Origin of the sequence: Clostridioides sp. ES-S-0005-03 (genome assembly GCF_020658455.1) — a bacterium.
Classification (GTDB): Bacteria; Bacillota; Clostridia; order Peptostreptococcales; family Peptostreptococcaceae; genus Clostridioides.
On record NZ_JACVWI010000001.1, the window covers coordinates 1,095,756 to 1,557,128 of the forward strand.

Below are 461,373 nucleotides of genomic sequence, written 5' to 3' on the forward strand. Positions count from 1 at the left end.
AATATGTACTTACTATATAATTCTATTATTTATTTTCACTTTCCAGTTTTAATAAATAATCCTTTGTTTTTATTCCGCCCAAATAACCTCTTAAACTTCCATTAGAACCAATAAGCCTATGGCAAGGTATAAAAATAGAAATAGGATTTTTACTATTGGCTAACCCCACTGCTCTATATGATTTAGGTCTATTGATTGTATTCGCTAATTCTAGATAAGTTCTTGTTTCTCCATATGGAATTTTACAAAGTTCACTCCACACTTGTTTACTAAACTCACTTCCTGATGGATGTAATGGTAAATCAAATTTTTTTCTATCACCATTTAGATATTCACTTAGTTGTTTATTTGCATCTTTTATAATTTTAGTCTCTTTAACTGTATATTTTTCACAAGATAATTCTTGTATCCCAAAGAATAAATCTGTAATGTAATTATTTTCTTCTGATATTCCTATTTTCCCAATTTTAGTTTCATAGTAAAATATATTTTTCATTGAGCACTATATCCTTCCATATTTATTTTTATCTTCAGTTATGATTAATAGTTTTACTTATTTATATCATATATTTTATCAACTTTTACTAAAAAAACCTTACTATGTTTAAAAATATTTGTTTTATATAAAATCAATTAATACCCTATATTATATAAATAATAAAACTAATTATATTTTCCTTATTAAAACCATAAATATATAAATTAATTAACATTAATGAACAAGAAAGTCAGTAGAGCGTGATGTATCAAACCATACATTTTGCTCTACTGACTTTTATTACTTAACTAAAACTTCAATATTTTCATCTTGCCCATCTATAACTATAGTACATCCATTATATATATCTCCAGCAATAAGTTTTCTTGCAATTATAGTTTCTAATGTATTTCCTATATATCTCTTAAGAGGTCTTGCACCATACACAGGGTCATAACCTTCTCTCACCATTACATCTTTAGCTGAATCTGTAACCTCAATAGAAATATCTTTTTCTTTTAATCTATTTTTTAAATCTTCCATAAATATGTCTATAATTTTCTTGATATTATCTTGGTCTAAAGGTTTAAACATTATAATATCATCTACTCTATTTAGAAATTCAGGTTTAAATCTATGCTTCATCTCATTCATTACAAGACTGTTAGTAGTATCTGTTATATTTCCACCTGCTTCTAATAAATAATTACTTCCTATATTAGAGGTCATTATTATAAGAGTATTTTTGAAGTCTACAGTCTTACCTTTATTATCAGTAAGTCTACCATCATCTAATATTTGTAAAAACATATTAAATACATCTTCATGTGCTTTTTCTATCTCATCAAATAATATTACAGAATAAGGTGCACGTCTAACTGCTTCTGTAAGTTGTCCGCCCTCTTCATATCCTACATATCCTGGAGGAGGTCCTACTAATCTTGATACAGCATGTTTTTCCATATATTCAGACATGTCAATTCTAATTATATTGTCTTCACTATCAAATAAATTTCTAGCAAGAGTTTTTGCAAGTTCAGTTTTTCCAACTCCTGTAGGCCCTAAGAATATAAATGAACCAATTGGTTTTCTTTCATCTTTTAGGCCAGCTCTTGCACGTATTACTGCATTTGAAACTGCTGTAACAGCTTCATTCTGTCCAATAACTCTCTCATGAAGTTCATCTTCTAGCTTAAGTAGCTTTTCTCTTTCACCTTCGACTAATTTAGTTACTGGTATACCTGTCCACTTTGATACAATATTAGATATTTCTTCTTCTGTAACTTCTTCTTTTAAAAGTGAGTTTTCAGAACCATCATTCATACTTTCTTCATATTTCTTTATTTGCTCTTCTAATTTAGGTATTTCACCATATTTAACCTCTGCTGCTTTGTTAAAATCATATTCTCTTTCGTACTTTTCAGCTTTTCCTTTAGCTTCATCTAATTGAGATTTTAAATTTTTGATATCTAGTATTTGACTCTTCTCTTTTTCATATTTAGCAGTCATTTCATCATTTTTAGATTTTAACTCTGCTATTTCCTTTTGAATATCTTCTAATCTTGTCTTACTCTTATCATCATTTTCTTTAAGCAAAGCTTCTCTCTCAGTTTCTAGTGTAAATAATTTTCTTCTAACCACATCTAATTCTGTTGGCAATGAATCTATTTCACTACGAATCATAGCTCCAGCTTCATCTATTAAATCTATTGCTTTATCTGGTAAAAATCTATCTTGTATATATCTATGAGAAAGTTTTGCTGCTGCTACAATAGCATTATCATGAATTCTTACTCCATGATGTATCTCAAATCTTTCTTTAAGTCCTCTAAGTATAGATATTGTATCTTCAACAGTAGGTTCTTCTGCAATTACAGGTTGGAAACGTCTTTCAAGTGCTTTATCTTTTTCTATATATTTTCTGTACTCATCAAAAGTAGTTGCACCAATACAATTTAACTCTCCTCTTGCAAGCATAGGCTTAATCAGGTTACCTGCATCCATTGAGCCTTCTGTTTTACCAGCACCAACTATAGTATGAATCTCATCTATAAATAGAATGATTTTTCCATCAGAACTTTGAACTTCTTTTAAGACAGCCTTTAATCTTTCTTCAAATTCTCCTCTATATTTTGCACCAGCAATCAATGCACCCATATCAAGAGAAAATACTATTTTATCTTTTAATCCTTCTGGTACATCTCCTCTTACTATTCTCTCTGCTAAGCCTTCAACTATCGCAGTTTTACCTACACCTGGTTCACCAATTAATACAGGGTTATTTTTTGTTCTTCTTGATAAAATTCTTATAATTCTTCTTATTTCTTCATCTCTTCCAATTACAGGGTCTAATTTATTTTTTTTAGCTAAATCTACTAAATTTGTTCCATATCTAGCAAGTGCATCATATGTTCCTTCTGGGTCTTGCGTTTCTACCCTTTGACTACCTCTAACTTGTGATAAAACATTTAAAAAATCATTTTTATTTATATTATATTGTTTCAATATTTTACCAACAACTGATTTTGATTCTGTTTCCATCATTGCAAGCATAACATGTTCAACACTTATATATGAATCTTTAAATTCTTTAGAAATACTTTCTGCTTTTATAAGTACTTCATTTATTTTTCTAGTAGCTGACACTCCTTGTGAATCTGCTCCTTCTCCATATACTTTTGGAAGTTTATCCATTTCAAAGTTTACAGTATTTCTTAAAGAATCTATTGATATATTCATCTTTTCTACTATATTTGGTATTAATCCATCTTCTTGATTAATAAGTGCTGAAAAAAGATGAATTACATCTACTTGTTGGTTATGATTTTTTACTGCTTCATTATAAGCCTCATTTAAACTTTTTTGAACTCTTAAAGTCATTTTTTCTACGTCCATATAAATCCCTCCATTTTAATATTATATCCAAATAAATTAAATTCTCTCATTTATGATTATTGATTTTCTAAGCTCTAAAAGACTATCAAGCAAACTTTCATTTTTTTGTATGTCAAAACTTAATGTCAGATTAAAGGTTCCATCTGAATTAAAAAAATCAAACACTTCTTTTGATTTTGCTCTTAGATATAAATCTTCATCTATAAGTCTTTTTTCACCTATTAACAAATATTGGCACTTATCTATAAAACTCTTTCTAAAATCAATAGTATATAGATTTTCTAAAAGATTATATTGGTAAATTGCAATATTATTAAACACTTTTAATAAATTTGAATTTACAAAATTGTAAATTTGATTATCGTTATACAGTGATATTTGTTCATATATATACTCTCTAAATAAAGGATGAATGTTTTGTTTAAGTTTCAAAGTAACTTCAGCTGGTATTTCAAAATACAACTTCCAGTATTCAGAATTATTTTTTTCTAATATAAATGCTACTCTGTTTAAACTAGTGGGGCTAATCTCTTTTAATGTACATTCAAAATTATAATATCTCAAACTAGTTTCTTCATTTTCAAATACATAATCAAACCACTGTAGAACATTTCTATCAAGTTTTAAACTCATATAAAAACCTTCTTCCTTATTTACTAACCTTATTAGGTCTTTTTATCTGATTATATTCTTCTAGTAAACTTTCTTTATCAGCTTTATTTCCTTTATATGCTATATGTGGATTTATCATATACTCACCATTTTTTACTTTCTGTAAAAAATCTAATTTTTTTAGTTCTGTAAACAATGAAGACAAGGAAGTCTTTGGATATTCAAATTCGCAAGATAATTCATGTAGTGTTTTCCTAATCTTATTATTTTTATCCATAGAATTTATCAATTTTATTGGAATTAAATCTCTTTTAGTATACATTCCTTCTGCCACTTTGATATAATTTTTAAAGCAAACATTCATATATTTACTTTTGTTCATAACCAAATTTCTACTTTCTGTGTATTCTTGATTTAAATCTTTTTTTAATGCCTTATCTAAATTAAATATCTCTTCTCACTCTCCTTATCTCTAATTGATAATATAAATATATTACAAAAAAATATGTATGTCAAAAACAAAAATGGCAAAAGTTTATCTATAAGCTAAACTTTTATTTATCTATAAGCTAAACTTTATTGTTTTTTTAAATCAGTATTTTCAATTTATTGGTAAGATTTTTGAATAATATTTGTAAATTTTTTTTAAAAATTTTAATATGCTCAGTAAAATAATCTTTTCTACAGAGTAAAACCACTAAACACATAATATTTCCAATTATTTTTTTGTAAGTTTACTTGACATAGTATATATATATTTATATAATGTATATATACTATATATACAATTTAAGGAGGTGTTTAATTGAATATAGTTATTAGTAATTCAAGTGGCAAGCCAATATACGAACAAATTACTACACAAATTAAAAGTATGATTATAAGTGGAGAGTTGCCAGAAGGTACTGCTCTTCCAAGTATGAGATTATTAGCAAAAGAACTTAGAATAAGTGTAATTACTACAAAACGAGCATATAGTGATTTAGAACATGATGGATTTATTGAAACAGTTACTGGTAAAGGTAGTTTCGTATCTGGCAAAAATATGGATTTTGTTAAAGAAGAACAACTTCGTTTAATCGAAGAATACCTACAAAAAGCAGTTGATACAGCTCAAAGTAGTGGCATTACATATAATGAGTTACAAGATATTTTACTTTTATTATATAAGGGAGAATGATAATTATGGACGCAATAACTATAAAAAACCTAAACAAAGTTTACAAAAATTTTGCATTACAAGATGTATCTTTTTCAGTACCAAAAGGCTCTATAATGGGATTTGTAGGTGAAAATGGTGCAGGAAAAACTACTACACTAAAATCAATTTTAAATTTAATATCTTATGATAGTGGAAATATTGAAATCTTTGGCCTTGATAACATAAAAAATGAAAAAGAAATCAAAGAACAAATTGGTGTCGTATTTGAAGGAAGCAACTTTCATGAGAATTTAAATACAAATAATATCTCAAAAATTATGAGCCATATCTATAAAAACTGGGATGATAGACTATTTAAAGAATATTTAAAACAACTAAGAGTTCCAAATAATAAACTAATTAAAGAATTTTCAAAAGGTAATAAAATGAAACTTAGTATTGCTGTAGCTTTATCTCATAAACCAAAGTTATTAATATTAGATGAAGCAACTAGTTCACTTGACCCTATTGTAAGAGAAGAAATATTGGATATATTCTTAGATTTTATACAAGATGAAGAACATTCTATTATTTTATCTTCACATATTACAAGTGATTTAGACAAAATAGCAGATTATATTACATTTATACATAAGGGGAAAATTGTATTTAGCGAAAGCAAAGATGAATTAATCGATACTATGGGTATCTTAAAATGTAATTCTAATGATTTTGCTAAACTTACAAATGAAGATTATTTATATTATCGTAAAAGCCAGTTTGGATATGAAGTACTACTTAAAGATAAGTATAAATTTATTACAAAACATCCAAACCTTATAGTTGATAATACATCAATTGAAGAAATTATGTTATTTTATGTGAGAGGTGATAAATAATGAAGGGACTAATTTTAAAAGACTTACTTAATTTAAAAAGCAATATAAAATTTCTAATTTTATTTATGATTGTATTTGGATATATCTCTTCTGTTGGAGATGGAAATAACAGTAGTTTTATAGGTGTTATTATAGTTTTATGTACAACAATGATTGTTTCAACATTTTCATATGATGATTTAAATAAATGGGATAGCTATGTACTTACAATGCCTATCAAACGTGACACTATTGTATTAAGTAAATATTTAACTATGTTAATATTTAGCTTTATAGGTGTATTTTTTTCACTTATTATTAGCATTGTTAATGGATATTTTAAAAATACACTTGTTTTAGATGATACTTTAGTTATTACAGGATTAATTTTATCAATTTCAGTATGTTTTGCTAGCCTTATTTTACCACTTATTTATAAATTTGGTACAGAAAAAGCTCGTTTATTAATGATTGCATGCTTTTTACTTCCTACTGCTGCAATATTAGGATTTAAAAGTCTTTTGGAAAGATTTAATTCAAGTATTTCTATTGAAATTATACTTAATACTTTAGTTTATTCTCTTCCATTTATTGCGATTTTATTATTTGTAATTTCATATTTTATTTCTACAAAAATTTATTGTAAAAAAGAAGTGTAAAAGATATTAACACTAGTTTTATATTTAAGTGGTTTTATAAAAGATTTTATAAAAATACTATCAGGGTAAAATTTGATAGTATTTTTGTTTTTTATGAATTTATTTCTACTAGGATTTTTATTTTTTTATTATTTTTTTATTCAGTAACATCCTATTATTTTCTAAATATACTGATATAATATAATTATCTGATAAATTTAGTTGACAATTATATTTTTAGGAGGGTACACATGTTAGGACAAAGATGTATGGATTATTTACAAACATTAGGAAAAATAAGTTCAACAACAACAGGACTTACAAGACTTATATTAACTGATGAGCATAAAAAATCGATTGAATTAATAAGTTCTTGGATGAAAAATTTGAATCTTGATATTGAAATTGACGATATTGGAAATATTATAGGTACATATAAATCTAATTTCTTAAACGCACCTACATTAGTAGTTGCATCTCATCAAGATAGTGTAAAATGTGGAGGTATATTTGATGGAATGCTAGGAATAATTGTTCCTCTAATTGGACTTGAAGAATCTATAAATAATAATAAGTCTTATCCATTTAATATTAAATTAGTTGCATTTGCTGAGGAAGAAGGAACAAGATTTGAAACATCTCTAATGGGAAGTAAAGTTTTTGCTGGTACTTTTAAAGAGGAACTACTCAAATCTGTTGATGAAAATGGAATTACGCTTGAAGAAGCTGTAACAAAATTTGGATTTGATACTAAAAATTTAATAAATTTACACCCTAGAAAAGATATTGATGCTTATTTAGAATTCCATATCGAACAGGGACCTGTCTTAGAAAACAATGCTCTTCCTGCTGGTATTGTTTCAAGTATTACAGGATTTAAGAGTTTTAAAATATCAGTAAATGGCAAATCTGGCCATGCTGGAACACTCCCAATGGATATGCGATTTGATGCTGGATGTTGTGCTTGTGAATGTGTATTATCAATTGAAAATATAGCTAAGATAACGCCTGATTTAGTTGCTACAGTTGGAAAGATGAATTTCTATCCATCATCATCAAATGTAGTTCCTGAAAGGGTTGATTTTACTCTTGACGTCCGCTCATGTTCACAAGAAACTCTTGATACTTCAGTAATAAAAATATTTGATGAAATAACTCGCATATGTCAAAATAGAAAACTTAATTATACAAGTGAACTCTCTTTTGAAAATGTTCCTGTACCATGTTCTGATAAAATGACAAAAGTTATAGAAAAAAGTTTTGTGGATTTAAATCTCAACCCATTTTATATTTATAGTGGCGCTGGTCATGATGCTCAAGAAATGGATAATATAACTGATATAGGCATGGTATTTATAAGATGTACTGAAGGCATAAGTCATAATCCTAATGAAAATGTTACTGTGAATGATTTAGATATTGCAGTAAAAATATTTTTAAAAATACTAGATAATCTTAATCTAAAATAATTTTACAATAATACTCTTCATTCTGATGTATAAAAAAAGAAAATAAACATGAAAAAGGTAGCAACTAACTCTAATTGCTACCTTCTAATTCTATTTATATAAAAGTTGATTTCTCATCAATAATATCACATCTATCATTTCCATTAGATATATGTCTTACTTATAATTATACATTCTATTCGTAATTATCTCATTTTAAATAATATATATTATACAGTAAATATTTTTCTAATAATGACAATAAATATTCAAATTATTTTTAATATCTCCATTGATTTTTATCTATTTACCTTAAAAATATAAAGGATACCAAAGCTGATATCCCTTATAAATGTTATATATTCATTTTTTATTATAGTTCCAATTTAATATTCAACTTAACTCATAGAGTTAGAAAATTCCTCTCCTGCTGTAACAAGATTAGATAATAATACATCAGCCAGTGCATCATTAGCTGAACTTATTATCCATTTATTATCTTTCTTAGTACATTCAAACTCTACAGTTTTTGTTACAAAAGTTTCTTCAACACTTTTTTGCTTTTCTTTCATAATTGACACTAACATTTCAGTTGTTTTCTCATCTGTTAAATCTTGACCTGAAAAACTCATGCCAAGCATCTTTGTAAATGCTTCAGCCACTATTTCTTTAAGTAATGGTGTTGAATCTACAAACTTACACTCTACTTGAATTTTTGCATTATTATCTTTAATCTCACTGTCTTTTATTGTGTATGTTATTTTAGATGCATTATGTTTTAGATAATCTAAAACATACTGTGTACTTGGGTCTTCTGTTTCTAATTCTTTTAGTATATCCTTATATTTTTCATCATTATTTTCCATAACTTTGTTCATACCTTCAAAGTCAAATTTCTTTGCACTACTAAAAAAATTATTGATTGTATCTTCTGGTTTTGCACTTGAACATGCTGTCAAAGATATTGCTAATAAAAAAGTTGTTAAAAGTAATATGATTTTTTTCATATCTCAAATCCTCCCTCTTAATTTGTTGATACATAAATTATTTTAACATATAATGAGGATTTTTAATAATATATTTAGAATATTTATGACTTTTATCAAAACATAAATCTAGATTAAAAAATATTTATATTAAATTATTATTCATATTTACATCAGTCATAGTAGAAACCATAACAGCCTTTATAGTATGCATTCTATTTTCTGCCTCTTCAAATACTTTTGAATACTTGGAATTAAATACCTCGTCAGTAACCTCTAATTCTGATAATCCAAACTTTTCATAAATTTCTTGACCAACTTTAGTTTCTAAATCATGAAAAGCTGGAAGACAATGTAAAAATATAACATTTTCATTTTCAGTTTTCTTTATCATATCCATATTCACTTGATAATCTTTAAGTTGATTTATTCTCGCTTCATATTGTTCTTCTTCTCCCATAGAAACCCATACATCTGTATATATAACATCAGCACCCTTTACATCATCAATATTTTCAGTTAACAATATATCTCCTTTAGACTTTTTAGCTATTTCTTTCATATCTTCAACTAACTTTTCATTTGGCCAAAGTTCTTTAGGAGCAAGCGCTACAAAATGAATTCCCATTTTAGCACATCCTATCATCAATGAGTTACCCATATTATTTCTAGCATCCCCAACATAAACAAATTTAACTTTATTTAAATCTTTATCTACATTTTCAATTACTGTTAGAAAATCTGCAAGTATTTGAGTTGGGTGATATTCATCTGTAAGGCCATTCCAAACAGGTACTCCAGAGTATTTTGCTAAACTTTCAACTGTTTCCTGTTTAAATCCTCTAAATTCTATACCATCATAAAATCTTCCTAAAACTTTTGCTGTATCGGATACAGATTCTTTTTTACCCATATGGCAGTCATTGGGTCCTAGATAAGTTACATGAGCACCTTCATCATGAGCAGCCACCTCAAACGAACATCTAGTTCTTGTTGATGTCTTCTCAAACAATAATGCTATATTTTTACCTTGCAATAAATCTCCTTTTATACCAACCTTCTTCTTAGTTTTTAAATAACTAGATAAAGTTAATAAATATCTAATTTCCTCTTTTGTAAAATCCTTTAATGTTAAAAAACTCTTTCCTTTTAAACTTATATTATTCATATTGATTTTCCCCTTTTTGTAAATTTATTTAAATGCTATAAAATTTTTAGTTTCATATATTTTTATCTACTCTAATTCTCACCCTAACAATGAATCTTTTAATAACTTAATTATCTTCTAGTAATATATCTTTTAAAATTTCAAGAGCTTCATTTATCTCCTTGTAGCTAATAGTTAAAGGTGGTAAAAATCTAAGTACATTCTTTCCAGCAGTCAAAATAAGTAATCCTTTTTTTCTAGCTTTTTCTTCTATAGTGCTAGATTCAATAGTAGTTTCGATTCCTATCATCAAGCCCATACCTTTTGTCTTTACTACGATTGTACTATTAAAATTTTCAATAGATTTTCTTATATAATCTCCTTTTTCTAACACATCTTCATAAAATCCTTCTTTAGATATTTCATCTAACACAACAGAAGTTGCCACCATAGCTAATAAATTCCCTCCAAATGTTGTACCTTGGTCTCCTTTTCCTAAAACTTTTGAAAATTTTTCATTTACTAATACTCCTCCTATTGGTATCCCTGCGCCTAAACCTTTTGCAATTGTAACAATATCTGGTTTTACATCAAAATATTCATATCCAAAAAGTTTCCCCGTTCTTGCTATGCCACATTGAACTTCATCAAATATTACTGCTATGTCTTTTTCTTTACATATTTTTACAAGTTCTAAAATATAATCTTTTTCAAGAACATTAACTCCACCTTCACCTTGAACTGCTTCAAGAATTACTGCACAAACAGTTGAATCAATATTATTTTTAAAATCTTCAATATCGTTTTTTTCTACATATTTAAATCCTTCGGGAAGTGGATAAAAATATTTATGGTACTTATCCATACCAGTTGCCATCAAAGACATCATTGTTCTACCATGAAAAGAATCCTTTAAACTTATGATTGTCCCTCTTCCTTCACCATATTTATCACTACTGTACTTTCTTGCTATTTTAAAAGCAGTTTCATTTGCTTCTGTTCCAGAGTTACAAAAATATACTTTATCCAATCCACTTATATTAATTATTTTTTCTCCTACAGACAATACTGGACCATTGAAATATAAGTTTGATGTATGTAATAATTTGTCCACTTGCTCCTTTAAAGCAGTTTTTAAATTATTATTACTATATCCAAGAGAAGACACTCCGTATCCGCTTGTAAAATCTATATATTTATTGCCTTTAGTATCAAAAAAGCAACTACCTTCGCCATAATCTATAATAAAATCAGGTTGGCTATATGTATTTATGAAATATTCCTCCCATTTTGAAACTATATTATTGTTATTTATCTTCATTTTTATCATCCTCACTTAAGTTATAATCTTTTTTATATTTAACTTATTTTCTTATTCATTTTCTTTTCTTATTAATGTGCCTATTCCACTATCAGTAAATAACTCTGTTATTATAGAATGAGGAACTCTTCCATCTAAAATATGAACTCTATTTACCCCATTATTCAAAGCGTCTACACATCCATGTATCTTAGGTATCATGCCACCAGTAATTATACCTTCATCAAATAGCTTATCAACATCATCTAGTATAACTTCTGTTATCAATGACTTTTCTTCATCTGGATCTCTTAAAAGACCTGGCACATCAGTAAGAAGTATCAGCTTATCTGCATTTAATTCTTTAGCTATAGCTGATGCTGCTGTATCTCCATTTATATTATAGGTCTCACCATCTTCTCCTACTCCAATAGTTGCAATTACTGAAATATAGCCTGATTTCAAGCAAGATTCTATAAGTTCAACATTTACTTTCTTTATTTCTCCAACAAATCCTAGTTCATAATTTTTATATGGGTCACATAAAATCATATTATTATCTATCCCACAAAGCCCTACTGCTCTTCCGCCTTTTGTATGTATCTTGTTTACTAAGTCTTTATTTACCTTTCCAGCTAAGACCATTTTTACAATTTCCATAGTTTCTTCATCTGTATATCTAAGCCCATTTACAAATTTACTTTCTATATCTACTTTAGCAAGCATTTTATTGATTTCTGCTCCTCCACCATGTACTAAAACTATATTTATTCCAACATAACTCATAAGTACAAGGTCTTCCATAACAGACTCTTTTAAACCATCTTTTTTCATTGCACTTCCACCATACTTAACTACAATAGTTTTGCCTTGATGCTTTTCTATATATGGTAAAGCTTCTATCAGTGTATTTGCTTTTTCTATATCAATCATTAAGCATTTCCTCCTAGTTTCTATAACTTCCATTTATTCTTACATAATCATAACTTAAATCACATCCCCATGCATTTCCTCTAGCATTTCCCATGTTCAAATCTACTAATATACTTATTTCATCATCTTCAAGAATTTTTTTCGCTTTTTCTTCATTAAAATCCAACCCATTTCCCTGTTTACATACTTCTATATATCCTTTCATGCTTTCAAAAATAATATCTACTTTTTCCATATCTATTTCTTCACCCGCATATCCTAAAGCACACAATATTCTTCCCCAATTTGCATCAGCTCCAAATACAGCTGTCTTTACCAAGGAAGAAGATATAACTGTTTTTGCTAACTTTACTGCATGTTCTTCACTTAGTGCTCCATTTATATAGCATTCAATTAATTTTGTACATCCTTCTCCATCTTTAGCAACAAGTTTAGCAAGTTCTATACAAACATATGTAAGCGCACTTAAAAATACTTGATAATGTTCATCTTTTTCATCCATTCTCTCATTTTTCGCTTTTCCATTTGCCAAAATCATTACCATATCATTAGTACTTGTATCTCCATCTACACTAACTCTATTAAAACTTTTATCAACTGCACTTTTTAGAGCTTCTTTTAAGAGAACGCTATCGATATTTGCATCTGTCGTTATAAATCCCAATGTTGTTGCCATATTAGGATGTATCATTCCTGAACCTTTTGCCATACCTCCAATAGTTATTTTTTTATCTCCATACATTATTGCTACTGCTATTTCTTTCTTTATAATGTCAGTTGTCATAATTGCTTCTCTTGCTCCAATATGACCTTGTTTACTGAGATTACTTACTAACTCATCCATATTTTTTTCTATTAAATCTATATTTAGTGGTTTTCCTATAACACCAGTAGATGCAACCAAAACATCATCTTCTTTAATATTTAATTTTTCACTAGTAAATTTAGCCATTTTATATGCGTTTATAAGACCTTCTTTTCCATTAAATGTGTTAGCATTAGCACTATTGACTATAATCGCTTGTGCTTTTCCATTTTTAATATGCTCCTGTGTTACATAAACTGGATTTCCTTTAACTTTATTTTGAGTAACTACTGCTGCTGCATCACATAAAATATCTGAATAAACTAAAGCTAAGTCCCTCTTTTCTTTATTTTTTCTTAAGCCACAGTGAATTCCTGAAGCAACAAACCCTTCTGGAACTGTAACTCCACCTTTTATAATCTCCATTTTTATCCTCCTAATTATATGAGTTTAGTATTTTTCTATTCCTAAAATGCTGGTGCAATATGCTTTAAGCCTGTAGTCTCCTCAATTCCAAACATTATATTCATATTTTGTACGGCTTGCCCTGCTGCCCCTTTAATCATGTTGTCTATAGTTGAACAGATTATTAATGTATCTTTATTTTCATGTACTGATATTACACATTTATTTGAATATACAACATTTTTTAAAGAGGTTATCTTATCTAATGGGAGTATTTCTACAAATTTTTTATATTCATAATAATCAGTTAATTTTTTATGTATATCACCTATAGATACATTATCTTCTTTTATGCAGTATATAGTTGATAGTATCCCTCTATTTACTGGAATTAGATTTGGTGTAAAAACTACATCTACATCTTCTTTATACGCTTCACTTAGATTTTGTTCTATTTCTGGAGTATGTCTATGTTTTCCTATTTTATATGCAGTTATATTCTCATTAACTTCTGTAAAATGACTACTTGTTGATAACTCTCTACCAGCTCCTGTAAGACCTGATTTAGAATCAATTATTATATTATTATTTTTTATTAATTTAGAACTTAATAATGGCATCAATGGTAAAGAAATACTAGTAGGATAACATCCTGGATTTGCAACTATATCAGCACTTTTTATATCTTCTTGATATATCTCACTTAATCCATATACAGCTTTTTTGTGCAAAATTGTATCTATAAAAGATACTCCATACCATTTACTATATATTTTTTCATCTTTTATTCTGAAATCAGCACCTAAATCTATGACTTTCTTTTTAGATTCAATTGCTTTTATTGCAAACTTTTCACTTACACCATGTGGAAGAGCAGTAAATACAACATCACACATATCAATTACTTTTTCGTTTTCTATACATGTCATACTGTTTTCATAACCTATACTTGGGTATATATCAACTATGTTTTTGCCAATGTATGAATTTGAACCTATAGCTGTAACTTCTACTCCTTCATGATTTATTAGTAATCTTAGTAATTCTACACCAACATATCCAGTTGCTCCAATAATTCCAGCTTTTATTTTGCTCATTTTATTTCCTCCGTTTTATAATTATTTTAAGAATATTTCGAATTATTTTTTTAAATTAATATTATTATTTAATAATCATTTGATAATATATAAGTTTAAAACTATCTAACTAACAATAAAAAGCCCCTTAGCATTATAATGCTAAGAGGCGAATTTCCGCGGTACCACTCTTATTGGTAAAATTACAATTATAATAATTCTTATGAATTAAAAAGTATTTGCAAATGTATATTTAAAATTAAAAAAGCCTCTTGGTCAAAGACCAAGAGACGAATATACACCCGCGTTACCACTCTAATTGATAAGATAATCTTACCCACTCTAATCTCTTAAGGCGAGACTCACCAATTACCATACTACTAATTCTGGTAACTTCCTCCAAAGCTCTATTCACAATAAAATTCATTACTAGGCTTCCACCATCCCTAGCTCTCTATCAAATCCTTTTATGCTACTTTCTTTTTCATAGGATTTCAATTTCTTTTCTTGTTGTTTTATATAATAATTTATTTTTAGTAGTTTGTCAATATTATTTATAAATTTTTGGAAATTTTTTCTAGGTTGTTAATTTCCACCATTTTGTATCCGAGTTACGATATAACTTAAAACCACATCTTAATAAAACATTTTGTGAATCTGTATTGTAAGCATCAGTTTCAGCTATCACAGAAGAAACATTTGGTTGACTTAATCCCCAGCTACATATCTTTTTAATAGCTTCTGTCATATATCCTTGTTTTTTATAATCCTCACCTAATCCATAACCAATCTCAATTTCACCATAAGAATTTGGCACATCTTTAAAATCGGCTAATCCTATAATTGTACGGTTTTCATTTAACATAATAAACCAAAATGTATAAAACAATATATTTTTTTCATCTTTTTTAGCAATATTTAATTGTCCTTTTACAATATCATAAAAAAAACCAGTCATTGGTTCTGCACAATAAATGCATTCTAATTCCTTTTCTAATTCTGAATTATTGGAAGTCCAAAGTTCAAGTTGACGAAGTGATAGTGGAATTAGAGTTAATCTTTCTGTTTTTAATATCATTTTTTCTCCTTTTAAGAGAAAGACTAAAATTGTTATCAAAGAATTCTTAATCATACACAACAATCGTCTTTCTGCTGATTTTCTTTTTAATCTGATAAAAGCTCATCTATCACATGAAATTTCATTTATTAGTACTATTAGTTCTATATTTTCTAACAGGCTATAAAGTATATTAGTATCATAAATTTTACTACTCAATATCTTTTTTTATTTCTACAACATCCTCAATTTTACAATTGTAATTATTGAAAATAAAATTGATGGAAATTAACTGATAAAAGTATCATTATTAATTCAACACAGTTGAACAACAAGTGAGAATACATATAGATTTGTGTAAATATATATACATTCTAGCTTGATACTATATATGTGATAATTAGTTGCATAATATCGAGAATGATCTATATTTTTATAAGTTTAAGAATTATTTTTTAGAGAGTGTATTCCATTTATTAATACTTTAGAATCTATTTTTAAATATCTAGAATACATCCAAACAATTGGACTACGAAGCCTACCTCTAGAGCAAACAATTATTATCTTTTTACTATTGTTATCGCTAATAGATAGAAGCCTATCTTTTATTTTTTTACGATTTTTTATTAAACCATATAAGACAACAATTACTGCGATGGGTTTATTCCTGTGCAGGAAGTCATATTCTTTTTCATTAATAACAGAGATATTATGTTCTAATTTGGCTATACTACCATATTCTATCGATGTACGTACATCAACAGTTACTTCATCAACGATTTCACTATGTTTTATTAGATATTGTGGACATAATTTTTTCATGTATACATCTAAAGTCTGCATAAGTATCTCTCCTTAACTCTTTGCATAATATATTAATTTATTATACTATAAGCAAGTTCACCTTTACAGTTGTTTATTAATATAAATTTATAATTATTATAAAAATATCTTAAATATATCATAGGATTTATATGAAGCTTTTACAATTTAGAGTGGAAATCACACTCATTTAGGTTGAATGGATAGCACAAATAGTATATAAAAAACATTGATACATACACATATAATGTTAATATAAGTATATGGAGAATAAATATAGAAGAACTCAAACAACAGCAAAGGATACTACTATTAATGAAAAGCTTACAATAGATTTAAAATTACTTCCTTTCTTTTGAAATTTTCAAATAAATGAAATTATTCCTTCCCATGTAAGAAAGTGACAAAACTAATTATTAAAAGTTAATTACAGTCAAACATATCTAAAAACAATACACAACCATCTTGTTGCAATGTTTAGTTATTCTGTAAAATATTATAATTTGACTAGTGAATAAATATACTAACAATAGCAGAACATTTATGACATGAAAAAATTGAAACAACATGGAATGTATATTCTCATTTATGTCCAAACAAACACCTAAAAATTGCACAAAAACTAGAAGATTTAAATTTATATCTTATTTTAATTAAGTTTTAAAAACCTTTACTATCTAAAAATTTTTCAATTTTTTTTTCAGAAAGTATCTCATTAGTTATAAATTCTCCATTGAAAAAAAGACTATATGTAGTAAATGGTGCAGGAGCATTTTGTGCTTCTTTTGCTGTTTCAAATTTTATAAGATTTACTTCAACACCTCTAGCATTCGCAATTTTTTTTAAAATAGGAGTATATTTTGCAGTATGTGGACACTGATTACTGTAATATAAAACTATCCCATTCTCCTTTGATTTACTTTGTTTTACACAATCTTTAAAGCATGGAATAGGTGCATTATCAGTAAATGGAAAATACAATAACTCATAACTTGGTTCTGATGTATCTGCCAGATAAAATCCTTTATATTTTAAATACTTAGAATCAGATAAAAATGGTAGCTTTTTTTCAGATGAAAGTACAACTAACCCATATTTTCCTTTTGACTTTGCATCATCAATGCATTTTTGTAGTAATAAATTAGAGTATCCTTGTCCTTTAAATTTTCCAGATACCCAGAAACAATTAATATACATATAATTATCTGCAGTAATAGGACACCATGCATTTTCTGCTGGTATATATTCTATAAAAACTTTACCTCTTTCATCTAATCTTTTAAATACAAGACCTTTGTCAAAATTACTTTTCATCCAATATTTTTTAGAAGAAACACAGTTTTCTCCCTTTTTTTCAGTAATTGCACAACATACATGTTCATTATCAATATTATTTGAATTTATATCTATAATCTGCATATTACCTCTCCTTCTCTCTTTACAAAATAGTTTTCATATATATACTATATCTTTAATTGTACTATTATATATATGACACTTATATGTCATATATATTTTCATTTTATATTAAATTATTTCAAATTTATCATTATTAAATTATATGTAAAATTAAATAAATTTTTATGTTCTAACTATATTATATATGGATTGTTTTATTAATCACCTTTAAATTCAAATTTAATAAAACAATTTATATTGAAATAAATATATTTAAGGTATATAATTATAAGAAAAATTTTTAATAATAGAGGTGTTGTTTATAATGTGTGAAAAGTACCTAATAAGAGAATTAAAAGAACCTGATATTAGAAGTGCATTGAATTTAATTTGGAATGTATTTGAAGAATTTGAGTCTCCAGATTATTGTGCTGAAGGAATTAAGTCATTCCATGAATTTATAGAATATAACTCTATTATTGAAAAAGTCAAAGAAAAATCTATTTTCTTTTGGGGCTGTTTTGATTGTGAAAAGTTAATTGGGGTTTTAGCTATCAGAGACCTAAATCATATATGTATGTTATTTGTAGATAAAAATTATCACAAATGTGGTGTTGCAAAAAAATTAATGGCTATAGGTGTAAAGTATTGTACTGAAAACAGAGATGATTTAACTGAAGTAACTGTAAATTCATCCCCTTATGCTGTTGAAGTTTACCATAAATTAGGATTTAAAAATACTAATGCTGAACAGATTGTCAATGGTATACGTTTTACTCCAATGAAACTATCAATATCAAATTAATTTAACAAAGAAATATATCAAAAGCAAATCCACTTAAAGTTTTTAAAGTTGATTTGCTTTTAGATTAAATTTTTAAAGTACACTATTTTTCTTTAAGTTTTAAGTAATATACTTTGAAAGAATCTTCTAGCAAAGACATTAATATTTATTTTTTTACTTCTTATTTTCTAATCCAATCTATTAATTAAATCAACTATATTATAATTTATTGATATATATGTAATGTTGATTATTAATTCTATCATTTACATTAATATTTAGCGATATATTTAGTCATACTTTTTATGAATACCTAATAGTACAGTATCAACAGTGTCAGATAGACTTTTTATGGCTTCTTCTGAATCTAAAAGAGCTTTTCCAAGTTGCAAAGTTGAATATCCATGAATCACACTCATCAACAAATTTAATACTTCATCTATATTCTTTGTTCTTAAATTACAAGAAAGAATAAGTTTTTCTAATAGCGATTTATATTCTTCAAATATCTCTGATGTTTCTTTGTTCCCATGCCAAATAGCCCATTGAATTGTTTCATAAACCCCAGGATGAGCAATTATAAAATTAAAATATGCAATACTTACAGACTTTATAGCTGTATCTCCAGAATCACCAATAGCAACTTTCTCCATCTGTTTATTCATTTTCCTCATACCATTATGAGCAACCTCTCTCAACAAATCATCTAAGCTTTCTATATGATTATATAAAGAAGGTGTACGTATACTTAGTTTTTCTGCAACAACTTTTAAAGAAAGCTTGTTAAGCCCATCTTTATCAGCTATATCAGATGCTACCTGTATTACTATATCTCTACTAACACGCATGATTATACCTCTCTCAACTAAAATTAATTACTTTATTAGTTTAACTAATCTAATTAGCTTCGTCAACAATTAAGACTTATAAAAAACTTTATATTGAGTGCAATGTTGACAATTTAATTTTAGTTTAATATAATACTAACTATATTAGTATTATAACTAATTAAATTAGTATTATAGATAATTAAATTAGAATATTACAGTATAATTTTATAGTTTAATAGATATATCAATAGATACTATATATTAAACTGAAGGGAGATTTTTATGGAAAAGAAATATTTTCAAATTCATGGAATTCCTTCAATTCTTTGGGGAAATCCTTCAAACAAATTGTATATTTATATACACGGACAATGTGGTTATAAAGAAGAAGCCGAAATTTTTGCTAATATCGCTGTTAATCATGGATGGCAGGTTTTAAGCATTGATTTACCTAAACATGGAGAACGTAAAGAAGAAAACATTTCGTTTGACCCATGGAATGTTGTTCCAGAGTTATTAGCTATAATGAAATATGCAAAATCTAATTGGAATCAAATTGCATTATATGCAAATAGTATTGGTGCATGGTTTAGTATGTTAAGTTTTGAAAATGAGAATCTGGAAGAGTGTGTTTTTGTATCTCCAATTCTCGATATGCAACAACTTATTTCTAATATGATGCTTTGGGCAAATGTATCAGAAGAACAACTTAAACATGAACTAATTATTCCAACTTCATTTGGTCATACACTTTCATGGGAATATCTGCAATATGTCAAAAAACATCCTATTACTAAATGGAACACTACAACAAGAATACTATATGGTAAACATGACGAACTTACAGAACTAAGTGTGGTAGAGAAATTTACACGCCATTTTAATTGTAATTTAACAGTTATAGAAAACGGGGAGCATTGGTTTAATACACAAGAGCAATTAAAAGTATTAAATAAATGGACAAATACTTTATTTGAATGAAGATAATTTCATTATTACTATTTATCTATAAATTAGAATAATTATTCTATCAATTCACTTTATTTTAGTATCATTAAAATAAGCGATAATAAAGCTAAAATTATTCCAACTAGCATAATATTATTTAATATTTTAGAACTTATATTCTTTTTCATATAAACTTACCACCTTAATATTTTTATTTATATATACAATAATATTTTTATATTTTAATCAATATTTTTTTATTGAAAAACAATAAATTATATATTATAATCAATAATATAACCTATATTAAGGAGATGGTATTTATGAGTACAAAATTTTTTAGAAATATTCTAACAGTGTTTTTGTACATTATGTTAGTAAGTATGGCTGCAACAGGTATAATATTCTTATGTATGATACCCATATCTTTGTATAATTTTAGCTTTGAAAAATTGATTATTACAATTGTTAGAATTGTTTATTTTTCTGACTATTATATAGTTATTTTATTCCTAACTTTTATAATTAATAGCACTAAATACTCACCTTTTATACTTGAAAATGTTAAGAGATTTAAAATAATGGGATATTGCTTATTGATAAATACTATAATTGAATGTATCAATGGTTATAGTGTAAATGCTGGTCCTATAAAAATATTTGGAACTGATAATGGAGGAATTTCACCACTTATGGTCATCTCTTTTATCTTTTCACTAATGTGTTTTGTAATTGCTGAAACATTTAATAAAGCTATAAAAATAAAAGAAGATAACGATTTAACGATATAGAGGTGATATTATGGCAATTATAGTTAATCTAGATGTAATGATGGCAAAAAGAAAAATATCACTTAAAGATTTGGCTGAAAAAATAGATATTACAAATGCTAATTTATCAATTTTAAAGACTGGTAAAGCAAAAGCTGTTAGATTCACCACTCTAAATGAAATTTGTAAAGCTTTAGACTGCCAACCAGGTGATATACTTGAATATGTAGAAGATGATTAAGAAAAGAGTGTCTAAAACACTCTTTTTGATTATCACCTATAGCTTTTATTATTTTAGTGGAACATTTAGACATGTTGCCAAATCTTTTTCAGGTGTACTAATAGGTATTAAATTAAATGTATCAACTAAGTATTGTAGTACATTTGGACTTATAAAGGCTGGTAAACTTGGCCCTAAATAAATATTTTTTATATCTAGTGATAATAATGCTAATAAATCTGCCACAGCTTTTTGCTCATACCATGATAATATTATTGAGAGAGGAAGACTATTCACATCTGTATCAAATGCATCAGCTAAAGCTAAGGCTATTCTTACTGCTGAATAAGCATCATTACATTGACCAACATCTAACAACCTAGGAAACCCCGCTACTTCACCAAAGTTTAATTTATTAAATCTATACTTTCCACATGCAAGTGTAAGAATTATACAATCTTTAGGAACTTGTTTAGCAAACTCAGTATAATAGTTTCTTCCAGGTCTTGCACCATCGCATCCTCCAATAAGGAAGAAATGTCTTATATTTCCAGATTTAACTGCATCTACTATTGCTGGTGCATTACTTAATGTAGCATTATGTCCAAATCCTACTAATATTTCATATGGTTCTTCACTTTCTTCAAACCCACCAAGTTCTAGTGCTTTATTTATTATTTCACTAAAATCTTTTTCTCCATTTTCACTTTTACCTATATATTTTACACCATCCCATCCGACGACACTAGTTGTAAAAATTCTATCTTTATAAGAATCTCTTGGTTTCATTAAGCAATTTGTTGTCATCAGTATACATCCTGGTATAGAATCAAATTCCTTCTGTTGATCTTGCCATGCTCCTCCAAAGTTCCCTACTAAATGAGTATATTTATTTAATTCTGGATATCCATGACAAGGAATCATTTCTCCATGAGTATATATATTTATCCCTTTTCCTTCTGTTTGTTTAAGTAACATTTCCAAATCTTTTAAATCATGTCCTGAAACTATTATAAAAGGTCCTTTTTTTATTTTTACATTTACCTTATGAGGTTCTGGATTTTTATAAATGGTAGTATTAGCTTCATCTAGTTTTTGCATTACAGCAACACTCATATCACCCGTCTTAAGAGTTAATGTTATTAAGTTTTCTAAAGAAATATCATCATCTGTAATTGCTGATAATGCTCTAAAATAAAATTCATCTACCTGATTATTATAATATCCAAGCTCTCTAGCCTGATGCCCATAAGCACTTATTCCTTTTAATCCATAAAGTATTGTCATTCTTAGTGAACGTATATCAGGGTTTAAACTTTCATCAAACATTATTCCAGCTCTTTTAGCATCTTCTATCATTTGACTTCTTGTTTCACTTAAATTATATTCAGCATACTCATTGTTTACAATAGGTTCTTTAATTTTTTCTCTTAATCTCTGCTTTATTTCTTGTGATTTTCTTAGCATATTTTCATGTACATCACCATCAAAATTTACATTTGTTAAAGTCGTAAATAAACTATTTTCTACAAAAGAAACTATATCTTTATCTATTTTTTCTCCATTATCTAACAAAACTTTAGCATAACAACTTATACCTTTTAATTGATAGATTAATAAGTCTTGAAGTGCTGCTATTTCTGGCGTTTTACCACAAACCCCTATTTTTGTACATCCTTTTCCACCAACAGTTTGCTCGCATTGATAACAGAACATTGAATTTTCCATATATTTATACCTCCTCTTTACCTTGTTACATAGTTTACCCATATATGTTATATATTATAAAAATAGTAAATTAAAATTGCATCTTCAAATGTACATACTATGATAAGTATTCTCTATAATGAAAGTAAGTAAATTTAAAGGTACCCCTAAATTATTTTAGATATGATTTAAAAATTTAAGTAAACTATTTTTAAATTTATTTGATTTTAAAACAAGAATGTTGAATAATAACTCATTCTAATGTATTATTGTAGTTGTAGAATAAAACTAAATTGGCAAAACTAGAGAAATTTAGTGACGCAAAGCTATAGGGACTAAGACTTATAAATTAATTTATGAGTTATGTCAGACAGTCTTAAAAATATATTTTTAAGACTAATAATAACCAAAAATGTTAACTAAAAAATATAATTGAATAGACATTCCTATTAATCTATGATATAATAATATTTGTGGTAATACACAATTAAATCAAGTATATCTTGATATAGGTTAATAGGAGTATTTTTAATGAATAATGGAATAGTGAAATGGTTTAATAATGAAAAAGGATTTGGGTTTATATCAATAGAAGGTGGAGATGATGTATTTGCTCATTTCTCAGCTATACAAACTTCAGGATTTAAATCATTAGAAGAAGGTCAACAAGTAAGCTTTGATATAGTTAAAGGCGCTAGAGGTCCTCAAGCAGAAAATATAACTATATTATAATATATAGATTTTTCGGGAAAGACTCTTTTGAGGGTCTTTTTTTATTGATAATTTAAGCAAAATCTTATTTAAATAAAAAAACTGACTGTCAGTTAAATGTCAGTCAGTTTTTTATAGTATTTTTACTCAAAAACTGATGGATTTGAGATTTTTAATAATTAATCATACTTATTAATATATAAACTTTACTCGTATACAGAATATCTCTTCCAGATTTGCTCTAAGTCATCGAAGTGCTGTTTAATATCTTCTTTTTCTTTCATACCAACAGAGATTGCAAGAGCATTTGAAATACTAAGTGCTGGAACTAGTGAATCTACAAATGAAGCCATATTACTCTTAACCAAAAGAGTATTGTCTGCAAGTGCTGCTACTGGTGCAAATAAACTATCTGTTAATGAAATTACATGTGCTCCTTTTTCCTTAGCATAATTGACAATTTGATAAGATTTTTTTGAATAACGTGGGAAACTAATTGCAACTATAACATCTTCTTCGTTTATTCTTACAATCTGTTCAAATGCATCTCCCATATCCATTCTAATTATATGGACATTATCAAGTATTATATCTAAGTAAAAACCTAGGTATTGAGCTACTACAAAAGAACTTCTCATACCAAGTATATATATTTTTCTTGCCTTTAAAAGTTTATTAGAAGCTTCCTTAAATGCTTTTTCATCAATTTCTTCTAATGTTGATCTTATATTATCTATATCACTCTTTAAAACTTTGTTCAATATTGCAAAATCATCAGAATAATCATGTGCCATTTCAACTCTTTGTACTGTAGTTAATTTATTTTTTATGAGTTCTTGAAGTGCAGCTTGTAATTTTGGATACCCACTATAGCCTAGAGCATTTGCAAACCTTACAACAGTAGATTCACTCACTCCTACAGTTTCACCTAATTTGCATGCAGTCATGAATGCAACTTTATCATAATTATTCAAAATATATTGTGCTATAAGTTTTTGCCCCTTACTTAACCTCGTGTATTGAGATTGTATATTTGATATCAAATGTTTACTATCTTTCATTTCATTTGTTTCTTCCATTTTTTTCTCCTTTTAGTTATATAAACTATTTTCTTTTTATCACTACTAATATTTTTTCTAAAAATTTTATTATTTTAGTTTTTATCTCAGCTTCTTAAACTCATAAAATTCTAACTTTTCTGTACCTTATACTTCACATAGTATTTTCGATTAAATTTATTATACCATCTTTCCTTGCATTTTTTAAGATTTATTCAATATTTCTTTTAAAATTTTCAATTTTTACTCATTTAAAAGTTAAATATTTTATTTTGCATATTTAAGCACATTACTTACTTCAAAAGTAAATTATCATATACTTATTATTTAAAGTGTTTTTAAAAGGTTACAATATATATATTAACTCTTAATAGAATCTTGTCAAGTTTTTTTTAGTGTTTATTGTGATTTTTTCTTTTCAATTAAAATCAATTGTGGTGGGTTATTGACTTGATTTAAAAATTTAGATTCTAAAACATTAAATTCATCTTGATTTAAATTATTTACAAAATTATATATACTATCTTTTTCTTCTTGCCCTCCATCATGTCCTGTATATATAGCAATACTTATTATTCCATTTTCTTTTAATATTTCTAAGCTAGACTTTATAGCTTTTAAAGTTGTATCTGGTTTAGTTATAATTAGATGTTTTGCTCTTGGAAGATATCCTAAATTAAATAAAACACATGAAACTTCTTCTTTTACATATTTATCGATATTTTCATGACCATCAAGTATTAATTTTACTCTATCTATATATCCTTCTTTTTCTAATTTTTTTCTTGTAGATTTTAGAGCTTCTTCTTGTATATCAAAAGCATATACAAAGCCTTTTTCTCCAACCTTTTCAGCCAAATACTTTGTATCATAACCATTTCCCATGGTAGCATCTATTGTTACATCACCTTTATTAATAATATTTTCTAAATAAAATTTATTTATATCTGTAATTTTAGTTAAATGTTTTGCATATGCCATAATATTATTTCTCCCTACTATTAACTTCATTTCATTTTCATGTTATTTTATTGATTTTAAATATTTTATTTCATCTTCTGTTAAGTATCTATATTCACCAACTTTTATATCTTTTAATACTATTTTCCCTACAGAAATTCTTCTTAAGTTTAAAACTGGATGATTTATAGCCTTACACATTTTTCTTACTTGTCTATTTCTTCCTTCATGTATAGTTATTTCGCATACTGAATAATTCTTTTCTTTATTTTCCTTAGTTACTCTGATTTTAGCAGGTGCTGTTGTATAATCTTCTATTTTTAGTCCTTTTTCAAAATTTTTTATTTCATCCTTATTTATAATTCCTTTTACACTTGCCACATAAGTTTTATTAATTTCATGTTTTGGATGAGTAAGTTTATATGTTAAATCTCCATCATTAGTAAGTATCAAAAGCCCACTTGTTTCATAATCTAACCTCCCTATTGGATATACTCTTTCCTTTACATCTTTTAATATATCTATTACACTTGCTCTATTAAACTGATCTTTTACAGTAGTTATATAACCTTCTGGCTTATTCAATACTATATAGACATAATTTTCGCTTGGCTTTACTGCTTTATTATCAAATTCTACTATATCTTTTTCTTCATCAATATTAAAAGATAGCTCTTTTACTATATTTCCATTTACCTTTATTCTTCCTTCAAGAATGATTTCTTCTGCTTTTCTTCTAGATGCAATTCCACAAGAAGCTATATATTTATTAATTCTCATACATAATCCTTTCTTATCTTAAATTATATGTTATTTAATATTTTTATCAACATTAATTTTGTTACATTATTATACTATACTAGACCTTAATTAAAAACAAGCCAAAAAATTATTTAATTTTCCTAAATAATTGTAATTTCTTTTCACATACTATTAATATGTAATAGCTGATTAAACACTATTTTAAGGAAGTGATTATTATTTCAAAAGAAAATGTAAAATATTATTTAATGGTCGTGTTTATTGGAATTTTATTTTTTAAGTTTATTAATACTCCAGCAGATTTTATATCTAGCATTGAAGGATTATTAAGTTTTTTTAGTCCATTTTTACTAGCTATTTTACTCGCTTTGCTTTTAAATCCTCTTGTAATGATTTTTGAAATAAAATTTAAAACACATAGGCTTTTATCCATTTTTTTATCTTATATATTGATAGGTATTATTTTAGCTTTTGGTATTAGATTACTAATTCCTTCAATAGCCAATACATTAAATAGATTAATAAATGAAATGCCTATCTACAGTGATTATATAGATAATTTTATAGAAAAAAATATGTCAAACATAGATTTTTTAAAAGCTCTAATTCCTCATATACAACACAGCTTAGATAATGCATTAAAAGAAGCTAGTAATTTTATTAGTAGAATTCCTAAAAACTTTTTAATCTATACACTTAGCATATCATCTATGCTATTTAGTATGGTAATGGGCTTTATATTATCTATATATATTATATATGATAAGGAAAAAATTGCATTAGGATTTAAAAGATTGCTATATTCTTCTACTGCTAGAAACAAAGCTGATGACATTATAGAATTTTTTAGAACTACCCATGATATTTTTTATGATTATTTAATTGGTAGAATTTTAGACTCTCTCATTATTGGTATAATTGCATTTATAGGATTTCAATTTATCATTCGAATAGAAAATGCTTTATTTTTAGCTTCAATAATATTTTTAGCAAATATAATACCTTATCTAGGGCCATTTATTGGAGCTATACCTCCAGTAGCTATGACAATTTTATACAGCCCACAAAAAACCATATGGGTTATCGTATTTATATTTATATTACAACAACTAGATGGAAATTTCATAGAGCCAAAGGTTATGGGCAATCAAGTTGGAATAGGAGCTATATGGATAATTTCTGCGATTTTAATAGGACAGTCTCTTTTTGGATTTATAGGTGTTTTTCTTTCAGTACCTGTAGCTGCTGTTGTAAAAACTTCTATTGACAAATATATTGACAAGAGATTGCAATAAGCTTTATCTTTTATAATTTTAAAAATTAATTATTATCTATTACATTACTATAAAAAAATGAAATTAACTCTTGGCAAAGAATATATGCTAAAAGTTAATTTCATTTTCTGATACAAAGTCTTAATTGTTTATATGTAATACTTTACATTTACTGATTATTTGAGTTCTGAGAATTTCCACTACTATCTGACCCTCCACTATTTTCTGATGAAGGTGGAGTTGGTGTCGGTGTTGGATTGCTCGTATTTGGTTTTTCTTGATTTTGAGAAGAATCATTGTTAGTTACATCTTTGTTATTGTTTGAAGTTGTATTTTTGTTTTTGGAATTAGATTTATTATTTTTACTCTTTTCACTATAGGAAGATTTCTTTGCTTCTGATTCCACTCTATACCTATCTTCTCCAGCTGTGTCTTTTGCCTTTTTCTTTCGTTCTTCCTCTGCTTCATTCTGTTCTTTTTCTAATTTAGTCAATTCCTCTTTCTTTTTAGATGCTTCATTTTTAATAACAGATGAGCCGTTTTTAATTTTCTCTATAAGCTTAAGCTCTTTAATTGCATCCGTATAATTTGTAGCTTTTTCAAATTCATCCACATTTAGCATTCTCATAGATTGCATATACATAGCTCTTGCATTTTCATTAGCGCTATCTTCTTCTAATGCAGAGGATAATGCTTCCATAGCTTTTTTATAGTCATGTTTCTCTAAATATATTTTTCCTTGCTCAGTTGAACTTATTTCATCTTTTTTATTAAATGAACATCCTACAAGAAATATAGATAATATCGATATCAATAAAATTACTCTTCCTCTCATTAAATCCCTCCTTGTCATATACTTTAAATTTTATCATAATCAGGAAGTTTTTAAAATATTTTATATTTATTACAGGAAAATTGTTAATAAAACAGAAAATAAGTAGATATGACTTGAATAACTATAACAAACTAAAAATTAGTTTAAATCTATAGATATATCGTCTAATCTACTTATTTTAAAATTTAATATTTAATTCTTCTTCTATACTTCTAAAGATAATAAGTCTTCATAACTTTGTCTTTTACAAATTATCTTGTCATCTCCATCAAATACTGACACTACTGCTGCTCTTGGTATTTTATTATAATTTGAAGACATTGAATATCCATATGCACCTGTTGATGTTGTTATAAGTACATCTCCACTTTTTATATCCATTATATCTATATCTCCAATTAATATATCTCCACTTTCACAACATTTACCAGCTATTGTTACATGGTTCATGGTTTCATGGTTAATCTTATTTACAATACTGCATTCATAATTAGCTTGATATAGTGAAGGTCTTACATTGTCTGTCATACCTCCATCTACACTTACATAAACTCTAACATCTTTTATATCTTTTATTGAACCTACTGTATACAATGTACTTCCTGCATTTGCAACTATTGACCTTCCTGGTTCTATTACCAATGTAGGTACTTCTATTCCAAGTTCTTTACAAGAATTTTCTGCTTTAGTGATTATAGTTTCACAGAATTCTCTTATAGTTTTAGGTTTATCACCTTTACTATAATAAACACCTACACCTCCGCCTAAGTCAATTTCTGTCAGCTGTATATTAAATTTTTCTTTTATTTCTTTTACTAAGTTCATCATTATATCTACTGTATCTATGTATGGTTCTACATCAAATATTTGTGAACCGATATGAGCATGAAGACCTACCAATTTAATATTTGTATAATCATTCAATTTTTCTATTGCTCTAAACAAATCTCCATTTACTAAAGCAAAACCAAATTTAGAATCTATTTGACCTGTTTTTATATAATCGTGTGTGTGAGCTTCTATACCAGGTGTTATTCTAAAATATATTTCTTGAGTTTTCTTCTTCTCTTTACATAATTTTTCAATTAAATCTAACTCATAGAAATTATCTACTACAAACTTACCTACTCCCAAATCTAATCCCATATTTATTTCTTCTTCAGTTTTATTGTTTCCATGAAAGAAAACTTTTTCCATAGGAAAATTTGATTTATAAGCTGTATATAGTTCCCCTCCTGAAACTACATCCAAACACATCTCTTCTTCATTTATAAGATTACACATATAAAGAGGTAAAAATGCCTTACCTGCATAAGCAACTTTATTTTTTCCATCTTTAGCCTTAAAATATTTTATATATTCTCTACAGTTTTGTCTTACTAAGTCTTCGTCAAATACATATAATGGAGTTTGATATTTTTTACTAAGCTCTAGACAGCTTACACCTCCAATATATAATTCATTGTCTTTTACAGTCATAGTTCCATGAAGTTTCATAATATCCTCCCTAAGTTTTATATATTAAATACTTCTGCTATTTTCTCAATAGCTACTTGTTTATCATCAGAATTTATGGCACAAGTTATACGAATTTCTGATGTAGTTATAAGTTTTACCATTATACCATTTTCATTAAATATCTTAAATACTTTAGCAGCAACTCCAGAAGTATTTTTCATACCAAGACCTACTAAAGAGAATTTAGTGATGTTATTATCAATTACTACATGTTCTTCATTTGTATATTTAGACACTATCTTTTTGCACTCTCCTAATTCTTCTTTTGGAACTGTAAATGACACACTTATTTTATCTAAAATAGGTGCAGTTTGACTTATCATATCCACACTTATTCCCATAGTTGCTATATCTTCAAATAAACTAGATATATTTTCTACTTTAAAATCTTTTATTGTTATAGAACTATCATCATCACTAGTAGCTAATCCTGTTATTACTTTATCCTCTAATTTCATGTCTTTTCCCCCTCTTATATATGTTCCTTTTACTGTACCACATGTACGTCCAACATAAATTTCAACACCATATTTTTGTGCAAGTTCTATACTTCTTGAATGCATTACTTGTGCTCCTAAACTTGCTAATTCAAGCATCTCTTCATATTCAATCTCATCAAGTTTACTTGCCTTTGCATATTTTCTTGGGTCTGTAAAATAAATTCCATCAACATCTGTATATATCTCACATTTGCCATTTAATTTAACTGCAAGAGCTACAGCAGATGTGTCTGAACCACCTCTTCCAAGAGTAGTTACATCACCATCTTCATTGATTCCTTGAAATCCAGTTACTATTACAACATTCCCTTCATCTAAACTATTCTTTATTCTATTTACATTTATATCGTCAATTTGAGATTTTCCATGAAGTCCGCTTGTTTTTATATTTAATTGATAAGCATTATAGCTTATGGCTTTACAACCAAGTGCATTTAATGCTATTGATAATAAAGATGCCGAAATCATTTCTCCAGTAGACATTAAAGCATCTAGCTCTCTTTTACTAGGTTCATTACTCAATTCTTTTGCCAAGTTTATATATTCATCTGTTGATTTTCCCATAGCAGATACAACTATTACCATTTGTGGATTTTCTTTTCTTCTTTCTATTATATTTTCTGCAATTGACTTTATTTTGTCAGTATCTGCAACTGAACTTCCTCCATATTTTTGGACAATTATACTCATGCTTTTTCCCCCTCAAGCTAAATTTTGATAAATAAAAACGCCCAAAGGTATACTTTGGACGTGTGAACTTCATAGACCAAGTAACCTTGTAGCTCACCACTTTAAAAGTGACAGCCTTATGCATATTCTGCATAAGTCCAGAAAATCTGTTTGTCAACAACTTTTCTTCGGCTATAGACCCTTTCATCAATCATCAACACTTACCAGCTACTATTGATTACTCTTGAATATAGCTACCTCTACCCTAGGCTCATTATTATTAATTAATTTATTAATATAGTTTTATCATATTCTATATAATATTGCAACAATTTTTTTACAAAATGTGGCAAATCAAAAACTTTATTTTCTAAAATATCTTATATACAATTAAATAGTTTATTTAATCCTAAATCTATAAAATTTATACTATATTCATTATCTTCTTTCTCTAAGTCATTTAATTCAGATAAATTATCTGGTGTAACCACCAAAATATTTGGTACTCTAAAAAATGGAATTGTAGATTTATCTATTTTTCTAGAGAGATTCTCATATTTAGAAACATCTATTTCATTATTTAAATCAACATCTACTAAAACCTGCTTTATATTGCCAAATTGATCTGTATATTCAATAAATAAATCATATTTAACATCATCTACACTAACATTTCGATAAAATCTTTTTACATCACAACCTGCAGTATTAATTCTAACAACTAGTTCTGACCCTACTAGAGCCTTTATTAAATCATCTCCCTTAAAAAGCTTACTACCATTCAAATAGTAAACATATGAGAGGTCCTTATAGTTACGATAATCCACATCACATGGATATTTTTTTAGTGTATACTCACTACACATTTTTCTCAATGTTTTTTTGAAATTTTTTTTATTGTATCTTTTTTGGTCTCCATAAATCTTTCTAAATTGAGCTTCTGTAACACATCTAACCCTGCTAATTAAAAGCAATATCTCTTTTTCCATATTCGTCATAGTACATTCTCCTTGAAGTATTATTTGCAAAGTTGTACTAATATTATATTAAATTTATGACATTAAATTTACAAAGAATTAAAATAAAATAGCTAGTTTTTATAGAATTTATTTCTATAAAAACTAGCTATTAATGCACTAAACACTATCTACAGTTTTTTTACTAAGTTACACATTGCTTTGACTTTCAGAATCTTGTGAATTTGTATCTTCATTAGTTCCTGTCTCTTGTTTTGCTTTTTTATCATCAAAATTTGCAATATTTAAGTTATCAAATTCTGACATTTCAATTACACCAGAATCTTCTTTTGAATATGATATTTTAACTTTGTCTCCAACTTGAGTCAATGGTAATTCGCTAGATACTTTTGAGGTAGCTTTAAATATTATCTCTTTATTAGAATCTAAAGTTACATAGTAATTAGTATTTCCTCCTCGCACATCAGGACTTATTCTAGTTACTACACCTTCTATAACTTCATCTTTCATATCATTATCAAGCTTTAAGTCATTGCCTTTAGATTCTAATGAATCTTTATAATTTCTTAAAGCTTCATTTTTATCTTCCCCTAGACCAAGTACATTATAATCTTCAACAGATACAAAGGCTACTCTCTTTACAAGACCAGCTTTATCTTTTAAAGATGATACATATGTTGGCTGACCTAATATATTGTACATAACAGGGAATGTAGCTTCATAATTCTTTTCTTGAACATTACCTTCAGCTGATTTCATCGCAGCTGTCTCAGTTGCTCCTGGCTGCTTATACAGTTTAGCTTCTTTAGTTCTAGAGTCAACAAGCATAAATCCAATTGTAGATTCATCTCCACCAGACGATGTTATACCTGTATACCAATATGACCTATTGTCATTTCCATAGACTAGCGATGTCCCTTCTGTTGGCACTAGTACTCCCTTTTCTGATATAACAGAATTTAAAAATCCATTGACATAAACACCCCAGTCTTGAATTTGGTCTGTTACAAATTTTTGTGGTTGTATTCTATCTACCCATTTAGGTGTATTTTTAACATTATAGACATTTATTTTTCCAGTTTCTGCATCAACGGTAGCTATGCCTGTGGCATTTGCTCCTCCATAACCAATTTTATGTTCATATAAACTTACAACCCAATAAGGTCTTCCTTCATCATTTATTTCAAGAGTAAAATCTGTCATACCAACATTTACAATACCATGTATGTATAAATGTCTTTGTAAATCTTGATGTAAATAAGCTTCTGGTTGATATACTATCTTTATTGGTTTTCCATCTATTTCTTGAACTAGTTGAACATCTTGAGGATTACTTGCTGATACCTTTACATATCCACTTGTACCACTTAAAGATGTAACCCATTTAATTATATCTCTATGCACAAGAGGTGCTACCCAGTACAACTCTCCATCTACATTTTGTATATGAAACTTTCCTAATTTTGATACACTACCTATAGCTGGAACTTCTCCAAGTTTTTTATCACCTAATTTCATTGCCATGTCTTCATCTACAAGACGAATGTCATTTACACTGACAGGACTCATATCATCAGTAAATTTACTCTCAGTCACCTTTCCTAATAAGTCTTTATAGGCTTTTGCATGAAGTACAGGTGTAGAGGCTATAAAGGGTACAACTACAACATATACAAGTAAAGCTATTGCTATTGAAAAATTATATTTAGCAAGTTTAGATGTTCTTTCATTTCTATCTAGCATCATATCTAATATTCCTGCTACAACAAAAAATATTATTCCTACTGAAAATAAAGATGTGAAGTCCAGTCTAAGTACAGGTAATTTAATAAATGCATAAATTGCTACAATTATGAGTGAAACTCCATATGTTTTAAGATATCGTTTCATTTAATACTCCTCTCTATAAAATATTATTATTACTATTATATCCATATATTTACAAAAAATAAATATTTATCATATTTATTATGTATTAAGATATCTTTATACTTTTGTACCACTGTTTATTTATATTTGATATATATCTCAAAAAAATATTATAATCATGTAAATAACTACAGAAAATCAAAAACTGAAGAAAGTGTTCTAACTAAGATTTACGAATTCTTAATCCTCTCGAAGTTAAACTACCATCTTCAGCCTAATTATTTAGCAATATTTTTATATGATAAATTTTAAAATAAATTTTTTATATGTTTGCCATTTTGGATACATAAGAATGCTGTTTAGAATTATATTCTGACAATAAACCTTCATACTCTAAAGTTAAACCATTTAAATTATAGAAATCATTTGGTGTTACTTCAAATGCTTCTTTATTCAAAATATCTATTTCACTTTTTTCTAACATATCAGCAACAAAGTTTGAACATACGTATTTATATTCAACTTTTCTGTGAATATTCATAGACAAATATATCAATGCCATTATATCATAATAGTAATCTTCTCTATAATCACTAATTAATTTTATATTTTTAAATAGATTTTCATATTGTGAATTATCTACTTCTAATGAATATACTCTACATACAGTATTTTTTCTTATAGCATATAAGCCTTGATTTATATTTTCTTCAACAAAGCCTCCAATAAATGGATTTCTTGGATTTAATCTCCCAAAAGAATACATTGGCTTTAAATTTTCATTTAATGATATTGACACATGTGTATACAGTTTTTTACTTATATTTCTTATTAAATAAGATAATACAGTTCCTGTATATGTTGTTACAATATAAATTTTATTCATCATTTCCCCCCAATCTAGTAATTAAATAATATTATACACTTACAACTTAATGTCATAAAATATTCTAACATAATAAAGGCTATTTTACAAATTTTGATTTTAAAGTGCTTTAATATTATATAAAATATAATAAAAATATAAATATAAATTTTCTATATTTTTAACCAACAGATGTTTTCTTTAAATTAATCAAATGATTTAGTATATCCTGAGCTTTTCCAGAATCCTTTAGATAACCTAATGCTCCATTTATTTGTGATTTTAAATCTATTTCTACTTCCATATCCAAATCAACATTTCCTTTTTTTATAGATATATTTTTAAGTGTTACTGGATAAAGATAACTTTTTTCTAAAGTAATTTTATTTCCATTAACCTCAAATGGAACCTTTTTATTGTAATTACTTAGTATTTTTTCTAGCATTTTATCACTTATTTTAAATTTTCCAATCTTTACATTTTCAAGACTTACAACCAAATCTTCATTTTTTAAAGTGGGTTTTAGTTCAAGCTCATATTGGCTATTGATTAGACCAAAGACCTTATATGGACCTGCCACTTTTATTTTTCCATCCTTCATCTCAACAAAATTATTTTCAAATTCTTTAATTCCATGTTTATTCATTAATGTATATATTAGATTTCTAAACTCTTCTTCGGAAACAGATACTTTTCCAACCATTCTAAGTGGATTTTTTACTATTTCCATAGAATTTATATATGAACCTTTTGATAAATACTCTTCGTCTATGATTTTATTATTTTGTGAACTAACATCATATCTCTCTTTTGGTGTTAATGTGTATACAACAATACCTGTTAACACTAAAATAATAACAATTAAGCTTAATATAATCTTTGCAATCCTTCCCATAATCGTCTCCTTTACAAATCTGTCAACAGATTTAAAATAAATTTAGATAACTAACTTCACATAATATTCTTAACAATATACATATTATAATACAGTCTTTTAAAGATTAATTCAACTAATCTGCTTTTTTGTAAATAAACTGTAAAAAAACATGTTTTTAGTATAAAAGTTAATATTTTGCATAATACTCTTAATTACACCTTTATTTTTTTCTAATCTTGGATTAAAATTAATATTATGCAATACAGTGTAGTGTTCTGTATTATAAGCAAATTAAATAGGAGGTATGAAAATATGTCAAATGAAACGAACTCATCTAACTTTATAAAAAATATTATTATAAATGACCTAGAAACAGGAAAACATGACAGTATAATAACTCGTTTTCCACCTGAACCAAACGGATATTTACATATTGGTCATGCAAAAAGTATATGTCTTAACTTTGGACTAGCTAAAGAATTTAATGGAAAGGCTAATTTAAGATTTGATGATACAAATCCATTAAAAGAAGATGTTGAATATGTAGAATCCATAAAAGAAGATGTTAAGTGGTTAGGATTTGATTGGAATGAATTAAATTTTGCATCTAACTACTTTGATGAAATGTACAAAAGAGCTTTAATCCTAATAAAAAAAGGTAAAGCTTATGTGTGTGAATTAACACAAGATGAAATGAGGGAGTATCGTGGCACTCTTACTGAACCTGGTAAAGAAAGCCCTTATAGAAATAGAACTATTGAAGAAAACCTAGATTTATTTGAAAGAATGAAAAATGGTGAATTTAAAGATGGAGAAAAAACATTAAGAGCTAAAATAGATATGTCTTCTCCAAATATAAACCTTAGAGACCCAATTATATACAGAATAGCTCATTCAACACATCATAATACAGGAGATAAATGGTGTATATATCCTATGTATGCTTTTGCCCATCCAATTGAAGATGCAATTGAAGGAATAACTCACTCTATATGTACTTTGGAGTTTGAAGACCAAAGACCTCTTTATGATTGGTTTGTCAGAGAATGTGAAATGGAAAATGTACCTAGACAAATAGAATTTGCTAGACTTAACATAAACAATACTGTTATGAGTAAAAGAAAATTAAAACAACTTGTAGACGAAGGAATTGTTGATGGTTGGGATGACCCTCGTGTTCCTACTATATCTGGAATTAGACGTAAGGGATATACTGCTGAAGCTTTACGTAATTTTTGTAGTGAAATAGGAGTATCGAAAGTTAACTCTACAGTAGACAGTCAAATGCTTGATTATTTCCTAAGAGAAAACTTACAGCCAAAGGCTCCACTTGCTATGGGAGTTTTAAGACCTTTAAAGCTAGTTATAACCAACTACCCAGAAGATAAGGTTGAAATGCTTGAAATAGAAAACAATGCTAAAGATGAATCTCAAGGTAAAAGATTAGTTCCTTTTTCTAGAGAATTATATATAGAACAAGATGATTTTATGGAAGAACCTATTAAAAAATATTTCAGATTTTTCCCAGGAAATGAAGTTCGTTTAAAAGGAGCTTATTTCGTAAAATGTACGGATGTAATTAAGGATGAAAATGGAAATGTAGTCGAAATACATGGTACTTATGACCCTGAAACTAAGAGTGGTTCTGGATTTACAGGTCGTAAAGTAAAATCTACAATACATTGGGTTGATGCTAAATCAGCTATACCATGTGAATTTAGATTGTTTGAGCCATTGATTCTTGATGATTTACCTGAAAATGAAGGAAAGCATTTCTTAGAACAGATAAATCCTAATTCATTAGAAATATTACAAGGTTTTGTTGAGCCTACACAAGTAAAAGATGCTAAACCTTTTGATAAATTCCAATTTGTTAGAAATGGGTTCTTTAGTATAGATAATAAATATACAACTAAGGAAAAACTTGTGTTCAATAGAATAGTTCCTTTAAAAAGTTCTTTTAAACCTGCTAAATAATTGTTATAACTAAAAAATGAAGACTTAAGATATAAATTACTTCTACTATAAATAAATTTAGTTAGAAGTAATTTTTTATTTTAGTCTTCATCATTTATTTTAAATAATTAACTTTTTCCACTACAGATTCCCATAACCTCTATTCCATCTTTTATACATTCTATATTGAGAGGAAAATCTGGACCTTTTTCCCCATCAATGTCTGTTATAAGAGAATCTTTACATTCTATATCTACTTTTTTAGTTTTAAAATACAATATTTCATTTCCATTATATTGATCTAAGTAATCACCTCTAAGCACACTTATCAAAACTGGTATTGATTTTGGAATTGGCATTCCTTTAAAAATAATTACATCTAAATATCCATCATCTATTTCAGCTTTATATGCTAAATTTATATTTCCTGCTGTTTTTCCATTAAAAATCAGCATAAGATACATATCTCCATCATAATTCATCTCTTTGGAATATACTTTTATCTTAAACTTCCTCATATACAATGCTTCTTCTATTCCCTTTATATAATAAGAAATTCTTCCAAACGAATTCTTTAAGTCTGTGCTTATTCTTTGTGATACATCAGTAAACATACCTGCACTTGCGACATTTATAAAGTATTTATTATTTACCTTCCCTATGTCTATTTTCTTTGGCTTTGAATTTATGATTTCCTTTATAGCTTCTTTTATATCAAATGGAATTTGAAGAGCATTTGAAAAATCATTTGCAGTTCCTGTAGGTAAAATTCCGATTGGAATCTTTATATCTAACTCTTTCATTGAATTTACAACTAAATCTATAGTTCCATCGCCACCTGCTATTAGTATATGGTCATAGGAACTATCTACTTCTTTAAATGCATTATTTACAGGCTCTTTAATATTCAATCTATAGGGTATCAATAAATAATTTTGTTTTTGATATAATTCTATAATAGTATCTAAATTTGATAATATTTTTTTTTCACCTGAATTAGGATTGTATATAAGTTTTACTTTTTTCATTATTTCTCCTTACTTATTTTATTCTTTTAATATCCAAAGTCCTCGTTTAAGAAAATTACATGTATTCTTTCTGGTGCTAATTGTCTTTTTATAAGTGTATAGCTACAGCAAATTCTTCCTGGACTTGAACAATCTATACATATGCCAGTAGTCTTACATCCAGTATTTGTATTCAGTCTCTTGCAATTTGCTGGAGCGGCTATTGTTTTAGTTCTTTTTATAGCTTCATCTACATCTTTAACTATTTTATTTACACCTGCTACAACTATTACTTTGTTTGGTCCATATATCATAGCAGCTACTCTATTTCCATTTCCATCTAAATTATAGAGCTCTCCATTTTCTGTTATTGCATTAGTACTTGTAAAATAAGCATCTGCACAAAATGATTTTCTGTATATTTCTTTCATTTCTTCTGGTTTAATATCTTTTGCATATCTATCAAGAAAATCATATTTTTCTCTTATAAAGTCAATAACTCCTGTCTCAAATAAAGTCATAGAGCCACCACAACCTACTAAAGAACCTACTTCTACTATTTCTTCAATTTTTTTAAGAAGCTCTTCTTTATTATTTACTAGATACCCTTTCATGTTATTACTTTCTAGAGATTTTATTGTTTTTTCTATTCTTTTTTCTTTAAGCCAATTTAGATTTTGATCCATCTCAACTTCCCCCTTATTTTCAATATGTATTAGTTTGTTATAAATTTTATTTTCTTTATAGTTTTATTTTAGTACATCTAAGAAAAAATACAATATAAAACTTTAAATAAATTTTCCATAAATTTTTTTATAAGACTAACTCATAATTTATAATTAAAAAGGAAAGTAGATGTATTTTTCTACTTTCCCTATATTGTATGTAGTATTATATATTTTCTGAAATCTATATATTAATTATATGCTTTATTTTATTAAATATCACAATTAATTTAAGTGTAATATCATATTCTTTTTTAAACATATAAATTGTATTATTAAGTTTATTATATCCAATTTTAATAAATAATGTCACTAATTTGATGAAGAAGATGCTATAGCTGCACTTGTAGCTGCCATTACACAAGCAACTTGAATAGCAATAATAATATTTAAAAATATATTATTAGCTATAGAATCTATATTATTTTCTTTTTGTATTGAATCTGCATAAATAGAAGCCACAACAGCAGAACTAATCATTACTCTATTGCTTTTTCCTAAAGACCAATTCCCAAAACCTTTTTCTTCTTTAAGTCTATTTGAAACATTTTTTATATTTTCTATTATTTCATTTTCTTTATAATCTAATAACGAAATTGCTCCTATTATTGGATACCCATAATAATTTAACTTACAATCATTCTCTTTAAATGCTTTTTTAAGTTCAATAGTTTTTTTGCATTTACCCATTGTTCTATCTTCGCTAAATAAAAGAATTTGAGATAGTGCTTGTAAGTCATTTCCTTTATAAAAACCATTTTTATTTAGAAATTCATAGCATTTTTCTATGTATTCTAAATCTTCTTCTAAATTTTTTGAATGAATTGCAATAAGTGCTATATTACAATAGTCATCACTAGATGTTAAAAATGGATGTTTTTTCCTCATATATTCGTATACTGTTTTCATTTTTGATATACATGTAATATAATCCATTTTATCTCTATTTTCATAGACTATTGATGCTGTAAGTGGTAAATATGTATCTCCCCAAAACTTTTCATTTTTAAGATTTTTATATATCTCTAAAATCATCTTAAAACTACTTTCTGGATTTGATTCAAATGAAAGTAGTGTTGCAATATAAAATATGTTATATCCTCTAAAGTTAGAGAATAATCCAGTATTTTTTTTAATAAGCTCTATTCGCTCTTCTACTAATCTAGGGCTTATCCTCTTGTTCTTAAGCGTAAATGCAAGTGCACAACTATGTTGAATTAATCCCATTTGCCAAGAACCTTTAACTTCATTTAATGCTTTATAATTTTCCATTAATAAGTTTATTTTCCCATTTATAAAAGTTTGTTCCATATTGCCCTCCCAGTAATATACATTGTTGTATTAATTAACTTAATATCTATTATATATGTAATAAATATTGCAATCAATACATATTACTTGAAGAAGAACTATTATTCCATAATGATGTATCCTTTTTTATAGTGCCTTCCCATATTATTAACCCTGTCATAATACTCTGATTCACTTTCGTTACTCCATTTGGGTACAAATACATCTATCGCATTAGAATTACTAAAATACTTACTAGACCCCCTATCCATAACGGTTTTTACTTTACCATCTACAATAATCTTAGTTCCAAAACTTAAGTGATTGTTTGCCACAAAACCATCTTCTAAATCATCTCCTGTAGCAGTTATAGCTCCATATCCATTTTCTTGGTTAAGGCTGGTATAATAACTCACTTCAAATGTTATAGGAATTAAATCCTTTATTTTGATTCCTAGCTGGTTTTCTAGTCTCTCTTTTTGCACTTTCAATTTATACTCATCACTGCTTTTATAGTCTTCCATACCTTGATTATATTTAGAATTAAAGTTTTTACCTGAAGTTACTATAGTATCTATATTTACTATAGATTCTTTACAATGCTCTGCATCTATTTTTGTTTCTCCATTTACCAATAATGGAGTTAAACATACACTACATACAACACATGTAATCAATGCTTCTTTAAGCTTCATAAATTCCCCCCTTATTATTTTGATATATTAGCATATTTAATATTATATGTCTACATTTAGATTTAAATGCCATACTCATTTGCTTTAAGAAGTTGTCTTATACTTAATTCACCCTAAACCTTTATAAATCCTTCATCTTAGAATCATATAGTATAAGGCTTTTATGACTAAATATTTTTTTTATTAATCTTTTTAATAGCTCAAAACTACTTCTATTTAATTTTTCTATTTTTAAGAATTTAAGAATTAAAATTCTATAATTTTAAAACATATTGATTTTATTTTTTTGAAATGCTATAATTTTTTTAAGAGGTGATTAATATGATAAAAAATACAAAACAAATTACAGTTGAAGTTAATGAAATTTTATTACAAGAAGTATACAAAATGACTAATAATGAAAATACAGATTTATCAAACTTTATAAACGAATCAATCATAAATTATATTCTTGAAAATAGAAAAGATGACATTGAAAATAAAGATTTAGAAGAAGTAATTAATTTCTATAAAAAAGAGAATATAGAAAATCCTAAAAGTGCAGCAAGAGCTATTGCTGAAGCAAAAACTCATACATTATACTAAACAAATAAAAAGTTCCTAAAAATTAGGAACTTTTCTTTTTATTTTAATGGCTATTAATATCTATTTTAGTAATATTTATTTTATACTTATAAATACTCATTTAAACAACAAGATAATCTAATACATTGTCATTTAATATACCTAAAAAATAATCAATTTGTATAAATAATAAAAAAATTTTAGTTTTCTATTTTAATAATCGATATTTAGCTAAGCTCCGATTAACTATAAGTCTAATATAAAATTAAATATCAATAAATTTGATTTTATATTAGACTTATAGTATTAAAATGCATTAGAAAACTAGGGATACTTAATAAATAAATCTATGTATTTTACAGTTTACTTCACTTTTAATTCATTTTACTAATTATTGTAAAAACTATTTATTTTATGATAATTAAATTCATCTTAAAAATAACTAATAAGCCTTAGTTTTTATATACTATTAAATGCTTAAATGTTCATACATTTAAACATACAATTACTACAAAAAATATATGTTTAAAGTTATTCTTGCTATTGATCTCAAACAAACTATTCATCTTTCTTAATGTCTTTTACCCATTTTTCAACAGAATTTAATTCCTCCTCATTTACCCCCTTTTTGAACAATGCTTTCATAAAGCTTTCAATAGAACTTCCATGCATATTATCTAGAAAAGTTTTTGTTTCAAAATGTAAATATTCAGCTTCTCCAATAATAACTGTATAATGTGTATGTCTATCTATCTTTTTAGCATCCAAGAACTTCTTATTTACTAATCTTGATAAAAGTGTTAGTGTTGTAGTTTGCTTCCAATCATATAGTTTTTCCATAGCTTCAATGACATCTTTTGATGTTACTGTAAAATCTGATCCCCAAATAAATTTCATGACCTTTAATTCCGCTGGTGGTATTTTAGTAATAGTCATATGATTTTACACTCCTCTCAAACTTATACATAATTAAATACTATATTAATAAACTTTCCCAGTCAAAGGTTTTATTCAAAATATACAATTCAAATTTATTAATATAAAAAACTTATATTTTCAGTACCAATCAAACATAAAAAACCCAAAAGTAAATAATAAATTTTATTTATATATATAAGTATAACAGATTATTAAATTAAAATTCTAATATTTAAGATAATATACTCATTTTATAATCAATAAATATCAATATTTGAAATAGCCATAAATTTATTTCAAAAACTATTTTTGAGTTTATCCATATGTTATAATAAATGTATAAAATTTTGATTGGTGGGTTATATATGAATGCATTTATTAGAAAACGAAACAAGAATTATGTAGTTTATCTTGAATTTACAGATGAAGATACTGGAAAAAGAAAACAAAAGAACATGGGTATTTTTGATAAAAAAAGAGATGCGAGCAAAAGGTTAAATGAAGTAAAGGAAAGTCTGTATAAAGATGGCTTTTTAATTCCAAACGAAATCACTGTCTCAGAATTTCTATTAGATTTTTTAAAAAAGTACAGTGAAAATATATCATTAGCTACATACAACAATTATGTTAGTATTTGTAAGAATTATATTAATCCCTCTATTGGTAAATATAAAATACAGGATTTACATCCAATTCATATACAGAACTACATTGATAAACTATCTCATAAATTGAATCCTCAATCAATTAAGATTCATATAAATATATTGAAACTTGCAATAAAAAGAGCATATAGACTCAAATTAGTAAAAGAAAATATTATGGATAATATAGAAGCTCCAAGATATAAAAAATTTAAAAATGAAATTTATGACAAAGAACAAATGATAAAATTGTTGAAATTGTCAAAAAATACATATATGGAATTACCTATTAATTTAGCAGTTGGTTTAGGTCTTAGAATTTCAGAAGTTTTAGGTTTGACTTGGGATAATATTGATTTTGAAGAGAATACAATAACTGTAAATAAGATAACAGCTCGAATTAATGGCTCTGTAATTCTTAAAGAACCAAAGACTGAAAGCTCTATTAGAAAAGTATCTGCTCCAAAGGAATTAATCTTTTTACTAAAGGAATATAAGATAAAACAAAATAAAAACTTATTAAAGTCTTCTATTAGAAATAGTCATGACTTGTTATTTTTCAATAAAAAATGTGAACCTATTGCTGAAGATGTTATGAGTAAAAAATTCAAAAGATTTTTAGAAAAGAATGACTTGCCACACATTAGATTTCATGATTTAAGACATTCACATGTTACTTTACTTATAAATTCTAAGGTACCTATAAAAGTTATCTCAGAAAGAGTTGGTCATTCAAATATAAATACAACCTTAAATGTTTATTCCCATGTTCTAAAAGAAATGGATAAAGAAGCATCTGACAAAATTTCTGAGAACTTATTTAATGCCAACTAATATTACATTTTTTAATTATAACTACTCTAGCCTTTATCATCTATAAAATTAATTTTTACTACTAATAAAATTAAAGTTAAATTAATATTCAAATTTAATTTTATAATAGAAGAGTTAAAATATATTTATTACAAAATAGTTTTAGCGTTATAAACTTAATTTATTTTCTCAAGATGTTGATGAAATTTTTATGGAAGCACGTGACACAACAGTTAAAATCATTTGTAGCTTAGGTGGTATTGTTACTAGTAAAGCAGAAGATTTTTATGATGAAAAAGTAACGCCTATAACCTTACAAAAAATACATTATCATAAAAGAGAATGTCTATAGACTTATGAAATTATATTATATAACTTCTTCTTATTATGTCTCCAAACATTATTGTAATTTGACACAATGTAAACAATCAATTTTGATTTGGAGACATGTACTTTTTATAATAAAAATCCATACATCTTTCTATCCGTAGTTCTGTTTGAGTTATCTCTACAACCCTATTTACTACAATATATATACTAAATAAAAAACCTCCTAATATTTGATTAAATACCTAGATACTTCTATAGCGTATTCTCAAACATTAAAAGGTTTTTATTCTAATAATTATAATTAGTAAAAATAATATTTAAACTAACAATTATTTATCTTTCCCATACATTTTAGCTAATTGGTCTTGTATATCTTTACTTTCTAAATACTCATCAAAGTCCATCTTTCTATCCATTATTCCATTTGGAGTTATCTCTATAATTCTATTTGCTATAGTAGATATAAACTCATGGTCATGAGAAGTAAATAAAAGCACCCCAGGGAATTTTTCAAGTCCTTTGTTAACAGAAGTTATACTTTCTAAGTCTAAGTGGTTAGTAGGGTCATCTAACACAAGTACATTTGCATTTGAAAGCATTAGCTTACTAAGCATACATCTAACTTTTTCTCCTCCAGATATAACTTGAGCTTCTTTTAAAGCTTCTTCTCCAGAGAATAACATTCTACCTAAAAATCCTCTTATAAAACTCTCACTTTTTTCTTCAGAAAACTGTCTAAGCCAGTCAACTAGAGAATACTCTACTCCATCAAAAAACTTATTATGGTTTTTTGGAAGATAATCTTGAGAAGTAGTTACTCCCCATTTATATTCTCCACTATCTGGTTCAAGTTCTCCCATAACTATATTTAAAAGTGCAGTAGTAGCTATTTCATCACCCATAAATACTACTTTGTCATCTCTATCCAATCTAAATGAAACATTATCAAGTACTTTAACTCCATCTATAGTTTTAGTTAAATTGTGTACTTCTAAAACTTCATTACCAATTTCCCTAGCAGGTGTAAATCCTACATATGGATATCTTCTTCTTGATGGTTGTATATCTTCAATTTCTAATTTGTCTAATTGTTTCTTTCTAGATGTAGCTTGTTTAGCTTTTGAAGCATTAGAACTAAATCTAGCTATGAATTCCTTTAATTGAGCTATCTTTTCCTCAGTCTTTTTGTTTTGGTCTTTAGCAAGTTGTAATGCTAATTGACTTGATTCATACCAGAAGTCGTAGTTTCCAACATACATCTGTATTTTACCAAAGTCAACATCAACTATATTAGTACATATTTGATTTAAGAAATGTCTATCATGTGATACTATTATAACTATAGACTCTTCTAAATCCATTATAAAATTATTTAACCAATTTATTGATTTAAAATCCAAGTGGTTTGTAGGCTCATCCATTAATAGTATTTCAGGTTTTCCAAAAAGTGATTGTGCTAATAACACTTTAACCTTCTCTCCACCAACTAATTCTTTCATTTGTTTGTAATGCATATCCTTAGTTATACCAAGACCCATAAGTATTTTTTCAGCGTTAGTTTCTGCATCCCATCCATCAAGTTCTGCAAACTCACCTTCAAGTTCAGCAGCTTTTATTCCATCTTCTTCGCTGAAATCTTCTTTCATATATAAAGCATCTTTTTCATGCATTATACTCCAAAGTCTTTCATGACCTCTTATAACAACATTTAAAACAGTTTCTTCCTCATATTCGAAGTGGTCCTGTTTTAAAACTGACATTCTTTCTTTATCAGTTATAGACACATTCCCTGTATTTGGTTCTATTTCTCCTGATAATATTTTTAAAAAAGTAGATTTTCCCGCACCATTAGCTCCTATTATTCCATAGCAATTTCCTTTAGTGAATTTTAAGTTAACATCTTTAAATAGTTCCTTATCACCAAATCTAAGTCCAACACCTGTAACTTGTAACATTAATGTATTTTCCTTTCTTTTTGTTCATAATTTATTTTATCATAAAATTTTGATAACATTTTTATTCTCACGTAAACAGCATATTTTTTATACCAAATTCGTGAAATATTTATTAAAATTGTATTAAAGATTGTAAGTTTCATAAAAATTAACAATCTATTATATTATACTTATAAAAAAATCAAATTGCAACTTTATTAATTCTTTTACACACTCTAAATACTTTATTTGAATCTTTAAACTGTTTTAGCTATTAGTAAAAATATATTTTCTGTATAATTAATACTTAAAAAGAGTACCTAAGTTTGTAAGTACTCTATTTTTATGGTTTTATATTTTAGCAAAATTACATGCAGGGTAAGTACATACATCACAGTTCATACAAAGACCACCATGACCATATTTAGCTATATCATATTTGTCAAGTTTTTCATCTATTAAAATCCTAGATAGAACTATATCAAACACTGTAGTTTTATGATACATTGCACACCCTGGTATACCCATAATTGGGACTTCTCCATAGTAAGCAAGTAAAAACATTGCTCCTGGTAATATTGGTGACCCATATGTAACTAAATCAGCTCCAGTCTCTTTTATAGCTGTTGGTGTGACATCATCTGGGTCTACACTCATTCCACCAGTACAACAGATAAGTTCTGCTCCTTGACTTATAAATTCTTTTATTGCATTTTTTATGATATCCTTATCATCTGGACATATAGTTTGACCTATAACTTCACATCCAAACCCCTTTACTTTTTCTTCTATTACTGGTCCAAACTTATCAACAATTCTACTGTAAAACACTTCATTACCAGTGGTAACAATTCCTACTTTTTTAGGTTTAAAAGGTATCACATTGACTATCTTTCTGTTATCAACTACTTTTTTTGCCTCTTCTAGTTTTTTCTCATCTATAACTAAAGGTATGACTCTTGTTCCAGCTACTTTCAACCCTTTATTTACTACAAAATTATTATGAAGAGTTGCCATCATTATTTCGCCAACACAATTTAAATCAAAAAGTGCATCGACATCTATTTTTAAAAGCCCATCACATGCTGCTATAAAATCTATCTTTCCTTCTTTTATTTCACTGAAATCTAAATTTTCTCCAGCAGTTAATTCTTTTAAAAATAAAGCTCCTTCATTTTCATGAATCATTCCCTCTGATTTTTCCCATACATATAAGTTGTCTTTACCAAGAGATAATAAAACTGGAATGTCTTCTTCTTTTACTACATGTCCCTTTTTAAATTTTCTTCCTTTAAATTCTCCTGGTATTATTTGAGTAATGTCATGACATAAAACTTGTCCAACAGCATCTATAGTTTTTATTAATTTCATAATTTGCCCCCTATTCTTTCATAATCCACTTTTGTATCAATATCTAATAACATTTTTTCGGGAACTTCTACGTATTTTATTTTTGATGAATTTTTTAAAATAGTTTTCCCTTTTTCATCTTCTTTAAGTGCCAACAATTCCTTTTTTTTGCTAAATGGAAATACAACTGGATTTCCACATACATCTTTGCATCTTGGAATTACTATAAAATCTCTATCTAATTTAAAAGTATTTATAATTTTATCTATATATAAATCATCAATAAATGGTTGGTCTCCCACAAAAAACATATATCCATCACATTTTGAGCTATTTAAAATTCCCAATTTTATGGATTCACTCTGACCTATATTTGCATCTTTATTATCTACATATTTAAAGCCATATTTATTGCACAATGCTAAAACTTCTTTATATTGACTTACAACTACAACTTGATGAAAATTAATTTTACTAACTGCTTTAAGTACACGTTCTATTATAGAACATCCATCATATTCCAGTAAAAGTTTATTTTCTCCCATTCTTCTGGCAAATCCTGACGCCATTATTACTGCATTTATCATATATATCATTCCTTAACATTTATAATGTATTGATATTGTTATGATTTTATAGTATCTTTATTGATATTATCTATATATATAATATCACATAAATTATTTTAATACTTCAATATCTTATACAAAAATTTTGTTTTATACTTCCATAAAATATGTCTATTTCACTTTCATGCTCTTTAATAATTTTAATTAAATTTATAGCTAAACTTTCATACATTTCATTTTCGACTTTATTAATAAATAATATTTTTTTACCATGATAATTTTTAAACAATCCTTTTGGATTTAATACTACATTTTTTAAATTATCAAGATTTACTGTAGAATTATCATTTATATTACGCATATTTAAATTAGTTATTTTTTTAAATTCATCTAACCTATGTATATTTTCTTCATTAATATCCATTCCAAATGAAGTTATATCTAATATACCTATAGTTTTTGTAGTTTTACAATATACTACTGGTTCTCCATCATTCCAACCTTTAAGTTTTTTTCTCTTTGAACCATCACCTTCTATCAATACCAAATCAAATTTGTCTATCATTTTTTCTAAATCAGATAACTTGATTCCTACTATTTTATTTTCATTATTTATACAGCTTCCACATACTGTTACTCCATGACAAATAGATGGAATAGAAGTTCCATCTATTGTCATAAATATATTGTCATAGTCTTTTTCATCAGGTAAATATATTTTAGTAGTTGTTGTAAGTAAAACTTTTAGCTTATCTCTATAAAAATTCGCAAAGTATTTTATAAATGAAGTTTTTCCTCCTGCTCCAACTACAGTTATTATTTCATTTGCTCCTATCATATCTGATAATTTCACACTTTCACCTCTCATAAATATTTCTTTTAAATATCCTAAATTTGATTTATTTGAAATTTATAATTTAACTGTTTTAGTAAAAGTGATTTTTGAAATTCTATAAACTAAAAAGTAAATAGATTCTGTTGTAAACAACAAGGCGGATCCAATTCGCCGCTAAGCTGTAAGCTTATACGCTATCAGTTTATCTTTTAATTATTATTAAGATATTCTTATTCTTTGTGGTTGCTTTAACATCTGAGGATTATTCTGCAAGTAAGATAAATCAACTATTTGTGATTTTTTTAATATATTAAGACTTGCATTTACATCCGCATTTATAATCATACCCATACTAGATTTATATTGACCACGTGTTATTCTTTCTCCCTTAAATTTGTGTTTCTGTACATCATCCAAATTAATATCAGGAAGGTAATCATTGGCAAAAAAATCTGATTTACTAGTATAACTTTCTTCTTGTCTAATGAAATTAATATTTTTTATTTTACATAGATACTCTAGTTTTCCTTTTATCTCTCCAAAAGGAATTCTTATAAAATTTCTATATATTTTCTTTTCCATATTATCACTTTTTTCTAACTTAGCATTATATCCTACAATCAAATTGCCAATATTATTTTTTACACAGTAGTCAATTATGTAAAAGCAAGTTTTATTTACATAGTCTTTAACCTGATTATTTCTTTTATTCCATACTTTAAATTGTTTTCTTGTAATTAAACTTATATTCTTTTTTAATTTTAAAGCCTCTATTTTATCATTTTGCTTATTTGCCCATTGGTTCACAGACTTAAGCCTTCTTCCATCTATAATAAAACTATCACCTAAGTTGGTAGTACAAGTACATAAGTTTTCTAAACCTAAATCTATTGCCAGTGCATTTTTTTTATTTGAAACTTCCTCTGATTTCGGTATTTCATAACAATACTGAATTTCAAAGAACCTAGCCTTATGTTTAGGTATTATTCTTATTTCCTTAACTTTTTTGTCTAATATATTATTTGGAACTTTTATACTCACCTTTCCATACATTTTTTTAAATACGGGAGACATAGGCACATTTAAAATTCCATCCTCTTTAATTCTTATTTGTCCTATTATTATACTAAAAAATCCTTCTTTATCTAAATACTTAGGTGATTTTATTCCTCTAAAATCATACTTGCCTTCTTTAGCTAATTTAATTAAACCAAAAAATGACCTAAATGAACTATCAACTTCTTTTAGTATTTGTTGTGCTACATTACTATTGAGTAGTTTATAGTTTTCATTTTCTTTACATACGTGATAATTGGCTTCATAATTAAGATGCTCCCCTTGATTAAAGTAGTGTTGTCTGACATTATATGTACCAACATTATACAAGTTCTTTGCTAAAAAGCACATCTCTCGCAAAGCCTGATATTCTTTCTTAGTTAAATTTTTTAATTGTTGTCTCTGAGTCCCATAATGTATGTTTTTTGTTCTATTTGGCATAAACTCACCTCCTTTAACTCCTACTCTATTAGACATTATATATGGTATTTTTATAAAGCACCATATATAATGTCTATTAAATTACTTTATTTTGCAAAATAACTTAAATTTATACTTTTATAGTATATCATTTATTAAATTTATTTGTTGTTGTTTTTCATCCCCATGTACACTTTTTCAAAAGTTATAGGAAGCTCTCTTATACGAACTCCAGTAGCATTAAAAATTGCATTTGCAATTGCTGGTGCTGGCGTATGTATAACTATTTCTCCTAAAGATTTAGCTCCATAAGGCCCTCCTGGGTCAAAATTATCAGCAAAATCTACTAATATATTTCCTACTTCTTTTTTTGTAGGAACCTTATACTGCAAGAAACTGTCTGTCAATAACTTTCCATCTTTATCAAATTTAGGGTCTTCATACATTGCAAACCCTATCCCCATCATTACTCCACCTTCTACTTGTATTCTCGCTAATGTTGGATTTATAACCGTACCACAGTCAGGTACACATGCAAAATTTATTACCTTATATTCTCCTGTATTTTTATCTAGTTCTATTTCAGCAAATCCTGCTATAAATGGTTTTATTCTTTTTAACATACCAAATGATTCTGTTGCTTCTAAAACAACTGGTACATCGTCACTTGAAAACCCTATACCTCCAACTGACTCTCTTCCTAATTCCTCTAATAACACAAATTTACTCTCATCATTCTTAACAAAAACTCTATCTTTACTTAACTCTAAATCCTCTTTTTTAGACTCTAGTTTTGATTCTGCTACTGAAAGTATTATTTCTTTTAATTTATTTGCTGTTTTTATTGTTGCATTTCCTGTAACTGTTGTAGTACAAGAAGCAAACGCACCTGTATCATATGGACATAGGTCTGAATCACCTGTATAAACAGATATTCTATCTACAGTCGTATTTAAAGTCTCTGCAGCAATTTGTGCTTGAATTGTATCAGCACCTTGACCTAAATCAGCAAGACCAGATAATAACTTATATGTCCCATCTTCGTCCATTCGTATAGTCACTGTTGCCATATCTACACGTGGTATACCAGAACCATGATTTGCCACTGCCATTCCTACTGCTCTTACCTTGTTATTACCTATATCTTTACATGGGTATTTATCATCCCAATTAATTAATTTTTTCCCTTTTTCTATACACTGTTTTAATTCACAGCTTAGAATTTCTTCTTCTGCTGCTTTTCCATTAGTGTACCTATCTATTATGTTTTTAACTCTAAATTCAAGAGGATCTATACCAATCTTATTGGCTAATTCATCAATAGCACTATCTATTGCAAATATGCCTTGTGTAGCTCCATAACCTCTAAGTGCACCTGCTGGTAATCTATTAGTATATACTGTTCTAGCATCAAATCTAACAGCATCAATATCATTATATATTGGTAATGTATTATGACCTGATTCTGAAGAAACAGAAACTCCATTACCACCATAGGCACCTGTATTATTTAGTGACTTTAATTCTATCGCCTTTAAATTTCCTTCTTTGTCTGCACCTACTCTAACATCAAAAAACATTTCATGCCTACTATTAGAACCTACAAAGGTTTCACTTCTTGTAAAGACAAATTTTGCTGGTCTTCCAGTTTTCATAGTCACAAATGCAGTAAATATATCGGTTGCTGCTATATTCTTTCCTCCAAATCCACCACCTATTCTAGGCTTTATCACCCTTATTTTAGAAGAAGGAATCCCCAATACTTTTCTAAGTATTCTCTTTACATTGTGTGGTGATTGTAATGATGACACAACAACAATCCTATCATTTATATCTTTATATGCATATGACCTATGAGTTTCCATCATACAATGTGATTGACTTTGAGTCTTATATGATGCTTCTACCACAAATTCACTTTCTTTAAGCTTAGCCTCAACATCACCAAACTCGAAAAACTCTTTTGATACTATATTATTTTTTGCATCTAATCCAAAAGGATACGGTTCTACTATATCTTGTTCTGGATGTATAATAACTTCATTTCCTTCTGCTTCTTTTGCATTAAATACAGGCTTTAAAATCTCATACTCTACTTTTATCATTTTTAAAGCTTTAAGTGCAGTTTTTTCATCTTCTGCTGCTACTAATGCTACCTCATCTCCAACAAATCTAACTGTATCCTCAAGTAAAACTCTATCATAAGGAGATGCTTCTGGTTCTGTTTGACCTGGAACACAATATCTAACTTGTGGTACATCTTTATAGGTATAAATTCCTACAACTCCTGGAATTTTTTCAGCTTTTGACGTGTCTATATTCTTTATTTTGGCATGTGCATGTGGACTTCTAAGAAGTTTAAGAGTCAAAACATCTTTATGCATAATAAGGTCTTCAGTATATAGTGGCTTTCCTGTCACAATTGCTGTACTATCTATCTTTCTTATCCCCTTATTAATCATTATTTATTACCTCCCTCAATAGCACTATACATCCTCTTAAGCAGTGCACTTGCCATATCTATTCTATATTCTTTACTTGCCCTCATATTACTTCCATAAATTAATTCTTTACCTACAATAATAGATGCTTTATCTATATCCTTTTCTTTGCTCAATATTTGACTTGCTTCAAGTGCTAATTTAGCTCTTTGAGGCCTTGCTCCAATTGCTATTTTATAAGTATCATTTTCTTTTAACATAGCTGAATTTAATATAGCAAAATCTCCTGTACACTTTCTTATTGAATCAAATACAGCTACTGCATCTTTCTTAGGAAGTATTACCTCAATTAATATATCTTTATTTAATTCACTATCCAAAAACTCATTTAACTCTAATATTCCACTATTGTATAACCTTACCTTCGCACCAACAACTAAAAGTGCTGTAATCAAGTCAGAAAAACCATACTTTGAAAATACACTAGCTCCAATTCTTGCACCTTGTCTAAATTGAACACCAACTATATTAGAAACAGCACTTGAGACTATTCCACTACAATAATTTTTAATAGTTTTGTTTATTTCTAAACTTCTCAAAGATGTATCTGCTCCTATTAGTATATTTTTTTCATCCTCTTTTATATAGTCTAGATTTACATCCTTTAAATCTATGGCTGTTCCTATGTTTTTATTGCTTAATTTTATAAATCCGCAACCACCTAAAATAACATTATTTTTTTTAGAAATCAAAATTTTATATGCTTCTTCTAGGCTTTGTGGAACAGAATATTCTTTTATAGTAACCATCTTATCCCCCTTATATTATATTTATTAAAACTTGAAACCTACTAAGTACTTTGCTTTATTTTTATAAATATATAGTAAACTTAATTTAATTCTATTAGTTTTTTACTCTATATATTTTCCTTTTTATTTTTATTGTCCTTACCTTTTGAAAATTTTATCATATATAAACCTTGAACTATTATAGCAACCATAGCTCCTGAAACTACACTTGAATCTGCAAGTAGTGTTTCTATAAATTTTGGAGATTTTTCAAGAACCTGAGGAACTACCATAAATCCTATCCCAGTTGCCATAGAAAGACCTAATATCATACTATTTTCTTGATTAAAACCATCCATACTAACAAGTCTTAATCCAGATGTTGTAAGAGTTGAAAATATTACGAGTGTTGCTCCTCCAACCACACAAGGAGGTATTGTTCTGATTAAATTAGCTAATAAAGGTGATACTCCCGCCAGAAATAATCCAATGCCTCCAATAGCTAGTACAAATTTACTTATAATTTTTGTATTAGAAACGATTGCAGAATTCTGACCAAACATTCCCATTGGAGTAGCAGAAAATAATGCTCCTATTGTAGATAATACTCCATTTCCTAAAACAGCAGAAGAAAGTTCTTCATCTGTAACTTGTCTATTAAGTCCTCCTACTGTAGAAAGTGTACATGCTCCCATAATATCAGCTATTTCAACCAAATATATTATTGAAAACATTACTACAACCTCAAGCTTTATATCCAATCCAAAAGCAAGTGGTTTTGGAAGTGCAACCAAAGTAAACTCTTGAATTGAAGAAAAATTTACTATTCCCAAAATTAGTGATAAAATATATCCAAAAACTATGCTAACTAATATTGATGCATCTTTAAACAATCCTTTTCCATATTTATTTAATCCTAATATCATAAGTGATACAGCTATTCCAACTATAAAATTAATTGGTTGTCCAAATGTCTCATTACCCATACCTCCAGCTAAGTTTTTTATAGCTATTGGAAAAAGTCCAAGACCCATACATGCAACTATAGTACCAGATACGACTGGGGTAAATATAAACCTTATTTTTTTAAGACCAAAACCAATTATGATTATCACTATACCAGCGACTATTTGAGAGCCAAATAAGACAGGTAATCCATACTTGCCTGCAACAGAAACTCCAGCTCCTATAAACATTGCTGTAGCTCCCATTATAACTGGTATTCCTCCTCCCAATTTAAAACCTTTAAATAGTGGTATTGGATATAATTGTAACAAAGTTGATAATCCTGCAAAAATTAAAGCAGCTTGAATTAATAGTGTAGACATTTTATGATTAAGTCCAGCCGCATTTGCAACTAGTATCGCTGGTAAACAGCTACCTATTACCATTGCCATTAAGTGTTGTAACCCCAAAGGTATTGCTTCCTTTAGTGGTGGTATTCCGTCTAATTCAAATTTTGATGTACTTTTTGCTTTCATAATAAAAACTCCCGTTACATAAAACTTATTGAATTATATAAATACTTAAAAATTTAATATATTAAATTAAATGACTTTTATAAATCTTACTATACTCAGTAATACATTTAAGTTTTTATACTTAAAAATCACGTACAACAAATTTAATTATTAACAATTAAATTTATTCTATTATTTTGTATATGTTCTATAGTGCTTTACAAATATAAGAGTATTGTAGCTATGGACTTTAAAATTTTTTACAACAATTCTAATCCAATCTAAATCTTTCAATCTTAATCATTATAAGTTATAAGTTTTCATAAGTATTTATATCTTGTAAGTTTTAAACATTTACCTATAAACGCTACTTTATAGATGCCACTTTAATCTTAAGTGACCTCATACTTTCATATGAGCGTAGACTATTTCTTCATCTTCAGCATTACCTGTTAAGAGCAACCCGTTTCCACTATCAATAGCTTATAGTGTACTCTCTTTCGAGATAGTCGTTTGACCTTCCTATTTCTAGGCTTGGCGACCAAATGTCCATTGTAAAGTACTTAGGCTCTCACCATATACCATCCTTGCTATTATTTCTGGTTTTCACCACATTCATAAAAGTTTCTTTCTATCTTTTATTGTAGTTGCAAGGCTTTAGGATTTACTGGTTTTAAAGTTGTGTCCTACATAAATTTCTTTATGTACGGGGCTAAAAGTACAACTTATTTAATATACTTTTTTATTACCCCCTGTAAATAATATTATTTACTCTTTCACTGTTTTTGTTATTAAATTAATTACATAATAATTAATTTAAGCATAAAATAATTTTCAAATTGAAAATCAAAATATTTATGAATATTTTATAATATAATTATCATAAGACAGAAAAACTTAATAAGCTATGTATCTCAGTTGTACCCATGTACTCTCCTTTACTATATTTGTATCTGCAACATAAAACATACAAGTTTCTATCTAGCATATAGATATAAACCAATATCTATAATTAAAAATAGTAATACTATTGTATAATACAATCTTTATGTACATTACTATTTATTATTTCTATACAGCAATTTTAATGCCAATATTTGCATAGAATAATTTTTTTATACTTTCCTTGATAAAAATTTACTTATTCCAACTGTTCTGTAATTTTTTATTAAGCAAATTTTAAATTTTATTTTTATGATATTTTTATAATTACATAAAAAAAAGACCAAAAGTATTTTTCAAATGATCTTTTCTCAAATTTTTATTTTAATTTCTAAAATTTATAATAAATAGTAAGACTATTATAAGCATCTATTTTTATATGAAAGTTTATACTTTTATGGATGATAAGTTAATGTAATTAAAAGATTATCTAGCTGATTTTAATTTTACAATATCGCTCCAATTTTTGCTTGTAGCTAATTCTACTAAATTTAAATCTCTTCTTATTTCTGAAACATCTTCTTTTATGGAGTTTGTATCACCTTTTATATGTGCTATACTATGTTCCATATTATCATGAGTAGCTTTATTTATTTCAGAGTTATGTAATAAACTTCCTAAAATACTATTTTGTTCAATTTGTTGTTCTTTAATTGATTTTCCTTCAGATTCTAAGGCATCTACTTTAACATCTATTTCATATAGTTTTTCATTAACTACAATACTTTCTGCTTTAATTTCACTTATATCTTTACTTGCACTACTTATTTGATTTTGCATAGAGTTCATTTCTAATTTAACTTCATGTAAATTCTCTTTCACTACATTTATTTCTTTCTTCATCATACTTACTTCTTGTTTTACTTCATTCATTTCTTCTTTCATTACACTTATTTTTTGTTTTACTTCGCTCATTTCTTTCTTCATTATACTTACTTCTTGTTTTACTTCATTCATTTCTTCTTTCATTACACTTACTTCTTGTTTTACTTCATTCATTTCTTTTTTCATTACACTTACTTCTTGCTTTACTTCACTCATTTCCTTCTTCATTACACTTACTTCTTGTTTTACTTCATTCATTTCTTTTTTCATCACACTTACTTCTTGTCTTACTTCTGACATGTCATTTTTTATTATGCATATTTCTTGTTTCACTTCGCTTATTTCTTCTTTCATTACACTTATTTCTTGTTTTACTTCTGACATGTCATTTTTCATGCTAACCACATCTTTATTTATAATATGTAATAATTCTAAAATTTTATCTTCCACTTACATCACCATCCCTATTAATTATTATAACATCTTATACAAATGCTATACAATGTTAACATATATATCTAAAATAGTTGTTATAAATTTAATTATTAAAATTATTATGTATAATTACTACAAAAAATAATTAATATAGATATAAATCTAAAAATAATAATTACAAACAAAAGGATACCATTTTAATATGGTATCCTTTATCTGTATATAAATTTTTATCTTTTGAAGTTATATTTTTTATAAAACATCTTATGCATTTAATTCTGGACATGAAATCTTTCTTCCAAGTGCCTTTGGTTTACATACTGATATACAAAGACCACAATATCTACATTCATCTTCATTTAATTCCATCTTGTCATTTAATTTTCTAGCTTGATATGCACACACTCTCTCGCACATCTTACATTTAGTACACTTTTCTTCATCATAAGTAAATTCAAAACTAAGTCTTTCATTTACCTCTCCCATATGCTTATGTACTACCCCACAAGCATTTTCTATAGTTTTATATCCTAGTCTGTCAAGATTAGAATTTAGGTCATTGTGTATTTTAGCTATTACTTGAGCTCCTTTTAATATTACTACTGAACATATACCAACGAAGTCAGCACCTGCCATAATCATCTCTAAAGCATCATCTCCACTTACACATCCACCTAATCCAATTATAGGTATATTTACCTCTTTTTTTATTTCATATATTCTTTGTAGAGTTATTGGTTTAATAGTTTCTCCACTTAAATATCCAATTCCATTTCCACCTAATAAAGGTTGGCCAGTTTCTATATCTATTCTAAGTGCTGGTCCTACAGAATCACAAGCAGTTATTGCATCTGCTCCTGCTTCTTCTAATTTTTTAGCAAAAGCCCCTATTTCATCTATCATAGGAGGAAGTTTAACTATTACTGGTATATTCACTCTTTCTTTCGCATCCTTAAGCATTGGTATTAAATCTCTATAGTCATAAGATACCAGCTCTATAAAATCAGCTCCTGCATTTGCAATCTTTTCTACTAGTTCACTACTTTCTTCTATTGTATGACCTACTGAAGCTATACATACAGTTCCATCTTTTTTCATTTGTGGTATTTCAAAATCTATCCATTGCTCTGGTTCAAAATCTGTCCATTTCTCATTATTTAAAAGAGCATTAGCTGTATTTCTCACCATATGAGGTGCTGGATTTATAGCTCTTTCTTTTCTTATTGTCTTAGTAACAACTGCTCCTGCTCCTGCATCACTTAGTATCTTACATCCAGCTGCACTATATGTCAACGGACCTGAACCTATTATAAAAGGTGATTTTAATTCTTTCCCTAAAAAATTATACATTATTTACTTCCCCTTTTCATATTTATTTACATTTATTAAAACTTCCAGAATTCACAGGCAACATCTTTCATTTCTTTAACAATAGCTTTTTTATCTAAGTTAACCAATTGTTTTTCTTTTAAAATATGTTTACCATCTATGTATACATTTGATATAAATTCTTTTTTACCTTGCACTACTATCTGGTCAAATATATTATCAAGTGTTACAGGAGTTTTAAATTCATCTTCCATAACTATTATATCTGCTTTATTACCAACTGTTATTTTTCCTGATTTTTGAAGTCCCAATGCATAAGCACCATGTTCTGTTGCCATCTTAAATACTAAACTTGCGGGCATTACAGATGCATCTTCTTCAACTGATTTATGCATTAAAAATGCACCTCTCATAACTTCAAAAAAATCATTTATATATCCATCTGTGCCTAATGCTACTTTTATGCCTTTTTTAATCATTCGTGGAACTGGAGAAAAACCGCCACCTACTTCACAATTACTAAGAGGCATGTGAACTACCTTTACACCTTTCTCCTTTAATATGTCTATCTCTTCATCATCTACTTTTACACATTGAGACGCTAATACAGTCTCATCTAATATATCTAAATCATTGTAGTAATCAACTGCTTTTTTATTAAAGTGTTTTTTAGAGTAGTTTGGTTCATATATACTCTCACATAAATGAAATTGCATTGGTGCCTCTAATTTTCTTGCATCTTCTTTAGCTTTTTTGATAAATTTATCTGAACATGTGAAACTAGTATGTGTACACATTATTCCATTTATTAATTTACTGTTTTCTCTACTCCATTTTATTAAATTAGAATTTTCATCTAAACATCTTAACCCATTTTCATAACTTATTCTTTCACAACTTTCTAGAGATAAAACTGCTTTCATTCCTATTTCTTCTAGTATCTTCCCTTGCTCAATTAAAGTTCCTTTTTCTGTATTTGGAGCTTCTAATGTGTCACAAAATGCTACTACACCAGATTCTATAAGTTCTATTGCAGATGCTTTAGTTGTGGCTTTTACTTCCTTTAGTCCTATTCTATTTTCTATAAACGGCCACCAATAGTCATTTAAAAATCCTTCGAAATCAGTAAAATGTACATTTGCTGGTATTCCTCTAGAAAGCACTCCATATTGATGCATATGCCCATTGATAAAGCCTGGCATTACTATGGCATCTGATTTATTTATTATCTCTGAAATATCTTTATATTTTAATTCAACTTCTTCATTTGGCAATATATCTTTTATAATGTCATTTTCTATTACAACAGCATAATTTGTATATATTTCATCAGCAGAAGATATTAAGTATTTACTTTTTATAGCAACCATTTATTTACCTCCCTGATTTAGTTTTTTCATAGCCATATAAACCTTTTCAGAAGTTATAGGAAGTTCTCTTATATTCACACCTACTGCATTAAAAATTGCATTTGCTATTGCTGGTGCTGGCGTATGAATAACTATCTCTCCTAAAGATTTTGCTCCATATGGTCCTGTTGGGTCATAATTATCTACAAAATCTACTAATATATTTCCTATATCCTTTTTTGTTGGAACTTTATACTGTAACAAATTAGAAGTCTGAAGTTTACCATCAGAACCATGTCTAGGATCTTCATACATTGCAAGCCCTATACCTTGAGTTACTCCTCCTTCAACTTGTATTCTTGCAAGTGCAGGATTCATAACTGTACCACAATCAGTTGAACAAGCATAGTTTATCACCTTAAACTCACCTGTTGTTTTATCTAGTTCAATCTCTGCAAAACCTGCTAAAAATGGTTTTGCACTCTCTTTTATCCCATAAGATTCAGATGAGTATAAGACATCTTGATTTCCACCACCAACAGATTCTCTTCCTAATTCACTTAATAAAACAAACTTTTCTACATCCTCACTATAACAAACTCTGTCTTCATATAGCATTAAATCATCGATTGGTAGGTCTAATTTCTTCTGTGCTACTTTTAATATCTTTTGTTTTAAACTTTCAGCTGACTTTATTGTAGCATTTCCAGTTACATAAGTAGTACAAGAAGCATATGCTCCAGTATCATATGGACACATATCTGTATCTCCTGTATAAACAGAAATTCTATCAATAGATGTATTTAGTGTCTTGGCAGCAATTTGTGCAAGTATTGTATCAGAACCAGTTCCTAAATCTGAAGACCCAGAAAATAACTTATAAGTTCCATCCTCATCCATTCTCATATTTACTATTGCCATATCTATGTTAGCTATACCAGAACCATGAGTTCCAACTGACATTCCAACAGCTCTTACTTTATTATTCCCAATATCTATAACAGGATATTTTTCATCCCATCCAATTAGCTTTTTGCCTCTAATTATACATTCATCAAGTGCACAACTTCTTATTGGAAAATTCATTATTCCGCCTTCAGTTTGCTTTTTTATAATGTTTTTTAATTTTATTTCTGTTGGGTCCATATTAAGTTTATGTGCTAATTCGTCTATTGCACAATCAAGTGCAAATGTACCTTGAGTTGCTCCGTACCCTCTCAATGCTCCCCCTGGAACTAAGTTAGTATATACAGTCCTTCCATCAAACTTTATTGCAGGTACATTATTATAGGTTGGAAGCACATTATGCCCTGACTCGGAACAAACTGAAGGTCCATTGTCACCATAAGCACCTGTATTGTTTAATGCTTTCATATCTATAGCTTTTATATTTCCTTCTTTATCTGCTCCAACTTTTATGTCAAAAAACATCTGATGTCTAGTATTAGTCATTGCAAAAGTTTCTTCTCTAGTATATATAAGTTTTGCTGGTCTTTTCGTCATCCAAGTTACAAATGACGCATATATCTCTGTTACAGCTATATTTTTTCCACCAAAACCTCCACCTATCCTTGGCTTTATTACTCTCACCTTTGAAAGAGGTATTCCCAATGCTCTTGAAACCTGTCTTCTCATATGATAAGCTGATTGATTTGCAGAAGTTACTACTAGTCTACCATTAGTATCTATATATGTGTAAGCTCTATGAGTTTCCATCATACAATGTGCTTGTGATTGAGTCATATAAGATTCTTCTACTATCACATCACACTCTTTAAACTCTTTTTCTACATCACCTTTACCCATTTTTTCTCTTGATACTATATTTTTTGTAGCATCTAATCCAAAATCAAACGGACAAAACAAATCATCTTCTTCATGTATTAAAATTTTATTACCTTCTGATTCTCTTGCATCTAATATTGGTGTCATTACTTCATATTCAACTTTTATAAGTTTCATTGCTTTAATAGCTGCTCTTTCATCTTCAGCCGCTATTATAGCAACTTCATCTCCTACATATCTCACTATATCTTCAAGTATTAATTGGTCATGAGGTGATGCTTCTGGATATGATTCTCCAACCATTGAATATCTATAATTTGGTACATCCTTGTAAGTAAATATATCTACTACACCTTTTACTTTTAATGCATTTTTTATATCAATATTTTTTATTTTTGCAAAAGCATGTGGGCTTCTAAGAAGTTTAATAGTCAAAACATCCCTATGAAAAATTAAATCTTCAGTATATATTGGTTTACCAGTAACAATGGCTTCACTATCTATTTTTCTTACTTCTTTATTTACCATTAAACTCACCCCCAATACTATTATACATTCTAACAACTAATGCTTTTGCCATATCTTTTCTATACTCTTTACTTCCTCTTATGTTACTTCCAAATGAAAGTTCTTCACTTGATACCTCTCCAGCTTTGTTTGCATCATTTTCTAAGCTTAGCACTTCACTTGCTTTGTATGCAATCTTTGCTCTTCTTGGTCTAGCTCCTATTGCAATTTTATAAGAATTTCCTTCTTTTAACATTGCCCCATTTAATACCGCAAAATCACCTGTACATTTTCTTATTGAATCAAATACACCTATAGCATCTTTTTTAGGTAATATAATTTCCATTAATATATCTTTTTCAAGCTCACTTTCTAAAAAATCAGCTAAATTCATAACCCCTTTTTTATATAACTTAACCTTTGCATCTACTACTAGTAATGAAGGTATTAAATCTGAAAATCCATACTTAGCAAATACGCTAGCTCCCACTCTAGCTCCACTTCTAAATTGAACTCCTACTATATTAGAAACAGCGTTTGAAATTACTCCACTACAGTAATTTTTAATAACCTTATTTAATTCTAAAGTTCTTAAACTTGTATCTGCTCCAATTAATATACTATTCTCAGTTTCATTTATATAATCTAAACCTAGGTCTTTTAAATCTATTGCTGAACCAATATTTTTGCTACCTAGTTTTAAAAATCCGCAGCCTCCAAGTATTATGTTGTTTTTTCTTGATATTAGCAGTTCATAAGCTTCATCTAAACTTTTTGGAACTACATATTCCTTTATAGTTATCATATTCTCTCCCCATATCAATTTAATTTTCACTTAAAAAAATTTAAGTGTTCAAATATTTATGTATTGCTCTTAGTTGACCTTTATATCCTGTACATCTACAAAGATTTCCATTTACATAATCTATAACTTCTTCTTCTGTTGGATTTTGAAGTTCTCTTTTCATTGCTAAAACCATCATTATAAATCCAGGAGCACAAAATCCACATTGGTCAGCGCCTTCATCCGCAAGAAAATCCCCAAATTTCTTAGCTTCATCTACTACGCCTTCAAGTGTTGTAATGTGTTGTCCCTCTACTCTAGCAGTAAGATAATTACAAGACAGCACAGCTTTGTTATTTACCATTACTGTACATAGACCACATGAGCCAGTATCACAACCTTTTTTAACACTTACATATCCATTTTCCCTTAATGTATCTGCTAAAAAATCATCTGGTCTTACATTCAATTCTTTTTCTTTATTATTTATGGTACATTTGATAATCAAATAAATCACCTCAAAACTCATATTTTTAAGCCAAAGTCTATACTATATTTAATTTATTTAAGAATAATATTGTATTTATTAATAAAGACTATTCCACTTATGGCCTTCCATTCTATTCTTTATAGTCCCTCTTACACAAAGTCTCTCAGCTGTATCTTGAGCATCTTTTAATACTTTTTCTTCATCAGTTGTTAATATTTTTGAATCTTCCATTATTATATTTCCATCCACTATAACACTCTCTATATTTTTCATGCTAGAAGAATATACTAATGTAGACACTGGATTATGCATAGGTATTGCTTTTGGTGAAAGCATTGGATTAAATATTAGTAAATCTGCTTTTTTACCAATTTCTAGTGAACCTATCTCATCTTCCATTCCAATAGCTCTTGCTCCATCTATAGTCGCTAGTTCAAGAACTTTTTCTGCTGACATTGCTAATGGGTCACATTTATTAACTTTATGTTGAAGTGCTGTTAATTTCATAAGTTCAAGCATATCTTGAGAGTTATTGCTAGCAGCTCCATCTACGCCTAAACTAACTGTTATTCCTTTTTTAAGCATTTCTGGTACTGGTGCAACTCCTGAAGATAAATACATATTACTTGCTGTGTTATGAGACACCTTCATGTCATATTTTTTAGTAAGTTCCATATCCTCTTCAGTTAAATATACACAATGTACCATAAGTACATTTGGTCCAAGTATTCCCAATTTCTTTAAAACATCTATGTCATATTGCCCATGCAATTCTTTTGCTGCTTCTCTATCAAAAGGAGTTTCTGATATATGTACTGTAAATAAAGCATCATCATATTCTTTTACTACTCTCCAAAGCATCTCAAGCATTTCTTGAGAATTTGACCATATTGCTGCTGGAGCTACTCCTATTTTGATTCTTCCATTCTCTGTATTGTGGTGTTTTTCAAACAATCTTCTTACATCTTTTTCAACCGTTTCTACGTCTTGCATTATTCCAGGATGAACTCCAAATTGAGCACCTGTGTTCATACATCCTCTTCCAAGTATTCCTCTTATTCCTAATTCTTTATAAGCATCTATTATTCCATCACAAAGACCTTGTTTACTGTGAGGGTACATATAGTCAACCATTGTTGTTATACCACTTCTAAGACCTTCCACACAGCCAAGCATTGCAGCATCATAAGTGTCCTTTGGCTCTAAATAATTGGCTGCTGGAAATGTCATAGTTTCTAGCCAATCTTTAAGTACCATATCATCTCCTAATCCTTTTAATAAAGTTTGGAATAAATGATTATGTGTATTTATAAAACCTGGGAATAGGACTTTGCCCTTAGCATTTATTACCTTTTTAACATCAGTGTACTTACTTTCTATTTCTTTAGAATTCCCAATATCTGCAATCTTGTTATCTTTTACTACTAATGCCCCATCAAAAATAACTTCTCTCTCTTTGTTTACAGTTACTATTATGGCATTCTTAATAAGTATATCCATCATTCTTATTTCCCCCTGCATTATTTAGTAATTTTTCTTTTAATATATTGACCTGCTGGTTGCTCCATGATATTACAACTTTGTACTACATGCTTTCCTCTTAAAAAAACATCTTCAACTTTACATCTGACTTTAACTCCTTCATATGGAGTATAATCTACATTTTGTTTTTGATTCTTATAACTGATTATTTCTTCTTTATCTATATTTAAAATCACTATATCTGCATCACTTCCTACAGCTATTTCACCTTTTTTAGGATACATCCCAAATATTTTAGCAGCATTTGTGGAAGTAACTTCTACAAATTTATTTACACTTATTCTATTTTCCAAAACCCCATATGTATATAAAAGAGATAATCTATGTTCAACACCTGGTGCTCCATTTGGTATTTTACTAAAATTATCAATTCCTAAATCTTTTTGACCTTTAAAATTAAATGAACAATGGTCTGTACCTACGGTCTGAATATCGCCCTCAGACAAACCTTTCCAAAGAAAATCTATATCTTCTTTTTTTCTAAGTGGAGGAGACATTACATATTTAGCTGCCTCAAATTCATCCTTATTATATAAACTATCTTCTAATAATAGATATTGCGGACATGTTTCTACTATCATATCTACATTTTTTTGTCTAGCTATCTTTATACTTTCTAGTGACTCTTTACAACTTAGGTGAACTACATATGATTTTGAGTTTGACAATTCAGTTATATCAGCAAGTCTTGAAACAGCCTCTTTCTCAACTATGTTTGGTCTTGTAAGTGGATGATATTTAGGTTCTAAATCTCCATTTTGTAAACGTTCTTCTATTAATGCATCCAATAAATCTCCATTCTCACAATGAAATTCAACTATACAACCTAGGCTTTTAGCTTCCTTTAGTACTTTGTATATTGTTCCATCATCTACTTTCATACCTTCATATGCCATATACATTTTAAAGGATACTATTCCATCTGAAATAAGCTTTTCCATGTGCGTAAATGTATCTTTATCTAAGCATGTGATTGTCATGTGAAATCCATAATCACAATAACAATTTCCACTTGCTTTTTTATGATATGTTTCTACACCTTGTATTAGATTTTCTCCTTCACTTGATTCTGCAAAGTCTAGTATAGTGGTAGTTCCTCCAGCTATAGCCGCTCTTGTTCCTGTTTTAAAATTATCAGCAGTAGTTATAGAGCCTGCATTCATATCAAAGTGAGTATGTGTATCTATACCTCCAGGAATTATAAGTCTCCCTGTAGCATCAATTACTTTATCATTATTTATTTCTAAATCATTTCCTATTTCAGTTATCTTTTCATCTTCTATTCTTAAATCACTTATATAAGTTTTATCAGAGGTAATTATAGTTCCACCTCTTAGTATTGTTCCCATATATACCTCCTAACTTTTAAGCTCTAGTAGATTCTTTTAGAATGTTTACATAAATTTATGTTTGCCAAAGGTGCTAAATTTAGCACCTCTAGACTATATTTAAATAATTTATTGTGAACTAAATATTATTTTCCATATACAGATTTTAATATTCCATAGTAACCTTCTGTTCCTATAAATAATTGTTCTTGTTCTATGTACTCATCTATTGTATGAGCAAGATTTTCTTTAGAAGGACCAAATCCTATTGTTTTTATTCCAGCTTCACCTGCATAGTGACTTCCATTTGTACAGAATGAATATTGAGTTATTTCTGAATCTATTCCAGCTTCTTTTAATCCTTTGTATGCTGCTTGAACAAATTCATCATCTTCATCATATAACCAACCTGGGAAGAATCTTTCACTTTCTATAGTATTTCCTGTATAACAGTCAGCTTTTTCAGATGCATAAGAAACTTTTGCATTTAATTCTGAGTCTTCTTTCATCATTTCATCTAATAATGCTTGTATTGGAGCTAATACTCCTTCTCTTGTTTCTCCAACTAATAATCTTCTATCAAAAGTAGCTTTACAATAATCTGGCACCACTGATGCACCTGGATATGGAGAAGATTTTATATCTGTTAAAACTAATATTCCATCACCTAAAACTGGATGAGTTGGAGGTACTAATTGTTGTATTCTTTGAATTACATTAGCCATTTTATAAACTGCATTTACACCTTTTTCTGGGTTAGCAGAGTGAGCTGGTTTACCAAAAGTTTCTACAACTATTTCTCCTCTACCTCTTTGACCAATCTTTAAGTTTAGTTCTGAAGATTCTCCGATTACAACATAATCAGGTTTAACAGCTTTACTTATTTCTCTAGCTGAAACTCCTTCAAATATTTCTTCATGAACAACTCCTGCTACATATAATTCACCAGCAAAGTCTTTATTAGTATCTTTAGCAAAATACGCTACAGCAGACATCATTGCAGTATACTGACCTTTCATATCAGAAGTTCCTCTACCATATATCTTTCCATCTACTATTTTTCCTTCAAAAGGAGGAACACTCCATTTACTTGCATCTGGAACTGGAACTGTATCTATATGACCATCAAATAATATTTTTTTACCTGGTCTATTTCCCTTTATGCATCCTACTATATTTCCATATCTATCTCTTGACCAGCTATCAAAGCCTAATTTTTCAAAAGATTCTTCTATTGCTTTTACAACCCCTTCTTCATTTCCAGAAGAACTAGGATTTTGGATTAGTTTTTGACATATCTCAGTTACTTCTTGTTTTCTTTGTTCGTTTAGCATTTCGTTATCCCCCTAGATTTTATAAATGTATATTTTAATTTAAGCCTTTATAATTTATATAATTTCTAAATTTTAGAACTTATAATCTTTTTAATATGTAAATGGTTATTTGATAAAGATAATATTTTAATAATTATCTATATGCTTGGATACTCTCCATCCCAAACTATACTTCTGTATTTATCAGGGTCAGTATCTCCTTCTGTACTTATTAAAAGTACTCTTGAATTTTCATCTAACTTTAAATCTCTTCTTAAGTCAGCTAAATCTTCTCTTTCCATAGCTGCTATTAAAAGACCAGTTGTAACCGCTCCAGACTCTCCAGAGATTACTTTTTCATCACCATTTAAAGGATTCCCCAATGTTCTCATACCTTTAGCAGAAACCCAGTCTGGTGCTGAAACGAATGCTGCTGCATGATTTTTTAATACTTCAAATCCTATAGTATTTGGTTCTCCACAAGCAAGACCTGCCATTATAGTTGGCATATCTCCACCTACAAATCTTGGTTTTCCATCTCCTGCTTCTGCTGATTTATAGTAACAATCTGCCTCATCAGCTTCTACTACTACTGTTATTGGGCATTCATCATATATTGAAGCAACATATCCTTGAACTGCACCAGCAAGCGAACCAACTCCTGCTTGCACAAATACATGTGTTGGTCTATCTACTCCATATTCTTTTAATTGTTCTATAGCTTCTTGAGCCATAGTTCCATATCCTTGCATTATCCATGCTGGTATTTCTTCATATCCATCCCATGCTGTATCTTGAACCATTACTCCATGGTCATCAGCTTCTGCATAATCATTAGCTAATCTTACTGCGTCATCATAATTTAAGTCTGTTATACTAGCATCTGCACCTTCTCCCTTGATTTTATTTAATCTAAATTCAGAAGAACCTTTTGGCATTAATACAACAGATTTTTGACCTAATTTATTAGCTGTCCAAGCAACTCCTCTACCATGATTTCCATCTGTAGCTGTAAAGAAAGTTATTTCTCCTAATTTTTCTTTTATTTCATCTGAAGTTAATTTTTCATATCCTAACTCTGATATATCTGTATCTAATCTTTGAGCTAAGTATTTACCCATAGAGTAAGAACCACCCAAAACTTTAAATGCATTTAATCCAAATCTATAAGATTCATCCTTAACATATACTCCTGCAACACCTAATTTTTTTGCTAAACCTTCTAGGTTTGCTAATGGAGTTTCTTTATATTGAGGAAAGCTTTTATGGAAGTTTCTAACCTTAGTTATTTCTTCTTCATTTAAAAATTTGATACAATTTTCTTTATCGCCCTTTGGCAGATTGTTTACTTTCCATTTAATTTCTTTTAGCATCTAAAATACCTCCAAATTATTGTTAAATTTTTATACTCTATATATTAGCAATTAACATGCCAACACTTAATATATATCAAATATTTTTCTGTGGCTATTTAGCATAGAATTTGCAATACTTTCAACTTTTTTTACTTTTATCTATTAGGTTATCTAATGTATATAGAATTTGATAATAAAAAAACCTTTTTCATCTTCTCACTTTTTAATTCTCATTTTTAAAATTTAAAAATTAATACTTAAAACGTATTCCTTATGTATTTTTTGACATATAAATCTATAAAATATTTAATAAAATACATAAAATAGTGATGTAATATTTTATTACATCACTATTTTTTATTGAGCGAATAGTAAAAATTCAACTCGTATGTATATAAGTTTGTAACTGTATCAACTTAGTTTTCAGTTATGGAATTTTGTGATAAAGTGAAACAAACAATACTACTTTTGGCATTCACATAAATAATTGCAGATTTGTAATTATCATCTGTCAGATTAAAGTAAAATGCTATATTTCCTTTTCCCTTAGAGTGTCAACTTTATATCTCACATGTCCATATGTCTTTATTTTTTTTGAAGAAGTAATTGCTTTTTAATGGTCTCTAAGAGGTGATTTTTCATCTTTTTTAACATCTAATTCTTCTTTTACAAGATTCCATTTTTCAAGACCAAACTTAGAAACCATAACTGCTTCTGCAGCACCTTTTCCAAGTCTTTTTACTGTGTCCATACCTGTTTCGTCTTCTTGAGCCCCTTTTGCTTTTCCATCTTTACTCCATATTGTACCGCCTATGTAGCATCCTCCTAATCCTCCAGATACTAACATTTCATGCATTAAGAAGAAATTTATTATAGGAAGTTTTGTTAATTCTTGACCACCATATCTAGTTCCACCAGTAGTTATAGCTGCTCCAACTTTATTTTGAAGTTTTCCTGGATGAACTAAATACATAGGACGAAGTCTATTAAATACTGCTGTAAGTTGAGCAGTTATATTCATATCATACACTGGAGAACCCACTATAATTCCATCTGCTTCTAATATTTTTTGCTCTAATTCTTGTATGTCATCTTTTATGATACACATAGTCTCTTTTCTTATACATGCATCACAATGCACACAAGGACTTATTTTTTTCCCTCTAACTGACCAATACTCAGTCTCTATACCAGGTATAGTTTCAGCTTCTTTCAAAGCTTCTAATACTGCATATTCTGTTGCTCCTTTACGTGGACTTCCACAAATACCTAATATCTTTGCCATAACAATATCTCCTCATCAAATAAATCTATTTTTATTACTTTCTATAACTTTAATAAAGTTTCATTTTAAGTTTAAGTATTATTATTTTAATTTTATTGGCAATGAATGTATCTCTACATTAGTTGCATCATATACTGCATTTGCTACAGCAGGTGCAACTGGTACAACTGCACATTCACCAATACTCTTGCCACCAAAAGGTCCAGCTTTTTCATAACTATTTACAAATGCAACTTGACACTTTGGCATATCGACAGTTCTAAATAATTTATAATTTTTAAAATCAGTAGCTTTAGGTCTTCCTTGCTCATCAAAGGCTAGCTCTTCACTTAACGCATAACCTAACCCCATATGAATTCCGCCTTCTAATTGACCTTCTAAATTTAGAGGATTTATAACTCTACCAACATCATGTACAGCTACAAAATCAACTACTTTTACATCTTTAGTTTCTTTATCTACTAAAACTTCAGCAAAATGTACACCATAAGAAGTAATACCTGCTGGAGAAGAGTAATCTTCAACAACTGTCAATTCTCTCAAAGACTTACTTTGACTATATACTGCAACATCAGATAATGATGCTTTAATATTTTCATCAAGTTTACTGATTACATATCCATTCTCTAGATATAGCTCTTCTTTTGAAATTTCGAGTAATTTTTCTGCTTCTTCCAGTATTAAAGTCTTTAATTTTTCTGCTGTCTTTTTAGCTCCTCCACCTTCTACAAATACACCTCTACTTGCATAATCTCCAAGATTAAATGTACATGCATCAGTATCAGTTTCAAAAGTATCAACTTTATCAGGAGTTATTCCCAAAACTTCAGCTACCATCATTGTTTGCATAGTTACAACACCATTACCCATATCATGTGCTCCCGTAAGTAGTGTTAGTGTACCATCTTCGTTTAATTTAAGAGTCAATGTGACAACATCTCTATGTGCACCAAAAACTCCATTACCATGTGCACCTATTGCCATACCTATACCTCTTAAATAATTTCCTTCTTCTTTTGGAAGAGCTTTCTTCTCATCCCATTTAAACATTTTTTTACCTTGTTCAATACAATCAAGAACTCTAGGATTGCCAAGAGAACCGTGGAAGATTATATCAACATCATCTGGCTCTACAGCATTCTTATTTTGAAAATCTACTAAATCCATACCTATTTTCTTAGCTATTTTTGCAAATTGAGCTTGTTGAGCCATAAATATTTGAGGTGAACCATAACCTCTCATGGCACCTGCTATTGGTGTATTTGTATATACTGGTATTCCAGTAAATTTTATATTTGGTATTTTATAGACTTTAAACACTTTATGGCTAAGTGCTCCTATAACATTTAAAGCACTTGATGCATATGCACCTGTATTTGTGTATATTTTTATCTCCTGTGCTATTACTTCTCCATCTTTATTTACACCAGTTTTTAGTTTTACAAAAGACCCATGACGAGTTCTTGTTGATATCATAGACTCTTTTCTTGTAAGAACCATTTTGACTGGTCTTCTCGTCATTTTTGACAATGCTGCTGCTACTGGCTCAATTGTCATTTCTAATTTCCCACCAAATGAACCTCCAATAGCAGGTCTTATAACTCTTATCTTATTTAATGACATCCCAAAAATTTGAGATAATATTATTCTAAAACCAAATGTATTTTGGCAAGGTGTATGTACAATCAATTTATCATTATAATCATAATGTGCAATTACGCTGTGAGTTTCTATTGCACTATGATGTATAGCAGGAGTAGAGTATTCGTCTTCAAAGATGTAGTCACATTCTTTAAAACCTTTTTCTACATCTCCACCATTTATATTATTTTGAGAAACCATGTTTGAATCTCCGTGTATACATATAGCATCTTCTTTTATTGCATCTTGTATAGTAAATATAGCTGGTAATTCTTCATATTCTACTTTTATAAGTTTTACAGCTTTTTCTGCTATTTCTGGTGTTTCTGCTGCAACTGCTGCTACACGGTCACCTACAAATCTAACTGTATCTGAAAAAATAACTTCATTTTCAGGTATATTATGTTCATAAAATCGTAAAGAACCATTATATTTTCTCTGTGATGTATTGAGATGTGTAGCTATGGCTCTAACTCCAACGATTTTCTCGGCTTCACTTGTATCTATACTTTTTATTTTTGCATGTGCTACTGGGCTTAAAAGCATTTTAGCATGAAGTGCATTTTGCGGTTTCATGTCTGCTACATACTTCATTTGACCAGTAACTTTTAAAGCTGCATCTTTTAGAGGGTATGATTTTCCTATGACTTTTTCCATAACTATCTACCTCCTAATCTAGCTGCAGATAATTTTACAGCTTCTATAATTTTTATATATCCTGTGCATCTGCAGAGATTTTCTTTAAAAGCCTCTCTAATCTCATCTTCACTAGGAGATGAATTTCTATTTAAAAGAGCTTGTGTAGTTATAATCATGCCAGGAGTGCAATATCCACATTGTACAGCTCCAACTTCTATAAAAGCTTCTTGTATTGGATGAAGATTTTCTCCATTAGCAAAACTTTCTATAGTGTATATAACTTTATCTTCACAGTTCCTTGCAAGAAGTTTACAAGATTTTATATCTACTCCATCTATCAAAACTTTACATGCTCCACAACTGCCACTATTACAACCTTGTTTCGCTCCAGTTAGATTTAATTTTTCACGAAGTACATGCAAAAGAGTTTCATTCTTTTCAACTTCTACTTCATACATGTAATCATTAATATTTAATTTTATTTTTTCCATTTTCTCCTCCTACAGATAAACTAATGTTGTAATAGAATATTATTACAAGTTTGTTTTTATACTAGTATAAGCTATTCCACTTATGCCCTTCCATTCTATTAGTTACATTAGCTCTCTTACATAATTCTTCTGCTGCATGTTGAGCATTCAATAAGACTTGTTCTTCACTTTCAATTGTAGTAACTCTACCATTTTCAAGTATTATATTTCCATCAACTAAGACACTTTCTACATTGTGCATACTAGCTGAGTATACCAAAGTTGATACAGGATTGTGAAGAGGTATTGATTTTGGAGAAAGCATTGAGTTAAATATTACTAAATCAGCTTTTTTTCCAACCTCTAAAGAACCTATTTCATCTTCCATTCTAAGAGTTCTTGCTCCCTCAATTGTAGCCATTTCAAGGACTTTTTCTGCAGAAATTGCAAGAGGGTCACAATTGTTTACCTTATGTTGTAAAGCTGTTAATTTCATAAGTTCTACCATATCTTGTGCATTGTTACTTGCTGCACCATCAAGACCTAAGCTTACATTTATACCCTTCTTTAACATTTCTGGAACAGGTGCAACACCAGAAGCAAGATACATATTACTTGCAACATTATGAGAAACTTTTATATCATACTTTTTAAGCATTTCCATGTCCTCATCAGTTATACATACACAATGCACTGCTACAACCTCTGGACCTACTATTCCCCATTTTTCAAGTAATTTTATATCTATTTCCCCATGTATATCTTTTGTTGCTGTTCTTGCAAATTCAGTTTCAGAAATATGAACTGTGAAGTATGAATCATACTCTTTGACTATATTCCAAAGCATTTTACCCATTTCTTCAGATATAGCCCACATTGAAGAAGGTGCTACACAAATTTTTATTCTTCCATTTTCTGAATTATGATATTTTTCAAATACTCTTCTCAAATCCTTTTCAACCGTTTCCACGTCTTCTATAAGCTCTTTATGAATACCTAAATCTATACAGCCCCTACCAACTACTCCTCTTATACCTAAATCTTTATATGCTTTTACTATTCCATCTGTAAGTCCTGGTCTATTATGTGTATGCATATAATCAACCATTGTAGTTATACCACTTTTTAAACCTTCCATACATCCAAGCATTGCAGCATCATAGGTATCTTGTTCTGTCAAGAACTTTGCTGATGGAAACATCATTGTGTTTAACCATTCATGAAGTGCCATGTCGTCTCCTAGACCTTTTAATAATACTTGGAATAGATGATTATGAGTGTTTATAAATCCAGGGAATATCACTTTTCCTTTAGCATCTATAACCTTTTTAACATCAGTATACTTCACCTCAACATCATCTGTATTTCCTATATCTAAGATTCTGTCACCTTGAATAGCTATTGCTCCATCAAATATAACTTCTCTATTTTTATTAACTGTAACAACTATTGCATTTTTTATTAGTATATCAATCATCTTAAATCCCCCTTTTAATACTTTCATTACAACATTTTATCACATAGCTTTCTCATATCATATCTAATACATTTATCCAATATTTTCCTCAAGATTTGAAGTAACGTTTTCAGCTTTCTTACTTCCTTTTAGTTTAAATAGTGTTTGAAGTAATATAGCTATTATTGCTCCAGAAACTATACTTGAGCCTCCTAGGACAGTTCCAATTGTTGCTGGAAATTGGTCTAAAACTTGTGGAGCAGTTGTAAGACCCATGCTTGTTGCTATAGATACTCCTGCTATAAGATTATTTTCTTCAGTAAAACCATCCATACTCATAATAGAAAAACCAGACATTGCTATTGATGAAAATACTACTAAAGTTGCTCCACCAACAACACAAGATGGTATAGTTGTCATTATTGCTCCTAATGCTGGAGATATTCCTGCTAGCAATAATACAAGTGCTCCTAATGCTATTACAAATCTACTTGTAACTTTATTCATAGATACAATTACTGTGTTTTGGCTGAATACTCCAGTTGGAAGAGCTGCAAATAGTGATGAAATTATAGAAGTTACAGAGTTTCCTAAAACAACTGATGATAACTCTTCATCAGTTACCTCTCTGTCCATTGCACCTATTGTTGCTATTGTACACGCACCCATCATATCAGCTATACCTATTATGTAAATAATAGTAAACATTACTATTAACTCTGGTCTAAATTCCAATCCAAAAGCTGCTGGTGTTGGCAAAGATACTATAGCTGCACCTTTAACTGCAGAAAAATCAACTAATCCTAAAACTAAAGATATAGCATATCCTACTAATATTCCAATTAATATTGAAGAGTTTTTAACTAAGCCTTTACCATACTTATTTATCATTATTATTACAAAAGCAACTATAACTCCTACTATAAAATTTATTGGACTTCCAAATGTTTGTGCACCTTCTCCTCCTGCTAAATTCTTTATAGCTGTTGCAAATAATCCAAGTCCCATACATGCTATTATAGTTCCAGAAACTATAGAAGTGAATATATGTCTAATTTTCTTAACTGCAAATCCTACAAAGAATACGATTACCCCAGCAGCAATTTGTGCTCCAAATAGAGCTGCTAAACCGTCTTTAGCTGCTACAGAAAGACAGGCCCCTAAAAATACATAACTCATTCCCATCATTACAGGTAATCTTGAACCTAATTTAAATCCTTTAAATAAAGGTATTGGATATAATTGTAAAAACGTTGCCAAACCTGCTGCTAACATAGAGCCTTGAATCAACATCGTCGCTTGCCCCTGGTTAAGTCCTACCACGTTTGCTATTAATATTGCAGGCACCATATTTCCTACTATCATTGCTAACAAATGTTGTAAAGCTAAAGGTACCGATTCCTTTAGTGGTGGTATCCCATCCACATCATATTTTGAAGTATTACGTGTTTTCATAAAATAAATCCTCCCATACATAAATATCTTGACTAAATATTTTATAATTATTTTCTATAAATATTTTTATGACCATGAATTTATTGCTCAACCGATAACCACAGCTAAACTGAGCTATTTTTATAAAAATTTAACAAACGTGCAAATATACCCTCCCCGATTTTCTTTTTGACTAAACATTAAATGTCTGATGTATACTCTTTATTAAATTTCTTATTAAAATGAATAGCTATCTGAAGTAATCTAACAATCTCATAATAAAATAATTTAAACAACCCTTTTAAATTATCATTTTTTAATTAGCCTTTTCCATAACAGCTCTTTCTTTAGCTTCATCTTCTAGACTTTTATTTGGTATTATTAGATTTAAAACAAATGCAACCAATGTCGCAATTACTATTGGAGATTCTCCAAATACTAACTTTACAAATGGAGGAAATGCTTCCTGTGCTGCCGGAACTGATGTTATTCCCATACCTAAAGCTATTGCCAAACCTACAATAGTAATATTCCTTGATGACAATTCTTCTGTAATAATTAACTTTATACCTGTCATTGTTATCATACTGAATATAGATATTGTAGCCCCTCCTAAAACAGAATATGGTATAGTTGTCATCAATGCACCAAACTTAGGTACAAATCCCGATAATAACATAAATATACCAGCTATTCCAAGTACAAATCTGCTTATTACTTTGTTCATAGCTACCATACCTACATTTTGACTATATGATGATGGTGGTAAACCTCCAAACAAAGCACCTATCATAGTACAAATTCCACTTCCTATTACTCCACTTGACAGTTCTTTATCTGTTATATTTCTATCCATACCTCCCATTGTAGTAGCTGACAAATCTCCAATTGCTTGAACAGCATTGATTATACTTACAATTACTACAGAGATTACTACTGGTATATCAAATTTAAGTCCAAATTCAAGTGGCTTAGGTATAGCAAACCAAGCTGCCTCTCTAATAGGGTCAAAATTTATTATGCCCAAAACTAAAGATACACAATATCCAACTATAATTCCCAAAAATATTGCTGCCAATTTTGCATAACCTTTTGCAAATTGACTAAGACCTATAACTACCACTAGTGTTATAGCTGCTACTGCCCAATTTTGCATAGAGCCATAAGTAGGGCTATTTACACCACCTGCCATATAATTTATTGCTATAGGATATAAAGATAATCCAATTGTAAAAACTACTGTTCCTGCAACTATATTAGGAAAAAATTTTCTTATCTTTTTTATAAATATTCCTATTAATACTGTAGCCACTCCCCCTATTAATTGTGCTCCCAATATGCTCGCTAGTCCATAACTTCCTCCAACTGCTACGAGTGTTGGCACATAAGTAAAACCGACTCCAAAAATTATAGGCAATCTTGAACCAATATTTACTATTGGATATAGTTGTATAAGTGTTGATATTCCAGCTATTATTAATGCATATTGCACTAAAAGTGTTATTTGTGTGGCACTAGCACCAACAGCTCCTCCCACAACTATAGGTACTGTGACAGTTCCAACTATCATTGCTAGTATATGCTGCATTGATAGTGGTAAACACTTTAAAATTGGTGGCCTTCCATCAATATCAAACATAGATACACTTTTTTGATATTTACTCAAGGTTATCACTCCCAACTATTTTTTAATGACAGTTATTATTCAACATCCTTTCTTTTTTATTTTGTCATCTTGATTTAATATGAAGCAATTATAATGCCAATATTTTAACAAAATTGTTTTACATATATAATTTTTATTATATTTGTTAGTATTTAATAATTTGATAAAGCATTTCTTTTTTTAAATTCTTTCAAATTTTTTTTATTTTTGGATAATAAAATCTTATTACAAAAAAAATCACTTAGAAAATAGTTTTTCAAGTGATTTTTATCAATTTTATAATTTCAAATTTTAGAATTGAGAATTAAAAGAATAATTACTATACATCTATCTTTCTATACAATGTTGCTAGCGATATTCCAAGCTTTTTAGCAGCTAACTTTTTAGATTTAGTATCATTTCCATAAAACTTTAATACCTTTTTTATATATGCTCTCTCAAATTCTTCAAGGGTAAGTATATCTTGTTCCATATTTATTTCATAGTCACTTTCCTCAAGTAATTTTATATTTATTTTGTTTAACTTAAAATATTCAATTATCTTTCTATTTATTATACCTTTATGTATTATCCCATCTTCTTCAAGAAGATTTAAAGCCAATTCTATAGTGTTTTCTAATTCTCTTATATTTCCTGGCCACGGATATTTAAGCAGCATATGTTCTACATCTGGCTCTATATGGTATACATTTTTTTTCATCTTCCTTGAATATTTATCTATAAAATTATTTATTAATATTTGTATATCATCTCCTCTATCTCTAAGAGGAGGTACTTCTAGAGGTATTACATTCAATCTATAATATAAGTCTTCTCTAAATTTATTTTCTTTAACCAACTCAAATAAATCTCTATTAGTAGCTGATATAATTCTAACATCTATATCAATTAGTTCATTTGAACCTATTCTTGTAAACTTCTTTTCCTGTAACACTCTCAAAAGCTTTGATTGTAATTGAATTGGCATATCCCCTATCTCATCTAGAAATACAACTCCTCCATTAGCTAATTCAAATTTACCAATTTTGCCTTTTGAATCTGCCCCACTAAAAGCTCCTTTTGTATACCCAAAAAGTTCACTTTCTAGCAAGGGCTCTGGTATAGCAGCACAGTTTATAGCAACGAATGTTTTATTCCCTCTGTTTCCTGCGAGATGAATGGCTCTTGCTATTAACTCTTTTCCAGTGCCACTTTCTCCAGTTATCGCTACAGTAGAATCACTATTTCCAATTTTACAAATTCTATTTTTAAGAGCAAGCATTACATCAGACTCCCCAATTATAGAGTCTACTGTTGTTGTTCCCCAAATATTGTATACTTCCATTCCACCATACATTACTGAATCACTGTGTTTATCCATAAAATATCAACTCCAAATAAGTATTATATATAATCATCATTTAAATTATCTATTTAATTATATCATAACAGAAAAGCTTAGTTATAATTTTACAATAATATTTTAATTTTCAAATGAAGCTTAAGAAAAAATATACCTACTTAAATTTCAATTTAGCAGGTATACTTTCTTTATTTTGCAAGCATTCTATGCTAAATAAGCAATTATAGTGCCATGTTTAACATCTAAAATAGTTTACAAAAATTTTCATTTATTATTTTTTTATAGTTCTTATATGCTATAAAATTGTTTATTGCTTTATACAATGTATTTTTATTATTTTTATAATTCTTATTTTTAAAATTTATAATTAAAAATTATTTTTTTCAAATCAGATATGGTGTTTTTTATATTATCCAATCTTACAGTTTTTGCTTCTATAAATTTACCTTTAAACGACTCCAATAATCTCCAAGAGCTATAATTTTTATCTTTTTTAATACAAGGATATAATAATATACACCTTTTTGCATTTTCATAAGATGTTATATATGCATACATCTGATATATATCACTTGATCTATAGAAGATATTTGAATCCAATTCAATAGCTTTCCATTTTGTATCAATTATGATTTCAGATTCATATTTTGAATCATATAAAACTATATCTGGTCTTAAATTAAAAGTTTTCTTTCCTGTTTGCTCATTTTTTAAAAGAAATTTACTTTTATCTTGTATATACGTTTCTCTAAATTCATTATTCCATATATTTTTTATTAAGTTTCCGATATATTCTTCATATAAAATGTTTATTTCAAATAATATAGAAAATGCATCTTGATTATTTTCGCTGTTATCCATCGATAAATTTAAAAGTATAAGTTTCGCCAATGAGTAACAATCTTTAAATCTATCATTATTTTTATAAAATTTGTAATCCAATAGTTCTTCTCTATTTATATAAACTAAGTCCACATTATAAAAATAACTCAAAATTTTTTTTATCTTATTTTGAATTAAATTGTCATTTACTCTACATAATATAGATACACATGCCTTTTTTAAAACTTGATTCAAAAAATTATTTTCGCTATACTCATCATATTCACATTTTATTTTCATTGGAGATATATTTTTTTCTCTTGCATATTTACTTATTAATATCTTGCCTTTTACAACATTCGAATTATCTATCTTATTTATATATTCAAAATAAATCCCTCTCTTAATTTGCATTTGCATACTTTCAATAAAATACATAACAAAAAAATTCATGAGATTATAATTTTTTAAACTTGATTTTATATTTTCGTTTATTATAATTGGAATCTTATTACATGTAGAAAGCATTTGTAATAGCATTTCTCTATCTTTTACAATATCATTACTTAATGACAGCTTTGGAAGTATCTCCAATATTACATTTTCAAAATATATAACACCTACATAATTTATGAATCTCAGTTTTTTATATCTGATATCTATTATATTACTCTTTAACACATCATTATTATTATCCAGATATTTAAGTAATTTTTCATATTCAGTTTCTGTAAGTTCATTTTCACCATTACCTACTTTTATCCATTCATAAGTTTCCTTTACATATATATTTTTACTCATATATATTTTTTAACTCCTCAATAGATATATTTCGTTTTATACAATAATTAACTTTACTTTCCATTATTGATGAATTATTATTTTTAAATAATTTAGATGCTGTGATTTCTTCCTTATAAACAATATATTTGTCATTTTCATTTTTACCTATACCACCTAAAATAAGTCCTACTTTTTCTGAGTCATAATAGAAATATTCTTGAAGAAGTGGTATTATTTTTTTTCTAAATACGGCCACTATATCATCAATATTTTCTACATTTAGTAAGTAGGCCTGTCCAATAACATGGTCTCTATCATATAAAAACTCTATTCTCTTATTAATTGTATATAGCATATTTTTAACATCTATTCCATCTACAACGGACAATAAATCATAGTCTGGCATAATTTCTTCAAAAGCAAATCTTCTTCTCAAAGCTATATCTAAAAGAGCTATGGATTTATCTGATGTATTCATAGTACCAATTATATATAAATTTGGAGGTAGAGAAAATCTTTCTTTTGAATATGGTAGTTTTACGATAGTTTGATTTGATTTAGTAAGTCTTTTATCATCTTCTAATAATGTTATTAATTCCCCAAATATTTTAGATATATTTCCTCTATTGATTTCATCTATTATTAAAACATAGTTTTCTGATTCTTCAAAATTAAAGTTCTCAACATCTTTTATATTATCAAGTACCAACATCTTTTTTCTTGCCTTTACATCTTCTATAGTTAAAGTATCTTTTTCTAACTCAAGATTTAGCTTCTTTTCAAGTTTCAACCCATCGTAACATGCTTCTATAGATATTTCCTTCAATATACCATCTTCTGGCTTAAAATTACCTTCACCATCGGATTTGAGACCTTCTATAAACTCTTCATATCCATATGATTGATGAAAAGTACAAAATTCTACATTATTTTTATAATCTACATAACTTGTACAATCATTATTTTTTAAACTAGTTTCATTTATTAAATTATAAACTATTTGTTTTGCATTATATGTTTTACCCGTCCCTGGTGGACCATAAAGTATGGTATTTAATGGAATTTTATTAATACATCTTTTTATATATTTTTCAACTAAATTATTATTTTCAAAGATAACCCATGCATTTCCATCAATATTCTCTTTTTCATTTTCTATCCATTCTACAGGTAAAAAACATCCACCTTCTGAAGTAGTTATTTTGTCTTTATCAAAACCCTCTTTAACTTGACAAACACCAAATAAGCTTTTCATTGTATGGTCATTTTCGTAACTTACTTTTTCGCTATTATATACTAGAATATAATCATCTGTATTTATATTTTTCAAGTTTTCTAATTGTTCTAAATTAGTGGGTTGAATAAACAGTTCTTCATTCTCTACACACTTATCTACATCTATATAATAATAGTTTTTTAGGTACCATTTATTATTGTCATTTTCTTCTATTCTTTTTTTTAATGATTTATTATGTTGCAATTTAATAATGTCTAAATATGTATTTATATCTTCATTATTTAATTTATAAAACTCACTCGTATATATTTTACAATTTAAAACTGTATCAAATGTGTACATCCATTTTATAGGTAATGTATGACCCAAGATATGACTTAATTCATAACCATTTTCAAAACTTTCTTCAACAATACCAATAAGAACACTATACTTAATTTTTTCTTCTACATTTTGATATGCCTTATATAGAAAATAATCTCCTTTTTTAACTGAAATAAATTTTTTTATAAAATCTTTGTCATTACAGTTCTCATTAATGTATTTTTCAGATTTTTTTCCCATATTAAGCACTTTTTTTAAATTTATTTTTATATCAAATCCCAATGCAATTATGCTTTCTTCTTTAAAAATTTGTGGTGTATCTGTCTCTTGATAAAAAAATTCTTCCATTAGCCAATACTCTGTAACATTTATATTTTCAGACATATACTTCTCCTTAATATCTAAAATACATTAATTATATAACATTCCCACTTTAATCTTTCCATCTAAATTTTCTTTTAAGTATAAAGAAAATATTATTTCATAGCCTTCTTCTACCTTACTTTGAATATTATTCATCAAATCATTTAATTCAACTAGTGAAAATTTATCATTTCCTTCAACAAAAACTATACCTTTTTTCCCAATAAATTCTTCACCAAAATGTTCCATATTTTCAAATAAAATATCTACTATTTCACTGTGCTGTTTTGAATCTTCAAATTCTTCAAAAGAATACTTAATCCCTTTATCACTTATAATAGCTTCTTTTAAATCACTTATATCTATATTTATCATACAAGAGTCTGAAATAGATTCTATCATAACATTCATCAAATCAACAAATTTTAAAATACTATTTTCATTGACTTTAAATTCTCTATTAATTCCTAAGTCATCTTTATTTTCTTCTTCTGAAGAATTTATACCTATAGATAAAATTCGTCTTTCATTAGACATGTATGAAATAGCTTTTATAACTTCTCGACTTTGTTTATCTTCAGTTGAATATGCTAAAAATAATATGTCAACTCCATCTAAAAGACTTCTAACATATTCTTTTTCAACCTCTTGATTCATAGTAATTTTTTCTATATCCATATTTATTTTTACTTTTTCTTCTATTTCATTTATTATATTAATACCTTTAGCTCCAATACCAATTATCTTAGCATTCTTATTAAAACTTTCCATTATAATATATATCTCCTTAATAATTATTTAATTTTAACATTTTTAAATATTATATCATATTTTCTTCATAAAAATATTTTAACTCTTTAGCCCTATCATAAAGTAATTTATTCATAAATTTTGGTTCTATAACTTTAGCATCTTTTCCTATTGAAAATAATGTAGATATCCACCAATCTATTTCTTCATACTTTATAAATTTACTAATTGTTCCACTTCCATTTTCATTTAATTCTATATCCAAATCTAAAAAACTTCTAGTTATTTTAGAAATACCTTCTTTTGTGAGTAATACATGCAAATGAACAATTTCACTAGTTTTCTTAGTAATTGCCATCTCTTCATTTAACTTGCTATATACTGAATCTAGCCAACTTTTCAAACTTATACATGCTTTTTTAGACTCTCCTACTTTTTCAATTTCCAGTACTTTGTCTATACGTATTAGTATAATATTATCACTTTCATAGTCATACACTGGTGAAAACCAAAATCCTTCATTTAAATATATACCTATTGGGCATATTTTTTTCTCCAGCAACTGATTTCCAGATTTATATTTGATATTTAAAACACAAGAGTTTGATGAAGACCTGAAAAATTCAGTCACAATATTGGCATCAATATTTTTATAATTAGCTATAAACTCAATATATTTTTCAATGTTGTTTATACCTATTTTTGCACTACTTTCACGATTATAATTTATTTTTTTAATTATAGAATCAATTTCTTTTTTTATGTGTGAAAAATTGTAAACTTGTAGTGACTTAAATGCAAAAACTATAGACATAACTTCTTTTTCTGTAAATATAACAGGAGGTATATAGCTATTATTTAATACTCTATAACCTCCATTTCTACCTTTTTCTGCTTTAATTGGAAGCCCCATTTCATTTAATTCTATTAAATATCGTTGAATAGTTTTAGTTGAAAGATTAAACTTCTCTGACAACTCTTTGATTGTAAACTTTTGTCTATCATTAATATATGTCCAAACATCAGTTAATCTCTTTATCTTTGACAAATAAAATCCCCCTTATAATAATACTATTCTTAATTCACACTAATTTTTAATCTACAAAATAACTTTCTGCACTCTAAAACTTAATATCAATGATATTTCTATATTTTTTCATTAAAAAACAAAAGAATGGTACTCCTACCAAGGTTACTACTACAAATTCTCCAAAACCTACTTGTATCATCGATAATATTAGAGGAAGTCCAAAAAATATATTTAACATTAATCCAACTACAATTGCATTTATGATAGTAGGCCATATAGAAGCTATAATTAATGTGCTTTTATTTTGACCGCCTAACTTTCTAGTAATATACACTAAACTTGCACTTACAAATGTGGCAAATGTTCCAAAAATTATATCAGGTACACCATATGGACCTATTACATTGGCTAAAAAACAACCTAATGTAAGACCTACTATATATCCCTTATCTAAAAATGCTAGAAGCATCATAATCTCGGCTATCCTAAATTGTATTGGTCCATAACTTATAAATCCTAATGATAAAGTTAAAACTGCATAAATTGATGTAACAACTGCTGTTACTGCTATATTGGTACTATTTCTTCTCATATATCTCTCCTAGTGAAAATTTTATTGCTAAAAATTAATAATATAATTTTATTTTATACAAAATTTATAAACTTAAACAATAATTTAAAATAAATAAATTATTTTAACGAACTATTTTATTAATCTAATTTATATTATACAATAGAATACATATAAAATTAAATAGTTAGATTTTAAATATATGTTATAATTATCATATATATAAATTAAAATAAGTTTATATCTTAATTAAAAACATTAAAAAAGAGCCTTAAAATTAGGCTCTAATAATTTATTTTAAAATCAATGAACTCTAGCATCTTTTAATTTAGATAATATCATCCAAGTTCCTACACAATCAATTTCCAGCTGTTTCTCTATTTCATCATATAACATTTCTTGATATGATGTATTTAAAACAACATTTTCAACAAGTTTAGAAATTTCTTCTTCTACGAAGTCGATTTCTATTTGATTCTTCATTTCCTTAAAAAATACCCTTGCTTTTCTCTGACTTATTGAACGACCCTCAAAGCTGACTAAACATTCTAAAATGTTATTATCTCCTCTAAAATTATTTACTGCTCTCATATTATTTAGATTTCCAGCCAAAACATCATCCCCTTAGTTAATTTTATATTTTACAAGTAAAGTTTCATAATATTATAATAACTACTTATTAAATATCTTTCAACAGGTATGACATAACTGGTTGTTTAACATGTAAAACTAGTCTAAAATCTGTATAAAATACTTACTTATTCATTTCCATAAAAACTTTTTCAGGTGTAATAGGAAGTGTATTTACTCTAACCCCAACACCATTAAAAACAGCTTCTTGTATTGCTGGTAAAGGTGTATTTATAACAACCTCTCCAACAGATTTAGCTCCAAAAGGTCCTGTTGGCTCATAGTTTTCAACAAAATCAACTTCCACATTTCCAATATCACATCTAGCTGGAATCTTATATTGCATAAATGTGTTTGTATCCATGTTACCTTTTTCTGTATATCTAACTTCTTCAAACATTGCCATTCCAATACCTTGAACAATTCCACCTTCAACCTGTATCTTTGCTAAGTTTTTATTTATAACTGTTCCACAGTCCACTATGGCTACATAATTTAATAAGTCAACTTTTCCAGTTTCTTTATCAATTTCAGTTTCTGCAAAACCAGCTATAAAAGGTGGTGGTGATACTGGACTACCATGAGATGCGAGACCTATTAATTGATTAGTATTTGGTCCAATTGTAGAGTCAACTGCTATGTCAAATAACGAAGTACTGCATTCTTTACTAGTTAATTTTATACCATCAAATTCTAATTCGTCTTTATCTACACCTAGTTTAGTTGCTCCAGCAGATATTATTTTATCCCTTAAATCCTGAGCTGCCTTAACTACTGCCATCCCAGTTACATAAGTGGTACTTGAAGCATATGAACCTGGGTCATATGGGACCAAATCTGTATCTGCTGATATAACTGTTATATTTTCAATACTTGTCTCAAGAATTTCAGCAGCCATTTGAGCTAGAATTGTGTCACTTCCTGTACCCATATCAGTAGAACCTATCATAAGTGTATAGTCTCCACAGTCATTTAGTTTTATTTCAGCTGAAGATTTATCAAGCCCTTGTATACCAGAACCCTGCATAGTAATTGCCATACCCACACTTCTAACTTTTCCATTTTCAAGATGCTTACAAGGATATTTTTCATCCCATCCGATAAGTTCTTTCCCTTTATTTATACATTTTACTAAGTCTACACTATTTAAAGTTTTTCCATATGCAAAGGTAGTTTCACCTTGTGTTACTACATTTTTTAATCTCAAGTCCGTTGGGTCCATTTTTAATTTGTCAGCTAACATGTTTATAGTTGATTCAACAGCGAAACAGCCTTGAGAAGCTCCATACCCTCTAAGTGCACCTGCTGGCATTTTATTAGTATAAACTACATCTGCGATAAATCTTGTTGCCTCAACCTTATTATACATTGGTAAAGTCTTTTCCCCAACTAAGCCAATAGTTGTAGAAGCATGTTCTCCATATGCTCCTGTATCTGAAAGTGCATTTATATCGATAGCCTTTATTATTCCATCATTAGTAGCACCTAGTCGAACTTTTAGTTTCATTGCATGTCTACTAGTCGAACAATTAAAAGTTTCTTTTCTATCATATATTATTTTAGCTGGCTTACCTGTTTTTAAAGTTACAATAGCTGAAAAAATCTCAACACAAGCAGTTTGTTTACCACCAAAGCCACCACCAATTCTAGGTTTTATAACTCTAATTTTACTAGCTGGTAGTTCTAATGCACGGGATAGATGTCTTTTAACATGAAATGGTATTTGAGTTGAACTTACTACAACTAGTCTTCCAGCATGATCTAAATAGTTATATGATCTATACGTCTCCATCATTGCATGGGCTTGAGCTTGAGTATAATATGTTTCTTCAATCACTATGTCACAATTACTTAATACTTCTTCTATATCACCTTTTGTATAGTCATGATGTGACACTATATTCTTTTCTCTCTGCATACCTATTTCAAAATTACAATGTCTATCTTCATCATGTACTATAGTTTTATTTCCGATTGCCTCTTCAAAATTCAAAACAGGTGTTAGTACTTCATAATTTACCTTTATAAGATTCATTGCTTTAACTGCACTTTTTTCATCTATAGCTGCAACTATGGCTACCTCATCACCAACATATCTCACAACATCTTCAAGAATTAGCCTATCATAAGGTGATGGCTCTGGATAGGTTTGACCAGCAAGTGTAAATCTAGATTTTGGTACATCTTTATATGTTAAAATACATTCAACACCATCAACCATTTCTGCCTTTGATGTATCTATATCTTTTATCTTTGCATAAGCATAAGGGCTTCTAAGTATCTTTACTATTAAAGCATCTTTTGCTGCTAAATCATCAGTATATACAGGTTTTCCTGTTGTTATACTCATTCCATCTATTTTTTCAATTCCTTTTCCAACTATATTCATATTCTACTTTACCTCCAGATAAGTTTTGATAGCTCTTAACTGTCCCATATATCCTGTACATCTACATAAATTTCCTGTTAAATAATGTTTTATTTCTTCGTCTGTAGGGTTCTTAAGCTCATCTTTCATTGCAAGTACAGTAAGTATAAAGCCAGGAGAGCAGAAACCACATTGTTCAGCTCCTTCTTTTACCAAAACTTCACTAAATTCTTTAACTTCATTTTCTAAACCTTCAATTGTAGTTATCTCTTTATTTAAAACTCTCAAGGTTAATGTCGCACAAGATAATGTAGGTTTCTTATCTATTAAAACTGTACAGAGACCACAACAACCTGTATCACAACCCCTTTTTACACTTAAATTGCCAACTTTTCTTAAGGTATCAACCAAATATTCTTCTGGCTCTATATCAATATTTTTCATTTTTCCATTTATATTAAGCTTTACTAACATTAAATAACCTCCATTATAGCTCTTTTTAAAAGTACTTTACTCATAGCTTTTCTATAGTCTTTAGATGCTCTCATATTAGAACCAAATGTTAATTCCTCTGAAGCTATTTCTATTGCCCTATCTATATTAGCTTTATTAATTTCATTATTAGATAAAAATTCACTAGCTTTTTTTGCAATCATAGCTTTTTGAGGTCTTGCTCCTACACATAACTTAAACTTCTTACCATCTTTTGAAACAGACACATTCAAAATAGGGTAATCACTTTTTGCATTTCTCAATGACTTATAAGAGGCTTTTTTATTTTCCTTCTTTATATACACCTTAGTCAATAAGTCCTTCCCATAATCTCTATCTAAAAACTCTTCAAGGCTAATTCTCCCACCCTTATATAACTCTACTTCTGTATCTAATGAAAGCAATGCCACTATCAAATCAGAAAACCCATATTTAGAAAAGACTGTTGCACCAACTGTTACTACATTTCTAAACTGAATTCCTATTATATCTTTAACTGAATCTTCTATTATTTTACCAAAATTATCTTTTATTATTGAACTTGTTTCCAATGTTCTAAAAGTAGTCATAGAACCAATTTCAACATACTCTTTATCTTCTTTTATATAATCTAGGTTTAGGTTAGATAACTCTATTCCTGTTCCTATTCTTTTTTTCCCCATTCTTAAAAAAGCACTTCCACCAATTACTTGATTAGTTTTTCTTTTATTTAAAATTGAGTACGCTTCTTCCACTGTATCTGGTTGTACAATATCTATAACCGTAAACATAAATTTCCTCCCTTATTCGCTATTCTTATTTTAAATACAACTAATTATATCACAGCTTCAACAAATTTTGATAATAAATATATGCAATATGTAAATTATGTAAATTCATTTTTACATAAAAAATAGCTACTTCAATAATTATCACTAGATAACCTTAAAATAGCCATTATTATGTATCCTTTAAAGTGAAAAACTAAAAAGTTGATACCTTTTCGCTTATATTTATCACTTCTTCTTCTAATAATCCAAGTTTTTTAGCTACCAATTTTGTAGTGCTTCCTTGTATTACTAATGTAATTAATATAGACATAAATACTACTGATGAAATTACTTCATATCCAGGAACTTTCATTGCTGAAATAATACCACAAAGTGCAGCTGGGATTACACCAGTTTCTCTTACCCACATCATGAACAATATTTCATTTTTACTCCATTTTGCTTCTCTGTCTGCAAGTGCACATACTAAGACACAAATTGGTCTTGCTATAAACATTAATACTAGCACTGCAATTACAGATGGTACAAAATATTTACCTAACTGAGCCAAATTAACTTGACTACCTAATATTATGAATATCGCCATACGACAAATAGTTCCTAAAGTCTCAGCAACATAAAAATCTGCATCATAAGATTTTTGGCTTAACCATATTTTAAAGTTTTTCTTGTTACCAGTTATTATACCTACAATAAAGCAAGACATATATCCACTTCCGCCTAATTTTGTAGATAATTCATATGCAACCACAACTGAAATAACAGATATTATTGGTGCAAAATCTTTAAATATACCATATGGCTTATCATTAACCAATTTCAAAAGCAGTATTCCTGTAATTAGACCAACTACAATTCCTACAACAACCATTGTACCTAATTCATAAATATTGGCACTTAAAGAAAACTTATTTGATAAAATTACAGCTAACACTGCTGATGTTAATATAGCTCCTGTTGCATCATTAAAAGCTGATTCACTTATTACAGTTTGTTTTACTCTATCCTTTATCTTTACTTGATTAAATATAGGTACAAGAGTAGCAGGGTCTGTTGATGCTATTATAGTTCCTGCTAATAAAGCAGTCATTGCACTTACTCCAAAAGTAAATCCTATTACTTGTTGCATTATAAAAGCAGATATCACTACTCCTACAGTAGCTAGTAAAAATACAGATATCTTTACATTTCTCAAAACTTTTAAACTTATTTCTTTTCCACCTAAATATAATATAAATGCAGAACCAAATGTAAGTATCAGTTGATTCTCTATTTGGAATCCACGAATATCTATAAATTTCAAAAATGATGGTCCTATTAAAATACCTACAAGTAAAAATAATACAACATCTGGAACTTTTACGATTTCGCTAAGTTTGCTGCAAATTATTCCAGTTATACTCACAATAGCAAAAATTATCAATAAATTATTGCTGGCAATTGTATGTATAGATGATTCCATGTCAGTCTCTCCTCCTAATATGCATGTATACAACATATTCATTTATTCATTTTACTATACAATTATAGCACAGAAATAAATGTTATCAATCATATTTTTTATCACTTGCAACTTTACCTTCATTTTTGACAATTAAATAACGCTCATATAATTTTATCTTTTTTTTCTTGCCAAGAAAAGGTTGATTTTGTCAAGTTTTATGCATCTATAAAATAACGTTGTCCCCCATACAGGTGCATTTTAGACGATTTTCGACTTTTTTTATCATTAAAATAAGTTTAAATTTAACAATAAAACATCTCATTATATTATTTTTTTAAAACACACCATTTTCAACTACTTCATTAACTTGGACGATTGATTTTTTTCTTATCTATTCTATCTCCAAGCATACTACCTATATTTTTACTTGGATATAGTTCTTCAGCAATTTCGATTTTATTATCACTATTTTTTTTAATATTAGAATTACTCATTTGTTTTTCATTTTCTTTATTTTGTTTCATATTTTCTCCTTTTCTAAATAATATAGAGTTTGTATTTATTACTTATTATTTCAAATTTCTATAATTTTAATCAAAAAAGGGAAATATCTCAATACAATACAGCTTATTTTAGCAGTATATTTATATTTAGAATTTCCCTAATAATAATTTTATCGATTAAATTTTACAAACTAAGTAATTTATATTTCTTTTTATTTTCTAATAATTAAACTTTTTCAATAACTTCTCCTAAACTAGAATTACTTTTGTTATCATGTTTCCAGTTATTCAATGTATAATGTGTTCTGAATGTAAACAATCCTGAAATTATTAATAACATATAATATACAAATCCACTATACAAAAGCACTGAATATCCCAATAATTCTTTTGGAATTATGTTTGAGAACATGGTAAAAAATGTAACTTCATTTGCTCCAACATTTCCTGGTGTTGGAACTGGTGATATTGCCATGTATAAAAATACTTGCAATGTCATTATATGTATATATGATACTCCTTTTAAATTTGAAGCTTTATACACACAATAAACTATACTAAAGTATGCTATAAGTTGTAGTGCAGTAAGCAATATGCTTAAAAATAAAATCCTTACATTTTTGATAAATATTTTTATAGAATAATTGTAGTCATCAATATAATGATTTATTCTATCTCTTTTTAAATCTAAAAATTTAAATGCTTTAAATTTAGATAAAAAATTAATCAAAACCTCTGCTATCATTTTTACTTGCTTAGGACTAAATACTATTAAGAGTCCTCCTAATAGCATGCTTACATTCATGGTCATCCCAGCGGCGATTAAAACTCTAACTGAATGCACTTGTTCCATTAATAATGACTTATTCAATAAAATTAAAATTCCACAAAATATAGTAACTGTACTTTGAAATACAACTGTCTTATTAGTAACTATGGCTACAGATTTACTGAGACTAACATCATACTTTGTAAGTGCATATATTTGCATTGGCTGACTCCCAGATGCAAAGGGAGTAACTAAATTATAATAAAATCCCATTGTAGCCATTTTGATACCTATAAATTTTACTTTTGTTTTTTGAACTGCATTTATTATCAAATGTGTCACAATAGATTCAATTATCATATATATTAACATTATTAGTATGCCAAGAAATATATAGGTTTTATTTACTAGACTTATAATTTTAGGTATTAGTTTTACATCTAAAGTGGTTGATACTAAATAAGTAGTAATACATATCAAAAATATCAGAAATCCATATTGAATAAAATCTTTCTCTTTTTTGGATAATTTTCTCATTTATTTTCTCCTAAATTTTTTCATATCACTATACAATAGTATACTACTTAGCATATTCTTTGCAATACTTTAAAAAATAAGTCTATTTTTAACACAAATATATCTATAAATTTTTAAATATTTTTACTCCTTTAGTGGAAATAATTCTCCATAGCATAAAGTCTAATATAAGTGTAAGCACACTTGCTAAAATCAAATATATATTTAGAAATGAAACTTTCAATAACATATATGTGCCTCCAAGTATAACTATATAAATTAATGATACTAATATTGTAACTATCATACTTGCACTTCTTTTTACTACCGCCACTTCATTTTTCCAATCAAGGTTTGGATAAAGTAAATTTGATAACAATCCCATTAAAGCTACAAACATTGACATAGTTACAATCAAGCAACTTGCTACCATCACGAACTGAATTTCAAAGTTTAGTTTTATAGACACTAATATTAGACATAAAACAGATAATGGTGCATTTAATAAAAAATTCATCAATATTTTTGACCAAAATATCTCCCTTTCATCTATTGGAGAAGACTTTAGTATCCATAGATTCTTTCCTTCAAAAGAAATTGAACAATATGTTGTGCAGTTCATTACTATTATAAATAGAAACGCACCTAATAACTGTATTTTTATAATACTAAAATCTATATTCATTTTTAGTAACTCACCTATTTTATCAGCTCCAAATGCCAACACACCGATTGTAGCCACTATTAAAAATAACAGACCAATAGATGAATTCAAAAAGTAAATAAATGAAGAAGTATATCTTCTAAATTCTTTTTTCAATAGAGCCTTTGAGGGTGTTGAAATTTTTTGACTTTTAAATTTATAGTTTTTAGTCTTATAACTTTCACCCATTCTAGCATTTATCTTTGTAAATCCTTTTGCAAACAGAGTCACAAAGATAAAGAATGGTATTAATGATGTTGCCATAAACATTAAAAATGAAACTATACTTCCAGTTTTAAGAGCATCAACAAAATAGTATATAGGTGGATATATTTTATTAATTGTTTCTGAAATAGATGCACTATTTTTTAATAACTCAACTGATATAGAGTTTAATTTTGACAGAAGTACAGTATAAGCCAAAATTAATATTACATTACCTATGATTAACACTAAATTTTTATATTTTAGCCTTGATGATAGCTGTCCTATAAATAAGAAAATTATTGATGAAACAACTATTGGTAGTAATGGCAGAGCCAAAAATAATAATATTAAGTAAGGAAAATAGGTTATACTTACATTGGCATTAAAAAAATAAACTACTGCTGGTATAATCATACACACTGAAGAAAACAAATAATTAGTTCCAACTAACATTAATATTTTACTAGCCAATATAGTAGATTCTTTTATTGGCAAACTAGTTAATAACTCTAAATCCTTCGCTTGAAATAGATATGATGAAGTTTTATATAATGATGTAACAATTGCCATTACTGTTGATAATCCAAAGCCAAACACAAGCAACATTTCCATTTGATTTATTTGTTTTAAAATATCAACTAGAGAAAGACTTAAACTTGTTACATAAAATATTAATAGCCCTACTACAACAACTATTGAAAACATCATTCCTATTATTTTTTGTTTTTCTTTGCTGTCTATATTTTTTAAAGCATTCAATTTAAACTCATTTATTATATTAGTTTTTATTAATATACTTAGATTACTCATAATTTATCATACCTCACTTTAGACATTATATTCTGTAAAAATAGCATTTTATTTTTCTATTAATTCCATAAAAATATTTTCAAGAGAATTGTTTCCTTTCACTTCTTCAGTAGTTCCATAAGCAATTATATTTCCATCTTTTATTATGGCAATCTTATCACAGATTTTTTCAGCAACTTCTAATACATGCGTTGAGAAAAATATACAACCACCTTTTTTACAAAACTCCTTCATTATTTCCTTTAATATAAAGGAAGCTTTTGGGTCAAGACCTACAAAAGGTTCATCAAGAATTAGAATTTTAGGATTATGGATTAAAGCTGAAATTATAGCTAGTTTTTGTTTCATTCCATGTGAATACGAAGATATTAAATCTCCTAATGCCCTATTAATTTCAAATTTATTTGAATAGTATTTTATTAATTCCTCTCTTTCATTTTTATCTACCTCAAATATATCTGCTATAAAATTAAGGTATTGTATTCCAGTTAGAGCTTCATATAAATCTGGATTATCAGGAATATACGCCATTTCCTTTTTGCACTCAACAGATTGTTTTTTTATAGATTTAGAGTTTATAAGTATTTCTCCTCCCTCAAAATCATGTATCCCAACAATTGCTTTAATAGTAGTAGTTTTTCCTGCACCATTATGACCTATAAAGCCAAAAATCTCTCCATCATTTACCTCAAATGAAATATTATTTACTACCTTTTTATTTTTATATGATTTAGATACATTACTTATCTTTAACATAATTTCCCTCCATGTTATATATTATAGTTTTAATACTTGTTATATATAATATATAACAAGTATTAAGCAATTGCAACTACAATTTGCTAAATTTTTAAATTTAAGTATTAGACAATTGTAAAAATACTGAACTCAATATAAATATACAAAAAACATCTATATTTACTTCTAAATTGCACATAATTATAAAATAATGTATAGTTCGATTTGACTAAACAATGTATAATAAGAAATAGTTAACTACAATAATATAAGTTTTTAATAGAAGGAGCAAAAGATGAACACATTTGAACAATTAAAGATAAGTTCTACTCTAATAAATGGACTTAAAAAACAAGACATAACTTCTCCAACAGAAGTTCAGTCACTTGTTATAGAAAATATAATGCAAAATAAAGATTTATTAATCAACTCACAAACTGGAACAGGAAAAACACTTGCATATGTTTTACCTATATTTGAAAGAATTGATACATCAAAAAGAGAAACTCAGGCTCTTATACTTGCACCAACACATGAATTAGTAATGCAAATTACAAATCAAATTGAATTATTAGCAAAAAACTCAGAAACTCCTTTGACTTCACTATCCTTAATTGGAGAAGTTAATATACAAAAACAAATAAAAAATATAAAGGCTATAAAACCACATATAGTAATAGGAACTTGTGGAAGAGTTTTAGACTTAATAAAGCAGAAGAAGTTAAAATCACACAACATAAAAACTATCGTTTTAGATGAAGTGGACAATTTGTTGAATGGTAAAAACATAACTTGTGTAGAAGACATAATAAAAACTACATTAAGAGATAGACAAATCATAGGTTGTTCTGCAAGTCTTACAGATAGTACTATAAAAATTTGTGATAAATTTATGAAAGAATTTGAATTAATAAAAACAAAAGAAAAGTCACAGATAAATCCTAATATAAATCATACATATATGTTAGGGGAAATAAGAGATAAATTTAATTTTCTTAGAAAAACATTAGCTGCTACAAACCCAAAAAGAGCTATTGTATTTGTAAACAATGAAAAAAACATAGATGTTATAGTATCAAAATTAAACTATCATAATTATAAAGCAATTGGAATATTTGGAAATATGCCAAAAGAGGATAGAAAAAATGCAATAAATAAATTTAAACTTGGAAAAGCAAAAATTTTAGTTACAACAGATTTATCTGCTCGTGGACTTGATATAGTAGATATAAGCCATGTTTTTAATTTAGATTTTCCAAATAGTAAAAATGAATATCTGCATAGATGTGGTAGAACTGCTAGAGGAAACCGAAGTGGAGATACTATTTCAATAATAACAAAAAAAGAATTAGATATTATAAAAGAATTGCAAAAAGAATTTAATATAACAATTGTGCCTAAAACCTTAGAAAAGGGAAAATTAGTAGATATATCTAAGTAATACAAAAAAATAAGAACTGTAACTTCTTCTCAAAATAGATTAGAAATTACAGTTCTTTATTTTATTGAATTAAATTTTTAAACAATATCTATTATAATAGCCAAAGTTTTATTATAAATAATATAGCAAGAACAATCATTACTACTGAAACATGTTTCTTATCTTCAGCCTTTTTAGCTCCAAATATGTTGTAAAATACATTTACAAAAACATAAGTTAATATACCTAGAGTTAAACCATCACCTATACTATAAGTTAATGCCATACAAGCAATAGTAACGAAAGCTGGAACACCTTCAGTTATATTGTCAAACTCAATATCTTTAACTGTACCAAGCATCAAGTACCCAACATAAATTAAAGCTGGTGCTGTAGCACATGATGGAATTGCTATAAATACAGGAGAGAAAAACATTGCAACTAAGAATAAAACACCCACTGTTACTGCTGTCCATCCAGTTCTACCACCTGCAATAACTCCTGTTGAACTCTCAACATAAGTTGTAACTGTAGATACTCCAAGCCCTGCACCTACTGTAGTTGCAACTGCATCTGTAAGCAAAGCTCTACCTACATTAGGAACATTTCCTTTTTCATCTAGCATATTTGCTTTAGAGCAAACCCCTACTAATGTACCTACTGTATCAAAGAAATCAACAAATAAGAATGTACAAACTATTACAAAGAAACCACCTATATTTGTTGGATGTAATACATATCCTAAATCTATTTTACCTGCTATCGGTGCTAAACTTTCAAACTTGAATATTCCACTAGGTAAGTATATACCTAATTTTTGTGCATATTCTGGATTCATAAATGCAAATCCCCAAGCAAGTAATGAACTTACTACTATTCCAAAAAGGATAGAACCTTTAACTCTTTTTTTATCTAATACTGCTACAATTATTAATCCTATGCAAGCTATTATTACTGCTGGAGTAAATTTCCCCATCTTTATAAGAGTAGCTTGATCTCCAATTACGATTCCACAATTAACTAAACCTATAAGTGCAATAAATATACCTATACCACCTGTAACAGCAAGCTTCATATTCTTTGGTATTGCATTTACAACAGCTTCACGAACTCCACTTACTGATAATATTATAAAAATGATACCTTCTACAAATACCGCTGTAAGAGCTACTTCCCAAGGAACCCCCATTTGTAAGACTACTGTGTATGCAAAAAATGCATTAAGACCCATACCTGATGCTAAAGCAAAAGGAAGATTTGCAACCATTCCCATTAAAATACATCCAAATGCTGCTGCTAGACATGTCCCTGTAACAAGAGCACCTGCTGGCATCCCTGTTGCTGATAAAATGTTTGGATTTACAGCTATTATATAAGCCATAGTTAAAAAAGTAGTTACACCAGCAATTACTTCTTTCTTCATGTCGACATTTTTATTAGTCAAAATTGGAAAAAGTTTCTGCATGGTACTACTGTTTGTTGTTTGCATAACAACACCTCCTATTAAATTTTACAAAAAAACGACGCAGTAACTAATAAGCTGAGTCGTATCCTTCATAATTTAGTTAAATAAATATTTATTTAACTAAATAATAGTATACATAGTCAGAATATTTACGGTATTCCGGTAGAAACTTATGACCCGTATTGTCAAAATTATATGTTATACAATATAAAACATGAATTTTTCTTTACGAATATTATTTTAATTTATATAGTTAATTTTGTCAATATATGCGTATATATTAGAATAAATTTGTATTAATATTCGATTATATTAAATGTTAATTTTCTATATCTACGTCATACTTATATTCTTTACATTTTTATAAAATATATGATTATTTAATACAATTTATTTATAGTACAGATATAAAGTTTATGTTAAGATTATATTATATTTATTATAGCAAATTGATAATTAATAATTTTTAAATTTGGAGGAATAAGGGTGAAAGATTTAACTACAGGTCATGAGGGAAAATCTATATTCTTTTTTGCTATGCCTATGCTTATTGGTAGTTTATTTCAACAACTATACAATACTGCTGATAGTATTATAGTTGGTAGATTTATTGGTAAAGAAGCTATGGCAGCAGTCTCAGGTGCTAACCCTATAATGTTTTTGCTTGTAGCAATGCTTATGGGTGTCAGTCTTGGTTTTTCTATTTTAATTTCACAGTTTTATGGTTCAGGAGATTTAAAAAAAGTAAAAGCTACTATTGATACTACATATATACTTTTATTTATTGGCTCTATATTGATAAGTGTTATTGGAATAGTATTTGGAGGTCCTATGCTTAAGCTTATGAATACTCCAGAATCAGTTTTTAATCAATCAAAACTGTATCTTACTATAATATTTGGTGGAATCTTATTTTCTGCTGGATATAATTCAGTAAGTGCAATACTTAGAGGACTTGGAGATTCAGTAACTCCACTTTATTTTTTAATAATAGCCACAATTTTAAATATAGTTTTAGATTTAACTTTTATTGTTGTCTTGAAAATGGGAGTTGAAGGTGTTGCACTTGCCACTATAATGGCTCAAGCAGTATCATTTATAATTAGCATAATATATTTAAATAAAAAACATGAAGTACTTAAATTTAAGATTAAAGGAATTGTATATGACAATAAAATATTTAAAGATGGTCTTAGATTAGGACTTCCAAGTGGAGTTCAACAGATGTTATTTTCAATTGGCAACATGGCTCTTCAATTTTTAGTTAATGGTTATGGTACATCTGCCATGGCAGCTTTTGGAGCTGGTCTTAGAATAGAAAACTTTATAAGCTTACCTATCATGAACCTTGGTTCTGCTGTTTCCACTTTTGTTGCTCAAAATATAGGTGCTGGAGAAAATGAAAGGGTTAGAAAAGGAATTCGTGAATCTATAAAAATGGCTTTAATTCTATCAATTGTTGTCGTTGCCTTAATCTTATTATTTAGAGAAAACTTAATTTCTCTATTTAATACAGACAAAGATGTCATTAAAATTGGTTCTTCTTACTTATTTATAATAGGACCTTTTTTCTTATTTATTGGTACTTCCTTTGTACTTTCAAGTGCAATGAAAGGTGCTGGTGATTCTATGTTTGCTTTGATGAGTTCAGTCGTATCTTTATGGCTTGGAAGAATTCCTGCTTCTTATTTATTTTCTAGATTATTTGGAACAGATGGAATTTGGATGGGTATACCTTTTGGTTGGACTTTAGGTCTTATTGTTACAGTCATCTATTATAAAAAAGGTTATTGGAAAACTAAAGCTATTGTAAATCATAGAATTAATGAATAATCTTTTAATAAAATGTATTCACCTTCATTATGATATAATAAATTATGGAGGTGGATACAAAAAATGGATATTATTCTTAAACCAAAACAATTTTGCATGACTATTATGGTTACTATAATTCTTTACTTCTTTCTAAATTATAGTTTCAATATAAAATTTTCTATATGCTTATCGTTTTTAACTATCTTAATATGGGCTGTAGACTCTGTTGAAAAAACTGTAGTTGCACTAGTCTTTGTAATATTAGCTTTTATTTTTAATATTGCACCTTTGAAAGTCATTTTACAATTTTTATTTACAGAAAATTTTTATATAATAATCCTTGCTTACATAATTACTAATGCAGTTGCAAAGACAGGTGTTGCAAAAATTATTTCTGAAAAATTAATTTTAAATACTGTAGATACCCCTAAAAAAATGATTTTTTTATCATATATTTTAGGTGTATTATTAATATTTTTCATACCACAGCCATTTCCAAGAGTCATTCTTGTGTCAGCTTTTTATAAAGAATTTTTTAAAGAACAACACTTAGCTGATGATTCAAAATCTATACTTCTCTTTAGTATATTTACAGCATCTACATTTACATCAATGTTTTTTGTAAATGGAGATACTCTTTTAAACTATGTAGTCCTAGAACTTGGAAATTGTAATATAAACTGGGGGCAGTGGGCTTTTTATATGTCTGTTCCAACTATAATTACTTGTTTTATAACTTATTTTTTATTTATAATTGTTTTTAAAAAAGAATTATCTTTAATAAAATTTACTTCTTATGATAATCTTAATTCTAATAAATTTCAATTTTCATATTCTAATCTAAAAAAAGAATTTTGTTTATTAAGTGATGAACAAAAACATGTATTTTTATGTTTAGGAATAATGTTTTTTATGTTCTTAACTCAATTTATTCATAATTTAAATACACTAATTATAATGTCTATTTGTGTACTTCTTTTGTTGTTAAAAGGAATAATTGGTTTCAATACTTTAAAAGAAATAAATTGGAAAGTTCTCATTTTTTTTGTAGCAGCGTTTTCAATTGGAGGAGTACTAAAGTATTCTGGAGTTGTTGATATAATGGGAAACTATTTAATAAAATTAATTCCAAACTCTTCAAAAACTATTTCAATATTATTTTTAATAACCCTGACAATAATACTGAATATATGCCTTGGAAGTGCTGTCACTACATCCTCCGTGGTGATACCATTACTTGGAAGTTTACATATATTGAAAGAAAATAGTATTGTTCTTTGCCTTTTTGTTTATATTGTAGTAAGTATACAATACATATTGCCTTTTCATCATGCAACAATAATGGTTGGACATGGTGAGAATCTATATAATAGTAAGGTTATTTTTAAGTATGGTTTGACTTTAATTCCTTTAACCTATTTTATAATAATCTGTATAACCTTCCCTTGGTGGAGATTTATAGGTCTAGAAGTTTAACAAAGATGAAAATATGAATTTTCTTTTTAATAATTTAGAACATTATTATCTTAAGTTAATTCATATTTTCATCTTTTTTATAAAAATCTATTTATAAAATTGCATAAAAACTAATTTTTTATTCTAAAATTAAATGTTATTTGTTTTGCTACCTTTTCCAAAAGTATTTTCCCAATCTTCTATAAACTTATCAACACTCCAATCTGTCAATGGATGATTCATCATGGATTTACAAATATCATATGGCACTGTAACACTGTGTACTCCACACTTCATTAATTCTATAACCTGTTGTGCATTTTTAAAACTAGCAGCAAGTACCTTTGTATCCATATTATAAGTATCTATTATTTTTATAAGCTCTGAAACCACAGATACACCATCCCCAGATATATTATCAAGTCTGTTTACATAAGGTGCAACATAATTTGCTCCAGCTTTTGCAGCTAAAAATCCCTGATGAGCAGTAAATATTGCAGTGGCAGTTATTTTTATTCCTTTTTTATGAAGGTCTTTTATAGCTCTTAAACCATCTTGTGTTACAGGTATTTTCACATATATGTTTTCTCTCAAACTACTTATATATAATGCTTCATCTAATATATCTTCATACTTTGTACTTAATACTTGAGCATGTATAGGCATATCTTCACCTATAATTTCACCAATCTCACTTATAAGTTGCTTAAAATTCTTTTTTTCCTTTGAAATAATACTTGGATTTGTTGTTACACCATCAACTGGTAAATAAGTACTTAGCTCTTTAATTTCCTCTATGTTACCTGTATCTAAGATTAGTTGCATTAAAATATCCCCCTTTAAACTTTATTTTTTTATTTTATTTATTCTTATTATATATTGGTTTGGTATTATTTTCAACTTTTTTATTATTGTTTTTTATGTTTTTTTATTGTTTGATTTTGTTGTATATTTTTATAATTTCTTTATTTATTAAGTTTTAAATAAACTATTAAGAATAATATACTTTTTATATTAAATTAATGTTGTATTCCATATTAAAATAGTTGATATTTTATCTTTTATCTTATAATATTTACTATAATACTATATTCAGGAAAAGAGGTAAAAGATGTTTGCGGAAGAAAGGATTCAAGCTATATTAAATATCCTAAAAAAAGAAGGAAGAGTTACTGTAAAAGAACTCAGTTCAAAATTTAATGTTACTGAAGATTGTATAAGAAAAGATTTAAAAAATATAGAAAAAATTTCTTCAATACGAAGAATTTATGGTGGAGCTGTACTAGTCAGAGAAACCCTTGAAAACCAAGATACAAAAGATAGAAAAGAAATTAATATACCAACAAAAAAAATAATAGCAGAAAAAGCATTTAATCTAATTTCAGATAGAGAAACTATATTTTTAGATATATCTACAATCAATATATTGTTGGCTAAACTGTTAGCTGAAAGCAATAAGAAAGTAACATTGGTCACAAATATGCTAGATATACTAAATGTAGTTACTTCAAAGCCCAATAATTTAAATGTAATTTCTACTGGTGGTTTATTAAATCTTAGCTTAGATGGATTTGTTGGTACTCCGACAATAGACTTTATATCAAGATATAAATTTGATAAAACTTTTATGGGCAGTTGTGGTATAGATGTATTTAATTCTTCTCTTACAACATTTGAAATTGAAGATGGACTTACAAAAAAAGCTATAATAAATTCAAGTAAAAAAGTATTTATAGTTATGGAAGATAAAAAATTTAAATTTGATGGAAACTTTAAATTTGCTCATTTAGAAGACATTAGTTCTATAATTACAGAAAAATCACCTACTCCTGACATAGTAAATACTTTATCAGAATTTAATGTGAATGTTTTATAAACTTAATGATATATTTTTCAAATAGATTAAAGAGATAAACCATTATTTTGTAAATATCCTTAAAATCCTTAATTCTATATGATTACAGCAATAATCAAATTTAATATTTAAAATTTTAAAATTGATATGATTTAAATACAACATACTTGAAATAGACTTTCTAAATATAATACAGTTATTTTTAGAAAGCCTATTTCTTCTGTAAAACCTTTTATAGTATTTCTTATCTAAGAACTATTATTGACAATAGTACCTAAATCTATAGACAAAACTTTATTTCATTTCATCTTTCATTTGCTTTTCTAAATCTTTTGCAAATTTCTTTTGCTCATATCTTTCCATCATTTCATCTTTCTTCATTTCTAGGTTTACCATAGCACCTTGAGCGTCATCTTTTAAGTCTTCAGCAGTATTTTTCATTACATAAGCTGTCTTTTTAGCACCTTCTTTTAAATCTTCTTTCATGTTTTTCATATCTCTTTTAAGTCTATCCATCAAAACTACCTCCTCTGTAAATATAATACTTCCTACAGTTATTTTTCCCAAAATGTATATATTTATTTGCTCTATCAAGTATAATTTTTAAGTTATTAAATGTAATTTAAGACTATCTGAATATATAACTTTTAATAAAGATTACCTATTTTTCGTTTTAAAATAAAAATAACATCAAGCATATATACTCTATGCTCGATGTTATTTCTTAAATTCATTGCATTTACTTAAATTCATTGCATTTAATTGTTGGGAATTACTATAATGATGATTTAATTGGAGGATATTAGGTTATATCATCATTATAGCTTGGTGTTATTTTATGGTTTAAAATTTTTTATTTCTATTTACATAATACATTTTTAGTATGAATTTTTTATGATTTTACAATGAACTATTATTGAAACTTCTACTTTTTAATGTAGAAAATACTATATATGTAAAGATATTGTATTGCACATCAATATTTAATTTACAAAATTATCCAATATAAACTGATAGAAGAATAATCTTCTGTTGGCTTATTTTTAAATTATTACCATCCCTTTTTTCTTGCTGTTTTTTTCTTTTTAGTAATCGTTAATACACTAGTTTCTTTCTTTTTGCCAGCAAGGATAATTCCAGAAATCAATAAAATGAACAGCAGTACAATTAAAGCAGGAAAAATACGATAAGTATATCCATACTCCGCACTACAATTAGAATCCATTAAAATCATACTTGCTTTAATTGGATAATAATTTAATAATGTTCCTTCAAAAGTTCCAAAATATCCATACACAAAAGCAAGTGCAACACCACCCAAAAAGTTATTTACTGAACAACAGAAAAGTAAGATAATGGGTAAAACAGCAATGTATACAAAAATGTTTGCTCCGATAATATGAATAAACATATTAATGATATTGCCAAAACCTACTCCTGGAAATCCAGCAATTATATTGATTACTAACGCTATAACACATCCTATAAAACTGAAATAAATTGTTAAGAGTAGTAGCACAAGTAATTTGCTGGAAAGTAGTTGTTTGTAAGGAATAGGAATTGTTAATAGGCTTTTTATGGTATCGTCTGTATATTCCCGTGTTATGATATATCCAGCAATCAATGTAATAATAATCGGGAAGAAAAGGGTACAATTACTAGTCATAACCTGTTGCATGAAATATTCAAATGTCCATGATTGTCCACCACTAGCTGTTGAATAAAATAATGACAGTAGTGGAGAAAGTGTTGTCATAATAATTCCAGCCTTTATTACAGAATATCGTTTTAATTTCAAAAATTCAACTTTTACTATATTTTCCATATATATTACCTCGTCCATTTTTTGTAGAATCGAACTATCAGCCATAAGAAGATAGTAACAGTAATCACCATGAGTAAAACTGTATGGCTGGTGGTTGGTACAATATCGTATGCTTCTGGTAAAAGATTATCTTTTTGCAGATTATTCATCATGGAACCGCTCGCCCAGTTCATAACACATATAACTGGAAAGAAATTTAAAAAAGTGATTTTAGAAGCACTTATGGAGGTTCCCACAGTCCCCAATATTCCCCAGTTGAAAATAGAATAGAAAAATGCAAGCAAGATGGACAATAAAAATGTTTTGTTAAAATAAATAATCAGAAAAACAATCGGTAAAGAAGCCGCTACAATAAGCACAGCAAAAACTAAACTCATCATTAACTTATAGGACATACCATAAACCATTCCTGCATGAAACAAACTGGAAAACAATGCAACTGATAAGGTATTTATTAGGCAAAAAGCAATTCCAAAAATAAATAACATATAGATTTTTGCCATGATAAGTTGCGTATTTGCAATAGGTATTGTCCTGATATTTTTTGAAGTATTACAGTCTCTTTCTATAAAGAAAAGAATAGCTGCAATAATACCAATTAAACAAGGCAGTAAAAAAACCAATCCATAACCTAACATCATTGTGTAGACATAATCAAATCTTGTTTGAAGATAATGTTCTGTCATATCTGTGTTTGTTCTGGATTTTGCCATATATGTTAAAATTAAGGGAAAGAATAATGATAATGACAAAAGTGCGTATAATAACTTTTTGCGTTTTAACTTCCAAAATTCACATTTTATAAGTTTAAGCAATTACCTCACCTCTGGTTACTCGTTTGAAGTAGTCTTCAAGGGTCTCTTCGCAAGTATGTGCTTCAAAAACCTCTAATCCATTCTCTACAAACGAAGTTACAATTTTTCCAACAGATAAATCAAGATTATGCAGTCTTAAATTGTGGTCATCTTGAATTGTAAAGTGCTGCTCATGGAATATGTGTTCCAAAACTCTTCCTGCCTGTGCTGTATCAGAAATCGTAAAATGAATATGTTTGTTGCTTTTCTGTTCCAGTTCAGATAGACTTTCTTCTTCCAATAATACTCCGTGGTCGATAATTCCTATATCATCAGCCAGCAGAGCTATCTCTGATAAAATGTGACTGGAGATTAAAATGGTCTTTCCTCTTTTTTTACATAGGTCATGGATAAATGAGCGTATTTCTGCAATTCCAATAGGGTCAAGACCGTTAATTGGTTCATCCAAAATCAATAATTCTGGCTCGTGCATAATAGCAAGAGCAATCGCTAGTCTTTGTTTCATTCCCAGAGAATATTGAGAAAACAGCTTTTTGTCTTTATAGGGAAGACCTACTAAATCCAAAGCATTTTTGATAGCGTTCCGGTTTTGAATTCCACGTAAAGTAGCAAAAATACACAGATTTTCCGTAGCAGTCAGGTTCGGATAAAAACCAGGCGATTCAATCAGACTTCCTATGCGTGGCAGCAATTTTTTTTCATTGTCTTTTAAGCATTTTCCAAAAATCTTCACTTCACCAGAAGTAGGCTGTGTTAATCCAAGCAACATTTTCATTGTGGTAGTTTTTCCTGCTCCGTTTCTACCAAGCAGACCGTAAATTCTCCCTCTCTGTACATGGATGTTCAGGTCAGCAACACTTTTTTGTGAACCATACTGTTTTGTAAGATTTTTCGTTTCAATTATGTATTTGTTCATATACATTCCCCCTATTCTGATTCCCATTATAACACTCTAATCTTACATTAATCTTGCTAGAACCTTGCATTAACCTTGCAATTTATCCAAAAAATCCCTCTCAAATTTCTTATTCAGCAGGGAATAACTCATAGGCAGTTCCAGTCTGCCTGTATAAATGCTCATTGAGATAACCAAAATCTACCTTATCCAGCGCTAGATTTTGCCCATCCTCTAAGTAAGATGCCTTGTATCTTCGGTATATAAAAATGACTGTAACACGTCTCTAAAACCCATTCAATCAAAAGCCATCAATGAAGCCCATTCAATGACGTTCTTTACTTCCTGCTGACTTTTCAAGGATAAGCAAAATCCAATAGAAAAAGGACGCAGATTTCAAAAATGCGTCCTTTTTCTATCATAATATTCAGTTTTATATAATCACACTGTCTGCCTGCTGTCTGCAAAGCCTTGATTTTGCTAATTTTCTACTACCATCCTTATCAAAACTCGTAAATACAGTCTATGCTGACATTTTCCAACTTATGAAAAGATACTCTATATATGTTTTAAAGCTAATTTTTAAATTCAACCGTAAATACTACAGAGTTTTCCTTATTTTTTATACTGTATTCAAACCCATGAGTTTTAAAAATTTGACTGACTATATAAAGACCAAGACCACTTCCTCCAGTTTTTCTTGAACGAGATTTTTCTATTCTATAAAATGGATTAAATATCTCTTCTAAGTAACGTTTCTCTATAGTTACACCAGTATTTTCAATTTCTAAAATAATTCTTTGATTAGAAGTTTTTTTGTTTATTCGATTGTTTTTATCATAAAGTCTAATTACAAGGTCTGAGCCTTCAGGAGAATATTTTATAGCATTATTTATTATATTATTAATTGCTTTAGTTATTCTCTCTTGGTCTGCCTTAATTTCTAGGTTTTCTTCTATTTTTAGAATAGTTTTCATATGTTTTTCTTCTATTAAAAATACTTGTCTTTTTACCAGTCTATTTAAAAGTTCACTTATATTTATTGATACTAATTTTAAATCTTTTTCTAGTATTTCTGATTTTGAAACCTCTATCATCTCATTTACTAAATCTTTTAGCTCTTGTGTACATTCATATGATTTTTTCAAGTAAGTATCCCTATCTTTATACTTACCTACACTATAAATCATTCCTTCAATTTGACCACTTATTATGGTTATTGGAGTTTTTAATTCATGTGATATCGTTGCAACAAAATCCTTTCTTCTATATTCCTGTTCTCTTTCACTCTCTATTATATTTATAAGAGGCTTTGTTATTACGATTGAATATATATATGCTCCAATAATTGCTATTAATATCGCTATTGATATAATGTATGGCATTAACTTTCTTATGACTTCATTTGCTTCGTCAATTGGCTGTAATGGCATAACAAGTTCTAAACTATATGGCCCGTCTTTTGAGTCTTTTGTATATATAGGTATAGATGTCCTATACTCATCTTCAATACTATTAATCATATACTTACTATATCTTAAAATAACTACTTCATTTTTACCATATACAATTTTTCCTTGGTTGTCTTTTAGTAAAATAGCAAGGTTTTGGTCTTTAGCCATATAATAGAGTCTTTCTTCTAAAGTATATGTATCAAAGTGAATTGAACTATCTACTAGAGATTTTAAGCTTTCTTGAAGAGACTCAATTTTATACTCATGATAATATGATGGCAATAAAAAATATAAAATTAGGTATATTATTAAAGCTAATGCTATTAATAATGATGTTGTTATGGAAAATAATTTATACTTTATACTTAATTTTTCCCACTTATCAAATATCCTTCTCAAGTGTATATCCTATTCCTTTTACAGTTTTAATATATGGTAATGATATTTTTTTTCTTATATTTTTTATATGTGCATCAACAATTCTAGTATCTCCATAATAATCATAACCCCATATACTATCTAAAAGACCTTCCCTAGTTATAACCTGTGGATATTTTTCTATCAAAGCTTTCAATATATTAAATTCTTTTAATGTAAGTTCTATAGGCTCTCCATCTATTTCAGCAATATATGTGTTTAAATCTAACTTTAATTTTTCAAAAACTATAAACTTATCATTTATCGTTTTGTTGCTTCTTCTCAAGATAGCTTCTACTCTTTTAATGAGAAGATTAAATGAAAATGGTTTTGTTATATAATCATCGCATTCTAAGTCAAATCCCTTAAGTTGATCTCCTTCATCGTTTAAAGCAGTCAAAAATATAATTGGAACACTTGATGATTTTCTTATCATTTTACAAACTCCATAACCATCTAAGTTTGGCATCATTATATCTAATATTACCAAGTCATAACTTCCTTGCTTAAATTTTTGTATACCTTCTAATCCATCATTTGCTGACTCAACCTGATAGCCTTCTGCACTTAAAAACTCTGATATTAATTCTTGTATGTTTGAATCGTCTTCGATTACAAGTATTGACGAGTTCATCCTATCAATCCTTTCTATTTTAAAATTTCTTATATTACTTATATTTTATCTCATTGTTGTGAATTTTACATGAAAAAAGAACTATCTTAATTTGTAAATTAATCCTTTTAATTAAAGATAGCTCTTTTAAATACATTTTTACTTAATTTATTATTCTAATTTTTTTTATATGCTTTGAAATTTTTAAGTCTAAGCGCATTTGAAACTACCGAAACTGAACTTAAACTCATGGCTGCTGCTGCAATCATTGGATTTAAAAGAGGTCCTCCAAATATATACAATAATCCTGCTGCTACAGGTATACCAATTGTATTATATCCAAATGCCCAAAATAAGTTTTGCTTTATGTTTTTTATAGTTTCATTACTAAGTTTAATCGCAGTTGGAACATCCATTAAATCACTCTTCATAAGCACTATATCTGCAGACTCAATTGCTACATCTGTTCCACTTCCTATTGCTATTCCTATATCAGCTTTTGCAAGAGCTGGTGCATCATTTATTCCATCTCCTACCATTGCAACAAACTTACCTTGATTTTGTAATTTTTCAACTTCTTTTGATTTATCTTCTGGTAAAATCTCTGCTAATACCATATCTATACCTACTTGACTTGCTATAGCATTTGCAGTCTTAACATTATCTCCAGTTACCATTGCAACTTTTATTCCCATATCATGAAGAATATCTATTGCTTTTTTACTACTTTCTTTAACCACATCTGCAACTGCAATTATTCCTGATAAATTTCCATCTACAGCAATATACATAGGTGTCTTACCTTGACTTGCTAGTATATTAGATTTTTCCTCTAAATCTTTAAGGTTAATATTATTGTCGTTCATAAGCTTTCTATTTCCAAGTAATATATTTTCATTATTTATAGTAACTTGTATACCAGCACCTGGTATAGCTTTAAAGTTATCAACTTTTTCAATCTGTATATTTTTCTCTTCTCCATATCTAACTATTGCTTCTCCTAGAGGATGTTCTGAACCTTTCTCTGCACTTGAAGCAATCTTAATTAGGTATTCTTCTTTCACATTATTTAATACAATATCTGTTACTTTTGGTTTTCCTTCTGTTATTGTACCTGTTTTATCAAATATTACTGTATTTACTTTGTGAGCAGATTCTAGTGCTTCCCCACCTTTTATCAGTATTCCATTTTCTGCACCTTTTCCAGTTCCAACCATTATAGCAGTTGGTGTAGCCAATCCTAATGCACAAGGGCAAGCAATTACAAGTATTGATATGAATATAGTAAGTACAAATACTATATCTTTTCCACCCACTAAAAACCACAATAATGATGATACTATAGCTATTGCAATTACTATTGGTACAAAATATCCAGAAACAGTATCAGCAAGTTTAGCAATGGGTGCTTTTGTACCCTGTGCATCTTCAACTAATTTTATTATTTGAGCAAGAGCTGTATCTCCACCAATTTTTTCAGCTTTAAATTTAATAACACCATTTTTATTTATACTAGCTCCTGTAACTTTACTTCCAATATTTTTTTCTACTGGTATACTTTCACCTGTAAGCATAGATTCATCAACTGATGTATATCCCTCTATTACAACTCCATCTACTGGTATTTTAGTCCCTGGTTTTACTAGTATTATATCTCCTATTCCAACTTCTTCTATAGGAGTCTCTATTTCTTTACCATCAACTATTACTATTGCAGTTTTAGGTTGTAGCCCCATAAGTTTTTTAATTGCTTCTGATGTTTTTCCTTTTGATTTTGATTCTAAATATTTACCAAGTAATATAAGTGCTATTATTATTCCTGCACTTTCATAATACAACTGATGATGGTGCATACCCTGAATTTGTCCATTTGCTATTTGTACTGTTGTATATAGACTATATAAAAATGCTGCCAAGGTACCAATTGCAACCAAAGAATCCATATTAGGACTTAAAGAAAAAAGTGCTTTAAACCCATTTATATAAAATTTATATCCAGCTATCATAACTGGGATTACTAAAATCAATTGAACTAATGCATAATTTAAAGTATTTGTCATAGGATTTAGAATTTCTGGTAAAGGCCATGGTCCTATAGGTTTTATTATCATAGGACCCATTGCTATATAAAACAAAGGTACTGCAAATACTATTGCAACTATGAATTTAATAAATAAAGTATTCATTTCTTTTTCTTTTCTTAATTTATCTTCATCTACATCAACTTTATTTTTTACTTCTTCTATTGGTTTATAACCAGCTTTTTCTATAGCTGCTTTTATCTGAGATAATTTTACTTTTGATGGATTATAGTCTATATTAGCTTTATCAGTTGCAATATTTACACTAATACTTTCTACTCCATCCAATTTTTTTACTACTCTCTCTACAGCTTTTGCACAGGCTGCACATGTCATTCCATCAATTTTCATATCAATTTTTTTATTACTTTCTTCCTTTATAATTCCATATCCAGCTTTTTCTACAACCTGTTTTATGTCATCAAAGCTAACTTTAGAATTGTCATATTCTATCTTAAGTTTTTCAGTAGCTATGTTTACGCTTTGGTCATATACTCCATCTAATTTCTTAGTTACTCTTTCTACTGCCTTTGCACAAGCTGCACATGTCATACCTGTTATTTTATAATTTTCTACTATTTTATTTGAACTCATAATAAACTCTTCCTCTCTTTCAATATATTTTCAATTAATTTGTATATTTTATTTTGATATGTAATATTGATAAATTCTTTATTTGGAAATCTATAGTATTTATTATACCCCCTACAGGTATATTTAATCAATATTTTTTTAATAAATAAATTTAATTTAGTTATATTTATTTGTATTTAATAAAAAAGTATACTCATAATTAAATATGTACATAAAAAGAGAGCAAATAAATTGCTAAATACTTACTCAATTTATATGCTCTCTTTTATATAATTTATTTTCTACTGTAGTTTTTTCTTACATGTATAGTTTATTTCTTACATGCTTCAAAAAATTCTTCCTCTGTTTCTCTTATTTCAAGCTCATTATCTATTATTCCTACAGCTTCTTTTTTAAATGCTCTACATTGACCTATACAACCAGTCTTCACATTTTCTTCTCCAACTAAAGTTTTTAGCTTATTTACATCCACATTTGAACAGTTTGGGCATACTCTTATCATATTTAAGTTCCTCCTAATTAATGTCTAATTAATACAGTTATACCCAAATATAAGCTTTGTAATTTTTTTTTTACAATAAATTATTTCCATGCATTCCATTTTATAGTAATTCTATTATTACATGTATGGGGGTATTTGCTGTTTTCTTACTATCTCCAATTCTTTAACTTCTATAAACTTAACTACATTTACTTTGTAGTTTTCTTTAGATTTTATATATAAAACATCTTCTTCTATTTTTTTACCCTCAATAAACTTTTTAGAACATCTTAAAAGTTCTTCAAAATTATCTACTTCCTCTTTTATGAAAATATCACTTTCACTTGTAAAATATTTAATGATTATTTTAGTTACTTCCAATATATATCATCCTCTACTTTTAAATTAGTATGTTCATTTATAAATTTATTATTTGTCTAAAAATTTTTTTTAAACAAAATAAATTTATATATTTGAAATCAACATTTTTACCTAATTTAAATTATATTAATGCATTTTAATCTATTTTTCCTTGTACCTAATAATATATTGTGATATAATTAATAAGTTATTTTAATCGAAGGGAGCAACAAAAATGTCACAAAAACATAAAATTATAAATATCGCAGTTATTGCCCACGTTGATGCAGGAAAATCAACACTAGTTGATGCTTTCCTTTCTCAAAGTGGTGTTTTTAGAGAAAATGAAGTAGTTAAAGACTGCGTTATGGACAGTAACGACCTTGAGAAAGAAAGAGGCATAACTATATATTCAAAAAACTGTGCAATAAACTATCAAGACTATAAAATAAATATAGTTGATACACCAGGACATAGCGACTTTTCTTCTGAAGTTGAACGTGTTATGAAAACTGTTGACACAGTTATTTTACTAGTTGATGCAAGCGAAGGCCCAATGCCTCAAACTAGATTTGTTTTACAAAAATCTTTAGAGTTCGGTTTAAAACCAATACTATTTATCAATAAAATTGATAAAAAAGACCAAAGAGCGGAAGAAGTAGTTAATGAAGTTTTCGATTTATTTGTAGACTTAAATGCAACAGACGAACAATGTGAGTTCCCTATAATATATGGAATAGCTAAACAAGGTATAGCTAAACTTGAAATGGATGATGACAGTGAAGACCTATCTCCACTATTTAAAACTATTGTAAATCATGTTGAAGCTTATCCTGATTACGACAATGAATCTCTACAATTCCAAATATCAGCTCTTGCATATGATGATTATGTAGGTAGACTTGGTATAGGTAGAATCTATAAAGGAACACTTAAAAGCAATGAACAAGTTGCTATTTGTAGAGAAGGTTCTGTTGTATCTAGAGGAAAAGTATCAAGACTTTCTGTATATGAAGGTTTAAAACAAGTTGAAGTGAATGAAGCTACTAGTGGAGAAATAGTTGTTATATCTGGTATTCCTGATATATCTATAGGAGAAACTCTATGTGATTTAGATAATCCACTTCCTATGGAAATGATAAAAATAGAAGAGCCTACTCTTTCTATGAACTTCTTAGTAAATGATTCCCCATTTGTTGGAAAAAGTGGTAAATTCGTTACAACTAGACATTTAAAAGACAGACTTGAAAAAGAACTTGAAGTAAATGTAGGACTTAAAGTTGAACCTCTTGATACTACTGATGGATATAAAGTTTCTGGACGTGGAGAACTTCATTTATCTATACTTCTTGAAAATATGAGACGTGAAGGTTATGAAGTTGGTGTTTCTAAGCCTGAAGTTTTAATGCATAAAGAAGATGGAAAATTGATGGAACCAGTAGAAAGAGTTATTGTAAACTGTCCAGAAGTTTATTCAGGTACTATTATAAATGAATTGAACATGAGAAAAGGTATGATGGAGTCTATGTCAATAGAAGGAGACTATGTAAAAATAGAATTCTTAGCTCCTACTCGTGGTCTTTTAGGATATAGAAGTGAGTTTATAAATGCTACTCGTGGAGAAGGTACTCTAGTTCGTTCATTTGAAAAATTTGAAGAATTTAAGGGTGAAATACCTTCAAGAGGAAATGGTGTCTTAATAGCACAAGGACCTGGTGTTACTATGGGATATTCTCTTAATGCTTTAAGTGATAGAGCTACGATGTTTGTAGACCCTGGTGTAGAAGTTTATGAAGGTATGATAATTGGTATGAATTCTAGAAAAGACGACATGGTAGTTAATCCTTGTAAAAACAAGAAAATGAGTAACGTACGTGCTTCTGGTTCAGATGATGCTATAAAATTATCACCTCCTAGAATATTCACTCTTGAGGAAGCATTAGAATTTATAGAAGATGATGAATTAGTTGAAATCACACCAGATTCTATAAGACTTAGAAAAAGATTATTAAATGAACATGATAGATTAAGATATAATAAGTCTAGACAAGGTAAATAAATTCTAATATCTGTTTACTAAATAGCCATATAATACTTAAAGATATATTTTCTTTATAGTGTTATATGGCTATTTTTATTTAAGAGTTATATTTATTCAACATTTATATAATTAGCTGCTTGAACAGCTGCGATAGCACCATCTGAAGCTGCTGTTATTATTTGACGTAAAAACTTCGTTCTATTATCTCCTGCTACATATACACCTTCAACTGATGTTGTGCAAGACTCATCTGAAACTATATACCCACCTTCATCTAACTCAAGTACATTTTCAAACATTTTATTGTTAGGTTTAAGTCCTATAGCAATGAAAATACCACTTACATCTATAGTTCTTTTCTCCTCAGTTTTTAAGTCTTTTACTTCTATTCTTGATACTGTCTTTTCACCTTCTATTTTTTCTACACCATGACTATAAAGTATCTCAATATTTTTTCTTGCCTTTACTGACTTTTCTAATACTTCTTCACCTCTAAAATCATCTCTTCTGTGAATTAAGTACACTTTTGTACAATTATTAGCTAAAAATAAAGCATCTTCTAATGCAGTATTTCCTCCACCAACTATTGCAACTTCTTTATTCTTAAAAAAGGCTCCATCACATGTTGCACAATAAGATACTCCTCTACCTGTAAACTCTTTTTCTCCAACACATCCTAATTTACGTCTTTCGACTCCATTTGCGAGGATAACAGCCTTTGCTTTATGTTCTCCTGATGCTGTTTTAACAATTTTTACTTTACCTTCTAAACTTATCCTTTCTACTTCATCAAACTGAATATCAACACCCTGATCGACTGCTTGATTATATATGTTAGTAGAAAACTCTATACCAGAAATTTTTTGAACTGCTGGATAATTTTCTACCTCAGATGTACTTGCAACTTGACCTCCATAAATACTTTTTTCAAAGACTGTTACACTTAAACCAGCTCTCATAGCATAAATTGCTGAAGTTAAACCTGCTGGTCCAGCACCAATTACAATAATATCTACCATGACAATTTACCTCTCTTTATATTATTATTTCTTATATATTATTCTCATTATTCTTATACTTTACTATTATTATCCATATATACTATAAACAAAACATTATTTTTGTTAGTTTATAGAAAGGATTAATTTAAAAACTGATAGCTATAAATAAAGTATTATTTTTTACATTTTAACTTTATTTAATAAATATATAAAAAAACTGTAAATAAAAAGTAATTTTTACTTACAGTTCTACTTATTTATATAATTTAAAACCTTATTGGTTATCATTTACAGTGTCTTCTAATATATTGCTTTCTGATATATATGATAGAATTGAAAGTCCATACATAACCAAAACTAATGCTGCTGTTATAAGTACTATTCCCATATTTAATACCTCCTTTTGTTTACAGTATACTCTTATTATGTGAAATACTTGTGAATTTAATTTGAACATATTTGTAATTTTACAATAGTATTTTTTTCAAATTAAGAATTATATACTTTTATTAATTCAAGTACAATTAATCGTTTAAATATTAACGCTATTTATCTATATTTATATGATATACCATATAATTACATTTTTCAAATTAAAGTTTTGTAAACTTTTTTTGTAATATGGTGTAGCATAAAATTTTAATATTACAGATATGTAACTCTTATCTTCTAATTAATTTTTATTAAAATCCACTTCATTTCTATGAAAATTCAAGTTTTTATAGATTTAAAAAGGTTAAAAAAATATTCTGTATATAAGTCAATTTGATTACAGTTTTTTTACATTTCAAAAAATATTTTTTCCAAATTTTTATATTAATACTTGACTTTGTCTGTTTTATATTCTAGAATAATTAATAATATTAAGAATATTGAAAGGCTTTGATTAGGAAGAGTAAATCTGAATCGGTTACCAGAGAAGGAAACTATTAGCTGAAAAGTTTCTTTAACTAGAAAGATTGAAAACTACCTATGAGCTTCTATCTGAAGTTATCTTATGATTTTAGTAAGAATAGACGTTTTACTACTTACGTTAAAGTATCAAGTGGATTTTTTAAAATCAATTTGGGTGGAACCGCGGGAAACAGATTCTCGTCCCTTTTTTAGGGATGAGGGTCTTTTTTTATTACCTAAATTCAGTTTTTAAAATATTCTGTATCTAGTTTAATTAGCTAATTAAAAATTTAAAATATATGGAGGATTATAGAAATGTATTATTCAAGTACAAGAGGCACCAAAGAAAAAGTAACTGCATCACAAGCAATAATAAAAGGAATTTCAAACGATGGTGGTCTTTATGTTCCAAGTGAATTTCCAAATGTAAAAAATGAACTTATAGATTTAGTAAATTTAACGTATTCCCAAATAGCATTTTTTGTACTTAGTAAATTTTTATGCGATTTTACTGAATCTGAGATTAAAGATTGTATAACAAATGCATATGACGAAAAATTTGATTGCACTAGTATAGCTCCATTAAATAAAGTAAATGATGCTTATTTCTTAGAATTATATCATGGTCCAACTTTAGCATTTAAGGATATGGCACTTACTATAATGCCTCACCTTCTTAAAACATCTATTAAAAAAGATAATTTAGAAAAAGATGTTGTAATTCTTACTGCTACATCTGGAGATACAGGAAAAGCAGCACTTGAAGGTTTTAAAGATATAGACAAGATAAAAATAATTGTATTCTTTCCAGAAGATGGTGTAAGTGCAGTGCAAAAACTTCAGATGAAGACTCAAACTGGAAAAAATACATATATAGTTGGTATAAAAGGAAATTTTGACGATGCACAATCTGGTGTAAAGAAAATTTTCTCTAATAAGGAATTTAATGAAAAACTATTAGATAGTAATTATATCTTATCTTCTGCTAATTCAATTAACATAGGAAGACTTCTTCCTCAAGTTGCATACTATTTTTATTCATATATGAAATTGGTAGATAGTGATGAAATAAAGTTAAATGACAAAATAAATTTTGTAGTCCCAACTGGTAACTTTGGTAATATTTTAGCTGGATATTATGCTAAACAAATGGGACTTCCAATAAATAAATTGATATGTGCATCAAATGACAACAATGTACTTTATGACTTCTTTAAAACTGGTATATATGATAAAAATAGAGCATTGAAATTGACTTCTTCACCTTCTATGGATATATTAATTTCAAGTAATTTAGAAAGATTATTATTTGAAATATCAAATAGAAATACTGAAACTGTAAGCAGACTTCTATCTAATCTTAGTGAAGATGGAGTTTATAAAATAAATGAAGATATGAAAAAGAATCTGGCTTCATTCTATGGTGAATATTCTAATGAGGAAGAAGTTAAAAACACGATAAATAATATTTTTAAAAATTACAATTATTTAATCGATACTCATACTGCTGTTGCATATAATTGTTATGAAAAATACAAAAAAGAAACTTCTGATGATACAAAAACTGTTGTTGTAAGTACTGCAAGCCCATTTAAGTTTTCTGAAGATGTTTTAAAATCTATAGACTCCAATTTTGGAAATCTTGATGATTTTGCCATAATAGATAGATTATCAAATATTGCTAAGGTAGATATACCAAAACCTATTAGAAATCTTCAAAATGCAGAAATACTACATAAAGATATTTATGAAAAGGATGAATTAAAAATAGCTATAGAAAAATTCTTAAAGGTATAGGTGATTATTATGTTAGAAATTATAGTTCCTGCAACAAGTGCAAATATAGGTCCAGGATTTGATTGTCTTGGAATTGCTTTAAATATATATAATAAATTTTATGTTGAAGAAATTGAAAGTGGTCTTGAAATAGAAGGTTGCGAAGATGCCTACAAAAATGAAAATAATTTAGTTTATACATCTATGAAATACTTCTTTGATAGAGTTAAGCCAGCTAAAATACCTACTGGTATCAAAATAAAAATCCAAAGTGATGTCCCTATATGTAGAGGTCTTGGTAGTAGTGCCTCTTGTATAGTTGCTGGCGTTATAGCTGCAAATGCTCTATCAAATGCTAATTTAGATAAATGCCAGTTGTTAAATATAGCTTCAGAAATAGAGGGACATCCAGATAATGTTGCTCCTGCTATTTTAGGTAATATGGTTGTTTCTGTTACTGATAATGACAATATACACTACGATATTATAGAAATCCCTAATGAACTCAAATTTTGTGCAATGATACCTAATTTCAAACTGTCAACTGAAAAAGCTAGAGGTGTTTTACCAAAAGAAATACCATATTCTGATGGAGTGTTTAATGTTAGTAGAGTCGCTTTACTTGTGTCTGCACTGTTAAACAAAAACTTTGAGCTTCTTAAAGTAGCTTGTCAAGATAAATTGCATCAAGATTATAGGGGTACTTTAATTGAAAACTACAGTGATATTGTTAAAAAATCTGAACAATTAAATAGTATTGGCGTATTCTTAAGTGGAGCTGGGCCTACTATAATGGCTTTAATAAAAGAAAATGATGATAATTTCGTGCATAATATGAGAGATTATCTATCAAACTTAAAATCTAATTGGGAAATAAAAGAGTTGTGTTGTGATTCTAAAGGAGCAGTTTTAAATATTCTATAATTATTGTCTCACATATAAAATATAACTACTCTTTTATTATAATTTGTAGTATAATAATTAGGACTAGGTAATAATATTAAGTATTATAATCTAGTTCTTTAAACATGTTTACATTGAGGAGGGATTATCATAAAAGAGTTAATAATTGGAGATTTAGTTGCAAAAGTTCCTATAATTCAAGGTGGAATGGGCGTTGGTATATCTAGATCATCACTTGCTGGTGCTGTTGCTAAGCTTGGTGGTGTTGGTGTAGTTTCTGGAGTTCAAATTGGTTATGATGAGGAAGATTTTGAGACTAACACTATAAATGCAAATTTAATAGCTATAAAAAAACATATTTCCAGAGCAAAAGAAATTTCAAATGGTGGCATTATTGGCATTAATTTCATGGTCGCTATGAAAGAATATGAAACATATGTAAAAGAAGCTGTTAAAGCTGGTGTAGACCTTATAATATCAGGGGCTGGACTTCCTAATAAACTACCATCTTTAGTAAAAGGAAGTAATGTAAAAATAGCACCTATAGTTTCTACTGCAAAAGCTGCTAGTGTAATCTTAAAAATGTGGGATAGAAAAGAGAAAACTACTGCTGACTTAATAGTTGTTGAAGGTCCAAAAGCTGGTGGTCATCTTGGATACTCTAATGAGGAGCTTGATAACATAGATTCTATAGACTATGATAAAGAATTTGTTGAGATATTAAAAGTTGCAAATAATTATGGAGAAAAATTTGGCAAGAACATTCCAGTTGTTGCTGCTGGTGGCATAACTTCTAGTAGTGATGTAAAAAAATATATTGATATGGGAGCAAGTGGTGTACAAGTTGGTACGAGATTTGTTGCTACTTATGAGTGTGATGCACATGAAAACTTTAAAATGGCGTATATAAATGCTACAGAAGAAGATGTACACATAGTTAAAAGCCCTGTAGGTCTTCCTGGACGTGCTATAAGAAATAAATTTATAGAAGATGTTAAAACTAATCGTCCAGAGATAAAAAAATGTTACAACTGTTTGATTCCTTGCAATCCAAAAGAAACACCATACTGTATTTCTCAAGCATTAATTAATGCTGTTAAAGGAGATGTGGAAAATTCACTTTTATTCTGTGGCAATAATGCGTATAAAATTGATAAGTTAAGTTCTGTTGAAGATGTTATCAATGAATTAATTTCTGAATTATAATTTGAAAATTTACAAATTAAATTTTTATTAAGCTAAGGATTTTTAAATATGTTACTAATCAATCTATATTAACATATTTATATCCTTAGCTTATTTATATTCTCATCTTTATTTTTATTAAGATACTATATAAATATAATTTACACCATTATTAATAGTATATTTCAAAATTTCACTTGCTCTTACTTAATTTATTTTCCAATCAATTGTAGAAAATTTCATGTATAAAAACTCAATCACTTATATATCATAATTAAATTTTCTTTGCTTTCTATAATACTGCTTACTGATATAACCCTATCATTGCATATTATTTAATCTTCTTTTACAAGTACATTTGTTATCTCAGCTACATATAGAGTGTGATAATCTTTTTGTGGATACCATCTTCCATCTATCTCTTCATCAATAAAACATTGTGGGTCAATTTTTTGGCAGTGCATTTTTTTACATATAATAGCCAACTTTGCCTCTTTAAAATAAGGTGTATCATTCAAATATTCTATATTAAATCCTATTTTAGATATTTTATCCTCTCCCCTACCAGATACTTTACCACAATAAGAAAGTTCTTCACGAAAATCTTCATCAAAAAAAGTAAGAGAAAATGTATCTGTATTATCTATAAATTCTTTAGTATAACGTTGTGGTCTTATTACTACAAAAGCAACATTTTTTCCCCACATAACTCCAAGTCCACCCCAACTAGCAGTCATTGTATTTACTTTACCTTCTTTTTCAGCTGTTATCAATGTCCAGTCTTTACCTATCAACTTAAATGGATTACTTTTAATTTCTTCTGACATAATCTCTTTAAATTCACTCATACCTCTAATAACCTCTCATTCTATTATATTGATAATACTTTTATTTTCATCATAAATTATTACTAGAATTTACTTTGAAAAACAAAGTATTTTTTATTAAACATATTATAAAGGAGTAAGGATATAGATACCTATTCATTTTCTAATATATTTAATATTTTCACTCAGAGTATATATATACTTTATCTAAGTTAAATATGACTGTTATGTTTTACATGTAAATTATGGCAAAAATATCATTTGACTAAATCAAAACTTGATTTATATACCTGGAAAAGGTATTATATTAAAGAGTGCTTAAAATACTTCTTTTGTATATAGGCATGTATAAAATAATAAATAAGGAGAGTGATGAGCAATGGATACTAGTCCGTTGCGGAGAGAATTTTTTACAATTTCATCACTTAATAATATCTAACTTTAAAACTAATACAGATATTCAGTTATATAAATTAGTTAATTAATAGATACTATTAAATGATGAGATTTATATAAAACTGAATAAAGGATGTGTTGCCATGATAAGATATTACAAAACTATAGATTCAAAATTAGAGAAACTTAGTTTTTTTGAAGATGGCTGTTGGATAAATCTTGTTGAACCTAATCATAGTGAAATCAACGAAATTTCTAATTTATTAAATATAGATGTAGAAAGCATAGAATCTGCACTAGATGAAGAAGAGCGCTCAAGAATAGATGTTGAAGACAATCATACTCTTATACTTATAGATATACCAGTAGACGAAAGTGACTCTAATTCTTCTCATTATACTACAATACCCTTAGGTATTATAATAACTCAAGAAGCTATTATAACAGTTTGTAATGCACAAACTAAGATTTTAAATGACTTTATAGTTGGTCATATTAAAGATTTTTTTACATTTAAAAAAACTCGCTTCTTGCTTCAAATTCTTCATAAAAATGCAGCTTATTACTTGCATTACTTAAGAAAAATAAATAAAATGACAATCATAATAGAGCGAGAAATTTACAAATCTATGAAAAATAAAGAACTAGTACAACTATTGGAATTAGAAAAGTCTTTGGTATACTTCTCTACCTCTTTAAAGTCCAATGAATTGGTCTTAAACAAGATGGTTAGAACTGCTGGTATAAAGAAATATCCAGATGATGAAGACCTCTTAGAAGATGTTATAGTCGAAAATAGACAGGCTCTTGATATGGCTAAAATCTATGGAGATATATTGAGTAGAATTATGGATGCTTTCAGTGCAATTATAAGTAATAATCAAAATAATGTTATGCAATTTTTAACAGTAGTTACACTAATTTTCTCAATACCTACAATAATATCAGGATTCTTTGGTATGAATGTTATCAATATGCCATTTTCTGATAACCCAAATGGATTTTGGATAATTATGCTCATTACTTCTATAATATGCATAATAATTACATTTTTTATGTCAAGAAACAAGCTATTATAAAATATTAATAAGAAAAAGCCATTAGAGTTAATTAATTTACATTTACTCCAATGGCTTTTATTTAGTTTAAAAATACTCTTTTTATCAGGTTTTTTAATTATCATATTCTTCATCTATACTCATTTCAGTTTCAAGACCTTCCAACATTGAGTCTAAACTTTCTTTTATGTTCAATATATAAATTGGAACATACTCTTCTTCATCAAGTATTTCTTCCTGTAATTTAAATGGTGGAATTAATATTTCATCAAAGTTTATATTTAGTTTAGGGAAATCTTCTACTATTTCTCCACAGTTATCATATTCTTCATCTGCTAGAGAAATATACATATCTAAACTTTTTTTGTAGTAAAGTCCTGCAAGCATATATTCACACTTCTTACTCCCAAATTTAATACCTTCTTTATAATATTTTTCAGCTTCTGCATCATCATTTAATTTTAAATAAATTTGCCCTAAATTATATATTGATTCAACACAACCTTGTGCTCTAGCCTTCTCATACCAGTATTTGGAATTAACATAATCTTTGTAAAACATATCATAAATAAGTCCTACCATGTGTTGAGCATATATATTATTTTCATTAGCAGGTGTGTCAAGCATCATTTTAGATTCTTCTAGTTTTCCTTCTCTAAAATAAATTCTACCTAAATGTATACGCGCATTCATATGATTTTTACTACTTGCCATCTCAAAATACTTTCTAGCATTTTTTGTATTTCCTAAATTCTCATATATACATCCCAATCTATAGCTAGATTTGGTATCTCCATTTTCAGATGCTTTTTTATACCAACTTATAGCTTCTTCTATGTTATTTAAATCTTCATATATATTCCCTAATTTTATTTGACACGATACATTATTTGGAATTCTAGAATAATATGAAACTGCTTTTTCTATATCTTGATTTTGATAATATAAGTCTCCAAGATTCTCAAGAGAACTTTTACATCCAACAGCTATAGCATCTTCATAGTACTTTATAGCATTTTCATAATCTTTTTCTTCAAAATATATACCTGCTAGATTGTTTTTAGCTTCTGTTATATCATCTTCTGCTGCCATTTTATAATAAGTCTTTGCTTTTTCTATCTCATTCTCTCTATTATATAAATTTGCAAGTCTATATTTAGAAAGTGTGTGATTTTTTTCTATTGCTTTTTCATAATAATAAATTGCGTCTCCTAATTCTTCTTTTCTATCATATACATATGCAAGTCTATACTCAGATTTTACATCTTCTCTATCTGCGCTCTTTTTATAATATCTCTCTGCTTCTTCCAAATTATCATTGATTTCCATAATCATACCCAAGTTAAAACAACCTTTCATATGACCAGACTTATACAATTGCTTATATAGACTTACTGTAGATTTATTGTCCTTCTTCTTTCCATTTAGTATTGCTAGATTATACTTCGCATCATCATCTAAAAGTACAGAACCTTTTTTATAATATTCATATGCCTCATCTTCTTTTTCTAAAAATGTATACAATACTCCTAGATTAAAACAAGCCTTACCTAGATTATTATCTGCTGCTTCTTTTAACCACTTTTCGCATCTTATAAAATCTTTCATTTTAAAATGGCATACACCTAAATTATTTTGTGCTTGTAAATATCCTATAGTAGCTATTTTCTCATACCAGTATATAGCATACTCATATCCATCTAATCTATAATACATATTACCCAAATCAAATGCAGCATCTTCACTTCCATTCTTATATGCCATTGAATACCATTTTTCTGCTTCTTTAAATTGCTTTTTATTTTCATATATATTTCCCAAAGTATATTGAGATTTTACATAATTATCTAATGCTGCACTTTTATATAATTCTATTGCACTTTCTGTCTTTCCCATTTTTTCAAAAAGAGCTCCCTTAGTATGTATAACTTTGGGGTCACTAGATATATTTTTTATTTTTCTTATAGAAAATTTTGTGTTTTTCATTATTCGCTACCTACCCATTTTATAAAATATATTCTCTCAAACATTATTATACATTATAAACCATAATTAATGCTATAATATTGAATTTTTACCTTTTGTCACTATATTGTAATATTGAATTTTAAATTTTATAATCATTAGATTTTATTATTGAGTTGGTATATAATGTATATATAGGGGGGACATTTTATGAATTTCAGCAATATTTTTATTCAAGTTGCAGTTTTATTTATAATTATTTTAGTAGGATACTTTGTCAGAAAATTCAACTTATTAGATGAACACTGTACATCTAAACTTTCAAATTTGACAATGACTATTTTTTTACCATCTATGATAATTAGTTCTATGCAGATTAACTTTGATAATAAAATGATACAAAAAATACTACTATTATTATTTATATCCTTAGTTATGTATATAGTTTCTATTATAATTGCTTTTTTGTTAAAATACATTTTAAAATGTGAAGATACAAAAGACCTGGGGATATATCAGTATATAGTTGTTTTTTCAAATGTAGCTTTCATGGGTTATCCTGTAATTGAAGCAGTTCTAGGCCATGAAGCTATATTCTACACCGCTATTTTTAATCTACCATTTAACTTGTTTTCTTTTACTTTGGGAATTTACTTGTTATCTAAAGGTAGTACCACTAAAGGATTTTCAATGAAATCACTTATAAGCCCTGCTACAATAGCAGTAGTTATTGGTTTATTTTTATTTATAACAGGTCTTAGATTACCTCAGTTTATAAATGATCCACTTAAGATGTTAGGAGATATGACTACACCAATATCTATGATTATTATTGGTAGTTTGCTTGCTAATTCTTCAGCAATAGATTGTTTTGTAAATAAAAGATTATATCTAGTTACTATTGTAAGATTATTAGTACTTCCTGTGATTATATACTTTATTCTAAAAGGGTGGGTTAATGATAAAATGATTTTAGCTATACCAGTAGTAATTTCTTCTATGCCTGCTGCTGCAAATACTGCTATATTTGCTAATCAATATGATTCTAATGTAACACTAGCCTCACAATGTGTATTTTTTACGACATTATTTTCAGTTATATCAATACCTTTTATAAGTATTTTTTTACTATCTTGATTTATTCTTTTATGTATTATATAATAATAGACTCAATAAATTACAAATATAAACAATTTATTATAGTGTATTGATGGAATTTTTTCCTAGATATTTGTCAATAATATCTATATGTATGATAGAATAGGAGGCTTAAATATGGATATAGATTTACTCTTTAAAATAGTATTTGCTATAGTTGCTATAGGCGTTTCTGTAAAAATTATAAAAACTGTTGCTAGTCTAGCTTTTAAGGTAGCTTTGATATTGCTAATAATTCTATTTGTATATAGAATGTTTTTATAAATTTTCGATAATAAAGTTTTTAAAATATAATAGAGAAGTAATATTAAATTATCTTTAATGAAAATTCTTTATTAATAGATAATCTATTCTACTTCTCTATTTTTATTGGAATGAGTTAAATTAAATCTTTATTATATCTTCCCATGATATAAACATCTTCAAATTTTCCATCTCTAATTACAGCATATTTTTTAGTTCCTTCTATTTCAAATCCCAGTTTTTTGTATAAGTTTAATCCCTTTTCATTGTCTACAATTACTTCTAACCCTACTCTCATCAACTTAATCCAATTGTCTGCTATGTCTAAAAGTTGTTCCATAAGCTTTTGACCTACTCCTATACCATGATACTTTTCATCAACAGTTATTCCTAGTTCTGCACTATGTCTTAATCTTGGAGATGGATTCACATGTAAACCAGCAAAACCTATTACATTTTTTTCTACATCATTATCAATTTCAGCCACAAACATATAATCATTTTCACCTAGAGAATCTAGCATAGCTATAGTTCTATCTAGACTATCACTCATTAATGCTAGTGTATTTCTCATAACATTATATGCTCTTCTCATTTCATTAATCGATTTCGCGTCTTCCCTTCTTACTGGTCTTATTACTATGTCTAATGCTTTACTCATACTGTATTCCCCCCTAAACATAACCCTCTTTTTAAATTAATACCTACAATCTTTATTTTATACTGTTTAAATCTATGTATGCTTCTATTTGAGGTATATATATCATATTATCCTTTATATGTGTATTTCCAAACTCTTTTAGTTCAGTGCCATCTTTATCTTTAGTTATTTTGTATTTAATTGATTCTTCTCCTTCGTTTACTTCAGCATGAAAAAACATCCCTTCATATTGTTTAAATCTAAAATTAAAATTATCTTTAGTAAGCCTTATTATCATAATATTTTTTACTCCTTATACAATTGTTATTTTTAATTATTATTAGTTATACATAAATTGTTTATTCATATGAATATTATAACTTATCATTTATTTAGTATAAAGTCATAAATATAAATAACTATACCTATTTTACAATCTAACTTTAATTGATATATAATATATTTATATAAATTAAAGTCTGCGAGGTGAAATATGAGTAAAAAAATAAAATATTTTTCTTTAATCCTTTTTCCTATTGCTTTGTTTTTAAATTTCATAGCAAGTAAAATTCCACATATTGTTGAAAAATATTATTCTCAAGCCATAGATAAAAAAGTTATACAGCTATTAAGTAAAGTTTCAGGAATATTTCCATTTTCTATCTACGAAATTACAATGTACATAATAGTTATATCTATTTTTTTATTTTTATGTTCTATTGTATTTACAATTTTCAAAAAGAATAGAAATTTAAAGACATTTTTAAAGAATTCTATTTTAAATATATTATCCATTTTATCAATAGTTTATTTTCTTTTTGTAGTACTTTGGGGTATAAACTACAATAGAGTTCCACTCGAGAATACCCTTATCAACCAATACAATTTAAAAAACAACAGTTCTGTCCAATCAAAGCAACATAGTACTAAAGAACTTTCTGAGTTATATAAATTTTTGGTAGCTAAAGCAAATGAAACTAGAAAACTTACACTACAAGATAAAAATGGTGTCGTAAAATCTAATACAGATTATAAAGGTGTCATAAATAGAGCTCAATTAGGATATGATAAAATTTCATATATTTTACCTAGTGTTAGTGGTAGTTACTCTAAGCCAAAGTATGTTATTTCATCACATCTTATGTGTTATACAGGAATAACTGGTATATACTTTCCCTTTACAGGTGAGGCAAATATTAATATTGCAATCCCTGACTTATATATTCCTTGTACAGTTGGTCATGAAATGGCACATCAGAGAGGATTTGCTAGTGAAGATGAAGCTAACTTTATAGGTTATCTCACTTCAATAAAACATCCTGATATTGATTTTAATTATTCTGGCTATATTTTGGCCTTAAATTATACTGCTTCTGCTTTAAGCAAAGTTGACTATAAGGCATATGCTGATATTTCTGCTGGTATTTCAGAGTCTGTTCGTAGGGATTTAAAAAATGAGAGTGAATTTTGGCAAAGATATGAAGGTAAAATTGATAAAATCTCCAATGAGTTTAATAATTCTTATTTAAAAGCTAATGGAATTGCTGAAGGGACCCAAAGTTATGGTAAAATGGTTGATTTATTGCTAACTTATTATGAATTATATCCTTATAATTAAGAGTATTTATAGAGAATGGAAAAATAGATAAAAAATTGCTATTTTTATCTATTTTTCTACTATTTAATAGTTTATTTTTTATAAGTTCATTATTAAAAACAAACTATTTCTAAGTATTTACTACATGTATACTTATGATACAAGGAAGAATTATAGTATATATTCTTAAATAGGTTCTAAATTGAATAGCATTCATTATCTTTTTTATCCAATAAAAAAAGCACCTATCAAAAGTTGATACATGCCTATAATCTTATGTATATCTGTCTATGGTATATCTATCTATAAGATTCATTTTCACAATTAAAATACATCTGTAAAAATGTCTATTTCCATTGGAACAATAAGTATTTAGCTGGCTTAACACCAATTAAGTGTATACCTGATTTTATCTTATTAGTGTCAAATATTACTTACAGTAATTTTCTAACACATTAGTTGACACTGATTTTCCTTGAAAATCTTTCATCCAAGTCTCATATGATGAATTTTTCCATGCACTACCATCAGTAAATGTTACTTGCTTTACACATGATATAATATACTTCACATCATGCTTTCCAGTTGATTGGTTCCATTTATCAAACAATAAAGAAGCATCATTTTGATTCTTACCTGGAACTATTGCATTTTTCTTTGCATATTCTTTCTCTATTTGTTGCCATTCTTTCAGCCATTTTTCTACCCATGCCTTACCTTGTTGTTTTTCAAACATACTTATTATATCTTTTGGTGGTGATTGTTGCACTCTTCTATAAGTATGTGAGTATGCTTTCTTAGATACAGGAGATATACCTGCAACAATACCATAATCTACACCATCTGTACCAAATCCAACACTTCCTACCTCTCCATTTGTGGCTACATTTTGAGCATCCCAATATAGTTCAAGTGGTTTTCCGTTTTTGTCATATGCAAGACACACAATTTCATAATCTATGATTGCCTTTTTACTGTTATTCTTAACACTTATAACATTGCTAGGCCAATGATATGGACTATCATCAAACTGTATTTTGCTATTGTTTATGGCTAGTGGAAGATTTTTATTATTGGCAATACCTTTGCTATTTGAAATGTCTAAAACCTTCTGTGTTGAAGTACTTTCTGAATTTGTTAAGTATACACTTGTTTGTTCTGAATTGGTTGTATTAAGAGAAAAGGCCGTTGTCGTACCAGTAACCAATAAAGCAATAACCAAAATAGGCAATCTATATATTTTTTTATATCCCACAATTTGCTCTCCTTTCTATTATTAATCTTTACTAAAACATTTTGTAAAATGCATTGATATTTGTGTTGACATAATACATCAATAGTTTTAGTAACTAAATATTACCATAATAGTAATTATATTTCAATACTACTGTTGTAATTTTCATTTTAGTAAATATAATTTTATTATAATAAATATAGAATGGATTTTGGTACTCACTTATATAATTGAATCATAATATATAAAACTTATTTAACAATATGATGTTAAAACAACAATATATATTTAAAAGATACTAAAAGATTTATTTACAAATACAATTCATTAAATATTGGAAACGGAGCTTTATAATCATTTAAATGATTATAGCTATTACAATAAGAATAAAGATGCTAAAATTCTATAAATAGACATAGAAATAAAAGGTATTTCTACTCAGAGTATATCAAGACATCATATGCCTCATTCACTATTAGCTAAAAGTTACTGATAAAGTTATGCATTTGACTCTTGAATGGTAAAATAGACCACCTGATATGATTTATCCAATTGTATTTTATAAATTCAATACATTATAAGACTAGAATGGAAAGTAGAATAAATAAACAAATCAGCATGTATAGCTATAGATATTAATTTAGAAAGTTTAAATATAAAAAAGGATTTGTAAAAGATTTTAAAAAATATAAAAATAAGACTATGCTTCTCATAGCCATAGCCTTACTAATAAATATTTCCAAGTTTAATTTAACTATCGTCTAATTTCACTATCCTTTAACAATTTATTATATTTGTTTTTATGAGTATACTAAGTAAATTATTTATAATATTAAATTTTCACAATTACTATTATTATTACCTATTATTTCTTCTTCAAATATATTAGAATTCATTAATTTTATTATACATACAAAATCGTTATCTTTATCTACAATATTTTCTAAATCATGTTTCAAACTCATAATTTTAGATGGAGTTATTTCTCTTCTAAAAACTGATTTTTGGAAATGTGAAAGATACTTTTTACATATTTTAAAAACTTTATTTACTCTTTTTTCTCCTACATCATAAACCACAAATACATAATTATAATTTAAATTACTTTTCTTTTTCATATATAATATATTACTTAAACTGAAAAACATATAAACTTTCAATAAATCAAAATGTTATAATTATTTTTCAGAACTTCCTCCTTTCATATTTTCAACTATCTCTGAGAATTTCTACTTTTAATTTGCACTATTATAATAGTATATTATGTATATTTAATAATAATATCACTATTATAATTCTAGTGTTATTACATTAAGGAATTTTATTTATTTTTAAAATTATAGACTATCTTTTAAATTATAAGGAATAAATTCTTTTTGTTCCATTATACATTTTAATATTTTATAAGCATCTAGTTTTATACATGTTTTCAAACTTACCTTTCTTTTCAATTTTGGATGCTCTTTTACAGATTCTAACCTTTCTTCTAAGGAATTTATAAAAAGCTGCTTTCCTTCATCATTTAAAATACAATAATTCAATTTTTTATCAAAATGTTTTTCAACATTTATTTTTCTATTATTTACTAAATCAAATATAGTTTTAAATGTTACTGCATGTTTAAAATTTTCACTTAAGTCTAAGCTTAAAGAAAATCTACTTTCACTTGGTTCATGTAAGAAACTTACACTTTGATTTAGATGGGTATTATATATAGCAGTTACAGTTTTAGCATATAATATACTATTTCCAAATGATATCATAGCATTTAGGGGATTATCTGGGGGTCTCTTAACTCTTTTATTAAAAATAAATTCTTCTCTTAAAATATATTTAAAGGAAGAGTAAAATATTTGCCAAATATCTCCTTCAACTGATAATATTTCTTTTATATTATTCGATTTTTCTAATTTATTTAGAGAATCTTTTTTTAGATGTGATAATAATGGTTGTATTTCTGAATTTCCATGTTTATAATAATGAGATAATGTATTTATTGTATTAATCCTTATACCATTAACTATAGATTTTGCTATTTCTTCTCTTCTATTCTCAAAGGTTTTTACCTGAGCTACAGTTACCTTTCCACTTATTAAAAATTCTTTAGGATAAAAGGTTCCGCTATATCCACCATAGTAATTAAAAAAATGAACAACAATATTTGCTCTCGATAAAAAATCAAGTAATTTAGAATTTAATGATACTTCATTTAAACAAAATATTTCGCTAGTATTTTCTACTGGTATGTACACATTCTTTCCATTTTTTCTAAAGCATATTGAATTGTCTTTTCTTGAAAGCTCTCCCATTGAGCCAATATATTTTGTCTTTCCCAATAATGACACCTCCTTATATGTTGTTATCTAATTTTATATATAACAATACTCATAATAAGCGCATTTTTTACACCCTTTTTTTAAATCTGGATATGGTGCTTTATCCCTATTTATTAAATCGATAATTTCCTGTTCTATAGATACAAGCTGTTTTTCAGTTTCTTCGCTCAAATCTACAAAAACTATTTTTTTGTCGGTTTTGTTTTTTTCTATAAATTCAATTTTTCCTTTTCTAACAATTCCTTTTTCTTTTAATATTTTTAAGTATAAAAGAACTTGCCATTTGACAGCTTCTACATCAGCATCAGACTTTTTAATCTCTACTAAATATTCTTTTGTTAATTTATCTATCTTTATATTTTCAATTGCAATTTCTTTATGTTTTGAATTTTTTTCTTTTAGCTCATGAAGAATTCTACCTATTTTTACATCTTCACTATTTTCTTCTAGGTTTATTCTATTGCCAAGTAGCCAACATTGTCTTTTACAATGGAAATAGTAATTTATTAAAGTTCCTGTAAGCTTCATAATATCACCTATTTATTTGATTATTTATATATAAGTATATCATATATTGTCTTATTCAGAATATTAAAATTTATAATTTTACAATATAATTTACTATAAAATTATTTTTATTTAATTTAATATTGTATAATAATTTAAATACATCTCATGTTACTGTTTAACAAAAAATCACCCCCTTTATAAGAATTTGCGAGTCCACATTTAAATACATCTCATGTTACTGTTTAACGCACAAGATTAAGCACAAAGATATTTAAATACATCTCATGTTACTGTTTAACTGATTTCCAGAACAATTAGGAACGGTTAAAACAACAATTTAAATACATCTCATGTTACTGTTTAACGACTTACCATTCATATTCCATAAATTCTGCTTACACATTTAAATACATCTCATGTTACTGTTTAACAATTTAAAGTTACATACTGTTTAAAGGGGGATATTAATTTAAATACATCTCATGTTACTGTTTAACCGTCAATTTTGTCCTCATCAATTTCATTACATAATATTTAAATACATCTCATGTTACTGTTTAACTATTGTACCAAAAACTGGAGAAGCTTTTGAAAGCCAATTTAAATACATCTCATGTTACTGTTTAACTAATAAAGATAAGTTTATAAATTATAAATCTAAAGTATTTAAATACATCTCATGTTACTGTTTAACCTGCTTTGAAAGAAAGAATGTCCAATAGTGCTATAGATTTAAATACATCTCATGTTACTGTTTAACGTGTATGTAGTCAAGTTTCTTGTCTACCTCATCAAAGATTTAAATACATCTCATGTTACTGTTTAACAAGAATTAAAATTCAAATGTGAGGAAGTTGTTTAAAATTTAAATACATCTCATGTTACTGTTTAACAAAGTGAAGCAGAGCAAGCAGCAATAATGGAAAGAAATTTAAATACATCTCATGTTACTGTTTAACAAAGATGGATTAAGACCTGGCTGCATAATTTTCGAATTTAAATACATCTCATGTTACTGTTTAACATTAAGTATAGGTTTAGTTGCTTGCTCATCAACTAAATTTAAATACATCTCATGTTACTGTTTAACAAATTACGTTTGGGAGCAGTATACCAACCTTATTTTATTTAAATACATCTCATGTTACTGTTTAACTCTATTTGCGAGTATTCCAAGTAGTGCGTTAGCTTCATTTAAATACATCTCATGTTACTGTTTAACTATTGTACCAAAAACTGGAGAAGCTTTTGAAAGCCAATTTAAATACATCTCATGTTACTGTTTAACACGAAAGGATACTTAAAAAAGGGGGCATGAATTTAAATTTAAATACATCTCATGTTACTGTTTAACCAAACTTAGCATTACATCTACGACATACAAAGTACGATTTAAATACATCTCATGTTACTGTTTAACGGTATGTAAGTCATGTGGTGACCTACCCCTAGGTCAATTTAAATACATCTCATGTTACTGTTTAACGCTGATAGCTTTATTAGTCTGCTCTCTACTCTTAAATTTAAATACATCTCATGTTACTGTTTAACAATAATCGCTCTTATATCTCTGCTGTCTTTTATGCTATTTAAATACATCTCATGTTACTGTTTAACCTATAGTGCATTAAATAAAAGTGTACGTGATGTCTAATTTAAATACATCTCATGTTACTGTTTAACACCATAACGATATGGGGCTGACTACAGACGAATGCTATTTAAATACATCTCATGTTACTGTTTAACGGGGGATATTTAGTTGTCAATGTACACTTTTTTCTAATTTAAATACATCTCATGTTACTGTTTAACGGTTTATTGAGTAATTCTATATAGAGGGGAATGTTAATTTAAATACATCTCATGTTACTGTTTAACGGGCTATTCCGCGTTCGCTCGCCGCTACTTACGGAATTTAAATACATCTCATGTTACTGTTTAACACGTTATAAACCTCTTACAATTAAAGAATTTCTTTTATTTAAATACATCTCATGTTACTGTTTAACAGAGAATCAAGTTGAACGGAATCAAGGGTTAGATTTATTTAAATACATCTCATGTTACTGTTTAACCTACGATACAAACATCTATAAGAATTTTCGATGGAAATTTAAATACATCTCATGTTACTGTTTAACTATACTGGAGGTGTTATATCTTTTCCATCTACATCTATTTAAATACATCTCATGTTACTGTTTAACTTCAAATGGTCAAGGTTGGTGGCAATTATTATTTGAATTTAAATACATCTCATGTTACTGTTTAACCACTGTAAAAGCAATATCTCTTAAAAGGATATTGCTTTTAAACACATTGAAAAGACTGATATATAGATTTTTTATCCCAGCTAATCATAAAAAATCTATAAAAGTTATAAAATATTTAAATTTCAATACTTAGAAACTATTCTTCATTTACTAGCTTGGGATAAATTTTAATTACACTATACTATATATCCTATTTCTAATCTAACCTTACCATATATACTCATGTTCTACATTTTCATTAAATTTGCTTCTATCAAATTTACCATCTGTAAAATACTGTTCACCATCATCAATATAAAAAATATCTCCTATATAATCATTAAATGAATTATCAAATTTACGAAGTTTATATGTAAAATAATCTAATTTTTCCATAATGTCAGACATCTTTACTCTTTTTTCAGAATAGTCAATATCATTGTTTTTTAATAGAGAAACATAATCTTCCCAAACATCACTTCCTACAACTATATTTCCAGATTCATCTTCTACTTGAGTGTTCAAAAAAATTGTATAATCTCTTAATTTATCTATCAATGTCATCCTTTTATTTACTGATTTAAAATCTAATTTACCTACAACATCATTTGTAAAAACATCTATATTTTCGTCATTATGTTTATTTTTATTTTCTTCTATTCTAGCTATTATTTTGTCGTAGTACTTTTCAAAATCTTTTTCTAAAATAATTTCTCTATTGCTCTCCTCATTCAGGGTTAAATTTTTCTCTTTTCTAATATCTTTCCTATATATCTCTTTTGCATCATCTAAATTAAAAAAATAAACTTTTGAATTTAATTTTTTACAAGACCTATTTATCCTTCCCAAAAATTGTTCGTCTGAATCAATTATAGATATATCTTTAAATCCCAAATCCATATCTATATCCACTCCAGCTTCTACAACTTGTGTAGCAACTAAGATTACAGATCCTATATCTTTAATTTTATTTATTATTTTTTTTCTCTCTAATTTATTATCATCTCCCGTTATTAAATAAATGCTTTCTGACTTATCCTTCAACTTTTCTTTAATATCCTTGTAAAATTCTAATGCTGATGATTTCTTTATAAACTCTATTAGTATCTTATTATATCTTTCTGATTCCTCTACAACCTTTTTTGCTATTTCTTCAATAGAATTAACTTCTGAATTTAACATTTCAAAACTTATATTTACTCTATCTTTAAAAAGTGGATTCTTAAAATACTTATCTCTGTACCTTACTAAATAAGCAAAATTATCATCATTACATCCTAATTTATTTAATCTAGGTAAAGTTGCAGACATTATAATAATTTTTATATTTAATATTTCAGCATACTTTTCTAAGAATAAAATAATCTCTTTCCATATCTCATTTTTATAGCTTTGTATCTCATCTAATATAACTACACTATTTATCATATGTATCAATGGGAAACTTTCTTCTCTTGAAACTCCAAATAAATAATTAAAAAAACCTATGTTAGTAGTAAGTACTATAGGATAGTGTAAAAACTGTCTATTTAGCAAGGATTTTTCATAGTCAATTTTTTGTTTTGTGCTATAGTCTTTAACATCTTTATTATCTTCTTCGTCATCATAGGTCTGTATCGGAGTTATAGAATTTATAACCACAACATCCTTTTCTATATCTTTAACAGAATTAAACAAATCATTTATAAATACACTTTTGGTTTGTTCTACTAATGTATTGAATGGAAATATATAAAATATTTTACTTAATGATTGATTTAATTCTATAAATTTTAATGCTAAATTTATAGATGTAACAGTTTTTCCACTTCCAGTAGGTGATTCTAAGTAAAATATATTTTTACTTAGATTACACGTCATTGTTTCTTCAACTTCTATACTCATCTCTGTTCTCAATTTATTTATATCATTATCTCCATATGGGCATTTTTCATCGTTATTTAGATATTCTCTGTACCTATTCATATTTTCATATATTTTAGATTTTTTAAATACATCATAATATTTATTATGATTATCAATAGTCCCAAAATCATTTATAGATTTTCCACTATTATATTCTGATGTGGCATAAAAATCACAAGATGTAACAATTGCAAACATTAATTTTGAATATATATATACGTCTATATCTAAACCATCTTTTATAGAACTATCATCCAAATACTTATATGTATCACTAATTATTTTTTTAATAGTTTTTGAAGTTGATTTAATCTCTAAATTATAATTATGTATAAATAAATCTTTAAAATTATCTTCAATATTTACAAATTCATTCTCAAAAGAAGATAAAAATTCCCTAAATGATTTCAAGACTCCATGGTGCTTTGATATTACATATGTATTTATCATTAAAAACAACTTCAATATCTTTTTCTCTTCAACATCAACTTTCTTTAACTTTTCAAAATAATAATCAAAATACAATATAGACGAAATAAAAGAATGTTTAGTATATCTTGTTGAAATACTTTTAAAATTTTTATTGTTCATTTTTACAGATTGAAATGAAACATTAATTTTACCTAAATCATGCATGTAAACCATATTTAACATAAGTTCTCTATAAAAATCCTTACTTAAATAAGAGTTATTTTTAAAAAATTTATCTTCTATTCTTTTTAAACAAGATTCTAAATCTTTTTTGACACATAATTTCATAAAGTATGAGTATACCAAATCTGAATGTTCTTTCAAAGTTTCTGGAGATTTATCCTTATTTATATGTGCATAAATATTTTGATAATTATTTACATTGCTATTTATATCAAATAATTCAACTTTTTCAAAATACATATATCCCTCCTGGACTTATAAATTTAAATAAATATTAAATTCATATCCCTTACTTTATATACATCTTTTTTACTAAGCAATTTAACTGGCATATTAGTAAATATTATGGTTTCTAAAATATATTGATTAGTTATTCTATCTAACTTACAAGGAAGCTTCTCTTGATACTTAAAAGGTTCTTCATAATCATCGTCATCATCATCAAAATCATATTTCTCAAATTCAAAATCTTCCCTTGTAAAAAAACTATCTATTTTATCAACACTTTCTGATTTATAAGCATCACTAATTAGTTCAATTCCACTTATATTTGCTATATGGTCGTTTTTTCCTAAATAAGGTATGTAAACAAATTTATTAGATAAAAATCTATTTTTCAAATCTCTACAAATATCTGTATCTTCTAATTGTATATATATATCCCAACTAGGATTTTCAAGCCATTGCTCTTTTACTATTAGATTTCCCCCTTCTTCTTTTGAAGCATATCCTACAGAATTATTAAATCTCTGAATCTTTTTATCTATATATCCAAATTCATTTTTTGGAACTATCGATATTTTTATATTCTCAAGTTCAGAGTAGAATTCAGGATATTCGTCATCTTTAGTCTGTTGATTATATCCCTTAAGTCCCAAGCAAGCTCCCAAAATTCCCATAAGTGCGACTTTATGTATATTTCCATAAGTAAAACAAACTATACTATTTACATCTGGCTTTTTAAAAAATGCAGTTCTCCCACTTAGGTTAAATTTTAAGACTTCCATCTTATACCTCTTTTCTTGTAAATATATTTATAAACTTTACTTTATCTAATTTTGATGCTATTTTCTCTTTGGAAGGCTTTATTTCTGTTTTATATGGATTATAATATATTTCTATACTATTAATTTCTTCTGCTAAGTCAATCATTAAGTCAATCATATTTAAAGAAATTAAATCATTTTCATTTTCTTTCTTTTTAAATGCTATATATTGAGTTAAATCTGGTAAATATACTTCTTCATTTGTTTCAATAAATATTGCAAATTCATTTTCACATCCGATTTTTGAATTTGTATTAAACGCAGTCGCACTCACTAGAGCAACTTCTTTAAATTTTTTATAATCATTTTCAGTATACCCCTCAGTTACACCCATACTAACAAAAGCTTCATAGGCCTTTGGATTTATTGAAAAAGGATAAAAATAATGCGCTTCATCACTAACTATTTTTTTACCTAAAGTAGTTGAATTAGCATCTTCCTTTTCTTCTTCATTTGTCGATTTTTTCTTATCTTTAGCTTTTGGGTCTCTAAATGGAGAAAGTATTTGTTGCTCTTCGACATTGCTATCTTCATACTTATTAAATCCTTGACCAATTTGTACTGCTCCTGTAATTCCTATATTATTTCCTACTTCTGCAAATGTAGCTCCAAAGTTTTTGACATCAATAGCTTTAAATAAATTTTCTAACACATTTTGTTGATTTTTTTCTACCTTTAAATCTTCTATATCAAACAATTCTTCATATCTCTCTTTTAGTGACTTTGGTCTGACTTTGATTTCTCCTTTCTTAGATTCATCTATTTTTAATGACTTTATATATAATACTTTTTCACCTTCATTTTCCCACATTTTCTTCATAGGAAATTTAAGAGCTTTGTCACTTCCAAAAATTTCTCCTGTTGATATAGTTTTTGGATATCCAGAAAAATCAGCATTCCAATTTGACATTACAGATTTTATTCCTAACACCCCATATACTCTCTTATTCATCTTCTTTCTCCTCTCTTTTTGTATATATTAAATTAGAATATAGGTAACCACCTATTAATAAATCCCCATTAATTTTTTTATCTTCTACTTCATATCCTACAATCATAGCATATAAATTATCAAACCTCTTACTACCATAATCTATGGCATAATTATATTTTTTAAACAACTTCCTTATCTCTAGCATAAGCTTTTCCTTATTTCGTGCATTTAATATAGGATTAATTAGAGAATGGTTTTTATTTTTTGATGACTTATTTTTAGATATAAGATATGAAGCTAATTGTCCAATTGCAAAATAGTATTCTTCATCACTTTGTATACATTGTGTTTGTTTAGAATTTATTTTTTCAAATAAAGATTCACTAATATATTTTATTTTATCTGCCATTTTATATCCTCCATAAAAATAATTTATTATAGCTATTCTTAAGTTATACTGTTCCTTGGCTTTTACATAGTTATTGTTTTTTATAGAATTTTTAATTATCTCCATAGAATAGTTTGAAAAAGTTTGTCTTACTATATTATCCCTACCTTTATAAAACCATGTATATAACCCATCTCTATTTCTAACCAATATATCTCTTAGAATTAAATCATTTAAGTTTATTTCTTTAACTTCTCTGAAATAACTATTACACATAAATGTATTAAAATATATAGTATCAATAGTTTTTTCTAATTTTTTAAGATTATTAATATATCCTACTTCTAAACTTGGATTTAAACCATACTTGTCATATTCTATTGGTATTACAAACTTTACATTTATTTTTTTTATTTTAGTATTTAAATTTACCACAGTATCAAAATCATGTATTTCTAATTCTTTACCCTTTTTTATCCTCAGTATATATCCACTAAACTCATTTGGTATATCAGCTTTTCTATGGATTCCTTTTTCACTACTTATATATACTAATTCTTCTCCACTGGATGCTTTATTCATTAAATAATCAAAGAAAGCTTTCTGTAACAAAACTTCATCTTCATCAATTAGATATGGTGTTGAGTTTTTCTTTCGTGTTTTTAATTCTAAAAATGGCTTTTTTGCATTTAATTGCATATTATTGTTTGGTAATCCATAGGTTTTACCATCAATAGTTACATTAAAATCATTTTTATTATATATATTGGGAATTACATATTTTTGACTTTCTATATTGTATATATCTATCTCTTCATCAAAAAATATTTTTAAATAGTTTTTATCTTTTTTTACATCTTCAACTAAAGTAAATATATTATTTTTTATCCACACCTTTACCTTATTTAGATTATTTTCATCTGTTCTACCATATTTTTTTTCCATAGAATCAAATATTTCTTTTTTCTTTTTATCATATTTAAGCCCTGGATTTAGTAACACATCATAATAGTTATTAATAATATCTTCTGTAAGCTTTATGCTGTTATTTTTGTCAGGTCTTAAATTTTCTTTTTTAATAAAAAATGAAAGATAGTTATTACTATGAATTATCTTTTTGTCATCAATAGGTTTATTCATATCTACCAGTTTTGACAAGTAATCCAGTTTTGAAAACTTGCTATATAATTCTTCTGTATTATCTCTATTACCCTTTGAAACTTCCAATTTTTCTATGATAGAAAAATCTTTTACCAATACATATGAGCCCTCAGATAAAACATAATTATCTGTTATAAGACTATTCCCTATATCCCTATATTCTTTTTCAAAAATCTCTAAGCAATCCTTTAACAAATCTTCACCTCCTATAACCATCTATAGTTTACAAAACCAAATCCACGAGAATTGATTTCTCCAACCCCTACTCCAAGTGCAAAGTTTGCAATTTCTTGAGCCATATCATTTTCTGATACTTTAAAACTTATTTTATCTCCAAGTAAGGATATATTTTTATATTTCATGGAAATAGGTTTTTTGTTTATAAACTTAATCATATTAAATAATTCAAAATTTTCATCTATCTTGCTGTTGGTAAATTCGTTGTATTTTTTTATTAAATTTTCTCTAATTCTTTTCTCCAGATCTTCTACTGTATTACTACCCTTCCAATATCCATCCTCAAACTTTGCTATCACTGGAGTAATAGAATAAATACTTTCAATATGTTTTTTAGGAATTACTTTTTTACTCATTGTAATGACCTTTATTTTATCAGAATATTGATTTTTTAGATTCCTCATAAAATAAGTTCCTAACTCACTATCTACTGTTCTAATAATAAAAGTGTAGATGCAATCCTTCTTATAAATTTTATCCTTTTCTAAAGGATATAGCAGATTGAAAGAATAATACTTAAATTCATTTTTATTATGAAACTCTCTATATTTATCTTCCATAATTAATGTATCATCTATTAATTTGCATATTTCTCTGGCTACATTATCTAAATAAATATTTTCAAGAAGGTATACCTTCACTGATAATTCTATACATTTAACCAATTCATAAACACCCCCCATTTTCTGATAATTGATATTAATAAACTAAATATATTAAGACCTTTGTATCTATTTAACAACAATAAATTATAAAAAATAACTTCTATCTAATAATTTCTTTATTAAACAACTTTTTCCTTTAAAATTTTATTTTTTTGTTCGACAAATCATTTAACTTAAATTTTAAATCAATTTTATTCTATCAACTTTGTTAATTCAGCTTTATACTGTTAAAATATCAAAAACAAAGTATTATACAACTATAAAATGTTAAAATTTAAAACAGCTAGATAATTAAATACTATAGATAAAGTTTATTCTAAAAGTATTTAATCATCTAGCTGTTTAATATGTTTTAAATATATACTCTATAACTTATCAATTTCCTCCAGTAACTCATCAACCAATTTATCACCATTAATCATTCTTACAATTTCACCCTTTTTAAATAAAAGACCTTCACCCTTACCACCAGCAATGCCTATATCGGCTTCTCTAGCCTCTCCAGGTCCGTTTACAGCACACCCCATAATTGCAACAGTAATATCTTTTTCCATACTACCAATTTTATCCTCAACTTCATTTACAACACTAATTAAATCTATATTACATCTTCCACATGTAGGACATGATATAACTTTAATCTTGTCATTTAAAAGACCCAAACTTCTTAAAATCTGTTTACCAACAACAACCTCTTCAACAGGGTCACCTGTCAAAGATATTCTGACAGTATCTCCAATCCCTTTAAGAAGAAGTGCTCCCACACCTATAGAAGACTTTATTGTTCCTTTATGAACACTTCCAGATTCAGTAATTCCAATATGAAGAGGATAATCAACTTTCTTTGATATTAATTCATATGCATCAACAGTTTTATAAATATCAGATGATTTTAGAGAAATAACTATATTATAAAAACCTAAATCTTCAAGAATCTTAATATGTCCCATAGCACTTTCAACTAATGCTTCAGCAGTTGCAGAACCATATTTATTTAAAAGTTCTTTTTCTAAAGAACCCCCATTAACACCAATTCTAATTTTTAGATTTTTTTCCTTGCATTTCTCAACAACCATTCTAACTCTTTCTATGTTTCCAATATTACCAGGATTTATTCTAACACCATCTACACCCTGTTCTATAGCTTCAAGTGCTAACTTATAATCAAAATGTATATCCGCAATAACAGGTATATTTACATTAGACTTTATCTTTCCTATATTTTTAGCTGCTTCCATATCAGGAACAGCAACTCTAACTATATCACAACCAGCTTCTTCTAATCTTTTTATTTGAGCTATTGTAGCCTCTGCATCTCTTGTATCAGTATTTGTCATAGATTGTATGCTTATAGGATTTTCTCCTCCTATTTTTACACTCCCAACGCTAACTTCTCTTGTGTTTCTTCTATTGTAACTCATATTTCACCTCTATATATTATTTTATATTAAAATTATTCAATATCTTAAAAAATACTACAAACTACATATATATTATAAATTAAAAAGCTATATAGTTAAACAACTAAGAATAAATTTAACCTTTTAAAATTAATTTATTCTCACTTAAAACTACATAGCTTTTTTAAACTTTATATAAAGTTAAATTATTGAAATAACCTTAATATATCTTTATATGTTATAAAAAGCATAAATAACATTAAGGCTCCAAATCCAACTACATTTATCATACCTTCTTTATTTGGGTCAAGTTTTTTACCGCCTCTAACAGCTTCTAATAATAACATAAGTATTCTCCAACCATCAAGGGCTGGTATTGGTAATAAGTTTACTATACCTAGATTTAAACTTATGACAGCTGCCAAATAGACTACATTTATAAGACCTGTTTGGGCTGCATCTGATACCATACCAATAACACCTACTGGTCCTGCAACAGCATTACCAATTCCTCCTGGTACACGTCCTGTAACCATTTGACCTAAAAATGTTAACATCTGTTTTGTCATATCCACAGTAGTTTTACATGCATTTACTATTGAACCAAAGAAATCTTTTTCTCTTTGTGGCTGAATTCCTATTTCATACTTTCCATTGTTATCTTTAGGAATTACATTTACAACTTTATCATTTCCATTCCTAGTTATACTAAGCTTCAATTCTCCACCAGAAGAAGTATTTATAATATTTGCAACTTCATCCCAAGTCTTAACAGAATTACCATTTATTTTATTTATCTTATCTCCTACTTGAAGTCCTACTGCTTGTGCAGGAGTATCTTGCATTATTTTTCCAAGTGTAGTAGTTGGAGAACCTATATACAAAAACACTGGTACTAAAAGTATTGCTGCCAGTATTATATTAAATATTGGTCCTGCTACAATAGTACTAAATCTTTGTAGTATAGATTTATTTCCAAAAGAATTTGGACTTATTTGTTCTTCGTCTTCACCCTCCATACTTACATATCCACCAATTGGAAGAGCTCTTATGGAATACTCTGTATCTTTTTTTACACTATATATCTTAGGTCCCATACCTATAGAAAACTCATTTACCTTAATCCCACTTCTTTTTGCAAATATAAAATGTCCTAATTCATGTATTAATACAATTATACTAAATAGTATTAATGCAGCTATTATAGTCATAAATTCACCTTCCTATTTTTTTATCAGATTTTCAACATAAGCTCTACTCCATCTATCTGTTTCTAAAATTTGTTCTAACGTTGGTTTGCTTATGCTTTTATGAACCTCTAAAGTTTTCTCTATGTAATATGGTATGTCATAGAAACCAATTTTATCCTCTAAAAATTCACTTACCAAAACTTCATTTGCAGAATTTAAAACAGAAGAATAAGTTCCACCCATCTTTAGACATTCATAAGCTAATTTTAAACATGGAAAAGTCTCTAAGTCTGGTTCTTCAAAGGTTAAAGTACTAAATTTTGAAAAATTCATTCTTTCAAAATTACTTTCCATTCTATCTGGATATGTAAGAGCATATTGTATAGGCAACCTCATATCTGGACATCCTAATTGTGCAATTATAGAACTATCTGTATACTGTACCATTGAGTGAATTATGCTTTGTGGATGAACTACTACATCTATATTTTCTTGTTTTACTCCAAATAGCCATTTAGCTTCTATTACTTCTAGTCCTTTATTCATAAGAGTTGAAGAGTCAATACTTATTTTTCTTCCCATACTCCAGTTTGGATGCTTTAAAGCTTCATTTTTAGTTATATTTAAAAGTTCTTCTTTTTTCTTTCCTCTAAATGGACCACCAGAAGCTGTAAGTATTATTTTTTCTATATTTTTATTATTCTCTCCATTTAAACACTGAAATATAGCACTATGTTCACTATCAACGGGAAGAATATTTACATTATATTTTTTTGCCTCTGCCATTACAAGCTCTCCAGCAGTTACTAATGTCTCTTTATTCGCTAATGCTATATCTATTCCCTTCTTTATAGCACAAAGTGTTGGGACCAATCCTATCATTCCCACAACAGCAGTTAAAAGTACATCAATTTCATCTAGTGATGAAATTATTTTTAAACCTTCCATTCCTGTTAAAACTTCTATCTCTATATTTTGCGGCAATATTTCTTTTAATTTTAATGCTTTGCTTTCCTCAAAAACTGTTACATATTTAGGTCTAAATTCTACAATTTGTTCAAGTAGTAATTCAATACTGCTATTAGCTGATATTGCAACTACCTCAAACTTGTCTCTATTTTCTCTAACTACATCTAAGGTTTGCTTACCTATAGAGCCTGTAGAACCTAAAATTGATATTTTTTTCATATAATAATCCTTTCTAATAATAAATATACCCTACCAAGACATTATAACACTACTAAAACAATTATTTTTACTATTCACAAAAACTTCATATAATTACTGGAAAAATATATTTAGTTTACATTATAGCATTACTCTTTAATTTTAATTTATTCACATATAGTTACTTTTATTTTTAATCCAATAAAACTCTATCTATTAAATTAAACCTTACCTATTCTTTATATGTTTTTTACAATATTATTAAAATATTTTAGCATCATTAAACATCCTTTTTTATTTCTACAACATCTTCTATTTTACAGTCTAGTGCTAAACATATCTTTTCCATTGTATCCATAGAAACAGACTTATCATTTCCTAATCTACCTAAAACAGAAATACTTATACCTGATATATTTACAAATTCCATCTTTCTTATTTTTCTATCAATTAGCAATTTCCACAATGGAGTGTATGAAATCATTTTATCACCTCTTCTAAAATCTATTTTATCATATTTTATCTATTTTGAAAAATTTTCATCTTTTTCGATAAATAATCATTTATTCAAAATTGGCTAAAAACATGTTCTTTCAATATTGATAAATAAATTCATTTTAATATAACAATAAATAGCACCTATCAAAAATATGTTTTAAAATAATCTGTATCTAATTAAAAAGCTTTACAGAAAATTATATTTATTAACTTTAAGTAATGATAGAAGTAATTTCTTCTGATTATAAATTTGTATAATCATTATCCCAAGTTAACATAACATTCTAAAAAATAAAAAACTTCAATGTTACTTTTTTATATAAATATGTTAAAATAAAACAAAGTAATGGATTAAAAAACTATACTATTAATAGAGGGTTATTAAATGAAACAGAGTGAAAAAAGAGAAAATGAATTTATAAAAAATAGATGGACTTTAGCTGTCATAGAAAAAGAAAAAAAGGTTACTTGTATTATTCGTTATTTACTAACAATACTTGCTATCATTGCTCTCCTTACTCCTATGAAAATTTAATTTTCCATCTATATATTTATATTACTATTCAGTTGGATGATGTATTTATGGCTATATCCTAAAATGCTACTAGAAATACCTAAAGCAAAAGAATCAAGAAAGTATCATATACCATTTCCTTTAACAGCATGTTCATTATCTATGTTAACTCTACTTTTATCAACAAACACCCTAAATACACCAAATAACGAAAGATTTAGTTTTTCTGCTATTTACATGATAGTGTTGTTAATTTTTTATGCCTTAGTATTAATTATCAAAAAAAGATATGAAACAAAACTTAAAGTATTACTGGTTACCTTATCTACATTTATTCTTAGTTTTTCTACAACACCAGCATTAAATTATATAGCAACATTAGATAAACCTGAGTTTGAATTTGTAACAGTTGTTGATAAAGAAATAAATCCTTCTCGCTCTGGGAACGATTACTATCTTAAAATAAATGTAAATAATAAAATAAAAAAAATGAAAGTTACTAATAACATGTATGATTCGACAAATAAAAATAACTCAGTTCAACTTTGTAAAAGAAAGAGTATCTTTGGTTATGAATACTGGACATTGTGCAAATAACATAATTACATTATTAATAAAATCAAATTGAAATCAACTCAATTATTATATGAACATTTTATTCTTATGATTATTAATCTAAATAAAGCCAATAAGAAAAAGCATTAGTTACATTACTAATGCTTTTTATCTATTGCTAATTTTAATTACAAATTTTTTAATTCTTCTAGCATGTTATGTACTTATTACACTTTTACAATATTTATATTATTTTTCAGTCACATATTTATTAAAAAATTCTTTTTCTTCTATTGGTCTAGAAAAATAAAATTCTTGTCCCACATCACATTTAATAGTCTTTAAAAAATCTAAGTCTTTCTTAGTTTCAATTCCTTAACATACAACATACATATCTATACGATGTGACATTTTAATAATGTACTAAATGATACTTGTAGACTTTTTCTCAATTAAAGGTTTCTTTAAGTAAGCTTTTCTAAAATTGAATTAACTGGCTCTGATATTTCATTAAAAGCACTTTCAGTTACCTCTATTATAATGTATCTATATAACTTACAAATAACTAATCGCTTAGTAAAGGTGATTACAAAAGCTTTGTAGTAACATGTGTTTGATTGATTTTATTTTTAGATGGAAAACATACAATATGTATTTTTACCTTCTTCTTTTGCTCTATACAATGCACTATCTGCACGATGATACAACTCGTAAAACTGTTTCCCATCTTCTGGGTATCTAGAAATACCTATACTTACACTTACTTCAAAACATAATTTATCATATGTAAACGTGGTATCTAATCTTTTTAATATATCATGACCTTTTTTTTGTAGGCTTTCTTTATCTCCATTATACTCCATAAATGCTATAAATTCATCACCTCCAACACGGCCAACAATATCTGTTTTCCTAAAATTACTTTTTAGACATTCCGCTAACTCAATTAAGATTTTATCTCCAAATACATGCCCCATAGTATCATTAACATCCTTAAAATTATCTACATCAATCATAAATAATGCATATTTCTTATTTTCATCAACTGATAGCAACATGTGTCTTATCTTTTCCTCAGTAGTACTTTTATTTAGTAATCCTGTCATTAAATCATTTTGAGATTGCTCAATTAACTTATTATACTCTCTCTTTTCTTCATCAATATTTCTTATTTTACCTAGTATCGATATAGTAGCATCTCCAATCTTATCAGGTTCATTAAATACTATAGAACACCATAAATGTACGTTATCTTTAGAACGTATACGTATCTCTATTGCTTCTGGCTTATTACCAATACGTGCATTTTCTAAAGCGTCAAGTAAAATCTGATGGTCTTCTTCATAAATATTTGATAATTGTTCAGAAATTGTTCCTCTTGGTTCTATCTCAAATATACTATAATAGTTATCAGAAAATGTTATTGTACCATCCTTAAAACTATATTCAAATAATATATCTCCCCATTGTTTTAAGGCTGTTTGATAGCGATTAACAAGTCTATTAGATTTTTTATCACTTTTTTCAGAAGTTACATCTGTTGCCTCTGTTACATCCACAATACTTGAATAAAAGTACTTCTTGCCATCTTTATCATTTTCACATAATCTAGAAATCGTTTCTAAAGAAATCAAACGATTATCTTTACATCTAACATGATAATGAAGTGTAACTATATCTCCAGAATTAACTTGGCTTATCATATCTCCAAGTACAACTCTTCTATCTTCTTCTATAATTAAATTGATATACTTTCCATCAAACTTACTTTTAATTTCTTTTTCTGTATAACCTATCAATGATATAAAGCTAGGAGAAATATAATCTAAAGTAAAATTTTCATCAAAATGGATACATTTTACACAAGCAGGAATATTATCTAAAACTCTTCTGTATTTCCAATAGGATTCTTCCATCTCTAAAGACCTTTTCTTAAGCCTATCATTTTCTATTATGACTACAATTAAACTTTTAGAACCCTGCTTACCTTTTACTACATTGCCTGTTCCAAGTATCCATATAGGAGTTCCATCAGATTTTACTACCCTAAATTCAATTGTAACTATATCGCTAATTCCAAGTTGCCTTCTAATTTCATAATTCACATATTCCATATCATCTGGATGCACAAATCCTAATGCTTGATTTTTAAATTTTTCTTCCATCTCTTTAATGGTATAACCTAACATCCTTCTATAGCCTTCATTACATGTAAGAAAAGTAAATTCAGGGTTCATTCCTACTTGAAATATGCCTGCATAAGCATTATCAACCAATTCTTTTATATTCATTGAATGTGTTGGAGTAAAGGCAGAATATACCATACTTTTTTCTTTTTCTATAGAAAGTTCTTTTGATATAACATCTTCCTGATAATTAATGCTCTCAATATTCTTTTCAAAGTAATGCTCATAAAACTTCTCTGCGTTTATAGGCTCATTATAATAAAATCCTTGCAATATTTCTGGTCTCATCTGTTCAATTATTTTTAAAGTTTCTTTATTTTCAATTCCTTCCACATAAACGGACATATTCATACTATGACATAGATTAATAATTTGAGAGACGATTTTTTGGTCTATTACATCATATGTAATACGGTTTAAAAGAGTATGATTAATTTTTAAAGAATCAGCACTTAGTTCACGAAAAATTTCTAAAGATGAATGTTTTGCTCCAAAGCTGTCGAATGTAATCTTAATACCTTGACTTCGAAGAAAATCAAAAGAACTCCTTATTTCTTCTATTTGTTTTATGTTATTATTTTCTGTTAATTCCAATGTAATCAGAGATGGAGATATACCCTCTTGCTTTATAGTGTCTAAAATAAAAAACTTGAAGCTAGGGTCTTCAAGCTGCTGATATGACACATTTATATTCATATTGAAATTTGGCATATATTTTGTCCATACTTTTAATTGCTTTAAAGCTGTTTTAATTACCCATTGACTAACTGTATCCATAAGCCCAGAAGATTCTAAAAAAGGTATAAATTCAGTTGGACCAAGTTTCATTTCAAAATTAGGATTTCTCCAACGAAGCAATACTTCGCATCCATATAGTTTCTTACTATTGTTAAAAATAAGTGGTTGATAATTTAAATAAAATCCTTTAAAATTATTTAATACACTTTCTCTTAGATACTCTATCAACTGTATAGAATACTGCGAAAAAGTCAACTCATCTTTTGAATAGACAATTAGTGTTTTTTTCCCTTGCTTTTTTGCTTTTTCAAATGTAACACGTGCATTTTGGTATAGTGTATCACAATCTATACCATCTTTTGGATAAAAACAAATACTTCCTGATATAGTAAATGAAATAGCATGTCCATTAATCTGTTTTATACATTGTGCGATATCTTGAAACCTATTAAAGAGTTTTGTTAATTCATAACAATCTCCATTTGGATACAAAATTCCAAAACCATTTCCATCTAATCTATATAAACTTATATCTTCAGGTAAAAAAGGTAAAATAGATTTAGAAAACTTTTTTAAAACCCTATCTCCAAATGAATAAGAATATAAGTTATTAATTTGTTCGAAATCATCAATTCCAATAAACATAATACCATATGGCTTTTTCTGTGTTTCTAGACTTGAAAGCATCATTCTCAAATTGTAATTTCCATTTAAATTCGTTAATTTGTCTATAATATTATTAGTTAACATGCCTATTAATCCATCCCCCCTAAATTGCTTTAACTTCTTGAAATAAACTTTTTTCTATTATTTTTTTAATTCCAATAAGATTTTCTAGTTATGAAAATTTTTATATATATAATAAATTCTTACCTAATTCAAAAGCTATTTTTATACTGGTATACTTTAAATTTACATCATCAACTTGATGATGTTGAAGATGGAGTACCTAATATATTTCAATAAACAAGTAAAATATATTATTTATTGAGAATTTAACTATTTGAATTTATTTTATCATATTTTGGAAGTATTTTCCTTTTTTTTGATATATTACTTAAATTATACCCATACTTATCAAATAAAATCAATAATATACTTATGACTTATTAATTATACATAAAAATAAAATTTATAATTGAGAATAAATTAGTTATATTAAGATATATAGCTTATAAAAAGATACTATATTTAAAAATGTCGAAATTATTAAATAAAAAAAGATTTTTTACAATATTTTCTAAATTATAAAAAAATGAAAATAGCCATGTAACTAAATACTCACAGAATTCTTCTGCTTTTTAAAAGTTACATAGCTATTTTCATTACTAGCAATTATAGACTGCCTTTTTAAAACCAACCAATCTTTATCTAATAAAAAATTTAATAGTATTATATACAAAAGGTGCTACTAATATAACACTATCGAATCTATCTAATATACCCCCATGACCAGGTATTATCTTTCCATAATCCTTTATCCCTACATATCTCTTTATTGAGGATGCAAATAAATCTCCTAATTGAGCTATTATACTTCCTATGCTTCCTATTATAGCCAATTGAAGCAAATCAATACCAAATAAATACCCAAATAAAATACAACAAAGTGTACTTCCTATTATTCCTCCAATAGCTCCTTCTACAGTCTTTTTAGGACTCACTTTAGGGATTAACTTATGTTTGCCAAGTAAATAGCCACTAAAATATGCAAATATATCTGTCATAAAAGATATTACAAATATAAGCCATACATAGATATTCCCTCTTTCAAAGCTATTTATAGTTATAACTATAAAATCTAAAAATACTCCTATATAAAAAACTCCTAAAAATGTAATCGAAACATCTATAACATTGCTTTTGCCCATCAACATATAAATTATACTTGCTAAAAATAAAATGAAAAGCACTGCATAAGTATATTCCAATGGTAAGTTAAAAATATTTTTTACAGCTAAATAAATAGAAAATATATACCCTATAATAAATATTGGATGTATATCTTTTATTTTAAATGCTTTATAAAATTCATGTAATGCAATATAAACTATTGCCATCTCAGCTATATAAAGAGGAATCCCTCCATATACAACAAATAGAAATAATGGAACCAGAGCTAGTGAAGCAATAATTCTTGTAAGCATAAAATAATCTCCTTACTTAAGTCCTCCAAATCTTCTATCTCTTTTTTGATATAAATATATAGCCTTTTGTAATTCTTCTTTGTTGAAATCAGGCCAATGTATATCAGTAAAGTAAAACTCAGAATAAGCAACTTCCCAAAGTAAAAAGTTACTCAATCTTTGTTCCCCACTTGTTCTTATGACCAAGTCTGGATCTGGTATAGACTTTGTGCTTAAATAGTTTTTTATAATATCTTCATCAATATTGTTTATATCTATTTTACCACTTTCACAATTTTTTACTATATCTATAAGAGCATTTTTTATATCTGCCCTACTTCCATAGTTCAATGCTAAATTTAAGTTAACTCCTGTATTGTCTTTTGTCATTTCCTTAGCTGAATTTAATTCTCTTATACAAGTTTTTGGTAAAGCACTTATCTCTCCTATAGCTGTTACTTTTACATTATTTTGATGCAGTTCAGCTATTTCATTTCTTAAGTATGTAGATAATAAGTTCATAAGTGTATCAACTTCAAGTTTTGGTCTTTTCCAATTTTCTGTTGAAAATGCATATAGTGTCAAGTGCTTAACACCTAAATTTGAACATTCTTTAACTATATCTCTTATAGTTTCTACTCCAGCCTTATGTCCTGCAGTTCTTGGAAGAAATCTGGATTTTGCCCATCTTCCATTCCCATCCATTATAATAGCAATATGAGTAGGTATGTTATTTAAGTCTATGTCATACATGATGTTGTTATTCATATTTTGCCTCCAATATTGTTCTGACTCCTTAAATTAAGGAGTCAGAAAAGTATGTGATTATTAGTTCTACACTATCACCTATCTCAGATATTTTTATAACTCTAGGAACTACAAGTTTATCTTTATCCTTTTTACCTTCAATAGATTTTATGGTATAAGCTACATTTTGTTCATCAAAATACTGTTTTACCTCATCTATATGAAGACCTAAAAGGTTATAATATTTTTTCAATATTATACCTCCATTATATCCTTTTCTTTTTTAGCCAATAATGTATCTATTTCTTTTATAAATTTATCAGTCATTTTTTGAACTTCATCTTGTGCTTTCTTTAATTCATCTTCTGTTATTTCTCCGCCTTTTTCCATTTTCTTAATTTTTTCATTGGCGTCTCTTCTTTCATTTCTTATTCTAACTTTAAATTCTTCTGAAGCTTTACTGGCCTTTTTAGCTAATTCTTTTCTTCTTTCCTCTGTTAAAGCTGGTACAGAAAGTCTTATAACTTCACCATCATTAGATGGATTCAATCCTAAATCTGAGTTAGCTATAGCTTTTTCTATTTCATGCATAGCAGATTTATCCCAAGGAGATATCATTAGTATTCTTGGCTCTGGTACAGATATAGCACCAATTTGATTTATTGGAGTTGGAGTTCCATAATAATCAACTCTTATTTTGTCTAACATTTGTGCATTGGCTCTTCCTGCTCTTATAGTTCCAAATTCGAACTTTAAAGCATCAATTGTCCCATTCATTTTCTCTTCTAACTGCTTATGTATTTCTAGTTTCATAATTTTACTCCTCCTTCATTCTTCATTATTTTACAGTAGTTCCTATATTTTCACCTTTTACTGCTCTTATTATATTCTCCGTTGTAAGCTCAAATACCTTTATTGGAATCTTATTATCCATACATAAAGATGTAGCTGTAGAATCCATAACTTTTAATTCTTTTTGTATAACTTCCATATAGCTTAATTCTGTAAATTTCTTAGCATCTGCATGTACTTTTGGATCCTTGTCATATACTGCATCAACATTTTTAGCTAACAAAATAACTTCTGCTTCCATTTCAGCAGCACGTAAAGCAGCAGTTGTATCTGTTGTAAAGTAAGGGTTTCCAGTTCCTGCACCAAATATAACAACTCTTTCCTTTTCTAAATGTCTAACTGCTCTTCTTCTTATATATGGTTCTGCAATTTGTCTCATATCTATAGCAGTTTGAACTCTTGTAGCAACGTCTATATTTTCTAGTGCATCTTGTAATGCCATTGCATTCATAACTGTAGCTAACATACCTATATAGTCAGCAGTAGTTCTATCCATTCCTTCGCTAGTTCTACCTCTCCAGAAGTTTCCTCCACCTACAACTACAGCCACTTCAACACCTATTTCTTGTATTTTTTTAATAGCAATAGCAATATCATTAACTACATCATTATTTATACCAAAACCTCTTTCTCCCGCTAATGCTTCTCCACTTAATTTTAACAATACCCTTTTGTACATTGGTTTATCCATCAGAAACCTCCTATTTCAATCCTTCATATCCATTTTTTCTATTTTTTAAAAAAGAGAACACCTGCGTGTTCTCTCTTTGGTTATTACTTAAGTTGCTTAGCAACTTCTTCTGCAAAGTTTTCTTCTCTCTTTTGTATACCTTCACCAACTTCGAATCTCACAACTTTAACAACTTTTATATCAGAACCTACTGCTTTAGCAACATCAGCAACTAATTGTTTAACAGTTATATCTGGATTTTTAACGAAAGTTTGCTCTAATAAACAAACCTCTTTTAATTCTTTTTCTAATCTTCCTTTAACCATTTTTTCAACTATATTAGCTGGCTTTCCTTCATTTAATGCTTGTTGAGTTAATACTTCTGTTTCATGTGCTATGTATTCAGCATCTACTTCATCTCTTGAAACGTATTTAGGATTCATAGCAGCAACTTGCATAGCTACATCCTTACCTAATTCTAAAACTTTAGCATCTCTAGCTTCTGTTTCCATTTCAACAAGAACACCTATTTTTCCACCACCGTGGATATATCCAGCAACTTGTCCATTAGTTACAACTTTAGCAAATCTTCTAAAGTCTAATTTTTCACCTATTTTTGCAACTCTATTATTTAAAACTTCTTGTAAAGTTATTCCTTCTCTATGAGTTTCACCTAATAAAGAAGCGATATCTTCTTTATCAGTAGCTAATGCCATACAAGCAGCATCTTTAACGAACACTTTGAAGTCTTCATTTTTAGCAACGAAATCTGTTTCTGAGTTAACTTCTACCATAGAAGCAACTGTATTATCATCGTTCATTTCTATTGCAACTAGACCTTCAGCAGCAACTCTACCAGCTTTTTTAGCAGCTTTTGATAATCCTTTTTCTCTTAATAAATCTACTGCTTTTTCCATATTTCCTTCAGCTTCTTGTAAAGCTTTCTTACAGTCCATCATTCCTGCGCCTGTACTTTCTCTTAACTCTTTTACCATTTGAGCAGTTATATTAGCCATTTTTTAAGTTTCCTCCTACTTATTCTATTCCATATTATAAATGGTAAGGGCGACCCTTACCATTTAATTGTCAAATTATTATTCTTGGTCTTCAGCTACTTCTTCTTCAGCACCTTGTCTACCTTCAATTACAGCTGTTGCCATAGCACCAGTTATTAATTTTACGGCTCTTATTGCATCATCATTTCCTGGTATAGCAAAGTCTAATTGTTCTGGGTCACAGTTTGTATCAACTATACCAACTACTGGTATACCTAATCTGTGAGCTTCTTGAATAGCTATGTTTTCTTTTCTTGGGTCAACTACGAACATTGCACCTGGTAATTCAGGCATGTCTTTTATTCCACCTAAGTACTTTTCTAGTTTTTCTTTTTCAGCTCTTAATTTTATAACTTCTTTTTTAGGAAGAACGTTAAATACGCCTTCTTCTTCCATTTTTTCTAATTCTCTTAATTTATTTATTCTAGTTTTTATAGTTTTGTGGTTTGTTAACATTCCACCTAACCATCTTTCATTAACAAAGTACATTCCACATCTTTCAGCTTCATCTTTTATCGCATCTTGAGCTTGTTTCTTAGTTCCTACGAATAAAATTGGCTTTCCTGTTTCAGCTACTTCTTTAGTGAACTTGTAAGCTTCTTCAACTTTTTTAACTGTTTTTTGTAAGTCGATTATATATATTCCATTTCTTTCTGTGAATATATACTTAGCCATTTTAGGGTTCCATCTTCTTGTTTGGTGACCGAAGTGAACACCTGCTTCTAATAATTGTTTCATTGATATTACTGACATATTTACCTCCTGGTTTTATACCTCCAGCTTGATCTTCTCCCTAAAAAACCATGTAATAGGCACCTTTTAAGGATCCCAATGCTGTGTGTGATTTATTTTATTTTTTCACCTCTAGTAGTATATCATAGAGGTGAAAAAATAACAATATTTTTTCCATATTTTCTATTTTTATATTTTTTTGTATATTTTATACCATTTTTTTGAATTTAATTTGCAAATTTCATTTTTAATTTTGTTTTTAGTGGTACATTATCAACACTATTATCACTGACTATATCTACACTTCCAAGTAAATCACCTGAACTAGTGTAATATTTTATAGTACCCATAGTATCACCTTTTTTAACAGGATACTCCATATTTTTAATTTTTACTTCAGATTTTATATTTTCATCATTTTTTAATATTGTATAAAGTTCATTTTTGGCTTTTAAAGTAACCTCTAGTTCTTTCATTCCTTTTATATATTTCTTACCAATAAAGCTATCTTTATCAATTACTTTTTTCATATTAAAATTCTCTTTTCCATATTTTAACATAGCCAAAGAAGAGGATATTCTTTTATCTTTATGATTAGCACCTAATACAACGCCTATTACTCTACGTTTTTTTTCATTTTTTTCATTCTTATTAACAATCATAGAAAATGATAAACAATAGCCAGCATTCCCAGTGTACCCTGTTTTTATACCATCAACTTCAGGTATAATTCTCAATAATGCATTTGTATTGCTTTTTTCAAAGCTTCTATCTGAGTTCGTATAGGTTTCCATATCAGTTATAGCTGTTACTTGCTTTTCATAATGGTCAAACATGTATTTTCCAAGAATAGATATATCTCTTGCAGTAGATATATTTTCTTTTGCTGGTTTTTTGGGATTACTTAAATCATATATTGGAAGACCATTTGGATTTAAAAAATGAGTATTAGTCATTCCTATTTCTTTTGCTTTTTTGTTCATCCTATCTACAAATGCCTCTTTAGATTTGCAAATATGTTTTGCTATAGCAATTGCTGCATCATTTCCTGATACAATCATAAGACCTCTCATAAGTTCTATAAGTGGTACTTCTTCACCAACTTTTAGTTTATAGCTTGAACCTTTCACTGAAGCAATAGACTTGTCTATCTTTATTGTGTCAGTTTCTTTTACTTCTTTATTTTCAATAGCCTCTATTGCAAGTAAAAAAGTCATCATCTTACTTAAACTTGCTAAAGGTACCTTCATATCAGGTTCTTTACCATACAAGACTCTACCTGTTTCTTGGTCTATAAGTATAGATGTTTTTGAGTATTTGTCTACGGATTTTTCATCAGCATATGAATAATTTGGTATTATAAATGCTAGAATTAGAGTTAATGTTAAAATTTTTTTTATTCCGTTTTTCAATTTTTTCACCTTCTTGGATTATTAAGTATATTTATATTTAAATTTTCCCTCTTTAGTCCAATTTATATCTAGTAATTAATACCTATCCATATTTACATAGATATTATCTTATCATTCTCTTAATAATCACAGATGCCCAAATTGCTCCTATTGTAACTCCTAAAAATACTTCTATACCTGCTAAAGCTTTACCAATCAAACTTGTAGCAACCATATCTCCGTATCCTACTGTACTAAATGTAGCCATACTAAAATACCATAAATCTATATATGTTTTAAAAATCTCACTTGCTGAATAATTACCTAAGTTATTTATATTTAAAGTTATAAGTGTACTGTTTGAACTTTCTATACCTACGAATAGATATAATAAGGCAAAACTACTTATTATAGCTATAATCACAAATAATATATTCCATGGTTTTTCTCCATAACCTGTAGTATAGTGCGCTATTTGGTCAAAAAACTTTTCAACTAAATAACTGCTGAGAGTTGGATAGTTAGAACGTTTTATCATTTTGCTACTATAAATTCTTTCCTTATAATAGTAAGGACCTATCATCTCATAATCTCCAATTTTTGTAGCTTGATTTCTAGCTATTCTATAATTTATTTTTCCATGCTTGCATTCACTTTTTCCATACTCCACATTTTTAAGTATAAATTTTGTACACATACTAAAAATTATTCCATCCATTCTTGGAAAATTTTCTACTTTATTAACTACTAAATCAGGCCCTTTAAATTTTACTTTTTCAAATATCTTATCATTTATATATACCTTATTGAACTTTGTTTTATTAAAATCACAATTTTCTAAAAATACACAAGCATTAAAAGATACTTGACCCCTGAAATCTGTATAGTTAAAAATAACATTTTTTTTAAAAAGATATTTTCTAAAATTTGCTTCTTTTTTAAATATCGTTTCAGAAAAATTTAATAATTTATAGTCATAAGTTAATATTTCTTCTGCATTAAATTCATTTTCAAATATAAATCCATTAAATTCATTTATTTCTTCCTTATATATACTGTCCATCATCAGTTTTATATCTTCACTAGACTTATTCTCTTTGTGAAAAATACAATATCCAGAAGAATCTGCTTCTCTATGACATTTTTTTCTTTCATCTATTTTAGATATCCATTTGCAATTCATAAATATCCTCCAGTACAAAAAAATTATCACTATTTTGTATTAGTTTGGATATTATTTTATTTTATATACTTAAATACATACAAAATATATATTAAATTGTTTATTTTAAAATTTTCAAGTTATTTCTCCTTAGATAAACATTAAAATTTATCTATACTCAGTATCTTTGCTTGTCATCTCCATAGAGTAGTACAATTACAAAACTACTTATCTTTTCTAAGTAGTTTTGTAATCATATTTAATGCTACTAAGTCATCCATAAATCCTATTGGAAATACAAAGTCTGGAATAACATCCGTTGATATAACAAAGTAAAGCAGCATACTTCCAGTCAATAAATATTTTTTTATTCCTAATTTTCCTGTACAAAATTCAGCATACATGTCCCTCAGTCTATCTGTAAATTGTCCTTGTTTTTCTATAGAATCTATTTTTTTACTAAAACTATCAAAAAGTAATTTTTTCCCTTCATCTGTTTGAACATATAATTCACATTTACTTAACTCTTTCTCAATATTTCCGTTGAAATTTTTATCATTAATTAAATTTGCAAATCCAAGTACATCATCAAAGTTACTAAAATCGCTATCTATATTAAAAATTTGTTTATTATTACTGTTTTTAAACTCATATCCTGATGCTTTTAATAACTCTTCTAAATTTACATTTAAGTGTATTGCAATCTTTTCTAGGTGATTTATATTCGGTTTTTGTTTATTATTTGCTATGCGAGATATAGTAGATTTATCAATTCCACTTTTTTTACTCAACGCTCCCATTGATATTGATTTTTCTTTTAATAATGCCTTCAATAGATTACCAAAACTCTCAACCTCAATATGTTGCTCCATTATTTTCACCTGCTTTATTATGTTTGGTTTTATATTATATAATATGAATTTTTTGTTTTTTAGGTGTTACAAAATGTTGAAATTCTATCAACACTCTATTGGTTTATCTGTAACAATTTATCTCTTTTTACAATACTATAACTATATAAGTATAAAATTTAAGAGAAAGGATGTTAATCTACTGTGATTGAATCAATTTTATTAGTAACTTCTCTTTGTATAGATGCCTTTGTAACAAGTTTTGGATATGGCGTAAATAAAGTTAAAGTTCCTTTATATTCAAATATGATTATTAGTGTGGTTTCTTCAGCAATTTTGGCAATATCACTTTTTGCAGGTACAATAGCTAGAGACTTCTTACCTCAAAATATAACAATGTTGATATGCTTTTTAATTTTATTTTTATTAGGAAGTTCTCGATTAGTTGAGAGTTTCTTTAAATCTTATTTCAAAAAAAAATCCATACATTCAAAAGATTATAATTTTAATATGCTAGACCTTAAGTTAAATTTTAATGTTAGTGTTGAACCTGACACTTTGGATACAAATAAATCTAAAATTCTTAAATCTGCTGAAGCATTTACACTTGCACTTGCTTTAAGCTTAGATGGATTAGCTATTGGATTTGGAAGTGGTCTTGTAGGTGTAAATTATATACAAGTTATCTTATTTTCTCTAATTTCAAATATATTAGCAGTATCATTTGGTTGTTTACTAGGAAATGTATTTGTTAAAAATATAAATCTAAATTTATCTTGGTTAAGCGGTTTGATTTTACTAATTATTGGATTTATGAAAATATGTTAACAAAAAGGCTATCTTAAAATTTTATTTTAGATAGCCTTTTTATATATATTTTAAATGATAAAAATTTCTACTTAAATTTAATTATTATATTAGATGAAAATTTACAATCAAATACATTTACTGAACTACAAACTTCTCTTATTGCATATTGAGTTTAATATATCCAAGCTGAACACCCTTTGTGACAGCTTCTAATGAAGAAGATACATTTAGTTTATCAAAAATGTTTTGGATATGATTAGATACTGTTCGCTCACTTAAGTATAATTGAGTTGCTATATCTTTTCTCTTAACTCCATTATATAGAAATTGCAATATTAATTTTTCTCTATGTGTTAGCTCTTCAATATATTTTATTTCATTGGGAAAATAATTATATCCATTTTGAATCTGATTTAATATTTCAATAAATTTATCTGGCTCAATATTTTTATTTATAAAGCCTTTTGCACCCATTTTTTGAGCTTCATACTTATATACAGGCAAATCATAACCCGTTAACATGACTATTTTTACTTTAGGTATTATTCTTATAATGTCTTTTGCTAGAGACAACCCATCATTGTCAATTTTTCCTAAATTAATATCAATAAGAATTATATCTGGTTTTTCATTTTTAATTATTGAAATTACCTGGGAAATATCTTTAATATAAATAAATTTTTCTATTTCAGTATAATCTTCTAATGCAATTTCTAAGCTTTTTGCAAATAACACATGGTCATCTATTAATAAAATATTTATAATAATTCTCTCCTTCCATAGGAATTTTTACACCAATACTAAACCCAGAAGCTGTCTTATCAATATTAAAAACACCATTTAATCTGTGTAATTGTTCTTGAATAGAAGATAGCCCATTATTTTGATATCTTATTAAATCATATTCACTTTCCACTCCCACTCCGTTATCTAATACTGAAAGAATTATATCTTTATTTTTTTGAATTAGTGAAATTTCGATTTTAGAGCAATTTGAATGTTTAAAAGCATTTGTTACTAGCTCTTTTAATATACGGTATATAATAAAATTATATGGTTCAGCCAAAAATATATTATCTTCACATGTAAAACAAATTTCTATATTTTTAGATAAATAATTACCTCTAACCATAACAAACATATTTTCTATATTTTCTTTTAATGTAAGTGTTTTTAACAATATTGGATGATAATCCTGCATTTGATTGCGAATAGATAGATTTAATTTTTCTAATGTACTTACGATTATATATTTTACATCTGGATTTTCAGATTTTTTCATCATATTTTTAATTGACAGTAAATCTTGTAATACTTCATCATGTAGATAATTAGAAAAATCCTTTTTAAGCTCTTCCTCTTTATATATCTGCATTAGATTATTTATTAAGTTGCTTTCTTGCACACTAAATTTTTTTACTGAATTTTTATTATATATGATATCATCAATGTTTGTGTAAATTAAAATAAAGTAAAGTAGAGTAAACCAAAATATACAATGTATTATTATAAAATACGTAATTATATTAAGGTCTAATAGTTTTCCAATTCCAACGAAAAATACACTTATTAAAGAAATAAAAATCAATCTTTTCTTACCATTTAGCATAGTATTTTGTTTTATATAACCTTTATCTTTTATAGCAATATTATGGATACTAAATATGGCTAATGATATAATTAAATACATTCCTAGATTCTCAACATATTCCTGTTTTTTAGAAAAAACTATAGCATATACAAGGAATATAAACAATAAAATAGCTGAATATATAAAATTTCTTTTCTCACACTTTAAAACAAGTATCACAGTTTTTTTATATAAGACTATTAAGAATATAAAGCTTATCAAACTTATAATTATTTGTAATAAATAAAGTAGTGCAAACAGATGATTATCAATAAATTTTGAAACGACTGTCAAAGCACACATAAGTTTCAATATAAATTCTAAGCCTTTCTGGTAGTTGTATTTGTAATCTTGAAAGAAAAATACAAATAAAAATCTTACACTTTCAAAAACAATAATTGGACTTAGGAAAAAAATTAATTCAGAAGATGTTTTACTATTATCAAATAAAAATAAAAAATACCAAGAAAGCAAAACAAGCAAGTTTGTAAATTGTACGAGCACTCTATTTTGTTTCAAGTTAATTAATTCAATGTACATTATATCAACAACTATAATAGATACAAGTAAGAGAGTGAAAATGGAAATACTTTTAATATTTTTATTATTAAAAAATTCATAAATTAGAAATAATATTATCAATAATTGATTTATTAATATGAAAATCTTTCTTTTATTATAACTGACTTTGAACATATTAACTCCTTTCTGATAATTAATTATATGATAACATTACATAACTTGTAAATTAATTTATATACAAGATGCTTATCTTCTATTTTCCAAATATTTTATAAAATTTTTAATGCTATTTTTTAAGCACTATTTTATAACATGAATACTTTGTTAAAATGTAATATCCTATATATACTAGTGTAAATATGACACTTGCAAATACTATTGGAATTATTATAGGTGTATTATTTCCTAATATGTTATCTATTAAAGCAGATTTGTAAGCAATTAATCCAAATATACTATGTGCCATTCCTAATACATATGGTATCGAAAAAAACACTAAAATCTGATTCTTAATTATTTTCTTTATATTTTTTTGACTATATCCTATTTTACTCAATATATTAAAACTATTTCTATCATAAATGGCATTAGAAATACTGTGAAAATACAGCATACTTCCTGTAGCAATAAAAAATATAACAGAAAGAAAGCTAATCAATAAAAAAGTTGAACTACTCTCATGCACAATTTCAAATTTTCTTTGATAAGCACTTATAAAATATGGATTATTCTTTAATAAATTTTTAAGTTTTTCATAAATTTCTTTATTATCTCTCATATCTTTTCCATCAATACTTATAATAGAATTTCTTGATAGATTATTGTATCTAGATATTTCATTATATAGTTTATCTGACACTATTAATGTTCCAATACTATTTGAAAAACTAATTGGATTATCTAATGTAGTATCCTTTATAACCACATCTACCTTTTTATCTGAATATAAATCTAAATTAAGGATTTTCCCTTTATCCACATTCTCTTCACTTGGTCTATATTTTACTAATACACTTTCATTATAATTCAGAGGTTTTAAATCAAATTTTTTCCCTTGTTGTTTAATTAATTCTATATAATCAGACTCTGATATACAGTCAAATCCAGAGATTCTTCCTTTGTCTTTGCCAATAGAATACTCAATTGGTAAATTTTTTGATGAAGAATTTACTTTTATAATATTTGTTTCTCTGTATTTAAGGTTTTCTATTAATTCATAATCTCTTACAGCATTAATAATTTTATCAACATTACTTTTTTCTTCTAACTTAAACTCAATAGCAGAAGGTACTATACGAGAAACTGCTACTACAGGATAATAAATTGATAAAACAGTTGACGCAAATATACATAATGTTCCTGCTGACAACAAAGTTAATAAAATTAATGTTTTTGCATTAGAACGTATGGAGTAAATAAACTTAGGAATTGTAATAATCTGTATTTCTCTATAAAAATGATTTTTTTTAGTTTTTAATATTCTAATAATATAAGGTAAAAATGAATTTATAAAAAAAACAGTTCCAACAACTACGCAAAGTAAGGTCAATATAGCAATTGGAGAAAAACCAATACTATACCAAACAGAATCCTTTCCTCTAGTCATATCAAAAGCTAGTACATATCCTAATACAAGCATAAAAATACCTATAAAAGCTATCAAAGGTCTTATTATAATCTGTTTTTCTTCGTTTCGTTCTATTTTGACTAAATTAAGAAGAGAATTTCTTCGAATCAATTTCCAATTTGAAAAATATAGTACAAGTAATATAACAATTAAAAATAATATACTAGAAATAACAGCATTTACATTGAAAAAAGGTATCTTTGAACTATCTACATTTAAATTTAATGAATGCACAATTACATGTATAATAAACTTATGTAATAATGAACCAGCTAAAACACCTATAATAAAAGCAATCATGCAAATAAATATATTTTCAATCATAACTAATTTTAATATACTTGATTTTCTATATCCCATCAAGGTGTATATGCCAAGCTCTCTCATTCTACGTCTTATAAAAAATCTATTTGAGTAAAGCATATAGAATAATACAAATGAAATTATAAAAATTGAAATAGTTTTTGTCATAGTTTCTACTCTTCCATCTGATGAAATTTTATTCATTATAATATCATTCACAGAAAAAGATACAAAACTAAAAAATATCATGAGTATAAAAGCTACAGAAAACAAATATAATGAATAAAACGAAAAGTTTTTCTTGAGATTCTTTTTAGCAATGTTATATATATTCATTTTTACTATCTCCTTTTAATGTATACTAATATATTTCTTCTAGTTTACTGGTCTTGCTAACTATAGCTTCAAAGAAATCTTTATGATTTTTTTCATTTTTTTGAAGTTCATCTATAATTTGACCATCCCTAAAAATCAAAATTCTACTACAAAAACTAGCTACATAAGCATCATGTGTTACCATCAATATAGTAGTTTTTAATTCTCGATTTACATCACTTAGTGTTTTTAGTAACTCATTTGCTGATACTGAGTCAAGTGCTCCAGTTGGCTCATCTGCAAGTATTATAGATGGTTTTTTTATAATAGCTCTTGCTGCAGCAACCCTTTGACATTGACCACCAGATAACTCATTTGGATACTTATACAAAGTTGAATCTATTCCAAAACGTTTTGTCAATAACTTGATAGAATCTTCGATTTCACTTGCTTGCATATGTTTTAAAGTAAGTGGTACAGCTATATTTTCAAAAACATTCAAACTATCAATCAAAAAGTATTCTTGAAATATAAATCCAATATTATCCTTTATAAAATCCGCAGTAGAGTTATTATTTAATTCTTTTAAATTTACACCATTAATTACTATCTCACCACTATTTACACTATCTATTGTAGATAATACATTTAGTAAAGTTGTTTTTCCAGAACCTGACGCTCCCATAATTCCAACAAATTCACCAGAATTTACCTCGAATGAAACATGATTCAAACTTGGTTTTTTATTTTTACTGTAAGTCTTTGTTACATCTTTTACAGATAATAGAACATCCATATTTATACCTCCTTTAATATTATTTCATCTATGTTTAAAGTATAAATTTTTACACACAAAAAAACATGAGTAAAATACGCAAAAATAATCGCATTTATTACTCATGTTTTGTAAAATAATTATTTACATTTTAAATAGTCATTTATGTTTTTTACATTTGTTTTCTATTTTCTCTAATTTCTCTTTGAATCTGTTTAAGAGCTTTTTTTGAACCTCTCTGAATGTCTTTTTCTAATTTTCTATCTTTAAAACTAGTAAACAATGAATTTAAATCATATCCTTCTGGATATAACTCTTCTGCTTTTATACTAAGTTCTAATCTTTTTATATTTACTAAAACAAAATTGTCTTTAAATAATATTTCTACATTATTAAATTTGTCTCTAGGTTTATACACAACTCCAAAGTCATTTTCATCCAATAATTTTACTTTATCACCTGTATTATACTCTGTATAATTGGAAATAAATTCAACATTATCTTTATTTTCAGTATGGGATTTTAATTTACTTCTCTTAACTAAATCTAAATTGTAGTTTCTATCAGTTATATATTCTTTAGCTCTACTTAATACCTTATTTTTTATTCCCATCTTTTTAGAAATAAAAAGAGCATTACTATCTTCAGATTTTCCTATTGTTAATTTATATAATGGTTCTAAAGTTTCTTTATCAAACATCATACCTGCATTTTCAAATTCTGGATGCAAATTAGCAAACTTTTTTATTTCGCCATAATGAGTTGATGCTATTGTTATACATCCCATACTATAAAACTCTTCTAGCAATGATATTGCTAGTCCTGCTCCTTCATTGGGTTCAGTTCCACTACCTATCTCATCAAATAGAACAAGTGTAGAATTATTTGATGAGTCCATAATTTCTGCAATATTTTTTATGTGTGATGAAAAAGTACTTAGAGCATTTTCAATACTTTGATTATCTCCTATATCTACAAACACTTTTTCAAATACACTTAGTTCGCTGTCTTCTTTAGCAGAAATATCAAAACCACATTGAACCATCAAAGTTAATAGACCAACAGTCTTAAGAGTTACAGTTTTTCCACCTGCATTAGGTCCTGTTATTACAAGACTTCTATAACTTTTACCTATTTCAAAATCTAAAGGTACCACATCTCCTGTTAAAAGTGGGTGCTTACCTTTGATTATTTTTATATATCCATTGTTGTTTATTCTTGGAGTAATACCATTTATTTTTTGACTATATTTAGCTTTTGCAAATACCATATCATATTCAGAAAGTATTTCTATATTTAACTTTATCTGAGTTATTTTATCAAATATAAGCTCTGTTAAATAAGATAATATCTTATATTCTTCAATAGTCTCGTCAGCTTTTAACATAGTCAATTCTGTACTTAAATTTGACACACTTATTGGTTCAACGAATACAGTATTTCCTTTTGATGAAGTATCTAATATAGTACCATCAACTTCATTTTTATAAGAAGATTTAATTGGTATTACATATCTATCATTTCTTTTACTTATTATAAACTCTTGTATATACTTTTTGTTTATACTTGATGTTATAAACTTATTTAATCTATCTTTTATTTTTCCTTCTGTAACTTCTATATTTCTTCTTACCTTTTTTAATTCTTTACTGGCATTAGAATCAACTTTATTTGATTTTATGCAGTAGTTTATCTCTTCCTCTATGTTTTTGCATTCTGTTATATTTAAAGCATAAGAACTTAATGTAGGCGAATAAAATTCTTTGTCTAACATAAAAGCTTTCATCTTCCTACAACCTCTTAAAAAATCCTCTATATTTACAAGTTCAATAGGTTCTATTATCATTCCTTTTTCAATTTTATCTATTGTAGAACCTGCATTAAACAACCCTTCAAGTGGTATATGATTACTATTTTCAATTATTTTTCTAGCTTCTTTATTTTCTTTTAATTTCCTTCTTACTACTTCAATATTACCACTAGGAGTTAATTTGTCTATTAAATTTCTTCCAAGTGAACTTACACAATGTATTTTTATTAATTCTTTAACCTCATTTAGTTGTAGTCTTTCAATTGTATTACTATTCATTATTTTACTTTCTCCTTTATTTATAAGTCATGAATTTTAAATAACTATTTCACTTATTTTTATAATAATTATTTGTAATCGACTTAATAAATAAGGAATTATTGTTCATTAAACTCCTTATTTATTAAGAAGTCTAACCCCGGACTCACTAATATTAGTATTCTTTTTCATAAAACACTGCTCCTTTTCTATTTTTACTTAACTATTTTAGTCACTTTAACATTATTTCATAAATTATATCCTAGTGTCAATATAAATAAATTTATTTATCTTTTAACATAATAAAACACCTATAATACTCACTATTAAAATAAAAATAATGTTTATTCTTTCATTTATACCCAACATTTCTTACAGAATGTAATTTTATAAAAATTACATATTATGAAGTTAAGCTCTTTAAATTATTAACCCTAACAAAAAACAAAAAAATAACTGATAGTATCAAAGCATTCTTAATATGCTTTAATAAAATCAGTTATTTATAATTTAATATAATTTTTAAAATTACCCTTTATAAGTAATTAGTGGTTTCATAGTTGCCACTACTTGAATAAGCTTATATTCTATCAAACTTTCAATAATTTGTTCTATATTTTTATATGCTTCTGGAGCCTCTTGAAATAACAAGTTTATATCATTACATAGAATATGACTTTTAAATTTTGTTTGTTTTATAGTATCTTTATTATACTTGTTTTTAAGACGAGATTTACAAATTGAACGAGACCATTTTCTACCAGCTCCATGTGATAGAGAATATAAAGACAGTTCTGTATTTTCAGTAGGCATAACTATATATGATAGACTTCCTCTTGAACCAGGTATAATTACAGCTCCTCTTTCACTTGAAACAGCACCTTTTCTATGTATGAATTTATCTTCCCTTTTTTCTATAAAATTATGATTTATAGACAATATTTTTTCAATATCTCTAGATATACCTATTGATTGCATGATTTTTTTACTAACAATTTCACGATTACGCTCTGACCAGATTAAAGCTTTATCATGATTTATCATATAATCTCTTTCTTTTTCACTTCCAACTTCAATACCATTTTTATTATAAAATTTTTTAAGTATGGTTTCTCCGTAATTTCTTGACCCACAATGAACTAACATCATTATGTCATCAGATGAAAATCTTAATAGTTCAAATTTTTCTTTATTGTGAATTTTATTTACACATTGAAATTCTATAAAATGATTTCCACTTCCAATAGTCCCCAAATTTGATATTGGGCATTCCTCTTCATATGGATTTATTATTTTTATATCAGATAAATCTTTAATTTCATAAAGACGTTTAATCCATCTATCTTTTTTAAATTTCTTTTTGGAAATTCCAGTTTTAAATAAAGTCATGCCACAACCTATATCATTTCCAATTATATGTGGATAGATAATATCTTTGGTTTCAACTGCTAGGCCCACAGGTATTTTACCTGCATGTAAATCAGGCAATCCTACTATTCTTAAAACTCCATTCAATTTTAAAATATCTTCAAGTTGTTTCTTTGCTATATCTTCAATCCAACACTTGTTACTTGCTATTATTTTTATTTCACTCATACTTTGCTCCTTTTTAATATACTCCTGCCTTTAAAAAGTAGCAAAAAGCTGTGACTTTTAGCCACAGCTTTTTTATTTTAAACTACAAAAGCAGGTGGCTATTTGTTAAAATACTCTTAAACGTTTAACACCTCATTATTTTTTGCTAACATAATAACCACTTCCTCTCATAATTAAAACAATACTAAAATTTTAATCTATATGTATATTATTTATAGACATTTATTTTAAAATGTACAATATATAATTTTTATATTATAGAACCTATAATAATCATTGAAATCATAACTATAGCTAAGCCAGCAACAACAATTTTTTTATGTAATTTTCTTCTCACTTTACTTTTATCTTCTTTTCTAACCTGAACAATTTTTTTTGGTTCTTCTTCTAATTTATCTTCAACCTCTATATATGCTTTTTCATACATTACCTTACTAAGGTCAACAATAATATCATTAGCTCTAGTATATTTATTATTTCTACCAAGCAGTCTTTTTATAACATTTATAAGTTCTATGTTGCCATTAATTGCTCTTATACTATTCCAATCTAGCCCTTTATCAATCAATTGTAACATTTTTTCTTCTGAATTTGCTTCTCCAAAAGGTAATTTCTTAAATATAGACTCAAATAAAATAAGACCTGTTGCGAAAAAATCACTCTCTCTATCAGTATAGTTTATACATAGTTGATGTGGACATAAATATCTTCTATTTCCATAGCTTCTTGTATTAACCCCATTATTTGCTTTTGTAATTCCAAAATCACAAATTTTAATATTATATTCTGTATTCACCATTATACTACTTGACTTTAAACTGCCATGATATGAATAATTTCTATGTATCATTTCTAAAGCTTTTAAAACTTGTATCATTATATTTATAATTGCTTCTAGATGAAGATAATTACCTAGAATTAATTCATCTAGGCCAATACCATCAAAGTCTTCACTTACAATATAATATAATGTTGTTTCTTCTGTGCAATGAATCCCAACATCAATTATTTTTAGTATATAAGGAGAGTTTATTTCATCTAAAGCAGTACTTTCATCAATTAAATTTGATACAAAATCTTCACAAATATAGTTATTGTGTTTTATAACTTTTATTAACACATTTTTTCTGTAAAAAACATCCCTAGCTTTATAGATTTTGTTAATTTCTAAAACGTCATCAGAATTTACTACCTCATACCTATTGCCTATAAAATTCAACCCTGTCACCTCCTCATACATTTTATATAACTAAATCTATTTATAATTATACCAATATATAGGAATATTTTCTATATATTAATGATTCTAATATCAAAACGACAATTAGTAAGTCTACTCTTGATACAAAAAACAAGAGAGTTATCAACTCTCTTGTTTTTTGTATCAATTCAATATTAAGCTAAAAAATAATCTATTTTTTCAATTCTTTATAAGAACTATTTGATATATGTTCTCTTTTTATGACTTTTCCATTTGAGTCTTTATACACCCTATATGTAGAATATTTATCTTTTCCAGTGTTTTTTACTTCTATAGATATATTTGGTTTATCACCAGAATTGCCATATACTATAGATGATACACTTCCTCCACCTGCATAATTTTTAATATATACAGGATGGTTATATGGATTTTTAAATTTTAAATTTAATCCTCCATCACTTACCGTAGCATCTCTACCTCTTGGTACATAAGTAGATGCAGATGAGTGGTTTGTAACTTGTGTTATTTCCATACCTGAAAGAAGAGCTGCATTATAAACTGTTGAAGATGTTTGACAAACACCTCCACCTGCTGATTGCTCTAATTTTCCATAAACTATAACTGGTGCATCTTTGTAACCATTAGCTTTATTGCTAGGCCCTGTAAGCTTATTATATGAAAATTCTTCACCTGGCATTAGTAAAACATCACTAGTTTTTCTTGCTGACAATGCCACATTATATGCTCTACCTGATACAGATTGAGAATATGTTGTTGAATATTGACCTATAACAGAATTCACAGATTTTACTTGTTCTGTCGTTATATCTGGTTTTTGAAGGTTTACTTTTAGTTCTAAAGGCTTATGCTCTTTATTTTTTATCATGTTGTATATAGATTCTTTATTTGATGCCAAGTCAAATTCTCTACCTATAACAGACTCTGTGTAATTTAATCCACCACTTCCAACACTAACTGAAGCATTTTTCATTTTAACGTTGATGCTATCTGCTACTGAAGATACTTGAGCACTAAGTTTTGCCTCATCATATCCAGATTCTATTTTCAGGGATAGCTTATTTATTCTTATATCAATATACTTCTTTAAGTTTTGAAAGTAAGAACCTTTTTTTGTACTCTCATAAGCATTTTTTACAACTTCTTCTGTGTTATATTTTAAATCAATATCATTTGGAGATATTTTATAATCTTTTCCATCATAAGTAAGATTCAGGTCTTCTGGAGTATACTTATCTGTTACAGCTTTTAATGCTTCTTCTTTGCTCATATCGGATACATTTATATCTTCTATATATACATTTTTAGCTATTTTCCCATTATATAGAAATTTGTTGTTAAAAAAATAAGTAGACACACCAATCGCTACAGCTAAAACTGCTAACACTATTATAAAATTTCGTTTTTTTTCTTTTCCTAATTTTGAAACCCTTGTTGTACTTCTGCTCATAAATTCACCTCATTTTAACACTAACTTAATTTATCTTAATTTTGCTTATTAAAGTTTCCCTTTCAAAACTACTTTAGATTATATTTGAATAGCTTTTTTTAAACAAGGCATTTAAGCAAATGTAACTTTATTGTAAATTTATGTCTTATAATTAGATTTCTTTTTGACACTTTTTAATTATATTTTTTTAATTATACCTTAATAAAAAATTTACTCTTTATTTACGAATATTGATTAAGTTACATTAAAAATCAAATATATCCTATTACTGGATAATGGTCTGATAAATAAATCTTCTCTACTATATATCCTTTTAGTTCAGTTTTTCTATCAACAAAAATATAATCTATCCTAGAATTTGACTTTTCAAAGGTTGCAAACTGAGATTTATTTAGACAAACAGCCATATCACTAAACATATCTAAAGAGATATTTTTTTCATTGAAATCACCACATAAAACAACAGCTCCTACTAATCTATTTCTATAGTCTATTATTTCATCCAGTTGCTTTGCTCTCTCTTCTCTATCTAAACCTAAGTGAACATTTATAATATTTATAATTCTTCCATAATCATCTACAGTTATACAAAGTGCTCCTCGCTGTTCTTTTTTACTAGTTAAAAAAAAATGATTATTGTTTAATATTTTTAATTTTGTAAATGTACAAATTCCATATAACATATTTACCTTTTTTACATTTGTGGCAAATACACCATCCATATTTAAAACAGCCTTTAAAGCTAAAAATTGAGGGTATAGTACTTCCTGCAAACAAACTACATCACAATTTAAGTTCTTTAAATATATTCCCATTTTAGATAATGTCAATTTATTATTTGAATCCATACCTTTATGAATATTGTAGGTTACTATTTTCATTAATATCACCTCTTATGCAGTATTATGCCCTTGAGATTTAAACTCATTTATTTTTTAGTTTATAAAACACTGTACTGCTTTCTAAAACTCAAGTAATCACAGATTTTATCACAAAAAAACCTAACTTAAGTATTTATATTCTACATAAGTTAGGTTTTACAAAATTTTATAGTATTTATTTTATGCATTTTTAATGATGATTCTCCTTTTTTATTTTTTTCAATTTGCCTTCACTTACAACAAATAAAAATCCCATCTTTTTATATATTTCATCTAATTCAATTAAAGTCACTTCACCATTTTTTAAATTTGTTAATGTTATATCCTGTATTTTTCTTGATGGAATTATCATAAGTTATCAACACTCCTTTAAATTCTTTTTATCTTTATATTTAAATATATTTATGCATTGTGATATATATTCATAAATTATTAAAATAATTTCAAAAAACATTCGTTCTGCAAACATTCGTTCTATATATTTATTATACATCATACAAACGTTCGATTCAATATAAAAATTAAATATATATCGTTATTGGTAATTTTTACAATATTATTCACTAAATATGTCAAAACAACTTTTTAAAACGACTTATTTTGCCAAATAAAAAAAGTTATTTCGATAAAAGCTTATGCTTAAATTGAAATAACTTTTTTGATATGAATTATTTGGCTTTATACTATAGTTTCATTAAGCTAACATATGTAATATTTGAGTAACTATAAGAGCACAATAAGTTCCTATAACATTTCCTAAAAGCCCCATAAGTACACCTACTGGAATTAATACTGGATTATGAACCCCAGCAATCATTGGTGCTGTAGTTACACCACCTATATTAGCTATACTTCCTACCTCACAAGTAAATAAGTCTAATTTAAATAGTTTTGCAAGTCCTATAAATGAAATGGCATGTACAAGAACTACTACTAATCCAAACATTATGTAAACAGGAGCCTCTGATAGTCCAAAGAAATTTGCTTTACTTCCTGTTGCTGCAAGAAGCAAGTACATAAACACATTTCCTACTAATGTACTTCCTTTAAGTTTTGATATCTTAGTCATACCTAACAGTATTGATACTGTAGAGGCAACAAGCACTACCCACATAGTCTCATTAAGTATGCCTGAAGTTGGAAGTATCTTAGATACAATCTGTGCAAATGCTGCAACTCCAAATCCAACAGATAATAAAGTCATAAGTTCCACAAACGTAGGTGCTGTATTATCTTTATTTTCTTTCTCAAGCTTTGCTGTAACCTCATCTATAAAACTTGTATCACATTTTGTCCATTTGTTAAATTTAGGTCCAAATTTTACAGACATTAGACAAACAGACATCCATACTGTATATCCTATAGAACCCATAAGTATTGCATAACTAAGCCCTTCTTCTGCAACACCTAAAGCATTAGCTGCTGCAATCATATTTGATGAACCACCTATCCATGACCCAGATGCTGCACCAAGAACTTTCCATGAATCTGCACCCATTGAACCTTTAAAAATTATAAAGGCTATAACAAACCCAAGCATAAATGTCAATGTAGCACAGAAAAATGATAATAACATTTTAGGGCCCATTTTTAATATTTTTCTTAAATCACATTGAATTAATAAGAATACTAACATTAATGGTAGAAAATTTACGGTTATTATATTCTGATAGATACCAACTTCTTCATTTTGTGCAAATAAACCAAATGATGCAAGTATAGCAGCTCCTAAATAGATTAAAAGCATTGGATTAATAACATCGAATATCTTCCATTTTAATTTATCAACCATGTAAAAAATGCCACCTACAAATACAACTAAAAAACTACAAAATACGAATCCGTTTTCAATCACATTATACACACCCTCTCTTTTTCTAAGTAATCCAGATTTTTTATAATTCCTAATAAATTTTTTCCCAATAATGAAAATAATTAAAATAAACTTTTTTATTTATATTTAGCTAATTAAATACATATATAACCAACTATTTACACATATTAATAAAGGTTTACAGATTAATTACTTTAAAAACGAATAGTCTGAATTTAAAATCTTTTTCAAAAATTATTTTATTACTAAAATCTTTATTTGTAAAGAGAATTAAACTAAATATTTTATTTATTTGTTTTTATTTGTTTATTTGTTTTTTATTTATTTTTATTATTTATACAATAAAGCTATTTTCAACTTAAACCCATATAATATAAATTAATTTTACCTTATATATTATTTTTTTTAATAGATTTAGAAATTTTTCTTTCAAATACAGTTTTCAGAACATTCGTATTTATGTTATAATTTGTATGAATATACATTTTTTAGGAGGAAATAATATGAATTTAAATTTAACTAATACTATAAATTTGATGAAGAAGTATCTTGATATACCAAGTCCAGCTGGATATACTGAAAATGCAGTTTTAGAAAGCAAAAAGGATTTTGAAACTTTAGGTCTTAATACTACTCTTACAAAAAAAGGTGCTCTTATAGCTACTCTTCCTGGTGAAGATGATTCAAATCAAATAACAATATCTGCACACATGGATACACTTGGTGCTATGGTAAAAGAAATATCACCAGATGGTACTCTTAAATACCATAAAGTCGGTGGTGGTTGTTGGGCCGCTATAGAAGGTGAAAATTGCACTGTTATAACTAGAAAAGGTAAAAAAGTTAGAGGAAGTGTTGTGTTTAAATACGCTTCTACTCATATATATGGACAGACAAAAGCTGCATCTGAAAGAAATGAAGAAACAATGATTATTAGACTTGATGAAAAAGTATTTAATAAACAGGATGTTTTGGATTTGGGAATAAATGTTGGAGATTTTGTATGTCTAGACCATCGTTTTGAAACTACAGAATCTGGTTTTATAAAATCTAGATATATAGATAACAAAGCAGCTGTAGCAATGGTTCTTGAAATAGCTAGATACTTTAAGGAAAACAACTTAATACCTAAGCATACTACTAACTTTTATATAAGTAATTATGAGGAAATTGGACATGGTGTCTCTAAAGCTTTACCTGAAAAAACTAGAGAATTTGTAGCAATAGATATAGCACCTACTGGACCAAGTCAAACATCTAGTGAACATGGTGTAACTATAGTTGCAAAAGATAACTTATCTCTATATGATTTTAGTTTAAGAAATAAACTTGTAGATGTTGCAGAAGATAATAATTTAGATTATGCTGTCGATGTATTTACTTTTTATGGTTCAGATGCTTCAGAGGCTATTCGTTGGGGAGAAGATGTTCAAATAGCTTGTGTTGGCCCTGGAACAAATAATAGCCACCACTACGAAAGAACTCATATAGAAGCAATTGAAAATACTCTAAAACTTCTTATAAACTACATGCTAAAAAAATAATTAACTATATATTTTATTAAAGTCATTTCTTTGTAAATAACCAATTTTTATTTTTATTTTTATACAAAAATTGGTTTTTCTATAGACTTAATCTCGATTTACTACTATTATATAAGTAACTTCAATTTTCTTTAGTTAATTTTTATATGATTCACACAAATTGTATAAAAATTTTCTTTAGCTAATTGTTGTTAAAATAAATTTTACAAGCTAACCCTACCAGAAAAGAGTTATCTAATCTGTAAGGAAATAGTTTAATATAGCACATTATAATTGTGTAATTAATAACTTTTCTTTTGTAGAAACTTTTCTTTAAAAAGAAAAGTTTTTTGATTTTGGATTTGTTTAAGAACATATTTTCTGAGTTAGGAGGATATTTATGAAAAAGGTTGCGGTTATAAGTGCTATTTTGGAAGAACCAAAAGAATGTCAGCTTAAATTTAATGAAGTTGTATCAACTTTTAAAGGTATTATTAAAGGTAGAATGGGAATTCCTTGTGAAGAAGAAGGTGTCTCAATTGTATGTATAGCAGTTGTTGGCGAAATGGATATTATCAATAGTTTGACTGGTAAATTGGGAAATATACCTCATGTATCTGTAAAAACTAGTATATCAAAAAAAGAAATTTAAGGTGGTGAGTACAAATGAGTCTAAATTCTACTCCACAATCAATAAGAGTACATATAGGTCTCTTTGGTAAAAGAAATGCAGGTAAATCTAGCGTAATAAACGCTATAACAAATCAAAGTGCTGCAATAGTATCAGATATTGCTGGAACTACTACAGACCCAGTATTTAGACCAATGGAAATCCTTCCTATAGGACCTTGTGTTCTTATAGATACTGCTGGTCTTGACGATGTTGGTGAACTTGGTGAGCTTAGAATAAGCAAATCATTAGATATTTTAGAAAAGACAGACATAGCTTTACTAGTAGTGGATTGCCAAATTGGTGTGTCAAAAGAAGATTTATCACTAATTGAAAAGTTTAATGATAAAAATATACCTCACATTTTAGTACTTAACAAGATTGATACAATTAAAAATCAATCTGAAATTTTAAACTTAACTAAAAATAAAGTTAAATGTCCAGTTGTTTCTGTCTCATCAACAGATAAAATTGGAATTGAAGATTTAAAAAATGAAATAATAAAGGTTTTGCCTAAAGACAGTAATGAGTTTAAATTGGTATCAGATTTAATCGAGCCAAATGATTTAGTTGTCTTAGTTGTTCCAATAGATAAGGCAGCTCCAAAAGGTAGGCTTATACTTCCTCAACAGCAAGTTATAAGAGATATTTTGGATATTGGAGCAATTTCTATAGTTACAAAAGAAGATAGCTTAAAAGAAACTCTATCTAATTTAGGTAAAAAACCTAAGCTTGTTATTACTGACTCTCAAGTATTTCCACAAGTGGATAAAGATACTCCAAAAGATATTCCTCTTACATCTTTTTCTATATTGTTCGCTAGACAAAAAGGAGACCTTAAAGAATTAATTGATGGTGCCTATGCTTTAGAAAATTTAAAAGATGGTGACAAGGTCTTGATGGCTGAAGGTTGCACTCATCACAGACAAACTGATGATATTGGAACAGTTAAAATCCCTAATATGATTAGAAAGAAAACTGGTAAAAATATTACTTTTGAATTTAGTTCTGGAGTATCTTTCACTGAAGATATAACTAAATATGCACTTGTAGTTCACTGTGGAGCTTGTATGATGAATAGAGCTGGAATGTTATCTAGAATAGAAAAGGCAAAATCTTTCAATGTACCTATCGTAAACTATGGTATTTTAATAGCATATACAAAAGGTATTTTGGAAAGATCCCTTGAACTTTTCAATTACTAAAAATTTAAATATATTTAATAAATACATACTAAGATATGACTAAAAATAAGATTAAATACTTTATAGATAAACTTTACAGCATTAATTCACTAAGCTTTGATGAACTACTATACTTAATAGAGAATATCGACAATGAAGAATATAACTTTGAACAAAATTTGAGAAACTATCTTTACAAGCAAGCTAGCGATATGAGAAATAAACACTATGGAAATAGAGTCTACTTAAGAGGGCTTATAGAACTTACAAACTACTGCAAAAACAATTGTTACTACTGTGGTATACAATCTTCTAACAAAAATATTACAAGATATCGACTTTCAACGGATGAAATACTTGAATGTTGTGATATAGGTTATAAGATAGGATACAGAACTTTTGTTTTACAAGGTGGTGAAGACACATATTTTACTGATGATAAGATATGTGAGATTGTTTCAAGTATCAAAAATAAATATGAGGATTGTGCTATAACATTATCATTAGGAGAAAAAAGCTATGACTCCTATAAAAAATACTTTTTAAGTGGTGCAGATAGATATCTTTTAAGACATGAAACTGCTACAGACAGCCATTACAAAAAATTACATCCGCCAAACATTGAACTTAGAACTAGAAAAGAATGCCTTAAAAACCTCAAGGAAATTGGTTATCAAGTAGGTGCTGGATTTATGGTTGAGTCACCATTCCAAAGCAATGAGGACCTTGTTCGTGACTTATTATACCTAAAAGAGTTAAATCCTCATATGGTTGGTATAGGACCTTTTATCCCACATCATGATACAATCTTTAAAGATTATAAACATGGTGATTTAGAAAAAACACTACTTATGCTTTCAATTACAAGACTTCTACTTCCAAAAGTCTTATTACCTGCTACAACAGCTCTTGCATCTATAAACCCTAGTGGTAGAAATGCAGGTCTTTTAGCTGGTTGTAATGTAATTATGCCAAACCTTTCTCCTCAAGAATTTAGAAAACAATATTCTCTTTATGATAACAAAGCCTTTACTGGTCAAGAAGCTTGTGAATATCACCAGAGTTTAGAGGAAAATATCAAGTCACTAGGACTTAAAGTTGACTACTCTCGTGGTGATAATATTGAATGGAGGCGTTTGTAAATGTTCATAAAACATGAACTTATTAATTCTTTGTTAGAGGATGCAAAAAATTCAACTTCTGATGATATTGAGAAAGTACTTGATAAGGCTGATAGAAGAGAAAAACTTAGTTATAAAGATATAGCTACACTTCTTGAAGTAGAAGATAAAAAACAACTTGATAGATTATTTAGTATAGCTGGGCAAATAAAAAATGAAATATATGGTAATAGAGTGGTTTTATTTGCCCCTCTCTATGTATCAAACTACTGTGTAAATGAATGTGTTTACTGTGGTTTCAATACATGTAATAAATTTAAAAGAAAAAAACTTACTATGGACGAAATAAGAGAAGAAGTTAAAATACTTGAAAAAATGGGTCATAAAAGACTTGCTTTAGAAGCTGGTGAAGACCCTAAAAATTGTGATATAAATTATATATTAGACTGCTTAGATGCAATTTATTCAACATATAATGAAAATGGAAACATAAGAAGGGTAAACGTTAACATAGCAGCTACTAGTGTAGAAGAATATAAACTACTAAAAGAAAAAGGAATAGGAACTTATATACTATTCCAAGAAACTTACCATAAACCAACATTTATAAAGATGCATGGTCAGTCTATAAAAAATGATTACTACTACCATTTAACAGCTTTTGATAGAGCCATGGAAGCTGGAGTTGATGATGTTGGTGCAGGAGTTTTATTTGGTCTAGCTGACCCTAAATTTGAAGTTTTAGGACTTATGATGCATAATGAACACCTAGAAGAAAAATTTGGTGTAGGATTCCATACTATATCTTTCCCTAGATTAAAAAAGGCTGAGGGTATGAGTTTAGAAAATTTCCCTCATTTAGTTTCTGATGATATGTTCAAAAAAATTGTAGCTATAACTAGATTGGCAGTTCCTTTTACTGGAATTATAATGTCTACTAGGGAAACTGCTGAAATGAGAAATGAATTACTAAAATATGGTGTATCACAAGTTAGTGCAGGTTCTCTAACAGGTGTTGGTGGATATAAAGCATATGAAGATGGTGACAATACAGAACAATTTGAGGTTGGAGACCACAGAAGCCCTGTAGAAGTCCTTAAGGAATTAATCACTGATGGATATATCCCTAGTTACTGTACAGCCTGTTATCGAAAAGGTAGAACTGGAGATAGATTTATGAGTTTGGCTAAGAGTCGTCAAATTCACAATGTCTGCACACCAAATGCACTTACTACATTGAATGAATTTTTAATTGATTATGGTGACGAAGAACTTAAAGCTATGGGTAAAAAACTTATTACTGAAGAAATATCTAAGATAGAAAGAGAAGACATAAGAAACATCGTATCTAACAATATGACTGCCTTAGAACGTGGGGAAAGAGATTTATACTTATAAAATTTTATTCGTTGTATATTATTATTGTATATTCTATAGGTTAGTAGTAATATTATCTAAAGGGAAAGTTTAAGGGAGGGAGATTAACATTGAAAGATAACAACAATACCAATAAAACTATTCAATTTGGAGAAAAAAAAGCTAGCCTAGAAAACAATATTCAAAAAAATAAAAATGTCAAACTTGATGATACACACAAAGTCATTCCTTACCCTAAAAATAGAAAAAAGGATGATAAAAAGAAGAATAACAAAAAAAAGAATACAAATATAAATAAACATAAGGTCAATAAAGATAATTATGGACATTCTTTTTTTAATAACAAATACAAATATAAAAGAAAACCATATGTTATTGCTTTATACACAGTAATTTTTATTCTTTTAGCAATTTTGATTATAACAAAACTGACAGATAGTTCGAGTAAGAGTAACTACTCTCGCAATACTGTTTCTAATACTCACAAAAGTAATACCCAAAACATAACCTTTAATGAATCGACTAATCTTCTTACTTGTGGGTAACTTAAAAGAGTTATCTCATTTCAGAAATTATTTTCTAAAATTGAGATAACTCTTTTTTATTTAATATCTATTTTACCAACCTTGAGTTACTTCATAAACTTCGTCACCAATTCTACCATTTAAATAATCATCTATTGCAGAATCTATAATACTCATTGCTTTATCTACTTGTTCCTTAGTTATTACTAAAGGTGGTTGTACTCTTAAAGTGGATTGTCCTAAGAATATCATTATCAAACCAGTTTGTATACATCTGTAGCATATCTTAGCTGTAGCATCTGGATGTTTTTCAGTAGAACCTTTTCCTTTAACTATATCAACTCCTATAGATAAACCTAAGCCTCTTATTTCTCCAATTATATCGTATTTTTCTTTTAGTTTTTCAAATCCTGCTTTAATATAATCTCCCATTTCTATACTCTTTTGAAGTAAATTTTCTCTTTCAATTATTTCTATAGATTTTAAAGCAGCTACACATACTGTTGTATTTCCAGCTAAAGTAAATAGATGTGCTGGTGCATCAAGACTTTGCATTATTTCTGTTCTTCCAACAACTGCTCCTAAAGGTAATCCTCCACCAACAGATTTTCCAAGAACTATAAGGTCTGCTTCAACACCAAAATTTTCTATACCAAACCATTTACCTGTTCTTCCCATACCTTGCTGTATTTCATCACTTATAAGTAGTATTCCATTTTCTTTACATATTTTACTTAATCCTTTAATCCATTCTACTGGAGGCACTATTATTCCTGCATCTCCTGCAATTGGTTCTATAAATATTGCAGCTACTTCTTCTACTGGTAAGTAGTGTGCAAAAGCATATTCCATTTCATCTAAACATTCTTTGGCAGTTCTATTTTTATCTGGATAATGGAAGTGATAAACTTCTGGTAATAATGGACCCATTTTTCTTCTCATATTTGTACTTAATGCAGATATAGATATAGCTCCATAAGTACTTCCATGATATGATTCACACATAGATATTATTTTTGTTCTTCCAGTATATCCTCTTGCTAATTTTATAGCAGCATCTATACAAGCAGAGCCTGTTGCGCTGTATAATACTTTCTTATCATTATCTCCAGGGGCTATTTCCACAAGCTTTTCAGCTAACTTTACAGGAGGATCACTATGAAAATATGCAAGTGTATATTGTGTGATATCATCCATTTGTTCTTTAACTGCTTGTGAGATTTCCTTATTTCCATGACCTACATTTGCAGAGCCTGCACTTGCTAAAAAGTCTACATACTCATTACCTTCATAATCATATAACATCGCACCTTCACCTGATTTAAATGCTACTGGATAATAAGGTATTTTTTGAGTCTTAGCAACATATTTTTTTTCTTCTGTACTTATCATTTGACTAGTTATCTCGCTCATTGGCAAATCATTCCCCTCTTTAAGTAAATTTATATTTTTAGAATTATTGCAATTTATAAAGATATTTTTATATAAAATTCTTTATATACTAATGTTAGTATTTTTGACACAAATTGTCAATATATGTTTTTATAATTTTCAAAATATTTGTTATTCAGAGATAATATATTTTATTTTCAGCAAATCAACTCTATTTCTCCAAAAAATAAAGAACTCTATTCTATTATAATAGAGTTCTTTGCAAATTATCTTATAAATACTATTTTTCCATTTATTTCTAATTAAATCATCTTATCATCTTTTATTATCATTAATGATTTCTTTAAAATATTGTAATTGTTCTTGTTGTTTTTTATGTTTTATATCTGGGAAAGCCTTGATAATTCTTTTTTGTAAGATAATATTAGATTCTATACGGTCTAATTTACTGTTTATTTTGTTTAATTTTTCTCTGGCTTCTAACTCTTCACTATTTATTGTTTTAAATAAAGCTTGTATCTCTCTTCTATCAAACTTATCCAATTTCATGTTTATACCATTTAGGTCTGTAATTATTTCATCTAATAAATTGAGCTTCATGTCTAATTTTTTAAGTGATATGATAGTAACAATTAAATCCACAATTGTCCATAAAGTCGTAATTACCACTATTGAAATTAATATATTATACGGAATAGTACTCACAATGTATTCTATATAGGGATGTATAAATTTTATTATTACAACAGACATTATTCCAAAATATATTGCATTTTTTAAACAGACTCTTCCCTTTACATTAAATTTTTGGTCAGAATAATCCCACCATTTGGCATGGAATAATGTTTCTAAAATAAATCCTGTAAAATATTCTAGTATTGCAGTCAAAATCATTCCTATCAAAAATAAAATAATTATATTGTCAAACCTGCCTAATACTGATATCACAAGTACTGCTCCAAAACCATAAACAGGACATATTGGGCCATTTAAAAAACCTCTATTGATTATCCTTTTGCTTGCTATACAACATCCTGCACTTTCTACTACCCATCCTAGAAATGAATATATAAAAAAATACAAAATATATTTTATTATCTCCATAATTTATCTCTACTCCTTCAATAGTTGATATATTTTTGTGCATAATGTAAAAATAATTGTAGAAATAGTTTTTTCGTTTTTTACTTTTGTTATTCTTTTTTGTTGGATATTCTATTCATCTAATCCGATTAATAATCTAGCAGCTGTAATTCCATGTTCATCTTTTGGTCGATTATACTTATCAATCCAAATCTCAAATGTATCAGATTTCTTTAACAGAGGCAAATTTTTAGCATCAAATTCTTCATATCTAATTATATCTTTATTCTCTCCTTCAGTGATTACAAAGGATATTAGTTTTGTATTTTTACTTAGATAAACTTTTATATTACCATTCTTATCCATTAAATTATCTGGACTCTTTATATTATTATTACAAGCTGCCTTAATAGTTAATACACCATTTTTAAAGCTTTCAAATGAGCCAATTATATCTCCCTCATTTTTATCTATATCTTTAATTATTTCCTTATTTTCTTCAACTAATATTCTTGAAACTTGTTTATCTGGCTTGAGTTTAAAAGTTAACAAGCTTTGGTAATTTGTAACAATGACACCTAATCCTATTACTCCCAAAACTATGCTTGTACTTATTATGGCTTGGAATTTCTTAATGTTATTAGGAAATAATTTGGTCACCTTTGTATAAATAATAATACCAAGTATCCCACCTAATGAATTTAGAAGCACATCATCTATGTCACTGCTTCCAATAGCTAAAATATATTGTATTAATTCAAATCCTAAACTAATAAGAGAAATTATTATAATTATAGTTTTTTTATCTAATTTTTTTAATACTACAGGAAGAAAAATTCCCATTGGAATAAATATACCAATATTACCTATGATATTTGCAATAGCTCTTATAAGACTAATGTTACTATCTGTCATAAATTCCCATACTGTATAGAATGGAATTAAGTTGACAGACCTAAATCCACCCTTGAAAATGGCATAAATTGGTACATCTTTAAATAAAATTATCCTTATAGTTATTAGAACATATACAAAAAATATTATGTATATAATTGATAATAATAATTTTTCTGAAGTTCTACACATGTCTTTTTTCAATAATAACACCTTCTCTCTTCTAATATTTTAATAATACCAACAAGTGTTTAAGATGCCTTTAAAATTTTCTTAAATTTTCCTTAAGTGTTAAATTAAAACATATTAAAAAGGTCTATACTTTAAAATATAGACCTTCATAAATTTCATTATAGATACATTTTATTAAATGACAAACAATTTAAGTGTAGAACAAACAATAACCAAAGTTAAAAGTAATCTAGCATATAAAAAATTTTTTTCTTTAAGCATAACTCCTGCAACTCCAAGTATAAAAAAGAGAGATGCAATAAATTTACCAAGAATATTATTACTTGGATAAGAACTAAAATACATGAAACAAAGTACAAATGTATATACACCTATTGCATTAAATACAATTGTGTTAGATGCTATCTTGCCTTTATTAAAAAAGAAACAGAATATTGATACTAAATCTAAAAACAAAAATACATAAAACATGACTTTTAAAACGCCCATACTTATACCCCCTAAAAAATTTAATTATAATATCTGCTTTATTTCATACAATTCTCAATATACCCAATATAAACTTATAATCTTAATATAATAATAGTATAAGTTTATATTATTGGTTTATTACATCTTATATTTACATTACTGGTTTATTACTTCATATTCATACATATTATAATCACATTCATACATATTTAAAGACTCATATGTTGCTTTTGCATTTATGTTTTCTTTTTCTACATATAATCTCATGCCAACAATATTTTCATCTCTATCACACATATTTTTTATATGATTAAATAAATAATTAAAGATGTTCTTTCTTCTATACTCTTTCTCTACATATACACTCTGAATCCAAAGAAAGTTTCCATTTCTCCAATCACTCCACTCATATGTATACATAATCTGTGCAACAACCTTATCAAATACTGTATATACATAGTATTTTCCTTTTCTTTCATCTAATAACAGCGCCCTTACACCTTTAGTTAAAACATCCATGTCAAGTTCTTTTCCTTCTGTTTCTTTAGCTAAATTATAATTAAATCTCGCTATTATATCCAAATCATCTAAACGGGCTTCTCTTATCTCTATCAGTTCTTCATTTTCATATAATTCTATATAGTCCTTTTGTTCCATACTTATTCCCCCATATCTATTTTACGTATTACATTAATCTCTTTGTAATAATACATTATAAAATTTTTTCTAGTTTCATAAATGCATAATCGAAGGTAGATTCTAAGTTACCATTATTTTTTCCCCCACCTTGAGCTAAAACCTGACTTCCTCCACCTTTACCATCTATAAGACTTATTGCATCCTTCAATAAACTTCCCATATTAACATCCTTCAAATTTTTAGAACATGCAAAAATCAAGTTTATTTTTTCTTCAAATCTAACAGCTAATAATGCAATTTTATTTTCATCTTCTGTAATTTTATTTGCAATTTTATTTACATATTTTAAATCTTCTTCATCATAAATTTTTTTAACAACTGAAATATTTCCAATCTTATTTGCATTTTCAACCATTTCTTTAACTTGATACTTAGCTACTATTTCTTCAAGTTTTCTCTTTTTACTTAGAGAATCTTCCACTTTCTCATTTAAATTTACAATTCCATTTATAGCATCTTCTTCACTACAACTTAAATATCTACAGATTTTAGTTAAACATATATCCCTTTTTAATACTTCATCTACAGCTCTTTTACCAGCCAAAAACTCTATTCTTGTACTAGACTTATGCTTCTCCCATTTCTTTATTTTTATCATTCTAAGCTCACTTGTTGATGTTGGATGTACTCCACAACACGCATTTGTATCTAAGTCACCTATTTTTACTACCCTTATTTCTTCATTTGTGTTTGGTAAAGCACGTCTTAACCAAATTTTTTTTAATTCTCTTTTAGTTGGAAGTAATGTTTCTACTTGTATATTCTGATGAATAATTTCATTGGCAAGCAACTCTATCTCTCTAATTTTTTCTTCATCTAAATTACCCTCTATATCCACTGTGCTGTACTCATTACCTAAATGAAAACCCGTTGTATTTGCATTAAAAGTCTTAAAAAAACATCCTGAGAGTACATGTTGTCCAAAATGTTGATGCATACCATCTTCTCTTCTATCCCAATCAATACTACACTTTACCTTATGTATCTTTATTGGTTTTTTATCTAATATATGATATACTTTTTTATCTTCTTCATATACACTTATTACTTCATAATTATCTATTTTTCCTAAATCTCCAAATTGTCCTCCTCCACCAGGGAAAAACGCTGTTTTATCCAACAAAACATGAAACTTATTTTCTATTTCTCTTATCTCAATTATTTCTGCTGTAAAATCTCTTATATACTGATTTGTATAGTATAACTTTTCCATTATGATTTTATCTCCATTTCCTTTATTCTAAACTGCCTTATTGTTTAAATATACACATATTTTAGGTTAAGTTTAAAGTAATTACACCAGATAGAGCTTAACCTATTTTTTAATAGTAATCTTCTACTATATTTTAACATATAGATATTAATGTTAACAAATTTATAATTATATATTATTTTAAATATTCAATAATATAAAGTATATTAACATTGCTTTTTTAAAAACTTTAGTATAAAATCATATTAAATAAATTTTCTGAAATGATAGAATATTGCAATCTATAAAAAACATACTTAATAACATATAGCATTGTATTATAAATATATCGTTTTATTTTGTAGGGGGAGTGATTTAAAATGCCAATAAAACCAAGAAAAATATCTATTGTAGGTTCAGGTCATGTTGGTTCACACTGTGGATTTAGTTTGATAACTCAAGGAGTTTGTGATGAACTCTTTATGATTGATATTGATGAAGCTAAAGCAAAGGCTCAAGCTTTAGATTTAGCTGATGCGGTTTCCTATCTTCCACATAAAGTACATATAGAAAAAGGAACTTTTAATGATTGTAAGGATTCTGATATCGTAGTGATAAGTGTTGCAGATTCTTCAGAAGGTCCTTTACGCAGACAAAACACAACTAGGTTAGACTTACTAAAACCAACTATTGGGATGATAAAATCTATAGTAAAACCTATAATTGATTCTGGATTTGATGGTATATTTATCGTTATTTCTAATCCAGTTGATGTAGTTACAAATTATATCTGGGAAAAGTCTGGTTTCCCTAAAAACAGAGTTATTGGAACTGGAACAGCTTTAGACTCAACAAGACTTAGAAGACTCTTATCTGAAGAAACTGGAATCGCTCAACAATCAATACAGGCTTACTCAATGGGTGAACATGGAGATTCTCAAATAGTTCCTTGGTCTCATGTTTCAATTGGTGGCAAACCAATTTTAGATATGATGAAGGATAATCCAGATACTTATGGCAAATTAGACTTACCATCAATAGTTGAAAAAAACAAGAAAACAGGTATAGGTATAATAAATGGCAAAGATTGCACAGAGTTTGGAATAGGAACTGCTTTAGTAGAAATTGTAAAGGCTATACTACATAATGAGAAAAAGATTTTACCAGTCTCTACATTATTAGAAGGTCAATACAATGAAGAAAATGTATTTGCAGGTGTTCCTTGTATTATAGGAAAAAGTGGGATTGAGGGAATTGTTGAAATCAATTTAACTAATGATGAGCAAGAAGGATTTAGTAAATCTTGTTCTGTTTTAAGAGACCATATTGCACTTTCAAAGACTATTTAGTTTTAAATCTATACGATTTATTCTTTAATTAACTTATTTAGATACTCTATAATTATTATAGAGTATTCTCATATGTATACATAAAACAAATTGTAAGGAGATGTTAAATTTGTCAATAAAACCAAGAAAAGTATCAATAATAGGAACTGGTCATGTCGGTTCACATTGTGGATTTAGTTTAATAACTCAAGGTGTTTGTGATGAACTACTGATGATTGATATAGATGAAAATAAAGCAAAGGCTCAAGCTTTAGATTTATCAGATGCAGTTTCTTATCTTAAACATGCTACAAAAATAAAAAGTGGAACACTTGATGATTGTAAAGATTCTGATATTGTAGTAATAAGTGCAGGTCCATTACCTGAAAAAAATCAGACTAGATTGGATACTCTTGAGTCTACAGTCAACATTGTAAAAACAATTGTAAAACCTATTGTTGATTCTGGATTTGATGGTATATTTATTGTAATTTCAAATCCAGTTGATATAATTTCTGATTATATTTGGAAAGTTTCTGGATTTTCTAAAAATAAAGTTTTGGGTACAGGCACTGCACTCGATTCTTCGAGACTTAGAAGGCTTTTATCTGAGGAAACAAATCTTCCTCAACAATCAATACAAGCTTATTCTATGGGTGAACATGGAGATTCTCAGATGGTTCCTTGGTCTCATGTTTCAATTGGTGGTAAACCATTATTTGATATTATGAAAGAAAATCCTAACACTTATGGAAAATTAAACTTAGATGAATTAACTGAAAAAACAGCTAGAGCTGGTTGGGATGTACTTTATGGCAAAGGTTCTACTGAATTTGGTATTGGTACTGCTTTAACAGAAATAGTAAAGACAATTTTTCATAATGAAAGAAAAATCCTTCCTGTTTCTACTTTATTAGATGGTCAGTATGGGCAAAAAGATGTGTTTGCTGGTGTTCCTGCCATAATTGGCATAAATGGAGTTGAGTCTATAGTAGAAATTAATTTAACTGATGATGAACAAAAAAAATTCAATAAATCATGTACTATTTTAAAAGAATACATTAAAATTGCTAAGGATATTTAGATTAATACCATATTAGAATACATATTTAAGTTAATAGCATATTTTAAGTGTATCTCAAATTTAATATTGAAAGCAGGTAAATTTCTTATGATAAAAAATTATCTTAATAAACCTTAAATTTAAATCATAAATACCTGCTTTTATCTTTCAATATTAAAATATTAATTTATCTTTTCCCATCAAATTTTATAACTTTACTTTTTTTCTTTGTATTTTGAGATAGGAGTCCATTTTTCAATCCCATCAATAATTCTAGGTCTTCTGGATAAAGACTTATTCCTATATCTCCTAAATTTGATACTATATTGTCTGTGTTCATTATTTTGTTTTCTATCAGTAATTCGACTGCTTTTTTTAAATATACTGGACTTACACCCTTCATTTTATCTAATGGTTCTTCTATTAACCATCCTCGTTTATCCATTTCGCTCATAAGATAATTATACTTTTTATAGCTTATCTCACCTAAATTGTATGCTCTAAAAATCATAACAGATATAGGTACAATCCATTTTTGCTTTAGTTCTACATAATAATCTAGGTCTTCTGGATAAACCAAGTCTTCTAAAAAAGTCTCTCTTGGAAGCAAAAATGCACAGGCATATTCATCTGCTAAGAATTGCTTATTTGGTATTCCCAATTGACTTGATATTATATATCCAAGCTCATAGGCTAAATCATAGTTTCTAATTGATGCTGATTTTTTATCATTCCCAAGAGATATTAGATATTTAGTTTCTTTACCTATTCTCTGTTTTTGAGTAAATACGGTTGCTCCTTTTCTATCTACATTCATTCCTGATATTATAATCCCATTAGCCTCTAATAAACTTACCATATTTACTATTGGATTGTTGTTTAAATTCCAAAGTTCTCTAGTCTTATTAGCAAGACTTTCTATATCATTTATATTAACATCCTTAATTAGTTTTCTATTTGGTAAGTTTTCTTTTGGAAATTTTATATAACTTTCCATAAACGAGTATATTTTATGAATGATTATTATTTTTTCTCTATAAGAAATTTCCTCCACTCTAGGAAGTTTAGATTGAGGATTAAAATGACTATCTTCCACAATAACATTTATACTTTCGTTTTTATAAAAATACTCTTTTGGGAAGTTTAATATATTTGATAATTTTAATGCATTTTCAATATTTGGAACATACTTATTTTCTTCAAAAGCTTGTAAATCTTTTTTATTTATTTTAGTTTCTTTAGATAACTGCTCTAGAGTTTTAGCTCTAAAAACTCTAGCTGATTTTAATCTTTTTCCATTAAAGTCTTTTAAATTCATTTGTTTTCTCTCTTTCAAAAATTAAATTCTTTAGTCATACAAATATAAATTATAACATTACAATTAATAATTTATCATATTATTGGCAAAAAAACAAAAGATGAAAACATAAATTTATATTTCCATCTCTAATCTGAATATATGATATAACTAGTTTTAATTATTTAAAAAGCTCTAAATATTCTCCATATCCTAATTCTTCCATGTCTTTTTTAGGTATAAACTTAAGAGAAGCAGAATTTATACAATACCTTAAACCTCCAAGTTCCTTTGGTCCATCATCAAAAACATGACCTAGATGAGAATTTCCTTTAGCACTTCTTACTTCAACCCTATACATGCCTTGTGAAAAATCACTTCTTTCAATTATAGACTTATCTATAACTGGCTTTGCAAAGCTAGGCCATCCACATCCTGCATCAAATTTATCCTTTGAAGAAAATAAAACCTCTCCACTTACTATATCCACATAGATACCTTCTTCATTATTATCATAATATTCATTTTCAAAAGGTACTTCTGTCATGTCATTTTGAGTAACTTCAAATTGAATAGGAGTTAAAGTCTTTTTTAACGCTTCCCTATCTACATTATTTCCATCCCAATAACTTTTTACAAAATTATATCTTCCTGAACCTTTATAATACATATTATAATTTAATGGTCTTTTTTTATAATAATCTTGATGATTTTCTTCTGCTTCGTAAAATTTAGTTGCTGGAATTATTTCAGTAACTATTTTACTATCAAATATTTTACTATTTTCTAAGCTTTCTTTTGACTTCAAAGCTGTATTTTTTTGCTCTTCATCATGATAAAATATAGCAGTTTTATATTGAGTTCCTCTATCACCAAATTGTCCACCATCATCCGTAGGATTAATTTGTTTCCAAAATATATTTAAAAGTTCATCATAACTTATTATATTATCATCATAAGTTATTTGAATAGCTTCAACATGGCCAGTTGTTCCTGAACATACTTCTTGATATGTAGGATTTTCAACATGACCAGATGTATATCCAGAAACTACTTTTATAACTCCATCATATTTATCAAAAGGTTTTACCATACACCAAAAACACCCACCTGCAAAAGTAGCAAGTTTTATCATTTTCATCACTCCTTAAAAAAATTATATTTTATTTATTCCCTAAGAAGTAACTTAATAATCTTGTATTTTATTATTTTTTACTTTATTTAGAAAATACTATATGATATTAAAGTATTTAAAATTGCAAAATCTTTTATCAAAATTATAAACTATAAAAATTTTCTACTTATAAATATAATGAAAAACTATACCTAATTTTTATAAAAACCTTTTTTATTTATCCATTCAAATGCATCTTTTATATCACAGTTTTCACCTAGAGATATTAAATATTCTAGTGAATCACAATCATCCATAGCTACATCTCTCTCCATTTTAGGATTTAACCTATAGTAATTATCTCCAAGAAGTTTTTGAGAAAATAGTTGACTCATTTGAGAGTTCCCTTCTAGTGTAACAGATATAATTGGTAAGTCTGGCTCCTTATTGATTATCCAGTCAATAGCTCCCCATTCAGTTGTATCTGTCTTTATACTATTATATACATATCCAGTCCCTATAGAAAAAAGTCTTGTATTTTTATAATTTAGCTTAAGTCCACTGTCAATTGAATAAACTATACATGCTAAACTTGGGTCAGTTGCTATTATACCACCATCAACATGACAATTATAGGTTGGAAAGAATACTGGTGCAGCACTACTTGCCATTGCTACATCCACAACTTTACTAGTTTTATTAAGAGAATTTGGCATATTATTATAAAATACAGGCCTCCATGAATGTTCTTCATTACCTATATAAAAGCTTGGTACCATGACTAATTTACTTAAATCTTTCAATTCTAAGTCTTCTGGAAATATACTTAGTAAAATTTCCTTTAAATTTTTATTTTCATACTTTGGTCTGAGCATTTCTGCATAACTTTTGTTGAAAATATACTTTGAATTTTCAATTGAATAGAGAGTCTTTATCTCTTTTGGGCTTACACCATATGCAAGCCCTAATGCAATCAAACTTCCTGTAGATGTTCCTCCAAACATATTTATGTTATTTAACAAACTTGGATACTCCTCTACTATTCTCTCAAGTATGGATATACTTAATGCTCCCTTTAATCCACCACCATCGAATGTTAATATATTAAAATTCGAATTTTTCATATATACATACCCCCATATAAAATGCCTTATATATTTTAAATTTTAGTTAAAATAATTACACTATAATATATATATATTATGCAAATTCTATATTACAAAGTTCCTCTTTCTATAATTAAATTCAGTATCCTGCACTATTAAAACTATACTTTTTATTTGTTTGTACTATACACATATTTTAAGTATTATAAGTTTAAAAGTATGATTTATTATAAATAATTGATTAAAATAATATATACTTTAGTAATAGACCATAAAAATATAAATAAGGGTTGACCTTATACAAAGCCACCCCCTTATTTATGTTAATTATAATTAATCTTAATAATACTTTGATTATAAAATTTATACCTTATCAGCTAAGCGTATTTTCTTTATCCTAATATTTTTTTCATATCTTCTTCTGGAGTAGATATAGGAGTTAAAGCAAATTTCTCAACCAATATATTCAATACATTTTCAGACAAGAACGCTGGTAAAGAAGGTCCTATATAGATATTTTTTATACCTAAGTAAAGCAATGTAAGAAGTACACAAACAGCTTTTTGTTCATACCATGATAGAACTATGCTAAGAGGTAATTCATTTACATCACATTCAAAAGCATTTGCCAATGAAATAGCCACTTGAATTGCACTGTAAGTATCATTACATTGTCCCATATCCATTAAACGTGGTAAACCACCTATTTCTCCAAGATTTAAATCATTAAATCTATATTTTCCACATGCAAGAGTCAATATAACAGTGTCTTCAGGAGCTTGTTTTACAAATTCAGTATAATAATTTCTTCCAGGTTTTGCACCATCACAACCACCAACTAATAAAAAGTGTCTTATGGCACCATTTTTTACAGCTTCTACTACTGTATCTTGTACAGATGAAACTGTTCCTCTTGCAAAACCAGTAGTTAGCATATCACCTCCATTTATTCCAGTCATATGCATATCTTCTTTATATCCTCCAAGTTCAAGTGCTTTTTCTATTACACTAGAAAAATCTTTATCTTCTCCAATATGAACCATACCAGGATAAGCAACCACTTCTGTAGTAAATACTCTATCTCTATAACTATCCTTAACAGGCATTAAACAGTTTGTCGTAAATAGTATTGGAGCAGGTATATTGTCAAATTCTTTTTGTTGATTTTGCCATGCTGTACCAAAATTTCCTTTTAAGTGCTTATATTCTTTTAATTTTGGATATGCATGTGCTGGTAATAATTCTCCATGAGTGTATATGTTTATTCCCTTATCTTTTGTTTGCTCTAGCAATTTGTGTAAATCATAAAGGTCATGCCCTGTAACTACAATAAATGGACCTTTTTCAATTTTCATAGGTACTTGAGTTGGCTCTGGTGTTCCATAAGTTTCGGTATTTGCTCTATCAAGTAATTCCATACATTTTAAGTTTATTTCCCCAGTTTTCATTACAAATCCTAAAAGTTCATCACTAGATAAGTCTTCTCCAACTGCTATTAACCCTTCGTAGAAAAAGTCATTCACTTCTTTATCTGTATATCCAAGTACCATTGCATGATAAGCATAAGCAGCCATCCCTCTTAATCCAAATAAAATTAATGATTTTAATGAACGTATATCTTCATTATCATTCCATAAATTCTTCATATCATAGTTATCATTTCTACTACAAGTTGTTGAGCAATCTGAACATCTAGGTACAAGTTCACTTTTTGCTAGTTCAGTTTTTTCAATTTGTCTTTTTATAGCTTCATCATCAAAACTTACATTTGTTACAGTAGTAAACAATCCTTCTATCATAACTTTATCTGTTTCTCTTGTTGGTCTATTTTTATTTCCAACAGTTGCTCTTGAAAGTCCAATTAATACTCCTGTAAGTTCATCTTGTAAATTAGCTGTTCCCCCTTTTTTACCACAAGCTCCATTTATAGTACATCCTTTACCACCAACTGTCTGTTCACATTGAAAACAAAACATATTCTCCATCTTTTATTCCTCCCATTTAATTTTATTTATTAAAATTTATTAAATTGTTTACGATTTACTTAATTAGATTTCTCCATCTACTATTTTCCCATCTACAGATATAGTAATTACTTGCCATGGTATCATCTTTCCACTATTTTGTAGGGCTGTTTTAACTGCATTTACGATACCACCACAACAAGGTACCTCCATACGTGTTACCACTATATTTTTAATATCATTTAATCTTAAAATTTCTGTAAGTTTTTCAGCATAATCAACTTCATCAAGTTTAGGGCAACCAATTAATGTAACCTTATTTTTCATAAATTTATTATGGAAATTTCCATATGCATATGCTGTACAGTCTGCTGCTATTAAAAGACTTGCATTCTTTAAATATGATGCATTAGCAGGTACTAGTTTTATTTGCACTGGCCACTGATTAAGCTGAGACTCTTGTGCCTCCATTACTATATTGTTATTTGTAGATATAGTATCTAAATCTTGTCTTTTTATAGACTTAGACTGAGAACCTGGACATCCACATGCTAAATTTTCTTTTTGTGCTCTCTTTGCTTCCATATTTGCTTTTACTGCTTCTTCATCATATTCTGCAGCCTCTCTATTTTCAAATGAAATTGCATTCGTTGGACAAGTTGGTAAACAATCTCCTAAACCATCGCAATAATCGTCTCTTAAAAGTTTTGCTTTTCCATTTACCATACCTATAGCTTCTTCATGACAAGCTTCAACACATAATCCACAACCATTACATTTTTCTTCATTAATTTTAATTATTTTTCTAATCATTTATATCACCTCATAAAATTTTTTTGTTTAAAATACTACTTTACTAGATATTTATTTTTAAGACATAGGTCTTTTTTATTTTAGATTTTTGTATCAGGATTTTTATATCTCCTTGCTTTTATAAATTTAGTATAGTACAATGAAAAGAAATTATCGGTTGCATATGCAACAAGGAAGTGATTATTTGAAAAAATTTTTAGAAAAACATATAAATCTATTAAGAAGGATTTCTCTGTTTGAAGGGATTAAAGATGATGAACTTGAAGCAATGTTAGAATGTTTGGGTGTTACTGATAAGACTTATCCAAAAGATGACATAATATTTTCTGTAGGAAATGAAGTGACTTCTATTGGAATTATGCTTAAGGGAAGTGCACACATAATAAAAGAAGATATTGAAGGTAATAGAAATATTGTGGCTGAACTTTTACCTGGTGATTTATTTGGAGAGGTGTTTGCTTGCACTAGACTACATAAAAGTACTGTAACAGTAGTGACAACATCTTCATGTGAAGTTCTATTTATAAAGTTTAAAAGTGTGACTGGTATTTGCTCGTCTACATGTGAATTTCACAATAGACTTGTTGAAAATATGTTACAATTAATAGCTGAAAAAAATATTTTACTTCATAACAAAATAGAGTTGCTTTCTTGTAAAACAACTCGTGAAAAATTGCTCATGTACTTTTCAAATCAAATAGAGAGAACGGGTAACTATAAGTTTACAATCCCTTTTTCAAGAAATGAAATGGCTGACTTTTTATGTGTTGATAGAAGTTCTATGTCAAGAGAACTTGGAAAAATGAGAGATGAAGGTCTATTATCTTTTAACAAAAATAAGTTTGAAATCTTTTGTTTCCAAAATAAGTTTGATATTTAAACTTATATGATTCAATACACATAATTTTAATTAATTCAAATTATAGGCATTACGTCTAAATCTAGAATTTATATTTTTACTCAAAAAGTTAATAGATATCTTAATTATATAAATTAAGATATCTATTAATTTTGTATGTTAATTAGCTTACTTTTATGAAAGTATCTCATATGTCTTAAGACATACTTCAATTATATGTTTTTAATTAAATACTTCTTCTTTCCTAATAATATTTAAAAATTTTGCCGTTCTTTCATTTTTTGGATTATTAAATATTTCATCAGGAGTTCCTTCTTCAGCTATCACACCATTATCCATAAATATAATTTTATCAGCAACTTCTTTTGCAAAATTTATTTCGTGAGTCACAATAAGCATTGTTATTCCATCTTTTGCAAGCGATTTTATAACACTTAAAACTTCTCCAACAAGTTCTGGGTCAAGTGCAGATGTTGGTTCATCAAATAATATTACATTTGGATTTACTGCCATCGCTCTAGCTATACCTATTCTTTGTTGCTGACCTCCAGATAACTTTGATGGATAAAAATCTTTTCTATCTAACATCCCAACTTTTTCTATTAATTTTAGAGAAATTTCTCTAGCTTCTTGTTTACTCTTTTTATGTACTACTATCAATGCTTCCATTACATTTTCTAATGCTGTTTTATTTTTAAATAGGTTATAATTTTGGAATACCATAGATGTATGTTTTCTTAAATTTGCTATATCCTTTTTTGTTGCTTTTTCTACATCTACTTTTACATCTCCAATCATTATTTTTCCTTTTGTAGGCTCAACTAAATAATTTAAACATCTAAGTAACGTAGATTTACCTGTTCCAGATGGACCAAGTATAGCTACTACTTCACTTTGATTTATTTCTAAATTTATACCTTTAAGAACTTCTGTACCTTTAAAACTTTTATGTAAATTCTCTACTTTTATCATTATTATCCACCTTTTTTAATAAACAGAATAGACTAATCATATATTTGATACTAAAATTAATATGTTAATTTGAAATCTAAAAATAACTTAGTCATTTTATTTTTAAATAGAATATATTCTTATAATTATAATCTAACATTGACAAAGATAATCTACTGCAAGTTGTGCAAATAATGAAGATGCTGTGCTTAAACATTTTTCATCTATATTAAACTTGTTATTATGAAGTCTGTAATTTATATTTTTTTATTTATTTCCTACCCCTATATACATAAATAAACCAGGTCTTTCATTCATATAAATAGCAAAATCTTCACCTGTCATTGCTGGAAAATCAATCATTTCAATATTTTCATCTCCAAGTATTTTTAAAGCACTTTTTCTTCTAAGATGATAACTCTAATATCGTTCCTATAATTAATGAAAATATCAGTGAGCTTATTGCTAAAATCACAGTTACATTGAATGATTTCATTATTATTGGAAATAATTCCAAAAAATATTTCATGTTAAAAATCATAAAATAAGTCCCCCTCACTTAATGTTGTTTTTTGCAAACTTTTGTCACATATTAAATTATAATAGAATTTTATTTATTTTTCCAATAGAAAAAAACTATTTCCTTACCCACTTATATAGCCCTTTTTAATATCAAATTTATTTAATATGATTGGGCTGTCTAACTCGTTTTTATAAAATTAAAACATATGAAAAAGTTGTAATATAGATATTTACATATCATTACTGCTATTGCAAATCAACCTCCGTGGAAGACTGTATATTAATCAATAAAAAATTAGATACGAAAAAATTTAGTAAAGAATTAAATATATCTCGTGTATCATTTACTTCAGAAGAATTATTATGGATGTAGTGATGGAACGAATACTGGATATATTAAAATAAAGACTGAGTATATATTAAATATTTTATTACCATATACTAAACATAAATATAGAGTTATCGAAACATCATGTCTAAATTTACTATAATTGACATAGTGCGCCTCCTAAATAATTAAATCATTATCTTCTTTTATCTTTATTGCCTTCTTAAATCCGTCTGAAATCACAAAACTCATAAGAGCAACCACAAAATATACAAGAGTTGGGACTGTGAAGTAAAATCCGAATCCTAAATCTAGGAACCTCATTCCTGTTCCAGTAGTACCGAAAGTTGAACTAAATTCTATAACAGAATTTAAAAGTAAAAGATAGCCAATAAGTCTAAATCTTTTTGCATTTTCATTTATGAATAAGCTATATTCAGAACTATTTAATATTTCTAACAATGACTTTACTATAATAAAATATGATACAACCAAAGAAAACCTTAACATACCAGATATAAAACTTTGTATAGTTGCTTCACCACTAAAACAAATATAACTAAAGCCTTTAATTCCTCCTACAGAAAGTACTAATGCTTAAAAAAAAAATAAAATTTGTAATATACCATTTAATAGATTTTTTATAAATTTATCAGACACTATATCAACTCCTTTAAAATATTTTATATACTACATCATATAATATCGTTTTTCAATAATTTTTTATAATAAAAGACATATTTTATTGTTAAAAATATAAAATATTTTAATTTCCTAAGTAAATATTTTAAGAGTAATTAAAATTATCTGTTGTTAGTGTAAGGTTTCTGATAATTAACACTATGAATATCTATATCTATATTCCAATTTAAAAATTATTAATATCTATATTAAAATTTATTAGATAAAAACCTAAATATAGTCACTAATTTTAAGTTATAATAAGTATATTAAAATCAATAAAAGGGAGTTTTAAATTTGAATGCTGAAAAAATAAATCAATATATTAGGTCAGTTAAACTAAACAGAAAAGGTATACATAGTATAAATGAATATCCATTTAATCTACCAATAGTAAAAAACTTATATCAACTTGAGTTTCATAAAAACGTAACTTTTATAATTGGTGAAAATGGAAGTGGAAAATCAACATTATTAGAAGCAATAGCTATTGAATATGGATTCAACCCTGAAGGTGGGACAAAAAACTTTGGCTTTAGTACTTATAATAGCCACTCTGAACTTCATAAATATATAACAATCACAAAAGGACCTAAAAAACCTAAGCAAAATTTTTTCTTGAGAGCTGAATCTTTTTATAATGTAGCTACTGCAATAGATAAAGCTTCTAGGTTTTCGTCAGGAGTAAAAACTATAAACTATTATGGAGGAGTATCATTGCATGAACAATCTCATGGTGAATCATTCTTCTCATTATTTATTCATAAATTTTCTAAAGAAGGAATATATATATTAGATGAACCAGAGGCAGCACTTTCACCTGCTAGACAGATGGCTTTTATAACAAGATTACACGAATTAGTAACCCAAAATTGCCAATTCATCATAGCAACACACTCACCCATATTAATTTGTTATCCTAATTCAATCATCTATGAAATAAATGAGAATGGCATTAATAAAGTTAAATGCGAAGATAGTGAAAATTATCAACTTACTCAAGATTTTTTAAATCATAAAGAAAAATTCTTAAACATGTTAATTGATTAGTAATCCATAAGACAAACTTTTTAAAATAAAAATTTAAACTTCTAACTATCTCAATTTTTTATTTTATAAGTATATACATAAAAAGACTATATTAAATTAGTTATAATACAAATTTAATGTAGTCTTTTACAAAGTTCATTTTACATCTTAGTATAAATTATAATTTATAATTAATCTACTTCCATATTAAACTTTAATGCTCCTGTAGGACATACCATTACACAAGGTGCATCCATACCCCACTCATTTCGTTCAACACAACCATTACACTTGTTTGCTTTACCATCATTTCCATAAATCAAAGCTCCATATTCACAAGTTTTTTCACAAAGTTTACATCCTATACAATCTTGATTATCTAATATGACAAATTTATTTTCTTTTTTAAAACAATCTTTAGGACATACATCTACACATTTTGCTTCATCACAATGAACACATGATAATGAAAAATATTCTACCTTTTCTTTTTCTTCCACTGTAAATACATGTCTAAAAAATTCACCATTATCTATGTCATTATCATTTTGGTCTATACAAGCAAGCAAACAAGCCCCACATGCTGTACATAACTCTTTATTGAATTCAAATAAACTTTTCATTATATCCCCCCAATTATTTATTCACTTTTTCAATCTTACACTTACAACTTCTATATGCAGGGAATCCACTATAAGGGTCAAAATTATCACAGATGATACTATTTACATCAACTTCTCTATATCCATGATACATATGTATGTTTTTATATAAAACTCTATCAGTAACATTGACCTTGACATTCAAACTTCCTATTTTAGTAGTTATTTTTATATAATCTCCATTCTTAATACCTAAGTCTTTTGCATCTAAACTAGAAATGTCACAACTAGCCTCATTTTTTAATATTCTCGAAAGCTTAACATCATGAAGTCTTGAGTGTAATGCATTTGGAATTCTTGCACCTGATGTTAATAGGTAATTATACTCATCTATATCATCATTAAATTCTTTGTATGTTGGTAATGCATCTAATCCAAAATCTTTATATTTCTCAATAATTGTAGATTTTAATTCAAACTTAGATGTACTAGTATCATAACCTTCCATTGTATACGAACCTACCTCATATGATTTAAAATCTTTACATTTCAATGGTAAATCACTTTCTTTAAGTTCATCTACATCTACACAAGTTCCTTTAAACATATGTCTTATACTTGCTTCATAACCTGCTTTTAAGAAATCATCTTCTATGTCCATAACATTTGCTAAATCAGAAAGTATTTCTACATCTGATTTTGAATCATATAATGTATCAATTACTTTTTTCGTATATGTAATATATCCACCTGGATAACTCTTACATTCTTCTCTTTCAAAAGATGTGCATGCAGGTAAAAGTATATCTGCATATTTTGATGCATCTGTCATAAATAAATCTATATTGACAAAGAAATCTACAGTGTTTAGAGCGTTAAAAAGCCTACCTGAATTAGGAAACATTCTAGCATTTATACCATGACAAAACAATGCTTTTATTTCATAAGGTGTCTTTTCTTCTATTTGTCGAGTTAAATCCATAGCTTGAAATTGATTTACCATTTCATTCCAAAGAGGAAATCTTTCCCCACCAATTCTTTCATTTATATTTTTAGGTAGCACTTCTTTTACAAACTCTTTTTCTAATGTTTGAAATCCTCCTACCTTACCAGCAAAATAATCTTGTTTTGGTATGTTACCTCCAATTTTATCATAATTACCTGTTATAGCAGATAGAGACATCATTGCCCTATAATTTTGAAATCCATTTTGGTGATGAACTACTGGAGCAGCACTTTCATTTATACAAAATGGACCTTTCGATAACATCTCTACAGCTTTTACTATATCATCTTTAGAAACCCCTGTAATTTTGTTGACAGTATCTAAATCAAATAATTTTACATATTCCTTGTATTCATCAAACCCATGTACATGTTTTTCTATGTATTCTTTATCTATCAAATCTTTTTCTATAAATAAATTAGCCATTCCTAGAGCTAAAGCTCCATCAGTACCAGGCTTAACTCTCAAGTGCAAATCTGATATTTTTTGAGTTGTTGGTGTTATCCTAGGGTCTACAATTATAAATTTTAAACCTTTTTCCTTTAGTTTACTTAAATTTACACTATTTAAAAATTTAGAGTAGTATGGATTAAACCCCCAACCTAAATAAGTATTTGCATTTTCCATATCCTGCATTGTAAAATTTCTCCCAGTTGCAACATTTCCAGCCATCTGTGCTGATGTTGAACAGGAGCTTGATTCTGTACCATAATTAGGAGAACCAAATGAAGATGCAAACCTTTGTAAAAACGGTCTATACCACTTTCCATACCCTGTAAAAAATGCTACATGTTTTGCTCCATATTCGTCTTTTATTTTATTTAATTTTCCCCCTATTTCACTATAAGCTTCTTCCCATGATATTGGCTTAAACTTTCCTTCACCTCTTTTTCCAATCCTCTTCAGTGGTGTTTTTATTCTATCTTCTCGATACATATATTCTCTATTACAAAGCCCCTTTGTACACAACAACCCTCTGTTCATTGGATGCTCTTTTGTTCCTTCTATTTTTATTACTTTGCCATCTTTGACATATGCATCAATTCCACAATGAATTCCTGGAGAACAAATATCACATAAAGTCTTCTTTATTTCTATTCCTGTTTCCTTACATGGTATCTTAGCCTTAATCAATTTATAACTATCCATATCAATATCTTCCTTTCCCAATGATAAATATAAAACACTATAATTATTATACATTCTTTTAATTTAAATATCATAAACTTAAAATATGTTTTTAATAATTAAATTTTATATACATTTATAAACTACTTAAATCATTATTTTTCACTCCTAGTTTACAGGAGATTACAATAAAAATCTAATAGCAAATTGTTATTTATATATATTTTGCAATAGATAAAAGCTATTTATATATGCTTTAATTTAAACACTGTATTTAGAGTGTAAATTGAATAGATTTAGATTATAATATATACAGTGAGGTAAGGTGAATAAAATGAAAATAGATATGATATATAAATTAATCAAAAGAAATACAGAACCATCAAGATGGTCAAGAGGTATAAAATACTATAGTAATCAATTAGTTGATTATATAGACATTGATATTGATGACTTACAAAATAACTTGCTAACATTTCGTGGTGGAGTCAATTCTGAGGATAATTATAGCTTTTATTTTAATTCAATAACAATAGATATAAAACACTTTAAAATAATTGAAAGTGACTGTAGTTGTGTTGATTGTCAATCAAATATTACAAATCGAGGCATCTTTATATGTAAACATCTAGTTGCTATTGTGATAAAAAGCCTAAAGCAAATAAAAAGTAAAAATGACATTCCTCCTGTTCTAATAGATATATTAGATGATGATAAAGATAAACTTTCTAAGACTGATTCTAAAGTCGGCTTGGACTTAAGTAAACAACTACTTTCTTTTTTAAATGATACTAAAAAAGAAAGAGTCAATTTAGATGTATTATTAAACATTGATTCAAACAAAGCAATTGCTGAGTTTAAAATTGGAATCGATAAAATGTATGTTTTAAAAAATATCACTGAATTTGCATATTCAAAACTTAATGGATATGAATTGGAGTTTGGAAAAAAATTTATTTATAATCCTAACATCCATTATTTTGCTGATGAAGATGAGAAGTTAATAGATATGATAGAAGAATATGGAACAAATCTTTCATATAATTTTTATTCGTCATACTCAAAAAAGTTCATGGAAATAAATATGAGTTCTCTGAAACAATTTTTGAATGCTCTTAAGGACAAGGATTTTACTCTAATTTTTTCTAAGAAAGAATATCATCCAAAAGTATCAAGTGATATTTTACCAATAAAATTTAATTTTAAAAATATAGAAGATAAAATTGTCTTATCCTCCAAAGACTTACTACCTGTTCCACTTAGTAGAAAAGGTGATGTACTTTTATATGAGAATAATATCTACTTATTGTCTCATAAAAAGGCTCGAGATTATTCAAAAATCTATCAAGTATTATCAAAATCTAAGGAATTAAAATTTGATAAAGAAGACTCTAAAGATGTTTTAGGGCTATTAGTGCCTAAATTAAAGTCAATATCCAAAGAAGTTTATTTGGATGAAAACATAAAAAATAATATAGCAAATAATTTTGAAACAGAGTTTTACTTTGATATAATTGATGGCAATGTATGTTGCGACATAAAGTATATCTATGATGATGAAAGTGGTAAAAAATTTATACTTCCCAATATACAAAAGGAGGCTAAAATTGAAAATAAAATGCTTTCTTCACAATTTGTAAAAGAAAATAACAGATATACATTTAAAGGAACTGACTATGACCTATTTACATTTTTAGATTCACAGTTAGAATCTTTAAAGGAATTTGGAGATATCTATTATTCTGAAAAGTTTAAATTGAAGAAAATATATAATTCTTCATCAATTCAAGCTTCAATTAATCAAACTAATCAAAATTATCTAGAATTTAATTTTAATATATCTGATATAAATCCAAAAGAGTACAAAGATATTCTAAAAGCTCTCCAAGAAAAACGTACTTTTTATAAGCTAAAAGATGGAAGTTTTATAGACTTATCAGAAAAAGAAACTAAAGATTTTTTTGAACTGGTTGAAAATTTGGATGTAATTGATAAATCAAAAGATAATAAAATTCATAATAATAAAGCTCTATATATAAATGAAATGATAAAAGGTAAAGATTTAAAATTTATAACTGGTAAAAATGAATTAGAAAATACATGTGCTAAATTTAGAAATTTTAATGTTATAAATTCAGAAATTCCAAGTAATTTAAAAGCAAATCTACGTGACTACCAAATAAATGGTTTTAATTGGTTTAAAGTTTTAGATTTTTATAAATTTGGTGGTATATTAGCTGATGAAATGGGTCTTGGAAAAACAATACAAACTATTACATTTTTACTATCTGTATTCAATAAAAAAAGTATTATTGTTACGCCAACATCACTTATTTATAATTGGAAAAATGAATTTGAAAAATTTGCTCCAGATATAAAAGTTCTATTGATACATGGAAATAAAAAAGATAGAGAAAAGTGCTTTAGAGAAATAAACGATTTTAATGTAGTCCTTACAACATATGGTACTCTTAGAAATGACTTAGAAAAATATAATGAAATAATTTTTGATTATTGTGTAATAGATGAGGCTCAAAACATTAAAAATCCAGTGGCTTTAGTAACAGAAGCTGTAAAAAATATAAATGCCAAAAATAAATTTGCACTTACTGGTACACCTATGGAAAACAATTTAGTAGAGTTATGGTCTATATTTGATTTTATAATGCCTGGATATTTATATAGTAGAGGAAAATTTCAAGAGTTATTTATAAATAAAGAAGATAATGTTGAAAATTTAAAAAGACTTATAAAGCCTTTTATTCTTAGAAGAAGTAAAAAAGAAGTAATGAAAGAACTCCCAGACAAGATTGAGAAAAACTTTTTTGTTGAATTAAATAAGGAACAGAAAAAAATATATAGTGTGTATGCAAAAGATATACAAGATAAAATGAAAGATAAAAATCTTAAGAAAGATAAAATAGTTATTTTCTCTTATTTAACTAAACTAAGACAGCTTTGTTTAGACCCAAGTATAGTGGTAAAAGATTATAATAAAAAAAGTTCAAAAATAGAAACATGTCTAGAAATACTTAGAGATAGTATAAATGAAAATCACAAGATATTATTATTTTCACAATTTACATCTGTCCTTAAAAATATAGGCAAGGAACTTGATAAGTGTAAAATTGCATATCACTATATAGATGGTAAAACTAATGCTAAAGAAAGGCTTGAACTTGTAGATAAATTTAATAATAGTACTGACAAAAAAGTTTTTTTAATATCTTTAAAGGCAGGTGGTACAGGATTAAATCTTACAACTGCTGATATTGTAATTCACTTTGACCCATGGTGGAATCCATCAGTAGAAAATCAAGCTAGTGACAGAGCTCATAGATTCGGTCAAAAAAATGTAGTACAAGTTATAAAGTTAATTGCTAAAGGCACTATAGAAGAAAAGATAATAAAATTACAAGAAAATAAAAAAGAGCTTATAAATCAATTTATAAATGGAGAGCTTTCTAACGAAGGTGTATTAAGAAGTTTATCTGATAGTGAGATAATGGACTTGTTTAATTGAAGGTAAGATATATAGTAAGTAAAAATAAAATACTACTATGTTATTTGTAATTGATAAACAGGAGTTTCCTAAAATATAGGAGACTCCATAATATCTTAAGCTTTGCAAATTATATGTAAATCTTTCTTTGCTTATATATTAACCTTCTTTATAAATATACAATTAATCCAAACAATCCAGATAACACCATCATAAGTATAGGTCCAATCTTATATTTTCGTAAACAGTACAATGAACAACAAAATAAAATAACAGCTATAATATCTATATTTTTGAAAATATTGGTAGTATAATAATTTGAAGAACCAAAAAATGTCAACAATATAATTGTAAATCCTGCTGAGATGATTAATCCTAAAGAGGATGCTTTCAGTCCATTTAAAATTTCAAAAACAAATTTCGAACTCTTATATTTTTTAAAAAATCCATATAAAAACATAGAAATAATTATTCCTGATATTATACAACCAACTGTTGCTGATATAGCACCCTCAATTCCTGCCACTTGCATACCAACAAAAGTAGAAGTATTAACAGCTAATGGACCTGGAGTCATTTGAGAAATTGTAATAATATCAGTAAAAACCTTTTGTGTTATCCATCCTTGCTTAAAAACTACCTGTTCCTGTATAATTGGAATAATAGCATAACCACCACCTATACTAAACATTCCTATTTTCAAAAACGTAAAGAATAAATTTATAATCATATACTCTCCCCCTTTTTTCGAAGTTGAATATATATAGCAAATAAACAAATCAAACAACTTAAAAGTAATACGAGTATTACATTAATTTTAAGGAAAGTACAAGCAATAAATGAAAATGGTACTAATAGATTTAATAACATTGATTTTTCATTAAGAATCATTTTATACATATCTATAGTCAAATCTACAATCAATGCAGCAACGCATGCCTGCATACCTTTTAAGATTGCAATTATATAAATATTTGAAGAAAACGCAACATACCACCTTGAAACAAGTCCTAAAATTACTATAGGAGGTATAATTGAACAAATACAACTGATAATTACTCCTATAAATCCAGCTGTTCTTTTACCTGCTAAAATGCTTAAGTTGATTGCAATTGCTCCAGGTGAAGATTGAGCAATTGTAGCCATTTCCATAAGCTCTGATTCACTAAATATTTTTTTATCCATAACATAGTACTTTTTTATCATAGGAACAACAACGTATCCACCACCAAAAGTAAAGGCACTTATAAATAAATTTATATAGCAAAGCCATAAATACAATTTAATATTTTTTCTCATAATATTCCTTTCTATGTGCACATGGACATATTATAAATGTTGTACTGCTATTTGTAAAATGATAAAATATTGTTGCAGACATGAATTTAATTCATGAGTAAAGGAGTCTAATTATGAATTTTAAACATTGCATTATTTTTAGAGAAGTTGCAAGAGTAGAAAATTTCACTAAAGCTGCAAATAATCTATTTATTACACAATCAGCAGTTTCCCATGCAATAAGAGAGCTTGAGAATGAGGCTGAAACCAAATTATTTGAGCGATTACATAAAAGTGTTAAATTAACAAAAACAGGAGAACTTCTTTTACAAGAAATTTTGCCAATACTTGAAAATTTAGAAAATGTTGAATCAAGGATTAAAAACTTAGAGTGTGAAACGCCCATACATATTGCGTCTTGTATTACATTTGCTCAAATATGGCTGCCTCAATTAATAAGGAGATTTCAAGAAATATATCCAAATACTAAGATTAACGTTGAAGTTCATAGTGCATTAAAAGCATTAAAATTATTGAAACAAGGAAAGGTTGATATAGCTTTTATTGAAGGGAAAATCATACAAGGCGCATTAGAAATCAGAAAATTTTCTTCTTATGAATTATGCATTGTATCTTCACCAAGCTATTGCAGTACTGCCGAGTTAAGTTTATCTCAACTATTGGGTATGGATTTACTATTACGAGAAAGAGGAAGTGCTGTACGTGAAACTTTTGAATCAGCTGTAACCTTGCAAGGTTACAAAGTACATGCAAGCTGGGAAAGTGTAGATTCACAATCCCTAATAGAAGCTACTAAAAATAGTTTAGGTGTTTCAATTCTTCCTAAAATTCTAGTTGAGCAAGAAATAGAAAAAGGAAACCTTATACAGATATTTATTCCTGATTTTAAACTTTTTAATGATATTACTGTAGTAATAAATAAAAATAAGTATAAATCTGCCTCATTAGAAAAACTATGTCAATTAATTTAGCATTTAAAAGGATACCTGATAAATTCTCTATGAAATAATCAAGTATCCTTTTTATAAGCAATATCTATTACTTTTTATAAGTCTCTCTTCCATTGTTTGTTATTCATTATTATATACAAAAACTTTTTAAATTACTTCTTAAGAAAACCTTTAGCTATTTTTAAGAAAGCAAGACCATTTGATAAAATTGCAGGATGACCAATTTATTAAAAAAGTGTTATCAATACATAATAGATATGTCTAATTACATATTTTAATAACACCCTTTTTAAATTTTTTGTAATATAAATAAAAATTTGTTTGTGTTATTATTTAATCCCAGCTCTGTAATTCAATAATATTTCCTTCTATATCTGTTGCATATACAAATGTAGCAACTTGTCCATTAGGATATTTTGTTTTAACAATTTCTCCAACTTGACCTCCACCTGCACTTTTTATTTTATTTAGGGTTTCTTCAACATTTTCAATTTCAAATGCGATGTGTGAAAAACCATAATTATTTATATTTTTTTGAAGCACTTCACCATATAAATTATATGAAAATATTTCTAATGTTGGTAAACAATCATCATATCCAGGTAAAGCTAAGTGCACACCTTCAATATGAGCATCTTTTATCCCTGTCAATCTATCCAACCATTCACCTTTTAGGTTTCTTTGTGGTGGTACTTTTCTGCATTCAAATACATCTTTATAAAATTCAGACAGCTTTTCCCAGTCTCTTGCTATTATATTTGTATGTACGTATCTCATATATTCCAACGCCTTTATAAAATATAAAGTATTCTTTATTTCCATAACACACTCTATTCCATGCTCAAATTATATCATTAAATTATTCTTTTAAAAATTTCTTTGCTACATTTGAGAAAATTAATCCATTTGATAAAATAGCTGGATGTCCACCTTTATTAAACAGATGCATTTTTCCATTTTTAATTTTTTCAAGAAGTGATGAAAAAGTATTTTCAAAGAAATCATGAGCTACTAAAGATACAAATTCATCTTCTTTACTTCCTGTTAAAAGTACATCTGGTTGCATAGTTTCTAGAGGCTTATGAAAAAATTTACCTATAGTTTTATAATGTTCAAAAATAGCTTCTGTATCATTATCTACTACTTGCTCCCAATTTTCGCCTTGATTGTAAATATAAAAAGCTTTTGCATCATCATCTTGCTTTGATGCTTCACGCTCTAATTTCACATTTTGCACAAAGGACTCTAGAGGAGCTTCTCCTTCAAAACTATCTGCAATTACCTTATTCACTAAATCGGGTCTTTCAAGTGCAACATTTAATGCAACAAGAGCTCCTCCACTACTGCCAATTATATTTACTTTTTTATAGTTCATCTTTTCTAAAAAACATATAACTTGCATAGCCTCATCAAACCATAAATCGACAGAAAACTTATCAACCATTTGAGATTTGCCATGACCAACAAAATCAATTAATATTATTTTATATTCATCTTTATAAAAATCGATTATATCATCAAACATCTTAGATGAGGCTGTATTTCCATGTAAAAAAAGTAATGGTGTACCATCTCCAATTTCATTATAGTAGCACTGTTTGTTATTATATTTAAAGTATGCCATATGTTTCCCCCTTTAATATTTCTATAAATATATGTTTATGATTTACATTTAAAATGACTATTGTCATAAACACTTAAAAATAGTATAACTTAGAGTATAACCAAAATCAATAATACCTTAGTTGATTTGTTGTTTACTTAAGTTATTATAATCTAACTTCTGTAAAGTTTCTTTTTTGTACGAAAATGTTCTTTCCATTTGCAACTTCATCTCGATAGCAAAGCAATTCATTAGTATTGATACTTTTACTTAAATTCATAATTTCATAATCAAAGAGAGCATTTCCTGTATCTGTAATAAAAATATTCAATCTCTCTTTCCATTGTTCATTAAAAATTTGTTCTTTTTGGGCAACTAGTACATTTACTGTTAAATCTTCAATCCTTGAGATATGTCACAAAACCCATGCAATAGTTTCGTCTTTACTTGTTGGCACAATAGCATATTCATTTCTGTTTAAGTCATTAATAAGTTTGTCCACTTCATTTTTTTCTGTATTTGATATTTCTGAGAGATGTAATTTTGAATGAATTTCTAAAAATAGTGTTTTTACCTGTTCTATTTTTTCTTCTTTACGTATGATTTTATTTAATTCTTTGTGTACTTCACTTAACCCATTTCCAAAATATTTCATATAGTACCTCTTAATCAAATTCTTTTTTCTTCTAATTTTATTTTATCTAGCCTTTATAATCTCATTATACTTAGAAAATACAAAACCAATGCAATTTATTATAATAATTAACTAATAATGATAATTGAATTATTGTATATCTCTTTTTACCTTAACCATTTTTTTCTTTATAGGAATCTCTTTATATCTTTTCAATATCAAGTCTCCCTTGTAATTTAATATATCTATATATGAACATAAATCTTGAACTTCGATTACACCTATATCATCATTAGTAATACCTTTTATATTACTAAATGCTCCAACTATATCTAAGACCCTTATCTTCTTCTTTTTGCCAGCATTTAAATACAATTTAACTACTTCATTTTCTAGATTTGATTTTATATATTTACTTTTGTTTGAATTTTTAGCAATTTTTTTTCTTTTCGATACTTCTTTCAAAATTTCTTTTGAATATTCTTCAAACAAAACTTTACCCTTAATAATACTACTTTGTTCTATATTAGTTAACTCATTTATTTTATATCCTACATATGTTTCTATATTATCTATATATTTCTCATCTTTTTCATCTACTATAGTGATAGCTTTTCCACTATTTCCTTTTCTACCAGTCCTACCTATTCTATGTATATAGTTTTCCTTATCTTGTGGCACATCATAGTTTATGACTAAAGAAATATCATCAATATGTATTCCTCTAGATGCTACATCACTACTAACCAATACATTAAACTTTATATTTTTAAAATCCTTAATCACAAATATTCTTTTTTCTTGTGATAAATCTGCATGTAACTCTCTTACCAAAAAACCTTCCTTACTCATTTTATTATATAGTTTAGATACTTTTTCTTTAGTATTACAAAATATTATTACACTCCTTGGATTTTCGCTGTATATTAATTCTTTTAAAACTACATACTTATTTCTTTCCTTTGACTTGATTATTTTATCATCTATTTGTCTTAATCCTTCATTAGTGTTACTTTCATTTCCTTCTACATTTATAATGCTGTAATCTGGCATATATTTTTCACATATATATTTTATCTCTTCACCTATTGTAGCTGAAAAAAGACCTAATGTTCTCTCTTTAGGTATATTTGTTAATATTGTTTCCATTTGTTCAAGAAAACCTTTATTAAACATTTTATCAGCTTCATCTATTATTAAATACTTTATTTTTTCTAAATTAATAGTGCCTCTATTTATATGGTCAATTATTCTACCCGGAGTAGCTACAACGACATGAACCCTTTGCTTTAACTCAGCTACTTGTTCTTTTATAGATTGTCTACCAAATATAGCACTACATCTTACCTTCTTTAACCTTCCTATACTTGATATCTCATCTTTTACCTGTAGCGCTAATTCTCTCGTTGGTACTACTATAAGTGCTTGAATATTATTGTATTCTATATCAATATTTTCACATATAGGTATTGCAAAACTTGCTGTTTTCCCACTTCCTGTTTTTGATTTTACTGCTATATTTTTACTATTTAACAATTCTGGAATAACTTCTATTTGTACCTTAGAAGGTACATTATATTCTAAATTTTTTAATGACTTAAGTATCTTTTTATCCAATTTAAAACTTTCGAATGTATATTTCATATATTACCACCTTATTATGTTTATTTTTATCTTATCAATTATATTTTTCTCCATTATATTATTATAATGTAAGACACCGATATTTTTATACTTTTTATCATTATATATAGATTTTAGCAGAAAAAATTATGAACTAGTCCTTAAATCAAAATAAAATCTAAAAAAATACCCCTTATTAACATTGATAAGTCAATATTTTCAAGGGGTATTTTTTTTAGATAATTAAATTGATTTAAATAAACTGAATTAGTATACTTCTTAGGTTTAATTTATATTCCTAGACAATTTTTCAATTTATATCTAAGATTAAAAGGTATTAATCAATACCTAAATTACCATAATCTCACATACCTATATCTTTATTCAAAATACCTTCTGTAATTAATCGTGCTATATAGTCATAACCTGCTTCATTGGCTTTATTGCAATCATCCACATTATCACAGAAAAAACTTTCAATTTGTATTGCAACTGGATTCGTGTTTCTCAAGATATATAAATTTTCTCTTTTTTTAGCTCCTCTATTTTCAAATAATTCTCCAAGTTTATTAGATACTCTTTTAGCATATTCTAATCCTTCATTACCATAATAAAGTACTTCTGCACCAAAGCTTTTTCCATCACTTTTATTTAAATGTAGCTCTACTAGTAAATCATATTTGCCACTATTTACTTTTGGAACTCTATAAAAAAACTCTTCTTTTTCTGCTACAAAATGTCTTTCTGGACAAATTATTACATCTACTGTATTACCTTGACTTATGAGCATCTCTGCTAACATAGGAGCTAATTTTTTATTATAACTATACTCATCAACTATTGCATTTACACCTGTACTTTTTCCACCTTTTAGTATACTATGACCTACTGTTATGCATATTTTCATTTACTTTTTGTCACCTTCTTTTAAAGCTAAAATTTGTATAATAGTAATATGATTTTAAAGCTATTACTAGTAATAATATATTAATTGAAGATGGCAAAAGTTCTCATAACTTATCATTTTTTTAACATATTTGTCTTATTTTAGCATAAATCTAGATGCTTAATTTTATTTATTACAATTATTATTTAACTCTATTTCATAATAACTACTGTAAATCCAGTATAAGTATTATAGTTCAACACATTATCTAACAGTATATGTTACAAACATTGAATTATTTGGTGTATTCCTAAGAATACTGTGGTTATTAAATTTATATTTCTATATTTATTACAGATATATTGCAAGCTAAAATTTCCTCAAGAATCATAAATTTCTTATCTCTAACTTTGCTAACACTTTTATTCTTAAACTATATACTTGTCATTATAATATTATAATAAATTATTTGATAATAGCTTATTGTTAAGGCTTTATAATCAATTTATAAGTCATAAATACTTGATTAACTGATTTTTTATAATTGATGCTATTTTAACAATAATTATCACCTTATATCTAATCTATAATAATATTTGTATACATTAAACCATATAATTGTTTTAGTAATTTTAAATTTTATGTACAACCAATTAATAGTATAATAAAAGCGATGTATTTATGAATAATTCACCATTATTCAGTTCATTTATTGATATATGTTCAGTTTTTATATTTATACTTTTTACATCTTCATAAACTATTCCAACAGGTGAACAAATAAAGCAAGAGAAACCAAAGGTTTTAGTAACTTTTTTAACTTTGCTAGGAGTAATATTAATTTGATTTTTGTAATTTTCGATATTTTCATTAGCCATTTTTATATTGCTTCTATAGTCCTTATCTTCTTGAATGTTATAACTATTATCTAATTTATTTACTGATTTAAATCTACTATAATTTCTACAACTATAGTTAATTTCAAACTCTATACTTCCAACAATTATTAAATTGCATAGTTTTAGATTTTTGTCTTTATTTATAGGATTTTTTATAAGTTTTATACTAAGTATTTTGCTATTTGTATTCACTTTTAATATATCTTTTAGATTTTTAGGTGCTTTTAAAGTATTGCTTATATTTAATTGTTTAAATACAGCTTTTTTAATACTTGTATAAACACGATTACTTTCTATTGATATTTTCATTGGAAATTTTTCCATATCATACTTATAATAATAATATATATTAGCGTGGTTTTCTATAACCCTACATGCTGAATTTGCTAATACTATACTTTTAAAAGATATTATTTTTTTACAATTTCCATTTATTTTACCTATGTAAAAACCTTGTTGTGGATTTAATCCACCCTTTCTGATACCATTAACTTCTACAGTATTATTTATAAATTTTATGTACTTAGAAATATAATCTTTAAAAAATATATTCCCAGTTTTGCGATTACTCATATTTGTAACAACAATAGTATATGTTAAAATATCAAATACAGATGCACATTCTTTATCAACATATTTTTCTACCTCTAAAATATTTCCACTCATATCATTTGAAACAATATTACTAAAAGTAGTTTTTGTTATTATAGGGCTTCTAGATAATAACTTATAACTAAAATCTCCCCCATATTCATTGATACCTCTCATTGCACCCACCTTTCTATAATTTAAATATTATCTTATTTTAAAATTATTGTCATAACTTATAATTGTAGTTATACTTATAAATAAATTATTGTCATCTAAAATGGATGATGTTATATCTTGTATAATATACTTTAAATTAATTTTATCGTTATTTTTTATTCCTCTAGGCATTTGTATAAATGTACTAAAAGGTATTTTTAATTCAAGTATATTTTTCTTTGTAAAATTCCTATTTCTTTTAGCATTATTTATATTTTCTAACCTTATATTAGTATTTATATCGCCAACTAAAATTAACTTTTTACCAGTCATCTGCTCATCCTCTAACGACATACATTCTATTGTATCAATCAATTTTATATCGTGGATATTCATGCCACAAATAGATGTATCTAATAAATTTACTCCAGATTTTTTAGAAACTAGCTTAAAATTTTTATATGTATTAAATTGAGAGAAGTAAAGTGTATTTTCTAGACTCTCACATTCTTCCAGATTATATATAACCTTATCTTTTTCATGCATGATTTCATCAATCTCCCTATATCTATATATTAATACTATTCATTATAACTATTTCAAATTACCATTTTTAATTTTGTATGAAAGAAATATCGCTATTTATAAGATATGATATATTTTTGATAGATATCATACCTTTTATTTAAAATAAAAATATAATTTTAAAATTATAAATTAAATATTTCTATTGACTTTTTATTTGTGATTGATTATAATTTTTATAGACTGACGGTCAGTCTTAAAAAGTGAGGTGTTCTAGAAATGCAAGATTTAAATAAAATGAATAGTTGTTTTAATAAGAATTTTAATTTAATAGTACTTGGTCAAATTGTCTCTATACTTGGTTCATCGTTGTTAAGATTTGGACTTTCCACTTATATTTTAGATATGACAGGACGTGCAGACATATTTGCAACTTTATACGCAATATCAAGCATACCTCTTTTATTTTCTCCAATTGGTGGTGCAATAGCTGATAGATTTAATCGTAAAAATTTAATGGTTATATTTGATTTTATTAGTTCAGTTATTATTTTTACTTTTATTTGTCTTCTTTCTACTTTAAATAATTCTATTGTATTAATTGGGGTTATTATGGTACTATTATCAATTATTAGTTCTATGTATCAACCTACTGTGCAAGCAAGCATACCTTTAATAGCAAATGAAAAAGATTTAGAACAAGCAAATGGAATTGTAAACGGAATAAGCTCTCTTTCAAGTATGTTTGCTCCTGTACTTGGAGGTTTGTTATATGGCCTTATTGGAATTAAGATGCTTCTTATTGTAAGTTGTATTGCATTTTTTCTATCCGCAGTAATGGAAATGTTTATTCATATACCTTTTAATAAAAGAAAAGTTAATGGAAGCATAGTATCAACAATAGTCAGTGATATGAAAAAAGGATTTTCTTATGTTATAAAACAATCTTATATTAGTAAAGCCATGATTCTAGCTGCTTCTTTAAATTTATTTTTGACTCCATTCTTACTTGTAGGAATACAATATATTTTACGTATAACAATGCATAGTAGTAATAATATGTATGGCATAGGGATAGGAATTATTGAATTTAGTAGTGTTTTAGGTGCACTTTCAATAGGTCTGTTTGCTAAAAAAATGAAAATGAATACACTGTATCGCTGGTTAATGTTAATTAGTATTCTGATGATACCAATGGCTATTTCTATTTCACCTTTAATGCTTAGACTAGGATATTATCCATCTTTTATATTGTTATTTATTTGTGTTATACCTATAGCCATGTCTATGACAATTATTACTATATTCGTTTTAACTATTGTTCAAAAACAAACTCCTAATGAATTATTGGGTAAAGTAATGGCTACTATTACCACTGTATCACAGTGTGTTGCTCCAGTTGGTCAAATTATGCATGGAAAATTATTTGAAATTTTCAGTTCCACAGTCTATATACCTATAGTATGTATGTTCATAATTATGCTATTAATTTCAATTCTTGCTAAGTATCTATATAAGAATGAATCAAAAGCATAAAGTATAAAATAATTAAAAATTATTTTTAAATGTACAAACCGATTGGAAAACATACTTTAATCATCCACAAAATGTTAAAAAGCAACAGATAAATAAAGTATGACGCATTATTATCTGTTGCTTTATTCATTAGAACTACCTTTATTAAGTATACAATTATACTTCTATGTCTTCAACTTTTGAGATAAGCCATAAATACGAAAGTCCAGCTAATACTGCTGCTACTATCCATACAATAATAAAAGGAATATATGTGTGAATCATAGTTGTTATAATGTTAGCAGTGCAGGAAGCAAGAATAACAGAGACTATAATCGTTGTTTGAATGGAATATTTTCGAAATCCAATGCTAGCAGAAATTACACCTATAAATAAAGAGAATACAGCACACAAAATTGTTTCAATAATAATCTTAAAAAACAATCCAAGAGTAAAATTATCAGAAATCATAGGAAAAAAAGCTTCTGTAACCATAAATATAAGGAGGGAAATAATCGTCCCAAGCAACATAAAACTCAAACATAATGTAGCTATCAATACAATCTTTGAGTTCAATAAAGTCTTTCTATTTATTGGATAAGTAAAAATCAAAATTGCATTTTTTCCAGAATATTCTTTTATAACAAATGTGGAAAACAATACAGCTGATAAAATGGCATAAGCTGACATTTGTAGAACGTAGTGATTACCCAAATATTATGGTAATTAGAAAACTCAGCAGAATCTGTATCCCCCCCTGTATAAGCAATCATAGCAAATGTATACAAAAATCCTAATACACATAAGGTAATGATACCCATGGCATGAAGATAAGGGCGAATATTATTTTTTTTTAGTTCTAATTTTATAAGTTTATACACAGTTGTTTCCTCCATTCATTATTTCAAAAAAATACTCTTCCAAGCCATTAGGAAATTCTTGTTTTACTGTAGACATAGGAATTTCTTTTAAAATACTTCCATTCGAAATAATGCCTATTGTATCAGCTATATACTCTATTTCACTTAATATATGACTTGAAATAATAAGTGTCATATCATATTCTTTTGCAAGTGTTCTGAATAAATCACGCATTTGTTTTATTCCCATAGGGTCAAGACCATTGATAGGTTCATCAAGTAAAAGAATATCTGGATTATGTATCATTGCACGAGCAATCCCCAACCTTTGCTTCATACCCAAAGAAAACTTACATACCTGTATCTTTCCAGTATTTTCGAGTCCTACTTTTTGCAAAACAGCATTTATATCTGCATCATAAAAATTCATGTAAGCATTATGTATCTTTAAATTTTCCTCAGCTGATAAATGTTCATAAAAAATTGGTGTTTCTATAATACATCCAATTTTTCTTAAAATATTATTACGATTTTCTGATATATTCATATCAGAAATCATTATATTCCCAGTGGTTGGTTTTAATAAACCTGCTATCAATTTTAGTACTGTAGTTTTTCCAGCTCCATTTGCACCTAAAAATCCATAAATACTTCCTTTCTCTACATTTATATTGCAATGTTTTATGACCTCTTGATTATCAAATACTTTTACCAAATCTTGAACTTTAATGATTGTATTCATTTTCTTTAATATTTTCCTTTCTCTATGAACCAGTATTTATTTTTAGTGTTTATTAAATCTTTCAAATTTGATTCATTCATAATTCATAAAATAATATTACTTCAATTAGACAATATAGTGTCTTATCTAAGAATACTATTTCAAATACAAAAAGTCAATATATTGTCTAAAATAAAAATAAAACTTATATTTATTAAGAGGCACAATGAGTATGACATATATTAGAATAATTAGGATATTTAATATTACTGAAGTAAAGCTTTCAATATTAAAAATGATATAAAAATAGTGACTATCTTAATTATTAAAATTAATTATAGTCACCATTTTGTATAGTTTAATTAAATATTATTTTATATGTGAGTTTGATAGAATTTATTTTCATTAAATCTATTATTCTGGTTTATACATAATTTTCTTATTATTATCATATATTACCAAAGAATTTGATTTTACAATTTCATTTTCATATTTAACATCTTTTTCAGAGAAATTAGCTACTACTTTTAAATCATCTCCATATTTAGTCATTTGAACTAATCTATCATCAGAAATAAACTTAAAGTCTGTCATTTCTCTTTTAATAGCCTTTTTATTGAACTCTGACCATACTTTATCATGAGAAATTATTTCACCTTTATGTTTTTCCCATTCAGTTCTATCTATATAATACATAGGTGGTGTATTATATAATACTTCTTTCATCATTCTACTTCCAACTTCATCCTTAATTTTGAAAGTTCCCCATAGCCATTGATGAGAAGATACAACAGAATCATTATAAACTAATCTAAATAAAGGTAAAGAATAAGTTGGGTCTATAAATATTTTTTTATATTTTTCTTTTACAGGTATCTGCTTTGAAAAGACTTCTGGCACTCCTCCTGTTGGAGAATAGTATCTACCAACATAATATTCACTTTCTTTGTTCTTACTCATATCTTTATCTACCCAAGCAAACGCTGGTGTTTCAAGCCCATGTGCAAATGCTATAGTGCTACTTGCAAAGTCATTTCCTCCTTCTGAACCTATAACCATATTTGCATTATCTCTTATATATGACATTCTTTCAAGTCTAGCTTTTAAATCTTGTGACTGTGTTGTTATATGATTTGGAGAATAATCATCAAAAATTTCTCCTGTAGCATCACAGTCTATAAACCAAGAATTAAATTCATACCCCTCATTCAATATACTTTTTACTCTCTCTTTTACACTTGGTAAAGATAATGTAGGATTTAGTTGTCTTCCTTCTCCTTGAAATCCAGATTCTTTTTCACCTTTTTTATTTTCTATAGTAGCATTTTCATATAGTGACTTATCTTTAAATGATGCTGTACTCCATTTTTCTTCCCCTGGCTTGTGTATAGAATGATATGAATCATATGGTCCTACAAGATAACCTAAATCATTAGCTCTTTTGACTATTTCTGGTGATACATAACCTTCTTCCATATCATCAAACCCTATCCAAGCATTATCAATACCAGATTTATTCATATCATTAATTACATCAATTGTATTATATCTTGCCCATGTATCAATTTTATTCACACTATTCCCCAATTTTAACTTTAATAACTTTTTGTTAAACTCTATAAGTTCTACTCTATTTAATTTAGATATTCCTTTATCTAGTACTTTTTTTATTTCTTTATCATTACTATCAAAAACCTTACTATTATAAAAAGTATTTAGTTGCATAACTTGATTAAAGGCTTGAACTATTTGATTTTTTTGATATTTATCTATATAATCTTGGGTTTTTATTTGATTAAGTACAGTTATAAATTCACTATTATCAGGTTTTTTACTTAGGAGTTCTTTCATCCAATTAATTAAATCATCTGATAAATTTTCCTTTAATTTGTCCCATTTAATATCACCTACTGTTATTATAGATTTGTCTGCAAAATAAATCTGAGGAGCTCCATAAAGCTTTTCAATGTTTTTATTATCCTTAGATTTTTCTTCTAATGTTTTAAACTCACCTTTATCAACTATATAATTTTTATAGGTTTTTGCCACATCTGTAATATTTTTATCAGTCAAATATATTTTAAATCCATACTCTTTATTTTTATTTATACTTGGATATTCATGTGTAAATGTAAAATTAATTTTATCTTTAGAATTAAATTTAATCTCATTATTAAATTCATTTTCAATAATATAAAGCACAGAATACTTTGTCTTATTTACTGCAAAAAACTGCATCGAAAAGGATTCTATGACATTGTAAGCTGATTCATTTAAATGCTCTTTCCAGTATTTATCATCACTTGGTATAAATTTACCTTCATAAAGTGGTAACACATAACTTTCTCCTTCAATTCTTGGCCAATTAAAACTAGCTTCTTTTTCTGAATTAGATTTAATATCTACATCTAAATAGCTTTCCTCTTTTTTTATATTTATGTCTATGTTTTCATCAGGATATGTCCATGATGTCTCTGTTTTTGTCTGTTTAAAATTTGATACTTTCCTTTCTTTTAATGGTTCAGATATCTTTTCCTTTAAACCATTAGATTCTACTGATACCTCAAAAGTTTCTGGTTTTACTTCAAAATTAAAGTCCAGATTTTTGACATTATACATAGATGATGTGTCATTAATAACCTCACTACTACTACATCCAGTGATAGTAGTTGCAATAATCATACAACTTGTAAATACCGAGAATATTTTTTTCATAAAATCCACCTCCTCGATAAATATATCACCCTTATGTTACACCAAAGTTACAATTTACTTTGAATTTCACTATCTATTAATTGAAGATTATATTGTTGAATTAATTCTATTAGACGTTCTGCATATATGTTACTTCCACTTTCATCTTTTGCAGTGCTATAACCTGCTTTTTCTAATGCTTTAGCTTGATAGATATATGTTTTTGCATCAAATACACCATTGGCTTTATATCTTTTATTTGTAGCTAAAAATTCTGCATGGTCTTTTATAGATTCACTTTTATCATCATATATTCTAAATTTATCATCTATAATTGTATCTAAATGTTCTTTTGTTTCTAAAGTAACTGATTTTCCTTTCCAATAGGCATCAGCCTTTATACCAAATAAGTTATTATACTCTTTTGCTAAACTTGATTTACCCCAACTAGATTCAATTATTGCTTGTGCAATGGTTATAGATGGCAATATTTTATAATTTTTATAGTTTTGTATAGCAGATGTTTCAATCTCATTAATAAATTTCATATATTGTGTATCAGATTTTAATCTTTCTGGCTTTATTCCATAATCTTTAAGGTCCTCTATATAATCATTAACCAATCTTTTTTGTTTATTATTAAATTTCAACTCATCTAAAACACTACTTAAATTTTCTACTTTATTATTTTTAGAAAAATCTTTAACAAATAAATCTGATATTTCTTTTATTTGTGAATCATTAACTTTTTCTAACTTATTTTTATTTAATACAGCAATGATAGAAGCTACATACTTCCAATTAACTTGTGCATTATTTTCACTTGCTAAATCAGCATATTCTATATACTTACTAACATCTATATCAGCCTTATTTATCTCTTTAATTGAATATTCTTTTACTAACACACCTATTCCAACTATTATTATCAGTATTGCTATAATGAACTTCTTATTCTTCATAAATTATTTCCTCCCTTATATTCTCTACAGAATACAATATACCCTACTTTTGTTACATATTCTTTACGAAATTATGAAGATTTTATGAAGATTTATGTAATATATTTAATTTAAAGCACGATTATTGTTATAATATATAGGTTTGCATTAAATAAAAAATAGTTAAAATAAATTTAAAATTAGATAAATTTATTTTAACTATTTATACACTAAGACATTATTTTAATTTACTTCTATTAATTTCTATAGATTTTTCTAATACATACTCTTCTCCATATACAATAATTTTTATTGGTTTTCCCTTTAAATTTTCTATCTTAATTAAATTACTATATACATCAACATGGATATTATTATCTCTATAATTTATATTGAAAGAATAATTATTCCATTCTTGAGGTAACTTAGGCTCAAAATATAGTGTTTCATTCCATGTTCTCATCCCTGCAAATCCATGTACAATAGAAAGCCATGAGCCAGACATTGAAGTTATATGAAGACCATCATTAGTATCATTATTATAATTATCTAAATCAAGCCTAGCTGTTCTTGAGTATAATTCATAAGCTTTTTTTAAGTCATCTACTTCAGAAGCAATAATAGAATAAACACTAGAAGATAAAGAAGACTCATGTACAGTATATTTTTCATAAAAATCAAAGTTTCTCTTTTTCTCTTCTTTAGTAAACATATTCCCAAAATAATAAATTCCTTGTAACACATCTGCTTGTTTTATAAAACATGACCTAAGAATCTTGTCCCAAGACCATTTTTGATTAAGAGGAAGATTCTCTTTTGGCAAATCCTTTACCTCTATAAATTCCTTATCTAAAAAATTATCATTTTGAACTATTATTTGTAATTCTTCATCATATGGCAAATACATTTTATTTGATATTATTTTCCAGTCCTCAATTTCCTCTTTACTTACATTATTTCTTTTAATACATTCACTGTACTCTTTTTCTAATTTTAAGATATTTTCTACAGCATATTCTAAACACCACTTAGCTATATAATTAGTATACCAATTATTATTGATGTTATTTTCGTATTCATTTGGACCTGTAACTCCATGTATCATATATAAATCTTTTCTTGTAGATAAATGTACCCTACTAGCCCAAAACCTAGCTACTTCTACTATTACATCTATGCCCTTTTCTTTTATATATCCAAAATCACCTGTATAATTTGTATAATTATATATTGCATATACTATACTTCCATTGCGATGAATCTCTTCAAATGTTATCTCCCATTCATTATGACATTCCACTCCATCGAAAGTAACCATTGGATATAGTGCTCCCTTAAGTCCAAGTTTTTTTGCATTATCTTTTGCTTGCTTTAGCTGATTGTATCTATATACTAAAAGATTTCTTGCTACACTCTTATCTGCTACACCTAAATATACTGGAAGACAATATGCTTCTGTATCCCAATAAGTAGCACCTCCATATTTTTCACCAGTAAAACCTTTTGGCCCTATATTTAATCTTGAATCTTCTCCATAATAAGTCGAGAATAATTGAAATAGATTATATCTTATACCTTGTTGACTACTCTTATCTCCTTCTATCTTTATATCTGCACTTTCCCATCTTTTATTCCACAATTTTGTATGTTCATTTAAGATTTCTTCATACTCTTTAGATATTTCTATATTTAAGATATCATCACATTTCTTTAATAACTCATTTTCACTATAATCTCTATTGGAAGTTATTGTTACATACTTTTCTATTCCAATAGTTTCGTTTTCTAAAACATCCATTGTTATTGAATTTTCACAGTAATTATCAGTACTTAAATAAGATATATCATCTACTTTACCTCTTGTTTTAATATGCATCGTTGCACCTACTGTAAATATGGGTGTCTTAAATGTATTTTCTTTTGTACGTGAAAGTATATTTCCTCTATATTCTGAGGAACTTGAAGAAACTGCATTCCAAAATTCTTCTTCGTAATTTGAATCTTCGTTTTTTATATTTGAATCTAAGTATGGAATAAATTTTATTTTAGCACTAGAATTCAAAGCTTTTATATCATACTTTATTACAGCTAATTCCTTAACTGATACGCTTAAAAATCTTGTTATATTAGCTTCAAATTTTTTACCATTAATATTCACAGTAAATTTACGCTTTAAAATACCATTTTTCATATCTAATTCTCTATAAAAATTTTCAACATTACATTTTTCAAGGTCTAACTCTACCCCATCTATGAAAATTCTTATCCCTATATAGTTAACTGAGTTAGGAATTTTACCAAAGTATTCTGGGTATCCATTTTTCCACCATCCAACACGAGTTTTATCAGGAAACCATACTCCAGCTATATAAGAACCTCTATGGCTATCTCCACTATATCTTTCCTCATAGTTTCCTCTCATACCCATATAACCATTGCCTATACTCATTATAGACTCTGCTAATCTATTTTCTTTAATTTCAATCTTGTCTTGTATAACTTTCCACTCATTTATATTATCAAACAAACATTTCATATAATGCTCCTAACTATATACTTATTATACTCACTTAATATATACTTAAAATTTAACTGACTTGTTGAATTTACAAGTAAATTTGCTTTTTTTAGATTTTTATAATCTCCAACTCCAACAGAAAACATATTGGCTGAGTTTATAGCATCAATACCTGCACTTGCATCTTCTATTCCTATACAATTTTTAGGATTTACACCAAGTCCCTTTGCTGACATAAGAAATATATCTGGATATGGTTTGGTGTTCCTACATTTTGACGCATCTGCTATAAAATCAAACTTATCACTTATGCCTAGATGTTTTAATACATTTGTAGCATTCTTGCTTGCAGAAGACAACCCTATCTTTACATCATTAGTTTTTATATCATCAAGTAAATTTTTTATACCTGGCAAAATATCATTTGAAGTTATTTTGTTTATTAAAGATACATAATAGTTATTTTTGTCTTCTGCCATTTTCATTTTTTCTTCTTCTGAAAATAAATCTTTTTTATATCCATATTCTAATATTTTATTTAATGACTCCATTCTACTTATACCCTTTAAAGACTCATTAAATTCTATATCTATATCTATGCCAATGTCATCAGCTAGTTTTTTCCAAGCTAAATAATGATAATATGCTGTGTCTGTAATCACTCCATCTAAATCAAATATAAATGCTTCTAGCATTCTTGTACCCCTTTCTCTATAAGGATTTTTTAGACTAATAATTAATTTATTTTGTGTCTATACCTTATATTTAAGATATTCTCTATAGAACTATTTAATCCAATTCACTCTTTAATTCAAAATCAACTTCTATTTCACTCTCTTGCACACCATATTTTTTTATCATTTTAGAAAAATTTGACCACATCTTTCCAGAAAAAGCATTTAAATAATTTATATTACAAATAAATTTGCCATCTTCAATCTCTTTCTTATATAGTTGTGGACCCACTATATATACAGGAAACATAGCCCATGCTTTTTTTCCTCTGTATTTTTTTATAACTTTTGTATAGTTGCCATTCTTCATAATACATACTAAAAATACACATACAAATGTTTTTTCTTCAACATCTATACCAAAAGAAAAGGATATATCTTTTCCAAACTCCTTTTCTATTTTACACAAATCCTCTTTAACCTGTTTTTCAAGTTTTCTTGAAGCTTCATTGCAAAATTTTTTAATCTCACTAGATGGAATTGGAATCCAAAGTGGCATATCTGATATATAGTCTATACTTTTATCATCAAATGGTAACTCTCTTCGCTTCATTTCCGCTATAGCAGACATATAACTTTTATCCGATACAAAAAAAGTTGCAATTTTATTATTATCCACATATATATTAACTGGACATTCCTGTTTCTTATTATTTATTGAAATTCTAGTAATATCATTATATGAATACTCTTTTTCACTCCCTATACATTTACGAACTTTAATATTATATAAATCAAAAATAATATACTTTCTTGTATATTTGAGAATTGAAATTAATCCATATATTGTAAGTACAAGAGTAATTAATAATATATAGTACTGTTTAATATATACACAAAATACAATTAATACAATCCCAATTGATAAAAATATTAAACCTAAAATTAGATTCACGATACTAGATTTTACTATAACTATATATTCTTCATAGTCATTCATGTTTTCCCTTCCCTCTACTTATTCAGTAATTATACATCTTTACTTAACTACAAAATAATTAAAAATTTCAATATTAATTTTTATTCAAATAAAAACTTTACTTAACAAGTTTTACTGCAAATAATTTGTATATAAAATTATACTGAATTCACTTATTATAATTAATGATACTTTGTTTAAATAATATAAAAAGTTATAGTATAATCTAACAAACACATGGTTATATTATTTTAAAATAATAAACTTGTATTTTTTTAATGTTATTTCTTCCTTTAAATCAACTATTTTTTCTTCATATAAATCTTTTACTTTTCTATTTACCAAATAATCTGGTAATCTTAAGGTTAAATCTTTGGATGAATTATTTATTATTATTGTAATAGATTCTTTCCTTAATATAATTGTTCCATTTTCTTTATCTGCTAGTATCCATTCATTTGATACAGTTCTAAGTTCTCTATTTGATTTACGAAGTCTAATAATCTTCTTCATAAAATCAAGTATATCTTTATTCCACTTTCCTTCATTCCATTCCATACATTTTCTTTGTCCTTCAGATACTGGACTTAGTTCTCCTTGCATTCCTATTTCATCACCATAGTATATACACGGACCTCCTGATTGTATAAACATAAACAAATATGCAAGTTTAAATTTATCCACATTTCCATCAGCATAGCTCAATATTCTAGTAGTATCATGACTTCCAAGTAAATTAAAAATAACTTCATTAACTTGCATTGGATAGCTTACTATTACATCATTTATCATGTATTTAAATTCTTCAGCATTTATCTCATTTGTACAAAAAAATTGTTTCATAGCTTCTGACATTAAATAATTCATAACTGAGTCAAATTGGTCTCCCATCAACCATGGTAAACTTCCATGCCAAATTTCTCCTAATATATATATATCAGGTTTTATTCTTTTAATCTCTTGTCTGAATTTTCGCCAGAAAACATGATCTACTTCATTTGATACATCCAATCTCCATGCATCTATATCAAATTCTTGTATCCAATACCTCCCTACACGCAATAAATATTCTATTACTTCTGAATTTTCTGTGTTAAGTTTTGGCATGTATTTTTCACACCCAAAAGTTTCATAAGGTATGTTTTTTTCATCTATTTCTTCTATTGGAGTATCAACTTTACTTATATCTTTTATATAAAACCAATCTTTATATCTCGAATTATTCTTATTTTTAACTACATCTTGCCACTGCTTAGAATAATATCCTATATGATTAAATACAGCATCCAACATTATTTTTATATTTCTTTTATGGGCTTCTTCTATTAGTTTTTTCAAAGTAGATTTATCACCTAAGGTAGGGTCTATTTCCATGTAGTCCATCGTATCATATCTATGATTAGTTTTTCCAACTGTAATAGGACAAAAATAAATTCCATTTATCCCTAAATCGCTCAAATAATCTAGGTGGTCTATTACACCTTGTAAATCTCCACCTGTAAAATTATCTCTTGTTGGAATAGCGCCCCATATATCTACTCCTTCTGGATTTATAGATGGATTTCCATTTGCAAATCTATCAGGAAATATCTGATACCAAATAGTTTCCTTTACCCAATCTGGAACTTTAGGTATATCTATATAATTCAAATATGGATATCCAAAAAAATTACTTATTTCGCATAACTCTTTTTCATCATTTTCGTTTCCTAATTTTATTATCTTTTTCTCTGTAAATAAAATTTTTTCTTCTTGACCTTCTATTATAAATCCATATCTCGAACGTTTATTTAAAGGCTTACACTCAGCTATCCAATAATCAAATAATTCTGTTTCTACTTCTTTGTTCATTGTTATATTTGTTCCACCAGACCAACCAAGTCCAGATGCATTTAGATTCCCTCCTCCTGCACCTCCTTTGTCCCATACATATTGGTCTCCTATCCTTAAGGTCACTTTTTTTGCCTCATTTTTTTTGGTTCTAATTCTTATATGTAATGTTTCTCTATCATAGCCATAAGCATAGTTGCTCATTGGTATATGTAGTATAGCCTCTTTTGTTAAAGTTTGTTGAGTTGATTCTGTGATTTGATTGCTTAAGGTTATATTTTCTTTATTTTTATTAGACAACTTTATCCCTTCTTTCTAATAATTTGCATGATTTAAAGATAGGTTAATGTATTTAACTATTATATCATAATAAAAAGATATAATAGTTAAATATAATAGTAATAGTTTTCTAATTTGAGACAATCATTTTTCTTAAACTTAAACTCTTCTCTATTATCATTTTTTACAAAATAAAAACCTCTAGTATTTTCCTAGAGGATACAATATTCTGCTATTAATTTTTATACTAACTTTCAAATTATTTAAAAAGACTCTATATGCCATATTAGTTCTTTATGCTATATTATTAGATTTAACTTTTTCTATGTTTAAAAAATAAGTTTCTCTTTCTTTAAATAATGATACATATTTAAAATCAAGATATTTAAGCATATCGTAAGCCACATCAAAATCTTTGCAGATATCTTCTACTCTATGAGAGTCAGAACCTACAGTAACTATAAAACCACCAAGTTCTCTATATCTTTTTAAGATATCTTCATTTGGATGTATGGCATTTAATCCATATCTATAACCAGATGTATTTAACTCTATTCCACTTCCATTATTAATTATTGACTTTAAAACTTCATCAATAATATCTTTAAAATCATTATATATTACTCTGTTATCTGAATATATCCCATATCTAGATATATAATCTAAATGTCCATATATATTATAATCTTTAAACTCATGATTAGTTTCAAGTATGCTATTAAAATATTTATAGTACGCATCTTCTTTGCTAAGTCCTTCAAAGTATTTTTTTGATGGAACAGGTACGTTATCAATTGTATGAGTTGAACACAATATAAAATCAAAAGGATGTGAACTTATTACATCTTTTATTTCATTTTTTAAATGTTTTCTATATCCTACTTCAACACCTAACAATAATTCTATATCCTTTTTATACTTTTCTTTTAGTGTATTAAACACTGGGACATAGTTGTTATAATCTATACAAAATCCCTTCCCTTCATCATGTTCTAAATGGTCTGTAAAAGTTAAATATCTAACACCTATACTTATAGCTTTTTTTATTGTATCTTCCATTGAATCCTTTCCATCACTTGAAAAATTAGTATGAATATGATTATCAATTAAATTCATATTATCCCTCCCTTTATTTTATCTATCTTAATTATACTACAGGTTTATTGTATACAATTGTTAAAAGAAAATGATAATAGTTAAATTTTATTTACAATACTTCCTCTTAAATAAATATTTTATTTTTACAATAAAAGAAGTGTCTATCTTTTGATTTAAAAAAATCAATGCAGACACTTCCTTAGTAATATATTTTGGTTAATTTATCTTTTAAAAATTTGCATTTTTTGACAAATTTTAGTGGTTATATATCCAATCATATAAAAAGCGGCATAAAGTAAAATATAGATATATGCTGAATCATTTAAAAACATATACATTAATATTATATAAGTTATTAAAGATACTACAAGTGATAAAATCCAGTTGGTTTTACTCAATACACAAACTATCCCTTGAATTAAAAAGGCAATTGGAAAAATTAAAATCATCCCTATTACAAAAATCCCTTTAGAATGAATATCTGGTATATTGAATATATCTGTAGCAAAAGTCAAAAACACCAATAACATTATGATTGTAGGAAATATAATACTAAAAACATTACTCTTTTTCATAATAAATTTTCCTTATTTGTAATTTTGAATTGGTTATTTAATGAAACTCATTAAATATAACCATTAAATTAATAATTTAATTACTTTGTCGCCTCAATTTCTCCCATCATTCTAACTAAGTCTTGTCCATATTGACCACCAGCCCAATTATTAGAAAGACTTTCAACTGTTTTAGCTTTCCCAAACAAAGATTTTTCATGTCTAGGGTCTACTGGATTTGAAAGTGGATAACCCTGTTGTCCTGCATATAGACATAAATGTTGAATTTGAGCTAGTATTCCCTCTTCCCAAGTATCAAATTTTGAGTGTGCATTTTTGTCAGTATCAGAACCACCAACAGAAGTCTTAAGTCCACAAGGATTCTTAAAAGATGCATCTAATACTCCACCAAAATTACAGAAACCAGTTTCTTTTGCTGATTGAGCTACAGCTAAAACAGGATTTACACCTTCTTGAACAGCTGTATCATACAGTATTGGTATTAATTCTATAAATAAATCATTGGCTTTTTTAGATTTTGCCCATTTTAAACAAGCTTCTAAGCTAGCTGTTGGTTCACCTAATATACTTGTCTCATCTTTCATAGGTGAATCCCCTTTTGTAGACGAATCACCATTATTCTGTGCAGCAGAAACACACTTATTATATACACTATCGCTTATTGAACCTAATCTAGTAATCTTATCTGCTCCTGCTAGTATGGATTTATCACTATCTTCTGATACTAATACAATTGGATTATCTTTAGCAATTGTAGAACCTGTAAGAGCATTTACTAAATCATATCCATCACTTAAATAAAATTCTGATGAATCTGGATAAAATTCTTTTATAACTTTTTTATTTGTATCATATCTATCTGAACCACCAAGTCTCTTAGAGTTAGTCTTGTTAACTAAACTCGTACTCATAGAAATACTTCCACCTACAGCATATGATTTTACATTACTTGTTGAAAAAGGAACACTTTTTCCATCTGTAAGTACTATAGGAGCTACATCTCTTACTGAGACAGGTGCAGCACTTATAGTATCAGCCTCTCCTTTATATGCATTAGTTAATATAACTTCATCAACTTTTTTAATGCTACTTACTTCTTTGGCAACACTATAACTAGTCTTTATTCTATCATCTCCACCTAATCTAGTTACTTGTGCTCCTGTATTTTTAAGTTCAGTTTCTACTGACTTACTTATTGATAACTCTTTACCTATTATGTATATCTTTTTTACATTTTTTAATCTTTGTTTTGTCTCATTTGGTATGTTACTTTTTTGAGCAAGTAAAATCGGAGCATCTACAGCACCAGCAAGACCACTTGCTGAAAGACCATCTGCTATAGAACTATCCATATTTACCACAATTGCTGTATCATAACTCGTTTTATCTGCTATTAATCCAGCCGTCTCGTATATGTTCTTACCTTTAATGGTATCTGATGTTAATGCACTTACATTAGGTGCGTTCATTAGAAATATAGCTAATGTTAAACCTAATGCTAAAACTCTTTTAATTGTTCTCATATTCTTCCCCCTTGATATATCAAGTTTAATCCAAAAATGACTATAACATAGTAATACATCTACGCTATAGTCATTTATTATAATTTAATAATTATATGTTTCTTATTATATCATAAATTACAAAAAGTTTCCATAATATTAGATAGATTAGAGAAAAAATTTACATTTTAGTTACAATTTTCCATTTTTTAATTCTAATGTATACATATTTGGTAACAATTTGTAATAAAAGATAGTAAATACACTTTGTATTCATTTTAATATTATACAATAATGAAATTTATTGCATATAAAAATTTAATAAAAATTATATAAGACTTTCACTATTGAATAAACATATTATAAAAAGCAATAAAAGATATCTTTTATTGCTTTATTTGAATAAACGAAATATAATGTATTGCGTAGGAGATAAGAACCAAGGAGTCAAAAAAATGATTTCTCTTCTGCTCCTATCTTTAATACCTGTACTGACTGGTGGTACTGTAGCTCTTTTCAATAACAGCACAAAGACAATTTAGGATTTGTTTTTTTCAAAAATCATATTATCATTTATCATTTGCATGTTATTTGCTATTACACTGTTCTTTCTATTTATTGTACTAATTGTTATTTTACAGTTAATGAGAAAAATAACAATCAATATTTCACTGCTTCTTTCTTTAATGTTCGGTTTTGCTCTTGAAACCCTTATTATTGTATTTGTAACTACATGTGCAGGAACAATTGTAATAAATTTAAGCAGAAATATTATAGTAACAAGTGTAGCAGGTATGACTAATCCTTCATCATGATATTAAAATAGAAAATTTTAGATATGAAAAAGTTAAGAAAGGGCACAAAAATATAGCATTTAAGTGGATGACTATTATTCTAATTGATTATATAAAATGACTTTCCCATTTTAGAAATAGGAATAATTATTTTTTCAAAATAACCTAAAAAATAAGCTTCTAATAACTTAAAAATCTGGAATCTAACTTCTTCTATTAATCTCGTCTGTTATTAATGATTTAGAAATATACATTGCTTTTATTATATTTCTAAATCGTTTGTAATTAGTAGTACCCTCTGCAAATTTTGACTGTGCTTTTTCACAACATTTGCCTATACTTGAAGATACGGGTCGTAGTGCTTCTATTAATTCTTCTTTTGTATATTTATCAATTATATTTTCATCTGTTATTAATGATTTTGAAATATACATTGCTTTTATCCTATTCTTAAGGAGTGAGTGTTGAGAAGTCCCTTCCATAAACTTTAGTTGTGCTTTTTCACATCTTACGATAACTGAAAATACAACTCTTAGTGTTTGTATCAATTCTTCTTTTGTATATTTATCTATAGTATTTCACCTCAAATCCTAATTTATTATTGTATACCTTAACTTACTTTAATATTTTTTCATACTATTATAACATATTTTTAGTGCTATTCTAATATATAATGTGATATATTCTAATTAATGGTATTTTCGAACTTAATCAAATGTTATTCTATTATAAGGTCATAGTATATATATGAAAATACATAAAAATACTTAACTTTTTTAAGGAGATCTACGATGAGCAACAAACAAGGTTCTAACATAAAAGATGTAAAAATTAAAAATAAGTTAATAATACTGAAACTACTTTCTACAAATACTCCTATGTCTAGAGTTGATTTAGCTAAATCTACAGGTCTTACTAAAATGACTTTATCAAACCTAGTCACTGAACTTATTAATGAAAATATGATTAGAGAGATAGAATCATCAACTTTAAATGCACATTCATCAGGTCGTAAACCTATTTTATTAGATATTTCTAATATCTCTCCTTGTGTTTGTGGCATTTTGATAAGAAGAAATATTTGTAAGGTAATCATTGCAGATTTAAAAGGTAATATTGTCAAACAACTTTTTGAGACTTACCCTAAATATCTGTCAAATGACGTTTTAAAAGATATAATAAAACGAATGTTTTCTAAAATAATGAAAAATAACAAAAGAGATATAATTGGAATTGGGATTTCTTCAATAGGTCCTGTAGATAATATAAATGGTATAATATTAAATCCTCCAGACTTTGGAAACGTATCAAACCTAAACATAGTAAATTTTATAGGAGAAATATCTGATTTACCTATATTTTTGATAAATGATGCTAATGCAGGTGCTTTGGCTGAAAAAATGTATGGTCTAGGTAAAGATATTCCAAATTATATATATCTACATATAATGAATGGAATCGGAGCTGGTTTAGTATTAGAAAATAAACTTCACACTGGTAATTTAGGGCAAAGTGGTGAAATAGGGCATACATCTATTAATTTTAGTGGTCCAGTATGCAGTTGTGGCAATAATGGATGTCTAGACTATTATACAAGTGTGAGTAAGTTAATTAAAAGAATTGAATCGTTAAGTCATATTTATCCAGATTCTCCACTAATTAATTGTAAAGATTTTTCTCTAGTCAAGTTAATAGATGAAGCCAATAACAAGGATAATCTAGGTATGTTTTTACTTGATGAATTTTGTACATATATATCATATGCATTAGTAAATACACTTACCTTAATTGATTGTAGTTCTATAATAATAGGTTATGACTTTAATATTCCTGGTACATTTATAGAAAATACATTATTAAAGAAATTGACTGCTTCAGCAAGTTTTTCTAAATATAAAAAAATAAATGTAAGGCATTCAAATTTTGGAGCAAATGCACCACTAATTGGTTCTGTAGCCATAGTAAGCTATAATTTTTTTAATGGTAGTATAAGTTTTGATTAAATATGTAAAATATTAAAATATTTAATCACTTTTGTTGAATATTTTTCCATTTAATATTATTATATCTTATAAGAGCGTTTAAAATTTGGAGGTATAAAAATGATTTCAGCTAAAATGGAAAAATTACTTAATGAACAGATTAACCATGAATTATATTCTGCATATCTTTACCTTTCTATGTCTTCTTACCTTGAAGCAGAAGGACTTAAAGGATTTTCTAATTGGTTTTATGTTCAATATAAAGAAGAAACAGACCATGCTATGTATTTCTACAAATACTTACATAATGTAGGAGGAAATGTTCAGCTTGATGCTATACCAATGCCAGATGCAGATTTCACTTCTGCAATGGATGTTCTTGAGCGTACATTAGCTCATGAACAAAAAGTTACTGCTTTAATAAACAATCTAGCTGCTGTAGCAAACTCTGAAGCAGACTTTAGAACTTCTCAATTCTTACTTTGGTTTATATCTGAACAAGCAGAAGAAGAGACAACTTGCGAAGACAATATAAAACGTGTTAAACTTGCTGGAGAAGGTGGGTTATTCTTTGTAGACCAAGAATTGGCTACTCGTACATATTCAGTACCAACAAATCCACCTGTAACAATATAAAAATATTACCATTAAAATTTTTAGTATAATAGATAAGGTGTATTAAATGTGGGGTGACTGAAAATCACAATCTATAAATTAGTGTGATTTTCAGTCAGTACTTTAATTATGGTTGAATACCAAAACTTGTTAACTATTTATATTTAACTATTAAGGCGTCTACTGCACATACACCTTTTCCTTTAGGATATACGAACACAGGATTTAAATCTATTTCCTTAACCTCATCCTTGTTTTCATAAGCATATTTACCTAATTTAACCATCATATCCGCAAGAGCATCAACATCACAAGGTTCACTACCTCTGTATCCATTTAAAAGCTTAAATGATTTCAACTTCTTAAGCATCATTATAGCTTCATCATGATTTATAGGCAAAGGATATAAAGTAGTATCTTTAAATACTTCTACAAACACTCCACCTAAACCAACCAATAACATTGGTCCAAACTGGTCATCATTAGTTATACCAATAATTATTTCTATTCCACTTTCAACCATTTCTTGAACCAATATACCATCAATCTTGGCATTTGGCTTTGCTTCTTTTACGTTAGTTAAAATCTCATTATATGCGTTTACTGCCTCTTCTCTATTATTAATTCCTACTTTGACTCCTCCAACATCAGACTTGTGTAATATCTCTGAAGAGTTTATTTTTAGGACAACAGGATAGTTTATATAATTTAAAATTTCATCCAATTCATCAATACTTTTTGCAATACCTTGACCTGGCACTGGTACTCCATATTTCTTCATTTCAATTTTACTGTCTAATTCCGATAAAGCTACTACATTATTTGAGTTTCTTTTCTTAACAGCTTCAAATTCTAAAGTTCTCTTTGAATAATCATAATCTACAAATTTAGCCATTTTATTGAAACAAGTAAATGTAGTCCCAACTGATGACATTATAGGTACTTGGCTGTTTTCTAACCTAGCCCTATAATTCAGATATCTATTTCCTTCAAGTGTAGGAACTGCAAATACAGGTTTCTTTAATCCCTGCTCTCTAGCTTCGCTTACAGCTTGACAAAGAGTCTCATGCATTTCATTTTCTTCATCTCTTATATTTGCACCTATCATAGTAAATCCAACACTATCATCTTTATCAAATGTGTGTAATAATCCTACTATCATATCTTTTTCATGGAATAATGCAGTCGTAGCATCCAATGGATTTTTAGGTGTTGCAAATCCTGGAAGATATTTTTTCATCTCTTCTTTAGTTTCAGCAGATATTTCTGCAAGTTCTACGCAATTTTCTTCTGCTAAATCTGCACAAATAGTATTTTCTCCGCCTGAGAAGTTTATTGCTGCAAAATTAGAATTTTTAGGTAAATTACCCTCTAAGACACTAAAAGCCTGAGCTAAACTCATAAATTGTTCTAAATTCTCTACAGAAATTACTCCATACTTTTCAAAAATACTTTCAAAAGCTTTACTTGAACCAGCTAAGTTTCCTGTATGGGAAGCAGCTGATATAGCTCCTTTTTCTGACCTTCCTGACTTCAAGATTATTACTGGTTTTCTTTTTTGAGCTGCTTTTTTTAGTGCATTTATAAATTTTTGAGGATTTTTTAGTCCCTCAAGATAAATAGCTATTACTGATGCATAATTATCATCTACAAGAAAGTCTACTGCATCTTCTAGTGTAACTATATTTCCATTTCCTGTTGAAAAACCATAAGATATATTAAAATAATCACTTGAAACAATTTCTGCAGTTATAAATCCACTTTGCCCTACAATTCCTATCCCTGGTTTTTTAGTATCCAAATCCCACTTAGAACCACCAGCCCATAGATTAACTTTATCTATACAGTTTAGTAATCCCATACAGTTTGGACCTAATATTTTCATATCATATGTATTAGATATTTCTATAAGTTGATTTTCTAAATCTACTCCATCTTCTGTTCCTTCTTCTGCAAATCCACTAGCATATACCACTGCCGCCTTTGTTCCTAATTCTCCAGAATCCTTTAACACAGATGGAACTACATTTCTAGGTGTGCATACTACCACACAGTCTACAACTTCTGGAACTTCTTGTATTGTCTTATAACATTTTCTGCCAAATAACTCTTCTCTTTTTGGATTTACATAATATACTCTATCTGTATCTTTACTTTTTACTATGCTAAGTGCAGCACTTCTACCAAAACCAAGTTTATCAGTAACTCCTACTATAGCAATACTCTTTGGTCTAATAAGTTTTTCCAAACTCATAAATTCACTCTCCTATATGTTTATAGTTGTGATTTTAAGTAAATTCCATCTCAAGATAAAGCTTCTCTTGGCACTTAAGATTTGCTAAATCTTGAGATGAATCACTTAAGATAAGGGTAATTTATTAAATGGCGTTATTATAGCCTTCCATGAATGCTGCTTCATTTTGAACATTAAATTTGCCTTTTCCTTTTTCCTCAAAGAAATCACACATAGTTTTTATAGCTAATTCTTTCTCAAATAATCCTGTTTTTGCAACCAATGCTCCAAGAACTACTACATTTGCGGCTTTTGGATTGTTTGCCTTTTGAGCTAATTCCTGACAATTTATTTTAACTACATTTACATCTTCTCTTAATACTATATTTTCATCTATAGCAGACGTATTAATAACTACTGTTCCTCCTTCTTTTACTAAATTTATATAATCTAAGGATGGCTTATTCATTGCTACTAAAACATCTATTTCTTCCATATCAGGTCCACCTATACTCTCATCAGAAAACTTAACCACACTGTATGCTTTTCCACCTCTCATAGTTGGACCATATGCTGGCATCCAAGTAACTTGTTTTCCTAATTCAAGTGCTGATTCAGCCACAATTAAACCTAAAGTTAAGACTCCTTGACCACCAAATCCTGCAAATACTAACTCTTTTTCCATAACTATTCACCATCCCTTTGCTTAAATTCGCCAAGAGTATAATATGGCACTATTTCTTCTTCAATCCACTGGATAGATTTTTCTAATGATACACCCCAGTTAGTTGGGCAAGGTGCTAATATTTCAACCAATGAATATCCCTCTCCATTCAATTGAGCTTCTATAGCATTTTTTATATATTTTTTTAGATTAATTATTTCTTTTGGACTATGAACTGAACCTCTTGCTACATAGGCTACATCAAAGTAATTTGCCACCATTTCAGGAACTTTTAATGGACTACCAGTAGTTTTTATATCTCTTCCATTTACACTTGTTGTTGTAACTTGACCTGGCATAGTAGTCCATGACATTTGACCACCAGTCATTGCAAAGTTATTGTTATTTATTACAAACACAGTTATATTATGATTTCTATATGCAGTATTTAATGTTTCAGAAAGACCTATAACATATGCATCTCCATCACCTTGATAAGTCATAACTAACATATCTGGTCGTGCTACTTTTACTCCTATAGCTGTAGATGAAGCTCTACCATGTGCGGTTTGCATCTTATCTCCATTCCAGCTAAAATTCATATTACAAACACAGCCAACGCCTAAAGTTAATACATGATTTTTTTCATATCCATTTTCTTCTATCACTTCTGCTATTATACGGTTTACTATTCCATGACCACAACCTGGGCAAAATTTATTTGGTATTGAAACAATGCTAGGTGTTAATCTATCTGTAGCCATATTAGAACACCTCCTTAATTTCGCCAGATTTTATTTTGCTGTAAGTGTCCATTACTTGTAATGTTTTTGGTATATGATTTCCACTAAATAATCCATAAACAGGTACATTTTCTTTGCATATTTTCTTTGAAGCTAATGCAACATCCTCTACTAACTGCCCTGTATCAGTTGACTCTACTGAGATAAATCCTTTTACATCTTTATTTACCTTTTCAAATGCTTTATATGGGAAAGGCCACACTGTTATTGGTCTTATTATTCCAACTTTTTCGCCTTGTTCTCTAAGTCTTCTAACCGCATTCATAGTTGTTCTTGATGGTATACCGAACGCTACAAACACATATTCTGCATCTTCAACTTGATAATCTTCCCATTGTTGTTCATTTTCAGTTATTTTCATACGCTTTTCCATACAAAAAGCTGGTTTTTGGTTATCTGGAACTTTTGCATGGTCTCTATTGCTTCCATCATAAGTCCAACCTAAGTCTTCTTCTCTTTTCTTAAATTCAGGAAACTCTACTGGTTCCATCATTTGACCTAAAGCTGCTTCTGTCAAAATTTCAACAGGCACTCTATATTTCTCCGCTACATCAAATGAGTTATACATTAAATCTACAGTTTCTTGAATACTATTTGGTGCATAAACTATTAGATGATAATCTCCATTTCCTCCCCCTCTAGTGTCTCTTAGGTAGTCTGTTTGTGCTGAATCTAGTGAACCAAGACCAGGTCCCCATCTTTGCACATTTACAATTACACAAGGATAATGATTTGCACATAAATATGAGATTCCTTCTTGTTTTAAAGATATTCCTGGTCCTGAAGAACTTGTCATAGACCTCATTCCACTTGCATATGCTCCATATACCATATATATAGCAGCCATTTCATTTTCAGATTGTATAAAAGTTCTTCCAAGTTCAGACATTCTATGTGATAAAAATTCCATTACCTCTGTTTGTGGTGTAATTGGATATCCTGCATAAAACTCACAACCACCTCTTAGAGCTGCTTCTGCAATGGCGTGATTCCCCTTCCACATTTTTTTCATATTCTCCCAACTCCTTTTAAGCCTCTTGACATGCTTCTTCTTTAATTATTTCAAATACATTATCTGGACATACTTGATAGCAGATTCCACAAAGTATGCATTTGCTTTCATCGACTTCTACATGAGTATATCCTTCTGTGTTTATATTATCGGATATTTTTAATGCTCCTTTTTTACAAGATATAACGCAGTATTCACAACTTTTACATCTCTCTGCGTTTATTTTTAAACTCATAGTTACACCCCATTTCGTAATATTTCTATCTATTAGCCAATACTTGGCTCTTCCTTAAGATTTAATATTTCTTTTAAAACTGCTACAAATTTCTTGTTTTCTTCCATAGTTCCAATACTTACACGTGCATGTGTAGCATTTGGTCTTATTACAAAACCTCTTTGTTTTAAGTCTTCAAATAGCTTAGGTATATCTGTTTTCATATCTACATAAAGGAAGTTTGATTGTGAATCTACAACATCAAATCCCATTTTTGTGAACTCGTCTTTGAAATAATCCATTCCAACTCTATTTAACTCATATGTCTCCTTTATAAATTCATCATCATCAAGTGCTGCTGTTGCTCCACTTATCGCAACACGATTAGCAGAGAAAGGTTCTTTTACGGTAAATAAAGTTCTTATTATCTCATCTTTAGCAATACCATACCCTACTCTAAGTCCTGCAAGACCATATATTTTAGAGAAAGTTCTTGTCACTATAACATTGTAATTTTCTCTTACATATTTAAGCCCATCCACATAATTAGGTACTGTTAAAAATTCTATATATGCTTCATCTAATATAGTTATAATATTTTCAGGGACTTTCTTTAAAAATTCTTCCAATTCTTTATCATCTACAATTGTTCCTGTTGGATTATTAGGATTACATACACATATTAACTTTGTTTTATCTGTAATCTTATCTAATATACCTTGTAAATCATACTTATAATCCTCTGTTAAAGGTACCTCTACTGGTATTCCTTCATTTTTAACAGTTACTGTTCTATAAGACGGGAATGTTGGGTCACAGTATATAACTTCATCCCCTCTATTTATAAAAGCTTCACCTATTAGCGTGATAACGTTATCTGCTCCATTAGCAACAATGAAATTTTCTGCTTTTAGATTCAATTTTTCAGCTAATTTTCTTCTAAGTTCATTAGCTTCTGGCTCTGGATAAAGTTGACCTTGTTTTAACATTTCAATCATAGCTTCCATTGCTTTTGGTGATGGTCCTAGAGGATTTTCATTTGAAGCTAGTTTTATTATTTCTTTTACACCATATTTTTCTTTTACTTTTTCTATTGGTTCACCTGGAACATATTGATGTAATTCTTTTACTGTATTTCTCAATAATTTTTCTATCATTTTTAAAAGCCCCCTCTGTATATGTATTTTCATTTATATAAACGCTATTGCGTCTACTTACTCTCACAACTAAACTAAGTCATTTACTCAAATTTTTTATTAAGCGTTTCTTTGATTTAATTCTTCTCTTATTTGATTTAATTTTTTATCACTTACTGGATATAAGATTGCTATAACAACAGCTATTATTAAAGGTATTGCCATAGAGTAAGAAATCATATTTATAAAACCTGTTTTAACTGCTGCTGTAACTACCATATCAGCTTGATATCCCATTGAATTCATTAAAATTGTTCTTATAGTAGTCGCAAGTAATACACCTACTTGTATTGCAACTGGATATAGTGACATACTTAAACCTGGTAAATCTTTTCCTGATTTCCAATGTCCATAATCACAAGAACCAGCAAAGAAGTTAAGATTTATTATTGATACTACATTTGAGAAACCTCCACCAATTGCCAATAACATAGTTACACCTAAAGTTGTTCTCCCCCAAGGAGTCCATGCAACTAACAAGTGACATAATGCACATATAGAGAAAGAAATTATTGAAGCTAATTTTTGTTCTTTACAAATTCTTATAAATACTGGTGCGAAAAACATAAAGCCTACACTTACCAAAGGCATTATTGCTAAAAATACTGCTAATCCACGTTCATCTTCTATTACATACTTAAAGTAATAAGGAGCTAAAGGTCCTAAACCTATAGATCTTATGCATATAAGAAACTCTAAACAGAATGCCATCATAAGTGGTACATTAGTAAATAAAGCTTTTAGCATTTCACTTGCTTTAATTTTTGGTTTTTCTTCTTTTTGAAGTACTTCAGCTTCTGCTCCAGACTTTATTATCTCTGTTGAAGAAAACCAAAATACTAGAAGACATCCTACTGCAAAGAATAGATAAGTACCTAAATAACCCATTCCTTCTCCACCTAGTACATCTGCAAATAAAACTAATAATAACGGATATGAAAAACCTACTAAAAATTTTCCAACTTCTTTGAATATATTTGTAGTAGTCGAACCTATAACTCTGTCTCTAGGTGTTTTAGTAACCACAGGGTAAATAGCATAGATTATAGTGAAAACTACTTGCTGAGCACAAGATGCTATTAACAATAATGCTGTCATTAAAGGTAAAAGCAATGTTGGGCTTATTTTCATTAATGGAACTATGAAAAATACTCCATATGTTAGTGCTAATGCTGCTGGTGTATATCTAAGCCAAGGATAATATTTTCCTTTTTTAAATGGTTGTTTGTCAAATACAGTCCCTGTTATCGGAGCCACAGCCATCTTTATGAAAGATTGTATTATTTGCATACCACCTGCCATAATTACCCCAAGCTTTGCTACATCAGTTAAAAATATGTTTGTTACTGTTGATACAAAGTAGCCTATAAAATTATATGCCAAATTTATAGAACCTGAGTAAGTGTATACTGCTCTCTTTTTAGGGTCTCTCATATCATCTCTAAAGTTTGATATAAGGTTTCCTTTTGGTTTGCTTTCTTGACTACTCACATCTACCCCTCCTTAATATAATTTATTCTTTATTTATTTTTATTCACGTATAATAATTTGAATTTCAAATCCAACTCTACACTTTCTATGATTCGAACCAAAATTTTATATGTGTATAATTTTAATTTAATTATATTCTTAAAATTCATAATTGTCAAACACTTTTTGGTTTTATTTTTTCATTACTTAAATGAACTAAAAAGGCATTTATACTTAATTTAAATCGTTATTTTTATTAATATATCCATATAAAGTGTCACCAAAGCATACATTCTAAATTATTTTATCAAAATTTTACTTATTTTAAATTATTATAAATTTATTCAAGAATAATTTTTATCTTCTTTTTATATACTACAATCAGATATTAAAAATATTTTTTCACCCTTTAAATTCCTTTTATTTTTATACATGTACTATTGATTTTAAAATAAAAGCATGTTACAATTACAAAAAAGAATATATCAAGTAAACGTTTATTATAATCTTTAATTTCAGAATTTTCAATTTTCTTATTTTATCTAACTTTTACATAACATAATATGTTAAATTATTGTAGCTACACTAATCCAAAGCCAGTTAAAGTCAATATTGTCTTACTTTTATATAAAATATATTTTATAAATATATTTTATAAATTTTATTTAAAAAATATTATATAAGGAGAAAAAATTATGTTACTTTTAATTGCTACATGTGCAGTGTACATATGGATTGGCTTTTATTTTTCTAAAAAAGTTAAAACAGCATCCGATTTCCTAATTGCGGGTAGAAATCTTCCTTTACCCATACTTGCCGCAACTATTGCTGCTACGTCTTTTGGAGGAGGATGTTTGGTTGGTGGAGTTCAATGGGGAGCTGAAAGAGGACTATGGGTTGGTATGTACTCTACTATAGGTGCGGCTTTAGCTTGTTTTGTAAATGCGTTTTTTGCAGGAAAATTAAGAAGCTTATCATGTGATATAACACCTGCTGACTATATTGAAACTAGATATGGTCATAGTATATTCTTAAGAGCTTATCAATGTCTTGTAACACCAATATCAATATTAGCTATTATGGGCAGTCAACTAATATCTTTTGGTTCTGTATCTACTGCATTTGGTATCCCTTATGATATAGCTGTAATTGTAGGAGTCATAGTAATCATTATATATACTTATGCATCAGGAATGTGGGGAGTTGCAGTATCAGCATTTATTCAACTTGCTATTTGTGTAGTATTTTTGCCAATAGTAGCTTATATAAGCTTAAAATTAGTTGGCGACAATCCTTTACTTATGTTACAATCAATGGTAAAAGAACCATTCTTCCCAGGAAATAAGTCGCTTAGTGATTTTATGTATACAGTTTTACCATTGGTTTTAGGCTCAATATTTTCTTATGAAAGTTTTTTGAGATACCAATGTGCTGATAATGCTAAAAATGCAGTTAAAAGCAGTGTTATTGCAGGATTTATACTATTATTTCTTGCTTTCCCTATAGGCATAATTGGAGCTATTGGTGGTAGTTTATTTCCAAACATATCATCTGTTCAGGTTTTACCTCAAATGATATCAACAACTCTACCTCCTTTAGTTTCTGTATTATTCTTAGCTGCTATATTAGCTGCCATAATGTCCACTGCTGACTCATTAATGACCTCAATGAGTGCCATAATATCGAGAGATATTTATAATAAATTATTACATCCTAATATAGAGTTTAATGATTTAAAAAATACTCTTAAATACTCTCAAATCGCCTCAGCTTTAACAGCTATAATAGGAGCAATTATAGCACTCAAGTTTGACAGTTTATTAGAACTATTATTTTGGCCAGCACCATTATGTACAGGTGTGATATTTGCACCATTTGTCATTGGTCTTTCCTGGAAAGGTGCTACAAAAAAAGGAGCTATCTGTGCTGTCATAGTAAGTGCAATATTAGCATTTTTAAATATGATTGGCTTCCTTACTGTCTTTGACAGAATTTTAGTACCTATAATAGGTGGTTCGGTTACGATATTTATAGTTAGTAAATTTTCAAAAAAAGATTGAAAAGAAAGGTATACACAGTAAATATGTCAAAATCAGAAAAAGGTAAGGAAACAAAAGCTAGTATTATAAGTGCTGCTAGAGAATTATTTTTTGAACAAGGTTATCACAAGACAACCACTAGGCAAATTGCAGAAAGAGCCAATATAAATTTAGGCTTAATAAGTTATTATTTCTCAAGTAAAAGTGAAATAGGAGCTATAATATATGAAGATATAAGGGATGAAATGCAATCTTTAATCTATAATTATCATGAAGAAGGTACAATGATGATGTTCTTTCTTGCTATGAATGCTGACCTTTGTTTTCTTTTAAAAAATGAAGCGTATAGAAACTTTTATTTGGATATAGCTTATGAGGAGGCTATTTTAAGCTATCAACGAAGTGTAACTGAAATGGTCATGAAAAGATATGTTAATGAAAAAGAATCTATAGAACATGACGAATTGATACTTTCCTGTATTGGTATACTCGCTATGAAACCTGAGATAATTAGGGTCTATACTTCACATAAATATGATATATCTTATCAATCTGTAATAAAATATTTTACAAAACAGTTTCTAATTAACCTTGGTCACAGCACTGATTTATGCGAAGATATTTTAGAAGAATTGAGTAAATACTATATAGATATAGTTGATAATTTTACGCCAATAATAACTCGCATAAGAACTTAATAAAATTTTATTGAACTTTTAGAGACTGAAATTTTGAAATCATAATTGTATTTTAATATTTCAGTCTTTATTACGTTTAAAAATACTTTATAATATTTTGCTCTAATGACAATAAAATGCTTATCCAATTGCATCTATAAATTTCTTTATCCATAAATCCCATAGACGCCATTCATGACCACCAACACACTCTTCATATACAATATCAACATCTAAAGATTCTGCATATTTTTTAAAGGTTTGATTATTCTTATATAAAAAATCCCTATCACCACAAAATTGATAAATTTTAGGAATATCTTTATTACTCTCTTTAAGATTCTTAAGTATGTAAAGTAAATCATTCTCACTATTTCTAGCATCTTCTGGTTTCCCAAAGTCATGGAATAGAATATCAGCATTTGTTTCTATTTGCTGATTTTCCAACTCATGAATCATATCAGGTGAACCAGAAAAACTTGCTACTGCTGAAAATTCATTTGGTTTTGAAAGTGCTAATTTTAAAGCGCCATACCCTCCCATAGACATTCCAGCTACAAAATTATCTTCTCTCTTATCTGATAAAGGAAATATAGCTCTAACAAATCTAGGTAACTCTTCACTTACAAAGGTGAAATATTTATGTCCATATAACATATCTGTGTAAAAACTAGTTTCTACCCTTGGTATTACTAAAGCTATATTTTTGCTTTTGGCATAATGTTCTACATTAGTGTATCTAATCCATGAACTTTGGTCATCTTCTAGCCCATGAAATAAGTACAATGTTTTAAACTTACCTTCAAAGTCATATATCTCTTTGCCAGTAAATAGTTCTTTTCCATTTGCTATAGGTAAAACTACGATTATATCAGTCTCTCCTCCTGTATATTTTGATTTAAATTTACATTCTATAAATGCCACAAAAAACACCTCTTTTATAATGAATTTATTATCTAAAAAACACCAAGATTTTAATTGTCTCAGTGCTTTAAATATTTTATTAATTTATATATTTTTAACTACATATAATCAGAAGTATCTGTTGGTAATCCTTTTTTATCTAATTTACCCTCAATAATATCTTTAATTATAGAATAAATTACTGCAAATAGAGGAACTCCTATTACCATTCCAACAAAGCCTAATAATTTACCTGCAACTAACAATGAGAATAAAATCCAAAATGCAGATATCCCAATTGAGTCTCCAAGTATTTTAGGACCTATAATATTTCCATCTATTTGTTGTATTATTAATATAATTAACAATAACCATAGTGCTTGTATTGGAGAAACAAACATTACTATTATTGTAGATGGTATTGCTCCAAACAGTGGTCCAAAGAATGGAATAATATTTGTAATACCAATTATTACTGATATTAATAATGTATATGGCATTTTTACCACTGTAAGTATTACAAATGTTAAAATACCTATAATAAATGAATCTAGTATCTTACCACCTAAAAATCTACCAAATGTATAGTTACTTCTGTGAGTTAATTCTAGAATTTTAGCAGCTTGTGTTTCTGTAAAAAGTGCATAAGTTATTTTTTTACTTAATCCATAGAATTTTTCTTTATCAATTAGCAAATATACTGAAACAATCAATCCTAGTACAATATTCCATATACTAGAAGCTATATCCTTCAACATATTTCCTAATATTGGTATTAAATCTGTTACAAATTTTATAATGTATGTGACAAATTCATTCCATTTATCTACTGCTAAATTAAAGTATTGTTCATCAAGATTTAAATCAGTCATTAATTTATCAAGAAGCTTAGTTGCGTTGTTTACATACATAGGTATATCATTTGCTAATCCAACAATACTCTCAATTACTTGAGGTAATACGAATTGCATAAATAAGTAAAGTATCAATGCAGCTGTTGCATATGTTAATAAAAGACCCAATCCTCTTTTTGATTTTTGTTTTAGGTTTTTTAATTTTTCACTTTTGATAAAAAGTCTTTCTTCATAAAATTTCAAAATAAAATTCAGAAGATATGCAATAGCAAACCCTATTATAAATGGCTGTAATGTTGTAAACATAATATCTAAATTGTTAGAGAATACATCAATTTGTGATGATATAAGATAGAATATAATACTACAAGCAGATATTATAAACGTATAAATTGCTATTGTCGTGTACTTTGTATTCCAATTAATTTTCATTTTTTCCTCCTTATTTCTATATAATTAAATTTTATCACAAAATTACTACTTTTATAACAAATATGCCAAATTAAAATTTTTAATTTGATAAAATATAATCAAAATATATATTTTTAATTTGATTTGTATTTTTTCTACAATATAGTTTACATCATTTTTTTAAGAATTTTAATTAATTTATCATTATATGGTGCATATCTAATAGGAATATCTAAATTTAATTTTTTCAATACACTTTTGTAATGCGTAAATGTATCAAATCCTGCTTTACCATGATATGAACCCATACCACTTTCACCAATACCTCCAAATGGTAAGTAGTTGGTAGCTATATGGATAATTGTATCATTTACACAACACCCTCCTGCTGGAATCATTTCTAAAACTTTATTTTCCAAATACTTATCTTTTGTAAATATATAAAGAGCTAGTGGATTTGGTCTTTGTATAATTTCTTGCAAAATTTCGTCTAAGTTTTTGTATGTCAAAACAGGAAATACTGGTCCAAATATTTCCTCCTTCATTATATCATCATCCCAACTAGCATCATCTATTATAGTTGGCTCTATTTTTAATGTATGGTTATTATAATTACCACCATATACTACCTTTTCCATATCAATAAGGGATATTATACGCTTAAAATGCTTTTCATTTATAATTTTAGGAAATTGCTCATTATCACATGGATTCTCTCCAAAATACTGTTCAATATAATATTTTATTTTCTCTATTAACTCATCTTTTTTATTCTCATGTACTAAAATATAATCTGGTGCTACACAAGTTTGTCCTGCATTTATTAGTTTTCCCCATGTCAATCTTTTTGCAGCAAGATTTATATCTGCATCTTCTAGTATAATACAAGGACTTTTTCCTCCTAGTTCCAAAGTTATAGGAGTTAAATACTTTGATGCTGCTTTCATAATTACTTTACCTACCGCAGTGCTTCCTGTAAAAAATATATAATCGAATTTTTCTAAAAGTACTTTTTCGCTTTCTTCTTGGTCACCTTGAACTACTGCAATATATTCTTTTGAAAATATACTTTCAAGTATGTCTTTGATTATATGTGAAGTTGATACAGAGTACTCAGAAAGTTTTATTATTGCACAATTGCCTGCTGCTAATGACCAAACCAATGGTATAAGAGCTAGTTGAAATGGATAATTCCAAGGTGACATTATAAGTGTAACACCATAAGGTTGAGGAACAACCTTAGATATAGATGGAAAATTGACCATACTTGAACGAACTCTTTTTGTTTTGCTCCATTTTTTTATATTTTTTATAGCAAAATTCAACTCACTATATAAAATACCTACTTCTGTCATAAATCCTTCAAAATTTGATTTATTTAAATCCTGTTTTAATGCCACAAGTATTTTATCTTCATTTTTTAATATAACTGACTTTAGCTTTTTTAACTGCTCTAAACGAAATGATACATCTCTTGTTTTACCTGTATTATAGTATTCCCTTTGCATCATTACTATCTTATTTATATCCACTATTTAAACCCCCCTCTTTAAGAATTAGACTACTCTATTTTTAAAACAAATTGTTTAAATTTCTATTAATATAATTTTTATACAATAATAAATTCATATCAATATAACATAAATTTACAAATAAAAAAAGCCCCCCTTTTAGATACAGGAGAACTAATAAAAAAATTGTATTTTTAAGAATTAATTACTCTATAAATTACAATATAGTTATAAGCTTGTGTTTTGAAGTTTATCCACATAATCAAGTATAGGATTTAGATACTTTTTATCACACCAATCAAAATCTTCTCCTAATAATAAAGGAGCTTCTATTGGATTAAAACCTTGACGTTGTTTTTTAGCTATTGACTTTTTAAGAAAACTACAAAGAGTGGTATCAAGCCATGACATTTTTGTTTCATTCCATTCGCCACGGCAGTAAAAACAAGGAATATTATTCAACTTATCCTTAAAATTAACTTCTCTCAGTTTTCTTATTACTGAATCATCATATGGAGATGCTCCTACACCAAAAACAACTAGATTTTTACCTGCTAATTTCTCATAGTGCTTTTTAAAAAAAGAAATTCCTGCTATATTACAAGCATAAAGACCTCCACCTAAAATAATTGTATCGTAATCTATAATCTTTTCTAGATTAACATCCTTAATTTCAAAAATATCACAAGCTAATGATTCTGAAAGCCATTTAGCATATTTTTTTGTTGAACCATACTTACTTTTATAAATTATCACTATATTTTTCATGTTAATTATCTCCTTAATCTTGATAATAACTATAATTAGTAACTAGTTACTTTATATTATAGTAATTAATTACTTTTGTGTCAATAATCTTATTTTTTATCATATATAATGAAGCGGTATAGCTTAGATAACTATACCGCTTTATACAAATTATAATTTATAATAATTTTACAACTTAACTCCAAACTAACTACTTTAAATAAATTCTAGATTACAATACCTTTTAAAAAGTTTATTCTAAAACATACTTTTTATACTTGTTATATTCTATATTACTACATTCTACATCTAAAAGAGTTCCCTCTTCCATATATTCTGTATTTATGACACTTGTATTATTATTAAAATAAGAAGCTACATTTCCTTCACTGTATGGAATCAAAAACTTACATCTTATATAATCTTTAAATATGCTATCACAAATGCATTTTACCATTTTGTCTATATTTATATTTTTTTTGGCTGAAACAAATATACCTTCCTTGCCTATATCATCTACAATATCATTTAATAATTCTTCATCAACTAAATCAATTTTATTGTAAATATTTATTATAGGGATATCATTTGCGCCAATTTGATTTAAAGTATCTACTGTTACTTTAATATGATTTTTATAGCTTGGATTTGAAACGTCAATAACATGTAATAACACATCTGCTTCGCACACTTCTTCTAATGTCGACCTAAATGCTTTTACTAAATCATGTGGTAGATTACTTACAAATCCAACTGTATCAGACAATAAAAATTCTTTATTATCTTGAAGAACTATGCTTCTAATAGAAGTTTCTAATGTCGCAAATAACATGTTTTTTTCAAATACTTTCTTTTCTTCAGAGTTTTTAAATATATCAACTAATTCATTCATTATTGAAGATTTTCCGGCATTTGTATATCCAACTAAAGCTACATTTGGAAGATTAGATTTTTTTCTCATATTTCTTTGAGTTTCTCGTTGGAATTTTAAATCATCTAATTCCCTATTTAGAGAAGTTATCTTTTCTTCTATTCTTCTACGGTCGAGCTCTAATTTCTTTTCACCAGAACCTCTATTTTTAGTACCTACTCCTCCACTTTGACGCCCTAAATTTTCATTTGAGCCTATAAGTCTTGGTAACATATATCTTAAACTTGCTACTTCCACTTGAAGCTTGGCTTCTCTAGTTTTTGCCCTTTGTGCAAATATATCAAGTATCAATGCTGTTCTATCTATAATTTCACAGTTTAATTTTTCTTCAAGGTTTTTAAGTTGTGATGTAGAAAGCTCATTATAAAACACAACTATATCTGCTTTTTCTTGCTTTATTATATTTAATAATTCTTCAACTTTACCTATACCAATATAATATGCTCTATTAACCTGCTTTGCATTTTGAGTTATACTTCCTACAACATCAATATTGCATGCAGAGCATAAGTTTTCAAGCTCAATCATTAGTTCGTTGAAATCCTCAGATTTACTATTTATGTTTAGTCCTACTATTATTCCTTTTTTTGCCATATCCATATTCTCCTTATATACTATTTTTTATTTAATATATAGCACGAGATTATGGCTCTATAATTAAATTCATTAAGAATTTGCTTGTTTAATTTTATCCTTAAATGATACTTCTAATTTAATATTATAATAACCATAATCGTGCGTTATTTTCTTAATCTTATATAAAAAATCACTTTAAAACACCTCTCCTCAATTATATTATGTAGTTTTTTCAATAAAAAAACTCCTTATAAATCTAAGTAATACAAAACAATCTACTTACATTATAAGAAGGATTAAAATTCTAAATATATATTAAAAATATGTCAATTTAATTGACTCATATGTGATTATTATATTATATTTAACCCAATTCTTAAATTTAAGTAGTTTTTTACACAACTAATAAAAGTAACTAAAGTAGATAACTTTACATAATTGTTAACTATTAAAATTAAATTTTATTATTAATAAAATTTAAAGAATACGATTAAATATACATTTTGATAATCACCTCCAACATTTTCCTTATTATATATTATAACAAAATACATAACTTTGTAAATACATAAAAAAATAGATAAGATTATATCTTACAAAATATAATCTTATCTACATAGTTTATTCTATATTTCTCTTACAACGATACTCATATTTTAAAGTAAATTCTTACTACATTGCTTCATCTTCTTCAAATTGAGAATTGTAAAGATTAGCATAGAATCCACCTTTCTTTAGAAGTTCCTCATGGTTTCCTTGTTCAACTATATCTCCTTCATTCATAACAAGAATCATGTCAGCATCACGTATAGTTGATAATCTATGTGCTATAACAAAGCTTGTTCTACCTTCCATAAGATTATCCATAGCTTTTTGAATTAATACTTCTGTTCTAGTATCAACAGAACTTGTAGCTTCATCCAATATTAAGATTTTAGGGTCTGCTAAAATGGCACGAGCTATAGTCAATAATTGTTTTTGACCTTGAGAAACATTGCTTGCTTCTTCATTTAATTTCATGTTGTATCCATCTGGCAATGTTTTGATAAATCTATGAACATGTGCAGATTTAGCTGCTTCTATAACTTCTTCATCTGTAGCATTTAGTTTACCATATCTTATATTTTCCATAATTGAGCCACTAAATAACCATGTATCTTGAAGAACCATACCAAACATTTCTCTAAGCTCACTACGATTGAAATCTTTAATATTATGACCATCAATTAGTATTGAACCACTATTAACATCATAAAATCTCATTAAAAGCTTAACTATAGTAGTTTTACCTGCTCCTGTAGGTCCAACAATAGCAACTTTTTGACCAGGTTTAACATTTACTGAGAAATCATTTATTATAGTCTTATTTGAATTATATCCAAAATTAACATTTTCAAAATCAATCTTACCTTCTAAACCATCTATTGAAACTGCATTTTCAACAACTTGGTCTTCTTCTTCCTCTTCTAAAAACTCAAATACTCTTTCAGAAGCTGCTGCTGTTGACTGTAGTAAGTTAGCAACCTGTGCAATCTGAGTCATTGGTTGTGTAAAGTTTCTTACATATTGTATAAATGACTGTATATCTCCAACCTCAATTGTTTTCTTAATTGCAAGCCAACCTCCTAAGATTGATACCATTACATATCCTAAGTTTCCAATAAACATCATAAGTGGTTGCATTATCCCAGATAAAAATTGAGATTTCCATGCTGAATTATACAAACTATCATTTAATTTATCAAATTCATTAATTGCTTCTTCTTCACGATTAAATGCTTTTACTATTGTTTGACCACTATAAGTTTCCTCAACTTGACCATTTACATTCCCTAAATATTCTTGTTGGGATCTAAAGTATTTTTGTGATTTCTTTACTATTCTTGAAATTACAAACATTGATATTGGTAATATTAAAATTGCCACTAATGTCATAATACCACTTATAGATAACATCATTATCAAAACACCTATCATAGTTGTTACTGATGTTATAAGTTGTGTCATACTTTGATTTAAACTTTGGTTTAGAGTATCTATATCATTTGTAATTCTTGATAGTATTTCACCATGTGTTTTAGTGTCAAAATACTTCATTGGCAATCTATCCAATTTTACTGAAATCTCTTGTCTTAAATTATAAGATACTTTTTGAGAAATTCCACTCATTATGAATCCTTGTATAAAAGAGAATAGTGCACTTACCAAGTAAAGGCAAAGTAATAAGGCTAAAATTTTTCCAATTGCGTCAAAATCTATACCTACATTGCCTCCAGAGACTTTGCTCACTAATCCTTCAAATATCTTTGTAGTCGCCTTACCTAAAATTTTTGGACCTACTATAGAAAACGATGCACTACCAATAGCAAATACAATTACCAAAATTATTGATATTTTAAATTTAGATAAGTATGCAATTAGTTTTCGCATGGTTCCTTTAAAGTCATTTGCTTTTTGTCCTGCTCCTATAGATTTTCCCATAGGACCTTTTCCCATTCTACTCATTAGCTAGCTCCTCCTTTGAAAGTTGTGATAAAGCTATTTGCTCATAAACTTCGCAATTTTTTAGAAGCTCTTTATGTGTTCCTATTCCAACTATTTTTCCTTCATTTAAAACAACTATTTGTTCTGCATGCAAGATGGTACTAATTCTTTGTGCAACTATTAATACTGTACTTTCAGCAGTTTTTGATTTTAAAGCTTTACGAAGAGCTGCATCAGTTTTTAAGTCAAGAGCCGAAAAACTGTCATCAAATATATAAACTTCTGGATTTTTTGCTATTGCTCTTGCAATAGAAAGTCTTTGTTTTTGACCTCCAGAGACATTTGTTCCACCTTGAGAAATTTCAGTTTTAAAAGCTTCTGGTTTAGAATCAATGAATTCTGTAGCTTGAGCTATTTCAGCTGCAGCTCTCATTTCTTCATCTGTTGCGTCTTTTCTGCCATATTTCAAGTTGGATTCTATGGTACCAGAGAACAATACTCCTTTTTGAGGTACATATCCAATTTTTTCTCTTAAATCATGTTGAGCAACATCTTTTATATTAACTCCACCAAGTAATATTTCTCCCTCAGTAACATCAAAGAAACGAGGAATTAAATTTATAAGAGTCGACTTACCACTACCAGTACTTCCTATAAATGCAGTTGTTTCTCCTGGTTTTGCTGTAAAGGATATATCTGTCAATATAGCTTCTTCTGCATCTGGATACATGAATGAAACATTTTTAAATTCAACAAGACCTTTTTTATCTTCTTTAAATTCTTGTACTTTTGATTTTTCTGGGTCTTTGATACTTATATCTGATACCAACACTTCATCTATACGTGTAGCTGAAACAGATGCTCTTGGAAGCATAATAGATATCATTGATATCATCAAGAATGACATTATTATCTGCATTGTATATTGTATAAATGCCATCATATCTCCAACTTGCATTGCTCCAGAATCAACACTATATGCACCTCTCCAAACTATAAGAACTGTAATAAGGTTCATTATAAGCATCATAGCAGGCATCATACATGTCATAACTCTATTTACAAAAAGATTTGTTTTAGTTAAATTTTTATTTGCTTCATCGAATCTTTTTTCTTCATGTTTTTCAGTACTAAAAGCTCTTATAACTGGAATACCTGTAATTATCTCACGGCTTACTAAGTTTAACTTATCGACAAGCTTTTGAACCAATTTAAACTTAGGCATAACAACTGAGAATAATACAATTATTAAAGATAAAATGGCTACTACTGCAACTGCTATAATCCAAGCCATTGAAGTATTAGTATTTAAAACTTTTATTATTCCACCTATAGCCATTATTGGAGCATAAAAAACTATTCTAAGTAGCATAACCATCAACATTTGTATCTGTTGAATATCATTTGTACTACGAGTGATTAATGATGCTGTAGAAAACTCATTCATTTCACTATTTGAAAATGACATAACTTTTCTAAAAACTCCACTTCTTAAATTTCTTCCTACGCTTGCTGCTACTCTTGCTGCTAAAAATCCAACTGTAATTGTAGCTATCATACTAATCATAGCTATACCAAGCATTTTTGCACCAGTAAGTAATATATAATTATTTTGCATATTTTCTGTATCAATACCTATGTTTTCATATTCTGCTTTTACATATGATACTGAACTTTGTGTTATCATACTTTCTGGCATACTTTCAAAGCTTTTGCTCATCTCTTTAGTTAATTTGTCTAATTGTTCTGTTGGCATCATTGATAACACTTTAAATATATCAACTTCTTCACCTTGAGTCCCTTGTGTAGGAAGTTGACTCATTATCTGAGATTTCATTGCTTTTACTTCCTTACTGTCCCCCTCAAGCCCTGATACAATTAAAATAGATTTACCAAAAATAGTATTTAACTCATCTATAGTATCCTTGTTTTTAGTATTTAACTCATAAAGAGATTCGTCTTTTAAATTTGGATACTTCTCTTTATACTTGCTGTAATCTTCCTTATTCAATAAAGTATAATTGTCTAATATTTTATCCTTATTATCTTTATCCATAAACAAAGTAATCTTATCTAATTCACTTTTTCTAATTATAGATGGAACAGAGTTTTCTACTCCACCTTGCTGTATCCCTATATTTACTATATTAGATGTATATTTTGGTAAAGAAAGGTCACATACTGCTTGAACTACCAATAAGCATACTATTATTACTATTGATAAGGCTGACTTCTTTAAATATTTAATTAATTTAAACATACACTTCTTCCCTTCTGTAATATTAATTAGTCTGATAGCATTAAATTGAAAAACATTGTTTTAAACTTTAGAAATATTTTTCATGCTCATGTTTATGACATCCTGCTTTTAAATTGTCTCTAACTTGCATTAGAAGTCTTCTAAGTACTATTTTTTCTTCTTCACTAAATCCTAAAAAGATTTCTCTTTCTAATTCTTTGTTAAATTCCTCAACTTTCTTACATACTTCTAGGCCTTTATCTGTTAAAAAAATTCTAGAAATTCTTTGGTCTTTTTCATCTTGTTTTCTTTCTACAAGCCCAGTTTTTTCCATTCTTTTTATCATAACTGTCGTTGTAGATGCTTTTACTTTTCTTTTATCTGCTAATTCTTTTTGACTTTGACCATTTTTCATCCTAAGAGAAAAAAGTATTTGTGGCTGACCCTGGTACAAGCCTAATTTATCAAAATAAAAATGAGTTCTTATAAAATATATTCGCATCAATTGCAAGAAAACATCATTTAATTTTTCTTCAGAATTGCTATTCATACTTACCCTCCTTATTTTTATATTACTTAGTCGGCTAATGATTATTTTACTATAACAGCTATCTTTTTTCAATATATTTATAAAAAATTCATATAAATTTCATTTATTAAATATTTTTCTATTGATTAGTTATGATTTTAATAGTTAATAATAAGTTTTTTAATTAGCTAACTACTTATATTTTTCATTAAAACCTTAAGATAAACCTTTTCATAAATTTATCAATTAAAAAAGGTTGTCTCAAAATAAATTTTGAAACAACCTCTTATTTAATAATATATTACTTATATACTATAACAATATATTATTTATCCTCATATCCATTTACAACAACATCTATTTTTCCAGTTTCTGGCGATATAATCAACCCATGCACAACAATTCCCTCTGGAATTAAAGGATGATTTTTTATTAAATTAATACTATCTTTTACAGAATCCTCTGCTGAATCAAATCCATGTAACCATTGTTTTGTATCAATTCCTGCACTACGAAGTGTAAGTATTACATCATTTGATATTCCTCTATCTAAGATTTTATTTAGTAATTTATCCGTATCCACATTGCACATACCACATCCATGATGTCCTACAACCATAACTTCATCCACATCAAATTCATAAATTGCAACTAAAATACTTCTCATAATACTTCCAAATGGATGCATTATAGTAGCACCTGCATTTTTTATCAGTTTAACATCTCCATTTTTAAGATTCATGGCTTTAGGTAAAAGTTCAGTTAATCTTGTATCCATACATGATAGGACTACTATTTTTTTATTTGGATGTTTTGAGGTTGCATACTGTTCATATTCTTTATTTTTTACAAATGATTTATTGTACTCTAATATCTCTTCAAGTCTTCGCATATGTAATCTCACTCTCTATAAAAATTTTTTATATTATTATATCACTATTGGACTACAATATATACATATATAATTTAATTTATATTTATCATCTATTTTTATAAAATTATTATTTTTCCATAATTTCACATATTAGTTATATTAGTAAAGACTCTTATAATAATCTTTTAATAATCAAAATTAGAATTATATATTTTTGTTATTTAATTAAATAATTCTTTTAAAACTTTATTACCTAAATTTAATCCTATTATAGCTACTTTTCCATCCTTAACTCCGCTATATTTAAAAACATTAGTTTTGCCAGAAGAATAGCTAAATTCTAAATATACATCAGATGAATTTACAAAACCTTATGCCTTTAATATTTTTTTAATGAGTGTAGTTTTTCCTACTCCTAAAAAACCTGAAACAACATCAACCTTTATCATATATACTCAAGTCTTTTAAACTAATTAATACTTTTATGTAATATACGTAGTATTGAATTTAGTTCTTCAACTGACATTTGACCTGGTGCAGAAACCTTTTTAACTGCTCCAAAAGTCAATGCTGAGCCAAATATTTCCCCACACAAACGACTTATAACTCCCATTCCTGCCATAGACATAGTTATTATTGGTCTATCTGCATAAACTTGAACCATTTCATTTGTAGCTGTAAGCAACACTAGAACATCTCTTTCATTTTTTGGCATAACAGCTATTTTAGGTAAGTCTGCTCCTAGTTTTTGCATTTTGCATAAACGAGATATAATCTCTTCTTTTTTGGGAGTTTTATTAAAATCATGATTCGACATGACTACTTTCACTTCTTTTTCATGAGCAAACTCGACTATTTCATTTACAATTTCATCTCCCATAAATAGCTCTACATCTATTAAGTCTATTAATCCTGTATTAGAGATTTCCTTATTTAAAATAGTATAATAATCTTTTGATATTAATTTTTGTCCACCTTCTTTTATACTTCTAAATGTAAATAATAGAGGTGTATCTGGTATATATTTTCTTAATTCATTAATAACTTCTTTAACTTGTTGAATATTTTCTACATTCTCAAAGAAATCAACACGCCATTCTACAACATCCAAACAAATTTCCTTTAAGTCATTAACTTCTTCAATAATTTCTTCTTTAGTTTTTCCAACTATTGGTACACAGATTTTAGGTATACCTTCTCCTATTCTAATATTTTTTACTTGTACTATATTATTCATATTTCTCCTCCACACATATAGAAGTTTTATCAGATTTTATATTCTTTACATCACAATATTATTATATCGTAAAAATACTATAAGTCATAACAATACTAATTCTACAGTAGTACTTCAACTTCATTTTATATACTTACATTTAATTTTTTTACACTCTTTCTTGTAATTTCATTATATTACTTAATTATTATTAATAAAATACATATTATTCTTAATATTGATAGAATTAATCTATGAATTATGGTATAATATGGTATAATTTTGTAGAAATAACCCGAATTTTATTTCTTATGAAGGGATTGAATATCAATGAACCTAAATCATTTGCATTACTTTAGAGTTTTAGCCAAAGTTGAGCACTATACAAAAGCAGCTACACAATTGTCTATAACTCAACCAAGCTTAAGTCATGCTATATCTGCTCTTGAAAAAGAACTGGGAACTTTTTTATTTGAAAAACAAGGTAGAAATGTTCGCTTAACTAAATATGGTAAATTTTTTTTAACTTATGTTGATAAAGCATTGAGTGAATTAGAAAGAGGAGAAAAAAAGCTTAGAGAATATACAAGTATATCAAAAGGTGTCATAGACTTAGGATTTATTTATACATTGGGAGCTTACTTCATTCCAGATATACTTGGTAAGTTTTTAGAAAAAGAGTCAAATAAAAATATTTCATTTTCATTTGGTCAAGGTACTACTAAAAAGATTATCCAAAGTTTAAAAGATGAAAAATTCGATTTAGCATTTTGCTCTTTTGTTCCAAATGAACCCAACATAGATTTTACAGCTATACTTCAGGAAGAATTGGTTGTAATAGTGCCATATAACCATCCTTTAGCCTCAAATGAAAGTGTAGACTTAAAGGATACAAAGGATTATCCTTTTATATTCTTTAGTGAAGATAGTGGAGTTAGACCAATTATTGATAAGCTCTTTGAAAAAGTTGATGTAAAACCACAAATTGTATGTGAAACAGAAGAAGATACAGCTGTCGCAGGTTTAGTTTCTATTAACTATGGTATAGCAGTTGTTCCAAATATTTTTGCTCTTAAATATTTTAATGTAAAGGTTTTATCAATAACAAATCCTATACATGAAAGGTACATATATTTAGCTACAATGAAAAATAAATATTTAACTCCTGCTGTTAATAGTTTTAGAAACTTTGTTATTAATTACAGTAAAAACAATAATCTAATTGATAAAATGGAATAAGAACAAGTTAAAAAGGGATTGTTTCAGAGTAAATACTCTGTACAATCCCAGACACATTTTAAAATTTATTAAAGTTTATTAGAAATAATCTGAGAAATATGGATTTTCACGTTCAATAAGATTTTCTAATAAATCTACTATTTCTTTATCACAAGTAATTCTTTTTATTCTATGAAGATAAGTTGGTCTTTTGTAACTAAGCAACATAGTTGTAAGTGTTTGTATATCAAGCTTCAAATCATACTTATCACCACCAGAGGTTAGTATACCTTTACCTTCTTTAGAAACACTTAGTGTAAATACTCCTGTATTCCAATCTAATAAAGGGTCTTTTAATTGAAATACTAACTTTACTTCATTTTCTTGTTCTTTAAATGGATACTGATTTATAAATTGTTCTATATCAACAATTCTACCCATAAAGTATGGTTTTATATTTTCTTCTATGTCTCCATCTTCAAGTAAAAATGCCAATGGTTCATCTGTATATGTATTTCCAACCACTTTATTTATCATTGAAAAGTGAGCACTTATAAAATTCCATAATCCTGTACGTGCCTCTTCTTCTACAAATACCATTTCTTTAATATAGAATATTTCATCAGAAATCCAATATAACACATAACCTTGTGCTTCATGGTTTTTATCATAATAAATTGCACATGTTAAGTCATCTAAATCCCAACGCCAGTATTCTTCCCATGCCAACTCACTTCTAATCATAGATGCATGGCTCTTTTTAGAAAATCGTTCATAAACATTTCTGACATCTTCGTGTTCTATACTTACACGCTCAACTTCTCCTGATACCGCTTTAGGTTTTGGCAACTGAGTATCTTTAATTTCAAAAGATATCTTATCTGATATTATTTCCCATCCCTTACGGCGATAATATGGAATTGAGTATGGAAATAAATAAGATATAGATTGTTTTCTTTTTCTCATATCTGTTAATGCTTGTCGCATCAATTTATCCATAAGACCTAAATTAGAATATTCAGGATATGTTCCAACACCAGTAAGACCACCCATATCGTATTCTTGACCAAATATATTGATTTTAAATGGATAAACAGCTATTTGAGATACTAGTTTATCCTCATCAAACCAACCAAATACATCTGCTTGTCTTAATACAGGTAGTTTAGCAAGAGTTATTTCTCTTTCCTCCCAACCTACTTGTTGTAAATCATGGTTTGTCACTTGAAATACATAACGTAACAATTGATTGAATTGTTGCAAATGCTTAGTTTCTACTTTCTTCATTTCGAGTCTCTCTAGTCGACTCATAATAAAACCTCCTAAAAATAAATACATATAAATACTATCTATTTATATAATATAGATAATAAATTTACATAAATACTACATAAATATTTATATAAACATAATTTTATCATACCCAATATATTCTAGTCAAATCACTGTTGAAAATTAAAGTTTAATTCAATAATAGCATTATTTAACTTAATAAAAAATGATTTATATTTAGTATATCTTAAATACTTGTAATTTTTTATCACTTTGATATAATCAAATAAATAGACAATTGTAATAAAATACAATTTAGTTAAAAATATTTTATTTAAAATAAAATAATAAACTATAAATAAATAAGTAATATATAAGGAGTGATTCTGTGAAGAGATGCATTGTAATAATGGGATAGTCAGGAAAACAACATAATATAAAGGAGAGATTTAAACATGACTATTCCAAATTCAGATAAAATATATCCAAGAAGTAATGATTATCAAACTATATATCTTAAAAATGTGATTACAAGAGACAATATAAAAGTTGGAGACTATACAATATATAACGACTTTTATAATGACCCAAGGGATTTTGAAAAAAATAATGTACTATATCAATATCCTATAAACAATGATAAATTAATAATCGGAAAATTTTGTTCAATTGCATGTAATGTAAAGTTTTTAATGACTAGTGGAAACCACACTATGAAATCACTCTCTACTTATACATTTCCAATCTTTTATGAAGAATGGGATTTAGACATAAATCATATAACAGATGCTTGGGATAATAAGGGTGATATTGTAATTGGAAATGATGTATGGATAGGCTATGATGCTGTAATTATGCCAGGTGTAAAAATTGGTGATGGAGCAATTATTGGAACAAGAGCTGTAGTTACTAATAATGTCCCTCCATATTCTATTGTTGGAGGAATACCTGCAAAAATTATAAAGAAAAGATTTAATGATGATATAATTTCAAAATTATTAAAAATTAAGTGGTGGGATTGGTCATATGAAAAAATCCAATCAAGTATTCAACACATTCAATCAGGAGCTATTGATAGATTAGTTTAATATTTTATGACTAATTTATCTTAAAACGAGATTTAGGGGAAATCTTTTTAGGAATTCCCTTAAATCTACTATATTGCCAATAGTCTTACTTGATATAATTAAAATTAAAAATAGTACTAAGGTTATAAAACAAAGATAAATTAACTTTTCTAAAATTACTTTACTTTTATTATTTATTCTCTACAAGAGATTCGACTTTTCTAAAATCATCTCTATTATTTATTATCATAAAAGATTTAACTTTTCTAAAGTTGTTATTATATTTCTTCCTTCTCTAACTCCATCGATTATTCTTCGAGCTATTTTACTATCTCCTATATTTAGAACTTCCACATTTTTAGCTTCAAAATATTTCTTTAAATTATTCAAAATTGGATTATTAGATTTCATTCCTAAACATATAAATCCATAATCAAAATTTAGTAAGAACTCTTCTTCATTCTTCTTAACTTTAAAATTATCATCCTCAACTTCCAATAATGCTGTATTTGTATAAACATCAACATTGTAATCTTTTAACATCTTCATCATTGTCACCTTTGTTATAGGGTCTAAATCTTTGCCCACAACTGGTAACATCTCAACTATAGACGTTTTAGCCTTATTTTCTGAGAAAAATTCTACAACATCTAATCCAACAGCTCCACCACCCACAACTACTACTTTCTTATTTTCTAAGTCTTTTGTTTTAAAATATTCTATATCATTAAATAGCTTAAATATTGAACTCACCTTTCCATTTTCTTGGTCTATCCTATCCATCAAACCAGTTATTGGTGGAAGTAATGGTTTTGAACCTGTAGCATTTATAATTATATCAGGTTTTAAATTTTCTATAAATTTAATATCGGCCTTTGTATTTTTAAAAACAATTAAATTTTTTAATTTATTAACTCTCTGTTTTAAATACTTTGGAAAATCATTTATTCTACTTTTATCCGGAAAAGTTGATATTGTCTCAGCAAGCCCTCCTATATCTGCTTTTTCTTCTAATAAAAATACATTACAGCCCACCTCTGCTGCTGTGGCTGCGGCTTCGAGACCCGCCGTTCCTCCACCTATAACAACCACATTTGTTGTCTTATTTACTTTTCTTTGTTTATATTCTTCTCCATTTATTAAGTCTGGATTTACTGTACATCTTATAGGTCTATTTGCTCCAATTCTATTACCTGCACATCCTATATTACATGAAATACACTTTCTTATCGAATCTTCTTTTCCATTTTCTACCTTTTCAGCCCAATTAGGGTCAGCTATAAGGCCTCTTCCCATACCTATAAAATCCGCTTCATTATTTTCAAGTATTTTTGATGCTATCTCTGGATTCCTTATATTTCCAGTTATTATTGTTGTTTTTCCAAATCTTTTTTTAACTGCTTTAGACATATATGAACGCCACCCATCTTCTAATGTCATTGTATCGATTTGAAATTGTATAGAATCATTTAATGCTGCTGATACATTATATATATCTACTTCTTCATTTAAATATTCAAGAAGCTTTAAAGTATCATCTAAAGTATTTCCTCCCTCTATAAATTCATCAGCACTTATCCTTAAAGATATAGGAAATAAGGCTCCTACTTCGTCTCTAACTTTATCAATTACTAGTTTTGCAAATCTCGCTCTATTTTCAAGACTTCCACCAAATTCATCTGTACGCTTATTGTAAATTGGGGATAAAAATTGACTTATTAGATATGAGTGTCCAGCGTGTATCTCTATAGCATCAAAACCAGCTATTTGAGCTCTTTTTGCTGCCTTTCCATATTTTTTAGCTATATCTAGTATTTCTGCTTTCTTTAATTCTCTTGGTATTGTTCCTCCATTTTTTGAGGGTATGTTCGAAGAAGATACTGGAGTTAATCCATTTATTCTATCTGGCATAGCTGAAGCACCTGAATGATTAATTTGTATAGCTACACATGCACCATGTTTATGTAGACTCTCAGTTAACTTATATAAAGCAGGTATGTATCTGTCATGGTCTATTCTTATTTGTGTAGTTCCATTAGAACCTAAAGGAAAATCTACACAAGCATTTTCTACAATTATAAGTCCAGTTCCACCTTTAGCTCTTTGTTCATAATATTTAATGTGTTCATCTTTAAATTCTCCACTTTCTCCACCAAAGTTTGTTCCCATTGGTGGCATAACTATTCTATTTTTTACATTCATCCTTTTTATAGTTAATGGTTCAAAGATATTTTGATATATTTTCATTTCTATTCCTCCACACGTTTTTATGTTTATAGTTTTTGTGTTTTAAATTTATGTCTCTATTATAATGCGTAGAAATCTATTAAACCAGTGCATATTTTCATCATTATTGATAGATTTTTTCTATAATTTTATGATTATGTTTCTTAACAAAAAAATCATGCTACATTAATAGTGATACACTATTAATGTAGCATGATTACTTAAACTCTAGATAATTTTAATATTTTACATCTACACATATATATTAAGAATAGCTAAATTTTACAGTCTTCTATACTCTTCTCTTTTTAATTTTAAGTTACTTAGATAATAATCTATCTCATCAATTAGACGTTGTTTATCCTCAGGTAATATTCCTTTTAAGTTAACATAATTTGAGGCATGATTACTTCTAAATACGACTTTTTCATTGGTATCTATATTTTTTATCATTTCTTTAATTTCTTGTAGCACAGCTTTATCTTCCAATACTGTAAATTCACCTGATTGAAGTAAATCGTAAAGTTCAGTATTAGGTTCTACCATTAAACTCAATACACCTACATAATCTGGTGAAATTGCTCCTAGCATTTTTCCTGTATCAACTCCATGTTGATTCGTTTTTTTAGTTCCTCCAAGACCTGCTATTACAGTAGCTGATAATTTAATACCATTTTGCTTAACTTTTCTACCAACTTTTATAAGTTGTTCACTATTAAATCCCTTTTTAATATCTTCTAATACCTCATCATTTCCACTCTCAAGCCCTAGATAAATCATCTTAACACCAAGTTTTTTTAACTCTTTAAGTTCATCATCAGTTTTTTTCTCTATAGACTTAGGAGAGCCATATAGAGTAATTCTTTCACACTCTGGAAAAACTTCTTTTATATACAATATTATATCTCTTAGTTTTTCCATTGGTATTATCAATGCGTCTCCATCTGCTAAAAATATTCTGTCTACATTTTTATAATGTCTTCTAAATATATCAATTTCATTTTTTATTACTTCTAATGGTTTTATTTTAAATTTCTTTGATTTGTACATACTACAAAATGTACATTTATTATGAGAACATCCTAGTGTAACTTGTATTATAAGACTATAAGCCTCACTTGGCGGTCTATAAAGTGGCATATCATATTCCATATTAAAATCCCCCTTTTAATCAACTCTTAATTTTATTATATTAATAATATTTACTTAAAATAATACTTTATATATATTATAAACTTCAAGCTTTTGTTTAAGATATATTATTTAAAAATTTAATAATACTATTTGCAGTAATCTTAAGCTGTTTTTCTTGACTTATAATAGCATCATTGTCTCCCTTTTGTTTTCCATAATCTCCAAATTGTGCATGATTTCCCCCTTCAATTTCAACATAAGTTGTATCATCAGGAAGTTTTTCTTTTGCTTCTATAAGATTTTTAAAATTAACTACTCCATCTTTACTTCCCCATATAGATATAACCTTTTTACCTAGCTGTTTTAGTTCATTGCCCATTGGATAGGAAGATAAAAACACAACTCCATCAATTAATTTATTGTCACGTGCAAAATTAGATGCAACAACTCCACCCAATGAGTGACCTCCTATTACCCAATGTTCTATATTATTGTAAGAATCCATAATTTTCTGTGCTTTATTAGTTCCAAGTATAGCTAGATTAAGTGGCATTTTTGCAATTACCACTTCATATCCACTTTCTGCTATTTTTCTTGCAAGTGGTGCATATGATTCAATTTCTACTTTAGCTCCTGGATAAAAAATTAGACCTTTAGAAACTTTTCTACCCTTCGGTGTAAATGAAATATTTTCATTTATGGTTACCTCAACTTTACTATTGCTAACTAATGCTTCTTTTGCTAGTTTTTGAGGTTCATATGTTTTGTTTATCCATATGAAAAAACTAAGCAGAATCAATACAAACAGTATCCCTATTCCCATGAATATTTTCTTTTTTATATTAAATTTTCTATTATCATTTTTATCATCTTCGTTTTCAACCTCATCATAAAGTAAAGGTCTTTCAAGTTCCATAGTTATACTAAATGTATCATATTTCTTATTGCGCTTTACCTTTACATCTTTACTCATAAATCTAACCCCCATAATATTTGAATACTATTATAGTTTATCCTAAGTAAATTGTTTTTTCAACCAATGAAAAAAATCAATATTTTAACCTTTTTCACACAAAATTCATAAATATATGGTTTTTGTTTTTAATATACTATTTTCTGTTAACATTGTATAAAAGAAAAAGTCATATACTTTATTTTAAAGCTATGACTTTTTATATAATTTAATTAGATTAGATTAGAAAACTATGCAACTTCTTGCACTAACATTTTACTGATATTACTTATTCTATACATTTCTTTTACACCATTTAATGTTTGAAGTAAATTTAGACAAATTATTTTATCACCTAAACTTACTGTACTTTCAATACTATCTAAAATTACACTTCTTCCTTCATCATATTTATCAGCATCATAATTTGAAATATAACTAGTATCTCTCAATATTCTTTCTACATCTTCATCTCTAATATTATTCTTTTTGACATTTATATATAAATTGTACATATTACTTATTAGTAATTGTTGATTTTCTAAGAAATCATCTTGATGTTCATCTTTGTATATAGTATTTATCAGCATAAGTCTATCTTCAATAAGTGATGGCACTAATAATAGATTCTTTATATAATGAACATTGGTTGAATTTTCAATAGATTTATTAACTTCATTAATTATATTTTTAACTATACCTTTATACACATCTATAACATGCTGATACCCCATTTTTGCATCATATGGTAAAACAAATTTATTTATTATTAATGCAATAATTGCACCTAATACTACATATGAAATTCTACTCATAGTTAAAACATTAGGGTCTCCCATAACTGCTGCCGAACCAAGGGCTGAAACAGTTACACACACTATCAGTTTTCTATAATCAACTACATATGAGTTTATGTATCCTGCTAAAAGTACTATTAATGACCTTAATGTATTATCTTTTATTATTGAAAATGAAACAATAAATATTACCGCTCCTACTAGTGTACCTTCTATTCTTTTTCTGGATTTCTGCAAACAGTTCTCTGCATAAGGTTGCGTTAATGAAAACACAGTTAACATTATCCATCTTCCATCTTTTAAGTGAAAATAATCCATAATAAAACCTGAGATTGCTGCAGCCAAAGCGATTTTTATTGCATAAGAAAATCTTATAGATTTTAAATTAAAATGTTGTTTATATATTGATATTCTTTTAAATTCACGTGGTATCTTTATTTTTCTTTCAACTCTTTTTTCCTCTTTTGATTTTACCTTTTTGTACTCTAATAAAAATTCATATAGATTTTCTAAAGCACTATAAATTTCTTTCAAATTTATATTTTTAGTATCTTGAGCGACAACATAATCTCTAAATCCAAGTATTTCTTTATCAGTTATCTTATCTTTATTTTCTAAGCACATCTTGATATAATTTACTTCTTTAGATACTACAACTAAAACATCTTCTTTACTATTTGTACTACTTTCTTTTAGCATATTTTTTATGTCTTCATCCTCAAATTCCTTAGTATCTATTTTATATCTATCTAAGATTAAACTTATTCTTTCTAATGAAAATAAGATATTTATTATATCCATTCCTTTAATACTAATAAAAAAATCATCTTTTCTATTATCAAATATAACCATTTTAAGACCTTTTGATATAGAATTTATTGTGTAATTACAACTATCTATTTTTCTCATATTAGACTTATTTACAGAATTATCACTGTTAATAATATTTTTTAAAAGATTTATTTTTTCCAACAACTCATCACATATAGATATTAATTCTTTGTCACCAATTTTTTTCATTCTATTTCTATTCATAACAAATTGAGCAATCATTATGACAAGTGAACCACTAGCTAAAGCCGATAATCTTATAGGAAATTCGCTTAATCCTACAGGTATACTTATCATAAATATATACATAAGACCAAAAGGTACATATACAGCCCTTTTCAAGTCATAACTAAATAAATATCCTATTATAAATAATGCTATAAAATTTAATAAAATTCCTAAATACATATTTTGTACTGCAAAAAACGATAATACTCCTAATGTTACGTTTATTATCAAGTATTTCAGTAAATTTTTAATTGGAGAAATAGTTAAATCCCTTTCCAAAAGCATTAGCATAGCTGTTACTATAGCCACACCTATAAGTGTATTTTTACTTCCAAATAAAGCTATAAATGCAGATATAAATGCTATTATAAAAATAAACAATTTAGTTTTTGATATTATTAATTTTTTTGTCATCAAATACCTCCTTAAAAATTTCAACAAAGTCAATTTTATCACACTTATTATCGTATTCAAAATCGTCTTTTCTACGTGAGGATTCTAATTTTTCTATTTATAATTCTAATTTTAATTCATATATTAACGAACTTTATAATCATATATAACATATATATTCATATGCCAGCATACGTTTTTTCTTTCAAATATTTTTTTAAAATTAAAAACAACGCTCTCAATAATACAATATTTGTACTTATTGAGGGCGTTGTAAGATTTATCTAGCAAACTTGTTTAATTTTTTCTTTACCTAGTATGTAAGTACCAAGTCCCATAAATAAAGCTCCTCCAACAATGTTTCCAAGTGTTACTGCTACTAAATTATAAATAGCTCCTCCAATACTAACTGTTTGAATTGTTGGAGAAAATAATGAAACACTATAGATTGTCATATTCGCTACACTATGTTCAAACCCTGTTGTTATGAAAGCAAATAAACATAGGAATATCATAATTATTTTTGCACTATCATTGTTAGTTCTAAATGAACATAAAACTGAGACACAAACTAAGATATTACACAAAACTCCTCTAAAGAAAAGAGACATAAATGGCATAGATGCCTTGGCTGCTGCTGTGTTTGCAAAAAATTCTGCTACAGGACCTTTATCTACTAAACCAGTTCCTACAAACATTATACCTAAAATTAAAGCTCCTATTAAATTTCCTACCCAACTGTATATCCATATTTTAGAAGTATCTTTTATACTTACCCCTTTATTTAGCATACCTACAGACATTACCATATTATTTCCAGTAAACAGCTCTGTTCCTGTCATTACAACTAAACTAAGTGCTACTGCAAACGATAACCCCATCATTATCTTTGTCATAGGAGAACCTGCATCTGTCAAAATCCCTCCAATAGTAAATATCAAAAGTATACCGATACCTACATAAAGTCCTGCAAAAGCAGAAGACACTAAATATTTTATCTTACTTGTATTTAATAAATTTATTTTATTTATAGCTGCGTTAGTTAATTTATCCAAAGTTTCTTTATGCATAATTCCCTCTTCCTTCTATTAAATTTATAATTTATTTAAATATATTTTTTTATTACTTATAGATATTTAACACCACTCCAGTATATATTTTCATGTACTTTAGTTATTTCTTCAAATTGTACACCTTCAAGTGCCCATTTTTTAAATTCCATGAATCCAGTCCTGTCAATTATATATCCTATATGCTCTTTCCCTCCTGGTGCATCTTTATCTATATATTGCTCTACATATTTGTAAGTATTAAGTATTATTTTTATTATGTTGTCTTCATCTGCCCATAAAAGAAAATCTTCTGCTAGTCTTGGATTTTTCTTACCTGTTCTACCCATTATAGCTAATCTATAGTATTTTTTTTCATCTCTAGTCCATGCATTTGTTGGGCAATTTAGTACACATTCTCCACAACCTATGCATTTATCTCCATCTCTTACTACTTTATTATTTTCTGTTTTTAATGCTCCAACAGATAGTTTTGAGCATTTTTTTACACACGCTCCACAATTCACACATCTATCTTTTTCATATAGTGGTAAGGTCATTCCTATAATTCCAAAGTCATTCATTCTAGCTTTTATACAGTCATTCGGACATCCAGTCAATGCCACTTTAAAATGTAAGTCATTTGGAAAAATTGCTTTTTCTATTTTTTTTGCAAATTCAGTTGTATTATACTGCGCTTTTGGACAGACTTTATTACCTATACATGCAGCTATGTTTCTCGTACCTGCTGCTGGATAACCTGCATTTTTCTCACTTTGATTTATATTCATCTTTTCAATAACAGGTTGTATGATATTATTTATTTCTTCCATATCTTCCATATCTATTCCTAAGATTTCAAATCCCTGTCTTGTAGTTATGTGTATCTGACCATTACCATATTCATTTGCAATCCTAGAAACTGTGATTAAACTTTCAGGGTCAATAAGACCTCCTGGCACTCTAACTCTTAAAGAAGTTTTATATTTTGTTTTTGTAATTCTATAAGCATTTTTCATTACTTTTTTAGTATTTAAATCTCTTATCACAAACTCCACCCCCTAATCAATAAGATTTTTAGCATATGAATAATCAAATACTGGTCCATCTAAACATATATAAGTATCATCCATCTTACAGTGTCCACATTTTCCTATTCCACAACACATTTTTCTTTCATAAGAAACCCAAATATTTTTTTCGTCTAAATCTCTTTTTAAAAACTCTCCTACTGTAAATTTCATCATCATTGGAGGTCCAACTACAATTGCAGAAGTATTATTTATATCTTTTATATCTAAATCTGGAATATATTTTGTTACTAATCCTACATTTCCACTATAACCCTCATCAGCTCCATCCACAGTAACTAAAATATCCAATTTTTCACTCCATCTTTTTAAGTCCTCTGCAAATAGAACATCTTTTGGTGATTTAAATCCAACTATTAATTTAAACTTTTCACACTTATCTTTATTATTATAAAAATATTCAACTATTCCTCTTACAGGAGCTAATGCACTTCCTCCTGCTACTACTACGATTTCTCTTCCTTCATATAAAGATACATCAAATCCATTTCCATAAGGTCCTCTTATAAAAAACGAATCTCCTTCTTTGTAATTGAATAATTCACTAGTAACTTTACCTACATTTCTTATTGTAAAATCAATATAATCTTCTCCATATCCTGATACTGATATTGGACTTTCACCATATTTAGGTATAGATATTTCATAGAATTTTCCAGGCAGAACCCCTTTTGTATCACAATTCACTTTGAATGTCCATTCTTTATCAGTATGTTTAACTATGTCTAGTATTTTTGCACTTACTGGTATATATGAGTTCATTTATATCTCCTCCTTACTAGTTACTAAATCATTTATTTTTTCTATACATTTTGAAAATGATATATATTGTGGACATGCATCATCACATCTTCCACATCCAACACACATGTTATATCCAAATCTTTTTTTGAAATCATTTATTTTATGCATAGTTTTAAATCTCATTCTTTCTCCTTGTTTTTTTCTGAAAGAATTTCCACCTGCTATGTCTGTATATCCATCTACTTGACATGAAGCCCAAACTCTTCTTCTTTCACCTACATTTTCATTTTCCTTATAAAAAATATCCTGCATTGTAAAGCATGAGCATGTTGGACATACAAAATTACATCTTCCACATCCAATACATCTTGTGTCATATTCATCCCATATTGGATTTCCTATTATCTCATTAGAATCAATATTTTCTGGTATATCTATAGAAATTAAATTTTCTGTTACATGACTAACATCAAATTCTGATGGCTCTCCATTAAATACTTCAAATTCATTGTCTTTTATGTCTAAGTACAATGTTTCTCCTTCTATATTCAATCCAAGTGAATAGTTATCAGTTTTATTAGAATCCATACTTACACAAAAACAATTTCTAAAACTCTCTTTACATCCTACAAGTGCAAATTTTATTTTTTCTCTAATATGTTTATAAAAATAATCTTTTTCTTCTCCATTATTTAAATATATTTCATCGAGTCTCTTTATTCCATTTATGTCACAAGCTCTTAGAAAAATTAAAATCTTTTTATTGTCTAAATCGCTTTCCTTAAATTCTTTTTCAGTAAAGTAAAATAAGACTTGATTAATAGGAAGCACTACTTCTTTTGGTGAAAAGTTTGATTTTTGAGCAAATTCCATTTCTTCAAAAGTATTTACTTCCTTGTATCTTATCATGTCCGTATCTGAAAAAGTACCTTTAAATGGCATTATGACTGGTGCAAATATTTTGTAGTCTTTTTTTAGGAAATTCAGACCTTCATTGAATTTGGATGAATCTAATTTTAATTTCATTTTTATCACCTTTCTTATATTTTAGTTTTGCTTACTTATTATCTTGTTTAAATCTTAACACTTTATTTTAGATACTTCTGTGATAATTATCACAGTTTTAAAAATAATAAAAAAAATATTACTAGAGTTTATTAAACTCTAGTAATATTTCTTTATTATTTATAACTTTAAATTAAAAATCTGTTCTTTTAAATACAAGCTTTTCAAATGATTCTATATCCATAGGTCTTGCAAAGTAAAATCCTTGTCCAATATTACAGCCTGCATTTTTTAATAAATTTAATTGACCTTCAGTTTCTATTCCTTCAGCTACAATTAGCATATCTAAATCCTTACCTAATGTAATTATATTCTTTATAACTTTTTCTCCACGTGTAGATGTAATTGTCTCATTTAAAAATTCTCTATCAATCTTCAATACATCAATTGGTAATTTTTTTAAAAGACTAAGTGAAGAATATCCACTTCCAAAATCATCCATAGATACAATAAATCCAATATCATGCAAATCATTTAAAATATCTAAAAGCATGCTTATATTTGACAAAAATAAACTTTCTGTTAACTCAAGTTCTATTAGATGCGCTGGTATATTATGCTTATTGATTAAAGATTTTAAACTAGTTACTATATTTCTATTATTTAAATGAATTCTTGATACATTTATAGAAATTGGTGGTGGCTTTATTCCATTTTTTATCCATTTTGACATTGTACTAAAGACATTATCCCAAACATACAAATCAAGTTTTTCTATAAATCCATTTTTCTCAAATAGTGGAATAAAATCATTAGGCGATATAGTTCCCTTAATTGGATGAATCCAACGAACAAGAGCCTCTGAACCTACAATCTCATCTGTTATAAGGTTAATTTTAGGTTGCAAATAAACTACAAACTCTTTATTTAAAAGTGCATTATCCATATTATTTTCAATTTCTTTTTCACGAAGTATAGAAAGCCTTATTTTATCATCATAAAAAGCAACTTTACTCTTATAATTGGTTTCTATTGTTTGACAAGCTATCTTAGCTCTATCAATCATTACATCAATATTTACATCATCTTTATCAATTAAATACGCTCCACATTTAAGTATTATATCTATTTTAAATGTATTTTCTTTATCACTATTCACAATCTCAAAAAAATCATTTGCTCTTTTTCTTAAATTTTCTATATTACTTTTTTTAGTCATTACAATAAATCTATCGTCTGATAATCTTGCATATATTTCATCCTTAAAAATACTTTCACCTATTTTTCTTGCTATATATTTTAAAATATTGTCTCCAAATTCAAAACCAAACATATCATTTATATATTTAAATTTATCTATGTTAATATAATATATAACAAAGTTATACGTTCCATATTTTTCAAAAAGCTTATTAGCATCAATTTTAAATTTCAATAGACTTCTTATACCTGTTACTTCATCAACATATGCTATCTTTTTTAATTTATTCATTTGTACCTTATAATTTACAATAAATATTCCAAAAACTATAAATATAATAAATAATATTATCAAAATAAATGCCATAATATTATGCTGTATAAAATCTAATAGAGTAACTGTATGCTCTAAGTACTTCGTACTGCCTGTAACTGCAATTGCAACCTCTTCTTCTGTAACTCTATTGATGGATTTATTGAGTATTGACAATAATGCAGGATTTGCTTTTTCAGAAACCCCTATTCCAATATCCACGACTTGATTTTTTATTGGCATAAACATAAGCCCATCAGATTCTTCAGTATTAATTATATTATTTAGGATATAGTTGCTTCCTATAAATACATCACTTTCTTCTTTCTTGACAGCTTCAATACATTTACTAGCATTTGGATAAAAACTTACTTCTTGATTTGGATAATATTCTTTTACGAATGATTCTATCCCTGTCCATTTAATCATTGCTACCTTAGTTTTTTCATCCATTCTAATATCATTTTTTGCCAAACCTAACATGGTAGTTTCAAGGTAGCCATCAGTAAATATAATATTATGCTCTAACTCAGTACTCCGTGACATAAACATATTTGCACAAATATCTACCTCACCATTTTCAACCATTTTTAAACCCTCTGAAAAATTATCTACCTTTATATACTCAAACTTTAAACCTGAGTTATTTGAAATTGATTTTAATATATCTATTGATATACCTTTGTAGGAATTTGTATTTTTATCAAAAAAAGATAGTGGTGACGTATCAGGACCTGATACAACTTTTATTACAGGATGTTTCTTTATATATTCTTTTTCCTCCAAAGTAAATACTTCTTTAGCTATTGCAGTACTCTTATAATGTTTATTAAATAAATTACCATCATAATATATATCTTCTCGCTTAATCTCATTTAATGCATAATTCAAACCATCTAGTATTTTTTTGTTTCCCTTAGTTGTTGCATAATAGATAGGCTCTGATGAAAAACGTAATACTACCTTTGTATTTGGTATATCTCTAATGCTTCCTGTAAGTATCATATCAATGGTTCCTTTTTCAAGTTCCTTTTGAAGTTCTTCTGCACCTTCTATGTACTTATATTTTACAGATATTTTATTTTTTTTACAGTATTCATCAAATACACTTTTAAAATGATTATCTGAAACTGTACCTACTACTTTTCCATCAATCTCTTTTAGATTATTATAAGATATTGTATTGTTTTTGGAGTTCACATACAATGCTCCATATTCATATCCAAAATTTAAATTTGTATAATCATAGTATTCTTCACGTTCTTCATCCTTTTGCAATGCTCCAAATATATCAATTTTTCCCTCTTTAAGCATTTCTAGACCTTGACTCCATCCACAAGGTATATATTCTAATTTCCAATTATTTATTTTAGCGATTTCATTCATATAATCATATGTATATCCATATAACTGACCATCTTTTGTAACAGAAATTCCATAACTAGGCCAATATCCAACCCTTACTTTTTCTTTCTCAGAAGTGGCTAAAACAAATGATGTATTTAATATAAGTAAAAAAATAACCATAGTAATAGTAAATCTATATTTTCCATTCATAATATGCCTCCATTTATAACTAAATCATATCAAGATAGTTAAAATATTCTTATTCAACTTAATATTCTTTATATTAAAAATTTAAGCCCTCCATTTGCATTTAAACTTTAAATAGAGTCATTAAATATAATAAATCTATCTTTTCCTTGATTTTTTGAATGATAAAGAGCTTTATCTGCTTTTTCATATAATTCAATAAAAGTTGTTCCATGATTTGGCATAATAGATATTCCAATACTACAAGAAACTTTATATGACTTATTTTCTCCAGTATAATAATTTCTAAATGCATTACATAGCTCAATCGCTTTGTTTTCAATAAATTTTATATTCTTCATATTTTTTATGAAAACTACAAACTCATCTCCACCAATACGTCCAATTATATCATCCTCTCTAAAAATAGAAGTTAATTTTTTTGATACTTCAACTAATACTTTATCACCAAAGACATGCCCTAAATTATCGTTAATAGCTTTGAAATCGTCTAAATCAATAATAAAAAATGCATGACTACTTTCTTTAACTCTGTCTAAACTCAAAAATCTCTTTATTAGAGTTTCAGTTGTACCTTTATTATAAATTCCTGTTAATATATCACGTTCAGCTTTAAATTTAAGCTCAATCTCTTCTTTTTTCTGTTTGTCTATATCTTTAATGTACGCAAATCCTTTAAGTTGATTGCTTTGGGGGTCTTTAAGTAAATGCATTGTACAAAGTTCCCATAAAATCTTACCATTAATGTCATATCTTCGATACTCTAACTTTAACTCATTTACTCCCTTATTATATGAATCTAAGACATTTTCATAATAAAATACTTTTTTAAAGTTTTCCCTATCTGAAATAAAAACTATATCGTCAACAATAGCCTCCATTACTTCAGAATATTTTCCAGCAGGTCTTAAGCCTAAATTGTTATCAGGCTTTATATTACTTGATATAAATTTATCTTGAGAAAAATTAATTTCATATATAGCAATTGCTTCAGACAACATAGCTTTTCTATATTGCTCTTCTTGATTATATTGCATTTCAGCTTTTTTTTGCTCATTTATGTCTTCTAGTAGACCTATCGCTCTAATTGGAATTTCTGCTCCATTAAATAGATTCGTTAGAGTCATTCTATTCCATATATATTTTCCATTGACTAGTCTTGTTTTTATTACAGATACTACACTTTCTTCACCTTTTTCCATTTTATTAAAAGATTCTTTAAACACATCAACAAAGTCAGGATGTATTATCCCAGAATCTATAAAATATTCTATGCCATTTTCAATATTTTTTTGTAATCCATATATTAAAGAGACATCACTAGAGACATGTATAGATTTTGTATGCATATAATAGTCAAATACTATGTTAGAAGTCTTGGATAAGGCTATTCTAAGCCTTTCTTCATTAATCTTAAGTTCTTCTTCTACTTTTTTTAAATCTGTTATATCAACCAACACACAGTAGAAATACTCTTTTCCATCAGAATCTTTTATAAGCTCACACTTATTTACAACCCACACAAAATTCCCACTCTTAGTAATCATTCGATACTCTATTTCAACTACTTTTGATTCTAATATTTGAAGTGCAAATTCATTTTTCACTCTATCTACATCATCTTTATAAATTACATCATAAAAATTATTATTAAACATGGATTTTATCTCTTCTTTAGTATATTCAAACAGGTTAATAAATCCATCACTTAAAAACACAAATTCATATTTTTCACCTACACTACATTTAAAAACACCTCCTGGTATATTGTTAGTGAGTGAAGATATCTCTAGATTTGCTTTTACAAGCTTTTCTTTGGATTTTTTCTCTTTATAAAATACAATTAAAATCAAAATTGAAAGTGCTATGAAGTTTTTAGTTGTTAATATAATTGCAAGTTTGTTTATCTTAGAAATCTCTTTCACTATCAAAGTCTTTGGAATAAAAGACAATACATACCAATCATTTATACCAACTGGAGTATACGTGGCATATTCCTCTTTTCCTTTGAATTTATATTCTAAAAATCCACTTTTCTTATTTGATATATCTTCAATAAAGTTTTTATAACTGTAATCTTCTCTAACATAAATAAAATCAAAAAAATCGCTAACATTATTTATGGTGTCATCAGTTTCTCCTGGAGTAGATTTTAAGACAAGATTTCCTGATTTTTCAAATATATATGTACTTCCTTCTCCATTAAAACTAGTCACATCTATAAATTCACTTAATTTACTTGTATAATAAGAACCATACAGAACACCTATCACTTTACCATTTTTGTACATAGGAGATGCTACTATAAAACTATTTTCATTGTTAACAGATGATTTTATGATTTCTGAAATATTGCTTTCCCCTTTCATTGCTTTCTTAAAATAGCTATGTTGTGATATATTATAGACCTTTCCATCACCTGTATAGGCTGTACCATCTGGATATGCAATATAGATTTTTTCAAAATCAGATTCCTTTGATACATCATTTAGCAATTTCATTATATCTTCTTTCTTCATACCCTCTGACTCTGAAATAATTTTAGAAATACTATTTATAAACTTTGTTAGTGAGTTAAGCTTAACATTTATAGTATTTGAACTTTGCAATGACAACTCTTCTAAATGCATCTTTTTACTTTTTTCTACTAATGAATTAACATTATAGGTAAAATCCCAAAGAGAAAACATCACAAATACACATATAAAAATCAAACCTAAAGCATAACCTATGAATTTTTTATTTTTCATTTTGATACATCCCTTTCTGAGTATAGAAGCTGTGTCAACATCTGTATATTTACTGTTCATATTAAATTAATTATACTATCAGAATTAAGCTGTTTCAATAAACTTAAGGCAAATATTATCATTTTAGATAAATAAAAAAGAATCTATGGATAGATTCTCTTAATAATATCTTTATTTAATTATAATTAATTATTTTTAAAGTATTTTGATAGTTCGGCTTCTTTTACATAAAAACCTTTATTATCAATCTTTATAAGTTCTTCTTTTTGCAATACTTTTATCATTCTAGAAACTGTCTCTCTTTTACAGCCAAGCATATCAGCTAAATATGTAACTGTAAGATTTACATTTAATAAGGTCCATTCTCCACAATAAATTCCAAACTCTTTACTTAATCTATACAATTTTGCTGCTAATTTCTTATCTACTTTTATAGATATTGAATTTTTTAACTGTCTATATAAACGTCTTGTCCTTCTCTCCATATAAGAAATAATATCTTTTGTAAGCTGAAAATCATTTTTCATAATTTCTGTAAATTCTTCAATGCTATAATAAGACACAATTGAATTTTCAAATGCCTCACATCCAACAGCAGAATTCTTCGTAAAATCAAAGGTAATGTCATTTATAATTTCTCCATTATTTAATATAAAAATCACCTTTCTCTCACCATTTTCGCTTATCTTAAAAATAGATACTTTCCCATCTAAAAGTACGTATACTCTGTCCAATTGTTCTTTTTCATAAAATAAAATTTCTTTTCTTTGTAATCTTTTTAGTTTAGCTTTTTCCTTAAGTTGATTCTTAGTTTCACTACATAAATTATTAAAAAGTATTACTTTGTCAATATCATAGTCTTTTAATTTAGACATGTAAAATCTCCCCATTACTAAATTTTTAAGAAAACCACATAAAGTATTACAAATATCTGATTTTATTCATTTTTAAACAGTTTTATAGCATTTGTAGTCTTGATTTTTCTTTCAATAGCTTCATTTGAAAGTTCTTTTACTACCTGTGTATATACTAAATCAATAATAAAAAATTGTGCCAATTTAGAGGATATTGAACCAGTTTCCAATACAGTTTCCCCAGATACATAAGATAAGTGCACATCTGAAATATCCTTTAATTCAGAATTTTTATTTTCAGTAATAGATATAATTTTAGCATTATTAGCTCTCGCAAGTTTTACAGTTTTTATAATTTCTTCAGTTTCCCCAGAATGAGAAATTGCAACTATTAAATCTCCTTCTTCCATTATAGAAGACATCATTATCATAGTATGACTACTATCAAAACTTACACAATTAAGCCCAATTCTCATAAACTTATAGTTTGAATCTTGTGCTATTATACCTGAATATCCAATACCAATAAAGTAAACCTTTTTAGCATTTATTATAAGTCTTGCACAGTCATGAACATCTACACTATTGATTATCTCAACAGTATTCTCTAAAGTAGTTATATTTGAGTTTAAAAGTTTCTTGGCTGTATCTAAAGCTGGCTCATCATTTTGTATATTCTTATTTATAATATTTTTTTTATTACTACTTGATATTTCTTGCGCTAAAGTAACTTTAAAGTCTTGCAACCCATTAAACTTCATTTTTTTAACAAATCTAGTTATAGTTGCTTCACCAATATTACTCTCTTTAGCAATTTGTGATATTGGTTTATAAAATACATCCTCTATATTTTCCTTTATATAAGCTATCAATAATTTATCTGACTTTGTAACTTTAAAAGCTGGTGATTCCAATTGTTCTAAAATACTCATTAAAAAACCTTCTATTCTCTATATTTTGTTTAAAAAATTATACAATGCCCCAAGCATACCTGCATCATTTTGTCTCTTTGCAAATTCTACATTAGTATTTTTATAAACTCTTTCTATAAGAATCTCCTTTAATGCTCTATCTATTTTAGGTTTTAGAAATTCTTCTTGTGCCATTATTCCACCACCTAAAATTACAACTTCAGGATTTATTACATAACATATATTTGCAATACCAATTGCTAATGATTTTATCATATTATCCAATTCTTTTAAACAATCTTCGTCATTATTCTTTGCTAAATCAAAAATTATTTTCCCATTTAGGTCATTTTCATCCATATTTTTTATTTTTGCTAATTTTTTTACCAAACTACTAGTTGATGCTAGTTCTTGGAAAGTACTTCCATTCATATTCATATATCCTACTTCACCAGCACTATTACTAAATCCATTTATAAGCTTATTATTTATTATAACACAACCACCAATACCAGTACCTATTGTCATACATATAGAAGAAGTTGCTCCCTTACCTGCTCCAAGCCACATTTCACCAAGGCCAGCACAATTAACATCATTTTCAACTTCACATTTTATATTAAATTCTTTTTCTATCTCTTTCTTTAATTCCATACCTTTATAGTTTGGAATTAATTCTTCTAACGCAAATACTATCCTACCTTCAATTGGGTCAACCATACCTGCAGTTGATATACATATCCCATCAATATTGTTTTCTTTCATATATTTTTTAACTATTTTCTTTATTTTAGATAATATTCCTGGTCCACCTTTTTCTTTTGCTTCAGTATCTAAACTGGATTTATCGATTATTAACCCATCTTCTCTAATAAATCCATATTTTATTGAAGTACCTCCAATATCTATACAAACGTAATTTTTCATAACATATCTCCATACAAATTATTTTTATAACCAATATTACTAATTAAAATTTTATATTACATGAATTTTTTATTTATTTTTTCCAACTCACAGATATATTTTCTCGCTTCTGATAAATCTATGGTATCCTTTAATATAATTTTTTTCTCAGTTATATGATATTTATAAATATTCTTACATAAATCTTCTCCCAACATATTAAGACCTTCTTGACTATAATGTACATCATCAATAGTTAGACCTTGGTCATGAAATTTCATAGCAATTTTGCTTCCTATGCTTAATATGTCACATTCATTACAAGCAAATTCTTGTGCTGCTGCAATTCGTCTTGTTCTAACAAAATATTCATCTTCTCCAAGCCAATAACCAGTTAAACTAACAAACATTTTATCAATGATACATTCTTCCTTTAGTCTATATGCAATTTTTTTTAGACTCTCTTTATAGTATAAAACATCACTACCATACTTTGCATCACTTTCACCTTGAATCCAAATAACATATTTATTTGTTATTTTATAATTCTTGCTTAAAGTATTACACCCTGCATTAAATTTTTCTATAGTGTCATTTAAAAACCAGTTATTATCATGATTCCAATTTTTTATTCTTGACCCATCCTTTGCATTGTGTATAAAACAAACTTTATTACCAGTAAGTCTATTCCACTCATTTGAAAATGCAGGTGCTATAGTACCATCTCCTTCAGAAGTCTCTAATTCACATCTCATGTTTATAATCTCGTTGCTACTTAAGTATTCAAAACAATTCTCATTTGGAATAACACTGTCTTTTGGATTTCCTAAGCCTCTCGCATTACTTTGTCCTATTAATAAAAATACATCTATTTTATCCATAAATTAACTCCTCTATACAATTCTAAACCTTTTAATATCTATTTAAACTTTCTTATAAAAAACTAAGGCTGAAAATAGTAATCTAACTAAAATTTACGAAATATCACTAATCGCTGAAAGTTAAATCACTATTTTCAGCCTTAGTAGTTATATAAATTTTCATTATCTAACCAAAACCTTAAAAATAGCTTTTTTTATATTTTCTTTTTCTGAAACTTTTATTGCTGTCATATGTGCATCTTCTGGATAACATACTAAGAAATCACCTTTTCTAAGTTCAACATAGCCATTGTTTTTCCCATCAAGAGGCAAAAAGTCACTATCTTCTTCATATGTCTTTTGCTCTAAATTTTCTATAAAATTCAAATCTATTCTTTCGCATCCATCTAGCATCAAGTGTACATCTATATATTTCTTATGAGCTTCCCAGAATCTTTCTTCTTTTTCACAAGTTTTATACTCAACAATATTTACAAAGATATCATCACCATCTATTGTATGAGTCCCTTTTTCGTAATCTATCAATGAATTTTCTTTAGCATATTCAAAACACTTAAGTAAGTCTTCGTGTAATGTTGAATATGTCTTACTATGATTTATACTTCCAAATATCATAATCACTATCTCCCTATATAATTTTAAGTATATTCTACTTTCAGGTTTTTTACATATACAGTTCTTTATACATTCTTATAGAGTAGCTAGATTATTTATATATCTAATCACTCTAATCTAGCCACTCTATAGGATAATTTCTTATTTAAATTCTATATTATTTTTCATAATAAACTGTAGTTTCAGCTTTTGGTAAAGATACTTTTGCTTTAACCTTAGATTCTATTGCACTAAATACTGTTCCTACTACTACAGAAGTAGTTATTGTTATTAGAGAATAAGCCCAAGAAGTTACTTCTGGCATTCTATATTTTAGATAAACAACTAAAATTGCTGATACTGCAAATCCAATATATGCTCCCATTTTAGTTGCTCTTTTACAAAACGCACCAAGTACAAATATTCCTGCTAAAACTCCTAGAACTAGCCCCATAAAACTATTGAACCATTCATATGCTGACTTTATTTCTCCATTTGCTAAGATTATTGCAACAACTATAGAAAGTATACCTACTCCTAATGATATATATTGTGCAACCTTAGTTTGTCTTTCCATACTCATATCTTTTGTTATAATAGTTTGTATATCTAAAGTCCAGCTTGTAGCAACTGAATTAAGCCCTGTTGATAAAGTTGACTGAGATGCTGCATATATTGCTGCAAGTAGTATTCCTGTTATACCTACTGGTAATTCATAAGCTATATATGATGCAAATACTTGGTCTTGTTGAACTGTTTGTGCTAAATCTGGGTTTTGAGTATAGTATATAAATAAACAAGTTCCAATTAGATAAAATACTGTTGCAAGTCCCATTGATAAAACACCATTTCCATATGTCATTTTGTTAAGTTGTTTTATATCAGTTGTTGTAGTAAATCTTTGAACTATATCTTGACTTGATACATATGATGAAAAAGTATTAAGACCAGCTCCAACAAATATTATAAATGCACTTGTAGATAGTATGTTTTTATCAAACATAACTTCATTTGTTGCTAAGAACTTATGCCCACTTGTAAGAGTATCCATCACTGTTCCAAATCCGCCATTTATACTTGATATTAAATAAAATAGCGTACCTGTAACACCTACTATTAGTACCATGCCTTGTATAAAGTCAGTCCATAAAACAGCTTTTAATCCACCTGTATATGAATAAATTATTGCTATTACCCCCATAACTATTATTAACACATTTACAGGTATTCCTGTAAGACCTGCTAAAACTACTGATGGTAGATACATTATTATAGACATACGTCCTATTTGGTATATTATAAACATTAAAGCTCCAAGTACTCTAAGTCCTTTACTTTCATATCTCATTTCTAAGTATTCATATGCAGTATCTATCTCTAATCTACTGTATAAAGGTAAGAAGAATTTTATTGTTAAAGGTATAGCTATAAACATACCTAATTGTGCAAACCATAAAATCCATGTTCCACCATAAGAATTACCTGCTAGTGATAAAAATGATATTGGGCTTAATAATGTGGCAAATATTGATACTGATGTAACCCACCATGGAATAGTTCCATCACCTTTGAAGAACTCTTTTCCTTTCATTTCCTTCTTTGAAAATAACAATCCTGCAAATAAAACTGCCAATAAGTAAACTACTAGTATTGCAAAATCTATCCAAGTAAATCCTACCATTTGACCAATCCTCCCATACTAAAAGTATTTTTATTAAAAATACTTTCTGTATATTTCTTTCGCTCTTGATTTCATTTCATCAGTTGCTTCTTTCATAGGTTGTCTACAGTATCCAGCTTCAACGCCTTGTTCTTCAAGTAGTAATTTAATTGTTTGATATAGACCATTTCCTAATATATCTGTTATTAAATCATTTGTCACATGTTGTACTTCAAGTGCTTCTGATATTTTTTCACTCTTCGTTAGTTCAAATATTTGTCTAGCTCTGATACCGTTTACATTAAATGTAGAACCAATTGCCCCATCTACACCTAAAACTGTAGCTGGTAACATCATTTCATCAAATCCTGCAAATATTAATTTATTTGGGAATGTTTTTCTCATTCTTTCTAATAAGTAGAAATCTGCTGCTGTAAACTTAACACCTATTATTTTTTCATTTTCAAATAATTCTCCAAATTGATCTAAACTCATATCAACACCAGTTAAAAATGGTATAGAGTATATTATTAATCTATTGTCTACAGAATTTATTATTTTATTGTAATAATGTTTTATTTCTTCAAAATCGAATTTATAATAAAAAGGTGTAACAGCACTTATAGCATCATATCCTAAATCAGTTGTAAATTTAGCAAGCTCTACAGCTTCTTTTAAATTAACTGAACCAACTTGAGCTATTAACTTTATTTCTTCTTTTACTTCGTCCTTAGCTATTTCAAATATTTTTTTCTTTTCATCAGTTGAAAGCATGAAGTTTTCTCCTGTACTTCCTCCTACATAAAGACCATCTATTTTACAAACATCTATATTATGTCTAATTATTTGTCTTAACCCTTTTTCGTTTATATTTCCTTCCTTATCAAATGAAACTAATAATGCTGAATAAATTCCTTTCATATCTGTTGTTCTCATATCTTTACCTCCAATTTTAATTTTCAAATATAGTTAAATATAATTAATTTTTAATTAATTTCAATTGCTTTAACAAATTTTTCTGTTATCAATTGTGGTCTTGTTATTGCTGAACCTACAACTGATGAATGAACTCCAATTTCAAAGACTTTCTTTAAATCTTGAGGAGTATTTACTTTTCCTTCTGCTATTACAGGTATTTTTAAATCTTTAACCAATCTTTCCATCAATACAAAATCTGGACCCTCTAAAATTTCTGTATATGGAGTGTATCCAGATAATGTAGTTGAAACGCAGTCTACACCGTATTTTTGCGCCTTAACAGCTTCATCATAATTTGAAATATCAGCCATTACTAAAACATTATTTTCTTTTATATAATTTATAATTTCTTTTAAATCTTCATTGTTTGGTCTAACTCTATTAGTAGCATCCAGTGCTATCATCTCACATCCTGTTGCTAAAAGCTCATCTACTTCTTTTTTAGTTGGTGTTATATATATATCTGAATCTTCGTAATTTCTCTTTATAATACCTATAACAGGAAGTCCAGTAACTTTTTTTATTTCAATAATATCATCAACTCCTTGTGCTCTAATGCCAACTGCTCCGCCTTCTTGAGCAGCTTTAGCCATTCTACCCATTATAAAAGAACTGTGAAGAGGCTCATTTTCTAAAGCTTGGCATGATACTATTAGTCTTCCCTTTACCTTATCTAGCATTTTTTCGATTACCTCATTTCTGAAATTTATTTTCTTAATTTATGTATTAATAATAACATGAAAACTTTTTCTTTGCAATATTTTTTCATATTTTTTTATTAATTCTATTTTTTTATAGATTTATTCCAAGTATTTCCTTATATTTCACAGTTTTAAGAAAATTTATTTCATTTTTTTGGTTTTTATTTTCATTCCTATATAGATACAAATGATTTCAATAAAAAAACCCATGTATATAATACATAGGTTCCCCAATATTACTCTAAATCCATAATAATTTTTCTACCACAACATGGACAAAACTCAGATTCCGAATCTACTTCACTTTCACAATAACCACAAACTATAAAATTATCGCAATCATTATCTAATTCAAATTTTTTACCACATTCAGCGCAATATTTGTCATTTATATTTCCAATATAGCCACATTCACAAGTTACATTGCTTTCTGCAATTTCCATATCATTAATTTCCATATTTTTTTCATAAATTATCTTATCAAGTTCTAATAACTCATCACAGAATTTATCAAAACACTCATCATCAATAGAATTTTCTCTAATTTTTTGATAAGTCAACATTCCCATTTCTAAAAATATTTTACTCTTCTTTTCTTGAATATCATCAATTTCTCTATTTATCTTTGATTTTTCTTTATATAATTCAATCTTAAATTTTCCATTACCAAATCTTTTCTTAACCTTAGAAAATTTATCATCTACTGTCTTTTTATTATTTTCTTCCACAGAAGTTTCCTCCAATCATATTTAATCAGCTGAGTTTAGCTTATATCCTATTAAAGATATCACAAAACTGTATATAAATGAAATTATAATAGTTGAGAACAATTTAAATTGCATAACTAGAGTTGTTCCATAGCTAGTTGTATTAAAGAAGTTAATATTACTATCAAGTATAAAAGTACTAAATAGAGCCAACATACCCATTAAAAATGCATAATATATACTAAATATTATTACAGGTTTAATATTATCTGTATCATATTTAAATCTTAATTTATATCCATTTAATAAAATTATTAATGCAGACAAAGCTCCCATTGCATAAAACATTAATTTAGTATCTCCAAATAAAGAGGATGAGCCTAAGCTAAGCATTGAAACTGTTGAATTTATTATTGTTACCGAAATTCCATTTGCAAAAGCCCACATGTAACTAGCAATTTGTGGCAATACAGCAAATAAATCGATACCACTTGAATATCCACTCATATTCAATTCATTTAAATAACTACTATCAGATATAGTTAATATAAAAAGTATTGCTAACACTAAAGCATAACCTAATATGAATATTTTAATAGCATTTGAAAAAAGGGACATATACATATTTTCTTTTTCATAGCTTTTTCTATAATTAGTTATATATGTACATATAAATCCTAATACAAATCCATTTAAAAGTGCACTAAAAAATTCATAACTATACTCTAAAGCATATCCATACTCTAGCATACTATGTGAGCTAGTTTTAACATTAGTAAAAGTACATAAAATAGCTAAAATTAATCCATAGAAAATTCCCACTCCAAGAGAATTGGCTAATGTAGTTTTTGAATCCTTACATCTTTTTCTCATAAAAATTAAATTTGATATAATTAATCCTAAAACAGGAATTATAAGTAATATTAACAATCCTATATTTGCACTTATAAATCCAGAACCCATCATAGTAGACATAGATACGCTAATTTGACCTAGATTAAGGGCTAACATTATATGTGCTGGATTTATCATGTAACTGATATCATTAAATTGAATAGTAATTATAGCCTTAAATATTAACGAAATAACAAGCAATATGAATATAGTTGAAAAAGTCGTTAAAAATATCCCTCTTGTATTTGCGTGATATGAGAGTTCTTTTATTTTAGATTTTAAGTCAAGTTTTGTTTCGCTCGATTTTAATGATACTATTTCATAAAGTTCATTTCCACAAAATTTACAGTAATTATCTTTAGGATTATTTTCTTTGTTGCAACTAGAACAAAGTTTATCTTCTTTAGTTTCAAGTGTAAGGTTATTATTTTTTATTTTTCTAGTTGGCTTACCTGTTTTTTTAGAATAGTTACTATATGAATAATTCATATTATCTATTTTTTTTTCATCCATTTTTTCCCTCCAAGTTTTACCATTGTCAATTATCAAATATAACTATATCATATAAAACTTAATTATACCTTAATTGGATATATTTATCTATTTTATTTGTCTTGTATTAGTATTTCATTATAATTGTCTAATATTCTAAAATAAATAACTTACTAATCTTAATTATAATAAAATACTAATACAAAATTTTATTTAATCTTAACTAATAAATACTATCTATTACAAATTTAGATTGTTACATATAACATATTTTGCTATAATTAAGTTATAAACAAAGTATTCCGAGTATCTAAGAAAAGAAGAGGAATACTTATTTTTATGTTTTATTTTTAATGGAGGCTTATATGAACTTAGAAAATTTTAAAAAATTCTTTGGATTCCCTCTAGATAAAAAATACAAAGAAAATGTTGAACGAGAACTTTGCAATTATCTTTATCATACAGGCAAAATTATTTGTATCATAATAATAATATCTCAACTAATTATGATGATATCAATATCAGCTAGAGATGGTGGTCCTTTTGCCACCCCAAGACGTCAATGGTATTTTTGTATGTATATAATACTATTTTGTATCTCTTTAATTTTTATGCTTGTTTTTTCTTATCTTTGGAATAAAAAAAAGGAACATTGTACTTATTATATAAACTTGTGGGTGATTTATGTAACATTTTTCTGCTTATGGGGTTGTGTAATTACTTTGCTTGACCAGTTAGGCGGAAATGATTTGAGTGTATTCAGTTATATAATGTTAACAGCTGCTGCTTTTTCAGTATTAAAATTAGGTCAATCAATAATAGTTTTTGGAGGATGTTTTTTATTCCTTAATCTACTCTTACCAGGAATTCAAACTGTATCAGGTAATGAGTTCAGTAATATTGTAAACACATTTTTTATAACATCACTTGCTATTTTTATTTCTACAATGTTATATAGAAGTCGTGTATTTACTTATTATGATAAAATGCTAATCCATCAACAATATGAAGAAATCTCCCATATGAATAATTTATTAAATCTTAAGGTTATGACTGATGACCTAACTAAAATGAATAATCGTAGGTATTTAGAAGATGTTCTTCAAAAAAAATTAAAGACCCATACAAAGCAAGAACCTATAACAGGAATGATGATAGATATAGATTATTTTAAACAGTTTAATGACACTTACGGACATCAAAAGGGTGACTACTGTTTACAGAATATTGCTAAAGTAATTTTAGATTTTACAAATTCTGAAAATTCACATGCTATCCGTTATGGTGGTGAAGAATTTTTTATATGTCTTTTCAATTGTGATGAGGAGAATGCTAAACTTAAATCCGAATATTTACGTAAGATTATAGAGTATTGTAATTTTGAACGTGATGACGTTCCTTCAAAATGTGTGACTGTTAGCATCGGAGTTCATACAAAGAAAGTTGAAGAATTAATAACTTTAAATGAATTTATAAGTTATTGTGATAAAGCTTTATATATTGCAAAAGAACAAGGTCGTAATCGTGTTGAGTTTTATTAGTAGTATAGAAACAAAGTATTAATCCTTATATTTATATTTTCTTAATAATAAATTTATTTTGTTCAAAATATTTGTATAATATTATGTAAACCTATAAATTAGCTTTTAGATTCATAATTATTAAATCTATAAATTATACTTAAGTCTAACTTATAGATTTAATAATTTTATATATAATTAATTCATGTTTAAAATTAATTCACATTTCAATTTTAATGTTTATAGACTATCTTATACTACACATTTAGACATGTATTTTAAAATTTCTTATAACTTAGTTTTCCATTTCCTTAATCAATGATACATTTTGTTTCTCTACAGAATTTAAAACATCTGTATCCGCTCCTATACTATAATCTGGCTGATACCATGACTTATTGCTAAAATAGCTTTTATAAGGTTCTTCTTTAAATACATATCCATATCTTGCAAATATTTCATTTCTTATATATGCTAACTCCTCTTTACTATAAAGCTCAAGTTCATCTTTAGTTAATACTCTAGAATCACTATCATATATAATATAATCATCATCATAACTTACTTCTTTATTTTTCAAATTCGAACTTGAACCTGAATTACTTTTAGTACTCTTTTTATCAGTATTTTCACTATTTTCCTTGTTATTTATACTCTTGATAAATTTCTCCGCGTCTTCTTTGGAAATTTTATTAAGTGTACCACTTACATTATTAGCTTGTAATGAAATTTCATTACTATTAAACTTAGTTATAGTAAATTTTTCCTTTGATAAAGTATCTTTTCCTTTTAATACTATGCTATTACTATCTGAACTTTCTACTTCATATTTAACTGTATAATTGCTTTCTTCTTCACTTTTACTATAAAGTTTTATCTTATTTGGCTCTTCAAATTCAAATATATTATATTCATCAGCTTTCCAAAAACCATTTAAGTCTTTTGGTTCTAAATTTTTAGAGTAAATCAATTTATTTCCTAAATAAATCTCTGAATATTTTCCTACATTGTTTATTTCTATATTGTCTTTCTTAGTTTTTAAATTATAAAAATGTATTTCCTTATTTTTAGTGGAATATGCTATATTCTCTGAATTAAATGAATAGCCAACAACATCACTTGCTATCCTGCCTTTATCTAAAAATAACTCACCACTTGATTTAATATAAAGTAATTTCTCATCATTAATAATAGATACATTAGAATTTTCTTTCATATCATTACCTATTTTTTCTTCTTCTTTATTATTTTTCTTAATATATACATCTCCATCAGAATTTGTAAATACAATTCCATCTTTAATAAAACTTACATAATTAATGTCTGATTTTATTTTATTAGACACCTCTTTACCTATTTCTTTCTCATATAATTCATCATCACTATTTATAAAATAAAATTTACTATCTCTATATTTATAAGACCGAACATCCGATGCTATTTTTTCACTAGCATTATTTTTGTACAAATATAATTCACCTTTCAAATCCTTATAATTATACTCACTTATATACATAATTTCTTCATCATTAGATTCTACCCCCCATAAATTTGATACATCTGAACTAATTTTGACCTTATCATTTTTATCTGCACTTTTTAAATATAGATTATCATCATTATTTATAAATATTACATCACCTTTATTATTTATAATATCAAAACTCTGTATATCAGTAGATATTTTTTCTTTATTTCCATCTTCTTTATATAGATATAACTCTTCATCTGTATTCATATAATATATGAATTTTCCATCTGTAGACATCCTATACAATACAACATCATTGGCTATTTTTTCTTTATCTTTTCCATCGTATTTTACATACAAGGATTTTTCTGATGATATATATGCTATAGTGTTTGAAGAAGGCATAAATTCATATGAATTAATTTCGTCAGAAGATAAATCTGATGCTATTTTTTCCTTTTCTTTTTTTAGATTATACTTATATAAATTATTTTCTTTATCTTGGATTAATATTGATTGTTCTCCATTTATATAATCTTTTTTAGTATATGTAGGTACATCTGATGCTATTTTTTCTTCATCCTTACCTTCTGTCTTTATGTATACATCTGTCATATCACCTGAGTTATTCTCATCATTTTTTAATAGTATAAGAGAATTATCTTTGTTTGCTTGCTTACCTTTAGAATCATTTTGTGAACTGCAACCTGTACATATAAGTGCCAAACTTAAAACTATAAACAACCCTTTCTTTAACATTATTACTCCCCCTCATGATAATGATAAAACTTTTTGTGTAATAAATATACTATTCAATAATTTTTTAGATTTAAATCACCTTACATATTTTTATACTATTTACATAAAGATAATGCTTAAATATAATTTATATTTAAACTTCCAAAAAATTACTCTACTAGTTATAGTATAGCACAATAAACGTTATCCAAGCACACCCACTATTGTCACTCCAAAAGCTTTTAGTGCCTCTTGAAGCACTTCATTTCCACCATAAGGATATCCAATAGGGTTAAAATAAAGTTTAGCAGTTTGTTCACCAATCATTTCGCAACCTTCTATTGTATAATCGCCAAGTCCAACTTCAGAAAACACAGTCTCAAAATCCCATGAAACAGACTTTATGTATTCCTGTCGATTCTCTTCATCCAGTAGTTTATAGTTCTCCCAAAACATTTTATTTTCTGCTTCTGTTGGCCACCAAAAATAATCTAATTCTTCTTTATTATAAAATTCATCTACTTTTTCTAAAATATAATATTCTAAATCCTCAATTTGTATACAATCATTTTTTATATCTGCTATATATGAAAATAAATTTTTTATTCGATTAAATATTTTTACATCATTCACATTAAATTTAATAAAACAAAAACTACACATTATTTATCCTCCTAGTATAAGCAACTTATAATTACATTGTATAATAAAATATGAACAAACAAACTACATATATTTGTAAACACAATAAAAATAACTTGTATGTATCTAAATCAGATAGCACACAAGCTATTTTATTATATCGAAAAATTATATAATCATATTATAGGTTATAATTATTAGAATTCAGCATTTTTAGGAGTTCTTGGGAAAGGTATAACGTCTCTTATGTTAGACATACCTGTCATATACATAATTATTCTTTCAAATCCAAGACCAAATCCAGAGTGAGTAGCAGTACCAAATTTTCTAAGTTCTAAATACCACCAGTAATCTTCTTCATTTAATCCCATTTCATGAATTCTATCTAATAGTACGTCTTCTCTTTCTTCTCTTTGAGAACCTCCAACTATCTCTCCAACACCAGGAACTAATAAATCCATTGCTCTAACAGTTTTCCCATCTTCATTCATTCTCATATAGAAAGCTTTTATATCTTTTGGATAATCTGTAACAAATACTGGAGAATTGTATATTTGTTCTGTTATATATCTTTCATGTTCAGTTTGAAGATCGCATCCCCATTCTACTGGATACTCAAACTCATGTCCTGATTCAAGTAATAGCTCTACTGCTTTAGTATATGTTATTCTAACAAATTCAGAGTTTACTATTTTATTTAGTCTTTCTAGCAATCCTTTATCTATAAAACTATTAAAGAATTCCATTTCTTCAGAAGCGTTTTCTAAAACATAGTTTATAACATATTTTATCATATCTTCTGCAAGTTCCATATTATCTTCAAGGTCTGCAAAAACTATTTCTGGCTCTATCATCCAAAATTCTGAAGCATGTCTTCCTGTATAAGAGTTTTCAGCTCTAAATGTAGGCCCAAAAGTATAGACATTTCTAAAAGAAAGTGCCATTATTTCGGCATTTAATTGCCCACTAACTGTCAAATTAGCTTCTTTACCAAAGAAATCTTGTGTATAGTCTATTTTCCCATCTTCCGTTTTTGGAATATCATTTAAATCCATAGTTGTTATTCTAAACATTTCTCCTGCACCTTCACAGTCACTACCTGTTATGATTGGAGAATGTGCATATACAAAGTTTCTTTCTTGAAAGAATTTGTGTATTGCATATGCAGCTATTGATCTTACTCTAAATACAGCTGAAAAAGTATTACTTCTTGGTCTTAAATGTGCGATTGTTCTTAAATACTCAAGTGTATGTCTTTTCTTTTGTAGTGGGTATGAACTATCTGATTCACCTTCTACAACTATATTTTTTGCATGTATTTCTACTGGTTGTTTAGCTCCTTCTGTAGATACCAACTCACCTTCTACAAGTATAGATGAACTTATTGCCAATTTACCTATCTCTTTAAAATTTTCAACTTTTTCATCAAATACTATTTGCATATTTTTAAAGAAACTTCCATCATTTAATTCTATAAATCCAAAGTTTTTAGATACTCTAGATGTTCTTATCCATCCAGCTACTTTTACAGTTTTTCCTATGTACTGTTCTTTATCTCTGTACAATTCTTTTACTGTTATAAATTCCTTTTGCATTTTAAAGCCTCCTAGTTTAATTTTTAGTAATTTTTTCTAAATATAATTCCATAAAAAAAGCCCTTCATCCCTGTATAAAGGGACGAAAGACTATTACTTTCGCGGTACCACCCTAGTTGTCATAAATGACCTCTTAGTTAAGCAATGCTTAAAGCCTATAACGGTGCCTTCCGTCTAAGTCTACTTGCTAAATAAGCTTTCGATTAGAAACTCCAAGATGTTCTTCAATATAAAACTTGTATTGAGCTTTCACCATCCTCAACTCGCTAAAACTACATTTTATATCTACTCTTCTCTTCACAGTATTTATCTTCTATTATTTCCGCTAATTAACAAAATTATACCAATTTATAAATTTTTAGTCAATAAATTTATACAATTGATATTTACTAGTCTTATATAATCTATAAATATTTATATACAAAAATTTATATTTTCCTTTCAAATATTTGTAAGTTACATTTTGCCTTCTGACACCTATAAAAAAAGTAAAGCAGTATACTGTTTATTAGCTTAAGTTTAACTTTAAGCTTTTTAAACTAATACTACTTTACTTAAATACAATAAATTATTTATTTTTGTTATCAAGTATAGAAGTCTTACAGTTTACTTCCATTGTCAACCCAATCTTTTGCTTCTTCAACACTATTAAGTGAAGGTATTGAAACTTTACTATGAGGTTTTAATTTTTCAACATCTGCCCAAGCTGCTGTTGATTCATTTCCAACTAGAAGCGGACTTCTAAGTCTTTTGTTATCATTACCTTTTAATGCTCTTGCTTTTTTACTTTCCAAAACTATCACCTCTATATATTTATTTTGTAATAGTTTTAGCAATTTTTCAAATTAAATTCATAAGTAAAATTTATAACAGATAAAATACCATTATTTACATATTTTTTTATTTATAAAGTATTTGCCATCTGTTGAATTGTATTTTTTAAATTTAAAATACCATATCCCTGTGAAACATTTGGATAAGTATATATATCGAGCTTCGTAGCTCCCAATATTAAATATGTTTTTAAAACTTGTGTAAACAACGATAACCTTGGGATATTATCTTGTTTTTCCAAATATTCCATTAATAAGGCTAAGACTCCACAAACTATTGAACTACTAACTCCTGTACCTGTTGCTGTATTGTAGGTTCCATTTTTATATGTAGATATTATATCTACTCCTGGCGCTACTATATCTGGCTTAATTCCCCTTCCTCTAATTGGCCCTTTTGATGAACCAATCCACATACTATCAGTCTTATTATTAAATGTACCAACTGTGATTACATCATCACCAGCAGCATACATAGTTATTGTAGCCACTGAGTCTGGGTCTAAAAATCTTGTATCTGGTGCTATCAAGTTTTTATTTGGTAAATATATATCATACTCTCCCCCTATTATAAGTTCTGGAGTTAGCCTCAAAGTCCACACACCAGGTTTTATATCTCTGAGTCTTATCTCTAGGCTTTCATTCCCAGAAGTAATATATGGATAGATGAATCTCATTGAATAAGTAGTATTTTCCAGATTAAACTTTCCTCTATATACATAAAAGTCTGGAGAATATCTTATATCATGACTAACCTCACCTGAAGGAGATATTATTTGTGCCCCTATCTTATCTGGACCATTTGTATTGAGTGTTATATCAAGTGCGTAATCGTCACCATCTTGTATTATTACATCTTGGACTTCATTTAAACTACTAAATCTTCCAGCATAATGAATATCTGTATTACCTTGATTACCTGCACCACTTACTACAACAACACCAGCACTACTTAATATATTAAATGTATCTAATATGGAAGTAGTTGCTACAGCACCTGACTTAACTCCAATAGTAAGATTTATTATTATAGGCTTATTTTCTGTTTTTGCTATATTAGTAACATATGTTATAGCTGCTAAAAAATCTGAAACACTATAATTTATCTTTCCAGCATAATAAGTATCTGTATATGATTTTAATTTAACCACTATCAAATCTGACTCTGTAGTTATACCTCTATATTGTGAATTTACTCTTCCATTTCCCACTAATATACCAGAAGCCAAAGTTCCAGTACCTATATTATCTTGACTTAAACTTCCATCATTTCTACTTATAGCTAAACTTAATTCACTTCTTGTAAATTCACTCCCAAAAATAAATCCTTCTGGTGGTGGATTTGTATTTTCTTCCTGATCCCATAATCGTAAAACCTTACTCGTTCCATCCGCATTTATAAAGTCAGGGTGTAAATAATCTATACCAGAATCTATAACTGCTAATAAAATCCCTCTTCCTGTTATATCATTATATGGATTCTCATAAATATACTCTGCTTCAGTAGCTGTTGTAATAGTTTCTCCATTATTCATATTATTAGTTATTTCAATTAAACTGCTCATTGGAGCAGATTCTTCCCACCAAGCAACCTGTAATATATTGTTTAAAATAGTTTCATCAAAATCCATAGGTACATATATTACTGCAAGCTGACTATTTAAAACCATATATTTATTTATTCCGTTTTCTTGAAGTGCAGTTTCTATATCACCTTGGTAAATTATACAATAAGATTTTTCCATAAATCCCTCCTATCTTAACACATCAAACATACCTCTAACATCCAAAGTTCCATATCCAGTACTCATATTTGGATACTCTGTAGTTTGGTTTTTTCTAGCTCCAGCCTGCATAAAAGTTTTTATTTTTTGAACATATGCTTGATTTGGATATCTTCTATCAACAAAAGTATATTGAAAATACATCGCAGCGGCTCCTGCAGCATGTGCACTAGCTGCTGCTGTCCCAGTTATAGTCGCATATGTATTTCCAGGATATGCAGCTATTATATTAACTCCTGGTGCTACTAAGTCTGGCTTTAATCTATCCTCAATAGTCGGCCCTCTTGATGAACTTTGCCACAAACTATTATTAATAGTATTATAAGCTCCTACAGTTATTAAATCATCTTGAACAGCTGGATAATTTATTGTATAAAAAGGGTCAACCTCTCTAAATCTAGTTCCACTTTTTAAAAGAGCCCTATTTGGAAGATACAAGTTATATATTCCATTTACAATATAAACTCCTACTAATCTAATCTTCCACACTCCTCTTTTAGCATTTTTCAGAGTAACATTGGTAAACTGCTGCCCTGAAAAAGTAGTTGGATATACATATGTTATAGAATACTCCGTTCCTTCTAAATCAAATAAACCTGTTATCCTATTATAACTTGATATTCCAACACTTTTACTTTCTTCACCAGTGGGAGACACTATTATTACATCTGCCTTATCTGGTTTATTCAGCCAAAGTTCAACTGATAATTCTTCTTCTTCTTCATTTAATTCCAACTCGACTTCAACGGAACTTCCTACATTTGGTATTATTCCAGATGTGTGTGTCTGAGTATTTCCCTCATTTCCAGCTCCTGCTGTTATACACAGCCCTCTAGTAAAAAATGCTTTTTCACTATTACTTCTATTGGTCAATCCAACTAAACTATTGCTACCCAAAGATATATTTATTACTAATGGTTTCCCAAGTTCTAAAGATTTTTTATATGCATACTGAGATGCAGCAAATAACATTGCACTATTATAAAATCCTTCTATCTTAGCAATTTTTATTATTATTAATTCAGCATCTTCAGCTATTCCTGCATATTCCTTATTTACATTACCAAGACCTGCACATATGCCACTTATCATAGTCCCTTGCCCAACTTCATCTTGAGATAGACTAGCATCATTTTCTGCAATTGCTCTATTAATATCTTCTCGTGTATATTCTGTCCCAATATAAAAACCTTCAGGTGGAGTTCCATTCTTTGTTTGGTCCCATAAAAAAGCTATTTTTGAGGTTCCATCTGCATATATAAAGTCTTTATGTAAATAGTCTATTCCTGTGTCAGCAATCGCTATAAGAGTACCTCTTCCTGTTATTGTTATATTGGGATTATTTTTAAAAAAATTTACACCTATTTCTTCGGTTGCAACTACACCACCAAAAGTACCTTGATTAATCTCTCCAAGCAGTGTCATCTTTATAGTTGATTCTGTCCTTATAACTGATGGAAGTTCCAAAACTCGTTGTATGCTATTATAGTCTGTAGTGTTTATAGATAATACACCAAATGAGTCACTTAGCTTAAGAAATTCTTGACTCATACCCAATGAGGCTAACTCATCTTCAAATTCAGGAGTATGAATTACATTTATTCCTGCCAATGTTCCTGATTGTCTATCCATATTTTCACTTATAAAATCCTCCAACTTTAAATCATCGTTTCTCTGAGAATTATAATTTTCTATAACTCTATAATTATTTTCTTCATCTTTAAACGACTTATTAGTGCTTCTATATCCAATGTCTTCTGTTTCTAAGTCTTGATTTATACTAGATAAAGTATACAAATCTATGTCTGATAAACTTAAAAAACCAAATCCCGATGAATTATTTGGATATGACTGATTACTTGTTCTTCTTGCTCCCCTAAGAAGCAATGCTCTTAACTTTTGCGAATATAAAAACAAATCATTTCCATTTACAATTCCCCATTCCATAAACAACGAACAAACTCCTGTAACATGAGGAGTGGCCATGCTCGTTCCAGTTAATGCTCCACTGGTACCTCCTGGTAAAAAAGATATTATATCTTCGCCTGGAGCTAATAAATCTGGTTTAAATACACCCAATTGTGTATCTCCCTCGCCAGAAAATATAGATACTATATCTGTTCTTGAATTGAAACTTCCTACAGTTATAACTCTACTTGCTGTTCCGGGAACTGTAACAGTAAGTTCTTGAGTAGGAATCAAAAATCTCGTGTTTCTATTTAATCCCTCAGAAGTTGGTAGATATATGTTTACATTACCAGTTACAATATCTATAGGTTCAAATACGATTCTCCATAGACCAGGATTTATCTGTGTATTTGAACTTAATTGCAATGTAACTCTTCTAGTAAGAGAATATGGTGCTATAGGATAAAAATAACCAGTAATTCTTGTATCTCCTAAAGTATTTCTTATTTCACCTGAAGTTAGAGAAATTGATTGTGTCTGGCTATTCGATGGACTTACTAAATGTACACTAAAGTCATCAATAAAATCTGGCCATATGTTTATATTTAATATACGCTCTCCTTCTCCAATTACAAACTCAACTTCTTCTGTAGTATTATTTTGAAGCCTAATCCTTTTATGTCCTCCCTTATCTGCATTATTACCAGCCGCTACCACTATATTATTTTTCCAAAATAAACACATATCATCTATATACTGCTCAAATAAAGAAGTCCCTCTATGTGAGCCTTCATTACTTCCATAACTTATATTTAATGTAACAGGCATTCTTAATTCTAATGCCCTATCTAAAATAAATTTAATCGCCCTCATAAACTCTGTACTTCTTGAAAAAACATCTGTCTGTATATTTCCAACCCTTACTACTATTATCCTAGCATCGCTTGCAATGGTTGAACAAATACCTGCAACATGTGTACCATGTAGACTAGTCGTTGAGATAGGTATATATGTATTACCAGCTATTGCATTATTTATATCTTCATTATTATATAAGGTTCCTTCTTTAAAACCTGCTGGAGGATTTCCTTGTATAGACTGGTCCCAATAGTATAATATTTTGGACTTTCCTTCGCTATCTCTAAATACAGGCAAAGTATAATCTATACCTGAATCAATTATACCAATTATAGTTCCTTTTCCAGTTAATCCTGTTCTATTTTTAAAACCTGTTATCCCTGTGCTTGAAAAACTTTGTATGTCTTGAGTTTGTAATATAAAAGGTTTTTCTATAAACTCTATTTCTGGATAAGTCAGTAATCTATTTATATCTTCTTCATCACTTGATGTTATTATCGCATAGGAAGCATTAAGTATTTCTACTGAAACACCTAATTCTTGCTCTAATCTTAATATATCTCCATTGTATTTTACGATTAATTCATAATTTATTATAATCACCTCAATTTCTAAAATTATTATTAATGTATATGTTTTTTGTAAGTCTAAAATGTATTAGACTACATAATTTTTAAATTTCAATTATACAATTTATAATATAAAAAATGATGGTACATTTTTTATATAATTTGTACCATCATTTTTTATATTATTTCGCGACCATTAAATTTTTCAATGATTTTTCCAATCCTTTTACAGTTAATGGATACATATTAAACTCACTTTGTATTAACCTTTGAGTCTGATACCAATAACTGATTGAATCCCACCCATCTCTCAGTTCCGGATTTAGCCACACAATTTTACTATACTTTCTTTTGAATCTTTTAAGCCACTCTATTCCAGGTGTATCGTTATATGGACCTCGATAATTACCACCAATATGAAGTAACTCAGAAGGTGCCATAGACGCATCACCCACGATTATAACTTTATAGTTTTTATCTATGTTTTGTAATATCCATTCAGTATCAATAGACTTACTTAACCAACATTCTGGTGTAGTAAATAATCTATCATAAAAACAGTTATGAAAATAGTATACTTTTACATCTTTAAAGTGATTTGATTTACTTACAGACTGAAATAATGTATTACATAAAGTACTATATCCTCTCATTGAACCCCCTGAATCTATAAGCAACAAAAGCTTCACTGTATTTTTTCTTGGTTTTTCGAAAAACAGTTTTAAATACCCTGCATTATTACAAGTCTCTTCAATGGTTTTATCTAAATCAAGTTCTGTTTTTGGAGCATCTATTCTAGTAGAAAATTGACGAAGCCTTTTTAATGCAACTTGAAATTGACGCATATTTAAAACTTCATCATCTCTAAAATCCCTATACTTTCTTTCTCCTGCAACTTCGAGAACAGCTCTTCCATAGGTGGAAGTTCCGCCTATGCGTATACCAGTTTGACCTTTGCCTGAATGACCTAATTCAGAAGTACCCCCTGTTCCTATCCAGTAATTCCCTCCATTATGTGGAGAATCTTGTTCTTTTATACGTTCCTCTAATTTAGCTCTCAATTCATCAAGGTTTATGTTGGGATTTTGCTCTAATCTTTCAAATCCTTCTAAATCTACATTTTGATTTTTAAGCCAGTTCATAATCTCTTCTGGAATTTCCTCTTTGTGTTCTATACCTTTAAAGTACTCCAAAAACACTGCATCAAATTTATCAAAATTACTTTCACTTTTTATTAAAATCATCCTACAAAGATAGTAAAAATTCGAAAAATTTGAATAACAAAGCCCTTTGTCTAGTGCTTCAATTAGAGTCATCCACTCATTTAAAGATATATCTAGGCCTCTTGCTCTCAATAAATAAAAAAATTTAATAAACATAATTATTCAGCTCCTATTGACTACAAACGTTTTTGCATAGATTCAATATCCTCGTTATTTTTAAGCAGTATCCCTGCAAAAGGAACTTCTTTTTCTATTTTTTCAATTGGAATTCCACTCAAAGTCAATGCTTGTATCCAGTCTATTAACTCTGATGTACTAGGTTTCTTTTGTATCTCTCTTAAACTTCTAATCCAATAAAAAGTAGTCATTACTTGTTCCAATAAATGTTCTTCAACTTTATCAAAATGTACTTTTACTATCTCCTCCATCATATCTCTATCAGGAAATTCTATATAATGAAATATACATCTTCTTAAAAAAGCATCTGGAAGCTCTTTTTCTGCATTCGAAGTTATAATCACTATAGGTCTTTGTTTTGCTGTTACAGTTTCTTTTGTTTCATTTATATAAAACTCCATTTTATCTAATTCCCAAAGTAAGTCGTTTGGAAACTCTAAGTCTGCCTTGTCTATTTCATCAATCAAAAGAATTACTTGTTGCTCTGAACTAAATGCTTCTCCTAATTTACCATATTTTATGTACTTACCAATATCATCTACTCCTTCACCTCCAAATTGGCTATCATAAAGTCTTTGAACAGTATCATATACATAAAGACCATCCTGTGCTTTTGTAGTTGATTTTATGTTCCAAATTACTAAATCTTTTTGCAGTTGATTTGAAATTGCTTGTGCAAGCATAGTTTTTCCTGTTCCAGGTTCTCCTTTAATTAAAAGTGGTTTTTCAAGTGCTATAGCAACATTAACTGATGCCATTAATTCTGGTGATACTACATAATCACTGCTTCCTTTAAAATTACCCATTTCTTTTTTTATCATAGGTTCTACTCCTTTTAAACAATAAATTTTCTAAATGTATATGACTATTATATTACTATTTTTGATATAAAGTGGTAATATAACACATTTGTATATCATTACTCTAAAATTCTATATCTAAATAAAATTACCTCTAAAATATTTAAATTTTATCTTTATTTGTCATAATTAAATGAAATATATATTTTTTAATAAGTACAAGATATATTATCTTATAAAAATATCAGTCATAAAAAGCGATGATTTAATTAAATCACCGCTTTTCATAAATTTGAGTTATAGCTAAATATAGAACAATTAACTTTTATATTTGGGGTATCAATATAAAGTTCTGTATATATTTACTATTTCTTCTTTATTAAGTTTAATATAACTTTGATTTAGCAACCTTTGTTGACTATCTAGTACACTGTCTGCAAAACTATTTATCTCATACTCTTTCATTCCATATTCTCTTAAACTTTTTCTTGTAATAATTTTATTAAGTAGTTCTTCCATTTTTTCATATACCTCTGATACTTTACAATTCATTATTTCACTCAAAAGCATATTTATTTTTGCTAATTTACCATCTGGTGATAATCTATTATATGCTTTAAATACTTCTATAAAAAATTGATAATTAGCTTCACCATGAGTAACATGATAAACTCCACTTAATGGGTATGAAAGTGCATGTACTGCTCCTGTACCAGCATTTCCAAAAGCAATACCAGCTAAATCACTTGCAATCAAAAAATCTTCTATAATATCAAATCTATAATCTTTTCCATTTAGTACAATTTGCTGAAATCCATTTAAAATCTTCTCTATAGCTTTGGTACTAAAAATTTCTGTATAAATACTCGCCTTTGGAGATACAAAAGATTCTATAGCATGTATTAAAGCGTCGATTGCACTTGTAGCAAAAAATGAATATGGAAGCTCTAATAATAACTCTGGAATTAAAACTGCATAATCTGGAAATAATTCATCTACAGCTAATCCAAACTTCGTATTCATCTCTGTTATTTCTGCAATTGAAATATTTGACACCTCTGAACCTGCTCCACAAGTTGTAGGAACAGCTATTAATTCTCTTATTTTTTCTAAAGGAACCTTTTTTTGAAATAAATCACTTGATTTATTTCCATCTTTCAGTACTAACAACTTTGCCATATCAATAACTGCTCCCCCACCAATAGCAATAATTCTTGTACAATTAGTTTTTGAAAAATCATCCAATAATTTATCCATCATTATATCATTAGGTTCACCAGTTCCATACTTACTTTTATATTCTACATGTGCATCCAAACCAAGGCTTTTAAAATATGTATCATATGCACTTTTACTTGTCAATATAAAATCTGATTTACAAATTTTGAATTCTTCTATAAATTCCTTTGAATTTTTAAATTTATGAACTTGTGTTTTTTGCTGAAATAACTTCATGACATCCTCTTTTCTTCAACTTATGACTTGATGTTTTATTTTATATAATCTGTAATATAATTATAAAATTTTTATTTTTTATATGCAAGTTTTACCATAAGTAATTTATATTTTAAAATATCTTAATACAGGTCCAATAGTATATAAAATAAAATTAATTCATTATAAAAATAATCTAATTTTAAAATAATTGAACAAAATTAAAATCTAAAGTATAATAAAATAAAAATTTCACTAATCTTACTGAAAAATACTGTACAATTAACCTGTATTTCCTCAATAAGAAAAATGTTTGGAGGTAATTTTATTAATTATATAATTATGTCAAATAATCATATTTCTTCGTTTACAAATTCTATTCAATCAAATAAGCATAAACATTGGATGTTACAATTGTTTATAGGAATTGAAGACAGTTTAAATATAACTATAGATGGCAATGATATAGAAGGTAAATGTATTATTGTAGATAGTAATATAGAACATTGTTTTTCAACAGGAGAAAAAATATGTTTTACTATGTTAATTGAGCCAACATCATCACTTGCATTAAGCTTTAAGTCAAAATATATTGACAAAATTAAAGGTTATGGAATTATAGATATTCATAATAATAAACATACACAAAAAGAATATATTAATTTTTTCAAAAATCATGATGAAAAAAGTTATTTAAATTTTACAAATTCTATGTTCGAATATCTTAATGTTACTCAAGACAATTACACAGTAGTTGATAAAAGAATTCATAAAATAATGCAAAGACTTAATGAGTGTGACTGTCATGACCATTCTATAAAAAATATTTCTAATATGGTCTTTCTTTCGCCAAGTAGACTGTCCCATATATTCAAAGAACAAACAGGAATGCCATTAAAAAGTTATATTCTCCTACATAAAATTCAAAAAGCATATTTTTTACTTTTATCTGGTAAATACTCTATAACCGATGCTGCTATGATGTCAGGTTTTGACAGCGCTTCACATCTAGCATATACCAATAAATGTATGACTGGTATGAATATTTCTGGTATATTAAAAAACAGCAAGTTTTTGAAAGTTTCAAATTACTCTAAGATATAAAATATAATTACACTAAATAAAGGAGATTTATATTTTATGAAAAGACATTTATCAGAAAGTACATTATTAGACTTTAATTCAAAAAATGTTCAAGAGCTTATTAGCGAAAAGAAATGGAATCAATTAGATAATTTTAATAAAATCAAACAAATTTATAATTTTGTTAGAGATGACATCAAGTTTGGTTTTAATGAAAGTGACAATATATCTGCAAGTAAAATACTAAAAGATGGATATGGACAATGCAATACAAAGACTATACTTGCTATGGCACTTTTAAAAGGAGTTGGCATTCCATGTAGGATTCATGGTTTTACTCTAGATAAAAGAGTTCAATTAGAGCTCTTAGGAGTTCTTTACAAGATTACTCCTACAGAAATCATTCACACATGGATAGAAGTATACTATGAAAAACAATGGTATCAATTAGAAGGTCTTATTTTAGATAAAAATTATCTTACAAGTATTCAGCAAAAATACAATGACTGTCAAGGCTTATTTTTGGGATGGGGCATTGCCACTAAGGATTTGCAAAATCCTCAAATATCTTGGAATCTAAATAATACATTTATTCAAAAAGAGGGAATAATTGATGATTTGGGAACCTTTGATACTCCAGATGATTTTTTCAATCAATATAACCAAAAAATAGGATGGTGTAAAAATCTTTTATACAAATATATTGGAAGGCACTATATAAATAGAAATGTACAGAGAATTAGAAACAAATTATAACTGTTTCTATTTGCAATATGCAAATTTGAGAAGATAAAAACACTATTTAGAGAAAACTTGCAAAATATTGTACACTTGTCAAATTTAATATTAATCACACTATATTAATACTACTTTTTATTGTATAATAAGCTATAAATATTAACTTGATTTTAAATTTAAGTAAATATAAACTTAATAAATATAAGAAAGGTTGTGTTGTTTTGCAAGATAAAAAAATTCATTTAAATATTATACTTACTGTAGTTATTTCATATATTTTGATTAAAGTTATTGATAATTACAAATATTTTTTTGGAGTAATAAGTTTACTGATGTCACTACTAACTCCATTTATAATAGCCTTTGTATTAGCATATGTATTTAATCCATTAGTAAAGTTTTTAGAAAATAAACTTAATTTTAAAAGGATATATTCTTTGCTTCTTACTTATGGTGTATTAATAGTTATATTAATATCTTTTATACTATTTACAGTTCCATCCATAGTAAACAGTTTGGCTGATTTGGTAACTCAAGTTCCTATGTATATAGACAAGACAGAACAATTTTTATTTGATTTAGGAAAAAGCTTACAATCAGTAGACCCTAATACATTAAAAGAATATGGTGATAAAATTATGAGCGTAATGCCCAAGTTTAGTAACTTGCTTATTGGTTCACTTGGAGGAATCTTTAGTACTACCTTCTCTGTTGGAAAATTTATAGTACAACTTGTTTTAGGTTTTATAATTTGTTTCTATATATTATTAGAAAAAGAAAGATTCTTAGAATTTACAAAGAAAATTGTTTATATTTCTTTAGGTAAAAAATATGGAGACTTTATAATAGAATTGTGTCAAAGCTTAAATTTAAATATTGGTAAATACTTTACAGGCAAAATTTTAGATTCATTTGTAGTTGGAGTACTTTCTGGAATTGGTCTATACTTTTTAAAGTCTGAATATGCCCTATTGTTTGGTACATTAATGGGTATTATGAATATGGTTCCATATTTTGGCCCAGTAATAGGTATGGCACCAGTTGTAGTAATCAACTTATTCTACAATCCGACAACTGCATTAACTTGTTTAATTTACTTAATAATAATTCAACAAGTAGAAGTTGCATTTATAGAACCAAAAATTGTAGGTGGACAGCTAGGGCTTAGCCCATTTTTTACAATACTAGCAGTTACTGTTGGTGGAGGATTTTTTGGTATACCTGGTATGATTCTATCTGCTCCTGTTATGGGTGTAATAAAAATATACTTTTGTGAATTTGTTAATCGTAGACATGATAAAATACAAATGGAATAAAAATACAATTTAATTACGATTTTGTAATCAAAGGTTACAGCTGTGTAACTGTAATATTATCCTCTTTAATGGTAATATTTAATTATAGAAAACATATAATATTATTAAGAAATGAATCTTATATAATTAATTACGAAAGAGGGTTTTAGTATGAAAAAAGCACTTATATCTTTATTAGTTTTATCTTGTTTATTATTAACTGCACCAGTAAATGAATCTTCTTATGCTGATTCTCAAAAGAATGTTCCTGTAAGTCAAAGTACTAAATTGACTCAAGAGCAAGCCAAAGAACTTTTAGTAAAATACAACAATAAAGTTGATTACATATATCAAGGAAATGCTAGCGATTTTGAAGCATTAAAAGCTAAAAATCTTAATGGATATGTATTTTTACCAGATGCAGATGGTGACATTGGTTATTTTGTAAATGAAAATACTTCTGAGATATATTACTTCCATCCAAGTGGATACCTTGAATTGGTTAATCAACAACAAAATAATAAATAAAATAATTAACTAATATAAAAATGGATGCAAATTGATATAAATTTAGCATCCATTTTATTTTTATTTTAAAGTTGTTTCTTTTTATATATTTAAATATTTTATTAATCCTGTGCTTGCTCTTTTATAAGTTTCTTTATATCTACAGCTGGTTCATCTTCCATTTTTATAACTTTGCCTTCCCATGTTCTAAGCATAACATAATCTGTTCCTTTTGATACAAGGTATTGTGGAAGTAATGGAGTCTTACCGCCTCCTTTTGGAGCATTAACTATATATGTTGGTATTGCCATTCCTGATGTATATCCTCTTAGATATTCCATTATTTCAAGACCATCATCTACTGATGTATTAAAATGTTTTGTTCCTTTTACATGTTTGCTTTGGAATATATAGTATGGTTTTACTCTTATTTTAAGTAATTCTTGATTTAAACATCTCATTACAAATTTATCATTATTTATACCATTTAATAACACGGCTTGATTTCCTAATGGTATACCTGCATTTGCTAATTTTTCACAAGCCTCTTTAGATTCTTTAGTTATTTCCATCGGATGATTAAAATGTGTATTTATATATATAGGATGATATTTTTTTAGCATATTACAAAAATCATCTGTAACTCTTTGTGGCATGGTAACAAGAGTTCTAGTTCCTAATCTAACATAATCAACATGTGGTATTTCTTTAAGTTGGCTAAGAATCCATTCCAAATAATCATCTTTTAATGTAAGAGCATCTCCACCAGTTACTAATACATCTCTTATTTCTTCATTTTCTCTAATATAGTCTATAGATTCTTGTATAACAGCTTTCGACTTATGAGAATCTTGTTGACCAATATTTCTTCTTCTTTGGCAATGTCTACAATACATAGCACATTCATTTGTTACATTTATTATTAATCTATCTGGATATCTTCTAGTTATACATCCTGCTGGATTTGTATACTCTTCTCCCATTGGGTCTAAATCATCTTGTTCATCTTCCAATTCTATATGTGTCGGTATAGAAAGTAATTTTATAGGGTCACATATATCATCTGGGTCTATCAAGCTCAAATAATATGGAGATATTGCCCATCTAAATTGAGTACCAACTTCTTTTATATATTCTTTTTCTTTTTTAGTTAGATTGATAATCTTTGATAAAGTATCTACATCTGTGATTCTATTTGATAATTGCCATTTGTAATTATTCCAGTCTTCTTCTGTTCCATTTAATATGCTTAATATGTTTTGTTTTCGTTTATTTATCTCTTCTTCTTTTTCAAGACCTCTGTTAATTGTTTTCCTAGCCTGAATATAATCATCAATTTTTGATTTTAGTTCAGCAGCTCTCTCTAAGGATATTCTAGTTTGTTCATTCATAATTTTTAGCTACCAAAATTAATTAATTTCCATTATTGATAGCATCCTCCTTTCTGATGTGTTTATATCATTCTGATAGGCAAATTTAATTTTGCCATATAGATTTTATAACATATGAAATTGATTTTATTTTTGCATTTTTTCTGTTATTTTATACATTTGTGAATATTTTCCCACTATAGTCAATAAATTACAATTTATTATGCATTTTTTTTAACAAATGATTAATTATTTCTATTTTTAAGAATTATTTTACCATAAAACGATTATATTTTCAAGATGATTAAAGTTAAAATTTTAATAGAAAGTAAAGTATTTCATTAAATAATAAAAGCGGAGGTTTATTATAATAAATTTCTCCGCATTTTTATTTATTTAATTAAATTATACTCAGATAAAATCTTATTAGTAGCTTCATTTCTTTTTATAATCTCATCTTTTCTTTCTTCAATAATTATGATATTATACTTTTTTGCTATCTCTGCTATTTTCTTACATGATAAGTTAGACATAGAATGCGTTGTTGGATTATGATAATCTGGTATGATATATATGCCTTTTATGTTTTCATTTTTACAATAATTTTCACACTAAAAATTTAACACCAGTATGTTTCAATAAAATAGAAAGGATAGTATGATTACTCCCATACTATCCTCTTCTTATAATGATTTGATTTATTAATAAATCATAAATCTAACACTTCTAAATTTTTGTATAAATTTATCTTACATTTATAACATCACTATTTTTAGAATTTTGTCCATTGTAATTTGCCACTACATATATATCTAAATTTAAATCTCCTTCAGGGATACTTATAGTATGTTCATTCCCTTTTATATCACTTTGATACAAAGTAAACTCACCATCTCCATTAGTATTATTTTTTATATATATACTATAGGTACATTCTTTATGAGATACACTGCTCCAGTTAACTCTAATAACATTGTTATCTCTGTCAACATTAGCGGATATATTTTCAACCTTCATGTTTTGTATGTTATCATTATTATCTGAGTTGCCATTACCATTCATGTTAGTAATGTTTATTACATTACTTGGCTTGGTTGTGTCTGAGTCTTTCTTACCTAGAACATAAATATCATAATCTATACTCTGATTATCTTTTACATCAATTTCTATAGTAGCATATACTTTTTGTGATTTTCCTAAATCACTTTCATTTACAGTTATAGATTTAATTTTCTTAAATGATTCTCCTGACAACTTGTCTTTAAGATATATATCATAGTCAAAAACATCTTTCATATAATCCCATTCAAGTTTAATAATAACTTTGTTATTTACTATTTTATGTGAACCTACTAAATTCTGTATATAATCATTAGTTATAGTTTCTTTGACTACTGTTACAGTTATTATTTTAGACTTATCTCCACAAGTTATCCTTACTCTTTCTTTACCTTCTCTAAGACCTACTACACTTCCATCACCGCTTAGACTTATAGCTCTTTCCACAGGTAATTTTGAATCGGCCAACTCATAGTGTATTTTTGGTGGTTCTAAACCTGGTGGAGAAGTTATTATATCTGGTTTTAATTTCTCATTTTGGTCAACTTCTATTTTTACATCATTCATATTTATTTCGGCAACTCTAGCTTGAATTCTAAAGGTTCTCTCTACTTCTTTATTTCCACACTTAGCATATATTGTGGCTTTTCCAACTCCAACTGCACTTACTGTATTTCCTTTAATTTTTAGCACATCATCATTACTACTCTTATAAATAGGTTTATATGACTTTTTAAATTTGTCATAATCAACCTCTATTGTACTTTCTATAGTAGCACTATCACCAACATGTTTTAAATCCCCATTAATCTCCATATCTAGTGATTCTACTTCTGGGTCTACTACCTTTATAGTAGCCTTTTTCAACACTCTTGAATTCTTCATAATACCCACAGAAGAATACCCAACCTTTAATGCTGTCATCTTATTTCCATCTATTTTTAAAGTCCCTGAATTATCCAACACATTAAACCAAATATTTGGGTCTTTAGCATATGAAGGAACCTTGATATATTCGCCAGTAGACAAAGTAACTGTTTCATTTAGTTTTACTACATATTTATCTAAATCTTTAACATATTCCCCATCTACAATTTCGATTTCCACTCCCTTTACCATTGGTCTAAGTATTCCAAATTTAAAAAGGTAGTACTGCGCAACAAGCAATATAGGAATAGATATAATTATGGCAATTTTTCTGTATTTCTTATTTTCTACAAATCTCATCTATCCACTTCCTTTAGCCTAATATATAATCATTTGTTTTGTAAGCAATCTACCTAAGTTAAATATTGGGATAAACTGGAAAAGTATTATATTTCAGAATATCCCTATACTAATTATAAACCATAAATTTAAAATTTAAAACTAAAATTAGTGTTAATTTCTTACTATTACAGTAGTCTAATTTTAGTGAAATAACATTTGTCTTGTCAGCTGAAAAGTTATATAATTAATTAAAAAGAAATTATATTTGTATTATATGAGGAGGATTTTAAATTGGAAATCAATTGCAAAAAAAGAAATTTTAAATCGTTTGCTAAGAGCAAAAACATTGAAATTTCTGTTCAAAGGTATCTTATTGATGCATTAAGTTATATGGCACTAGGCCTTTTTTCTTCCCTTTTAATTGGAACAATTTTTAACACATTAGGAGACAACTTCAATATTTCTCTTTTTACTGAAGTTATAAGCCCACTTGCTAAGCAAGTTACAGGCCCAGCTATAGCAGTGGCTATTGCGTATGGACTTCAAGCGCCTCCACTTGTGCTATTTTCTTGTGCACTTGTTGGAGCTTGTGGTAATGAACTAGGAGGACCTGTGGGTGCATTTGTCGCTACACTTTTTGCAGTAGAAATTGGAAAATTAGTTTCAAAGGAAACAAAGGTAGACATATTAGTTACACCTGCTGTAACAATACTAATAGGAGTACTTGTGGCAGAACTTATTGGACCAGCAGTTTCTGCATTTATGACTTCATTTGGAAACATAATAATGCAAGCAACCACTATGCAACCTATAATAATGGGAGCTCTTGTCTCTGCACTTGTTGGAATAGCTCTTACACTACCCATAAGTAGTGCAGCTATTTGTATGATGTTAAGTTTGGGAGGGCTTGCTGGTGGAGCAGCAACTGTTGGTTGTTGTTGCCAAATGATAGGTTTTGCTGTTATGAGTTTTAGAGAAAATGGAGTAGGAGGTCTTGTAGCTCAAGGACTTGGTACATCCATGCTCCAAGTTCCCAATATAATAAAAAACTGGAAAATTTGGATACCACCTACAATAGCTTCAATAATACTTGGCCCATTATCTACAACAATATTTAAAATGGAAAATATACCTATTGGCTCTGGTATGGGAACTTGTGGATTAGTTGGACAATTTGGAACAGTAACTGCCATGCAAAGTGCTGGAAAAGGTGGAATAACTATGTGGATTGGTATACTTTTACTTAACTTTGTACTTCCTGCTATTGTAACTCTAATAATATCAGAATTTATGAGAAAAAAAGGTATGATAAAACCAGGAGATTTAAAATTAGATGTATAAATAAAAAAACTACTCCTTACTTTTTTATAAGTAATAAGGAGTAGTTTTTTTTATGAAAATTCCAACATTTTTTTCAGTAACCAATCCATAGAACCTTTAACTTCATTCCAAAGTACTATATTTTCATCATAGTAATAGACAGCTTCTCCCTTTTCTTCCGCTGTAACAAACTCTCTACCAAAGGCATTTCGCCAATCTATTAAATATAATCCAATATATTTATTTTTATTTTTAGCACTTTTAATAGCATCACTTGCTAAAAACATATTTTTATTTTTAAAATAATAAAGAGCTTTGCTATACATCCATGTAGCAGACTTTTCTTCTTTATACATTTCAAATAAATTATTTATTGCTATTCTATCATTTAACCTAATTAATACATTGAGTAATTTATACCTTATTCCTTGCTCATCATCAGGATTGATTTCTATTAAATACTCTAATACCTTTCTAGCTTCCTTTAAATTATCAATACTCTCTAACTTCCTAGCAAGAGACTCAAGTGCTACCATATAAGCTCTAGTAGATACACCTTTCCAAAATCCAAGTTGTCTATCTTCCTTAGTAATCATGCTTTTTCCAATGTTTACAGCTTCTTCCATATACCTAATTGACTCAATATGATTTTTAGCTTCTTGTGATAGTTTAATATATCTTTTATAAAGTATTTTTTTCTTTTCTAACTCTAAATCTATGGCTTTGGATTTAGAGTTACTCTCTCTTACCCAAAACTCAATATTAGAGATAGCAATAGTATCTTGATTTAAGAAATCAATATTACAAACGTCTTTTATCAATGATGATTTATTGTTTATAGTGTTTAAAGAAACACCTATTTTTTTTGAAAATTCCTTTTTGGTTATATGTAATGGATGCTTCTTATTATATAAGAGATTTTGCTCCAAAACTATGTTTAGTATAGCTGAAGACCATATATCAGCTCTAGAAGAATGAATTATCTCTTTATTATTATCTAAAATGTCTTGCAAGATTTTAAAACTTATATCTTTATATTCTTGATTTAGATTGGAGTTGCAAAATCTATTTATCTTGTCTTTAATTTCTTCTATCTTGCTTGTCATGACTCCTCCTCCATATTTTACACATATAAGACTACTGCTACAAATTCAAGTTCTTCTTCTCCTATATTCTCTATAGAATGTTCTTCACCATCAGCAGTGTATATTACATCACCCTCATTTACTTCTACAAATTCCCCATTATCAAAAACTTTACCTTTTCCCTTTAATATATAATATACCTCAAAATCAGTTGTATGGTCATGCACACCAATTGAACTTCCTACTGGTAAAGTTATTCTTTTAAATAATCTTCCTTTTCCTTTAAGCTCATCAATTTGTAATATATTTTCAAGCTTAACTTTTCCAACCCCACCAGTTAAATTTTCTTTTACTTCTACTTGTAATTCAGATTTCTTTCTTATCATAGCTCATCCCACCTGCCAAACAATCAATCTAACTACTAAATTGGCATATCCTTTCCATAATATGTTGTATTTTAATATAATAATAACATATATTCTTGTAAAAAAATATTACTGAATCTATAAAATAATACTATTTTTATAGATTATTAACACTTTGTTTTCTTATGCCATAAGTTGACGTCTTTATAAAAAAAACATATACTCATATAGTGTGGAAAAATTTTGTTAAATTATTGGTCTGGAGGTTCTCAACATATGTCAATTTTAAAAACTCAAGAAAAGCTTAAACAGCCTAAGGATTTATATTTTTGTTGTTCAATATTTACATTTGTAGGACTTGCATACTATGGTATGAAATTAGTGCTATTGTTATTTCTAGCTGAGCAAGTATCTAAAGGTGGTTTGGGATTAACACCAGCAGAATCTGCATCAATGCTTGCATCTTTTTTAGCATGGACTTATTTTTCTCCAGTTATTGGTGGATGGGTTAGTGATAGATTTTTAGGTCCGAAAAATTGTATTATGCTTGGAATGATAATGGTTTCAATTGGCTACTTTTTAGGATATCTGGCAAATAGCAAAATGGATGTAAACATCATGATATTCTTGTCTGGATTAGGAATAGGTTTTTATAAGGGAAACTTGCATACCTTAGTTGGAAACTTATATACTAATGATGACCCAAGAAAGGATGGCGCTTTTTCTATTACATATATGGCTACTAATCTGGGAACATTATTTGGTCCTTTAATCTGTGGTTTGGTCGCTAATGAATGGTTCGCTATGAAAAATGGTACTTCTATAAATATGTATGGTTACAGATATGTATTTTTATTTGCTTCAATTACTGTTTTAATAGGCTTATTATTCTTTATATTTGGTCACAAAAGATTTTATAAATCTTCAAGTAATGAATTTAGTAGTCAAAAAGAAACTATAAAGAAATCATTAGAATATAAAAAATTACTTGCTTCAAAACCATTAACTTCAGTTGAGAAAAAAAGAATAATAGTAATATTAATATTAGCTTTTTTTACAGTATTTTTTTGGATAGCATATAATCAAGCTTCTATGTCTATAGCTTTGTATACAAAAGAACACATAAATCTGACTGTTGGTAATTTTCAAATACCAACCTCATGGATAGATTCATATAATGGTCTTCTATGTGTAATCCTTGGCCCTATATCTGCTCTAGTCTGGGTAAAATTATCTCAGACTAAAAAAGGCGATTTAAGTGTACCTTCAAAAATGAGTCTAGGGTTTATACTATTAGCTATAGCATTTTTATTCATGATAGTCGCAGTTATACAAACAGGAACTAACCCTAATTCAATTCAGAAAGCAAGTGTATTTTGGGTAATTGGATTTTTAACATTCCAAAGTATAGGAGAGATTTGTTTTTCTCCAGTTGGATATGGTATGGTAAATAAACTTTCACCAGAAAAATATATTTCATTCTTAATGGGTGTTTGGTTCTTAGGTAAATTTGCAGCAAATAAATTATCTGGTTATACACAGGCTATTATAGACCACCTTGGTATGTTACAAGTATTTATAGTAATCCCTTCATTTTTATTGCTATTTGGAATTATATTACTTATAATGAATAAAAAACTTGTAGAATTATCAAAGTAAAAACTATGTTTAAGTTTAATAGATAATATATCAAAAATCGAGGCATTAAAATGCCTCGATTTATTTATAGTATTCAATTACAAAACTATATAGCTCTAGTATAAACTTTTAACCATTCTCTTTCTTCACCAGTTAGGAAAGGAGATATCTTATCATAAACTAATTTATGATACCAGTTTAAATAATCTTTTTCATCTTGATTCATTAATTCTGGAACTATACCATCTAAATCAATAGGAGCTAATGTAACAACTTCAAATTCCATAAATTGACCATAAAAATTCTTTTCAGCTTTTCTAACTACTATTTCATTTTCTGTTCTTATACCATGAGAACCTTCTATATATATACCTGGTTCATTAGTAGTTACCATTCCTTCTTCAAGAACTGCACTATCAAATCTTTCAGGAACTACTCTCCATCTAAATCCATTTGGAGCTTCATGAACATTTAATACAAATCCTATACCATGTCCAGTTCCACATTGATAATCTATTCCCATATTCCACATACAACTTCTAGATAATATATCTAGGTTGTATCCTCTACAACCATGTAAGAATTTAACCTTAGAAAGATTTATCATACCTCTTGCTACAGAAGTGAAATGTAATTTTAATTCATCACTTATAGGTCCTAATACTGTAGTTCTAGTTATATCAGTAGTTCCATCATAATATTGTCCACCTGAATCTACTAAGAATAAACCTTCAGCTTCCAACTTATAGTTTGATTCTGGAGTTGCACTATAGTGCATCATAGCAGCATGCTCTTTATATGCAGCAATTGTATTGAAACTTGGTTCAAAGAATCCTTCTTGTTCTCTTCTTAGTCCCTCTAATTTTTCAGTAGCACTTATTTCAGTTATTTCTATCTTACCTACATTATTCTTTAACCAGTACATAAATTTAGTGAAAGCTACACCATCTTTAACATGTGAATTTCTTATGTTCTCTAATTCTACCTCATTTTTTTGGGCCTTAAAGAACATTACTGGATTAAACTCATCAACTTTTTCAACTCCACAAGGTATATTATTGTAAATTGCATAGTTAATCTTAGTTCCATCAACTAAAACTTTTTCATCTTTATCTATATGTTTTACAAAATCATATACATCATTATATGGTTTTATTTTTACATTTTCTTTAGCCAATTCATTTAATATCTCTTCATTTAATTTACTTTCATCAACAAATAAATAAACTTCTTTTAAAGTTATCACTGCATAAGAAAGTACAACTGGATTGTATTTAACATCTCCACCTCTTATATTAAATAACCATGCTATGTCATCAAGAGTTGTTATTACATGAGTAGAAGTACCTTTTTCACTCATTTTTTCTCTCAATCTAGCTAACTTTGAACTAAAACTTTCTCCACAGTATTTAACATCTAATAAAAATGCTTTACTATCTGATAAAGCTGGTCTATCTGACCATATGCTATCTATTAAATCATATTGGTATTCTACTTTTATACCTTTTTTAGATAATTTTTCAGCTAATGTAGCTCCTTCTTTAGCACATATAACTTTACCATCAAAACCTAAAGTTCCACCTTCTGGAATATTTGTATATAAATATTCATCAGTAGTTGGGCAACCTTCTTGTCCCATTTTAAATAATTTTATTGTACTTCCTTCTAATTGAGATTCTGCTTGTATAAAGTATCTTCCATCTGTCCATAATCCAGCTTCATCTTTAGTCACAATAACTGTTCCAGCTGAACCATTGAATCCTGATATAAATTCTCTTGATTTGAAGTAATCTCCTACATATTCACTTTGATGATTGTCAGAAGACGGAATCATATAAGCATCAATATTTTTTTCTTCCATAAGTCTTCTTAATTCATTTACTCTGTCTTTTATATTCACAACAAGACCTCCTCAAAATAATAGTTTGAATAACTAAATATATAAGTATGTAAAGTTTATTACATAAATTTTCCTTTTATATAATTTATATAAATCTTATACACTCTAATTATCACAATTATAATTTTAATTACAATATCTATCTATGTAAAGCTTTTTTTCATAATTAAAGAGGAAATTACGTTTGATTTTATATTCAAATGTAATTTCCTTTATTTTCACTAATTAAGTGTGGATTATTTTGTTTCTGTTAACAAATCCATTGCCATTAATTTTGTCAATATATTTCTTAATCCAAGTAATATTAAACCAAAGATTATTAAGACTCCTGCTATTCCTCCAAAGATTTGCAAAAAACCTAATGTAGCTGTAAATCCAGCAATTTTTCCTGATAACAAACTAGCAAAAAAACTTGTCAGATACCATGCACCCATAGATAATGTAGCATATTTAGCTGGAGCTAATTTATTAAACATTGCAAGACCTATAGGAGACAAAAATAACTCCCCTACAGTTGTAAATATATAGGTTACTACTATAAAAAGTATGCTAGCCTTTATTGTCCCATCTGAACCATTGGCTAATGTGGCCAATACCATAACTATAAAACCAAGACCCATTATTATCATTCCCAACCCCATTTTAACTGGAATAGAAAAGTCGCCTCTTTTAGTATTAGATAATTTAACCCACAAAGCAGCTAATACAGGGCATAAAGCTACACATAATATAGCATTTAACGATGTAAGCCATGCCACTGGCATTTCAAATCCAAATAGAGTTCTATTTACATTGTCTCTTACATAAATCATAAATGAACTTTGTGTTTGATAGTATGCTGTCCAAAATAAAACTACAAATAAGAATAATACAACCATTGCTATGATTCTATTTTTCTCTAATTTAGTAAGTGGTCCATACTCAATTTTTTCACCTTTATTTCCCTTAGTAACTGGATGTTTTCCAACTTCTTTTAGTAGCTTTGGCGCAAAAAGTGTAAATATAATCATACCAAGCATCATACCTATACCACAAACTAAGAATGCCATCTTATATCCATAAGACACTATATCTCCGTTTACTCCTCTTACTGCAAATACATTATCAGAAAGCAGTCCACATATGATTGGAGCTATGAATGCACCTACATTTACTGCCATATAGAATAAACTATATGCTGCGTCTTTTCTTGATACCTCGGTTTTAGGATATATATCACCAACTATATTGGAACAACTTGATTTAAAAAAACCATTTCCTAAAATGATTATTGATAGACCTACCCAAACCATATTAATAGATGTAGATGATGCAAACAAAACAAAGTCACCTATTGCTATTAAAAGTGCACCTATAGATATACATTTTTGTTGACCTAAAACTTTATCTGCCAACCAGCCACCAATTAATGGTGTAAGATATATAAGACCTGTAAACAAACCAAACATTGAAGTTGCTTCTTGAGTAGAAAGTCCTAGACCACCTTGAGTTACACTCGCTGTAAAAAATAATACCAACAAAGCTGTTAATCCATAATAACTAAATCTTTCCCATAAAATTGTCATACAAACAAGCCAAAAACTCTTCGGATGACTAGCTTTTTTAGATACGCTTTCAGTATTTGACATAAAAAAACGCCCCCTTATTATTTTTATAGTTAAATTCAGTACTAAGATTAGCTTAATCATTTTAACACATACTTATAATAGCATCTTTTTTTATATTACTCAATAGATTATTGTTAATATTTTCATTTTTTTATTATTATTTTTAAAATTATGAAAAATATTCTTTTTTAAGTATTTTTAAAGAATAACTTTAGTATATATATTTGAATAGTATTTTTTTAGCTTTTAAATTTTTTTATTTATTTTTTTTATATTTTATATAGATTTTCAATGAAATAATTTAAATTCAAAATACGTTTTCATTGTTAATTTATGCATGTTATTTTTTTATAATTTCATTTTTAGGCGAATTAATTTTATGATAAAATAATAAAAGCTGTTTAAGTTCTCTATTTAAGAACAAAAACAGCTTTTAGATATATATATTAATATTTTCTTCTTTTAATAAATTGATTTAATCTATTGCTTTGCTTTCATTTGATATTTATCTGTAATTTTTACATTGTATTTTTCCTTTAAATCATTTATAAGTAAGTTTTGCTTTTCTGATGTTAAAGTACTTACTAAATCTGATTTTACTTCTTCAAATGGTTGATATTTTTCATCTGTTTTCTTAATTATATGGTATCCATAATCACTTTCTACAAGCTTACTAGATATTTCTCCTTTTTTCAAAGCAAATGCAGCTTTTTCAAAAGATTCTACCATTTGACCTTTTCCAAAAAATCCTAAATCTCCACCTGATTCTGCACTACTATCTTCAGAATACTTTTTAGCTAGAGTAGCAAAATCTTCTCCAGCTTCAGCTTTTTTAAGTATTTCTTCTGCTTGTTTTTTAAGTTCAGCTTTTTTACTATCACTGACTTGTTTACCTTTATCATCAACAGTTTTTATTAAAATATGTGAAGCTCTAACTTGTAAATAATTGCTCTTGTTTTTGTCATAATAACTTTGTGCATCTTTATCTGTTACTTTTGATGCTTCATTTAAGTATTTTGATGCTATTAGTTCTTTTTTCATATCGTCTTTTATATATTTCTCAGTCAGGTCAAATTGCTTTAGAAACTCTTCTTTTGTCATTCCCATTGCAGATTCTATGCTAGACATTAGATTATCATATTGAGAATTTAATTCGTCATTAGTTATGCTTATCTTTTCTTTTGCTGCTTCTGAAGATAATATATCTGATGTAATCATAGTCTCAATCATATTTGATTCATATGAACGTATTTCATCATCACTCATAGTATTTTTTGCATTTAAATAAAATAATGGCTCCATTCTTTTTCTTAACATTTCCCCTGTAATTTTTTTATCCCCAATAGTAGCTACTACTTCATTACTATTATAACGCTTTGAAGTGGCTGGTAATTTTCTTCCAGCTTCTTTTCCAGAGACATAGCCTCCACCCAAGCAAATTGCCCCTACTGCAACAATTGCTACAATTGCTTTAAGCTTTTTACTACTTAATTTTATTTCTCTTTTTTTGATTTTGTTATCAGTATTTTTTTCACCTGACACATCATCTTGTTTAGAACTTACATTTTCTGAATTTTTAATTTCATTCAATGTATTATCTTTTGAATTTTTTTCTTCAGACATTAATATCCTCCTTAAATTTAATTGTACAATACTTCACTTTTATTATTTTACATTAAAATAATATTAAATGTGTGAATCATAAATGAAACTCTCATGAATTTAAAATGAAATTAAATATTTCTTAAACTATATCTTATGAAATTTCTTCCTATTTTTGTATCTCCATACTTTAACATTTGTATAACTTCATTTTTTTCTTTTTGCAAATAAATAGAACATTCTTCTAAAGACTTAAATATCTCTAATACTTCGCCTTTTTTATTTACTAATTCAATCTTTTTCTTTCCACCTCTTTTGATTATAGACTTATATTTTTTAAAATATTCATCATATTCTTCATCAATACACTCAAACTTATAATTCATTTTTATTGTTTCAATCTTATCATTAGTTAAAATTTCATTTCTCCTTTTATCAGAAAGTCTTGTACTAAATATTTTGTCATTAAGAATATTAAATATCTCAGATGGAGATTTACTATTTTCTAGATAGCTCCACTCATTTTTACAGTATTCTTCTACATTTAACACTTTACTTAAATAATTTATAGCTTCTCCAAAGTAATCCATATATCCATATTTTAAATTTTCTCTTATGTAGCCAAGTGGTACCTTAAGATTTTTACTACATTGAATATGAGTATCAAAAGTCTTCTCTTCTTTAGTATATAAGTTTATTGCTTTTATACTTCTTCCTCGTTTTATTTTTATTTCTTTTATGTAATTTAAATCTTCTTCTGTTAAATATTCATTTATACCAATTACTTGTTTTTCTTCAACTTCAGTAGTGTTTGTTACTAAAATATTATTTTCACTTCGCTCAATTTCTTCAAATTTTTTAGAATCTGTTTTTTTACTTTCAAGTGGTATTTCTTCTTCATTTAAGTTGATAGATTCATCAGTAATAAATACTTCTTTTTTATCTAATTCTATAGTATTTTTATTAATTAGTGTTTCTTCACTATTTATACTTTTTTCTGTTATTTCTACATCATCAATTATTATTTCTACTTTATTTAAAGTTGTATCATCATTATTAACTATTAATTCTTCTTTATCATTGTTGATTATCAATTCTTCTTCATATAAGACTTTATTTTTTTTATCACATACCACTTCTTCTTTGCGTAACACTTTATCTTCTTTATTAGACAAATATTCTTCTTGGTTTAAAGACTCATTTTCTTCACTTACAACTTCCTCTTTACAGCATAATACCTTTTTTTCTTTATCAATTAAATTTTCTTCGTACAAAATTTTTTCATTTTTTAATATTATTTCACCTTCTTCTTTTGCTGCCTCAACTTTTTGTTTCTTTTTCATAATACCAAACCACTTTTTTAACACTCAATGTTCCTCCTAATACTTTATCTACTCTTTATATTGCCATACAAAATATTACTTTGTCAAAACTCTTATTTGGTATATAACTACTTAATACTATTTTCTTGATATTTTTTTGTTAAATCAGTTTTCCAAATAATATAATCTATAGCTATTCCAAGTGTAAGCATTATTCTTCTTATTGATAGATCTTCTATATCAAAATCCTCATCAATAACTTTTCCACAATCAACTTTTGGCATAATAGCTTCCATAATTTTGTTTAAAACTATATCTTTTGCTAAATCACACTCTTTAGAAAAATGTTCTTCATTATCACATAATGACTGTGCTAAAATAACTAGTAATTTTCCTATAGTTAAAAAACCATGTTTTAGACTAAAATTTTCATTATTATTAATTTCATCATAAAGCTTATTTATAAAATTATCTACTATATTGGTAACTATATTGTTATCTTCTTCATTTATCCTTTTTATTTGTTCTAAAATAGTTTCTTCTTGTATATTGGTATTACACATGTTTATTCACCATTCCTTTATTTGAAATTTTATTTATAGCTTAAAAACTAAATATCTTCTAACTTATTAATTGTTGTTTGCGACTGTTGGATGTTATATAATAATAATCAAGTACGTGTAAAAACTATACAAAAAATATAAGTTAAAATTCATAGTGTATATTCAATTATATTATTCAAATACATAATGTAAATTATTTATCATGTAAATTATTTATTAAAACTGTATCAGAATTTGTAAAATAATATTTAAAAGGAGAAAATATATGAAATATTCAACAATGGGTATGAAAGCGGTAAATACAAAAGAAAATGATAATAAATTTTCTAGTAGTATATTTTTAGAGCTGTACACGTTAAATTTGATGATAAAAAAAGACGATTGTGTTTATGGAAAGGAAGTTACAGATTATATAGGTAGTTTTAATTTATCTTGGAAACCTAGTAATGGAACTATGTATCCAATAATAGAAAAAATGCTCACAAAAGGTCTTATTGAGGTTGCAGCAAAAAAAGAACGTAAAAAGCTCTATAAAATAACTGAAAAAGGTAGAACCTATTACAATGAAAGGTCTGCAGACTTTAAACAGATGCTAATAGAATCAGCAAATTTTTATAATACTATTGCGAACGAATTAGAATAATACTCAAGAAGACCACTCTTTATATTAGAGTGGTCTAAATCTTATAAGAGTAATAATTCTTACTCCTTTAAATAATTAATCAATCTTACAGCTTTTCTCAATTTAGATTTTGCACAGGCTCTTTTTTTATTTATTGTCCCTCTACAAAGACCAAATAGCTCTGCTATTTCTGAATCAGTATTATCTTTCATATACCACATTACTAATATTCGTCTTTCAAATGTTGTAAGATCCTTAAAAATATTAGAACACGTAATTCCATTAATCCAATTATTATTTAAAAATTCATCATCGTATATATTTATAGCTACATCTTTTTCAATTATCGCAATTGACAATTGTAACTTATAAAAAAGCTCGACATAATCGAGCACTTCGTCTATTTCTTTTTGTGCATTTTTATCACAAATTGTTTCTTCTATAGGTAATTGTTGGTCAGAATCATATATCTTACATATTTTTTTCTGATAATATAGACCTCTTGCTATTGGGTCTTTAGATAGTTTTTCTAAATGTCTAAAGACATAATAATGAAAATTTCTTTTGACATGATTGTGAAAAGACGGCTTTGTATCTTTATATTTATGACACATAGATAAAAAAATAGCGCTTATCTCCTGTTGTATGTCTTCTTTGTCATTATTTGAAAATATACCAACTATTTTTGCAACTGTCTTATCTGCTACCCTTTGACCATGGCCATTCACAAAATATGAATTTAATTTTAGTCGTTCATTTTCTTCCTCTACAAATAATTTAATAAAACTTCTTATTGAGTAATCTTCTATAGAATATTGTCCATACACTATTAAAGAGACATACTTATTTAACATTGTTCTAAATGAATTAATTAATTCTTGTGCAGCATCTCTTGAACCAGCTTGTAATTCATATACCAAATCATGTATTCTTTGATATTCACTCATTCCATACTTTTGCATATTATTTTTATAAGTTATTTTTTTCTCCATATTATATACCTTCTTAGCATTATATTATCATTTCTTATCCATTAAGATTATAAAACTATACATTTATACAAGAAATATTTACTCAAGTAAATATCTTCTTTCATTAAGTAAACCAGGAACTGATTTATCAGCCATTTTATCTATGTACTCAAAGCATTTTGGATGTATATGCCATTTAAATTCTTTTTTTCTTTTATATTTATCTATTGAAAATTGTTCTGGCATTATTGGCTTATTACATATTTGACATATCATTACCTCTCCTTTTCCTGGTGGCTTTGGAACTCTACCGCCTGTAGTGTAATGCTTTGCTTCTATATTTTTATCAATAGTAAAATTCATATTTCTCCCCCCATAAGCTTGATAAAATCATATATAAATTTCAGTAATATCTTTATGTACATTCTCTTTTGATTTTAATATCATATTTTTGACATCATAGTTCAATTTTAATTCTATTTTTTTAGTTTCACAGTCTCTTATCAAGTCCGTTAACACATAACTTTTTATAACAATTGTTTTTGTAATTGAATTGTAAAGCTTTATATTAAACAACAAGTTTTTATTTTGTAAATCAAATTTCAAAAAATAATATTTTAAGTCATCTTTATTTATATTACATATCACCACATTATTAGCAAATAGTTTTAACTCATCAATAATTTTAAAAATAAGATTTACTATTTTAGTTACTGTTTTAATTTCACTTTTATTTTTGTATAATAAATGTATAGTTTTCACCTCCTAATCTTTAATGTCGCTCTATCTATCATTATTAATGATAAATCTAAGCATAAAAGTATATAGGTCAATTGTCACAATTGACAATTTAAAAATAAAAAAAAGTCTTTCGATAAAGACAAAATTTTTTAATATTTTATTATAAACCTTAAAATATTTTATTATAAATCCTAAATCAGCACTATCAAAATAACCACCCCCAAATTTGTACTACTAATTATATCATATGCAAAATGTTAAATACAATCGTTCACACTTAAAAACACTACAAGTCATCTCCATAATAGGTATAATTTATATCAATACTCTTTATATTTATTTCACTATAAATTTCACCTATCCTGCATTTAAACATCAATTTTTTTGTAGGAGGTTTAAATGGAAAAGTATCTACTATTTTATGATGATATTCTCCTTTATCTTCATAATATACGTCAAATATAAAGTCTTTAGAATATTTTCCAGTGTCACTGCTATTATTAAAGTGGGGCGTTATACCTGTAATCATTACATCTTTCTTTTCATCAATATTACACTTAAAACTAAATGTAGAAGATTCATAATTATTATAATAATTTATATAAGCTCCTAAGGATTTTATACCATAAACAAAAGTTCTTAGATTTGTTTCACATTCTTCATAATTATAACCTCTTAAAACTATTTTTATTTGATTAACTTTTTTATTAGGAAAGTTTATTCTAAATGCTCTAACTGAATTTGAAAATTCATTTGTTAAATTATTCTGTGTTATTGCTGAATGATATTCAATTCCCTCTACTTCTTCCCAATAGCTGGAATCTCCAAACCTTACATATACATTTTTTACACTACATAAAAATGGATGTATATATATTTCATTCATTTCTAATGTAGTCATAATATCCTCTGGAAGAGTAATTTCATACTCTGTATCTAAAAAATCTACGAAATTACTTGTAACTACTCTTTTTGTCCAATATAGATTATTATCTTTAGAAAAAGGTGCATATAAATCATTATCCTGTTCTGATATGACACCAAAACTAGTAATTTTTGTCTTAACCGAAAGACTTTTGGGAATAAACATAGAATTTGATATATCATCAAAAACAGCCAATTTTGAAATCTTTTTTGAAGGTCTTATAGTTATATCTGATGTTACATTGTTTATTATAGCTCCAAATGTACTCTCCTCAGTCTTACAATCTTGAGGTAATATTATTTTTCTTCTTGATTTATTAGACTTTTGTATATCAATATACTTATTCAATAATTGATTATACTTTTGTATCAAGTTTAAATTTACAGCTTCCAACTGAGCATTTTCAAGTTTTATCAAACTTATCTTATTATTTAATGTACGTTCTATCTCATTAGTTTTATTGAATAAATCTAGGATATCATTTAGCATATTATTCTGATTATCATTATGCATTGAACTTTTGTTTATAGCTTTATATCCAAAATCATTCCTGTTTGATACTGGTAAGTTATTAATGATAAGTTTATTCATCTAATCTCCCCTTACATCATAAAATATGTCTATCTCTTCTTGTATATTGTCAATTATATCTACAAAACTTCCATAACTATAATTTGAGTCTATAAGCACTTCTTCTTTCATTACACCTAATCTATCTATTTTACCACTTAACTTTCTTATATTATAATCTATCTGATTGTACATCGAACTTGTCTTACAACTTTCTTGTGGCCCCCTATACCTATTATTAAATCTTACAGCATTTGGAACTTCATCTAATACCCTGTTTGAAGTTTCGTCTACTTCACCATCTACATGAAAAATCTTACTTTCTACTTTAGATTTATTACCTGAATAATCAGTTGTATAAATCCTAAACATATAATATCCTTTTTGTAGAGATTGTGTCATCACTGTTTCTCTTTGGGTCTTATTGTATACAATATGTGAATTATTTAAAATAATTGGATTAATATCACTTTCTACAGGATGTAAACACCAATTGTACTCTTTTATGCCTGTAGTAACTATTGTGGTGGCTATGTTCGATTCTGTTACTGTTTTTGTACTTAAATCTATTCCTTCTACATAATATTGATATATACTCCCTGTATCTTTAGAAGTATATTCCAAAATGACTTTTCTATCTTCAGTAGTATACTGATTTGTTATACTTGGTTTAATTGGAATAGAGGTATCTCCAGGTTTGTCTTCAATAGACGTATTTTCAGTTAGTTGTTTCATTCTAAAAATAGTATTTGCCAATATCTTCTTTTCATCTTCCTCTATATCTTCAATATCATTTATATTGTGTCCTATTTGAATCATGGCAGTATTATTCCATGTTGTAAGATAATATGAAGCAGCTCTTTCTTGTGAAGTAGACCAATTCGACTCTCCTTCTGTTTTTTGTGGTATTATATTAAACCATATATCTCCATGTGCAAAATTAGATGTAGTATGGGTATATGATATTTTTATCTTTTCTTCTTTATTTACAATATTCCATGGATATAATGCAACTGAATCTAATTTATTTACAACGACTTCATTTCCCCATACAGAACTTGTAAATCCATAGCCTTTATCAAAAAATATATTCTCTCCTTTCCATTTTCCAATCTTTACATTAAAAAACTCCCTTAACTTATTTAAACTTTCATCTTCTCTAAATATGGATGAAATTAAATCATGACTAGCAATAACACTTCTATTTGTATTCATAAATTCAAATATAGAATCTAATGCTATCTTATTTAACTTATTTTCATTAGTATAATCTTCACCACTAGAAAATCCGATAACTATTACATCATAAATGTACATACCACTAGTATCCTTTAAAAAATCATCTGGATTTTCACAAAATTCTTTGTTTGATACAGGAGTTACATTTATCTTAGCCATACCATATCCTCTTGCATCTTCTTTGCAAGGCTCTTCCATCCATTTTTTTAAAGAAGCAGACTTCTTAATACTCCATGTAATACCTCTATAACATTTAAAACTAATTTCTTCTCCTATGTCTGGATGTATATTCAATACCTTTATGTCACTTTCTAATTTTTCTAGTTCACATAAAGAAATAGGTTGAAATATTTCATCAACAGAATTACCAAAATCATCTCCTATTTTTTTTCTAAATACTCTGTACAAGTGAGGTGAACTTGATGTATTCTCCCAGCTTAAACTAACCTTATTTTCTTTATCAGATGATTTAGCATATAGTGTTATTGACATTATTCAGCCACCACCTTTATATTATTGATTACAGGAGTAACAGATATATCTGAAGTAGATAATTTAGCCATTACTCTATATCTTATTAAGCTATCATCATTTATAGATTTTAACTTTTCAATTGTTGATGGCAACATATGTCTATATTTTATAAATAGTCTAAAATACTCAGCTGTATTAATTTTTATATCTGGTCTTTGGTATTGTGGACTCCTTTTTTCTCTTAATTCAATATTTATAGGGTCATTTGGGCTAATCGTATAATTAGGGTCAAATTTTGTAACTATATTGTCCATATTATCTATAGATTTTATTGCATAATATTTAAGAGAATGAGGATTTATATCTTTCACTAGAGAATTATACGTTATTCTTTTCATTTTTGGACCAGCAAATATATAATCACTATAAGACATTAGATTAAAATTATGCTTGATGGTTTTTAATGGCTCGGATAAATCTAATTCACCAAGTAAAAACATTATTTGAACTTTATTTTCTCCCTTTTTTAACTTAAATGCATACTTATTATCTTTTTTAAATACTTGTCTTCCATTTACAAGTACAACTACATCAAAAACTTCCTTGTCTTTGTCAAAACTAAAATATTTATTTTCTATTACAGTATCTTCAAGACAATTAACATATTGACTCATTACCATATAATTCCATACGCTTTTACACATTATTTCCATCATATTTGCATCCATTGGAGCTATTCCAGTAACTCTATGTTTTGCATAGTCATTTATAGATACCTTCAATGAACTTGGATATTCTTGATTATATTTATCACTTACATTCAGCCTCTCAATCATCCATTGTGAATGTCCTGTTCTCATTTCAATAGAATTTAAGTTTACATGTTCTGGAAGTTGTTGTATATAAAACAGAAAATTTTTTAATTCTATATCAAAGTCACGTCTTCCAAATAAATCAGATGTATAATAATTAAGTAGTTTTTCTTCTTTGCATAGAAGATTTAAATCTAAAGCTACACCTGGCTTTATATTCTTCCATTCTACACTATTATTTTTATCTTCTATACCTATGAAATATGATATATTCGTCATAGGTGGTATTTTATTTTTAGGATTTAATGTTATATTTGATATAGGTGCATCAATTTTAATTTTATTACTTGTATACACACTAGTTTTAGAATACTTATCATTGTAAAGTGAAATATTGTTTAATACAAATAATGAACTTAAGTTATCTATTTCTTCTTGGTCAATTTCGTATTTTTCAATTATAAATTTAATCGATAAAATATCTTCTTTGTTAAATCTCCATATATTATTTCTTTCTCCATGATATTTAAACTTCTCTTTAAAATTCTTATTATCAGAAGAAATTAATAGTGTTATAATGGTATCTTGTAGTGAGTAACCGCTCAACTCAATTCTAGATACTGTTTTAATATCATCTAACACTAAGTCAATTGTAATTATTTGAGTTTCATTTTTAATTGGCATTATATTTAATGATATGTTTTCATTAAGAGCCTCATTTAATATTAAATTTAGATTTGAACTTGTACCTATCTCTTGCCCATTTAATAATATTTTCAAATTTGACTTACTTAAATCTATTTTATCATCTGGGGTTGAATGAAGTTCATTTCTAAGTGTAGATGTATTATAATCTATTTCACAAGTTGACTTAGGTATATTATTTTTTACTAAGTTTATAGTATTTGTATCTTCAAGTGTATTAAAAGTTATAACATAGGGGTAATAAGCCATTTTTTGGCTTGAAAATTCATTTGCTATTTCTGAATAAGCAATAATCTTATTTGCTTCATTATATATATTTATTATTTCTAAATCATATTTATTTACAGTCTCTATAAAAGACTCTACATGATTATTATGTACTTCATAAATAGATTTCAAATCATCTTCTATATTTTTAAACATATTATTAAACTGTTCTTTATCTGAATTTTGATATGGTAATAATGTAATTGGCTTAAAATAAGGCAAACCAATTATTTTCTTTTCAAAAAATTCACTTATAAACTTATTTACTTCATAAAAAGTCACTAAATCTCCATTATTCAAAAGCCTTTTTATTATCTCTTCTTCTTTAATTTTTAATTGATACTCTTGAATGTTCATCATATAATTTCCTCCGAACCTACATCTATACTATAACTATATACTATAGGTGACTCATCAATTATTTCCTCTGGTCTATATAACTCTATTTTTAATCTAAATTCTTTTACATCATTAAGCATATCAACATATGTAACATTTTTATTTCTATTTACAATTGATACATTACTATTTACTACTATTGTACAAGAGCCATACTGAGTTCTATGTCTTGGTCTTATCCTAGTCCATACTGAACCATCATCAAAACTTATATAATATTTAATATAATCATCAATTTTGTTGTTTTTATCTGTATATTCTATAAATCTTTTAGGTATGTAATCTTTAGAATTTAAAGTAATTGACCTTATATTTTCATTTGATAAAAATTTACGTGATAGATATACTCCATATATATCATAAACTTTGTATTTAAGATCAATATTTTTTATGCCTATAACATATCTCCTTGCACTTACTTCTTCATATTGAAATTTATAAATATCTTCACTTATCTTTTTATAAAACAATTGAGATTTAACATACTCTCTTGTCAAAAAATTGTTTATTGTTTTTGTAGATGGATAAATTATATTTTTATCATCATGATTATATTTAAGCCCTATTAATTCTATACTTTTTTGAGGTTTATCAAATTGTACATAATCTTTCTCACTGTCATAAAAAAAATATGGAATTCTAGTTGGATTTATATTTAAAAAATACTCTCTACATACTTTAGTAAAATTACTGTCCTCTTGTTCTAATTCAACTATAATTTCTTTAACTATACTCGATTCAAATGTTATTATATGCTCTTCATCTAGATATTGATTTAATTGTAATATTTGAGCATTTTCATATTTATCTCTTACAACTATTCTTTTTATTATAGGATTATGTAGATTAACATTTGGCCTTGGTATACCAGAAATTTTGAACCAATTGATATTAACAGGTATCTCCAAAGAAACTTTAAAATGTAGTTTTAAAACTCTATCATCACTTATCCAACTTATACCTTCTTTGTACTTAAATCCAACCATTCCAGTTTTTATTTTTACATCAGATTCTAAATTATACATTTCAAACTCAAACCAAGTATCATCATTTCCATCTAACATATCTGATAAATATATATGAGGGTCATCTTCTCCAATATATTTTATTTTATTATAAGATGGATATATTTCATGTGTATTTCCAGGAAAGCCATTTGATATATCTAAAACTTGTATATTTATATTGTCATTTAAACATTTACTCGATGTTGTTGCTAATGTTAATGCTCCATATAATACACTGCAAGAAGTATTATTCAAGTTATTTCTATTACTAACTTTTACAAAGTCATCTGAATAAATCATATTACTTACTGTTTTCAAAGAGTCTACTTTTTTATCTAGTTCATTTATCTCTGTTTCTATGCAGTTTAATTTTTTCATTAATATACCAGTATCTTCTTTAACATCTTTAAAATATACTTGTAAATCATTTCCTATTTTCTCACAACTACACATTAAGACATGCATATCATATTTAGCTTTTTTTAACATATCACTATAGTTTGAAAATGATGGTATATATACTGCCTCATAGAATTTAAATGATGGTTTTCCAAGTTTATTATAAAAATCAATAATCATATTCTTAAATTCGTAAAAATACTCTGCTTTAGTTTTTATTTTTCCAGAATCAAAATCTTTGTTTAAATCATCTATTAGAATTTTAATCCTTTCTTCAAACAATATATTTGGCTTTTTATATTTATAATTATTCATATTATCACCTTTAAAATGTATCTACCATATATTTTATTTCTTTTAAAGCAGGTGTTAACCATCCATCTTTAACTGTATTTCTTCTAAATAATGCTTTTAACTTTATTTTTGATACTAAATGTTTATATGATATATCTATGATATACTTATTCTCTATCTCTCTATTAAAATAGATTGAGTTCTTAAATATATAAAATTGAAGTTTGTCATTTAAATTATCAAAATTCTTATAACTACTTCCATTTTCTGATATATCTGTCACATTTAGAGTTTCTATTTCACAGTTAATCTTCTGATTTAATGTGTCTACCACTTTTACATCACAATAATCCACTGTAGACTCTGTAAATGGACTGTATTTAAGTTCAAAATTTGATTTATTTTCTCCATTAAAAGATTCTATAGTTGTTTCTAACTTTGATGCAAAATCTACAGAATCACTGCCCCTTACAGGCTTATAACTTATACTATATACTGCATTATAATCATAATTAAATATTTGAATACACCAAAAAAATCCAGTTTTTTGATTTTTATGTATATAAAATCCTTCACTATCTAAAGGTATCTCTTCTCCATCTTTCATTACTTTATAAACGATTTCTGCTTCAAATCTAAAATAAGCTCTAGTACTTCCTGTTATAAATAAAAGTTCAGATTCTATAATCTCCTTATTCATTGGCAATATAGGAATCCAATCTTTAGCATCTGGATTATCAGATACTGTAATATAGTATTCTATGTCGGTGACAGTTTTTCCAAGTGAATTTTTAGGATGTAGTTCATCAGTTGCTATCTGTACACTTTTTATATTAGAATTTAAATTTAAAGATTTGCTTATATAAAAGCCAGTTCTATCAAAATGATTATTATAGCATCCTAAATCATATAAACCATAGTTGTATTCATATTTTAATACCTTGTGATTCAACTTGTCATTTCCAACTATTCTAGATAGTAGCTCATCATAAGAATCTGATAATATTCTATCATTCATTTGTTGCCATAGAGAATTAACCATTTCTCTATCATAGTACACTGGTTTAAATACAGCTTTACTTACTTTTTCTTTTCTATCATTTTCATTATTAAACCAAAGTAAATTTTTATTTACCTCAGTTGGATTATATACATATGTTTCTCTTATATAATGTTTCTGTGTAAATAATATGTATATCCTCTTACATATTATTTCTGGAAATCTAAATGTAACTTTATCTCTAGTAAAAACACTTTTTAGTGTTTTGTCTTTATTATCTGGTGTTACTAACTCTATCAACACTTCATCTTCATCATCTGTCATTTTATATCTTATAGCAACTATATCAATAGGATATTTTGTAAATGGAGTTATGTTTATTTCGTTTATTTTATTAATAGATTCAAAATTAAGTTCAAGGTCACAAACTGCCCCAGAGTCTATTCCATAAAAATAATTATCTCTTACATATAGAGCTTTTGGTTTATTATTTTCAAACGAAACACTTAATGGAGCATCTGACAGTATAGTATCACTCCAAAATGATGTTGGATTTCCATCTATAGCATTTTCAAGAGATGTTCCATTATTGTAAGATTTTATAAATCCTTCACCAAGCTGAAACTTATAATTTAAAGATGCTGTTGAGACTTTATTATCATATCTTAACATGTTATCTCGTTTTAAAAATGGTAATGTTAATATGTTTTCCTTTTCATCAAAATTAACATAGCACTTTTCTGGTATCCATTGACCATATCTATCTTTTTGAATACTTCTACTTTTATCGAAATTGTTTGAGTTTCTAAATCTCTCTATTATAAATTTAGACATATGTTTAAATGAGGTAGAATATCTACAACTCTCTAGTTTATCTTTTATTTGATTTATCTTTGTCGCTATACTATTTATATATGATGTACTCATACTATCATACTTTGATATCAACTCACTCATTGAGTTAACTACACCAAAACTAGTCAGTAAATCTATATACAGTTCGTTCATAGTCTTATTAATTGATTGAGAATTAATACTTATTTCATGCTCATCTAAGCTCGTTATCAATGTATTATTTTTAATTTTTGTCTCAAATTCATTTTCTAAAATTTCTCTTTCCTCATCAGTAGAACAATTGGATGTTATTTCTCTTACAACAGCTTCTATAATCTCATCTTTTATTTTACTTATATTCAATGAAGTATTTGGCATATTACATTCCAGCCTTTAATTTATACTTTTCATGACATTTATTAGATAGATTAATTAACTCATTTACAGCCATTTTTACATCTTCTTTAGTTTTCATTACTTCAAACTCTATCTTAGTGCCATTCCATTCTGATTTATTCCATTTAATAGGTCTAATTCCTTCTTTTAGCAACTTAGTCCACAGAGATAATTTATGAACTTCATACATATTTTCATCCATTAATTCTAATTCTCTAGTTAATTGTTTTCCTATGATAATACCACTTTCCATAGTATATCCTTCTAAACTTCCTTTTGAAATGAAATACTTATCTCTTTCAAAACTGTGCATAAAGTTTCCTCCTTATGTTTATATTATGATTTTATATTCCTTCATTATTTTTTTCTTCTTTTATTTGACCATTGATAATTATTAAATCTTTATTAGTTATTATCACTTTATTTTCCTCAAATGATATTCCTTTTTTTAACAAAAACTCTTCAAATAGATTTTGAATTTCAGGTAATATTAAATCTTCTTTAACTCTTTGTATAACCTCATCTATGATTTGCTCTTTAGACCCTAATATTTTTTTACCATCATATTCAAAATATCTTTGAATTATATTTATTAAGTACGCATCAACTTTATCTAAACCTTTTACATAAATGTTATCTTTTTTCTGTTGTATTCTCATATTTCACCAACTCACCATATTGTCTATATACATTACTATTTTTTCTTACTTATGATCTGCATCAAGACTTTTTCAACCTCTTTATCACTATTTTCGTAATCATCATATATAAGATAAATATCTTCTTTTTTATCTCCTGATACAGTTTCATAAATATTTATTGTATCTAAATTTCCTTCTTCAGCATAATTAAGTACTATGTCTTCAGTTGCATTACTTACTTTTATCAATTTATCATCATTTTTAGAATCTCTTAATATAGTTGTTACATCATTTAATTCTGGATATTCAGTATCTGGGAGTCTTCCTAAATCAGGATTAATTAGCCCCATTTGAGCTTCTGTAAAATCATCACTATAGAGAAGTGCTATTGCATTAATTTTAGGTGATTCTCCTGCTAAATTTGACCATATCTTAGCTCTTACTTTTACTGTTTTAGGTATATCTTCTTCTTTTTGTATAGTATATGGTACAGTATTATTTGCTCTTATCTGAAGCACTTCTTTTTTATCAGTTACTAGATAATAGATTACTTCTGAACCATTTGGTATAGTTTGGTCTACAATCAGAAAAAAATTATTTAATGAAGAACTTTTATGTTCATGAGTATAAATATCAACTGAATTATATTCTCCAAAACTGCTACCTTCATTTAAATATATACAAGTTTTATCAAAATCAAACTTTATATCACTACTATTTTGGACATCAGAATACTCCTTATTTTTAAATTCATTTATAAATAAGGAATTTGCATATCTATTATTATCAAAATTAAATAAAACTCTATCAAAAAATAAATTATCTGAATAATAAGATATATCCTTTTCAAATGAATTTTCAATCATATCTTCATCAGTATACAGTTTATCTATTATATTTTTTCTTGAAATCTTAGTAAATTTTTCACTCATAACTCACCTATAATAAAGAGTGCTGCCCTGTTAAATATTGTTTATCAAAAACAGGTACTACACTGTATTCACATTTATTTAAAGTCTTATGCACGTATTTTATCTTATCAACTTGATATTGTATCTCAACAAAGTCTGTAGGAGAAAGTTCTATATGAATATATAAAATTTTAAACTTAGAATTAAATGTATAATTCCTATTATTTAGCTCTATGTTATTTACACTCACTTTTATAGACTTGCTTACTGTCCCACTTATAGCCTTAGATACATCCCACTTTTGATTCGAATTGTACTCTAGCACCTTATTTTCATTCAACAGCACTTCAACCTTTGGATTTGGTATTTCTGCTAATAAATAACTTTGCCATCTTTCTCCTATCTTTTCATTTACATACAATTTATAACTTATACATTTTAGATTTTTTATCCTTGAAAAAGTTATTGTATTTTCTGTATATATTTTTGAAAGACTATTGATATTATCATACATATGTACACCTATAATACAGCCACTACTGGGTCTGATATATTTCCTTTCTCATCATATAAATATATAGTATAGTTATACTTATTTGAGTACAAACAGTAATCTTTTATTGATAAAAGTGGATATCTAGAATTTAACACAACCATCTCAACTGCACCATTATCTTCTATATTATTTATATAATCATTATAGTACTTACCACCTTGTCTTATATATGTTTTAAATATGGTGGCTTTTTCATCTGTTATATCAACTGGCTTTTTCTGCTCGTTTTCATTTAAATTCGTTACATCTTTTCTATAGATAACCATTTTATCAATTAATACTTCAAATTTATCTTGAAATATTATTGGCTTACAGTAGTCTGTTGATATGTTTTTATATATGTTTTTCATTCTAAAAACTCTAGATTTTCTATAAAATAATTCTCTTTTATCTTTATGCCATATATTTGGTAACTTTACATATCTTATCCCATCAGTTATTAGTGTAGAATCATCTGAATGTACTTCTTGGCTAGTTATTGTATTTATTACTTTGCTGTATAAATCCTCTTTATTAATATTTATATCCTTTGATGCTTTTTCTCTTTTTATCTCTTTCCATTTTGTTATTTTAGGGTCATCTTCTTTTACTTCTAATATTTGAGTTATTTTATCTGGACTTTCAGATAATTCACAAATTGCTAGATTTGATAATTCCGTTATATCTCCACTAGGAAATTTACTAATGACTCTATATTCATATTTATTCTTTTGCTTTTCTTTCATTTGATAAAATAATGTGTAATTTTTTCCTTCTATAGTAGCTACTACTGGATCAAACACTCCATGTGCATGTATATCTATATGTGTAACTATATCTATGGAAAAATCTAATGTGATTTTATTATATTCCACATTAGATTTTTTTATTAGAAATCCATTGTTATTTCTAATCTTTATTGTATCGTCAATCTCATATTGTTCTGTTATAATCCTATATGTTTCATATTCATTATAATTATTTCTTTTCTTAAATAAAATTTTTGCTATAGTTTGATATGAACTTAATTGTATTTCTATTTTTTCTTGAGGTGCTGATGATAAATCATTTTTTAAATTCACAATTAATTTTTTAAAAGGAATTACTATTTCAAATGGTAGCATAAATTCAGTATACCCATCATATCCTTTTGGAAAATCATTTCTACTAAGTAAAAAATCTTTGATGTTAGTCGATTCTATATCAGCATTTTCTTCTAATATTTCTATAATTGGGTCTTGATTATTTATATATTCTTCTATTTCTGTTTCTGATGAAATATTTTTAAATCTATAAATATAGTGTAATAAATTTCCTTCTGTAGATTTACATATATTTATCTTGGGATGTTCCAAATAAACTCACCTCTTTTGCATATCATTTTACTTTTGTAAACTTACTTTTATTTTTAATATACCTTATCTATATAGCAATTTGTTTAACATTTTTTAAATTATATTAATAATTTTTTATATAAATAAATATTGCAATTTAAGTTTGCCGAAAATAAGATATGGGATTACTATAAAAGGGATTGTTTCAATTTTAATTAAAACAATCCCTTTATCTAGTATACTTACTATTTTTTTTGTGCTATTGGAGTCCATTCTGCTAGATATTTACCATCACTAGTTGTCTTACCATCACTTTTAGTACAAACATAAAGACCTATAGGGTATTTAGCATTCTCCTTATCTTTATCTGCTGTTATTGTATCCAATATATGCTTTATCCATATGTCACCTACTTTAGGTTTTTTAAATGGTTTATAATCTCCAGGAGGACAAAAAGATAGTATAAATTTAGGACCTGGCAGACCCTTTCCATCTCCAAAACGAATAGCGTTATTGAAAAACCACACACATCCACCATTTCCATCTTGAGGTCTATATGATAATACTCGTCTACCTACCCTCTTATTACCATCATTATCTGTATACTTAATAGCTTCATCATATAAACAAAAATGGTCAATCTCTCCATCACTATCAGGATATTGAGCATCCTTAAGGTCTCCCCTCAATGATATTTTTCTATCTCCTTCATCAGTTATAACTATCTTAGAATTTTGAATCATAGTTAAATCTCCATACATAGAATCCCCTCGTCTTTTGACATAATCTTTTTTAATATTTTTAATTTCATTTTCTATATTGATTATGTCTCTTTTTATATCATCAATATCATCTCTTAGTTCGTCTAACTGTTCTTGAACATTGGCTCTTACCTCTTTAAGTTGAGCAAGTTCCCTAGTTGTAACAGAACTTTCACTAATACACTTATTTGTATCACTAACTAAAACTCTTGAACCATTTCTCCTATAATCAGTGTGCCTTTCCATATTATCATTTGAACAAAAAACATTTCCATTATCATCTGTCATAAGAATTTTTCTAGCATTATCACTTCCTTGAGCTATTACAACATAATAGTCAAAAGTATCCCAAATTTCCTCTACTTCGCTATCAATCTTATCCATTCTAGCTTCATAATCATAATGTCTATGTCTAATATGGGAATATCTATTATCGTAAATTGACTTTGGCTTTATAAAATGATTTGTCTCAGGAAGTCCAGATATTGTAACTGGGCTTTGATATTGATGAACTATACAAGAACTGGACATATATGGCTGTATATGTACTTCTGTTTTTTCATCTATAGCTAAGTATAATTCAAATTTGTGAGTAACTATTTCCACACCATCAACTGTAGTAGAATCTGACTTCACATGATATAACCTTAGTATATCTATCTCTTTTTGATAGCTATCCCCTTCATGTTTATATGGTGGAAATTGTTCAGCTTTATAGTCATTTTTACTAGGGTCTGGAGGAGTCTTATATCCACTTAAATCAAGAGGTCTTTCATGTGCATGATTTTCACTTGGTGAAGTTACACTTGCATACATTGAGATATTTTCTTTTTCTAAATTTGATTTTTCTATAGAATCTTCTATTTTATCAGCTATAGTTTTATCAAAATTAATTTTTCCACCATTGTTTTTTTGTTCTCTAAATTCATCTTCTTTTATTAAATTTTCTTCAGAAGACAAATCTTCATTTAAAAATGGTAATTTTTCATCATGTAATGATATATAAAAAAACTTGTTTGTACAAGTCCATCCATCTTTATTTGTATTTGTAGGGTCTTCAAATAAACCAATATGAATATCCATAGTAGTTGGACTGTTTTCTTTAAGAAAAGTTATAGACCCTCTAAATATGGAGTTGTAAATTCCTTCTGTCATCATATCAGTGTGGTCGAATTTTCCTATATTCGGTTTTGTGTAATCGATATAATTAGATGTAGCTTTAACAAATTCATCAATGTAATCTTCATTTTTCATTTTAGCCACTAGACTATTTGCAAATATCCCCTGATATGGAAGTTTACCATCTGTAGAAAAATCAGGTACATTTCCAACTCTTCTTGGAGTAAATGTGGCTATTTTAATATATCTTTTATGGGACACCAATGCAGCATGTTTAAAATGGTTGTATCCCAATCTATCTTTAAAATCAACAGCATGATACCCATCTAGGCAATCTGCATTCAATCCACTATTAGGACCATGATTTAACTCACTCCAAACTTTTTTATCATTTAAAGTCAGTTCACTTGTTATAATATTTAATCTTGGTTTATCTATCCACCAATCAAATTTAATGTCACTTGCTCTAAAATTCATTTTTGCATATGAATATCCATCATTTAAATCAGCATCTCCAAATGTAACGGATAACTTAACACCTTTGAAATCATGCAATTTCAATTCATTTGTAAGCAATGTTGCTGAAGGTAAAACACCCAATAAAATCACCTCATTTAATCTAGTAGTATATTTTTAAAATTATAGTTATTAATCTTTTAATTTAATTGTTTATAACGAGTTTCATTTAAATATATTTTGTATAATTATTAAAATACAGTTATATATTATAGTTTACATTTTCTATCCATATACTTGGTCTTACATGTTTTTGATTATCTATGTTTTTACTGACTTCTATGCTAGTCTGAGGTAACTCATCATCACTTATTACATCTACAAATTCAATAATAGGATAGCTACCATAAGCAGCCCACTTTTGAACAGCTTTTTTTATATCTTCTTCAGAAAATCTTCCTCCATTTTTATAAAGAAGCTTACTATCTATTCTTATTATAATTACAGAGTTTTCTTGATATGGTTTACCATCAAGTGTACCAATATCTAAATAATAATCACTTTCAGGCTCTAAATCTCGACGAAGTATATCTTCCATTTCTTTGATAATACCTCCGCCTCTCAATCTAGTATCTATTAAATTTGTGGATTTTAATGAAGTATGATGCCTCACAAAAATTCTACCTATATGTAAGTCAAATGGTTCTAAAGCTTCTTGATCATCAAATTTATGGTATACACAAAAATAGTTGTCCTTTAAAATCTCACCTGTGCCTCTGTCTATTATTCTCATGGGTTTTAAAAAAAAGTGAATTGTTCGATTAAATAAATCATAAGAATTTCTCATCTCATTTAGTTCATTAGAAGTGTCTGTATAAAAACTATACATATTTGGATTTAAATTTAAATCTATAATTTTGCTATCTTTATCTTGGTTTTTATAATAGCCTCTGTAATGAAGATTCTTTTCTTCATAAGTATAATCTACTAATATCTTATCATTATCACTTACTGAATCATTAATCTCTATAAATCCATACTTAAAATTAAATCCTTTTATTTCAAGTTCTTTTTTATCTTTATCATTTAACATTTTATAAACTTTTAAATTAGTTGGCTTCCAGCTATTATCAACTTCTATATACATTGGAGTATTTTTTACCTTAATAGTACTATTTCCAACAAAACTTCCTTTTTCTCCAGATATGTCAATATATGGTTTGCCATACTTTCCAAATATCTGTAAATCATATTCTGGTATGGAATATATAATTTCTATTGTTTTATCGATTCTTTCATATTTTTTACTAAAATAAGCATATTTAATAGTTGGAAACCAACCTTTTAGGGGCTCTTTTTCTAGAGGAGTTCCCACAACAATTTGATTTATATTTCTACACACTACTGAATATCCTTTATAAACTTTTCCATTAGCTGATTTATATATAGAATCTTTATCTAACATATTAGTATTTTTAATATCTCCAAGAGTAGTTGAATCTTGTTCTGGAAATCCAGTATCTTCATATGTTCTTCCATATATAAATCCATTTCCATCTGATGCTGTATATATCAAAGTCTTATCTTTTGAATACATAGTATCTAAATTTTGAAGATTATATTTAACTCTAAAAGTTGAGTTTTCATTTATTTTATCTCTGTCTTCAACTGATGAGTACTTCATAAACATCTCTCTTGCTGTCATATATCCATTTGTATCCTTTTCAGATATAATCATGTCCTCATTCTTAAAACTAGCAAGTTCTGAGTATAACGCATATTTTTTATTTATTATTTCCTTTGTAATAGGAGCTATTTCTAACTCATCCGCCATTATAATGTATTCAATTTGTATTTTACTTCTTTTGTCTTCCAATATTTCATATTCAAATACCTCTATAGAAGACTTATTTGTTATATCTTGAAACCTATTTACTCTATATGAATCTAAATCGCAACATTGAATTGGACTTATCTTTTCAAGTATACCTGCTTTAGTTTCTAAAGGATTTACACTATCTTTTCCATAAGCTTCTTCTGTCAATCCATCATACATAACATATATAGGATTTTCTACAGTTGGTACAAATGATGTATATAGATATGCATCATAGACATTTTCATATTTAGTTTTTTCTATAAAGACCTTGTACTTAAACTCATTTTCATCTATTGGATAATTATTTTCTGAAATGAGATTTATATTTTCTGAATTATACAAACCATTTATATCTAATCCGACATTATCATAAATTTTATACTTTAACTTATATCTGTAATACAGTGGTATGTTGTCCTTAAATTTATTTGTAATATAAAATAAATCGTCATCTATCAAATACTCTCCATCAATTCTATGTAAAAGACCACTTTCATCTGGATACATTATTATTTCTCTTTCCTGTTCTGGATGTATATTTGATATTTCATCTTTTTTATTTACAACACCACTATATTTAGCTGACCCATTATACAATACTTTTAACTTTCTAACCAAACCTTCATATCGTGTATATGCATTATAAGTTTTAGGGTTATAATCAATAAGTTCATTCTCAGTTTCCACAAAGCTTACAGCTTCAAATATAGAGTTTGTCAAATTTAAAACACCATACTTATCACCATCATTGTATATCTTGTCTATAGGCACTCTTTTAGCTAATAGACCTTTAAATTCCTCATGTTGAACTTTATGCTCTGGTTTAAAATCAGTAACTGTAGATTCATCCCACATAACAAAATCTCTATATAAAACACCCCAATACCCTTCTAATTCTGTGCCTTTTTCACCAGTAAATTCAATAGTTTCTGGAAAGTAATCATCATTTTTTGTAGCTAAATCTCTTCTGTGAATCCAATCTTCAACAAAATGCAATGTTACATTATTTGTATTAGTCTCTATTACAGAAACAGTATCATCTAGTGAGGCTGTTGTATTATAATAATAAGCTAAATTTACTGCTCCATTTGGAACATTTCTTCCAAGTTTAATAGATTTATTTCCTTTATTATCAAATTCTTTATGTACTTTTGTATTAGAAAATAAATCTCCAGATACATATTCTTCTTTTTTTAAAATAGATTCATCTTTTGGTGCTTGTGGATAGTCCATAATAGGTAACTTGAAATTAGGTATACTTACATCAGGTCTTTGACTTACTATAATATCATCTTTGGGTTTATATTCAGTTACAATTGTTCTTGCATGCCAAACTATATAAACAATTTCTTTTGTAGGTGAATCAATATTATATTCTCTATTTACAAAGTTTTTAAATACAATTTTCCCGTATTCATCACCTAAAAATTTCTTACTCTTTATAAATGATATATTTGCGTTATTAACGACTTTTATACTTGCCCCATTATTTACGGTCTCATTAGTAGCTTTAGTTACTATCTCAACCTTACAATCATATAAAGGATACGCTATTTCACTAAAATTATTTATAGCATCATTAGTTTCAACACATTTATCAATATTAAATTCTTTATCAGTTGAACTATAAACTATTGTAGTTGGTAATTCTATAGATTGGTTAATATTACTTGATATATTTACAGCTACTCTATTATCTTGTTCATTATCAAAATATATTTCTATAAATCTTTCTTTTGTATTTACACTCACTATTTTTTGTTCAATTAAAATACCTATTGTTTGAATGTATGTCATTCCATTTTCTAATGTCACAATAAAATCAAAAGAGTCTTCTCCAATATATAAATCATTTGCATAATAATTAAAATATATTATATTATTTAAAATACTAAAATTAACATTTCCTGATAATTTTAAAAAAGTTTCTTCTTCAATAGAACCTTTTCTATATGCTTCTCCTAGAGAATTTATGTTTCCTTCTTTTATTAAAATAACGCCTTGAAGATTAGACCCATTTGTGATCTTATAATTTAATGTTTTCAACTTATTAATATCCATAAAACATACCCCTTTTGTAGCTTATCTATATTTTTCTATTTACTATAGTGATTTCATCTTTAGCATTTTCATTAGCAATTGCCTTTATAACATCTATACAATCTCCTGTCCAACTTGTATAAATACATGGAATTATTCCATTAATATCAGTTCTATCATTTAATTTTTCAATTGTTCCAAGAGCAGATTCTATATTTACAAAAGCACCTTCAACTGGATTATTATACATATCTGTTACTGATATTAAGATGCTTATATCATCTTTTCCATTTGCAAACACAAAGTTGGTTTCTGAATATATCCTTAAAAAGTATGGTTCTAAGGTATAATCTGATATGTATATATATCCATTGTATAGGGTATTGTAGATTGGATTTAGTGATATATGCTTTAATTCTTTTAGTGAAGATGTTTTATGAGTTTCAAAATAGACCTTCACTTTATTTGGATACTTTTCTTCAAATTTATGTAATTTTATTTCAACTTCATCTTTTTCATAGTCATACAAAGCTATAAAAGAGTTCTTAATCTTGTATCTAACATTTATTATCTTTCCTTTAGGAACCTCTTTTTCAAAAACTATAACATTATTTTCAATAGTATAGTCCTTCATTAATACCTCATTTATTGTAATCACTATTGTTGTCTCATCTATATCTATGTTTTGTAAGTATAAAGTTTTAAACCCAAGAGATTCAAATTTTTCTTCACTTTCAAGTGAATATTCTCCTGTTTCACTCAAAAAAAATACTTGAGTATATGGTTCTTCTATTCCAATTTCATATATGATAATAGGTGAATATTGTTGTGGTATTGGAGACATTCTTATTGTTTTAGTGTAAGGAACTTTAAATATTATTCCATCTTGCTCTGATTCTACTATAAAATCACTTTCAGATAAATATAATGATTGTGCTTTTACTGGTTTTTTAGTTACTTTATCATCTCCATCATATAAAATATTATATTCTTCAGAATATACATCTACCTTAGTAAATTTTATACTTTTTATATTTTCTAGTTTAAAATTATTAGCTTTTGCAACTGTTTCTGCATATTCTTCAATATTTTTTATAATTGTATATGGTTGAGTATCATACGGTAGATTATAAGATATTATATTTTCATATTTAGATGAGTATTCTGTAGGATTGTAAGTGGCTTTAACTTTTATATCCCCTATTGAGGGTAAAAAAGTCTCTAAATTCATTCCTGTATACTCATATCTTCCAACTTTTAGGTTTAAACTATATAGTTTTGCTCCCTCTTTTAAAACAATTTTAAATCTCACAAATCTTTTAGTTTCAATCTTGGTATTATTTTCTACTTGAATCCATTTATCTGAATTTAGTTTTCCTTCTAAATTAAGCAATACATTATCATCTTGTACATAAAATTCTACTTCTCCATCAAACTTCATTGATGGCATTATATATTTTAAATTCTCTGTGGTTTCTATTGTATCCCCTAAATCAATTATGTTAGTTATTGATATTGATATGGAATTATCTGATAACGGCATCAATACTTCTTCTCTATAATAAAAATTAAAACTAAGGAAAGAATCAATAAAGTTTCTCCAATCAGATTCACATTCATAAATTAACTCTCTATGTTGTAGTTTGGGCATTTTAGAAGGTTTAAGTATAAACCTTAATTTAAAAACTTTACACAATATTAAATTTGAAGGAATGGGCTCTCCATAAATCAATTTAACTGGTTGCATCCATTCTCCATAAATATCATTATGACCTACATAAAATACATCTACAGTACTAAATTCATTGGATTTTTGTATCCATGATATTTCTTGAATGGATGTAGGTTTTTTGTTAAATAAAAAAGATGTTGTTTCATAAATATATTCATCCAGAAAATCGTAATAATAATCGTTATAGTATTTTATTGGTTTTGGCCATAACATATCATCTTTATATACAAATTTTGAACTATCCAGTAATAAGTCTTTTTTATTAAATTTTCTAATATCATACCTTTCAAGTTGCCCTGTTGGCTCTGATACATTCAAAGTAATCTTAATTAGTATTCTAAATTTATTAAAGGTATCCTGTAATATTTTTTCTTGACCATTCATATTACATTTATTATATAAATAATACTCCTCTTGATTATAATAATAATATCCATTATGTATACTTGGACACCAACGTGCTAAAGCATTTTGTAATGTTCTCAAGGATACAATTATAATATCATCAATATATCCATATCTTATAGTAAGCACTTTTGGATAATCTAAAATCATCACATCACTTATACTAACTTCTACTACAAGCTCAAACCTTTTATATTCATTTGAATTTAAACTAAATTCTGTAAGACCATAAACATAGGTATGCTTTCTATTATCATCAATTATGAACTCTCCTCTATCAACTTGTCCTAAAAATTCCTTATACTCAGTTGAATCTGAAATTATAGAATCAGAATAAAATTTTATTTTGTCTCCATTAATTAATGTATAGTCTTCTTCATCTACTTGATTATCAAACTCATATAAAACATATGCTTCTTCTGGACTAAATTTTTCTATTATACAATAATATTTTCTATCATAGACATCAAGAGAAGCTTCAAAAACTGGAGCTGTATCTACCATATCCTTCTTTCCATTTTCTGATACTTCAAAATCTCCATTTATGGCTCCAACAAGCGAATCATATTCTAGTGGTGGAAATATTTCAATATATTCTTTTTGTCTTATAACTTCTACAGCTTTTATACACACTTTATGGTCAAAATAACCATATTCACTAAATTTAACGTTGGCATCAGCTTTATTGTCTTCTAAAAAATCCCTATATCCATGTGTATATGAATATATTCTTACTGGTCCTTTTATATTGTAAACTTCTATATCAAATTTATATCTCTTTGAATAATCTTTATTTTTTAATTCTGGTATCAAACTATATAAATAAATATCTGCTACTTGAGTATGCTCATCAAATACATAGTCTAAATCTAGTTCAGATTTATATGTTGGCCCAAATGGTTCTCCTTCAATTTTTTCTCTAATTTGGGATACCTCTCTTGCACTTACTCTAATACTTACTTTAGAATCATAAGTAATGTAATTAGTTTTAGCTTCCATCTTATATCTATAATAAAATTTTATAGTGTTATATTTTACCTTGTTACTTGCTCTTATTCCATATATTTTATTTAGTAGTTTAAATGTCTTTTTATATGTAGTATCTTCTGATTTATATAACTTACAATCATTATAATCTCCTATCCCAGACTGAAATGCTTTCATTCTACTTGCTATGTTAATATTCATATATGGAACTATTTCCACTCTTTCTGGCAATTTAAACTTAGTATAGCTTAGCACTTTATTTTCTTTTATAATTACATTTTTTTCTTCTTCCAATACGGCAACTATAGATGGAGATAGCGAGAATGATTCTGTATTTTCTGTTTTAAAAAAAATATATACACCCTCTGTTAACGACTCTATTTCATATCCATCAACCATTAATTTACTTATATGTATATTATTTTCAATACTATATCTATCTAACTCTTTAGCAAAATACTTGGTTATTTCTTTTGAATCAACTTCAAGTTCTTCGTGTGGGTATAGCTTTAGATTTTTTTTAATTATATGTTTATTAAAGCTTATCAACTTATTTATTTCAGTATTCTCTATAATAAGTTTAATTTCAAAGTTCAAATCCATTTTTTCACCCCCAATCTACTTTTTATAATATCCATATTTTGAAAAACCTTTTATACTGGAATCAAGAAACGTTGGTAAAAATGAAAAACTATTATCATAATCTTCATCTTTTCTTACCCAAATATCTTCATCATATCTAAAATCATTCCAGAAAGTTGAAGTATCATCTTTTATCTTTGTTACATAATCAATTAATAGACTTGTTGGAGTTGCATCTGAATTATACAATTCTATATTTAATTTTTTATTATTTATATCCACTAGTTGATACATTTCAAGATTTTTTATAAAAGAAATAACTGCTGATTGATTTTTTTTATCAGGATTTCCCTTTAAAAGAATTTCTCCTCTAGAAGTGATATAGACATCATTTAAGTCTATTATATTGTTATCTATTGATATAGTATTTATCAATACCATCTTTTCAGATATAATAAAATCTTCGCCCATATTCTTCCATTCTTTTACTTCTCTAATTCCAAGCTCTCTTGCAATTCCATTAGCAAGACCTCGCTTTGTTGAATTAGCTGGATTTTTAAAGACATCAAGAATTCTCAATTTATAATCATGATTCTTCTCACCTTTAAGCCTAGAGCATCCTACTAAAGAACCAAATTCATCAAAAAAGTTCCATACATGATGTAGACTTAGCTCAAATAAAAATTCTTTATTATTAAACTTTATTTTTATTTTACCAAAAGGTAAATCTTCTTCTTTATCGTATGCCTCTCTAACATAAATTATTTTCTTCTTTTCATCAATAAAATAATAATCTGGCTGCTTTATGTTATTTTCTAAATTTTTTTCATTTCTCTTTATTCCAAAAAAAGTATACAAATCACAACTTCTTTCAAGTATGAGTTGATTTGTATACACCATAGAAATATTATTTATATTAAAGTTACTTGGTAGTAAAGCTTTATATACCAAATCAACAAACTCTTCATCTGCTGATTCAATATACATTTGTTTTGAAGCATAAAGTAGCATTTCTTCTATTTCATCCAACTCTATACCAAATATATTTAAAAACTCAATCCCAATAGACTTATTGGGTTTTTTCTTCATTTCAAACCAAAAGGGAAGCATTGACCTTATTTTTTCTGTATATCTTGCAAAATCGCTTTCTTGCATTTAGATAATCACTCCTCTAAATTTTAGCCCTACTAAGTCTCCATTTAAATTATTTAATGTTTTATTTGCATCAAACATAATGTCATTCATAACAAACAGAAATGTATCAAATACCGTTATAGACTTATTGTATATATCTGGATAAAAAGCAGATACACAAATTTCTTGAATCCTAGCAACTATTTCATGCTGTCTATCTGAATTCCAATGATTATACTTATCCATCACTATATCAAGTACATTTACTTCTTCTTGCGAATAACGATTATTATCATTATAAAAACTTTTCAAATCGGCAATAATATTATTTAATGTATAAACACTTTCTGTATATAATTCATCTGTATCTACTATCTTTCCAGAGTCCACTTTTTTACATAGTTTTAAAGCATGAACCTTAAATATATCCATATGATTAATCAATATTTCTCTAAAAACAGCTTCTTTTCCCTTATTCTCGAGTGTAAAATGTATTTTTATAATATTTTTATTTAGTTCTATTTTTTTAAATATTGGATGCGAATATAACATTAATTGATTATTTATAGCTTTATATTGTTCTTTATTCTTTTTTTTATATTTTTTTCTACCTAAGCAAGCTCCAACTACAGTGATAATTGCAGTTGTAACTGCTACAACACTCTTTATTAATTCCAAATATATGTTTTCAGTCATTATGTCCCCTATATAATTACTACAGAATCCCCATCTGGAGATACGATAAATTTTTCATCCCATCTGCACTCCTGATTAATTAACAAACAATTTTTATTGTTTATCTTAATACTATTACAAGAATAATTTAGTATAGAATCACTGACTTGCATTATTCTCTGTGTCAATTCATTTATAAATAGTGATTCTCCTATGTTTATAGAATTTATATAGCTTATGATTTCTTCTCTTACAGATACTCTTATAGCTTGTTTTTCTATTTCGCCTATATATGAAGAAAATACCAACCCTACATTTAGCTTTACATATTTAAAATTAGGCAACTTTACTATGACCTTTTCTCCAAATGATGTTATATCTAATAATGCTTCTCTTACATTCAAAAGTAAATCTTCATCTTTTATATTTTCAGTTATTGGCACAATAGTCATACTACCTGGTCCATGAGAGTATCTTTTTAATATTACATCTTTTACACCTTTGATACTTAAGACAGCTAATCTTATTGAAGTTTCATTTGCTTTAGCCAAAGTTAGTGTTTGATGAGTAATTCTTTTTCTATAATCTTCATCTGATTCTTCAAATAATCTCTTGCATCCTACTAATATACCTATAGCATTTAAAAACCTACCAGTAGCAGTAGTCACAAAAGCTTGAAGATGGCTCATTGTAAGTACATCATAAAATTCTGATATATTTTTATTTATTATATCAGAAAAAAGTTTGGCTATAGAACCAGGGCTTGTGTCAAATCCAATTTTATTTAGTTCGACTTCCGTTTCTTTAACCAGAGATTCAAAATTTTTATTGTGTATTAATATCATATTTGATTTTCACCCCACTAACTACATCAATTTCCATGTTAATAACAATTGGATTATTATTTCTTTTTTCTTTTATGAAAATTAATAATTCTATCCTATTTTTGCATATTTTAGGTATAAAAAACAAACTATTTTCTCCAACTAACTCATCATAAAGTAATGCTTGTTCAATAGACTTTATAATTAAGTCTAATGTATTTTTATTATTTAATTCGCCTAAAAACTTTTCTATATCTGAACCTATATAATCTACATTGAACCAATCTTTTGTTACAGACTTTATTCTACAAATACATTTTTGTCTAAGTAAATCATCTGAATTTAAATATAAAAAATTATTCGAATTATTATCATATATTAGCTCTCCACTATCTGTTATACAAAAATCAAACATTCTTATCTACTCCATTTATCTCTATCTTTTTTGTATCAATAACTATCTCACTTCCAGATAAAGTAATTTTATCTTCAGCACATATATTTATATTATTTGATATTATTGACCAGTTTTCTGATTTGGTAGAAAAATCTCCAAAAACTTCTATAGTTCTATTTTCAGCATTTATCCTTAATCCAACATTAGTTGCTGTAAATATATCTATACTACTATCATCTCTTAATTTTACAATTGAAGATTTTACAGGATGGTATATACCAACTTCTTTACCTACAAAAATTCCTTTTTTTTCTATTTTTTTTACAATATTATCAATAGGATTTTTATGCATAAAATCTTTATATTTTGACTTATCTTTATTAGCATAGTCTAGCCAAGTTTCGCTCGTTTTTTTAGTTATTTCTCTTGAATCTCTCTTTATATTTGATAATAAACATCCTTTTCTAATATGAGTTTGTCTTTTTTTTGATGGAGATTTGTATGACTTCTCTACTACTCCTGTTATTTTCGGTTGAAATATAGAACCATTATTAAATTGTATATATACTTTATCTCCTTTTTCTAATGGTGATAAATGAACTCCTTCTCCTATATTTTGAATAGGTACATTTGAAAAAGTTGTACTATTGCCTTTTATGTTCTCTACATATACATCTGCTGTATTTTTACATATATTATAATGTATTACTTTACCTATAGAAGTTGTAAACAGTATCTTTGAATATGGATCTATTATGTTATCTATTAATTTATCTTTAAGCTTCATATTAATTACCTCCCACTCTAGGTTAAACTTCCTATATGAATTAAACTTTATATAATGGATATCTAATTATAGAGTTTTTATAATTAAACATTTCATATTGTGCAGTAAATATACTATTTAGCTTCTTATAATTATCTAGTCTCGTTAGTTTAGAAGTATCAGTTGTATTGTTTGAACTTACTAAGCTTTCATTGTTTAATATATTTGCTACAGAAAACAATATTTTATTACATGATCTTAACATATTACTCATACCACTATATTTTAATGAGTTTGCAGTCAATAGACCTGGTGTAATTGATGTTGTAAATCCAGTTTTCATATTTATAGAGTGTGTTACTTTCCTTGCTAAGCACACACCTGATAGTCCTCCAAACAAATCATTAATTGCTATTAAATCATATACATTCACTTGTGGTTTCCCCATAATAATCAACTCACCACTGTAAGTTTCTTGCCATGAATTTTGAAGTTGTGATACACAGTTTCTTATAGACATATGCCTGTTATTTGCATATAATTCTCTGCATTTCAAATTTTCATCCTCTAAAGTAGAAAATATATTAAAATTCTGTATCATTGAATTGTCTAATACTTTATTTTTTTGATTTGACCATTTCATATTGTAATCACTCGTTATAAATGGTGTTGATTCTAAAGTCCCTAATACATTATAAATTCCTCTTGTATTTGTTATTAAATTGTTATTATCTATTTTTATATTATTGGCTATAATTGAGTCATTAAAGTCTACTATATGCATTTGCGAAAAAGCTTTAGAATACTCATAGGTATCATTTTTAAACTTATTTATATCAAATTTGTACATCCAAATAGGTAAACCAAAAAATAATCTATGTTCAAATAGGAATGGTCTTGGATATACTACAAACTCAGGCATAGATTTTTCGCTCATTTTACATATGTCCCATATTTTTTTACCTATTGGTAAAAACTCATAAATTGATTCACTTATATAGTTAACACTGTGAATATCACTAAGGTATATCCCATTATAATTACTTAGATACATATTTTTAGATATATCACTCTGAACTTTTTTGTAAGCTTCTATAGAATTAAAATCATACATGCCAAAATGCTCTACATCATATTTACTCTTAAGATTCTTTTCCTTATATTCAATATTTTGGTATTCTATTTTAGAACTTCTCTTACTCATTAAATCTAATATTATATTACTTGCATCTTTCTTTAAATCTATATTATCATTTAAAAAATTCATATCTTCACTTAGATATCTATTTGTAAGCTCTAATCCATCTGACTTTGCCTCTATTAAAATAGTGTCTTTTGAAGTGTTCATTTCAATTATAGTACCATTAAACACAATTGGATATTTTGAGGGATTTGAACCATATCCCATTCGTATATGTACTCTAGTTCCTTCTTTCAAAATGTCTTGTCTATCTAATTTATTTCTTTTTTTCACTATTTCTAAATTAATTTCATCTCTTGAGTCTTCTTTATATCCTTCCAACACTTTTGATAATATACGTTGATTTTTATTAAACATATTTACAGTGTCATTTTTTATACCAATACTATCACCATCTAAATTTTTTTCATTATTAAAATCATTAGGAATAATTACTTTTGCACTTGATATAGGAGAATCAACTTCTTGTGATATTTTTATATCTATAATAGACTTATATATATAGTAATTTGTCCAACTTTTTTGTCCATCAAAGCAATCTATACCCTCATCACATAACATAAATATAAAATTTGGAAATGCCCTAATGAGTGTACCTTTTTGCGAATATAAAAATTCATCAACTAGCATATTTTCTACAACTGTATTTCGATTATTTTTAGGAAACTCTTTAAAAGATTGAGTTGGCTTTACTTGTTCGATATTAAATTTTCCAACCTCATTTCCATGTATTTTATTAAAGTTTTCATTCTTAAATATTAAGTGTTCGTCAGAAGATAATTCTCTTTCAAATTCATCATCCAATTCACCTATGTTTTGTGGTTCATATCCATATTTATATTCTGGCTCTACAACTATATCTGATTTAATGCTTTTTAACTGTGTATCAATTTTATTACATTCAGATTTAGTAGGATATATAATATAAAAGTCTGGTTCAACAAAACCACTATATTTTTCATTTCTCGCTATTTCGCCCATAACTATATCTGTTCTAGGATATTTTACAAGTGAAGTTTGTTTAATTCCATTTTTAGATCTAAAATTTCTTACTTTTTGTATAGCATTGTCTATTTCGTTATATTTTGGTAGACTGAGATTTGGATACATTTCCAAATATACAAGTTTCTTGGAGGCACAAATATCCTGCATAGTTTTATTATCTATTCCTTTAGATGTATAATCTATAAAATCCTCTTCTGTACCTAGTCTCCCCTCAGGAATTTCATTGTACTCATATTCATATGTTTCTATCGCTCTATTAAATGGTCTAAAGCATATTGGCTTCATATTTTGAATTTTATCCATATCATAACTTCTACATTTAATGGTTATATTGTATAATCCACAAAATCCAAATACAGTGTCTACTTGAACATCTTTTATGGTTATGTACTCTGTTCCAGTCAGATTTACAAGTTCATTTTCCACTTTTATAATATCTCTATCTTCATTTTCAAAACTTGTATTTTTATTATTTAATCTGTTGAATTTTTTTATTATACTCTCATCGCTTGTTTTAAATATAAAGACAAAGTCAATTTTATTAAATCCCATATATTGTTTTGTTGGTATTTCATCATGATTTAATCCTATGTTCGAAAATGTATTACTTAAACTAAAATTGATATATGTAAGATATACACTTTCTTCACTACTCAATATTTCATCAAAATATTGTTCATTCATTATAATGTTTTTGCTCTTTATTTTATTAAAATCAATATTTTTTAAATGTAATTTTTTAAATGTAAATTTACCAGTGAAGTTTAGTGACTGTATCTTTTTAAGACTTGATAAGTTAGAATTTTCAAGATTTTTTTGAGTATAAAATCTATACAAATCCCAATCTATATGCTTATCTAATGAAATATTATCTTTATTAAAATAAGACTTTACATTAAATTCTTCCATAATTATTTTGATTCTTAGAGTCTCAGAAAAACCCTCTACAGTTTCAACTGACATACTTTTTAAGGCTACATTATTTATACTATTTGCATCATTTACAACTTTACATTCAATTGGAACAAATGGAGTATATTTAAACTGACAAATTAAATTTCTTAATCCATCTACATAATATTTGAAGTCAAATGGCGATTCTACTTGATATCCATTAACTTGATTTATACCATTTATCGTCAAGTTCACAAATATTTCTTTTCTTATATTCTGTTTTTTAGATTGTTCTATATTTGCCATCCTATTCTCATTAAGACTCTCACTATCATTTATAGAAGTTATACTTATATATTCTGGTAATATTTTAAAACAACAGTCTCCTATTCTAAAAATATTATCAAGATTGTCTTTATATTTGAGCCTATGTTCATATTGAATATATTCGTAATAACTTAAAGGTTTATATTCACCATCTAAGTTTCTAAGTGTTGATTCTTTGTATAGCATATTGACTATTTCTTGACTATCTTTATCAGTTATTTCCTGAGCAATAGCTCCATAATAAGATTGGTTTGAACTCTTATTAGACTTATTATTCATAAACTCACCTTCTTTAACTCACAAGCACTTTTATAAATTCACTCAATTATTTTAGATATTACACTTTCAATTTCCTCACTTGTTATGTCTTTTCTATCATCTTGTATTGTAGTTCTTATGTTTAAATTTTTTATATTTTTAAATAGATTCTTTATAATTTTTTCACCATAATCTATATCAGTATCTAAAGGAGATTGAGCAGATATTTTCATATTTAATACTTCATTATTATTTGTAAAAATATCATCTTCTACTATGTTATCTTTACTTTCTAAGTTACAATATTCATCATTTAATTTAGAGTTGATATTATTGAAAGATGCTTTAGCTTTTATTCTTCTCCCTAATAAAAATTTTTCATATTCTTCTTTATAAAAGGCTTCTTCAACATTATTTAAATTATTCATTTATAATATCTCCAATCATTTTTAACATCTTTATTTTAAATTTTTCAAGTCTGTTTTCATAAAAATTCAAATCTATATTTGATTCTTTTCCACCTAGAATATAGTCTATATCAATATTTTTATATCCTGCTCCATTTAAAATATCTCTTATTTGTAAATGAAGTTTTGATATATCGTCGTTATAATTCTTCAAATTTTCATTAACATAGAAATCGCTTATCTTAGAATTTTTTCTATTTGTACTATTTATGATATTATCTTTATTTCTTATGTAATCTCTCTTTTTATCTTTTATATGTTTTGAATTAGTAATATTATCCTTATCATTTTTATTCTCTATTTTAAAAAAATCTAAATTTGCATATTTAATTCCTATATTTAATTTTTGTACATTTCTACACCTTAATACTTTTAGCTTTTCTGGATTATCCCATCTTGTATTTGAGAATTTATTGGAATCCAAACGATAATTTTTAGATTTTATGTAATTATTTTCTAGGTTTTCCTTATTTAAATTATTTATGTCATTCTGATTATTCATATACTCTTTATTAGACTTATTATTTGGATAATCTTTGTCATATTCAAGGTTCACATCTACGCCCCTTAATTTAAGAATATATTCAGACTTAGCTGTCATTTCCATAAGCTTTTCATAATCCCAGTCTCGTATTTCTTTAAGAGAAATTTCTGGAAATGCTGCTTTTACAAATAATTTACTCTGTTCTAAAAAAGAATTAAGCTTACTTCTACTTTCCTCAAAACAATCTATTATTGAACTTTCCTCTAAAATATGAGATTCATAAACTATTCTTTTAGATATTTCATCTGCCAATCCTGCTATTGGACTTTTTGAAAAAACAAATTTATCAGGATATATTAATGCAGATTGGCATATAAAATCATTAAACTCTTCATATGTATCAGAAATAATACCAGCTTTTATGTATATATTTAAATTAATTAATTTAAATATATATTCATGTGTACTAAACTTAATATGAATTAACTTTTTATATCCTGTTTTTTCTTTTATATTTATAATATCTTTTATTAAAAGCATACTATATTACCTCTATTGTAAATTCTTTTGTAAATCCTGATTTTTCCATAATTACTTCAGAATATGAAGTTGGTAAACCTGCTAAGGACTTAGTAGTATCTTTCCAATTATACTCTTCTGGCCATAATGTAACTGTTTGACATATAATTTCTTCACGTTCTAAAGTGTCAATATTTTGAATAGATAATAACTGCTTATATTCAAATCTGTTAATCGTTCTAAATATAAACCTTTTATTTAAAATATCAATCATATAAATATCATAACCAGACCACTTCTTTTTCCATGCTTGTACTTGAATTGTTCCTGGTCCTCCTTCAAATAATGGAGTGTCTTCTAGCCCTAAACCTTGAAATTCTTCATTTTTACTGTCCTCACTAAAAACATCTGCATATAAATCAATTTCGTCTATATTTTTTCCATATTGAGATTCTAAGTCCAGCTTGGCCTGTTTTGCTAATAATTCTATTTCTTTTTCATCATAATTCATTTACTCACCTCCAAGTACTATTTAATTATTAGTTTCAATTACATCCTTTGCTATGAATTCGTATATATCGTATATAGGATTTCCTGTTGTATCTATTTCTTGACTTACTGATACAGGTGATACTCCTATTATTTTTCTATATTTTTCTTTTTTATCTCCATATATAAGACTTATCGAAAAATTATTTTTTCTAAGTGTATTTATATTATTAGGATTAAAGAAAGGTTGATAGTCTGAATTTTCTAAGTCATATTTCAGCTTATTTTCTTTGTAATTGTAATCATCTATTAAATTATCTATCAAGTTGTAATCACATTCTAATTCATCATAAACAAAAGAATTTATAGCTTTTAAATTACAATCTGATTTATACTGATTTTCTTCTTGCATATCTTTAATACACATTTCTTTTTCATTATTCTTCAAAATAATGATGTTATAATTAGAATATAATTTTTTAAATATTAAATTCCAAGTCTTTTTACATAACCTTCCTGTGGGTATAATTCCACTTTCTTTTTGAAAAGCCTTAACCATATCAAATGTACATACACAATAATGACCGTATTTTAATTCACTAAAGCTTAGCTCCTTATACATATATCCCATATACACTAGAGCTGTTTGTACAGAGTGTACTCTAATATCGTATTTACTTCCAAAATCAACATAAAATAGTGACTTATCATAAAGAAATGATACATTATTGTCATCTAAATTACATTTATTTTTATATAAGAAGTTATCATCATATTTACATATATAATTATCATTTAGATTTCTTAAATCATATCCATATATCCAATCTGGTATATATATTTTTTCTTCTTTATTTAAAATAAAGTCATCACAGATACTTATATTTTGTTCTAAACAATTAGATGTATCTGAGAGAGCATTACTAACAGGAACTTTTATATATCCTAATACTATTCTATTTCCTACAGCTATATCATCAAATACCCTAGATGTATATCCATAAATAGGTTTACTTTGCTCTTTGACATAAAATTTTATTGCAGATATCTGTTTATTATGTTTTCCATTTATATAAATTAATACATCAGAACTTCCATAAAACTCTTCTTTATATGTACTATAATCTCTCTTATTTACTTCTTTTTTATTTATAGTATCAAAGTTTAAATTTGTCATATTTAACGCCTTTCAAATTACTTTTTTTAGAATATTCATATCCCTCAATAGTAAAATCATAAGAAAACACTGAATTCGAGAATACATTTGAACTACTTGTATTATTTGATACTGTTTTATCACTTGATAAACTCATAAAATCATTTAAATCTGTTGCTACAAAGTGAATTGTATTTTTTATAAAAATATCATTTATAGAAATAATCTGACTATCATTGATAATATCTATGCCATATATCATCATTTGTGTGACATATTTATATTCATTTAGAGATACTATCATTACATCAAATAGAGGCAATTCGTCTGAACTAATCTTCTTTTTATTAGATAAAGCTGAAATCTTATTTGTCAAATCACTTATTAGATTCTGATTTATTAAAGTAAATTCCATTTTTCCAGAAATCACCTTAGGTCCTCTAGTATATCCAGATACTTTTGTATTTCCTATTGATGTTACTGGCTTTTTATTTCTTTGAATTGAGTATGATATACTTGTTAAACTACCTAAAAGAATGGGCTTAGATTCTGGAAATAAAACAAATGCGAGAGAATCTGTACTTGAAAATGCTTTGTAAAAAGTATTATCTAAATCCATTTTACTTTACCTCTCTTTTGTGATTTATATTTAGAAAAACCACATGTAGCTTTTAAATACATAAAATACACCTGTAAATATTTACTACATGAGGCCTTATAATTTTTTACTTTTATCTATTTACATCTTTTATTTTATGTTTTATTTTAATTTTCTTCTTTTGAATATACACCTTGTATAAGTGGTGATATTTTTCTAGCTCTATAATTTAACTTTTTCTCTAAAACAATTGTATCAATAGAGACCTCACTAGATTCATCTATTATATCAACATCATATATCTTTTGAAATGCACATTGACCTTGCTCATTTCCAAAGGTCATTGTTATATCAAATGGTGGTAAAGAATCTAAATAAATTATTCTATTATCCCTTATTGGGCTAAAGCCATTAGGTATTTCAAAATTTTCATCACTTACTTTAGGATTACTTTCATTATACTTAGATTTACTATCCATGTTTCTACTTAAATTTATAGCATCTTGTGCTGTTATATTCCACTTCAACATCTCTACTGCATTTATAAAGTTTTCTTCTTCTGTTATAGCTAATTTTCCTGATGTTGTAAATATTGTAGATTCTGATGATTTTAAAACGCTTTTCATAGATTTAATTAGAGAATCTTGGTCAAACATAGCAAATACTAAGGAACCTTTAATCTCTCTTTTACCTCTTGAAAAACTTCTTGCATCTGGGCTTCCTAATGTGTATACTGGTTTTTTTTCACGTTCTATACTCCACGATATTTTTTGTAATTCTCCAATAACTTGATTTGCAAAGCTTACAACCAAATCAGCACCAGAAAATGATGTTAGTGTGTTTATATTCGGACTTGACATAACGATATCTCCTAACTATTAAATATAAACGGATGGTTTTCTTCCGTTTTTATTTTTTTAGACCTACTATAGTAGTTATTTTTCTAAGTTCTTGTGGTGCTACTATACCAACTTCCAACTTAGCTTGTCCTAATATTAAATCTTGTTGTGTTGCTATTAGATTGAAACTATAATCTAATATAACTCCTTGTAATAATAATGCATCTAGTCTTTTTGCAATTGTTGCACTTAGTGCATTTCTCTGTTCTATTGTATTTGCTTCCCCTATAAATGGGTCTGCCACTTCCCTTATATTATCAGTTACTACTCTCATAACTTTTAATGTAGATAATTTTGAATATACACTATCTTTCTTCGCAGATGTTGGAGCATCTACTACAAAAACCTTATTTAAGCAAGTTCTACCATTTAATTTTTTAGAGTTGAATGAAACCAATTTGTTCCCTGTTATATCATTTAATTGTGCATTTGAAAAAGAATATTTTAGTGATTTCACACCACTTAATATCTTATTTGTTGGAGATGAATGTGGTAAAATACTTGTATTGAACGCAGTATAAAGTACTGCTGGATTTCCTTCTCTAAGCGAACTTACCTTATGTTCCACTATAGGTGTAGGACCTGCAACTACTGATATAAACTTTCCAAGGTCTATAGAGTTTCCCTGACCAGCAGTAATTATAGTACCTTTATCATCCTTCATTAAAAATTCATTACTGTATTGTGTTAAATATTTAGAGTGTGATTGGACACCTGATAGAGATGTATCTTTTAATGGATTCATTGCTATTACACCATATGTAGATTTATTTCTATAGGATAACACTGCACAGAATAAAGCAAGTTCATATGCAAAATCTTGATGTCTGTCAAATAGTTTATCATCAGCATAAACACCTAAAGGAACTATCCAATCTACATTATAATTTTCAAGCAATTGATAAGCACCTTGTTTTACTATGTATCCATTTCTATCTCTTTCTCCTGATAATGCCTTAAACATATCTTCTTTATTCATATCTAAACCATTAGAACCGCCTATAAAATATGTAGCTGATTTTATTAAATTTTTTGTAAGTTCTTCTGGTGTATCCGTTTCTGCAAAATATGTTGTCTGTAAATTGTTTATTGCATCTACTAATGCTCCAAAAGTTAAGTAGTCAAGAGTTGATAATATTAAAGGTTCTTCACCAATACTCATTTTAGATTCTGGCTTAATGATTTTTACATATTTTCCTATATAATTGCCAAAAGTGTCTCTCAAATCTTCTACTTTTACTTGACCTAAATTATACATATCTCCAGCAAACTTAGATTTTAATCTTATCTTTCTTTCTATCTTCTCTTTAACTGGCATATAATAACTTACAGATACTACTTGTCCCATTTGAAAACATTCTTTTTTAAGAGTTATAGTTTTTGACTTTTTATCTATTGAAAAAGAATTTGAATCTAATACTTTACTTCCTCCAATATATAATGTAAGTGTTCCATCTACTGGAGTATTACTTAAAAGTAGCTTTTGATTTGATGTTGCAGTCATAAAAATATTTCCATCTACTTGAGTTTCTATTTCTTCTCCTACAACTTCTACCCTATAACTTACAACTACTCTTTCTCCTTCATCTAAAGATGGTATTGTTATGACATTATCATTCATTTCAATATACTCATCTATAGATTTCCCATCATAAGTAACTACTATAGCAGCGCCATTTGGAATATTAGATAAAAAAATCTTTTTATCACGATTCAAAGTTAAATATTCTGGTTTCTGTTCAACCCAATATCTATAATTATAAGCTATTGAAACAGGTACACCTGCATCACAAGCATTTTTTTCTATTGATATGCTTTTAAGAAATTCATTATATACAAATCCAGAGAGTAGTTCTTTTCCTTTTACATAAACTCTAATTGAACTTGCAATAATCCCTTTTCCACTTAGTTTTATATCAGTTTTCTCACATCCTTGAGTAACTGATAAATCCTCATCTATCTTTTTATTTTTTTCAACAACTTGAGATGGTGCACTTATATTTGACGTTGCGCATGTACCAGAGATTCTCATTACTCTTATATCTTGACATCCAGCATCTCTAGCTTGCTTATATGATTGAACTAATGTTGAACCATTTGGAATTCCATTTAAATTAGTGTCTGAACCAAATAATAATTCTATAGAAGAATCATCTATCGCTACAGGCTCCATTACTGGGCCATCAACTGCTGTCCCAAGTAACAACATACTATCAGTTTTATATTCATCCAAACCAAATCTAAGTGCAGAACCACCATCTTTAAATTCGACTAACATTCCTGGAAGATTAGGATACATATTTCCTAAGTTTGCCATAAAGGTTTTTCCCCCTTTAAATTTTGTAGATATTATAGACTTTATACCAAGTGGAATTTATACTATTCTTGGCTAAATTCTATCCTTTACAGAAAATTTCATTTCTATATTTTTAAGTTTATTTACATTTAAAGTTTTTACTTTTTCTAATCGTATAAAATATTCAGATGTTTTAACTGAAGTATTTTCATCAAAACTTATGTTATCTTCAGTTGAGATTTCTTTTAAAAAGAAAATATCCCCTAGACCTTTTTTCTTTAGAAATCCTGTGTAAGATGTTATTATGTCCTCAAAAGCTTCCATAAGTCTTCTACATTCTTTTTGTGTTTTAGCTATAAATCTAAATTCTAGTATGCAATCAAAACTTTGTCTATACACTTTAATTACTTTACCTGTTTTTTCTTTATTTTCATCTAATTCATCAATTATATCAGTCAACATTGGCTTATAACTTTTTCCTTTAGATATTTCTCTTAATTTTACACAGTAATTTATTTGTGGCAGTATAATTTTATCTGTCTCATCTTTTTTTATTGTTTCAAAGGAAATTACTCCCCAATTATCTTCTAATTCTGTTTTTAAAATATACTCTAGTATTTCTTCTATCTTTTCAAAGTTATTAATGTATTCTTTAGTTATAAATATATTTTTATTATTTTGAATAGATTCTGTATTCACTTTTTCACCTACCTATACTCAAACCACTATAGGTTTTAACATACTCTAGCATATATACTGTCTTTAAACTTAAGACTAAAAATAATTCTCCTGATTTACGTTTAGATAGTTCATTTATTATATATTCACTTATAAGTTCTCTCTCCCTTAATTCATCTAACAATTGTGTTAAGTTTTCTTTTAAATATCCAGATGATAACAAAGCATCTATATTTTCACCTATATATGAATATAACATCTTTTTTATGTAACACATGGTCAACTGAATCATTCTTACATTACATAAATACTTATATTCTGTATGCTCACTCATTGTAATTCCATTTGATACTACTACCCTTCTATGTAACTGACTAAATCTAAATGATACATATCCAAGTTCATTCATTTTTTCTATTGTTGAAGTATCAAAGGTATTAAATAGTGAAAATGATTCTGGAACTTCCTTATTTGTAGTATTTGCTATAATATCTAAACTTGCTACAAGGGGAGCATATACTATACTTGCATTTACAATGTTAGTACCATATGTGGTATATACATCTCCAGCTACTACACTTACCAATTGTTCATAATTTTTATTAAATTTTGATACTTCATTTACTTTTTTAAAATATTCCAGTATAGCAATATATTTTTTCTCATCTACCCAAATCTCATTAGTTAGATTAAGTCCAATAACACCATGAGTTATGATACCAGTTTTCATTTGAACTTTACAAAAATTAAGCAATTGTTCATAAAAAGTCAAGTATCGTTCTCCATCTTTAATAGTTAGATAGTCTCTTGTTAGGTCATAATATTTATCTATTTTTTCTCTGTCATCTGTAAATATATCATCATAATATACTCCTAAAGGCATAATAATATCTACATCAAGTCCTTCTAAAATAGTGTATGTACTGTCTAAGTTATTGTACATTATATTTTTGTTGCAATCTAATCCATTATATCCTCCACTAAGTTTATATGTACTTTGATTTACTTCAATTATAGAATCCTTTGTTTCTATATAAGAATCACAATAAATACTACAAATTATCATCCCTTTTAGCTTTTGAGAATCTTTATTTATAGCTTCTGATAAATCATACAAAGTAGGATAATTTTTATATGGATATTTTGATACATAATCCCCTAAATTTTTTGGATAGACCACCCGTAAGTCATCTTGATTTATCATTATTTCAATATCATTATATATTTCATTTGCATACTTTGATTTAATGTGTATACTGTTTTTTATTATTTCTCCATTAGCACATTTCACATCCAGATAAATTTCTGCATGTGCTCCTGTAATTTTACATAGATAAACTTTACAGTCTAATTTGGATTCTTTTATAATTTTATAGGCTTCAACTAAAGAACCTTTTTTCCCAAAGTTTGAATTCATGTGAGAAATTGAATTTATTTTTATTGGAGTGTTTACTGGCCCAAATTCTGAAGTTCCCAATAGATAGATATTTTTGCCATAGAATTCTTGTTCATTAAGCAAATTTTTTGATATGTTCATGATTATTTCTTTCCTTCTAATCATCTTTATTTTTTATAATTCTTCAAGATTAATTAAATACACTATATATCTTGACATTATTTAATATACTACCACTTATATTTATTTTGTAGATTTTAATTTATATTTTATTTGCAAATCACGATAATTATTTTTTATTTTAGATTTCCTTTTTTATACTTCATTGGCTTTAGTATTAATTATTTTTTATATAAATGATAATCCATAAGATATTAAATCAGAATTTTTATCTAATAAAAATTTTAATTTCGTATTTTTATTTACACTACCATAATCTTCAAGGTTTGCTTCAATGTAATTATTATTATTTAAGTATAATACAATACAATTATCCTTTATATTAGCACAGACAATCATTCTATCTTTATTATGTTTGTTTTCAATGATAGTAGAGGTTATTGAATTGTTAAATATAAGCAGCTTATCTTCGATAGGGAATGTATTTATTTCTATAGATGTTTCAAACTCATTTTCATCGGTTAAAGTAATCTTTAGTACATTTACTTTATTTAATTCAAAATCGTCTTTATTAAATGTATAATCTATATTTAAAGAATTATCTACAACATTTATTAATTCAGTAGAAATAAAAGTTTTGGAATTAGTTGTATTTATTATACTGACACTTACTTTAGGAATTTTTATTGATATATCTAAATTTATATTCGCTATACTAAAACAATTATCAAAATTTCCAAATTGGTTTATTTCAAATGATGGAGAGACATATAAATGTCTAATAATCAATACTGGTCTAAACCCAAAATTTGGGCCTTTATTGTTGAAAGTATTGTTTGTTGAATAGTTTGTAAGGCTAGAGTATCCTCTAGTTATTATTTTAGAATTATCAGATGCTGATATAGAACTTGTAATACTACAAATATCCCAATTCCAAATAGTTTTGTCTCCTGGTGTTATTAGTCCATTTAAGTCTGAATTTACAATATACTTATCATATTCGGATAATCCATTATTGTTAGCTCCACCAATTAGTGAACGAACTATTAATACATTATGCTTGTAAGGCTGATTATCTAATTCATTACCATATATAAATCCTTTTTGATTTACATCATCAAATGATAAATTAGGAAAAACTTTATCGGATATCAATATGGATTCTCTATCTGTATGCTTTACACAAATAAAATTCATGTCTGTCCCACTATAAAAATCTGTGAAACCATTATTGTAAGTGTAATTACATGAAATATATTCTCCAACTTTTATCTTATTAATAATTTTATTTTTTTCTAAAGGTAAATCAGTAATATATCCATCTTCATTTATATCTATACAGTCAACAACCACAAATCCTTCTTTAACAGGTGATATTACAACTTCATGTATAGAATTTTCTAGATTTTCTAAACTAATTACAAGTATCTGTGGAATAGGTTGACTGCCATATGAATTAGCTACATATTCAGTTCCATCAATAGTTATCTTGGTATTATCTTTTGGTCTATTTGAATTTTTATCTGATATAAGTCTTAACTTATTTCCATAAAATTTGAATTTATAACTGCTATCAGTTCTTTTAAGTAAAGTAGCTGAACCTCCACAATAAACACTATGAGCCTCTGAACTACAGTTTTTATTTATAGATCGTATGCTAGATTCATCATATCTTTTCCATCCTAATTCTGGTTGAAGTAATTGTTCCCCTACAATAGCCATTATTCGTCACCACCTATTACTAACATTGGTCTAAATCCTACATTAGAAGCCGTATAGGCATTATTTATTATACCATACCTTTTAGGACTACTATCATTTACGAATTGATCATTATATCCTCTAACAGCAATTGAGGTTCCATTTGGTCTTGTTCCCCATACATCTACAACTGATAAAATCGCAATGTTATCTGTTAAAGATGCAATATTTTTATAATTCCATATATTGTTGTAACCATGCTCTATTTTTCCATTTAAATCACTTTTCCATATATATGTATCCCAATCATTAACGGTTGGCCAACCTCCTTGATTTTTATTAACTAAACTTGAAGAAGAGTTTTTGTACTCGTACTCTTTAAGTATTTTTAATTCACCTATAGCTACATAACCTGTTGCTCCACTAAAATTAAATTGATAATATAAATATTCTACCTGAGAATTAAAATAATGGTAAGATACCGCTCTAGCATTTTGAGGAAAGTTTGATGACTCATATATTTTTTCAAATTTTTCGTTATCATTACTACCGTACACAATACATAAATTAGGAGCTTGAGGGAATGAATCACTATTTCTATTAGTGAACATAAATCCATTTGAAATTATTTTTTCTTTTTTTGAAATTATTTTTATATATGGATTTGCTTCATTAGCACTATGCCAACAATCATCTTCATTTATGTTTGATTTATTAAATGCTTTATATAGAAGCATTTCCCTAAGAGAGCTACTTGCATTTAATTTATACTCATCAGTTTCATTTGATGTTAAAGCTTTTTTAGGAAAAGATACTGTTATATCATTATTGTAAGCTACTCCACCATCTGGTAAACATATAGAAAATTCTTTATAGAAGAAATCTAAACATTTTATAGCTACACATCCAGAGTTAGAATTTGAATTTGTTATTTTTATTCTATAATGATTATAAAAAATTTCATTTTTAAAGATATAATTTTTAATTTGATCATGTTTTGGAGCTGGATTTTCTTTAACTGTATGTAAAATAACCCAATTTAATTCATCATTACTAGCCTCTATAGTCCATTCTGTTGCTGACTGTGGAAACTGTTCGTTATTTCCAAAGTGAAACTTATATGAGTTTATTCTTTGAGGTTTTCTTTTGAAACTAACTTGTAATATATGTGGATAGTTATATAATTCACTGTGCCATCCTATTTTGTTACCAAATGCATTGTAAGCATGCCTATTTTCATATACACTACTTGCTTTTAAAATATATTCATCTGTCTCATCACTTTCACAATCTTTTATAGGAAACACTTTTTCTCTATAGAAAAAGTCAATATCAGATTTATTAATTTCGTTCCATGAGATATTGTTTTGTATATTTCTATCTGCTATTAATTTATTATCATCTACTTTAACAAAAAAGAATTTTCCATCTGGAGTTGAATTTGATACATCCCTTGGAATTTCCTCACAGTTGCAATTTCCTAACTCTGAAAAACCCCCTATTTTACCATCAGTAGAAGCAGTATATCTACAAGATATTATATCTCCTATCTTCATGTCTTCTATTGAAGCTCGTTGTTCTAATTTACCTTCTATTGGAGATAGAACATGTCCATCTTCATCTATATCTACACAATCTAAGAAAAAATAAACAACAACGCTATTTTTATTTATTGATATTTTAATATTATGTAGTTTATTATCTAGTTCTAATTTTTCATATACTATTTTAGAAAAATTCCAAGCGTTACCAGTTCTTGTGCTAAATTGTTCAACTTTACCATCAAGATTAATATCAATTAAATCAGACCTATCGCTACATACGTCACACATTATTCTTATTTTTGAACCAATAAAACTAAAATTAATATCTGTTTCATTATAAGGAACATTTTTAACATATGTACCTGTTCCACCATAACATGAACTCATAGGAACTCTTTTATACGATTCAGAGTAGACTATATTTACACAATCATCATTGTACCTTTTCCATCCTTCCTCTGGTTGAGGAAGTGACTCTCCAACACTAGACATACTATTCACCTTCTCTTTCTAATGTATCAAGCTTAGTATCTATATAATAGTTAGATGTATAATTAGCAGAAAGATTTAATTCTTTATCATATTTTAGTTGAATTTTTAAATCAGATAAGCTTAGATTTTTATTTATTAAATCTAGTTTGGGATTAACAGTTTCATTTATTATTTTTATCACTTCTTCTTTATTTATTGAATTTGTATCTTCATCAGTACCTTGTGATGGCAAAGGTATTAACTCAGCATTATCAAAAGAAAGATTTTTCTTATCTTCACAAATTATCTTATAAGCGTTTAGAATAGTATCTTTGTCCATTAATAAAAATAAATTAATATTATTAGAATTTATATCAAAAATAGAATTTATATTAAAAATACTATAATTGGTATTATCTATAGTATATATACCAATAATTGAGCCATCAGATTTTAATTTGACTTTCACACTTTTATATTCTTTATCAAAGGGTATATTATTAGTTACAACCACTTTAGCATATTGAATAATTCCTTCATAATGTTTAAACACATTTAGAGTTTTTGGTTCTGAAGTATAATTATTTTCATCTTCTATGATAATTTCTAAGATATTTAATCCATCTAGTAAATTAGTATTAATTACATCTATATCCAAACTCCCTTCATTTACATCAAGTAAATTTGTATATAATATTTCTGTATCATTACTTTTATTAATGATTTTTACTTTTATTTTTGGTATATCTATTATTTTATCTAATGATATATTAATTATATTTATAATGCCATTACATTCTCCAAAAATATAATTAATATCAAACTCTGGATAAAAGTATAATTTCTTAATAATTAGAACTGGTCTAAAGCCACTTGCATCATTCTTAGCAGATGTATTAACTATATTATATGAGTCTGAATTTGTACCACCTCTAATTGTTACCTTAGTATTATCTGAATCAGAAAAAGTATCCGTTATAGATGCTAAATTGTGATGCCATATATCTTTATCTCCAGCAGTAATTAAGTTATTTAAACTACTATTTAAAACGTATTTATCATATTCTGAATAGAAATAGTTATCATTAAATGGACTATCTGTAATTGACTTTATAGTACATAAATAATTTCCATAAGGTTGGCTTTCTAGTAAATTACCATAAATAAATCCTTTATTATTTATTTCATCAAAGCTTAAATTTGGAATTACTGTATCTGACATTAATATACTTTGGTTTAAATTATGTTCAACACAAATAAAATTTATTGATTTTCCTGTCCCAAAGTTTGAAAAACCATCTTCATAAGTGTAATCACAAGGTATATATTCTCCAATTTGAATATTTTGTATTAAGTTATTTTCTTCTAGTGTGTGATGCAATAGAGATTCGCTTACATCTACATCAATTGCATCTAAAGCTAAATAATTATCTCCATAAGGAGCACTTGAAGGTGGCGGTGTTCCAAGTTCTATATATAGCTTAACAGTATGAACACTATCTGTTAAATCAAGCTTTTCAAAAAATAACATTTGATAAATATAATTAGGATGTATAAGATTTGATGTACATTGGCTAGCTATAAATTTTTCACCATCTATCTCTACTGTACACTTATCTGTATGAGAACCATCAGAACCAGGAACTATTAATCTTATTTTAGTACCAGTAAATCTAAATTCTAATATCCCATTTTCACCATGTCTATAATTTGTAATACATCCTGTATTGTTATAAGCAGTTGGAGCATTATTATTTATAGTCCACTTATTGACATATTTTATTCTACTGTCTGTGTTGTCATATCTTTTCCAACCTTGTTCTGGCTCTGGTAAAGTACTACCTACACTAGCCATACTATATCCCTCCCTCTGCAATTAACATAGGTCTGAAACCTGTATTTTTAGCGACAGATGAAGATAAACATATATTAAATCTTTTTGCTGACAAATCGTCAATATCTTCAATTTTGCCACGAACTGGTATTAATATATTCCCATTTGTAGGCTCTATATTTCCATTGTTAATATCTTTTAATCCTGTAATAACCTTCTCTTTACATAAAGAAATCATATTGCGATAGTTCCATATATCATTGTCTCCTGCTATTATCTTTCCTTTTAAATCACTATTTCTTATATATGTATCCCAATCATTTTCTATTGGCCATCCACCTTTATTTTTATTAATTAAGCTTGAAGATGAATCTTTGCACTCATATTCTTTAAACATTTCTAATTCACCTACAGCTATATATAAATCTGCGTGCTGAAAATTGAATTTATAATGTAAATATTCTACTTGTGAATTAAAATAATGATAAGAAGTAGCTTTATTTCCTGAAGGTAAATTTGATGTTTCATATATCTTTTCGAAAACTGTATTATCATTGCTTCCATATACAGTACAAGAGGATGGAGGTTGGATAGAACCAGGACAATTTCTGTTAGTTAACCTAAATCCAGAAACTGGTATTTTATCTTTTTTTGATGACACTTTAATATATGGGTTAGGTTCAGAATTACTATGCCAACAGTCATCAGAATCTATGTTTGTTTTATTGAAAGCTAAATACGCAAGAAATCCTGTACTGTATGTTGAACTTTGTTCTAAAATATAGTCATCATTTTCGTTTGATTTTAAAGCTTTCTTTGGAAAGGATATTGTTATATCATCATTATACGCTATACCCCCACTTGGAATAGTATAATGATATTTATTACTATTGTCATATTCTTTTATACAATTAAAAATAGTTGCATTATTTTTAGTTGGTGATAAATCATAAAGTGTATCCCCAATTGCATTAGTAGATTTAAATAGACAAATTAGATTTTCTTCATTCCCTGTTAGATTATCTTCTATAGTTGCTGGATCTATCGATTTATCCCATATTGTAAATTCTGAAACTTTGCCTGTTAATTTAGATAAATAGTCTTCAATACTAGTGCCTGCTCCAGCTTCAGCTCCTATAACAAAATGATTTGTACTTCCATATACAATATTGCCTACCTTCTTGGCGTTTGCTTTAAGTGTATTTCCCTCATACATTTTAAAATTTTCTCCATCAAATGATATATATATAGTTTTCCAACCATTGTTACTTAAGTCAACAGTAAAACCTAGTCTTAAATATGATGTTGAGTTTATAGCAATGCTAGACTGAAAATATCCATTACTAGGAGTATAGAGGCAATCATATCCACCAGTTTGTGTACAACTAAAAATTATTTGCTTATTTCCAATTGACCAGTCATCTTTATATATTTTTATTTTTATTGTTATCTCTTTAGTGTTCCTAATTTTTTCTATAGGTATACTTACATATGATGACTTACCATCAAATACTAAAGAAGTTGGAGAAAGCATTTTACAAGTTAATTTGTTTTTGTTTAATTTATTCCATGAAATAGAAGATTGAACATTTCTATCAGCAATAAATTTATTATCATCAACTTTTATAAAATAAAACTTTCCATCTGGTGTATCTGATGAAGTATCTACATCTATTCCTTCACAATTACACCTTCCAAGTTCTGAAAAATATCCTACTTTTCCAGAAATAGGCACTGTATATCTGCAAGGAATTATATCTCCTATTTCCATAGATTCTAATGTAGATTTTTTCGTTAGTTTGGTTTCAATTAAATCTATCATATATCCATCTTCATCTATATCTATACAATCAAAATCAAATCTGACACCATCATCACTTTTAATTTTTACCAAATGAATCTTCTTTTCTAAATTTATTTTATCAAAGGCAAGATATTGTCTTATAGTTTCTCCATGAATATTATAATTTTCATACTCAATATCGTCTATAATACATTTCATATTAGAAGAATGACTAGTATATCTACTATGGAATATCCTTATTTTTGAACCATAAAAAGCAAATGTAATATAACTAGAATTTACTTCTTCTATTGTTGCATTTTCTTGTATAAACATACCTGTGTTATTATAAAGCCCTGAACTTGTATCTTTTTTCCATAATCCTATATATTTAAAATTATTATCAATGTTATCAATTCTTTGCCATCCAGCTTCTGGCTGTAACAACTGTTCACCAACTATAGACATTTATTCACCTTCTTTTTTTTACTTGACATTATCATTATTAATATCTAACTCACAATCTATTAACTGTTTTATATACTTATCATTAATAAGAGTATCAGTTAATTGATTATGTTTTAAGTTAGTATTTTTGTGATATTCATCAACAGCAAATTCTATATCATAAACTTTATCTTCTACTGCTATAAGTTCATTATTTATTTTTTCTACATATTTTTGAAGTTCTGATATTTTATTATTTAAAATATTATCATTGCCTTCTATAGCCTCTAATAATTCTTTACTAACTCCACCTCCGTTAGTTATAGGGAATTTGTCTATATTATTTGGAGGAGGTAAAACTTCATTAAAATTAATGTCAATTGTATCATTACAATCTTTTAGATAAACTTTATAAGCTTCAATTACAGCATCTAAGTCCATTAAAAATATTAGTTTTATGTTATTTGAATTTATTTGAGTAAAACTATTAGCATCACAATATATAAACTCATTATCATCTACTGAATATAAAATATTAACATTTCCATGACCTAAAAAGAAAGGTTTAAAGTGAGTGTATATCTTATCAAATAAGATTTTCTTTACTTCAAAGCTTTTGCTTGCAACGATTACACCTTTTTTGTGTTTGTAAGCTTTAAACCTTTTTCTAATACGCTTAATATTATTGTTGAAGGTCATTAAAAATTCTATTTCATTAAAACCATCATTATAATCTTCCATTAATAAATCAAAAGAAATATTACTAAACCCTTCTATTATAGTTTCTTTTAAAGTTCCATTTATAAAAATTTCTAGTCTATTCATTACATTAGACATATCATCTATTGATATTATCAACTTATTTTCAGATGTTTGATTTGCTTTTAATATAGCTTCATAACAATAAATAGTATTTGTTGGTATGAAATTCTCATTGTATATATTCACATTAGAAATTCTAAACATACTTAATTCGTGAGTAAAAAAATTATTGACTCCGTCACATCTTTTTGACATATAGATGTTATTACTTATATGTTCTTGAGGTAATTCTGATATAGTGTCAATTTTTTCAAGCTTACCATTATGATACAGTTTTACATATTTATAATCTTTAATCTCAAAGGCAAAATGATGATAAACATTTTTATCAAAACTTGAATAATCTATAAAGGAGCTCAATGATGCATCTTTATCTATTTGAAATTTTAGCTTATTAGATTCTATATAAATTACATATCCTTTATTATGGGAAGAGTTTCTTGTATCAAATAATACATCTAATGTATTATTTGTATTAAATTTCAAATAAAACTCTATTGAAAAGTTTCTAAAATGAGGATTAAAATTTTGTATTTGTAAATATCCAGTTTTCATATTATAAAACTTACCAAATTTACCACCCTCAGACATTGTTACTCCATTGTTATTTATAACCTTTGGATTATAGCTACTATCAACAATGTCTGTTCCGTTTAGAAAGAACATTGTATTTTCATCAATTCTATGCCTATAATGATATACTTTTTCTTCTATATTTTTATTTTCATTGTATTCAACAACAAACTTTATTTCATTTTTTCCTATTATATATTTTTCATCATATATAATATCAAAAACTAGATTTTCAAAAATATCAATATACTCTTTTTCTATTTCATTATTTACATATACTTTAACTTTATTTACAGTAGTTGTATTTGATAATACATTAAAGCTTATATGATGTTCTGTTTGTTCTATTATCTCAATATTAGGAGAATAATCATATGGTTCTGTTGGCAATTCAAAATCTTCTGTCCATCTTGCTACATTGGAAATTCTAAATTCATCTATTCTATGGTTTGAGGTTCTAGTAGAATCAGTCTCCCATCCACCACCTAAGATTAAATCTCTACCAGTGCCATTTATATCTACATTGTAATCAATAAAAGAACATGTGAATTTTCCATCAATATAAATGCTTAAATTATAGTTTTTGTACATAAAACATACATGTTGCCAGATATTAGCATTTATAACTTTAGTTGAAGTAAATAATTGGTTTCTTACTGTTGAACCAGTGGTTAACATAATACGAATTGAACCATTACCTTCTATTCTAATAACAAATCCATTATTAACTCCACCTTGATAGTATCCTTTACCTAAAATATCAAAAGTTGTAGAAGTGCTTAGTGAATTCATATACAATCTAAAATCTATAGTCCATTCATCATTTAATTTATATGAACCATCTGGAATTCTCAACCGTTGATTTACATTTGTGAAGTTAAAACATTTTCCAAAGTAACCATCATCTACAATTTGAGCACCTCCTGGAGTTATCTCTATATTATTTAAACTACTATCCGTAAAATCTTCTGCTTTTAAGTATACTAAAGTATGTTTATCTATTCCTTGCATATCATCACCTCACTTTATGTAACATTATCATTATTTATATCAATCTTACAATAAATTAGATTTTGTATGTAATCGTCATTTATCAAAGTATCAGTGAAACTATTTTTACTTAAATTAGTATTTTTATGATATTCGTCTACAATAAGCTTTGTTTTCACAAGTTCATCTTCTAAACGATTTACTTCATTCAATACACTAATCACAAATTCTTTTAGTTCTAAATTATTGTTATTTAGTATAACTACATTTTGCTCTAATACTTTTACTCTTTCAACTAGTGGAGTTATATCAGATACACCACCAGAACTCCCACCAATCTCACCATTTTCTATCATTTTATTAATAATATCTATATCATTTCTGTTATTTCTTATATAATCTATATTAATACTTATATTGTTATCTATATCATCTAGTTTTTCATTCAATCCAGTAATAGCTTTTATTGGATGTTGGTCCTCTATATCAGTATTCTTTAATTGGTTATGGTCATTTAAATATTCTGTTTTTCCATATCTTTTTATTCTTACACCCATCTACCATACCACCTTACATAAATATAATATTAAAACTATATTTATCATCAATTGTTATACAACTAGAGTCCTTTATTATCTTAATCAAAAATTTACTTGTAGTTCCAGGCAATAAAGTAATGTCCAACTCTTTAAATAATTCAGAACTTCCACTTGAATCCCCATATGGCATCAAGTAAGCCATACTATCTCCCCTATCATAACTAGAAACTCCAACTATTTTTAAGGTTCCAGTTTTAGTAAAATCACCTGCATTTACTACTTGTAACTCATAAACTCTATCTTTACCTTGTACTAGTCCTAAATCAAAGTCACCATTATCTATATTAGCTTCATTGACAATAAATCTAATTTCTGGTTCAAATGAATACACATCTCCACCATACAACTTGTCTATAGTTATAGTATCAAATAATCTTCCTCCACTTTCAACTTCTACCTTTACATGATTTATTGGAAAAAGTTTTGATGATAAATCAACAATAACTGAATCTTCAGTATATTTCATATCTACATCTGTCACTATTTCTTTATTATTTTCGTCATATATTTTGATATTTTGTGTTTTATCAATTCCTATAAATGTTATAAAGTTATTCTTATACATTTCACAATTAAATATTTCTAATGTATCTTTACTGTCATTTAGATAATATCCTATTGAGTTAGAATCTAACAATTTTGTACTTCCAAAATCTTCCCAATTTAATCCATCTTTTGATGCTCTAAGGTTTAATACAAAATTATCAGAATATATTACTTTTAAATATGAATAATATATTGATTCGATTTCTGATGATAATTCACATTCTACATAATTTTCAGTAATAGACTTTATTATACAACCACCATTACCATTAGATTCTTTTGGTTCATACCTTATATATGTTTGAAATACATATCCAGATTCTTTGGGACATGGTATCAATAATTCTGTTTTATCATCATTTTCAAGTATTTTAATAGAATCACCTGTAAAGGTGATTCTATTGTTATCACTTGGAAATACATCCCACAGAGGATTCATGGTACCATTAAATTCCTCACTAAATATATATCCTGTAGATATTTTATTTAATTTTTTTTTACTCTGCATGAACTTCAACCCTTATACTAGTCACTTTACATATCTGAAAATTTTCATACCCATATTTTTTCACTAGTGATTTGGTAGTTGATATTGCTGATTGTAAAGTTGGCATGTCACATACAACTCTCCAAAATTCATTTGCTTCATTTGGTGGTCCAGATAGTTCATTTTGATTTACTTTTTCTTTATATTGAATTTGATAATTTACCATAACATTTCTTCCCTTCGATTATCTTTGATAGTATTTTAAATAATTTTTATTTTTTAATTACTCTTCGCTTACCTTTTTCTTTATTATTATGATGTTTAAACATATAATCTTTAAATGTATCAAGTGCATATGCAACTTGTACTGAATTTTGAATTCCTAACTTAACTTGTGTATCTTCTATAGACTCACCTGCAATATTTAACATATTTATCAAATATTCTACAGTTTTATTTGTTTTTCCAAGTTTTCCAATATATTTTATCTTAACTGATTTATTGAACATATCTTTTATTCTAAAAGCAGCTATATCTATAAAAGATTCCTCATTATCATAAAAAAATAAAATCTCTACTTCTTTAACTTCTTTTGGAATTCTTAAATCTATATTATAAGAAGGTTTTTCATCTCCTAAGAACGTATAAATTTCTTCTCCTATATGTATTTCTAAAACACCACGGTTTTCCATATATGCTTTAAATTTTAGTTGTAAATCAAATTCTTGATTGACTTTAAATTTTAACTTGGAACTTACACCCTTTTTCTTACTTGATAGAACAAAATCATCTGTCAATTCTAAATTGTCAATATGTAATATATTTTTTTCTAAATTTCCTAATGTTTTATTAGAATAATCAATCTTACAATCTTCTCTTATATATACAACTTCATACTCTGAATTACACAATATACTCATTTCTGCATACCATAAAAAAAGTTTTAAGGTTCTCTCAAGATGTGGTATTTTGCATCTATCCCAATAATATTTTCCACCTATATACTTCATTGTTGAGTCTATCAAATCTTTTATAGCTTTTTCAGGCTCTATACCAGCATATCTATAAATATTATGTCTCCATTGATTGTATAGTGTATCAAGAACATACTTCATAACAGAAACATCAATATTTATAACATCTATTGCTATATTTGCAAAATAATCAACTGGATTTTCTATAGGTAATTCAATTATTTGATTTCCAGCTTGTGTGTATTTTTTTACATACTTATCCTTATCTATTATTATAAGATTGTCACCAAATATCTTATCTTTATATATATTATAATCAAAACCACTTTTGGGAAGAATCAATTCATCTTTACTTCCATCAATCACCACAAAGTCAGGGAAATATTCTGTCGCAACTCCAAAGTAACCATCATCATTTTTATATGTAGGTAATTTTGAAAACTTTAATTTAATTGGTGATTCATCAGATGATGTATCCTTGATTTTTTTCATGATTCCAAATTGAATTTGATACATATTATAAAGATTATTACTGTACTTATATAACTCATCCATATGGTCTGAAATATTTAATAAACTACCTTCTTTATAAAAATTTATCAGACTATAACCATAAGATGTTTTAAAGTCATTTTTTTGTATTGTCCCTTTTTCAAGTTCTTTATTTATTAGAAGTCTGTATTTGCTATTTTCTAGTCGTTTATATATATAGCATTCAAAGGTATATAATGAAGGTTTTGAAAGATAATCAGGATATATAATTGAGTCAATAAGAGATAGATTCCCTTTATAATATTCTCCAAATAACTTATGCTCAATTATAGATGTTTCTTTATTATTAGACTTTGATATTAATAAGTTATATTCATCATTTTTAAAATCAAACTTTGGATTATAGTATTTTAAGAATAAATCTATACTAGAAATATAAATTTTTTGATTGTCAGCCTTTCCTACATCTATATTTAGATTATATAAATTAAATGTGGGTTTCCCTTTTGAAAAATCATATCCAGCGAGGATATCATTCATTTGAATATTTGAACCTTCATGTGTAAAATCTTTAATATCATCTACAATATGAAGACTACTATCTATGTTTTTTTCAATATTATCTAGTGAATGGTATAACTCAATATAATTTTTAGCTTTATATAGTTTATATTTAGATTCTAAAAATGTTTGTATTTTATCTGAGTATCCCTTTGCTAAACGTTTTTTATCTTCTATAAGTATTTGCTTATTAAAACCGTTTCTTAAGTTTATATTATTATTGATTAAAACCTCTGGTATATTTGGTATATCAATCAAATAAGGTAAATTAATATCTACATTAACTGATGAATCTGATGTAGACATTTTATTTTCTTCTACAAAAACTTTTCTTAAATCTCCATTCTTTATAATTTTTTGTAAATTTATAGATAAGTTTTTAATATGATTTTCAGCAAATTTTGGTTTTTCTATAGATATTTTATTGTTTATAGAGTTTTTGACAACTATAGAATCATTTTCATTTATTTTTTTATCTAAGTCTTTAATATTTTTTTCAAAATCAAATATATATGTATCATTTTCTGTCTCACTTATATTTGTACTTTTACAGTCTACAAAAATTTGTTTACTTGGAAGACCTATCATATCCTCATAGTCATAAATTTTTAGATATTTATCAATATTACTTACTTCTATTGTATTATCTTGAAAGAACAAAGTATTTTGATTGGTCTTAAAAGTATTGTAGTTATCATTTATTTGTATTTTGTCTCTAGTATTTCTATATTCTACGAACAGCATATGTTCTATAATTGATTTATCTAAATATTGTTCCTCTCTACTTAGATAGTTTAATATATTATTAAAATTTCTAAATTTCTTAAAATCTTTATAGCTGCTTATATATTCACTAATGTTTTTATCATATAATTTTTTATATACTTTATTTATATAGATATTACTTATGGATATTGGTTGCAAAGATTTCTTACTTTTTATAAAAAATACCTGTTTTTCTCTAATATACATTGACTTTTTGTCATTTTTTAACATCAACAAAGTATTGTCTATATTACTTTCTGCGTGTTCACATTCTATCTTATAAAATAAAGCTATAGAGTTTTCATCCCCAGAAAGATTATATTTAAAATTAGCACTGACGAAAACGCCAGTGCTAAACTTAAAAGTTGCAATCATCTATTCTTCAATCATAGCTAATATTTTAGCTGGATATATCTTAGAAGCCTTAATTTCTTCTGATGTTTCTCCTTCTGACAAGACAGTAATTTTAGCTTCAATTTTTAAATTAAAACTAAAATCACCAATGTTAGAACTAGGTCTCACTATTGTGGCTTTATAAGAAAGAGCCTGATTATCAAGTTCTAATTTTATATTTGTTGATGTTAAGTCTTCACCTTCATTATCAAGTGCCGAAAAAGTCAATGACATATTTTCAACTTTAGCAGGCAATGTAAAGTTATCACTAAGTTCTGTTAATGATTTATTTGGTGCAATATATGAAACAAAGTCAAAAGTTTTTACAAAATCATCAACCTTCTCTTGATTAGTAGGCTCTTGCTTAAGTATTCTAATATTAGTTATAGTTTTTGTAGATATAAGTTCACCTTTAGTAAGTGTTGCTGTAACAGATACGATGCTATCACCGTCTTTATATGCTGGTCTAGTAACTACCCCTTTATCACTCAAGCATGTAGAATTACTTGTAGTCCATGTTATTGATATTTCATTTCCTATAGTTGTTGGAAGTACTAAATCACCTGTAACCTTATTTATATCAGTATTTTTATTTCTAATAAGTTCCCAAGTTATTGCATTAGCAGCAGATTCAACTTCACCTTCTTGAGTCCATGCTGGTACTGTAACTTTAAATTCTTTACTTCTACTTACACTTCCCTTTGACACAATAATGTTTATAGTAACTTTTGCATCTTGTTCACCAAATACAGGTCTTGTTACTTTTCCTAATTGACCTATTATATTTGGACTAGAAGATGACCATACTATAGTTGAACCACAACTACCTTTTTGTATAAAAGTCAGATTTTCTGTGACTATATTTGGTATAGATAGGTTTCCTATATCCTCTAGTACACTTTGTAAATCAGTTCGCTTCGATGCTTTTACAAGTACCTTAAATTTTTTAGTTTTAGAGACTTCTCCAGACTTTACAGTAGCAGATAAGTATACTTCTTTATCTCCTTCATAGAAATCTGGTCTATTAATTATACCTAACATTAATATTCATCCTTTCTATTTCTCATTATATTTTATATAACAGGGTCTTCTTGTGAATTTGATTCATCCAATTCATCTGTAGAATTTACATTTACTTCAGTTTGAACTTTTCTACTTTTATATCTAGCAGTTATAACTGCCCCACCTATTTTAATCCCTGTCAATTCTCCTTTTTGAGAAACAGTAACTATATTTTCATTTGATGAAATCCAAATTATGTTATCATCCTCTACTATTTCTTCTCTTTCAAGTAAAGAAAGAACTTTTTTTTCTCCAACTTTTAAAATTGGATTTTCAGGAGATATTTTTAATTCTATTGTAGGTTCTTCAACATCTGCTCCTTTAGAAAAACTTACTATATTCGTATCAGAAGAATGCCATGTTATCTCTAATCCATTGTCTGTTTTATCAGCAAAATAAACTGATTCAGCATTATTTGTACAAGAATAGATATCTTTATACATATCTTGTATTTCTCTTAATGCAGTTTCACATCTAGAATCATCATTGCTTTCATTATATTTAAGCTCTTTTAATACTCCAACACCATATCTTTCATTTGGAGAATTTGCAAAAGGAGTATAAGGTGTAGTTAATGGAAGGTATATATATGTTTCTTCTGGTTTATCTTCATATTTTTCAAAAGATTTGTTTACTATTAATTCATCAAATGGGAAAAGTGATTCAGCATCTATCACTATAATACCTGATAAAGCTCCACGAACACCTTCTGCACTATGGACAATTTTTATCCTATCTGCAAAGTATTCGTTTGTATATACTGATTTACCATACATATGTTTTTTCATGAATTGCTCTGTTGATGAGAACATAAAATAGTGACTTTGAAAATAGTCAGCAGAGTCTGTTTTGTACATTGCAAAGTCAGTTGTTCCATTTGCTGTATGCACACCATAAGTTTGATGGTATTTTATATCTACAAGATTTCCATATTTATCTCTATTCGAACCACCTTCTTGAGTAGTTCTTTCTTCAACTTCATCAAAACCTAGATAAAAATAAATTGGTCTTTCAACTGTTCCATCTTGTGCTCCATATATATAATAACTTAGGTCATTTAAAAGCTCTTTTCCATCATTTTGTGCTACATACTTTCTAATATAGTTATATAAATCTTGTTCATTATAAGTCACTTGAACTTCTACTGTCATGTCTTTTACTATTGGTTTATCTATAGTTATTGGTAGCTCAGATGGAAAAGTAACTTTTTCTCTTGATATAGAAGTTCTTGCATTAGGTGTAATATAAGATACTCCATATGAGTTATATTTTATATTTGGATTCATTAATCCAAACTCAGCCACAAATTCATTATTTACAGAAGCTCCTATTGTAACTTGCAAACTAGGTTCATATATAGTTGTTTTTCCACCAGCAATATTTGAACCAAAATCTCTTGGAATATCTCTTCTATTATATGTATATTTTACTATTGTATCTGCAGGTCTAGTATTAAATAATGAATTATTTAACCAAGGAAATGTACCTATATTTACCCAAGCTGACTTAGCTCCTGCATTTGATATAACATTTTTTCCAGTTGTTTTTACTCCATCAGTTCCAAGCGTATTGACTCCATTAAAAGGCTCACTATATTTAATATTAAACTTTGGTATAGAAGGTACAGATGAAGAAGTTGTAAATATACCAAAATTACCAGTTATGTCTTTCTTAGCAAAATCAAAACTATCAATAGAACCTATATAGGCTTGACCAACTAAATATCTATTGTCCTCATAATCTACATTTGGATTACCTGTAACATTTATAAGCACTCTATTTGGATGTATATTAGCAAGCACTCTTATTTTAGTCTTATTATTTAAAGAAGATGTAATAGGTATTCTTAAAAGAGCATCTGAACCAGTTATACCAAGTTCTGATTTAAACTTTTCATCAAAATCTGTAAACCAAGATAATTTACACCATTCAGATGAAGCAGAATTAAATTCAGCTATATCACCAGTTACCATATCTATAACATTTTCTGCTGGACCAGAATAGTCCTTATTTGGATTATCAAAAATTCTTATATAGCAGTTATGATAGTTTCTAGCTTGCGCATCTTTTACACCAGTTTTTAGATTTACAACTTTTGGTACAGTTTTTCCATCTCGTTGTTGAGTAGGGTCATCCAATTCTGTATCACATAAATATTTTGGAAAATACACTTCCAAATACATAACTGTATTTTCTTCTATATCATTATCCAGAAGTCCATATTTTAAAATTTCATCAGAGCCAACTTTTGTTGTTTGCTGAGTAATTCTATCAGATGGTCTTGTTACAGCTCTCACCACAACAGAATCAGTTATTTTAGAAATTTGGTCCTTAGTTATTATTTCATATTCACTTGCATTTATCTCATCAAAAGAAGAAACTTCTCTACCTTTTATAAGTTTAAAATTTGGGTTAGGATACACTATATTCCAACAATCTTCTTTTGAAGGTAATGATTTTCTCATTAAGTTTCCAGATACATCTTTTACTTCTTTAGTATAATTCCCTAAAGCCAAAACATTTGCTAAATCTTTTACAAAACTGTCTGCATCTGTTTTAAATTCATGGAAGACAAAGTCTTTTATTTCATTACTTAACATATTTAATTTTCCTTTCCATCTCTAAATTGGTTCTGGGTCTTTTAACATTCTTATACCAAACCATAATTTTTTAGAAGTTCCGCTATCATTATGAAATTTTAAAATTACTCTTGAATTTGGAGGTGCTGAATATACATATGTTGATGAACCTAAGAAAAGTCCCTCTTTTACTTCCCCCAAGTACCAATCTTTAAACCATAATTGTTCATTAAAATATAAATTATAGTGGTCATTTTCTCCATATCCACTACATGTAACAGATATAGCAAGAATCTCAACTTCAGATGGAGACAAAACTATTTCTTCTTCAAACACTCCTCGAAGTGCTGGAACTTCTATTAATCTCATATAATTATATGGTTGTGTTTTTGATGCAAATCCCTTTATACTACCTATCTCTTTTATTTCATTGACTGTATTAACTTCATTAAGGTTCTCTATATTAGAAACAGATTCAAGTTTTGCCACATTTTTGACTTGCTCTAAATTTTCAATGTTTTTAAGAGTTTCTATGTTTTCTACTTCAGATAGACTATCTATTTTTTCTATGTTTTCTATATTATTTATTTCTTCAATATTTCCAACTTTTTTTATTTTATCTATGTTTCCACCAGCACTATAAGTGACATTAAAGTTACTCATAATTTCACCTCTACTACATCATTTATTAAACTTCTTCTTTAGGTATTGGCTCTACTTCTATCTCTTTATCTTCAACCCCAGTTAATACAGGAGGTATATTATCTATTACAGATACTAATCTAACTACTACAGCTTCATTTGATGATTTATCAGATACTTTATAAGTAACTTGATATTCTTTTACAACAGATGTATCAACTAAATCTCCACCTTCAACAGTTATTAAATCTGTTAAATCTCCATCAACTCCATCTACAGCTGTTACACCTTCTAAAGCATTGAATGTGTCATTTAAATTTAATGTTAAATTGTCTACGCCTGAAAATACTGGCTTAACAGTATCAACAACAGTAACTTTTCTCACAACACTTGCTTCGTTATTTGCAACATCTGAAACTCTATATGTTAATGTTTGTTCTCCTAAAACAGAAGTATTAACTATTCCTTCTATTACTATCTTAGAAGTTAAATCTCCATCTATATTGTCATTAGCAGTAACCCCAGCTTTTGAATCAAATGATGAGCCGTATTCTACAGTACAATCTTCAACACCAGATAATATAGGAGCTACATTATCAACAACTGTTATTACTCTATTTACTGTACTTTTATTTTTAGATTTATCTTCCACAGTATAAACAATCTTATTGTCTCCAGGTATAGTATTATCCACTGAGCCTTCTATAACTATCGAATCAGTTAAATCTCCATCTATATCATCCATTGCTGTAACTCCAGCTTTTAAATCTAGTTCTTCCAATAAATTTATAGTCTTATCATCAGCACCACTTATTACAGGAGCACCTGTATCTATAACTGTTATTATTCTAGTTGCTGTTGTTATATTTCCAGATCTATCTGGAGCTGAATATTTCAAAGTATATTCCCCAATTGCATTCACATCGACTTCACCTTCAACTGTAACAAGTTCTGTGACATCCCCATCTATATTATCTACAGATCTAACTCCTTGCATTGGGTCAAAAGAACTTCCTCTAGGTATCTTCAAATCATTAAAAATCATAATACTATCTCCTTTATTTTTTATTTTTGTTATAAATATTTTTGAAAAGTTTTTTTAGAATGTAAATATGTTAGCTATTCAATAAAATCTATTACTTATCATCTAAATACCACTTGTTTTCAGTAGAATTGTCATTCAATATTCCAAGTGTTGTGAGTAAGGCTAAAAGACAATTTACTATATCAGAATAATTTTTTGGTAGTATATCAATATATCCAAAAGATTGTATTGTAAGTGGAATCATTGCTGCTAGAGAAACCCAAAACCCTCTATTTCCTACTCTCTTTTTTAAATAGTTCTTCATATATGCTCTCCTTTTACTAACGTTTTATTTTTTTACGTTGTTTTTTAGGAATATTTGGAGTTAATGTACAATAGGTTATATGACCTATACTTTCACTAAACTCTTTTCTTGCTTGATATAAACAATCTTCTTTTTTACTACAATAACAGCATTTTATTTTTACTGCTTTTGAGTAAAGCTCCTCTTTATCTTTCTTCTTAATATTTTTTTGCTTAACAGCCATATATTCACCCTCCTTATTAATACTTTTCATTTTCTGAATATACCAACCATTTTTCTCTATTGTAAATTATTTAGTAAAAAATTCTCTTATCTTTGACTTATTCAATAGTGAATTATAAACATCTTTTTTATAAATTACAGACATCATGCAAGCATTTATTAACTCATCAATGCAAATTTCTACATCATTTAGATTATCTTCCTTTATCTCATTAAGTAAGTTAAATTCATCTCTTAAATTAATAAAATTATTTATAAATGTATTTACATCATGTTTAGCTAAAAATAGATTATGTAAAGAATCCTCTATATTTCCATGTATACTTTTTTCATTAAATAAGTCATTTTTCATAGTTTTATTTATAAGGTTAAACTTTTTGTTTAGAATAAAATGTGTTTCTGAATTTATTGGTTGTCCTTTTTTTCTATTTTCAATCAAATATAATTCTTTAATTATTTTTTCTATTTTCTTACAGTATTCTAATAAAATAAATGTAACTTGAATATCATAAAATAATGAAAAGTAATTTATATTATGATTACTCTTTTCATATTCATACTGGTTCAATTTATTAATAAATGAAGAATCTATATCATCAAATAAATAATCATTTTTTTTAGTTGTGTATATCCCCATTACAAAGATTTTTCTTATATTTAATAATTCGTTTTTTATATTTAATATCTCTAAGTAACTTTCAAACTTAGAATCTCCATATAAATTTTTAAAATTTTCCTCTTTTAGTACATATTGTTCAGATTCTGTAATAGAAAAACAATACTGCTTTGTAATCTTACCTTGATATGCATCATTTTCTATCAAACTCAAATAGGATTTGATTAATGATATAAGTTCATTTAATTTTGATACTACTTTTGATGGATGATACTTTTCAAATGACTTCAAAATATTAGTCTTATAATCCTCAATTGTTATAGGTTCATTTACTATTGATGTATATTCAAAATTTTCAAATCTCCCTACTTCTAAATTAGGATTGTAACTCAATATATTCTCTTCCTTTATACTTTTATCCATATTATTCCTTCCTTAGTTGAGATATCTTAGACTAGTATATCTAAGCTTGTTAGCATTATTTAAATGCTAACAAGCTTATTTGGGATTCTTAGATTTGTTGGTATTACGCGGATTTTTTGAGGGGTCATATTTGCTTATTCACTATGTAATATACCCTCTATAAGATATACTTTGTTAAATTAAAAAGCATATTTTTTGTTTTATATAAAATTTTTTTGTAATTTACTTTCAATATCTGCTAATGTATTTCCATATGTAAAATCAGTTATACTCATATCATTTGCTACATTATGATTCAAATTTTCATCATAAGCTAATTTATAATACTTAAGTTTGTTTTGAAAATTATTTTTGGTATTTACTATTAGCTCCTTGTGATTTTCATCTATTTTTACAACCACACCTAAATAATTATATCCCTTTTCCATAGCATGTTTAAAACAGCTCTCTAAATTAATTTTTTTTAACATTGTTCCCCCCTATTAAGTTTACTTCTTATATTTATTTTTATATATGTATACAATGACTAATTTTTGTACCATTAAAATTAGTATTGTATAAAAAATATTCTACCTACTACACTATTTAATTGATTCAAATTTACATCATTAAATACGAGTTTCAAATTATAGTAGTAAAAGACTTTGTTTTGGCAAAAGTCAAAGAATATTTATTATCTATATATATACCTATACATTTCTCCATTTTGTAACAAAAAAATAAAATTTATATTATGCTTTTTGTAGAATATCTGTATTTAATAAAAAATATTGTCTTTATAATCATATACACTTTTAAATATTTTAAATTTATTTTCACGATATAAGAAATTATATAATCTCTTATACAAGTATATACAATAAAAAATGGATTTAATTTGTCATATAATTTCTTAGACTTCATATGACTAATTAAATCCATTGCAATCAACTTTAAACTATGCATTTGATTTTTTTATTATAAAAGGAATGGTTATAATTGTACCTATTAAAGCATCTACCATATCAATCATAGTATCTTCTAGTCCTCCAGCTTGTGTAGTAGTCCCAATAAAAGTATCCATTAGAAATTCACCTATTTCCCACAAACTAGCCACTCCCATACTAAACATAAATACAAATATAACTAAAAATATTTTACTCATCTTACTTATATCTTTTTGTATATAAAAATATTTAATTGTAGAAAATGCTACAATACATGATATTATACCCGACCATAAATGTAAAAAATCATCATAATAATTTATGTCATAAAAATTAAAACAAGTACCTAATAATGATGCAAACATTATAAATAATACAAGTACAATATATAATTCATTGCTCAAAAGTCTTTTATTTTGCCTATTTAAAATACTTAATATAAAAGTACCAATTAAACTGATTGCTACTAAACCTACATTTCCAAAAGCTCTATTTGTAGCAAAAAATATGGCACATAAAACATATACTATATAAAGTAAAATGGTTATTGGCTTTAAAAGTTTATTCATAAATAATTTACCTTTCCAAAACATTCTATATTCTATAATAACTTAGGATTAACATCATTATCACCATAACCATAAAGTTTTAATGGCTTAAGTGCTGGGCCTTCAAGTATGTTTCCTTTATAGTCAAATCTTGAACCATGGCATGGACAATCCCATGTTTTTTCTTCACTATTAAAATTAAGTTCACATCCTAAATGAGTACATGTAGTATCTACAATATAAAAATCTCCTCTATCATCTTTATAAACACCATATCTTTTTCCATCAATATTAACAATCTTTCCTTCACCACTACTTTTAGGCATATCTCCACTACCTATTTTTAATTTTCCAGTTACATAATTCCTCGCTACATTTGCATTTTCCTTTATAAAATCCATTGAAAAATAACTACCTAATCTCGATGGATTGAAAGTGTCCTTATAGTCAGAAGTTTTATTTATTATTAAATCTTTTATTATTATTCCTGCAGCAGTTCCATTAGTCATTCCCCATTTAGAAAATCCTGTAGCTACATAAACATTATTCTCCCTTTTATTGATATAACCTATATAAGGAACATTGTCAAAACTCATATTGTCTTGAGCAGACCATTTACATTTAAAGTCTTTTATCTTAAATACTTCTTTACCATAATGCTCTAAATCATCAAATATTTCTTCTTCAGTTCCACCTTGACCAACTTTGTGGTCTCCTCCTCCAAAGATTAATAGGTTATTATTTTCATCATTACATTGTCTAAAAGTTATTGATGGGTCATCTATACTTATAAATATACCCTCTGGCAATTCATTTTGTAGGACTGCAACCATTAAATAGGCACGTTCAGCATATTCCTTTGCAAAATAAAAATTCAACCCATCATACCATGGACTGTGAGATGAGATTATAACATTTTCAGCTTCTATTATATTATTATCTCCAGTCTTAACTCTACATATAGCTCCTTTTTCTAGGTCTACTATCGGCGTGTTTTCATATATTTTTAGCCCTAAATTTACTGCTACTTCTGCCAAACCATCAACATATTGTTTTGGATTAAATTGACCTTGATTAGAAAAATGAATAGCTCCTTTTACATCTAATGGAATATCATTTATAGTTTCATAATATTCGCAATCTATGCCTATTTTTTTACATGTACGGTATTCATCTTTAATATCCTTTATAGATTCTTCCTTTTCTGTAAAGACAAAAGATGGAATCCTTTGAAAATCACATTTTATATTATTTTCACTGATTATTTTCTCAATCAATTTTAAAGCTTCATTATTTGCATTATAATATGATTTAGCTTTATCTAATCCATATTTTTTTTCTATTTTAGAATATACTATATCATGTTGACAAGTTACTTTACCAGTATTTCTGCATGAAGTTCCATATCCTACTTTATCAGCTTCAACAAGTGCTACTTTTTTACCTTCTTTTGCTAATAGATATGCAGTTGTTAAACCAGTTATTCCTCCTCCTACGACTAGACATTCTACTTTTATATTCTCGCCTAATTTTTCATATTTTTTGGGACTTGAATTTAAAATCCAATACGATTCATTCATTTTAAATACTCCTTTACATGTTAAATAAGAATAGTTTTTCCATCATAGGGTTTATTTATTATAAATAATATAAAAAAATAAACGCAATACTATAGATTATTTGTTTATCATTTTCTCAAAGATACTATAGTTAACCAATCTTATAGCATGCTTTAAAATTCTTTTGAGATTACTTTTAATTGATTTTTATTTAATGAGGTTTATTTTTATCTCTATCAATTTATATGTCTATGAAATATATAGTTGATTTTTGTATAGTAATATATTACTATTTATATTATAGGGGATTATCTAGTTAATGACACTAAAACAAATATTCAGAAAAAGTAAAATGGAGGTTTTATGAAAAACAAAATAATTATAGGCATTACTTGTTTATTTATATTGCTAATGTCTGGGTGTACTTCAAAACATACAACAGAAATAAATGTATTAGCCACTACCGATTTACATGGAAACATCCCTTATGAGTTAACTTCTTATGTAAGGGAACAAAGAGAAAAAGATAAAAATATAACTTTAGTAGATGCTGGAGACTTCTTTGACAGTGGAGTAGCTTTAGGAAGTAGTATGGATGATTATTCTAATGCTATGCTTAAAGATAACAACAACAAAACTGAAAGCTATATTGAAACGCCTATTTCAAAGGACATGAAAGAAGTCGGTTATGATGCTGTAGTTCTTGGTAATCATGAATTTATATCTCTTAATAAATTTCATTTAGACAATATGATATCTGATTTTGAAAAACAAAAAATAGATGTATTATCAGCTAATACTTATAAGAAAAATGGGGATAGCTATACAAAACCATACATAATAAAAAATATTGATACACCAGAAGGAAATGTAAAACTAGGAATTCTAGGACTTACTATAAAAGAAGTTGGTGAAGGAAAACAACTAAATGAAAATGGAGAACTTGTAGATTCTAAATCTTTAGAACTAAAAGACCAAGAAGGTTATAGTGGTGAACTATATATGAATGATTTAGTAGAAGATGCTAAAAAATGGGTAAAAATCATGGAAAAAGAAAGTCCAGATATAATAGTAGCTGTTGCGCACACAGGTGAAAGACCTAAAAATCCTAAAAATCCAGGCAATAGAATACAAGATTTAGCTCAACAAGTTGATGGTATTGATGCGATAGTTGCAGGGCATAATCATGTTCAAATTGAACAACACGATTATAAAAACACATTGGGAGAAAAGGTTATAGTTACTGAACCAGGAAAGCATGGAGAATGTATTTCTAAAATTAACTTTAAATTAGAAAAAAATAACGATAAATGGAGTGTAGTTGACAAATCCAGTGAGTTAGTTAAATTTGAGAAAAATAAAGAAGATGAGAAATTTGGACAATTTGTTTCTTCACTTATGAAAGCTAGTGAAAACAATAATGAAATAAGACTGGCAAAAGTAATGCCGCCTGAATGGGATAAAATATTTATCTTTAAGTCTGGAACATCAGCAAACGATATATATAAAGCTGTAGGATATAAATGGAGAAATATATCTTCTCCAAAAGATAGAGATATGCTACAAATTGTCGTTATGAAGAATAATAAACCTGTTACTTATCTATATGGAGAATCAGAGCTTATGCCATTTAATATAAAATGTGATGAATCAGAGTACAAAAACAATGTTGTGACTATTTATCCTAATAAAAATGATAAATTCAAAGTTATAAAAGGTGAAAAAAAATACAATATTAATTTAGAACATATAGAGTAGAGTTTTATTCCTTGATTTAAGATTGAATATTAAAATATTAATTAAAAGATGAGATGTAAGATTTATGAAACATGATACAAAATATAAGTCAAGGCTAATTGAAAGTTTTTCAAGTAAAAAACTATACTATGACTTAGTTATAAAGCTATAAAGTATTACAAATAACTATAAAATAGATATTCTCATCTGATTTAAAAATTTGACAATGAAATACCCTATACTTTAAGTAAATTTTTTTAAATAATAAAAACTGACTGTCAGTTAAATGCCAGTCAGTTATTTTATAATAATTTCATTTAAATATATCTAAAATTATCCCTTTTAATACTATTATGCGCTTTGATTTAGTGGTTTTTTAAGTAGTGCTAAAAGCATCATTCCAACTATAGCACCTACAATTATAGCCACTATATATCCAAGAGGATGAGTAACTACTGGTATAACAAATACTCCTCCATGAGGTGCACGAAGAGCTGCATTAAATAGCATACTAAGTGCTCCTGCTACTGCTGAACCTCCAATACAAGCTGGTATAACATGAAGTGGGTCTCCAGCTGCAAAAGGTATTGCTCCCTCTGTTACAAATGATAACCCCATTACATAGTTAACTTTACCAGACTCTCTTTCTTCTTTTGTAAATCTATTTTTGAAGAATGTAGTTGCAAGAGCTATAGCAAGTGGAGGAACCATACCACCAGCCATTACTGCTGCCATTATTTCAAATTGCCCTGATTCAAGAGATGCTACACCAAATACATAAGCTGCTTTATTCACAGGTCCACCCATATCTACAGCCATCATTCCACCCAACACTAATCCTAAAACTATTTTTGAAGTTCCACCTAAACTATTTAGGAATCCAACCATAGCATTATTAATTGCTGTAACTGGAGGTATTACTAGAAATGTCATTATAACGCCCATCAAAAGAGTTCCAAATAAAGGATATAATAATACTGGTTTTATTCCTTCTAATGAAGTTGGTAATACATTAAATATTTTCTTAAGTCCTTCTACCAAATATCCTGCTATAAAACCTGCAAGTAATGCTCCTAGAAAACCTGAACCACCATCTCCTGCAAGAGCTCCTCCCACAAAACCTACAACAAATGCAGGTCTATCAGATATAGAATATGCTATATAACCTGCAAGTACAGGTAACATAAATCCAAATGCTTTATCTCCAATTCCCTTAAAAAATGCTGCTATTGGTGTATTTGAACCGAAATGTGAAGGGTCAATAGAGTAATCATCAAGTAAGAATGCCAAAGCTATAAGTATACCTCCACCAATAACAAATGGCAACATATTAGACACACCATTCATTAAATGCTTGTAGACTTTTCTAAATCCACTTTCGCTTTCTTCACTTGATTCGTTGTGACTTCCTTCTTCTCCATGATAAATTGGAGCATCTCCATTTACAGCTTTATCTATAAGTTCTTCCGCTTTGTGTATACCATCAGCAACCTTAGTTTTTATAACTTTTTTGCCATTAAATCTGGCCATTTCAACATTTTTATCTGCTGCTACTATTATACATTTAGCATTTTCTATCTCTTCTTTTGTAAGTCTATTCTTAACACCTGCTGAACCATTAGTTTCTACTTTTATAGAGATACCTTTACTTTCAGCCATTTTATTTAAACTTTCAGCTGCCATAAATGTATGTGCTATTCCTGTTGGGCACGCTGTTACTGCTAAAACTTGAGGATACTTACTAATATTTTTATCTTTATTATTTAAAACATCCTCTTTACTAATTTCTTCATCCTGATATTCTTCACTGAATTTTTCTCTTTCTTTTTTATCTATTATTTCTTTGAATTCTCTTGCTGAATTTGAATTTATAAGTTTATTTCTAAAATCTTCATCCATAAGTACTGTAGATAATCTAGATAATACTTCAAGATGTGTATTATTAGCTCCATCTGGTGCAGCTATCATAAAAAATAAATTTGACAAACTTCCATCAAAAGATTCATAATCTATACCTTCCTTTGATACAGCTGCTGCTATACAAGCTTTAGTAACTGCTGTAGTCTTAGCATGAGGAATAGCTACACCTTCTCCAATTCCTGTTGTACTCATCTCTTCACGGGCTAAAATTGCTTTCTTATAATTTTCTTTATCATTTAAATTACCACTATTTTCAACTAAACCAACTAGTTCTTCTATTACTTCTGGTTTATTTTTTGACTTTAAATTTAATTTAATTGATTTTTCATCTAATAAATCTATAATTTTCATAAGTTCTCATTTCCTCTCTATATATTTTTTAGGTTATTTTTAAAATCTTTTAACAGATATTTCGTTTACTAATTTATCAATATATTTTCTTTCAGCTAAATCATATGAAAAAGCAGTTGCACTTCCTGAAGCTGCACCTAATTTAAGAGCATAATCATATTCACCAGTACTTAGATATCCAGATATAAACCCTGCTACCATAGAATCTCCTGCTCCTGCAGAATTTTTTACAGTTCCTTTTGGTACATCACTTATAAATACTTCATTATCTTCTGTAATCAGTAATGCACCATCTTTACCCATTGATACTAAAACATTTACAGCTCCCATTTCTTTTAACTTTTTAGCATACTTTACTATATCTTCATTTGAATTTAATTTAACACCAAACATTTCCTCTAGCTCATCATTATTAGGTTTAATTAGGAAAGGCTTATATTTTAAGACATTAAGAAGAAGATTTTTTGTTGCATCTACAACAATTTTTATATTCTTTTCTTCTAGTCTAGACATTATATTTTCATATAATTTTTCATCTAAAGTAGATGGTATACTACCTGCCAATATTAAAATGTCATCTTGATTTAATTTATCAAGTTTTTTATATAATAGGTTGATGTATTCATCATTTATATTGGGTCCTTGTCCATTAATTTCAGTTTCCTCTGACACTTTTATTTTTACATTTATTCTTGAAAAACCGTTTTTCAATTTTATAAAGTCTGTTTTTAATTTTTTTTCCTCCAATGTTTTTACTATATATTCACCAGTAAAACCACTTATAAAACCTAATGATGTATTGTCATGTCCAAGTTCTTTAAGTATACAAGACACATTTATACCTTTTCCTCCTGGATAAACGTATTCTTCATTTACACGATTTGTACTTCCTGTACTTAATTCATCTAATTTAACTATATAATCTATTGATGGATTTAATGTTACTGTATAAATCATTTTGCCACCTCTTTTTATTTATTTATCTTATGTTTATATCTTAACTCCATATTAATATCCCTGAAAGTCAAAAAATTTCTCTTAATTAAAAGAGAAATTTATCGTTTTTATCTTATTTAGTTTTATATTATCCAAATTTGCATGTGTATATACAACACTATGTTCTATATATCTATTTAAACATGTTTACAAATTTTTCGAAATTGCTATTTTCACATATGCTTATAACTTTCGCTATGGAGTCTACTCTTTTGTATATGTTTGAAAATATAACTTCATAATCTAATATTTTATCTTTATCAAGTGCCAACATTATTATTAAGCGCACATCTGATATTTCCCAAGCAATTGGTTTTTTTAGTATTCCAATTGCTATTTTATTATCATAAACCTTTCCAATAGCTCCATGTGGTATAGATACCATGTTGCCTATTTCTGTTGTTGCTATTTTTTCTCTCTCAAAGTAAGAGTTTTTCATGTCATCATCTATATAACCTTTTTGTACAAGTTCACTTGCCATAAAATCAATAACTTCTTCTTTATATTTAAAATCTAAGTCAGTAAAAAACAACGCACTATCAAATAAGTTTTTTATATCTAAATCCAAATATACATTTCCTGTTTCTATATATTTTTCAATTAATTTAATTTCCTTTTCACTCAACATTGGAGAGATGTTTATTACTGGTATATCACCTATTTCAATAGGTACAGTAGATATTACAAAATCAACATCTATAACCTTTACATATTCAACTAGATATGAAGGAATGACCTTTAATATTTCTAGCTTTTCTCTAAATATATTCTCTAATTTAGCTTTTATTAACATTGAGGTACCTATACCTGATGTACAAACTATTATCGCTTTGAAAACCTTATCTTTATTATTATAGGATGCCCTCTCAATAGCACCTCCTATATGTAGAGCTATATTTGCAACTTCATCTTCGTTGATTTCTATTTTTAAATCTTGTTCTATTGTTTTTTTAGCTATATTAGCTAACTCAAAGGCAAAAGGATACTTTATTTTAATATCTTGTGCTATTATAGGCGATTGATTCATGCCTAACTTTATTTTCTTACACAAGCTACTAATATGCTTATATAAATATTCTTCAAATATATCATCATGGCTTATATCTATTGACGTAGCTAGCTTTAAATTCTTACAAAACGTTCTTATCGAATTTATTATAATCTCTTTGTTCTGTTCATTTTCCAATATTGAACTTCTTTTGTTGCTATAAGTTTCTACATAGTCCTTTATAAACTCTCTTTCATCATACTTATGCCTGCTCAAAATAACTAATATATTATTTAATACATTCTTAAATTCTATATCAGTTAGTACTAATCCATTTTCATTTAATGCGTCTAATAGTATTTTTTTTATTATTAACTTCTTTTCTTTTATATCGTCATTTAAAAAATCATTTAGACTGAGTTGGTTGTCTCTCTTATTACTTAAATCAATTATACAATTTAATATCTTATCTTCATTTTCAGAGATACATATACCTTGTTTATGCTTAGATTTAACAGAAATTGAATACTTATCAAATATCCTCTTGACTTCTTTTAAGTCATTTTTTACTGTTGAAACACTTACATACATAGAATCTGCTAAATCTTCAAGCCTTATAGTATTTTTTTCTTCATTGCTTAAAGTTAGTATTTTTCTGATTATATATTCTACCCTATCTACATCATCATAAAGGTTACTATTTAAATTCACTTCATCAAAGCTTCCCTCTAACTTATAACCAACACCTCTTATTGATAAAATTTTACCATTTTTAAGCTGTTTGTTAATATCCTTTATTTCATTTTGTATAGTCTTTGAAGAACACCCTATTTCTTGGCTTAAGGCAAGTCCACTCATTGTATCTTTTGAATTTAATAGTATCTTTATTATATTTATCTGTCTAGCTGTTATATTTAAACTCATAAAATCACCTTTTACTCTAGATATTGATTTCTCAATTTTTTTATCTCTTCTTTATTTAAATTAAATTCTCCATATAGATACTCTTCTACACTATTGTATTCCTCATCAATTCTTCTAAAGGCTGTATTCATATATTCTTCATTTACACCAAATATATAATTTAATCTTTCTTTTGGAATATCTTTAAATTTAGGCTTACATTCTATAAACCTTTCTATTTCCTTATCTGCAAACTCATTGCTTTTTAGATAATCTTTCATTATATTTTCTCTTGATACACCCAAAATCATAAGAATTATAGCACTTCCTACACCAGTTCTATCCTTACCAGCTGTACAATGATTTAGTACTGGCAAATTAGAGTAATCTTTTATAAGTTCTACTAACTTTTTATATGAAGGATTATTTACAGGTAGATTATAGTAGCTATTATTTAGCATATTAAACGCACCATCTTTTTCAAATAAACTCTCAATCATATCTTCGATAGAGCCAAAACGACCTCCTGATTCTTCTAATTCTCTCATTGCTGGAATTCTTATATTTTTTATATTTGATATTATTGTTGATGGATGTTTACGTGCCTCTTCATCACTCCTATAATCAAATACATATTTGATATTTAAGTCTTTTAAAATCTTTATATCATTCCTACTCAAATTTGACAACTTTGCAGACCTATAAAATAAACCATACTTTACAGTTCTACCATCCGCTGTTTTATTTCCACCTAAATCTCTAAAGTTTTTCATCTTACCACCTCTTAAAAATTCTCTATCATATGATAAGTTATCTACTATATTTAGCTCAAACATTATAAATTAATTTTATCACAATTTTATGCTATTTATTTAAAATATTTTTTCGTATTTGCTTAATAATTTTAAAATACAAAAGTATATCTTTATACAAAATTAACCTAAATTTTACATAATTTATTTACTACATAGAAGCTTTATAGTTTATAATCAATATACAGTAGTATATTTTATACAAATAAGACCATATTTAGAATAATATCAAATACATTGGAGGTTTTATATTATGGACATTCAAAAACAAAAGAGCTTTATAATTAAATTTACATATGTAGTTTTAATAGCAAGTATTATATATGTTGTCTTAAAATTCTTATTTCCATTATTAATGCCTTTTGTGATTAGTTTTATCATTGCCTTTATTTTAAGACCTATTATAAAACTTATTACAGATAATACAAACTTAAATCGTACATTCATTTCTGCGGTAGTACTTTTAGCCTTTTATGGATTAGGAATATTTTTATTAGTTAGTTTTGGTGCAAAAATATTTGCAAGTATAAGCGACATATTTTTTAGACTTCCTGATATATATAAATCAGGTATACAGCCAACGTTAAACACTTTATTTTCTAAGATAGATGCTAGTACACCTAATGTTAATCTAGCATTGATACTTGGTTGGGATAATATCAGTCAATCTATGATGTCTTTAGTTGCCTCTATTTCAACAAATGCACTTAATGCTATTGCAAGTATTGCAAGTAAAACACCTGCATTTATGTTGAAACTTATTGTAACTTTAATTGCTTCCTTCTTCTTTACATTTGACTATCAAAAAATAGTGAACTTTATTTTAAGACAGTTTCCAGAAAAAAGTCAGACAATGATAATCAATATAAAAAATAGTAGTATCAATGCTATTTTAAAATTGTTAAAAGCATATGCCATACTACTATCAGTAACATTTGTAGAACTTCTTATTGGTCTTAATATCCTACAAGTTGAAAATGCATTTACTATATCTGTCATAGTTGCGCTTGTCGATATTTTACCAGTATTAGGCACAGGAAGTATCTTAACTCCTTGGATGATTATTTCATTAATCAATGGAAATATACATTTGGCAATAGGGCTTTTAATACTATACATCATCATAACTGTTGTTAGACAAATATTAGAACCAAAAGTAGTAGGGCAACAAATTGGTCTGTATCCTTTAATAACACTAATGTGTATGTTTGTTGGTGCTCAACTATTTGGAATAGCTGGATTATTTGGCTTTCCTATTGCAGCTACAATCATTAAAAATCTACATGATAATGGGATTATTACTGCATTTAAATAACTTAAAATCAATATTTTATTTAAACTTAAAATAGTGAGATATGTATTATACATCTCACTATTTTTCTACTTTGCACATATAGTATCAATCATTTCTTTATATTCATTTTCATTATTTAAAAAATCAATATTTTTAAATTTTTTTCGCATCTTTTCTTTAATTTCCAATGAATAAGATATCGTATATGGAAGAAATCTCTCTATTTTTTTTATATATTCTATAGAAAAAAATTCAGCATTATAAGCTATAGAAAACAAAATCAACATTAAACAATCATTTTTTATCATGTCTGTTATAGCTTCATTTCTACTGTTAATTTTAAAGTTTTCTATTAATTCAATAGTAAAGTTTATTAACTTATTTGCAATTTCATCCAATAAACCCTTTTTTGACATCTCTGTCATAATAGTCTTATGATTACACTTTAAATCTTCTTTTATATCCTGTAAATCATCAGATATTTGTAATAAAAATCCATAACCAATACAAAACTTTACCTCTTCCTTTGTCATAAGCCCATTTATTAAATATCCATCTACTAAAACAGATGAACCTCCCTTTTCAACAGAAATAGATAATATTTCGTCTTTATGCAAATAAGTCTCCTTATCCTGCTGTTTTAAACTCTTTACTTGGCTTTCAAATATTAATAACAATGACTCATATATTTCTTTAAAATCTTCTCTAGGATAAACATCTTCAATATAATCTATCATCTGAGATACTTTACTTTCATGACAGTTATTAGGTTTAATTTTTTCTCCTAAGAGTCTTTTTTCTAACCAACGATTGAATAAGGCTTTATCCATTTCATTTGTCTTTGTATTATCTAAATAATTGTCTGTATATGGATATAGCATACTATATGCAAAACTTGCTTTTGAATAATAGACATCTTTTCCAAATAATAATTGCAGTGCATTTGAAATCCATACATTTCTCATGGCCTGCATAATATCTTCTATAAGTAAATCATCATCAAATCCTCTAGCATCTCTGATAAATTGTTTTGTTATTTCTAAGAATTTTTTTCTATCTTCTACATTCATTTTCTCTAATTTAAAAATATTCTCTTTTTCTAGTGTTTTTTGCAAAAAAGCTTCACCTTTTTTTATCCACATTTTTCTTAGAACAACATCACTTGGACACTTCTCTAAGTGAACTGATACTTTATCTATCAATTTATCTAATTCGTCTTCACACTTTTTTTGTGAATCTTCACTATATGTTTCTATTTCTTTACATAATTCGATACTTGAATTATTCCATATATCTTTACATTCGTCACAATAGCATTTAAATATATAATTTAATCTCATTTGACATCCCTACTTTCATGTCTAAACTATACCCTATATTATATCAGTACATATAACTAATATATAGTTAAAGTTATGATTGTGTATAATATTGCCATGAAAACTATTTATTTTTTTAACTTAGCCAAGGCTTCTGCAAATGGATTATTAAATACTTCTTGATTTTTATTTTGATTTTTTAGATATTGATTAACATCTTTCTTTGATGCTTTCTTTTTTTCTTCTTGTTTTCTTTTATTAAAAGAGGATAATTTTTCCCTGTACCCACAGCTACAAGTAAAAATTCTTCCTTCACCTTCACCACGAAGCTCTAATTTTTTATGACAATTAGGGCATCTTGAATTAGTTGTTTGTGATATGGTTTTTCTAGTATTACACTCTCTATCTTCACAAATTAACATTTTACCTTTCTTACCATTTACCTCTAGCATAAATTTGCCACATTCTGGACATCTATTTTTAGTTAAATTATCATGTTTAAATTTGCTATCACTACTTTTTACTTCTAATACAATAGCTTTTGAATAATCCTTCATATCATTTATAAATGTATTTTTATTAAGCTTCCCTTTTGAAATATCTAATAATTTCTTTTCCCACGATGCTGTAAGTTCTGGTGTCTTTAAGTCCACAGGAACTAAATCTAACAGTTGTTTTCCTTTTGATGTTATATATATATCTTTATTTTTCTTTTCCATCAAAAATGAATTGAATAATTTTTCTATTATATCTGCTCTAGTAGCAACTGTACCAAGTCCACTTTTCTCCATAGATGTTAAAAGTGTAGCCTCATTTAAGTATGGTGGTGGATTTGTCCTTCCTGAAGTCATCTTCAAGCTTTTAGTTTTAAGAATATCTTTTTCCAACACATTTGGAATGCTTTCATATTCATCTTCATCATCCATATCTTTATAGCTTTCTTTCCAACCTAGATTTATTACTTTATTGCCTTTGGCTTTAAATGTCTCGCCCTCTATAGTTGCACTTATAGTTGTCTGTTCATATTCAAATGGAGGACTTAATACTGCTAAAAACCTTTTTACGACAAGATTATATATTTTTCTTTCTTTATCTGTAAAATCACTCATAAACACTTTTTGCTCTGTTGGTATTATAGCATGATGGTCTGTTACTTTTGAATTATCAACAAAAGACTTATTAGATGTAATATTACTTTTTAATAACTTATTACAAATCTTCGAATAATCACTAACATTTACAGCTTTTATTCTATCTTTTAATGTTCCAACAATATCCGAAGTTAGATACCTAGAATCAGTTCTAGGATAAGTAAGTACCTTATGATGTTCATATAGTTTTTGCATTATAGATAATGTTTCTTTTGCCGAAAATCCAAACATTTTATTTGCATCTCTTTGTAATTCTGTTAAATCATAAAGTGCAGGTGAATATTTTTTCTTATATGATTTATTTACTTCAGATATTTTAACATCTAAATCTTTTACTTTTTTTAATACACCTTCCATCTTTTCTTTACTAAAAGTTGAGGAATTATTATTTTTATCATTCCAAATAAACTTTATATCTGAGCTACCCTTTGTTGCAATTATCTCCAATCCATAATATTCTTTAGGTTTAAAATTTCTTATTTCTTCTTCTCTTTTCAATATCATAGCAAGAGTAGGAGTTTGCACTCTTCCACAAGAAAGTTGTGCGTTATACTTTGTTGTTAAAGCTCTAGTTGCATTTATTCCAATAATCCAATCGGCTTCTGCTCGTGCTATTGCTGAATAGTACAAATTTTCATATTCTTTACCACTTTTTAGTTTTGCAAAACCTTCTTTTATTGCTTTATCTGTACTTGAAGAAATCCAAAGACGTTTTAAAGGTTTTTTTACTTGAGATTTCTCTATTATCCATCTTGCTACAAGTTCTCCTTCTCTCCCTGCATCTGTTGCTATAACTATTTCATCTATATCGTTTCTGTTCATTTGAGCCTTCACTGTATTAAACTGCTTTCCACTTTTTTTTATTACAACAGTCTTTAGATACTTAGGAAGTATTGGTAAATCTTCTAAATTCCATGATTTGTATCTTTCTCCATAACTTTCAGGGTCAGCAAGTGTAACCAAATGACCTAGTGCCCAGGTAACAATATACTTTGGTCCCTCTATATATCCATTTTTTTCATTTTTTGAACCCAAAACTTTTGCTATATCTCTTCCTACAGAAGGTTTTTCTGCTAGTACTAATATTTTTCCCATTTTAAAATACTTCCTTTCTCTTTCTTCAATCTTACACTACACTTAAAAGCTAAATAAATAGACTTTTTCTTAATATTGTAACTATAATATTACCATAATTAAATCAATTCTAATTAATTATTTAATATTTTCTTCTTTTTTTATCACAAACCTATATTTAATTTGATTTACATACCTACTATCCTATTTATTTTTACGTATATTATTTAAATTTGTAAGTTTATAATTCGTAATTAGACTTATATTTTTATATTTTTTTCCTGTTTTTAAATTTTTTAGTTGACAAAACACAAAACCTTATATTAATATTATTAATACAATAAGCTATGACAAATCAATATCCGGTTAAGATTTTATAGAAGAGTTGCCATATGGCACACCGAAGGAGTAACACTCTCAGGTACTTTTTTAAAGTAGGACTGTAAAATTTACGGAACTCTGGAGAGACCCATTATGGGCGCCGAAGGGGCAAGGCATTTGTGCTCAATCTCTCAGGCAAAAGGACAGGGATTATCTACCAAAACTAGTATTATTAATACTTTTATTTTGGTTGCTAATTAGTGTATATCCAGAGCTGAATCTATTTTAGATTTAGCTTTTTTTATTACACTAGAAATTATTAATAAATTATACTAATTTCCTGTCAATTACTTCATTAAAAATTCTATTGATTGTGTAAAGCAAAAAAATGAGGGAGTGTTTTTATGAATCTAATTGATATTTTAAACAAAGTTGATGCTTTTATTTGGGGACCGCCCCTGTTGGTACTACTAGTTGGTACTGGTATATTACTTACTGTTAAACTTGGCGTTGTGCAAATAACAAAACTTCCACGTGCTCTTAAGCTAATATTTGCTGCTGAAAATAAAGGTAGTGGTGATGTTTCAAGTTTTGCAGCTTTATGTACTGCATTGGCTGCTACAGTTGGTACTGGTAATATCGTTGGTGTTGCCACAGCTATTAAAGCTGGAGGACCTGGTGCACTTTTTTGGATGTGGATAGCTGCGTTCTTTGGGATGGCTACTAAATACTCAGAAGGTGTCCTTGCAATAAAATACAGAACTAAAGATAAAAATGGTCAAGTATCTGGTGGACCTATGTACTACATAGTAAATGGTATGGGAGAAAAATGGAGACCTCTTGCAATATTCTTTGCTATAAGTGGTATATTAGTTGCACTTTTAGGAATAGGTACTTTTACTCAAGTAAATTCAATAACAGACGCTATCAATAGTAGCTTTGGAGTAGACCCTAGAATTACAGGTGTTGTACTAGCAGTATTTGTAGCTTTAGTTGTATTTGGAGGTCTTAAGAGTATATCTAATGTTGCTACTAAGATAGTACCTTTTATGGCAGTTATCTATATTGTAATCTGTGGAATCATTTTAATATCTTATTGGAATAAAATACCTGAAACTTTTGTATTGATAATTAAAAGTGCGTTTACACCTACTGCTGCAACTGGTGGTTTTCTAGGTGCAACTATGTCACTAGCAATTAGAAATGGTATCGCCCGTGGTGTATTTTCAAATGAATCTGGTTTAGGTAGTGCTCCAATAGCAGCTGCTGCTGCTAAAACTGAGTGGCCAGCAGAGCAAGGGCTTATATCTATGACAGGAACTTTTATAGATACTATTATAATCTGTACACTTACTGGATTTTCTCTTGTTATATCAGGTGTTTGGTGTTCAGACTTAAATGGTGCTGTTATGACTCAAGCAGCTTTTAATGGTGCTATTCCTACATTTGGACCAATATTACTTACAGTTAGCTTAACATTATTTGCATTCACTACAATTTTGGGGTGGAGTTATTATGGAGAAAGATGTTTTGAATTCCTATTTGGCGTAAAAGGTATGAATGGATATAGAACTGTATTTGTAGCTATGGTATTATTAGGTGCATTCTTAAAGTTAGAAGTAGTTTGGATAATTGCTGATATTGTAAATGGACTTATGGCAATACCTAACTTAATAGCTTTACTTGCACTATCACCTATAATAGTATCTGAAACTAAAAAATACTTTGAATATATAAATTCTCCAGAAAATCAACTAAAAAGAAATGCATAAGTAGAAATATATAAATAAAAAATATACAACCCTAAACCAATATAAGAATCGATTTAGGGTTTTATATTTTTTTTGTTTTAAATGAATATATCAGATTAAATATATTTACTTAAGAAGTACTACACTATATAAAGAAGCTAATATCTATTATAGTTAATCTATTTAATTTAAATCATCCTAATTAAAATTTTATTTCATCTGGATATTTCCATGCTTTAAATTCATTAATATCTACTGCCTTAGGTTCTTTAAATTGATTTAATACTAAAGACCTATAGTATATTTCTGCTACTTCTTCTACATATCTCGATTTTAACAAAGCATCTTCAAGGTCATTACTTACAGTTGTCAATCCATGCCTTTCTAATAAACATGCATCTGTATCTAATAATAACTTTGAAACACTTTTGGCTAGTTCCAAAGTCCCTGGTCTTTCATATGGAGCTATGTCTACATAACCACCATAATTAACTGACTCATATACAATTGGTATAATTGGTTTATTTGCCACTGAAAATGCTGTTGCATAGAGAGAATGTGTATGCGATATAGCATTTACATTTGCTCTCACTTTGTATATTTCAATATGCATTAGCACCTCACTACTAGGTTTAATACCTTTCTCAGCTTCTATTACATTCCCATCCAAGTCTAATACACAAATGTGTTCTGTCTTCAATTCTTCTCTTCCTATACCTGAAGGTGTTATAAGTATATATCCGGTATCCTTATCTCTAATACTAAAATTACCAGCTTTTTCCTTACACAAACCATAATTTTCTGCTTTAATTGCTACTTCCACAATTTTAACTTTTAAAGATTCTAGCATAATTTACCTCCAGACAGTTATTTTTGACCGTAGTATGCATTTTTACCATGTTTTCTTGAAAAGTGCTTGTTCATAAGTACTCTATCCATAGTATTCTCAGGACTCATTAATTCTGTATAATATGCCATCTTTGCAACTTCTTCTAAAACCACTGCATTATGAACAGCCTCTTTTGCATTTTTACCCCAAGTAAAAGGACCATGGTCATTTACAATTACTCCTGGACAGTGTATTGGGTTTTTCCCCATAAATTCTTCAACAATTACATTACCAGTTTCTCTTTCATACTCACTACTTATTTCTTCTCGAGTCATTTTTCTAGTACATGGTATACTTCCATAAAAATAGTCTGCATGAGTAGTCCCACATGCTGGTATAGATTTACCTATTTGAGCCCAAGTTGTAGCCCAACTTGAATGTGTATGTACTATACCTCCTAATTCCTCAAACTCTTTATATAAAACTAGATGAGTTGGAGTGTCTGAAGAAGGTCTTAATCTACCATCTACTATATTCCCATCCAAATCAACTACTACCATATCTTCTACAGTCATCTTATCATACTCAACACCACTTGGTTTTATTACTACTAACCCTTTTTCTCTATCTATTCCACTTACATTTCCCCATGTATAAGTGATTAATCCTCTTTTAGGTAATTCCAAATTTGCTTTTAATACTTCTTCTTTTAGAGTCTCTAACATTCTGATTCCTCCTATATTTTTTTGATAAAATTTATTTTTAGTTTAATTTTATTATTGATTATATTTATTTAGAATGATTTTGCAGTACTAACTATATTTTCTACAGTCAATCCATAATAGTTTAATAGAGATTCTGGATTTCCTGATTGACCAAATTCATCATTTATACCTATCCTCTTTACTACAACAGGGTATTTCTCGCTTAAAACTTCTGTAACAGCAGAACCTAATCCACCTATTACACTGTGTTCCTCTACAGTTACCACCTTACCAGTATTTTTAGCTACCTCTACTATAAGTTCACTATCAATTGGTTTTATAGTTGATATATTAACTACCATAACTTCAAGTCCCTCTTTACTTAATAATTCAGCAGATTTAATAGCTTTTGAAACCATTATTCCAGTTGCAATTATAGCTACATCTGAACCTTGTCTAAGAATCTCGCCCTTTCCAATTTTGAAATTATAATCGTCATTATGTATATCTTCAGTAGTTGCTCTTCCAAGTCTTAGATATACAGGACCATTGTAATCTACAGCAGAAAATATAGCTTTCTTTGCTTCTATTCCATCAGCAGGATTTAATACAACCATATTTGGTATACCTCTCATTAAAGATATATCTTCTATAGCTTGATGGCTTCCTCCATCTTCTCCTACTGTTACTCCTGCATGAGTAGCTGCTATTTTAACATTTAAGTTTGGATATGCTACAGAGTTTCTTATTTGTTCATAAGCCCTTCCTGCTGCAAATATTGCAAAAGTACTTGCAAAAGGTATTTTCCCACAAGTAGCAAGACCTGCTGCTGTACCAATCATGTCACCTTCTGCTATCCCCATATCAAAAAATCTATCTGGAGCAACTTCTTTAAATGATATACTTTTTGTAGCTTTTCCTAAGTCTGCATCCAATACTACTATATCTTTATTTTCTGCAAGTTCTTTTAACACTTGTCCGTAAGCTTCTCTAGTTGCTATTCCCATTCCTATAGACCTCCTTCTAAATCTTTCAATGCTTGTTCTGCTTGTTCTGCATTTGGAGCTGTTCCATGCCATGCAGCATTATTTTCCATAAATGAAACACCTTTACCTTTTACAGTTTTAGCTATTATTACTGTTGGTTTTCCTGTAACTTTTTTAGCTTCATCTATTGCATTTCCTATTTCATCAAAACAATGTCCATTTATTACTATTACATTCCATCCAAAAGATTTAAATTTGTCATCTACTGGACTAACATTCATTACTTCTTCATTAGAACCATCTATTTGCAATCCATTTAAGTCAACAAATGCAATTAAATTATCTAATTTATAATGTGATGCTGTCATTGCAGCTTCCCATATTTGTCCTTCTTGAATCTCGCCATCTCCTAAAATAGTGTATACTTTATAGCTTTTATTATCTAATTTACCAGCTAATGCCATACCATTTGCAGCAGATAAACCTTGTCCAAGAGAACCAGTAGACATATCTATTCCTTCTACCTTTTTCATGTCTGGATGTCCTTGTAACTTAGAAGCAAATTTTCTTAAACTTATTAAATCCTTTTTTTCAAAATAACCTCTTTCTGCCAAAGTTGCATATAATGCTGGTGCAGAATGTCCTTTTGATAATACAAATCTATCTCTATTTTCATCATTAAATTTTATAGGGTCTATATTCATTTTTTCAAAATACAATACAGTTAAGATATCTACTATTGACAGTGAACCTCCTGGGTGTCCAGACTTCGCTTCTGTTATACTTTTTATAATACTTATTCTTATGTTTTTAGCTATTTGTTTTAATTTTTTATTCATTTTTATACCTCTTAAATTTTTATATTTCTACTAGGATTTTATTGAAATTTATTTCTCTATTTGCCATTTTACGCAGAAATTCTCCCACTTCATTAAGACCTATTTTATGTGAAATCATTGGTGTAAAAATAATATCTCCTTTTCCCATAAAATCTAATGTTGCGGTCCATGCTCTTCCAGGATAAGGACTTGTATATGAATTCCAAGAACCTTTCAAAGTAAGTTCTCCACGTAATATGCTCTCAGCAGCTTTTGCACTAAGTGGTAATTCTGTATGCGAAATACCTACAAATACTATAGTTCCTCTTTTTTTTGCTATAAGTAGAGATTGCTCTTGAGTAAACCTACTCCCAGCAGTCTCTATGACAATATCAGCACCACCATTAGTTATTTTTTTTATTTCTTCAATTGCATCTACTTCTTTTGAATTTACTGTATAGTTCGCTCCTAGACCTTTAGACAGTTCTAGCTTTTCATTAAAAATATCAACAGCTATAATTTTAGATGCTCCAAAAACCTTTGCCCATTGTAAAGCAAACTGACCTATTGGACCACACCCTAGTACAACTACACTATCTCCTACCTTAATATCTGCTTTTGCAATCCCATGATATGCTATAGTTGCTGGTTCAATTCCAGCAGCAGTTTCATAATCTAATGTATCTGGTAATTTTAAAACATGCTCTTCAGGAACTTTCACATATTCTGCTAAAGCTCCATTTACTCTTGTCCCAATTATATTGTAGTCATTACATAATCCAAAATTCCCCTCTTTACAATAACCACATTCTCCACAAGGAACTAATGGAGCAACAGCTACTCTATCTCCTACTTTAATACTCTTTACTTTTGACCCTACTTTAGCAACTTCACCAGAAAACTCATGTCCTAAGATTAATGGATATGCTGTACCTCCACTCAATCCACTAACCATAGACCTAGGTAAATCCGAACCACATATTCCAACATATTTAACATTTACAAGTACTTCTCCATCTGTTATTTCTGGTATATCAACCATTTCATATCTAACATCACCTATATCGTATAGTACTGATGCTCTCATCTTATTTGCCATATAAACCTCTCCCTTCATGCTATACACTTATATATAGCAATATTTATGCCATACAAAAAACAAATAATTCATATCTACAAATACCTTACATACAAAGCATTTTGACAGTGTATAATACATTTTATAAAATCAAATTACATTATTGTATAAATATAAAAAAATATGTTTTAAATAACAAAATAAAATTCATAAAATTAATAGTTGAGTACAATAAAACAGAATCCTAATATTTATCAAAATAAAAAGAAATCTACATTTCATTTATAGCTTTTCAGATAATCTCTGATACTCCTATAAAATCAATTATAGATTTCTTGATTCATTGTATTCTTATATTTAATAAACTTAAGCTATGCTACTACAGGTTCTTCTGCAACATTTTTAAGTGCTTGTTTTTCTAAATATTCAAGTATACTTGTTTTATTCTTTCTAAATAATGCCCATAAGACAAAGTAAATTCCAACTGCTAATCCTATATAAATTGTATTTGCACTTAAGAATGCAAAGAATACTAACCCCATCAAAGGTTTTCCTAGTATATTGAAACTTGTTATAAGCATAGCTCCAGCTGGTATAGCAACACCTACACTTGTAGCCATATCTGTAAATAATGGAGCCGTAGATGTACATATATATAATCCTAATCCAAACCATATTATACCTGAAACTATTACTTTTGGTATATTACCATTATGTACTGCAACTAAACCTTGTACCATATATGGAATTGCAAGTAAGTCTACAACTGGTAATACCTGATTCCCTGGAAGTATCATAGCTACTACAAGCATTATTGGAATTAAGATAAGACCTGATATTAAAGTTGCAGGTTCACCATATCCCACAGCATCATTTACTGCTATATACCACTCGCGATTTCCAGCTTTTTGCATAATCTTTCTAGCAGCTTCTGTTATAGGTGCAAATGCTTGAGCAAACATACTTGCTACTTTTGGGAATATTGCCATAACAGCACTTGTAGATATACCAACTTTCATTATTTCTCCCCAAGCTTCCATAGTAGTTATTCTAGTCATATTACCTAGTATACCAATAAACATACCCAAGAAAAGACCTAGAGTAATCGGCTCACCTAAAAATCCTAATTTCTTTTCTAATTCTTTAGGGTTTAACTTTATTTTATTTAGTCCAAGTTTGTTATATATAGGGTCTGCAAATACTGCAAAGACAGAAGCTTCAACATTGTGCATAGCTATTATTGTACAATTAGGATATCTATAATAACTAGACCATCTCTTTGCAACTAATTCTGATATTAATAAACTGTATAAGTTTAACAAGACCATACACCCTATACCTAAAGGGAAATTGCCTGTCACTCCTATTACCATTGCTCCCCAAACCATATAAGAATAATTATTCCATAAATCTGATGGTTGGAATACATCTGTCCACTTTACTAAAAATAAAATAGTTTGCAATAATATTCCAAGACCTAAGTATATCATACCTGCACTTGTTGAAAATGCAACTAATGATGTAGCTTGCCAACCAACATCAAACACAGGTAAATTTACTCCTGTACTATCTACCATTCTATTAATTACTGGTGTTATTATTGGTGTAAATGAATTTAATATTAACGTAAAACCTTGCAAAGCAACACCTGCATATACAGCTGAAAGAAACGATTTCTTAGTAGTCACTTTAAATATTTTTGCTATTATGAATATTATAATTGGAACTATAATTGCAGAACCAAATGTATCGATTATAGATTTCATAAATGTTAACATCTTTTACCCTCCTATTTCTAAACATTTATCAAATTAATTAAATATGTCTAAATAAATATCTTTTTGTTGTCATTTTTATTCTAATAAATTCTTAAATGATGCCACTTTAATTAAATTTATTTTGATAGTAGTTATTTGAATAATAGTTTATTATAGTATCTAAATTATTAATTTAAATACTATAAACACTATTTATTTAAACTATCAATAACCTTTAAAACTTCTTCAAAGAATGCATCTTCTCCTATACCAGTAAGACAAGCAAATGCATTTATAGTTGGTATTCCGTAATCACCTGATTGAAGTGGGCTTGTAAATGTTATAAAATCAAATCTTCCTGATTGTGCCAAATTTAATGCTTCTGTTGGTCTAGCCTCTGTTGTTGTAATAGATATACCCTTATCTCCTAATACTTCTTTTAATTTACCTGCCACCATTGATGATGTAACTGTTCCTGAACCACATACTGATAATACATTAAATTGTTTCATAATAATTTCCTCCTAATATTATATTTAAGTTTTATTTTATATAAATTAAATTGCTCAAAAGTTAATACTGCTTTTAAGTTTCTAATTTTCTATTATTTACTTCTAAAACATCTTTTCATTATATTTCTATAAAATTTAATAATTCAGCTACTTCTTCTTTTGTTGATGCATTTTTTATATCTCTCAACAGCTTTATATTCTGAAAAACTGACATTAAATCTTTTAATAATTTTACTTGAGAGTCTGGATTCTTTACTGCTAGTAAAAATACAAGCTCCACATCTAATTTATCTGTTGGGTCTATCATTGAATTAAATTTTACTGGATTTTTCAATATTCCTACAGCTACATTAGATTCATTTACATGTTGTGAGTCTGTATGTGGAATCGCAACACACATTTCTCCAATATTAAGCCCTGTAGGTAATGTTTTTTCTCTTTTCAAAACGGCATTTATATATGTATTTTTTACATATTTTTTTTGATACATTTTATTTCCTAATTCTCTGATAATACTTTCATAATCATTAGCTTCTAAGTCTAATGATATTAAATCTACATTCATTACTCTAACTCCTCTCAAATTGTTGCTATATCTATATATTTTTAAATTTATCAAATATAATCTTCTTAAAATCTTCTTTATCAAAACACTGTTTAGCACTATTCATAAACTTTTCATCTTTTAAAATTTCAAGAACATTCTTAACAATATCTTTATCATTAGTCTTAAAAACTGGCATAAATACAAAATTCACATTGCCTACACCCCAGTCAATAGGGTTTTTTAATTTAATAAAAACAAATCTTGTACTATTTACTGTAGAAGAATCTCCATGAGGTACACCTGTAGCCCCTTTAGAATAGGTTGGAAGCATTTCTTCTCTATGTAGAACTGAATCCAAATAATCTTTTTCCACATATCCTTTATTGATAAGAATTGAACATACATATTCTAGTAAATCCTTTTTAAAATATATATCTGGCTCAAATATTACTAAATCCTCATCAAGCATTCTTCCATATCCTTTAATTTGACTATCATCTTGCTTTTTTGAAAGATAGATATCTAGGTTTTTAAAAACATCTTTATTATATGGAATAAAATTTATGCCTGGTATTTTGGGATTTATTGTACCAACAATGGCTAATATATTATTTTTTTCTCTTAATTTTTCAATTTTATAGGGAAGATTCTCATCCAAAGCACTCATTTGATAACATTTAGTATTGTTGTACTTTTCTTCTAATGTTTTGCTTATGTACTTAGCGGTTCCCTCTCCAGTAAGACATAGGGCTACAATTGCATTGGTTTTATCTATATGCTTTTCCAGTTCATAATTATATCCCATCCTATCTTTTACAAGAGAAAAAAACATTTCATCAAGTTCTTCATCTCCCATAGAAACTTTCCTAGCTGCTTCTAATGCCATTAAAAGATCTACTCTATCAATAGTTTTAGTATTTATGTTAGTTCTCTTATTTACTATTTGTCCTATATTTGTAAGTGACCCAATATCAACTAGAAATAATATTCCTTTCCCTTGGTCTATTATTTTTGACAACTCCACCGCCTTGTTATATATATTCATTGGTTTTTCATCTAAAGGCATGTCTATGGCCACAGGAAATTTTACTCCCAAAAGCTCTTTAACAACATTTACAGTTTCTGTAGCTATACGACCATGAGAGATTATTATCAATCCAACTTTATCTTTTTTTACTTCATTCTTTAAGGCTGATTTTATATAAAGTGTTATAAATCCAATCTCATCTTCTGGAATCTTAATTTCATTTGTATCTTCAATTTTTATTGCAAAGCGTTTTGCTATTTCATATTCTTTTGAAAAATCTATTTTTATTTTTTCTAAGTTTACATTTATTATCTTTTGATTTAGTTTAATCCTTTTTATTGCTTCTTCTAAATGTATTGCTAGATATTTAAATGCATTTTTATTTACTTCTAAATTAGTATTTTTTTCAATTATATTATTCATTAGCTCTTTTACCAGTTTTACTAGACTATCACTTACAAAGCTATTTAAATCACTCATTGAGAAGATTTCTTCATCGTTTTCTAGATTAAACTTTATGTCAGCAAATCTATTTAAAACAAAAGTCCATAAAATGTTTTCTATGTCAATATCTTCAATATCTAGAGACTTTAAATCATAATATTTCTTTTCAATTGTTTTATATATATCCTCTGGTAATATGTACTCATCATTCACAATATTTTCTTTTATTGAGGATTCCTCTACATTAAATGGTATAAATATAGCATTTTTTAAATACTTTCTTATTTCTGTGTATTCAACCTCTTGAAAAGCAGCATCTTTGAAAGAATCCTTAAGCTTTAAAACTTCATTTATATCTACTACTACTATTGATTCACAATCTTCATCTTTAGAATTTATAAACTTCATAAAAGCTCTTGCACAAAGAACCTGAATCATATTTTGTAATTGCCCTATATTTCCACTAAATTTTTTTAATGCAAGTATTTCAATCACATTTTTATCTACAAATATTTTTGCATTTATTCTGTTACACTCTTGTTGAAAGATATTGTATATAAGGTCTATTTTTTCTTTTAACAGTCTATCATGTAATGATGGTAATGTTATTAGCATTGGTATTCTTCTTCTAAATGTCAACAATAAATTAGTCTCTACGTTTTCAGTAGTTGCTCCAATCAGTATCATGCTTACCTTTCTTTCAGCATTAGTTTCACCTAATCTTCTAAATTTGCCTCTGTCTAAAATAGAAAATAGTATTTCTTGACCTTTTGGAGGTAATCTATGAATTTCATCTAAAAATAAAACTCCTCCATCAGCTTCTTCTACAAGACCTGGGGTATCATATTCAGCTCCTGTAAATGCACCTTTTTTATATCCAAATAATAAAGATAACAATAATTGTGGATTATCACTGTAATCAGCACAGTTAAATACAACAAAATTAGAATTTTCTTTTATTACCTTTTTTTTCTTTGCAAACTCATACATATGTTTAGAAAATAAACTCTTACCAACTCCACTTTCTCCTACAATTAAAGTTGGAAGACCTTTTGGAGGATACAATATAGCAGACTTTGCTTGTTCTACAGCATTTCTAAGACTTCCCTTATTTCCAATCAAAGTTTCAAACGGGTCGCTTGATTTTTCTTCAATTACCTCTACAATTTCCATTTCTAAACTTTCTTTAGGCAAAATTTCCTCTACAACTCTTCTTGATATATTGAATCCTTCTGTCATCAACTCTCTGGTAATTTCTGAAATAGAAATATCCTTGCTGTTTTGCAATATTGCTGAAATCGCTGACTTTAAATAAGGATATCTTCTTTGTCTCGAATTACTTATATTGAGTTCTTTCCTTAGATTAGTTATATTTTCTCTAGTTGTATTTAAAAACTTTGCTATTTGAACATCTGTTAGTGGGTCTTTTTTATTTTCTGTATTTATGATGTTTACAAGTTTATCTCTCAACTCCATGCTTGATAACTCCTTTCTTGATAAATATATAAGCAACTATCGTGCCATACTTATTTCAATACTTTTTTTCTTTGCAACGCTTGTAAATGACTACTTTTTCATAAGTATTCATACATTTTGATAAACATTTGCTTTTTGTACATTTAGTAATTTACTAAATGTATTAACTGTTTTTGATTGCTGATATTATAATTCATAATATAGATTATCATATAAATTAGTTATAAAATTAGGATTGAAAAGTTTATTTAATTAGATATAATATTATATATCTACTCAACAAAGAATTTATGAACCTTTATGCTTTTAACACTTTCTGTTTTTAAATTTTAATTCGATATAATAGTATTTTATTAAATTCTCATATACACAGTAATTTAATCATATCTCTAACTGAGGTATGACTTTATATGACATATTATACTATTTTATTTATAAAAATAATTTACAAGTATTAAAATTACACACAGAGAGGAAAATAATATGAAAACATTTAAATCTGAAGCTTTATTGAAATACTCTGCAAAAGATATATTTAATATATTTATAAAATCTGCAAGACTAAATTTCCCTAATTTTAACGAGAAGAGGGCGGTAGGTACATTTGTACAACAAAAAAATAATAAAAGATTTAAGGTTGAAATAACTAATTTTGAGAAGAATAGAATATATGAGATAAAAACAAGCAATAACAGAGAAAGTTTTATTACTAGATATGAACTTATACATATTGATTTAGAAAATACAAAACTTATTTTCACTGAAAGTGAAAGTGATAGAAATATATTTGGAAAAATTAATTCACTTATTGTAAGAATCTTATTTGGAAAAAGACAACCAGATGAATTTAATAATTTTATAAAAAAATTAGAACTAGAACTAGCAAATAAAAAGATTAATTCATAAATATAAATTAAATACTATTGTACTTAAAAACAATTAAATATATTTATTATAGAAATTAAATAGTTAAATAATTTATACTATAAGATAAATAAGGAGTACTTTTAATTATCTTTATTCTATGCGATTACCTAATAATAAAAGCTGTAGATTTTACCTACAGCTTTTTTAGATACTACTTATTTACATTGTTAAGACCTTTTGAATCTTATTGAAATACTTTATTCGCCTTAATACTCATAGTAGATTACATCTTTATACTCATCAAAAATCTTCTTATTTAACTCATCTCCACCGTCTATATTTGCACTATAAAAAATTGGTGGATTCTTTAACCCTCTATTAACTAACTCTTGAGTAACTTGAGCTATAATAGAATTCATAACAGTGGTTGCAATTACAGTAGACGTTGGACTAACTTTTTGATTTAGTCCATCTATGTCTACACAGGCATCTCCCTTTTGACCATGATTATCTATTACTAAATCACACACCTCATAAAGATTTTTTCTTGAAGAATGTCTTGAAGATACGCTCTTTGAATAACTTAAATTAGTTATACATATTACTGTTGCCATCTTTTTTTTAGCTTCTATAGCAAACTCTATACTTACTGGATTTCTACCAGATACTGAGTGAACTATAACTACATCTCCTTCTTTAATTGGAGTCTTATCAGCTAGAGCTGCACCATATCCTTCTAGCCTTTCCATCTTACTAGTGTGAGTTATCGGTGCTGTATCTAGCATTAGAGACTTTGCAAATACTGGATTTATAAGAACACATCCACCTGCCCTGTAGAATAATTCTTCTGTTAGTATTCCTGCATGTGAAGCCCCAAAGGAAAATATAGCACTTTTGTTTTCTATTGCCTCAACAAGGATTTGTACTGCTTTTTCCATATTGACTTTTTCTTCATTTTCTATTATGTCAATTAATCTTTTTATCTCATCTATGTATTTAAATTTCATACTTATAATACTCCTCCAAATAATGAACCTATAAACTTACTGATTATACCAAATAATGAAAGGTCGTTACCACCAAATATTAGTATCCAGTTTTTAATAGTTCCTGAGTAAATTACAGCAGATATTCCTACTAAAGCTACCATAAGTATTGCAGCTACAGCTGTACCTATTATAGCTCCACGTATACCACCTTGCGATTCTCCTATTACTGCTGCTGCTCCGCACTCAAAGAATGAAGTTATAACAAGTGGTATAATTAACATGTTAAATATATTGAAATAGTTACATATTAAAATCATAGCTGTAGATGTTAACATAGCAACTAAAAATCCTATTAATACAGCATTTGGCTTATAGTTAAATAGTATTGGACAGTCAAAAGCTGGTAGTGCGTTTGGTACAACTTTTTCTGATATGCCTTGGAATGCTGGCATTATTTGATTTATTAACATTCTTACCCCATGAAGCATGATTATAAGACCTGCCCCAAAAGAAAGACCTTGCTTTATTGCATATGTTCCAATAAACTCATTAGCATCCTTAAATGCCCCTGGTATTACTATTCCAACAACTATAAACATTAAAAATACTGCCATTCCACCACTTATAGATATTTCTCTAAAGAATGATAAACTTTGAGGTATGTTTATATCTTCTGTAGACTTTTCTTTATTTCCTACTAACTTAGCGACAAACCCTGATACAAGTGCTAAACAACCTGCTGGATGCCCTAGTGTAAAAGATTCATCTCCAATAACGTCAAATACATACTTTCTTAATAACCATGGCATTATTGACCAGTAAAGTGCTGATAGTACTGCTGCAAAAGCTATTAATACTCCACCACCTAATCCAGCTTCAACTCCTGATGCTACAAATATAAACGGAAACCAGTAAAGCATGTGACCTGTTAAGAAGATTGTCTTAATAGGTGTAAATCTTGCTATCATTAAATGAAGAGCTAGACCTACAAACATAGCTAAACCTATAACTCCTCCATAACTTGCAGTAAAAGTAACATCACTTAAACCTTCTGTTACCGCACCACCACTTATACTTTGGAAAGCTCCATTAATTGGTGCTATCGAACTGACTAACATACCTGTTCCAGTTTCCATAATTATGATTCCAAAAGCTGCAAGTAATGCACCCTTTATAACATCTGATGCTTTCTTTTTCTGTAATATAAGACCAAATGCTGCTATTAATCCAATTAGCATAGACGGATTACGTAAAATATTATTTGAAATAAAATCAAGCATTATATTTTTTTAGTGATAGGTTAACTATTTAAGTTTTCTACCACTAAAATCCCCCTCTCTTGCTTACTATTTTTAATTTCAGTAAGCTTTTATTTTATGTCGATTAACTTAAATTTACTTTTAAATTTACTTTTTTAAATTTATACTATTTCTTATCATTTAAAAAGGTTTGAACAACTTCTGTAACTTCTGCTAAGTCCATATACTTCTTAACTGGATATACTGGTACATTACAAGTTCCTTTTAATTCATTTAATAATTCTTGGCTTGTAAATATACAGTCACAATCAGCTCCTCTAGCTGAGTTTATATCTGTATTTTCTACTTCACCTTCTATACTTAACTGCTTTAAAACCTTTTGTATCGTCATTTTTAATACCATTGATGAACCTACACCAAATCCACATACTGCTAATATTTTCATTTTAAATTCCTCCTAATTTTGTTTATTTATAAGTTCTAGTATTGAGGTTTTGTCTCCATTAATTATTAAATTTATATTTTCTTCTTCATACATCATTTCTGAAAGTGATGCTAATGCTCTGATGTGAGTAGTGTTATCTATAGCAGCTAGTACCATAAATATATTCACTGGCTTTCCTAATAAATCAACCTCATCTTTTACTATAAGTAAAGACATGGCAAGTTTGTTTACCCCTTCTTTAGAACTTGCATGTGGTAGAGCAAATCTATCAGCTAAAACAATATAAGGTCCATACTTTTCAACTGACTTTATCATATTTTCTATATACAAGTCTTCTATAGAGTTGTCTTCTAACAATGGTTTTGAGGCTATTTTTATTGCTTCTTTCCAATCTTTAACATTTTTTATTATATTGACCCTATCTTCATTAATTAATTCCTTTAACATTGGTTGATACATCTCTCCTTCATCTATCTTATGTATTATGTTTAATAAGTCAGCTTTTAGTGATTCTTCGTTATTAATAACTCCATTTTTTCTTATCGCCTGTATTATCAGTTCAAGATTGAAATACTTCTCATTTTCTTTTACACTTATGAGTTTGTTCATCAGTAATTGAATGTCTGATGTTGTTAAAAGAGGATTCACAACTATTACATTACTTACATTTTGTATGTCTATGGTTGTAATTATGTAATCATAGTATATATTTACTTCTTTTAGTTGCTTAATAGATACTATACCTACTATTTCTATAGTTGGTATGTATTTGTATAGCTGTATTTCCAAACTCTTTGATACCATAAGACCATTAGGACAAACTAGTAAAACTTTATTCTTTCTTAGACCATTATCTCTAGAACCTCTTAAGTATCCTCCAAAATATGCTGCTATAAATCCTATTTCTTCTTCTCTTATACCTTCAAATACAGGAAACTCTTCTTCATTTTCTATAATTGACTTTATAATCTTATAAAGTGACTTATGTTTATACTTCGTTTCGTCTAGCATAGGGTTGCTAATAGGAAACTTAAATCTTATTCTGTTGTAAGAAGAATGCAAGTGCCTTAAAATATTTTTTTTAAACTCATGTTTACTTTCTAATTTTATTGCTGTATTTACTTCAAACTTGTCTATAAGTTTATCTACATATTCTTCAACAACATCTTCCTTAACTTCACTATTTAAACTAGGAAGTGAACTTACATAAGCACATACATAGGCTTGTTCATTTTCATTAGCTTCTTCACACAAAAGTTCTTTACAATTATTAAAGTAACTAATTTTTTTAGCTTCATTTAGATATTTATAAGAATACAAGGTTTTCCCATCTCTTATTCTTTTATTTAGAAACTTTGTAAACTTAGTTAAATTTAATAAAGAGTAATCTGTAAGGTTTATGCATCCCTTTGTATCAAAGTCAGTTACTTCCTTACTTATAGAATTAATTTCTAATACATTTTCTTGTGTAAGTAGCAAGAAAAGTTCTCTAATAACATATTCATCACCTATTACTTTGTACTTTCCCTTGTACTCTAATTTTAGTCCCATTGTTTGAAGGTGCTTTTTTATATCAGTTATTGTTTGTACTACTGTGTTTTTTGAAAGTAACATTTCATTTGTTAGTTTTTCTATTGATATTTTTTCATCATGTAATATCTTGTTTAATATAAAAGTTTTTCTATATTCACTATCTAGAAATTTATCTTCTTCAGCTGAAATTATTTTTCTTACATTACCTAAGTTACCTTCAAATATAAATTTGTGCTTTATATTTTTTATATTACCTCTTTTTCCTAGTTCTTCATTTATAGATAGGATATCGTAATAAACAGTTCTTTTTGATACATTAAACTTTTCTTGTAGCTCTTGTGATGTTACATTGTTATTTTTAATAATAAAATCTAATATTTTTTTAGCCCTTTCCTTCATACTGCCTCCTTAATTTTATTATCTATATTTTACATACATAGTGCCATACCAAATAATTGCACATGATTTTACCTTATTCTATAATTTTGCACAGTTTAACCCTAATCTAAAAGATAAATGATACTAAAAAGTATTTTTTAAAAAATATGGGAATGGCATAGATTATTTTTTCAAAAAACAATCTATACTGAGTAAAAAATCCCTAAGTTGTGTCTACTTAAATAAATAGTACTGTAATGATTTAATACAATCAAATACAATTATTACCATACAGATTGAAATAAGTATCTTTGCTAAAATCAGAAAAACACAGAATTTAGTATGAAGGTATGATACGATATATTTAACAAATAAATTGAAAGATAACAAATCAACCATCAAATAAAATAATGTCTATTATATTTATTATCAAGAAATTTTTGAAAGTAAGGAGAATTCGTATGGAACTGTTTAGCAAAAATAAAAAAGAAACAAAAGTCGAAAAATCAGAAGTAAAGCAGTATATTACTGGAGCAGGTGGCTGTATTGTCAGCAAATCGATTCTCAATGGAACATCAAAACTGAGGTGGCTTTTTAGAGAGCATAGTGAGTTTGGAAATGGATGGATTGCTTTTGGTGATACAGATACACAAGAGTATGTAGACAATCCCAAGAATATGGCAATTGTAGATTTTAATACACTTATTAACGTTGAACCAACTACTTTGAATATTTTTTATATGCCCATAGGAACTGATTTAGAATTTCACTCTAATAAAAGTGGAAAATATTTTATTGATACAAATACAGGAAAAGAAATTAGAGAACAAGTTAAACATCCTGCTCAAATAGCATTTGAAAAAAACCTAAAATTTCTAAATCAGGAAAACTATTCAATAGAATTCTTTCAAAGCTTGTTTCAAAGAAGTGAGAAACTTGAACCATTCATTATAGGAGAAACAGATTTCCCAAGTGGAGAAGTTGTCCTTGCAGACCCTCTTGCGTATTTAGGTAGTGAATATATGACTTATTTAGAAAGAAAAATACCTGTTGGAAGTTATTCGGTAGAAATTTCTATCTGCCATTCTAAAATTGCAGGACTTAGAATTGCAGCATCAAGATTGATTATCAATGACAAAAAACCTATCAAGTATGAAATTGCAATGCCAAAGGGAAAGAAATGCGAAGATTTTGGAAAGTCAGGAGCATGGACTTTCTTTGGTGTGGATACAGGATTAGCCTGTTTTTCAGACGCAAAAGTTGCAAAGGAGTATAGTAATTTTATAACAAAATGGCAAAATGAAAATCCAAGTAAAAACAAATATAATGATTATTTTGCAACACTTTTTCAAAAAAGTCATGAAATGCATCCAAATTTACAGAATAAAAATGGCAATTTCTTACTTTTAAAATTACCACAAACATCCTACAGATTAATTATGTTCACAAGCGGTATAGGTGATGGTATTTACAGCGGATATTGGGGGCTTGATGCAGATGGAGAGGTCGCAGAACTTGTAATCCCATTTATGAATCCAACATATTTTTAAGATATTAGGTTGATTATCAGTTTAAATTTATCATTAATATTAGTATTATACACAATATATGTTTGCCTCTATAAGAAAATCTTTTGAAAAATACAATTTTCTTATAGAGTTTTTTTATAATTACTTTTTAATTACTCTTTTTTCATTAGAAAGATATCATCTTTAGACATATTTTTGAATATAAATACTACAAACATTATTTCTTTTTATTTTTTGTTCTTGAAGCATGCTTAATAATCCATTGACATTCTTTTGTTATATTTTCTGTTTGCCAACTAGAAATAATTAATTCAAATTTGTCTTGCTCTTCTTTGTATAAATCATTTAGATTATTTGCTACACTCTTTTGAATTGTTTTATCTGTATCATTTTTTAGATTAGACAATAATTCAAAATAAGTATCAAAGTATTCTAAGGCAACATACATTTTTTTTGCCCATGGCAACCGTATTCTGAGACATTCACTGGATAATCGACGAACTCTTTTATTACTATCTTTACTCCATTTTAAAAGCAATTCCATAGACTGTTCTGGAAAATTATTTATTATAGTACGCATACAATATTCACTAGTAAATCTTTTTGTCAACTCCTTACTGAAAGTTGTACTTACTTCAAAATTTTCTCCACCAAACTTCTCTACATACTTTCCAATGGGCCATAGCCAATAACCCTCTGTAAACATGCCTAAACTGCCTTCTAACTCTGGACCTAATATTTTCTCAAAAACATTAATAGTATCTGAATAGTTTAAATTGATAGACTTTTTTAAAGCATTTGCTAATAACTCTTGCCTTTCATTGAATTCTAACAATTCAATAGTTGGTTTTGTTAGTGAAAAAAACTCATTAATAATAAATTCTGGATATACTGATTTTATTTTTTCAGCTAAGAAGTTTACATATTCAATGTCATAGTAGTCTTTCACTTTCTTAGCCATCTTTTCTAAACCCTGTCAATAAATGAGAAATCGCTTTATAAACTTGATTTTTATCTAAAATATTGCTTTCTGCAAGAAAAATAGATAAATCATTTAATGCACCAGAAATCATATGTGAAATCATATGAATATCAAACTCTATTAATTTCCCATTTTTTTGTGCAACTAAGAGTTGTTCTTCCAAAAGTAAAACAGAATTCTCATTATCCATTTTTTTCCACTCTGTCCATTCTATAATATTGGGTGCTTCGATTAATAATATTCTTTTGTTAGATTCTAAAGTAGCTGATTGTACAAATCCAACACAACCTAAAATTAACTGTTCCCATATATCTTCGGATTTCATAGCTTCTTTTTCTACATTTAATCCAACTTCATACTGAACAAGATTTAAAACTGCTTTAAATAGATTTTTTTTATTTTTAAAATGGTGATATACTGCACCTCTAGTCATATTAGCTTCTTCTGCGATAGCTTCTAATGATGTCTTCTCATATCCATAAGTAGAAAAATGATTACGTGCAATAGCAATCAAATTTTTTGTAGTATTTATAGATGCTAATTCTTTTTTATTTTTGTTCATTTTCTTTACCTGATTTCTTATAATTTTTAAGATACTCATTTGATGGCGGAATTATTTGAATAATATCAACCAAAATTTTACTTGGAGTTTCAATAATAAAATGTCTTTGTCCAAATTCTTCATTTTTTATATCTAATAAAAGTGATGATTTTTTTCTACTAATTACTTCTGAATATACAGTGTTTACGTCATTAACTTCAATATTAAGAATAAGGCCTTCACACTGTTTTCTATAAAGTTTAGGTATTGAATCATGTGAACTATCAATCAATGCCAACTCAAATTCATCATTGTCTTTTAAGCTAATATACCAATCATTATTAAAGGTTTCCTTGAAATCAAATAATTCTATAAAAAAATCTGCTTCTTTTCTTATATCATTGCACATTAGTACAGGATAAAAACTATTTTTCATAAAAATAATCTCCTTTATATTTGGTATCATCAATATAACATACGTACAGTATGTATGTCAAATATTTTTGAATAAAGGAGATTGAGAATTTATTTTAAAAGAAATATCTAAATTATCTTATAATCTTCCAGTTACTATCGTTTTTGAACAACAAGAGTGGGGCGAAACAATACATTTCAACTGATTTAATTTTTATTTCAAAATCTATTTTAGATTTTCATGACATAAAAATATACTCCCTTCATAGCATCAGTTGTTATTATTTCAACTGTATACTTATAAAGGGAGCATATCAAAATTTCCAGTAATATTGAATAAGAAAAATATATTTACACAAATCTATCTATATTCTCATAAAATTAATTAAAAGTATTCCTTTCTTTAAAAGTACCTATATAATTGTTTTGTAAGAAACCTTTCAATATCTTAATTTTTCTGTAAAAATTATATTATATCTTGAAATTTTATTTTAATCTATCTTTATTTCTTCTTCATATTTTTGAAATTCTAAATTTGCTTTAAACAAATCTCCATCTATCTCTATATAGAATTTTCCACCTTGTAAGTTTACTAAATCTCTTGCAATAGCAAGTCCTAACCCACTACCTTCAGTATTTCTTGATTCGTCAGCTCTTTTAAATCTTTCCATAATTTCACTTGGGTCAAAATTTAACTCATATGAAGATATGTTTTTCATAACCACCTTTACATTTTCACCATTTTCATAAACATCTATATAAACTCTAGTACTTTCTAAAGAATATTTAGCTATATTTGATAATAGATTTTCAAAAACTCTATACATTCTTCTTCCATCTGCCCATATATACACTTTTTCATTTGGAACATTTAGTCTTATACTTAAATTATTTGTAGATAACTTTTCTTCTAGTTCACCTATACTTTGCCTTAAGAGTTGCACCAAATCAATTTTACTAATTTGTAACTCTATATTTCCACTACTTACTCTACTTGCTTCAAATAAATCCTCTATCAATAATTTTAACCTCTTTGACTTTGATTCTAGTACATTTATATAATCGTTTATATATTCTGGTTGTATAGAATCTTCTTTTTTAATTAAATCTACATAATTTATTATAGAAGTAAGTGGAGTTTTTAAATCATGAGATACATTAGTTATAAGGTCAGATTTCATCCTTTCACTTTTTACCTGTTCTTCTATTGCTTTATCCAGACCTTCTCCAATATTATTTATATTTTCTGCTAAAGATGTAAAATTATCATTTCCACTAATTTTTATCTTATAGTCTAATTCACCATCTTTTATTTTTTCGGTACCTTCTATAACATAACTCAAATAAGAAAGCCTTTTGGTTATATAAAGTGCAAAACCCAAAAATATACATATAGAAAATAACAATCCTAGGCTCACACTTTGAACACTAATTACAATTGTTAAAACCAAAGATATTATTACTATACCAATAACTTTTCTTGCTAAAGATACTTTTTTTATAGCGTTAATGACCTCCCTTACAGTTTTTATTAACCATAAAATCACCCTTACTATAATACTTGACTTAAATATACATATTTTATTTTCTAAATGACTTAACTGAACAGTTATAAAAAATATATTATTTGAAATTAGTAATGATGCTATAGAAATTAGTAATATAATATAAATATCATAGGATGTATCAATAACATACAGAAATAGAAGTATTATTGAGGTAACTATTATTACTGCATTAAATTCCATAGGTATTTTATTGTATATTAATAAAAATACATTGTCTTTCTTTAATGCCTTGTATTTAATTCGTTTACATAATATAATGGACAATAAACATATAATAGCTAAAATTAAACTAGCTACAAAAAATAATTGCACTTTTTCTGTAGCTTGCTTAAACGTTTCAAAGTTATTGTATACAATTCCATCTTCAATACTTAACTCTTTAGGAAAAGATACATAGGCTTCAAAAGCTTTATCCATACCATTTAGTTTTAAATCGATATTATTTAATTCAGATTTTTTTCCATTTAGTTTTTTAGTATAGGAACTTTTTTCTACTCCTTCTATTATTTCTACATCACAATAACCCTTTATGTTTTGCTTAAATTCATCTAAATCATTATATATTGTGTTCGTATAATACTCTCCTGTATATGTATTTCTAATATACATTTTTACATTTTTTAAAGAGTCTAAGTATTCTATAGATGATAGTTTATCATTTACAAAGTTATCATAATCATTATTTAAAGCAACATTTTTTCCGTTTCCTTCTGATTTTGAATCCTCATAATTTAATTTAAGTTTTTCTTCTTTGGTGTATCCACTACTTACAGATAGTTTCAAATTATATAATAAATCTTGAATTGTACTTTCATCAAATATATTGCTGTCATAAAAATCATCAGATATTCGAAAAATTCCACTATTTGTAGAAGTTTTTTGTATATTGTGTTTAGGTTCAGCAAGTCCTATTGATGCAAATAGTATAGCTAATGGAAACGAAATAGATACTATTATTAATGCTACTAACTTTAATGCTCTATATTTTTCCAAGTTGTTCACCTCATCTACATCGTCAATATCTTATATAAAATAAAATTCAATACAAGCATAATTCCCATAGAGTACACTAAGCTACTTGAGAAGAAGTTAAAACATATAAGAATTCCTAATATTTGTGTAAAAGTAAAAACGACTAAAATCAAAATGCAATTAAATATTAAACTCTTTTCTTTCATAAGTTTTCCGCTAAAATTTTTCAATCTTATAACCAACTCCCCACACCACCTTTAAAAATCTTGGTTCTTTTGGATTTATTTCAATCTTTTCTCTTATTCGTCTAATGTGTACTGCTACTGTATTTTCTGAATTAAAACTTTCTTCATTCCATACTTTTTCGTATATCTCATCTATCGAGAAGACTCGTCCTTTATTTTCTAAAAGAAGTTCAATTATTTTATATTCAATTGGTGTCATTTTTATATTTTCGCCATCAATCTTAACTTCTTTTGTCAATGTATTTAGCTCTAGAGCCCCACTTTTTAAAATTTCTTTACATGTATCTTCATAGTTACCTAAGGTTACATATCGCCTTAAGTTTGATTTTACTCTAGCTACAAGTTCTAATAGATTAAATGGTTTTGTTATATAATCGTCAGCTCCAATGTTTAATCCCATTATTTTATCTGTATCTTCACTTTTTGCTGAGATTAAAATTATTGGTATATTTCTTTCTTCACGTATTTTTACAGTTGCTTTGATTCCATCTAATTTAGGCATCATTATGTCCATTAAGATTAGATGGATATCATTTTTTGTTATTACTTCTAATGCTTTCATTCCATCATATGCTTTATGTATTTTAAATCCTTCTGATTTAAGATATATCTCTATTGAATCAACAATCTCTTTATCATCATCTACTACTAATATATTGTACATATTTTCACTTCCTCTATTGTATAATAATCCTTATATTTATTATACAATATCTTTCACTCCCTTTCTCAATAATGACTAAATTGTTATATTGTATTATCTTACATTTTTATAATTTTTCTTTATATCTATATAATAGAATATAAATCTTAAGAAAATATTATCCTAAATCTTAAATATTTCTTAAGATTTAAGATAAATTGAGGTTTATTTGAATTAATTAATTTGAATTATGTTGTTTTCAGATTACTTTCATTTAAGTATTTTGATTGGATTCAGCTGAATTAATGTATATAAATTCTTATTGAGTAGTTTTTATTTTCTAGGAGGAAGAATGGTGGAAGAATCATATTTTACTAATTTTCTTCCACCATTCTTCCTCCCAAATATACTTAGAAGCATTTATTTCACTGCAATAATAGCTACTTATTTAAATTCAATTCTTATACATCCTATCTACTATATACTATACATATCCTATTAAAATTTATATAAACAGAAGATAAACTTATTTCATTTTTTTAACATGTTCAGAATAATAAACAAAATGAAGGTAGAAAAAGTTATAATTTCATACCTTCATTTTGTTTATTATGTATCTATTTGTCATTTTTTTATTTCAAATTCTTAAAATATTCTTCGAGTTCAATTAATTTATCTTCCTCCACTATCACTAAAGTTTTTCAAATAAGAGAATTTAGCTGAATATATCCATCTAATTTTTACCATATAACCTATATGAATTGCATATACCTTAGTTGTATTTTTTATATAATCTAATTATTTCAATATAATTACTAAATATGTTACTAATAAATTTATTTATTTTATTGGCATTTATTATATTGTTTATTAGAATGAATTTAATAAAATTTTTAAATAAAAGGATATTGATAAAATGAGAGTAGCTGAGTATTTGTCACATAAACCTATAGTAGCAGTAGATAATCATGATAGAATTGATGGAAAGTATGCAAACAATTCTGATGCAAAAGCTTTGTCTTTAGAAAAACCCCAAAACAAATTGAGCATTTCCAATACTTACACATATACAACTCTCTTAAATTTGCAGTGAGTGGCTAATAGTGCAATTGATAACACTTATCAAAGTCTCTCAACACCTTATATTCCAACTGTTAAACTATACTTTAGTAGAAAAATCGCACACTACAAAACTTCTATATTTTTATTATATCATAATAATATTATTTTTGAATATGTGTACCAATTTGTGGTATAATAAAAGCAAGAAGAACTACAATCTATTTAGACGTAGAGTGAAGTTCAAATACTAAATGTTTATTCTTTTTGAACTTGATTTTTAGTTCAAAACTAAAGTCACTCCTGCCAGAGTGGCTTTTTACTTTTTTAAATAACTTACTAATTAAGTAAACTATTAAACTGGCAACTAAACTGGCTAGTATGCCCTGTAAAAAATTATCCATACATATTCACCTCCCTTCTATACCTTGGGAGGATAATCTTTTGTATGAACTCCACTCTATAAATTGTAGATTACATCTTCTTGCTAAAAAGATTATAACATATAACTTTTACATATTTTACCTATTATATATTTAACTAAGCAAATTTGAACAAAGCAAAAGCGCCTACCATTTAAGTAGGTGCTTCTTTATTCTTATATATCTTTACTCTAATCTCTATTAGTATTAATTACACCAAAAATATAATCACTAAGAATATTTTTTACTCTTTTAATCTTTTCTAACACTTTTATCAAACAGTATTCCTATTCCTCCTAGTAAAGCCAATATAGAACCAAAATTTCTATATTGTGAAATAGGTTGTTCTAAATATACATTGTATTGGTTGGTATCCATTGTTCCACCATTTTGTCACATAATACAATCTATATTAAATTGCCCTAAGGCTATACAGCAAAATAACACTATTATTCCAATTACAAAAGCAAATATACATATTGTAAGTTTAATATCATTATTTTCTATAAATATACCTCTCATAATTTAGATTTCTTTGTTATTTTTTAATTAATGATATATTATCTACATTTTTTATCTTTAAAATATGTTCAGAATAATAAATAAAATAAAAGTACAAAAACTTATACTTTCATACCTTCATTGTTTTTATTATTTAATTATCTATCATTTTCATTTTTTAAATTATTGATTTATATATATATAAATTCTATCTCAATAAAGTTTTCTAAACAAGAGAATTTATATAAATATTTTTGCAATTTATTCCAAGTCATTCTTCAAAATTCCTATAATACTCTTCTAAATAATATAGTTTTTCTTTACTTATGGACTTATGTGTAGTCGTAAGAGAACGTATAATTTTTCTGTTTTTAGTAGATTTTAATACTTTTTTCTTGAAAGTATCATACTCTTCACTAGTTATTATTATTTTATAATGCGATTGAAATCTTATAATATCTCTAGCTAAAAAATCCTTACAAATTAATCCTTTTAATATTATTTTTATTGTACTCTTATGCCATCCATATATCTGCTTTATGTCTCTTATTATTTCTTTTTTAGATATCAAAGAATCTTTTTCCCATAGATAGCACATTACCACAAATTCTGCTCTTACTAACTGTTCTATTAATATTTCTTCTTCCACATTTTGTCACTCCCTCAAATTCTGTCTAGTTCAAATTAATAATAGAAGCTTCTAATCATAATTGATACAGGTAATTTTTACCATAAAATCTATATATTTAGTATGTTTTTTTTAAGTAAAATGACGTTCATATTTATAAATTTATCCAATTTTCAAACAATCATGTTGAATAATAACTAATTCTGTTGTATTATTGTAGTTGTAGAATAAAACTAAATGGGCAAAACTAGAGAAATTTAGTGACGCAAAGCTATAGGGACTAAGACTTGTAAAGTATATTATAAGTTATGTCAGCCAGTTGCCAAAAAGATATTTTTCTTTTTGTTTTTATGAAAGTTTTTTAGGGGGATAATAATATATGTTTAGAGATAAAATGGATAGATGTACACATATGTTAACTGCTTATATTGGTAGTTCATATGATTATTGTGATTTTATAGATACACAGTTAGATGATTTTATACTAGAATATGGAGAAAATATAGTAGAATCTTGTTTGCATCAAGTGATGGTATTGGTAAGTAAGTATAATTAAATAGACCTTATTTTCTAGAAAACCCTTTTTAGTTTTATCTACTTTTAAATACTATTCTGTTAAAAAATTAATTAAAATATATTTCTAGCATTCACAGTTTTATTTTTTATTAAAACATGATATAATTTTGAGATTTTATTTAAGTACGAAATCAAAGAACACATGGACTGCTGTTTGCCTTCATTTCGTACATAACTTTGTTTCTATTCAAATCTGAAATAAGTTAGACTTTTAATATATTTATATTTGTATTTACCCTAATTTCTTTATTTTTAGAATCTAATACTTCTATAATATTAGTTAATGCCTTCTATACATCATTTTCATTTACAACAAAATTATTATTTATCACCATTACAATTTATAAATTTATCTATATTTAAGGGATGCTTAAATTTAGTTATTATACCTCTATTGCATAAAAGTTCTTTCACATGTTTATTCATATATTTACACAAAATATAAAAAAATTATATAATTCAATTGGAAATAGCATTTTTATATATATTAATGTAAAATTTTGTTTTTATTTGTATCATAAAGGTACTCAAGTCATATATATATATTAGGATATTGAATTTATCCTAATATATATATAGGAGTGGTAAAGAGTGGATAATACAAAGAGTTTAGAATATTATAAAAATAATTTAGAATCATATTCTAGTGATTTAATGAAATTAGTAATTGGATTAACACAGGAGGAATATTTAAATGCAAATACAAGAGTTTATTTAACACCTTGTCAAATATGGAGAATAATAAAATATTTTTTAGTTGGCGAAAGTTATGATTTATATGATGCAAAAGTTAAATTAGATTTTCAGAAAGATTTAAGTTTCAATTTAGATAATGGCATATTAAACGAACTTTCCGAAGAATTAGAATCTCTAATAGATTCTAATTATGTAAAAAACTGCAAACTTAGAGAAGAATTAAAAAGAGCTTTTAGATTGTCTGAGTGTTTAGCTGAAGCTATAAGACAAATAAGTTGTAATGATAACTGTGAATTTTTAGTAGGAAAATTATTTTGCTTATTGGTACAAATTATACTTTTAATAATATCTATTATAGCTAAAATAATTATACTGTTAATATTCTGTAGTGATTGCATTTCATGCAATGATGAAAAAGATGTAAGATCTTCTTTCTGCGATTGTCTAATTTGTGATTTAGAAAAAGAATTGGATGAAATAGAAGAGTTAATTGATGAACTAATTAAATTAGCCATTGCATTTATAAAATGTGGCTCAAAAAAATGTAAACATGATGAACATCACGGCTGTGACTATTGTAATATTTATCATGAAAACTCATCTTATATAAATAATTATGAAGATGATATACAAGAATGCTTTGATAAGTACAAAAAACAATGCTATACAAAAAAATGTAAATGTAATAGAAACTACTAAAAATCTTATTTTTATACAAAATAAAATCTTTCAAAAGCTCTATTAACTATAATAGAACTTGTTATTTTTATCTAATATATTTTGATAGCTAAATATATAGAATAATACAAATAATATGACTTTTTAGCTATTTGAAATATTTTATAATAATATACAAACTATAATACAGAAGAAGTTACTTCAATAGGTTTAAAAATCTAAAAGAGATAGCTTCTTTTGTATAAGTAAAAATCTATAATATTTTTACTTTTTTGAAATCTATAAAAAGACCTTATTTTTATATGTAATTGAGGTCTTTTTTTATTATCTCAAATTTACTGCTATATAATTTTTTCCAATATTTTAACTCAAATAGTAACAATTATAAGTTTAATAATACTATATTATATTAATTTATTATATATCTATTTATAGTAATTGTTAAATTTTCTCTTATAGAAACTGACTTTAATTTAATAAAAAGACAATAAATATATGTAAATATACCTATTGTCTCTTATTTAAATATTTATTTGTATCTAATTTTACTATTATATTTATCACTAAGACTATATTTACATTGTGTAACATTATTACAACTATCTGAACAGTCATCATTATCATAATAGCATAAATTTGGATTATGCATACAATAACTTCTACAGCATTTACAATTATTACAATTACGAAGTTGCGGACAAATTATAAATAATAGTGATAAATCAATCATTCTACAATCAAAGTGTTTTACACAAATATTCTCTATTCCAACAAAAATAGTTTCTATAATATTATCACACTTATCATACCTCAAATCTTTTAGCAAGATAAATTGACAAAATGGTATACTCCAATGTGCAGAATGAAGAGACTGCTGACAATTATCTCCTGTATATATAATCTTAATATTTTTAAATCCTTTTATAACTAATTTTGGCCCTAGTATAGTGTTAATAATCTCCTTATCTTCTATGCATATCTTTACACTTACTTCATTAATACATTCTATATCTGGTTTTTGTGTTGGAACACATAGTATATCATCTTCTATAAATTCTTTATAGTATTTCATACATTTGTTATCTGGATAGTCTTCTAAGGGTGTAATTCCCGTTTTTAAAATACTTTCATTCATATAAATATCTCCTTAATTTTATAATTATATAGAGATTAAAGTTTCTATATACATTTTATATATGATATAAAATCATATATTGTTATAAAAAAGCTAAAAAAATAAAAAATCTTAAAAACATGTAACAAAAAGTCGAAATTTAAATAAATTATATTGAGAGGTAAAAACTTTCAATAAATTATATAAGGAGAGATAAATATGAATAGTAATGCATGTGCTTGTAATATGGATTTAATTGATGTAAGCGGTTTATGTGACATAGACGATGTTACACAGGTTATAAGTCAATATCCTTATTGGTTTCAGATGTATATACCAGAAACATTAAGTATCCCAATACAAAAACCAGATATTGAACAGATAAATTCAGTTAATGTATCAGTGAATATATTGAGAACAAAAGTAGTAAAAACACCTGTATCACCTTTAGATGCTAATTGTGATTTTATACCAAACTTAGAAGGAAAAATCTCTACAGGAAGAAAAATTATTGTTGAGGGTGAATTGTGTCAAAAAATATCTTATACAGCTGATGAAAGATCTCAATCAGTTCATTCTGCACATTTTTATGTACCATTTTCAAGCTATATAGTTATACCACAGAAAATTACTTTTAATAAGGGCACAAAATCAATGAAATTAGACTCACTTGATGTAGACTATCAAGTAAATGCGTGTATAGAAGATTTGTCTGTAAGCCTATTAGATGCAAGAACTATCTCTAAATATACAACATTATTATTATATGCAATACCAAGAAATACATTATAAAATTATAAAAATAAGGAGTAGAGGAAATGTTAAATTCTAATTATACAAATGGCACATCTTATCAATTCCATGATAAATGCTGTTGCGATGATAAGATATTAAATATTGTTGGTGTCTATCCAGAATCAAAAATAGAAAAAGTTTTGCAATGCCCCTGTCCTGAAGATAAAAACAAATGGACAGAGTTTTTTGTATCAGAAACAGTAGATATACCATCACAAAAGCCAAATATAGAAGATATAGTGGAGGTACATTCTTGTGTAGATATAATATCTCAAAGAGTAATAAAAACACCTTTGGTAAACGGATACAGCTCATGTAATGGATACTATATCCCAGGAGAAACTATACCAAATGGAGAATGTACAAATTTGACAGGAAAAAAACTAATAATAGAAGGACTACTAAGACAAAAAATAATCTATACAGCAGCACTGGGTGAACAATCAGTTCATTCTGCAGATTTTAATATACCATTTTCAGTATTTATAATAATAGAGAAAAATACACCACTATACCAACAATTTAAAATAACAGCATATATAGAGGACATATATGCATGTGTATTATCAGAAAGAAGTGTCTTTAAAAATACAACTATTTTTATAAAGGCATCAAAAATATGTTAAGTAATTTAAATAAAATGAGGAGGAATAAAAATGGGATGTAATAAAAAAACTTGTGAATGTGACTTTAATATCAAAACTTTAGGTATATGTGATGTATCAAAATTAAATATGAATGGATGTAAAAAAGAAAACTTAAATTGGACAGAGATTTCAATTCCTGAGATACTTCCCATCCCAAGATTAAAACCTGATATAGAAAATATAGATCAAGTTTATGCAAGTGCAACAATTACTTCAGTAAAACTTATAGAAACTCCATTTGCATATAAATCATATAATTTATATATTAGCTTGGATATATTGAATAAAATAGAAGCTATATTAGATGCGTTTCTAGCAACAAATATACAGACAACAATTAATACATTGATTGGTGGAATAAATGATTTAATATCAACAATTAAGGATGCTATACCTTTAATACCTGGATTAGGTGAGATTATAAATCCTTTATTAGCTAAGTTACAAAGATTACTAGATTTAGTTCAACCATCTGTGAATTCTATTTTATTTGATATTGATAATTTGTTAAATACAATTCAAACTGATATAGCAAGAATAGTATGCGAATCTCTTAATTCTATAATATGCAGAACAGACGATTTAATAAGATTACTAAAATCTATACAAATTGTTATCAATGATATATTTGAAACAGTTAGTACACTTGAAGGACCATTAATAGAAATATTAATAACAACTTTACAAACAATAATTAATAATATCATTACACCTTCATTTGAGATATTAATTGGAGAAAATGGTATATTAATTATACTTGTTGAAAGTTTAAGTAGAATACCAATCGATTGTGACAAGACTAGTGCATTTGCAATACTACAAAATGCTGAAGGAACATGCTTAAATGGAAGAAAACTAATAGTAAATGGTTTATTAAAACAGAAAATAGTATATACTGCTCTAGTAGATGAACAATCAGTTCATTCTGCACATTATGAAGTACCATTTTTAGCATATATAATTCCATATGCCAAATTTGAATGCTTGACATATGAAGAAGGAATAGTTATTTCACCACCTGGAAGACCAGTAGTTACAATAAATGGTTACAGATATAATCCTAAGTTAGACATAGAAGTGGATTTATGTGAGGAATTTATTGTAGATTCATGTATTGAAGATATATATGTAAATGATCTTGATGAAAGAACTATATTTAAAAATATAACATTATTCTTAAAAGCACAATTAAAATCGTTGTGTAATTAAGGTTAATACTATTTTACTAGTATACTATATAAAGTAATATAAACAAACCAAATTAATAACAGTATCTAAATTTTTAAAGGCGTTAATAATACCAAATTTACGCCTTTGAATTTAGTTTAAATACTTAATACCTCACTAAATGAAAGCAATGAAAAAATAGTCTTTGTGCCACGTACGCTTAGATTCAATAATTCATAAAACGTCAAGTAGATATTTAGCTTATTTATAAGTTTATTCCAATAAACCATCCCTTCTTTTTTCTTACTTCTATATAAATTTTTTTAATTTTTAGTTTAGTTAACAAAAAATTTTATTCCATTAATCTACTCTATATTTTTTGATTTTTAAGAAATAATTTTTAATACTTTGATTGATAATATAAGTAAGACAGCTTTTCAGGAGATGATTAAATGACTCTTAAAAACAAGAAGTTTACTATAAATAAGTATGGAATTTTATCTATCATTTTAGTTTTATGCTTGATTTTAACAGGTTTTAATAGCTATGTTAATTATAGTAATAGAAAGTTTAAAGATTATGTTGTTTTCTATGTTCAACATCAAGATGATGAGGTATTGTGGGCTGGTAGTGCTATTGTAAATGCTGTAAAAGAAAGAGGACAAAATAATGTATTTGTGGTTTTAGTGTCTACTGGATGTGGTATATCTGTTTTTGATAGATATAAAAAATATGAAACTCTTACAGATAGCCAAAAATCAGAATACAGAAATAGAGAGTTCTTAGCTTCTCTTAATAATCTAGGAGTAAAAAGAGAAAACATAATAATCTTACCAGAAAAAAATGTAAATGGTACTACTAATTTTAACTCTATGGAAGAAATTGCAATTACTTTTGAAAAAAAATTTAAAAGTGTAACCCATATAGCACATACTTACAAGTTAGATGACCATTTACAACACATAAAAAATGGCTCTGTTATTCAAGGTCTATATAACTCTGGTCAAATCAAAGATGCCAAATACTTTGTAAAACCTAAGTTTGCTCATGAAATAAGTTTTAACAACAAGATAGTTTATAAAGCTCATTCTATTGAGGACTATGAAAAAGTTAAAAATGCATGTGAACAATATAAACTTATTGATGAATCAGAATGTAGAGAGGGTATTGGTTATAAATCTGACCACAAATCTTTTGATAAATTATTAAGTGATAAAAATGTTCCTGCTATACTCCACACTCCTAATTTATAACAAATATTTATTTTAAAATAAATATTTGTTATAAATTCTTAATAATTATGAAATTCCTTTGTTATTTATATTTGTTAATATATTTTTAGAGCTAGTCAATTTATATACTTACTGTTTTCTGAAACCAATTTTTAGTATAAAATAAAAATTGATTAAAAATAAAATTTCGAGGGGGATTAATGAAGTGAATCAAAATATATTGGTTGTAGATGATGATAGGGAAATAGTAGATGCTATAGAATTCTATTTAAAACCTGATAATCTTAACGTTTTAAAAGCATATGATGGGTTAGAAGCTTTGGACATATTAATTGAAAATGATATTAAATTAATAATAATGGATGTAATGATGCCCAATTTAGATGGTCTTAAGACTACTCTCAAGATAAGAGAAAAAAAGAATATTCCTATAATACTTTTATCTGCAAAATCACAGGATATGGACAAAATTATAGGCCTTAATATGGGTGCTGATGATTACATAACTAAACCATTTAATCCACTCGAACTTACTGCACGAGTAAAATCTCAGCTTAGAAGATATATAAACTTAGGAGATTTTAGTAATACAAACAATTCAAATGATACTAATTATATTTTAAAAAGTGGAGGTCTTGAGCTAAATACAGATACAAAAATAGTTTCTTTAGATGGTGAAGAAGTTAAAATGACACCTCTTGAGTATAAAATACTTGTTCTTCTCCTATCACGAAAAGGAAAAATATTCTCTTCTCATGAGATTTATGAAAAAGTTTGGAACGAAGATGCTTATAGCTGCGAAAGAACTGTTGCTGTTCATATTAGAAGAATTAGAGAAAAGATTGAAGTAAATTCAAAAGAACCAAAATATTTAAAGGTGGTGTGGGGTATTGGTTACAAAATTGAAAAACTTAATTATTAATGATTCAAGAGCAAAATTTATTTTATTATTACTATTATTTCTATCGCTTTCTATATTATTTGAGACAATATACGATTTAAATAATAACTTTATTGATATTAATGAATTTAAATATTTATACAATGAGGTAGCTATACCTTGCTTTTACTACTTTGGGCCTCCTTTGTATTTATCAAAAACAAATTTGAAATTTATTTGTGAAGGTATTGCATTATTAAGTTGTATATTGGCTATATTATTTTTTATATTCTATAAAAAAAATAACCAAAATAAAGTTAAATTCTTAGAAAACATTATCACTTTCTTTTCCAATGTAAAGATTGAGTTTACACTTATATTAATTTTAATACTTTTAGCATTACGATTTTACATATTTACAAACACTAAAATGTTCTACAATACAAATTTAATTGTATTTAATTTTATTATTCTATCTGTAATTTATATAATATATGAAAACATAAAGCATGGTGGCTACAATCCAAAAGATATGTCTATAACATGTAGATTCTTTTCAGATCTTGTTAGCAGATATAATAGAAAAACTATAAATAAGAAACTAGCTATAGCATTTTTAATCTCTATAGTTATACAAGCAGTTATTCAGTACATAGCTTTAGTATTATTTATGCGTATATATTACGCTAATGCTATAGTTATAGAGGTTTTATTTACACTTGTAAGTATAATTGCTTGTTCTTATATATACAACTTTTTATCTACTAAGTTTAATTACATAAATAATATCTCAAAAAATATAAAAAACATTGAAAATGGAAATCTAAAATATAAGTTGGAAGTGATAGGAGATGATGAAATATCTGCTTTATCTAAAAGCATAAATAATATAACAGATGGTCTTGAAGCTGCTGTAGATGCTAATATAAAAAGTGAAAGAATGAAAACTGAGCTTATAACAAATGTATCTCATGACTTAAAGACTCCACTTACATCTATACTAAGTTATGTAGATATGTTAAAAAATAACGACCTTGATAAAGAAACTATAAACGACTATATAAATATTTTAGATAAAAAATCACAAAGATTAAAATTATTGATAGAAGATATATTCGAAGCTTCTAAACTTAGTAGTGGTGATGTTGAATTTAATATAACAAAGACTGATATAAAAGAACTCTTAATTCAAAGTATAGTAGAACTTGAAGATAAAATTCAAAACAGTAATTTAGATTTTATAATAGAAACACCAGAAGACTCTGTATTTACTATGATAGATGGAAAAAAGACTTGGAGGGTCTTTGAAAACCTAATTGGTAATATACTAAAATATTCTATGAAAAATACTAGAGTTTACATAGATATGTTTATAAAAGATGAAAATATAATAGTAACCTTTAAAAATATTTCAAATGATAAATTAAATCTAAAACCAGAAGAATTAATAGAAAGATTTAGAAGAGGTGATATATCCAGAAATACAGATGGCTCTGGTCTGGGCTTATCAATTTCTCAAAATATAATTGAATTACAAAATGCAACTATGGAAATAATTATAGATGCTGATTTATTTAAGGTAACCCTTGCTTTTAAAAAAATTAATTAATATTAAATATATAAGGTTGTAAATTGCAAAATAATTTTTATTTTAAATTACATGCTATAAATAGTTAACTTGTAATTTACAACCTTATTAAAATCATAAAACTATTTTTAATATACATATATACTTATTTTTATATACTTGCTCTAATATATAGTCTTATTTTTTCCTGATTTTTTAGCTTTATATAATTTTTTATCTGCCTCGCTTAAAAATGTTTCAAAGGAATCAAAGTCTATCCATTCAGAAATTCCAATGCTTACAGTTATTTTATATTGAAGTTCTTTAAAATTATATTTAAGTAGACTATTATGAACTTTAGATTCAATATGAATTGCTTTTTCTATATTTTCTGTCAAAACAATAAATTCATCTCCACCATATCTACCAGCAAATAGATAGTAATCTTTAAATGATTGAATGATGTAAGCCATCACTCTTATAACCTCATCTCCCACTAGATGCCCATAATTATCATTTACATGTTTAAAATTATCTATGTCGATTATCATTATTGCATAATTTTTAGAATTATCTTTAACAGTATATTTTATATTTCCCATAATGGCTCTTTGATTTAATAAACCAGTTAATTCATCCGTAATAGCCAGTTGCTGAAGTTTTCTGTTTGCCTCTAACAACATAACTCTTTGCTCTTCTATTTCTTTTGTTTTTTCATTAATAATGGCCTCTAGTCTATTATTTTCAGCTTCCATTAAACTTATCGGAAAATACTCACCTATTTTTTGTAAATCATTTGCAACAGAATTATGAACACTACTTATTAATATTTCTCCCTCATATTCAACACATAAGTATGTTATTCTTATTTCTACTTGAAAATTATAGCCTTTTTTAGTTTTCTTACAAACTAGATATTCTCCAAATACAGTATCTGAATTTTTTGAATATTCTTTACTATCTAGCCATAACTTTTCTAAAATAAAACTATCTGGTGATTGTTTTACATACTCTTCTAATAAATACTCTACCTCTTCAATACTATTCCCTACTTCAAACTTTCCAGTACCAATCCAACATATATTTTTGTGAAAAAAAGACATACATTTTTTCACATCCCTCTCTACAAAATATGCATTTATAAACTGCTCAACACGTTCAACATATTTGTTCTTAAACATAATATTATTATCCCCTTATCGTTCTAATAAAGTTATTATATCATGACATTGTGTATTTGTTTAAAGAAAAAAATTTATATCTATACATAATATATTTTTTATGCTTTTTTAGAAGTAAACAAGAAAAAAACCTCCTTGGAGGTCTCTTTCTAAATGTTGGGGTTTATATTTACATATTTATTTGATTATACCTTTTAGTGCGATATTAATACATTTTAAATTATATTTCTCTATAAATCATCATGTATTTCATCTCTCTGTATTTATAATATCACATAGAGTTTCCATAATCAGTTACATCTCTGTTACCTAAGATTACAATTTTGTAATATTTGTAATCTTAGGTATAAATTTACATCCATTCTTTAATATAGTATATGTTTTTTATTAACACTAAAGACCTTTTAAGTCATATTTTTCTAGGAAAAGTTTTAATTCAGAGTAAATTTCTTCTGCTCCACCAACTTTATTTGATTCAATATTTAAAGCTAACAATGGCTCATGTAATGATATTCTAAGTAAAAACCAACCATCTCCATTTGCTTCATTACAATTGACTCTTATACCTTCAAAGTTATTTGGTGCAACAGACCATCCATCAACATTATTAACATGAGAATCTAATTCTTTTAGTATACCTTCTGCATATGGTCTAAAATCTTCTTTATTGATTCCTATTCTAACTTCTTTTTCTTCCTTTGCTTCTTCAAGGTTTTCTATCAATTCTTCTATAGTCTTTCCCTCTAAAGACAGTTTTGCAACTTTTATTAAAATTTTAGCTATTAAATATGCTCCATCGTCTAAAAAATAATTTTCTTTTAGAGCAGCATGTCCAGATGTCTCTATAGCTAAATGGCACTCTTCACCTTCACTATTTAATCTTATAGCTTCATTTATTACATTTTTATATCCTCTTTTAAATCTATGATGTCTTCCTCCTAATTCGCTTATGAATTTAGCAAGACCTTCTGAGGTAATAGAATCAGTTACTATGGCTGTATTTGGATGTTCTTCTAATATTATTGATGATATAACAGCTATAAGAGCATTTTTATTTATTGGTTTCCCATTTTTACCTACAATAGCAGCTCTATCTACATCTGTATCAAATATTATTCCTAAATCACTCTTATTATCTAATACGGCTTTACAGATGCTTTCCATTGCTTCTTTATTCTCAGGATTTGGTATATGATTTGGAAACATACCGTCTGGGTTCAAAAACTGACTACCTGTTGTATCTGCTCCCAGTATGTGTAAAACTTTTTCAGCAAAGAACCCTCCAGCTCCATTTCCTGCATCAACTAGTATTTTAAGTCCAGAAAAAGGCTTTTCATAGTTTTTACTTGAGTTTACACCTATTCTAATTTTATCTATCAATAAATTAGAATAATCTTCTATTAAATTTTTTACTACAGCTGTTCCTTTTTTATCTACTCCTTCAGACTGTACACTATCATTTTTAACAGCTATATCTAACATTTCTTTTATATCTGTTTTTTCTAGACCACCATTTTCTGTAAAAAACTTTAACCCATTATAGTAATAAGGTAAATGGCTAGCTGTAATCATAATTGAACCATCAGAGTGGTATCCATCCATGATAGTTGTCATAAACATTGCTGGTGTTGTAGCAATCTCACAATCAATTACATCACAATTATCATTAATCAAGGTTTCAATAACAGTATTTCTAAATTGACTCCCTGTTATTCTAGAATCAGTTCCTATTGCAACAGTTACTTTATCTTTTTTAGTTTTTTCTTTTAACCAAATATGAAATGCTTTAGCTATTTTTTTTACTTCTTCTACAGTTAAATTAACTTCCTTAGAATCATTTTTATATGCTATTCCTCTAATATCTGTTCCATTTTGCAGCTTGTATATGTCACCCATAAACATTCTCCTTACTCAATTAAAATTTTTATTAAAGATTATAAAATTCCTAACTTATTTAAAATTTACATTATTTAAATATGCATATTTTATAATTTTATTATTAACTATTTTATACTTTCTTTTAATTCTTTTATCTTCTCTTTATATGAAATTGGAGGCTTGTCATTAAATAAAGCTGAAGTACCTACAACATATATATCGACTTTTTTGCCACTCATAAGTCTAATGGTCTCTTTATTTATATTTCCATCAACTTCTATAAATGGAGGATTATCATAATCTTTTAATATCTCCGTAAGCTTATCTAACTTATCCAAAACAGATAGATTAAATTTTTGACCTGCAAATCCTGGATTTACTGTCATTACTAAGATACCCTCAACTAAACCTATATATTCTTCTATTTTATCTACACTAGTTTGAGGACTTATCGCTAATACTGGCCCTATTCCATATTCTCTCAACTTTTGTATATCAGCTTTTACATCTGTGCTTGATTCCACATGAAAAGAAATATACTTTGGTTTTATATAAGACATCATATCAATATACTTATTTGGAGTTTCTGTAGCTAAATGAATATCTAAAGGGATAGTTGTATTTTCACTTATTGATTTTAATAGTTCTGGCCCCATAGCTAAGTTTTTGACAAATATTCCATCCATAACATCACAGTGAAGCAATTTTACATCAGCTTCTTCAAGAGCTTCTAGTTCTTTTTTTAAATTCATTTGGTCTGCACACATTATTGAAGCACAAATAATAGACATAATTCTCCTCCTTAGATATAAATTTTCATTATTTATAAGTTTTCATTTTCTATATCATCAATCATTTGTAATCTTCTTGCATGTCTTTCTCCATTATAACTTGAATTTAACCATTCTTCAACAATTCTCATTGCTAATCCTTTTCCAATAACTCTTTCCCCTAAACAAAGTACATTTGTATTATTGTGTTCTCTCGTGGCTTTAGCTGAAAAACAATCTGACACAACTGCTGCTCTAATTCCTTTAAATTTATTTGCAGCAATAGACATGCCTATTCCTGTACCACAACAAAGTATACCTAAATCTGATTTTTTACTTTGAACATTTTGACTTACTTTTTTTGCATATATTGGAAAATCTACACTTTCTTTTGAAGTTGTTCCTACATCTTCAACTTCTATACCTTTATTTATTAAGTTTTCTTTTATAAATTCCTTTAACTCGTAACCACCATGGTCACATCCAATAGATATTTTCATTAAAAAGCACCCCTCTTTATATAAAATTTTATAATTATCGTAAAAATAAAGCTGTCCCATTGTAGAAATTTCTTTCTATTTTTAAGACAGCTTTAATTGATTTATATCAAACCAATTTATTATTCAATGATATTTACATCTATAATAATTCTTTTATATTTTTTACTATATCTTCAGTAGTTAATCCATAATGTTTTAATAAGTCTGCTGGTGTACCTGATTGACCAAATACATCCTTAACACCAATTCTTCTAACTACTACATCTTTAGTTTCTGCTAAAGCTTCACATACAGCTGAACCTAAACCACCAATTATACTATGCTCTTCTGCTGTAACTACTTTTCCAGTTTTCTTAGCACTTTCTTTTATTAATGTTTCATCTAAAGGTTTTATTGTAGATATATTAACAACTTCTACATTTATACCTTCTTTAGCAAGTTCTTCTGCTGCTTCTAATGCTTTTGCTACCATTATTCCTGTAGCTATCACTGTTATATCAGAACCTTCTCTTAAAACAGTTCCTTTTCCTATTTCAAATTTATAGTTTTCACTGTTTACATCTGGAGTTGCAGCTCTACCTAGTCTTATATATACAGGTCCATTATAATCAATAGATGCAAATATTGCTTGTCTTGCTTCTAAAGCATCTGCTGGATTTAACACAACCATATTTGGTATACCTCTCATTAAAGATATATCTTCTATAGCTTGATGGCTTCCTCCATCTTCTCCTACTGTTACTCCTGCATGAGTAGCTGCTATTTTAACATTTAAGTTTGGATATGCTACAGAGTTTCTTATTTGCTCATAGCCTCTTCCTGCTGCAAATATTGCAAAAGTACTTGCAAAAGGTATTTTTCCACAAGTAGCAAGACCTGCTGCTGTACCAATCATGTCACCTTCTGCTATCCCCATATCAAAAAATCTATCTGGAGCAACTTCTTTAAATGATATACTTTTTGTAGCTTTTCCTAAGTCTGCATCCAATACTACTATATCTTTATTTTCTGCAAGTTCTTTTAACACTTGTCCGTAAGCTTCTCTAGTTGCTATTCCCATTCCTATAGACCTCCTTCTAAATCTTTCAATGCTTGTTCTGCTTGTTCTGCATTTGGAGCTGTTCCATGCCATGCAGCATTATTTTCCATAAATGAAACACCCTTACCTTTTACTGTCTTAGCTATTATTACAGTTGGTTTTCCTGTAACTTTTTTAGCTTCATCTATTGCATTTCCTATTTCATCAAAACAATGTCCATTTATTACTATTACATTCCATCCAAAAGATTTAAATTTGTCATCTACTGGACTAACATTCATTACCTCTTCATTAGAACCATCTATTTGTAATCCATTTAAGTCAACAAATGCAATTAAGTTGTCTAATTTATAATGTGATGCTGTCATTGCAGCTTCCCATATTTGACCTTCTTGGATTTCTCCATCACCTAATATAGTATACACTGTATAGTCTTTATTATCTAATTTACCAGCTAGTGCCATACCATTTGCAGCAGATAAACCTTGTCCAAGAGAACCAGTAGACATATCTACTCCTGCTACTTTTTTCATGTCTGGATGTCCTTGTAACTTAGAACCAAACTTTCTAAGTGTCAATAATTCTTCTTCTGGGAAAAATCCTTTTTCTGCTAATGTAGCATATAAAGCTGGTGCTGCATGACCTTTTGATAGAACAAATCTATCTCTATCATCCATTTTTGGATTTTCTACACATATGTTCATTTTATCAAAATATAACACTGTTAACATGTCAGCTATTGATAATGAACCACCTGGATGCCCGCTTTTAGCTTCTGCAACCATTTTTATTATGTTTTTTCTAATATTATTAGAATGATCTCTAAGAGTGCTCATACTTTTTTCCTCCTGTTATTTTTTAAGACCTTACATTTTCTTATCCTACAGTAGATTTTACAATTTTTTTTAAAATAATACAAATGTTTTTTTAAGATTTTACTGCAACTTTTATTTCTTCTCCGTTCATTAAAGCTGTAATACCCTCTTTAAATTCGTCTAAACCAACAGTTCTTGTAACTAATGCTTCTGTATTTACTTTTCCACTAGCCATTAAATCTAATGCTATAATCCAAGAACTTGGTTTTTGTGATCTACTTCCAATATATTGTAACTCTCTTTGAATTATTGCTTCTTGATCCATTTCATTTAGTTTTTTGGCAAATATCCCAACTTGTACGAAAGTTCCTTTCTTTCTAAGTAATCTTAAAGCTTCATTAACTGCTGGCATAAATCCAGAACAATCAAATCCTTTATTTACTCCATTTCCATCAGTCATTTCATTTACTACATCTGCTAGACTTTCTTCCATTACGTTTACAGTTCTATCTACTCCAAGATTTTTAGCTATTTCTAATCTTTCTTTATCTTTTGTAACACCAGACATTATAACTGTAGCACCTTGAGATTTAACAACTTGAGCTAATAGTAAACCTATTGGTCCTGGTCCTATTATTAATACTGTATCATCACTTTCTATAGTAGTTTTTTCAAGAGCTGCATGAACACAACAAGCTAGTGGCTCTGTAAGAGCTGCTGATAATAAAGATACATTTTCAGGAAGTACATGTATGCTTTCCTCTCTTGATAATACATATTCAGCAAAACTTCCATCTGCTTGAGTACCAATACCTTTTCTAGTTGGGCATAAATTGTAGTCTTTAGTTGCACAATATATACATTTTTCACAAGTTGCAAAAGTAGTTTCTGATGTAACTCTATCTCCTACTTTTATATTTTTAACATCTTCACCAATTTCTACGACAATTCCAGAAAATTCATGACCTAAAGTTACTGGAGCTTTTATATTTGCATATTCCCCTTTAAATGAATGTATATCTGAACCACATATACCACTGTATTCTACTTTTATTTTAACTTTATCTCCTGTAGCTTTTGGCTCTTCTACCTCTAATACTTCTACATTATCATAACCTGGTTTAGTTTTAACTACTGCCTTCATTTATTTTTCAACCCCTTGTGGTAAAATTAATATCTTATTAAATTCTTCTTTTCTATCTCTTATCATTTCAAATGCTTTATAAGTATCTTCAAGTGAAAATCTATGAGATACCATTTCTTTTAATTTTATTTTTCCTTCATTAACTAGAGTGATTCCTTTAGTCCACTCTTGTCCTGGGAATGGTGCAGAATAAGAATTCCAGAAACCTTTTAACTCTAGTTCTTTTCTAAATATATTTTCAAATGCTTCTTCAGATAAAGTTATATCTGAATATGCTATTCCTAAAAATCCTATTTTACTTTTCTTTTTAGTTATAAGTAAACATTGTTCTTGAGTTATTTTAGAGCCTGCACATTCAAGTGCTATATCAACACCTTTTCCACCAGTAAGTTCTTTTATTTTTTCTACTGGGTTTACATCTTTAGCATTAATTATTATATCAGCACCTAATTCTTTTGATTCTCTTAATTTATTATCAGATATATCAACTGCTATAATTGTTCCAGCTCCTGCTATCTTAAGTCCTTGTATTACTAGTTGACCCATTGTTCCACTACCCATTACAGCTACAGTATCTCCAACTTGGATACCTATATTAAGTACTCCATGCATAGCAACTGCAAGTGGTTCTATCATAGCGGCATCTTCAAAATCCATGTCTCCTATTGGTAAAACATTTGTAGCTTTTATATTTGCATATTCTGCAAAAGCTCCAAAAGTTTTAGCTCCTAACATACCATGGTCATCACATAATGAAAATAACCCTCTCTTACAATATTCACACTCATTGCAAGGTATAAAAGGAATCGCAACTACTCTATCTCCAACTTTTACATTTTTTACATCCTTACCAACTTCTGCAATTACTCCAGAAAATTCATGTCCTGGTATAGCTGGAACTGGATATTTCCAATGTTTCAATACTCTTGGAGGATCTGACCCACATATTCCTGCTGCCATAACTTTTATTTTTACCTCATCACTTTCACATGGTTTTATTTCTATATCTTCAAATCTCATATCATTTGTGCCATGTAATACTGCTGCTTTCACGATAAATCTCCTCCTTTTGTATTTTGTATTTTTTTAAAATTTATAAAAAATATTACTCTTTTCTAGTAGCTGCTAAATGTTAAATTTTCGCATACTTTACTAAAAAAGAGTAATCTCTATTAACTAAATATTAGAATATTCCAAGTGAAGAAACTAATTGAGATAATTTCAATATTCCCCATTTTAGTAAGTTACCACCTGTATCTATACTTGTAACCATTGTTGTTCCTTCTGGCATCATATTTGCTTGTTGTAATAATTGCGTATGAACATCTGCAAAATTTGTAGCCATATAAAGTGATATAGCTATTACTATAGTTCCTGTTATAACTGATTGAACTATATTACCTTTTCTAAAACATACTATAAATGCCATATAGAATGGTATTGTTGCTAAGTCACCAAATGGTAAAACTTTATTTCCTGGTAATATAACTGCTAAGAATAGAGTTATAGGAACAAGTATAAGAGCTGTTGATATAACTGCTGGATGTCCAGTTGCTACTGCTGCATCTAGGCCTATATAAAGTTCTCTATCTCCATATTTTGCTTGTAAGAAATCTCTTATTGATTCTGAAATTGGAATTAAACCTTCCATTAATATTCTAACCATTCTAGGCATAAGTAACATTACTGCACCCATTGATATACCTACATTGAATATTCCTGCTACATCGTATCCAGCAAGAGCTCCAAGTATTATCCCTAGTATAATACCCATCATCATTGGTTCACCAAATATACCGAATTTTTTTTGTATAGAATCTGGGTCTGCTTGTATTTTATTTATTCCTGGTATTTTTTCAACAAATTTACCTACTAAATATCCAAGTGGAGCAAATGAAGCTGTTGAACCAGTTGGTAATGCTATACCTTCTAAATCATAAAACTCCTGAACATTCTTGGCTGTTTTTTCTGCAATAAATAGTACTAATAATTCCATTAATATTGCACAGAATATAGCCCAGATATAACTTCCTGTTACTATATATCCAACTGCACCTGCTACTATAAAGTGCCAATAATTCCATATATCAACGTTTAATATCTTTGTTTTATTGAAGTATAATAATAGTAAGTTTACTAATAAACAAACTGGTATTAATATTGGTGCAACTGGTGAAGCCCATGTTGCTGATGCTGTTGTTGGCCAACCAACATCTATTACTGTTAAATTAAGTCCAAATCTCTCAACCATTCCTTGAGCTGCTGGCCCTAGTGTTGAAGTTAATAGGTTTACAACTAAGTTTATACCCACAAACCCTATACCAATTGTAAGACCTGATTTTAAAGCTTTTGTAAATTTAATTCTAAATATCATTCCTAAGACTACAATTGTTATTGGTAGTATTACTGTTGGTCCCATGTTTAAAATGTACTGTACTACTGCTAATAATTTATCCATTTATAAATCCTCCTTTTTCTGTTTTTTTAATATGATTTCAATTTATTTATGATAGGATTATTTTAAAGCATCTAATATTTTTTTATCTAATGCTGCTGTATTAACTCCAGTTATATATGCTGTTGCTTTTATTGCTGGTATATTATAAGTTGTTGGTAATATAGTTGTTGATACTATTAAATCTGCTCCATCTTGCTTTGTTGCACATTCAGCTATTTTGCATTGTATAACTTCTGCTTGTATATTATTTTCTTTAACTAATCTTTCTACCTTATCACAAACTACTGTTGATGTTGCTATTCCTGCTCCACATGCTACTAATATTTTTTTCATTTTTATTTCCTCCTAATAATTTTTATTTTCTTATTTTTATTGTTAGTATCTTTTATTCTTTTATTTTTTATAAAGACTTTATTGTCTTTAAAACTTCTTCTTTGTCAGTAGAATCCATTAGCTTCTCAACTAATTCTTTATTTTGCATAATCCCCATCAATTCTGTTAATACAGACAATTGACTGTGTGGTTGATTAAGCCCCAAAACGAAAGCTAAATTTACAGGTACTTTTTCATCTTGGTCTTCCATAGAACTAAATACTACTGGTTCATTAAAAGTACAGACTGCTATAAATTGTTCTTTAATATATTCTGCATCTGTATGTGGTATAGCTACTCCATAATCACCTAAGTTTAAACCTGTTGGAAATACATTTTCTCTCCCTAGTATTTTTTCTCCAAATTCTTCTTTTACAAAGCCTAATTCAAAAACTTTATTATGTATTTCCTTAAAGAAATCTTCTTTTGTTTTACAATCCATTTTAAGGTTTATAACTTTATCACTTACAAAATTTATAAACTCCATATTTGCACCTCCTAATTGCTCTTATCTCATATCTTGTTTTTCTTGTCTTTATATAAAGCATATGCCGTGCCAAAAAGTGGCTTTTTTTGTGAAATAAAAGAAAATGTTTTCCTTGAAATAATGTTCAATCGCAGGATTTTAGCCGACTTTCATAGATAAATTTTTTTTAATTTTTATTTTAATTTTCACTTGTTAAGCACTTAACTATCCATATATTTTTATATTTTCGTGGTTTTTTTTGTTATAGAAATGGTTTTTTTATTTTTTATGGGTGGTTTTTTCTGTTTCTTAGCTATTTTATAAAATTATTCAATCTAAACAACATTAATTTTCGTATTTATTGTTTAATTATTTCAGTGTGAATGAATTTTCATATAATTGTCTATCAAAATTCACGTTACGCATAATTAAATTCATAGTATGTTTTTATTTATATAATAAAATCAATATGAAAATATATAAAACTTAATATGAAAAGGAGATAAGAATGAAAAGAAAAAATTTATTAAAGATAGTATTTTTATGTAGTATTTTATTTGTTTCTGGTGTTTTCGCAAAGCAAGTCTTTGCATCTCAAAGTAAGTCGAAAAAAACACTTACTATAACTGTAAATGGTTATGATGTAACACTATCTAAAGAGGGAATTTTTAATAGTCAAAACGTAAAGCAACTTAATTCAACAAATCAAAATAGTATAACAATAAAAAACTCTAAAAGTGTAAACAGTGTCAAAATAGATGATAAAGAAATTAATGTAAATGATAAATCAACTTTTAAATTGAAAGAAATCAGTAGCTCTTCTAAAATAAAAATATCTGTAATGTATAGTGGTGAGAATTCATATAGAAATTATTACATAAATTCTCTTTCAAAAGATTTTCCAAAGTATACTGTTACTGCAAATAGCCCTTATGATGGTGATTATTATCTTACTACACACAATGAAGAATATAATTTTGTATTTAAATTAAATAACAAAGGAAATATAGTTTTTTACAAGGAAGTCGAATCAAATCCTTTTGATTTTAAAAAAATCACTACAGATGATGGTAAAGTTAGATATGGATATTTACTTCAAGATAAAGACTCAACAAAACGAATAAGTTCTGTTGGATACTCACCAACATATCTTGTTATATTAGATGAAAATTATAATGAAATAAATAAAATTACTATGGAAAAAAATAAAAACATAGAATCTGGTACTGAGTTAGAAAACCATGACTTTATATACATAAATGATAATCACTATATTGTTTCTAGTTATCAAAAATCTAAGGCAACAAACATTCCTTCAAACTTGAATAAAGGAAATTCACCTTATGTGGTAAATAGTGTACTACAAGAAATAAAAGATGGTAAAGTTGTATGGCAGTGGGAAAGTATTGACCATGAAAAACTATATAAAGAAAGTGTTGAACAAAATAATTTTAGCGAAAAAAGTGATACATCTTTAGACTATGTACATTTTAATTCTATGACTATTGACCCCAAGGACGGAAATCTAATCTGCTCATTTAGAAATTTAGATGAAGTTATTAAATTAGATAGAAAAACAGGAGAAATTATTTGGACCCTAGGAGGATTGGGTGATGAGTTCAATTTAACAGATAATCAAAAGTTCTCAAGACAGCATAATGCTAGAATTACAGATGATGGATATATAACCTTATATGATAATGGTGTAAAAAATAAATCTACAAGAGTTATTAAAATAAAATTGGATGAAGAAAATAAAAAAGTTACTGAATATCGCTCATATGACATAAATGACTATTACAAATATATGGGTTCAGTTCAAGAAATAGATAGTGAAAAAGATGTATTCTTAGTTGGAACTGGTGGAAAGGCTGGAGAAAAGCAAGATTTAGTAGCTATAGAAAAAGATTTCTCTAATGATAAAGTTTATTTCAGATTCTCCTTTAAGAGTGGTGAAAGTATGTATAGATGCTATAAAATTCAATAAAAAACTTACCTTAAAATAAAATATCAATTTTAATTAATACAAATCTTGCAAGGAAAATAAATCTATTATTTTTACTTGCAGGGTTATTATTTTCCTTAATTTTAATATAAAAAGCAGGTGTCAACTTTTATGTTTCTATAACACCTGCTTTGATATTAGAAAATCACTATAACACCAACATATTTGATATTTTCCTGACTACTGTTTTTAATTTCTTATATTCTACTAGATATTTCTATTTATTTGGTATATGTATAAATTATTATAATACATATTCCATCTTTTATTACTGCTCTTTCTTAGTATCTGCATATACAAATCTTTATGATTCTAAAATTTCATAAATTAATATAAAAAAAGCCCTGTATTTTAGCAATATATTTGCTTTTTAATAATTTATAACAAGTCTATAAAAAATAAAATCACTAATTATTATTATTTTGTATGTTTGCTATCTACAAATAAAAAGGCTAACACTATAAAATTAAATAAATAAATCTTATGGTATTAACCTTATATTAAACAATTAACTATCTATCAATTAAACTTACCTTAAAACTTGTGCTAAAATAAATTTTTCTATTTAATTTTTTATATTATTTTTCATGTTTAAAATTAACTTAATATCTTTTTTATTTCATTTTTATCTTCAGTATTTAATAAAATTTCCAAAGTATGCTGGTCATTAATCTTTGAAAATAAGCTTCGTATTTCTTTTTTATTATTCTCTTTAAGTGCTAATAAAACCACTAAATCTACCATAAATTTATTATCCCACACTATAGGCTTATTTAATCTTGCTATAGCTATTGCTGGTTTTATAACATTTTCTGGAAGCCCATGTGGTACAGCAACTTTTGAAGCCATTACAACACTTCCCATAGCTTCCCTTTTATACACACTTAATATATATTTTGAGTCTACATACCCACCTTCTTCAAGCTTTGATACAAGAGTGTCGATTATATACTCCTTTGAGATTCCTTCAAAATCATATAAAATCAAATCTTCATGTATTAAATTATCCAATTGATTATCGCTACTCAAAGATGGTTGTTTATTATTTAAATGTTCTAATACCTTGTTAATTCCATTTTTTCCAAGTACCTCATTATAAGAAATAAAAGGTACATTTTTATAATCTATATCAATTGTGCCACAAATAGCAATAATATTATATTCAGCTTCAATGTCATTTAATTCATCTTCTAAATTATTATTTAAAAAAGCAATTGGCTTTACTTCAATTGAAGCATCATATTCCTCAATTTGCTTTTCTATATGTTCCTTTAAGTTTAAAGCTGTACCTACCCCACTTAAACATAATGTAATAATTACATTTTTCTTTCCATATTCATTTTTTCTATAACTAAATTTATTCGTATTTACCATAGCATAATTTTTATTTTTCTTTAAATCTGCTATTATACCATCTAAACTTTTTCCTTCAATTGTCGCCAATTTTCCTGCTTCCATTGCTAATAATGTATCCACCCTGTTTACAGTCTTACATCTAATACCAAGTCTTTTTTCAACCTCATCACCAAGGATTACTAGAGAACCCATATCAATTAGAACCAAAATTCCTTTCTGTGCTTCTATCTTTTTAAGTTCATCCAATACATGTTCTATTCCCTCTGCTGGTGAATCTGTAAGTGCTATTTCTATACCCAGTGTACATTCTATACCAAGAATGTGATTTACAACATTAGACATTTCAATTCCAACTTTACCATGCGTAACTATAACTACTTTTACTTTATCTTTTATACTTTCTTCATTGTAACAAAATTTATTTATATAATATGCTAAATATCCAAGTTCATCCTCTGGGAATGTAACTTGTGTTAAATCTTCCACTATTCCCATTACATATCTGGATAATTCATATTCCATTGGCATTGATGCTTTTATCTTATCCAAACTTGGATTTATTATAGTTTTTCCATCTCTTATTCTATCTATAGCATGCTCAATATGAATTGCTAAAGCTAAATACAGCCCCTGATTTACATGCTTAAACTGCTCTTTAATAAATACAATTACTTTGTCCATTATCTCTAGTGTGGATTCTTTTAACTGTCCACCCCAGTCTATTCGACTTCTTCTATCAGACAAGTTTTTATTGTTTTTAATAGCATTAAATTTATTGTCTAACTTTTCTATAAATGCATTTTTTAACTCTTCTTCTGAAAAACACTTACTTTCTAGAACTTTTAATTCTTTTTCTGCATAATTGTATATTTCACTTATCTCATTATCAGACAAAATTCTATTTTTCCCACTTACTAATTCACTAATATCTATATATATATCTTCAACTGAAAACTCAGAATACTTTTCATCTTCACAATTACAATCATAATATCCACTTTTTATATAATCTCTCAAGCTATCTAAATCTATAATTACCTTGTCACTAGAAAATATTGCCTTACTAAAAGCTCTAGCACAAGTTACTTGTATATCACTCTTTAACTGTCCTATATTCCCAGTACATTTATAATTCATAAGTGCACACATCACTTCTTTAGTTATTATAAAGTTTTTATTTACTCTTTTTGCTTCTCTTTCAAAGAATTTTATTATTATTTCATATCTTTCAGATTTTGGTCTTTCACTCATATTTGGTAAGTTTATTACCATTGGTATACGTCTTCTAAATGTTTGAAGTAAATTAGAATCTGGATTTTCTGTTGTAGCACTTATTATGAGAACATTTGCCTTTCTATTAGAACTACTCTCTCCTAACCTCCTAAATTCACCTCTATCTATTAAAGAAAATAATATTTCTTGACCAGCAGCAGGTAATCTATGAATTTCATCCAAAAACAAAATTCCATTATTGGCTTGCTCTACAAGACCCTCTCTATTTGCATCTGCACCTGTGTATGCACCTTTTACTACTCCAAATAGCTGAGCTATCAATAGATTAGGATTTTCTGCATAATCTGCACAGTTAAATACTATGAATGGACTATTTTCTTCTTTGATATTATTTTTCACAGCATATTTGTACATACATGTAGCTAACTCACTCTTACCTACACCTGTTTCTCCATATATTATAGTATGAAGACCATTAGGAGGATACATTATTGCTGATTTAGCTAGGTTTACTTTTTCTTTCAAACTGCCTTTTATACCTATTAATTCTTCAAACCCATCTTCTTCTACAGCTTTACTAACTTTTACATGTTTTCCAGATGATACTAGTTCTTTATCTTTTATTTCAGCTTTCGATTGACTTAAGTTTTCTTCTTTTAGTAATTTTGATACTGCACTTCTTGATATATTATAGCCATTTTCGGTTAAAATTTCAGTTATTTTTCTTTCAGACATTTGAGGATTCTCATTTACAATCTTAGATATATCCTTTATTAATATTTGTTTTCTTCTTTCTCTTGAATCTAAAATATTATTCTTTTTTCTAACCGCTATTACTTCAGACCTAGCTACATTTAATATTTCAGCAAGTTCTTGGTCAGTGTATGGATTTTTCTTGTCTTCTCTTTGTATCTCTCTTAATATTTTATCCATATTTCGCCTCCTTACTTTAAATTTTAGTTTATTTCAATATATTATACACCAAAATAAGACTAGGCAAAATAGCCTAGCCTTATTACTTAGAATTTCCATAAGAACTTCTATTAAAATTATAACCATAACTATATGATTATAATTTTAAAGAAGCACCTTCCCAATCCTTCATAAAGCTATCTATTCCTTTGTCTGTCAAAGGATGCTTAATCATTTGGTTTATAACTTTAAGAGGAACTGTTGCTATATCAGCTCCCATTCTAGCAGCTTGTAAAACATGTATTGGATTTCTAACACTAGCAACTATTATTTGAGACTCAATACTATTTACACTGAAGATGTCAACAATTTCTTCAATTAAATCAAGACCATTTTGTGATATATCGTCTAATCTTCCAACAAAAGGACTTACATATGTAGCTCCAGCTCTAGCAGCTAAAAGAGCTTGCCCAGCAGAGAATATAAGTGTAACATTAGTTTTTATACCTTTACTAGATAATACTTTTACTGCCTTTAAACCTTCTGCTGTCATAGGTATTTTTATAACTATATTTTTATGTATCTTAGATAATTTTTCTGCTTCTTCTATCATACCCTTGTGCTCTAAACTTATTACTTCTGCACTTATTGGTCCATCTACTATCTCACTGATTTCTTTAACTACTTCTATAAAATCTCTACCTTCTTTAGCTATTAGAGATGGATTTGTAGTAACTCCACATATTACACCTAAATCATTTGCTTCCTTTATTTCTTCAATATTAGCTGTGTCTATAAAAAATCTCATTTAAAAAATCCTCCATAATTAGAATATGTGCTAAACACAAGTATATAATATCATAAATTATCTAAATTTTACAGTTCCATTATCTATAGATTCAACTACTGCTAAAGATTCTAATCTTACATCATTGGCCTTTAAAAGTGCTCCTCCAGCTTGGAATCCTTTTTCAATAACAATACCTACTCCAACTAAGTTTGCATTTGCTTGTTCAATTAAATCTTTAAGACCAAGAGCGGCCCTTCCATTAGCTAAAAAATCATCTACTACCAATATGTTTTCACCTTCGTTTATATACTTTTTAGAAACTTTTACTGCATATTCTTTTGCCTTAGTAAATGAATATACATTAGTTTCATACACATCAGTATCTAAGTTTTTAGATTCTGATTTTTTCGCAAAAACTACAGGTGCATTGTCAAAGTATTGTGAAACAATTGATGCTATAGCTATTCCTGAAGCCTCTATTGTAAATATTTTATCTACCTTTTCTCCACTAAATCTCTCTTTAAATTCTTTTCCTATTTCATTTAAAAAAGCTACATCAATTTGATGATTTAAAAAACTATCGACTTTTAGTATATCATTTCCTGAAACACTACCTTCTCTTAATATCTTTTCCTCTAAAGCCTTCATTGTACTCCCACCTAAACCTTTCTAAATTATATTAATCTTAATAAAAAAAATTATATTCTCTTTAATTTTACTCTCTGCATTGCTTGTATTTTATCTTAGAATACTAAAAAAGCTCCTGTCTATATCATAGACAGGAGCTTAAAATTCAAAGTAACCAACTTAATATATAATTTAAAATAAGTATAAACTATATCATCTTCACTCCTGTAGTTAAGCTATTATTGGTAGCTTAGTAGAAACATTTGAACCATATTATCAAAAGTATACAGGTAAACATATTAATTTATTCTTTTTAATTATATATTATAATTCTCTATTATTCAACAAATAATTCAAACTGTGTAGAATAAAACATTCACTAGTTACTTGACAAAATTCAACCATTTTAAGTAAACTTATAGATTTTCCATAAAGATATAACTTTTTTCTATATTATCTAGAAGTACTTCATCCTTGTTTATATTAGCTATTTTAGCAATAGCTTTTTTTACTCCATTAGACTTTATTAGTTCTTGTAATTCTACACTTTGAGCATCTTCACTATTGTTATAATGAAGTGCTGCACCTATTCCAAGAATTAAGTTATCAACTGTTAAGCCATATGATTTTGCAGTCATTAGAGGTTTAATCAATCTATCCTTATCGCTTAATTTTCTAAGTGGCTCTCTTCCAACTCTGACTACATCATCATTAAGATATGGATTTTTAAATCTATTTAAAATCTTATCAATATATTTATAATGTGCTTCTGAATCAAAATTATATTTTTTAATTAATCCTTCTCCACTTTCTGTCATTGCATTTTTCACTATATTACAAATATATTCATCATTTATACTTTCTTCTATTGTTTTGTATCCCTTTAAGTACCCTATATAAGCAGTTATAGCATGGCCTGTATTTAGTGTAAATAACTTACGTTCTATATAGGCCATAAGGTTATCAGCTAAATTCATTCCAACTATATTAGGTATTTCTCCTTTAAATCCTTGCTTTTCAACATTCCACTCATAAAAATTTTCAACAGTTACATCAAGAGGATTCTCATTTTTACCAGGAGGAACTATTCTGTCAACTGAACAATTAGGGAAACCAATATAGTTCTCTAAATAGTCTTCTTCTTCTTTATTTAGACACTTAAGTATTTCCTCTTTTAAAGAAGAACTTGCATATATTGCATTTTCACAAGCTATTATATTTAAATTATTTGTTAATCCTTTTTCTTTTCTAGTTTTTATACCTCTAGCAATTGTAGGGGCTATTTTAGTTAAAACCAAAGGGCCAACTGCTGTAGTTATTATTTCAGCTTCTACAATCTCATCTATTATTTCTTCTTTTATAGATGAAACTGCACTTATATTGTCAATTATCTCATCTACACATTCTACATCTCTTATGTGTATAGTATATTTTTTATCTTTATTTATTGAATTTAATATTTCTTCATTAACATCAGCAAATACAACATGATAACCTGACTTAACTAACAAACCTCCAATAAATCCTCTTCCAATATTTCCTGCTCCAAATTGGATTGCCTTTTTCATTTTAAGTTCCTCCTAAGATTAGTTGGCAAAAGCTTCCATAAAAGCTTGTTTGTCATTTGAATTTTTTAGTCTCTCTGTTAAATCATCATCTAAAACTATTGCTATATTAGATAGTATCTCTAAATGCTCATCTCCAACACCAGCTATTCCTATTAATAAATATGCCTTTTCTCCATCAAAATCTATACCATTAGGGAATTGTAGTATAACTATTCCAGAAGATAATATTTCTTTTTTCGCTTCATTTACACCATGTGGAATAGCAACACCCATGCCCATGTATGTAGTCATTACCTTTTCTCTTTCCAACATTGCTGGTATATATTCTTCTTTTACATATCCATTTTCAAATAGTTTTCTTCCTGCTAAAGTTATAGCTTCTTCCTTTGAAACACTATCTAATCCTAAAAATATATTATTCTCATTTAATACTTTACTCATAATATCAACCTTCCTTTTTTTAATGTAAATTTTATTTATCTATTAATGTTTTTAATTTATTTGTATAAAAATTAAAAACTATATCTTTTATTTCTAATGTCATCTCTTGTATAGAAAATTTGTTTATTTTATTAGTAAAAACAAAATTATCTATTAATGAGCCACTTACTTCACTCATTATTTGTCTTTGATAATTTGGTGAATCTTTAGGAAGTAACATAAAAACCACATTCTCAATTTCTTCCTTAGAATTTAGCTTTATGTTATTTTCTAATCTTATTATTGCTAACTTCATAATATCTATTCTTTCACTCATACAATGTAATAATAAAATCCTTGATTCTTCTATATATGGAATTGATATTTTTAATCTTTCTTCTAAGGATTCTTTTATAGATATTACATCTTCACTAGATTTTACAAATATTTTTGATGAATCCATAATAAGTTCATCTAAGTTTTTACTTTTAAATTTTTTAAATTGAATTTCATCTAAAAACTGAAGAATATCTCTTCCTATGTTCATACTTTCTGTTATCTGTTCATATACTTTATTTTTATTTTTAGTATCATCTTTTACTTTTAAATCCATTAATTTATTTTGAGCTATAGACTTTATTTTTTCTTTGATTATCAGCTCATCATCTGAACTCATAAATGGCCCTACACATATATAATCTAAGTTTGTATTTAATTCTACTGTAGATACAATTAAATCGACTTCTTTTTCTTTTAAATATTCCTCATCTATGTTTATAGCTGAAATAGTTTCAAGTATATTTAGATTTGGAAATTTATTTTCAATTTTAGTCGATAAAAACCTTGAAGTTCCTATTCCAGTAGGACATGCTACAACAATATTTATATTAGCATGCATCATTAGATTTTTTTCTATGGCTGATGCAAAATGCATTGCAATATATCCTATTTCAGATTCAGGTATTGAATTTATATTTAGCTTATCTTTTATGACTTTAGAAACCTTTTCGACTCCATTATAAGCATATGAATACTTAGTTTTTATTTCATCTAAAAGGGGATTTCTTATTTCTAGTCCCATATTCAATCTGTTTATGGAAGGTCCCAGATGGTTTGCTAGGTCTTTAAATAATCTTTCATCATTTTTAAGACTTATCTTAAATTCATCTTCTGCCAAATCTATCATTTTATTTGTAATGTCCATTACTTCTATGTCATCTAAGTTTAACTCTTTATGACTTGAAGATGACCTTTGCTTTGCACCTCTAATGTGCATAGTTATATATCCAACTTCATCTAATGGTATATCCATACTAAAATCAACTGCCATACCTTTTACGATTTCCTGAGCTAATTTAAACTCTTCGGTTAAAGATAATTCCTTTAGAAAATCTTTCTCCATAGTTATATTTTCACCATTTTTTATCCTCTGTAAAGCTAATGAAATATGAACTACAAGCCCTATATATGCACTATCAGCTAAATTTACATCTAACTCTGAAAGCTTCTTTGTTAATGTACTTTCAACTTTTCTTATTATGCACTTGTCCATTAAATTTAAAAGTCTATTTTCACTTAAAATCTCTATTGCTTTATCAGTTTGTATATTCTCACTTATATTTCTGACCATATCCAATATTTCTTTTTCATTAAATGAGTCATATATAAGGTTTACATATGCTTCTCTAAAGTTTTTTTCCTGACCTTTGAGATACACACCAAGCCCTGGTTTTCTAATAAGCTCAATATCAAATCTTTCTAACCATTCACTTGCTAGTGCAAAATCATTATTTAGTACTCCTTCAGATACCTTTAATATTTTTGCAAAGTAGTAAGATTTTACTGGCTCATTAGAAACTAGTAGCTTTGATAATATAATTAAGTTTCTTTCTTCTTTGTTATATTCTTTTTCTATTTTTTCCTCTTCTAACAACTCAATTATAAAATTTTGATTTTCTGTATTCTCTTCTAAAATCAAACCTACACCTGGTTTTTTTACAAAATTAAAATCATTTTCATCAAACCATTTTTCAATTCCTGACATATCTCTAAGTACAGTTCTTGAACTTAACTCTAACTCTCCTGCAATTTCAGAAACAGTTATTGGAATATTTTTTTTAGAATTTTCTACTATCATGAGTATTATCTTTTTTTGTCTAGATGTAATCTTCTTTTTTTTCAAATTATCCACTCCTAATCAGTGGTACTTTTTATTTTTTATTTAGATTCTAATCTTTTAAACAGTATATCTAAATTGGGGTCATTTAAAAAGTTATTTATTGATACTATCTCAACATTTGAATTGTTTTTGGCAACTCTTTCAACTAATGTGTTGTGAGTTACTACTATTTGTGTATCATCTGGAAGATTATCAACAGATGAATTTGTAATTTCTATATCTAAATTCAAGTTTTTTATTCTATTTTTAAATCTAGAAGCTCCCATTGCACTAGAACCCATTCCTGCATCACATGCAAATACAATCTTCTTAATTTCATTTAATTCAAGTTGCTTTTCTTTAACTTTTTGTTCTGAACTTTTGCTTGCAGATTTCATATCACTCATCTTTGCTTTAGCTTCTTCTAAAGTACCATCTTCTTCACTTTGGTTTGCTGAAGCTCTCTTAACAAATGGTGCTGCCACTAAGAATGATACAACTGTCGCAACTGCAACCCCTGCTAATACTGGAAGTAATCCTCCTTTTGGTGCTAGTGCCATAAGTGCAAATATACTTCCTGGTGATGGTGCTGCTACAAGTCCAGCTCCTAATATTGAAAAAGTTAATATTCCTGCTGCTCCACCTGCCATTGTAGCTAATATTAAAACTGGATTCATTAATATATATGGGAAGTAAATTTCATGGATACCACCAAGGAAATGTATTATTACTGCTCCTGGTGCTGATTGTTTTACACTTCCTCTACTAAACATCCAATATGCTAATAGAACACCTAAACCTGGTCCAGGGTTACTTTCTAATAAGAACATTATAGATTTACCTGCTTCTTTTGCTTCAGCTATACCTATAGGACCTAATATACCATGATTTATTGCATTGTTTAAGAACAGTACCTTTCCAGGCTCTATAAATACCGAAACTAAAGGTAATAAACTTTTGCTAACTATAAATTGCACTCCTGATTCTATAAGAGCTGTACCTGCTACTATAGCTGGTCCAATTGCATAAAAACCTAATATTGCAAGAAGCATACCTATTATACCTATTGAAAAGTTATTTACTAACATCTCAAATCCTGTTGGTATTTTACCATCTACAAGTTTATCAAACTTCTTGATTACCCATCCTGCAAATGGTCCCATTATCATTGCTCCAATAAACATTGGTATATCAGCTCCAACGATTACTCCCATCGCTGCTGCTGCACCTATTACTCCGCCTCTTTGCCCTGCTATAGCTTTACCACCAGTATATGCTATCAATAGTGGTAAAAGATATTTTATCATCGGATCGCCTATAGTGCTTAATTTTTCATTTGGCATCCACCCTGTTGGTA

381 protein-coding genes, 1 CRISPR repeat array, 6 riboswitches and 3 other annotated features (1 of these 391 cut by a window edge) are annotated in these 461,373 nt (G+C 27.3%); of the genes, 71 read left to right on the forward strand and 310 right to left on the reverse strand.

Annotated features, from left to right (window positions below; genetic code table 11):
• Window positions 1–25: 25 nt before the first annotated feature.
• The 4 genes from IC218_RS05300 to IC218_RS05315 all read right to left on the reverse strand — a co-directional run bounded on the left by IC218_RS05300 (window position 26) and on the right by IC218_RS05315 (window position 4,367).
• The gene (locus IC218_RS05300; RefSeq protein ID WP_227435071.1) at window positions 26–496 is read right to left on the reverse strand and encodes a methylated-DNA--[protein]-cysteine S-methyltransferase; all 471 of its coding nucleotides are present in this window, start codon (window positions 494–496) and stop codon (window positions 26–28) included.
• Window positions 497–778: 282 nt separating this feature from the next.
• Window positions 779–3,373 (reverse strand): ATP-dependent chaperone ClpB, encoded by a 2,595-nt coding sequence (gene clpB, locus IC218_RS05305; protein ID WP_227435070.1) that lies wholly within the window; start codon window positions 3,371–3,373, stop codon window positions 779–781.
• Window positions 3,374–3,409: 36 nt separating this feature from the next.
• Window positions 3,410–4,006 carry a hypothetical protein gene (locus IC218_RS05310; RefSeq protein ID WP_227435068.1) on the reverse strand — a complete coding sequence of 199 codons (597 nt, stop codon included), beginning with the start codon at window positions 4,004–4,006 and terminating at the stop codon, window positions 3,410–3,412.
• Window positions 4,007–4,022: 16 nt separating this feature from the next.
• Window positions 4,023–4,367 carry a replication/maintenance protein RepL gene (locus IC218_RS05315; RefSeq protein ID WP_227435067.1) on the reverse strand — a complete coding sequence of 115 codons (345 nt, stop codon included), beginning with the start codon at window positions 4,365–4,367 and terminating at the stop codon, window positions 4,023–4,025.
• A gap of 423 nt (window positions 4,368–4,790) precedes the next feature.
• Here IC218_RS05315 and IC218_RS05320 point away from each other — a divergent pair, with 423 nt between their 5' ends.
• The 4 genes from IC218_RS05320 to IC218_RS05335 all read left to right on the forward strand — a co-directional run bounded on the left by IC218_RS05320 (window position 4,791) and on the right by IC218_RS05335 (window position 8,111).
• Window positions 4,791–5,165: a GntR family transcriptional regulator gene (locus tag IC218_RS05320; protein WP_227435065.1), complete on the forward strand. Its 375-nt coding sequence runs from the start codon at window positions 4,791–4,793 to the stop codon at window positions 5,163–5,165.
• Window positions 5,162–6,025, forward strand: coding sequence for an ABC transporter ATP-binding protein (locus tag IC218_RS05325; protein WP_227435063.1), 864 nt, complete (start codon window positions 5,162–5,164; stop codon window positions 6,023–6,025). The genes IC218_RS05320 and IC218_RS05325 overlap by 4 nt, the downstream gene beginning before the upstream one ends.
• Window positions 6,025–6,663, forward strand: coding sequence for an ABC-2 transporter permease (locus IC218_RS05330; protein WP_227435062.1), 639 nt, complete (start codon window positions 6,025–6,027; stop codon window positions 6,661–6,663). The genes IC218_RS05325 and IC218_RS05330 overlap by 1 nt, the downstream gene beginning before the upstream one ends.
• A gap of 230 nt (window positions 6,664–6,893) precedes the next feature.
• Window positions 6,894–8,111, forward strand: a complete 1,218-nt coding sequence (locus IC218_RS05335; RefSeq protein ID WP_227435060.1) for a M20 family metallo-hydrolase — start codon at window positions 6,894–6,896, stop codon at window positions 8,109–8,111.
• A gap of 377 nt (window positions 8,112–8,488) precedes the next feature.
• Here IC218_RS05335 and IC218_RS05340 read toward each other — a convergent pair whose 3' ends face one another.
• The 9 genes from IC218_RS05340 to IC218_RS05380 all read right to left on the reverse strand — a co-directional run bounded on the left by IC218_RS05340 (window position 8,489) and on the right by IC218_RS05380 (window position 18,040).
• Window positions 8,489–9,097 carry a DUF4878 domain-containing protein gene (locus tag IC218_RS05340; protein ID WP_227482605.1) on the reverse strand — a complete coding sequence of 203 codons (609 nt, stop codon included), beginning with the start codon at window positions 9,095–9,097 and terminating at the stop codon, window positions 8,489–8,491.
• Window positions 9,098–9,221: 124 nt separating this feature from the next.
• On the reverse strand, window positions 9,222–10,244 hold the full coding sequence (gene argF / locus IC218_RS05345) for an ornithine carbamoyltransferase (protein WP_227435057.1): 1,023 nt from the start codon (window positions 10,242–10,244) through the stop codon (window positions 9,222–9,224).
• Window positions 10,245–10,350: 106 nt separating this feature from the next.
• Window positions 10,351–11,544 carry an aspartate aminotransferase family protein gene (locus IC218_RS05350; protein ID WP_255613184.1) on the reverse strand — a complete coding sequence of 398 codons (1,194 nt, stop codon included), beginning with the start codon at window positions 11,542–11,544 and terminating at the stop codon, window positions 10,351–10,353.
• A 51-nt stretch (window positions 11,545–11,595) separates the two neighbouring features.
• Window positions 11,596–12,456 (reverse strand): acetylglutamate kinase, encoded by an 861-nt coding sequence (argB, locus tag IC218_RS05355; RefSeq protein WP_227435056.1) that lies wholly within the window; start codon window positions 12,454–12,456, stop codon window positions 11,596–11,598.
• A gap of 13 nt (window positions 12,457–12,469) precedes the next feature.
• Window positions 12,470–13,687: a bifunctional glutamate N-acetyltransferase/amino-acid acetyltransferase ArgJ gene (gene argJ / locus IC218_RS05360; RefSeq protein WP_227435055.1), complete on the reverse strand. Its 1,218-nt coding sequence runs from the start codon at window positions 13,685–13,687 to the stop codon at window positions 12,470–12,472.
• A 41-nt stretch (window positions 13,688–13,728) separates the two neighbouring features.
• Window positions 13,729–14,763 (reverse strand): N-acetyl-gamma-glutamyl-phosphate reductase, encoded by a 1,035-nt coding sequence (argC, locus tag IC218_RS05365; protein ID WP_227435054.1) that lies wholly within the window; start codon window positions 14,761–14,763, stop codon window positions 13,729–13,731.
• A gap of 262 nt (window positions 14,764–15,025) precedes the next feature.
• Window positions 15,026–15,239: a binding site (T-box leader), on the reverse strand.
• An 80-nt stretch (window positions 15,240–15,319) separates the two neighbouring features.
• Window positions 15,320–15,820, reverse strand: a complete 501-nt coding sequence (locus IC218_RS05370) for a GNAT family N-acetyltransferase (protein ID WP_227435052.1) — start codon at window positions 15,818–15,820, stop codon at window positions 15,320–15,322.
• A 420-nt stretch (window positions 15,821–16,240) separates the two neighbouring features.
• A complete protein-coding gene (locus tag IC218_RS05375; protein ID WP_227823976.1) occupies window positions 16,241–16,642 on the reverse strand; it encodes a hypothetical protein in 402 nt (133 codons plus the stop codon).
• Window positions 16,643–17,281: 639 nt separating this feature from the next.
• The gene (locus IC218_RS05380; RefSeq protein WP_227823977.1) at window positions 17,282–18,040 is read right to left on the reverse strand and encodes an N-acetyltransferase; all 759 of its coding nucleotides are present in this window, start codon (window positions 18,038–18,040) and stop codon (window positions 17,282–17,284) included.
• Between the two features lie 304 nt (window positions 18,041–18,344).
• Between IC218_RS05380 and IC218_RS05385 the strand changes: the two genes are divergently transcribed.
• A complete protein-coding gene (locus IC218_RS05385) occupies window positions 18,345–18,824 on the forward strand; it encodes a GNAT family N-acetyltransferase (RefSeq protein ID WP_227435044.1) in 480 nt (159 codons plus the stop codon).
• Window positions 18,825–19,093: 269 nt separating this feature from the next.
• Here IC218_RS05385 and IC218_RS05390 read toward each other — a convergent pair whose 3' ends face one another.
• Complete coding sequence (locus IC218_RS05390; protein ID WP_227435043.1) at window positions 19,094–19,651, reverse strand: TetR/AcrR family transcriptional regulator; 558 nt, start codon at window positions 19,649–19,651, stop codon at window positions 19,094–19,096.
• Window positions 19,652–19,915: 264 nt separating this feature from the next.
• On the opposite strand from IC218_RS05390, the gene IC218_RS05395 reads away from it, so the two are divergent.
• The 3 genes from IC218_RS05395 to IC218_RS05405 all read left to right on the forward strand — a co-directional run bounded on the left by IC218_RS05395 (window position 19,916) and on the right by IC218_RS05405 (window position 21,592).
• Window positions 19,916–20,614: an alpha/beta hydrolase gene (locus IC218_RS05395; protein ID WP_227823978.1), complete on the forward strand. Its 699-nt coding sequence runs from the start codon at window positions 19,916–19,918 to the stop codon at window positions 20,612–20,614.
• A gap of 290 nt (window positions 20,615–20,904) precedes the next feature.
• The gene (locus IC218_RS05400) at window positions 20,905–21,372 is read left to right on the forward strand and encodes a DUF2975 domain-containing protein (RefSeq protein WP_227435040.1); all 468 of its coding nucleotides are present in this window, start codon (window positions 20,905–20,907) and stop codon (window positions 21,370–21,372) included.
• A gap of 10 nt (window positions 21,373–21,382) precedes the next feature.
• Window positions 21,383–21,592: a helix-turn-helix domain-containing protein gene (locus IC218_RS05405; RefSeq protein ID WP_227482598.1), complete on the forward strand. Its 210-nt coding sequence runs from the start codon at window positions 21,383–21,385 to the stop codon at window positions 21,590–21,592.
• A gap of 48 nt (window positions 21,593–21,640) precedes the next feature.
• Here the strand turns inward: IC218_RS05405 and hcp (IC218_RS05410) are convergent, their stop codons facing one another.
• A complete protein-coding gene (hcp, locus tag IC218_RS05410) occupies window positions 21,641–23,299 on the reverse strand; it encodes a hydroxylamine reductase (protein ID WP_227482597.1) in 1,659 nt (552 codons plus the stop codon).
• A gap of 264 nt (window positions 23,300–23,563) precedes the next feature.
• A riboswitch (cyclic di-GMP riboswitch) is annotated at window positions 23,564–23,660 on the forward strand.
• A gap of 149 nt (window positions 23,661–23,809) precedes the next feature.
• Between hcp (IC218_RS05410) and IC218_RS05415 the strand changes: the two genes are divergently transcribed.
• Window positions 23,810–24,010: a cold-shock protein gene (locus IC218_RS05415; RefSeq protein WP_021384215.1), complete on the forward strand. Its 201-nt coding sequence runs from the start codon at window positions 23,810–23,812 to the stop codon at window positions 24,008–24,010.
• Window positions 24,011–24,195: 185 nt separating this feature from the next.
• Here the strand turns inward: IC218_RS05415 and IC218_RS05420 are convergent, their stop codons facing one another.
• The 3 genes from IC218_RS05420 to IC218_RS05430 all read right to left on the reverse strand — a co-directional run bounded on the left by IC218_RS05420 (window position 24,196) and on the right by IC218_RS05430 (window position 26,787).
• Window positions 24,196–25,068 (reverse strand): MurR/RpiR family transcriptional regulator, encoded by an 873-nt coding sequence (locus tag IC218_RS05420; RefSeq protein ID WP_227435034.1) that lies wholly within the window; start codon window positions 25,066–25,068, stop codon window positions 24,196–24,198.
• Window positions 25,069–25,446: 378 nt separating this feature from the next.
• On the reverse strand, window positions 25,447–26,028 hold the full coding sequence (locus tag IC218_RS05425) for a tRNA (mnm(5)s(2)U34)-methyltransferase (RefSeq protein ID WP_227435032.1): 582 nt from the start codon (window positions 26,026–26,028) through the stop codon (window positions 25,447–25,449).
• 42 nt (window positions 26,029–26,070) lie between these two features.
• Window positions 26,071–26,787 (reverse strand): pseudouridine synthase, encoded by a 717-nt coding sequence (locus IC218_RS05430; protein ID WP_227482596.1) that lies wholly within the window; start codon window positions 26,785–26,787, stop codon window positions 26,071–26,073.
• A gap of 191 nt (window positions 26,788–26,978) precedes the next feature.
• Here IC218_RS05430 and IC218_RS05435 point away from each other — a divergent pair, with 191 nt between their 5' ends.
• On the forward strand, window positions 26,979–28,064 hold the full coding sequence (locus tag IC218_RS05435) for an AI-2E family transporter (protein WP_227823979.1): 1,086 nt from the start codon (window positions 26,979–26,981) through the stop codon (window positions 28,062–28,064).
• Between the two features lie 148 nt (window positions 28,065–28,212).
• Here the strand turns inward: IC218_RS05435 and IC218_RS05440 are convergent, their stop codons facing one another.
• The 7 genes from IC218_RS05440 to IC218_RS05470 form a co-directional block, all read right to left on the reverse strand.
• Entirely contained in the window at window positions 28,213–28,878 is a 666-nt protein-coding gene (locus IC218_RS05440; protein ID WP_227435027.1) for a hypothetical protein, read from the reverse strand.
• A 204-nt stretch (window positions 28,879–29,082) separates the two neighbouring features.
• Complete coding sequence (gene lysA / locus IC218_RS05445; RefSeq protein WP_227823980.1) at window positions 29,083–30,375, reverse strand: diaminopimelate decarboxylase; 1,293 nt, start codon at window positions 30,373–30,375, stop codon at window positions 29,083–29,085.
• 17 nt (window positions 30,376–30,392) lie between these two features.
• Entirely contained in the window at window positions 30,393–31,586 is a 1,194-nt protein-coding gene (locus IC218_RS05450) for an aspartate kinase (protein ID WP_227482593.1), read from the reverse strand.
• Between the two features lie 81 nt (window positions 31,587–31,667).
• Window positions 31,668–31,836: riboswitch (Lysine riboswitch) on the reverse strand.
• Between the two features lie 109 nt (window positions 31,837–31,945).
• The gene (locus IC218_RS05455) at window positions 31,946–32,563 is read right to left on the reverse strand and encodes a hypothetical protein (RefSeq protein ID WP_227435022.1); all 618 of its coding nucleotides are present in this window, start codon (window positions 32,561–32,563) and stop codon (window positions 31,946–31,948) included.
• 168 nt (window positions 32,564–32,731) lie between these two features.
• Complete coding sequence (locus IC218_RS05460) at window positions 32,732–34,432, reverse strand: hypothetical protein (RefSeq protein ID WP_227435021.1); 1,701 nt, start codon at window positions 34,430–34,432, stop codon at window positions 32,732–32,734.
• Between the two features lie 301 nt (window positions 34,433–34,733).
• Entirely contained in the window at window positions 34,734–35,297 is a 564-nt protein-coding gene (locus tag IC218_RS05465; protein ID WP_227435019.1) for a hypothetical protein, read from the reverse strand.
• A 160-nt stretch (window positions 35,298–35,457) separates the two neighbouring features.
• A complete protein-coding gene (locus IC218_RS05470) occupies window positions 35,458–36,171 on the reverse strand; it encodes a DUF2140 domain-containing protein (protein WP_227823981.1) in 714 nt (237 codons plus the stop codon).
• Window positions 36,172–36,465: 294 nt separating this feature from the next.
• Here IC218_RS05470 and IC218_RS05475 point away from each other — a divergent pair, with 294 nt between their 5' ends.
• Window positions 36,466–38,130, forward strand: a complete 1,665-nt coding sequence (locus IC218_RS05475; protein WP_227435015.1) for a glutamine--tRNA ligase/YqeY domain fusion protein — start codon at window positions 36,466–36,468, stop codon at window positions 38,128–38,130.
• Window positions 38,131–38,237: 107 nt separating this feature from the next.
• Here IC218_RS05475 and IC218_RS05480 read toward each other — a convergent pair whose 3' ends face one another.
• The 4 genes from IC218_RS05480 to IC218_RS05495 form a co-directional block, all read right to left on the reverse strand.
• Window positions 38,238–39,137, reverse strand: a complete 900-nt coding sequence (locus tag IC218_RS05480; protein ID WP_227435009.1) for a YegS/Rv2252/BmrU family lipid kinase — start codon at window positions 39,135–39,137, stop codon at window positions 38,238–38,240.
• Between the two features lie 26 nt (window positions 39,138–39,163).
• Window positions 39,164–39,802 (reverse strand): lactate utilization protein, encoded by a 639-nt coding sequence (locus tag IC218_RS05485; RefSeq protein WP_227823982.1) that lies wholly within the window; start codon window positions 39,800–39,802, stop codon window positions 39,164–39,166.
• 351 nt (window positions 39,803–40,153) lie between these two features.
• The gene (locus tag IC218_RS05490; protein ID WP_227435001.1) at window positions 40,154–41,152 is read right to left on the reverse strand and encodes a DUF4003 domain-containing protein; all 999 of its coding nucleotides are present in this window, start codon (window positions 41,150–41,152) and stop codon (window positions 40,154–40,156) included.
• A 101-nt stretch (window positions 41,153–41,253) separates the two neighbouring features.
• Complete coding sequence (locus IC218_RS05495) at window positions 41,254–41,826, reverse strand: hypothetical protein (RefSeq protein WP_227435000.1); 573 nt, start codon at window positions 41,824–41,826, stop codon at window positions 41,254–41,256.
• 321 nt (window positions 41,827–42,147) lie between these two features.
• On the opposite strand from IC218_RS05495, the gene IC218_RS05500 reads away from it, so the two are divergent.
• Entirely contained in the window at window positions 42,148–42,411 is a 264-nt protein-coding gene (locus IC218_RS05500; protein ID WP_227434999.1) for a hypothetical protein, read from the forward strand.
• A 537-nt stretch (window positions 42,412–42,948) separates the two neighbouring features.
• Here IC218_RS05500 and IC218_RS05505 read toward each other — a convergent pair.
• Window positions 42,949–43,326: a BlaI/MecI/CopY family transcriptional regulator gene (locus tag IC218_RS05505; protein ID WP_227434997.1), complete on the reverse strand. Its 378-nt coding sequence runs from the start codon at window positions 43,324–43,326 to the stop codon at window positions 42,949–42,951.
• 347 nt (window positions 43,327–43,673) lie between these two features.
• Here IC218_RS05505 and IC218_RS05510 point away from each other — a divergent pair, with 347 nt between their 5' ends.
• Together IC218_RS05510 and IC218_RS05515 are read left to right on the forward strand one after the other, a co-directional pair.
• The gene (locus IC218_RS05510) at window positions 43,674–44,786 is read left to right on the forward strand and encodes a tyrosine-type recombinase/integrase (protein ID WP_227823983.1); all 1,113 of its coding nucleotides are present in this window, start codon (window positions 43,674–43,676) and stop codon (window positions 44,784–44,786) included.
• Window positions 44,787–44,976: 190 nt separating this feature from the next.
• Window positions 44,977–45,117, forward strand: a complete 141-nt coding sequence (locus tag IC218_RS05515) for a hypothetical protein (protein ID WP_227434994.1) — start codon at window positions 44,977–44,979, stop codon at window positions 45,115–45,117.
• Between the two features lie 307 nt (window positions 45,118–45,424).
• Here IC218_RS05515 and IC218_RS05520 read toward each other — a convergent pair whose 3' ends face one another.
• The 39 genes from IC218_RS05520 to IC218_RS05710 form a co-directional block, all read right to left on the reverse strand.
• Window positions 45,425–47,050 (reverse strand): ABC-F family ATP-binding cassette domain-containing protein, encoded by a 1,626-nt coding sequence (locus IC218_RS05520; RefSeq protein ID WP_227823984.1) that lies wholly within the window; start codon window positions 47,048–47,050, stop codon window positions 45,425–45,427.
• A gap of 330 nt (window positions 47,051–47,380) precedes the next feature.
• Window positions 47,381–48,400, reverse strand: coding sequence for a molybdopterin-binding protein (locus IC218_RS05525; RefSeq protein WP_227482584.1), 1,020 nt, complete (start codon window positions 48,398–48,400; stop codon window positions 47,381–47,383).
• A complete protein-coding gene (gene mocA, locus IC218_RS05530; RefSeq protein WP_227823985.1) occupies window positions 48,397–48,966 on the reverse strand; it encodes a molybdenum cofactor cytidylyltransferase in 570 nt (189 codons plus the stop codon). Before mocA ends, IC218_RS05525 begins: the two co-directional genes overlap by 4 nt.
• 106 nt (window positions 48,967–49,072) lie before the next feature.
• The gene (gene yqeC / locus IC218_RS05535) at window positions 49,073–49,801 is read right to left on the reverse strand and encodes a selenium cofactor biosynthesis protein YqeC (RefSeq protein ID WP_227823986.1); all 729 of its coding nucleotides are present in this window, start codon (window positions 49,799–49,801) and stop codon (window positions 49,073–49,075) included.
• Window positions 49,802–50,002: 201 nt separating this feature from the next.
• The gene (locus tag IC218_RS05540; protein WP_227434986.1) at window positions 50,003–51,280 is read right to left on the reverse strand and encodes an RNA-guided endonuclease InsQ/TnpB family protein; all 1,278 of its coding nucleotides are present in this window, start codon (window positions 51,278–51,280) and stop codon (window positions 50,003–50,005) included.
• A gap of 140 nt (window positions 51,281–51,420) precedes the next feature.
• Window positions 51,421–53,721: a xanthine dehydrogenase family protein molybdopterin-binding subunit gene (locus IC218_RS05545; RefSeq protein ID WP_227482580.1), complete on the reverse strand. Its 2,301-nt coding sequence runs from the start codon at window positions 53,719–53,721 to the stop codon at window positions 51,421–51,423.
• Window positions 53,721–54,509, reverse strand: coding sequence for an FAD binding domain-containing protein (locus IC218_RS05550; RefSeq protein ID WP_227823987.1), 789 nt, complete (start codon window positions 54,507–54,509; stop codon window positions 53,721–53,723). The genes IC218_RS05545 and IC218_RS05550 overlap by 1 nt, the downstream gene beginning before the upstream one ends.
• A 107-nt stretch (window positions 54,510–54,616) precedes the next feature.
• Entirely contained in the window at window positions 54,617–55,969 is a 1,353-nt protein-coding gene (locus tag IC218_RS05555) for a uracil-xanthine permease family protein (RefSeq protein WP_227823988.1), read from the reverse strand.
• A 1,347-nt stretch (window positions 55,970–57,316) separates the two neighbouring features.
• Window positions 57,317–58,165 (reverse strand): hypothetical protein, encoded by an 849-nt coding sequence (locus IC218_RS05560; RefSeq protein ID WP_227823989.1) that lies wholly within the window; start codon window positions 58,163–58,165, stop codon window positions 57,317–57,319.
• Window positions 58,166–58,414: 249 nt separating this feature from the next.
• Complete coding sequence (locus tag IC218_RS05565) at window positions 58,415–59,500, reverse strand: dihydroorotate dehydrogenase (RefSeq protein WP_227823990.1); 1,086 nt, start codon at window positions 59,498–59,500, stop codon at window positions 58,415–58,417.
• 35 nt (window positions 59,501–59,535) lie between these two features.
• A complete protein-coding gene (locus IC218_RS05570) occupies window positions 59,536–60,849 on the reverse strand; it encodes an amidohydrolase family protein (protein WP_227482577.1) in 1,314 nt (437 codons plus the stop codon).
• On the reverse strand, window positions 60,850–63,141 hold the full coding sequence (locus IC218_RS05575) for a xanthine dehydrogenase family protein molybdopterin-binding subunit (protein WP_227823991.1): 2,292 nt from the start codon (window positions 63,139–63,141) through the stop codon (window positions 60,850–60,852).
• Window positions 63,131–63,925 carry an FAD binding domain-containing protein gene (locus IC218_RS05580; protein WP_227434965.1) on the reverse strand — a complete coding sequence of 265 codons (795 nt, stop codon included), beginning with the start codon at window positions 63,923–63,925 and terminating at the stop codon, window positions 63,131–63,133. Before IC218_RS05580 ends, IC218_RS05575 begins: the two co-directional genes overlap by 11 nt.
• Window positions 63,926–63,965: 40 nt before the next feature.
• Window positions 63,966–64,412, reverse strand: coding sequence for a (2Fe-2S)-binding protein (locus tag IC218_RS05585; protein ID WP_227434963.1), 447 nt, complete (start codon window positions 64,410–64,412; stop codon window positions 63,966–63,968).
• Between the two features lie 78 nt (window positions 64,413–64,490).
• Window positions 64,491–65,897 (reverse strand): amidohydrolase family protein, encoded by a 1,407-nt coding sequence (locus IC218_RS05590; protein ID WP_227434961.1) that lies wholly within the window; start codon window positions 65,895–65,897, stop codon window positions 64,491–64,493.
• Between the two features lie 17 nt (window positions 65,898–65,914).
• Window positions 65,915–67,285 (reverse strand): dihydropyrimidinase, encoded by a 1,371-nt coding sequence (gene hydA / locus IC218_RS05595; RefSeq protein ID WP_227823992.1) that lies wholly within the window; start codon window positions 67,283–67,285, stop codon window positions 65,915–65,917.
• A gap of 125 nt (window positions 67,286–67,410) precedes the next feature.
• Window positions 67,411–68,598, reverse strand: a complete 1,188-nt coding sequence (locus IC218_RS05600; RefSeq protein WP_227482575.1) for a YgeY family selenium metabolism-linked hydrolase — start codon at window positions 68,596–68,598, stop codon at window positions 67,411–67,413.
• 137 nt (window positions 68,599–68,735) lie between these two features.
• The gene (gene dpaL / locus IC218_RS05605; RefSeq protein WP_227434734.1) at window positions 68,736–69,950 is read right to left on the reverse strand and encodes a diaminopropionate ammonia-lyase; all 1,215 of its coding nucleotides are present in this window, start codon (window positions 69,948–69,950) and stop codon (window positions 68,736–68,738) included.
• Window positions 69,951–70,545: 595 nt separating this feature from the next.
• Window positions 70,546–71,217 (reverse strand): flavodoxin family protein, encoded by a 672-nt coding sequence (locus tag IC218_RS05610; protein WP_227434735.1) that lies wholly within the window; start codon window positions 71,215–71,217, stop codon window positions 70,546–70,548.
• A gap of 81 nt (window positions 71,218–71,298) precedes the next feature.
• Window positions 71,299–73,515: a xanthine dehydrogenase family protein molybdopterin-binding subunit gene (locus IC218_RS05615; RefSeq protein WP_227823993.1), complete on the reverse strand. Its 2,217-nt coding sequence runs from the start codon at window positions 73,513–73,515 to the stop codon at window positions 71,299–71,301.
• Between the two features lie 2 nt (window positions 73,516–73,517).
• Window positions 73,518–73,988: a (2Fe-2S)-binding protein gene (locus IC218_RS05620; RefSeq protein ID WP_227434737.1), complete on the reverse strand. Its 471-nt coding sequence runs from the start codon at window positions 73,986–73,988 to the stop codon at window positions 73,518–73,520.
• Between the two features lie 61 nt (window positions 73,989–74,049).
• Window positions 74,050–75,444, reverse strand: a complete 1,395-nt coding sequence (locus IC218_RS05625; RefSeq protein WP_227434738.1) for an amidohydrolase family protein — start codon at window positions 75,442–75,444, stop codon at window positions 74,050–74,052.
• Between the two features lie 72 nt (window positions 75,445–75,516).
• Window positions 75,517–76,878, reverse strand: a complete 1,362-nt coding sequence (locus tag IC218_RS05630; RefSeq protein WP_227434739.1) for a uracil-xanthine permease family protein — start codon at window positions 76,876–76,878, stop codon at window positions 75,517–75,519.
• Between the two features lie 295 nt (window positions 76,879–77,173).
• Window positions 77,174–78,496 carry a uracil-xanthine permease family protein gene (locus tag IC218_RS05635; RefSeq protein WP_227434942.1) on the reverse strand — a complete coding sequence of 441 codons (1,323 nt, stop codon included), beginning with the start codon at window positions 78,494–78,496 and terminating at the stop codon, window positions 77,174–77,176.
• Window positions 78,497–78,842: 346 nt separating this feature from the next.
• Window positions 78,843–79,883: a sigma-54 interaction domain-containing protein gene (locus IC218_RS05640; protein WP_227434740.1), complete on the reverse strand. Its 1,041-nt coding sequence runs from the start codon at window positions 79,881–79,883 to the stop codon at window positions 78,843–78,845.
• 336 nt (window positions 79,884–80,219) lie between these two features.
• Window positions 80,220–81,488: an McrC family protein gene (locus IC218_RS05645; RefSeq protein WP_227434741.1), complete on the reverse strand. Its 1,269-nt coding sequence runs from the start codon at window positions 81,486–81,488 to the stop codon at window positions 80,220–80,222.
• Entirely contained in the window at window positions 81,481–83,415 is a 1,935-nt protein-coding gene (locus IC218_RS05650) for an McrB family protein (protein ID WP_227823994.1), read from the reverse strand. Before IC218_RS05650 ends, IC218_RS05645 begins: the two co-directional genes overlap by 8 nt.
• A gap of 27 nt (window positions 83,416–83,442) precedes the next feature.
• On the reverse strand, window positions 83,443–84,165 hold the full coding sequence (locus IC218_RS05655) for a cell division protein (protein ID WP_227434743.1): 723 nt from the start codon (window positions 84,163–84,165) through the stop codon (window positions 83,443–83,445).
• A gap of 49 nt (window positions 84,166–84,214) precedes the next feature.
• A complete protein-coding gene (locus tag IC218_RS05660; RefSeq protein ID WP_227482571.1) occupies window positions 84,215–85,192 on the reverse strand; it encodes a helix-turn-helix transcriptional regulator in 978 nt (325 codons plus the stop codon).
• A gap of 73 nt (window positions 85,193–85,265) precedes the next feature.
• The gene (locus tag IC218_RS05665; RefSeq protein WP_227434745.1) at window positions 85,266–85,766 is read right to left on the reverse strand and encodes a QueT transporter family protein; all 501 of its coding nucleotides are present in this window, start codon (window positions 85,764–85,766) and stop codon (window positions 85,266–85,268) included.
• 282 nt (window positions 85,767–86,048) lie between these two features.
• Window positions 86,049–86,357 (reverse strand): hypothetical protein, encoded by a 309-nt coding sequence (locus IC218_RS05670; protein WP_227434746.1) that lies wholly within the window; start codon window positions 86,355–86,357, stop codon window positions 86,049–86,051.
• 142 nt (window positions 86,358–86,499) lie between these two features.
• Window positions 86,500–88,764 carry a xanthine dehydrogenase family protein molybdopterin-binding subunit gene (locus tag IC218_RS05675; RefSeq protein WP_227434747.1) on the reverse strand — a complete coding sequence of 755 codons (2,265 nt, stop codon included), beginning with the start codon at window positions 88,762–88,764 and terminating at the stop codon, window positions 86,500–86,502.
• 3 nt (window positions 88,765–88,767) lie between these two features.
• The gene (locus IC218_RS05680; RefSeq protein ID WP_227434748.1) at window positions 88,768–89,217 is read right to left on the reverse strand and encodes a (2Fe-2S)-binding protein; all 450 of its coding nucleotides are present in this window, start codon (window positions 89,215–89,217) and stop codon (window positions 88,768–88,770) included.
• Window positions 89,217–90,005 (reverse strand): FAD binding domain-containing protein, encoded by a 789-nt coding sequence (locus IC218_RS05685; protein ID WP_227434749.1) that lies wholly within the window; start codon window positions 90,003–90,005, stop codon window positions 89,217–89,219. The genes IC218_RS05680 and IC218_RS05685 overlap by 1 nt, the downstream gene beginning before the upstream one ends.
• 193 nt (window positions 90,006–90,198) lie before the next feature.
• Entirely contained in the window at window positions 90,199–91,467 is a 1,269-nt protein-coding gene (locus IC218_RS05690) for a cation:proton antiporter (RefSeq protein WP_227434750.1), read from the reverse strand.
• A gap of 344 nt (window positions 91,468–91,811) precedes the next feature.
• Window positions 91,812–91,973, reverse strand: coding sequence for a DNA polymerase III (locus IC218_RS05695; RefSeq protein ID WP_227482569.1), 162 nt, complete (start codon window positions 91,971–91,973; stop codon window positions 91,812–91,814).
• Between the two features lie 205 nt (window positions 91,974–92,178).
• The gene (locus IC218_RS05700; protein ID WP_227434752.1) at window positions 92,179–93,258 is read right to left on the reverse strand and encodes a lysylphosphatidylglycerol synthase transmembrane domain-containing protein; all 1,080 of its coding nucleotides are present in this window, start codon (window positions 93,256–93,258) and stop codon (window positions 92,179–92,181) included.
• 103 nt (window positions 93,259–93,361) lie between these two features.
• Window positions 93,362–94,957, reverse strand: coding sequence for a putative ABC transporter permease subunit (locus IC218_RS05705; protein ID WP_227823995.1), 1,596 nt, complete (start codon window positions 94,955–94,957; stop codon window positions 93,362–93,364).
• Between the two features lie 48 nt (window positions 94,958–95,005).
• Window positions 95,006–95,713, reverse strand: a complete 708-nt coding sequence (locus tag IC218_RS05710; RefSeq protein ID WP_227823996.1) for an ABC transporter ATP-binding protein — start codon at window positions 95,711–95,713, stop codon at window positions 95,006–95,008.
• A gap of 277 nt (window positions 95,714–95,990) precedes the next feature.
• Here IC218_RS05710 and IC218_RS05715 point away from each other — a divergent pair, with 277 nt between their 5' ends.
• Window positions 95,991–97,136, forward strand: coding sequence for a DEAD/DEAH box helicase (locus IC218_RS05715; protein WP_227434755.1), 1,146 nt, complete (start codon window positions 95,991–95,993; stop codon window positions 97,134–97,136).
• Between the two features lie 91 nt (window positions 97,137–97,227).
• Here IC218_RS05715 and IC218_RS05720 read toward each other — a convergent pair whose 3' ends face one another.
• Window positions 97,228–98,604 (reverse strand): NCS2 family permease, encoded by a 1,377-nt coding sequence (locus IC218_RS05720; RefSeq protein WP_227434756.1) that lies wholly within the window; start codon window positions 98,602–98,604, stop codon window positions 97,228–97,230.
• Window positions 98,605–98,697: 93 nt separating this feature from the next.
• Window positions 98,698–98,800, reverse strand: a riboswitch (purine riboswitch).
• Between the two features lie 266 nt (window positions 98,801–99,066).
• Here IC218_RS05720 and IC218_RS05725 point away from each other — a divergent pair.
• Entirely contained in the window at window positions 99,067–100,413 is a 1,347-nt protein-coding gene (locus tag IC218_RS05725) for an MATE family efflux transporter (protein ID WP_227823997.1), read from the forward strand.
• 63 nt (window positions 100,414–100,476) lie between these two features.
• Complete coding sequence (locus tag IC218_RS05730; RefSeq protein WP_227434758.1) at window positions 100,477–101,871, forward strand: SLC13 family permease; 1,395 nt, start codon at window positions 100,477–100,479, stop codon at window positions 101,869–101,871.
• Between the two features lie 129 nt (window positions 101,872–102,000).
• Here the strand turns inward: IC218_RS05730 and fsa (IC218_RS05735) are convergent, their stop codons facing one another.
• Window positions 102,001–102,675, reverse strand: coding sequence for a fructose-6-phosphate aldolase (gene fsa / locus IC218_RS05735; RefSeq protein ID WP_227434759.1), 675 nt, complete (start codon window positions 102,673–102,675; stop codon window positions 102,001–102,003).
• 286 nt (window positions 102,676–102,961) lie between these two features.
• Between fsa (IC218_RS05735) and IC218_RS05740 the strand changes: the two genes are divergently transcribed.
• Window positions 102,962–103,726: a DeoR/GlpR family DNA-binding transcription regulator gene (locus tag IC218_RS05740; protein WP_227434760.1), complete on the forward strand. Its 765-nt coding sequence runs from the start codon at window positions 102,962–102,964 to the stop codon at window positions 103,724–103,726.
• A 273-nt stretch (window positions 103,727–103,999) separates the two neighbouring features.
• Here IC218_RS05740 and IC218_RS05745 read toward each other — a convergent pair whose 3' ends face one another.
• From IC218_RS05745 to IC218_RS05785, 9 genes are all read right to left on the reverse strand, one after another.
• Window positions 104,000–104,221 carry a hypothetical protein gene (locus IC218_RS05745; RefSeq protein WP_227434761.1) on the reverse strand — a complete coding sequence of 74 codons (222 nt, stop codon included), beginning with the start codon at window positions 104,219–104,221 and terminating at the stop codon, window positions 104,000–104,002.
• 535 nt (window positions 104,222–104,756) lie between these two features.
• Window positions 104,757–105,530, reverse strand: a complete 774-nt coding sequence (locus IC218_RS05750) for an ABC transporter permease (protein WP_227823998.1) — start codon at window positions 105,528–105,530, stop codon at window positions 104,757–104,759.
• 5 nt (window positions 105,531–105,535) lie between these two features.
• Entirely contained in the window at window positions 105,536–106,345 is an 810-nt protein-coding gene (locus IC218_RS05755) for an ABC transporter permease (RefSeq protein WP_227823999.1), read from the reverse strand.
• On the reverse strand, window positions 106,338–107,261 hold the full coding sequence (locus IC218_RS05760; protein WP_227824000.1) for an ABC transporter ATP-binding protein: 924 nt from the start codon (window positions 107,259–107,261) through the stop codon (window positions 106,338–106,340). Before IC218_RS05760 ends, IC218_RS05755 begins: the two co-directional genes overlap by 8 nt.
• Before the next feature lie 554 nt (window positions 107,262–107,815).
• A complete protein-coding gene (locus IC218_RS05765) occupies window positions 107,816–109,093 on the reverse strand; it encodes a sensor histidine kinase (RefSeq protein ID WP_227824001.1) in 1,278 nt (425 codons plus the stop codon).
• Window positions 109,077–109,745, reverse strand: coding sequence for a response regulator transcription factor (locus IC218_RS05770; RefSeq protein WP_227434765.1), 669 nt, complete (start codon window positions 109,743–109,745; stop codon window positions 109,077–109,079). The genes IC218_RS05765 and IC218_RS05770 overlap by 17 nt, the downstream gene beginning before the upstream one ends.
• A 155-nt stretch (window positions 109,746–109,900) precedes the next feature.
• The gene (locus IC218_RS05775; protein WP_227824002.1) at window positions 109,901–112,399 is read right to left on the reverse strand and encodes a heavy metal translocating P-type ATPase; all 2,499 of its coding nucleotides are present in this window, start codon (window positions 112,397–112,399) and stop codon (window positions 109,901–109,903) included.
• Window positions 112,400–112,709: 310 nt separating this feature from the next.
• Window positions 112,710–112,901: a DUF1450 domain-containing protein gene (locus IC218_RS05780; RefSeq protein WP_227434767.1), complete on the reverse strand. Its 192-nt coding sequence runs from the start codon at window positions 112,899–112,901 to the stop codon at window positions 112,710–112,712.
• Between the two features lie 117 nt (window positions 112,902–113,018).
• Window positions 113,019–113,261 carry a hypothetical protein gene (locus tag IC218_RS05785; RefSeq protein WP_227824003.1) on the reverse strand — a complete coding sequence of 81 codons (243 nt, stop codon included), beginning with the start codon at window positions 113,259–113,261 and terminating at the stop codon, window positions 113,019–113,021.
• Window positions 113,262–113,475: 214 nt separating this feature from the next.
• On the opposite strand from IC218_RS05785, the gene typA reads away from it, so the two are divergent.
• Window positions 113,476–115,299, forward strand: a complete 1,824-nt coding sequence (typA, locus tag IC218_RS05790) for a translational GTPase TypA (RefSeq protein WP_227434769.1) — start codon at window positions 113,476–113,478, stop codon at window positions 115,297–115,299.
• Between the two features lie 92 nt (window positions 115,300–115,391).
• On the opposite strand, the gene trxB is transcribed toward typA, so the two are convergent.
• The gene (gene trxB, locus IC218_RS05795; RefSeq protein ID WP_227482559.1) at window positions 115,392–116,300 is read right to left on the reverse strand and encodes a thioredoxin-disulfide reductase; all 909 of its coding nucleotides are present in this window, start codon (window positions 116,298–116,300) and stop codon (window positions 115,392–115,394) included.
• An 855-nt stretch (window positions 116,301–117,155) separates the two neighbouring features.
• Window positions 117,156–117,385 (forward strand) — a binding site (T-box leader).
• Between the two features lie 106 nt (window positions 117,386–117,491).
• On the opposite strand from trxB, the gene thrC reads away from it, so the two are divergent.
• The 3 genes from thrC to IC218_RS05810 all read left to right on the forward strand — a co-directional run bounded on the left by thrC (window position 117,492) and on the right by IC218_RS05810 (window position 121,061).
• The gene (thrC, locus tag IC218_RS05800; protein ID WP_227824004.1) at window positions 117,492–118,973 is read left to right on the forward strand and encodes a threonine synthase; all 1,482 of its coding nucleotides are present in this window, start codon (window positions 117,492–117,494) and stop codon (window positions 118,971–118,973) included.
• Between the two features lie 9 nt (window positions 118,974–118,982).
• Window positions 118,983–119,876, forward strand: coding sequence for a homoserine kinase (thrB, locus tag IC218_RS05805; protein ID WP_227824005.1), 894 nt, complete (start codon window positions 118,983–118,985; stop codon window positions 119,874–119,876).
• A gap of 126 nt (window positions 119,877–120,002) precedes the next feature.
• Entirely contained in the window at window positions 120,003–121,061 is a 1,059-nt protein-coding gene (locus IC218_RS05810) for an NAD(P)H-dependent flavin oxidoreductase (RefSeq protein WP_413927324.1), read from the forward strand.
• A 314-nt stretch (window positions 121,062–121,375) separates the two neighbouring features.
• Here IC218_RS05810 and IC218_RS05815 read toward each other — a convergent pair whose 3' ends face one another.
• The gene (locus IC218_RS05815) at window positions 121,376–121,888 is read right to left on the reverse strand and encodes a flavin reductase family protein (protein WP_227434773.1); all 513 of its coding nucleotides are present in this window, start codon (window positions 121,886–121,888) and stop codon (window positions 121,376–121,378) included.
• A 518-nt stretch (window positions 121,889–122,406) separates the two neighbouring features.
• On the opposite strand from IC218_RS05815, the gene IC218_RS05820 reads away from it, so the two are divergent.
• A complete protein-coding gene (locus IC218_RS05820) occupies window positions 122,407–123,342 on the forward strand; it encodes a magnesium transporter CorA family protein (protein WP_227434774.1) in 936 nt (311 codons plus the stop codon).
• Window positions 123,343–123,435: 93 nt separating this feature from the next.
• On the opposite strand, the gene IC218_RS05825 is transcribed toward IC218_RS05820, so the two are convergent.
• Complete coding sequence (locus IC218_RS05825) at window positions 123,436–125,307, reverse strand: tetratricopeptide repeat protein (protein WP_227434775.1); 1,872 nt, start codon at window positions 125,305–125,307, stop codon at window positions 123,436–123,438.
• Window positions 125,308–125,496: 189 nt separating this feature from the next.
• On the opposite strand from IC218_RS05825, the gene IC218_RS05830 reads away from it, so the two are divergent.
• On the forward strand, window positions 125,497–126,423 hold the full coding sequence (locus tag IC218_RS05830; protein ID WP_227824006.1) for an AEC family transporter: 927 nt from the start codon (window positions 125,497–125,499) through the stop codon (window positions 126,421–126,423).
• Between the two features lie 138 nt (window positions 126,424–126,561).
• Window positions 126,562–126,708 (forward strand): hypothetical protein, encoded by a 147-nt coding sequence (locus IC218_RS05835; RefSeq protein WP_227434777.1) that lies wholly within the window; start codon window positions 126,562–126,564, stop codon window positions 126,706–126,708.
• A gap of 115 nt (window positions 126,709–126,823) precedes the next feature.
• On the opposite strand, the gene IC218_RS05840 is transcribed toward IC218_RS05835, so the two are convergent.
• Together IC218_RS05840 and IC218_RS05845 are read right to left on the reverse strand one after the other, a co-directional pair.
• A complete protein-coding gene (locus IC218_RS05840) occupies window positions 126,824–127,348 on the reverse strand; it encodes a GNAT family N-acetyltransferase (RefSeq protein ID WP_227824007.1) in 525 nt (174 codons plus the stop codon).
• Between the two features lie 52 nt (window positions 127,349–127,400).
• Window positions 127,401–127,625 (reverse strand): hypothetical protein, encoded by a 225-nt coding sequence (locus tag IC218_RS05845; protein ID WP_227482555.1) that lies wholly within the window; start codon window positions 127,623–127,625, stop codon window positions 127,401–127,403.
• A gap of 195 nt (window positions 127,626–127,820) precedes the next feature.
• On the opposite strand from IC218_RS05845, the gene IC218_RS05850 reads away from it, so the two are divergent.
• Window positions 127,821–128,945, forward strand: a complete 1,125-nt coding sequence (locus IC218_RS05850; protein WP_227824008.1) for a DUF3810 domain-containing protein — start codon at window positions 127,821–127,823, stop codon at window positions 128,943–128,945.
• Between the two features lie 409 nt (window positions 128,946–129,354).
• Here the strand turns inward: IC218_RS05850 and IC218_RS05855 are convergent, their stop codons facing one another.
• The 13 genes from IC218_RS05855 to IC218_RS05915 all read right to left on the reverse strand — a co-directional run bounded on the left by IC218_RS05855 (window position 129,355) and on the right by IC218_RS05915 (window position 146,490).
• Window positions 129,355–130,179, reverse strand: coding sequence for a DUF5780 domain-containing protein (locus tag IC218_RS05855; RefSeq protein WP_227824009.1), 825 nt, complete (start codon window positions 130,177–130,179; stop codon window positions 129,355–129,357).
• An 803-nt stretch (window positions 130,180–130,982) separates the two neighbouring features.
• Window positions 130,983–131,276, reverse strand: a complete 294-nt coding sequence (gene cas2 / locus IC218_RS05860) for a CRISPR-associated endonuclease Cas2 (RefSeq protein WP_227824010.1) — start codon at window positions 131,274–131,276, stop codon at window positions 130,983–130,985.
• Between the two features lie 219 nt (window positions 131,277–131,495).
• Entirely contained in the window at window positions 131,496–132,494 is a 999-nt protein-coding gene (cas1b, locus tag IC218_RS05865; protein WP_227824011.1) for a type I-B CRISPR-associated endonuclease Cas1b, read from the reverse strand.
• Window positions 132,495–132,527: 33 nt separating this feature from the next.
• The gene (gene cas4 / locus IC218_RS05870) at window positions 132,528–133,022 is read right to left on the reverse strand and encodes a CRISPR-associated protein Cas4 (RefSeq protein ID WP_227824012.1); all 495 of its coding nucleotides are present in this window, start codon (window positions 133,020–133,022) and stop codon (window positions 132,528–132,530) included.
• A gap of 132 nt (window positions 133,023–133,154) precedes the next feature.
• A CRISPR array of direct repeats spans window positions 133,155–135,280; the repeat unit is 30 nt; unit sequence ATTTAAATACATCTCATGTTACTGTTTAAC.
• A 207-nt stretch (window positions 135,281–135,487) separates the two neighbouring features.
• Window positions 135,488–138,058, reverse strand: coding sequence for a CRISPR-associated helicase Cas3' (gene cas3, locus IC218_RS05875; protein ID WP_227824013.1), 2,571 nt, complete (start codon window positions 138,056–138,058; stop codon window positions 135,488–135,490).
• Between the two features lie 23 nt (window positions 138,059–138,081).
• On the reverse strand, window positions 138,082–138,825 hold the full coding sequence (cas5b, locus tag IC218_RS05880) for a type I-B CRISPR-associated protein Cas5b (protein WP_227824014.1): 744 nt from the start codon (window positions 138,823–138,825) through the stop codon (window positions 138,082–138,084).
• 1 nt (window position 138,826) lies between these two features.
• Window positions 138,827–139,816 carry a type I CRISPR-associated protein Cas7 gene (locus IC218_RS05885; RefSeq protein WP_227824015.1) on the reverse strand — a complete coding sequence of 330 codons (990 nt, stop codon included), beginning with the start codon at window positions 139,814–139,816 and terminating at the stop codon, window positions 138,827–138,829.
• Window positions 139,809–141,542, reverse strand: a complete 1,734-nt coding sequence (locus tag IC218_RS05890) for a CRISPR-associated protein Cse4 (protein ID WP_227824016.1) — start codon at window positions 141,540–141,542, stop codon at window positions 139,809–139,811. The genes IC218_RS05885 and IC218_RS05890 overlap by 8 nt, the downstream gene beginning before the upstream one ends.
• An 11-nt stretch (window positions 141,543–141,553) precedes the next feature.
• The gene (gene cas6 / locus IC218_RS05895; RefSeq protein WP_227824017.1) at window positions 141,554–142,249 is read right to left on the reverse strand and encodes a CRISPR-associated endoribonuclease Cas6; all 696 of its coding nucleotides are present in this window, start codon (window positions 142,247–142,249) and stop codon (window positions 141,554–141,556) included.
• 365 nt (window positions 142,250–142,614) lie between these two features.
• Complete coding sequence (gene ispG, locus IC218_RS05900) at window positions 142,615–143,670, reverse strand: flavodoxin-dependent (E)-4-hydroxy-3-methylbut-2-enyl-diphosphate synthase (RefSeq protein ID WP_227824018.1); 1,056 nt, start codon at window positions 143,668–143,670, stop codon at window positions 142,615–142,617.
• Window positions 143,671–143,855: 185 nt separating this feature from the next.
• Window positions 143,856–144,860 carry an RIP metalloprotease RseP gene (gene rseP / locus IC218_RS05905; RefSeq protein WP_227824019.1) on the reverse strand — a complete coding sequence of 335 codons (1,005 nt, stop codon included), beginning with the start codon at window positions 144,858–144,860 and terminating at the stop codon, window positions 143,856–143,858.
• A 12-nt stretch (window positions 144,861–144,872) separates the two neighbouring features.
• Window positions 144,873–146,027 (reverse strand): 1-deoxy-D-xylulose-5-phosphate reductoisomerase, encoded by a 1,155-nt coding sequence (locus tag IC218_RS05910; protein ID WP_227434783.1) that lies wholly within the window; start codon window positions 146,025–146,027, stop codon window positions 144,873–144,875.
• A 259-nt stretch (window positions 146,028–146,286) separates the two neighbouring features.
• Window positions 146,287–146,490, reverse strand: a complete 204-nt coding sequence (locus IC218_RS05915; protein ID WP_227434784.1) for a helix-turn-helix domain-containing protein — start codon at window positions 146,488–146,490, stop codon at window positions 146,287–146,289.
• 399 nt (window positions 146,491–146,889) lie between these two features.
• Between IC218_RS05915 and IC218_RS05920 the strand changes: the two genes are divergently transcribed.
• Together IC218_RS05920 and IC218_RS05925 are read left to right on the forward strand one after the other, a co-directional pair.
• Window positions 146,890–147,039 (forward strand): hypothetical protein, encoded by a 150-nt coding sequence (locus IC218_RS05920; RefSeq protein WP_227434785.1) that lies wholly within the window; start codon window positions 146,890–146,892, stop codon window positions 147,037–147,039.
• Window positions 147,040–147,078: 39 nt separating this feature from the next.
• Window positions 147,079–147,615, forward strand: a complete 537-nt coding sequence (locus IC218_RS05925; protein ID WP_227824020.1) for a hypothetical protein — start codon at window positions 147,079–147,081, stop codon at window positions 147,613–147,615.
• Window positions 147,616–148,202: 587 nt separating this feature from the next.
• Here IC218_RS05925 and IC218_RS05930 read toward each other — a convergent pair.
• The 11 genes from IC218_RS05930 to IC218_RS05980 form a co-directional block, all read right to left on the reverse strand.
• Window positions 148,203–151,247 carry a diguanylate cyclase domain-containing protein gene (locus IC218_RS05930; protein WP_227482549.1) on the reverse strand — a complete coding sequence of 1,015 codons (3,045 nt, stop codon included), beginning with the start codon at window positions 151,245–151,247 and terminating at the stop codon, window positions 148,203–148,205.
• 617 nt (window positions 151,248–151,864) lie between these two features.
• Window positions 151,865–152,644, reverse strand: coding sequence for a phosphatidate cytidylyltransferase (locus tag IC218_RS05935; RefSeq protein WP_227434788.1), 780 nt, complete (start codon window positions 152,642–152,644; stop codon window positions 151,865–151,867).
• Between the two features lie 12 nt (window positions 152,645–152,656).
• Entirely contained in the window at window positions 152,657–153,391 is a 735-nt protein-coding gene (locus IC218_RS05940) for an isoprenyl transferase (protein WP_227434789.1), read from the reverse strand.
• Between the two features lie 28 nt (window positions 153,392–153,419).
• A complete protein-coding gene (locus IC218_RS05945) occupies window positions 153,420–153,623 on the reverse strand; it encodes a hypothetical protein (RefSeq protein ID WP_227434790.1) in 204 nt (67 codons plus the stop codon).
• 2 nt (window positions 153,624–153,625) lie between these two features.
• Window positions 153,626–154,183 carry a ribosome recycling factor gene (gene frr / locus IC218_RS05950; RefSeq protein WP_227434791.1) on the reverse strand — a complete coding sequence of 186 codons (558 nt, stop codon included), beginning with the start codon at window positions 154,181–154,183 and terminating at the stop codon, window positions 153,626–153,628.
• Window positions 154,184–154,208: 25 nt separating this feature from the next.
• Entirely contained in the window at window positions 154,209–154,913 is a 705-nt protein-coding gene (gene pyrH, locus IC218_RS05955) for a UMP kinase (RefSeq protein WP_003430597.1), read from the reverse strand.
• 83 nt (window positions 154,914–154,996) lie between these two features.
• Window positions 154,997–155,908: a translation elongation factor Ts gene (tsf, locus tag IC218_RS05960; RefSeq protein ID WP_021384993.1), complete on the reverse strand. Its 912-nt coding sequence runs from the start codon at window positions 155,906–155,908 to the stop codon at window positions 154,997–154,999.
• A 78-nt stretch (window positions 155,909–155,986) separates the two neighbouring features.
• Complete coding sequence (gene rpsB / locus IC218_RS05965) at window positions 155,987–156,700, reverse strand: 30S ribosomal protein S2 (protein WP_003424537.1); 714 nt, start codon at window positions 156,698–156,700, stop codon at window positions 155,987–155,989.
• Between the two features lie 206 nt (window positions 156,701–156,906).
• Window positions 156,907–158,091 carry a D-alanyl-D-alanine carboxypeptidase family protein gene (locus IC218_RS05970; RefSeq protein ID WP_227824021.1) on the reverse strand — a complete coding sequence of 395 codons (1,185 nt, stop codon included), beginning with the start codon at window positions 158,089–158,091 and terminating at the stop codon, window positions 156,907–156,909.
• A 103-nt stretch (window positions 158,092–158,194) separates the two neighbouring features.
• Window positions 158,195–159,253 carry a potassium channel family protein gene (locus tag IC218_RS05975; protein ID WP_227824022.1) on the reverse strand — a complete coding sequence of 353 codons (1,059 nt, stop codon included), beginning with the start codon at window positions 159,251–159,253 and terminating at the stop codon, window positions 158,195–158,197.
• Between the two features lie 203 nt (window positions 159,254–159,456).
• The gene (locus tag IC218_RS05980; protein WP_227434794.1) at window positions 159,457–160,104 is read right to left on the reverse strand and encodes a helix-turn-helix domain-containing protein; all 648 of its coding nucleotides are present in this window, start codon (window positions 160,102–160,104) and stop codon (window positions 159,457–159,459) included.
• Between the two features lie 183 nt (window positions 160,105–160,287).
• Between IC218_RS05980 and IC218_RS05985 the strand changes: the two genes are divergently transcribed.
• Window positions 160,288–160,911, forward strand: a complete 624-nt coding sequence (locus IC218_RS05985; protein WP_227434795.1) for a manganese efflux pump — start codon at window positions 160,288–160,290, stop codon at window positions 160,909–160,911.
• Between the two features lie 138 nt (window positions 160,912–161,049).
• On the opposite strand, the gene IC218_RS05990 is transcribed toward IC218_RS05985, so the two are convergent.
• From IC218_RS05990 to IC218_RS06040, 11 genes are all read right to left on the reverse strand, one after another.
• Entirely contained in the window at window positions 161,050–161,628 is a 579-nt protein-coding gene (locus IC218_RS05990; RefSeq protein WP_255606521.1) for a response regulator transcription factor, read from the reverse strand.
• 4 nt (window positions 161,629–161,632) lie between these two features.
• Window positions 161,633–163,219, reverse strand: coding sequence for an ATP-binding protein (locus IC218_RS22170; protein WP_227824023.1), 1,587 nt, complete (start codon window positions 163,217–163,219; stop codon window positions 161,633–161,635).
• A 112-nt stretch (window positions 163,220–163,331) separates the two neighbouring features.
• Window positions 163,332–165,311 carry an ABC transporter permease gene (locus IC218_RS06000; protein ID WP_227434797.1) on the reverse strand — a complete coding sequence of 660 codons (1,980 nt, stop codon included), beginning with the start codon at window positions 165,309–165,311 and terminating at the stop codon, window positions 163,332–163,334.
• A gap of 25 nt (window positions 165,312–165,336) precedes the next feature.
• Entirely contained in the window at window positions 165,337–166,086 is a 750-nt protein-coding gene (locus tag IC218_RS06005; RefSeq protein ID WP_227434798.1) for an ABC transporter ATP-binding protein, read from the reverse strand.
• A 151-nt stretch (window positions 166,087–166,237) separates the two neighbouring features.
• Window positions 166,238–168,154, reverse strand: a complete 1,917-nt coding sequence (locus IC218_RS06010; RefSeq protein WP_227434799.1) for an endonuclease MutS2 — start codon at window positions 168,152–168,154, stop codon at window positions 166,238–166,240.
• Window positions 168,155–168,661: 507 nt separating this feature from the next.
• Window positions 168,662–169,729 carry an RNA ligase RtcB family protein gene (locus tag IC218_RS06015; protein WP_227482542.1) on the reverse strand — a complete coding sequence of 356 codons (1,068 nt, stop codon included), beginning with the start codon at window positions 169,727–169,729 and terminating at the stop codon, window positions 168,662–168,664.
• Window positions 169,730–169,979: 250 nt separating this feature from the next.
• The gene (locus IC218_RS06020) at window positions 169,980–170,957 is read right to left on the reverse strand and encodes a protein kinase domain-containing protein (RefSeq protein ID WP_227434801.1); all 978 of its coding nucleotides are present in this window, start codon (window positions 170,955–170,957) and stop codon (window positions 169,980–169,982) included.
• Window positions 170,958–171,141: 184 nt separating this feature from the next.
• On the reverse strand, window positions 171,142–172,401 hold the full coding sequence (locus tag IC218_RS06025) for a VanW family protein (RefSeq protein WP_227434802.1): 1,260 nt from the start codon (window positions 172,399–172,401) through the stop codon (window positions 171,142–171,144).
• Window positions 172,402–172,652: 251 nt separating this feature from the next.
• On the reverse strand, window positions 172,653–173,282 hold the full coding sequence (locus tag IC218_RS06030; protein WP_227434803.1) for an endonuclease/exonuclease/phosphatase family protein: 630 nt from the start codon (window positions 173,280–173,282) through the stop codon (window positions 172,653–172,655).
• 190 nt (window positions 173,283–173,472) lie between these two features.
• Window positions 173,473–173,634, reverse strand: a complete 162-nt coding sequence (locus tag IC218_RS06035; RefSeq protein WP_227434804.1) for a hypothetical protein — start codon at window positions 173,632–173,634, stop codon at window positions 173,473–173,475.
• A gap of 342 nt (window positions 173,635–173,976) precedes the next feature.
• Window positions 173,977–175,137 (reverse strand): DUF819 domain-containing protein, encoded by a 1,161-nt coding sequence (locus IC218_RS06040; protein WP_227434805.1) that lies wholly within the window; start codon window positions 175,135–175,137, stop codon window positions 173,977–173,979.
• Between the two features lie 482 nt (window positions 175,138–175,619).
• Here IC218_RS06040 and IC218_RS06045 point away from each other — a divergent pair, with 482 nt between their 5' ends.
• The 6 genes from IC218_RS06045 (at window position 175,620) to IC218_RS06070 (ending at window position 181,536) form a co-directional block, all read left to right on the forward strand.
• Window positions 175,620–176,660 carry a M42 family metallopeptidase gene (locus tag IC218_RS06045; RefSeq protein ID WP_227824024.1) on the forward strand — a complete coding sequence of 347 codons (1,041 nt, stop codon included), beginning with the start codon at window positions 175,620–175,622 and terminating at the stop codon, window positions 176,658–176,660.
• Window positions 176,661–177,039: 379 nt separating this feature from the next.
• On the forward strand, window positions 177,040–177,291 hold the full coding sequence (locus IC218_RS06050; RefSeq protein ID WP_227434807.1) for a TM1266 family iron-only hydrogenase system putative regulator: 252 nt from the start codon (window positions 177,040–177,042) through the stop codon (window positions 177,289–177,291).
• 14 nt (window positions 177,292–177,305) lie between these two features.
• Entirely contained in the window at window positions 177,306–178,514 is a 1,209-nt protein-coding gene (hydF, locus tag IC218_RS06055) for a [FeFe] hydrogenase H-cluster maturation GTPase HydF (RefSeq protein ID WP_227482538.1), read from the forward strand.
• A 35-nt stretch (window positions 178,515–178,549) separates the two neighbouring features.
• Window positions 178,550–179,635 (forward strand): [FeFe] hydrogenase H-cluster radical SAM maturase HydE, encoded by a 1,086-nt coding sequence (gene hydE, locus IC218_RS06060; RefSeq protein WP_227434809.1) that lies wholly within the window; start codon window positions 178,550–178,552, stop codon window positions 179,633–179,635.
• Window positions 179,636–181,012, forward strand: coding sequence for a [FeFe] hydrogenase H-cluster radical SAM maturase HydG (hydG, locus tag IC218_RS06065; RefSeq protein WP_227482537.1), 1,377 nt, complete (start codon window positions 179,636–179,638; stop codon window positions 181,010–181,012).
• Window positions 181,013–181,101: 89 nt separating this feature from the next.
• Window positions 181,102–181,536 carry a hypothetical protein gene (locus IC218_RS06070; RefSeq protein ID WP_227482536.1) on the forward strand — a complete coding sequence of 145 codons (435 nt, stop codon included), beginning with the start codon at window positions 181,102–181,104 and terminating at the stop codon, window positions 181,534–181,536.
• 72 nt (window positions 181,537–181,608) lie between these two features.
• Here the strand turns inward: IC218_RS06070 and IC218_RS06075 are convergent, their stop codons facing one another.
• The 6 genes from IC218_RS06075 to IC218_RS06100 all read right to left on the reverse strand — a co-directional run bounded on the left by IC218_RS06075 (window position 181,609) and on the right by IC218_RS06100 (window position 187,459).
• Complete coding sequence (locus IC218_RS06075; RefSeq protein ID WP_227434812.1) at window positions 181,609–182,928, reverse strand: aminotransferase class III-fold pyridoxal phosphate-dependent enzyme; 1,320 nt, start codon at window positions 182,926–182,928, stop codon at window positions 181,609–181,611.
• Between the two features lie 294 nt (window positions 182,929–183,222).
• Window positions 183,223–184,011: a putative ABC transporter permease gene (locus IC218_RS06080; RefSeq protein WP_227824025.1), complete on the reverse strand. Its 789-nt coding sequence runs from the start codon at window positions 184,009–184,011 to the stop codon at window positions 183,223–183,225.
• A gap of 111 nt (window positions 184,012–184,122) precedes the next feature.
• Window positions 184,123–185,088: a VanZ family protein gene (locus IC218_RS06085; RefSeq protein ID WP_227482534.1), complete on the reverse strand. Its 966-nt coding sequence runs from the start codon at window positions 185,086–185,088 to the stop codon at window positions 184,123–184,125.
• Between the two features lie 162 nt (window positions 185,089–185,250).
• On the reverse strand, window positions 185,251–185,565 hold the full coding sequence (locus IC218_RS06090) for a hypothetical protein (RefSeq protein WP_227482533.1): 315 nt from the start codon (window positions 185,563–185,565) through the stop codon (window positions 185,251–185,253).
• A 138-nt stretch (window positions 185,566–185,703) separates the two neighbouring features.
• Window positions 185,704–186,204 carry a GNAT family N-acetyltransferase gene (locus IC218_RS06095; RefSeq protein WP_227482532.1) on the reverse strand — a complete coding sequence of 167 codons (501 nt, stop codon included), beginning with the start codon at window positions 186,202–186,204 and terminating at the stop codon, window positions 185,704–185,706.
• Between the two features lie 55 nt (window positions 186,205–186,259).
• Window positions 186,260–187,459, reverse strand: a complete 1,200-nt coding sequence (locus IC218_RS06100) for a DHHA1 domain-containing protein (RefSeq protein WP_227482531.1) — start codon at window positions 187,457–187,459, stop codon at window positions 186,260–186,262.
• A gap of 359 nt (window positions 187,460–187,818) precedes the next feature.
• Here IC218_RS06100 and IC218_RS06105 point away from each other — a divergent pair, with 359 nt between their 5' ends.
• A complete protein-coding gene (locus IC218_RS06105; RefSeq protein WP_227434818.1) occupies window positions 187,819–188,787 on the forward strand; it encodes an L-lactate dehydrogenase in 969 nt (322 codons plus the stop codon).
• 109 nt (window positions 188,788–188,896) lie between these two features.
• Window positions 188,897–189,850, forward strand: coding sequence for an L-lactate dehydrogenase (locus tag IC218_RS06110; RefSeq protein ID WP_227434819.1), 954 nt, complete (start codon window positions 188,897–188,899; stop codon window positions 189,848–189,850).
• A 166-nt stretch (window positions 189,851–190,016) separates the two neighbouring features.
• Here IC218_RS06110 and IC218_RS06115 read toward each other — a convergent pair whose 3' ends face one another.
• The 5 genes from IC218_RS06115 to IC218_RS06135 all read right to left on the reverse strand — a co-directional run bounded on the left by IC218_RS06115 (window position 190,017) and on the right by IC218_RS06135 (window position 196,123).
• On the reverse strand, window positions 190,017–191,147 hold the full coding sequence (locus tag IC218_RS06115) for an XRE family transcriptional regulator (RefSeq protein ID WP_227434820.1): 1,131 nt from the start codon (window positions 191,145–191,147) through the stop codon (window positions 190,017–190,019).
• 160 nt (window positions 191,148–191,307) lie between these two features.
• On the reverse strand, window positions 191,308–192,261 hold the full coding sequence (gene msrA, locus IC218_RS06120) for a peptide-methionine (S)-S-oxide reductase MsrA (RefSeq protein WP_227482529.1): 954 nt from the start codon (window positions 192,259–192,261) through the stop codon (window positions 191,308–191,310).
• 191 nt (window positions 192,262–192,452) lie between these two features.
• Window positions 192,453–193,364 carry a patatin-like phospholipase family protein gene (locus IC218_RS06125; RefSeq protein WP_227482528.1) on the reverse strand — a complete coding sequence of 304 codons (912 nt, stop codon included), beginning with the start codon at window positions 193,362–193,364 and terminating at the stop codon, window positions 192,453–192,455.
• 374 nt (window positions 193,365–193,738) lie between these two features.
• Window positions 193,739–195,331, reverse strand: a complete 1,593-nt coding sequence (gene hcp, locus IC218_RS06130) for a hydroxylamine reductase (protein ID WP_227482527.1) — start codon at window positions 195,329–195,331, stop codon at window positions 193,739–193,741.
• Window positions 195,332–195,394: 63 nt separating this feature from the next.
• Complete coding sequence (locus IC218_RS06135) at window positions 195,395–196,123, reverse strand: 4Fe-4S binding protein (RefSeq protein ID WP_227434824.1); 729 nt, start codon at window positions 196,121–196,123, stop codon at window positions 195,395–195,397.
• 163 nt (window positions 196,124–196,286) lie between these two features.
• Between IC218_RS06135 and IC218_RS06140 the strand changes: the two genes are divergently transcribed.
• Window positions 196,287–197,003 carry a Crp/Fnr family transcriptional regulator gene (locus IC218_RS06140; protein WP_227434946.1) on the forward strand — a complete coding sequence of 239 codons (717 nt, stop codon included), beginning with the start codon at window positions 196,287–196,289 and terminating at the stop codon, window positions 197,001–197,003.
• Window positions 197,004–197,204: 201 nt separating this feature from the next.
• Here IC218_RS06140 and IC218_RS06145 read toward each other — a convergent pair whose 3' ends face one another.
• The 3 genes from IC218_RS06145 to IC218_RS06150 form a co-directional block, all read right to left on the reverse strand.
• Window positions 197,205–197,954 (reverse strand): amino acid ABC transporter ATP-binding protein, encoded by a 750-nt coding sequence (locus IC218_RS06145; protein ID WP_227824026.1) that lies wholly within the window; start codon window positions 197,952–197,954, stop codon window positions 197,205–197,207.
• 385 nt (window positions 197,955–198,339) lie between these two features.
• Window positions 198,340–198,474 carry a hypothetical protein gene (locus IC218_RS21845; RefSeq protein WP_255616322.1) on the reverse strand — a complete coding sequence of 45 codons (135 nt, stop codon included), beginning with the start codon at window positions 198,472–198,474 and terminating at the stop codon, window positions 198,340–198,342.
• A gap of 489 nt (window positions 198,475–198,963) precedes the next feature.
• Entirely contained in the window at window positions 198,964–199,293 is a 330-nt protein-coding gene (locus IC218_RS06150) for a DUF2975 domain-containing protein (protein ID WP_227824027.1), read from the reverse strand.
• Window positions 199,294–199,761: 468 nt separating this feature from the next.
• Between IC218_RS06150 and IC218_RS06155 the strand changes: the two genes are divergently transcribed.
• The gene (locus IC218_RS06155; RefSeq protein WP_227434828.1) at window positions 199,762–200,514 is read left to right on the forward strand and encodes an AAA family ATPase; all 753 of its coding nucleotides are present in this window, start codon (window positions 199,762–199,764) and stop codon (window positions 200,512–200,514) included.
• A 170-nt stretch (window positions 200,515–200,684) separates the two neighbouring features.
• On the opposite strand, the gene IC218_RS06160 is transcribed toward IC218_RS06155, so the two are convergent.
• Together IC218_RS06160 and IC218_RS06165 are read right to left on the reverse strand one after the other, a co-directional pair.
• Window positions 200,685–201,116: a 4Fe-4S dicluster domain-containing protein gene (locus IC218_RS06160; RefSeq protein ID WP_227434829.1), complete on the reverse strand. Its 432-nt coding sequence runs from the start codon at window positions 201,114–201,116 to the stop codon at window positions 200,685–200,687.
• 13 nt (window positions 201,117–201,129) lie between these two features.
• Window positions 201,130–203,304, reverse strand: coding sequence for a molybdopterin-dependent oxidoreductase (locus IC218_RS06165; protein WP_227824028.1), 2,175 nt, complete (start codon window positions 203,302–203,304; stop codon window positions 201,130–201,132).
• Window positions 203,305–203,563: 259 nt separating this feature from the next.
• Between IC218_RS06165 and IC218_RS06170 the strand changes: the two genes are divergently transcribed.
• Complete coding sequence (locus IC218_RS06170) at window positions 203,564–206,752, forward strand: DEAD/DEAH box helicase (RefSeq protein WP_227824029.1); 3,189 nt, start codon at window positions 203,564–203,566, stop codon at window positions 206,750–206,752.
• A 148-nt stretch (window positions 206,753–206,900) separates the two neighbouring features.
• On the opposite strand, the gene IC218_RS06175 is transcribed toward IC218_RS06170, so the two are convergent.
• Window positions 206,901–207,461 carry a chromate transporter gene (locus tag IC218_RS06175; protein ID WP_227434832.1) on the reverse strand — a complete coding sequence of 187 codons (561 nt, stop codon included), beginning with the start codon at window positions 207,459–207,461 and terminating at the stop codon, window positions 206,901–206,903.
• Complete coding sequence (locus tag IC218_RS06180; protein ID WP_227824030.1) at window positions 207,458–208,030, reverse strand: chromate transporter; 573 nt, start codon at window positions 208,028–208,030, stop codon at window positions 207,458–207,460. Before IC218_RS06180 ends, IC218_RS06175 begins: the two co-directional genes overlap by 4 nt.
• A gap of 113 nt (window positions 208,031–208,143) precedes the next feature.
• On the opposite strand from IC218_RS06180, the gene IC218_RS06185 reads away from it, so the two are divergent.
• Window positions 208,144–209,001 carry a LysR family transcriptional regulator gene (locus tag IC218_RS06185; RefSeq protein WP_227824031.1) on the forward strand — a complete coding sequence of 286 codons (858 nt, stop codon included), beginning with the start codon at window positions 208,144–208,146 and terminating at the stop codon, window positions 208,999–209,001.
• 312 nt (window positions 209,002–209,313) lie between these two features.
• Here IC218_RS06185 and IC218_RS06190 read toward each other — a convergent pair whose 3' ends face one another.
• The 8 genes from IC218_RS06190 to IC218_RS06225 all read right to left on the reverse strand — a co-directional run bounded on the left by IC218_RS06190 (window position 209,314) and on the right by IC218_RS06225 (window position 215,918).
• A complete protein-coding gene (locus IC218_RS06190) occupies window positions 209,314–209,757 on the reverse strand; it encodes a VOC family protein (protein WP_227824032.1) in 444 nt (147 codons plus the stop codon).
• 82 nt (window positions 209,758–209,839) lie between these two features.
• A complete protein-coding gene (locus IC218_RS06195; RefSeq protein WP_227434835.1) occupies window positions 209,840–210,604 on the reverse strand; it encodes an alpha/beta fold hydrolase in 765 nt (254 codons plus the stop codon).
• Between the two features lie 145 nt (window positions 210,605–210,749).
• Complete coding sequence (locus IC218_RS06200; RefSeq protein ID WP_227482517.1) at window positions 210,750–210,914, reverse strand: hypothetical protein; 165 nt, start codon at window positions 210,912–210,914, stop codon at window positions 210,750–210,752.
• Between the two features lie 84 nt (window positions 210,915–210,998).
• Entirely contained in the window at window positions 210,999–211,238 is a 240-nt protein-coding gene (locus IC218_RS06205; protein ID WP_227482516.1) for a hypothetical protein, read from the reverse strand.
• A 129-nt stretch (window positions 211,239–211,367) separates the two neighbouring features.
• Window positions 211,368–212,861: a DEAD/DEAH box helicase gene (locus IC218_RS06210; protein ID WP_227824033.1), complete on the reverse strand. Its 1,494-nt coding sequence runs from the start codon at window positions 212,859–212,861 to the stop codon at window positions 211,368–211,370.
• A gap of 343 nt (window positions 212,862–213,204) precedes the next feature.
• On the reverse strand, window positions 213,205–213,747 hold the full coding sequence (locus IC218_RS06215) for an N-acetylmuramoyl-L-alanine amidase (protein WP_227434839.1): 543 nt from the start codon (window positions 213,745–213,747) through the stop codon (window positions 213,205–213,207).
• A gap of 632 nt (window positions 213,748–214,379) precedes the next feature.
• Window positions 214,380–215,393 (reverse strand): DUF11 domain-containing protein, encoded by a 1,014-nt coding sequence (locus tag IC218_RS06220; protein ID WP_227482514.1) that lies wholly within the window; start codon window positions 215,391–215,393, stop codon window positions 214,380–214,382.
• Between the two features lie 27 nt (window positions 215,394–215,420).
• Window positions 215,421–215,918 (reverse strand): SPOCS domain-containing protein, encoded by a 498-nt coding sequence (locus tag IC218_RS06225; RefSeq protein ID WP_227482513.1) that lies wholly within the window; start codon window positions 215,916–215,918, stop codon window positions 215,421–215,423.
• Between the two features lie 258 nt (window positions 215,919–216,176).
• Between IC218_RS06225 and IC218_RS06230 the strand changes: the two genes are divergently transcribed.
• Window positions 216,177–217,433: an MFS transporter gene (locus IC218_RS06230; protein WP_227824034.1), complete on the forward strand. Its 1,257-nt coding sequence runs from the start codon at window positions 216,177–216,179 to the stop codon at window positions 217,431–217,433.
• A 156-nt stretch (window positions 217,434–217,589) separates the two neighbouring features.
• On the opposite strand, the gene IC218_RS06235 is transcribed toward IC218_RS06230, so the two are convergent.
• The 12 genes from IC218_RS06235 to IC218_RS06290 all read right to left on the reverse strand — a co-directional run bounded on the left by IC218_RS06235 (window position 217,590) and on the right by IC218_RS06290 (window position 233,311).
• Window positions 217,590–218,102 (reverse strand): hypothetical protein, encoded by a 513-nt coding sequence (locus tag IC218_RS06235; protein ID WP_227824035.1) that lies wholly within the window; start codon window positions 218,100–218,102, stop codon window positions 217,590–217,592.
• Window positions 218,103–218,285: 183 nt separating this feature from the next.
• Window positions 218,286–219,014, reverse strand: a complete 729-nt coding sequence (locus IC218_RS06240) for an ABC transporter ATP-binding protein (RefSeq protein WP_227434844.1) — start codon at window positions 219,012–219,014, stop codon at window positions 218,286–218,288.
• Between the two features lie 393 nt (window positions 219,015–219,407).
• Complete coding sequence (locus tag IC218_RS06245; RefSeq protein WP_227824036.1) at window positions 219,408–221,708, reverse strand: glycoside hydrolase; 2,301 nt, start codon at window positions 221,706–221,708, stop codon at window positions 219,408–219,410.
• A 47-nt stretch (window positions 221,709–221,755) separates the two neighbouring features.
• Entirely contained in the window at window positions 221,756–222,649 is an 894-nt protein-coding gene (locus IC218_RS06250; RefSeq protein ID WP_227824037.1) for a glycoside hydrolase family 73 protein, read from the reverse strand.
• A gap of 217 nt (window positions 222,650–222,866) precedes the next feature.
• Window positions 222,867–225,164 (reverse strand): glycoside hydrolase family 65 protein, encoded by a 2,298-nt coding sequence (locus IC218_RS06255; RefSeq protein ID WP_227824038.1) that lies wholly within the window; start codon window positions 225,162–225,164, stop codon window positions 222,867–222,869.
• Complete coding sequence (gene pgmB / locus IC218_RS06260; RefSeq protein ID WP_227824039.1) at window positions 225,161–225,841, reverse strand: beta-phosphoglucomutase; 681 nt, start codon at window positions 225,839–225,841, stop codon at window positions 225,161–225,163. Before pgmB ends, IC218_RS06255 begins: the two co-directional genes overlap by 4 nt.
• Before the next feature lie 94 nt (window positions 225,842–225,935).
• On the reverse strand, window positions 225,936–226,820 hold the full coding sequence (locus tag IC218_RS06265; RefSeq protein ID WP_227824040.1) for a hypothetical protein: 885 nt from the start codon (window positions 226,818–226,820) through the stop codon (window positions 225,936–225,938).
• 225 nt (window positions 226,821–227,045) lie between these two features.
• The gene (locus IC218_RS06270; RefSeq protein WP_227824041.1) at window positions 227,046–228,929 is read right to left on the reverse strand and encodes a glycoside hydrolase family 13 protein; all 1,884 of its coding nucleotides are present in this window, start codon (window positions 228,927–228,929) and stop codon (window positions 227,046–227,048) included.
• Between the two features lie 273 nt (window positions 228,930–229,202).
• Window positions 229,203–230,024 carry a histidinol-phosphatase HisJ family protein gene (locus tag IC218_RS06275; protein ID WP_227434851.1) on the reverse strand — a complete coding sequence of 274 codons (822 nt, stop codon included), beginning with the start codon at window positions 230,022–230,024 and terminating at the stop codon, window positions 229,203–229,205.
• Window positions 230,025–230,227: 203 nt separating this feature from the next.
• Window positions 230,228–230,581 carry a hypothetical protein gene (locus tag IC218_RS06280; RefSeq protein WP_227434853.1) on the reverse strand — a complete coding sequence of 118 codons (354 nt, stop codon included), beginning with the start codon at window positions 230,579–230,581 and terminating at the stop codon, window positions 230,228–230,230.
• A gap of 80 nt (window positions 230,582–230,661) precedes the next feature.
• Window positions 230,662–232,104, reverse strand: a complete 1,443-nt coding sequence (locus tag IC218_RS06285; protein WP_227824042.1) for a cell wall-binding repeat-containing protein — start codon at window positions 232,102–232,104, stop codon at window positions 230,662–230,664.
• A gap of 976 nt (window positions 232,105–233,080) precedes the next feature.
• Complete coding sequence (locus tag IC218_RS06290) at window positions 233,081–233,311, reverse strand: hypothetical protein (RefSeq protein WP_413927319.1); 231 nt, start codon at window positions 233,309–233,311, stop codon at window positions 233,081–233,083.
• A 357-nt stretch (window positions 233,312–233,668) separates the two neighbouring features.
• Here IC218_RS06290 and IC218_RS06295 point away from each other — a divergent pair, with 357 nt between their 5' ends.
• Complete coding sequence (locus IC218_RS06295; RefSeq protein WP_227434857.1) at window positions 233,669–234,880, forward strand: ROK family transcriptional regulator; 1,212 nt, start codon at window positions 233,669–233,671, stop codon at window positions 234,878–234,880.
• A gap of 99 nt (window positions 234,881–234,979) precedes the next feature.
• Window positions 234,980–235,495: a ferritin gene (locus IC218_RS06300; protein ID WP_227434858.1), complete on the forward strand. Its 516-nt coding sequence runs from the start codon at window positions 234,980–234,982 to the stop codon at window positions 235,493–235,495.
• A 133-nt stretch (window positions 235,496–235,628) separates the two neighbouring features.
• Here IC218_RS06300 and IC218_RS06305 read toward each other — a convergent pair whose 3' ends face one another.
• The 7 genes from IC218_RS06305 to IC218_RS06335 all read right to left on the reverse strand — a co-directional run bounded on the left by IC218_RS06305 (window position 235,629) and on the right by IC218_RS06335 (window position 243,087).
• Complete coding sequence (locus IC218_RS06305; RefSeq protein WP_227824043.1) at window positions 235,629–237,728, reverse strand: acetate--CoA ligase family protein; 2,100 nt, start codon at window positions 237,726–237,728, stop codon at window positions 235,629–235,631.
• Window positions 237,729–237,852: 124 nt separating this feature from the next.
• Window positions 237,853–238,392, reverse strand: coding sequence for a 2-oxoacid:acceptor oxidoreductase family protein (locus tag IC218_RS06310; protein WP_227482504.1), 540 nt, complete (start codon window positions 238,390–238,392; stop codon window positions 237,853–237,855).
• Between the two features lie 2 nt (window positions 238,393–238,394).
• The gene (locus IC218_RS06315; protein ID WP_227434863.1) at window positions 238,395–239,135 is read right to left on the reverse strand and encodes a thiamine pyrophosphate-dependent enzyme; all 741 of its coding nucleotides are present in this window, start codon (window positions 239,133–239,135) and stop codon (window positions 238,395–238,397) included.
• 1 nt (window position 239,136) lies between these two features.
• Window positions 239,137–240,186, reverse strand: coding sequence for a 3-methyl-2-oxobutanoate dehydrogenase subunit VorB (gene vorB, locus IC218_RS06320; RefSeq protein ID WP_227482503.1), 1,050 nt, complete (start codon window positions 240,184–240,186; stop codon window positions 239,137–239,139).
• Between the two features lie 16 nt (window positions 240,187–240,202).
• Window positions 240,203–240,421 carry an indolepyruvate ferredoxin oxidoreductase subunit alpha gene (locus IC218_RS06325; protein ID WP_227434869.1) on the reverse strand — a complete coding sequence of 73 codons (219 nt, stop codon included), beginning with the start codon at window positions 240,419–240,421 and terminating at the stop codon, window positions 240,203–240,205.
• A gap of 32 nt (window positions 240,422–240,453) precedes the next feature.
• The gene (gene hisC, locus IC218_RS06330; protein ID WP_227824044.1) at window positions 240,454–241,557 is read right to left on the reverse strand and encodes a histidinol-phosphate transaminase; all 1,104 of its coding nucleotides are present in this window, start codon (window positions 241,555–241,557) and stop codon (window positions 240,454–240,456) included.
• 99 nt (window positions 241,558–241,656) lie between these two features.
• Window positions 241,657–243,087: an MFS transporter gene (locus IC218_RS06335; RefSeq protein ID WP_227434873.1), complete on the reverse strand. Its 1,431-nt coding sequence runs from the start codon at window positions 243,085–243,087 to the stop codon at window positions 241,657–241,659.
• 674 nt (window positions 243,088–243,761) lie between these two features.
• Here IC218_RS06335 and IC218_RS06340 point away from each other — a divergent pair.
• Together IC218_RS06340 and IC218_RS06345 are read left to right on the forward strand one after the other, a co-directional pair.
• A complete protein-coding gene (locus IC218_RS06340) occupies window positions 243,762–245,126 on the forward strand; it encodes a sodium:solute symporter family protein (protein ID WP_227824045.1) in 1,365 nt (454 codons plus the stop codon).
• A gap of 23 nt (window positions 245,127–245,149) precedes the next feature.
• Window positions 245,150–245,803: a TetR/AcrR family transcriptional regulator gene (locus tag IC218_RS06345; protein ID WP_227434875.1), complete on the forward strand. Its 654-nt coding sequence runs from the start codon at window positions 245,150–245,152 to the stop codon at window positions 245,801–245,803.
• A gap of 120 nt (window positions 245,804–245,923) precedes the next feature.
• Here IC218_RS06345 and IC218_RS06350 read toward each other — a convergent pair whose 3' ends face one another.
• The 11 genes from IC218_RS06350 to aroD form a co-directional block, all read right to left on the reverse strand.
• Complete coding sequence (locus tag IC218_RS06350; RefSeq protein ID WP_227434876.1) at window positions 245,924–246,706, reverse strand: alpha/beta hydrolase; 783 nt, start codon at window positions 246,704–246,706, stop codon at window positions 245,924–245,926.
• Window positions 246,707–246,804: 98 nt separating this feature from the next.
• Window positions 246,805–247,971: an AI-2E family transporter gene (locus tag IC218_RS06355; protein WP_227434877.1), complete on the reverse strand. Its 1,167-nt coding sequence runs from the start codon at window positions 247,969–247,971 to the stop codon at window positions 246,805–246,807.
• Between the two features lie 146 nt (window positions 247,972–248,117).
• Complete coding sequence (locus tag IC218_RS06360; protein ID WP_227434878.1) at window positions 248,118–249,482, reverse strand: aldehyde dehydrogenase; 1,365 nt, start codon at window positions 249,480–249,482, stop codon at window positions 248,118–248,120.
• Window positions 249,483–249,689: 207 nt separating this feature from the next.
• Complete coding sequence (locus IC218_RS06365; RefSeq protein ID WP_227434879.1) at window positions 249,690–250,229, reverse strand: flavodoxin domain-containing protein; 540 nt, start codon at window positions 250,227–250,229, stop codon at window positions 249,690–249,692.
• A gap of 232 nt (window positions 250,230–250,461) precedes the next feature.
• A complete protein-coding gene (hflX, locus tag IC218_RS06370) occupies window positions 250,462–251,733 on the reverse strand; it encodes a GTPase HflX (RefSeq protein WP_413927137.1) in 1,272 nt (423 codons plus the stop codon).
• Window positions 251,734–252,387: 654 nt separating this feature from the next.
• On the reverse strand, window positions 252,388–254,220 hold the full coding sequence (locus tag IC218_RS06375) for an ABC transporter ATP-binding protein (RefSeq protein ID WP_227434881.1): 1,833 nt from the start codon (window positions 254,218–254,220) through the stop codon (window positions 252,388–252,390).
• The gene (locus IC218_RS06380; protein ID WP_227824047.1) at window positions 254,213–256,459 is read right to left on the reverse strand and encodes an ABC transporter ATP-binding protein; all 2,247 of its coding nucleotides are present in this window, start codon (window positions 256,457–256,459) and stop codon (window positions 254,213–254,215) included. Before IC218_RS06380 ends, IC218_RS06375 begins: the two co-directional genes overlap by 8 nt.
• Window positions 256,460–256,526: 67 nt before the next feature.
• The gene (locus IC218_RS06385; protein ID WP_227434883.1) at window positions 256,527–256,988 is read right to left on the reverse strand and encodes a MarR family winged helix-turn-helix transcriptional regulator; all 462 of its coding nucleotides are present in this window, start codon (window positions 256,986–256,988) and stop codon (window positions 256,527–256,529) included.
• A 304-nt stretch (window positions 256,989–257,292) separates the two neighbouring features.
• Complete coding sequence (locus IC218_RS06390; RefSeq protein ID WP_227434884.1) at window positions 257,293–257,859, reverse strand: beta-class carbonic anhydrase; 567 nt, start codon at window positions 257,857–257,859, stop codon at window positions 257,293–257,295.
• A 353-nt stretch (window positions 257,860–258,212) separates the two neighbouring features.
• A complete protein-coding gene (locus IC218_RS22175; protein WP_227434955.1) occupies window positions 258,213–258,290 on the reverse strand; it encodes a GTP-binding protein in 78 nt (25 codons plus the stop codon).
• Between the two features lie 20 nt (window positions 258,291–258,310).
• Window positions 258,311–259,078, reverse strand: coding sequence for a type I 3-dehydroquinate dehydratase (aroD, locus tag IC218_RS06400; protein ID WP_227434885.1), 768 nt, complete (start codon window positions 259,076–259,078; stop codon window positions 258,311–258,313).
• A gap of 309 nt (window positions 259,079–259,387) precedes the next feature.
• On the opposite strand from aroD, the gene IC218_RS06405 reads away from it, so the two are divergent.
• Window positions 259,388–260,296, forward strand: a complete 909-nt coding sequence (locus tag IC218_RS06405; protein WP_227434891.1) for a LysR family transcriptional regulator — start codon at window positions 259,388–259,390, stop codon at window positions 260,294–260,296.
• 78 nt (window positions 260,297–260,374) lie between these two features.
• Here the strand turns inward: IC218_RS06405 and eis are convergent, their stop codons facing one another.
• Window positions 260,375–261,586, reverse strand: coding sequence for an enhanced intracellular survival protein Eis (gene eis / locus IC218_RS06410; protein WP_227434892.1), 1,212 nt, complete (start codon window positions 261,584–261,586; stop codon window positions 260,375–260,377).
• 416 nt (window positions 261,587–262,002) lie between these two features.
• Here eis and IC218_RS06415 point away from each other — a divergent pair, with 416 nt between their 5' ends.
• Window positions 262,003–262,635, forward strand: coding sequence for a CatB-related O-acetyltransferase (locus IC218_RS06415; protein WP_227434894.1), 633 nt, complete (start codon window positions 262,003–262,005; stop codon window positions 262,633–262,635).
• A 225-nt stretch (window positions 262,636–262,860) separates the two neighbouring features.
• Here IC218_RS06415 and IC218_RS06420 read toward each other — a convergent pair whose 3' ends face one another.
• From IC218_RS06420 to IC218_RS06515, 20 genes are all read right to left on the reverse strand, one after another.
• Entirely contained in the window at window positions 262,861–264,861 is a 2,001-nt protein-coding gene (locus tag IC218_RS06420; RefSeq protein ID WP_227434896.1) for an FAD-dependent oxidoreductase, read from the reverse strand.
• A gap of 261 nt (window positions 264,862–265,122) precedes the next feature.
• Window positions 265,123–265,992, reverse strand: a complete 870-nt coding sequence (locus IC218_RS06425) for a radical SAM protein (RefSeq protein WP_227434897.1) — start codon at window positions 265,990–265,992, stop codon at window positions 265,123–265,125.
• 97 nt (window positions 265,993–266,089) lie between these two features.
• The gene (locus IC218_RS06430; protein ID WP_227434899.1) at window positions 266,090–266,947 is read right to left on the reverse strand and encodes an alpha/beta hydrolase; all 858 of its coding nucleotides are present in this window, start codon (window positions 266,945–266,947) and stop codon (window positions 266,090–266,092) included.
• A 230-nt stretch (window positions 266,948–267,177) separates the two neighbouring features.
• Window positions 267,178–269,196 (reverse strand): FUSC family protein, encoded by a 2,019-nt coding sequence (locus IC218_RS06435; protein WP_227434900.1) that lies wholly within the window; start codon window positions 269,194–269,196, stop codon window positions 267,178–267,180.
• Between the two features lie 263 nt (window positions 269,197–269,459).
• The gene (locus IC218_RS06440; protein ID WP_227434902.1) at window positions 269,460–270,245 is read right to left on the reverse strand and encodes a formate/nitrite transporter family protein; all 786 of its coding nucleotides are present in this window, start codon (window positions 270,243–270,245) and stop codon (window positions 269,460–269,462) included.
• A gap of 56 nt (window positions 270,246–270,301) precedes the next feature.
• The gene (asrC, locus tag IC218_RS06445; RefSeq protein WP_227434903.1) at window positions 270,302–271,273 is read right to left on the reverse strand and encodes a sulfite reductase subunit C; all 972 of its coding nucleotides are present in this window, start codon (window positions 271,271–271,273) and stop codon (window positions 270,302–270,304) included.
• Between the two features lie 12 nt (window positions 271,274–271,285).
• The gene (gene asrB / locus IC218_RS06450) at window positions 271,286–272,077 is read right to left on the reverse strand and encodes an anaerobic sulfite reductase subunit AsrB (protein WP_227434905.1); all 792 of its coding nucleotides are present in this window, start codon (window positions 272,075–272,077) and stop codon (window positions 271,286–271,288) included.
• Window positions 272,078–273,085, reverse strand: a complete 1,008-nt coding sequence (gene asrA / locus IC218_RS06455) for an anaerobic sulfite reductase subunit AsrA (RefSeq protein ID WP_227434906.1) — start codon at window positions 273,083–273,085, stop codon at window positions 272,078–272,080. It abuts the gene before it with no gap.
• Between the two features lie 172 nt (window positions 273,086–273,257).
• Window positions 273,258–276,134, reverse strand: a complete 2,877-nt coding sequence (locus tag IC218_RS06460) for an EAL domain-containing protein (protein WP_227434908.1) — start codon at window positions 276,132–276,134, stop codon at window positions 273,258–273,260.
• 107 nt (window positions 276,135–276,241) lie between these two features.
• Window positions 276,242–278,881, reverse strand: coding sequence for a diguanylate cyclase domain-containing protein (locus tag IC218_RS06465; protein ID WP_227434916.1), 2,640 nt, complete (start codon window positions 278,879–278,881; stop codon window positions 276,242–276,244).
• 185 nt (window positions 278,882–279,066) lie between these two features.
• A complete protein-coding gene (locus IC218_RS06470; protein ID WP_227434918.1) occupies window positions 279,067–279,756 on the reverse strand; it encodes a Crp/Fnr family transcriptional regulator in 690 nt (229 codons plus the stop codon).
• A gap of 62 nt (window positions 279,757–279,818) precedes the next feature.
• On the reverse strand, window positions 279,819–280,667 hold the full coding sequence (locus IC218_RS06475; RefSeq protein WP_227434919.1) for a MurR/RpiR family transcriptional regulator: 849 nt from the start codon (window positions 280,665–280,667) through the stop codon (window positions 279,819–279,821).
• 18 nt (window positions 280,668–280,685) lie between these two features.
• Window positions 280,686–281,573 carry an ROK family protein gene (locus IC218_RS06480; protein WP_227434920.1) on the reverse strand — a complete coding sequence of 296 codons (888 nt, stop codon included), beginning with the start codon at window positions 281,571–281,573 and terminating at the stop codon, window positions 280,686–280,688.
• A 56-nt stretch (window positions 281,574–281,629) separates the two neighbouring features.
• Complete coding sequence (locus IC218_RS06485; RefSeq protein ID WP_227434922.1) at window positions 281,630–282,433, reverse strand: sialate O-acetylesterase; 804 nt, start codon at window positions 282,431–282,433, stop codon at window positions 281,630–281,632.
• Window positions 282,434–282,595: 162 nt separating this feature from the next.
• Entirely contained in the window at window positions 282,596–283,048 is a 453-nt protein-coding gene (locus tag IC218_RS06490) for a YhcH/YjgK/YiaL family protein (protein ID WP_227434923.1), read from the reverse strand.
• Between the two features lie 157 nt (window positions 283,049–283,205).
• Entirely contained in the window at window positions 283,206–284,708 is a 1,503-nt protein-coding gene (locus IC218_RS06495; RefSeq protein ID WP_227434925.1) for a sodium:solute symporter, read from the reverse strand.
• 33 nt (window positions 284,709–284,741) lie between these two features.
• On the reverse strand, window positions 284,742–285,623 hold the full coding sequence (locus tag IC218_RS06500; RefSeq protein ID WP_413927320.1) for an N-acetylneuraminate lyase: 882 nt from the start codon (window positions 285,621–285,623) through the stop codon (window positions 284,742–284,744).
• A gap of 50 nt (window positions 285,624–285,673) precedes the next feature.
• Window positions 285,674–286,345: an N-acetylmannosamine-6-phosphate 2-epimerase gene (locus tag IC218_RS06505; protein ID WP_227434926.1), complete on the reverse strand. Its 672-nt coding sequence runs from the start codon at window positions 286,343–286,345 to the stop codon at window positions 285,674–285,676.
• A gap of 257 nt (window positions 286,346–286,602) precedes the next feature.
• Window positions 286,603–287,094, reverse strand: a complete 492-nt coding sequence (locus IC218_RS06510; RefSeq protein WP_227434928.1) for a zinc ribbon domain-containing protein — start codon at window positions 287,092–287,094, stop codon at window positions 286,603–286,605.
• Between the two features lie 21 nt (window positions 287,095–287,115).
• Entirely contained in the window at window positions 287,116–288,480 is a 1,365-nt protein-coding gene (locus IC218_RS06515) for a hypothetical protein (RefSeq protein ID WP_227434929.1), read from the reverse strand.
• 344 nt (window positions 288,481–288,824) lie between these two features.
• Here IC218_RS06515 and IC218_RS06520 point away from each other — a divergent pair, with 344 nt between their 5' ends.
• A complete protein-coding gene (locus IC218_RS06520) occupies window positions 288,825–290,000 on the forward strand; it encodes a GGDEF domain-containing protein (RefSeq protein ID WP_227824048.1) in 1,176 nt (391 codons plus the stop codon).
• A 274-nt stretch (window positions 290,001–290,274) separates the two neighbouring features.
• Here the strand turns inward: IC218_RS06520 and IC218_RS06525 are convergent, their stop codons facing one another.
• From IC218_RS06525 to IC218_RS06565, 9 genes are all read right to left on the reverse strand, one after another.
• Window positions 290,275–292,209 (reverse strand): YARHG domain-containing protein, encoded by a 1,935-nt coding sequence (locus tag IC218_RS06525; RefSeq protein WP_227824049.1) that lies wholly within the window; start codon window positions 292,207–292,209, stop codon window positions 290,275–290,277.
• A 183-nt stretch (window positions 292,210–292,392) separates the two neighbouring features.
• Complete coding sequence (locus tag IC218_RS06530; RefSeq protein ID WP_227824050.1) at window positions 292,393–292,851, reverse strand: hypothetical protein; 459 nt, start codon at window positions 292,849–292,851, stop codon at window positions 292,393–292,395.
• Between the two features lie 176 nt (window positions 292,852–293,027).
• Entirely contained in the window at window positions 293,028–294,425 is a 1,398-nt protein-coding gene (gene asnS, locus IC218_RS06535; RefSeq protein ID WP_227824051.1) for an asparagine--tRNA ligase, read from the reverse strand.
• A gap of 75 nt (window positions 294,426–294,500) precedes the next feature.
• Window positions 294,501–294,735 (reverse strand) — a binding site (T-box leader).
• A gap of 289 nt (window positions 294,736–295,024) precedes the next feature.
• Window positions 295,025–295,219, reverse strand: coding sequence for a CDIF630_02480 family spore surface protein (locus IC218_RS06540; RefSeq protein ID WP_227437266.1), 195 nt, complete (start codon window positions 295,217–295,219; stop codon window positions 295,025–295,027).
• Between the two features lie 110 nt (window positions 295,220–295,329).
• Complete coding sequence (gene cspC, locus IC218_RS06545; protein WP_227437268.1) at window positions 295,330–297,003, reverse strand: bile acid germinant receptor pseudoprotease CspC; 1,674 nt, start codon at window positions 297,001–297,003, stop codon at window positions 295,330–295,332.
• 9 nt (window positions 297,004–297,012) lie between these two features.
• Window positions 297,013–300,411, reverse strand: coding sequence for a bifunctional germination protease/germinant receptor pseudoprotease CspBA (cspBA, locus tag IC218_RS06550; protein WP_227437270.1), 3,399 nt, complete (start codon window positions 300,409–300,411; stop codon window positions 297,013–297,015).
• Between the two features lie 148 nt (window positions 300,412–300,559).
• A complete protein-coding gene (locus IC218_RS06555) occupies window positions 300,560–301,756 on the reverse strand; it encodes a vWA domain-containing protein (protein WP_227824052.1) in 1,197 nt (398 codons plus the stop codon).
• Window positions 301,757–301,776: 20 nt separating this feature from the next.
• Window positions 301,777–302,598: an AAA family ATPase gene (locus IC218_RS06560; protein WP_227437274.1), complete on the reverse strand. Its 822-nt coding sequence runs from the start codon at window positions 302,596–302,598 to the stop codon at window positions 301,777–301,779.
• A gap of 318 nt (window positions 302,599–302,916) precedes the next feature.
• On the reverse strand, window positions 302,917–304,032 hold the full coding sequence (locus IC218_RS06565; RefSeq protein WP_227824053.1) for a 4-hydroxybutyrate dehydrogenase: 1,116 nt from the start codon (window positions 304,030–304,032) through the stop codon (window positions 302,917–302,919).
• A gap of 393 nt (window positions 304,033–304,425) precedes the next feature.
• On the opposite strand from IC218_RS06565, the gene IC218_RS06570 reads away from it, so the two are divergent.
• The 4 genes from IC218_RS06570 (at window position 304,426) to IC218_RS06585 (ending at window position 307,655) form a co-directional block, all read left to right on the forward strand.
• A complete protein-coding gene (locus IC218_RS06570; protein WP_227824054.1) occupies window positions 304,426–305,115 on the forward strand; it encodes a helix-turn-helix transcriptional regulator in 690 nt (229 codons plus the stop codon).
• A gap of 36 nt (window positions 305,116–305,151) precedes the next feature.
• Complete coding sequence (locus tag IC218_RS06575) at window positions 305,152–305,850, forward strand: transglutaminase-like domain-containing protein (RefSeq protein ID WP_227824055.1); 699 nt, start codon at window positions 305,152–305,154, stop codon at window positions 305,848–305,850.
• A gap of 203 nt (window positions 305,851–306,053) precedes the next feature.
• Window positions 306,054–307,148, forward strand: coding sequence for an AI-2E family transporter (locus IC218_RS06580; protein ID WP_227437282.1), 1,095 nt, complete (start codon window positions 306,054–306,056; stop codon window positions 307,146–307,148).
• Between the two features lie 150 nt (window positions 307,149–307,298).
• Window positions 307,299–307,655: a hypothetical protein gene (locus tag IC218_RS06585; protein WP_227437284.1), complete on the forward strand. Its 357-nt coding sequence runs from the start codon at window positions 307,299–307,301 to the stop codon at window positions 307,653–307,655.
• A gap of 101 nt (window positions 307,656–307,756) precedes the next feature.
• On the opposite strand, the gene eam is transcribed toward IC218_RS06585, so the two are convergent.
• Both eam and IC218_RS06595 read right to left on the reverse strand, forming a co-directional pair.
• On the reverse strand, window positions 307,757–309,025 hold the full coding sequence (gene eam, locus IC218_RS06590; RefSeq protein ID WP_227437286.1) for a glutamate 2,3-aminomutase: 1,269 nt from the start codon (window positions 309,023–309,025) through the stop codon (window positions 307,757–307,759).
• Window positions 309,026–309,748: 723 nt separating this feature from the next.
• Entirely contained in the window at window positions 309,749–311,290 is a 1,542-nt protein-coding gene (locus IC218_RS06595) for a hypothetical protein (protein ID WP_227437287.1), read from the reverse strand.
• Between the two features lie 273 nt (window positions 311,291–311,563).
• On the opposite strand from IC218_RS06595, the gene IC218_RS06600 reads away from it, so the two are divergent.
• Window positions 311,564–312,613 carry a PTS transporter subunit IIC gene (locus IC218_RS06600; RefSeq protein WP_227437288.1) on the forward strand — a complete coding sequence of 350 codons (1,050 nt, stop codon included), beginning with the start codon at window positions 311,564–311,566 and terminating at the stop codon, window positions 312,611–312,613.
• A 50-nt stretch (window positions 312,614–312,663) separates the two neighbouring features.
• On the opposite strand, the gene IC218_RS06605 is transcribed toward IC218_RS06600, so the two are convergent.
• Both IC218_RS06605 and IC218_RS06610 read right to left on the reverse strand, forming a co-directional pair.
• A complete protein-coding gene (locus tag IC218_RS06605; protein ID WP_227437290.1) occupies window positions 312,664–313,698 on the reverse strand; it encodes a DUF6398 domain-containing protein in 1,035 nt (344 codons plus the stop codon).
• A 17-nt stretch (window positions 313,699–313,715) separates the two neighbouring features.
• The gene (locus tag IC218_RS06610) at window positions 313,716–314,063 is read right to left on the reverse strand and encodes a cupin domain-containing protein (RefSeq protein WP_227437292.1); all 348 of its coding nucleotides are present in this window, start codon (window positions 314,061–314,063) and stop codon (window positions 313,716–313,718) included.
• A 255-nt stretch (window positions 314,064–314,318) separates the two neighbouring features.
• Between IC218_RS06610 and IC218_RS06615 the strand changes: the two genes are divergently transcribed.
• The gene (locus IC218_RS06615; RefSeq protein WP_227437294.1) at window positions 314,319–315,701 is read left to right on the forward strand and encodes a peptide MFS transporter; all 1,383 of its coding nucleotides are present in this window, start codon (window positions 314,319–314,321) and stop codon (window positions 315,699–315,701) included.
• Between the two features lie 85 nt (window positions 315,702–315,786).
• Here the strand turns inward: IC218_RS06615 and IC218_RS06620 are convergent, their stop codons facing one another.
• The 5 genes from IC218_RS06620 to IC218_RS06640 form a co-directional block, all read right to left on the reverse strand.
• Window positions 315,787–317,580, reverse strand: a complete 1,794-nt coding sequence (locus tag IC218_RS06620; protein WP_227437295.1) for an aminopeptidase P family protein — start codon at window positions 317,578–317,580, stop codon at window positions 315,787–315,789.
• A gap of 236 nt (window positions 317,581–317,816) precedes the next feature.
• Window positions 317,817–319,208, reverse strand: a complete 1,392-nt coding sequence (locus IC218_RS06625; RefSeq protein ID WP_227437297.1) for a peptide MFS transporter — start codon at window positions 319,206–319,208, stop codon at window positions 317,817–317,819.
• A gap of 459 nt (window positions 319,209–319,667) precedes the next feature.
• The gene (locus IC218_RS06630) at window positions 319,668–320,810 is read right to left on the reverse strand and encodes a peptidylprolyl isomerase (RefSeq protein ID WP_227482760.1); all 1,143 of its coding nucleotides are present in this window, start codon (window positions 320,808–320,810) and stop codon (window positions 319,668–319,670) included.
• Window positions 320,811–320,920: 110 nt separating this feature from the next.
• Window positions 320,921–322,156, reverse strand: coding sequence for a hypothetical protein (locus IC218_RS06635; RefSeq protein ID WP_227824056.1), 1,236 nt, complete (start codon window positions 322,154–322,156; stop codon window positions 320,921–320,923).
• 83 nt (window positions 322,157–322,239) lie between these two features.
• On the reverse strand, window positions 322,240–322,674 hold the full coding sequence (locus tag IC218_RS06640) for a hypothetical protein (protein WP_227824057.1): 435 nt from the start codon (window positions 322,672–322,674) through the stop codon (window positions 322,240–322,242).
• A gap of 265 nt (window positions 322,675–322,939) precedes the next feature.
• Between IC218_RS06640 and IC218_RS06645 the strand changes: the two genes are divergently transcribed.
• A complete protein-coding gene (locus tag IC218_RS06645; protein ID WP_227824058.1) occupies window positions 322,940–323,317 on the forward strand; it encodes a PadR family transcriptional regulator in 378 nt (125 codons plus the stop codon).
• 59 nt (window positions 323,318–323,376) lie between these two features.
• On the opposite strand, the gene IC218_RS06650 is transcribed toward IC218_RS06645, so the two are convergent.
• The 49 genes from IC218_RS06650 to IC218_RS06890 form a co-directional block, all read right to left on the reverse strand.
• Complete coding sequence (locus IC218_RS06650; protein ID WP_227824059.1) at window positions 323,377–324,288, reverse strand: helix-turn-helix domain-containing protein; 912 nt, start codon at window positions 324,286–324,288, stop codon at window positions 323,377–323,379.
• 78 nt (window positions 324,289–324,366) lie between these two features.
• On the reverse strand, window positions 324,367–324,630 hold the full coding sequence (locus tag IC218_RS06655; RefSeq protein ID WP_227824060.1) for a hypothetical protein: 264 nt from the start codon (window positions 324,628–324,630) through the stop codon (window positions 324,367–324,369).
• A gap of 664 nt (window positions 324,631–325,294) precedes the next feature.
• Complete coding sequence (locus tag IC218_RS06660) at window positions 325,295–326,524, reverse strand: hypothetical protein (RefSeq protein WP_227824061.1); 1,230 nt, start codon at window positions 326,522–326,524, stop codon at window positions 325,295–325,297.
• A complete protein-coding gene (locus tag IC218_RS06665) occupies window positions 326,525–328,234 on the reverse strand; it encodes a hypothetical protein (RefSeq protein ID WP_227824062.1) in 1,710 nt (569 codons plus the stop codon).
• Window positions 328,234–330,360, reverse strand: coding sequence for a hypothetical protein (locus tag IC218_RS06670; protein ID WP_227824063.1), 2,127 nt, complete (start codon window positions 330,358–330,360; stop codon window positions 328,234–328,236). Before IC218_RS06670 ends, IC218_RS06665 begins: the two co-directional genes overlap by 1 nt.
• Window positions 330,357–332,120: a hypothetical protein gene (locus IC218_RS06675; RefSeq protein ID WP_227824064.1), complete on the reverse strand. Its 1,764-nt coding sequence runs from the start codon at window positions 332,118–332,120 to the stop codon at window positions 330,357–330,359. The genes IC218_RS06670 and IC218_RS06675 overlap by 4 nt, the downstream gene beginning before the upstream one ends.
• Before the next feature lie 10 nt (window positions 332,121–332,130).
• Window positions 332,131–334,311: a virion structural protein gene (locus tag IC218_RS06680; protein ID WP_227824065.1), complete on the reverse strand. Its 2,181-nt coding sequence runs from the start codon at window positions 334,309–334,311 to the stop codon at window positions 332,131–332,133.
• A 1-nt stretch (window position 334,312) separates the two neighbouring features.
• Window positions 334,313–334,642 carry a hypothetical protein gene (locus tag IC218_RS06685; RefSeq protein ID WP_227824066.1) on the reverse strand — a complete coding sequence of 110 codons (330 nt, stop codon included), beginning with the start codon at window positions 334,640–334,642 and terminating at the stop codon, window positions 334,313–334,315.
• 31 nt (window positions 334,643–334,673) lie between these two features.
• Complete coding sequence (locus IC218_RS06690; protein ID WP_227824067.1) at window positions 334,674–334,988, reverse strand: hypothetical protein; 315 nt, start codon at window positions 334,986–334,988, stop codon at window positions 334,674–334,676.
• Between the two features lie 35 nt (window positions 334,989–335,023).
• On the reverse strand, window positions 335,024–335,902 hold the full coding sequence (locus IC218_RS06695; protein ID WP_227824068.1) for a hypothetical protein: 879 nt from the start codon (window positions 335,900–335,902) through the stop codon (window positions 335,024–335,026).
• Between the two features lie 7 nt (window positions 335,903–335,909).
• Window positions 335,910–336,395, reverse strand: a complete 486-nt coding sequence (locus IC218_RS06700; protein WP_227824069.1) for a hypothetical protein — start codon at window positions 336,393–336,395, stop codon at window positions 335,910–335,912.
• Window positions 336,396–336,403: 8 nt separating this feature from the next.
• Window positions 336,404–337,771, reverse strand: coding sequence for a hypothetical protein (locus IC218_RS06705; RefSeq protein ID WP_227824070.1), 1,368 nt, complete (start codon window positions 337,769–337,771; stop codon window positions 336,404–336,406).
• Window positions 337,772–337,995: 224 nt separating this feature from the next.
• The gene (locus IC218_RS06710; protein ID WP_227824071.1) at window positions 337,996–340,230 is read right to left on the reverse strand and encodes a hypothetical protein; all 2,235 of its coding nucleotides are present in this window, start codon (window positions 340,228–340,230) and stop codon (window positions 337,996–337,998) included.
• Window positions 340,231–340,348: 118 nt separating this feature from the next.
• Complete coding sequence (locus tag IC218_RS06715) at window positions 340,349–344,026, reverse strand: virion structural protein (RefSeq protein ID WP_227824072.1); 3,678 nt, start codon at window positions 344,024–344,026, stop codon at window positions 340,349–340,351.
• Window positions 344,027–344,051: 25 nt separating this feature from the next.
• Window positions 344,052–347,732 (reverse strand): Ig-like domain-containing protein, encoded by a 3,681-nt coding sequence (locus tag IC218_RS06720; protein ID WP_227824073.1) that lies wholly within the window; start codon window positions 347,730–347,732, stop codon window positions 344,052–344,054.
• A 15-nt stretch (window positions 347,733–347,747) separates the two neighbouring features.
• A complete protein-coding gene (locus tag IC218_RS06725; RefSeq protein WP_227824074.1) occupies window positions 347,748–348,866 on the reverse strand; it encodes a Low copy number virion structural protein in 1,119 nt (372 codons plus the stop codon).
• Window positions 348,867–349,541 carry a hypothetical protein gene (locus tag IC218_RS06730; protein WP_227824075.1) on the reverse strand — a complete coding sequence of 225 codons (675 nt, stop codon included), beginning with the start codon at window positions 349,539–349,541 and terminating at the stop codon, window positions 348,867–348,869.
• An 8-nt stretch (window positions 349,542–349,549) separates the two neighbouring features.
• Complete coding sequence (locus IC218_RS06735) at window positions 349,550–350,365, reverse strand: baseplate J/gp47 family protein (RefSeq protein WP_227824076.1); 816 nt, start codon at window positions 350,363–350,365, stop codon at window positions 349,550–349,552.
• Entirely contained in the window at window positions 350,346–350,759 is a 414-nt protein-coding gene (locus IC218_RS06740; RefSeq protein ID WP_227824077.1) for a hypothetical protein, read from the reverse strand. The genes IC218_RS06735 and IC218_RS06740 overlap by 20 nt, the downstream gene beginning before the upstream one ends.
• Window positions 350,752–351,528, reverse strand: coding sequence for a hypothetical protein (locus IC218_RS06745; protein WP_227824078.1), 777 nt, complete (start codon window positions 351,526–351,528; stop codon window positions 350,752–350,754). Before IC218_RS06745 ends, IC218_RS06740 begins: the two co-directional genes overlap by 8 nt.
• A gap of 40 nt (window positions 351,529–351,568) precedes the next feature.
• Window positions 351,569–355,213, reverse strand: a complete 3,645-nt coding sequence (locus IC218_RS06750) for a hypothetical protein (RefSeq protein ID WP_227824079.1) — start codon at window positions 355,211–355,213, stop codon at window positions 351,569–351,571.
• A gap of 38 nt (window positions 355,214–355,251) precedes the next feature.
• Window positions 355,252–355,620: a hypothetical protein gene (locus IC218_RS06755; protein WP_227824080.1), complete on the reverse strand. Its 369-nt coding sequence runs from the start codon at window positions 355,618–355,620 to the stop codon at window positions 355,252–355,254.
• Complete coding sequence (locus tag IC218_RS06760; protein WP_227824081.1) at window positions 355,613–356,683, reverse strand: hypothetical protein; 1,071 nt, start codon at window positions 356,681–356,683, stop codon at window positions 355,613–355,615. Before IC218_RS06760 ends, IC218_RS06755 begins: the two co-directional genes overlap by 8 nt.
• A gap of 1 nt (window position 356,684) precedes the next feature.
• A complete protein-coding gene (locus tag IC218_RS06765; RefSeq protein ID WP_227824082.1) occupies window positions 356,685–357,173 on the reverse strand; it encodes a hypothetical protein in 489 nt (162 codons plus the stop codon).
• A gap of 21 nt (window positions 357,174–357,194) precedes the next feature.
• The gene (locus IC218_RS06770) at window positions 357,195–358,328 is read right to left on the reverse strand and encodes a hypothetical protein (RefSeq protein WP_227824083.1); all 1,134 of its coding nucleotides are present in this window, start codon (window positions 358,326–358,328) and stop codon (window positions 357,195–357,197) included.
• Window positions 358,309–358,926, reverse strand: coding sequence for a hypothetical protein (locus IC218_RS06775; RefSeq protein ID WP_227824084.1), 618 nt, complete (start codon window positions 358,924–358,926; stop codon window positions 358,309–358,311). Before IC218_RS06775 ends, IC218_RS06770 begins: the two co-directional genes overlap by 20 nt.
• A 146-nt stretch (window positions 358,927–359,072) precedes the next feature.
• On the reverse strand, window positions 359,073–359,765 hold the full coding sequence (locus IC218_RS06780; RefSeq protein WP_227824085.1) for a hypothetical protein: 693 nt from the start codon (window positions 359,763–359,765) through the stop codon (window positions 359,073–359,075).
• A 49-nt stretch (window positions 359,766–359,814) separates the two neighbouring features.
• On the reverse strand, window positions 359,815–362,121 hold the full coding sequence (locus tag IC218_RS06785; protein WP_227824086.1) for a phage tail protein: 2,307 nt from the start codon (window positions 362,119–362,121) through the stop codon (window positions 359,815–359,817).
• 72 nt (window positions 362,122–362,193) lie between these two features.
• The gene (locus tag IC218_RS06790) at window positions 362,194–362,799 is read right to left on the reverse strand and encodes a hypothetical protein (protein ID WP_227824087.1); all 606 of its coding nucleotides are present in this window, start codon (window positions 362,797–362,799) and stop codon (window positions 362,194–362,196) included.
• 4 nt (window positions 362,800–362,803) lie between these two features.
• Complete coding sequence (locus IC218_RS06795) at window positions 362,804–364,315, reverse strand: hypothetical protein (protein ID WP_227824088.1); 1,512 nt, start codon at window positions 364,313–364,315, stop codon at window positions 362,804–362,806.
• A gap of 207 nt (window positions 364,316–364,522) precedes the next feature.
• Window positions 364,523–366,016 carry a hypothetical protein gene (locus IC218_RS06800; protein WP_227824089.1) on the reverse strand — a complete coding sequence of 498 codons (1,494 nt, stop codon included), beginning with the start codon at window positions 366,014–366,016 and terminating at the stop codon, window positions 364,523–364,525.
• Window positions 366,016–368,031, reverse strand: a complete 2,016-nt coding sequence (locus IC218_RS06805; protein WP_227824090.1) for a discoidin domain-containing protein — start codon at window positions 368,029–368,031, stop codon at window positions 366,016–366,018. Before IC218_RS06805 ends, IC218_RS06800 begins: the two co-directional genes overlap by 1 nt.
• A 1-nt stretch (window position 368,032) precedes the next feature.
• On the reverse strand, window positions 368,033–369,865 hold the full coding sequence (locus tag IC218_RS06810; RefSeq protein WP_227824091.1) for a hypothetical protein: 1,833 nt from the start codon (window positions 369,863–369,865) through the stop codon (window positions 368,033–368,035).
• Between the two features lies 1 nt (window position 369,866).
• The gene (locus tag IC218_RS06815; protein WP_227824092.1) at window positions 369,867–372,095 is read right to left on the reverse strand and encodes a LamG domain-containing protein; all 2,229 of its coding nucleotides are present in this window, start codon (window positions 372,093–372,095) and stop codon (window positions 369,867–369,869) included.
• A gap of 18 nt (window positions 372,096–372,113) precedes the next feature.
• Window positions 372,114–374,480, reverse strand: a complete 2,367-nt coding sequence (locus IC218_RS06820) for a LamG-like jellyroll fold domain-containing protein (RefSeq protein ID WP_227824093.1) — start codon at window positions 374,478–374,480, stop codon at window positions 372,114–372,116.
• Between the two features lie 14 nt (window positions 374,481–374,494).
• Window positions 374,495–375,016, reverse strand: a complete 522-nt coding sequence (locus IC218_RS06825; protein ID WP_227824094.1) for a hypothetical protein — start codon at window positions 375,014–375,016, stop codon at window positions 374,495–374,497.
• Between the two features lie 13 nt (window positions 375,017–375,029).
• A complete protein-coding gene (locus IC218_RS06830) occupies window positions 375,030–376,112 on the reverse strand; it encodes a hypothetical protein (protein ID WP_227824095.1) in 1,083 nt (360 codons plus the stop codon).
• Window positions 376,102–376,317: a hypothetical protein gene (locus IC218_RS06835; RefSeq protein ID WP_227824096.1), complete on the reverse strand. Its 216-nt coding sequence runs from the start codon at window positions 376,315–376,317 to the stop codon at window positions 376,102–376,104. The genes IC218_RS06830 and IC218_RS06835 overlap by 11 nt, the downstream gene beginning before the upstream one ends.
• A 46-nt stretch (window positions 376,318–376,363) precedes the next feature.
• Entirely contained in the window at window positions 376,364–379,258 is a 2,895-nt protein-coding gene (locus IC218_RS06840) for a hypothetical protein (protein ID WP_227824097.1), read from the reverse strand.
• A complete protein-coding gene (locus IC218_RS06845) occupies window positions 379,259–380,317 on the reverse strand; it encodes an immunoglobulin-like domain-containing protein (protein ID WP_227824098.1) in 1,059 nt (352 codons plus the stop codon).
• A 32-nt stretch (window positions 380,318–380,349) separates the two neighbouring features.
• On the reverse strand, window positions 380,350–382,938 hold the full coding sequence (locus IC218_RS06850) for an Ig-like domain-containing protein (protein ID WP_227824099.1): 2,589 nt from the start codon (window positions 382,936–382,938) through the stop codon (window positions 380,350–380,352).
• A 21-nt stretch (window positions 382,939–382,959) separates the two neighbouring features.
• Window positions 382,960–383,580 (reverse strand): hypothetical protein, encoded by a 621-nt coding sequence (locus tag IC218_RS06855; protein ID WP_227824100.1) that lies wholly within the window; start codon window positions 383,578–383,580, stop codon window positions 382,960–382,962.
• A 25-nt stretch (window positions 383,581–383,605) separates the two neighbouring features.
• Window positions 383,606–384,604: an immunoglobulin-like domain-containing protein gene (locus IC218_RS06860; protein ID WP_227824101.1), complete on the reverse strand. Its 999-nt coding sequence runs from the start codon at window positions 384,602–384,604 to the stop codon at window positions 383,606–383,608.
• Between the two features lie 91 nt (window positions 384,605–384,695).
• Window positions 384,696–384,908, reverse strand: coding sequence for a phage holin (locus IC218_RS06865; protein ID WP_227824102.1), 213 nt, complete (start codon window positions 384,906–384,908; stop codon window positions 384,696–384,698).
• 16 nt (window positions 384,909–384,924) lie between these two features.
• Window positions 384,925–385,131, reverse strand: coding sequence for a hypothetical protein (locus IC218_RS06870; RefSeq protein WP_227824103.1), 207 nt, complete (start codon window positions 385,129–385,131; stop codon window positions 384,925–384,927).
• Between the two features lie 66 nt (window positions 385,132–385,197).
• Complete coding sequence (locus tag IC218_RS06875; RefSeq protein WP_227824104.1) at window positions 385,198–386,169, reverse strand: hypothetical protein; 972 nt, start codon at window positions 386,167–386,169, stop codon at window positions 385,198–385,200.
• 200 nt (window positions 386,170–386,369) lie between these two features.
• Entirely contained in the window at window positions 386,370–386,639 is a 270-nt protein-coding gene (locus tag IC218_RS06880) for a hypothetical protein (RefSeq protein WP_227824105.1), read from the reverse strand.
• A gap of 467 nt (window positions 386,640–387,106) precedes the next feature.
• Window positions 387,107–387,664 carry a hypothetical protein gene (locus IC218_RS06885; RefSeq protein WP_227824106.1) on the reverse strand — a complete coding sequence of 186 codons (558 nt, stop codon included), beginning with the start codon at window positions 387,662–387,664 and terminating at the stop codon, window positions 387,107–387,109.
• A gap of 32 nt (window positions 387,665–387,696) precedes the next feature.
• Window positions 387,697–389,223 carry an FAD-dependent oxidoreductase gene (locus IC218_RS06890; RefSeq protein ID WP_227824107.1) on the reverse strand — a complete coding sequence of 509 codons (1,527 nt, stop codon included), beginning with the start codon at window positions 389,221–389,223 and terminating at the stop codon, window positions 387,697–387,699.
• A 342-nt stretch (window positions 389,224–389,565) separates the two neighbouring features.
• On the opposite strand from IC218_RS06890, the gene IC218_RS06895 reads away from it, so the two are divergent.
• Window positions 389,566–390,960: a metallophosphoesterase gene (locus IC218_RS06895; RefSeq protein ID WP_227824108.1), complete on the forward strand. Its 1,395-nt coding sequence runs from the start codon at window positions 389,566–389,568 to the stop codon at window positions 390,958–390,960.
• 330 nt (window positions 390,961–391,290) lie between these two features.
• On the opposite strand, the gene IC218_RS06900 is transcribed toward IC218_RS06895, so the two are convergent.
• The 4 genes from IC218_RS06900 to IC218_RS06915 form a co-directional block, all read right to left on the reverse strand.
• Window positions 391,291–393,210, reverse strand: a complete 1,920-nt coding sequence (locus IC218_RS06900; RefSeq protein WP_227824109.1) for a PTS fructose transporter subunit IIABC — start codon at window positions 393,208–393,210, stop codon at window positions 391,291–391,293.
• Window positions 393,211–393,249: 39 nt separating this feature from the next.
• On the reverse strand, window positions 393,250–394,167 hold the full coding sequence (gene pfkB / locus IC218_RS06905) for a 1-phosphofructokinase (RefSeq protein ID WP_227824110.1): 918 nt from the start codon (window positions 394,165–394,167) through the stop codon (window positions 393,250–393,252).
• Window positions 394,168–394,339: 172 nt separating this feature from the next.
• Window positions 394,340–396,118: a BglG family transcription antiterminator gene (locus tag IC218_RS06910; protein WP_227482767.1), complete on the reverse strand. Its 1,779-nt coding sequence runs from the start codon at window positions 396,116–396,118 to the stop codon at window positions 394,340–394,342.
• Between the two features lie 11 nt (window positions 396,119–396,129).
• Window positions 396,130–396,870: a tyrosine-protein phosphatase gene (locus tag IC218_RS06915; protein WP_255616325.1), complete on the reverse strand. Its 741-nt coding sequence runs from the start codon at window positions 396,868–396,870 to the stop codon at window positions 396,130–396,132.
• A 292-nt stretch (window positions 396,871–397,162) separates the two neighbouring features.
• Here IC218_RS06915 and ytvI point away from each other — a divergent pair, with 292 nt between their 5' ends.
• Entirely contained in the window at window positions 397,163–398,224 is a 1,062-nt protein-coding gene (gene ytvI, locus IC218_RS06920) for a sporulation integral membrane protein YtvI (RefSeq protein WP_227824112.1), read from the forward strand.
• A 65-nt stretch (window positions 398,225–398,289) separates the two neighbouring features.
• Here ytvI and IC218_RS06925 read toward each other — a convergent pair whose 3' ends face one another.
• Window positions 398,290–399,543 carry a flagellar protein FliS gene (locus tag IC218_RS06925; protein ID WP_227824113.1) on the reverse strand — a complete coding sequence of 418 codons (1,254 nt, stop codon included), beginning with the start codon at window positions 399,541–399,543 and terminating at the stop codon, window positions 398,290–398,292.
• A 107-nt stretch (window positions 399,544–399,650) separates the two neighbouring features.
• Window positions 399,651–401,768, reverse strand: coding sequence for a DNA topoisomerase III (locus IC218_RS06930; RefSeq protein ID WP_227824114.1), 2,118 nt, complete (start codon window positions 401,766–401,768; stop codon window positions 399,651–399,653).
• A 428-nt stretch (window positions 401,769–402,196) separates the two neighbouring features.
• A riboswitch (glycine riboswitch) is annotated at window positions 402,197–402,285 on the forward strand.
• Window positions 402,286–402,472: 187 nt separating this feature from the next.
• Between IC218_RS06930 and IC218_RS06935 the strand changes: the two genes are divergently transcribed.
• Entirely contained in the window at window positions 402,473–403,840 is a 1,368-nt protein-coding gene (locus IC218_RS06935; protein ID WP_227824115.1) for an alanine/glycine:cation symporter family protein, read from the forward strand.
• A gap of 181 nt (window positions 403,841–404,021) precedes the next feature.
• Here the strand turns inward: IC218_RS06935 and IC218_RS06940 are convergent, their stop codons facing one another.
• The 9 genes from IC218_RS06940 to IC218_RS06980 form a co-directional block, all read right to left on the reverse strand.
• Window positions 404,022–404,669 carry a class II aldolase/adducin family protein gene (locus tag IC218_RS06940; protein ID WP_227437322.1) on the reverse strand — a complete coding sequence of 216 codons (648 nt, stop codon included), beginning with the start codon at window positions 404,667–404,669 and terminating at the stop codon, window positions 404,022–404,024.
• 17 nt (window positions 404,670–404,686) lie between these two features.
• Window positions 404,687–405,373, reverse strand: coding sequence for an L-ribulose-5-phosphate 4-epimerase (gene araD, locus IC218_RS06945; RefSeq protein WP_227824116.1), 687 nt, complete (start codon window positions 405,371–405,373; stop codon window positions 404,687–404,689).
• Between the two features lie 68 nt (window positions 405,374–405,441).
• On the reverse strand, window positions 405,442–406,359 hold the full coding sequence (locus IC218_RS06950; RefSeq protein ID WP_227824117.1) for a transketolase family protein: 918 nt from the start codon (window positions 406,357–406,359) through the stop codon (window positions 405,442–405,444).
• Between the two features lie 2 nt (window positions 406,360–406,361).
• Window positions 406,362–407,183: a transketolase gene (locus IC218_RS06955; protein ID WP_413927325.1), complete on the reverse strand. Its 822-nt coding sequence runs from the start codon at window positions 407,181–407,183 to the stop codon at window positions 406,362–406,364.
• A 13-nt stretch (window positions 407,184–407,196) separates the two neighbouring features.
• Window positions 407,197–408,255 (reverse strand): galactitol-1-phosphate 5-dehydrogenase, encoded by a 1,059-nt coding sequence (locus tag IC218_RS06960; protein ID WP_227824119.1) that lies wholly within the window; start codon window positions 408,253–408,255, stop codon window positions 407,197–407,199.
• Window positions 408,256–408,605: 350 nt separating this feature from the next.
• A complete protein-coding gene (locus IC218_RS06965) occupies window positions 408,606–410,012 on the reverse strand; it encodes a PTS galactitol transporter subunit IIC (RefSeq protein ID WP_227824120.1) in 1,407 nt (468 codons plus the stop codon).
• A gap of 188 nt (window positions 410,013–410,200) precedes the next feature.
• Window positions 410,201–410,503 (reverse strand): PTS sugar transporter subunit IIB, encoded by a 303-nt coding sequence (locus tag IC218_RS06970; RefSeq protein WP_227432742.1) that lies wholly within the window; start codon window positions 410,501–410,503, stop codon window positions 410,201–410,203.
• 118 nt (window positions 410,504–410,621) lie between these two features.
• Window positions 410,622–411,068 carry a PTS sugar transporter subunit IIA gene (locus IC218_RS06975; RefSeq protein ID WP_227432741.1) on the reverse strand — a complete coding sequence of 149 codons (447 nt, stop codon included), beginning with the start codon at window positions 411,066–411,068 and terminating at the stop codon, window positions 410,622–410,624.
• A 31-nt stretch (window positions 411,069–411,099) separates the two neighbouring features.
• Window positions 411,100–413,997, reverse strand: coding sequence for a sigma 54-interacting transcriptional regulator (locus IC218_RS06980; RefSeq protein ID WP_227482773.1), 2,898 nt, complete (start codon window positions 413,995–413,997; stop codon window positions 411,100–411,102).
• Between the two features lie 483 nt (window positions 413,998–414,480).
• Here IC218_RS06980 and IC218_RS06985 point away from each other — a divergent pair, with 483 nt between their 5' ends.
• Complete coding sequence (locus tag IC218_RS06985; protein ID WP_227432739.1) at window positions 414,481–414,903, forward strand: DUF3284 domain-containing protein; 423 nt, start codon at window positions 414,481–414,483, stop codon at window positions 414,901–414,903.
• A gap of 227 nt (window positions 414,904–415,130) precedes the next feature.
• Here the strand turns inward: IC218_RS06985 and IC218_RS06990 are convergent, their stop codons facing one another.
• From IC218_RS06990 to IC218_RS07005, 4 genes are all read right to left on the reverse strand, one after another.
• Entirely contained in the window at window positions 415,131–415,871 is a 741-nt protein-coding gene (locus IC218_RS06990; RefSeq protein WP_227482775.1) for an SIS domain-containing protein, read from the reverse strand.
• A 2-nt stretch (window positions 415,872–415,873) separates the two neighbouring features.
• A complete protein-coding gene (locus IC218_RS06995; protein WP_227432737.1) occupies window positions 415,874–417,133 on the reverse strand; it encodes a PTS ascorbate transporter subunit IIC in 1,260 nt (419 codons plus the stop codon).
• Window positions 417,134–417,278: 145 nt separating this feature from the next.
• Entirely contained in the window at window positions 417,279–417,557 is a 279-nt protein-coding gene (locus tag IC218_RS07000) for a PTS sugar transporter subunit IIB (RefSeq protein ID WP_227432736.1), read from the reverse strand.
• A 12-nt stretch (window positions 417,558–417,569) separates the two neighbouring features.
• On the reverse strand, window positions 417,570–419,489 hold the full coding sequence (locus IC218_RS07005) for a BglG family transcription antiterminator (RefSeq protein WP_227432735.1): 1,920 nt from the start codon (window positions 419,487–419,489) through the stop codon (window positions 417,570–417,572).
• 440 nt (window positions 419,490–419,929) lie between these two features.
• Between IC218_RS07005 and IC218_RS07010 the strand changes: the two genes are divergently transcribed.
• Window positions 419,930–421,018, forward strand: a complete 1,089-nt coding sequence (locus tag IC218_RS07010; RefSeq protein ID WP_227824121.1) for a DUF2185 domain-containing protein — start codon at window positions 419,930–419,932, stop codon at window positions 421,016–421,018.
• A 196-nt stretch (window positions 421,019–421,214) separates the two neighbouring features.
• Here IC218_RS07010 and IC218_RS07015 read toward each other — a convergent pair whose 3' ends face one another.
• The 5 genes from IC218_RS07015 to IC218_RS07035 all read right to left on the reverse strand — a co-directional run bounded on the left by IC218_RS07015 (window position 421,215) and on the right by IC218_RS07035 (window position 426,383).
• Window positions 421,215–421,958, reverse strand: coding sequence for a DNA alkylation repair protein (locus tag IC218_RS07015; protein WP_227824122.1), 744 nt, complete (start codon window positions 421,956–421,958; stop codon window positions 421,215–421,217).
• The gene (locus tag IC218_RS07020) at window positions 421,951–422,541 is read right to left on the reverse strand and encodes a TetR/AcrR family transcriptional regulator (RefSeq protein ID WP_227432732.1); all 591 of its coding nucleotides are present in this window, start codon (window positions 422,539–422,541) and stop codon (window positions 421,951–421,953) included. The genes IC218_RS07015 and IC218_RS07020 overlap by 8 nt, the downstream gene beginning before the upstream one ends.
• Window positions 422,528–422,956, reverse strand: coding sequence for a hypothetical protein (locus IC218_RS07025; RefSeq protein WP_227432731.1), 429 nt, complete (start codon window positions 422,954–422,956; stop codon window positions 422,528–422,530). Before IC218_RS07025 ends, IC218_RS07020 begins: the two co-directional genes overlap by 14 nt.
• Window positions 422,957–423,425: 469 nt before the next feature.
• Window positions 423,426–425,495, reverse strand: coding sequence for a sensor histidine kinase (locus IC218_RS07030; RefSeq protein ID WP_255613177.1), 2,070 nt, complete (start codon window positions 425,493–425,495; stop codon window positions 423,426–423,428).
• Window positions 425,496–425,690: 195 nt separating this feature from the next.
• On the reverse strand, window positions 425,691–426,383 hold the full coding sequence (locus IC218_RS07035) for a response regulator transcription factor (RefSeq protein ID WP_227432729.1): 693 nt from the start codon (window positions 426,381–426,383) through the stop codon (window positions 425,691–425,693).
• A gap of 895 nt (window positions 426,384–427,278) precedes the next feature.
• Here IC218_RS07035 and IC218_RS07040 point away from each other — a divergent pair.
• Complete coding sequence (locus IC218_RS07040) at window positions 427,279–427,455, forward strand: DUF6530 family protein (RefSeq protein ID WP_227432728.1); 177 nt, start codon at window positions 427,279–427,281, stop codon at window positions 427,453–427,455.
• A gap of 187 nt (window positions 427,456–427,642) precedes the next feature.
• Here the strand turns inward: IC218_RS07040 and IC218_RS07045 are convergent, their stop codons facing one another.
• The 3 genes from IC218_RS07045 to IC218_RS07050 all read right to left on the reverse strand — a co-directional run bounded on the left by IC218_RS07045 (window position 427,643) and on the right by IC218_RS07050 (window position 428,993).
• Window positions 427,643–427,825 (reverse strand): type I toxin-antitoxin system toxin, encoded by a 183-nt coding sequence (locus tag IC218_RS07045; RefSeq protein ID WP_227824124.1) that lies wholly within the window; start codon window positions 427,823–427,825, stop codon window positions 427,643–427,645.
• Window positions 427,826–428,095: 270 nt separating this feature from the next.
• Window positions 428,096–428,221: a hypothetical protein gene (locus IC218_RS21850; RefSeq protein WP_255616327.1), complete on the reverse strand. Its 126-nt coding sequence runs from the start codon at window positions 428,219–428,221 to the stop codon at window positions 428,096–428,098.
• Between the two features lie 394 nt (window positions 428,222–428,615).
• Complete coding sequence (locus IC218_RS07050) at window positions 428,616–428,993, reverse strand: BlaI/MecI/CopY family transcriptional regulator (RefSeq protein WP_227432727.1); 378 nt, start codon at window positions 428,991–428,993, stop codon at window positions 428,616–428,618.
• A gap of 209 nt (window positions 428,994–429,202) precedes the next feature.
• A riboswitch (cyclic di-GMP riboswitch) is annotated at window positions 429,203–429,299 on the forward strand.
• A 52-nt stretch (window positions 429,300–429,351) separates the two neighbouring features.
• Here IC218_RS07050 and IC218_RS07055 point away from each other — a divergent pair.
• Entirely contained in the window at window positions 429,352–429,528 is a 177-nt protein-coding gene (locus IC218_RS07055) for a hypothetical protein (protein ID WP_227824125.1), read from the forward strand.
• 611 nt (window positions 429,529–430,139) lie between these two features.
• Complete coding sequence (locus tag IC218_RS07060; protein ID WP_227824126.1) at window positions 430,140–430,943, forward strand: hypothetical protein; 804 nt, start codon at window positions 430,140–430,142, stop codon at window positions 430,941–430,943.
• 508 nt (window positions 430,944–431,451) lie between these two features.
• Here the strand turns inward: IC218_RS07060 and IC218_RS07065 are convergent.
• Entirely contained in the window at window positions 431,452–432,057 is a 606-nt protein-coding gene (locus tag IC218_RS07065) for a DUF3794 domain-containing protein (RefSeq protein WP_227482783.1), read from the reverse strand.
• A gap of 198 nt (window positions 432,058–432,255) precedes the next feature.
• Here IC218_RS07065 and IC218_RS07070 point away from each other — a divergent pair, with 198 nt between their 5' ends.
• The 6 genes from IC218_RS07070 to IC218_RS07095 all read left to right on the forward strand — a co-directional run bounded on the left by IC218_RS07070 (window position 432,256) and on the right by IC218_RS07095 (window position 438,366).
• Complete coding sequence (locus IC218_RS07070) at window positions 432,256–432,828, forward strand: DUF3794 domain-containing protein (protein ID WP_227482784.1); 573 nt, start codon at window positions 432,256–432,258, stop codon at window positions 432,826–432,828.
• 26 nt (window positions 432,829–432,854) lie between these two features.
• Window positions 432,855–433,457 (forward strand): DUF3794 domain-containing protein, encoded by a 603-nt coding sequence (locus IC218_RS07075; RefSeq protein WP_227432722.1) that lies wholly within the window; start codon window positions 432,855–432,857, stop codon window positions 433,455–433,457.
• Between the two features lie 30 nt (window positions 433,458–433,487).
• The gene (locus IC218_RS07080) at window positions 433,488–434,687 is read left to right on the forward strand and encodes a hypothetical protein (RefSeq protein ID WP_227432721.1); all 1,200 of its coding nucleotides are present in this window, start codon (window positions 433,488–433,490) and stop codon (window positions 434,685–434,687) included.
• Between the two features lie 410 nt (window positions 434,688–435,097).
• Window positions 435,098–435,898, forward strand: coding sequence for a PIG-L family deacetylase (locus IC218_RS07085; RefSeq protein WP_227432720.1), 801 nt, complete (start codon window positions 435,098–435,100; stop codon window positions 435,896–435,898).
• Between the two features lie 184 nt (window positions 435,899–436,082).
• Complete coding sequence (locus IC218_RS07090) at window positions 436,083–436,799, forward strand: response regulator transcription factor (RefSeq protein WP_227432719.1); 717 nt, start codon at window positions 436,083–436,085, stop codon at window positions 436,797–436,799.
• Window positions 436,768–438,366 (forward strand): sensor histidine kinase, encoded by a 1,599-nt coding sequence (locus tag IC218_RS07095; RefSeq protein WP_227482786.1) that lies wholly within the window; start codon window positions 436,768–436,770, stop codon window positions 438,364–438,366. Before IC218_RS07090 ends, IC218_RS07095 begins: the two co-directional genes overlap by 32 nt.
• 143 nt (window positions 438,367–438,509) lie before the next feature.
• On the opposite strand, the gene IC218_RS07100 is transcribed toward IC218_RS07095, so the two are convergent.
• From IC218_RS07100 to IC218_RS07150, 11 genes are all read right to left on the reverse strand, one after another.
• On the reverse strand, window positions 438,510–439,505 hold the full coding sequence (locus tag IC218_RS07100; RefSeq protein WP_227824127.1) for a GGDEF domain-containing protein: 996 nt from the start codon (window positions 439,503–439,505) through the stop codon (window positions 438,510–438,512).
• A gap of 393 nt (window positions 439,506–439,898) precedes the next feature.
• A complete protein-coding gene (locus IC218_RS07105) occupies window positions 439,899–441,401 on the reverse strand; it encodes a phosphomannomutase/phosphoglucomutase (protein ID WP_227824128.1) in 1,503 nt (500 codons plus the stop codon).
• A 107-nt stretch (window positions 441,402–441,508) separates the two neighbouring features.
• Window positions 441,509–442,174 (reverse strand): ribulose-phosphate 3-epimerase, encoded by a 666-nt coding sequence (locus IC218_RS07110; protein WP_227482789.1) that lies wholly within the window; start codon window positions 442,172–442,174, stop codon window positions 441,509–441,511.
• Window positions 442,175–442,206: 32 nt separating this feature from the next.
• Complete coding sequence (gene rpiB, locus IC218_RS07115) at window positions 442,207–442,653, reverse strand: ribose 5-phosphate isomerase B (RefSeq protein ID WP_227432714.1); 447 nt, start codon at window positions 442,651–442,653, stop codon at window positions 442,207–442,209.
• A 139-nt stretch (window positions 442,654–442,792) separates the two neighbouring features.
• A complete protein-coding gene (locus IC218_RS07120) occupies window positions 442,793–443,713 on the reverse strand; it encodes a transketolase family protein (protein WP_227432713.1) in 921 nt (306 codons plus the stop codon).
• Window positions 443,714–443,715: 2 nt separating this feature from the next.
• Window positions 443,716–444,528 (reverse strand): transketolase, encoded by an 813-nt coding sequence (locus IC218_RS07125; RefSeq protein WP_227432712.1) that lies wholly within the window; start codon window positions 444,526–444,528, stop codon window positions 443,716–443,718.
• A gap of 91 nt (window positions 444,529–444,619) precedes the next feature.
• Window positions 444,620–445,651: a zinc-binding dehydrogenase gene (locus tag IC218_RS07130; protein ID WP_227432711.1), complete on the reverse strand. Its 1,032-nt coding sequence runs from the start codon at window positions 445,649–445,651 to the stop codon at window positions 444,620–444,622.
• Complete coding sequence (locus IC218_RS07135) at window positions 445,652–446,704, reverse strand: galactitol-1-phosphate 5-dehydrogenase (protein WP_227432710.1); 1,053 nt, start codon at window positions 446,702–446,704, stop codon at window positions 445,652–445,654.
• Window positions 446,705–446,834: 130 nt separating this feature from the next.
• A complete protein-coding gene (locus IC218_RS07140; RefSeq protein WP_227482790.1) occupies window positions 446,835–448,109 on the reverse strand; it encodes a PTS galactitol transporter subunit IIC in 1,275 nt (424 codons plus the stop codon).
• A gap of 57 nt (window positions 448,110–448,166) precedes the next feature.
• The gene (locus IC218_RS07145; RefSeq protein ID WP_021385190.1) at window positions 448,167–448,442 is read right to left on the reverse strand and encodes a PTS sugar transporter subunit IIB; all 276 of its coding nucleotides are present in this window, start codon (window positions 448,440–448,442) and stop codon (window positions 448,167–448,169) included.
• Between the two features lie 67 nt (window positions 448,443–448,509).
• On the reverse strand, window positions 448,510–448,968 hold the full coding sequence (locus IC218_RS07150; protein ID WP_227824129.1) for a PTS sugar transporter subunit IIA: 459 nt from the start codon (window positions 448,966–448,968) through the stop codon (window positions 448,510–448,512).
• Window positions 448,969–449,455: 487 nt separating this feature from the next.
• Between IC218_RS07150 and IC218_RS07155 the strand changes: the two genes are divergently transcribed.
• The gene (locus IC218_RS07155; protein WP_227824130.1) at window positions 449,456–450,934 is read left to right on the forward strand and encodes an arylsulfotransferase family protein; all 1,479 of its coding nucleotides are present in this window, start codon (window positions 449,456–449,458) and stop codon (window positions 450,932–450,934) included.
• 615 nt (window positions 450,935–451,549) lie between these two features.
• Here the strand turns inward: IC218_RS07155 and IC218_RS07160 are convergent.
• From IC218_RS07160 to IC218_RS07190, 7 genes are all read right to left on the reverse strand, one after another.
• Window positions 451,550–454,474 carry a sigma 54-interacting transcriptional regulator gene (locus IC218_RS07160; RefSeq protein ID WP_227432706.1) on the reverse strand — a complete coding sequence of 975 codons (2,925 nt, stop codon included), beginning with the start codon at window positions 454,472–454,474 and terminating at the stop codon, window positions 451,550–451,552.
• 136 nt (window positions 454,475–454,610) lie between these two features.
• Window positions 454,611–455,261 (reverse strand): fructose-6-phosphate aldolase, encoded by a 651-nt coding sequence (gene fsa, locus IC218_RS07165; protein WP_227432705.1) that lies wholly within the window; start codon window positions 455,259–455,261, stop codon window positions 454,611–454,613.
• Window positions 455,262–455,318: 57 nt separating this feature from the next.
• The gene (locus IC218_RS07170; protein WP_227432704.1) at window positions 455,319–455,891 is read right to left on the reverse strand and encodes a xanthine phosphoribosyltransferase; all 573 of its coding nucleotides are present in this window, start codon (window positions 455,889–455,891) and stop codon (window positions 455,319–455,321) included.
• 187 nt (window positions 455,892–456,078) lie between these two features.
• Window positions 456,079–456,180: riboswitch (purine riboswitch) on the reverse strand.
• A gap of 106 nt (window positions 456,181–456,286) precedes the next feature.
• Window positions 456,287–457,438, reverse strand: a complete 1,152-nt coding sequence (locus IC218_RS07175; RefSeq protein ID WP_227432703.1) for a mannitol-1-phosphate 5-dehydrogenase — start codon at window positions 457,436–457,438, stop codon at window positions 456,287–456,289.
• Window positions 457,439–457,456: 18 nt separating this feature from the next.
• Entirely contained in the window at window positions 457,457–457,879 is a 423-nt protein-coding gene (locus IC218_RS07180) for a PTS sugar transporter subunit IIA (protein WP_227432702.1), read from the reverse strand.
• Window positions 457,880–457,910: 31 nt separating this feature from the next.
• Window positions 457,911–460,049 (reverse strand): BglG family transcription antiterminator, encoded by a 2,139-nt coding sequence (locus tag IC218_RS07185; RefSeq protein WP_227432701.1) that lies wholly within the window; start codon window positions 460,047–460,049, stop codon window positions 457,911–457,913.
• Between the two features lie 26 nt (window positions 460,050–460,075).
• Window positions 460,076–461,373: the 3' portion of a PTS mannitol transporter subunit IICB gene (locus IC218_RS07190; RefSeq protein ID WP_227432700.1), read on the reverse strand. It continues 124 nt past the right edge of the window; the window shows 1,298 of its 1,422 coding nt (coding positions 125–1,422); its start codon lies off the right edge, out of view; it ends in the stop codon at window positions 460,076–460,078.

Coding starts and splice junctions, on each gene's coding strand:
- IC218_RS05300 (WP_227435071.1), bottom strand. CDS start 496: ATGAAAAATATATTTTACTATGAAACTAAAATTGGGAAAATAGGAATA.
- clpB (WP_227435070.1), bottom strand. CDS start 3,373: ATGGACGTAGAAAAAATGACTTTAAGAGTTCAAAAAAGTTTAAATGAG.
- IC218_RS05310 (WP_227435068.1), bottom strand. CDS start 4,006: ATGAGTTTAAAACTTGATAGAAATGTTCTACAGTGGTTTGATTATGTA.
- IC218_RS05315 (WP_227435067.1), bottom strand. CDS start 4,367: ATGAACAAAAGTAAATATATGAATGTTTGCTTTAAAAATTATATCAAA.
- IC218_RS05325 (WP_227435063.1), top strand. CDS start 5,162: ATGATAATTATGGACGCAATAACTATAAAAAACCTAAACAAAGTTTAC.
- IC218_RS05330 (WP_227435062.1), top strand. CDS start 6,025: ATGAAGGGACTAATTTTAAAAGACTTACTTAATTTAAAAAGCAATATA.
- IC218_RS05335 (WP_227435060.1), top strand. CDS start 6,894: ATGTTAGGACAAAGATGTATGGATTATTTACAAACATTAGGAAAAATA.
- IC218_RS05340 (WP_227482605.1), bottom strand. CDS start 9,097: ATGAAAAAAATCATATTACTTTTAACAACTTTTTTATTAGCAATATCT.
- argF (WP_227435057.1), bottom strand. CDS start 10,244: ATGAATAATATAAGTTTAAAAGGAAAGAGTTTTTTAACATTAAAGGAT.
- IC218_RS05350 (WP_255613184.1), bottom strand. CDS start 11,544: ATGAAGATAAATAACAATAATATAGTTTCAAAATGGGAGGAATATTTC.
- argB (WP_227435056.1), bottom strand. CDS start 12,456: ATGATTGATATAGAAAAAGCAAATACACTGATAGAAGCTTTACCATAT.
- argJ (WP_227435055.1), bottom strand. CDS start 13,687: ATGGAGATTATAAAAGGTGGAGTTACAGTTCCAGAAGGGTTTGTTGCT.
- argC (WP_227435054.1), bottom strand. CDS start 14,763: ATGAGCAAAATAAAAGCTGGAATTATTGGAGCAACTGGATATGTTGGT.
- IC218_RS05370 (WP_227435052.1), bottom strand. CDS start 15,820: ATGATATTAAAAACAGAAAGATTAACTCTAATTCCACTATCACTTCGT.
- IC218_RS05375 (WP_227823976.1), bottom strand. CDS start 16,642: ATGCAGACTTTAGATGTATACATGAAAAAATTATGTCCACAATATCTA.
- IC218_RS05380 (WP_227823977.1), bottom strand. CDS start 18,040: ATGCAGATTATAGATATAAATTCAAATAATATTGATAATGAACATGTA.
- IC218_RS05385 (WP_227435044.1), top strand. CDS start 18,345: ATGTGTGAAAAGTACCTAATAAGAGAATTAAAAGAACCTGATATTAGA.
- IC218_RS05390 (WP_227435043.1), bottom strand. CDS start 19,651: ATGCGTGTTAGTAGAGATATAGTAATACAGGTAGCATCTGATATAGCT.
- IC218_RS05395 (WP_227823978.1), top strand. CDS start 19,916: ATGGAAAAGAAATATTTTCAAATTCATGGAATTCCTTCAATTCTTTGG.
- IC218_RS05400 (WP_227435040.1), top strand. CDS start 20,905: ATGAGTACAAAATTTTTTAGAAATATTCTAACAGTGTTTTTGTACATT.
- IC218_RS05405 (WP_227482598.1), top strand. CDS start 21,383: ATGGCAATTATAGTTAATCTAGATGTAATGATGGCAAAAAGAAAAATA.
- hcp (WP_227482597.1), bottom strand. CDS start 23,299: ATGGAAAATTCAATGTTCTGTTATCAATGCGAGCAAACTGTTGGTGGA.
- IC218_RS05415 (WP_021384215.1), top strand. CDS start 23,810: ATGAATAATGGAATAGTGAAATGGTTTAATAATGAAAAAGGATTTGGG.
- IC218_RS05420 (WP_227435034.1), bottom strand. CDS start 25,068: ATGGAAGAAACAAATGAAATGAAAGATAGTAAACATTTGATATCAAAT.
- IC218_RS05425 (WP_227435032.1), bottom strand. CDS start 26,028: ATGGCATATGCAAAACATTTAACTAAAATTACAGATATAAATAAATTT.
- IC218_RS05430 (WP_227482596.1), bottom strand. CDS start 26,787: ATGAGAATTAATAAATATATAGCTTCTTGTGGAATTGCATCTAGAAGA.
- IC218_RS05440 (WP_227435027.1), bottom strand. CDS start 28,878: ATGAGAGGAAGAGTAATTTTATTGATATCGATATTATCTATATTTCTT.
- lysA (WP_227823980.1), bottom strand. CDS start 30,375: ATGAAACTTCATGGAACTATGACTGTAAAAGACAATGAATTATATATT.
- IC218_RS05450 (WP_227482593.1), bottom strand. CDS start 31,586: ATGAGTATAATTGTCCAAAAATATGGAGGAAGTTCAGTTGCAGATACT.
- IC218_RS05455 (WP_227435022.1), bottom strand. CDS start 32,563: ATGACGAATATGGAAAAAGAGATATTGCTTTTAATTAGCAGGGTTAGA.
- IC218_RS05460 (WP_227435021.1), bottom strand. CDS start 34,432: ATGAAACGATATCTTAAAACATATGGAGTTTCACTCATAATTGTAGCA.
- IC218_RS05465 (WP_227435019.1), bottom strand. CDS start 35,297: ATGAATAAAATTTATATTGTAACAACATATACAGGAACTGTATTATCT.
- IC218_RS05470 (WP_227823981.1), bottom strand. CDS start 36,171: ATGGGAAGGATTGCAAAGATTATATTAAGCTTAATTGTTATTATTTTA.
- IC218_RS05475 (WP_227435015.1), top strand. CDS start 36,466: ATGTCAAATGAAACGAACTCATCTAACTTTATAAAAAATATTATTATA.
- IC218_RS05480 (WP_227435009.1), bottom strand. CDS start 39,137: ATGAAAAAAGTAAAACTTATATACAATCCTAATTCAGGTGAAAAAAAA.
- IC218_RS05485 (WP_227823982.1), bottom strand. CDS start 39,802: ATGGATCAAAATCTAAATTGGCTTAAAGAAAAAAGAATAGAAAAAACA.
- IC218_RS05490 (WP_227435001.1), bottom strand. CDS start 41,152: ATGGAACAAACTTTTATAAATGGGAAAATAAACTTATTAATGGAAAAT.
- IC218_RS05495 (WP_227435000.1), bottom strand. CDS start 41,826: ATGAAGCTTAAAGAAGCATTGATTACATGTGTTGTATGTAGTGTATGT.
- IC218_RS05500 (WP_227434999.1), top strand. CDS start 42,148: ATGATAAAAAATACAAAACAAATTACAGTTGAAGTTAATGAAATTTTA.
- IC218_RS05505 (WP_227434997.1), bottom strand. CDS start 43,326: ATGACTATTACTAAAATACCACCAGCGGAATTAAAGGTCATGAAATTT.
- IC218_RS05510 (WP_227823983.1), top strand. CDS start 43,674: ATGAATGCATTTATTAGAAAACGAAACAAGAATTATGTAGTTTATCTT.
- IC218_RS05515 (WP_227434994.1), top strand. CDS start 44,977: ATGGAAGCACGTGACACAACAGTTAAAATCATTTGTAGCTTAGGTGGT.
- IC218_RS05520 (WP_227823984.1), bottom strand. CDS start 47,050: ATGTTACAAGTTACAGGTGTTGGACTTAGATTTGGTGATAAGGAACTA.
- IC218_RS05525 (WP_227482584.1), bottom strand. CDS start 48,400: ATGAAATTAATAAAAACTATAGATGCTGTTGGACAAGTTTTATGTCAT.
- mocA (WP_227823985.1), bottom strand. CDS start 48,966: ATGATAAATGCAGTAATAATGGCGTCAGGATTTGCCAGAAGAATGGGA.
- IC218_RS05540 (WP_227434986.1), bottom strand. CDS start 51,280: ATGCCAAATAGAACAAAAAACATACATTATGGGACTCAGAGACAACAA.
- IC218_RS05545 (WP_227482580.1), bottom strand. CDS start 53,721: ATGATTAATAAGGGGATAAGAAAGATAGATAGTACAGCAATTGTGACA.
- IC218_RS05550 (WP_227823987.1), bottom strand. CDS start 54,509: ATGGTTACTATAAAAGAATATTCTGTTCCACAAAGCCTAGAAGAAGCA.
- IC218_RS05555 (WP_227823988.1), bottom strand. CDS start 55,969: ATGAAAGCAAAAAGTACATCAAAATTTGAATTAGACGGAATACCACCA.
- IC218_RS05565 (WP_227823990.1), bottom strand. CDS start 59,500: ATGTATAATTTTTTAGGGAAAGAATTAAAATCACCTTTTATAATAGGT.
- IC218_RS05570 (WP_227482577.1), bottom strand. CDS start 60,849: ATGGTTGCTATAAAAAGTAAATACTTAATATCTTCTGCTGATGAAATA.
- IC218_RS05575 (WP_227823991.1), bottom strand. CDS start 63,141: ATGGTAAATAAAGAAGTAAGAAAAATAGATAGTGAAGCCATTGTTACT.
- IC218_RS05580 (WP_227434965.1), bottom strand. CDS start 63,925: ATGATAACTATAAAGGAATATGTAGTTCCAAAAAGTTTAGATGAAGCT.
- IC218_RS05590 (WP_227434961.1), bottom strand. CDS start 65,897: ATGATGGATATACTTATTAAGAATGCCATAATAGTAACTGTAAACAAA.
- hydA (WP_227823992.1), bottom strand. CDS start 67,285: ATGGGAACAATACTAAGAGGTGGAACTATAATTACCTCTGATAAAACT.
- IC218_RS05600 (WP_227482575.1), bottom strand. CDS start 68,598: ATGCTAAACGAACAAAGAAAACAAGAAGTAACTGAGATATGTCAAAAA.
- dpaL (WP_227434734.1), bottom strand. CDS start 69,950: ATGCTAAAAGAAATTAAATGGAAAGTAAACAATCTGCCAAAGGGCGAT.
- IC218_RS05610 (WP_227434735.1), bottom strand. CDS start 71,217: ATGGCAAAGATATTAGGTATTTGTGGAAGTCCACGTAAAGGAGCAACA.
- IC218_RS05615 (WP_227823993.1), bottom strand. CDS start 73,515: ATGGAAAAAGTCATAGGAAAATCATACCCTCTAAAAGATGCAGCTTTA.
- IC218_RS05620 (WP_227434737.1), bottom strand. CDS start 73,988: ATGGAAAAAATAAAATTAAATATTAATGATTACATGTATGAAGTAGAA.
- IC218_RS05625 (WP_227434738.1), bottom strand. CDS start 75,444: ATGATTGATATACTAATAAAAAATGCAATAGTTGTTACAGTTAATAAA.
- IC218_RS05630 (WP_227434739.1), bottom strand. CDS start 76,878: ATGAAAACACGTAATACTTCAAAATATGATGTGGATGGGATACCACCA.
- IC218_RS05635 (WP_227434942.1), bottom strand. CDS start 78,496: ATGTTTGATATTGATGGAAGGCCACCAATTTTAAAGTGTTTACCACTA.
- IC218_RS05640 (WP_227434740.1), bottom strand. CDS start 79,883: ATGGATAAACACAGTGATTCAGTAATGTATGGTGGAATGGAAGTATAC.
- IC218_RS05645 (WP_227434741.1), bottom strand. CDS start 81,488: ATGAGTAAAAATATATATGTAAAGGAAACTTATGAATGGATAAAAGTA.
- IC218_RS05650 (WP_227823994.1), bottom strand. CDS start 83,415: ATGTCTGAAAATATAAATGTTACAGAGTATTGGCTAATGGAAGAATTT.
- IC218_RS05655 (WP_227434743.1), bottom strand. CDS start 84,165: ATGGAAAGTTTTAATAAGAATGCTAAGATAATTGGTATTGGAGCTAAA.
- IC218_RS05665 (WP_227434745.1), bottom strand. CDS start 85,766: ATGAGAAGAAATAGTACCAATATAGCAGTAACAGCAGTTGTTACATCA.
- IC218_RS05675 (WP_227434747.1), bottom strand. CDS start 88,764: ATGAATATAGTTGGAAAAGGAATTGAAAAAATAGATGGAATGAGTATA.
- IC218_RS05680 (WP_227434748.1), bottom strand. CDS start 89,217: ATGTTAGTAAAGCTTAATATAAATGGAAAAATGAAAAATATTGATATA.
- IC218_RS05685 (WP_227434749.1), bottom strand. CDS start 90,005: ATGTTTACGGTTATAGATATTGTACAACCAGATACAGTGGAAGAAGCG.
- IC218_RS05690 (WP_227434750.1), bottom strand. CDS start 91,467: ATGGAATCATCTATACATACAATTGCCAGCAATAATTTATTGATAATT.
- IC218_RS05695 (WP_227482569.1), bottom strand. CDS start 91,973: ATGAAACAAAATAAAGAAAATGAAAAACAAATGAGTAATTCTAATATT.
- IC218_RS05700 (WP_227434752.1), bottom strand. CDS start 93,258: ATGAGAAAATTATCCAAAAAAGAGAAAGATTTTATTCAATATGGATTT.
- IC218_RS05705 (WP_227823995.1), bottom strand. CDS start 94,957: ATGAGTAATCTAAGTATATTAATAAAAACTAATATAATAAATGAGTTT.
- IC218_RS05710 (WP_227823996.1), bottom strand. CDS start 95,713: ATGTTAAAGATAAGTAATGTATCTAAATCATATAAAAATAAAAAGGTA.
- IC218_RS05715 (WP_227434755.1), top strand. CDS start 95,991: ATGAACACATTTGAACAATTAAAGATAAGTTCTACTCTAATAAATGGA.
- IC218_RS05720 (WP_227434756.1), bottom strand. CDS start 98,604: ATGCAAACAACAAACAGTAGTACCATGCAGAAACTTTTTCCAATTTTG.
- IC218_RS05730 (WP_227434758.1), top strand. CDS start 100,477: ATGGATATTATTCTTAAACCAAAACAATTTTGCATGACTATTATGGTT.
- fsa (WP_227434759.1), bottom strand. CDS start 102,675: ATGCAACTAATCTTAGATACAGGTAACATAGAGGAAATTAAAGAGCTA.
- IC218_RS05740 (WP_227434760.1), top strand. CDS start 102,962: ATGTTTGCGGAAGAAAGGATTCAAGCTATATTAAATATCCTAAAAAAA.
- IC218_RS05745 (WP_227434761.1), bottom strand. CDS start 104,221: ATGGATAGACTTAAAAGAGATATGAAAAACATGAAAGAAGATTTAAAA.
- IC218_RS05750 (WP_227823998.1), bottom strand. CDS start 105,530: ATGGAAAATATAGTAAAAGTTGAATTTTTGAAATTAAAACGATATTCT.
- IC218_RS05760 (WP_227824000.1), bottom strand. CDS start 107,261: ATGAACAAATACATAATTGAAACGAAAAATCTTACAAAACAGTATGGT.
- IC218_RS05770 (WP_227434765.1), bottom strand. CDS start 109,745: ATGAACTCGTCAATACTTGTAATCGAAGACGATTCAAACATACAAGAA.
- IC218_RS05775 (WP_227824002.1), bottom strand. CDS start 112,399: ATGAGTTCAAATAAAATAGTAGAAAATTATAAAATAACAGGTATGACA.
- IC218_RS05780 (WP_227434767.1), bottom strand. CDS start 112,901: ATGATAAGAGTATGCCCAAACTGTTCAAATGTGGATGTAAATAAGCTA.
- typA (WP_227434769.1), top strand. CDS start 113,476: ATGTCACAAAAACATAAAATTATAAATATCGCAGTTATTGCCCACGTT.
- trxB (WP_227482559.1), bottom strand. CDS start 116,300: ATGGTAGATATTATTGTAATTGGTGCTGGACCAGCAGGTTTAACTTCA.
- thrC (WP_227824004.1), top strand. CDS start 117,492: ATGTATTATTCAAGTACAAGAGGCACCAAAGAAAAAGTAACTGCATCA.
- thrB (WP_227824005.1), top strand. CDS start 118,983: ATGTTAGAAATTATAGTTCCTGCAACAAGTGCAAATATAGGTCCAGGA.
- IC218_RS05815 (WP_227434773.1), bottom strand. CDS start 121,888: ATGAGTGAATTTAAAGAGATTATGTCAGAAGAAATTAAAAGTAATCCA.
- IC218_RS05820 (WP_227434774.1), top strand. CDS start 122,407: ATGATAAGATATTACAAAACTATAGATTCAAAATTAGAGAAACTTAGT.
- IC218_RS05825 (WP_227434775.1), bottom strand. CDS start 125,307: ATGAAAAACACAAAATTTTCTATAAGAAAAATAAAAAATATATCTAGT.
- IC218_RS05830 (WP_227824006.1), top strand. CDS start 125,497: ATGAATTTCAGCAATATTTTTATTCAAGTTGCAGTTTTATTTATAATT.
- IC218_RS05835 (WP_227434777.1), top strand. CDS start 126,562: ATGGATATAGATTTACTCTTTAAAATAGTATTTGCTATAGTTGCTATA.
- IC218_RS05840 (WP_227824007.1), bottom strand. CDS start 127,348: ATGAGTAAAGCATTAGACATAGTAATAAGACCAGTAAGAAGGGAAGAC.
- IC218_RS05845 (WP_227482555.1), bottom strand. CDS start 127,625: ATGATAATAAGGCTTACTAAAGATAATTTTAATTTTAGATTTAAACAA.
- IC218_RS05850 (WP_227824008.1), top strand. CDS start 127,821: ATGAGTAAAAAAATAAAATATTTTTCTTTAATCCTTTTTCCTATTGCT.
- cas2 (WP_227824010.1), bottom strand. CDS start 131,276: ATGAAAAAGAAAAGTAATTTAAATTATAATTATGTATTTGTGGTTTAT.
- cas4 (WP_227824012.1), bottom strand. CDS start 133,022: ATGAAGCTTACAGGAACTTTAATAAATTACTATTTCCATTGTAAAAGA.
- cas3 (WP_227824013.1), bottom strand. CDS start 138,058: ATGTATTTTGAAAAAGTTGAATTATTTGATATAAATAGCAATGTAAAT.
- cas5b (WP_227824014.1), bottom strand. CDS start 138,825: ATGGAAGTCTTAAAATTTAACCTAAGTGGGAGAACTGCATTTTTTAAA.
- IC218_RS05885 (WP_227824015.1), bottom strand. CDS start 139,816: ATGAATAAGAGAGTATATGGGGTGTTAGGAATAAAATCTGTAATGTCA.
- ispG (WP_227824018.1), bottom strand. CDS start 143,670: ATGAGTTACAATAGAAGAAACACAAGAGAAGTTAGCGTTGGGAGTGTA.
- rseP (WP_227824019.1), bottom strand. CDS start 144,860: ATGACTATAATAGCTGCATTAATACTATTTAGTATAATTGTATTAATA.
- IC218_RS05910 (WP_227434783.1), bottom strand. CDS start 146,027: ATGAAAAAAATATCAATTTTAGGTTCTACAGGCTCTATAGGTAAGCAA.
- IC218_RS05915 (WP_227434784.1), bottom strand. CDS start 146,490: ATGATTTCATACACTCCATTGTGGAAATTGCTAATTGATAGAAAAATA.
- IC218_RS05920 (WP_227434785.1), top strand. CDS start 146,890: ATGAAACAGAGTGAAAAAAGAGAAAATGAATTTATAAAAAATAGATGG.
- IC218_RS05925 (WP_227824020.1), top strand. CDS start 147,079: ATGTATTTATGGCTATATCCTAAAATGCTACTAGAAATACCTAAAGCA.
- IC218_RS05930 (WP_227482549.1), bottom strand. CDS start 151,247: ATGTTAACTAATAATATTATAGACAAATTAACGAATTTAAATGGAAAT.
- IC218_RS05935 (WP_227434788.1), bottom strand. CDS start 152,644: ATGCTTACAAGAATTATTGCTTCACTAGCTCTGGTTCCATTATTTCTA.
- IC218_RS05940 (WP_227434789.1), bottom strand. CDS start 153,391: ATGAATAACAACATCATGTATGACATAGACTTAAATAACATACCTACT.
- frr (WP_227434791.1), bottom strand. CDS start 154,183: ATGAAACTAGAAATACATAAGCAGTTAGAAGAGAAAATGAATGGGACA.
- pyrH (WP_003430597.1), bottom strand. CDS start 154,913: ATGGATAAACCAATGTACAAAAGGGTATTGTTAAAATTAAGTGGAGAA.
- tsf (WP_021384993.1), bottom strand. CDS start 155,908: ATGGCTAATATAACTGCTCAAATGGTAAAAGAGTTAAGAGAAAGTACA.
- rpsB (WP_003424537.1), bottom strand. CDS start 156,700: ATGTCAGTAATATCAATGAAACAATTATTAGAAGCAGGTGTTCACTTC.
- IC218_RS05975 (WP_227824022.1), bottom strand. CDS start 159,253: ATGAATTGCAAATGGATATCTAAAATAGATGAAAGAAAAAAATGTCAT.
- IC218_RS05980 (WP_227434794.1), bottom strand. CDS start 160,104: ATGGAGCAACATATTGAGGTTGAGAGTTTTGGTAATCTATTGAAGGCA.
- IC218_RS22170 (WP_227824023.1), bottom strand. CDS start 163,219: ATGTTCAAAGTCAGTTATAATAAAAGAAAGATTTTCATATTAATAAAT.
- IC218_RS06000 (WP_227434797.1), bottom strand. CDS start 165,311: ATGAATATATATAACATTGCTAAAAAGAATCTCAAGAAAAACTTTTCG.
- IC218_RS06005 (WP_227434798.1), bottom strand. CDS start 166,086: ATGGATGTTCTATTATCTGTAAAAGATGTAACAAAGACTTACAGTAAA.
- IC218_RS06010 (WP_227434799.1), bottom strand. CDS start 168,154: ATGAATAGTAATACAATTGAAAGACTACAACTAAATGAGGTTAAAGAA.
- IC218_RS06015 (WP_227482542.1), bottom strand. CDS start 169,729: ATGAGTGAAATAAAAATAATAGCAAGTAACAAGTGTTGGATTGAAGAT.
- IC218_RS06025 (WP_227434802.1), bottom strand. CDS start 172,401: ATGAGCAGAAGTACAACAAGGGTTTCAAAATTAGGAAAAGAAAAAAAA.
- IC218_RS06030 (WP_227434803.1), bottom strand. CDS start 173,282: ATGAAAATAGTAACCTACAATATTCATAAAGGTATGGATTCAAATAAT.
- IC218_RS06035 (WP_227434804.1), bottom strand. CDS start 173,634: ATGATAATTCCATCAAGAAAAATACAGGATATAACATTAACAAATTTA.
- IC218_RS06045 (WP_227824024.1), top strand. CDS start 175,620: ATGAATTTAAATTTAACTAATACTATAAATTTGATGAAGAAGTATCTT.
- IC218_RS06050 (WP_227434807.1), top strand. CDS start 177,040: ATGAAAAAGGTTGCGGTTATAAGTGCTATTTTGGAAGAACCAAAAGAA.
- hydF (WP_227482538.1), top strand. CDS start 177,306: ATGAGTCTAAATTCTACTCCACAATCAATAAGAGTACATATAGGTCTC.
- hydE (WP_227434809.1), top strand. CDS start 178,550: ATGACTAAAAATAAGATTAAATACTTTATAGATAAACTTTACAGCATT.
- hydG (WP_227482537.1), top strand. CDS start 179,636: ATGTTCATAAAACATGAACTTATTAATTCTTTGTTAGAGGATGCAAAA.
- IC218_RS06075 (WP_227434812.1), bottom strand. CDS start 182,928: ATGAGCGAGATAACTAGTCAAATGATAAGTACAGAAGAAAAAAAATAT.
- IC218_RS06080 (WP_227824025.1), bottom strand. CDS start 184,011: ATGGAGATAATAAAATATATTTTGTATTTTTTTATATATTCATTTCTA.
- IC218_RS06090 (WP_227482533.1), bottom strand. CDS start 185,565: ATGGGCGTTTTAAAAGTCATGTTTTATGTATTTTTGTTTTTAGATTTA.
- IC218_RS06095 (WP_227482532.1), bottom strand. CDS start 186,204: ATGGAACAAAAGGACTATATAGAATTATATGAAAATGAAGAACTGATA.
- IC218_RS06100 (WP_227482531.1), bottom strand. CDS start 187,459: ATGGAAAAGTTATACTATACAAATCAGTATATAAGAGATTTTACAGCA.
- IC218_RS06105 (WP_227434818.1), top strand. CDS start 187,819: ATGCCAATAAAACCAAGAAAAATATCTATTGTAGGTTCAGGTCATGTT.
- IC218_RS06115 (WP_227434820.1), bottom strand. CDS start 191,147: ATGAATTTAAAAGACTTTAATGGAAAAAGATTAAAATCAGCTAGAGTT.
- msrA (WP_227482529.1), bottom strand. CDS start 192,261: ATGATAAAACTTGCTACTTTTGCAGGTGGGTGTTTTTGGTGTATGGTA.
- IC218_RS06125 (WP_227482528.1), bottom strand. CDS start 193,364: ATGAAAAATTCGAATTTTAATATATTAACATTCGATGGTGGTGGATTA.
- hcp (WP_227482527.1), bottom strand. CDS start 195,331: ATGGAGAATATGTTTTGTTTTCAATGTGAACAGACAGTTGGTGGTAAA.
- IC218_RS06135 (WP_227434824.1), bottom strand. CDS start 196,123: ATGATTAGAAAAATAATTAAAATTAATGAAGAAAAATGTAATGGTTGT.
- IC218_RS06140 (WP_227434946.1), top strand. CDS start 196,287: ATGCAACAAGGAAGTGATTATTTGAAAAAATTTTTAGAAAAACATATA.
- IC218_RS06145 (WP_227824026.1), bottom strand. CDS start 197,954: ATGATAAAAGTAGAGAATTTACATAAAAGTTTTAAAGGTACAGAAGTT.
- IC218_RS21845 (WP_255616322.1), bottom strand. CDS start 198,474: ATGATTTTTAACATGAAATATTTTTTGGAATTATTTCCAATAATAATG.
- IC218_RS06150 (WP_227824027.1), bottom strand. CDS start 199,293: ATGTTAAGGTTTTCTTTGGTTGTATCATATTTTATTATAGTAAAGTCA.
- IC218_RS06160 (WP_227434829.1), bottom strand. CDS start 201,116: ATGAAAAGTTTATTTGAATTCAATAAAGAGTTATGTACAGCATGTGGG.
- IC218_RS06165 (WP_227824028.1), bottom strand. CDS start 203,304: ATGTATAATAATTATAGTGTTTTATATTTATCATTGGGAAAGGAAGAT.
- IC218_RS06170 (WP_227824029.1), top strand. CDS start 203,564: ATGAAAATAGATATGATATATAAATTAATCAAAAGAAATACAGAACCA.
- IC218_RS06175 (WP_227434832.1), bottom strand. CDS start 207,461: ATGATTATAAATTTATTCTTTACGTTTTTGAAAATAGGAATGTTTAGT.
- IC218_RS06180 (WP_227824030.1), bottom strand. CDS start 208,030: ATGAGAAAAAATATTAAATTGTATTTATGGCTTTGCTATATAAATTTA.
- IC218_RS06185 (WP_227824031.1), top strand. CDS start 208,144: ATGAATTTTAAACATTGCATTATTTTTAGAGAAGTTGCAAGAGTAGAA.
- IC218_RS06190 (WP_227824032.1), bottom strand. CDS start 209,757: ATGAGATACGTACATACAAATATAATAGCAAGAGACTGGGAAAAGCTG.
- IC218_RS06195 (WP_227434835.1), bottom strand. CDS start 210,604: ATGGCATACTTTAAATATAATAACAAACAGTGCTACTATAATGAAATT.
- IC218_RS06205 (WP_227482516.1), bottom strand. CDS start 211,238: ATGAAATATTTTGGAAATGGGTTAAGTGAAGTACACAAAGAATTAAAT.
- IC218_RS06210 (WP_227824033.1), bottom strand. CDS start 212,861: ATGAAATATACATTCGAAAGTTTTAAATTGGATAAAAAGATACTTAAG.
- IC218_RS06215 (WP_227434839.1), bottom strand. CDS start 213,747: ATGAAAATATGCATAACAGTAGGTCATAGTATACTAAAAGGTGGAAAA.
- IC218_RS06220 (WP_227482514.1), bottom strand. CDS start 215,393: ATGAGAGGTATCAATGAATATGGGGGAGATTTTAGTTATAAGTTATTA.
- IC218_RS06225 (WP_227482513.1), bottom strand. CDS start 215,918: ATGCATGAAAAAGATAAGGTTATATATAATCTGGAAGAATGTGAGAGT.
- IC218_RS06230 (WP_227824034.1), top strand. CDS start 216,177: ATGCAAGATTTAAATAAAATGAATAGTTGTTTTAATAAGAATTTTAAT.
- IC218_RS06235 (WP_227824035.1), bottom strand. CDS start 218,102: ATGTCAGCTTATGCCATTTTATCAGCTGTATTGTTTTCCACATTTGTT.
- IC218_RS06240 (WP_227434844.1), bottom strand. CDS start 219,014: ATGAATACAATCATTAAAGTTCAAGATTTGGTAAAAGTATTTGATAAT.
- IC218_RS06245 (WP_227824036.1), bottom strand. CDS start 221,708: ATGAAAAAAATATTCTCGGTATTTACAAGTTGTATGATTATTGCAACT.
- IC218_RS06250 (WP_227824037.1), bottom strand. CDS start 222,649: ATGAAGAATAAGAAGTTCATTATAGCAATACTGATAATAATAGTTGGA.
- IC218_RS06255 (WP_227824038.1), bottom strand. CDS start 225,164: ATGAAATGTTTGTTTGATAATATAAATGAGTGGAAAGTTATACAAGAC.
- pgmB (WP_227824039.1), bottom strand. CDS start 225,841: ATGCTAGAAGCATTTATATTTGATTTAGATGGAGTGATTACAGACACA.
- IC218_RS06265 (WP_227824040.1), bottom strand. CDS start 226,820: ATGAATGACTATGAAGAATATATAGTTATAGTAAAATCTAGTATCGTG.
- IC218_RS06275 (WP_227434851.1), bottom strand. CDS start 230,024: ATGAATTTAATTGATAATCATATTCATACTAATTTTTCAAGTGATGGA.
- IC218_RS06280 (WP_227434853.1), bottom strand. CDS start 230,581: ATGAAAAAGAGTAATGTTTTTAGTATTATATTTCCTACAATCATAATG.
- IC218_RS06285 (WP_227824042.1), bottom strand. CDS start 232,104: ATGAGAACAATTAAAAGAGTTTTAGCATTAGGTTTAACATTAGCTATA.
- IC218_RS06290 (WP_413927319.1), bottom strand. CDS start 233,311: ATGTATATTTCAAAATCATTAATAACAGATGAAAATATAATTGATAAA.
- IC218_RS06295 (WP_227434857.1), top strand. CDS start 233,669: ATGAGCAACAAACAAGGTTCTAACATAAAAGATGTAAAAATTAAAAAT.
- IC218_RS06300 (WP_227434858.1), top strand. CDS start 234,980: ATGATTTCAGCTAAAATGGAAAAATTACTTAATGAACAGATTAACCAT.
- IC218_RS06305 (WP_227824043.1), bottom strand. CDS start 237,728: ATGAGTTTGGAAAAACTTATTAGACCAAAGAGTATTGCTATAGTAGGA.
- IC218_RS06310 (WP_227482504.1), bottom strand. CDS start 238,392: ATGGAAAAAGAGTTAGTATTTGCAGGATTTGGTGGTCAAGGAGTCTTA.
- IC218_RS06315 (WP_227434863.1), bottom strand. CDS start 239,135: ATGGCTACAGATAGATTAACACCTAGCATTGTTTCAATACCAAATAAA.
- vorB (WP_227482503.1), bottom strand. CDS start 240,186: ATGAAAAAAATGTGGAAGGGGAATCACGCCATTGCAGAAGCAGCTCTA.
- IC218_RS06325 (WP_227434869.1), bottom strand. CDS start 240,421: ATGAGTTTAAAAATAAACGCAGAGAGATGTAAAAGTTGTGAATACTGC.
- hisC (WP_227824044.1), bottom strand. CDS start 241,557: ATGATAGAAAAATTATTGAGAAATACAGTAAAAGAATTACATCAATAT.
- IC218_RS06340 (WP_227824045.1), top strand. CDS start 243,762: ATGTTACTTTTAATTGCTACATGTGCAGTGTACATATGGATTGGCTTT.
- IC218_RS06345 (WP_227434875.1), top strand. CDS start 245,150: ATGTCAAAATCAGAAAAAGGTAAGGAAACAAAAGCTAGTATTATAAGT.
- IC218_RS06355 (WP_227434877.1), bottom strand. CDS start 247,971: ATGAAAATTAATTGGAATACAAAGTACACGACAATAGCAATTTATACG.
- IC218_RS06365 (WP_227434879.1), bottom strand. CDS start 250,229: ATGAAAAATATAGTGATAATTTATAAAAGTAAGTATGGTTCAACAAAA.
- hflX (WP_413927137.1), bottom strand. CDS start 251,733: ATGGCAAAAAAAGGAATAATAGTAGGACTAAACATAAATAGTAAATCT.
- IC218_RS06375 (WP_227434881.1), bottom strand. CDS start 254,220: ATGAGTAGAATGGGAAAAGGTCCTATGGGAAAATCTATAGGAGCAGGA.
- IC218_RS06380 (WP_227824047.1), bottom strand. CDS start 256,459: ATGTTTAAATTAATTAAATATTTAAAGAAGTCAGCCTTATCAATAGTA.
- IC218_RS06385 (WP_227434883.1), bottom strand. CDS start 256,988: ATGAATAGCAATTCTGAAGAAAAATTAAATGATGTTTTCTTGCAATTG.
- IC218_RS06390 (WP_227434884.1), bottom strand. CDS start 257,859: ATGCGAAGACTTGAAGAGATATTAGAGTACAATAAATCATTTGTAAAA.
- IC218_RS22175 (WP_227434955.1), bottom strand. CDS start 258,290: ATGATAAAGGTTGATGTTGTTTCAGGTTTTTTAGGAGTAGGAAAAACT.
- aroD (WP_227434885.1), bottom strand. CDS start 259,078: ATGAATAATATAGTACAAGTAAAAAATATTAGAATAGGAGAAGGTATA.
- IC218_RS06405 (WP_227434891.1), top strand. CDS start 259,388: ATGAACCTAAATCATTTGCATTACTTTAGAGTTTTAGCCAAAGTTGAG.
- eis (WP_227434892.1), bottom strand. CDS start 261,586: ATGAGTCGACTAGAGAGACTCGAAATGAAGAAAGTAGAAACTAAGCAT.
- IC218_RS06415 (WP_227434894.1), top strand. CDS start 262,003: ATGACTATTCCAAATTCAGATAAAATATATCCAAGAAGTAATGATTAT.
- IC218_RS06420 (WP_227434896.1), bottom strand. CDS start 264,861: ATGAAAATATATCAAAATATCTTTGAACCATTAACTATAAAAAGGATG.
- IC218_RS06425 (WP_227434897.1), bottom strand. CDS start 265,992: ATGGAATATGATATGCCACTTTATAGACCGCCAAGTGAGGCTTATAGT.
- IC218_RS06430 (WP_227434899.1), bottom strand. CDS start 266,947: ATGAGTAAAGATGTAAAGGTAAAGCGCAATAAGAAATATGATACATTT.
- IC218_RS06435 (WP_227434900.1), bottom strand. CDS start 269,196: ATGACAAAAAAATTAATAATATCAAAAACTAAATTGTTTATTTTTATA.
- IC218_RS06440 (WP_227434902.1), bottom strand. CDS start 270,245: ATGCATAAAGAAACTTTGGATAAATTAACTAACGCAGCTATAAATAAA.
- asrB (WP_227434905.1), bottom strand. CDS start 272,077: ATGAACTCATATATACCAGTAAGTGCAAAAATACTAGACATAGTTAAA.
- asrA (WP_227434906.1), bottom strand. CDS start 273,085: ATGAAATTAAAATTAGATTCATCCAAATTCAATGAAGGTCTGAATTTC.
- IC218_RS06460 (WP_227434908.1), bottom strand. CDS start 276,134: ATGAATGGAAAATATAGATTTACTATTACTATGGTTATTTTTTTACTT.
- IC218_RS06465 (WP_227434916.1), bottom strand. CDS start 278,881: ATGAAAAATAAAAAATTCATAGGTTATGCTTTAGGTTTGATTTTTATA.
- IC218_RS06470 (WP_227434918.1), bottom strand. CDS start 279,756: ATGTCTAAATTAAAAGACTATGATATTGACAAAGTAATACTTTTTAAT.
- IC218_RS06475 (WP_227434919.1), bottom strand. CDS start 280,667: ATGAGTATTTTAGAACAATTGGAATCACCAGCTTTTAAAGTTACAAAG.
- IC218_RS06480 (WP_227434920.1), bottom strand. CDS start 281,573: ATGAAAAATTACGTTTGTATAGATATTGGAGGTACTTCAATAAAATAT.
- IC218_RS06485 (WP_227434922.1), bottom strand. CDS start 282,433: ATGGATAAAATAGATGTATTTTTATTAATAGGACAAAGTAATGCGAGA.
- IC218_RS06490 (WP_227434923.1), bottom strand. CDS start 283,048: ATGATATTTGGAAGTATAAATCATAGTAAGACATATTCAACATTACAC.
- IC218_RS06495 (WP_227434925.1), bottom strand. CDS start 284,708: ATGGTAGGATTTACTTGGATAGATTTTGCAATACTAGTAGTTTACTTA.
- IC218_RS06500 (WP_413927320.1), bottom strand. CDS start 285,623: ATGAGAACAACAGATATGAAAGGAATTTATTCAGCATTATTAGTTTCA.
- IC218_RS06505 (WP_227434926.1), bottom strand. CDS start 286,345: ATGCTAGATAAGGTAAAGGGAAGACTAATAGTATCATGCCAAGCTTTA.
- IC218_RS06515 (WP_227434929.1), bottom strand. CDS start 288,480: ATGGATGAAAAAAAAATAGATAATATGAATTATTCATATAGTAACTAT.
- IC218_RS06520 (WP_227824048.1), top strand. CDS start 288,825: ATGAACTTAGAAAATTTTAAAAAATTCTTTGGATTCCCTCTAGATAAA.
- IC218_RS06525 (WP_227824049.1), bottom strand. CDS start 292,209: ATGTTAAAGAAAGGGTTGTTTATAGTTTTAAGTTTGGCACTTATATGT.
- IC218_RS06530 (WP_227824050.1), bottom strand. CDS start 292,851: ATGTGTAGTTTTTGTTTTATTAAATTTAATGTGAATGATGTAAAAATA.
- asnS (WP_227824051.1), bottom strand. CDS start 294,425: ATGCAAAAGGAATTTATAACAGTAAAAGAATTGTACAGAGATAAAGAA.
- cspC (WP_227437268.1), bottom strand. CDS start 297,003: ATGGAAAAATCTTATTGTATAATTTACCAAGGTGATATAGAAACTGCA.
- IC218_RS06555 (WP_227824052.1), bottom strand. CDS start 301,756: ATGTTTATTAAATTTTTTTATTTATTGAGAGCAAGAGGCCTAGATATA.
- IC218_RS06560 (WP_227437274.1), bottom strand. CDS start 302,598: ATGATAAAAAAAGAAATGGGTAATTTTAAAGGAAGCAGTGATTATGTA.
- IC218_RS06565 (WP_227824053.1), bottom strand. CDS start 304,032: ATGAAGTTATTTCAGCAAAAAACACAAGTTCATAAATTTAAAAATTCA.
- IC218_RS06575 (WP_227824055.1), top strand. CDS start 305,152: ATGAAAAGACATTTATCAGAAAGTACATTATTAGACTTTAATTCAAAA.
- IC218_RS06585 (WP_227437284.1), top strand. CDS start 307,299: ATGAAAAAAGCACTTATATCTTTATTAGTTTTATCTTGTTTATTATTA.
- eam (WP_227437286.1), bottom strand. CDS start 309,025: ATGAATGAACAAACTAGAATATCCTTAGAGAGAGCTGCTGAACTAAAA.
- IC218_RS06595 (WP_227437287.1), bottom strand. CDS start 311,290: ATGAGATTTGTAGAAAATAAGAAATACAGAAAAATTGCCATAATTATA.
- IC218_RS06605 (WP_227437290.1), bottom strand. CDS start 313,698: ATGACAAGCAAGATAGAAGAAATTAAAGACAAGATAAATAGATTTTGC.
- IC218_RS06610 (WP_227437292.1), bottom strand. CDS start 314,063: ATGATAAGAAAGAAATCTGAATTACAAGTAGAAGTAAAAGAAAATTTA.
- IC218_RS06615 (WP_227437294.1), top strand. CDS start 314,319: ATGTCAATTTTAAAAACTCAAGAAAAGCTTAAACAGCCTAAGGATTTA.
- IC218_RS06625 (WP_227437297.1), bottom strand. CDS start 319,208: ATGTCAAATACTGAAAGCGTATCTAAAAAAGCTAGTCATCCGAAGAGT.
- IC218_RS06630 (WP_227482760.1), bottom strand. CDS start 320,810: ATGTCTGAAGAAAAAAATTCAAAAGATAATACATTGAATGAAATTAAA.
- IC218_RS06640 (WP_227824057.1), bottom strand. CDS start 322,674: ATGTGTAATACCAATATACAAGAAGAAACTATTTTAGAACAAATAAAA.
- IC218_RS06645 (WP_227824058.1), top strand. CDS start 322,940: ATGAAATATTCAACAATGGGTATGAAAGCGGTAAATACAAAAGAAAAT.
- IC218_RS06650 (WP_227824059.1), bottom strand. CDS start 324,288: ATGGAGAAAAAAATAACTTATAAAAATAATATGCAAAAGTATGGAATG.
- IC218_RS06655 (WP_227824060.1), bottom strand. CDS start 324,630: ATGAATTTTACTATTGATAAAAATATAGAAGCAAAGCATTACACTACA.
- IC218_RS06660 (WP_227824061.1), bottom strand. CDS start 326,524: ATGAATAAACTTATCATTAATAACTTACCAGTATCAAACAGGAATGAT.
- IC218_RS06665 (WP_227824062.1), bottom strand. CDS start 328,234: ATGTCAATAACACTATATGCTAAATCATCTGATAAAGAAAATAAGGTT.
- IC218_RS06670 (WP_227824063.1), bottom strand. CDS start 330,360: ATGATGAACATTCAAGAGTATCAATTAAAAATTAAAGAAGAAGAGATA.
- IC218_RS06675 (WP_227824064.1), bottom strand. CDS start 332,120: ATGAATAATTATAAATATAAAAAGCCAAATATATTGTTTGAAGAAAGG.
- IC218_RS06680 (WP_227824065.1), bottom strand. CDS start 334,311: ATGCCAAATACTTCATTGAATATAAGTAAAATAAAAGATGAGATTATA.
- IC218_RS06685 (WP_227824066.1), bottom strand. CDS start 334,642: ATGCACAGTTTTGAAAGAGATAAGTATTTCATTTCAAAAGGAAGTTTA.
- IC218_RS06690 (WP_227824067.1), bottom strand. CDS start 334,988: ATGAGAATACAACAGAAAAAAGATAACATTTATGTAAAAGGTTTAGAT.
- IC218_RS06695 (WP_227824068.1), bottom strand. CDS start 335,902: ATGAGTGAAAAATTTACTAAGATTTCAAGAAAAAATATAATAGATAAA.
- IC218_RS06700 (WP_227824069.1), bottom strand. CDS start 336,395: ATGTATGATAATATCAATAGTCTTTCAAAAATATATACAGAAAATACA.
- IC218_RS06715 (WP_227824072.1), bottom strand. CDS start 344,026: ATGGATATTAATAAGTTGAAAACATTAAATTATAAGATCACAAATGGG.
- IC218_RS06720 (WP_227824073.1), bottom strand. CDS start 347,732: ATGGATTTGAACTTTGAAATTAAACTTATTATAGAGAATACTGAAATA.
- IC218_RS06725 (WP_227824074.1), bottom strand. CDS start 348,866: ATGCAAGAAAGCGATTTTGCAAGATATACAGAAAAAATAAGGTCAATG.
- IC218_RS06730 (WP_227824075.1), bottom strand. CDS start 349,541: ATGACTGAAAACATATATTTGGAATTAATAAAGAGTGTTGTAGCAGTT.
- IC218_RS06735 (WP_227824076.1), bottom strand. CDS start 350,365: ATGATATTAATACACAATAAAAATTTTGAATCTCTGGTTAAAGAAACG.
- IC218_RS06740 (WP_227824077.1), bottom strand. CDS start 350,759: ATGTTTGATTTTTGTATAACAGATAGTGGAGAGCTAATATATGATAAT.
- IC218_RS06745 (WP_227824078.1), bottom strand. CDS start 351,528: ATGAAGCTTAAAGATAAATTAATAGATAACATAATAGATCCATATTCA.
- IC218_RS06750 (WP_227824079.1), bottom strand. CDS start 355,213: ATGAATAATAAGTCTAATAAGAGTTCAAACCAATCTTATTATGGAGCT.
- IC218_RS06755 (WP_227824080.1), bottom strand. CDS start 355,620: ATGAATAATTTAAATAATGTTGAAGAAGCCTTTTATAAAGAAGAATAT.
- IC218_RS06760 (WP_227824081.1), bottom strand. CDS start 356,683: ATGCTTTTAATAAAAGATATTATAAATATAAAAGAAAAAACAGGATAT.
- IC218_RS06765 (WP_227824082.1), bottom strand. CDS start 357,173: ATGAATTATGATGAAAAAGAAATAGAATTATTAGCAAAACAGGCCAAG.
- IC218_RS06770 (WP_227824083.1), bottom strand. CDS start 358,328: ATGACAAATTTAAACTTTGATACTATAAATAAAAAAGAAGTAAATAAG.
- IC218_RS06775 (WP_227824084.1), bottom strand. CDS start 358,926: ATGGATTTAGATAATACTTTTTACAAAGCATTTTCAAGTACAGATTCT.
- IC218_RS06780 (WP_227824085.1), bottom strand. CDS start 359,765: ATGTCAAGTCCGAATATAAACACACTAACATCATTTTCTGGTGCTGAT.
- IC218_RS06785 (WP_227824086.1), bottom strand. CDS start 362,121: ATGGCAAACTTAGGAAATATGTATCCTAATCTTCCAGGAATGTTAGTC.
- IC218_RS06795 (WP_227824088.1), bottom strand. CDS start 364,315: ATGAACATATCAAAAAATTTGCTTAATGAACAAGAATTCTATGGCAAA.
- IC218_RS06800 (WP_227824089.1), bottom strand. CDS start 366,016: ATGGCTATTGTAGGGGAACAATTACTTCAACCAGAATTAGGATGGAAA.
- IC218_RS06805 (WP_227824090.1), bottom strand. CDS start 368,031: ATGTCTAGTGTTGGAGAGTCACTTCCTCAACCAGAGGAAGGATGGAAA.
- IC218_RS06810 (WP_227824091.1), bottom strand. CDS start 369,865: ATGGCTAGTGTAGGTAGTACTTTACCAGAGCCAGAACAAGGTTGGAAA.
- IC218_RS06815 (WP_227824092.1), bottom strand. CDS start 372,095: ATGTCTATAGTTGGTGAACAGTTGTTACAGCCAGAAGCTGGATGGCAA.
- IC218_RS06820 (WP_227824093.1), bottom strand. CDS start 374,480: ATGCAAGGAATAGATAAACATACTTTAGTATACTTAAAAGCAGAAGAT.
- IC218_RS06825 (WP_227824094.1), bottom strand. CDS start 375,016: ATGGGTGTAAGAATAAAAAGATATGGAAAAACAGAATATTTAAATGAC.
- IC218_RS06830 (WP_227824095.1), bottom strand. CDS start 376,112: ATGCAGAGTAAAAAAAAATTAAATAAAATATCTACAGGATATATATTT.
- IC218_RS06835 (WP_227824096.1), bottom strand. CDS start 376,317: ATGGTAAATTATCAAATTCAATATAAAGAAAAAGTAAATCAAAATGAA.
- IC218_RS06840 (WP_227824097.1), bottom strand. CDS start 379,258: ATGATTGCAACTTTTAAGTTTAGCACTGGCGTTTTCGTCAGTGCTAAT.
- IC218_RS06845 (WP_227824098.1), bottom strand. CDS start 380,317: ATGTTAGGTATAATTAATAGACCAGATTTCTATGAAGGAGATAAAGAA.
- IC218_RS06850 (WP_227824099.1), bottom strand. CDS start 382,938: ATGTTAAGTAATGAAATAAAAGACTTTGTCTTCCATGAATTTAAAACA.
- IC218_RS06855 (WP_227824100.1), bottom strand. CDS start 383,580: ATGAGTAACTTTAATGTCACTTATAGTGCTGGTGGAAACATAGATAAA.
- IC218_RS06860 (WP_227824101.1), bottom strand. CDS start 384,604: ATGATTTTTAATGATTTGAAGATACCTAGAGGAAGTTCTTTTGACCCA.
- IC218_RS06865 (WP_227824102.1), bottom strand. CDS start 384,908: ATGAAGAACTATTTAAAAAAGAGAGTAGGAAATAGAGGGTTTTGGGTT.
- IC218_RS06870 (WP_227824103.1), bottom strand. CDS start 385,131: ATGGCTGTTAAGCAAAAAAATATTAAGAAGAAAGATAAAGAGGAGCTT.
- IC218_RS06875 (WP_227824104.1), bottom strand. CDS start 386,169: ATGGATAAAAGTATAAAGGAAGAGAATATATTGAGTTACAATCCTAAT.
- IC218_RS06880 (WP_227824105.1), bottom strand. CDS start 386,639: ATGTTAAAAAAAATTAATTTAGAGAGCTGTTTTAAACATGCTATGGAA.
- IC218_RS06885 (WP_227824106.1), bottom strand. CDS start 387,664: ATGAATAAACTTTTAAAGCCAATAACCATTTTACTTTATATAGTATAT.
- IC218_RS06890 (WP_227824107.1), bottom strand. CDS start 389,223: ATGAATGAATCGTATTGGATTTTAAATTCAAGTCCCAAAAAATATGAA.
- IC218_RS06895 (WP_227824108.1), top strand. CDS start 389,566: ATGAAAAACAAAATAATTATAGGCATTACTTGTTTATTTATATTGCTA.
- IC218_RS06900 (WP_227824109.1), bottom strand. CDS start 393,210: ATGAAAATTATAGATTTATTAGATGAAAAATCAATTAAATTAAATTTA.
- pfkB (WP_227824110.1), bottom strand. CDS start 394,167: ATGATTTATACAGTAACATTAAATCCATCAATAGATTATATAGTTAAA.
- IC218_RS06910 (WP_227482767.1), bottom strand. CDS start 396,118: ATGAGTTTAAATATAACAGCTAGACAGATAAATATAATAAAGATACTA.
- IC218_RS06915 (WP_255616325.1), bottom strand. CDS start 396,870: ATGAAAAACTTTAGAGATTTAGGTGGAAATAAAACAGCGGATGGTAGA.
- ytvI (WP_227824112.1), top strand. CDS start 397,163: ATGGACATTCAAAAACAAAAGAGCTTTATAATTAAATTTACATATGTA.
- IC218_RS06925 (WP_227824113.1), bottom strand. CDS start 399,543: ATGAGATTAAATTATATATTTAAATGCTATTGTGACGAATGTAAAGAT.
- IC218_RS06930 (WP_227824114.1), bottom strand. CDS start 401,768: ATGGGAAAAATATTAGTACTAGCAGAAAAACCTTCTGTAGGAAGAGAT.
- IC218_RS06935 (WP_227824115.1), top strand. CDS start 402,473: ATGAATCTAATTGATATTTTAAACAAAGTTGATGCTTTTATTTGGGGA.
- IC218_RS06940 (WP_227437322.1), bottom strand. CDS start 404,669: ATGCTAGAATCTTTAAAAGTTAAAATTGTGGAAGTAGCAATTAAAGCA.
- araD (WP_227824116.1), bottom strand. CDS start 405,373: ATGTTAGAGACTCTAAAAGAAGAAGTATTAAAAGCAAATTTGGAATTA.
- IC218_RS06950 (WP_227824117.1), bottom strand. CDS start 406,359: ATGGGAATAGCAACTAGAGAAGCTTACGGACAAGTGTTAAAAGAACTT.
- IC218_RS06960 (WP_227824119.1), bottom strand. CDS start 408,255: ATGGCAAATAAGATGAGAGCATCAGTACTATACGATATAGGTGATGTT.
- IC218_RS06965 (WP_227824120.1), bottom strand. CDS start 410,012: ATGTTAACATTTATGAAATCTATAATCGATACATTTGGTTCTGCAATT.
- IC218_RS06970 (WP_227432742.1), bottom strand. CDS start 410,503: ATGAAACAATTTAATGTATTATCAGTATGTGGTTCAGGAACAGTTACA.
- IC218_RS06975 (WP_227432741.1), bottom strand. CDS start 411,068: ATGAATGTAGATTTAATATCATTAGACTTAGAAGCTAATGATTATGAA.
- IC218_RS06980 (WP_227482773.1), bottom strand. CDS start 413,997: ATGGAGTTGAGAGATAAACTTGTAAACATCATAAATACAGAAAATAAA.
- IC218_RS06985 (WP_227432739.1), top strand. CDS start 414,481: ATGAAAACATTTAAATCTGAAGCTTTATTGAAATACTCTGCAAAAGAT.
- IC218_RS06990 (WP_227482775.1), bottom strand. CDS start 415,871: ATGAAATTTAAATACATAGATGAGATAAAAAGATTAATTGACATAATA.
- IC218_RS06995 (WP_227432737.1), bottom strand. CDS start 417,133: ATGCTTGATTTTATTTCAAATAATATTTTACGTAATCCGTCTATGCTA.
- IC218_RS07000 (WP_227432736.1), bottom strand. CDS start 417,557: ATGAAAATATTAGCAGTATGTGGATTTGGTGTAGGTTCATCAATGGTA.
- IC218_RS07005 (WP_227432735.1), bottom strand. CDS start 419,489: ATGAAGGAAAGGGCTAAAAAAATATTAGATTTTATTATTAAAAATAAC.
- IC218_RS07010 (WP_227824121.1), top strand. CDS start 419,930: ATGGAACTGTTTAGCAAAAATAAAAAAGAAACAAAAGTCGAAAAATCA.
- IC218_RS07015 (WP_227824122.1), bottom strand. CDS start 421,958: ATGGCTAAGAAAGTGAAAGACTACTATGACATTGAATATGTAAACTTC.
- IC218_RS07020 (WP_227432732.1), bottom strand. CDS start 422,541: ATGAACAAAAATAAAAAAGAATTAGCATCTATAAATACTACAAAAAAT.
- IC218_RS07025 (WP_227432731.1), bottom strand. CDS start 422,956: ATGAAAAATAGTTTTTATCCTGTACTAATGTGCAATGATATAAGAAAA.
- IC218_RS07035 (WP_227432729.1), bottom strand. CDS start 426,383: ATGTACAATATATTAGTAGTAGATGATGATAAAGAGATTGTTGATTCA.
- IC218_RS07040 (WP_227432728.1), top strand. CDS start 427,279: ATGAGAGTAGCTGAGTATTTGTCACATAAACCTATAGTAGCAGTAGAT.
- IC218_RS07045 (WP_227824124.1), bottom strand. CDS start 427,825: ATGGATAATTTTTTACAGGGCATACTAGCCAGTTTAGTTGCCAGTTTA.
- IC218_RS21850 (WP_255616327.1), bottom strand. CDS start 428,221: ATGGATACCAACCAATACAATGTATATTTAGAACAACCTATTTCACAA.
- IC218_RS07055 (WP_227824125.1), top strand. CDS start 429,352: ATGTTTAGAGATAAAATGGATAGATGTACACATATGTTAACTGCTTAT.
- IC218_RS07065 (WP_227482783.1), bottom strand. CDS start 432,057: ATGAATGAAAGTATTTTAAAAACGGGAATTACACCCTTAGAAGACTAT.
- IC218_RS07070 (WP_227482784.1), top strand. CDS start 432,256: ATGAATAGTAATGCATGTGCTTGTAATATGGATTTAATTGATGTAAGC.
- IC218_RS07075 (WP_227432722.1), top strand. CDS start 432,855: ATGTTAAATTCTAATTATACAAATGGCACATCTTATCAATTCCATGAT.
- IC218_RS07080 (WP_227432721.1), top strand. CDS start 433,488: ATGGGATGTAATAAAAAAACTTGTGAATGTGACTTTAATATCAAAACT.
- IC218_RS07085 (WP_227432720.1), top strand. CDS start 435,098: ATGACTCTTAAAAACAAGAAGTTTACTATAAATAAGTATGGAATTTTA.
- IC218_RS07100 (WP_227824127.1), bottom strand. CDS start 439,505: ATGTTTAAGAACAAATATGTTGAACGTGTTGAGCAGTTTATAAATGCA.
- IC218_RS07105 (WP_227824128.1), bottom strand. CDS start 441,401: ATGGGTGACATATACAAGCTGCAAAATGGAACAGATATTAGAGGAATA.
- IC218_RS07110 (WP_227482789.1), bottom strand. CDS start 442,174: ATGTCTATTATTTGTGCTTCAATAATGTGTGCAGACCAAATGAATTTA.
- rpiB (WP_227432714.1), bottom strand. CDS start 442,653: ATGAAAATATCTATTGGATGTGACCATGGTGGTTACGAGTTAAAGGAA.
- IC218_RS07120 (WP_227432713.1), bottom strand. CDS start 443,713: ATGGGAATAGCAACTAGAGAAGCTTACGGACAAGTGTTAAAAGAACTT.
- IC218_RS07125 (WP_227432712.1), bottom strand. CDS start 444,528: ATGAGCACTCTTAGAGATCATTCTAATAATATTAGAAAAAACATAATA.
- IC218_RS07130 (WP_227432711.1), bottom strand. CDS start 445,651: ATGAAGGCAGTAGTTAAAACTAAACCAGGTTATGATAATGTAGAAGTA.
- IC218_RS07140 (WP_227482790.1), bottom strand. CDS start 448,109: ATGGATAAATTATTAGCAGTAGTACAGTACATTTTAAACATGGGACCA.
- IC218_RS07145 (WP_021385190.1), bottom strand. CDS start 448,442: ATGAAAAAAATATTAGTAGCATGTGGAGCAGGAATAGCAACATCAACA.
- IC218_RS07150 (WP_227824129.1), bottom strand. CDS start 448,968: ATGGAGTTTATAAATTTTGTAAGTGATAAAGTTATAAACCTTAAAATG.
- IC218_RS07155 (WP_227824130.1), top strand. CDS start 449,456: ATGAAAAGAAAAAATTTATTAAAGATAGTATTTTTATGTAGTATTTTA.
- IC218_RS07160 (WP_227432706.1), bottom strand. CDS start 454,474: ATGGATAAAATATTAAGAGAGATACAAAGAGAAGACAAGAAAAATCCA.
- fsa (WP_227432705.1), bottom strand. CDS start 455,261: ATGAGATTTTTTATAGACACAGCTAATATTGAAGAAATAAAGGAAGCA.
- IC218_RS07170 (WP_227432704.1), bottom strand. CDS start 455,891: ATGAAGGCTTTAGAGGAAAAGATATTAAGAGAAGGTAGTGTTTCAGGA.
- IC218_RS07175 (WP_227432703.1), bottom strand. CDS start 457,438: ATGAAAAAGGCAATCCAATTTGGAGCAGGAAATATTGGAAGAGGATTT.
- IC218_RS07180 (WP_227432702.1), bottom strand. CDS start 457,879: ATGAGTAAAGTATTAAATGAGAATAATATATTTTTAGGATTAGATAGT.